Source organism: Butyrivibrio sp. X503 (genome assembly GCF_003625475.1).
Taxonomy (GTDB): domain Bacteria; phylum Bacillota; class Clostridia; order Lachnospirales; family Lachnospiraceae; genus Butyrivibrio.
In genome coordinates this window covers 173,015-626,333 of sequence record NZ_RAIQ01000001.1, presented here as the reverse complement: position 1 = coordinate 626,333, position 453,319 = coordinate 173,015, and the positions used below count along the sequence as shown (strand labels likewise).

410 protein-coding genes, 13 tRNA genes and 3 riboswitches (1 of these 426 only partly in view) are annotated in these 453,319 nt (G+C 42.4%); of the genes, 351 read left to right on the top strand and 72 right to left on the bottom strand.

Going from position 1 to position 453,319, the window contains the following annotated elements:
- Positions 1–140: 140 nt before the first annotated feature.
- The 13 genes from D6853_RS02845 to dnaB all read left to right on the top strand — a co-directional run bounded on the left by D6853_RS02845 (position 141) and on the right by dnaB (position 10,223).
- Positions 141–213: transfer RNA gene (locus D6853_RS02845), tRNA-Asn, on the top strand.
- A gap of 115 nt (positions 214–328) precedes the next feature.
- Positions 329–400, top strand: a tRNA-Glu gene (locus tag D6853_RS02840).
- A gap of 15 nt (positions 401–415) precedes the next feature.
- A tRNA-Cys gene (locus tag D6853_RS02835) sits at positions 416–486 on the top strand.
- Positions 487–578: 92 nt separating this feature from the next.
- Positions 579–1,487 carry a S1 RNA-binding domain-containing protein gene (locus tag D6853_RS02830; RefSeq protein WP_120656267.1) on the top strand — a complete coding sequence of 303 codons (909 nt, stop codon included), beginning with the start codon at positions 579–581 and terminating at the stop codon, positions 1,485–1,487.
- 62 nt (positions 1,488–1,549) lie between these two features.
- A complete protein-coding gene (locus D6853_RS02825; RefSeq protein WP_120656298.1) occupies positions 1,550–2,266 on the top strand; it encodes an NAD-dependent protein deacylase in 717 nt (238 codons plus the stop codon).
- Positions 2,266–2,439: a DUF951 domain-containing protein gene (locus D6853_RS02820; RefSeq protein ID WP_092249156.1), complete on the top strand. Its 174-nt coding sequence runs from the start codon at positions 2,266–2,268 to the stop codon at positions 2,437–2,439. The genes D6853_RS02825 and D6853_RS02820 overlap by 1 nt, the downstream gene beginning before the upstream one ends.
- A gap of 107 nt (positions 2,440–2,546) precedes the next feature.
- Positions 2,547–2,834 carry a 30S ribosomal protein S6 gene (gene rpsF, locus D6853_RS02815; RefSeq protein ID WP_120656266.1) on the top strand — a complete coding sequence of 96 codons (288 nt, stop codon included), beginning with the start codon at positions 2,547–2,549 and terminating at the stop codon, positions 2,832–2,834.
- Between the two features lie 18 nt (positions 2,835–2,852).
- Positions 2,853–3,308 (top strand): single-stranded DNA-binding protein, encoded by a 456-nt coding sequence (locus D6853_RS02810; RefSeq protein WP_120656265.1) that lies wholly within the window; start codon positions 2,853–2,855, stop codon positions 3,306–3,308.
- Between the two features lie 71 nt (positions 3,309–3,379).
- Positions 3,380–3,643 carry a 30S ribosomal protein S18 gene (gene rpsR / locus D6853_RS02805; RefSeq protein WP_092249147.1) on the top strand — a complete coding sequence of 88 codons (264 nt, stop codon included), beginning with the start codon at positions 3,380–3,382 and terminating at the stop codon, positions 3,641–3,643.
- A gap of 243 nt (positions 3,644–3,886) precedes the next feature.
- Complete coding sequence (locus D6853_RS02800; protein WP_120656264.1) at positions 3,887–6,253, top strand: phosphoketolase family protein; 2,367 nt, start codon at positions 3,887–3,889, stop codon at positions 6,251–6,253.
- Positions 6,254–6,374: 121 nt separating this feature from the next.
- On the top strand, positions 6,375–8,426 hold the full coding sequence (locus D6853_RS02795) for a DHH family phosphoesterase (RefSeq protein ID WP_120656263.1): 2,052 nt from the start codon (positions 6,375–6,377) through the stop codon (positions 8,424–8,426).
- 4 nt (positions 8,427–8,430) lie between these two features.
- Positions 8,431–8,877, top strand: a complete 447-nt coding sequence (gene rplI / locus D6853_RS02790) for a 50S ribosomal protein L9 (protein WP_120656262.1) — start codon at positions 8,431–8,433, stop codon at positions 8,875–8,877.
- A gap of 2 nt (positions 8,878–8,879) precedes the next feature.
- Positions 8,880–10,223: a replicative DNA helicase gene (gene dnaB, locus D6853_RS02785; RefSeq protein WP_120656261.1), complete on the top strand. Its 1,344-nt coding sequence runs from the start codon at positions 8,880–8,882 to the stop codon at positions 10,221–10,223.
- 170 nt (positions 10,224–10,393) lie between these two features.
- On the opposite strand, the gene D6853_RS02780 is transcribed toward dnaB, so the two are convergent.
- The gene (locus D6853_RS02780) at positions 10,394–10,564 is read right to left on the bottom strand and encodes a DUF362 domain-containing protein (RefSeq protein WP_092337459.1); all 171 of its coding nucleotides are present in this window, start codon (positions 10,562–10,564) and stop codon (positions 10,394–10,396) included.
- 426 nt (positions 10,565–10,990) lie between these two features.
- Here D6853_RS02780 and nifJ point away from each other — a divergent pair, with 426 nt between their 5' ends.
- Entirely contained in the window at positions 10,991–14,521 is a 3,531-nt protein-coding gene (nifJ, locus tag D6853_RS02775; RefSeq protein ID WP_120656260.1) for a pyruvate:ferredoxin (flavodoxin) oxidoreductase, read from the top strand.
- 99 nt (positions 14,522–14,620) lie between these two features.
- On the opposite strand, the gene D6853_RS02770 is transcribed toward nifJ, so the two are convergent.
- Complete coding sequence (locus D6853_RS02770; RefSeq protein WP_120656259.1) at positions 14,621–15,421, bottom strand: adaptor protein MecA; 801 nt, start codon at positions 15,419–15,421, stop codon at positions 14,621–14,623.
- A gap of 662 nt (positions 15,422–16,083) precedes the next feature.
- Between D6853_RS02770 and D6853_RS02765 the strand changes: the two genes are divergently transcribed.
- Genes D6853_RS02765 through D6853_RS02740 form a run of 6 tightly spaced genes read left to right on the top strand, consistent with a single transcriptional unit; the run spans position 16,084 to position 21,708 of the window.
- Entirely contained in the window at positions 16,084–17,787 is a 1,704-nt protein-coding gene (locus D6853_RS02765; RefSeq protein WP_120656258.1) for a glycosyl hydrolase family 18 protein, read from the top strand.
- Between the two features lie 3 nt (positions 17,788–17,790).
- Positions 17,791–18,849, top strand: a complete 1,059-nt coding sequence (locus D6853_RS02760) for an L-threonylcarbamoyladenylate synthase (protein WP_120656257.1) — start codon at positions 17,791–17,793, stop codon at positions 18,847–18,849.
- Positions 18,850–18,888: 39 nt separating this feature from the next.
- Positions 18,889–19,326 carry a ribose 5-phosphate isomerase B gene (gene rpiB, locus D6853_RS02755; RefSeq protein ID WP_092249098.1) on the top strand — a complete coding sequence of 146 codons (438 nt, stop codon included), beginning with the start codon at positions 18,889–18,891 and terminating at the stop codon, positions 19,324–19,326.
- 45 nt (positions 19,327–19,371) lie between these two features.
- Positions 19,372–20,001: a uracil phosphoribosyltransferase gene (gene upp / locus D6853_RS02750; RefSeq protein ID WP_120656256.1), complete on the top strand. Its 630-nt coding sequence runs from the start codon at positions 19,372–19,374 to the stop codon at positions 19,999–20,001.
- Positions 20,002–20,010: 9 nt separating this feature from the next.
- Positions 20,011–20,493, top strand: a complete 483-nt coding sequence (locus D6853_RS02745) for a deoxycytidylate deaminase (protein ID WP_120656255.1) — start codon at positions 20,011–20,013, stop codon at positions 20,491–20,493.
- Positions 20,494–20,508: 15 nt separating this feature from the next.
- Positions 20,509–21,708: a cell wall hydrolase gene (locus D6853_RS02740; protein WP_199712992.1), complete on the top strand. Its 1,200-nt coding sequence runs from the start codon at positions 20,509–20,511 to the stop codon at positions 21,706–21,708.
- Between the two features lie 3 nt (positions 21,709–21,711).
- Here the strand turns inward: D6853_RS02740 and D6853_RS02735 are convergent, their stop codons facing one another.
- The gene (locus D6853_RS02735) at positions 21,712–22,194 is read right to left on the bottom strand and encodes a DUF402 domain-containing protein (RefSeq protein ID WP_120656254.1); all 483 of its coding nucleotides are present in this window, start codon (positions 22,192–22,194) and stop codon (positions 21,712–21,714) included.
- A 124-nt stretch (positions 22,195–22,318) separates the two neighbouring features.
- Here D6853_RS02735 and D6853_RS02730 point away from each other — a divergent pair, with 124 nt between their 5' ends.
- Together D6853_RS02730 and D6853_RS02725 are read left to right on the top strand one after the other, a co-directional pair.
- Positions 22,319–24,826 carry a hypothetical protein gene (locus D6853_RS02730; protein ID WP_207667204.1) on the top strand — a complete coding sequence of 836 codons (2,508 nt, stop codon included), beginning with the start codon at positions 22,319–22,321 and terminating at the stop codon, positions 24,824–24,826.
- A 1-nt stretch (position 24,827) separates the two neighbouring features.
- Positions 24,828–27,881, top strand: coding sequence for a glycoside hydrolase family 2 TIM barrel-domain containing protein (locus D6853_RS02725; protein ID WP_120656252.1), 3,054 nt, complete (start codon positions 24,828–24,830; stop codon positions 27,879–27,881).
- A 79-nt stretch (positions 27,882–27,960) separates the two neighbouring features.
- Here D6853_RS02725 and D6853_RS02720 read toward each other — a convergent pair whose 3' ends face one another.
- The 5 genes from D6853_RS02720 to murC all read right to left on the bottom strand — a co-directional run bounded on the left by D6853_RS02720 (position 27,961) and on the right by murC (position 33,767).
- Positions 27,961–28,590, bottom strand: coding sequence for a lactate utilization protein (locus D6853_RS02720; protein WP_120656296.1), 630 nt, complete (start codon positions 28,588–28,590; stop codon positions 27,961–27,963).
- A 67-nt stretch (positions 28,591–28,657) separates the two neighbouring features.
- Entirely contained in the window at positions 28,658–29,872 is a 1,215-nt protein-coding gene (locus D6853_RS02715) for a ribose-phosphate pyrophosphokinase (protein ID WP_120656251.1), read from the bottom strand.
- A complete protein-coding gene (locus tag D6853_RS02710; protein WP_120656250.1) occupies positions 29,872–30,855 on the bottom strand; it encodes an ATP-binding protein in 984 nt (327 codons plus the stop codon). The genes D6853_RS02715 and D6853_RS02710 overlap by 1 nt, the downstream gene beginning before the upstream one ends.
- Positions 30,856–30,983: 128 nt before the next feature.
- On the bottom strand, positions 30,984–32,081 hold the full coding sequence (locus D6853_RS02705) for a DnaD domain protein (RefSeq protein ID WP_243108273.1): 1,098 nt from the start codon (positions 32,079–32,081) through the stop codon (positions 30,984–30,986).
- A 291-nt stretch (positions 32,082–32,372) separates the two neighbouring features.
- On the bottom strand, positions 32,373–33,767 hold the full coding sequence (gene murC, locus D6853_RS02700) for a UDP-N-acetylmuramate--L-alanine ligase (RefSeq protein ID WP_120656249.1): 1,395 nt from the start codon (positions 33,765–33,767) through the stop codon (positions 32,373–32,375).
- 256 nt (positions 33,768–34,023) lie between these two features.
- Between murC and D6853_RS02695 the strand changes: the two genes are divergently transcribed.
- Genes D6853_RS02695 through spoVG form a run of 3 tightly spaced genes read left to right on the top strand, consistent with a single transcriptional unit; the run spans position 34,024 to position 36,735 of the window.
- Positions 34,024–35,292 carry a glucose-1-phosphate adenylyltransferase gene (locus tag D6853_RS02695; RefSeq protein WP_120656248.1) on the top strand — a complete coding sequence of 423 codons (1,269 nt, stop codon included), beginning with the start codon at positions 34,024–34,026 and terminating at the stop codon, positions 35,290–35,292.
- 1 nt (position 35,293) lies between these two features.
- The gene (glgD, locus tag D6853_RS02690; protein ID WP_120656247.1) at positions 35,294–36,412 is read left to right on the top strand and encodes a glucose-1-phosphate adenylyltransferase subunit GlgD; all 1,119 of its coding nucleotides are present in this window, start codon (positions 35,294–35,296) and stop codon (positions 36,410–36,412) included.
- A gap of 38 nt (positions 36,413–36,450) precedes the next feature.
- Positions 36,451–36,735, top strand: a complete 285-nt coding sequence (gene spoVG, locus D6853_RS02685) for a septation regulator SpoVG (RefSeq protein WP_092247539.1) — start codon at positions 36,451–36,453, stop codon at positions 36,733–36,735.
- Positions 36,736–36,817: 82 nt separating this feature from the next.
- Here the strand turns inward: spoVG and D6853_RS02680 are convergent, their stop codons facing one another.
- Positions 36,818–37,966, bottom strand: coding sequence for an Ig-like domain-containing protein (locus D6853_RS02680; protein WP_158588644.1), 1,149 nt, complete (start codon positions 37,964–37,966; stop codon positions 36,818–36,820).
- A gap of 265 nt (positions 37,967–38,231) precedes the next feature.
- Here D6853_RS02680 and pth point away from each other — a divergent pair, with 265 nt between their 5' ends.
- The 6 genes from pth (at position 38,232) to D6853_RS02650 (ending at position 45,881) form a co-directional block, all read left to right on the top strand.
- Positions 38,232–38,801 carry an aminoacyl-tRNA hydrolase gene (pth, locus tag D6853_RS02675; protein ID WP_120656294.1) on the top strand — a complete coding sequence of 190 codons (570 nt, stop codon included), beginning with the start codon at positions 38,232–38,234 and terminating at the stop codon, positions 38,799–38,801.
- Positions 38,801–42,358: a transcription-repair coupling factor gene (gene mfd, locus D6853_RS02670; protein WP_120656245.1), complete on the top strand. Its 3,558-nt coding sequence runs from the start codon at positions 38,801–38,803 to the stop codon at positions 42,356–42,358. Before pth ends, mfd begins: the two co-directional genes overlap by 1 nt.
- Positions 42,359–42,469: 111 nt before the next feature.
- Entirely contained in the window at positions 42,470–43,660 is a 1,191-nt protein-coding gene (locus tag D6853_RS02665) for a pyridoxal phosphate-dependent aminotransferase (RefSeq protein WP_120656244.1), read from the top strand.
- Between the two features lie 21 nt (positions 43,661–43,681).
- Positions 43,682–44,338, top strand: coding sequence for a phosphatase PAP2 family protein (locus tag D6853_RS02660; protein WP_120656243.1), 657 nt, complete (start codon positions 43,682–43,684; stop codon positions 44,336–44,338).
- A 182-nt stretch (positions 44,339–44,520) separates the two neighbouring features.
- Positions 44,521–45,243, top strand: coding sequence for a DUF6465 family protein (locus D6853_RS15370; RefSeq protein WP_199712991.1), 723 nt, complete (start codon positions 44,521–44,523; stop codon positions 45,241–45,243).
- Positions 45,244–45,335: 92 nt separating this feature from the next.
- Entirely contained in the window at positions 45,336–45,881 is a 546-nt protein-coding gene (locus D6853_RS02650) for a prolyl-tRNA synthetase associated domain-containing protein (RefSeq protein ID WP_120656242.1), read from the top strand.
- Positions 45,882–45,911: 30 nt separating this feature from the next.
- Here the strand turns inward: D6853_RS02650 and D6853_RS02645 are convergent, their stop codons facing one another.
- The gene (locus D6853_RS02645) at positions 45,912–46,496 is read right to left on the bottom strand and encodes a hypothetical protein (protein WP_120656241.1); all 585 of its coding nucleotides are present in this window, start codon (positions 46,494–46,496) and stop codon (positions 45,912–45,914) included.
- A gap of 144 nt (positions 46,497–46,640) precedes the next feature.
- On the opposite strand from D6853_RS02645, the gene D6853_RS02640 reads away from it, so the two are divergent.
- The 11 genes from D6853_RS02640 (at position 46,641) to thiI (ending at position 58,246) form a co-directional block, all read left to right on the top strand.
- Complete coding sequence (locus D6853_RS02640) at positions 46,641–47,423, top strand: metallophosphoesterase (RefSeq protein WP_120656240.1); 783 nt, start codon at positions 46,641–46,643, stop codon at positions 47,421–47,423.
- Between the two features lie 153 nt (positions 47,424–47,576).
- Positions 47,577–47,930 (top strand): ArsR/SmtB family transcription factor, encoded by a 354-nt coding sequence (locus D6853_RS02635; RefSeq protein ID WP_120656239.1) that lies wholly within the window; start codon positions 47,577–47,579, stop codon positions 47,928–47,930.
- A gap of 57 nt (positions 47,931–47,987) precedes the next feature.
- Positions 47,988–48,851, top strand: coding sequence for an aldo/keto reductase (locus D6853_RS02630; protein ID WP_120656238.1), 864 nt, complete (start codon positions 47,988–47,990; stop codon positions 48,849–48,851).
- Positions 48,852–49,038: 187 nt separating this feature from the next.
- Positions 49,039–50,073: a heat-inducible transcriptional repressor HrcA gene (gene hrcA / locus D6853_RS02625; protein WP_120656237.1), complete on the top strand. Its 1,035-nt coding sequence runs from the start codon at positions 49,039–49,041 to the stop codon at positions 50,071–50,073.
- A 38-nt stretch (positions 50,074–50,111) separates the two neighbouring features.
- Positions 50,112–50,789 carry a nucleotide exchange factor GrpE gene (grpE, locus tag D6853_RS02620; RefSeq protein ID WP_330541199.1) on the top strand — a complete coding sequence of 226 codons (678 nt, stop codon included), beginning with the start codon at positions 50,112–50,114 and terminating at the stop codon, positions 50,787–50,789.
- A 42-nt stretch (positions 50,790–50,831) separates the two neighbouring features.
- Positions 50,832–52,712, top strand: a complete 1,881-nt coding sequence (gene dnaK / locus D6853_RS02615; RefSeq protein WP_092247507.1) for a molecular chaperone DnaK — start codon at positions 50,832–50,834, stop codon at positions 52,710–52,712.
- A 15-nt stretch (positions 52,713–52,727) separates the two neighbouring features.
- Positions 52,728–53,915 (top strand): molecular chaperone DnaJ, encoded by a 1,188-nt coding sequence (gene dnaJ, locus D6853_RS02610; protein ID WP_120656236.1) that lies wholly within the window; start codon positions 52,728–52,730, stop codon positions 53,913–53,915.
- Between the two features lie 161 nt (positions 53,916–54,076).
- The gene (gene prmA, locus D6853_RS02605; protein WP_120656235.1) at positions 54,077–55,114 is read left to right on the top strand and encodes a 50S ribosomal protein L11 methyltransferase; all 1,038 of its coding nucleotides are present in this window, start codon (positions 54,077–54,079) and stop codon (positions 55,112–55,114) included.
- Positions 55,114–55,866: an RsmE family RNA methyltransferase gene (locus D6853_RS02600; RefSeq protein ID WP_120656234.1), complete on the top strand. Its 753-nt coding sequence runs from the start codon at positions 55,114–55,116 to the stop codon at positions 55,864–55,866. Before prmA ends, D6853_RS02600 begins: the two co-directional genes overlap by 1 nt.
- A gap of 3 nt (positions 55,867–55,869) precedes the next feature.
- Positions 55,870–57,027, top strand: coding sequence for a cysteine desulfurase family protein (locus tag D6853_RS02595; protein ID WP_120656233.1), 1,158 nt, complete (start codon positions 55,870–55,872; stop codon positions 57,025–57,027).
- Positions 57,028–57,043: 16 nt separating this feature from the next.
- The gene (gene thiI / locus D6853_RS02590; RefSeq protein WP_120656232.1) at positions 57,044–58,246 is read left to right on the top strand and encodes a tRNA uracil 4-sulfurtransferase ThiI; all 1,203 of its coding nucleotides are present in this window, start codon (positions 57,044–57,046) and stop codon (positions 58,244–58,246) included.
- Between the two features lie 180 nt (positions 58,247–58,426).
- Here thiI and D6853_RS02585 read toward each other — a convergent pair whose 3' ends face one another.
- Positions 58,427–58,657, bottom strand: a complete 231-nt coding sequence (locus tag D6853_RS02585) for an HPr family phosphocarrier protein (protein WP_026650798.1) — start codon at positions 58,655–58,657, stop codon at positions 58,427–58,429.
- Positions 58,658–58,712: 55 nt separating this feature from the next.
- Here D6853_RS02585 and mtaB point away from each other — a divergent pair, with 55 nt between their 5' ends.
- The 13 genes from mtaB to D6853_RS02520 all read left to right on the top strand — a co-directional run bounded on the left by mtaB (position 58,713) and on the right by D6853_RS02520 (position 70,310).
- Positions 58,713–60,065, top strand: a complete 1,353-nt coding sequence (gene mtaB / locus D6853_RS02580) for a tRNA (N(6)-L-threonylcarbamoyladenosine(37)-C(2))-methylthiotransferase MtaB (protein WP_120656231.1) — start codon at positions 58,713–58,715, stop codon at positions 60,063–60,065.
- Positions 60,066–60,158: 93 nt separating this feature from the next.
- Positions 60,159–60,434 (top strand): IreB family regulatory phosphoprotein, encoded by a 276-nt coding sequence (locus tag D6853_RS02575; protein WP_120656230.1) that lies wholly within the window; start codon positions 60,159–60,161, stop codon positions 60,432–60,434.
- Positions 60,435–60,443: 9 nt separating this feature from the next.
- Positions 60,444–60,866 (top strand): Holliday junction resolvase RuvX, encoded by a 423-nt coding sequence (gene ruvX, locus D6853_RS02570; RefSeq protein ID WP_120656229.1) that lies wholly within the window; start codon positions 60,444–60,446, stop codon positions 60,864–60,866.
- A 12-nt stretch (positions 60,867–60,878) separates the two neighbouring features.
- The gene (locus D6853_RS02565) at positions 60,879–61,142 is read left to right on the top strand and encodes a DUF1292 domain-containing protein (protein ID WP_120656228.1); all 264 of its coding nucleotides are present in this window, start codon (positions 60,879–60,881) and stop codon (positions 61,140–61,142) included.
- Between the two features lie 59 nt (positions 61,143–61,201).
- Complete coding sequence (locus D6853_RS02560) at positions 61,202–62,881, top strand: ribonuclease J (RefSeq protein WP_120656227.1); 1,680 nt, start codon at positions 61,202–61,204, stop codon at positions 62,879–62,881.
- Between the two features lie 29 nt (positions 62,882–62,910).
- Positions 62,911–63,426: an endolytic transglycosylase MltG gene (locus D6853_RS02555; RefSeq protein ID WP_120656226.1), complete on the top strand. Its 516-nt coding sequence runs from the start codon at positions 62,911–62,913 to the stop codon at positions 63,424–63,426.
- Positions 63,419–64,060, top strand: a complete 642-nt coding sequence (locus D6853_RS02550; protein ID WP_120656225.1) for an O-methyltransferase — start codon at positions 63,419–63,421, stop codon at positions 64,058–64,060. Before D6853_RS02555 ends, D6853_RS02550 begins: the two co-directional genes overlap by 8 nt.
- A gap of 21 nt (positions 64,061–64,081) precedes the next feature.
- Positions 64,082–65,323 (top strand): peptidase U32 family protein, encoded by a 1,242-nt coding sequence (locus D6853_RS02545; protein ID WP_120656224.1) that lies wholly within the window; start codon positions 64,082–64,084, stop codon positions 65,321–65,323.
- Between the two features lie 79 nt (positions 65,324–65,402).
- Positions 65,403–67,514 carry a glutamine synthetase III family protein gene (locus D6853_RS02540; RefSeq protein WP_120656223.1) on the top strand — a complete coding sequence of 704 codons (2,112 nt, stop codon included), beginning with the start codon at positions 65,403–65,405 and terminating at the stop codon, positions 67,512–67,514.
- 132 nt (positions 67,515–67,646) lie between these two features.
- Positions 67,647–67,719: transfer RNA gene (locus tag D6853_RS02535), tRNA-Gln, on the top strand.
- 98 nt (positions 67,720–67,817) lie between these two features.
- The gene (locus D6853_RS02530) at positions 67,818–68,540 is read left to right on the top strand and encodes an acyl-[acyl-carrier-protein] thioesterase (protein WP_120656222.1); all 723 of its coding nucleotides are present in this window, start codon (positions 67,818–67,820) and stop codon (positions 68,538–68,540) included.
- 11 nt (positions 68,541–68,551) lie between these two features.
- On the top strand, positions 68,552–69,385 hold the full coding sequence (locus D6853_RS02525; RefSeq protein ID WP_120656221.1) for a CvfB family protein: 834 nt from the start codon (positions 68,552–68,554) through the stop codon (positions 69,383–69,385).
- Between the two features lie 7 nt (positions 69,386–69,392).
- Positions 69,393–70,310, top strand: coding sequence for a CPBP family intramembrane glutamic endopeptidase (locus D6853_RS02520; protein WP_120656220.1), 918 nt, complete (start codon positions 69,393–69,395; stop codon positions 70,308–70,310).
- Between the two features lie 52 nt (positions 70,311–70,362).
- Here the strand turns inward: D6853_RS02520 and D6853_RS02515 are convergent, their stop codons facing one another.
- Positions 70,363–70,551 (bottom strand): YjfB family protein, encoded by a 189-nt coding sequence (locus D6853_RS02515; protein ID WP_092247467.1) that lies wholly within the window; start codon positions 70,549–70,551, stop codon positions 70,363–70,365.
- A 276-nt stretch (positions 70,552–70,827) separates the two neighbouring features.
- Here D6853_RS02515 and D6853_RS02510 point away from each other — a divergent pair, with 276 nt between their 5' ends.
- The 30 genes from D6853_RS02510 to D6853_RS02365 all read left to right on the top strand — a co-directional run bounded on the left by D6853_RS02510 (position 70,828) and on the right by D6853_RS02365 (position 100,801).
- Positions 70,828–71,910: a PucR family transcriptional regulator gene (locus tag D6853_RS02510; protein ID WP_120656219.1), complete on the top strand. Its 1,083-nt coding sequence runs from the start codon at positions 70,828–70,830 to the stop codon at positions 71,908–71,910.
- A gap of 90 nt (positions 71,911–72,000) precedes the next feature.
- Positions 72,001–72,687 (top strand): cell division ATP-binding protein FtsE, encoded by a 687-nt coding sequence (gene ftsE / locus D6853_RS02505; RefSeq protein ID WP_092247564.1) that lies wholly within the window; start codon positions 72,001–72,003, stop codon positions 72,685–72,687.
- Entirely contained in the window at positions 72,677–73,576 is a 900-nt protein-coding gene (ftsX, locus tag D6853_RS02500; protein WP_120656218.1) for a permease-like cell division protein FtsX, read from the top strand. Before ftsE ends, ftsX begins: the two co-directional genes overlap by 11 nt.
- A 24-nt stretch (positions 73,577–73,600) precedes the next feature.
- A complete protein-coding gene (locus tag D6853_RS02495) occupies positions 73,601–74,824 on the top strand; it encodes a murein hydrolase activator EnvC family protein (protein ID WP_120656217.1) in 1,224 nt (407 codons plus the stop codon).
- Between the two features lie 24 nt (positions 74,825–74,848).
- The gene (locus D6853_RS02490) at positions 74,849–76,150 is read left to right on the top strand and encodes a S41 family peptidase (protein ID WP_243108271.1); all 1,302 of its coding nucleotides are present in this window, start codon (positions 74,849–74,851) and stop codon (positions 76,148–76,150) included.
- A gap of 115 nt (positions 76,151–76,265) precedes the next feature.
- Positions 76,266–76,991, top strand: coding sequence for a PP2C family protein-serine/threonine phosphatase (locus D6853_RS02485; protein ID WP_120656216.1), 726 nt, complete (start codon positions 76,266–76,268; stop codon positions 76,989–76,991).
- Positions 76,992–76,994: 3 nt separating this feature from the next.
- Positions 76,995–77,975, top strand: a complete 981-nt coding sequence (locus D6853_RS02480) for a serine/threonine protein kinase (RefSeq protein ID WP_120656215.1) — start codon at positions 76,995–76,997, stop codon at positions 77,973–77,975.
- The gene (locus D6853_RS02475; RefSeq protein ID WP_120656214.1) at positions 77,972–78,211 is read left to right on the top strand and encodes a hypothetical protein; all 240 of its coding nucleotides are present in this window, start codon (positions 77,972–77,974) and stop codon (positions 78,209–78,211) included. Before D6853_RS02480 ends, D6853_RS02475 begins: the two co-directional genes overlap by 4 nt.
- Positions 78,212–78,292: 81 nt before the next feature.
- Entirely contained in the window at positions 78,293–79,009 is a 717-nt protein-coding gene (locus tag D6853_RS02470; RefSeq protein WP_207667203.1) for a CAP domain-containing protein, read from the top strand.
- 137 nt (positions 79,010–79,146) lie between these two features.
- On the top strand, positions 79,147–81,138 hold the full coding sequence (uvrB, locus tag D6853_RS02465; protein WP_120656212.1) for an excinuclease ABC subunit UvrB: 1,992 nt from the start codon (positions 79,147–79,149) through the stop codon (positions 81,136–81,138).
- 65 nt (positions 81,139–81,203) lie between these two features.
- Entirely contained in the window at positions 81,204–84,080 is a 2,877-nt protein-coding gene (gene uvrA / locus D6853_RS02460) for an excinuclease ABC subunit UvrA (protein WP_120656291.1), read from the top strand.
- 163 nt (positions 84,081–84,243) lie between these two features.
- Positions 84,244–85,236, top strand: a complete 993-nt coding sequence (locus D6853_RS02455; RefSeq protein ID WP_092247449.1) for a rod shape-determining protein — start codon at positions 84,244–84,246, stop codon at positions 85,234–85,236.
- Positions 85,237–85,300: 64 nt separating this feature from the next.
- Positions 85,301–86,131: a flagellar hook-basal body protein gene (locus D6853_RS02450; protein WP_120656211.1), complete on the top strand. Its 831-nt coding sequence runs from the start codon at positions 85,301–85,303 to the stop codon at positions 86,129–86,131.
- Positions 86,132–86,240: 109 nt separating this feature from the next.
- Entirely contained in the window at positions 86,241–87,074 is an 834-nt protein-coding gene (locus tag D6853_RS02445; protein ID WP_120656210.1) for a flagellar hook-basal body protein, read from the top strand.
- Positions 87,075–87,088: 14 nt separating this feature from the next.
- Positions 87,089–87,484 carry a hypothetical protein gene (locus tag D6853_RS02440; protein ID WP_120656209.1) on the top strand — a complete coding sequence of 132 codons (396 nt, stop codon included), beginning with the start codon at positions 87,089–87,091 and terminating at the stop codon, positions 87,482–87,484.
- 77 nt (positions 87,485–87,561) lie between these two features.
- Positions 87,562–89,820: an SF1B family DNA helicase RecD2 gene (gene recD2, locus D6853_RS02435; protein ID WP_120656208.1), complete on the top strand. Its 2,259-nt coding sequence runs from the start codon at positions 87,562–87,564 to the stop codon at positions 89,818–89,820.
- Positions 89,804–90,571 (top strand): ComF family protein, encoded by a 768-nt coding sequence (locus D6853_RS02430; protein WP_120656207.1) that lies wholly within the window; start codon positions 89,804–89,806, stop codon positions 90,569–90,571. The genes recD2 and D6853_RS02430 overlap by 17 nt, the downstream gene beginning before the upstream one ends.
- Positions 90,572–90,591: 20 nt before the next feature.
- Positions 90,592–90,999 (top strand): flagellar protein, encoded by a 408-nt coding sequence (locus tag D6853_RS02425; protein ID WP_120656206.1) that lies wholly within the window; start codon positions 90,592–90,594, stop codon positions 90,997–90,999.
- 9 nt (positions 91,000–91,008) lie between these two features.
- Positions 91,009–91,404 carry a hypothetical protein gene (locus D6853_RS02420; protein WP_120656205.1) on the top strand — a complete coding sequence of 132 codons (396 nt, stop codon included), beginning with the start codon at positions 91,009–91,011 and terminating at the stop codon, positions 91,402–91,404.
- A 1-nt stretch (position 91,405) separates the two neighbouring features.
- On the top strand, positions 91,406–92,344 hold the full coding sequence (locus tag D6853_RS02415) for a hypothetical protein (RefSeq protein ID WP_120656204.1): 939 nt from the start codon (positions 91,406–91,408) through the stop codon (positions 92,342–92,344).
- 20 nt (positions 92,345–92,364) lie between these two features.
- Positions 92,365–93,237 carry a diadenylate cyclase CdaA gene (cdaA, locus tag D6853_RS02410; RefSeq protein ID WP_199712990.1) on the top strand — a complete coding sequence of 291 codons (873 nt, stop codon included), beginning with the start codon at positions 92,365–92,367 and terminating at the stop codon, positions 93,235–93,237.
- On the top strand, positions 93,234–94,526 hold the full coding sequence (locus D6853_RS02405) for a CdaR family protein (protein WP_120656203.1): 1,293 nt from the start codon (positions 93,234–93,236) through the stop codon (positions 94,524–94,526). The genes cdaA and D6853_RS02405 overlap by 4 nt, the downstream gene beginning before the upstream one ends.
- A 14-nt stretch (positions 94,527–94,540) precedes the next feature.
- Complete coding sequence (glmM, locus tag D6853_RS02400) at positions 94,541–95,890, top strand: phosphoglucosamine mutase (RefSeq protein WP_120656202.1); 1,350 nt, start codon at positions 94,541–94,543, stop codon at positions 95,888–95,890.
- 1 nt (position 95,891) lies between these two features.
- Positions 95,892–96,155, top strand: coding sequence for an HPr family phosphocarrier protein (locus D6853_RS02395; RefSeq protein ID WP_120656201.1), 264 nt, complete (start codon positions 95,892–95,894; stop codon positions 96,153–96,155).
- A gap of 32 nt (positions 96,156–96,187) precedes the next feature.
- Entirely contained in the window at positions 96,188–97,126 is a 939-nt protein-coding gene (gene rfbD / locus D6853_RS02390) for a dTDP-4-dehydrorhamnose reductase (protein ID WP_256372385.1), read from the top strand.
- A 26-nt stretch (positions 97,127–97,152) separates the two neighbouring features.
- Complete coding sequence (locus tag D6853_RS02385; RefSeq protein ID WP_092247410.1) at positions 97,153–97,608, top strand: divergent PAP2 family protein; 456 nt, start codon at positions 97,153–97,155, stop codon at positions 97,606–97,608.
- Between the two features lie 26 nt (positions 97,609–97,634).
- On the top strand, positions 97,635–99,110 hold the full coding sequence (locus D6853_RS02380; RefSeq protein ID WP_120656199.1) for an LIC_10190 family membrane protein: 1,476 nt from the start codon (positions 97,635–97,637) through the stop codon (positions 99,108–99,110).
- The gene (locus D6853_RS02375; RefSeq protein WP_120656198.1) at positions 99,101–99,439 is read left to right on the top strand and encodes a hypothetical protein; all 339 of its coding nucleotides are present in this window, start codon (positions 99,101–99,103) and stop codon (positions 99,437–99,439) included. Before D6853_RS02380 ends, D6853_RS02375 begins: the two co-directional genes overlap by 10 nt.
- Positions 99,440–99,447: 8 nt before the next feature.
- Entirely contained in the window at positions 99,448–100,113 is a 666-nt protein-coding gene (locus D6853_RS02370; protein WP_120656197.1) for an HAD family hydrolase, read from the top strand.
- A gap of 16 nt (positions 100,114–100,129) precedes the next feature.
- The gene (locus tag D6853_RS02365) at positions 100,130–100,801 is read left to right on the top strand and encodes an HAD-IA family hydrolase (RefSeq protein WP_207667202.1); all 672 of its coding nucleotides are present in this window, start codon (positions 100,130–100,132) and stop codon (positions 100,799–100,801) included.
- Here D6853_RS02365 and D6853_RS02360 read toward each other — a convergent pair.
- Positions 100,788–101,816: a LacI family DNA-binding transcriptional regulator gene (locus D6853_RS02360; RefSeq protein ID WP_120656195.1), complete on the bottom strand. Its 1,029-nt coding sequence runs from the start codon at positions 101,814–101,816 to the stop codon at positions 100,788–100,790. The two genes, D6853_RS02365 and D6853_RS02360, sit on opposite strands and share 14 nt — an antisense overlap.
- Before the next feature lie 207 nt (positions 101,817–102,023).
- On the opposite strand from D6853_RS02360, the gene D6853_RS02355 reads away from it, so the two are divergent.
- From D6853_RS02355 to D6853_RS02330, 6 genes are read left to right on the top strand one after another with little or no spacing between them, the layout of a single operon-like run.
- Positions 102,024–103,280 carry a Gfo/Idh/MocA family protein gene (locus D6853_RS02355; protein ID WP_199712989.1) on the top strand — a complete coding sequence of 419 codons (1,257 nt, stop codon included), beginning with the start codon at positions 102,024–102,026 and terminating at the stop codon, positions 103,278–103,280.
- A 44-nt stretch (positions 103,281–103,324) separates the two neighbouring features.
- Positions 103,325–104,671: a hypothetical protein gene (locus D6853_RS02350; protein ID WP_120656194.1), complete on the top strand. Its 1,347-nt coding sequence runs from the start codon at positions 103,325–103,327 to the stop codon at positions 104,669–104,671.
- Positions 104,668–105,573, top strand: coding sequence for an ABC transporter permease (locus D6853_RS02345; RefSeq protein ID WP_243108270.1), 906 nt, complete (start codon positions 104,668–104,670; stop codon positions 105,571–105,573). Before D6853_RS02350 ends, D6853_RS02345 begins: the two co-directional genes overlap by 4 nt.
- Positions 105,573–106,484 carry a carbohydrate ABC transporter permease gene (locus D6853_RS02340; protein WP_242948141.1) on the top strand — a complete coding sequence of 304 codons (912 nt, stop codon included), beginning with the start codon at positions 105,573–105,575 and terminating at the stop codon, positions 106,482–106,484. Before D6853_RS02345 ends, D6853_RS02340 begins: the two co-directional genes overlap by 1 nt.
- Before the next feature lie 36 nt (positions 106,485–106,520).
- The gene (locus D6853_RS02335; protein WP_120656192.1) at positions 106,521–107,999 is read left to right on the top strand and encodes an ABC transporter substrate-binding protein; all 1,479 of its coding nucleotides are present in this window, start codon (positions 106,521–106,523) and stop codon (positions 107,997–107,999) included.
- Between the two features lie 8 nt (positions 108,000–108,007).
- The gene (locus tag D6853_RS02330) at positions 108,008–109,096 is read left to right on the top strand and encodes a phosphotransferase enzyme family protein (RefSeq protein WP_305781699.1); all 1,089 of its coding nucleotides are present in this window, start codon (positions 108,008–108,010) and stop codon (positions 109,094–109,096) included.
- 73 nt (positions 109,097–109,169) lie between these two features.
- On the opposite strand, the gene D6853_RS02325 is transcribed toward D6853_RS02330, so the two are convergent.
- Both D6853_RS02325 and D6853_RS02320 read right to left on the bottom strand, forming a co-directional pair.
- Positions 109,170–110,426, bottom strand: a complete 1,257-nt coding sequence (locus D6853_RS02325) for a hypothetical protein (RefSeq protein WP_120656190.1) — start codon at positions 110,424–110,426, stop codon at positions 109,170–109,172.
- A gap of 90 nt (positions 110,427–110,516) precedes the next feature.
- Entirely contained in the window at positions 110,517–110,960 is a 444-nt protein-coding gene (locus D6853_RS02320) for a hypothetical protein (RefSeq protein WP_120656189.1), read from the bottom strand.
- Between the two features lie 140 nt (positions 110,961–111,100).
- Here D6853_RS02320 and D6853_RS02315 point away from each other — a divergent pair, with 140 nt between their 5' ends.
- The 4 genes from D6853_RS02315 to D6853_RS02300 all read left to right on the top strand — a co-directional run bounded on the left by D6853_RS02315 (position 111,101) and on the right by D6853_RS02300 (position 116,226).
- Positions 111,101–111,997, top strand: a complete 897-nt coding sequence (locus D6853_RS02315) for a hypothetical protein (RefSeq protein ID WP_120656188.1) — start codon at positions 111,101–111,103, stop codon at positions 111,995–111,997.
- A 24-nt stretch (positions 111,998–112,021) separates the two neighbouring features.
- A complete protein-coding gene (locus tag D6853_RS02310; protein WP_120656187.1) occupies positions 112,022–114,319 on the top strand; it encodes a DUF2339 domain-containing protein in 2,298 nt (765 codons plus the stop codon).
- A gap of 135 nt (positions 114,320–114,454) precedes the next feature.
- The gene (locus tag D6853_RS02305) at positions 114,455–114,784 is read left to right on the top strand and encodes a PadR family transcriptional regulator (RefSeq protein WP_120656186.1); all 330 of its coding nucleotides are present in this window, start codon (positions 114,455–114,457) and stop codon (positions 114,782–114,784) included.
- 2 nt (positions 114,785–114,786) lie between these two features.
- Positions 114,787–116,226: a permease prefix domain 1-containing protein gene (locus tag D6853_RS02300; protein ID WP_120656185.1), complete on the top strand. Its 1,440-nt coding sequence runs from the start codon at positions 114,787–114,789 to the stop codon at positions 116,224–116,226.
- A gap of 63 nt (positions 116,227–116,289) precedes the next feature.
- Here the strand turns inward: D6853_RS02300 and D6853_RS02295 are convergent, their stop codons facing one another.
- On the bottom strand, positions 116,290–116,697 hold the full coding sequence (locus D6853_RS02295) for a GNAT family N-acetyltransferase (RefSeq protein ID WP_120656184.1): 408 nt from the start codon (positions 116,695–116,697) through the stop codon (positions 116,290–116,292).
- Positions 116,698–117,186: 489 nt separating this feature from the next.
- The gene (locus tag D6853_RS02285) at positions 117,187–118,104 is read right to left on the bottom strand and encodes a LysR family transcriptional regulator (protein ID WP_120656182.1); all 918 of its coding nucleotides are present in this window, start codon (positions 118,102–118,104) and stop codon (positions 117,187–117,189) included.
- A 170-nt stretch (positions 118,105–118,274) separates the two neighbouring features.
- On the opposite strand from D6853_RS02285, the gene metE reads away from it, so the two are divergent.
- The 9 genes from metE (at position 118,275) to D6853_RS02240 (ending at position 127,959) form a co-directional block, all read left to right on the top strand.
- Entirely contained in the window at positions 118,275–120,527 is a 2,253-nt protein-coding gene (gene metE, locus D6853_RS02280) for a 5-methyltetrahydropteroyltriglutamate--homocysteine S-methyltransferase (RefSeq protein WP_120656181.1), read from the top strand.
- Positions 120,528–120,542: 15 nt separating this feature from the next.
- Entirely contained in the window at positions 120,543–121,403 is an 861-nt protein-coding gene (gene metF / locus D6853_RS02275) for a methylenetetrahydrofolate reductase [NAD(P)H] (protein ID WP_120656180.1), read from the top strand.
- A 129-nt stretch (positions 121,404–121,532) separates the two neighbouring features.
- Positions 121,533–122,723, top strand: coding sequence for a cation:proton antiporter (locus tag D6853_RS02270; RefSeq protein WP_120656179.1), 1,191 nt, complete (start codon positions 121,533–121,535; stop codon positions 122,721–122,723).
- On the top strand, positions 122,707–123,117 hold the full coding sequence (locus D6853_RS02265) for a Fur family transcriptional regulator (protein ID WP_158588643.1): 411 nt from the start codon (positions 122,707–122,709) through the stop codon (positions 123,115–123,117). The genes D6853_RS02270 and D6853_RS02265 overlap by 17 nt, the downstream gene beginning before the upstream one ends.
- A 39-nt stretch (positions 123,118–123,156) precedes the next feature.
- Positions 123,157–123,354 carry an SEL1-like repeat protein gene (locus D6853_RS02260; protein ID WP_120656177.1) on the top strand — a complete coding sequence of 66 codons (198 nt, stop codon included), beginning with the start codon at positions 123,157–123,159 and terminating at the stop codon, positions 123,352–123,354.
- A 34-nt stretch (positions 123,355–123,388) separates the two neighbouring features.
- Positions 123,389–124,375 (top strand): diaminopimelate dehydrogenase, encoded by a 987-nt coding sequence (locus tag D6853_RS02255; RefSeq protein ID WP_120656176.1) that lies wholly within the window; start codon positions 123,389–123,391, stop codon positions 124,373–124,375.
- Positions 124,376–124,388: 13 nt separating this feature from the next.
- Positions 124,389–125,105: a tRNA threonylcarbamoyladenosine dehydratase gene (locus D6853_RS02250; protein WP_120656175.1), complete on the top strand. Its 717-nt coding sequence runs from the start codon at positions 124,389–124,391 to the stop codon at positions 125,103–125,105.
- Between the two features lie 103 nt (positions 125,106–125,208).
- The gene (locus tag D6853_RS02245) at positions 125,209–126,630 is read left to right on the top strand and encodes an amidophosphoribosyltransferase (RefSeq protein ID WP_120656174.1); all 1,422 of its coding nucleotides are present in this window, start codon (positions 125,209–125,211) and stop codon (positions 126,628–126,630) included.
- Positions 126,631–126,681: 51 nt separating this feature from the next.
- Positions 126,682–127,959: an O-acetylhomoserine aminocarboxypropyltransferase/cysteine synthase family protein gene (locus D6853_RS02240; protein WP_120656173.1), complete on the top strand. Its 1,278-nt coding sequence runs from the start codon at positions 126,682–126,684 to the stop codon at positions 127,957–127,959.
- A 269-nt stretch (positions 127,960–128,228) separates the two neighbouring features.
- On the opposite strand, the gene nadE is transcribed toward D6853_RS02240, so the two are convergent.
- From nadE to D6853_RS02215, 5 genes are read right to left on the bottom strand one after another with little or no spacing between them, the layout of a single operon-like run.
- Positions 128,229–128,978: an NAD(+) synthase gene (nadE, locus tag D6853_RS02235; protein ID WP_120656172.1), complete on the bottom strand. Its 750-nt coding sequence runs from the start codon at positions 128,976–128,978 to the stop codon at positions 128,229–128,231.
- Positions 128,975–130,180 (bottom strand): nicotinate phosphoribosyltransferase, encoded by a 1,206-nt coding sequence (pncB, locus tag D6853_RS02230; RefSeq protein ID WP_120656171.1) that lies wholly within the window; start codon positions 130,178–130,180, stop codon positions 128,975–128,977. Before pncB ends, nadE begins: the two co-directional genes overlap by 4 nt.
- A gap of 33 nt (positions 130,181–130,213) precedes the next feature.
- Positions 130,214–130,729, bottom strand: coding sequence for an adenylyltransferase/cytidyltransferase family protein (locus D6853_RS02225; RefSeq protein ID WP_120656170.1), 516 nt, complete (start codon positions 130,727–130,729; stop codon positions 130,214–130,216).
- A 29-nt stretch (positions 130,730–130,758) separates the two neighbouring features.
- Complete coding sequence (locus D6853_RS02220) at positions 130,759–131,415, bottom strand: YczE/YyaS/YitT family protein (RefSeq protein ID WP_120656169.1); 657 nt, start codon at positions 131,413–131,415, stop codon at positions 130,759–130,761.
- A gap of 21 nt (positions 131,416–131,436) precedes the next feature.
- The gene (locus D6853_RS02215; RefSeq protein ID WP_158588642.1) at positions 131,437–132,603 is read right to left on the bottom strand and encodes a serine hydrolase domain-containing protein; all 1,167 of its coding nucleotides are present in this window, start codon (positions 132,601–132,603) and stop codon (positions 131,437–131,439) included.
- A 186-nt stretch (positions 132,604–132,789) separates the two neighbouring features.
- On the opposite strand from D6853_RS02215, the gene D6853_RS02210 reads away from it, so the two are divergent.
- From D6853_RS02210 to D6853_RS02055, 32 genes are all read left to right on the top strand, one after another.
- A complete protein-coding gene (locus tag D6853_RS02210; RefSeq protein WP_120656167.1) occupies positions 132,790–133,410 on the top strand; it encodes a GDSL-type esterase/lipase family protein in 621 nt (206 codons plus the stop codon).
- A gap of 114 nt (positions 133,411–133,524) precedes the next feature.
- A complete protein-coding gene (locus D6853_RS02205; RefSeq protein ID WP_120656166.1) occupies positions 133,525–134,748 on the top strand; it encodes a hypothetical protein in 1,224 nt (407 codons plus the stop codon).
- A gap of 99 nt (positions 134,749–134,847) precedes the next feature.
- Entirely contained in the window at positions 134,848–136,092 is a 1,245-nt protein-coding gene (locus D6853_RS02200; RefSeq protein WP_120656165.1) for a DUF2130 domain-containing protein, read from the top strand.
- A gap of 35 nt (positions 136,093–136,127) precedes the next feature.
- A complete protein-coding gene (locus D6853_RS02195) occupies positions 136,128–137,486 on the top strand; it encodes an MATE family efflux transporter (protein ID WP_120656164.1) in 1,359 nt (452 codons plus the stop codon).
- A 234-nt stretch (positions 137,487–137,720) separates the two neighbouring features.
- Positions 137,721–138,443 carry an amino acid ABC transporter ATP-binding protein gene (locus D6853_RS02190; protein WP_120656288.1) on the top strand — a complete coding sequence of 241 codons (723 nt, stop codon included), beginning with the start codon at positions 137,721–137,723 and terminating at the stop codon, positions 138,441–138,443.
- A 20-nt stretch (positions 138,444–138,463) separates the two neighbouring features.
- Positions 138,464–139,366 (top strand): transporter substrate-binding domain-containing protein, encoded by a 903-nt coding sequence (locus D6853_RS02185; RefSeq protein WP_120656163.1) that lies wholly within the window; start codon positions 138,464–138,466, stop codon positions 139,364–139,366.
- A gap of 23 nt (positions 139,367–139,389) precedes the next feature.
- On the top strand, positions 139,390–140,106 hold the full coding sequence (locus tag D6853_RS02180) for an amino acid ABC transporter permease (protein WP_120656162.1): 717 nt from the start codon (positions 139,390–139,392) through the stop codon (positions 140,104–140,106).
- A 1-nt stretch (position 140,107) separates the two neighbouring features.
- Complete coding sequence (locus D6853_RS02175; protein ID WP_120656161.1) at positions 140,108–140,860, top strand: amino acid ABC transporter permease; 753 nt, start codon at positions 140,108–140,110, stop codon at positions 140,858–140,860.
- On the top strand, positions 140,853–141,446 hold the full coding sequence (locus D6853_RS02170) for a cytidylate kinase-like family protein (RefSeq protein WP_120656160.1): 594 nt from the start codon (positions 140,853–140,855) through the stop codon (positions 141,444–141,446). Before D6853_RS02175 ends, D6853_RS02170 begins: the two co-directional genes overlap by 8 nt.
- A gap of 3 nt (positions 141,447–141,449) precedes the next feature.
- Positions 141,450–142,715 (top strand): FUSC family protein, encoded by a 1,266-nt coding sequence (locus D6853_RS02165; RefSeq protein WP_120656159.1) that lies wholly within the window; start codon positions 141,450–141,452, stop codon positions 142,713–142,715.
- 108 nt (positions 142,716–142,823) lie between these two features.
- Positions 142,824–145,403, top strand: coding sequence for a PEP/pyruvate-binding domain-containing protein (locus D6853_RS02160; RefSeq protein WP_120656158.1), 2,580 nt, complete (start codon positions 142,824–142,826; stop codon positions 145,401–145,403).
- 80 nt (positions 145,404–145,483) lie between these two features.
- Entirely contained in the window at positions 145,484–146,383 is a 900-nt protein-coding gene (locus tag D6853_RS02155; RefSeq protein WP_120656157.1) for a DUF3298 and DUF4163 domain-containing protein, read from the top strand.
- Between the two features lie 156 nt (positions 146,384–146,539).
- On the top strand, positions 146,540–147,475 hold the full coding sequence (cysK, locus tag D6853_RS02150; RefSeq protein WP_120656156.1) for a cysteine synthase A: 936 nt from the start codon (positions 146,540–146,542) through the stop codon (positions 147,473–147,475).
- Positions 147,476–147,793: 318 nt separating this feature from the next.
- Entirely contained in the window at positions 147,794–148,984 is a 1,191-nt protein-coding gene (locus D6853_RS02145) for a MalY/PatB family protein (RefSeq protein WP_120656155.1), read from the top strand.
- A 46-nt stretch (positions 148,985–149,030) separates the two neighbouring features.
- Positions 149,031–150,209, top strand: a complete 1,179-nt coding sequence (locus D6853_RS02140; protein ID WP_120656154.1) for a trans-sulfuration enzyme family protein — start codon at positions 149,031–149,033, stop codon at positions 150,207–150,209.
- 138 nt (positions 150,210–150,347) lie between these two features.
- Positions 150,348–150,506, top strand: a complete 159-nt coding sequence (locus tag D6853_RS02135) for a YezD family protein (RefSeq protein WP_120656153.1) — start codon at positions 150,348–150,350, stop codon at positions 150,504–150,506.
- Positions 150,507–150,520: 14 nt separating this feature from the next.
- Positions 150,521–151,393: a radical SAM protein gene (locus tag D6853_RS02130; RefSeq protein WP_120656152.1), complete on the top strand. Its 873-nt coding sequence runs from the start codon at positions 150,521–150,523 to the stop codon at positions 151,391–151,393.
- On the top strand, positions 151,386–151,760 hold the full coding sequence (locus D6853_RS02125) for a NifB/NifX family molybdenum-iron cluster-binding protein (RefSeq protein ID WP_120656151.1): 375 nt from the start codon (positions 151,386–151,388) through the stop codon (positions 151,758–151,760). The genes D6853_RS02130 and D6853_RS02125 overlap by 8 nt, the downstream gene beginning before the upstream one ends.
- Before the next feature lie 104 nt (positions 151,761–151,864).
- The gene (nifH, locus tag D6853_RS02120; protein WP_022779587.1) at positions 151,865–152,713 is read left to right on the top strand and encodes a nitrogenase iron protein; all 849 of its coding nucleotides are present in this window, start codon (positions 151,865–151,867) and stop codon (positions 152,711–152,713) included.
- A 37-nt stretch (positions 152,714–152,750) separates the two neighbouring features.
- Positions 152,751–153,749 carry a PLP-dependent cysteine synthase family protein gene (locus tag D6853_RS02115; protein WP_120656150.1) on the top strand — a complete coding sequence of 333 codons (999 nt, stop codon included), beginning with the start codon at positions 152,751–152,753 and terminating at the stop codon, positions 153,747–153,749.
- Between the two features lie 39 nt (positions 153,750–153,788).
- Positions 153,789–155,258, top strand: a complete 1,470-nt coding sequence (locus D6853_RS02110) for a nitrogenase component 1 (protein WP_120656149.1) — start codon at positions 153,789–153,791, stop codon at positions 155,256–155,258.
- A 19-nt stretch (positions 155,259–155,277) separates the two neighbouring features.
- Positions 155,278–156,576, top strand: a complete 1,299-nt coding sequence (locus D6853_RS02105) for a nitrogenase component 1 (RefSeq protein ID WP_120656148.1) — start codon at positions 155,278–155,280, stop codon at positions 156,574–156,576.
- Positions 156,577–156,634: 58 nt separating this feature from the next.
- Entirely contained in the window at positions 156,635–157,123 is a 489-nt protein-coding gene (locus D6853_RS02100; RefSeq protein WP_120656147.1) for a hypothetical protein, read from the top strand.
- Between the two features lie 184 nt (positions 157,124–157,307).
- Positions 157,308–158,261, top strand: a complete 954-nt coding sequence (locus D6853_RS02095) for an ABC transporter substrate-binding protein (RefSeq protein WP_120656146.1) — start codon at positions 157,308–157,310, stop codon at positions 158,259–158,261.
- 50 nt (positions 158,262–158,311) lie between these two features.
- A complete protein-coding gene (locus D6853_RS02090) occupies positions 158,312–159,073 on the top strand; it encodes an ABC transporter permease (RefSeq protein ID WP_120656145.1) in 762 nt (253 codons plus the stop codon).
- Positions 159,073–159,846, top strand: a complete 774-nt coding sequence (locus D6853_RS02085; protein WP_120656144.1) for an ABC transporter ATP-binding protein — start codon at positions 159,073–159,075, stop codon at positions 159,844–159,846. Before D6853_RS02090 ends, D6853_RS02085 begins: the two co-directional genes overlap by 1 nt.
- A 21-nt stretch (positions 159,847–159,867) precedes the next feature.
- The gene (gene cooS / locus D6853_RS02080) at positions 159,868–161,967 is read left to right on the top strand and encodes an anaerobic carbon-monoxide dehydrogenase catalytic subunit (protein ID WP_120656143.1); all 2,100 of its coding nucleotides are present in this window, start codon (positions 159,868–159,870) and stop codon (positions 161,965–161,967) included.
- A gap of 228 nt (positions 161,968–162,195) precedes the next feature.
- On the top strand, positions 162,196–163,086 hold the full coding sequence (locus D6853_RS02075; protein WP_120656142.1) for a transporter substrate-binding domain-containing protein: 891 nt from the start codon (positions 162,196–162,198) through the stop codon (positions 163,084–163,086).
- A gap of 6 nt (positions 163,087–163,092) precedes the next feature.
- Positions 163,093–163,803 carry an amino acid ABC transporter permease gene (locus D6853_RS02070; protein ID WP_120656141.1) on the top strand — a complete coding sequence of 237 codons (711 nt, stop codon included), beginning with the start codon at positions 163,093–163,095 and terminating at the stop codon, positions 163,801–163,803.
- 11 nt (positions 163,804–163,814) lie between these two features.
- The gene (locus tag D6853_RS02065; RefSeq protein WP_120656140.1) at positions 163,815–164,528 is read left to right on the top strand and encodes an ABC transporter permease subunit; all 714 of its coding nucleotides are present in this window, start codon (positions 163,815–163,817) and stop codon (positions 164,526–164,528) included.
- A gap of 68 nt (positions 164,529–164,596) precedes the next feature.
- On the top strand, positions 164,597–165,349 hold the full coding sequence (locus tag D6853_RS02060; RefSeq protein WP_120656139.1) for an amino acid ABC transporter ATP-binding protein: 753 nt from the start codon (positions 164,597–164,599) through the stop codon (positions 165,347–165,349).
- 80 nt (positions 165,350–165,429) lie between these two features.
- Entirely contained in the window at positions 165,430–166,326 is an 897-nt protein-coding gene (locus D6853_RS02055; RefSeq protein ID WP_120656138.1) for a LysR family transcriptional regulator, read from the top strand.
- A gap of 74 nt (positions 166,327–166,400) precedes the next feature.
- Here the strand turns inward: D6853_RS02055 and D6853_RS02050 are convergent, their stop codons facing one another.
- The 3 genes from D6853_RS02050 to D6853_RS02040 all read right to left on the bottom strand — a co-directional run bounded on the left by D6853_RS02050 (position 166,401) and on the right by D6853_RS02040 (position 169,160).
- Positions 166,401–167,063: a methionine ABC transporter permease gene (locus tag D6853_RS02050; protein ID WP_330392941.1), complete on the bottom strand. Its 663-nt coding sequence runs from the start codon at positions 167,061–167,063 to the stop codon at positions 166,401–166,403.
- The gene (locus D6853_RS02045; protein ID WP_120656137.1) at positions 167,063–168,034 is read right to left on the bottom strand and encodes a methionine ABC transporter ATP-binding protein; all 972 of its coding nucleotides are present in this window, start codon (positions 168,032–168,034) and stop codon (positions 167,063–167,065) included. The genes D6853_RS02050 and D6853_RS02045 overlap by 1 nt, the downstream gene beginning before the upstream one ends.
- Before the next feature lie 190 nt (positions 168,035–168,224).
- On the bottom strand, positions 168,225–169,160 hold the full coding sequence (locus D6853_RS02040; RefSeq protein ID WP_120656136.1) for a MetQ/NlpA family ABC transporter substrate-binding protein: 936 nt from the start codon (positions 169,158–169,160) through the stop codon (positions 168,225–168,227).
- 118 nt (positions 169,161–169,278) lie between these two features.
- On the opposite strand from D6853_RS02040, the gene D6853_RS02035 reads away from it, so the two are divergent.
- Entirely contained in the window at positions 169,279–170,361 is a 1,083-nt protein-coding gene (locus D6853_RS02035; RefSeq protein ID WP_158588641.1) for an FAD:protein FMN transferase, read from the top strand.
- A 25-nt stretch (positions 170,362–170,386) separates the two neighbouring features.
- The gene (locus tag D6853_RS02030) at positions 170,387–171,304 is read left to right on the top strand and encodes a CPBP family intramembrane glutamic endopeptidase (RefSeq protein WP_120656134.1); all 918 of its coding nucleotides are present in this window, start codon (positions 170,387–170,389) and stop codon (positions 171,302–171,304) included.
- On the opposite strand, the gene D6853_RS02025 is transcribed toward D6853_RS02030, so the two are convergent.
- Positions 171,249–172,367, bottom strand: coding sequence for a pyridoxal phosphate-dependent aminotransferase (locus D6853_RS02025; protein WP_120656133.1), 1,119 nt, complete (start codon positions 172,365–172,367; stop codon positions 171,249–171,251). The two genes, D6853_RS02030 and D6853_RS02025, sit on opposite strands and share 56 nt — an antisense overlap.
- Positions 172,368–172,519: 152 nt before the next feature.
- Here D6853_RS02025 and cobT point away from each other — a divergent pair, with 152 nt between their 5' ends.
- The 6 genes from cobT (at position 172,520) to D6853_RS01995 (ending at position 178,714) form a co-directional block, all read left to right on the top strand.
- Positions 172,520–173,734, top strand: a complete 1,215-nt coding sequence (gene cobT, locus D6853_RS02020) for a nicotinate-nucleotide--dimethylbenzimidazole phosphoribosyltransferase (RefSeq protein ID WP_120656132.1) — start codon at positions 172,520–172,522, stop codon at positions 173,732–173,734.
- Positions 173,731–174,735: a bifunctional adenosylcobinamide kinase/adenosylcobinamide-phosphate guanylyltransferase gene (locus D6853_RS02015; protein ID WP_120656131.1), complete on the top strand. Its 1,005-nt coding sequence runs from the start codon at positions 173,731–173,733 to the stop codon at positions 174,733–174,735. The genes cobT and D6853_RS02015 overlap by 4 nt, the downstream gene beginning before the upstream one ends.
- 20 nt (positions 174,736–174,755) lie before the next feature.
- Positions 174,756–175,544: an adenosylcobinamide-GDP ribazoletransferase gene (locus tag D6853_RS02010; protein WP_120656130.1), complete on the top strand. Its 789-nt coding sequence runs from the start codon at positions 174,756–174,758 to the stop codon at positions 175,542–175,544.
- Positions 175,545–176,603, top strand: coding sequence for an adenosylcobinamide-phosphate synthase CbiB (gene cbiB / locus D6853_RS02005; RefSeq protein ID WP_120656129.1), 1,059 nt, complete (start codon positions 175,545–175,547; stop codon positions 176,601–176,603).
- An 85-nt stretch (positions 176,604–176,688) separates the two neighbouring features.
- A complete protein-coding gene (locus D6853_RS02000; RefSeq protein ID WP_120656128.1) occupies positions 176,689–178,305 on the top strand; it encodes a spermidine synthase in 1,617 nt (538 codons plus the stop codon).
- A gap of 127 nt (positions 178,306–178,432) precedes the next feature.
- Positions 178,433–178,714 (top strand): hypothetical protein, encoded by a 282-nt coding sequence (locus D6853_RS01995; RefSeq protein WP_120656127.1) that lies wholly within the window; start codon positions 178,433–178,435, stop codon positions 178,712–178,714.
- 55 nt (positions 178,715–178,769) lie between these two features.
- On the opposite strand, the gene D6853_RS01990 is transcribed toward D6853_RS01995, so the two are convergent.
- Positions 178,770–179,279, bottom strand: a complete 510-nt coding sequence (locus D6853_RS01990; protein ID WP_120656126.1) for a hypothetical protein — start codon at positions 179,277–179,279, stop codon at positions 178,770–178,772.
- A 103-nt stretch (positions 179,280–179,382) separates the two neighbouring features.
- On the opposite strand from D6853_RS01990, the gene D6853_RS01985 reads away from it, so the two are divergent.
- The 11 genes from D6853_RS01985 (at position 179,383) to D6853_RS01935 (ending at position 191,478) form a co-directional block, all read left to right on the top strand.
- A complete protein-coding gene (locus D6853_RS01985) occupies positions 179,383–181,077 on the top strand; it encodes a CotH kinase family protein (RefSeq protein WP_120656125.1) in 1,695 nt (564 codons plus the stop codon).
- 128 nt (positions 181,078–181,205) lie between these two features.
- The gene (locus D6853_RS01980) at positions 181,206–182,426 is read left to right on the top strand and encodes an ABC transporter substrate-binding protein (RefSeq protein ID WP_120656124.1); all 1,221 of its coding nucleotides are present in this window, start codon (positions 181,206–181,208) and stop codon (positions 182,424–182,426) included.
- Between the two features lie 149 nt (positions 182,427–182,575).
- Positions 182,576–183,460, top strand: coding sequence for a branched-chain amino acid ABC transporter permease (locus tag D6853_RS01975; RefSeq protein WP_120656123.1), 885 nt, complete (start codon positions 182,576–182,578; stop codon positions 183,458–183,460).
- A gap of 17 nt (positions 183,461–183,477) precedes the next feature.
- Positions 183,478–184,539 (top strand): branched-chain amino acid ABC transporter permease, encoded by a 1,062-nt coding sequence (locus D6853_RS01970; RefSeq protein WP_120656122.1) that lies wholly within the window; start codon positions 183,478–183,480, stop codon positions 184,537–184,539.
- On the top strand, positions 184,539–185,297 hold the full coding sequence (locus tag D6853_RS01965) for an ABC transporter ATP-binding protein (RefSeq protein WP_120656121.1): 759 nt from the start codon (positions 184,539–184,541) through the stop codon (positions 185,295–185,297). Before D6853_RS01970 ends, D6853_RS01965 begins: the two co-directional genes overlap by 1 nt.
- A 332-nt stretch (positions 185,298–185,629) precedes the next feature.
- A complete protein-coding gene (locus D6853_RS01960; protein ID WP_120656120.1) occupies positions 185,630–186,343 on the top strand; it encodes an ABC transporter ATP-binding protein in 714 nt (237 codons plus the stop codon).
- 23 nt (positions 186,344–186,366) lie between these two features.
- Positions 186,367–187,002: a cytidylate kinase-like family protein gene (locus tag D6853_RS01955; protein WP_120656119.1), complete on the top strand. Its 636-nt coding sequence runs from the start codon at positions 186,367–186,369 to the stop codon at positions 187,000–187,002.
- Complete coding sequence (locus D6853_RS01950) at positions 186,986–189,268, top strand: 6-pyruvoyl-tetrahydropterin synthase-related protein (protein ID WP_120656118.1); 2,283 nt, start codon at positions 186,986–186,988, stop codon at positions 189,266–189,268. The genes D6853_RS01955 and D6853_RS01950 overlap by 17 nt, the downstream gene beginning before the upstream one ends.
- Positions 189,269–189,507: 239 nt before the next feature.
- Positions 189,508–190,548 carry a 5'-3' exonuclease gene (locus tag D6853_RS01945; protein WP_120656117.1) on the top strand — a complete coding sequence of 347 codons (1,041 nt, stop codon included), beginning with the start codon at positions 189,508–189,510 and terminating at the stop codon, positions 190,546–190,548.
- 8 nt (positions 190,549–190,556) lie between these two features.
- Positions 190,557–191,276, top strand: coding sequence for a lysophospholipid acyltransferase family protein (locus D6853_RS01940; RefSeq protein WP_120656116.1), 720 nt, complete (start codon positions 190,557–190,559; stop codon positions 191,274–191,276).
- A gap of 19 nt (positions 191,277–191,295) precedes the next feature.
- Positions 191,296–191,478 carry a hypothetical protein gene (locus D6853_RS01935; protein ID WP_120656115.1) on the top strand — a complete coding sequence of 61 codons (183 nt, stop codon included), beginning with the start codon at positions 191,296–191,298 and terminating at the stop codon, positions 191,476–191,478.
- Positions 191,479–191,529: 51 nt separating this feature from the next.
- Here D6853_RS01935 and D6853_RS01930 read toward each other — a convergent pair whose 3' ends face one another.
- The 3 genes from D6853_RS01930 to D6853_RS15250 form a co-directional block, all read right to left on the bottom strand.
- Positions 191,530–192,954: an MBOAT family O-acyltransferase gene (locus tag D6853_RS01930; RefSeq protein ID WP_120656114.1), complete on the bottom strand. Its 1,425-nt coding sequence runs from the start codon at positions 192,952–192,954 to the stop codon at positions 191,530–191,532.
- 23 nt (positions 192,955–192,977) lie between these two features.
- Entirely contained in the window at positions 192,978–194,471 is a 1,494-nt protein-coding gene (locus D6853_RS01925; protein ID WP_120656113.1) for a hypothetical protein, read from the bottom strand.
- A gap of 129 nt (positions 194,472–194,600) precedes the next feature.
- Entirely contained in the window at positions 194,601–194,768 is a 168-nt protein-coding gene (locus D6853_RS15250) for a hypothetical protein (protein WP_158588639.1), read from the bottom strand.
- 171 nt (positions 194,769–194,939) lie between these two features.
- Here D6853_RS15250 and D6853_RS01920 point away from each other — a divergent pair, with 171 nt between their 5' ends.
- The 3 genes from D6853_RS01920 to D6853_RS01910 all read left to right on the top strand — a co-directional run bounded on the left by D6853_RS01920 (position 194,940) and on the right by D6853_RS01910 (position 197,165).
- Positions 194,940–195,143, top strand: a complete 204-nt coding sequence (locus D6853_RS01920) for a DUF6465 family protein (RefSeq protein WP_120656112.1) — start codon at positions 194,940–194,942, stop codon at positions 195,141–195,143.
- 157 nt (positions 195,144–195,300) lie between these two features.
- Positions 195,301–196,494: a UDP-4-amino-4,6-dideoxy-N-acetyl-beta-L-altrosamine transaminase gene (gene pseC / locus D6853_RS01915; RefSeq protein WP_120656111.1), complete on the top strand. Its 1,194-nt coding sequence runs from the start codon at positions 195,301–195,303 to the stop codon at positions 196,492–196,494.
- A 53-nt stretch (positions 196,495–196,547) separates the two neighbouring features.
- Positions 196,548–197,165 (top strand): superoxide dismutase, encoded by a 618-nt coding sequence (locus D6853_RS01910; protein WP_120656110.1) that lies wholly within the window; start codon positions 196,548–196,550, stop codon positions 197,163–197,165.
- 344 nt (positions 197,166–197,509) lie between these two features.
- On the opposite strand, the gene D6853_RS01905 is transcribed toward D6853_RS01910, so the two are convergent.
- Entirely contained in the window at positions 197,510–199,705 is a 2,196-nt protein-coding gene (locus D6853_RS01905; protein ID WP_120656109.1) for a CotH kinase family protein, read from the bottom strand.
- Between the two features lie 56 nt (positions 199,706–199,761).
- On the opposite strand from D6853_RS01905, the gene D6853_RS01900 reads away from it, so the two are divergent.
- Positions 199,762–200,877, top strand: coding sequence for a bifunctional glycosyltransferase family 2/GtrA family protein (locus D6853_RS01900; RefSeq protein WP_120656108.1), 1,116 nt, complete (start codon positions 199,762–199,764; stop codon positions 200,875–200,877).
- Here D6853_RS01900 and D6853_RS01895 read toward each other — a convergent pair.
- A complete protein-coding gene (locus D6853_RS01895) occupies positions 200,820–201,605 on the bottom strand; it encodes a type III pantothenate kinase (protein WP_120656107.1) in 786 nt (261 codons plus the stop codon). The genes D6853_RS01900 and D6853_RS01895 overlap by 58 nt on opposite strands.
- Positions 201,606–201,613: 8 nt before the next feature.
- On the bottom strand, positions 201,614–202,261 hold the full coding sequence (locus D6853_RS01890) for an ECF transporter S component (RefSeq protein ID WP_120656106.1): 648 nt from the start codon (positions 202,259–202,261) through the stop codon (positions 201,614–201,616).
- A gap of 143 nt (positions 202,262–202,404) precedes the next feature.
- Between D6853_RS01890 and coaBC the strand changes: the two genes are divergently transcribed.
- The 7 genes from coaBC to D6853_RS01855 all read left to right on the top strand — a co-directional run bounded on the left by coaBC (position 202,405) and on the right by D6853_RS01855 (position 209,406).
- Positions 202,405–203,616 (top strand): bifunctional phosphopantothenoylcysteine decarboxylase/phosphopantothenate--cysteine ligase CoaBC, encoded by a 1,212-nt coding sequence (gene coaBC / locus D6853_RS01885; RefSeq protein WP_120656105.1) that lies wholly within the window; start codon positions 202,405–202,407, stop codon positions 203,614–203,616.
- A 62-nt stretch (positions 203,617–203,678) separates the two neighbouring features.
- Positions 203,679–204,458, top strand: coding sequence for a glucose-1-phosphate cytidylyltransferase (gene rfbF, locus D6853_RS01880; RefSeq protein WP_120656104.1), 780 nt, complete (start codon positions 203,679–203,681; stop codon positions 204,456–204,458).
- A 3-nt stretch (positions 204,459–204,461) separates the two neighbouring features.
- A complete protein-coding gene (locus D6853_RS01875; protein ID WP_120656103.1) occupies positions 204,462–206,330 on the top strand; it encodes a thiamine pyrophosphate-binding protein in 1,869 nt (622 codons plus the stop codon).
- Positions 206,331–206,411: 81 nt separating this feature from the next.
- Positions 206,412–207,437 (top strand): ribonuclease domain-containing protein, encoded by a 1,026-nt coding sequence (locus D6853_RS15460; protein ID WP_243108269.1) that lies wholly within the window; start codon positions 206,412–206,414, stop codon positions 207,435–207,437.
- 42 nt (positions 207,438–207,479) lie between these two features.
- The gene (locus tag D6853_RS01865) at positions 207,480–207,755 is read left to right on the top strand and encodes a barstar family protein (protein WP_120656102.1); all 276 of its coding nucleotides are present in this window, start codon (positions 207,480–207,482) and stop codon (positions 207,753–207,755) included.
- Between the two features lie 34 nt (positions 207,756–207,789).
- On the top strand, positions 207,790–208,422 hold the full coding sequence (locus D6853_RS01860; RefSeq protein ID WP_147367688.1) for a TlpA family protein disulfide reductase: 633 nt from the start codon (positions 207,790–207,792) through the stop codon (positions 208,420–208,422).
- 18 nt (positions 208,423–208,440) lie between these two features.
- The gene (locus D6853_RS01855) at positions 208,441–209,406 is read left to right on the top strand and encodes a 4Fe-4S binding protein (RefSeq protein ID WP_120656100.1); all 966 of its coding nucleotides are present in this window, start codon (positions 208,441–208,443) and stop codon (positions 209,404–209,406) included.
- 54 nt (positions 209,407–209,460) lie between these two features.
- Here the strand turns inward: D6853_RS01855 and D6853_RS01850 are convergent, their stop codons facing one another.
- Entirely contained in the window at positions 209,461–210,729 is a 1,269-nt protein-coding gene (locus tag D6853_RS01850; protein ID WP_120656099.1) for an SLC13 family permease, read from the bottom strand.
- A gap of 138 nt (positions 210,730–210,867) precedes the next feature.
- Here D6853_RS01850 and D6853_RS01845 point away from each other — a divergent pair, with 138 nt between their 5' ends.
- The 23 genes from D6853_RS01845 to D6853_RS01730 all read left to right on the top strand — a co-directional run bounded on the left by D6853_RS01845 (position 210,868) and on the right by D6853_RS01730 (position 235,260).
- A complete protein-coding gene (locus D6853_RS01845; protein WP_120656098.1) occupies positions 210,868–212,145 on the top strand; it encodes a M18 family aminopeptidase in 1,278 nt (425 codons plus the stop codon).
- Between the two features lie 44 nt (positions 212,146–212,189).
- Positions 212,190–213,329 carry an SseB family protein gene (locus D6853_RS01840; protein WP_158588638.1) on the top strand — a complete coding sequence of 380 codons (1,140 nt, stop codon included), beginning with the start codon at positions 212,190–212,192 and terminating at the stop codon, positions 213,327–213,329.
- 133 nt (positions 213,330–213,462) lie between these two features.
- Entirely contained in the window at positions 213,463–215,232 is a 1,770-nt protein-coding gene (locus D6853_RS01835; protein ID WP_120656096.1) for a hypothetical protein, read from the top strand.
- Positions 215,233–215,375: 143 nt separating this feature from the next.
- Complete coding sequence (locus D6853_RS01830; protein ID WP_120656095.1) at positions 215,376–216,263, top strand: chemotaxis protein CheX; 888 nt, start codon at positions 215,376–215,378, stop codon at positions 216,261–216,263.
- A 25-nt stretch (positions 216,264–216,288) separates the two neighbouring features.
- A complete protein-coding gene (locus D6853_RS01825) occupies positions 216,289–216,642 on the top strand; it encodes a response regulator (RefSeq protein ID WP_120656094.1) in 354 nt (117 codons plus the stop codon).
- A 70-nt stretch (positions 216,643–216,712) separates the two neighbouring features.
- Positions 216,713–217,438: an elongation factor P 5-aminopentanone reductase gene (gene ymfI / locus D6853_RS01820; RefSeq protein WP_120656093.1), complete on the top strand. Its 726-nt coding sequence runs from the start codon at positions 216,713–216,715 to the stop codon at positions 217,436–217,438.
- A 13-nt stretch (positions 217,439–217,451) separates the two neighbouring features.
- Entirely contained in the window at positions 217,452–218,228 is a 777-nt protein-coding gene (locus tag D6853_RS01815) for an HAD family hydrolase (protein WP_120656092.1), read from the top strand.
- A gap of 117 nt (positions 218,229–218,345) precedes the next feature.
- On the top strand, positions 218,346–219,287 hold the full coding sequence (gene trxB / locus D6853_RS01810; RefSeq protein ID WP_120656091.1) for a thioredoxin-disulfide reductase: 942 nt from the start codon (positions 218,346–218,348) through the stop codon (positions 219,285–219,287).
- Between the two features lie 68 nt (positions 219,288–219,355).
- Entirely contained in the window at positions 219,356–220,687 is a 1,332-nt protein-coding gene (locus D6853_RS01805) for a C40 family peptidase (protein ID WP_243108268.1), read from the top strand.
- Between the two features lie 438 nt (positions 220,688–221,125).
- Complete coding sequence (hpf, locus tag D6853_RS01795; RefSeq protein WP_092244110.1) at positions 221,126–221,656, top strand: ribosome hibernation-promoting factor, HPF/YfiA family; 531 nt, start codon at positions 221,126–221,128, stop codon at positions 221,654–221,656.
- Positions 221,653–223,740 (top strand): CotH kinase family protein, encoded by a 2,088-nt coding sequence (locus tag D6853_RS01790; RefSeq protein ID WP_120656088.1) that lies wholly within the window; start codon positions 221,653–221,655, stop codon positions 223,738–223,740. Before hpf ends, D6853_RS01790 begins: the two co-directional genes overlap by 4 nt.
- A 181-nt stretch (positions 223,741–223,921) precedes the next feature.
- The gene (locus D6853_RS01785; RefSeq protein WP_120656087.1) at positions 223,922–225,112 is read left to right on the top strand and encodes an acetyl-CoA C-acetyltransferase; all 1,191 of its coding nucleotides are present in this window, start codon (positions 223,922–223,924) and stop codon (positions 225,110–225,112) included.
- 81 nt (positions 225,113–225,193) lie between these two features.
- Entirely contained in the window at positions 225,194–225,988 is a 795-nt protein-coding gene (locus D6853_RS01780) for an enoyl-CoA hydratase-related protein (protein ID WP_026514595.1), read from the top strand.
- Positions 225,989–226,043: 55 nt separating this feature from the next.
- The gene (locus tag D6853_RS01775) at positions 226,044–226,916 is read left to right on the top strand and encodes a 3-hydroxyacyl-CoA dehydrogenase family protein (RefSeq protein ID WP_120656086.1); all 873 of its coding nucleotides are present in this window, start codon (positions 226,044–226,046) and stop codon (positions 226,914–226,916) included.
- Between the two features lie 34 nt (positions 226,917–226,950).
- Entirely contained in the window at positions 226,951–228,111 is a 1,161-nt protein-coding gene (locus D6853_RS01770; RefSeq protein WP_092244099.1) for an acyl-CoA dehydrogenase, read from the top strand.
- A gap of 41 nt (positions 228,112–228,152) precedes the next feature.
- Entirely contained in the window at positions 228,153–228,944 is a 792-nt protein-coding gene (locus D6853_RS01765; protein ID WP_120656085.1) for an electron transfer flavoprotein subunit beta/FixA family protein, read from the top strand.
- 28 nt (positions 228,945–228,972) lie between these two features.
- Positions 228,973–230,022: an electron transfer flavoprotein subunit alpha/FixB family protein gene (locus D6853_RS01760; protein ID WP_120656084.1), complete on the top strand. Its 1,050-nt coding sequence runs from the start codon at positions 228,973–228,975 to the stop codon at positions 230,020–230,022.
- Positions 230,023–230,145: 123 nt separating this feature from the next.
- The gene (locus D6853_RS01755) at positions 230,146–231,156 is read left to right on the top strand and encodes an energy-coupling factor ABC transporter permease (RefSeq protein ID WP_120656083.1); all 1,011 of its coding nucleotides are present in this window, start codon (positions 230,146–230,148) and stop codon (positions 231,154–231,156) included.
- Positions 231,156–231,935: a cobalt ECF transporter T component CbiQ gene (cbiQ, locus tag D6853_RS01750; RefSeq protein WP_120656082.1), complete on the top strand. Its 780-nt coding sequence runs from the start codon at positions 231,156–231,158 to the stop codon at positions 231,933–231,935. The genes D6853_RS01755 and cbiQ overlap by 1 nt, the downstream gene beginning before the upstream one ends.
- A complete protein-coding gene (locus tag D6853_RS01745; protein WP_120656081.1) occupies positions 231,932–232,651 on the top strand; it encodes an energy-coupling factor ABC transporter ATP-binding protein in 720 nt (239 codons plus the stop codon). The genes cbiQ and D6853_RS01745 overlap by 4 nt, the downstream gene beginning before the upstream one ends.
- Positions 232,652–232,741: 90 nt before the next feature.
- Entirely contained in the window at positions 232,742–233,929 is a 1,188-nt protein-coding gene (locus tag D6853_RS01740) for an acetyl-CoA C-acetyltransferase (RefSeq protein ID WP_120656080.1), read from the top strand.
- A 24-nt stretch (positions 233,930–233,953) separates the two neighbouring features.
- The gene (locus D6853_RS01735) at positions 233,954–235,093 is read left to right on the top strand and encodes an HD domain-containing phosphohydrolase (protein WP_120656079.1); all 1,140 of its coding nucleotides are present in this window, start codon (positions 233,954–233,956) and stop codon (positions 235,091–235,093) included.
- A gap of 93 nt (positions 235,094–235,186) precedes the next feature.
- Positions 235,187–235,260, top strand: a tRNA-Arg gene (locus D6853_RS01730).
- A 29-nt stretch (positions 235,261–235,289) separates the two neighbouring features.
- Here the strand turns inward: D6853_RS01730 and D6853_RS01725 are convergent.
- A complete protein-coding gene (locus D6853_RS01725) occupies positions 235,290–235,733 on the bottom strand; it encodes a hypothetical protein (RefSeq protein ID WP_120656078.1) in 444 nt (147 codons plus the stop codon).
- 86 nt (positions 235,734–235,819) lie between these two features.
- Between D6853_RS01725 and D6853_RS01720 the strand changes: the two genes are divergently transcribed.
- The 10 genes from D6853_RS01720 to D6853_RS01675 all read left to right on the top strand — a co-directional run bounded on the left by D6853_RS01720 (position 235,820) and on the right by D6853_RS01675 (position 239,987).
- A complete protein-coding gene (locus D6853_RS01720; RefSeq protein WP_120656286.1) occupies positions 235,820–236,968 on the top strand; it encodes a THUMP domain-containing class I SAM-dependent RNA methyltransferase in 1,149 nt (382 codons plus the stop codon).
- A 6-nt stretch (positions 236,969–236,974) separates the two neighbouring features.
- Entirely contained in the window at positions 236,975–238,006 is a 1,032-nt protein-coding gene (locus D6853_RS01715) for a hypothetical protein (protein ID WP_120656077.1), read from the top strand.
- A complete protein-coding gene (rdgB, locus tag D6853_RS01710; protein WP_120656076.1) occupies positions 238,003–238,623 on the top strand; it encodes an RdgB/HAM1 family non-canonical purine NTP pyrophosphatase in 621 nt (206 codons plus the stop codon). Before D6853_RS01715 ends, rdgB begins: the two co-directional genes overlap by 4 nt.
- 22 nt (positions 238,624–238,645) lie before the next feature.
- Positions 238,646–239,125 (top strand): metallophosphoesterase family protein, encoded by a 480-nt coding sequence (locus D6853_RS01705; RefSeq protein ID WP_120656075.1) that lies wholly within the window; start codon positions 238,646–238,648, stop codon positions 239,123–239,125.
- 85 nt (positions 239,126–239,210) lie between these two features.
- Positions 239,211–239,285 (top strand) — tRNA-Pro (locus D6853_RS01700).
- A 33-nt stretch (positions 239,286–239,318) separates the two neighbouring features.
- Positions 239,319–239,389, top strand: a tRNA-Gly gene (locus tag D6853_RS01695).
- Positions 239,390–239,526: 137 nt separating this feature from the next.
- A tRNA-Arg gene (locus D6853_RS01690) sits at positions 239,527–239,600 on the top strand.
- A gap of 83 nt (positions 239,601–239,683) precedes the next feature.
- A tRNA-His gene (locus D6853_RS01685) sits at positions 239,684–239,757 on the top strand.
- A gap of 48 nt (positions 239,758–239,805) precedes the next feature.
- Positions 239,806–239,877 (top strand) — tRNA-Gln (locus tag D6853_RS01680).
- Positions 239,878–239,914: 37 nt separating this feature from the next.
- Positions 239,915–239,987: transfer RNA gene (locus D6853_RS01675), tRNA-Lys, on the top strand.
- A gap of 125 nt (positions 239,988–240,112) precedes the next feature.
- On the opposite strand, the gene D6853_RS01670 is transcribed toward D6853_RS01675, so the two are convergent.
- From D6853_RS01670 to D6853_RS01655, 4 genes are all read right to left on the bottom strand, one after another.
- Entirely contained in the window at positions 240,113–240,757 is a 645-nt protein-coding gene (locus tag D6853_RS01670; RefSeq protein WP_120656074.1) for a DUF4867 family protein, read from the bottom strand.
- Between the two features lie 144 nt (positions 240,758–240,901).
- Positions 240,902–242,275: an MATE family efflux transporter gene (locus D6853_RS01665; RefSeq protein WP_120656073.1), complete on the bottom strand. Its 1,374-nt coding sequence runs from the start codon at positions 242,273–242,275 to the stop codon at positions 240,902–240,904.
- Positions 242,276–242,383: 108 nt separating this feature from the next.
- Positions 242,384–242,464 (bottom strand) — tRNA-Leu (locus tag D6853_RS01660).
- Positions 242,465–242,542: 78 nt separating this feature from the next.
- Entirely contained in the window at positions 242,543–245,353 is a 2,811-nt protein-coding gene (locus D6853_RS01655) for a transglycosylase domain-containing protein (RefSeq protein ID WP_120656072.1), read from the bottom strand.
- Positions 245,354–245,452: 99 nt separating this feature from the next.
- On the opposite strand from D6853_RS01655, the gene D6853_RS01650 reads away from it, so the two are divergent.
- Positions 245,453–246,085: a YigZ family protein gene (locus D6853_RS01650; RefSeq protein ID WP_120656071.1), complete on the top strand. Its 633-nt coding sequence runs from the start codon at positions 245,453–245,455 to the stop codon at positions 246,083–246,085.
- A gap of 54 nt (positions 246,086–246,139) precedes the next feature.
- Here the strand turns inward: D6853_RS01650 and typA are convergent, their stop codons facing one another.
- Positions 246,140–247,978, bottom strand: a complete 1,839-nt coding sequence (gene typA / locus D6853_RS01645) for a translational GTPase TypA (RefSeq protein ID WP_120656070.1) — start codon at positions 247,976–247,978, stop codon at positions 246,140–246,142.
- Between the two features lie 131 nt (positions 247,979–248,109).
- A riboswitch (Lysine riboswitch) is annotated at positions 248,110–248,283 on the top strand.
- 106 nt (positions 248,284–248,389) lie between these two features.
- Between typA and dapA the strand changes: the two genes are divergently transcribed.
- The 3 genes from dapA to hisA are packed head-to-tail and all read left to right on the top strand — an operon-like array spanning position 248,390 to position 250,841.
- Positions 248,390–249,274, top strand: a complete 885-nt coding sequence (gene dapA, locus D6853_RS01640; RefSeq protein ID WP_120656069.1) for a 4-hydroxy-tetrahydrodipicolinate synthase — start codon at positions 248,390–248,392, stop codon at positions 249,272–249,274.
- Positions 249,275–249,300: 26 nt separating this feature from the next.
- On the top strand, positions 249,301–250,056 hold the full coding sequence (gene dapB, locus D6853_RS01635) for a 4-hydroxy-tetrahydrodipicolinate reductase (RefSeq protein ID WP_120656068.1): 756 nt from the start codon (positions 249,301–249,303) through the stop codon (positions 250,054–250,056).
- 11 nt (positions 250,057–250,067) lie between these two features.
- The gene (hisA, locus tag D6853_RS01630; RefSeq protein WP_120656067.1) at positions 250,068–250,841 is read left to right on the top strand and encodes a phosphoribosylformimino-5-aminoimidazole carboxamide ribotide isomerase; all 774 of its coding nucleotides are present in this window, start codon (positions 250,068–250,070) and stop codon (positions 250,839–250,841) included.
- Between the two features lie 181 nt (positions 250,842–251,022).
- On the opposite strand, the gene D6853_RS01625 is transcribed toward hisA, so the two are convergent.
- The gene (locus D6853_RS01625; protein ID WP_013281837.1) at positions 251,023–251,223 is read right to left on the bottom strand and encodes a cold-shock protein; all 201 of its coding nucleotides are present in this window, start codon (positions 251,221–251,223) and stop codon (positions 251,023–251,025) included.
- Between the two features lie 213 nt (positions 251,224–251,436).
- On the opposite strand from D6853_RS01625, the gene D6853_RS01620 reads away from it, so the two are divergent.
- Positions 251,437–251,724: a YerC/YecD family TrpR-related protein gene (locus D6853_RS01620; protein ID WP_092244037.1), complete on the top strand. Its 288-nt coding sequence runs from the start codon at positions 251,437–251,439 to the stop codon at positions 251,722–251,724.
- A 63-nt stretch (positions 251,725–251,787) separates the two neighbouring features.
- Here D6853_RS01620 and D6853_RS01615 read toward each other — a convergent pair whose 3' ends face one another.
- The 3 genes from D6853_RS01615 to D6853_RS01605 form a co-directional block, all read right to left on the bottom strand.
- On the bottom strand, positions 251,788–252,258 hold the full coding sequence (locus D6853_RS01615; RefSeq protein ID WP_158588637.1) for a bactofilin family protein: 471 nt from the start codon (positions 252,256–252,258) through the stop codon (positions 251,788–251,790).
- A gap of 17 nt (positions 252,259–252,275) precedes the next feature.
- Complete coding sequence (locus tag D6853_RS01610; protein ID WP_120656065.1) at positions 252,276–253,058, bottom strand: murein hydrolase activator EnvC family protein; 783 nt, start codon at positions 253,056–253,058, stop codon at positions 252,276–252,278.
- A 191-nt stretch (positions 253,059–253,249) separates the two neighbouring features.
- Positions 253,250–255,703, bottom strand: coding sequence for a GH36-type glycosyl hydrolase domain-containing protein (locus D6853_RS01605; protein WP_120656064.1), 2,454 nt, complete (start codon positions 255,701–255,703; stop codon positions 253,250–253,252).
- A 387-nt stretch (positions 255,704–256,090) separates the two neighbouring features.
- Here D6853_RS01605 and D6853_RS01600 point away from each other — a divergent pair, with 387 nt between their 5' ends.
- From D6853_RS01600 to D6853_RS01585, 4 genes are all read left to right on the top strand, one after another.
- Positions 256,091–257,116, top strand: a complete 1,026-nt coding sequence (locus D6853_RS01600) for a LacI family DNA-binding transcriptional regulator (RefSeq protein WP_120656063.1) — start codon at positions 256,091–256,093, stop codon at positions 257,114–257,116.
- Between the two features lie 75 nt (positions 257,117–257,191).
- Positions 257,192–258,607, top strand: coding sequence for a carbohydrate ABC transporter substrate-binding protein (locus D6853_RS01595; protein ID WP_120656062.1), 1,416 nt, complete (start codon positions 257,192–257,194; stop codon positions 258,605–258,607).
- A 102-nt stretch (positions 258,608–258,709) separates the two neighbouring features.
- Entirely contained in the window at positions 258,710–259,618 is a 909-nt protein-coding gene (locus tag D6853_RS01590) for a carbohydrate ABC transporter permease (RefSeq protein ID WP_120656061.1), read from the top strand.
- A gap of 16 nt (positions 259,619–259,634) precedes the next feature.
- Complete coding sequence (locus D6853_RS01585; protein ID WP_243108267.1) at positions 259,635–260,513, top strand: carbohydrate ABC transporter permease; 879 nt, start codon at positions 259,635–259,637, stop codon at positions 260,511–260,513.
- 137 nt (positions 260,514–260,650) lie between these two features.
- Here the strand turns inward: D6853_RS01585 and D6853_RS01580 are convergent, their stop codons facing one another.
- The 3 genes from D6853_RS01580 to D6853_RS01570 form a co-directional block, all read right to left on the bottom strand.
- On the bottom strand, positions 260,651–261,586 hold the full coding sequence (locus D6853_RS01580) for a UbiA prenyltransferase family protein (RefSeq protein ID WP_120656060.1): 936 nt from the start codon (positions 261,584–261,586) through the stop codon (positions 260,651–260,653).
- 19 nt (positions 261,587–261,605) lie between these two features.
- Positions 261,606–263,330, bottom strand: a complete 1,725-nt coding sequence (locus D6853_RS01575) for a DUF6044 family protein (protein WP_120656059.1) — start codon at positions 263,328–263,330, stop codon at positions 261,606–261,608.
- A gap of 253 nt (positions 263,331–263,583) precedes the next feature.
- Entirely contained in the window at positions 263,584–265,236 is a 1,653-nt protein-coding gene (locus D6853_RS01570; protein WP_120656058.1) for a ribonuclease J, read from the bottom strand.
- A gap of 183 nt (positions 265,237–265,419) precedes the next feature.
- Here D6853_RS01570 and D6853_RS01565 point away from each other — a divergent pair, with 183 nt between their 5' ends.
- The 3 genes from D6853_RS01565 (at position 265,420) to D6853_RS01555 (ending at position 268,515) form a co-directional block, all read left to right on the top strand.
- On the top strand, positions 265,420–265,872 hold the full coding sequence (locus tag D6853_RS01565) for an ACT domain-containing protein (protein WP_120656057.1): 453 nt from the start codon (positions 265,420–265,422) through the stop codon (positions 265,870–265,872).
- 68 nt (positions 265,873–265,940) lie between these two features.
- Positions 265,941–267,149, top strand: coding sequence for a homoserine dehydrogenase (locus D6853_RS01560; RefSeq protein ID WP_120656056.1), 1,209 nt, complete (start codon positions 265,941–265,943; stop codon positions 267,147–267,149).
- A gap of 46 nt (positions 267,150–267,195) precedes the next feature.
- Entirely contained in the window at positions 267,196–268,515 is a 1,320-nt protein-coding gene (locus D6853_RS01555) for an aspartate kinase (RefSeq protein ID WP_120656055.1), read from the top strand.
- 41 nt (positions 268,516–268,556) lie between these two features.
- On the opposite strand, the gene D6853_RS01550 is transcribed toward D6853_RS01555, so the two are convergent.
- Positions 268,557–269,354, bottom strand: coding sequence for a hypothetical protein (locus D6853_RS01550; RefSeq protein WP_120656054.1), 798 nt, complete (start codon positions 269,352–269,354; stop codon positions 268,557–268,559).
- Positions 269,355–269,569: 215 nt separating this feature from the next.
- Here D6853_RS01550 and D6853_RS01545 point away from each other — a divergent pair, with 215 nt between their 5' ends.
- The 5 genes from D6853_RS01545 to D6853_RS01525 all read left to right on the top strand — a co-directional run bounded on the left by D6853_RS01545 (position 269,570) and on the right by D6853_RS01525 (position 276,995).
- Positions 269,570–270,082: a DUF6106 family protein gene (locus tag D6853_RS01545; protein WP_243108266.1), complete on the top strand. Its 513-nt coding sequence runs from the start codon at positions 269,570–269,572 to the stop codon at positions 270,080–270,082.
- 62 nt (positions 270,083–270,144) lie between these two features.
- Positions 270,145–271,602, top strand: a complete 1,458-nt coding sequence (gene guaB, locus D6853_RS01540; RefSeq protein WP_120656052.1) for an IMP dehydrogenase — start codon at positions 270,145–270,147, stop codon at positions 271,600–271,602.
- Positions 271,603–271,624: 22 nt separating this feature from the next.
- Positions 271,625–274,354, top strand: a complete 2,730-nt coding sequence (locus tag D6853_RS01535; RefSeq protein ID WP_120656051.1) for a putative bifunctional diguanylate cyclase/phosphodiesterase — start codon at positions 271,625–271,627, stop codon at positions 274,352–274,354.
- Positions 274,355–274,410: 56 nt separating this feature from the next.
- On the top strand, positions 274,411–276,117 hold the full coding sequence (locus D6853_RS01530; RefSeq protein ID WP_120656050.1) for a glutamine--tRNA ligase/YqeY domain fusion protein: 1,707 nt from the start codon (positions 274,411–274,413) through the stop codon (positions 276,115–276,117).
- A 20-nt stretch (positions 276,118–276,137) separates the two neighbouring features.
- The gene (locus tag D6853_RS01525; protein ID WP_120656049.1) at positions 276,138–276,995 is read left to right on the top strand and encodes a DUF2225 domain-containing protein; all 858 of its coding nucleotides are present in this window, start codon (positions 276,138–276,140) and stop codon (positions 276,993–276,995) included.
- Positions 276,996–277,056: 61 nt separating this feature from the next.
- Here D6853_RS01525 and D6853_RS01520 read toward each other — a convergent pair whose 3' ends face one another.
- Positions 277,057–277,365 (bottom strand): hypothetical protein, encoded by a 309-nt coding sequence (locus tag D6853_RS01520; RefSeq protein ID WP_120656048.1) that lies wholly within the window; start codon positions 277,363–277,365, stop codon positions 277,057–277,059.
- 173 nt (positions 277,366–277,538) lie between these two features.
- Between D6853_RS01520 and D6853_RS01515 the strand changes: the two genes are divergently transcribed.
- From D6853_RS01515 to D6853_RS01500, 4 genes are all read left to right on the top strand, one after another.
- The gene (locus D6853_RS01515) at positions 277,539–278,138 is read left to right on the top strand and encodes a TetR/AcrR family transcriptional regulator (RefSeq protein WP_120656047.1); all 600 of its coding nucleotides are present in this window, start codon (positions 277,539–277,541) and stop codon (positions 278,136–278,138) included.
- Positions 278,139–278,153: 15 nt separating this feature from the next.
- Entirely contained in the window at positions 278,154–279,068 is a 915-nt protein-coding gene (locus D6853_RS01510) for a carbohydrate kinase family protein (protein WP_120656046.1), read from the top strand.
- A gap of 169 nt (positions 279,069–279,237) precedes the next feature.
- Entirely contained in the window at positions 279,238–280,770 is a 1,533-nt protein-coding gene (malQ, locus tag D6853_RS01505; protein WP_120656045.1) for a 4-alpha-glucanotransferase, read from the top strand.
- 13 nt (positions 280,771–280,783) lie between these two features.
- Positions 280,784–281,824 (top strand): LacI family DNA-binding transcriptional regulator, encoded by a 1,041-nt coding sequence (locus D6853_RS01500; RefSeq protein ID WP_120656044.1) that lies wholly within the window; start codon positions 280,784–280,786, stop codon positions 281,822–281,824.
- A gap of 41 nt (positions 281,825–281,865) precedes the next feature.
- Here D6853_RS01500 and D6853_RS01495 read toward each other — a convergent pair whose 3' ends face one another.
- Positions 281,866–282,399 carry a CYTH domain-containing protein gene (locus D6853_RS01495; protein ID WP_330541070.1) on the bottom strand — a complete coding sequence of 178 codons (534 nt, stop codon included), beginning with the start codon at positions 282,397–282,399 and terminating at the stop codon, positions 281,866–281,868.
- A 185-nt stretch (positions 282,400–282,584) separates the two neighbouring features.
- Between D6853_RS01495 and D6853_RS01490 the strand changes: the two genes are divergently transcribed.
- Together D6853_RS01490 and D6853_RS01485 are read left to right on the top strand one after the other, a co-directional pair.
- Positions 282,585–283,337: an alpha/beta fold hydrolase gene (locus D6853_RS01490; protein ID WP_120656043.1), complete on the top strand. Its 753-nt coding sequence runs from the start codon at positions 282,585–282,587 to the stop codon at positions 283,335–283,337.
- A 30-nt stretch (positions 283,338–283,367) separates the two neighbouring features.
- Complete coding sequence (locus D6853_RS01485; RefSeq protein WP_120656042.1) at positions 283,368–283,919, top strand: DJ-1 family glyoxalase III; 552 nt, start codon at positions 283,368–283,370, stop codon at positions 283,917–283,919.
- A 77-nt stretch (positions 283,920–283,996) separates the two neighbouring features.
- On the opposite strand, the gene D6853_RS01480 is transcribed toward D6853_RS01485, so the two are convergent.
- Positions 283,997–286,009, bottom strand: a complete 2,013-nt coding sequence (locus tag D6853_RS01480; protein ID WP_120656041.1) for a methyl-accepting chemotaxis protein — start codon at positions 286,007–286,009, stop codon at positions 283,997–283,999.
- A gap of 426 nt (positions 286,010–286,435) precedes the next feature.
- Here D6853_RS01480 and tig point away from each other — a divergent pair, with 426 nt between their 5' ends.
- The 3 genes from tig (at position 286,436) to clpX (ending at position 289,915) form a co-directional block, all read left to right on the top strand.
- The gene (gene tig / locus D6853_RS01475; RefSeq protein WP_120656040.1) at positions 286,436–287,926 is read left to right on the top strand and encodes a trigger factor; all 1,491 of its coding nucleotides are present in this window, start codon (positions 286,436–286,438) and stop codon (positions 287,924–287,926) included.
- A gap of 121 nt (positions 287,927–288,047) precedes the next feature.
- Entirely contained in the window at positions 288,048–288,650 is a 603-nt protein-coding gene (gene clpP, locus D6853_RS01470) for an ATP-dependent Clp endopeptidase proteolytic subunit ClpP (protein WP_120656039.1), read from the top strand.
- Positions 288,650–289,915, top strand: coding sequence for an ATP-dependent Clp protease ATP-binding subunit ClpX (gene clpX / locus D6853_RS01465; RefSeq protein ID WP_120656038.1), 1,266 nt, complete (start codon positions 288,650–288,652; stop codon positions 289,913–289,915). Before clpP ends, clpX begins: the two co-directional genes overlap by 1 nt.
- Positions 289,916–290,243: 328 nt before the next feature.
- Here the strand turns inward: clpX and yihA are convergent, their stop codons facing one another.
- Complete coding sequence (gene yihA, locus D6853_RS01460) at positions 290,244–290,858, bottom strand: ribosome biogenesis GTP-binding protein YihA/YsxC (protein WP_120656037.1); 615 nt, start codon at positions 290,856–290,858, stop codon at positions 290,244–290,246.
- A 156-nt stretch (positions 290,859–291,014) separates the two neighbouring features.
- On the opposite strand from yihA, the gene D6853_RS01455 reads away from it, so the two are divergent.
- The 3 genes from D6853_RS01455 to D6853_RS01445 all read left to right on the top strand — a co-directional run bounded on the left by D6853_RS01455 (position 291,015) and on the right by D6853_RS01445 (position 294,798).
- On the top strand, positions 291,015–291,686 hold the full coding sequence (locus D6853_RS01455; protein WP_120656036.1) for an ABC transporter ATP-binding protein: 672 nt from the start codon (positions 291,015–291,017) through the stop codon (positions 291,684–291,686).
- Between the two features lie 2 nt (positions 291,687–291,688).
- The gene (locus tag D6853_RS01450) at positions 291,689–294,064 is read left to right on the top strand and encodes an ABC transporter permease (protein ID WP_158588636.1); all 2,376 of its coding nucleotides are present in this window, start codon (positions 291,689–291,691) and stop codon (positions 294,062–294,064) included.
- Between the two features lie 62 nt (positions 294,065–294,126).
- A complete protein-coding gene (locus D6853_RS01445; protein ID WP_120656034.1) occupies positions 294,127–294,798 on the top strand; it encodes a hypothetical protein in 672 nt (223 codons plus the stop codon).
- A gap of 89 nt (positions 294,799–294,887) precedes the next feature.
- Here D6853_RS01445 and D6853_RS01440 read toward each other — a convergent pair whose 3' ends face one another.
- Complete coding sequence (locus D6853_RS01440) at positions 294,888–297,509, bottom strand: flagellin N-terminal helical domain-containing protein (protein WP_120656033.1); 2,622 nt, start codon at positions 297,507–297,509, stop codon at positions 294,888–294,890.
- A 232-nt stretch (positions 297,510–297,741) separates the two neighbouring features.
- Between D6853_RS01440 and D6853_RS01435 the strand changes: the two genes are divergently transcribed.
- The 10 genes from D6853_RS01435 (at position 297,742) to clpB (ending at position 310,862) form a co-directional block, all read left to right on the top strand.
- A complete protein-coding gene (locus tag D6853_RS01435) occupies positions 297,742–298,449 on the top strand; it encodes a LytR/AlgR family response regulator transcription factor (RefSeq protein ID WP_158588635.1) in 708 nt (235 codons plus the stop codon).
- Between the two features lie 9 nt (positions 298,450–298,458).
- On the top strand, positions 298,459–299,775 hold the full coding sequence (locus D6853_RS01430; RefSeq protein ID WP_120656031.1) for a GHKL domain-containing protein: 1,317 nt from the start codon (positions 298,459–298,461) through the stop codon (positions 299,773–299,775).
- 508 nt (positions 299,776–300,283) lie between these two features.
- Positions 300,284–300,913: a LytR/AlgR family response regulator transcription factor gene (locus D6853_RS01425; protein ID WP_330541235.1), complete on the top strand. Its 630-nt coding sequence runs from the start codon at positions 300,284–300,286 to the stop codon at positions 300,911–300,913.
- A gap of 15 nt (positions 300,914–300,928) precedes the next feature.
- The gene (locus tag D6853_RS01420) at positions 300,929–303,214 is read left to right on the top strand and encodes a hypothetical protein (RefSeq protein ID WP_120656029.1); all 2,286 of its coding nucleotides are present in this window, start codon (positions 300,929–300,931) and stop codon (positions 303,212–303,214) included.
- Between the two features lie 232 nt (positions 303,215–303,446).
- Entirely contained in the window at positions 303,447–303,851 is a 405-nt protein-coding gene (locus D6853_RS01415) for a hypothetical protein (RefSeq protein WP_147367685.1), read from the top strand.
- Between the two features lie 126 nt (positions 303,852–303,977).
- On the top strand, positions 303,978–304,649 hold the full coding sequence (locus tag D6853_RS01410; RefSeq protein WP_120656027.1) for an ATP-binding cassette domain-containing protein: 672 nt from the start codon (positions 303,978–303,980) through the stop codon (positions 304,647–304,649).
- Positions 304,627–305,589 (top strand): hypothetical protein, encoded by a 963-nt coding sequence (locus tag D6853_RS01405; RefSeq protein WP_147367684.1) that lies wholly within the window; start codon positions 304,627–304,629, stop codon positions 305,587–305,589. The genes D6853_RS01410 and D6853_RS01405 overlap by 23 nt, the downstream gene beginning before the upstream one ends.
- Positions 305,590–305,759: 170 nt before the next feature.
- Positions 305,760–306,182: a signal peptidase I gene (lepB, locus tag D6853_RS01400; RefSeq protein ID WP_120656025.1), complete on the top strand. Its 423-nt coding sequence runs from the start codon at positions 305,760–305,762 to the stop codon at positions 306,180–306,182.
- A 290-nt stretch (positions 306,183–306,472) separates the two neighbouring features.
- Positions 306,473–307,591, top strand: coding sequence for a cob(I)yrinic acid a,c-diamide adenosyltransferase (locus D6853_RS15455; protein ID WP_243108265.1), 1,119 nt, complete (start codon positions 306,473–306,475; stop codon positions 307,589–307,591).
- A 679-nt stretch (positions 307,592–308,270) separates the two neighbouring features.
- Complete coding sequence (clpB, locus tag D6853_RS01390) at positions 308,271–310,862, top strand: ATP-dependent chaperone ClpB (protein WP_120656024.1); 2,592 nt, start codon at positions 308,271–308,273, stop codon at positions 310,860–310,862.
- A gap of 122 nt (positions 310,863–310,984) precedes the next feature.
- On the opposite strand, the gene D6853_RS01385 is transcribed toward clpB, so the two are convergent.
- Positions 310,985–311,164, bottom strand: a complete 180-nt coding sequence (locus tag D6853_RS01385; protein ID WP_120656023.1) for a DUF4250 domain-containing protein — start codon at positions 311,162–311,164, stop codon at positions 310,985–310,987.
- Positions 311,165–311,350: 186 nt separating this feature from the next.
- Between D6853_RS01385 and D6853_RS01380 the strand changes: the two genes are divergently transcribed.
- The 11 genes from D6853_RS01380 (at position 311,351) to D6853_RS01330 (ending at position 321,314) form a co-directional block, all read left to right on the top strand.
- Positions 311,351–312,076 (top strand): CpsB/CapC family capsule biosynthesis tyrosine phosphatase, encoded by a 726-nt coding sequence (locus tag D6853_RS01380; RefSeq protein ID WP_120656022.1) that lies wholly within the window; start codon positions 311,351–311,353, stop codon positions 312,074–312,076.
- 65 nt (positions 312,077–312,141) lie between these two features.
- On the top strand, positions 312,142–312,858 hold the full coding sequence (locus D6853_RS01375; protein ID WP_120656021.1) for a YveK family protein: 717 nt from the start codon (positions 312,142–312,144) through the stop codon (positions 312,856–312,858).
- Positions 312,859–312,897: 39 nt separating this feature from the next.
- Complete coding sequence (locus D6853_RS01370; RefSeq protein WP_120656020.1) at positions 312,898–313,728, top strand: polysaccharide biosynthesis tyrosine autokinase; 831 nt, start codon at positions 312,898–312,900, stop codon at positions 313,726–313,728.
- A 14-nt stretch (positions 313,729–313,742) separates the two neighbouring features.
- A complete protein-coding gene (locus D6853_RS01365; RefSeq protein ID WP_120656019.1) occupies positions 313,743–314,210 on the top strand; it encodes a hypothetical protein in 468 nt (155 codons plus the stop codon).
- 3 nt (positions 314,211–314,213) lie between these two features.
- Positions 314,214–315,272, top strand: coding sequence for an LCP family protein (locus D6853_RS01360; protein ID WP_120656018.1), 1,059 nt, complete (start codon positions 314,214–314,216; stop codon positions 315,270–315,272).
- Positions 315,247–316,080, top strand: coding sequence for a class B sortase (locus D6853_RS01355; protein WP_207667201.1), 834 nt, complete (start codon positions 315,247–315,249; stop codon positions 316,078–316,080). Before D6853_RS01360 ends, D6853_RS01355 begins: the two co-directional genes overlap by 26 nt.
- Before the next feature lie 44 nt (positions 316,081–316,124).
- On the top strand, positions 316,125–316,982 hold the full coding sequence (locus D6853_RS01350; protein ID WP_120656016.1) for a coiled-coil domain-containing protein: 858 nt from the start codon (positions 316,125–316,127) through the stop codon (positions 316,980–316,982).
- Between the two features lie 128 nt (positions 316,983–317,110).
- A complete protein-coding gene (hisC, locus tag D6853_RS01345) occupies positions 317,111–318,166 on the top strand; it encodes a histidinol-phosphate transaminase (protein ID WP_120656015.1) in 1,056 nt (351 codons plus the stop codon).
- 20 nt (positions 318,167–318,186) lie between these two features.
- Positions 318,187–318,666: a COG2426 family protein gene (locus tag D6853_RS01340; protein WP_120656014.1), complete on the top strand. Its 480-nt coding sequence runs from the start codon at positions 318,187–318,189 to the stop codon at positions 318,664–318,666.
- Between the two features lie 65 nt (positions 318,667–318,731).
- Positions 318,732–319,571 carry a class I SAM-dependent DNA methyltransferase gene (locus tag D6853_RS01335; RefSeq protein ID WP_120656013.1) on the top strand — a complete coding sequence of 280 codons (840 nt, stop codon included), beginning with the start codon at positions 318,732–318,734 and terminating at the stop codon, positions 319,569–319,571.
- Positions 319,572–319,595: 24 nt separating this feature from the next.
- Positions 319,596–321,314, top strand: a complete 1,719-nt coding sequence (locus D6853_RS01330) for an LIC_10190 family membrane protein (RefSeq protein ID WP_120656012.1) — start codon at positions 319,596–319,598, stop codon at positions 321,312–321,314.
- A gap of 40 nt (positions 321,315–321,354) precedes the next feature.
- Here D6853_RS01330 and dapF read toward each other — a convergent pair whose 3' ends face one another.
- Positions 321,355–322,278 (bottom strand): diaminopimelate epimerase, encoded by a 924-nt coding sequence (gene dapF, locus D6853_RS01325; RefSeq protein ID WP_120656011.1) that lies wholly within the window; start codon positions 322,276–322,278, stop codon positions 321,355–321,357.
- A 182-nt stretch (positions 322,279–322,460) separates the two neighbouring features.
- Between dapF and D6853_RS01320 the strand changes: the two genes are divergently transcribed.
- From D6853_RS01320 to D6853_RS01300, 5 genes are all read left to right on the top strand, one after another.
- The gene (locus D6853_RS01320; protein WP_120656010.1) at positions 322,461–323,687 is read left to right on the top strand and encodes an LL-diaminopimelate aminotransferase; all 1,227 of its coding nucleotides are present in this window, start codon (positions 322,461–322,463) and stop codon (positions 323,685–323,687) included.
- 163 nt (positions 323,688–323,850) lie between these two features.
- Positions 323,851–324,357, top strand: coding sequence for an SEC-C metal-binding domain-containing protein (locus D6853_RS01315; RefSeq protein ID WP_120656009.1), 507 nt, complete (start codon positions 323,851–323,853; stop codon positions 324,355–324,357).
- A gap of 58 nt (positions 324,358–324,415) precedes the next feature.
- Positions 324,416–326,299: a threonine--tRNA ligase gene (locus D6853_RS01310; RefSeq protein ID WP_120656008.1), complete on the top strand. Its 1,884-nt coding sequence runs from the start codon at positions 324,416–324,418 to the stop codon at positions 326,297–326,299.
- On the top strand, positions 326,271–328,028 hold the full coding sequence (locus D6853_RS01305; RefSeq protein WP_120656007.1) for a hypothetical protein: 1,758 nt from the start codon (positions 326,271–326,273) through the stop codon (positions 328,026–328,028). The genes D6853_RS01310 and D6853_RS01305 overlap by 29 nt, the downstream gene beginning before the upstream one ends.
- A 16-nt stretch (positions 328,029–328,044) precedes the next feature.
- The gene (locus D6853_RS01300) at positions 328,045–328,647 is read left to right on the top strand and encodes a hypothetical protein (protein WP_120656006.1); all 603 of its coding nucleotides are present in this window, start codon (positions 328,045–328,047) and stop codon (positions 328,645–328,647) included.
- An 86-nt stretch (positions 328,648–328,733) separates the two neighbouring features.
- Here the strand turns inward: D6853_RS01300 and D6853_RS01295 are convergent, their stop codons facing one another.
- Positions 328,734–330,410, bottom strand: a complete 1,677-nt coding sequence (locus D6853_RS01295; RefSeq protein ID WP_120656005.1) for a hypothetical protein — start codon at positions 330,408–330,410, stop codon at positions 328,734–328,736.
- Positions 330,411–330,540: 130 nt separating this feature from the next.
- On the opposite strand from D6853_RS01295, the gene D6853_RS01290 reads away from it, so the two are divergent.
- Complete coding sequence (locus D6853_RS01290) at positions 330,541–331,005, top strand: restriction endonuclease (RefSeq protein ID WP_243108263.1); 465 nt, start codon at positions 330,541–330,543, stop codon at positions 331,003–331,005.
- A gap of 173 nt (positions 331,006–331,178) precedes the next feature.
- Here the strand turns inward: D6853_RS01290 and D6853_RS15575 are convergent, their stop codons facing one another.
- The 3 genes from D6853_RS15575 to D6853_RS01275 all read right to left on the bottom strand — a co-directional run bounded on the left by D6853_RS15575 (position 331,179) and on the right by D6853_RS01275 (position 335,091).
- Positions 331,179–333,983: a carboxylesterase family protein gene (locus D6853_RS15575; RefSeq protein ID WP_330541063.1), complete on the bottom strand. Its 2,805-nt coding sequence runs from the start codon at positions 333,981–333,983 to the stop codon at positions 331,179–331,181.
- Positions 333,984–334,140: 157 nt separating this feature from the next.
- Positions 334,141–334,683 (bottom strand): flavodoxin family protein BilS, encoded by a 543-nt coding sequence (bilS, locus tag D6853_RS01280; RefSeq protein WP_120656004.1) that lies wholly within the window; start codon positions 334,681–334,683, stop codon positions 334,141–334,143.
- A gap of 3 nt (positions 334,684–334,686) precedes the next feature.
- The gene (locus D6853_RS01275; protein WP_120656003.1) at positions 334,687–335,091 is read right to left on the bottom strand and encodes a hypothetical protein; all 405 of its coding nucleotides are present in this window, start codon (positions 335,089–335,091) and stop codon (positions 334,687–334,689) included.
- Positions 335,092–335,391: 300 nt separating this feature from the next.
- Between D6853_RS01275 and trkA the strand changes: the two genes are divergently transcribed.
- From trkA to D6853_RS01260, 3 genes are all read left to right on the top strand, one after another.
- The gene (trkA, locus tag D6853_RS01270; protein ID WP_120656002.1) at positions 335,392–336,753 is read left to right on the top strand and encodes a Trk system potassium transporter TrkA; all 1,362 of its coding nucleotides are present in this window, start codon (positions 335,392–335,394) and stop codon (positions 336,751–336,753) included.
- Positions 336,754–336,755: 2 nt separating this feature from the next.
- Complete coding sequence (locus tag D6853_RS01265; RefSeq protein WP_120656001.1) at positions 336,756–338,201, top strand: TrkH family potassium uptake protein; 1,446 nt, start codon at positions 336,756–336,758, stop codon at positions 338,199–338,201.
- Between the two features lie 150 nt (positions 338,202–338,351).
- Positions 338,352–338,933 carry a hypothetical protein gene (locus D6853_RS01260; RefSeq protein WP_120656000.1) on the top strand — a complete coding sequence of 194 codons (582 nt, stop codon included), beginning with the start codon at positions 338,352–338,354 and terminating at the stop codon, positions 338,931–338,933.
- On the opposite strand, the gene D6853_RS01255 is transcribed toward D6853_RS01260, so the two are convergent.
- The 3 genes from D6853_RS01255 to D6853_RS01245 all read right to left on the bottom strand — a co-directional run bounded on the left by D6853_RS01255 (position 338,928) and on the right by D6853_RS01245 (position 342,277).
- A complete protein-coding gene (locus tag D6853_RS01255; protein ID WP_120655999.1) occupies positions 338,928–339,692 on the bottom strand; it encodes a TraX family protein in 765 nt (254 codons plus the stop codon). The two genes, D6853_RS01260 and D6853_RS01255, sit on opposite strands and share 6 nt — an antisense overlap.
- A gap of 17 nt (positions 339,693–339,709) precedes the next feature.
- Positions 339,710–340,561, bottom strand: coding sequence for a thymidylate synthase (gene thyA / locus D6853_RS01250; RefSeq protein ID WP_120655998.1), 852 nt, complete (start codon positions 340,559–340,561; stop codon positions 339,710–339,712).
- A gap of 111 nt (positions 340,562–340,672) precedes the next feature.
- On the bottom strand, positions 340,673–342,277 hold the full coding sequence (locus D6853_RS01245) for an MBL fold metallo-hydrolase RNA specificity domain-containing protein (protein WP_120655997.1): 1,605 nt from the start codon (positions 342,275–342,277) through the stop codon (positions 340,673–340,675).
- A 138-nt stretch (positions 342,278–342,415) separates the two neighbouring features.
- Here D6853_RS01245 and D6853_RS01240 point away from each other — a divergent pair, with 138 nt between their 5' ends.
- From D6853_RS01240 to D6853_RS01130, 22 genes are all read left to right on the top strand, one after another.
- The gene (locus tag D6853_RS01240; RefSeq protein ID WP_120655996.1) at positions 342,416–343,555 is read left to right on the top strand and encodes a DUF3048 domain-containing protein; all 1,140 of its coding nucleotides are present in this window, start codon (positions 342,416–342,418) and stop codon (positions 343,553–343,555) included.
- Positions 343,556–343,700: 145 nt separating this feature from the next.
- A complete protein-coding gene (locus tag D6853_RS01235; RefSeq protein ID WP_120655995.1) occupies positions 343,701–344,192 on the top strand; it encodes a dihydrofolate reductase in 492 nt (163 codons plus the stop codon).
- 15 nt (positions 344,193–344,207) lie between these two features.
- Complete coding sequence (locus tag D6853_RS01230; protein WP_158588632.1) at positions 344,208–345,116, top strand: diacylglycerol/lipid kinase family protein; 909 nt, start codon at positions 344,208–344,210, stop codon at positions 345,114–345,116.
- A gap of 13 nt (positions 345,117–345,129) precedes the next feature.
- Complete coding sequence (locus D6853_RS01225; RefSeq protein WP_120655993.1) at positions 345,130–346,053, top strand: leucine-rich repeat protein; 924 nt, start codon at positions 345,130–345,132, stop codon at positions 346,051–346,053.
- Positions 346,050–347,411 carry a vWA domain-containing protein gene (locus tag D6853_RS01220; protein ID WP_120655992.1) on the top strand — a complete coding sequence of 454 codons (1,362 nt, stop codon included), beginning with the start codon at positions 346,050–346,052 and terminating at the stop codon, positions 347,409–347,411. The genes D6853_RS01225 and D6853_RS01220 overlap by 4 nt, the downstream gene beginning before the upstream one ends.
- Positions 347,412–347,420: 9 nt before the next feature.
- On the top strand, positions 347,421–348,914 hold the full coding sequence (locus tag D6853_RS01215; protein ID WP_120655991.1) for an ATP-binding protein: 1,494 nt from the start codon (positions 347,421–347,423) through the stop codon (positions 348,912–348,914).
- A gap of 2 nt (positions 348,915–348,916) precedes the next feature.
- On the top strand, positions 348,917–349,420 hold the full coding sequence (locus D6853_RS01210) for a hypothetical protein (RefSeq protein ID WP_120655990.1): 504 nt from the start codon (positions 348,917–348,919) through the stop codon (positions 349,418–349,420).
- Between the two features lie 26 nt (positions 349,421–349,446).
- A complete protein-coding gene (locus D6853_RS01205) occupies positions 349,447–349,806 on the top strand; it encodes a hypothetical protein (protein ID WP_120655989.1) in 360 nt (119 codons plus the stop codon).
- Complete coding sequence (locus D6853_RS01200) at positions 349,796–350,137, top strand: hypothetical protein (protein ID WP_120655988.1); 342 nt, start codon at positions 349,796–349,798, stop codon at positions 350,135–350,137. Before D6853_RS01205 ends, D6853_RS01200 begins: the two co-directional genes overlap by 11 nt.
- A 29-nt stretch (positions 350,138–350,166) precedes the next feature.
- Positions 350,167–350,673: a hypothetical protein gene (locus D6853_RS01195; RefSeq protein ID WP_120655987.1), complete on the top strand. Its 507-nt coding sequence runs from the start codon at positions 350,167–350,169 to the stop codon at positions 350,671–350,673.
- Between the two features lie 56 nt (positions 350,674–350,729).
- Complete coding sequence (locus tag D6853_RS01190; RefSeq protein WP_120655986.1) at positions 350,730–351,173, top strand: DUF4274 domain-containing protein; 444 nt, start codon at positions 350,730–350,732, stop codon at positions 351,171–351,173.
- Positions 351,174–351,189: 16 nt separating this feature from the next.
- Positions 351,190–351,894 carry a zinc ribbon domain-containing protein gene (locus D6853_RS01185; protein ID WP_120655985.1) on the top strand — a complete coding sequence of 235 codons (705 nt, stop codon included), beginning with the start codon at positions 351,190–351,192 and terminating at the stop codon, positions 351,892–351,894.
- A gap of 52 nt (positions 351,895–351,946) precedes the next feature.
- A riboswitch (TPP riboswitch) is annotated at positions 351,947–352,049 on the top strand.
- Positions 352,050–352,167: 118 nt separating this feature from the next.
- A complete protein-coding gene (gene thiW / locus D6853_RS01180; RefSeq protein ID WP_120655984.1) occupies positions 352,168–352,713 on the top strand; it encodes an energy coupling factor transporter S component ThiW in 546 nt (181 codons plus the stop codon).
- 1 nt (position 352,714) lies between these two features.
- Positions 352,715–353,500 carry a hydroxyethylthiazole kinase gene (gene thiM, locus D6853_RS01175; RefSeq protein ID WP_120655983.1) on the top strand — a complete coding sequence of 262 codons (786 nt, stop codon included), beginning with the start codon at positions 352,715–352,717 and terminating at the stop codon, positions 353,498–353,500.
- Positions 353,491–354,126, top strand: coding sequence for a thiamine phosphate synthase (thiE, locus tag D6853_RS01170; RefSeq protein ID WP_120655982.1), 636 nt, complete (start codon positions 353,491–353,493; stop codon positions 354,124–354,126). The genes thiM and thiE overlap by 10 nt, the downstream gene beginning before the upstream one ends.
- Before the next feature lie 20 nt (positions 354,127–354,146).
- Positions 354,147–354,926, top strand: coding sequence for a bifunctional hydroxymethylpyrimidine kinase/phosphomethylpyrimidine kinase (gene thiD / locus D6853_RS01165; protein ID WP_120655981.1), 780 nt, complete (start codon positions 354,147–354,149; stop codon positions 354,924–354,926).
- 60 nt (positions 354,927–354,986) lie between these two features.
- A complete protein-coding gene (gene thiC, locus D6853_RS01160; protein ID WP_120655980.1) occupies positions 354,987–356,294 on the top strand; it encodes a phosphomethylpyrimidine synthase ThiC in 1,308 nt (435 codons plus the stop codon).
- Between the two features lie 201 nt (positions 356,295–356,495).
- On the top strand, positions 356,496–358,487 hold the full coding sequence (locus tag D6853_RS01155; RefSeq protein ID WP_120655979.1) for a 2-isopropylmalate synthase: 1,992 nt from the start codon (positions 356,496–356,498) through the stop codon (positions 358,485–358,487).
- Between the two features lie 75 nt (positions 358,488–358,562).
- On the top strand, positions 358,563–359,609 hold the full coding sequence (locus D6853_RS01150; RefSeq protein WP_120655978.1) for a peptidylprolyl isomerase: 1,047 nt from the start codon (positions 358,563–358,565) through the stop codon (positions 359,607–359,609).
- A 141-nt stretch (positions 359,610–359,750) separates the two neighbouring features.
- Entirely contained in the window at positions 359,751–361,820 is a 2,070-nt protein-coding gene (gene htpG, locus D6853_RS01145) for a molecular chaperone HtpG (protein ID WP_120655977.1), read from the top strand.
- A gap of 70 nt (positions 361,821–361,890) precedes the next feature.
- Positions 361,891–363,072, top strand: coding sequence for an alpha/beta hydrolase (locus D6853_RS01140; protein ID WP_120655976.1), 1,182 nt, complete (start codon positions 361,891–361,893; stop codon positions 363,070–363,072).
- 163 nt (positions 363,073–363,235) lie between these two features.
- Positions 363,236–363,334: riboswitch (TPP riboswitch) on the top strand.
- Positions 363,335–363,379: 45 nt separating this feature from the next.
- The gene (locus tag D6853_RS01130) at positions 363,380–364,087 is read left to right on the top strand and encodes an energy-coupled thiamine transporter ThiT (RefSeq protein ID WP_120655974.1); all 708 of its coding nucleotides are present in this window, start codon (positions 363,380–363,382) and stop codon (positions 364,085–364,087) included.
- Between the two features lie 50 nt (positions 364,088–364,137).
- Here D6853_RS01130 and D6853_RS01125 read toward each other — a convergent pair whose 3' ends face one another.
- The 3 genes from D6853_RS01125 to D6853_RS01115 form a co-directional block, all read right to left on the bottom strand.
- Positions 364,138–364,530, bottom strand: coding sequence for a pyridoxamine 5'-phosphate oxidase family protein (locus tag D6853_RS01125; protein WP_092248315.1), 393 nt, complete (start codon positions 364,528–364,530; stop codon positions 364,138–364,140).
- 104 nt (positions 364,531–364,634) lie between these two features.
- On the bottom strand, positions 364,635–365,321 hold the full coding sequence (locus D6853_RS01120; RefSeq protein WP_120655973.1) for a response regulator transcription factor: 687 nt from the start codon (positions 365,319–365,321) through the stop codon (positions 364,635–364,637).
- A complete protein-coding gene (locus D6853_RS01115) occupies positions 365,314–366,879 on the bottom strand; it encodes an ATP-binding protein (RefSeq protein ID WP_120655972.1) in 1,566 nt (521 codons plus the stop codon). The genes D6853_RS01120 and D6853_RS01115 overlap by 8 nt, the downstream gene beginning before the upstream one ends.
- A gap of 149 nt (positions 366,880–367,028) precedes the next feature.
- On the opposite strand from D6853_RS01115, the gene D6853_RS01110 reads away from it, so the two are divergent.
- The 4 genes from D6853_RS01110 to D6853_RS01095 are packed head-to-tail and all read left to right on the top strand — an operon-like array spanning position 367,029 to position 371,030.
- The gene (locus D6853_RS01110) at positions 367,029–368,465 is read left to right on the top strand and encodes an ABC transporter substrate-binding protein (RefSeq protein WP_120655971.1); all 1,437 of its coding nucleotides are present in this window, start codon (positions 367,029–367,031) and stop codon (positions 368,463–368,465) included.
- A 7-nt stretch (positions 368,466–368,472) separates the two neighbouring features.
- On the top strand, positions 368,473–369,381 hold the full coding sequence (locus D6853_RS01105; protein WP_120655970.1) for a carbohydrate ABC transporter permease: 909 nt from the start codon (positions 368,473–368,475) through the stop codon (positions 369,379–369,381).
- Positions 369,382–369,393: 12 nt separating this feature from the next.
- Complete coding sequence (locus D6853_RS01100; protein ID WP_120655969.1) at positions 369,394–370,242, top strand: carbohydrate ABC transporter permease; 849 nt, start codon at positions 369,394–369,396, stop codon at positions 370,240–370,242.
- Between the two features lie 17 nt (positions 370,243–370,259).
- Positions 370,260–371,030: a histidinol-phosphatase gene (locus tag D6853_RS01095; protein WP_120655968.1), complete on the top strand. Its 771-nt coding sequence runs from the start codon at positions 370,260–370,262 to the stop codon at positions 371,028–371,030.
- A 66-nt stretch (positions 371,031–371,096) separates the two neighbouring features.
- Here D6853_RS01095 and D6853_RS01090 read toward each other — a convergent pair whose 3' ends face one another.
- Positions 371,097–372,086, bottom strand: coding sequence for a hypothetical protein (locus D6853_RS01090; RefSeq protein ID WP_120655967.1), 990 nt, complete (start codon positions 372,084–372,086; stop codon positions 371,097–371,099).
- Positions 372,087–372,254: 168 nt separating this feature from the next.
- On the opposite strand from D6853_RS01090, the gene D6853_RS01085 reads away from it, so the two are divergent.
- The 49 genes from D6853_RS01085 to D6853_RS00845 all read left to right on the top strand — a co-directional run bounded on the left by D6853_RS01085 (position 372,255) and on the right by D6853_RS00845 (position 429,806).
- Positions 372,255–374,504: a LicD family protein gene (locus D6853_RS01085; RefSeq protein ID WP_120655966.1), complete on the top strand. Its 2,250-nt coding sequence runs from the start codon at positions 372,255–372,257 to the stop codon at positions 374,502–374,504.
- A gap of 51 nt (positions 374,505–374,555) precedes the next feature.
- Positions 374,556–375,098, top strand: coding sequence for a hypothetical protein (locus D6853_RS01080; protein ID WP_120655965.1), 543 nt, complete (start codon positions 374,556–374,558; stop codon positions 375,096–375,098).
- A gap of 61 nt (positions 375,099–375,159) precedes the next feature.
- Positions 375,160–376,596, top strand: coding sequence for a WecB/TagA/CpsF family glycosyltransferase (locus tag D6853_RS15445; RefSeq protein WP_243108262.1), 1,437 nt, complete (start codon positions 375,160–375,162; stop codon positions 376,594–376,596).
- 30 nt (positions 376,597–376,626) lie between these two features.
- The gene (locus tag D6853_RS01070) at positions 376,627–378,234 is read left to right on the top strand and encodes an O-antigen ligase family protein (RefSeq protein ID WP_120655964.1); all 1,608 of its coding nucleotides are present in this window, start codon (positions 376,627–376,629) and stop codon (positions 378,232–378,234) included.
- Between the two features lie 11 nt (positions 378,235–378,245).
- On the top strand, positions 378,246–379,721 hold the full coding sequence (locus D6853_RS01065; protein ID WP_120655963.1) for a sugar transferase: 1,476 nt from the start codon (positions 378,246–378,248) through the stop codon (positions 379,719–379,721).
- Positions 379,722–380,801 (top strand): GDP-mannose 4,6-dehydratase, encoded by a 1,080-nt coding sequence (locus D6853_RS01060; RefSeq protein WP_120655962.1) that lies wholly within the window; start codon positions 379,722–379,724, stop codon positions 380,799–380,801.
- A 17-nt stretch (positions 380,802–380,818) separates the two neighbouring features.
- A complete protein-coding gene (locus D6853_RS01055) occupies positions 380,819–382,402 on the top strand; it encodes a DUF6056 family protein (protein WP_120655961.1) in 1,584 nt (527 codons plus the stop codon).
- Positions 382,392–382,811, top strand: a complete 420-nt coding sequence (locus D6853_RS01050; protein WP_120655960.1) for a sugar 3,4-ketoisomerase — start codon at positions 382,392–382,394, stop codon at positions 382,809–382,811. Before D6853_RS01055 ends, D6853_RS01050 begins: the two co-directional genes overlap by 11 nt.
- A gap of 8 nt (positions 382,812–382,819) precedes the next feature.
- Positions 382,820–383,773: a glycosyltransferase gene (locus D6853_RS01045; RefSeq protein ID WP_120655959.1), complete on the top strand. Its 954-nt coding sequence runs from the start codon at positions 382,820–382,822 to the stop codon at positions 383,771–383,773.
- 36 nt (positions 383,774–383,809) lie between these two features.
- Positions 383,810–384,934, top strand: a complete 1,125-nt coding sequence (locus D6853_RS01040; protein WP_120655958.1) for a DegT/DnrJ/EryC1/StrS family aminotransferase — start codon at positions 383,810–383,812, stop codon at positions 384,932–384,934.
- Positions 384,935–384,989: 55 nt separating this feature from the next.
- Positions 384,990–386,318, top strand: coding sequence for a sugar phosphate nucleotidyltransferase (locus D6853_RS01035; protein ID WP_120655957.1), 1,329 nt, complete (start codon positions 384,990–384,992; stop codon positions 386,316–386,318).
- Positions 386,319–386,358: 40 nt separating this feature from the next.
- A complete protein-coding gene (locus tag D6853_RS01030) occupies positions 386,359–387,582 on the top strand; it encodes a hypothetical protein (protein ID WP_120655956.1) in 1,224 nt (407 codons plus the stop codon).
- Complete coding sequence (locus tag D6853_RS01025; protein WP_158588630.1) at positions 387,572–389,158, top strand: glycosyltransferase family 39 protein; 1,587 nt, start codon at positions 387,572–387,574, stop codon at positions 389,156–389,158. Before D6853_RS01030 ends, D6853_RS01025 begins: the two co-directional genes overlap by 11 nt.
- Positions 389,127–390,752 (top strand): hypothetical protein, encoded by a 1,626-nt coding sequence (locus tag D6853_RS01020; protein ID WP_120655954.1) that lies wholly within the window; start codon positions 389,127–389,129, stop codon positions 390,750–390,752. Before D6853_RS01025 ends, D6853_RS01020 begins: the two co-directional genes overlap by 32 nt.
- Positions 390,753–390,780: 28 nt before the next feature.
- A complete protein-coding gene (locus tag D6853_RS01015) occupies positions 390,781–391,800 on the top strand; it encodes a radical SAM/SPASM domain-containing protein (RefSeq protein ID WP_120655953.1) in 1,020 nt (339 codons plus the stop codon).
- 76 nt (positions 391,801–391,876) lie between these two features.
- Entirely contained in the window at positions 391,877–393,631 is a 1,755-nt protein-coding gene (locus tag D6853_RS01010; protein WP_120655952.1) for a DUF6044 family protein, read from the top strand.
- Between the two features lie 98 nt (positions 393,632–393,729).
- Entirely contained in the window at positions 393,730–394,257 is a 528-nt protein-coding gene (locus D6853_RS01005; RefSeq protein WP_120655951.1) for a hypothetical protein, read from the top strand.
- A 28-nt stretch (positions 394,258–394,285) separates the two neighbouring features.
- Positions 394,286–395,299 (top strand): hypothetical protein, encoded by a 1,014-nt coding sequence (locus tag D6853_RS01000; protein ID WP_120655950.1) that lies wholly within the window; start codon positions 394,286–394,288, stop codon positions 395,297–395,299.
- 31 nt (positions 395,300–395,330) lie between these two features.
- Positions 395,331–396,272 carry a glycosyltransferase family 2 protein gene (locus tag D6853_RS00995; RefSeq protein ID WP_120655949.1) on the top strand — a complete coding sequence of 314 codons (942 nt, stop codon included), beginning with the start codon at positions 395,331–395,333 and terminating at the stop codon, positions 396,270–396,272.
- Positions 396,273–396,294: 22 nt separating this feature from the next.
- Positions 396,295–397,512 carry a lipopolysaccharide biosynthesis protein gene (locus D6853_RS00990; protein ID WP_120655948.1) on the top strand — a complete coding sequence of 406 codons (1,218 nt, stop codon included), beginning with the start codon at positions 396,295–396,297 and terminating at the stop codon, positions 397,510–397,512.
- A gap of 155 nt (positions 397,513–397,667) precedes the next feature.
- Positions 397,668–398,291, top strand: coding sequence for a hypothetical protein (locus D6853_RS00985; RefSeq protein WP_120655947.1), 624 nt, complete (start codon positions 397,668–397,670; stop codon positions 398,289–398,291).
- A 35-nt stretch (positions 398,292–398,326) separates the two neighbouring features.
- Complete coding sequence (locus D6853_RS00980; protein ID WP_120655946.1) at positions 398,327–399,220, top strand: hypothetical protein; 894 nt, start codon at positions 398,327–398,329, stop codon at positions 399,218–399,220.
- A 43-nt stretch (positions 399,221–399,263) separates the two neighbouring features.
- On the top strand, positions 399,264–400,976 hold the full coding sequence (locus D6853_RS15565; protein ID WP_147367683.1) for a hypothetical protein: 1,713 nt from the start codon (positions 399,264–399,266) through the stop codon (positions 400,974–400,976).
- A gap of 82 nt (positions 400,977–401,058) precedes the next feature.
- The gene (locus tag D6853_RS00970; RefSeq protein ID WP_120655944.1) at positions 401,059–401,304 is read left to right on the top strand and encodes a hypothetical protein; all 246 of its coding nucleotides are present in this window, start codon (positions 401,059–401,061) and stop codon (positions 401,302–401,304) included.
- Between the two features lie 141 nt (positions 401,305–401,445).
- Positions 401,446–401,814 carry a GntR family transcriptional regulator gene (locus tag D6853_RS00965; protein ID WP_120655943.1) on the top strand — a complete coding sequence of 123 codons (369 nt, stop codon included), beginning with the start codon at positions 401,446–401,448 and terminating at the stop codon, positions 401,812–401,814.
- Between the two features lie 20 nt (positions 401,815–401,834).
- Positions 401,835–402,716, top strand: a complete 882-nt coding sequence (locus D6853_RS00960; RefSeq protein ID WP_120655942.1) for an ABC transporter ATP-binding protein — start codon at positions 401,835–401,837, stop codon at positions 402,714–402,716.
- A 1-nt stretch (position 402,717) separates the two neighbouring features.
- The gene (locus D6853_RS00955; RefSeq protein ID WP_120655941.1) at positions 402,718–403,359 is read left to right on the top strand and encodes a hypothetical protein; all 642 of its coding nucleotides are present in this window, start codon (positions 402,718–402,720) and stop codon (positions 403,357–403,359) included.
- Positions 403,360–403,373: 14 nt separating this feature from the next.
- The gene (locus D6853_RS00950; protein WP_120655940.1) at positions 403,374–404,042 is read left to right on the top strand and encodes a hypothetical protein; all 669 of its coding nucleotides are present in this window, start codon (positions 403,374–403,376) and stop codon (positions 404,040–404,042) included.
- A gap of 34 nt (positions 404,043–404,076) precedes the next feature.
- On the top strand, positions 404,077–404,925 hold the full coding sequence (locus tag D6853_RS00945; protein ID WP_120655939.1) for a CPBP family intramembrane glutamic endopeptidase: 849 nt from the start codon (positions 404,077–404,079) through the stop codon (positions 404,923–404,925).
- A 48-nt stretch (positions 404,926–404,973) separates the two neighbouring features.
- A complete protein-coding gene (locus tag D6853_RS00940; protein ID WP_207667200.1) occupies positions 404,974–405,831 on the top strand; it encodes a type II CAAX endopeptidase family protein in 858 nt (285 codons plus the stop codon).
- A 289-nt stretch (positions 405,832–406,120) separates the two neighbouring features.
- Positions 406,121–406,822, top strand: a complete 702-nt coding sequence (locus tag D6853_RS00935; RefSeq protein WP_120655937.1) for an ABC transporter ATP-binding protein — start codon at positions 406,121–406,123, stop codon at positions 406,820–406,822.
- 21 nt (positions 406,823–406,843) lie between these two features.
- A complete protein-coding gene (locus tag D6853_RS00930; RefSeq protein ID WP_120655936.1) occupies positions 406,844–408,457 on the top strand; it encodes an efflux RND transporter periplasmic adaptor subunit in 1,614 nt (537 codons plus the stop codon).
- Positions 408,458–408,459: 2 nt separating this feature from the next.
- Entirely contained in the window at positions 408,460–409,674 is a 1,215-nt protein-coding gene (locus D6853_RS00925; RefSeq protein WP_120655935.1) for an ABC transporter permease, read from the top strand.
- Positions 409,675–409,677: 3 nt separating this feature from the next.
- On the top strand, positions 409,678–410,889 hold the full coding sequence (locus D6853_RS00920; RefSeq protein ID WP_120655934.1) for an ABC transporter permease: 1,212 nt from the start codon (positions 409,678–409,680) through the stop codon (positions 410,887–410,889).
- A gap of 213 nt (positions 410,890–411,102) precedes the next feature.
- Complete coding sequence (locus D6853_RS00915) at positions 411,103–414,693, top strand: DUF5717 family protein (RefSeq protein WP_120655933.1); 3,591 nt, start codon at positions 411,103–411,105, stop codon at positions 414,691–414,693.
- Between the two features lie 18 nt (positions 414,694–414,711).
- Positions 414,712–416,013, top strand: coding sequence for a DUF5716 family protein (locus D6853_RS00910; protein WP_120655932.1), 1,302 nt, complete (start codon positions 414,712–414,714; stop codon positions 416,011–416,013).
- A 49-nt stretch (positions 416,014–416,062) separates the two neighbouring features.
- Positions 416,063–416,899: a hypothetical protein gene (locus D6853_RS00905; RefSeq protein ID WP_120655931.1), complete on the top strand. Its 837-nt coding sequence runs from the start codon at positions 416,063–416,065 to the stop codon at positions 416,897–416,899.
- Positions 416,900–416,910: 11 nt separating this feature from the next.
- On the top strand, positions 416,911–418,104 hold the full coding sequence (locus tag D6853_RS00900; RefSeq protein ID WP_120655930.1) for a hypothetical protein: 1,194 nt from the start codon (positions 416,911–416,913) through the stop codon (positions 418,102–418,104).
- A gap of 82 nt (positions 418,105–418,186) precedes the next feature.
- A complete protein-coding gene (purF, locus tag D6853_RS00895) occupies positions 418,187–419,632 on the top strand; it encodes an amidophosphoribosyltransferase (RefSeq protein ID WP_120655929.1) in 1,446 nt (481 codons plus the stop codon).
- Positions 419,633–419,692: 60 nt separating this feature from the next.
- Entirely contained in the window at positions 419,693–421,126 is a 1,434-nt protein-coding gene (gene purB / locus D6853_RS00890; RefSeq protein WP_120655928.1) for an adenylosuccinate lyase, read from the top strand.
- 20 nt (positions 421,127–421,146) lie between these two features.
- A complete protein-coding gene (gene metF, locus D6853_RS00885) occupies positions 421,147–422,010 on the top strand; it encodes a methylenetetrahydrofolate reductase [NAD(P)H] (protein WP_120655927.1) in 864 nt (287 codons plus the stop codon).
- A 79-nt stretch (positions 422,011–422,089) separates the two neighbouring features.
- Positions 422,090–423,085, top strand: a complete 996-nt coding sequence (locus D6853_RS00880; RefSeq protein ID WP_120655926.1) for an AAA family ATPase — start codon at positions 422,090–422,092, stop codon at positions 423,083–423,085.
- 12 nt (positions 423,086–423,097) lie between these two features.
- Complete coding sequence (locus D6853_RS00875) at positions 423,098–423,997, top strand: DUF58 domain-containing protein (RefSeq protein WP_120655925.1); 900 nt, start codon at positions 423,098–423,100, stop codon at positions 423,995–423,997.
- On the top strand, positions 423,963–424,463 hold the full coding sequence (locus tag D6853_RS00870; protein WP_120655924.1) for a hypothetical protein: 501 nt from the start codon (positions 423,963–423,965) through the stop codon (positions 424,461–424,463). Before D6853_RS00875 ends, D6853_RS00870 begins: the two co-directional genes overlap by 35 nt.
- Positions 424,454–425,560, top strand: coding sequence for a hypothetical protein (locus tag D6853_RS00865; RefSeq protein WP_120655923.1), 1,107 nt, complete (start codon positions 424,454–424,456; stop codon positions 425,558–425,560). The genes D6853_RS00870 and D6853_RS00865 overlap by 10 nt, the downstream gene beginning before the upstream one ends.
- Complete coding sequence (locus D6853_RS00860; RefSeq protein ID WP_120655922.1) at positions 425,557–426,519, top strand: vWA domain-containing protein; 963 nt, start codon at positions 425,557–425,559, stop codon at positions 426,517–426,519. The genes D6853_RS00865 and D6853_RS00860 overlap by 4 nt, the downstream gene beginning before the upstream one ends.
- Before the next feature lie 2 nt (positions 426,520–426,521).
- Positions 426,522–427,511 carry a tetratricopeptide repeat protein gene (locus D6853_RS00855; protein WP_158588629.1) on the top strand — a complete coding sequence of 330 codons (990 nt, stop codon included), beginning with the start codon at positions 426,522–426,524 and terminating at the stop codon, positions 427,509–427,511.
- Between the two features lie 239 nt (positions 427,512–427,750).
- A complete protein-coding gene (locus tag D6853_RS00850) occupies positions 427,751–428,782 on the top strand; it encodes a hypothetical protein (RefSeq protein WP_120655920.1) in 1,032 nt (343 codons plus the stop codon).
- A 52-nt stretch (positions 428,783–428,834) separates the two neighbouring features.
- Positions 428,835–429,806, top strand: a complete 972-nt coding sequence (locus tag D6853_RS00845) for a lysozyme inhibitor LprI family protein (RefSeq protein WP_120655919.1) — start codon at positions 428,835–428,837, stop codon at positions 429,804–429,806.
- Positions 429,807–429,929: 123 nt separating this feature from the next.
- On the opposite strand, the gene D6853_RS00840 is transcribed toward D6853_RS00845, so the two are convergent.
- Both D6853_RS00840 and D6853_RS00835 read right to left on the bottom strand, forming a co-directional pair.
- Positions 429,930–430,421 (bottom strand): peptidylprolyl isomerase, encoded by a 492-nt coding sequence (locus D6853_RS00840; protein WP_120656279.1) that lies wholly within the window; start codon positions 430,419–430,421, stop codon positions 429,930–429,932.
- 151 nt (positions 430,422–430,572) lie between these two features.
- Positions 430,573–432,363, bottom strand: a complete 1,791-nt coding sequence (locus tag D6853_RS00835) for a methyl-accepting chemotaxis protein (protein WP_120655918.1) — start codon at positions 432,361–432,363, stop codon at positions 430,573–430,575.
- A 195-nt stretch (positions 432,364–432,558) separates the two neighbouring features.
- Here D6853_RS00835 and D6853_RS00830 point away from each other — a divergent pair.
- Positions 432,559–432,630 (top strand) — tRNA-Trp (locus D6853_RS00830).
- A gap of 111 nt (positions 432,631–432,741) precedes the next feature.
- Here the strand turns inward: D6853_RS00830 and D6853_RS00825 are convergent.
- Entirely contained in the window at positions 432,742–433,191 is a 450-nt protein-coding gene (locus D6853_RS00825; RefSeq protein ID WP_120655917.1) for a hypothetical protein, read from the bottom strand.
- A 187-nt stretch (positions 433,192–433,378) separates the two neighbouring features.
- Between D6853_RS00825 and D6853_RS00820 the strand changes: the two genes are divergently transcribed.
- From D6853_RS00820 to D6853_RS00795, 6 genes are all read left to right on the top strand, one after another.
- Positions 433,379–433,951 (top strand): flavin reductase family protein, encoded by a 573-nt coding sequence (locus tag D6853_RS00820; protein ID WP_120655916.1) that lies wholly within the window; start codon positions 433,379–433,381, stop codon positions 433,949–433,951.
- Positions 433,952–434,124: 173 nt separating this feature from the next.
- Positions 434,125–434,652, top strand: coding sequence for a translation initiation factor IF-3 (infC, locus tag D6853_RS00815; protein WP_243108275.1), 528 nt, complete (start codon positions 434,125–434,127; stop codon positions 434,650–434,652).
- A 69-nt stretch (positions 434,653–434,721) separates the two neighbouring features.
- The gene (rpmI, locus tag D6853_RS00810; protein ID WP_013280183.1) at positions 434,722–434,922 is read left to right on the top strand and encodes a 50S ribosomal protein L35; all 201 of its coding nucleotides are present in this window, start codon (positions 434,722–434,724) and stop codon (positions 434,920–434,922) included.
- A 37-nt stretch (positions 434,923–434,959) separates the two neighbouring features.
- Positions 434,960–435,316, top strand: coding sequence for a 50S ribosomal protein L20 (gene rplT / locus D6853_RS00805; RefSeq protein WP_026515109.1), 357 nt, complete (start codon positions 434,960–434,962; stop codon positions 435,314–435,316).
- Between the two features lie 161 nt (positions 435,317–435,477).
- Positions 435,478–436,917, top strand: coding sequence for an aminoacyl-histidine dipeptidase (locus tag D6853_RS00800; RefSeq protein WP_120655914.1), 1,440 nt, complete (start codon positions 435,478–435,480; stop codon positions 436,915–436,917).
- 48 nt (positions 436,918–436,965) lie between these two features.
- Positions 436,966–437,526: a TetR/AcrR family transcriptional regulator gene (locus D6853_RS00795; RefSeq protein ID WP_120655913.1), complete on the top strand. Its 561-nt coding sequence runs from the start codon at positions 436,966–436,968 to the stop codon at positions 437,524–437,526.
- 77 nt (positions 437,527–437,603) lie between these two features.
- Here the strand turns inward: D6853_RS00795 and D6853_RS00790 are convergent, their stop codons facing one another.
- A complete protein-coding gene (locus D6853_RS00790) occupies positions 437,604–437,909 on the bottom strand; it encodes a DUF1858 domain-containing protein (RefSeq protein WP_120655912.1) in 306 nt (101 codons plus the stop codon).
- 147 nt (positions 437,910–438,056) lie between these two features.
- Here D6853_RS00790 and surE point away from each other — a divergent pair, with 147 nt between their 5' ends.
- From surE to D6853_RS00775, 3 genes are read left to right on the top strand one after another with little or no spacing between them, the layout of a single operon-like run.
- Positions 438,057–438,779 carry a 5'/3'-nucleotidase SurE gene (surE, locus tag D6853_RS00785; protein WP_120655911.1) on the top strand — a complete coding sequence of 241 codons (723 nt, stop codon included), beginning with the start codon at positions 438,057–438,059 and terminating at the stop codon, positions 438,777–438,779.
- Positions 438,780–438,833: 54 nt separating this feature from the next.
- Positions 438,834–441,098, top strand: a complete 2,265-nt coding sequence (locus D6853_RS00780; RefSeq protein WP_120655910.1) for a DUF3160 domain-containing protein — start codon at positions 438,834–438,836, stop codon at positions 441,096–441,098.
- Positions 441,095–442,594, top strand: a complete 1,500-nt coding sequence (locus D6853_RS00775; RefSeq protein ID WP_207667199.1) for a CapA family protein — start codon at positions 441,095–441,097, stop codon at positions 442,592–442,594. Before D6853_RS00780 ends, D6853_RS00775 begins: the two co-directional genes overlap by 4 nt.
- A 46-nt stretch (positions 442,595–442,640) precedes the next feature.
- Here the strand turns inward: D6853_RS00775 and D6853_RS00770 are convergent, their stop codons facing one another.
- Both D6853_RS00770 and D6853_RS00765 read right to left on the bottom strand, forming a co-directional pair.
- A complete protein-coding gene (locus D6853_RS00770; protein ID WP_120655908.1) occupies positions 442,641–444,425 on the bottom strand; it encodes a methyl-accepting chemotaxis protein in 1,785 nt (594 codons plus the stop codon).
- A 210-nt stretch (positions 444,426–444,635) separates the two neighbouring features.
- Entirely contained in the window at positions 444,636–447,365 is a 2,730-nt protein-coding gene (locus tag D6853_RS00765; protein WP_120655907.1) for a translation factor GTPase family protein, read from the bottom strand.
- A gap of 143 nt (positions 447,366–447,508) precedes the next feature.
- Here D6853_RS00765 and D6853_RS00760 point away from each other — a divergent pair, with 143 nt between their 5' ends.
- The 8 genes from D6853_RS00760 to D6853_RS00725 all read left to right on the top strand — a co-directional run.
- Complete coding sequence (locus D6853_RS00760) at positions 447,509–448,066, top strand: DUF4870 domain-containing protein (protein ID WP_120655906.1); 558 nt, start codon at positions 447,509–447,511, stop codon at positions 448,064–448,066.
- A 639-nt stretch (positions 448,067–448,705) separates the two neighbouring features.
- Positions 448,706–449,275, top strand: a complete 570-nt coding sequence (locus D6853_RS00755) for an RNA polymerase sigma factor (protein WP_120655905.1) — start codon at positions 448,706–448,708, stop codon at positions 449,273–449,275.
- Complete coding sequence (locus D6853_RS00750) at positions 449,265–449,579, top strand: hypothetical protein (RefSeq protein ID WP_120655904.1); 315 nt, start codon at positions 449,265–449,267, stop codon at positions 449,577–449,579. Before D6853_RS00755 ends, D6853_RS00750 begins: the two co-directional genes overlap by 11 nt.
- Positions 449,580–449,583: 4 nt before the next feature.
- Positions 449,584–450,228 (top strand): hypothetical protein, encoded by a 645-nt coding sequence (locus tag D6853_RS00745; RefSeq protein ID WP_120655903.1) that lies wholly within the window; start codon positions 449,584–449,586, stop codon positions 450,226–450,228.
- Positions 450,225–450,854 carry a PrsW family glutamic-type intramembrane protease gene (locus tag D6853_RS00740; protein ID WP_120655902.1) on the top strand — a complete coding sequence of 210 codons (630 nt, stop codon included), beginning with the start codon at positions 450,225–450,227 and terminating at the stop codon, positions 450,852–450,854. The genes D6853_RS00745 and D6853_RS00740 overlap by 4 nt, the downstream gene beginning before the upstream one ends.
- A 105-nt stretch (positions 450,855–450,959) precedes the next feature.
- Positions 450,960–451,277, top strand: a complete 318-nt coding sequence (locus D6853_RS00735) for a hypothetical protein (RefSeq protein ID WP_207667198.1) — start codon at positions 450,960–450,962, stop codon at positions 451,275–451,277.
- A 162-nt stretch (positions 451,278–451,439) separates the two neighbouring features.
- Positions 451,440–452,135, top strand: a complete 696-nt coding sequence (locus D6853_RS00730; protein WP_092246806.1) for a sugar transferase — start codon at positions 451,440–451,442, stop codon at positions 452,133–452,135.
- Between the two features lie 95 nt (positions 452,136–452,230).
- Positions 452,231–453,319: the 5' portion of an MATE family efflux transporter gene (locus D6853_RS00725; protein WP_120655900.1), read on the top strand. 351 nt of this gene lie beyond the right edge of the window; only the first 1,089 of its 1,440 coding nucleotides appear in the window; the start codon lies at positions 452,231–452,233; its stop codon lies beyond the right edge, outside the window.

The window sequence follows — 453,319 nt, the reverse complement described above, 5'->3', positions numbered from 1 at the left end:
ACGAGGTTAGATAGGCACAAGGTGTAAGCATGGTAACATGTTCAGCTGATGTGTACTAATAGGTCGAGGGCTTATCCATAAAGATGTATAGATTTGGAAATATTCAGTGTTCGGTTTTGAAGGTACAATAAAGGAAATAATCCTCCTTAGCTCAGTCGGTAGAGCATTCGGCTGTTAACCGAAGTGTCGTTGGTTCGAGTCCGACAGGGGGAGCTAAAGTGGTCGTCTGGCCAAATGGCTCAACTGAAGTTCTAAGTTCGGAAAGACCTCACTAAGAACTACAGCAGAGCCTACTGCAAAGCGTTCAAAAGACGCCCGCTAAGCATTAGGCTCCGTGGTCAAGCGGTTAAGACATCGCCCTTTCACGGCGGTAACACGAGTTCGATTCTCGTCGGAGTCATTATTTAAATATTATGGTGACATAGCCAAGCGGTAAGGCATAGGTCTGCAACACCTTGAGCGGCGGTTCAAATCCGCCTGTCACCTCTAATCTGTAAGTAGAATTACTTACAGATTTTTTTTGTCCTTTTTTGTATATGGTATAATCATAGAGACTAATATTATTGGAGGCCCAAGACATGGCAGAAGAGACAATGAAAGATTATACCAGGGAGATTGAGAACTCCTTCAGAAAGATAAAGGAGGGAGATATTATAGACGGCACGGTCATAGGTGTGACTGATTCGGAAGTTATTCTTGATATCAAGTATTATACTCAGGGGATCATCAGAGCCGAGGAACTAAGTGACGATCCTAAGTTTTCAATCCATAAAGATATAAATGTTGGAGATGAAGTGTCAGCTACGGTTATATCAACAGATGATGGAGAAGGAAATATTCTTTTATCTATGAGAAAAGCCAATGAAGTTCTTGCATGGGACAAGCTGAAGGCATACCTCACATCGGAAGAATATGTTGATGTTAAAATCTCAGAGGCGGTAAAGGGCGGAGCGGTTGCTTTCCTGGAGGGAATAAGAGGATTTATTCCGGCATCCAAGCTTGACCTTTCATATGTCGAAGATGACAGTATACATGAGTATGTTGGAAAGACAGCAAAGGTAAAAGTTATAACAGCTGATGAAGAGAACGGGAAACTTGTCCTTTCAGCAAAAGACTATCTTAAAGAACAGGCTGACCTTAAGAGAAAAGAAATGATCTCCAATGTGGAAGTTGGGCTTGTTACAGAGGGAACGGTTGAGAGCTTACAGAACTACGGAGCGTTCATTGACCTTGGAAAAGGAATGAGCGGACTTGTGCACATCTCGCAGATCTGTAATAACAGAATCGCACATCCTTCTGCAGTACTTAAAGTCGGACAGAAGGTGAAAGTTAAAGTTATCTCAATAAAGGACGGAAAACTTAGTCTTAGCATGAAAGCACTTGAAGAAGTGGCAGCTACCGAGATTACAGAGGAAAAGATTGAATATACAAGTGACGGAGATGCAACAACTTCACTTGCAGCACTTTTAAAGAATGCAGGATTTTGATAAGAATTCTGATCAAACAGTTTTTTGCAATTTCGGAAGTATAAACGATGAAAGGAGATAATATGGACGAGGCGGTAAAAGAGTTAAAAAAATTAATTGACGAATCCGATAATATTGTCTTTTTTGGCGGAGCTGGCGTTTCAACAGAAAGTGGAGTTCCGGATTTCAGAAGTGAAGACGGACTATATCATCAGAAATATAAATATCCGCCGGAGCAGATTCTTAGCCACACTTTTTATGAAAGAATGCCTGAGGAATTTTTCAGATTCTATAAGGACAAGCTCCTGATCACAGGTGTTAAGCCCAATAAGGCGCATCTTAAGCTTGCAGAGCTTGAGGAGAAGGGCAAGCTTAAGGCGGTTATCACACAGAATATAGACGGGCTTCATCAAGCTGCCGGAAGTAAGAAGGTTTTGGAGCTTCATGGCAGTGTTCACAGAAACTACTGTGAGAGATGCCATAAGTTCTATGATTTTGATTTTATGGCAAATTATGATGGAATACCTACTTGTGAATGCGGAGGCAGAATTAAGCCTGATGTTGTCTTATATGAGGAAGGTCTTGATATGCAGGTTATTGAGGAATCTGTAAATTATATCAGGAACGCAGATGTACTTATTATAGGAGGCACATCACTAGCTGTTTATCCTGCAGCAGGTCTCATAGACTATTATTCAGGAAATAAGCTTGTTTTGATAAATAAGTCGGCAACACCAAGGGACAGACAGGCGGATCTTGTTATACAAGGGCCTATTGGGGAGATTTTGGATCAGATTTAATGGACATTCAGGTTGGAAACATAATAAAACTAAAGAAACAACATCCTTGCGGTAGCTATGAATGGGAAGTTTTGCGAGTCGGAGCCGATTTTAGACTTAAGTGTCTCGGATGCGGACATCAGATTATGGTATCCCGTAAAAATGTGGAAAAAAACATTAGGGGAATACGATAAAATGCTTGCATTTATCATGGGTATATGATAACATATCATCCTGTGATAAATTCCTTGCTGCTTGACTGATACAAGTAGCCAGAGACCAAAAGGAGGTAACAAATAGCATGAACAAATACGAATTAGCCGTTGTTGTTAGTGCAAAGATCGAGGACGATGCCAGAACAGCCCTCATCGAGAAGGTTAAGAAGACTATCGAGAAGCATGGTGGTCAGATTACCAACATTGATGATTGGGGAAAGAAGAAGCTCGCTTATGAGATCGAGAAGATGACAGAAGGCTTCTACTATTTCATCCAGTTCGATGGTGAGCCTACAACTCCCGCAGAGATTGAGACTCGCATGCGTATCATGGACGGCGTCATCAGATATTTATGCGTTAAGAACGAGGCTTAAATACAAGAGGACGAAAATATGAATAAAGTTATACTAGTGGGACGTTTGACAAGAGACCCTGATGTTAGATATTCACAGGGAGAGACAGCAACAGCAGTAGCAAGATACACACTTGCTGTTGACAGAAGATTTGCAAGGAGAGACCAGCAGGATGCGCAGACAGCTGATTTTATCAGTATTGTGGCATTCGGTAGAGCCGGTGAATTTGCAGAGAAATATCTTAAGAAGGGTACAAAGGTTATCGTAACAGGACGCATCCAGACAGGTTCTTATACGAACAAGGATGGCGTTAAGGTATACACAACTGATGTAGTTGCGGAGGACCAGGAATTTGCTGAATCCAAGAACGCTGCTTCCAATAACGGAGGATCATTTGGTTCTGATTTTTCAGCTGAAGCACCGGCTCCTGCTGCAGCAAGCGATGGCTTCATGAATATTCCCGACGGAATTGACGAGGAGCTGCCGTTTAACTGATTCGAGGATATTGCTTTGGCATGACCGTTACAGTTATGTAAGCGTTATCCGTAGTTAAGGAGGAATAAACAATGGCTTTCACAAAGTCTGAGAAATCCGATGCTCCTGTAAGGAGAAAGGGTGGAATGCACAGAAGAAAGAAAGTTTGCGTATTCTGTGGCAAAGATAATGTTATTGATTATAAGGATGTAGCTAAGCTTAAGAAGTTCGTTTCTGAGAGCGGCAAGATTCTTCCCAGAAGAATCACAGGTAACTGCGCTAAGCACCAGAGAGAGCTTACATCTGCTATCAAGAGAGCAAGACATCTTGCACTTATGCCTTACGTAGCTGAGTAATTGGCAGTTATATTAAATGATATGAGGACACTTTTTAGAAGAAATTCTAAGAAGTGTCTTTTTATTTATAAAGTGACATGATGGTACTTTAATCATGAAGATAGCAATAATTGATAAAAAATTAGCAAGAATATGTATAGTATATCTGCCTGAAATATTTTAGTTTAGTATGGATGCAAAAGTTTCTATGAGCAGCCAAGTGACTGCGAGTATTAACATACAAGTAGTAAAGGAGAGTTAAGTATGAACCACAACGAATTAACAGACGAGTACTTAGCCAAAATGGATGCCTATTGGCGTGCGACTAACTATCTCGCTGCAGCACAGTTATATCTTCTTGAGAATCCGCTCCTTCGTGAGCCTCTTAAGAAAGAGCATATCAAAAAGAAGATCGTAGGACACTGGGGTACAGTTCCCGGACAGAACTTTATCTATGTACACCTTAATCGTGTCATCAACAAGTACGATCAGGATATGATCCTTATTTCAGGTCCCGGCCACGGCGGAAACTTCTTCGTAGCCAACACATATCTTGAGGGATCATACAGTGAAGTATATCCTAACGTAAGCCGTGATATGGATGGTTTACAGAAGCTCTGCAAGCAGTTCTCATTCCCCGGCGGTATCTCAAGCCACGTAGCTCCCGAGACACCCGGTTCTATTCATGAGGGTGGTGAGCTTGGTTATTCAATCGCACACGCTTTCGGTGCTGTATTTGATAACCCCGATCTTATCGCTACTTGCGTAGTAGGTGACGGTGAGGCTGAGACAGGACCTCTTGCAACATCATGGCAGTCAAATAAATTCCTTAACCCCGTTACAGACGGAGCTGTTCTTCCTATTCTCCATCTTAACGGCTTTAAGATTTCAAATCCTACAATTCTTGCTCGTCTTTCACATGAGGAGCTTGAGTCATTCTTCAAGGGAATGGGATGGAACCCTTACTTCGTAGAAGGTTCAGATCCTAAGGAAATGCATCGTAAGATGGCTGAAACTCTTGATAAGGCTATGGACGAGATTAAGGCTATTCAGAAGAATGCAAGAGATAAGGGCGATGCAACAAGACCTGTATGGCCTATGATCGTTCTTCGTACACCTAAGGGATGGACAGGTCCTAAGGTTGTTGACGGAAATAAGATCGAGGGATCATTCCAGGCGCACCAGGTTCCCGTAATGATGGATAAGCCCGAGCACCTTGATATCCTTAAGGAATGGCTTGAAAGCTATCATGCCGAGGAACTCTTTGATGAGAACGGACGCCTTATTCCTGAGCTTGAGGAGCTTGCTCCTAAGGGAGACAGACGTATCGGTGCCAACCCTCACGCTAATGGTGGTAAGCTTCTTCACGATTTGAGACTTCCTGATTTCCGTGATTATGCTATTGATGTTCCTACTCCCGGTTCTGTTGAGAAGCAGGATATGATCGAGCTTGGCGGATACATCAGAGACGTATTCAAGCTTAACGACGATCAGAAGAACTTCCGTATCTTTGGACCCGACGAGACAATGTCTAACCGTCTTAACAAGGTATTTGAAGTAACAAATCGTGATTGGAATAATGCTATAGATAAAGATACCGATCAGTTCCTTGCACAGGACGGTCGTGTAATGGATTCAATGCTTTCCGAGCATATGTGCGAAGGATGGCTTGAGGGATATCTTTTGACAGGAAGACACGGATTCTTCGCTAGTTACGAAGCATTCATCCGTATAATCGATTCAATGGCTGCTCAGCATGCTAAGTGGCTTAAGGTATGTAACGGACTTTCATGGAGACGTCCTATTGCATCTCTTAACCTTCTTCTTACATCAAACGTATGGCAGCAGGATCACAACGGATTCACTCACCAGGATCCCGGATTCCTTGATCATATCTCTAATAAGAAGGCAGACGTTGTAAGACTTTATCTTCCACCCGACGCTAACTGCTTGCTCTCAACTATGGATCACTGTTTGAAGAGCAAGAACTATGTAAATGCTATCGTAGCAAGTAAGCATCCCAGACCTCAGTGGCTTACAATGGAGCAGGCTGTTAAGCACTGCACACAGGGTATCGGCATCTGGGATTGGGCTTCAACAGACACAGGTGAAGAGCCTGATATCGTACTTGCATGCTGCGGTGATACACCTACACTTGAGGCGCTTGCTGCAGTTGACATCCTCCACAAGGAGATGCCTGAGATCAAGGTTCGTTTCGTTAACGTTGTAGACCTTATGAAGATGGAGCCTAAGAACAAGCATCCTCACGGACTTTCAGACGTAGAGTACGATACAATCTTTACAAAGGATAAGCCTATTGTATTTGCATTCCATGGATATCCGACTCTTATCCATGAACTTACATATACAAGAACAAACAGAAATATCCACGTTTACGGCTATCACGAGGAAGGAACAATTACAACTCCTTTCGATATGAGAGTTCAGAACAAGATCGACCGTTTCGATCTCGTTATCGCTATGCTTAACAACATGCCTCAGCTTGGCAATAAGGGAGCATTCCTCATCCAGAAGATGAAGGATAAGCTCGTTGAGCACAAGGCTTACATCCACGATGTAGGTGTTGATATGCCCGAAGTTGCTGAGTGGAAGTGGACAGGCGTTAAGTAATCATTCACGGATACATAAGTAAAATATAAATCAGTAGGGCATCTGCGATTATTTCGTAGATGCCCTGCTTTATGTTATAATAAAACTTGGAATGTCCAATGGACAGGAAGAGGACAACATAATGTCAAATAAGAACAGAGTTAAACTTAAAGGCAAGTTAAGAACATATCTTAGGATATTTACATATCTCGGTATTTTACTGGCACTTGTTAATGTAGCGGTATTTACAATGAATCTTACGGCGGGACTTATGCTTTTTGCTTTTACCGCATTGTATTTTATCGCGATTGTTTATCTTAATTTCTACAACAAGCCGATCATCATGAATGAGCTTGTAAGCTTCGCTACGGAATACGGGCAGATTCAAAAGAGATTACTCAGAGAACTCGATCTTCCGCATGCCGTGCTTGATGATTCCGGCAAGATCGTATGGACAAATATCGCATTTGAAAGAGTTGTACATCAGGAAAAAGGTTTCAGAAAGACTATTTTTTCTCTTTTTCCTACTATAACCGCAGATAAATTCCCTCATGGAAATGAAGAAGTTTCCTATAAGCTCGATTATGAGGACAGTAATTATACTATCAAGCTTAAGAGAATATCTTTAAGGGAAATGGCGATAAACAGCGATATCATTGATGCTGATGGATACGAAGGAAGCCTTATAGCTATTTATCTTTACGATGAGACGGCGCTTCGTCTTGCCATTCAGGAAGTAGACAACCAGTCACTTGCTGCAGGACTTATTTATCTGGATAACTACGATGAGGCTCTTGATAGTGTAGAGGAAGTAAGAAGATCTCTTTTGACCGCACTTATAGACAGAAAGATCAACAAGTACATTGCTTCTTGCAACGGAATAGCCAAGAAGATCGAGAAGGATAAGTACTTTGTTGTTATGCCCAAGAAGTCTTGTGAGATGGTAACAGAGCAACGCTTTGATATCTTGGAAGACGTTAAGACCGTAAACATCGGTAATGAGATGGCTGTTACGCTTAGTATCGGAATAGGAATCAACGGTCTGTCCTATGCACAGAACTATGAATTTGCAAGAAACGCAATTGATCTTGCGCTCGGTAGAGGCGGAGATCAGGCGGTAGTTAAGAGTGCCGACAATATTTCTTATTACGGTGGAAAGAGTCAGCAGATAGAAAAGAGCACACGAGTTAAGGCGAGAGTCAAGGCTCATGCGCTTCGAGAGATTATTTCCGGAAAAGATTCCGTTATCGTCATGGGACACAGAATGGGCGATGTGGACAGCTTTGGAGCTTCAGTCGGAATCTACAGGATTGCCAAGACTTTGGACAGAAAATGCCATATCGTATTAAACGATGTGACAGCTTCAATGTCTCCGCTTGTTGACCTATTTAGAAGTAATCCCGATTACGAAGAAGATATGATCATAAACAATCAGCAGGCTATAGATATTGCGGGCAGCAATACTGTTCTTGTTGTTGTTGATGTTAATAAGCCAAGTATTACGGAGTGCCCGGAACTTCTTAGGTTCTGTAAGACAATAGTCGTTCTCGATCACCACAGACAGGGAACCGAGGTTATAGAAAATGCGACACTGTCTTATGTTGAGCCTTATGCTTCGTCGGCATGTGAGATGGTATCTGAGATTCTCCAGTATATCGGTGACAACGTTAAGATTTATAATGAAGAAGCAGACAGTCTATATTCGGGAATGATGGTCGATACCAATAACTTCATGAATAAGACAGGTGTCAGAACATTTGAGGCAGCAGCATTCCTAAGAAGAAACGGCGCCGATGTTACAAGAGTGCGTAAGCTCTTTAGGGAGGACGCAAGTGAATACAAGGCTAAAGCTGACGCAGTCAGCCAGGCTGAGATTTATCGTGACAGATATGCTATTTCGGTTCTCAAAACAGGAGATGTTGAGAGTCCGACAATTATAGGTGCACAGGCTGCTAACGAGCTTCTTAATATCAAGGGCGTCAGAGCAAGCTTTGTATGTACCGAATACCAGAATCAGGTGTATGTAAGTGCCAGATCGATTGATGAGGTCAATGTTCAGATCATCATGGAGAGAATGGGCGGAGGCGGACATATGAGTTCCGCCGGAACACAGATGCAGGATGTATCCGTGGCTGAGGCTGTAAATGCCGTAAAGCGCACGATAGACGATATGATTGAAGAAGGAGAGCTATAGTTAAATGCAGGTAATATTACTTGAAGATGTAAAAAGCCTCGGTAAAAAGGGTGAGATTGTAAAGGTGAGCGACGGTTACGCCAAGAACTTTGTGATCCCCAAGAAGCTTGGAGTTGAGGCTACACAGAAGAATTTAAATGAACTTAAGAACCAGCAGAAAAGAGATTCCATAGTTGCTAAGCAGCAGCTTGACGCAGCAAAGGAATACGGCGAGAAGATCAGCAAAGAGACAATTCAACTGACTATGAAAGCCGGAGAGGGCGGAAGAGTATTCGGTTCCGTATCATCCAAGGAAATCGTTACTGCTGCAAAAGCACAGTTTGGATTTGATATCGATAAAAAGAAGCTTCAAATGCCGGAACCTATTAAATCATTCGGTACTTATGAGATTCCGGTAAAGTTACATCCACAGGTTACAACTACGTTGAAGGTTAGTGTAAAGGAACAGTAAACATGGCAGATGAGACCCCTTTAAAGAGAGTTTCTCCCAACAGTTTGGAGGCTGAACAATCCGTTGTCGGCGCTATGCTGATGGATAAAGAAGCGATAGAAATTGCATCTGAGATAATAAACCCGGAGGATTTTTATAACAGGCAGCTGGGTACAATATTTGAGACAATGGTGGAGCTCAATAAAGAGGGCAGCGCCGTTGATTTTGTAACTTTGCAGAATCGCCTTAGGGAAAAGAATGTTCCTCCGCAGGTCAGCAGTGCTGAGTACATAGGAGAACTTGTTTCTGCGGTTCCCACATCAGCCAATATAAAGTATTACGCACAGATTGTAGCGGATAAATCAACGCTCAGAAAGCTTATTCATGTAAGTGAGGATACAATCAACACCTGCTATTCGGGCGGTGAGGATATGGAAGGAATCCTCAATGACGTTGAGAAAAACGTATTTAAGATCACTCAGAAGAGAAATATTGGAGAGTTCGTATCGATCGATCAGATCGTCATGAATGCTCTTAACAGAATAGAGAAAGCCAGCAAGATGAAAGGCAATGTAACGGGTCTCTCAACCGGATTTTTGGACCTTGATTACAGCACGGCAGGCTTTCAGCCTTCCGATCTTATTCTCATTGCAGCGCGTCCTTCAATGGGTAAGACGGCGTTTGTTCTTAATATTGCTGAGCATATGGCCTTTCATGATGACAAATGCGTTGCTATTTTCTCGTTGGAAATGTCGAAGGAACAGCTCGTAAACCGACTTCTTGCGATGGAATCTCACGTTGATTCACAGCATATCAGAACTGGTAATATGTCAGATATGGACTGGGAGAAGCTTATTGAGAGCGCAGATGTTGTGGGCAGTTCCAAACTTATCATCGATGATACTCCGGGTATTTCAATACAGGAGCTCCGCTCAAAGTGCAGGAAATATAAGATGGAGCATGATCTTCAGATCATTATGATCGACTACCTTCAGCTTATGACAGGCGGATCGGGAAGAAGTTCTGAGTCGAGACAGCAGGAGATCTCGGATATTTCAAGATCGCTCAAGGCTCTTGCCAGAGAGCTCAACGTACCTGTTGTGGCACTTTCGCAGCTTTCCCGTGCGGTTGAGCAAAGACCGGATCACAGACCGATGCTTTCAGACCTTCGTGAATCCGGAGCTATCGAGCAGGATGCCGATATGGTTATGTTCATCTACAGAGATGATTATTACAATAAAGATACCGAGAAGAAGGGTATTGCGGATATAATCATAGCCAAGCAGAGAAACGGCCCGATCGGAACGGTAGATCTTTTGTGGCTTCCGGAATTTACGAAGTTTGCGAATCTGGAGAAGGGCCATTAAAGAGATGGCAGCAGGATGAGCCAAGCAATTTCTCAGGGCTAAGCCAAGCGAGCACTCGGAAATGCTGACGCATTTCCTCGTTCTATCGGCTGCGCCAAATAAGAAAATAAAAAAGAGCATTTTCCTAAGTAAACTTGGAAAATGCTCTTTGTTTATTTTCTTGCTTGGTTTTAGCCCTGAGAAATTGCAGCTACAGGGCACTGTGCTGCGCATGATCCGCAATCGATGCATGTGTTAGCGTCGATAACGAACTGAGAGTCTCCCTGAGAAATAGCTGAAACAGGGCACTGTGCTGCACATGATCCGCAGCTGATGCAACCATCACTTATAACGTATGCCATAATTAATCTCCTTCCATAATGTAATACAGAATAAAATTTGTAACAAAAACAGATTGGCTTTGCCGTTACCAACCTTTGATACATAGTAATGATATAATAATACACTTTTTTTAGCAATAGCATAAACGAAAACTTTTATCAGATGAAAACCTTAAAAATTTATAAATTGTCAGATAATAAAGATGTAGACTGGGATTGGGATAAGTTACCATAAAAGCCCTTAAACCCTTGCCACCATTGACATACAGGGCATTATGATGATACTATTGAACTTGGCAGAATACGAGTAAGAAATCTCCGCACATCCGTTATTTATAGGGAGGGTTGGATGTGCAGAGTGTTTTTTGCGCTATTTCAAAGTTATTCTTTTTACAATTTAATATAGCAGCCAAATTAATTCCAAAATAGAAGGTAGGAGGAAACCAAATGGCAAGAAACATGAAAACCATGGACGGTAACGAGGCAGCAGCATATGCTTCATATGCTTTCACCGAAGTTGCAGCCATGTACCCAATCACACCCTCATCAGTTATGCCTGAGCATGTAGATGAGTGGGCAACAGCAGGCAAGAAGAACATCTTTGGCAGAACTGTTCAGATTACAGAGATGCAGTCTGAGGCAGGTGCAGCCGGAGCGGTTCACGGCTCACTCGTAGTAGGTGCGCTTACATCTACTTACACAGCTTCTCAGGGACTTCTTCTGATGATTCCCGACATCTACAAGGTTGCCGGTGAGAGACTCCCCGGAGTATTTAACGTATCAGCTCGTTGTGTGGCATCACACGCGCTCAACATTTTTGGAGACCACTCTGACGTATACGCTTGTCGTCAGACAGGTGCTGCAATGCTTTGCGATTCAAGTGTACAGGAAGTTATGGATCTTACACCTGTTGCTTATTGCTCAGCTATTGAAGGACGTATTCCTTTCATTAACTTCTTTGACGGATTCCGTACATCACATGAGATTCAGAAGATCGAAGTGTGGGATTACAAGGATCTTGACGAGATGGTAAATCATGAGGCAATCGATGCGTTCAAGGCTAATGCTTTGAATCCCAATCATCCTTGCCAGATGGGTTCTGCTCAGAATCCTGATATTTTCTTCCAGACAAGAGAAGCTTGTAACACAGGATATAATGAACTTCCTGACATCGTTCAGAAGTATATGGATAAGGTCAATGCCAAGATCGGTACTGACTACAAGCTCTTCAACTACTACGGAGATCCCAATGCTGAGGTTGTTATCGTAGCTATGGGTTCTGTAAACGATACAATTGAAGAGACAATCGACTACCTTGAGAAGCAGGGCAAGAAGGTCGGCGTTGTAAAGGTTAGACTTTACAGACCTTTCTCAGCAAAAGCTCTTGTAGCAGCTATTCCCGATTCTGTTAAGAGAATCCAGGTTCTCGACAGAACTAAGGAGCCCGGATCATATCGTGAGCCTCTTGCTCTTGATGTTATCGCTGCTCTTAAGGGAACAAAGTTTGAGAGCGTTCCTGTATTCTGCGGACGTTACGGACTTGGTTCAAAAGATACAACTCCTGCACAGATCGTTGCAGTATTTGAGAATACAGATAAAGAAGAGTTCACTATCGGTATCGAGGATGATGTAACCAATCTTTCACTTAAGGTTGGCGCTCCACTCGTTACTACTCCCGAGGGAACAACAAACTGTAAGTTCTGGGGACTTGGTGCTGACGGTACCGTTGGTGCTAACAAGAACTCTATCAAGATTATCGGTGACAACACTGACATGTATGCACAGGCATACTTTGATTATGACTCCAAGAAGTCAGGCGGTGTTACAATGTCTCACCTTAGATTCGGTAAGACTCCTATTAAGTCTACATACCTTATCAAGAAGGCAGACTTCGTAGCATGCCATAATCCTTCATACATCCGCAAGTTCAACATGGTTCAGGAAATTGTGGACGGAGGATCATTCCTTCTTAACTGCCCTTGGACAGTAGATCAGCTTGAGGCTGAGATTCCCGGACAGGTTAAGAAATTCATGTATGATCACAAGATCAACTTCTACATCATGAACGGTTCTAAGATCGGTGTTGAAGTTGGAATGGGACCTACAAGAATTAATACAATCCTTCAGTCAGCATTCTTCAATATCACAAAGATCATTCCTGAAGAGGATGCTATCAAGTTCATGAAGGACGCTGCTCAGAAGACATACGGCCGTAAGGGTGAAGACGTTGTTAAGAAGAACTGGGCTGCTATCGATGCAGGTGCAGATCCGAAGAACCTTATCAAGGTTGAGATTCCCGAGTCTTGGAAGGATGCCAAGGACGAAGGCCTTGACTTCAAGAAAGCAGAAGGATCAAGAAAAGACGTTATTGATTTCGTTAATAATATTCAGACCAAGGTTAACGCTCAGGAAGGTAACAACCTTAAGGTTTCAGATTGTCTTCCTTATGTTGACGGTGCTACACCTTCAGGATCTGCTGCATACGAGAAGAGAGGTATCGCAGTTAATGTTCCTAAGTGGGATGCAACTAAGTGCGTAGAGTGTGGATTCTGTTCACTTGTTTGTCCTCACGCTGCTATCCGTACAGTTGCTCTTACAGATGACGAAGTTGCTAAGGCACCTGAAGGACTTCAGACTAAAGATGTTAACGGTGTACCCGGATACAAGTTCTCAGTTGTTATCTCTGCCCTTGACTGTACAGGTTGCGGATCTTGCGCTAATGTCTGCGTAGGAAACAAGCAGGGCGAGACACTTACAATGGGTGCTATCGCAGATAACAAGGATGAGCAGAAGTACTTCGATTATGCTGTAACTCTTCCTGAGAAGACAGAAGTAATCGAGAAGCTTAAAGAAACAACTATCAGAGGTTCTCAGTTCAAGCAGCCTCTCCTTGAGTTCTCGGGAGCTTGCGCAGGTTGTGGTGAGACACCTTATGTTAAACTTGTTACTCAGTTGTTCGGTGACAGAATGTATGTTGCTAACGCAACAGGATGTACCTCTATCTGGGGTAACTCTTCACCTTCAACTCCTTATACAGTAAATGCCAAGGGACATGGTCCTGCATGGGATAACTCACTGTTCGAGGATAACGCAGAGTTCGGTATGGGTATGGTACTTGCTCAGAACGCACTCCGTGATGCTATCAAGGAGCAGGTTGAGGCTGTTGTAGCCGCAGGCGGTGCTGCAAAGGATGCTGCTCAGAAGTGGCTTGATACATTCAGCAACGGTGCAGAGAATACAGCTGCTACAGATGCACTTATCGAAGCACTTAAGGGCGACAGCTCAGATGCTGCTAAGTACATCATTAAGAATAAAGACTTTGCTGCTAAGAAGTCACAGTGGATCTTCGGTGGTGACGGATGGGCATTCGATATCGGATTCGGTGGTCTCGACCACGTACTTGCTTCCGGTAAGGATGTAAACGTTCTTGTTGTTAACACTGAGGTTTACTCAAATACAGGCGGACAGTCATCTAAGGCTACACCTACAGGTGCTGTTGCACAGTTCGCTGCAGGCGGAAAAGAGATCAAGCAGAAGGATCTTGCTTCCATCGCAATGAGCTACGGTTATGTATATGTAGCACAGATCGCTATGGGTGCCGATATGAACCAGACTCTTAAGGCAATCGCAGAGGCTGAGGCTTATCCCGGACCTTCACTTATCATCGCATATGCTCCTTGTATCAACCAGGGTCTTAAGGCCGGCATGAACAAGGTTATGGATGAAGAGAAGAAGGCTGTAGCTACAGGATATTGGGATATGTTCAGATTCAATCCTCAGGCTGAGCAGAAGTTCACACTTGATTCCAAGCCTGCTACAGAGGACTTCCAGAGCTTCCTTGATGGAGAGGTAAGATACCTTTCACTTAAGCTCAAGAATCCCGAGAGAGCTGCTAAGCTCAACGCTATGGCTGCTGAGCATGCTAAGGAGCACAGAGCTTATCTTGAAAAGCTTGTTACTCTTTACGGAGACAAATAATAAGTCATAAAAGCCTAAAAGGCATAAAAAGGGCAGGTCCGAAAGGACCTGCCTTTTAATGTTGTAATTCCAAATTGATAAAGTGATCAACCTGTTTGATCAGATCTTCGAAAGCGTCTGAACAGCGTTGTCTTTGATGACTACCTCGTAGTGCTCTGCAAGATATTGCTCCTCTGCAGTGCTTCCGATCTCGGTCTTGCCGTATTCGGTAAGAACAGAGCAGATGTTTGCAAAAACATTATCTTCGATCTCGCCCTGATGAAGTATCAGATAATACTTACCCTTGACTTCGTTCTTATATAATGTATTCTCACCGTTGAATTTCCTGCTTACTATAGCAGCGAATCTTGTAACTTCATGCATAGAATCAAAGGAAAAGATTCTTGAGCCGCGTCTGGTCGGCTGATTTTTTCTTTTGGCGCCGGAAGTTTTCTCTTTTAGCTTCTTGGCATCCGTTGATGCGCTGTTTGAAGTAGATTCAATAAAATCGGACATATTGCTGTGCTGAAGCCTCTTAAACAGACCGGCGACGTCTTCGTCTTCATCATCTTCATAAGAAGCATCGTCATATTCGTCGTAATCGTCCTCGTCTTCATCATCTTCTTCATGAACAGAAGGAGCAAAATTGGAATATCTTGTATCTAGCTCCTCAGGGTCATCAACCTTGGTGATGATAAGAACAATACATTCTGAATTGATTGGAATAGCCTCTATCATAAGAGGAGTATCCTCTGCATCGAATCCGTATTCTAAATTAGCCTGCTGCATCATGTCATGGAAAAGCTCTTTGGCTTTATCTGTTCCGTATGCAAGCTCTGTAATCTTAAGATCGCGCTTCGCAAGGTCATCTCTGGTAAGGGTGCATCTGATCTGGTGGTCGTTAACTTTTTCTATTTTCATGATGCTCACCTCCTGACTTTGGAATACATAGATACTAATTTAAAGATAATTCTATGTCAATAGATGTATCGACATATTTTTTAAAATAAATCAGCATCTACATAAAATCTTAAGAAATTTCGATGGTATTTCTTAAGATTTGTCTGATATGATTATTTTTGTGAGACGCCTTTCGAGGATATAAATCCGGGAAGGAGGCGATATAGGAATTATTTTAGATTTTCTATCGTTTCGCGCTCTGCGAAATGTCTATATTAGTTTCTAAAAATAAATCCCTAAACAAAATAAGCATACATCGACAATAAACATATAGATATAAAGATATTATGTTTACACTATTATTATAGCATAATTAGGCGCGTGTTCTTGCGCCAAAAACAGGATTTGCGGTCGGCGTCTTACGGAGATTAAAATATGTCAAACGGGTTATTTCAGGCATAAAATTATAAGCATGGAATTATCACGATTAACAGCCTTTTGGTCTTAAAATAACCCTAAGACACGGACAATATTTCATAAAAACAATCAATTATTAAAAGTTTATAAATGGACCCCGCCATGACATACAATTATCAGGTTGTTTTCCGTGAGATATTGACTTTCATAATGACGTAAACATAATAGTCTGTTATAATAAAGGGCGATTGTAAAGGAGCTAGAACATGAAGAAAAAGGTGATTCCGGCGATTATTATAATCGCCCTTATTTTTATTATAGGCGGAGTATACGCGTCACAGCTTTATAAGGATCATTTTTCTTATAGCAGCGAACAAAAAGATCTAAATGAGTATTTTGATATTAAAGGCGATACTGATGTGGCTGTTTTGCTCGGTAATCAGTATCTTGAAGAAAGAGCAAGGCTTTTGGACGGCATTTACTATATGGATTTCGAAGCTGTTCGTAAGTATCTTAACGGAAGATTTTATTACGGTAAGGCTGATGAAGCACTTATATATACCACTCCCGATGCCATTATTACAGCCAAGATAGGTACAGGCAGTTATGAGAGCACCAAAGAAGGGGCTAAAGAGGAGAATTACCAGATAGCAAGACTTGAAGATGACGGAACTCTTTTGGTCGCTCTTGATTATGTGAAAAAATATACCAATTTTTCATATGAAGCGTTTACTGAGCCCAATCACCTTCAGATCGATACAACTTGGGAAGAGCAGGAAATTGCTACAATTTCCAAGGATACGCAGCTTAGAGTAAGAGGCGGAGTTAAGAGCGCTGTCATAGAGGAGCTCGCTGCGGGCGATAAAGTTATAGTTCTTGATCAGATGGATAAGTGGTCTAAGGTTAAGAGCAAGAATTCTTTCATTGGTTTTGTCGAGAACAAGATGTTAAAGGACAAGACCACATCCGCACCTATTCCTGTTACGGATTATGCAGAGCCTGAGTATACTTCTCTTAAGAAGGATTACAAGATAAATATGGGATTCCAAAATATGAGCGGTCCGGGTGGTAACGATTCTTTAAGTGAAGTTCTCTCTCAGACCAAGAGTCTTAACGTAATATCACCCAAGTGGTTTATGGTATCCGACAATTCGGGTTCGGTAGATAGCTTTGCTTCATCAAGCTATGTTGACGCTGCTCATAGCAAAGGGCTTGAAGTCTGGGCTCTTTTTGAGAATATAACATACAAAAACAATATTTCTTCGGCTGAGTATCTTGCCAAAGCATCTTCGAGAAAGACAATGATCGATTCTGTTGTAAGTAAGACACTTGCATGCGGAGCTGACGGAATCAATCTGGATTTCGAGAGTATACCCGCTGAAGACGGACAATCATACATCGAGTTTGTTCGCGAGCTATCCATAGCATGCAGAGCTAATGGACTTGTTTTTTCAATAGACAATTATGTGCCTATGCATTTTAACGATCACTATGATCTTAAAGAGCAGGGAATCGTGGCGGATTACGTTATCATCATGGGTTATGATGAGCATTACAACGGTTCCGAGGCGGGATCCGTAGCATCTCTCGGATATGTTGAGAACGGAATAAGTAATGCATTAAAGAAGGTGGATTCTTCTAAGGTTATAAATGCAGTGCCCTTCTATACAAGAGTTTGGTCAACCAAAGACGGAAAGCTTACAAGTAAGGCATATCCTATGAAGAATGCCAAAGAATATTTGGGCAACCACTCGGTTACCATGGAATGGGATCCGGAAACATCACAGAACTACGGAGAATTTACATCCTCAGACGGAACATTGAATCAGATCTGGATGGAGGATGCTGCTTCACTTGAGCAGAAGCTGAATGTCATGAAGTCCAATAATATCGCGGGTATCGCGGAGTGGGCACTTGGTATGGAAACAGCTGATGTCTGGGATGTGATTTCCGCTTATGTCGAGGGATAAGAATTGGATACAGAGCTGGTAGTAATTGATGAAAAGAATATAGATGATGCTGCCAAAGCTTCTATAATAAAAGCCGGTAACATCATTAAGAACGGAGGACTTGTTGCTTTTCCCACTGAGACCGTGTACGGACTTGGCGGAGATGCGCTCAACAAGCAATCCTCAAAGAAGATATATGCGGCAAAGGGCCGCCCTTCGGACAATCCTCTTATTGTCCATGTGTCCGAGATGGATGCATTAAACCAAATAGTAAAAGAAGTTCCGGAAGCGGCACGCAAACTGGCTGATGCTTTTTGGCCGGGACCGCTGACCATGATAATGAATAAGACCGATGTTGTTCCCTATGAGACAACGGGAGGACTTGATACGGTGGCTATAAGAATGCCCTGTAACAAGATCGCTTTATCGCTCATAGAGGCGTCGGGCGGTTATATTGCAGCACCCAGTGCCAACACATCGGGAAGACCCAGCCCAACGCTTGCAAGATATTGCGTGGAAGATCTTTCGGGCAAGATAGATATGATAATAGACGGCGGACAGGTTGGAATAGGACTGGAATCGACAATAGTAGATCTCACTTCCGATGTTCCGATGATCCTTCGTCCCGGATATATCACCGCGGATATGATCAAAGATGTTTTGGGCAAGGTCAGCATAGATAAGACGATAATTGACAGTACATCGACATTAAAACCCAAGGCTCCCGGCATGAAGTACAAGCATTATGCGCCCAAGGGCGAGCTTACTATCGTTCAGGGACCTATGGAAGACGTTATAGAATACATTAATGACAAGACCGCAGCTGCGAAGCGAGATGGTAAGAGAGTCGGAGTCATCGGAACCGACGCGACCAAGGATAAATACGTGGCAGATATTGTAAAGAGCCTTGGTAGCAGGGAAGATGAGAATACCATAGCGCACGAGCTCTTCAAAGCGCTCAGAGAATTTGACGATGACAAGGTCGATATCATGTTTTCGGAGTCGTTTGATGACAGCGGTATCGGTCAGGCGATCATGAACAGGCTTTTGAAGGCGGCAGGACATAATGTTATAGTCCTGTAAAAATATAAGTACTATAATTATATGAAAAGAGGTGTACAAATGATTGCGTTAGCTAGTGACCACGGCGGATTTGACTTGAAGGAGGCCGTAAAAAAGCATCTGGAAGAAAGGGGACTTGAGGTAAAGGACTTCGGTACATATGACAAAAGCTCTTGTGATTATCCGGATTTTGGAAGACCGGCAGCTGAAGCTGTCGCAAGCGGAGAATGCGAGAAGGGCATTGTTATCTGTACTACCGGTATAGGAATCAGTATCGTTGCCAATAAGGTCAAAGGAATCAGATGTGCACTTTGCTCGGAAGTAACAAGCGCAAGACTAACAAGAGAACATAACGACGCCAACATGCTTGCGATGGGGGGAGGATTTACGGGAGAACTGCTTGCTATGGAGATCGTGGATACATTTCTTGATACTCCTTTTTCGGGGCTTGAGAAGCATAGCCGCAGGATTTCCAAGGTTGCTGCAGGAGAGCAGTAATTTCGAACAATACAATTACAAGAATGAATCTCTAAGGAGGATACTATGGGAAAAGTTGTAATAATGGATCATCCGCTTATTCAGCACAAGATTGGTTATATCAGAAGAATCGACACGGGAACCAAGGACTTCAGGCAGACAATCGGAGAGATTGCGATGCTTATATGCTATGAAGCCACCAGAGATCTTCAGCTTCAGGATGTCCAGATAGAGACCCCTATCTGTAAGACCACGGTAAAAGAGCTTAAGGGAAGAAAGCTCTGTGTAGTTCCCATCTTAAGAGCAGGTCTTGGCATGGTAGACGGAATGCTCGCTCTTATTCCCGCTGCCAAGGTAGGACATATAGGTCTTTACAGAGACCCCGAGACACTTAAGCCCGTTGAGTATTATTGCAAGATGCCTGCTGACATAACAGAAAGAGAGATTTTTGTTGTTGATCCCATGCTTGCTACCGGAGGATCTTCCGTGGCTGCAATACAGATGCTCAAAGACAGAGGCTGCAAGCACATTCATTTCATGTGCATCATCGCTGCTCCCGAGGGACTTAAGACTATGCAGGAAGCACATCCTGATGTTGATATCTATGTAGGAGCGCTTGATGAGAAGCTCAACGAGCACGGATACATTGTTCCCGGACTCGGAGACGCCGGAGACAGGATTTTCGGAACAAAATAAGGAGAATAGATGAAAAGAGAAGATTATATAACCTGGGATGAGTATTTCATGGGTGTAGCCAAGCTTGCCGCAATGAGATCCAAGGACCCCAATACCCAAGTCGGTAGTTGTATAGTCAGTGAAGATAACAATATTCTTTCCATGGGATACAACGGACTCCCTAAGGGGTGCTCCGACGAAGATTTTCCATGGGAAAGAGACGGTGAAGATGAACTGTGCACCAAATATCCTTTTGTGACGCACAGCGAACTCAATGCCATTCTGAATTACAGAGGAGGAAGCCTTATAGGCTCCAAGTTGTACGTGTCATTATTTCCGTGCAACGAGTGCGCCAAGGCTATAATTCAGGCCGGCATAAGAACTGTAGTATATGACAGTGACAAGTACAGTACATCTGCATCGACCAAAGCTGCAAAGAGAATGTTTGATGCTGCGGGGGTCCGCTACTATCAATATCAGCCAAGCGGAAGAAACATCAAAATAACTATTTAATTACAGTTTGGGGTTATGAAAAAAAGAGGGGTAAAAAAATTAAAAACAGAATATCGCTATGGCATAGTATACAGAGTGCTTCCTCTTTTGCTGATAACGATTTTTATGACGCTTTCTTTTGAGACGGATTCTTATGCAACGGATTCTACCAAGAAACAATTGGAAGAAGCAAAAGAGAAAAAGGCTCAGTCTCAGAATGAACTCGACAGCACAAAAGATAACATTGCTGAGATGAATGAGGAAAAATCTTCATTGCAGGGGCAGCTTGACACTCTGAACAATCAGCTGACGGAAGTAAGTAACAATCTTGAAGCCATCGAAGAACAGATTGAAGATAAAGAGACCGAGATTGAAAACACGCTTGCCGAGCTTGATGCTGCGCGAAAGACAGAAGAAGATCAGTATGCTTCGATGAAAAAGAGAGTTCAGTTTATATATGAAAAACAGAACTTTATCCTTATTGATATGATCCTCGGAGCAACTGATTTTGCTGCTTTTCTCAACCAGAATAATTATATTGAACAGCTCTCTGATTATGACAGAAAGAAGTTTACGGAATATATAGAGACAAGAGAGCTTATTGAGAAAAAAGAAGCAACGCTGGAAGTAGAGCATCAGCAGCTTGAAGAATATCAGACCAGGCAAAAAGCTGAGCAAAGCAGAGTCTCCGGACTGGTAAGCCAGACATCCGGTTCCATCAAGCAATACGCCAATGATATTTCAGATGCCGAATCCAAGGCCCAGGCGCTTGAAGAGCAGATCAAGGCACAGGAACAGGATATCAAGAAGCTTGAAGCCAAGCTGGCGGAAGAAATGAGATTGTCCAAGCTTGCAGCAGCTTCAACCTGGAGAGATATTTCGGAAGTGACATTTGCCGAAGGAGACAGATATCTTTTAGCAAATCTCATATATTGCGAAGCGGGATCCGAACCCTACGAAGGAAAAGTAGCAGTGGGAGCCGTTGTCATCAACAGAGTGCTGAGTTCGGTTTATCCGGATACTGTAGTCGGAGTGATATATCAAAACAGGCAATTTTCACCGGTTGCTAGCGGAAGACTTGCGCTTGCACTTGCAAACGGGAAGGCAACAGCAGCTTGTTATCAGGCGGCCGATGAAGCAATGAAAGGATACTCCAACGTCGGAAACTGTGTATATTTCAGAACTCCGATACCGGGCCTTTCGGGAACCAATATCGGAGGACATGTTTTCTACTGAAATTTAGTTTTGAATTCGGGATTCAATGGGTTTTATAAGATTAGACATACCGTTTTTGTAGATTTCATCAAGGAGTCTGTTCAGTGAGAGCAGACTCTTTTTAAGAAGAGATTCGTCTATAAGCTTTTTTTCAAATGCTTCGGCAAGTTCATCCAGATCGACAACGTTAATTCTGCCGTCGGGATATACAATTACATCTGCAAGGAGATCAATGGTGGTAAGAATGTTGTCAGATTTGTTATAATCATAGGTGACTATGTCGCAATACCAGCAGCATAGAGAACCGTCAGGTTTGAGAAACTTACTAACTTTGTAGCCTTCGTTCAGATACAGGCAGGAATAGCCGTGAGAAAAGTCATGCACCTTTCCCAAGGTTTTCCACTTGGTGACTAATATAGAATCGTTGCATTCGAGTATCACGTCGTCTTTTAGCTTGATGATCTCATTTGGAATGAAGCGCTTACGATAAAGAATGGGATTTTTCATAGTATTCCTTTCCGAATCTATATTATGAAAATCTTACTATTAAAGAAAATGAAAGTCAATTATGCGAGATAATTCAATCAAAAAAACGATAAGTAAAATTGTATATTTTGTGGTGATCTTTCTTTTGACGATAATTATTGTCAGTCATCTGTCCAAAAGTGATCATGCAGACATGACCGCCAAAATGTCTGAGGCGACACTTCCTATAGTTACTGTATTGGAGAGTGGAAAAGAGACTAATACCATGCACGGCTATCTGTCTGATGTTGATGTCGGAAACATCAGAGGTACAGTTGTGCCCCTCGGAGTGGACAGATCTTTGGCTTTTAATATAAAAACCTTCGGAAAAGATGTGACAGAAATCGGATATGAAGTAAGAAGCGTTGACGGCAAGGGACTTGTCGAGAGCACAATGCTTACCGATTACAAAGAGGATAAGGACACTGTTTATGCCAATATTCAGCTAAAGGACCTGATAGATTCCGGAAAAGAATACATGCTGGTTGTTTTTATGAATACGGATATCGGAAAAGCCAAGTATTACACGAGATTTGTGTGGACGGAAGAAGAGTCACGCTACAATGTGACAGAGGAGCTGGATTTTATTCTTCGATTTTCCAGTGCTACTTTTGATGTAAACAAGGCAAAAGAGTACTCTAAGTATCTTGAAACAAGTACCGAGACCGATCACGCCACGCTCAGCAAGGTTAATATTCACAGCACGTTGGAACAGATTACGTGGGGTAAGTTAAAAGAAATGATAGTAGACCACACGGAACCTGAAATCTATATTACGGATCTTCATGAGCAGACAGGCAGCTACGAGCTTAAATATAAAGTAAGCGTTAAGGATGGTTCGACTGTAAGCAGTTACAATGTTGTTGAGGACTTCAGAGTCAGACACACATCTGACAGAATGTATCTTCTTGATTATGAGAGGAGCATGGATTATATATTTGATTCCGAGACATATTCCATTGGTCCGAACTCAATATATCTTGGAATATCGGATCCCGACATAGAGTTTAAAGAAAGCAGCAGCGGAAGTGCATTTGCTTTTGTTAATTGCAACAGACTTTATGCTTTTAACAATACAGAGAATAAGCTTGCTTATCTTTTTGGCTTCTATGATGAGGACAACGATGATGTAAGAACAAGATGGAACAGAAACAGCATCAAGATACTTAAGATTGATGAGGCGGGGAATGTTAAATTTGCCGTTTCGGGATATATGAACAGAGGCATACACGAAGGATGCACGGGAATTGCCGTGTATGATTACGATGCTGCGATCAATGCCGTAGAAGAGCAGGTATTTATCGAAAGCAATAAGTCTGCGGAGGTAATCATAAACTATGTCGACAAGCTTGCATACGTTAGCAGCAACGATATTTTTTATGTGATGCTTGATCAGAATATTTATGAGGTGGATCTTCTTGACAGAACAGCAAAAGCGGTTGTTGAGGATATCGGTTCCGGAACTTATAAGGTATCCAAGTCCAAGAATGTCATAGCTTGGCAGGGTGAAGATCTTAATTCGCTCAATATAATGAATCTTAATACAAGGGCGATCACTCCGGTTGAGGCCAATCCCGGAGAAAATATCATTGTTCTTGGATTTAGGGGCGAAGATCTTGTATACGGAACGGTCAATCCCGCAGATATCCAAAACGATCAGATGGGTAATCCGATTTATGCGATGTACAGCATGAAGATTCAGGACAGTGACGGAAATATTCTGGAAGACTATCACATAGACGGAGTGTATATCACCAGCGTAGAGATTCGCGGCGATATGATAAATCTTTCAAGAGTGGTCAAAGATGCAGAGACAGGCATGTATGTTCCTACTTATGATGATCCTATAACTTATACTTTGCCTGCGGAAAAAGGAAGCAACACGGTCGGAACTGTTGCTGATGAAGTATATGATAAGGTGTCCCGCATTATGACCAAGAGTGAGATTAAGGTCAAGGAATTAAGAGTACTTACTCCAAACCTTACCCTTTATGAGGGAGACAGGAATGTAGAAGTATCTTTTGACAGAGATATAGAAAAGAATCCGCTTTATTATGTATATGATATTTCCGGAGGGGTTAAGGTATATCCCGATGCTTCCTCGGCGGTCATTGCCGCAGAGAAAAAATCCGGAGTTGTTGTCGGCGACAGAAATAATTACGTTTGGTACAAGGGCAACCGAAAAGCATCCAATCAGATCATGGATATAACAAGGAGAGCAGAAGCTTATGAAGATATGCCATCCAAGGATTCCACAGCGGTCTGCTTGGATCTGATGCTTCAATTTGAGGGTGTAAACAGAAATGTTGAAGCGCTTATTTCGGGAGGTGAGAGTGTCAGACAGATTCTTGAAGAGTCTCTTCCCGATGTGGAGGTAATAGAACTGAGCGGATGCTCACTTGATTCGGTACTTTATTATGTCAATAAAGAGACTCCCGTTATGGCGATGATGAGCAACGGTGGATCCATGCTTATTATGGGATTTAATGACCAGAACACGGTCGTTGTAGATCCCAAGACGGGAAACTGGTATAAATACGGAATGAACGATTCCAAGAAGCTGTTTGAAGAAAACGGAAATCATTTTATCACCTATCTTAGGGAGGAAAAATAAAATGAAGGATTTCGACTTTGGTATGGTAAAAGACCCGAAGATATTTAAAGAAGGAGTTTTGCCTGCGCATTCCGATCACAGAGCGTACGCTTCTTTGGATGAGCTTGAAGAGGGTGAAAGCTCTCTTGTCGTGTCTTTAAACGGGCTGTGGAAATTCCACTACGCCAAAGAATACTGGGCGGCCATACCGGGGTTTGAAAAAGATTCTTTTGATTGCAATTCATGGGATGATATTAAAGTTCCGTCCCATATTCAGCTTGAGGGATACGATATTCCCGCTTATATCAATTATCAATATCCATGGGACGGACATGAGGATATTAAGCCGTTTGATATCCCGACTAAGTTTAATCCCGTGGGAAGTTATGTTAAATATTTTACGTTGCCGCTTCTTTGGAAAGACAAAGAAGTGCATGTCGTATTTGACGGAGTAGAGAGCGGTTTTGCGCTGTGGCTTAACGGGGAATACGTTGGCTACAGCGAAGACTCTTTTACCCCTTCTGAGTTTGATCTTACGCCTTATCTCAGAGACGGTGAGAACAAGCTTTCCGTTCAGGTGTTTAAGTACACAAGCGGAAGCTGGTTCGAAGACCAGGATTTCTACAGATTTTCAGGCATCTACAGAAATGTTTTCTTAAAGCTTATTCCCGATTCACATCTTGAAGATATTAAGGTGAGGACTCTTTTAAATGATGATTTTTCAGAGGCAGAGCTTGAAGTTACGCTTAAGTTTAATGCAAATATCGGAACAACGGATTACGTGCTTCTAAGAAACAATCATAAAGTATTAAAAGGAACTGTCGATAATGACAAGACAGTTGTGATAAGTGAAAACGTACATGAACCTAAACTGTGGAGCGCGGAAGATCCGCAGCTTTATCAGCTTGTTTTGTATGTGAGCGGCGCAGATGATGAGATCTGTGAAGTCGTAAAGCAAAATGTCGGTTTTAGAAAGTTTGAGCTCAAAGACGGATTGATGCTCATTAACGGAAAAAGAATAGTCTTTAAAGGCGTTAACAGACATGAGTTTTCCTGCGATAAGGGAAGAGTTGTTTCCGATGAGGATACTCTTTTAGATATCATTACGATGAAGAGAAACAACATCAACGCCATAAGAACCAGTCACTATCAGAATTCAGCAAGGATTTACGAGCTATGCGATATCTACGGACTGTACATGATCGCAGAGAATAACATGGAGACACACGGAACCTGGACGTATACATGGGATGATGAAGAGCGAAGGGAAAATGCGCTTCCGGGGGACAGACAGGAGTGCCTTCCGGCGCTTCTTGACAGGGTTAACTCGACATATCAGCTTGATAAGAATCACCCGAGCGTGCTTATCTGGTCTATCGGGAATGAGTCTTATGGCGGAAAAGTTCCGTATGAGATGAGTAAGCTTTTTAGAGAGCTCGATCCTGACAGACTTGTTCATTACGAGGGTATATTTAACGATAGAAGATATAATGACACGAGTGACATGGAAAGCCGGATGTATGCCCCAGTAAAAGATATTGAGAAATATCTTTCGGAGCACGATGACAAGCCGTTTATATGCTGCGAGTACATGCACGCGATGGGTAACTCATGCGGCGCAATGTTTAAATATACCGACCTTGCGGACAGAGAGCCTCGCTATCAGGGCGGCTTTATCTGGGATTATATCGATCAGGCGATAAGGAAAAAGAACAGATTCGGCGAATACTACATGGCTTACGGCGGCGACCATGGTGAGAGACCGACCGATTATAACTTTAGCGGAAATGGAATAGTTGACGCGAACAGAGAGCCTTATGCAAAGATGCAGGAAGTTAAGTTTAACTACAGGGATATCAAAGTCTTTGTTGAGGATTATAAGGTTAAGATCATTAATAGGAGTCTTTTTACCGGAACATGGGAATATGACTGTGTTGTGATCCTTGAAAGAGACGGAAAAGAAGTTATGAGAAAGCTCATGGCAACCGACGTTCCTCCTCTTTCCGAAAAAGAGTATGATCTTCCGGAGTCTGTTGTAAATAAGCTAATGGTAACAGGCGCGGGAGTATTTGATGAGAACGGTCCGTTCCCGCTTGATGAATATGTAGTGACCGTATCTTTCAGACTGCGCGACGATACGTTGTGGGCCGATAGAGGACACGAAGTATCTTTTGGGCAGGGAGTGTACAGAAATGCAGCTGCTACGTATATTACATGCAGTTCTATAGAAGTAATAGACGGAAAGTTCAACATAGGAGTAAAAGGAAAAAATTTCTCGGTTCTTTTCTCCAAAGACAAAGGAAATATTGTTTCTTATAACTATGCGGGGAAAGAGTTTATAGAGGGAGTTCCGAGGCCAAACTTCTGGAGAGCGCCGGTTGATAACGACCGTGGAAACAAAGAGCCTCAGCGCTATGCACAGTGGAAGGTAGCAAGCTTGTACGCTATGTCACAGCTTGAAGATGTGGATAGTGACGAGAATTCCGTATCTGTAAGCTATAGGTTCACACTTCCCACCACGCCGGAAGCTTCAGTGCTTGTGACTTATACGGTTACCGGCGATGGAAGAGTATGGATAAAAGAGGAATATGAACCGGTAGAAGGACTTTCCGAAATGCCTGAGTTTGGTATGCTGTTTAGGTTAAATGCGGATTATGAGAATGTGCATTATTATGGAAGAGGTCCCAAAGAGAATTATGCAGACAGATGCATGGGCGCAAGACTCGGACTTTTTGAGACGACTGCCACAGAGTCTGTAGAGAAGTATCTGCGTCCTCAGGAAACAGGAAACAGAGTTGATGTAAGATGGGCAAAAGTTACGGATAAGGACGGAAGAGGATTGGTATTTGAAGCTCCCGATACGATGAACTTCAGTGCGATTCCTTACACGCCGGAAGAGCTTGAAGCAGCCGCTCATCCGTATGAGCTTCCGAGAGTCTGCAAAACGATCGTAAGATGCAGCATGATGCAGATGGGAATAGCGGGAGATGACAGCTGGGGATCGAGAACACATGAAGAGTTCCTGCTTCCGGGTGATAAACCGATTTCATTTATTATGAGTTTTAAAGGAATATAAATAATAAAAAACGCGGGAATGATCATAGATCATTTCCGCGTTTTATAATGCAATTATTTCTATAAATATTAGTTCTTTATCAGAATCCAAGATTATCATTAACCAGGATTACATGAATTCTGTCCGCATGCTTGGAAAAACGAGTAATAAGGAACTGACAGCAGATAGTGTCTGGCGATTTACAATTCATGCAAGAACCGGTCTTTGCACAAGGAGTGGAGAGACCAAAGCGTTGTGCATTTATCGGAGCAGCAACGTTTCTTGCTCTCTTCATGGCACCGTCGACATCGTCGCATACCTTGTTCATTCCGACTATAAATACAACCTTCTTGGGACCCTGGGCAATCGCAGATACACGATTGGCATTGCCGTCAATATTTACAAGGATTCCGTCCTCAGTCATGGCGTTGGCACTTGAAAGGAATACATCGGCGTCGTATGCGGCGAGCATTGCAGCACGCTTGTCAGCCATCTCGTTTCTGTCGATAAAGTTGTAATTGCCTTTTTTAAGAGCATCTACAAGTCCGATCTCAACTGCACTCATGGCGCCGCCCATAGTTACTGTGCTGTTTTCGGGAATTATGCTAAGTGCGATCTTAAGAGCTTCCTCTTTGTCCTTGGCATAATAACCTGTCATATTACGTGATTCCAGTCCGCTTATAACTTTCGTGGATAAGAGATCGTTCCTCTTAGTAATGTTTTCATTTATTGCCATAAGAACCTCCCATCAATGATCCCGGCGCTTGCCCGCCGAAATGAAGTTTAGCCGGTTACGATCAGATCTTCTTTTCTGCCTCAAGAGAAGCTCTGAGTTCTCCACTGTTGTATCTCTCAATGATGTTGTTGATACGCTCAACAGGATTGAGAAGGTCACTTATTGAAGCATCGTGGTTAAGTGTATCGATGAGGTAAGCGATGTACTTACTCATATCGCAGCTGATATACCATTCACGAGAGAGAAGCTCAGGTGTCTGATATACAAGGTTAGTTGTGAATACTCTGTCGATAAGGCCTTCTTCGTAAGCTTTATCAAATGCTGCAAGTCCGCCTGTGAAAAGACCGAATGTAGAGAATGCATATATTCTTGCAGCTTTACGCTGTTTAAGTGCTTTGGCAACATCGAGTATACTCTCTCCGGAGGAGATCATATCATCAACAATGATAACTGATTTGCCTTCAACGCTTGTTCCGAGGAACTCATGCGATACGATGGGATTTCTTCCGTCAACTACCTGTGTGTAGTCACGTCTCTTATAGAACATTCCGACATCAAGCCCAAGGACGCTGGCAAGGTAGATTGCTCTGCTCATACCGCCTTCATCGGGTGAGATTACCATCATGTTGTCCGAATCGATCTTAAGATCCCATACGTTTCTGAGAAGGGCTTTAATAAACTGATATGTTGTTCTTACGGTTTCAAAACCATTAAGTGGAATAGCATTTTGAACTCTCGGATCGTGTGCATCAAAGGTGATAATGTTATCAACACCCATGTTAACAAGCTCCTGAAGAGCAATTGCACAGTCGAGAGACTCTCTTGAACTTCTTTTGTGCTGTCTTGATTCATAGAGGAAAGGCATGATAACAGTGATTCTTCTTGCTTTTCCACCGACAGCAGCGATTATTCTTTTAAGATCCTGATAATGATCATCAGGAGACATATGATTTTCTTGTCCGAAAAGAGAATAGGTTTGTGAGTAGTTACATACATCTACAAGCAGATACAGATCGTCACCGCGAACGGATGCCTTAATTACACCCTTTGCCTCGCCCGTTCCGAATCTCGGAACTTCGGCATCGAGAATGTAAGAGGGGCGCTCATAACCTGTAAAGGCTAAGCTTCCTTTGTGTTCGTTCTCTCTTTCTGCTCTCCATTTTACGAGGTAGTAATCGACTTTTTCCGCTAAAGGTTTAACTCCCTTAAGTGGAATGATTCCTAGGGAACCTACAGGAATAGTTTCCAGATTACGTTTCTCTTCTCTTTTTGGCATTACTGAAAATCCTCACTTTCTTTTCTGGCAATCTTTTTGATCTTACGAATGTCCTGTCCGGTTAATTTAAGAAGCGTGTAGTTACTTGTTACTCGCGAAAAGATTCTATCCGAATAGGTTGCCTGTAATTCTTCAAGAGAAAGGTTAGTAGTAATGATAGTAGACTTTTTCCTCAAATCTCTCTCATTGAGGCATGAAAAAAGCTCAGATGCCACAAAGCTGTTGGTGCGCTCTGTTCCGAGATCGTCAATTATCAGCAGTTCGCAATTGTATATATCCTCGTATATACCCTTAAGCTCCTGCTTGTTGCGATAGTCGAATGAGTTCTCGGCCAGAAGCTCAAACAGTCCGGAAGAACTAAAATAGATCACCGAATGACCTTTCTTGAGCAATTCGTTGGCAACACATGTAGACAGGAATGATTTGCCAACACCAACTGTACCATAAATGAATAGATTTTGGTAGTCGGAGTTAAAATTATTTATAAATTTTTCTGAAACCGCGACAGCACCCTGAAAGCGCTTTAAATCCTCGCCCTGATAATATTTCTCGGTGAGGAGTTTGAAGTTGGCGGTCTTAGCCAGAGCTTTAAGATTGGAACGGTCATAGAGAGTTTCTATGATCTTTTGTTTGAAACAGTGACATTTTTCGTTGCCGATATAGCCGGTATCCTTGCAGTCACTGCAGGTATAACCCATTTCAAGATAATCGTCCGAAAAACCTGCTTCCGTCAAAAGAGTCATCTTTTGGCGAGCAAGTTCTTCAAGTTCACGTTTAAGTGCACTTTTATCCAGTCGCTCTCCGGAGAGAAGTCTTCTTCCGAAATTGACACTGGCGGTTGCTGTTTTGTCCTCGAGCTCTTTGTAGCCCAGAACGGTCTCATATACGTAGCGTTGTCTCTCTTCAAGCTCTTGCCTGTGGAGTGCACGTCTTTCTTCATACTCATGCATTATTTCATCAAATTGAGCGTTGGTTAATGCCATGTGATTCTCCTCTTAGCACAAAGTTATGCCCTGCACGTGTTTTGGGGAAGGCTGTGTGCCGCCGCCAAACCAAAGTACAGGGCTTGCTTTTGTGTAACTCTTACCGATTCCCCAACCGAATAAGAGCCTTAATTGTCCAGAAGTTTCTTTTCGAGTTCGGCAAAATCATATGTGTTCTGCTGGAACTGATTGAAACGGTTCTGGGCGCCGCCGTGGCGAATATATGATTCGTCAGAGCGGAGTTTGCTGTCAATGGATGACACGGAAGCCTTCGATTTCTTCTTGCGAAGATCGGCGGTAAAGTCAGCATCTAATCTGGCAATATCCTCCCTATTTTTTACCTTACTTTCATGCCAGCTTCGAAGAATGCCGTCGCAGTATCTAAGGCGATTCTTCTGTGTAGCCAGAACAGTGCGGTCGCAGGCTTCCATGATAATATCCATTGAAAATCCCAACTCCCCACGCCAGGAACGGATGAAGTTTCCTTCCTTTTCAGTAGGGCTGTTTTCCATACCGAGTGCTTTCATGATCTCGACGATTTCGGGATCACGTTTGTAATTTTCCACGCGAGCCTGTTTTGGCGTTTTGATGCCTTGCTGAGCCCAGTTTATAGCCACCTTTTCTACATACCGGAAATCAGCTTTATGATTATCGACGCAGTATTGCATCAGATAGTCCAAAAGATCATCGGAAAACTTCAGTTCATCCTTTATATAGAACAGTGTCATGATCTCTGTTGAAGTAAGAGGTCTGTTGAAATACTGTTCTGCAGGAAAGAGAATGCTTGACTCCGAAGACTGCTTGAAAGAACGAAGCTGCGCTGCAGAGTAGCTTGGCTTTTCCGGAATGTTGCCATGTGCTTCCGATTTAACGGAAGAGACAGGCTTAAGAACGGTCTCGCTCTTTCTGGCGGAAGGTTTCACGGGAGATGCTATATCTTCCATGTGGATGCCGGTGAGATTGCCCATGGCATCATGCTCCAAGCTGATAAGCTCTTTCTTTTCCCAGTATTTAAGTGCTCGTATTACATCCTTTTCTGTATGGTTAAATTTATCTGCCAGAGCCGAAACGCTGGTAGGTAAATTCGCATTCATCATCCTCAGCAAATAAAGGTAGATCTTGATCTGCGCATCATTTGCATCTTGCATGTATTCATCAATAAATATATTGGAAACATTCGTAGAATCCTCCCCAATATTATGACTTATAGTTACACGCCCCATCATCTTAAATAATCACCTGCTTTACTTTTTCATCACAGGTTCGATTATAGCATGGTGATTTTTTAAAAGATATGGAAAAAGTGACGAAGAAATCCAGTGGCAGAGCGACTTTCGGGATTTCGAAGTTCTTTGTGGACAATGTGGATAACGTGGATTATTTATTGGCCCGGATATAAAAAACAGCCAAACCGCCTATATGCTCGAAGTAATTGCCTGAGCACAAAACGATTGGCTGTTATCCACCAAAAAAGATTTACATATATTCCAAACTAAAAGTGGATATGTGGATAAGTCTTATTTACCGAGGAGCTCATCCCCGATTTTAACGACATCTCCGGCTCCCATGGTTATCAACAAATCTCCTTTAGTGCAATTTTGCAAAAGAAATTTTTCGATTTCTCCAAAGCCCTGAACAGTAGGAAAATAATTGCATTCATGGCCGAGTTCAACTATCTTGTCACGAAGAGTTCTGGAGCTGATTCCGAGGTTGTCGGTTTCTCTTGCGGCGTAGATATCTGCAAGGATTACATGATCCGCGAGAGAAAGGGCGTCCGCAAACTCATTTAAAAGAGCTTTTGTCCTGGTATAAGTATGAGGCTGGAATACGCACCATATCTTATTGTGAGGATAATTCTGAGCTGCTGTAAGTGTTGCCTTGATCTCGGTAGGATGGTGAGCATAATCATCGATAATGGTAACGCCGTGAATATCTCCCTTGTGTTCAAATCTGCGGCTTGTTCCGCCAAAGAGAGAAAGCGCGGTGATCATATGGTCTTCATCAATTCCGAGAACGTTGCTGACTGCGATTGCCGCAAGTGAGTTATACACGTTGTGGATACCCGGAACCGCGAGCTTTATATCAAGTACCTTTCCTCCGGGCATATGCGCCATGTAGGAAGGATTGCCCTTTTCGTCGTAAGTAATATCCGTAGGATAGTAGTCAAAAGAATCTTTGGAACCGTAGGTGATTATGGAGCATGACAAACCTTCCGTGATCTCACCCACATTGTCGATGTCACCGTAAATTACAAGAGTACCGTCATCCGGAAGAAGTGCGGCAAATCTTTTAAATGAATGTCTGATGTCATCAAGGTCTTTAAAGAAATCAAGGTGGTCCGCATCAATATTTGAAATGACACTGATCTTGGGGAAAAAGCTAAGGAAGCTGTTTGTGTATTCACAGGCTTCCGTTACAAAAAAGTCTGAGTTTCCGACTCTGATGTTTCCGCCGATATCCTTGAATACTCCGCCGATTGAAAGCGTGGGGTCTGTGCCGGCTTCAAGAAGGATCTTGGAAAGCATGGATGTTGTTGTTGTCTTTCCGTGAGTTCCGCTGATCGCAACGGGGAGCTTGTACTCCTTCATGATCTGTCCGAGGAGTTCGGCTCTTGTGAGCATAGGGATTCCCGCATCCTTTACTGCTATAAATTCCGGGTTATCCGGGTGAACTGCCGCAGTGTAAACAACGACATCTATATGTTCGGAATTTTCTATATTTTCTGCACACTGCCCGTAAAAAACCGTGACTCCGTTATCGCTTAGAGTCTTGGTCATAGCAGATTCTTTTGAATCGGAACCTGATACCTTAAAACCTTTTTCAATGAGAATATGTGCTAGTCCGCTCATGGAAATTCCGCCGATTCCCATAAAATATATATGTACGGGCTTATTGAAGTCTATAGTGTACATGATAATCCTCGTTTCCTTTTTTCCTGATTAATAATAAAGATATAACGGAATATATTCTAACACTTATTTAATTAAAGTCAAAAATTAAATAAAGAAGTGATTAAGCGAAAAAACAAACAAAACAGTATCATATTTAGCTTAACAATGTTATACTTTTATATATAAAAGTATCTTTTTTCTTATGTAAGACATACAGTTAGTTTGGTGAATCAATTACATCATAGTATATGGCTTGAATTGCAACATGAGGTGGAACATGATAAAGAAAGAAATGATCGCCATGCTACTGGCAGGGGGCCAAGGTAGCAGACTCGGAGTGCTGACAGCCAATATGGCTAAGCCGGCAGTATCTTTTGGGGGAAAGTATAGGATAATAGACTTTCCGCTTAGTAATTGCATTAATTCCGGAGTGGACACTGTGGGAGTCCTTACACAATATCGTCCGCTCAGACTTAATTCTCACATTGGAATAGGTATACCGTGGGATCTGGATCGTAATTTTGGTGGAGTAACCGTACTTCCTCCTTACGAAAAGAGCGCCAACAGTGAGTGGTATACCGGTACCGCCAATGCTATTTACCAGAATCTTGAATACATGGAAAATTATGATCCGGATTATGTGTTGATCCTCTCTGGAGATCACATTTATAAGATGGATTATGAAACCATGCTCGATTTTCATAAATCAAGTAACGCTGACGTTACTATCGCAGTTATGCCTGTGCCCATCGAGGAAGCTTGCAGGTTCGGAATCATGATAACCGACGAGAACAAGAGAATCGTCGATTTCGAGGAGAAACCCGAGCATCCCAGAAGCAATCTTGCTTCCATGGGTATCTATATCTTTTCATGGGAAGTTCTGAAAAAAGCTCTGATAGATAACAGAGACCTTCCGGGACTTGATTTCGGTAAGCATATTATTCCTTATTGTAAGGAAAACGGACAGTCTCTTTTTGCTTACGAATTTGACGGTTATTGGAAGGATGTCGGAACGCTGACATCATACTGGCAGGCCAACATGGAGCTTATTGATATTGTTCCCGAATTCAACCTTTACGAAGAATATTGGAAGATCTATACTTCGAGCGGAATTCAGCCGCCTCAGTATTTAGGACCCGACAGCGCTATGGAGAGGTGCATAGCCGGCGAGGGATGCGAGATATACGGAAAAGTATACAACTCCATCATAGGTCCCGGTGTAAAGATAGGAAAAGACACTGTGGTCAGCCACTCCATAATAATGAATGAAACGGAGATCGGGGAAGGCTGCAATATTGAAAAGGGCATAATAGCCGAGAAGGTTAAGATAGGAAACAACGTGCACATAGGTGCGTTTGAGGAAAAGCCCAACGAGACCAAACCGGGTATTTATTGCGAGGGAATCTGCACTATCGGAGAGAAGTCGGTAATACCCGACAATGTAACCATCGGAAAGAACACAATGATCTCCGGAAAGACGGCACCGGAGGATTATCCGGACGGTGTGCTTGACAGCGGACGATCGCTAGATAAGGCAGGTGATTGACATGAGGGCGATTGGCATTATTTTAGCGGGCGGAAGCAGTAGCAGGATGCAGGAGCTTTCTAAGAAAAGAGCTGTCTGCGCAATGCCTGTTGCGGGCTTTTACAGAAGTATCGACTTTGCGCTAAGTAACATGACGAATTCACATATACAAACGGTTGCGGTATTTACTCAGTACAACGCAGGAAGCCTTAATTCACACCTTAGCTCCTCCAAGTGGTGGGACTTCGGAAGAAAGCAGGGCGGATTGTATGTATTCACTCCGGCTGTTAAGGCATCCGGAAATCTGTGGTACAGAGGAACAGCCGATGCGATAGCTCAGAACCTTGATTTTCTTAGAAGCTGCCATGAACCGTATGTTGTGATAACATCCGGCGACTGCGTATATAAGATGGATTTCGGTAAGCTTTTGGAATATCACATACAGAAGCAGGCGGATATAACCGTTGTGTGCAAAGATATGCCGGCATCTTTTGACACCGAGAGATTCGGAACGATCAAGATGAACGAAGAGAGCAGGATTGAAGACTTTGAAGAGAAGCCTGTAGTATCAAGATCCAATACCATTTCCTGCGGTATATACGTAATCCGAAGAAGACAGCTTATAGAGCTTATAGAAAGAGCTGAGGAAGAAGAAAGATACGACTTCGTAAGAGATATCCTTGTAAGGTACAAGGATATGAAACGTATCTACGGATACAAGATAAAAGAGTACTGGAACAACATTGCTTCGGTTGAAGATTATTTCAGGACCAATATGGATTTCCTAAAACCCGAAGTAAGAGAGTACTTCTTTAGAGAGTATCCCGGAATCTACACCAAGATAGTAGATCTTCCGCCGGCCAAGTACAACGTCGGAGTTAACGTTAAGAACAGTCTTATCTCCAGCGGATGTATCATAAACGGAACAATAGAAGATTCGGTTATATTTAAAGGAGCATTTGTAGGTAATAACTGTTACATTAAGAATTCTATCATCTTGAATGATGTTTATATCGGCGACAATACACACATAGAAAACTGCATTGTAGAAAGCCACGGTACGATCCAAGCGAACTCGTACTACAAAGAAGATAACGGCATCAAGATAGTGGTAGAAAATAATGAACGCTATGTAATCTAGTTTTTTCTAGATCAGATTAACCAAGAGGGGGTTACACGATGAAAATTACAGACGTCAGAGTAAGAAAGGTTACCAAGCAGGGCAAAATGAGAGCAGTTGTATCTGTTACATTTGATAATGAATTCGTTGTTCATGACATCAAAGTAATAGAAGGCGAGCGAGGCTTGTTCATCGCTATGCCGAGCAAGAAGTCTACGGACGGCGAGTACAGAGACATAGCTCATCCCATCAATTCGGATACCAGAAAGGTCCTGCAGGATACGATCCTTGAGGCTTACGATAAAGCCGCTGTCGAAGAGGGCGAGGAAGAGCCTGTATTATAAAATTGAAAATATAAGCATAAAAAATAGGCTGATGCTGAAGATAGAATCTTCAAGCACCGGCCTGTTTTTTTAGCTTTGTTTATCAATCCGGAATTACGATAGTAACACCAGGAGCATCATTATCATTGTCGTAATTTATTGTATAATCATTACCTTCTTTTAGAATGTAGCCATTGTAGCTGACTTTAATAGTAGGCTTTTTTGTGTCGTTGCTATAATCGCTGAATTCAATTTTTAAGCCTTCTTTTATTTTGCCTTCATCGGGATCAGAAACAGTTATTTCGCAAGTAGCTTCGAAATTTCCATCCTCTGACTTTGCGGTAATTACAGCGGTTCCACTACCGAAGCCGGTAACTACTCCATCATCTGATACGTTTGCTACATTATTATCGCTGGAACTCCATGTTACATTTTTATTTGTGACATCTTCGGGTGAAAAACTCACAGAAAGCTGTTTGTGCTCTCCTTTACTTAGCGTGCATGCTGATTCAGAAATGGAAATTCCCTCAACAAAATTTATTTCTGACTTTGGAATTACTTTTATAGATCCATAAGGGTCTTCGCCTAGTGATAATAAGGGATGGTGATAAATTGCAGAAGAGAAACTCTCGCTAGGTACTGCATTCCAAGGCGAAGTAACATACTCATTTTCACCAATGTTGATGTTAGAAGCAACTATATTATCGGTACATTCAATATGACCACCATTTATAGTTACATTAGAGTCCTTACCAGAATAAAGAATTTCAGATGCGCATACCATACCATCGTTCATTATGAAATAGCCATTATCATCCGATTGACGAAATCCTCTTGGTGAAGAAAAGGACTTATCATTCATTCCAACTGTTTGTTCATTAATTTTGATTGTTCCACCATTTATTATGTAATTTCCTATTAAAGAGTCGTTAGATGTAATTGAACCGCTGTTTATAGTTATTTTTCCTGAACCAAATGAGAAGATGCCTGAGTTTTCATTGTACTCGTTATCATCAAGGGTTAGTGTTTCGGAACCTTTGATTGTAAGGTCACAATAATAAACATTAATTTGGGAAAGTCTTTTATCTGTGTCAATGTTTAACATGCTATCTTCATATATTTCCAACACCTGCCCTTCTTCAAGATCACTAAGATTAATGGTTTTGGGTTCTGCCGCGAATGCAGGCTGGTTGAATGCTATCAATGACAGCATTAGTGATAAAGCGATAATACTTATAATACTTTTTTTCATAAAACCCTCCATAAAATTTTTGTTGTTGTGTATACACTAAAATAATTTTAGCATAGATGTGTGACAATCACGCGCATATTTTTCAAATTGTTGCAAAAGAGAGAATTTTGTTCAAATAACAATTCAGAGAAAAAGAGGGCGCTCTTCATGATTGGATTAAAGATTAGATGGTATAATGCAATTATGTTGAATTATCGGAGGATATATAGTAGTGTTAGGAATACTGAAAAAGCTATTTGGAAATAAAGAAGAGGAAACAGGTAAAATGATAGTTATAGCGGGACTTGGTAATCCCGAAAAAAAATATTTCGGAACAAGGCACAATATCGGATTTGATGTTATTGACGCTTTGTCTGACAAATACAATATAGAGCTGACAGAGACCAAGTTTAAAGCGGCGTATGGTAAGGGAAGAATAGGAAGTCAGAGAGTCATCCTAGCAAAGCCCCTTACTTATATGAACTTAAGCGGAGAAGCCATCAGGCCTCTTTGCGATTACTTTAAAGTAGATACAAAGACTGAACTCATAGTCATATCCGACGACGTGGAACTTGATGAGGGTAATATCAGAGTAAGACCCAAGGGAAGCGCGGGCGGACACAATGGTCTTAAGAATATAATCAAGCTTCTTGGACACGACGAGTTCTCAAGAGTGAGAGTCGGTGTCGGAAAGAAGCCTAAGGAATACGACATGGTGAACTGGGTTCTCGGTCACTTTGAAGGAGAGGCAGCAGTTCTTATAAAGGAAGGAAAAGAAAGAGCTGTAGCAGCGATAGAAGAGATAATTGAAAACGGCGTGGACAGCGCCATGAACAAATACAACGGGAAGAAATAATGAGAGCAATCACGAGTCCTTTAAAGGAACTTAAAGAATTTGATGAAATAAATGAGTATCTCGATAAGCCCTTCGCCTGCGCAGAGGTGACGGGCTGTGTTGATTCGCAGAAGCTTCATTTTATAGACGGACTCGGCGCTGAGTTTAAGTATAGGATCATCGTTACTTACAGTGATCTTAGGGCAAAAGAGATTTATGAAGACTACAAGTTTTACGACAAGAATGTCACAGTCTATCCCGCCAAAGACCTTATCTTTTATCAGGCGGATGTTCACAGTAACGAAGTTGTAAGACAGAGAATCCGCTGCATGAGAAGGCTTCTTGAGGGGCGCCCGGTTACAGTCGTGACTACTTTCGCAGCGCTCATGTCACCACAGATAAAGCCCGAAGTAATCAAAGAAAGTATATTAAGCATCGATAAGCACAGACCCATAGATGAAAGAGAGATCGCAAGAAAACTTGTATCAATGGGATATGTAAGAAACTACCAGGTCGAGGGACCCGGTGAATTTTCCGTAAGAGGAGATATCGTTGATGTCTTTGATCTAACGGAAGACAACCCATACAGAATAGAGCTTTGGGGAGATGAGATACAGTCGATAAGAAGCTTTGACATCCTGTCGCAGAGATCACTTGAAAAGCTTGAATCGATAGATATCTATCCCGCATCCGAGATTATCCTGGATGACGAGCGTCTTGAAAAAGGAATGCTTAGGATTGAGGAAGAAACGGATAAAGCATACGAGGCTCTCAGAAAAGAGTTTAAGACCAAGGAAGCACATCAGCTTAAGAAGCTTACCGAAGAACTCAGAGAGCAGCTCTTTGAGCTTCATTCCATGGTGAATCTTGAGAGCTACATCAGATATTTTTACGACGACACTGTCACTATGCAGGAGATGTTTCCTAAGGGAAAAAGCTGCATTTTTATAGATGAACCCCAAAGAGTTTTTGAACATGCAAGTGCGGTTGAGCTTGAGTTCAAAGAGAGCATGACTCACAGAGCAGAAAAAGGATATGTGCTTCCGGGGCAGATGGACATTCTTTATTCTGTGGATAATTGTATCGCCAGAATGGGAAACGGAAGAAGAGTTCTCATATCTTCTCTTCAGATGCCCAAGAACCAGAATCCTTTTAATCCGGAAAAGAGCTGGGATATAAGAGCAAGGAGCGTTGCGCCTTACAATAACAGTTTCGATTCCCTTGTATCCGATCTTAAGAACTATTCCAAGAACGGATACAGGGTTCTTATTCTGTCCGGATCAAGGACAAGAGCCAAAAGAATCGTCGAAGATCTAAGAGATAATCTTGTTACCGCTTTTTACAGTGAAGATCCCGGAAGAGTTCTGCAGCCCGGCGAAATAATGACTTACTACGGCAGGATATTAAAAGGCTTTGAGTATCCTGACATAAAGTTCGCGGTTATTGCTGAGAGTGATATTTTCACCGAGCACGTAAAAAAGAGAAAGAAGAAAAAGTCAAAATATACCGGAGAAAAGATCTCAGATTTCGCCGACCTTAAGATCGGAGACTACGTTGTTCATGAAGAGCACGGACTCGGAATCTACAGAGGTATCGAGAAGGTTGAGACTGACCACGTCGTCAGAGATTACATAAAGGTTGAGTACGGCGGCGGAGGAAATCTTTATATTCTAGCGACCGGCCTCGGCGTTATTCAGAAGTATGCTTCCGGAGGAGATTCCGAGAACGGACACAAGCCAAAGCTCAATAAACTCGGAACACTTGAGTGGACACATACCAAGAGTAAGGTAAAAGCAGCTGTAGAAGAAGTTGCGCAGGATCTTGTCGAACTCTATGCAAAGAGGCAACAGACCAAAGGCTATGAGTTTAGTAAAGATACCGTTTGGCAGCAGGAGTTTGAAGATTCTTTTCCCTATCAGGAGACAGAAGATCAGTTGACTGCAATTGAAGACACCAAAAAAGATATGGAGTCCTCGGTTATCATGGACAGACTTATCTGCGGTGATGTCGGATTCGGAAAAACGGAGATCGCGATCCGTGCTGCGTTCAAAGCAGTGCAGGATGGAAAGCAGGTAGCGGTACTGGTACCGACAACAATTCTTGCGCAGCAGCACTACAATACTTTTGCCGAGCGTATGCGTAACTTCCCCGTAAGAGTCGATCTTATGTCGAGATTCAGGACTACGTCCGAGCAAAAAAAGACTGTTGAAGATCTTAAGAAAGGTCTGGTTGATATCGTGATCGGTACGCACAGACTCCTTTCAAAAGATGTTGCCTATAAAGATCTCGGACTACTTATCGTTGATGAGGAACAGAGATTTGGAGTAACGCACAAAGAAAAAATAAAGACCATGAAAGAAAGCGTTGACGTTCTTACACTGACGGCAACGCCTATTCCGCGTACGCTCCACATGTCACTTGTTGGCATCAGAGAGATGTCTGTTCTTGAGGAAGCGCCGAATGACAGACTTCCTATCCAGACTTATGTCATGGAGTACAACGATGAGCTTGTGAGAGAAGCTATTGTAAGAGAGCTTGCAAGAGGCGGTCAGGTCTACTATGTATACAACAGGGTAAATACGATCGCGGATACAGCGGCGCAGATACAGAAGCTTGTCCCGGAAGCCAATGTCGCTTTTGCTCACGGACAGATGAAGGAATCCGAGCTTGAAAGGATCATGTATGATTTCATAGACGGAACGATCGATGTACTCGTATCGACAACCATCATTGAAACGGGACTTGATATTCCGAACGTAAATACAATGATCATTCACGACTCCGACAAGATGGGACTGTCACAGCTCTATCAGCTTAGAGGAAGAGTCGGAAGGTCCAACAGGACAGCTTATGCATTCCTTATGTACAAAAGAGATAAGATGCTAAAAGAGGTTGCGGAGAAAAGACTTTCTGCGATCAGAGAGTTTACGGATCTCGGAAGCGGATTTAAGATTGCGATGCGTGACCTAGAGATAAGAGGAGCGGGAAGTCTCCTTGGAAAAAAACAGAGCGGACACATGCAGGCGGTCGGCTATGACATGTACTGCAAGATGCTCGAGGAAGCCGTAAGACATAAGAGAAGCCTTGGCGGAGATGATACGGAAGAAATATTTAATACTTCGATCGATCTGGATGTCAGCGCATTTATTCCCGACACATATATACTAAACGAAGAGCAGAAACTTGAAATTTACAAGCGAATAGCAAGTCTTGAAAATCAGGGTGAGTGCGATGATATGAAGGATGAGCTCATCGACAGATTCGGAAAAGTTCCGGATACCGCGATAAATCTTTTGCGCATATCACTTCTCAGAACAAAAGCGCATTCTCTTTTTATCTATGAGATCAAGGGCGGTGGCGGCAAGATAGAGATCAGCGTAAGCCCGACAGCCAAGATAAAGGCAGAGAACATACCTGCGTTTCTTGATTCGTACAAAGGAAAGATGGTATTCCATACGGCCAAGACACCTGTGTTTGTATATAAGTATGTGAAGGATAAAAATGCGAATAAGGCAGAGCGTCAGCTTTTGGACGACGCCGAAAAAATCGTGGCGAAGATGGAAGAGCTACTTCTTTGAAGATGTGGTATTATGGAAGGCAGATGTTTTCATTTATAAAAAGAATTTTTTGTTAGGGCGGGATTTCTTTTGTCCCCAATATAATAAGTAGTACGGAGGAGATTAGAAGTAATGATCAATGAAAGTTTTAAGAGCATGCTCGGAGCAAAGTCCGTTATAAGAGAGCTTTCAGAGTATGCTACAGCAAGAGGAAAAGAGATCGGATACGAGAACGTTTTTGATTTCAGTCTCGGAAATCCAAGCGTTGAAGTTCCCAAGGAATTCACGGACGAGATGATAAGACTTCTTCAGGAAGAGGATACAATGACTCTTCACGGATACACACCGAGTCTTGGTAATCCTTTATACAAAGCGGAGATAGCAAAATCACTTAATGAAAGATTCGGAATGAACTACGGTCCCGAGCACATCTTCCCTACAACGGGAGCTGCAGGAGCTATCGCGCATGCTGTTCGTTCGATAACAAAACCCGGAGACGAAGTGATCGCATTTGCTCCTTTCTTCCCCGAGTACGGACCTTACATCACGGGAGCAGGCTGCAAGCTTAGCATCGTTCCTGCAGATACAACAAGTTTCCAGATCAACTTCGAGAAGTTTGAAGAGATGTTAAATCCCGGAGTAATGGCTGTTCTTGTAAATACACCCAATAACCCTTCGGGTGTTGCATATTCAACAGAGACACTTACAAAACTTGCCAAGATCCTTACTGATAAATCAAAAGAGTACGGACATGTTATTTATCTTATGTCCGATGAACCATACAGAGAGATCGTGTTTAAGGGCGCGGATGCTCCTTACGTATCAAAGTTCTACGACAACACACTTAGCTGTTATTCATTCTCCAAATCACTTTCACTTCCCGGAGAAAGAATCGGTTATGTTGCCGTTAATCCTGCATGCGAAGGTGCGGAGTTCATTGTTCCCATGTGCGGACAGATCTCAAGAGGAACAGGTCATAACTGTCCACCCTCGATCATTCAGATGGCAGTTGCAAAAGTTTGCGGCATGACAGCAGATCTTTCTGTTTACGAGACCAACATGAACATCATCTACAACACACTTGTAGAGCTTGGATTTGAAGTGGTTAAGCCCGGCGGAACTTTCTACATCATGCCAAAGGCACTTGAAGAGAACTCAATCGAGTTCTGCAAAAAGGCCAAAGACTATGATCTTATCTTTGTTCCGACAGACGGATTCGGAGCACCCGGATATTTCAGAATGGCTTACTGCATCGATACCGAAAAAGTAGAAAGAGCTATGGAAAGACTTCGTAAATTTGTAGCAGAGGTTTATGGAAAATAATTTAAAGGTGGTAGTTTAAATATGAATAATAAAAAGACGACAAAACCTTTTGTGTTTTTTGTTATAACCGTTGTATATACATTGCTTATCACATTCGTTGACAGAAAGCCCGTCGGCGCGGAAGGAACAAGCGTAGGCTTTTCTTGTTTCAACACAGTGATACGTGATGCGATAGGACTTAATGTTATGTGGGACAAGATCACGGATGTGTTTATGCTCGTCGCAGTTCTTGTTGCATTGTACTTTGCAGTGATGGGACTTCTTAGTCTGATCAGGGAAAAGAGTCTTCTTAAAGTAGATAAAGATCTCTATGTGCTTGCCGGAATTTATGTTGTGATCGCAATTCTTTATGTTGCTTTTTCAAAGATACCGATCAACTACAGACCTTTTCTTTCACCCGGAGAGACTGAGCTTGAGACATCATTTCCATCAACACACGTACTTGTTGTAGGAACTATTTTAAGTACTGCAGTTATTAATCTTAAAAAGAAAATCGAAAATCAAAAACTTATAAAAATAATAACTTATGTTTCTGTTTTTATTATCGTGATGACTGTGATCGGAAGACTTCTTTCGGGTGTTCATTGGTTCACTGATATAGTCGGCGGAGTGCTGATGTTTCTTACACTTACGGCAGCTTATGCTTCCGTGGCAGACAGGGTTTCTTCAAAAGATTGAACTAAATAATTAGAAAAAATGCGGCGCTGTGTTTTGTGATGACCTCGAAACACAGCGCTGTTCTTGTGTGCGGACGTTGACAATGTATCAAAACAAGCGTAAACTATATTACGTAACTACTTTATTGTTATAACGAGCTATAAAAAAACATAATGTTTTTTCTTATTGAGGAGGATGAATAAATGGCTGAGATTAACAAACCCGAAGCTACTATCAAGCCTGTTGCAACAATCAAGACACCTACAGTTACAGCAGAGGTGAAGCCTGCGGCAGCACCTGCTAAGCCTGAAGTAAAGGCTGAAGCAAAGAAGCCCGCTGCAAAGAAACCTGCAGCAAAGAAGACAACAGCTAAGAAGTCTACTGCAAAGAAGACTACTGCGGCTAAGAAGACAACCGCAAAGAAGACAACAGCTGCTGCTTCTAAGACTACAGCTACAAAGACAGCTGCAAAGAAAACAACAGCCAAGAAAGCTACAACAGCTAAGAAGGCAACAACAGCTAAAAAAGCTACAACAGCTAAGACAGCTGCAAAGAAAACAACAGCCAAGAAAGCTACAACAGCTAAGAAAACAACAGCAGCTAAGAAGACTGCTACAAAGGCTACGGCAGCAAAGAAGACAACAGCAAAGAAAACTACAGCTAAAAAGACAACGGCTAAAAAGTCTACTGCAAAGAAGACAACAGCTAAGAAGGCCGTTACCAATATGAAGGTTAATATCGAGCTTCAGTATTCTTACAAGCATCTTCCTTACGATGATATCGTTGCAAGCGTAAAGGATAATTATAAGAATGAGATGGCCGGAGATGTTAACGGTATCAAGAAGCTCAGCATTTATATCAAGCCCGAAGAGAATGCAGCATACTATGTTGTAAACGATAAGGTTCAGGGCAAGGCTGATATCTGATGATTGAAGCTTAAATGATTTGATATTAAAATAGCAATTGTCCAGTATAATGGATAATTGCTATTTTTTTTATACATGAAAGGAATAGGATAATGGAATTATTTGACGGAAGACCCGATAGCACAGAAGGAAGACTTTCAAGAGAAGTTCGCACTTATGATTTTCTTGATAAGCTTGGAATAAATTATAAGAGAACAGATCATGCTCCCGCAGACAATATGGAAGCATGTAATGAAATAGATAAGGTGCTTGAAGTTATTATTTGCAAGAACCTTTTTCTTTGCAACAGACAGAAGACAAAATACTATCTTCTTATGATGCCCGGGGATAAAAAGTTTAAGACAAAAGAGCTTTCGTCTCAGATCAACTCAGCAAGACTTTCATTTGCGGATGCAGATGATATGCTTAAGTTTCTTGATATCGAGCCGGGCGCTGTCAGCATCATGGGACTCATGAATGACAAGGAGCATGCGGTTCAACTTCTTATTGATGAAGATGTAAAGAAGGGTGAATACATTGGATGTCATCCATGTGTATGTACATCAAGCCTCAAGATCAAGACAGAAGATATCTTTAATAAGTTCCTGCCCGAAGTTGGACATGAACCCATGATCGTGCATCTGGTTGGTGAAGATTAAAGAAAAAAATGAAAGCTCTCCGAATCATTTTTATTGATCCGGAGTGTTTTTGCATTCGTCGTACGCTTTTAAATACAATGACTTTTCATATTTCGAAAAATCATTTGATTCCAGATCTCTTATCCTATAAAAGAAAGAGTAGTTTTCATCAAGCCATGTATTGACATCATTATAAAAATCTATGGATTCTTTATCTTCATCCATTTGCTTGTAATAGTTATTTACGGTCTGCATCTGGAGCACGCCGTTTACGGCTCTTCCGATCCTTCCTATATTCGGAACGGCGTTTCCGTCTTTTAAACGCTGCGGATTAATAGTGAATACATAAACATGTCCGTCGCGCTCTGCCATAAATCCGTGAGCAAAGTTGTTTGATAAACCAATGCATCTGAATGCAACTATAAGACCGCCAAGTCCTAAAACGGTAACGATTATGAGAACAATGATACCGACGTTTGTAAGACCGCCATGCGAATCTGTAAGAGATTTATTATTTATCACAAAGGCGGCGATGCCTCCTATAAAGAGGAGAATGCCTGTAAGTGCGATCATTCCCAAGCTGTCCGGAACGTTTTTAAAGAAGTATACTTTTAGATCTTTTTTGTTTTCACTCATAAATAATGTCTCCAATCATCAATAATCTGTTATTTTTTATCATTAGAATTTTATCACAAATACAGTGATGAAACTAAAACAAAGTGTATAATGTTTACTTAGAGTAAATGCTTTTAGCATATTTCAGATTAAAGGAAAGACAACATGGCGACATACGTAATATCAGATCTTCACGGGCAATATAAAATGTTTTTAAAGCTACTTGAGAAAGTGGCTTTTTCTGACGCGGACGAATTATATATGCTCGGTGATGCGGTGGATCGCGGACCCGACGGAATAAAGATCTTGCAGCATGTGATGAACTCTCCCAACATGCATTTTCTTTTGGGAAACCATGAGGTCATGATGCTTGAAGTGCTTGATCCGCGCGGAAGCGCCAAGTCTGATATAAGCGGTTATCATGGACCGGAAGCTGACAGATGGCTTTGGTGGAACGGAGGCGACAGGACATTCAACAAGTACAAACGCCTCAAGAAGGAAGAGCGTGTGAAGCTTATGGACTGGCTTTATTCCTGTCCGCTTTCATTAAAGATAGAAGTAAATGAAAAGATATTTCTTTTAACCCATACGGCGTTCTTGCCTGACAAGATCGATATACCTTTTAAAGAGATGGATGAAAATGATGTGAATTACATTGTTTGGAATTCTCCTTTCAGGCCGGACCTTTATAAGGATATTCGCGATTATATCTACTACAAGCCGTGGACGTTTATCATTGGTCATGTTCCCGCATGTTACATGGCAGATATCGTATACGGCGAAGGCGAGCATGAGCTTTCGTCTTTTACCGTAGAGAATGTGATCGATATAGATGGCGGCTGCGCAAGCGGCGGGAGAGATAATAAAGATTCAAGAGGAGCTATCCTCTTGAGACTTGATGATATGAAAGAATTCACGATGACTTTTGCCGAAACGGATAAAGGGTGAAGTCTGCGCTTTTTTCTATGGGATTTTGAATCCGTCTTGATTTTCTTTACGAATGATCTGTCAAAAGAAAATGATGCTATAATGCAACTGTTTAAACAAATGAACAGATTAACTGAAAGCGATGTGCACCCAAAAGCACATCGGAGGTGATCCATGGACTCCAAAAAAGAATCAAAGAAATTACAGTCTGAGTTTAAAGAATGTCAGAAAATGCTTGCGGCGATCGGTGATGAAACGAGGCAGTACCTGATGTCTGTGATGATAATGGAAAAATGCGGAGGAACGAGAGTGGTAGATCTGGCTGAAAAGACGCATCTCTCAAGACCTGCCGTTTCTCATCATATGCAGATATTAAAGGACGCGGGATTTGTTACTTCAAGAAAAGAAGGAACAATGATCTATTACTCTATCAATGCGGACAGAGCGGGAATAAAGAAGGCCAGAGATCTGCTTGATCATATTGAGGAACTGTTAAACGAGGAATGCTACTATGAAGAAGATTTCTGAGAATGCCTGCACAATAAGATGATTCTTTTCAGACTCTGATTTCGGAACAGGAGACGAATGGAATACACAACATTATCTAACGGTGTAAAAATGCCTATGCTTGGATATGGCGTTTACAAGATCGAACCACAAGAGTGTGTCAGATGCGTGCAAGATGCGATAGGTGCGGGAAACCGTCTGATAGATACAGCACAGTTTTATAAAAATGAAGAGGCAGTCGGAGAGGCGATAAAAAAGAGTGCGGTGCCCAGAGAAGAATTTTTTATAGTCGACAAAGTCTGGATAACCAATTCGGGATATATAAGAGCCAAAACTTCTATAGAAGAATCACTTTTAAAATTACAGACGCCGTACATAGACTTACTCCTTATCCATAAGCCCGCCGGTGATTACTTCGGGATCTACCGCGCAATGGAGGAAGCGTATCGGGAAGGAAAAGTAAGAGCTATCGGAGTTTCTTCTTTTAATGAAAAAGAACTTCGTGAGATTTATGAGTTTGCAGAGATCAAGCCCATGGTCAACCAGGTCGAGACTCATGTTTTTTATCAGAGAAAAAAGCTTCATGAATGCATGGAAGAGCTTGGAGTCAAGCATATGTCCTGGGCGCCGTTTGCGGAAGGGAAAAGAAACATCTTTGAAAATCCGGTCCTTACCGAGATAGGTAAAAAGCACATGAAGAGTTCTTCGCAGGTTTGCCTGCGCTACATGCTCCAATCGGATATTATCCTTATACCTAAATCCACACATATAGAAAGAATGAAGCAAAATCTTGATATATTCGACTTTGAACTGGATCGGGAAGATATGGAGAAGCTCAGGGAACTCAATGAGGAAAAGGGAATTTCACCGGTTGAGATAAGCGGGTTTACCGGAGGATTGTATTACTTCTTTTTTAAGGCAAAAGAGTTCTTTAATAAATAATAAAAAATCTGTAGATTCGAAATGCGATGAGCCGCAAGTCGAGTTTACAGATTTTTCATTATTTCAGATAGTTGACATCATCCTATGGTAGTGATATTTTAATGTTAGCACTCAATCATGGTGAGTGCTAACACTTTAAAAACCATCCCATGAATTTAACCGGTGAATACATAGGAAGGTGGACATTTTGGAACTTGATGAGAGAAAAAGAAAAATACTTAGAGCAATAGTTCAGAACTATTTGGAGACGGGCGACCCTGTCGGAAGCCGTACAATCTCCAAATACACCGATCTTAACTTAAGCTCCGCTACCATCAGAAATGAGATGGCGGATCTCGAGGAGATGGGGCTTATTATTCAGCCACATACTTCCGCGGGACGTATTCCTTCGGATCAGGGCTACAGAGTTTATGTAGACGAGATGCTTAGGGATAAGGAGAAGGAAGTTGAGAACATGAAGGAGATGCTTCTTGATAAAGAAGAAAAGCTTGAGAATCTCCTTAAGCAAGTGGCCAAGACTTTAGCGATCGACACCAATTATGCCACGATGATCTCAGCGCCTCAGATCAAGAAGAACAAGCTCAAGTTCATACAGATTTCCAAGGTAGATGATGAGCATCTTCTTGCGACTATTGTTATAGAAGGCAACGTCATCAAGAATAAGATTATTCCCGTTGAGGAAGTTCTTGACGATGCGACTATGCTCAAACTCAACATACTTTTGAATACCAGACTGGACGGACTTGCGGTTGAGGACATTAATCTCGGACTTATATCCGCAGTTAAGCAGGAAGCGGGTATTCACAGTGGAATTATCGGAAACGTGATCGACGCTGCGGCTGAATCAATCACTGCAGATGAAGATCTTCAGATATACACGAGCGGAACGATGAACTTTTTCAAATATCCCGAACTTACGGACAGCACCAAGGCGGGTGAACTCATCAGCACATTTGAGGATACCAAGGATCTTGGCAGTATCGTAGAGGGAACTCTTTCCGCAGAGACGGATGAGACCGGAATTCAGGTTTACATCGGAAGTGAGACTCCCGTACAGGCGATGAAGGATTGCAGCGTTGTAACCGCAACCTATGAGCTTGGAGACGGAATGAGAGGAACGGTCGGAATAATCGGTCCCAAGAGAATGGACTACGACAAGGTTATCTCAACACTTAAGAATATGAGACATGCCCTAGACGATCTCTACAAGAAGGGCAAGTAGTACTTTGATAAAAAGAAATAAGTTCAGGAGGCAATGAGTTGAGTAGTACAGATAAGCAGGCTCAGTCAAAGGCAAAGAAGCCTGTGAGCGAGAAAGAAAAAGAAGTTCTCGAGAACATCATGGATGAACTTGAGAAAGAGGCTCAGGAAAAAGAAGAAACTGTAGCCAAGACAACGGAAGCAGAGGCTGCAGAGGCCAAGGCGGAAGCAAAAGGCGATGAAGCCGAAGAAGCTTCGGAGGATAAGAAGAAAGGTCTTTTTAATAAAAAAGAAAAGAAAGATCCTCTTAAAGAAAAAGTTGACGAGCTTAACGATAGACTTATGAGACAGGTCGCTGAGTTTGATAACTTCAGGAAGAGAACAGACAAGGAAAAGGCTCAGATGTTTGAGCAGGGCCAGGGCAGTGTCCTTGAGAAGCTCCTTCCCGTAATAGATAATTTTGAGCGAGGCCTTCTGGCAGTTCCCGAAGAGGAAAAAGACGGAGCCTTTGCGGATGGCATGAACAAGATCTACAAGCAGCTCATGAAGCAGATGGAAGATCTTGGAGTAACCCCAATTGAAGCTGTGGGTAAAGAATTCGATCCAAACCTTCACAATGCGGTTATGCAGGTGGACAGCGAGGAGTATGAATCCGGAGTTGTTGCACAGGAACTTCAAAAGGGATATATGTTCCACGATACCGTGCTCAGACACAGCATGGTTGGTGTTTCGAAATAAAAAAATACAGAAGATTAAGATAGTATACGGAGGAAAGTAAAAATGAGTAAGATTATAGGTATCGACTTAGGTACAACAAATAGCTGCGTTGCAGTTATGGAAGGTGGTAAGCCCACTGTTATCGCTAACGCAGAGGGAGCAAGAACAACACCTTCAATCGTAGCTTTTACAAAGAACGGAGAGAGAATCGTAGGTGAGCCCGCAAAGCGTCAGGCAGTTACCAATGCAGACAACACAATCTCTTCAATCAAGAGAGACATGGGTACAGACAACGGACGTACAATCGACGGCAAGAAGTATTCACCTCAGCAGATTTCAGCCATGATCCTTCAGAAGCTCAAGGCTGATGCAGAACAGTATCTCGGCGAATCAGTTACAGAAGCGGTTATCACAGTTCCCGCATATTTCAATGACGCACAGCGTCAGGCAACAAAGGACGCAGGTAAGATCGCAGGTCTCGATGTAAAGAGAATCATCAACGAGCCTACAGCAGCAGCTCTTGCTTACGGTCTTGATAACGAGAAAGAGCAGAAGATCATGGTATACGACCTTGGTGGTGGTACATTCGACGTATCAATCATCGAGATCGGTGACGGTGTCATCGAAGTTCTTTCAACAAACGGTGATACACACCTTGGTGGTGATGATTTCGACCAGGCTATCATCAACTGGATGGTACAGGATTTCAAGAATAAAGAAGGCGTTGACCTTTCAGGCGACAAGATGGCTATGCAGAGACTTAAGGAAGCTGCAGAGAAGGCTAAGAAGGAACTTTCTTCTTCAACAACAACCAACATCAACCTTCCTTTCATCTCAGCAGGCGCTGACGGCCCTAAGCACTTTGACGTAGACCTTACAAGAGCTAAGTTCGAAGAGCTCATTCATGACCTCGTAGAGAGAACAGCTATCCCTGTTCAGAACGCTATGAAGGACGCAGGTCTTACAAACGCAGATATCGGAAAGGTTCTCCTTGTTGGTGGATCAACTCGTGTTCCTTGCGTTGTTGAGAAGGTTAAGCAGCTCACAGGCCAGGAGCCTTCCAAGAACCTCAACCCTGATGAGTGCGTAGCTATCGGTGCTTCTATCCAGGGCGGTAAGCTCGCAGGAGATGCTGGCGCAGGCGACATCCTTCTTCTTGACGTAACACCTCTTTCACTTTCAATCGAGACAATGGGTGGTGTTGCTACAAGACTTATCGAGCGTAACACAACAATTCCTACCAAGAAGAGCCAGGTATTCTCAACAGCAGCTGATAACCAGACAGCCGTTGACATCAACGTTCTTCAGGGTGAGAGACAGTTCGCTAAAGACAATAAGTCACTCGGACAGTTCAGACTTGACGGAATCCCTCCGGCAATGAGAGGTGTTCCTCAGATCGAAGTTACATTTGATATCGATGCAAACGGTATCGTTAACGTATCAGCTAAGGACCTCGGAACAGGTAAGGAGCAGCATATCACTATCACAGCAGGCTCCAACATGTCTGACGAGGATATCGATAAAGCTGTAAAAGAGGCTCAGGAGTATGAGGCTCAGGATAAGAAGCGTAAAGAGGGTATTGATGCACGTAACGATGCTGATGCATTCGTATTCCAGACAGAGAAGGCTCTTCAGGAAGCAGGCGACAAGATCGACGCTTCTCAGAAGCAGACAGTAGAAGATGACATCAAGGCTCTTAAGGAGACACTTGAGCAGACTAAGGATAAAGAGCTTTCAGACAGTGAGATCGACTCACTCAAGAGCCAGAAAGAAAAGCTCATGAATGACGCTCAGGCACTTTTTGCTAAGATGTATGAGAATGCACAGGCAGCCGGTGCAGGCCCTGATATGGGTGCACAGAGCGCAGGTCCTGACATGGGCGGAGCTTCAAACGCAGCTGATAACAACGACAATGTTGTAGACGGCGATTACAGAGAAGTTTGATGATTGAGGAGTATTATGTCAGAACAGAAGCGTGACTACTACGAGGTGCTTGGCGTTAGCAGAAGCGCCTCGGACGACGAGATAAAAAAAGCATACAGAGTGCTTGCCAAGAAGTATCATCCGGATATGAATCCGGGTGATGCTTCTGCAGCCGAGAAGTTCAAAGAGGCTTCTGAGGCTTATGCGGTTCTTAGCGATCCCGAGAAAAAGCGCCAGTACGATCAGTTCGGACATGCGGCATTTGAAGGTGGCGGAGCCGGTGGATTCGGAGGCTTTGACTTTAACGGTGCCGATTTCGGTGATATCTTTGGCGATATCTTCGGTGATTTCTTCGGTGGCGGAAGGACACGTGGCGGAGCAAGAAGCGGCCCCTCTAAGGGAGCCAACATCAGAGCCAGCGTCAGGATCACATTCCTTGAGGCTGTCTTTGGCTGTGAAAAGGAGCTTGAGCTTACCATTAAGGATCCTTGCCCTAATTGTCACGGCACAGGAGCTAAGCCCGGAACTACCGCTTCAACTTGTACACGATGCGGCGGTAAGGGACAGATTGTATATACACAGCAGTCTTTCTTTGGTACCGTAAGAAATGTTCAGACCTGCCCCGATTGCGGAGGAACAGGTAAGATCATCAAAGAGAAGTGTCCTGATTGCCACGGATCCGGTTATATCGCAAGCAGAAAGAAGATCAAGGTCAGCATTCCCGCGGGAATCGATAACGGACAGAGCGTTAGGATCCGCGATAAGGGTGAGCCGGGAATTAACGGCGGACCCAGAGGAGATCTTCTTGTAGAAGTTGTTGTATCCGATCATCCTATTTTCCAGAGAGAGGGTATCAACATCTATTCAATGGTTCCCGTTTCATTTGCTATTGCTGCACTTGGCGGAACGGTTCTTATCGATACCGTTGACGGTAAGGTTGCATATGATGTAAAGGCCGGAACTCAGACAGACACAAGAGTAAGACTTCGCGGAAAGGGCGTTCCTTCACTTCGTGATAAGGATGCGAGAGGCGACCACTATGTAACACTTGTGGTTCAGGTTCCCGATAAGCTTTCCAAGGAAGCAAAAGAACTGCTTAAGAAGTTCGATGAGAAGACAGGTGATTCACTTACAGCCGCCGAGCGTATGATGGGATCAAAAGATCCTGATGACGACGGCCCCGGAGGTAACGGCGGAAAGAAAAAGAAATCTTTCTGGAAGTGATTTTGCATAAAAAACGTTTTGTGTTATACTTCCGTAGTTAGAATAATAACTACGGAAGTTTTTTAAGTAATCACCAGACTCGGTATTATCGAGTCGTGGTGTACTACTTAGTTCCGGCGAGCGGATGCGAGAGCGGAACCTCATTGAAATAGGTGATTATCATGAAATGGATGCGTTTTAGAGTTCGTACCAATGAAGAATCGGAAGATATAATAGTAAGTTACCTTCAGGACATCGGTCTTGAGGGCGCTCAGATTGAAGATAATGCTCCGCTTTCGACAGCGGATAAGGAGCAGATGTTTATTGATGCTCCCGAACTTGAGCCTGACAAGATCAATACGGAGCTTACAGGCGGCGCGGCATATCTCAATTTCTTTTTGGAGATCGATGATGACAATATGCTCACCATAGAGCTTCCGAATGACAACGGAGAGTACGTTAAGATAAAGAAGACTCCCGAAGAAGTGCAGTCAGAGATGAAAGAAAAGCTTGATGAACTGAGAAGCTTTTCAGATATCGGAGATGGCACTATATCTGTTGATGTGACAGAGGATATAGATTGGATAAATAACTGGAAGCAGTATTTCCATAAGTTTTATATAGATGACATTCTCGTTATTCCTTCATGGGAAAAAGAGACTGATACCGATAAAGAAAAGGCCGAGATGGTCCTTCACATAGATCCCGGAACGGCTTTCGGAACAGGTATGCATGAGACAACGCAGCTCTGCATCCGCATGCTAAAAAAGTATGTGACGCCTGAAACAGAGCTCCTTGATGTGGGAACCGGAAGCGGAGTTTTATCTATCCTGGCGCTTATGTTCGGTGCCAAACATGCTATGGGAACGGATCTTGATAAGTGCGCAGTTCCCGCTGTTAAAGAGAACATGGAGAATAACGGCATTTCTCCCGATAAGTTTGATATGCTTATCGGAAATATTATTGATGATAAAGAAGTGCAGGATAAGGTCGGTTACGACAAGTACGACATAGTTGTTGCAAATATTCTTGCCAACGTTCTTGTGCCCCTTACACCCGTGATCCTGAACCAGCTTAAAAAGGGCGGTATCTATATCACATCGGGTATCATCAATACCAAAGAAGAAGAGGTTAAAAAGGCGCATCTGGATGCGGGTCTTGAGATTTTGGAGATTCATCACCAGGGAGATTGGGTTTCAATTACTTCGAGGAAAAATTGATGTATCATTTTTTTGTTGAAAGCTCTGCTATTTCCGCCGATCTCAAAAAAGTTGAGATAACGGGGGACGATTACAATCACATAGCCAATGTCCTTAGAATGAAGGTCGGAGAGCAGTTTTCCGTAAGCATCAGAGAAGAGGGCGACGGACGAGAGCTCTTTTACGAGATAGAGGAGATAACGGGATCATCCGTTATAGGGAATCTCTGTTTTGTAGAGGAAGTAGGGAACGAACTTCCATCCAAGATATATCTTTTTCAGGGACTTCCCAAGGTGGACAAGATGGAGCTTATTATCCAGAAAGCCGTAGAGCTTGGCGCATTTGAGATAATACCCATGTCTACCAAAAGATGTGTCGTAAAGCTTGATGAAAAGAAAGCAGAGAACAAGATAAAGCGCTGGAATGCGATATCGGAGGCGGCTGCCAAGCAAAGTAAGAGAGCGGTGATCCCCAAGGTGACAATGCCTATGACGATCAAACAGGCTGTCGCATATGCAAAAGAACTTGATGTAAAGCTCATTCCTTATGAGCTTGCCGAGCATATAGATGAGACCAAAAAGATCATAGAATCCATAGAGCCCGGACAGAGTATAGGCGTGTTCATCGGGCCGGAAGGCGGCTTTTCCGAAGAGGAGGTTGCACTTTGCAAAGAAAACGGCATACTTCCCATAACGCTCGGAAAGAGGATTCTCAGAACCGAAACAGCAGGATTTACTGCTATTTCATGGCTAATGTATCATTTAGAAGGATAAGAAATGGAAGCATATTTGGATAATTCGGCGACGACCAGAGCTTTTGATGAGGTTGCTCAGCTTGTTGCCAAGGAGATGACTGTAGAATACGGTAATCCCTCAAGCGTTCATCATTTGGGCGCCGTTGCCGCAGAGAGAGTTGCGGATGCGAGGGAGATTATCGCATCGACACTTAAGGTTGATCAGGCAGAGATTGTATTTACATCGGGCGGAACGGAGTCCGATAATTTTGCGATAATAGGTGCAGCAAGAGCCAATAAATGGCGCGGCAATCACATCATAACAAGTTCTATCGAGCATCCTGCCGTTCTTGTAACGATGGAATATCTTCAGAAAGAGGGCTTTGATATCACATACCTTTCTGTCGATGAGACCGGAAGGATCGATCTCAATGAGTTAAAAGAAGCCATCAGACCCGAGACCATTCTTGTCTCACTGATGTTTGTAAACAATGAGATCGGAACTATCGAGCCTGTTGAAGAAGCCGGAAATATCATAAAGGCCGCTAATAAGGATATTGTTTTTCATGTCGATGCGGTGCAGGCTTACGGTAAGGTTTTGATCCGTCCGAGGGCGCTTAATATAGATCTTTTGTCTGTCAGCGGACATAAGATTCACGGACCTAAGGGAATCGGATTTTTATATGTAAAAAAAGGAACCAAGATAGTTCCTATAAATTATGGCGGAGGTCAGCAGAAGGGAATGAGATCCGGAACCGAGAACGTGCCCGGTATCGCAGGACTTGCGCTTGCCGCCAAGATGTGTTGTGACGGGCTTTCGCAGCACAGCGAAAAGCTTTATGAACTTAAGAAATATCTGATAGACAATCTCGAAGAGAGACTTACGGATATCAAGATAAACGGACCAAAATGCGATGAGGGAGCGCCGCATATAGTCAGTCTTTCCATCAAAGGACTTGCTGCGGAGACGGTTCTTAACATGCTGAGCGGAAAGGGTATTTATGTTTCTGCGGGATCGGCATGCACGTCCAACAACCCTCATGTATCCGATACGCTCAAAGCCATCGGAGTTCCGAGAGAGCTTCTTGAATCAACGATTCGTATCAGTATGTCGGTCATGACAACAAAGGAAGAGATAGATCTTTTGCTGGATACACTCTGCTCACAGGTAGAGACCATGAGAGAATTCTATCGCCATTAAAGAAAGAGGATCATATATGCAGTACCATGCTTTTGTAATTAAGTATGCGGAGATAGGTGTAAAAGGAAAAAACAGATACATTTTCGAGGAGGCGCTCGTTAAGCAGATAGAGCGTGTTCTTTCTAAGTGCGACGGTGAGTTTAACGTAACCAGAGTTAACGGAAGAATGTATGTTGATGCCAAGAACTTTGATTTTAACGAGACCGTGGATCAGCTTAAGACTGTCTTCGGTGTTACGGGAATCTGTCCCGCAGTATCAATAGAGAGAAACGGAGACGGTAATCTTCCCGATGTCGCCGGAATTTCCAAGGCTGTTGTTGATTTCGTTGACGGAGTTTATCCCGATAAGAAAAAGACCTTTAAGGTTAAAGTAAGACGTGTTGATAAAAGTTTCCCCATGGATTCCATGGAGCTTGCGGCTCATCTCGGAGGAGAGATCCTTGATGCATATGATGAGATGACGGTTGATGTACATAATCCTGACATTCTCATAAATGTAGAGATCAGAGAAAAGCTCAACATTTTCTCCGAAGTAATTCCGGGACCCGGCGGAATGCCAATCGGAACAGCAGGAAAGGCGATGCTTCTTTTGTCCGGTGGAATCGATTCACCCGTTGCCGGATACATGATCGCCAAAAGAGGTGTCGAGATCGAGGCAGTATATTTCAATGCTCCTCCTTATACAAGTGAGAAGGCTAAGCAGAAGGTTATCGATCTTGCGGGAGTTATTGCCAAGTACACCGGCAAGGTCAGACTCCATGTTATTAACTTTACGGATATTCAGATGTATATCTACAAGCAGTGTCCGCACGATGAGCTTACCATCATCATGAGAAGATATATGATGAGGATTGCGGATATCATCGCAGGACAGACAGGATGTATGGGACTTGTGACAGGTGAGAGTATCGGACAGGTCGCTTCTCAGACCATGCAGAGTCTTATGTGCACGGGAGAAGTTGTAACGGATATCCCTGTTTACAGACCTCTTATCGCATTTGATAAGCAGGATATTGTTGATATTTCTTATAAGATTGATGCTTATGAGACTTCCATTCTTCCTTACGAGGATTGTTGCACGATCTTTGTTGCCAAGCATCCCGTTACCAAACCTCGCGCTGAGATTATCAGAAAACATGAGGAAAATCTCGCAGAGAAGATTGATGAGCTGGTAAAGACAGCAATTGAGACTGATGAGGTGATAGTTATAGAAAAATAGAGGGGCGTGATAAGTGCTCTGCTCTGGGATATGCACTAAATTCGGAAGGACCTCATTAAGTGCATCCCCATGGCTCGCACTAAGCTCGAAAAGACCTCGCTAAGTGCTCTGCTCAAATAAAAAGACCATCCAAGATTGGATGGTCTGAAATGTCTTTTTTATGGATCTAATCCAAAAAGATTAGATCATGTAAGGCTTTAATACATTAAGAACCTCATCTGCGCCGTCTTCAGCGTGGATATTCAGATCGATAGGCTTAGAAAGATCGAGTGAAAAAATACCCATGATAGACTTAGCGTCGATAACATATCTTCCTGAAACAAGATCAAAGTCATAATCAAACTTTGTGATGTCATTTACGAAAGATTTTACCTTATCGATTGAATTTAAAGAAATTTTTACGGTCTTCATTGCGCAAATACCTCCTTCTTTTATTTCATAGTATACGTAGAAAGTGTAAAAGTCAATGCCAAAAAACGTCGCAGGACTAAAGATTGCCATGCACAATCTGGGTTGTAAAGTTAATAATTACGAGATGGATGTCATGGGCCAGAAAATCAAGGAAGCGGGCGGAATTATCGTGCCTTTTTCCGATAAGGCCGATGTCTATATCATAAATACCTGTACGGTTACCAATATCGCGGACAGAAAATCCAGACAGATGCTCCATAAAGCAAAGAAAGAGAACCCGGATGCGATAGTGGTTGCGGTCGGATGCTATGTTGAGACGGGAAAAGAGGGTGTGCTCAAGGACGAGAGTATTGATCTTGCGGTCGGAAACAACAAGAAATCAGAGATTGTTGAGATACTTGATGAATTTATAGACATCAGAAGCGTGGAAGATGATAAGACTCTTCACGGAACTTCTATAATAGACATAAATCATACAAATGAGTACGAGAATATGACGCTTTCTGAGCTTCCCGAGCATACGAGAGCCTATATCAAAATTCAGGACGGATGCAATCAGTTCTGTACTTATTGCGTTATTCCTTATGCCAGAGGAAGAGTGCGCAGCAGAGATATGCAGGATATCCTTGATGAGATAAAAGGTCTTGCGAATAAAGGCTGCAGAGAAGTTGTCCTTACAGGAATTCATATAAGCTCATACGGAATGGAAAAGGGAGAACAGCTCCTTATTCCGCTTATCGAGAAGATAGGTGATATTGAAGGCATCGACAGGATCAGAATAAGCTCTCTTGAACCCAGGATAATGACTGAAGAAAACGTCAAGAGACTTGCTGCTGTAAAGAAGCTATGCCCGCATTTCCATCTTTCCCTTCAGAGTGGATGTGACAGTGTGCTTGCGAGAATGAACAGACATTATACCGCTGACGATTTCAGAAAAGGTGTAGAGCTTCTTCGCGAGTATTTTGATAAGCCTGCGATCACGACAGATATTATCGTGGGATTCCCGGGTGAGACCGAGGAAGAGTTTGAAGAATGCAGAAAGTTTGCTGATGAGATTGATTTCTACGAGATGCATGTCTTTAAGTACTCTCCCAGAAAGGGAACGGTTGCCGCAGGAATGAAGGATCAGCTCACCGACAAGGAAAAGAGTGCAAGGAGCGATGTTCTTCTTAATTTGACAAAGAAGCAGTCAGAATGCTATCGTAAGTACTTCATCGGAAAAGAGCTTTCGGTTCTGTGGGAAGATGAGGAGAGAATAGGCGGAAAGAGGTATCTGATCGGACATACTGACAGATATGTCAGAATAGCAGCTCCAATGTCCGAAGAAGCCCCTGAAAATGCGGGCTCCGGCGAGGTTACATGCGTTGTTCCCAGAGCTTTCTTATGCTCCGATACGTTGCTTATTTGATTTTCTTATGTCATAATAATTGTGTACCGTATTTTTTACCGAATCCAAGCGGCGCGAGAAGACCGCTTCAATAATACATGAATGGAGAACACTATGGCAGAGCAGGATTTAGGAAACACCCAATTTTTTAAAGTTGAGATTGAACCCGAGACAGGTGTTAAGAAGGTTCTTTCTGTGGTTTATGATGCTCTTCTTGAGAAGGGATACAATCCGGTCAATCAGATCGTCGGATATATCATGTCGGGAGATCCCACTTATATTACAAGCCACAAGGGAGCAAGAAGCCTTATCATGAAGGTTGAGAGAGATGAGCTCGTTGAAGAGATGCTTACCGAGTACATCAAGAGTAACGATTGGGCCAGAAAGTAATACAAGATTATGCGGATAATGGGGCTTGATTACGGTTCCAAGACGGTTGGAGTGGCCATCAGCGATGAGCTTCTTCTTACCGCGCAGGGTAAAGAGATAATCCGTAGAAAAGAAGAGAACAAACTTAGAAAAACATTGGCACGCATAGAGGAGCTTATTGTGGAATACGGAGTCGAGAAGATAGTTCTGGGACTCCCTATTAACATGGATATGACACCTTCTGTGCGATCAGAGTTGTGCCTTGAATTCAAGGACAAGATTGAGAGAAGAACAGGCATCCCCGTGATCATGTGGGATGAGCGCCTCACAACGGTAGAGGCTGATGAGATAATGGACGAACTCGAGATCCGAGGTCGTGAAAGAAAAGAATACGTAGATATGATAGCGGCTCAGATAATTCTTCAGGATTATCTGAACAACAGAAAAGATTGAGAGAAAACCGATTTGGAAAAGATTATTTTTAGTCCTGAAGGCGAAGAACCCGTTGAGTTCTATTGCCTTGAACAGACAGTTATAGGTGCAAAAACATATTTACTTGTAACAGATGAAGAGGATGGTGACGGAGAAGCGCTCATTTTGCGCGATGACTCCGATATTAAAGATGAAGAAGCGGTTTATGTGATCGTAGATGACGAAAAAGAACTTGATGCGGTCGCAGGCATTTTTCGCAAGCTGCTTTCTGAGGACGGCATAGATCTCGATATTTAACGGGCAACTGGTTATTATTGGGTTCTACGTCTTTTTCTACAAAAGATGGAGGAATAGTTTTGAACAAAAAGAAAATTGAAAATGCGTCCAAGCTGCAGATCATTCCTTTGGGTGGTCTTGAGCAGATTGGAATGAACATCACTGCCTTCAGATATGAAGACAGTATTATTGTGGTTGACTGCGGGTTGGCATTCCCTGACGATGACATGTTGGGAATCGACCTTGTTATCCCGGACATCACATATCTTCAGGAAAACATAGACAAGGTAAAAGGCTTTGTTATTACCCACGGACATGAGGACCATATCGGTGCTCTTCCGTATATTTTGCATGAACTCAATGTACCCGTATATGCAACAAGGCTTACAATGGGTATAATTGAACACAAGCTCGAGGAGCATAACCTTTTAAAGAGCACAAGAAGGAAAGTGGTTAAGTTTGGACAGTCCATTAACCTCGGACAGTTCAGAGTTGAGTTTATAAGAACCAACCATTCGATCGTTGATGCCGCAGCGCTTGCGATCTATTCACCTGCAGGCACGATCGTGCATACGGGAGACTTTAAGGTTGACTATACACCTGTTTACGGTGACCCCATCGATCTCCAGCGCTTTGCCGAGATAGGTAAAAAGGGTGTCCTTGGTATCATGTGCGATTCAACCAACGCTGAGCGTCCCGGATTTACTCCTTCGGAGAAGACTGTAGGTAGGGCTCTCAATGCACTTTTTGAGGAGCACGAGAATTCGAGGATCATTGTCGCTACTTTTGCATCCAATGTTGACAGAGTTCAGCAGATAATCAATATGGCACATAAATTCGGAAGAAAGGTTGTTGTCGAAGGCCGAAGCATGGTCAGCATCATCGACATTGCTCAGAAGCTTGAGTGCATCCAGGTTCCCGAAGATACGCTTATTGATATCGATCAGATAAAGAACTACCCTGAGAACAAGACCGTTATAATCACAACGGGAAGCCAGGGAGAGAGTATGGCTGCACTCAGCAGAATGGCAAGCGGTCAGCACAAGAAGATCACTATAGGTGCGGGTGATACGGTTATTTTCTCATCACATCCGATTCCGGGTAATGAGAAGGCCGTTACCAATATAATCAACGAACTCCAGATGAAGGGAGCCGACGTTATCTTCCAGGATGTCCATGTTTCGGGACATGCTTGTCAGGAGGATATCAAGCTTCTTTATACTTTGGTAAAACCTAAATATGCGATTCCCGTTCACGGTGAATACAGACACCTTATGGCTCAGCGTAGAATAGCCAAGGATCTTGGAATACCCAAGGAGAATATCTTTATTCTTCATTCCGGTGATATACTTGAGCTTAACGGCGACGGTGCAGCTATTAACGGAAAAGTTCCTTTCGGAGCTATACTTGTAGACGGACTTGGCGTCGGAGATGTAGGAAATGTGGTCCTCAGGGACAGACAGCATCTTGCCGAGGACGGAATTGTCATCGTTGTATTTGGCCTTGATCAGGCAAATGGTATACTTGTATCAGGACCCAGTATTGTTTCAAGAGGTTTTGTTTATGTAAGAGAGTCCGACAAACTGATTGATGATGCAACGGATCTTGTTTACGATGAGGTTACCGAGGCACTCGAAAAGGGTATTACCGACTGGGGAAAACTAAAAAATATTGTCAAAGACGTCTTAAGCGATTATATTTGGAAGAAGACAAAAAGAAGACCGATGATCATGCCTATAATTATGGACTCCAATAATTGATGCTCGGTCCGTAAGAGGAAAGACTATTTATGAATGCTAAAAGTGGAATATTAGGAATACTTGATACTGTGGTAAAAGTAGCGTTTGTTTTGTTGATGATAATGCTTATCAGCAAATATTCCAAACTTGCTTACAGCTACGGATATCAGATATTTAATCAGAAACCTGTATCTACCGGTGCAGGAAGAGAAGTGACGGTTACCATAAGTGAAGGAGACGGTGCCAAGACTATAGGAAGCAAGCTCGCAGGAGCAGGACTTATAACAGATAAGAAATTGTTTTTCCTGCAGGAGCGTTTTTCCGAATACCATGGTATGGAAAAGCCAGGAACATATGAGCTTAGTACTACTATGACTCCCGAAGAGATGATAATCATTATGTCAGGTGGAGAAGATGCTCTCGACACGCAGAAGACAGCTGAGGAAAAGACTGTAGAGGAAGTTGAAGAGTCTGCGGAAGGATTGGCAGAGGAAGCTTCAGAAACAGAGGAAGACACAGAGGGATCCGGAGAGGAAGAAGCTTCGGAGGGAGAAGACGGTGATTGAACAGGATAGAATGACTGCTTTTATCAATTCTCTTGATCCGGGAAATGCGGAGTATCTCGATGCTCTTGAAAAAGAAGCCAAGGCCGGAGATGTACCTATAATTCGCAAGGATACTCAGGCACTTCTTAAGTTCCTTATGGCGTCATCTAAGCCGAAAAATATTTTGGAGGTTGGATGCGCCATCGGGTTTTCAGCACTTTTGATGGCAGAGTACAGCGGTGACGACACCAAGATAACTACCATTGAAAAGTACGAAAAGAGAATTCCTGTTGCAAAAGACAATTTCATAAAGTACGACAAAAACAATAAAATCACACTTTTGGAAGGTGATGCGACCGATATACTCAGAACGCTGGCCCCGGGGTATGATTTTATTTTTATGGATGCGGCTAAAGGCCAGTACATCAATTTTTTGCCTGATTGCATAAGGATACTTAATAAGGGCGGTCTGCTTGTTTCCGATAATGTGCTTCAGGACGGAGATATTATAGAATCGAGGTTTGCGGTCACAAGGAGAGACAGGACAATTCATGCCAGAATGCGTGAATACCTGTATGAGCTTAAGCATAACGATGCGCTTAATACGGTGATACTTACCGTTGGGGATGGAATGACACTTTCGGTAAAGCTTTAATTTAGATAAATGGAGATTTCAATGAAAAAACCGGAATTACTTATACCTGCGAGCAGTCTGGAGGTTTTAAAGACTGCCGTTATATTTGGGGCTGACGCTGTTTACATCGGAGGCGATGCTTTCGGACTTCGCGCCAAGGCCAAGAATTTCAGCAAAGAAGAGATGAAAGAAGGAATCTCTTTTGCCCATGAGCATGGAGTAAAGGTTCATGTCACGGTGAATATCCTTGCACACAACTACGATCTCGACGGCGTGGAGGAATACCTTCATGAGTTAAAAGAGCTTAAGCCCGATGCACTTATTATCGCAGACCCCGGTATTTTCATGAAGGCAAGAAGGATCTGCCCCGAGATAGATATACATGTTTCGACGCAGGCCAACAATACCAACTATGAGACATATCTTTTCTGGAGAGATCTGGGAGCAAAGAGAGTAGTGGCGGCCAGAGAACTTTCTATGAATGAGATAAAAGAGATAAAGGAGAAGATTCCGGATGATCTTGAGATGGAGTGCTTCATTCACGGGGCAATGTGCATCTCATATTCGGGAAGATGTCTTTTGTCCAATTATTTCACGGGAAGAGACGCCAACCACGGTGCGTGCACTCATCCCTGCAGATGGAAGTACGCGGTTGTCGAGGAGAAAAGACCCGGAGAGTATCTTCCTGTCTATGAGAACGACAGAGGTACATATATCTTCAATTCCAAGGATCTGTGCATGATAGAGCATATTCCGGAGCTTGTGGATGCCGGAGTCGACAGCTGCAAGATCGAGGGAAGAATGAAGACGGCCCTCTATGTAGCGACCGTTGCAAGAACCTACAGAAAAGCTATAGATGATTTCTTTGAATCCGAAGAAAAGTACAGGGAGAATATGCCCTGGTACAAAGAGCAGATTTCAAAGTGTACATACAGGCAGTTCACCACAGGCTTCTATTTCGGAAAGCCCAGTGATGAGACGCAGATCTACGACGTAAACACATATGTTAATGAGTATATCTATCTTGGAATAGTCGGTGAGATCGATGAAAGAGGCTTTGCCAAGATCGAGCAGAGAAACAAATTCTCTGTCGGAGATGAGATAGAAATCATGAAGCCTGACGGAACCGATGTGAAGGTTACAGTCAAGGGACTTTACACCGAGGATGGCGAGAGTATCGAATCATGTCCCCATCCCAAGCAGGTTATCTATGTGGAGCTGTCTGAGTCAGCCGAGAAGTACGACATATTGAGAGCCCCTTCAAAAGAAAATGAGAAAAAATAATAATATTTTGGTAGTAGTTTTTTGTAAGTTGATGTAAACTGTTAAACAGTTAAAATTTGTAGTTCAGAAAGGGGCACTGATGAGCAATAGGGTGAACGTAGAAGAGATATTCGGACAGAACGTTTTTACTCTTGCAAAGATGAGAGAGAGACTTCCCAAGAATGTTTACAAGGAGGTTGTGAGCGTTACGGAGCACGGCGGAGCATTATCCAAGGAATCCGCTGATGTTGTTGCCAACGCTATGAAAGAGTGGGCTGTTGAGAACGGAGCGACGCATTATACGCATTGGTTCCAGCCGCTTACAGGTATCACGGCCGAGAAACATGATTCATTTGTGGGAAGCGCAGAAAAAGACGGAAGGATGCTTACTTCTTTTTCAGGTAAAGAGCTGATAAAGGGTGAGCCTGACGCATCATCTTTCCCTTCAGGTGGACTCAGAGCCACTTTTGAGGCAAGAGGATATACGACATGGGATATCACATCTCCCGCTTTCCTTAAAGAGTCGGGAGCCGGCGTTACACTTTGCATTCCCACTGCCTTTTGTTCATACACAGGAGAGGCGCTTGATAAGAAAACTCCGCTTCTCAGATCCATGGAGGCTATTAACAAGCAGGCTCTCAGAATAGTTAAACTTTTCGGAAATACTACGGCTACCAAGGTCAATGTATCTGTAGGACCCGAGCAGGAATACTTCCTTGTTGATTGGGACAAGGCAATGAAGAGAGAGGATCTTCTTTTTACGGGAAGAACTCTTTTCGGTGCCAAGCCCCCCAAGGGACAGGAGATGGAGGATCACTACTTCGGAGTTATCAGAGAAAGAGTCGGAGAGTTCATGAAAGACCTCAACGTAGAACTCTGGAAGCTCGGTGTTCCCGATAAGACACAGCACAATGAGGTTGCTCCCGGACAGCACGAGCTCGCTCCGGTTTACGAGACAGCCAATATTGCGGTTGATCACAATCAGATTATCATGGAGACAATGAAGCGTGTTGCAGAGCATCATCACATGAGATGTCTCCTTCACGAGAAGCCTTTTGCGGGCGTTAACGGATCAGGTAAGCACGACAACTGGTCTCTTTGCACAGATGACGGTGTTAACCTTCTTGATCCCGGCGATACACCCAACAAGAACGTACAGTTCCTGTTTGTGCTTTCATGTATCTTAAAGGCTGTTGATAAGCATGCCGATCTTTTGAGACAGAGTGCGTCTGATGTAGGTAACGACCACAGACTCGGCGCTGACGAGGCTCCTCCGGCTATTATTTCCGTATTCCTCGGAGAGCAGCTTGAGGACGTTGTAAGACAGCTTATCGAGACGGGTGTTGCCAAGTCCAGCAAGAAGGGCGGCAAGCTCAAGACCGGTGTATCCACACTCCCTCAGTTTGAGAAGGATGCTACGGACAGAAACAGGACTTCACCTTTTGCATTTACAGGTAATAAATTCGAGTTCAGAATGGTTGGTTCTTCCGATTCCATGGCGAGCTCCAACACTACACTTAATACGATCGTTGCCGAGGCATTTGCAGAAGCTGCCGATATCCTTGAAAAGGCAGATGATTTTGATATGGCTGTACATGACCTTATCAAGGAATATCTTACCGAGCATCAGAGAATCATCTTCAACGGGGACGGATATTCCGATGAGTGGGTAAAAGAAGCGGAGAGACGCGGACTTCCCAATATCAAGTCAACCATTGAGGCGGCAGATACACTTACTACCAAGAAGGCTATCGATCTTTTCCAGAAGTTCGGTGTTTATACAAAGACTGAACTTGAGTCAAGAAAAGAGATCATATTCGAATCATATGCCAAGACTATCAACATCGAAGCTCTTACAATGATCGATATGGCTTCCAAGCAGATTATTCCCGCTGTTATGAAGTATGCCGGAAGAGTTGCCACGGATGTCAACCAGATCAAGGCAGCAGGCGTTGATGCGTCGGTTGAGGTCGCAGAGCTTAAAGAGATCCAGGATCAGCTTGCCAAGATGAAAACAGCTCTTGATAAGCTTAAAGTCGGTGAAGAGAAGGCCAAGAAGATCAAAGATCAGCGCGAGCTTGCTTTCTTCTACAAGGATAAGATACTTCCAATTATGGATGCACTCAGAACTCCTGCAGACAAGCTTGAGATGCTTGTAGATAAGAAAGATTGGCCTATTCCGACATACGCAGATCTTCTTTTTGAAGGTTGATTTTTCCCAAGTAATATATACCCCTCGCAACTTTTGTTGTGAGGGGGTATAATATACATACGAGAAATGAAAAAAATTCAAAAAAAGTACTTGCTTTTTTCTGATGCCTCACGTATAATCATTTCTTGTCGGTGGGCTATCGCCAAGCGGTAAGGCAACGGACTCTGACTCCGTCATTACGTAGGTTCGAATCCTACTAGCCCAGCTAATATGTGAAAGCGAGATTGGTGACAATCTCGCTTTTTTGTTGGATAGCAAATTCCTATCCAACAAAAAATGCTCCGTACGCAAAAGGAGAGTGAAATGTACACTTTTAAATCAAGGATCAGATACAGTGAAGTAGACAGCAACGCCAAGCTCGCGATAGAGTCGCTTATCAACTATTTTCAGGATAGTACGATCTTTCAGACACAGAGCGGACCTGCATCGATTGACTATCTTAAGAGAAACGGTCTTGCCTGGGTTCTTTCGGCTTGGCAGATAACGGTAAACAGATATCCCAAGCTCTGCGAGGATGTAACTATAGGAACAATGCCTTATGAACTCAAAGGGGCAATGGGACTTAGAAATTTCTTTATGGACAGTGCCGATGGGGAAAGGCTTGCTGTTGCCAATTCCATATGGACACTGGTTGATGTTGAGAAAGAGATGCCAAGCAGGATCACGGAAGAGATTGCATCAGCGTATGTTCTTGATGAGAAGCTTGATATGGACTATGGCAGCAGAAAGATAATGATTCCCAAAGACGGCGAAAAGACGGAGTGCAGCCCTATAGAGATCACCAAGCAGCATCTTGATACAAACAAGCATGTCAATAACGGTCAGTATATAAGAATGGCCGTTGATTGCCTCGATAAGGAAGATTTTGAGATATCGGGCCTTAGGGCTGAGTACAAAAAGCAGGCGAGACAAGGAGATGTGTTATATCCTGTTGTGATTAAGAGCAAAAAAGAGGATAATGATATCTATACGGTTAGTCTTAATAACAGTGACGGAGAACCGGTATGCGTGGTTGAGCTTATTTAACCGGAGGATAAATGATAAGATTAGGTGAAAAACAGATACTTACAGTAGTAAAAAAGGTCGATTTCGGTGTTTACCTTTCAGAGGAGCAGGGAAGCGAGGAGAAGGTTCTTTTGCCCGTTAAGCAGGTCCCGAAGGATGCGGAAATCGGATCAAATATAGAGGTTTTTATTTACAGGGATTCAAGTGACAGACTTATTGCTACCACCGCTGAACCCAAGATAATGCTCGGCGACGTAAGACTTCTTAAAGTTAAGGAAGTCGGCAAGATCGGAGCGTTCATGGACTGGGGACTTGAGAAAGATGTTCTTCTTCCTTTCAAGGAGCAGACCAAGAAGGTTAAGGTGGGCGAAGAGGTGCTTTGCGCGCTTTATATCGATAAGAGCAGCAGACTCTGCGTTACAATGAATGTATACAAATATCTTTTGAATAACAGCCCTTACAAGAAGGACGACAAGGTAAAAGGAACCGTGTACGAGCTTAGCGACAATTTCGGCGCATTTGTGGCGGTTGATGATATTTATTCGGCTCTTATCCCAAAGAAAGAGCTCTACGGAAATATCGGTATCGGTGACAGAATCGATGCGCGAGTAACCTCTGTTAAAGAGGACGGAAGGCTTAATTTGAGTGTCAGAGAGAAGGCCTATCTTCAGATGGATGAGGATGCGGAGAAGCTAGTTGCCATGATAAATGAAAACGGCGGCAAACTTTCTTTTACCGACAAGGCTTCACCGGAGCTTATTCGTCAGAAGACCGGCATGAGTAAAAATGAGTTTAAGAGGGCTGTGGGAAGGCTTCTTAAAGAAGGCAAGATAGAGATAAAGACGGATTCAATTGAGCTTAAATGAGGTGACTATGGAATACAGAAGAGCTAACAGAGCATTCATGTTTATGATGCTGGCAACTATTGCGATGACTTTCTTGGCAACGGCTTGGTACTATACTTCCGGAAAAGAGATTTCGATTATTTTTGGAAATGTATGCCGAGAACTAATGGTACTTATACCTGCGATCGCGGCTGTGCTTTATAGCGGCGACAGCTTGGGATCGGTGATACCGCTTAAGAAATTCAAAATTACATCGGCTCTTTTGTCGGTGCTTTATGTTTTGGCGCTTTATCCGCTTATTTCTTTGGTTAACTCGATATCCATGTTATTTGTTGAAAACACAGTGGATTCGATGATGGACAGTGTTTTGGGCATGCCTATATGGCTCATGATTCTTTCAATTGGAATTGTCGGACCGTTTATCGAGGAAGTTGTATTTAGAGGATTCTTTTTCCATTCATACAAGAAAAGCGGAAGGATTCTTGCTTCCATCATATTGTCGGCTGTGCTTTTCGGACTGATGCATCTTAATTTTAATCAGTTTACATACGCTGCCGTAATGGGCGTGATGTTTTGCCTGCTTGTTGAAGCAACGGGAAGCGTGTGGTCATCGTTTTTGGCACACGGACTGTTTAATACCTTGGAAGTTCTTTTTATCTACTACTCATTGACGAATTTTTCGGACGATGTGGAGGCTGTTGAGATTGGAAGAGATTACGGGCTTCTTCCGACAATAGGATTCTATTTCCTTCTTGCCGTTATCTTTACTCCCATTGCGATCTGCATCGTTTACAAGATTGCCAAGATCGAGGGAAGAGAAGCTGCACTTAACGAGGTTTTGCATGGTAAGAAGACCGGTGGTAAGCTTATATCGATTCCTTTGATAATAGGTGCGTTTTTGGCACTTGTCTATATGCTTTTGGATGCGCTTGCGCAGTATATTTAATGCTAATAAAAGAGGAGGGACCAAGCCCTCCTCTTTTATAGTGATGACAATATCATAGTCTTATGTCAATGTTGGAACCTACATTCGGATTAACGGACAGTTCCGATACAGAATCTATCTGTTCTGCAAAATTGCTGCCTACGTCTTTCATAAAATCCAGGTTCTTTGATAGCATTGCCACACCCACATCGGTGAGTACGCGATTTTGTGATAAAGCCATCGATAATGAAGGAATATCCATAAGCACCTCCGTTTCCCTACGGATACCTGTTCCATGAGAAGGGTATTATTTACCGTTTCTCATCTTTTATATCGTATTATTATAATCGAAAGTTTACCCATATAATGATAAATTTCATACCAAAAAAAGAAGCTCTTTTTGTAGATTTTGACGGGATAATCAAAAAAATGTACAAAAAAAGACTGCCATAAGGTAGATTTTTTTGTACATTTATATTAAAATGGCTTTGTATATTATTCGTTAGCCCCTATTTAGGGATGGCAGAAAGAGTGGCAAATGATTTCAAATCAGATTCTCCAAAACACAATCGACGGTCTTAAGAATATTGCTCATGTTGAGCTATATGTGTTAGACATTGATGGAAGAGAGGTAGCGTCAACATCATCAGACATGGGCAATGTATCAGCGGTTGCCAGAGATTTTGTGGAGTCTGCGGCTGATTCCCAGGAGATACAGGGATATCAATATTTCAAGATATTTGATGAGCAGCAGCTTGAGTATATTCTTATCTGTGCAGGAACAGGTGAGAATGTCTATATGCTCGGCAAGATGATCGCTTATCAGATTCAGAGCCTTCTTGTTGCGTACAAGGAGCGCTTCGACAAGGATAACTTTATTAAGAACCTGCTTCTTGATAACCTCCTTCTCGTAGATATTTACAGCAGAGCCAAGAAACTTCATATTCAGTCGGACGCCAAGAGAGTGGCTATGATCGTGGAGTCTCATAACGGAAGAGATAACAACGCTCTTGAGATAGCAAGGACTCATTTTGGCAACGGTACTGATTTTGTAACCGAGGTCGATGAGGACAATATCATAATCGTCAAGGACGTTACTGATATTTTGAAGCCTTCGGATATTACCAAGACTGCGGAAGATATGTTGTCCGTACTTGAAAAAGACGGCCTTTCCAAAGTAAGGATCGCATACGGTACAGTTGTAGGTGAGATCAAGGAGGTCAGCCGTTCATACAAGGAAGCCAAGATGGCACTCGATGTAGGAAAGATTTTCTTTGATGAAAGAAAGGTTATATGCTACAGCGAGCTTGGTATAGGACGTTTGATCTATCAGCTTCCGATTCCTTTGTGCAAGATGTTTATCAAGGAAATATTCGGAGGAAGAAATCCCGATGACTTCGATCAGGAAACCTTATCAACCATCGATAAGTTTTTTGAGAACAGTCTTAATGTATCAGAGACTTCAAGACAGCTCTTTATTCACAGAAACACGTTGGTTTATCGTCTCGACAAGCTTCAGAAGAGCACAGGACTTGATCTTAGAGTGTTTGATGATGCCATCACATTTAAGATCGCGCTCATGGTCGTAAGATATATGAAATACATGGAGAAGTTCACTTAATTATCCATAAATTACAATAAATTTCGGGAGACAGATATGGAACGAGGATACAGAAAAAAGAGATCTAACAGGCAGATACCTGAAGATGAGATAATAACACTTGAGAACGTCACCAAGTCATACTCAACGGGTGCGCCAGCTTTAAACGGAGTTAACCTTCACATTAAAAGAGGTGAATTTGTATTTATAGTCGGAGACAGCGGATCGGGAAAGTCTACGCTTATTAAGCTCCTTCTGAGAGAGCTTACACCGACAGAGGGAGAGATCACGGTTCTCGGATATAATCTTAAGAGGATCAAACATCGCAAGATCCCGAAATTCAGACGTAATCTCGGAATAGTATTCCAGGATTTCAGACTTTTGAAAGACAGAAATGTCTATGAAAACGTTGCTTTTGCGCAGCGTATCGTTCAGACTCCCACAAGAGAGATCAAGAGAAACGTGCCTTCAATCCTGGCTACGGTTAACCTTGCGGGTAAGTACAAGAGTAAGATCAATCAACTTTCCGGCGGTGAACAACAGAGAGTTGCCCTTGCAAGAGCTCTGGTTAATAAACCCACCATTCTTTTGGCCGATGAGCCTACCGGAAATCTCGATCCCAACAATTCATGGGAAATCATGAAGCTCATGGAACAGATCAATGAAAACGGCACAACTGTTATTGTGGTTACACATAACAGAGAGATCGTCAATGCCATGAAGAAACGAGTTATCACCATGAAAAAGGGCGTCATTATAGAAGACGAGGAAGAAGGTATGTACATCGATGAGGATTAGTAGCTTTTTTTACACAATTGGACAGGGAATCAAGAACCTGGGCAGAAATAAGTGGTACACACTGGCATCAATAGCGACTATCGGCGCCTGCCTTTTTCTGTTCGGTATATTTTATTCTATAGTTACCAACTTCCAGAACGTTGTTAAAACAGCGGAGGAAGGTGTATCTATAACCGTATTTTTTAATGAGGGAGTTTCTGAGGAGCAGATTCTTGCAGTTAAGAGTGAGCTTGAAAAGAATCGTCCCGAAGTAAGAGAAATAGAATATGTTTCTGCAGATGCGGCATGGGAAGGCTTCAAAGAGGAGTACCTCGGAGAATATGCGGACGGATTCACAGAGAATCCGCTTGCCGATTCAGCCAACCTTCAGATATATCTCAAGGATGTATCTATGCAGCCTGCACTTGTAACATATATTGAATCGATCGATGTTGTCAGAGAAGTCAACAGATCGGAAGTTACGGCCAATACACTCAGCGGACTCAACAAGCTTATTGCATATGTTTCTGCCGGAATCATCATAATTCTTTTGCTGGTATCTATATTCCTTATCAGCAATACGGTTACGATGGGTATCGCCGTAAGAAAAGATGAGATCAATATCATGAAGTATATAGGTGCGACGGATTTCTTCGTAAGAGCGCCCTTCGTGGTTGAAGGTATTCTCATCGGAATGATAGGTTCTGCCATTCCTCTTGTGATCATTTATTTTGTTTATACACACGCGATCACTTATGTCGGAACCAAATTTACAATGCTTTCATCAATCCTTAATTTCCTCCCCGTTGAGGTTGTTTACAACAAACTTCTTCCGATCTCACTTGCGATCGGTATAGGAATCGGATTCTTGGGAAGCTTTACAACAGTTAGAAAACACTTGCATGTTTAAGAATAATTAAAAGGATATTTTGTTTTGATCAGATCAATTTGCAGCACAAGGAAAAGCTTGTTTAATGTGTTGTCGTGTCTGGCTCTTGCGGCGCTGGTGTTTTTTAGCAGCACTTTATCCATAAATGCCGAAGTTACTGAAGAGAGCATTAAGGCAAAAGAGAACCAGATATCGGAAGCCAAAAAGGAAAGAGACAACTTAAGCAATGCAAAAAGTAACCTTGAAAAGATAAAAAAAGATCTGGAAGCAAGTAAGTCTAATCTTGATAAATATATCACCGAGCTTGATGCCTCAATCTCTGATATACAAGGAAAGATTGACGAGCTGACTACCAAGATTGATGACAAGGTTGCTCAAATTGAAAAGACAACGGCTGAGCTTGAAGAAGCGGAACGCATTCAAGAAGAGCAGTATGAAGCCATGAAGAAGCGTATCAAGTTCATGTATGAGCGTGGTAATGCGGTATACATGGAACTTTTTATGGAGTCCGGAAGTTTCGGAGATATGCTCAACAAGGCTGAGTATATTGAGATGCTCTCAAGCTATGACAGAAAGAAGCTTGATGAATATATTGCAACAACAGAACTGATACAGCTTACCAAGGAAGCTTTGGAAGAAGAGAAGGCTACGCTCGATGCTACCAAAAAGAGCAAAGAGCAGGAAGAAGCCAATATGCAGGCTCTTATGGATCAGAAGAGCGCCGAACTTAGTACCGTTAAGGCGGATATCAGTGATAAGCAGGCTGCCATAGCGGAGTACGAGGCAGAGATCAAGGCAGAGAATGCAACCATTGCAGCTCTTGAGAAAGAAGTTGCTGCGGATAAAGAGGCTCTTAACAGCAAATATAAATACGACGGCGGAATGTTTACATTCCCGTGTCCGAGTTACACCAGAGTATCCGATAATTTCGGTATGCGTATGCATCCAACGCTTGGAGTTGAAAAGATGCATAACGGTGTGGATTTTGCGGCGCCTACGGGATCGGCTATACTGGCTGCATATAACGGAACGGTGGTTGCGGCTGATTACAATGCTACCATGGGTAATTATGTTATGATCAATCATGGTAACGGATTATACACTGTTTACATGCATTGTTCGGCAGTGTATGCTTCAAAGGGACAGGATGTTACAGCGGGAACTAAGATTGCCGCAGTTGGTTCAACCGGAAGGTCAACAGGACCACATCTGCATTTTGGTGTGCGACTTAACGGTGCGTATGTGAGCCCCTGGAATTATCTCAAATAATTCACGGGAGCAGGGAGTAAAAAAGTGGATTTTAACAATAACATGACAGAAGAGACTAAGACAGAAGATGTAAGTACAGCAGCGGCTGCAAACGAAGAAATAATCAGAAACAAGGAAAATGAAAAAAAGCTTAGAAGAAGATTTGTAAGCGGAGTACTCATAGGCGCGATGTGCATGGCTTTTGTTTGTGCAGCATTAGGAATAGTATTAAACTTGGGTCCTATCGGAGTTGACACCGGATCCGAGGTAATGAGCACTGAGACCGCCATCAAGATAAGGAAGCTTGAATCACTTATAGATTCCTGCTACTACAAGACTGAAGTAGACAAGGAAAAGGAGCGTGACGGGCTTTATAAGGGACTGCTTTCTTCTTTGGATGACCCATATTCCGTGTACTATTCACAAGAAGATCTTAAGGTGTTTGAAAATGACACCGAGGGAATATATTTTGGCATAGGTGCGTACGTTTCTATGGACAACACCATAAACATGCCACGTATCAGTAAGGTTATGCCCGGAACTCCTGCCGAAGAAGCGGGAATTCAGGCCGATGACATTATTACAGAGGTCAACAAGGAGAGTGTTCAGGGACTTACCACAGAGGAAGTTGTTTCCAAGATAAAAGGTGAAGAAGGCACGACAGTGCATCTGACCCTTGAAAGAGAAAGCCAAAAGGAGACGGTGGAAGTCGATGTATATCGTAAAAAGATTGAAGTTCCGACTGTAGAAGCAAAGAAATTGGATGACGGAATCGGATATATTCAGATAACGGAGTTTGATGATGTCACATACAATCAGTTTGTGGAAAGAATGGCGGAGCTTAAGTCAGATGAACTGAACGGCCTTATAATCGACCTTAGAAGTAACCCCGGAGGAAATCTTAAAATTGTTTGCGATATTGCGGATCAGATAATTGCAAAGGGCAATACGATCGTATATACCGTGGACAGAGACGGCAATAGAGTTGATTATACATGTGAGAATGACGCCAAGCTTGATATACCGATCGTTGTCCTTACAAACGGATACTCGGCAAGTGCTTCGGAGATATTGGCCGGTGCACTCAAGGATTACGGACTTGCCAAACTCGTCGGAACAACAACCTTTGGTAAAGGAATTGTTCAGAGCGTTTACGATCTCAATGACGGAACTGCCGTGAAGCTTACAGTCAGCAGTTACTACACACCAAACGGAAACAACATTCACGGTATCGGAATTGAACCTGATGTTGAGATAGAATTTGACGCCGAAGCGTATGCTGAGGACAAATCGGACAATCAGCTCGATAAGGCTGTAGAGGTTATGAAAGACCTTCTTGACAAATAATTGAATTAAGAGTACTATACAAAACTGTGCCGATCATCGGCACAGTTTTCTTTTTTTATCTCGCCCATATCGGGCGGTATTCCACATTGTATTTTTTTATTTTGAAAGGTTAGTTATGAAAGTAAAAGCATGTATTTACACTGATGCGGGTATTGCTCGTAAAGTGAACCAAGACTCTGTTTTGGTAAAGGTCGCCAAGACCAAAAATTTGGGAAGGATCTCTTTTGTTGCCGTCTGTGATGGTCTCGGAGGTCTTTCAAAGGGAGAGGTTGCAAGCTGTAAAGTGATCAGAGCGCTTGAGAACTGGTTCCATGAAGAACTCTGCCTTATGCAGGATCTGGAAGGAGAAAGATTGTTTGAGGTTATTGAACAGTCCTGGAGAAGGCTAATCGCAAGAGTTAACGGTGAGATAAGAAGATATGGTAAACACAGAAGAATAAAGCTTGGTACGACACTTACCGCTCTTTTGCAGATTGGAAGTAAATATATCCTCATGAACGTCGGCGATTCCAGAATATATATTGCGGGAAAAGATGATGTGAAACAGCTTACAAAGGATCAGAGCTTTGCACAGAACGTTCTTTTGCAATGTATCGGAACGTCCGGGACACCTGAGCCGGAAATTGAAAGAGGCAGTTTTGAAGAGAATTCGACGGTACTTGCCTGCAGCGACGGTTTCTGGAAGACAATGGACAACAATGAGGTTTTCAAAATGTTGTGTCCGCAGATGTGCGTGACTTCGGAAGATATGCTTGATTCCTGCAAGAAACTTGCACAAAAGGCTTATTCGAGGCACGAAGAAGACAATGTTTCAATTGCTGCTCTCTGTATGGAGTTTTGATCTATGGATGAGAGAGTTTTATTAAGATATAAGAGAATAAAAAGGCTTGGAAGCGGAGGTTGCGGAGACGCATTTCTTGCAAAAGACAGGGCGAGCGGAAAGCTTGTTACACTCAAGATCTTAAAAGCCACCGATGAAAAGAAGTATAAGAAAGCAGCAGAGAGCCTGCGAAATGAAGCCGATATCTTAAAAGCACTTGATCATAAAGGAATACCTCGGCTTATAGACAGCGGAGAAGGATATATTGCGACGGAGTATATTCCCGGGAAGAGTCTTTTTACTATTCTTAGTGAAACCGGAAGACTCAAGGAAAAAGAGGCGGTCAGGATAGGGGCTGAGCTTATTGATATTCTTGATTATATTCACGGCTTAAAAGAGCCTGTTATTTACAGGGATCTGAAGCCCTCGAATATTATAATCGGTACCGTAAAGAGCGTGACGCTTATTGATTACGGTGTTGCCAGAATATATAAAGAAGGTGAGACTGCCGACAGTACATATCTTGGAACATGCGGATTTGCAGCGCCTGAGCAATACGGTCACCTTGGACAAACAGACCCCAAGACGGACATCTACTGTTTTGGAATGACTCTTTTGCAGATGCTGTCAAAGATCGATCCCAAAGATGATCTGGCAGTTTCCAGAGTAAAAGAAATTGGAGTCAGAGGTGTGTCGCCCGAGCTTATGTCGATAATCGATAAATGTATCAAGCCGGACAGAGAGGACAGATTTAAAAGCTGCGAGGAGATAAAAATTGCGCTTAAAAAATATCCTAAAGCTGTGGCGCTTAGAAAAGCGTTTCTGGGAATAAAAGCGTGCATTGCGGCGGCTTGTTTATCCGCGGTTATCTCGATCGGAATATCATATTACAGACCTGCAAGTGAGTACGTTCAAGAGGATGCACAAAAGAGGCTGCCGGCAGTTAAGGAAAGACTTGGAATTGCCAGAAGCAGGATTGAGAAATACATAGAGGAGTTTAGATGATTATTTTTATATATACGTTTGTTGTTATTTTTATAGCGCTTTTACTTATTCTGGGCGTTGGAAGTATTCTTATCGGAGACGGCGAAGAACCATGTGAAATTGTGGAGGGAGAGGCTACGGCAGCCATGTGTACGACAAGGCTTCTGGATATCTGCAGTCCCGAGGACAGAATAAGCGTGGATGACTTCGTTATCGAGCAGGATATGGTCTATACTTATGATTCTTTTAATCTTTAAAAATTGAATATTTAAGTAAAAAAGTGTCAAAAAAGTGTGAAAAAGGTTTTTTTATATTTTATTTCAAGTATAATGGACCCTATGTTGAAAAAAGAGCAGAAAATATTACTAATCAAAAAGGCAGCAATTAAGGGATTTTCAACTGTTGCTATAGCTTTAATGCTGATGTGTGCTAAGTCTGTTGACGCACATGCGGCAGGAATTCAGACAGAATCTAAATTTGATTATCGGTATTACGCTGATACATATCCGGATCTGAAAGCGGCGTTCGGATATGATGAGAAGGCGCTTAGAAATCACTATAACACTTGCGGTAAAAAAGAAGGCAGAAAGTGTTGTCCGGACGATACCGCAGCGGTTCAAGGAGCGGTCAGAACCAAAGAAGTGGGAAACGTTGTTGCGGATAAGAATGTACTTGATATGCTTGCACAGCTCAACGCGTATCGTGCAGCAAACGGATTGCCTGCACTTGAGCTTAGCCAGAAATGCGTTGATGTTGCCGGCATAAGAGCCAAGGAGTGCGCGGCATCTTTTTCACACAACAGACCGAACGGCAGTGACTTTTCGGCTGCCTACAGTGATCTTGGATATGCTACGCAAGGTGTCGGCGAAAATATAGGTATGATCTGGTCCGATGCAGGTGACCCGAGTTCAAAGATTTCCGCTTCAATGGGATTGTTCAAGGGAAGCTCCGGCCATAACGAAAATATGCTGGGAGCTAACTGGAAGTATGTTGGCTTCGGATATTATATTCAGGGTGATTCGATTTATTTTGTCCAGGAGTTTGCTGAAAAATAAAGCGCGAACATACGTTCAGATTTTTATAGACAGTTATCATACGGAATGGTATACTACGAGTGGTATACCGTTCTTTTTTATTTGCGGATAATATTTGCCAAAGATGTGCTTGGCGCACATGAAATGAGGTTGCAATAATGGATTTTAAGATTCATTCAGAGTATAAACCGACGGGCGATCAGCCCCGCGCTATAAAAGAGCTTGTTGATGGCTTCAAAGAAGGTAACCAGTTCCAGACACTTTTGGGTGTTACCGGATCGGGTAAGACATTTACGATGGCTAATGTCATAGCCGCTTTGAATAAGCCTACCCTTATCATTTCCCACAATAAAACTTTAGCAGGACAGCTTTATGGCGAGATGAAGGAATTTTTTCCCGAAAACGCCGTTGAGTATTTTGTATCCTACTATGATTACTATCAGCCGGAGGCGTATGTTCCTCAGACGGATACTTATATTGCCAAAGATTCTTCCATAAATGATGAGATAGATAAGCTGAGACTTTCGGCTACGGCTTCTCTTTCGGAGAGAAAGGATGTTATTGTTGTCGCAAGCGTTTCGTGTATCTATGGCCTCGGAAGTCCCGATGAATTTAAGGGGATGTCGATCTCGCTGCGTCCGGGAATGCAGAAGGACAGAGACGAGACTATCAAAGAGCTTGTGGCTATTCAGTACAACAGAAACGATATGGAGCTCGGAAGATGTAATTTTAGAGTGAGGGGAGATACGATCGAGATTTTTCCCGCCAACGCCGATGACTATCTTATCAGAGTTGAGTTCTTCGGAGATGAGATAGACAGGATTACGGAGATCGAGCCGGTGACTGCCAAGGTTAGAAGTGAATTAAGCCATGTCATGATATATCCCGCGTCGCACTATGTTGTTCCGCAGGAGAAGATCAATGCGGCTTGTGACAATATTGAGAAAGAGCTTGAGGAGCAGATCAAGTTCTTTAAGGGTGAGGATAGGCTTATTGAAGCTCAGAGGATATCCGAGAGAACCAATTTTGATGTCGAGATGCTCAGAGAAACGGGCTTTTGTTCCGGAATAGAGAATTATTCAAGACATCTTAATTTTATGAAACCGGGAGAGCCTCCGCTTACTCTTTTGGATTTCTTTGACAGAGATTTCCTCATCATAATTGATGAGTCGCATATGACGATTCCACAGATCGGAGCGATGTATCACGGTGACAGGAGCAGGAAACTGACTCTTGTTGATTACGGCTTCAGACTGCCTTCGGCTCTTGATAACAGACCGCTTAATTTTGAGGAATTTGAATCGCATATCGATCAGATGCTATTCTGTTCGGCAACTCCCGGTAAGTATGAGGAGGAGCATGAGCTTCTTAGGACCGAGCAGGTTATAAGACCTACAGGACTTCTCGATCCCGAGATTTCGGTTCGCCCTGTAGAGGGACAGATTGATGATCTTATCGGTGAGATAAGAACCGAGATAGATAAAAAGAATAAGGTGCTTGTCACCACGCTTACCAAGAGAATGGCTGAGGACCTCACGGAATATCTTGCAGAATCCGGTATAAGGGTCAAGTATCTCCATTCGGATATAGATACGCTTGAAAGGGCAGAGATCATCAGAGATATGCGACTTGATGTGTTTGATGTTCTTGTAGGTATCAATCTTCTCAGAGAAGGTCTTGATATTCCGGAGATATCTCTGGTTGCTATCATTGACGCCGATAAGGAAGGTTTCCTTCGTTCGGAGACTTCTCTTATTCAGACGATAGGTCGTGCCGCGAGAAACGCAGAGGGACGTGTTATCATGTACGCCGATAACATGACCGATTCCATGAAGAAGGCCATTGATGAAACAAGAAGACGTAGAGCTCTTCAGGAGCAATACAATAAGGAGCACGGCATAACGCCTCAGACTATCAAGAAGGCTGTAAGAGATCTTATCGCTGTGACCAAGGCTATCGCCAAGGAAGAAGTCAGATTCGAGAAAGATCCCGAATCGATGGATAAGAACGAGCTTGAGAAGCTTATAGCCCAGATAGAGAAGAAGATGAAACGTGCAGCTACGGAACTTGATTTCGAGACCGCAGCGACGCTTCGTGATGAGATGATAAATCTAAAGAAAATATACAACGACCTCACAGAGGGCAAATGAATCATTGGCTACCTGAAATATGATAAAGTGCCAAGATCGGAGAATATATGTCTGAGAACAACAGAATGACCAAAAAGAATACAACGACCAAGAGGATCCTTCCCTCTGATATACATGACTACATTAGGGTTAGAGGAGCTGACGAACATAATCTTAAGCATGTAAGTGTTAAGATTCCCAGAGAGACTCTTACGGTATTTACGGGACTTTCGGGATCGGGTAAGTCATCTCTTGCTTTTGATACCATCTTTGCCGAGGGACAAAGAAGATATATGGAATCTCTTTCTTCTTACGCAAGAATGTTTTTGGGACAGATGGATAAGCCCAATGTTGAGAGGATAGAGGGACTTTCTCCGACTATTTCTATAGATCAGAAATCTACCAACAAGAATCCCAGATCAACAGTGGGTACGGTCACCGAGATATATGATCATTTCAGGCTTCTTTATGCCAGGATCGGAATCCCGCATTGCCCTAACTGCGGACGAGAAATAAGAAGACAGACCGTGGATGAGATGTGCGATCATATTCTTGCATTGGGTGAGGGAACAAAGATACAGATTCTTGCTCCCGTTGTAAGAGGCAAGAAGGGTGAGCATGCCAAGACGCTCGACAGAGCGATTCGTGCCGGATATGTAAGAGCGAGAATTGACGGAAGTCAGTATGATCTTACCGATGAAGAGATCAAGCTTGATAAGAATATCAAGCACAACATAGAGATAATAGTCGACAGAATTGTCGTTCATGAGGACAGTGACAGCCTTAGGAGCAGGCTTACAGATTCTGTCGAGAGTGCACTTGGTCTTGCCGATGGCCTTCTTACGGTTGATGTCCTTGGCGGAAAAGAGCTGAGCTTTAGCCAGAATTTTGCCTGCCCCGATTGCGGTATCAGCATAGCGGAGATCGAACCCAGAAGCTTTTCTTTCAACAACCCATTCGGTGCCTGCCCTGACTGTGCGGGTCTCGGATACAAGATGGAATTCGATGAAGACCTCATGATACCCGATAAGTCGCTTTCACTTAATGACGGATGTATCGTGGTAATGGGCTGGCAGTCCTCCAACAAAGAGGGCAGCTTTTCAAATGCTACGCTAAAGGCGCTTGCCAAGGCTTATAAGTTCAGCCTTGACACACCATACCAAGATCTTCCCGAGAAAGTAAGACACATGCTCATATACGGAGCAGATAAAACTGTTAATGTGCATTATAAAGGTTCAAGAGGAGAAGGGGATTATCCCATTCTTTTTGACGGACTTATCAAAAACGTTGAGCAGAGATACAGAGAGACTTTTTCAGAGACAGCCAAAGCAGAGTATGAGGAGTTTATGAGAATAACTCCTTGTACCACATGTCACGGTCAGAGGCTTAAGAAAGAAGCACTCGCCGTAACTATAGACGGGAAAAATATTTATGAGATTACTTCAATGTCTATCGACGAGCTTCAGAAGTATCTTGAAAATATGCAGCTTTCCGAGCATCAGCTTATGGTCGGAGGACAGATATTAAAAGAGATCAAGGCCAGGGTAGGATTCCTTGTCGATGTCGGACTGGATTATCTTTCTCTTTCCAGAGCAACTGGAACACTTTCGGGTGGTGAGGCGCAGAGAATCAGACTTGCGACTCAGATCGGATCGGGACTTTGCGGAGTGTGCTATATCCTTGATGAGCCAAGTATCGGACTTCACCAGAGAGATAATGATAAACTGCTTAATACTCTTAAGAATCTTAGAGACCTTGGCAATACTCTTATAGTTGTCGAGCATGACGAAGATACGATGAGAGCCGCCGATTATATTGTCGATGTCGGACCGGGCGCGGGCTCAAGAGGTGGTAAGATCGTTGCTGTAGGAACTGCGGAAGAGATCATGCAGGTCAAAGAGTCCATTACAGGTCAGTATCTTTCGGGAAAACTTAAAATAGAAGTACCGAAGGAGAGAAGACAGCCGAAGGGCTGGCTGAAAGTAAAAGGCGCAAAAGAAAACAATCTTAAGAACGTAGATATAGATGTTCCGCTCGGAGTAATGACCATAGTTACGGGAGTATCCGGATCCGGAAAGAGCTCTTTTGTCAATGAGATCCTTTATAAGCATCTTGCCAGAGATCTTAACAGGGCAAGATGTATTCCCGGTAAGCACGACTCCATAGAGGGAATAGAGCAGGTCGATAAGGTGATCGCGATAGATCAGTCACCGATCGGAAGAACGCCAAGGTCCAATCCTGCGACATATACAGGCGTGTTCGATATGATAAGGGATCTTTTTGCCGGAACACCCGATGCCAAGGCCAAGGGCTACAAGAAGGGCCGATTCTCCTTCAATGTTAAAGGAGGAAGATGCGAAGCCTGCGGCGGAGACGGAATCATAAAGATTGAGATGCATTTCCTTCCCGACGTTTATGTTCCCTGTGAGGTCTGCGGTGGAAAGAGATATAACCACGAGACTTTGGAGGTAAGATACAAGGGCAAGAATATTTATGACGTACTCAATATGACGGTTGAGGAAGCACTTACCTTCTTTGAGAATGTAAAGACAATAAAGCGTAAGATACAGACTCTTTATGATGTTGGACTTGGATATGTTAAACTTGGACAGCCCAGCACGGAATTATCGGGTGGTGAAGCTCAGAGAATAAAACTTGCGACCGAGCTAAGTAAAGTCAGCACCGGAAAGACGGTATATATTCTTGATGAGCCGACGACCGGACTTCATTTTGCCGATGTTCAAAAACTTGTAAAGATTATGCATGAGCTTGTTGAACAAGGAAACACGGTTGTTGTTATCGAGCATAATCTCGATGTTATAAAAACAGGAGATTATATTATCGATATGGGACCCGAAGGAGGATCAAAGGGAGGCACCGTTGTTGTGTGCGGAACACCGGAGGAAGTTGCTAAATGTAAGAAGTCTTACACAGGCGCTTATATCAAGAAAATGCTGAAGTAAAGACATGTTGAAAACGTGCCGATAATATATAAAAGTACATAGCCCCTTTTAAAACTGGCTGTTTTGGTTTATAATGGCAATGAAATTATAATCACTATATTAATATCCGCATTTATGCGCTGAAATAAATGCTATACAGTTTTTGAAAGGGGATTCTAGGATTATGCAGTATGCAGATATAGGAATTGATTTGGGAACAGCGTCTGTTCTTGTGTATATAAGAGGAAAGGGAGTTGTTCTTAAAGAGCCATCAGTTGTGGCTTACGACAGAGACACCGAGGAGATCAAGGCAATCGGTGAGGATGCGAGACTTATGCTTGGACGTACACCCGGCAATATCGTTGCGGTAAGACCGCTTCGTCAGGGAGTTATTTCTAACTATAAGATAACTGAGCAGATGATGAGATACTTCATCAAGAAAGCTATAGGAAAGAGAATTCACAGAAAGCCTTTTATTGCGGTTTGTGTTCCCAGTGGAGCAACAGAAGTTGAGAAGAAGGCTGTTGAGGATGCTACAAGACTTTGCGGAGCAAGAGATGTTAAGACCATCGAGGAGCCTATCGCGGCTGCCATCGGTGCCGGAATCGACATCACTAAGCCCTGCGGTAATATGATCGTAGATATCGGTGGTGGTACTTCGGATATTGCGGTTATCTCACTTGGCGGAACAGTTGTCAGCACTTCCGTTAAAGTCGCAGGAGATGACTTCGACGAGGCAATCGTTCGTTACATGAGAAAGAAGCACAATCTTCTTATCGGTGACAGAACAGCCGAGGATATAAAGATCAAGATCGGTTCTGCTTATCCGAGAGCTGAGGACGATTATATGGATGTACGAGGAAGAAACCTTGTAACAGGTCTTCCCAAGACTGTAAGAGTATCTTCAGAGGAGACTGAGGAAGCGCTCAGAGAGCCTACATCTCAGATTATCGAGGCTATTCACAGCGTACTTGAGAACACTCCTCCGGAGCTTGCTGCGGATATCGCGGACAGAGGAATTGTACTTACAGGAGGCGGAGCACTTCTTCGCGGACTTGAGGAACTTATATATTCCAAGACAGGAATCAATACAATGACAGCAGAGGATCCCATGACAGCGGTTGCTATCGGAACCGGTCGTTATGTGGAATTCATCGTTGGCTATCGTCAGGATTAAAAACTACAGCGCCGTTCATGGATTGAATGGATAGTAAGACCAGGACGGTATGAGGTGAAATTGTATGGTAAAAGGTCTATACACAGCTTACACTGGAATGATCAATGAACAGCACAGAATGGATGTGCTCACCAACAATCTTGCTAATGCCAATACCAACGGATACAAAAAGGAAGGCGCAACTGCACAGTCTTTCAGTGATCAGCTTGCGCTCAAAATCAAAGATTATACTGATGCCCCGTTCACAGCCCGTGGACTGGGCATTATTAATCCGGGTGTTAAGATTGGCGAAGGCTATGTTGATTGGTCGGAAGGACCGATGAAGGAGACAAACAACAAGTTTGATCTTGCTATCGGCGGATACGGATTCTTTGGAATCGAATATACAAATAAGGCCGTGAACATCGAAAGAGATGTTCCCAGTCAAACAGATATAATGTACACAAGAGACGGTAACTTCACACTTACCTCAGAAGGTGCCCTTGTTACACAGGATGGCGACTTTGTTCTTTCGCAGGACGGAGGACATATAGAGATCGATCCTAATCTTCCCGTAGAGATCAATACATTGGGAGATGTTATTCAGGACGGAGATGTAGTTGCCAGAATAGGTCTTTTCGATTTTGAAAAGACTATACATCCCGATGGAAGGATTGCTTATAACAATCTGGAGCATTACGGCGAGAATATGTTTATTCCGATAGAAGGCACTGCTCCCGTTGAGGCAAACGGCCAGATTTATGCGGGATTTTTGGAGCAGTCCAATGTATCTGTAGTTGATGAGATGGTCAACATGATCGCGGTACAGAGAAATTACGATACAAACCAGAGAGTTATCACTACAATAGATGATACACTCGATATTGCGGCTAACCAGCTTGGCAGAATGGGATAAAATTTTATAAAAATTTTATAATTTAAAACGCGGTTTTTGCCGATATTATATCAGAGAGATGAAAATTACCAGTCACGGAGGACGGTAACTTGATTATCGGAGGTGACACATGGTTAGAAGTTTATGGTCAGCAGCTACAGGAATGAACGCCCAGCAGACTAATGTAGATACAATTTCCAACAACTTGGCTAATGTTAATACAGTAGGCTATAAGGCACAGGGAGCACAGTTTAAGTCCCTTTTATATCAGGAGCTGCAAACTGTAACTACGACAGCCAACGGTGCGCCTAAGCCAACCAATTCACAGGTTGGACTTGGTGTTCGTACTTCAACAATAAATCAGTTCTTTTCACAGGGTTCTTTCCAGAACAGTGACAACCCGGCGGCTCTTGCCATAAGCGGAGACGGTTTCTTTGCTTACATGGCAGCAGATGGAGAGACAGTGCAGTATACCAGAAACGGTAACTTCACATGGGCACTTCAGGAGACGGGCGGTAATGTTCTTGAGCTTACAACAGCAGAAGGAAACCCTGTTCTTGATGCGAATTTAAATCCTATTCTGGTAGAGAGCAACGCGGTTGCAAGCCGTATTACCATCGGCGGTGACGGAAAGATATATTATCCCGATGAGGACGGTGTTCCTCAGCAGGTAGGCGATGCTCAGATCGGGCTTTGGCAGTTCAGAAACAGAGAGGGACTTGAGAGAGTCGGAAGCGCAGCATGGCAGGAGACTGCAGCAAGCGGCGAGGCTATTTCGGAGCTCGAAGGCGATGCAGAGATGAAGAGAAGTGAGATCGTTCAGGGATATCTTGAAGGTTCAAACGTTAATGTTGCAACCGAGATGGTTAATCTTATCGTTGCACAGAGAGCATATGAGATGAACTCAACAGCAATCCAGACAACTGACGAGATGATGCAGACAGCTAACGGCCTTAAGAGATAAGATGAGGAATAGATATGGCAGGATTTGATGTAAAGGGGCTTAATGCCACTGCTATAACCGAATATGCAATGCAGGAAAGCAAGAACGCTTCCGCATCGATGCTTCAGGACAAGATTTCATCAACATCCAAGGAATCAACAGATGAAGAGCTCTGGGCAGCATGTAAAGGGTTTGAAGCATATTTTCTTGAGCAGATGTATAAAGAGATGCAGAAATCTGTAGATGCACTTAAACCTGATACTCAGGACAGATCCACAAACACTTTGGTCAATTTCTTTAAGGATCAAACTCTTCAGGATATATGTGCCGATTCTGTAGATTCTCAGAGTAATGGCTTTGCAAAGATGCTTTATGAGAATCTTAAGCGCAATTATGACATACCTGATGCCTCTGAAAAAAAGGATGAATAAAGAAGAAAAATCAGACGCTCAATTCTTAAGAAAACTTAAGAATTGAGCGCTTTTTATTGTGCTATACTATATTCACTATGGAAAACGAAACAATAAAAGGTTATGTAGAACATTTTATATATAAGAACGAGGAAAACGGCTACGCTGTACTCAATCTTGTCACAGAGGATGATGAACTTACCTGCACCGGTAATTTTAAGGATGTCGATATCGGCGATACCCTTGAGATAACCGGTACTTTTGTCGATCATCCTGTCTATGGACATCAGCTGAAATCAGAACATTACAAAATCTCTATTCCGGATGACGCCGTATCTATGCAAAGATATCTTGGATCGGGCGCTATCAGAGGAATCGGAGAGGCTCTGGCGGCAAGGATAGTCAAGAAGTTCGGAAACGATACGTTTAGGATCATAGAAGATGAACCCGAAAGACTTGCGGAAGTAAAGGGAATAAGCGAAAAAAAGGCAATAGACATAGCGATGCAGATGGCCGAGAAGAGGGAAATGCGCGATGCTATGATATTCCTTCAGCAGTACGGTATAAGCAACGCCATGTCTGTAAAGATCTATAACAGATACGGTACCGGAATATACGGAATATTAAAGGAAAACCCTTATAGACTCGCAGATGACATAAGCGGAATCGGCTTTAAGATCGCTGATGAGATAGCAGGCAAAGTGGGAATACGAGTGGATTCGGAATATCGCATCAGAAGCGGTATTCTTTATACTCTGTTGCAGTCTTCAATGGATGGAAATACTTATCTTCCGAGGAAGGAATTGATCGATAAGACAGAGCTGCTTCTTAGAAACGGTCCGGAGGATTATATAGACACAGACTCGATAATGACGCAGATCGATAATCTCATAATGGATAAAAAGCTTGTTTGCAAAAATGGAGAAAATATCTATGCTTCGGGATATTACTACGAAGAGCAGGCATGTGCGGTTATGCTTCATGAACTCAATATTTCCGAGAGGATCACGACTGCGGAGGAAGAAGCGTACAAAAAGAGAATTCTTGATATAGAGAAGAGAAAAGGCATTGAACTTGATGAATTGCAAAGAGAGGCTGTTCTTAAGAGCATATCCAACGGGATTGTAATAATAACCGGGGGTCCCGGAACGGGTAAGACGACCACGATCAATACGATAATCAATTACTACGCGAGTGAAGGCCTTGATATAATGCTTGCCGCGCCTACCGGAAGGGCGGCCAAGAGAATGACGGAAGCTACGGGATATGAGGCGAGGACCATACACAGACTGCTGGAGGTTACCGGGCAGGTTGAAGAGGATGACAGACAATCAGGAGTCAGATTTGAGAAAAACTCGGATAATCCACTTGAGGCGGATGCGATCATCATAGACGAAATGTCGATGGTAGATACACACCTTTTCACGGCATTATTAAAGGCTCTCGTACCCGGTGTTCATCTGATACTTGTAGGTGACAGCTCGCAGCTTCCAAGCGTCGGACCGGGGCAGATACTCGGAGATCTGATAAACAGCGGTGAGTTTCCGACAATCTATCTTAAGAAGATCTTCAGACAGGCAGAAGAGAGCGATATAGTAATGAATGCCCACAGGATACACAATGGAGAGAAGCCTGTTCTGAATAATAAGAGTAAGGATTTCTTTTTCCTGGAAAGAAGTGATGCCGATGTCATATATAAGCATATGATACAGCTTATCAGAGACAAACTTCCCGGTTATGTTGATGCGGGACCTCTTGATATACAGGTTCTTACACCTATGAAAAAAGGTCCATTGGGAGCGATACAGCTCAATCAGGTGCTTCAGAAGTACTTAAATCCACCCGAGTCTTCCAAAAAAGAGCATGCTTACGGCGACCAGCTCATAAGGGAAGGCGACAAGGTGATGCAGATAAGGAACAACTATCAGGCACAATGGGAAGTGATAGGCAAATACAACATTCCGATAGATTCGGGAATGGGTGTTTTTAACGGCGATATGGGAATAGTAAAAGAGATAAATGAATATTCCCAGGATGTAGTAGTGGAATTTGATGAGAACAGAAGAGTCAGGTATCCTTTTTCGGAGCTTGATGAGATAGAGCTGTCCTATGCCATAACGATCCATAAATCTCAAGGAAGTGAATATCCGGCAGTCATAATGCCTATATTGGGCGGGCCGAGGATGCTTCTTAACCGCAATCTTTTGTATACGGCGGTTACAAGAGCGAAGAGCACGGTATGTATATTGGGAAGCAGCGCTACGCTTATGAACATGGTTGATAATGAGCAGCAGCTAAAGCGATATACGGGACTTGCGGATAGAATAAAAGAAGTATTTGATGTTGACAGAGAATAAAGAATATAAAGAAACAAAGAGCATCGTATTCGATATCTTTTTTCCAAGAAGATGCCCTGTGTGCGACGATATAGTCCCTCCTTTTATATATTCAAAAGGGAAAATTGCGAGAGGGGGCTTTGTTCATGCAGATTGTGCGAAAAAACCAAGACCAGTGAAGGGTGCACTGTGTATGAAATGCGGTAAGCCGCTTGCAAAGGCGGAAAAAGAAGAGGAGTACTGCGCGGATTGCAGGAAAAGAAGCTATTATTTTGACAGAGGCTTTTCGCTGTTCGAGTATAGGAGCATTTCCGGATCGATCTACAGGTTCAAATACGCCGGAAGACGCGAATATGCGGACTACTACGCACAAGTAACCGAAAAAAGACTGGGGAAAAAACTGAAAAGTCTTGGAATCCAGGCAATTATCCCGGTTCCGATGTATGAAAAGAAGAAAAACGACAGGGGATATAACCAGGCGGAAGTGTATGCCGAGAGATTGTCAAAGAGATTTGGCATACCCACTTACGTTAATGTGATAAAAAGAGTCAAAAATACAGTGCCCATGAAGGGTTTGGACGCCGGAGCACGGCGCAATAATTTGAAAAAGGCTTTTAATATAGTACGAAATGATGTAAAATTTAAGTGCATACTTATTATCGATGACATCTACACAACAGGAAGTACCGTTGATGAGATCGCCCATGAGTTTCGTATGACAGGGACGGACAGGATATATGTTCTGACACTTGCCATAGGGCAGACTACTTAACAAAATTGGAGGTCATGTTTATGAACTTACGGAATTGTTCAAGATGCGGTAAGATGTTTAATTACATCGGTGGTCAGACAATCTGCGAACCTTGCAAAAAGGCTATAGAAGAGGATTTCCAGAAGGTTAAGCAGTATATTGCGGATAATCCGCGTGCAAGTTTGAAACAGATAGCAGAAGATAATGAAGTATCATCCAAGCAAATCCAGCAGTGGATCCGCGAGGAGAGACTGATGTTTGCTGAAGGCTCACCGATTCAGCTTCAATGTGAAAGCTGCGGAGAGTCAATACTAACAGGAAGATTTTGTGCCAAATGTAAGGCAAAGATGGCAAATAACCTTAACAACACATTTGCCAAGCCTAAGCCTGTACTCGAACAGCCCATTAAAAAGGACAATAAGGCCGGAATGCGCTTCCTGGATACTTAAGGAGCAAGAATGTTAAATGAAGAAAAAGTCATCTTGATGACAAGGATGGCTGCGTTCATAGACCGCGAAGGTAAAAAGAACGATGCGATCAATTCATATTTCAAGAGTGATTATATCGGACTAAATGTCATTAAATCCGTAATAAGCGCCACAATCGTCTTTGTCATATTCGTCGGAACCTATGTGCTGTATGACTTTGAGAAAGTCTTGGCAGATGTTTACAATACGGATAATTTATTGAATACCGGCAGGAGGCTGTTGATTTACTACCTCCTGCTTGTTGGCGTGTATTCTCTTATATCTTACGTCGTCTATTCATATCGCTATTCCAAGATGCGTAAGAGTATGAAGGGGTATTACGGGGATTTAAAGAGACTGGCCAGAATGTACGAAAAGGAAAGGTGACATGACAGCATTACTAGAAATCAAACAATATATCAGAAAATTTTATATCAAAAACGAAGTTTACATCACATATTTTTGGAAGTTTTTATTAGCGCTCATTTCTATAGCGGTTATAAACAGTAAGCTAGGCTTTATGAGCAGCCTTAACAATATTGCCATTGTTCTTATGGCATCATTGCTTTGTGCTATTCTTCCCGCCAATTTCATAGTGGTGGTATCGGCTCTGTTCATATTGGGACATTTGTACTCGCTTTCGGCAGAGTGTGCACTTATTGCATTTGTGGTATTTGCTCTGATGTTTCTTTTGTATTTTAGATTTTCACCAAAAGACACATTGGCAGTTTTACTTACTCCACTGCTTTTCTTCCTGCATATTCCGTATGTGGTTCCGATCGCGGCAGGTCTTATAGGTACGCCTGTATCCATAGTTTCGGTTTCATTCGGACTTGTAATATCATTTATGATCTCGTATTTTTCGTCGAATACAGTGGGAACGGGAGCTGAAAACGTAGAAGCGGCAGCAACGGAGTTCAAGACAATGATCTCCGGAATGCTTGGAAACAAGGCTATGCTGGTAATGATCGTAGCATTTGCAATCACCATTGCGGTTGTTTACGTTATTCGCAGATCTTCAATGGATAATTGCTGGAAGATCGCCATTACAACAGGAGCAATCGTTCTTGCGATAGTGACTATTATCGGTTCGGTTGCAACAAAGGCGGATATTTCCATTCCCGGAGTCATATTGGGAACGATAGTCTCAGCAATCCTTACACTTGCAATAGAGTTTTTCTCCTTTAATCTGGATTATTCAAGAACAGAGAAAGTTCAGTTTGAGGATGATGATTATTATTACTATGTAAAGGCTGTGCCCAAGGTTACTCTCACAGCGCCCGACAGAAGGGTAAAAAAGATTAATCGCGCGAAAGGACAGCGCTAACTATATCCTAAGGAAGCAGTATGAAACAGATTGATTTTTGGTCTCTCTTTGATGTCAACAGAACAAATCTGCATATGCCGACCCCAAGATTCCCTGATATTCTGGAAATTATAATTATCGCATTTCTGGTTTATCATATTTTGGTGTGGGCAAAAAACACCAGACTCTGGTCGCTTCTAAAAGGAATTGTAGTTATCATAGTTTTTATTCTTATTGCAACACTGATGGAAATGTCGACTATCTTGTGGATAGTGGAGAGAGTATTCAGTATTGCGATCATTGCGATGGTTGTTATTTTGCAACCTGAGCTCCGTAAGGCTCTTGAAGAGCTTGGACGAAAGAATTTCTTCTCCAATTTCTTGTCGCTTGGTAATTCCAGATTTTCGGGAAGGTTTTCCGACAATACCTTAAATGAGATTGTCAAGGCAAGTGTGGAGATGGCCAAGGTTCGTACCGGAGCGCTTATTGTTATTGAGCAGAATCACCCGCTCACTGAGTTTGAGAGAACCGGAATTGATGTTGATGCTTTGGTTTCGAGCCAGCTTCTTATCAATATCTTTGAGCATAACACACCGCTCCATGACGGTGCGGTTATCATAAGAGGCGACAGGATCACTGCAGCTACGTGCTATCTTCCGCTTTCGGACAATATGGGAATAGGAAAGGAACTTGGAACAAGACATCGTGCGGGCGTCGGCGTTTCCGAAGTGACAGATTCACTTACCATAATTGTATCCGAGGAGACAGGTAAGATAAGCGTGGCATACGGAGGAGAGCTTGAAAGAGCACTCGACAGTGACAGGCTTCGCGAGAGACTTAGAATCCTGCAGGACAAGCATGAGGAGGAAGCACCTATTAAGTACTTCGCCAGAAAGGCCAAGGTGAAAAAATGAAGAAATTAACGGCTAACTGGGTGCTTAAGCTGGTGTCGCTTTTGTTTGCTTTTATTGTTTGGTTTTTGGTAACCAACATAAATGACCCTGTGATTTCAAAAACTTATTATAATATACAGGTTTCTATAAATGGGTTTGACCAGATAGAGAAGAAGGGACAGATTCCCATTATTCTCGATGAATCCGATGTGGTAAGCTCGGTCAAGGTCTCTGCGCCCCGTTCGGTTATAGATAACCTGAGTAAAGAGAATATTATTGCGACGGCTGATGTACAGGATATATCGAGCCTTAATACACTTAGCATTAATTTTTCTTCAAGTAAGTCTAACGATAAGATTCAGAATTTTTCTCCGAGCTCTGACGTCGTTAAACTTAACATCGAGAAGAAAGAGACCAGGACACTGGAGATTAAAGCATCGACTTTGGGAGAAGATGAACTGACAGGCGGCGATATTGTCGGCCCCGTTAATCTGGACCAGAATATGGTCAGAGTCAGCGGTCCTGAGTCTGTAATAAAAAATATTAAAAAAGCGGCTGTGGAGGTCGATGTCAGATCGGGACTTCCTGAGGTTAATACCAATGCCGATATAGTTCTTTATGATAATAATGATGAGGTGATAGACCCGAGCTCATCGCATGTAGAGATGAATATCAAATCGGTCGGAATTCATGCCACAATTTACAGTACCAAGGCAGTTTCGATCAAATATCCTCCGATATCAGGGAAACCGGCGGAAGGATATATGAGAACGGGAGAGATCACAAGTAACCCTCAAAAGGTTCTTATTGCAGCCAAGAAAGATGTTTTAAAGAATATAGATTCTATCACTGTAGAAGCTGACGACCTTGACATTACGGGACTCAGAGACAATCTTTCGCATACATACGATCTTGAAGAGTATCTGCCTGAAGGAGTGATATTCGGAAATCCGGAATTTAGCGGCAAGGCTACCGTAATTGTCCATATCGGTGCGATAGCTGAGAAGACGGTAGATGTCAGCATCAAGAATATTACGGTCGGAGAAACTCCGGAAGGATTTGATGTAGAGATCAATGACAAAGAATACGAAACTGTATCTTTGACACTTGAAGGACTTGAGAGTAAAATCAATACGCTGAATCCGGAAACAATAACCGGAACGGTTGATATAAACAAGGTATTGAAGAACAATAACCTTACTGAACCGGCTGAAGGAATGTACAGTGCAGAAGTTGAATGGACACTCCCTGACGGAGTGGAGGCCAAGGCGCCGGTCAGTGTTTATATTTCAGTTAAAAATGCAGAATAAAGAGGTTTTTTATCATGGGTAGATTATTTGGAACAGATGGTGTAAGAGGAGTAGCCAACGACGAGCTCACTCCGCTTCTTGCGATGCAGCTTGGACAGGCAGGCGCATATGTGTTATCCAAGGAGGTTAATCACAGACCCACTATCATGGTCGGATGCGACACCAGACTTTCAGGTGATATGCTTGCGAGCGCACTTATGGCAGGTGCCTGCTCGGTAGGTGCGGATGTAGTTAATGTAGGTATTATTCCTACTCCCGCAGTTGCATATCTTACCAGAAAATACAGAGTTGATGCAGGCGTAGTTATTTCCGCATCACATAATCCTATGGAATTTAACGGAATCAAGTTCTTTGACGGAAACGGATATAAGCTTCCCGATGAGCTTGAGGATGAGATCGAGGCACTTATAAAGAACAATATGGAAGGCGTTAAGATGCCAACCGGTGCCGGAATCGGTAAGATCAAGAACAGAAGTGACGCAAAAGAGGAATATATAAACCACAACTTAAGAGCCGTAGATATCAATCTTGATGGAATGAAGGTTGTAATGGATTGTGCGGAAGGTGCATCATATTACACTTCTGTAGAAGCAATCAAGCAGCTCGGAGCTGAGGTTATCGTAATACATAATAATCCGGACGGAACCAATATCAACGCTAACTGTGGTTCCACTCATATGGAAGAGCTTATGGGAAGAGTTGTTACTGAGAAGGCGGACATCGGACTTGCCTTCGACGGGGACGCCGACAGATTCCTTGCCGTTGATGAGAACGGTAAGCTTGTGGACGGCGATGAGATCATGGCTATTATTGGAAAGTTTATGAAAGAAAAGGGTAAGCTTTCCAAAGATACAATAGTAGCAACAATTATGAGTAACCTGGGATTCTTTAAGATGGCGGAGAGAGAAGGAATTCGTGTCGATAAGACCAAGGTAGGAGACAGATACGTTCTCGAGCACATGAAAGAAATCGGTGCCAACCTTGGTGGCGAACAGTCAGGACACATTATCTTCTTGGACGACAACACAACCGGAGACGGTTTATTGTCTGCTCTTCATCTTCTGGAAGTTATGGTTGCAACAAAGAAGCCTCTTTCAGAACTTGCAAAAGTAATGGAAGTAATGCCACAGGCGCTTGTAAATGCGCATGTTCCGAATCACAAGAAGGAAGCTTATATGGAGTATCCTGAAATTGCGGGGGCAATTGAAGAACTCGAGAAGCACTTTGCCGGTGACGGAAGAGTACTTATAAGACCTTCGGGAACGGAACCCCTTGTCAGAGTAATGATCGAGGGTAAAGATCAGGCAGAAATCGATAGAGAGGCTAATAAGCTTGCTAAGCTTATTGAGGAGGTCATGCTGTAATATGGTTAGTCGAAAGGTGGTTATTACAAATCCTACCGGCTTGCACCTGCGTCCTGCAGGCAACCTTTGTAAGGTGGCTATGAATTTTAAATCACATATTACGTTCAGCTACGGGGATAATACAGCAAATGCCAAGAGCGTACTCAGTGTTCTCGGCGCGTGTATCAAATGTGGGGATGAGCTTGAATTTAAGTGCGAAGGTCCTGACGAGGAAGAAGCCATGAGTGCCATGGTTGAAGCTATTGAGACAGGGCTTGGCGAATAATTGCCATATGTGATAAACTTAGGCAGGTATAAATCAGCGAGGATTTATGCGGACGGCAGCGATGCCGTCCACTTTTGAATTTTAAAGGTGGAAAAATGGAAAAAATTATTATTACAGGTTGTAACGGACAGCTCGGAAGAGCAATCAATATCGAACTTGGAAATAACGACAAGTATGAGCTTATTAATACCGATGTTTTTGAGGGCGAGGGCATCACACCGCTTGATATAACCAATGTGGATGCTTGCCTTGAACTGGCAAGAAAAGTTAAGCCCGCGGCTATCATTAACTGCGCTGCATATACTGCTGTAGATAAGCAGGAGAGCGATATAGATCTTTCATATAAGATCAATGCGATAGGCCCGAGAAATCTTTCAATCGCCGCAACCGAAGTAGGAGCTAAACTTGTTCATGTTTCGACAGATTATGTTTTTGCGGGAAACGGCGACAAGCCCTATATCGAGTTTGATAAGACGGGACCTGTAAGTGTATATGGAAAGACCAAGCTTGCCGGAGAAGAGTTCGTAAAAGAGTTTGCGAAGAACTTCTTTATAGTAAGAACAGCTTGGTTATATGGCGATGGCAAGAACTTCGTAAAGACTATGCTTAATCTTTCCGAAAAGTATGAAGAGGTAAGTGTGGTAAAGGATCAGCTCGGAACACCTACAAGTGCTACGGAGCTTGCAAAGGCAATCTGCTATCTTTTCCCTACGGATAATTACGGAACTTTCCACGGAACATGTGAAGGATCAACCAACTGGGCTGATTTTACGGAAGAGATATTCAGGATTGCAGGCAAAAAGACAAGAGTTAACCATGTGACAACCAAGGAATACCTTGAAAAGAATCCTCAGGCAGCACCAAGACCTGCATACAGTATTCTTGAGAACTATATGCTCAAGCTCACATCGGATTATATGTTTGCTGATTGGCATGATGCTATCGAGGAATACTTAAAGGGAATCCTTTGATCATCAGATCGGAATAGAGGTTTTAGATGTCTGTTTTTAATCAACTAATCGGCAATAAGATTCTTGTGTCTGCTTTTTGCGGATGGTTTGTTGCTCAGGTTTTAAAAACTATATTATATATCATAGTAAATAAGGAATTTAACCCCGAGAGACTTATGGGTGACGGCGGAATGCCAAGCTCACATTCGGCGACTGTAATGGCTGTGGTCACTACATCCTATGCTCTCTACGGTGCATCATCTTTTGAGTTTGCGATCGCCGGAGTACTTGCTCTTATCGTTATGCATGATGCGACCGGAGTAAGACGTGAGACCGGAATTCAGGCCAAGGTCATAAATAATATGATGGATTGGTTCCTTCAGCTTGACAGTGATATACCTGTTGAGGAGAAACTGAAAGAATTTGTAGGCCATACGCCTATGCAGGTTTTATTCGGAGCGATCATAGGTGTTATTGTCGGCGTGATTGTTTCTTCTATGTAACTAAAAGGTAAGAGGGGCGTTTTTCTATGTTGTTGGTCATATTGCTATGGACATATGTGACGATAACCACATACTTGATGGGATACTGCTTTATTCATGTGATTCTTTCCCGCGGAGAGAAGAAGCTTGCAGGTACCAATAAAGGAAAAACAAAAAAAGAGCAGCGTTACAGAATTAAGTCCCATAAAAATTACATAATCACAGGTGTTGTCCTTACGACTGTCTATGCGCAGATTTTCAGCCTGTTCTCCGGAATCGATCTTGCGGAGAATATTTTACTTGTTGCGATATGTGTTGTTATCGCGACTTATTACAGAGTTGAGCTGCGTGAAGATCTTGCTGATCTTACCAGACGATTAAAGAGTGAGGGCAATATTTTTTTATATGCCGCCGTATTTCTTATAATGGCTTATGCGACTTCTCACGGAATAATGCATTATGACAGCGATCTTTATCATGCGCAGTCGATAAGATGGATTGAAGAATTCGGGGTTGTGAAAGGGCTTGGAAATCTTCATGTAAGACTTGCTTATAACAGCTCTGCCTTTGCGCTGTCTGCACTTTACAGTATGGCGTTTCTCGGAGGACAATCGTACCATGTTATGGCCGGCTTCCTTGCACTTATCCTGGGATGGCAATGCCTTGATATCAAGCATATCATTGTCAGAAAACACTTTATCTTATCGGATTTTGCGAGGATAGCGGCAATCTATTATCTTTTTACGGTGCTTGATGAGATAGTTTCACCGGCATCGGATTATTTTCTGGCATCACTTGTTTTTTACATAATAATCAGTTGGCTGGATCTCAATGTGGTTCACGAAAAATCCTATGTTCCGTACATACATCTGGCTCTTCTTGGAGTTTTTGCCGTTACGATCAAGCTTGCCGCAGCGCCGCTGCTTCTTTTGTCACTGGTGCCGATCTATAAGCTTATGCGTAACAGAGACAGACATAAGATGAAAGTGCTTGGTGTATCCGTGCTTTTTGCACTTTTGATAGTTGCTCCGTTCCTTATAAGGAATGTACTGATATCGGGCTGGTTGGTGTATCCTGTTACATTCATTGATCTGTTTAATGTAAGCTGGAAGATTCCTAAGGGGCTTGCGCAGTATGATGCACTGGAGATAAAGACATTCGGACGTGGATTTAGCGATGTTGTAAAGTATGGAAATGCCCCGCTTTCTGTTTGGTTCCCTACTTGGTTTAAAGGTCTTTTGACGTTTGACAAGGGAATAATACTTCTCGATATTGTTTCAATTGTGATCTACCTCCTTATGGCAGGTCTTTTCCTCGGAACACATTTTGAGAAAAAAGCAACCAAAGAAAACAAGGTCTTTTCCATAAGCCACAGGACCATGCTTAATCAGATTGATTTTATGGCTATAGGCGGAACGATGATAATATGTCTTTTGTTCTGGTTTAACAGCGCACCGCTTATAAGATACGGAATCGATATGCACTTCTTACCGCAGCGATCATATGCGGAAGAGTGGTTATAATTATTTACAACAGAATTGACCGAGGCGTGGCGCTTACATGCTTTAAATGCGTTATTGCAATGTTTGCGCTGTGGTACATATATAAAGGCGCATTCCTGATCTTGGATGAGGAAAAGAGATATAATTCAAAGTGGCTTGTATATCAACAGGATTACGGGACATACGATGTCGATACCTTTGAAATAGACGGGACGACATTCTATTATCCCGTTTCGGGAGATCAGGTCGGTTACGCACCGTTCCCTTCGTCGGCAAAAGATATGACGGGGCAGATAGAGTTAATCGATGGCTCTGTCGAGAGCGGTTTTAAAAGCATAGAAAGTGAGTAGGAGAAAAAATGACAACTAGGGATTTTGACGCAGTAGTTTTTGACATGGACGGTGTTATTTTCGATTCGGAGAGAGCAATAATGGATTGCTGGAAAGAGCTTGCAAACAAGTACAATATCTCGAATGTGGAAGAGAATTTCTATAAATGTATAGGAGTAACCGTTGCTAAGACAAAAGAGATAATGCTTGAGGCATACGGAGAGGACTTTCCGTATGATGAATATGATGTTGAAGCAAATCAGATATTTCATGATAAATATTCCGGAGGCCGACTTCCGATGAAAGAAGGAATAAAAGAGATCCTGTCTTTCCTTAAGAACAGCGGCAAAAAGATCGCACTTGCTTCTTCGACGAGAAAAGCAAAGGTTGAAGCACAGCTACGCGATGCGAACATACTTGAATACTTTGATGTGCTTATCTGCGGAGATATGGTAAAAAGAAGTAAACCCGCTCCCGATATTTATCTTAAAGCCTGCGAAGAACTTGGAGTAGAGCCCGAGAGAGCATATGCCATCGAGGATTCCTACAACGGAATAAGATCGGCTAACGCCGGTAAGCTAAGACCTATCATGGTTCCCGATATTCTTCCCGCAGATGATGAGATGAAAGAAAAAGCGGAAAAAGTACTTGATAGTTTGATCGATGTTAAAGACTATCTTGCGGAAGCAATCTAAGCAGAAAGGACCTGAGATGGGATACAAGAATATTTTATTTGACTTGGACGGAACACTTACAGATTCATCGGAAGGAATAATTAAAAGCGTTCTTTATACCTACGAAAAGATGGGATTAACGCCTCCGGCGGATGAGCTTCTTCCAACTTTTATCGGACCTCCGCTTGGCGACAGTTTTGTAAGATGCGGGGTAAAAGAAGAAAACTCCAGAGACGCGGTTGAGATATACAGAGAGCGTTACAATACGATAGGAAAGTTTGAAAACAAACCATATCCGGGCATGATAGAACTTTTGCAGAAGTTAAACGACGAGGGTTATAACCTATATGTCGCAACATCCAAGCCTGAGAAGACTTCTCTGGAAGTACTCGACCACTTCGATATGACTAAATATTTCAAAGAAGTTGCCGGGGCAACCTATGACGCTAAACGTGAGAAAAAAGAGGATGTTATCAGATATCTTTTGGATAAGATTTCTCTTGAAGACAAAGATGAGCTATCCGATACTGTTATGATAGGTGATACTACATATGATGTCACAGGTGCTGCAGAATTTAATATTCCTTGCATTGCAGTAACCTGGGGCTTCGGAGACCTCGAAGAGATGAAAGCCAAAGGTGCCATTGCAGTCGTAAATACCATGGAAGAATTGTATCGAGCAATTACCGCATTACCTAATCATTGGTAGACGCTCTGAGCACAATCTCCAGCGGAAGTGCGATCGTGCGAGGAAGCATGTCGTAGCCTTCCATGCGCTGCTTCAAGGTGTCGAAAGCGAGCGTACCCATCTGTGCTGTGTGAATACCGATCGTTGAAAGCGGCGGATTTGAGAAACGAGACATTTCAATGTTTGAAATACCCATAACGGCCACTTTGTCCGGAACCTTGATATCAAGATCATAAAGCGCGCGTAATACCGCCATCGCCATAAGATCGCTTGCAACCACAAATGCATCGGGGAGATATCCACCCTTATGCATTTTTTTAATTGCCTTAAAACATGCATCCTCCTGCCATTTGCAATCAACTGTCGTGCGAGGATCAATCGTAAGCTTGTGAGCATACATGGAACTTAAATATCCTCTGAAACGCTTGCTGTCTTCGAATGCAAGACCAGAAGGAGAAGCACCGAGAAATCCGATCTTCTTATAGCCTTTTTTATAAAGGGTATCAACAGCCATAGAAGCGGCTGCATAGTGATCGTAGATAATATTGTCTATGTCTGTGTGTGCCGTGTCTATTCCGACAATCGCCGGAACTTTTTTCTTAATAGAAGAATATATATCATTGCTCAAAGTGTTCATGAGAATGATACCGTCGAGTTTACCTGAAAAGAAGGTATCAACGATAGGAGTATCCTCAATCTCTTTGGAGGTAACAACGAAAGGGACACTACAGCCGTTTCGCCTTGCCTGCTCTTCTATAGCGGAAAGAATGCTAAGGAAGTAGGGATCGCTGTATTTATCCTTATCCGTGCTGATAACACAGCCAATCTGCTGCGGAGAATCATCGGATACGGAAGTACCCTGGCTTTTCTTTTTTACGCTTCCGGCAGGGGCTTTATAACCAAGCTTAGCTATTGCAGCCCAAACTCTTTCTTTGGTCTCCTCAGTCATTCTACCCATTGTGTCATGGTTTATAACGCGGGATACGGTAGCAGTCGAAACGCCCGCTTCTTTGGCAACATCTCTAATATTGCTCATAAACAGTCACCTCTTGTTTAGTAAACAAAGTCTAACTACTTTGAATTATAGGAGAGTTTTAACATAGTGTCAATTGATTGGCAAGTTGTTATTGTGTACAAAAATAGCCATCAAAAAGTGTATATTTCTCACATTTATCATTTTTGATCTCGATGATATAATCGAGGTAACAAAGTAGGAAACACAAGGTAACAAAAGGTAAACGGTATGGGGATTTCAGACAAGAAATTGGAGCTTGCTCTTATAGGAGCGGGACAAAGAGGCAGGATATATGCGGACTATGCTTTTGAGCATAAGAGGGCCAAGATAACTTTTTTGGTTGAGCCTGATGAGAACCGCAGAAGAGAAGCCAAGGAAAAATATGGATTGGATGATGCGCATGTATTTACGGACCCCGCGGATTTTTACAAGCTGGGGAAGGTATGTGATGCGCTTATTATTGCGACCATGGACAGGCAGCACTATGAGCATACAATGGGTGCGCTTGAGCTTGGATACGACATACTTCTTGAAAAGCCGATTTCTCCAGATCTTGATGAGTGTATCGGAATAAGGGACCTTGCCCTTAAGAACAAGTGTCGCATAATGGTCTGCCATGTGCTCAGATACACAGGTTTCTGGGCTACGCTCAAGAAGATAATAGATTCCGGAGAACTCGGAAAAGTCATAAACATTCAGCATAACGAGAATATCGGTAATTTCCATATTGCTCATTCTTTTGTAAGAGGTAATTGGAGAAACAGCGATATCACAAGTTCGCTTATTATGCAGAAGTCATGCCATGATATGGATCTTTTGACATGGCTGTGTAACAGCAAAGCTAAGAGCGTTTCATCCTTCGGTGAGCTGACATATTTTAATAAAGCTCATGCACCTGAAGGCAGTGCAGAGAGATGCTCCAAATGCGGAATTATGGATTGCAGATTTGACGCAAGAAAAGTCTATCTTCCGATTGCGGGTAACTGGCCTGCGACGGTTCTTTCCGTTGATCAGAGCGAGGAGAGCCTGATCAAAGCAATTGAGGAAGGACCATACGGAAGATGTGTATATAAGTGCGACAACAATGTTTGCGATCATCAGGTTGCAATATTTGAATTTGAAAACGGAATTCATGCTTCGTTTAATCTTAGCGGCTTTACAAACCGCATGTGCAGAACTATTAAGGTTATGTGCGAAAACGGTGAGATACGAGGCGATGATGAAAAGAATGAGATAGAGATTATTTGTTTTACATCCAACTGGCAGCAGGAACCTGAAGTAAAGACCTTAAATCCCGATGTGAGAGAGGGCTTCCACGGCGGAGGGGATGCCGGTCTTATGGAGCAGTTCCTCGATATGATACAAGGAGATGATGTTGAGAATCTCTCAGCGATAGAAAGATCTATAGAGAGCCACGTCATGGCAATCGCCGCAGAGAAGGCAAGAGTCGAGCACAGGATCGTTGAGATGAAAGAGCTCAGATAAAAGAGCTTATAAAAAGAAAAAAGTTTTGGAGTAAGAAGTACAAAATGGGAAAATTAAGTTTTAATTCTGTTTGTGAATATATAAAACCGGTCAATATGCCGGATAAGTTTGCAGGAGCTTATGAGAAGTGGAACGGAGAGGGCCACGTCGTAGGTGAAAAAGAATTGGATGATATTCTTGTTCGTTATTCACTTACAGACGATCAGAGTAAAAGACTTCACGGATATCTCAGACAAATAACCGATGATGAAAAAATATGTGATTATATTAAGTTCCTCGTTTGGACACAGTGCGACATAAGACGATACGAATACTTCATTGACTGCGACAACAATCTAAACGGAGCAGCTTTGGGAGAACTCGGCGAGACATTGGAATTCTTCATGCTCTTATCCTGTATCGCATATGCGAGGATCGACCTTGAAAACAGAATGATCCCCAAGGAGCTTTACGAGCAGATTCCATATCGCATGCTTGATGAGATAATGGAAAGATATCAAAAGAAAGAGACGCTTCGCATACTTGATATCCCATGGAAACTCAATTTCTTTTCACTTTCGATATATCTTTTTGACAGATTCTTATTTGTTCCGTGTAAGTTCGACGATCCGTATTACTTCTATAGAAGCGAAGACGGAGAGGTTATTGGAATTGCGATGGACGGTCTTAATGTAGACGATATGGGTCAGCTCATCCCCGAAGACGAGGAGCTTGCGGATCCAAACGGCGAAAAGAACGGGTATTACTTCGGAAGGTTTTCTGAAAAAAGAAAAACGGCCTTTACAACGACATTTAAGGAAACAGAAACCGAGATAATCGGAAATCGCATTTCTCCTTGCGGAACTATAACGACAAAAACCATTATCTTAAGCAAAGAAAAATATAAAAAGATACTTGAAAGAGATGACTGGATGATAGGCTTCCATATCCCTTCGGGAGACGGCTACACTCCGCAGAGAGTAAGAAATTCAATGACTCTCGCATGGAAGTTTTTTGAGAGGTATTATCCCGAGATTCCTTTTAAGGGATTCTGGTCTTCAAGCTGGTTGTATGACGGAAGGCTCTCAACACTTCTTCCTGATGACAGTAATATAGTCAGGGTACAGAGACAGTTCTTTAACTACACGGGTGGCTGGAACGGAGAATCAACTTACTATGAATTGTTCGGAGATGCAAAGCTACTTATCGAAGAGGTGCCGCAGGAGAGTTCACTGCAAAGAAAGCTGGCACAGTGCCTTAAGGACGGCAAAATATTCATCGATACGGGAATGGTTTATTTCCCTGAAGAACTAAACAAAGATTACAACAGACCAATCTATATAACAGACGAAGATCTGAAAGAGCAGGATGAGCTTTATGCAAGAATGGGATGGAAAGGAGGAACGTCATGAAAGCTGAATTTAAAAGACACTGGCAACTGTACCTTATGTGCGTTCCCGCGATAATCTATCTCATAATGTTCTGCTATATTCCGTACGGCGGACTGTGGATGGCATTTACCGACTACAACATAATCGACGGAATTTTCGGAAGCCGTTTTGTGGGACTTCAAAACTTTAAATACTTCTTCTCGGGAACGGGAATGGGTCCCAAGGTTATAGCCAACACGCTTATCATCAATGCTTGGGGACTTGTGCTTGGAACGATCATTCCGATCACGATCGCTATCTGTTTTAATGACGTACAGAACAAATTTTATAAAAAGATATCTCAGAGCATCATGTTTTTTCCGTACTTCCTTTCATGGGTTGTTGTAGGCGCGATAATTTACGCGTTCTTCTCAACAAGTACCGGAATAATCAACCAGTGGATCGCGGCAAGAGGTGACGAGATCATAAGGTGGTACGCCGAGCCAAAGTACTGGAAGCCGATCATAATCATCGCAGATGTTTGGAAGTGGTGCGGATATAACTCGATCATATACATGGCAGCGATGACTAACTTTGATAAGACGCTTTATGAGGCTGCACAGGTTGACGGAGCCAATAAGTTTATGCAGATAATGTATATCACACTTCCGCTCCTTAAGCCAACGGTTGTAGTGCTCATGCTTATGTCGATAGGTAGGATCTTCTTCGGAGATTTCGGAATGATCTACGGTATAGTCGGAAACAACTCACTTCTTTATGATGAGGTTGCAGTCATCGATACTTATGTTTACTCATCGATGAGAACGCTTGGATTTTCCTATACCACAGCGATAGGTCTTTTCCAATCCGTAATGGGACTGATACTCATTACGATATCCAACCATTTCGCTAAAAAAATAAATGAGGGGGAGGGACTGTTCTGATGGAAAAAAGAGCAACGATGAAAGTAAAAACCTCCGCCGCGGATAAAGCGGTAATAGCGTTCTCATATATATTTGTGGGATTTATCGCGCTGATATGTTTTATTCCGCTCCTCATGGTATTGTCGGTTTCATTTTCCAACAATACGGCGGTAGTACAAAAGGGATACTCAATATTCCCAAGAGAATTTACGTTGAACACGTATCTGTATCTTTTTGCACACAGTGGTATGAGGATACTAAGATCCTATGGAGTGACGATCTTCGTGACCGTTGCCGGAACGTTCCTTGCGATGATAGTGACAAGCATGTGTTCTTTTGCATTGTCCATAAAGAACCTTAAGTACAGAAATGCAATATCGTTTTTCTGCAACTTCACGATTATCTTTTCAGCAGGACTTATTCCGTGGTACTACATCTGTGTTAACTGGTATGGGTTCTCCAATAACTTTAGAGCACTTATATTCCCGTTGATACTGAATATGTTCAACATGTTCCTTTTAAGAACATATTTTTCGCAGGTTCCGTTTTCGCTTTATGAATCTGCAAGGATTGACGGAGCCGGATACTTTACGATATGGCACAAGATAGCGCTTCCGCTTACCAAGACGGGCATGATGACTGTCGGAATGATGTATGCGCTCTGCTACTGGAACGACTGGTGGAATGCTCTTATGTTTGTGGATAACAGGGACTACTTCCCTTTGCAGTACTATCTTTACAACATTTTGTCCAACGTAAATGCCATCAGTTCGGGACGAATTCCCGCAGGCGCGGCAGCGAATATTCAGCTTCCCGCAGAGACGGTAAAGATGGCGGTAACTATCGTGACTATCGGACCTATCATATTCCTTTACCCGTTCATACAGAAGTATTTCGTGGATGGAATCATGGCAGGTGCCGTTAAAGAGTAAGTTAAAGATGTTTCTTTAATTATAAGGAGGGTTAATATGAAAAAAAGGCTTATGAAAGCAATGGCTACTTTGCTGGCGGCAACGCTCGTGCTGACGGGCTGCGGCGGATCAAAGGTGGCTTCCGGCAAGACTCCCGAGGATAACGGAAAAGTTCGCATCCTGTATCCCGGAGAAGAGACGGATGCAATGGCAAACTTCATTAAGAACGAACTTAATCCCAGGTTAAAAGAAGAGATCGGCGAAGAAGTTGAGATCGTTTACAAGGGATGGGATCAGTACTGGGAGCAGAAAGATATCATGCTTGCAGCAGGTGAAGGCATCGATCTTTACTGGGACGGACTTGTTGATATCGGTATCATGGTAAATAAGAAACAGTGCCAGCCTCTTGATAAGCTTATCGAGGAGTATGGCCAGGATATGAAGAAGGTATTACCCGATTCACAGCTTTCAGGTGGTAAGGTTGGCGGAATCCAGTACGGTATTCCTTCAGCTTATGCACCGAGTTCTGCTATGTTCCAGCTTGTATGCGTAAGACAGGATCTTATGGATGAAGTAGGAATGACAGATATCAAGACAGCAGATGATCTTGCAGAGTATGCAGAGAAGGTCAAAGAAGCTCATCCCGAGCTCAGCGGACCTGCAGACATTATCTACAAGCCTCTTACAAGATATTTCCAGGATGAGCAGCTCACATGGTGCTCAGCAGGTGACACGGTTGTATATGGCGAAGATTCCAAGAAGGCTATGAACTTCTTTGAGACAGAGACCTTCAAAAAGGTTGCTGACTTTAACAGAAGCATGTATGAAAAGGGTATCTACAGAGACGAGCTTACAACCAACTACAACGAGCGTGACAGCCGTATGCAGCAGGGTACATATATTTGGGTAGAAGGATCTCTCGGAAAAGAGAATGAGATCATCAGCGCGGTTCGTGCAAATGCACCCGAAGCAACTCTTAAGAGCTATCTTCTTAAGCCTGAAGAGCCCAAGTATCTTATCTCTTGCGGCGGTGAGGTTCTCTGCGTACCTTATTCGGCTAACAATCCTATCGGTGCCATCAAGTTTGTAAACTGGATCTACACAAGCCAGGATAACTACATGTTTGCACTCTATGGACCCGAGGGTGAGAACTACACAATGAACGGTGACAGAATTGAGCTTAAGGATCCCGCATTTGAAGGATACTTCTATGAGTGGATGTTCCGTAACGTTAATTACCAGAAGTTCACATCAGACGTTCCCGAAGAGTTCATCGAGAGTTATCAGAAGTGGGATGACGGTGCGATTCCTTCAGATGTTATGGCATTCTATTTTGACAATACCAATGTAAAGAATGAGCAGACAGCTCTCGGCGAAATCTGGAACAAAGAAATCCAGCCCGTTATCTGCGGTTATGTTTCATATGATGAGGCTCACGACAAGATCGCTCAGGAACTCAAAGACGCAGGTATGGACAAGTATCTTGAAGAAGTTCAGAAGCAGCTCGATGAGTACTTTAAGACCGAAGGAAAGTAATTAAAGTTATGAGTATCGATGTACTTGGAATAGTTAATAATTTCAAATTGGAAGGGGACTTCATTTACAGTGAAGTCTATGGCTGCGGTCATATCAATGATACCTACGCCGTATATTTCAAAAGAGATAATGAAGCCCCTATTCGATACATTCTGCAGCGGATCAACACACAGATTTTTGATGCAAAAGAGCTTATGGAAAACATCTGCCTTGTTACCGATTATCTGAAGGATAAGATAAAAGAGGAAGGCGGAGATCCGGCCAGAAATACGCTGACTATCATTCCTACTGTTGACGGAAAGCTGTACTATGAAGACAGCGAACACGGCTGCTGGCGTATCTATAAATTCATCGAAGATACGATAACCTATCAGAGTGCGGCGGATGAAACGGTATCAAGAAATGTCGGAGCGGCTTTCGGACATTTCCAAAAGCAACTCGCAGACTTTGATGCGAAGAAGCTTTTTGAGATCATACCGAATTTCCACAACACGAGGATGAGGTTCGATGCACTTAAGAAGGCGATTGATTCAGACGTTAAGGACAGAGCTGAGTCTGCGAAAGATGCAATTTCTTTTGCACTAGAAAGAGAAAAGTACTGCGACGTTGTAACCGATAAGCTTGGTACAAAAGAGATTCCGTTTAGGGTAACTCACAACGACACCAAGCTGAACAACATACTTATCGATCCCGATACGGGAAAGAGCGTATGTATCATCGACCTTGATACGGTAATGCCCGGTTCTGTGCTTTACGATTTCGGTGACAGCAACCGCTTTGGTTCAAATACAGCGCTTGAGGATGAGACCGATCTTTCCAAGGTTTCTTTTGACCTTAAGATTTTCAAGGCATTTACGGAAGGTTTCCTTTCGGAAGTAGGAGATATACTTACAGATACAGAAAAAGAGCTTTTGGCATTTTCATGCATTTTGATGACATATGAGTGCGGAATAAGGTTTCTTGCCGATTACCTTGAAGGAGATGTTTACTTCAAGACCTCTCACGACACGCACAACTTAGAACGCGCAAGGAATCAGTTTAAACTGATAGAAGATATGGAATCAAAGCTTGAAGAGATGAAGGAAATAGTAGGATAAATAGAAATAAAAATGCCGGTTACGTTTATGAAATTCATAAGCGTAACCGGCTTCTTTTTTTCTATAATTCACATCATTTGTTTAGATCAATATATCCTGTCGCAAAGTTCAAGGATGGGTCCTGCTTGCATTCAAAGCTGAAGTTAATCTTTACATTGCGGTCTTTGAAGTTGTCATATTTTTTTCCGCCGGGATATAAAGGGTCTGTTATGAAGAAGTAGTCTGTCGGAATTATGTTATCATCTCTAATATAAGGAGATATTTCTTCGCCATCTATTATGAAGTCGTTCGAAGTAATAATAAAGCTTTTATCTGTCTTGTTAATTAATGTAAAAACATACCCCGGTTCATAATCATTATTTTCATAGACACTAAAGATGTCGATTTTATCATTTGAAAATATGAGATTTGAGTCTTCGGTTTGCGGGGCGTATCTGAAATCAGATGTAGTCTTGATAGTTACAGGATCGTTTAACTTGAAAACAGTATCATAATCTTTATTGCTACGCACTTCCAGTTCATTGAAGATCAGTTCACTGATCTGATCGGAATCGCCTTCGGAGAAATATATATTATCAAATATAACGACGTGACTGTTCTTTTTGAAAGTGTCATAAAAGATAAGCTGATTACCCTCAGAGAGACCACTGTTTCCGCAACAATAAAGACTTACACGGACATCTTCATCAGTACGGTTCTCTATGTCAAATTCAAGTACATATTCGCCATAATATGATGAATCAGCATGGTATCTATTTTCTGTATAAATACCTGTCAGAGCAAGCTTGAAATCATCGGTATCGCAGATGATACCGTCACCTTCTATGGAGTAGTCAGCCTTAGTGAATCTTTCAAATTTTTTTTCTATCGTTTCAGAGCTTCTATAGCGTGAAGAATAATTAGAGATTGCAATAAAAGTTCCTAATCCGATTATAAAGGCATTGATCACAACAAGAGCTATAATAGTCTTTTTGATTTTTTTTAAGGCAGCTTGTGCTTCTTTCTGAGCTTTAAACTCTCTTTGATCTATGATCTCTTTAGTCTGCTCATCTATGAACTCACTTTTTACATTGAATTTGGAAGTCCATTCAATATCTTTGTCATAGGCACCGCCGCACTGTGGGCATACCTTGTGAATCTTGGTGTCGATTTTTGCTCCGCAGTAATCGCAAGATATTATCGGGTCGTTAATCTTGAGATTTCTGGCCTGTTTCTCGGCAGCTTTTTTGACTTCATTTCTGCTTATAATATTTGATTTGATCTTACAGTAATGGACTATCTCGTAAATGAGATATATGAACAATCCCAAAATTAATATAATAATAGGCATGATAGAGTATCTTTCTTTATTTAATGAAGGCTGCCTTAGTTCTGATAAACTAAAGCAGCCCGACTTTTTTGCAAGATATAATATTGTTGATCAAGCGCTCTGCTTAAGTGACTCTGAAAGAGATGTGAGTCTGTCGAGAATAACCTGTAAGCTTCTCTCCTGATCGGGAATGTTCTTAAGCTTTTTCTTAATAGAGAACTGCTGTCTCTTCTTGCCTAATTTAAGGGCAGCAACTTTAATTCCGAGTCCATTGCTGATCTTAACCTTTGTGATCTCACTAAGGTTGATAGAACCTGTCTCCATGAGCTTGTCGTTCTTGAGTCCGCCGAATACTGCATAGTTGAGCTTATCGCCTGTAAGACCAATGTAGCAAGGGCGAGGTGATCCTCCAAGAAGAGCTCCGATAGCACCAAAGTACATTAAGATAGGGTACTGAGGGGGCATAACTGCATAAGCAGCAGCCTGATAAGTCTCACCCGGCTGAAGAAGCGGGTTAAGCATCTGATTCATCATTTCTGTTCCAACTTTTGCCATTTTTCGTTCCTCCGAATACTAATAATAATAAAGAATAAGCATATAGATTGTAGCATTCTGTAAAAAATAATGCAACATTTTGTTAAAACATGTTACAATAGAATTACAAAACGCTTATTTGATAGAAGGAGAAATGGATAATGAAAAAGAAAACGTTATTGATACCTGCGCTTATAATGGCAGCAACTACGCTTGCTGCATGTAGCTTTGGTAATGAGCAGGGAAATGATATCTCGGAAGAAAGTACATTAGCGACAACACAGGACAATACGGAAGATTCGGTTTCTGAGATGAGCTCTGCAGATGATTCTGCAAAAACAGAAACATCCGAAGCGGATGACGAGCAAGTTCCTGACAGCGACTTCTTTAGTTATGAATTGAAACCCGGAAAGACTGTGCAAGTTGATCTCGGTAGTGATAGTACTCCGGATACCATTACTCTTAACAAAGAACACTCGGATAAGTTCGGAATAGATTTTTACACTTTGGAAGTAAATGACCAGACCATAGACATTCTTTCGGAAGACAACGCTCCGGATTTTCAGACGGCAAAGTGTTATTACGTACATAAAGAAGAGTACGATTTTATCTTTGCTTCGCTGGAAGGCGATGCTTCAAAAAGGGAAGTCACCGATTATATGTGGAACGGAACCTCGCTTGATGAAGGTGAGCGCGTATCCGGATCAAAGTATTACGGGATAGACGAAAGTGCCGGTAGTGTACAGTACACAAGCGAGATGGAAGTTATAGAGAAATGGGAAGTCGCCACAGATTTATTCTTTGTTTCCGATGGGTTGACTACTGCAGATAAGTTTCTTACTATAACCAATCCGAAAGAACTTACATTAAAACAAGATGTAGAATTTGATGACGATGGAAGCGGAGAGGAACCTAAGTCCGCAAAAGCAGGGGATAAGGTGTATCCGACTTGCATTGCATACAGCAACAATGTAATGGGATTTGAGGATGAAAACGGTGAGTCTCTCGGCTATTTATATGTATCTGAGATAGAAGAAAAAGATCTTTTTGAAAAATAAATAATAACATTGGGAGAAAAGTGTATGGGACAAATTGAAGAGTTGGAAAAAGAGCTTGCGACGATCAGGTATCAGGTAAACCAAATACAGCAAGGATTGTCGCGAGCTGAAAATTATGTTCAGAACGCAAAGCGGGAGCAGATTATGTTGCAGCGGCAAATACAGGCGCGGCCCGGGATACAGCCAATGCAGATGCAGCAACCATATCAGGCGCAACAGACTCAACAGGCGCAGCAGACGCAAAATCAGCCGCCGCTTCAGAACGTTCAACAGCAAAATATTCCGCAGTACACACGTCAGTCGCAGCCTCAGACGATGTACAATGCGCTGACTTACAGGACTGCGCAGCCACTTCCGGGGCAGCAGCAAGGACAACCTACATTTCAGCCCGCGCAAGGACAACAGCCCGTGCAAGGGCAACGTTCCGGTGCACCGCAGAAAGCATGGCGTCCTGATCTTGAACAAGCTGCGACTGCTAATCCAAACTTTGTTCCGAAGAAAAAGGGTTCCACAGAGTCATGGATTGGTAAACATCTCATGGGTGTGCTTGCAAGTGTCCTTATTTTTATAGCACTTATTCTTTTTGCAAGTCTTATTATTCCGTACCTTAATGATGCGTTTAAGATAGGATTGATGTTTGTTGTAAGTATAGCGCTTACGGGCTTTGCTTTCTATGAGCATAAGAAGAGACCTGATAATACGTTCTTTACAGCCCTTCTGGCATGCGGACTTGGCTGTGGATATCTGTCGGTGCTTGTGACCAGAATATATTTCAAGGCGATTAGCGATCTGGTTATGTATATACTCCTTCTTGTTTGGGGTGGAATTGTACTATATATGGGAAAAAAGGAAAGCAAGCTTTTTCAGGTTATCGGAAACATCGGATACATTATCTCTGCGCTTTTAGCATATGATCTGAAAGTTGAAGCGCTGGTGCTTCCTTTGCTTGTATACCTTTTGGTAATGGGCGCGGCTTTTCAATACAATTTCCGCAAAAACAGAATTCAGCAAATGGTACAAAGCGCAATCAACCTGGGAATTATTTTTTATTTTGCGACGATAATCGGAAGGCATATTGATGTTAGTATTTCACTGACTATAGCTGCATCTGTTATTGTATGCATCAGCGCTGCTTATCTTGCATATTTCTTATTTGGAGACAAGCTGATTAAGGGTGCCTATAATACATACTTTGCTTTTACGAGCGCAATTGTCTTTTTTGCTTCATACTTATTGCTTGGAAAGTGCTTGGGTACGGCCAAATGGATCGATCTTATAGTATTCTTTGTTGTTGCGATAACAGCAGAGGCGGCAGTTCTGCTTAGAAGAAATGAGCAGGAAGATGAAGTGGCAAGCTTCTTCACGAGCTTTTGGATAATTGCCTGGTTCTGTGTTGCGGAGTTTATCACTTATGTGGAATACAGAGAGTTCTTCAATACAGGAGCCCTTTTTGCGGCACTTCTTCCTATCGCAATTTATGGTGCGAAGAAGAACTATACGCTGTTTAGGATTCAGGCTTTTGTAATGGCAATTCTCATGACGGGACTTGAATTGTTTGCAGCAAGAAGCGTTGTATTTTGTTTGGCTTTATTTGCATATGCACTCACAGTATTTATTTTTGAAGGGATTATTGTCAATAAGAGAGTTGAGTATAAGAGTATTTACTATTTTTATGTTCTGGGCGCAATTGCAATACTTATGCCTACGTTTCTTGATTCAAGAGCAATCTTTAATGATGATATAAGACGTATGGCTGTAGTCGCTCCGATTGGATTATTCAACGCTGCAATGATGCTGCTTAAGCTCGACAGAAATGATGAGGGTGTGAGCAACTCTTCGCTTTTGATAGCACTAAATATAATAAATTCTTTTGGAATGCTTTTGGGATTATATAATATGCTTGACGTTGACGATCCGATCCTTCAGGGGATAAGTGTTGCATTTACGGTTGCGCTTGCATGCATTAACCTGCGCAGACATTTTGCGTCAAACAATGGCGAAAAGTTGTATGCAGGAATTAAGTTTGGCATTATACTTTTGGCCTCTCTTTTCAGCTATAATGCAGCAGGCTACATTGTCAGTGTTGCGATCTTGGCATTCGGTATCCTATGCATCATTATAGGATTTAATAAGCGCTTCGGGGCAAAAGAGCTTCGAATATACGGATTGGTGCTGTCTATGATCTGTGTTGTTAAGTTTATTATGATTGATATTACTTATGAAAACACTATCGGACGTGCCATAAGCTTCCTTATAAGCGGAATCTTGTGCTTCGGAATCAGTGCAATTTACAATTATTTTGAAAAGCAAGGACAGCAGTAATAAGACACAAACAAAGAGTCGGATGCTTGTATGATCGTCATAAAAGTATCCGGCTTATTTTTTCTTGACATATATCGGACATCGATATAGTATATAGATAACCGATATATAGATGTTCGATATAAGGAGGTAAATATGGCGGTTGATAAATCTCTTTTAACGGGAAGTATGACAATGCTTATTTTAAAATTACTTTCTGAAAAAGATATGTATGGATATGAAATGATAGATACTCTGAGAAAGAGATCGGAGAACGTGTTTGAACTCAAGGCGGGAACTCTGTATCCTTTGCTTCACGGCCTTGAGGATAAGGGGATGCTCAAAGTTTATGAGCAGGAATATCTTGGTAAGACAAGGAAGTATTACAGTATTACCAAGGAGGGAAAGAAACTTTTGAAACGCAAAAAGGAAGAGTGGAATGTATATTCGGGAGCGATCGCGAATGTGCTGACAGTAGGAGTTTGACTATGGAAAATTACATCAATAAGTTACTGGAGCAGGTGAGATTTACAAAAGCTCACAAGATGATAGCCGATGAGATCAGGTCACATATGGAAGATCAGATCAAAGCTAATATTTCCGAAGGAATGGAGCCTGAGGCTGCGGAGAAAAGAGCTGTTGAAGACATGGGAGATCCCGTTGAAGCAGGTGTCTCTCTTGACAGGGTTCATAGACCGCAGATTGCATGGGGAGTGATAATAGCGGCTGTTGTTATAGCTATAATAGCAATAATAGTACATATCTATATGAGCAATGAAGTAATAACAGGCTACAAAATATCTATTTCCGGAGGCCGATTGGTATCAGAAGGTACATTGTTTGCCGTTTATACAATAGAGGGAATTGTTGTGATGTTACTTCTTTATCTTGTAGATTATACAACGATCGCGAAGTACTCTAAGCTCGTGGCGACAGTATTATTGGGAGCTAATTTTGTATCAAGCTATGCATATTTTACTATGCGAGCTATTAACGGGGTTCCGGGCATGGGAGAAGCAGGCTTTTTTCATTTACTGTGTGCTCGGATGTATGGATATGCGTCATCGCTTATTGTTTTAATGATCCCACTTTTTGCGGGGATACTATATAAGTATAAGGGGCAAAAGACAGGAGCTTTAGTTAAGTCGCTTCTTTGGATATTTGCAACAGCCGTATGTATGTCTTATAAAACAGGAATCGGGTGGGAACATTCCAGCACAGTGGTTATGGCATTTTGCATGCTCATAGAGCTTACTGTCGCAATAAAAAAAGAATGGATAAAAGTTCCAAAGATTCCTGCTATTGCATCCGCATGGTCTTTGTTTACAGTAATTCCGGTGGCTATTACAGGCCTTTTGTATAAAAACAGAATGCTTGAATATGGACATATGGAACGAATACGCAGCTTTTTTATTCCGAATACGGAAATGAATAGGATTAAAGAAATAAACAGTGGTCTTGTTCTGATTGGAAGTGGTTCTGTCAGTAGACTTGGCGGGAAAGTGAATGTTTCAACCAAGAACTTATTGGGACAAATACGATGGATCACTCACGAGTATATACTGACGGGGATAGGAGCTACTTTGGGTATAGCCGTGGTATTGGCTGTGGTTATAGCTGTAGCGGGCCTGATATTTTTGGGAATTATATCTTCATGTAAGTCCAAGAATCAGTTGGGCCAGGTAATGGGAAGCGGATGCATGATGTGGCTTGCGTTATATGCTGTTGTCAATATATGTGTAGGATTTGGAATCCTGTCACCGTATTTCGGATCTTTCTTCCCGTTCCTTTCATACAACAGATTGAGCACATCTTATGCCTTTCTTGGAATAATACTGAGTATATATAAATACAAAAATGCCTATCCTGCGCATGTGGATATTGGAATTTTGAAAAAGAAAAAAGAATTGGATAAAGAATGCGTTTAACTTGAGTTTTAAAAAGTTCCGATCACTTTTATGAATATCATAATTGTGACCGGAACTTTTATTTTAAATTTTCTTTATATAAAAATACTTGCTGAGCTTGGGATCTTTATCTTCGCGGACAAATTCAAGTTCATATCCAAGTTTCTTATAAAAACCGGGTGCCTGAAAACCGAAAGTCGTAAGTGCTATTTTTTCATAGCCTTTCCCTTTGTAATTATCTTCTACGGCACGAACAAGCTTGCTTCCGACTCCGCTCTTTCTGCAGTTCTTGCCGACGATAAGATCGCCGATGTGAACCTCGTTGTAGTATGCGCGTCCCGTGATCACACCTATTATTTCTCCTTCATCTTCCGCCGCAAAGCAAAATTCCTCATAGTTAAGCGCTACTTCGCACTGCGTAGCGTAGCCTGAAAATTCGTTGTTGATAAATTCGTCTATTCTGTTATCTACTTTAACCTGTTTGATTTCCATATTTTTTTCTGCCTTATTTGAGAGTATTGTTGTATTTTTTGTTTGTTATAGGATAACCATAGTTTCCTCTGAGCCAACCATATATTATCATAGGTACGACCAAAAGGCATGCCTCAAAAAAACACCAAAAACAATAGCGAAGATGATATACGGTAGTATATAAACTTTGTTTGTCGAAAGCGTAATATTTCTTATCGTTAATAATGATTACATAGATAGGTATAGTACCTTCTTTTTCATGTTCGTCTTGAATTACTATATGGTCGCCGTTTGATAATTCAAGAGATATCTCATAATACATTCTCCTGGGACCATCTTTGTGACATCTTGTAACAGTGGCTTCGTATTTAGTGATATTGTTGCTGTTATCGGATATCCATTTAGCTTGTATCTTTAAAAATGACATAACGCTGATAATGAGTAGCGGTATGCATATAGCGTACATGATCATAAGTAATATATTTAATTGATATAATGCCGGGCGTTTTCTCACTTTTTTTTCTTTTCCTGTGCAGTAATTCCTTTTAGCAATTTAATATATTCATTCGTAAGTGTTGTCGGTTTGATACCGTTAGGAAGAATATATCCGACTTCCATGTAATCGTCAACTTTAAGAGGTCTGGCGACGATATTGGGACCGTTGAGCTTATCATTTATGATTCCGCTGCAGATCGTATAACCGTTCATACCGATGAGCAGGTTAAAAAGAGTGGCTCTGTCGCAGACAACAAGTTCTTTATCACAGTCCATGGTGCTGAGGATCTCTTCCGAAAAGTAGAAGGAGTTGTGGTTGCCCTGCTCGTAGGACAGTCTCGGGAAAGGCGCGAGATCTTCAAGCTTTATGGATTTCTTTTTCGCAAGCGGAGAATCCTTTCCGACAAATACGTGAGGTTTGGCTTTAAATAAAGGCTCGAAGGACAGATTGTTGTCCCGAAGAGTCTTTTTGATTACTGTCTCATTGAAGCTATTCAAATAAAGAACGCCGATCTCGCTTCGAAGATGCGCGACGTCGTCGATGATATCGAAAGTCTGAGTCTCTCTCATATGGAACTCGTATTTGTCGCCGCCGTACTCTTTTAACAACGCAACGAAAGCTTCGACAACAAAAGAGTAGTGCTGCGAAGAAATGCAGAATCTTAACTTGTTGGAAGTTTTGCCCGTATATCTTTCATCTATAAGGCTCGCCTGCTCCAGGATCTGGCGGGCGTAGCCAAGAAACTCATCACCTTCCGGAGTCAGAGTTATTCCCTTTTTGGATCTGTTAAATATAGTGATCCCGTATTCACTTTCAAGCTCCTGTATAGCCGCTGTGAGTGACGGCTGAGCTATAAAAAGTTTTCCCGCCGCTTCTGTTATGCTGCCGGTATCGGCAACTGTCACTATGTAATTTAGCTGCTTTAAAGTCATGTTTTTTTCTACCCTTACGATTTGTTGTCTATATATTATCCATAATTATCATCTGATATTATACCACTTATCATAGATTAAAACTATGGATAACCGACATAAATAGATATTATACCTATCGTCTCGCTAGGCGTATACTTCTCATACAAAGATCAGAAAGGGGTAGAACAGTGAGAACAGCGGTAATAGGTTATCCCAGAGTGGGAAAAGACAGAGAGCTTAAATTTGCTTCAGAGAAATATTTTAAGAACGAGATTACGGAAAAAGAGTTAAAAGAGATTGCGCAGGAGCTTAGAAAAGAGCATCTGGCAGTACAGAAAGAAAACAATATAGATTTCATTTCTTCAAATGATTTTTCTTTTTATGACAACATGCTTGATACAGCGGTGCTTTTCAATATCATTCCTAAGAGATACAGGGATCTGAATGTATCGGAGCTCGATACGTATTTTGCTATGGCGAGAGGTTATCAGGGGGAGAAAGGTAACGTCAAAGCACTTGCCATGAAGAAGTGGTTCAATACAAATTACCACTATATTGTGCCTGAGATTGAAGATGATACGAGGGTGGAGCTTGTAGGTAACAAGCCTTTTGAAGAGTACAGAAATGCGTATGCACAGGGTGTGGATACCAAGGTCGCTATAATAGGACCTTTCACTTTCCTTAAGCTTGCAAAGTATGTAGGAAGTAAGACACTCAGCGACTTTGCGGATGCTTTTGCGGACGAGTACGTTAAGCTTCTTGATAAGTTAAATGCGGATAATGTTTCATGGATCGAATTTGATGAGCCTTATCTTGTGAGAGATCTTGACGTGGCAGATATCGAAATTTTCGAGGAACTTTATAAGAAGATCCTTGCAGGAAAGAAGGGAGTTAAGGCTCTCCTTCAGACATATTTCGGTGACGTGAGAGACGCATACGGTAACATCACAGCGCTTGATTTTGATGCCATCGGACTTGATTTCCTTGAAGGAAGAAAGACACTTTCTCTTGTAAAAGAGAACGGCTTTCCAAAGGATAAGCTTCTTTTTGCAGGACTTGTAAACGGTAAGAATATTTGGAGAAATAACTACGAAAAGACAATTGAAGTTCTTGATGAACTTAAGAAGGCGCTTGGCGGCGATGAGAATATAGTCCTTAACACTTCTTGTTCTCTTTTGCATGTGCCTTATACACTTGATAGCGAGACCGATCTTTCGGAGGATATTAAAAAGCATTTTTCTTTTGCAAAAGAAAAGCTTTCTGAGCTTAACGAGCTAGCGAATATTACGGATGAAGCTCTTTTGGCAAATAAGAAATTATTGGAAAACAGAGAAGGTAGCGTAGATCAGGCAGTAAGAAAAAGAGTGGCGGATATCAAAGACGCTGATTATACAAGGTTTCCCGCATTTGAAGAAAGAGAAGAGATCCAGAAAAAAGAGTTGGGTCTGCCTGCTTTCCCTACGACAACAATCGGTTCTTTCCCTCAGACAGCGGATGTCAGAAAGAACAGACAGCTCTTTAGAAAGGGTGAGATCAGCAAAGAAGAGTACGTTGAATACAACAAGAAGAAGATAAAAGAGTGTGTTGATCTCCAGGAGGAGATCGGACTCGATGTGCTTGTGCATGGTGAGTTTGAGAGAAACGATATGGTCGAGTACTTCGGAGAACACCTCGAAGGTTATGTATTTACCAAGAAGGCGTGGGTTCAGTCATACGGAACAAGATGTGTTAAGCCTCCGATCATCTGGGGCGACGTATCAAGAAAGAGGCCAATTACAGTCGAGTGGTCCAAGTATGCCAAGAGCTGCACTAACAAGCCTATGAAGGGAATGCTCACAGGTCCCGTTACCATACTTAACTGGTCATTCCCGAGAGAGGATATCTCTATAAAAGACAGCACGCTTCAGATTGCGCTTGCAATCCGTGATGAGGTTCTTGACCTCGAGGCAGCGGGAATCAATATCATTCAGATCGATGAGGCGGCGCTAAGAGAAAAGCTTCCCTTAAGAAAATCCGACTGGTACAGTGAGTATCTTGATTGGGCAATACCCGCGTTCAGACTTGTTCACAGCGGTGTTAAGCCACAGACTCAGATTCACACGCATATGTGCTACAGCGAGTTTACGGATATCATTCCCGCGATTGATGCTATGGATGCCGATGTTATCACATTTGAGGCGTCTCGTTCGGATCTTCAGATCCTTGATTCGCTCAGAGAGAATAACTTTAAGACAGAAGTAGGTCCCGGCGTATACGACATCCACAGCCCGAGAGTGCCGTCAGTTGAAGAGATCGTGAGCGCACTTGGTAAAATGAGAAGTAAGATTGAGGATAAAAAGCTCTGGATCAATCCCGACTGCGGACTTAAGACAAGAGGAGAGACTGAGACAAAGGCAAGCCTCATAAATCTTGTAAAGGCTGCACAGATTGTAAGAGCGTAAAAGAGAGAAATAAAAATGAAAGTATCGGAAATATATAAGAGCGGAAAGAAGACATTGTCATTTGAGATTTTTCCGCCCAAAAAAGATGAAGCACTTAAGAATATAGATGCAACGCTTGAAGTTCTGACGGAGCTTAAGCCTGATTTTATCAGCGTGACTTTCGGAGCCGGCGGATCTTCGAATCGCAACAAGACTATAGATATTGCAAAAAAGATCAAGCATGAATATCATGTTGAACCTGTTGTGCATCTTACGGGGCTTCAGTATGACAAGAATGAGATTGATGAGTTTGCGCGCGTTATGAAGGACGAAGGGATTGAAAATGTCCTTGCACTTCGCGGAGACCGCAATCCTCAGCTTGTTGAAAAGGATGATTTCAAGCATGCGAGCGATGTCATTAAGTACTTGAAAGAAAAGTATGATTTCTGTCTTCTCGGTGCTTGTTATCCCGAATGCCATCCCGAATCGGAAAGCAGGGTTTCGGAGCTTAAAAATCTAAAAAAGAAAGCGGACAGCGGAGCAAGTGCGCTGCTGTCACAGCTCTTTTTTGACAACGATAAGTTCTTTAATTTCTATGATGAATGCAGGATCGCGGATATCAATATTCCGATCATCCCGGGAGTTATGCCTGTTATAAACGCTGCTCAGATAAAGCGTATGATCACGATGTGCAACGCTTCTTTTCCCGAGCGTTTTCAGAAGATCATAAACAGGTATGAGGACAACAAAGAAGCATTGTTTGATGCGGGAATGTCCTATGCCCTAAGTCAGATAATCGATCTTCTTGTAAGCGATATCCAAGGCATACATCTATACACAATGAACAATCCGCTTGTTGCCCGCAGAATATGCGAGGGAATAAGGAATATAGTTTGATTGGCATTGCCCCGATCGTGCACTGTAAAAACGGCGCATTATCGGGGTTTTTCCGTTCTATGGAAAAGTTGCAATAAATGTGCAATAATGTATCCGAAGTAAACGAAACAATAGAGGGATTATGAAAAAATGGATACTTTGTTAGTCTTGAGAAATTTGGCGATAATTATTGTCGCAGCCAAGGCGTTTGGGCTTTTGGCGAGAAGGTTGAAGGCACCGCAGGTTGCGGGTGAGATTGTGGCAGGCCTTTTGATAGGACCTACTCTTTTTAACATTGTCCAGGCGGATGATTTTCTGTCAGGAATGGCGGAGATCGGTGTTATTCTCCTTATGTTCAGTGCCGGACTTGAGACTGATATAGATAAACTTAAAAAATCCGGTGTTAAGGCGACAATCCTTGCATGCGCGGGAGTTGCGATCCCACTTGTTCTGGGAACGATCATGTACATGTGCTTCTACGGCTTTGCTCAGCCGGGAACTACCGGATTTATCCAGGCTCTTTTTATAGGAACGATTCTTACCGCTACTTCCGTCAGCATAACCGTGCAGGCGCTCAGAGAACTTGGAAAGATCTCTACGGAAGTCGGAACGACGATAATGAGCGCGGCAATCATCGATGACGTCATAGGTATCGTGGTACTTACAGCCGTTATCGGGCTTAAGGATGCCAACGCCAACCTCGGAATGGTATGTATAAAGACAGTTCTTTTCTTTATAGTTTCGCTTGTTGCCGGAATTTTGATCTTTAAGATAATGCAAAGGCTCGATGCAAGGTGGACACATACAAGAAGAATTCCGATCATTGCGATGGCACTGGCATTTGTTTTATCTTATGTTGCTGACAAATACTTTGGTGTTGCCGATATCACAGGTGCATTTGTTGCGGGTATTATCTTAAGTTCACTTGACGACAAGGCATACATCGACAGGAAGATGGACATCAATTCATATATGATCTTCGGACCGGTGTTCTTTGCAAGCGTAGGACTTCAGACCAATCTCAGAGAAGTGGATATGACTATCCTTGTATTTTCACTTGCGTTTGTTGCTGTGGGACTTCTCGGAAAGGTTTTCGGCTGCGGACTTGTTGCCAAGGCTCTTGGATATGATACTTCCGATTCACTTAAGATCGGTATCGGAATGATGACAAGAGGCGAAGTTGCGCTTATCGTTGCGCAGAGGGGACTTAAGACCGGCATTATAGACGGAAGATATTTTACAGCGGTTATTTTACTTATAGTTATAAGTTCGATAATGACACCTATCTTACTAAAGGCTATTTACGCTTCGGATGAGAGGAAAAATGAAGGGCGAGTATAAGACAAAAGCAAGAAAGTGCATAGTTGATTTTCTAAAGGCTCATGCCGACACAAGATTCACGGTGCGTGAGATCTACGATCAGGTAGGCGCTCAGGCCGGTGGGATCGATAAGACCACGGTATATAGGAATCTTGAGAGACTCTGCGACCAGGGCGAGATAATCAAGATAAAAGAGCCTAATCAGGACTCTTGGTTCTTCCAGTATTCGGAGGATCACAAACACTGCAATTCACATATGCATGCGCAGTGCTCCGAGTGCGGCAAGGTTTTCCATCTTGAGGAGGACTTCGTCGAAGAGTTTGAAGAGAAGGTCCGCAAGGAGTACGGACTTGACGTAAATCTCGGAAAGACTGTGATAGTCGGCAAGTGCGATGATTGTAAGAAAAAAGATTGATGATATGTGAGCTGTAAGCTCTTTTTGAAAGGAAATAAAATGGATAAGAAACAAAAGCTCTTGGATCTCATAGACAGAGCGGGAAAAGGAAGCATAGAAGCCGCGGAGCAGATCGCGGAAGGCTATTTCAAAGGCTCTTTTGGTGAAAAGAATCATGAAAAGGCCAGGAAGTGGGCTTCATATGCTGCCAAGCACGGAAGCGAAACAGCGGAAAATATACTCGCGTCATTAGACTGAGAATATATAAATACATAAATTTAGGAGGAACAAAATGAGCATCAAGATAGGAATTTTAGGATACGGTAATCTTGGAAAGGGCGTGGAGCTTGCAGTAGCGGCAGCACCTGATATGGAGCTTGTTGCAGTATTTACGAGAAGAGACCCTTCTTCATTACAGATAAAGACACAGGGAGTTCCCGTTGTTTCCGTTAACGACGTTGAGAACTGGAAGGACAAGATCGATGTTATGATCCTTTGCGGAGGAAGTGCTACGGATCTTCCCGTGCAGACACCTCAGTACGCTAAGCTTTTCAACGTGGTAGACAGCTTTGATACACACGCAAGAATCCCCGAGCACTTTGCAAATGTTGACGCTGCGGCACAGGCAGCAGGCAAGATTGCGGTTATCTCATGCGGTTGGGATCCCGGAATGTTCTCACTTGCAAGAGTTTATTCCAATGCGATACTTCCCGAAGGCAATGATTACACATTCTGGGGCAAGGGCGTATCACAGGGACATTCCGACGCTATCAGAAGAGTTAAAGGCGTTAAGAATGCCAAGCAGTATACAATTCCCGTTGAGAGTGCACTTGAAGCAGTCAGAAGCGGCAAGAATCCTGAGCTTACAACAAGAGATAAGCACACAAGAGAGTGCTTCGTAGTCCTTGAAGAGGGCGCAGATGCAGCAGCTGTAGAAAAAGAGATCAAGGAGATGCCTAACTACTTCTCTGATTACAACACAACAGTTCATTTCATCAGCGAGGAAGAGCTTCTTAAGAACCACAGCGGAATGGCTCACGGCGGTTTCGTATTCAGAAGCGGAAAGACAGGCGCCGACAAGGAGCACAACCACATCATCGAGTATAGCCTTAAGCTTGATTCAAACCCTGAGTTTACAACAAGCGTACTCGTTGCTGTAGCAAGAGCTGCATTCCGTATGCAGAATGAAGGAATGAAGGGTTGCAAGACTATGCTTGATATTGCACCTGCATATCTTTCAGAAAAGAGCGGAGAAGAGCTCAGAGCACATCTTCTTTAATTAAAGGATAAATATGAGTGAGATCTTTTCAAGAACAGAATTACTTCTGGGAGAGGACGCGGTAAAAGAGCTTTCTAAAAAGCGAGTGGCAGTATTCGGCGTAGGCGGAGTAGGCGGCTATGTCTGTGAAGCCCTTATAAGGAGCGGGATCGGAGCCTTTGATCTCTGCGACAATGATACCGTGGCCGTATCCAATATAAACAGGCAGATAATCGCAACGACGAGCAGTGTCGGCAAGTACAAGGTTGATGTCATGAAAGAGAGAATGCTTGATATCAATCCCGAAGCGGACATAAGGGTTCACAAATGTTTCTTTTTACCTGAAAATGCGGACAGCTTCCCGTTTGAAGAGTACGATTATGTGGTGGATGCGGTAGATACTGTGACTGCCAAGATAGAGATAATAATGCGGGCAAAAGAAAAGAACATTCCCGTTATCAGTTCTATGGGAGCGGGCAATAAGCTTGATCCCACAGCCTTTACCGTTGCGGATATATATAAGACCTCGGTCGATCCTCTTGCGAGAGTGATGAGACGAGAGCTTAAAAAGCGTGGAGTTAAGGACCTTAAGGTCGTATATTCCACCGAGGAGCCTCTTGAGCCCATAGGCGGACACAAGTCCCCCGGTGAAGATTCTTCAAGAAGGAGCACCCCCGGAAGTGTGGCGTTTGTCCCTTCAGTTGCAGGGCTGTGCATAGCTTCGGAGATAGTTAAAGACCTCATAAGATAAAAATTGATCGCATGTACTAATGTACATGCGATTTTTCTTTAAATATGTGTTATTATTATTCACGGTATGGAATTAAATATAATATGCTTCCGGAGGTTTCTAAATGGGCGGATTTTTTGGTGTTGCATCTAAAGAGAGCGCGGTGTTCGATCTTTTCTACGGTACTGATTACCATTCACATCTTGGTACACGTCGTGCAGGATTAGCGGTATATGACAAGAAGAAAGGTTTCGATCGTTCGATACACAATATCGAGAGGTCTTATTTCAGACCTAAGTTTGAAGACGATATGCAGAAGATGGAGGGTAATCTCGGAATCGGATGTATCTCTGATTTTGAGCCACAGCCTCTTATTGTAAGATCACATCATGGCACATATGCCATTACTACAGTCGGCAAGATCAACAACATTGATGGTATCACCAAGAAGCTTTTTGCGGATAACCACTCTCATTTCCTTGAGATGAGCGGCGGAGACATCAATCCCACTGAGCTTGTTGCTTCTATAATCAATCAGAAAGATACCATCGTTGACGGTATACGTTACGCTCAAGAGATCATCAAGGGATCCATGTCACTTCTTTTGATGACACCAGAAGGAATATATGCGGCAAGAGACAAATTCGGCCGTACTCCGGTTCAGATAGGACATAAGGACGAGGGATTCTGCGTCTGCTTTGAAAGTTTTTCATATTTAAATCTTGGATATACTACATACAAAGAGTTGGGACCCGGAGAGATAGCATATATCACACCGGAGAGCGTTGAGATAGTAGCACCTGCGTTTAACAAGATGCGCGTATGTACATTCCTTTGGATATATTACGGATTCCCTGCTTCGACTTACGAGGGACTTAATGTAGAAAATGTAAGATACGGCTGTGGCGAGAAGCTTGCACAGCGCGATATGCAGAGGGGTATTCATCCCGATATCGTTGCGGGAGTTCCCGATTCGGGTGTAGCACATGCAATAGGATATTCCAATGCATCAGGCATTCCTTATTCAAGACCTTTTGTAAAATATACGCCTACATGGCCAAGATCTTTCATGCCTACTATACAGTCAAGGCGTGACCTTATAGCCAAGATGAAGCTTCTTCCCATCAATCAGCTCATTAACAATAAGAGCCTTCTTCTTATAGATGATTCGATCGTAAGAGGTACACAGCTTCGTGAGACAACAGAGTTCCTTTATAAGAGCGGAGCAAAAGAGGTGCATATAAGACCCGCATGTCCGCCTCTTGTATATGGATGTAAATACCTGAATTTCTCACGTTCCAATTCAGAGATGGAGCTTATTACAAGACGAGTTATCGAAAAGCTTGAGGGTTATCCTTCACCAAACGAGGAAACCGTAAGAAAGTATACTGATCCTGATTCACCTCAGTACGCTGCAATGCTCGAAGAGATTAGAAAAGAACTGAATTTCACATCTCTTCATTATCATCGTCTCGATGATATGGTAGAAGCAATCCCGCTTGAGCCGTGTAAGCTTTGCACATATTGTTGGAGCGGAAAAGAGTGATATAAAACGATAATAGATTATTATAAATTTTGAATTATATGGAGGATTATTATGAATCAGCAAAAGATCGGAACAAAGTGCGTACAGGCCGGATATACACCCGGAAACGGCGAACCTCGTCAGATTCCCATCATACAGTCTACAACATTCAAATATGACACAAGTGAGGATATGGGAAAGCTTTTTGATCTGGAGGCTTCGGGATATTTCTACACAAGACTTCAGAACCCTACCAATGATTATGTTGCAGCCAAGATTGCGGCTCTCGAAGGCGGAACGGCAGCAATGCTTACATCTTCGGGACAGGCAGCAAACTTTTTTGCACTCTTTAATATTTGTGAGAACGGAAGCCATATCGTAGCTTCTTCATCAATCTACGGCGGAACCTTCAATCTTATCGCCGTTACAATGGCTAAGATGGGAATCGATGTTACATTCGTATCTCCCGACAGCACAGAGGAAGAGCTTAACGCAGCATTTAAGGACAATACAAGAGCGGTATTCGGAGAGACAATCGCTAACCCCGCACTTACGGTTCTTGATATCGAAAAATTCGCCAAGGCTGCTCATGAGCACGGTGTTCCTCTTATCGTGGACAATACATTCCCAACACCCGTTAACTGCAGACCTATCGAGTGGGGAGCTGATATAGTAACACATTCAACAACCAAGTATATGGACGGACACGGAGCTGCCGTAGGCGGAGTAATCGTTGATTCAGGTAAATTTGACTGGATGGCTCACGCAGATAAGTTCCCCGGACTTACAACACCCGATGAGTCTTATCACGGAATCGTATATGCAGAGAAGTTCGGACAAGAGGGAGCATTCATCACAAAGTGTACAGCACAGCTTATGCGTGACTTTGGATGCATTCAGTCTCCCCAGAACGCATTCATTCTTAACCTTGGACTTGAATCACTTCATGTTCGTATGCCCAAGCACGTTGAGAACGGACTTGCTGTTGCCAAGTTCCTTGAGTCACAGGATAAGGTTAAGAAGGTCAGCTATCCCGGCCTTGAGTCAGATAAGTATTATGAGCTTGCCAAGAAGTATCTTCCCAACGGAGGATGCGGCGTAGTATCATTTGAGCTTGCAGGCGGAAGAGCAGCAGCCGAGAGCTTCATGAAGAAGCTTCGTCTTGCAGCAATAGAAACTCACGTAGCGGATGCTCGTACATGTTGCCTTAACCCCGCAACATCAACACATCGTCAGCTTACTGATGAGCAGCTCGAGGCAGCAGGAATTCCCGCAGGACTTATCCGTATGTCATGCGGACTTGAAGATAAAGAAGATCTTATCGCAGATATTGCTAATGCATTAGCATAAGACTCCGCAGATTTCTGCAGAGTGTCTTATATGCGTTTCACGAAAATGTTTGTTTTCGTCTGCGCAGTGATTTACATAAACTCAAAAACAGGAAAATGTCTCATTTCGTGTTACTCATAGAAATCGACATTTTCCTGTTTTTTTATTTTGTAAATCATCTTGCTCGTACAAGAACTGCACATTTTAGTGAAATCGCACAATAGTCACGCTTGCAGAAATCCGCGGAGTCTATGTATGATCAATAATATCTTGCGCTGTAGAACGCTAGCTTATTTACAATACGTAGGTATAGTCTGCAATTTATGTAAGTTGTTCTTGTGCATTCTATCGATTTTTTCCTTAGTAGATTGGTCTTCGCAGACGCCTGTCATTACGTATTTATCAAGTGTGTCATATGTAAAGCCGAGCTTGTCCTCATCGGAGAGGCCGCAGAGTCCGTCGGAAGGAGTTTTGTGAATAAGCTCCTTGGGAAGTCCGAGTGCATCACCGATCTGTCTCATTTCGGTTACAAGGAAGTCTGCGCATGGACTGAAGTCGCCTGCGGCATCGCCGTACTTTGTGGAATAGCCTACGTAGTCTTCAGACTTATTGCAGGTATTTGCAACACGTCCTCCGTTTGGAAGTGACTGCGCTATAGCGTATAAAGTAGCCATTCTTATTCTTGGAGGAGTGTTTATAATCGCATCATTTCCCATTTCAACGCCTGCTTCGGCGAGAGCTTTCTTTTCGCCTTCCACGGCGGGATTGATATTTACGATGTAGTGCTTGATATCAAGAAGCTTGGCAACTGCCTTCGAATCTTCGATATCCTTCTGCTCGCCGTTTGGCATAAGAACGCCGACAACTCTGTCTTTTCCAAGTGCCTTTACAAGAAGAGCGGCAACTATGGTTGAATCTTTTCCGCCGGAAAGACCGATGACCGCGCTGGCCTTAGGTCCGTTGTTATCGAACCATTCTTTTATCCAATTACAGATATTCTCTATTTCTTTTTCAGGATCTATTTTTTTATATTCGCTCATACCGTTTCGTGCTCCATTCTCCAGTTAATACATCTCTGTAAGTAATCAACATATGCGGGATTCTTGCACATGCCCTTTCCCTCAACGTCGGAAATCTTGGCAACGTCCTGACCGTTACATGCGGTTGTCTTCATTACAATGTTGAGCGCCGGAACAAAGGTGTCGTTTGCAATGTAAGTACCGATTCCGAACGCAACTCTTGCCTTTCCGTTAAAGTGAGCAAAGATCTTGTCTGCTCTCTCAAAATCAAGGCTGTCACTAAAGAGAAGAGTCTTTGTTGTAGGATCGATTCCAAGGCTCTTGTAATGATTGATCATCTTTTCACCCCACTCGATCGGATCGCCGCTGTCGTGACGAACACCTGAGAAAAGAGTTGAATATGTCAGCTGGAAGTCGCGAAGGAAGCAGTCTGTTGTGATCGCATCCGTGAGGGCTGTTCCGTTGAGAATTCCATATTCTTTTACCCAGAAATCAAGTGCATACCAGTTGGAATATGCGGGGTTGTGTTTGTGATTACCCTGACCTACACACATGATCCACTCGTGTGCCATGGTTCCTACGGGATTAACACCAAGCTCTTTTGCCAAAAGAACATTTGAAGTTCCGACAAACTTTGAATCGCCGAGATCGGCATTCTTAAGCTTCATAACAGCAAGTTCCTGAGCCTGCGCGGAAAGCCTTCTTCTGAGACCAAACTCACTGAAAGCACCGATCGTGTATTTTTTATCTGTCAGAGCCTTGATCTTCTCATCAAGCTTTTGCTCGAAAGAAGCCATGAGCTCGTCGTAGTCATATGCCATTCTGAAATATACTTCATTTACGATCGCAAGAGTCGGTATCTCATATAATGAAGTGTTGAGCCATGTTCCGTTGGTCTCGATCGTAAGTCCGCACTCTGCATTTGTTCCTATAGTGAAATCTTCGTATCTCGGATGCCAAAGACGAAGGAAATCTACATAGGATTTCTTGATCCATTTGATGCCCTTAAGGTATGTGAGCTCTTCCTCAGTAAAAGTGAGGTCGCAGTAAGCAAGAATCTGACGCTTGATCTCTTCGACCATCTCTTCTGTGAAAAAGACATCTTTGTTTCTACACTTAAAAGACCATGTGGTCGTGTAGTCAGGGAAGTTGTGATAGATTGCCTGTCCCATTGAAAACTTGTAAAGATCTGTTTCAAGTAGACTGCTGATAATGTTTTGCATTTTTTCTCTCCTCTTTTAATTCAAAAAATCAAATTATAACAGTTTTCCGGTTTTTGCCAAATATTCTCTGAAGGTTTCGTTAATGTCATCTGCGTGAATTCCGGGGTTTTTTCTGATCTGAGTTCCGGAAGTCTTAATAATAGTGCGGTCAACTAATTTAAAGTTGTGAGTAGGGTAAATTGCGCTGAGCTTTTCTACATAAGAAGGTTCACCTGTATACCAGTTAAAAGTAGCGCTGTCAGGGCTGATGCCTGCATTTGAGAACAGCTCGTCTCCCCAGAGCACCCAGTTTTCATGGGTGAAGGTTCCGTCGAGACCGAGCTTTTTATCATCAATCTGTACGACAATTACTTTATCTTTTTGTGCTTCAAACATCTTGGTCACGAGCTTGATGCGTGTATTAAAGTCAAGAAAATCGCGTCCGCGGTCATTTTGATAGCCGCAGACTGCGATTATTACTTTATCATTTTCCGAAAGAGCTGTTTTAATAAGTGATTCATGTCCCTTGTGCATGGGAATAAAGCAGCCAAATACAATACCTATATTCATTGTTGGTGCCTTTCGTTAGTTTTTACGTATTATATCACACTAACGGCCTTGGAACATATTTTTTCACTAAAAGGCATAAAGAAACCGGCGACCGGACCGACGAGGGCAGCGCAGATGAGCGTACCTATGCCGAAAGTGCCGCCAAGAAGCCAGCCTATTATAACAAAAAGGCTGTCGACTATGATCCTCATGATGCTGAAGTTCTTTTTTAGCTTATCGCTTATAACAACGGCAACAAGGTCATTAGGGCCTGTTCCCGCATCTGACTTTATTACTATCGTCATTCCGAAAGCTAGGATCACGCAGCCGAGGGCGAGAATAATGATCCTTACCGGCAAGGCCGTAACCTTGCCGATAATAGGATTTAATATCAGAGAAAAGAAATCGATTATAGGGCCTCCGAATATCATGCAAAGAAGAGTTCCGATCTTGATATAGCTTCTGTCTACAGCAAGCAGAACAAAGATTATAAGAAGGCTGATCGCGATGTGTACACGTCCGTGTGTAAGCCCCGGGATAAGGCTGATGGCATCAAGGCGTCTGAAAATACCCTGGATCAGGACGTTAAACGGATCGGAGCCAAGATCCACCAGAAGAAACAGTGTTACGCCAAGGTGGGCGATGATAAGTCCGATCATCAGTAGTGCAACTCTAATGAGCCATTCTTTTACGGATATCTTTTCCATGTATTCCCCCTATAAAATGAATTATGAAAAGATAATGTTTCTGAGTTTCCTTGTAAGAGGGCCGGTACCGTAGTCAAAACGTTGAACCAGCATGATAAATGTGGTCATCGTGGACGGATCGTTTACAAAATATGCTCCGAGCCAGCCGTCCCAGCCGTATTCGCCTTTATTACCTATAATAGAAGCCTGTGAAGGATCATCAAGCACTCTCATGAGATTACCGTAGGTGAAGCCTTCAAGCCCTTGCCAGTTATCGAAATCAGGCTGCTGATAAGACGTAAGCTTGCCTGATGTAAGATACTTTACAGTATTGGCGGAAAGAATCCGCTTATTGCCGAATTTACCGTTATTAAGAAGCATATGTCCGAAACGTGCGTAGTCGTCTACAGTTGAGAAAAGACCTGCACCGCCCGATTCAAACGGGTTCCTGCCACCATCATTTCTGATGACGAGTCTGTCTCCGTGATATTCTATAAGCCTTCCCTTTACATTCCTATAAGCCTTGGATAGACGGTCTAATTTGCTTGCCGGTACGTAGAAGTCTGTGTCGTTCATTCTAAGAGGATCGAGGATTCTTGCCCTTACAAAATCTCCGAAGGTCATTCCCGACGCTTTTTCTATAACCGCACCGAGGACGTCCGCGCTTGTTCCGTATTGGAAGTGGCTTCCGGGCAAGAAATTAAGCGGGATCTTACCGATTTTTTCTGCGAATTCCATTGTTGACATCATCTTGTCCGTGCCAAGTCTCTTTTCCATGCCGGTCATAAGGCGCCCTACGGCAACCTCGGTAGGAGTGCCGATTCCGGGATATACAAGTCCCGAAGTCATGTTCATAAGGTCGCGAATTCTCATTTTTTTATCAACGGGGACTTTACGGACCTTACCTTTGCAAAGATATGTCTGATTATTGAAGCTGTCGATGTAGTTTCCTACAGGTTCCCCAAGATCGATGATACCGTCTTCGACAAGCGCCATGGCAGCGGCTGCTGTAATGGGCTTGGACTGCGAGTAGAGTCTGAAGATTGTATCGCGGCTTACGGGGATGCCGTTTTTGATATCCGAAAATCCGCTTTTGGCAAAAAGGACTTCTTTGCCCTCTTTTATCTCGAGCGCTACGACTCCGGCAACCTCCTGTTTAAAAACTGCTTTGTCCATGCATTCCTGAACAAGTCTCTGTTTGTCTCTCATAGTGTGTTCCCTTTCACAAGTGCCATAATTTATCATGATAATAATACGAATCACTTCGTTTTTATCCTGTACTATTGTAGTACGAAATTGTGTAATATGAAATGCTTATCTGTACCTATAAGTTGTCAATATTATACATTTTGAAAAAAGCAATTCATAATAGAATCATCAAAGGAGAGAAAAGCTATGAAAAACATACTTGCATTCGGTGATTCAAATACATGGGGACTTATCCCCGGAACAAAAGAAAGATACCCCGGCGAAGTCAGATGGACGGGCCTTGTTCAAAATAAACTTGATGACACAAAGATAATAGAAGAGGGACTCTGCGGAAGAACAACCGTATTTGAGGATGAGATAAGACCTTTCAGAAAAGGTGTCGATACACTTCCTCTTATATTGGAAAGCGCATCTCCCTTAGACGGCGTTATAATTATGCTCGGAACAAATGATTGCAAAGCTTACTACAACGCCAATCCTCATATAATCGGAAAAGGTCTTGAGCGCTGCATTGAGGAGATTGAAAAGTACGTTTCTCCCGAGAAGGTTCTGGTAGTATCTCCTATACACCTCGGAGACGAAGTCTGGAAGCCAAGCAAAGATCCTGAGTTTGACACCGCTTCAGTAACCAGGAGCAAAGAACTTGCAGATACCTACAGACGCATTGCGGAAAGAAGGGGGAACAGATTCCTTGCCGCTTCTTCATATGCAAAGGCAAGCAAGCGCGACGATGAGCACCTCGATGAAAGGGGACACGAGGCGCTTGCCGAAGCTATTACCGAGAAGATTGAGGCTATGAGAATATAACATGAAACAATACAGATTCCATTCCTGATGTTTACGGTAAGGAAGGAACACTGTTGAAAGTGATCGAAGAATACTATAAAATCTCATAAAAAAGCATATGTTGGGAGAGAGAAATTGAAAAAGAAAAAGATAGCGCTTGTACTTATGTTGATGGCAATGATTTTTATTTTATGTGCGTGTACGGCAAATGCTCCAGTACATTCAAAGAGAGAAGTCAAAAAATACATTGACCAATTGTGTAATGAAGAACATGAGATTGTCAGTATTGAAGAGGTCAGTGAGTCACCTCGAGCGGTAGTATATACAGTACGGTCAAAAGAGCGTGATCTGGAATTTGAAGTTGTTACTTGCAGATCCGCTGTTTTTTTTCCTACTTCAAGTACTGTTCTTTATTATGAGAAAAGCATAAGCGATGACTATGTAAAAAAAATACATGAGATATACAAAGACGATATAAATCAGCTTTTTAAGGGATACGAAATCGAATATACCGGTGCGATCCCTATCAGAGATATAAATGAAATTGAATCTGTGGCGGAAAGTATTCACACTGCAAATATGATTTACAGTGATGAAATGAAATATAATTCTCGGGAGTTCTTGGATGCCCATCCTTATTGTTATATCTATTTGTCCGGAATCAATAAAGAAGACGGCAATACATCCCAATTTATACAATTTAAGATTAATGGTTCGGATAAAAGCACCGAAGAAATAACCGAAGAGATAAAAGATGCGATTGCGCAGAAGATCACTGACGGTGTTTTTTCAAAAGAAACATATACAGGGCTTGATGAAATAACGAGTAAACAGCATAAGTCCAAGTTGAATCATGTCTTTTTAAACGATGAAGAGATGCTGTATGACAATAATAATAGTCCGTATGTATACGCCGGATTGATAACAGATGAGTATTGTTATTCTGCGTATAATTACGATATAGAGAAGTACATGATGGTCGTAGATTGCGGCCTAGTGGCTGACTATTGGGGGAGCCCGGCTCTTGTTATCCCTGAATACGTGGATCACTTAGGCGGGCAATATACATTGATCTCTACAGATCAGAAGGAAAGAAAACTGAATCTGGAATCCGAATGGGAGATCAACGGACATAAGTGGAAGATGACGGCTTATTATAATGGAGAAAGTGAAGACTATGATAAGAGCATATCAAAAGTCAAAGTGATAAGAGATGGGAAAAATCTATCATTTACAGCTTACGCCGGACCGGATAACAGACCGCTTATCATGCTTACGGCAGATGATTTCTGCAAGCTCTTTGATCTGACTTATAAGGTGGACGAAGAAAAAGAAAGCATATATTTTTATTCAAATTAACTTATATCGCGATTGCTTTGACCTTTTTCCATATACAAACTATTATGGAATAGTAGGTAAAAATCCCGTTGATTTTTGGACCTGAATATGGAGGGGAATATGGCTGAACTAAAGTGCCCGCACTGCGGACAGGCGTTTACGGTTGATGATACGGAGCTTGGCTCCATAATGAAGCAGATCAGAGACAAGGAGTTCGAAAAAGATCTTTCGAGCCGCGTTTTTGAGCTTGAAAAGCATTATAAAGAAAAACACGAGCTTGAGCTTGCTGCAAAGGAGAATGAGATAATCCTTAAGAGCAGGTCTCAGTATGAAAAAGAAAAAGAGGATCACAGGAAGGAACTTGAAGACCTTCAGGCTAAGCTTAACAAGGCTCTTGAGGAAAAGAGCCTTCTTTCTATGGAAATAAAAGGAGCCGAAGATAAAACCAAACTTGCGGTCCTTGAAGCTGTCAATAAGGTTGAGAGTGAAAAGAATAAGATTGCAGCGGCGCTTAACGATGAAAAGCACGAGCTCGAGAATGCTCTTTTGCAGGAAAAAGAAAAAGGAAAGATCCTCCTGGAACAGAAGGAAAAAGAAGTTGAGTTCTATAAGGACTTAAAGACCAAGATGTCCACGAAGATGGTCGGCGAAACTCTTGAACAGCACTGCGAGATACAGTTCAATCAGCTCAGGGCCACCGCTTTTAAGAATGCATATTTTGAAAAAGATAATGATGCAAGAAGCGGAAGTAAGGGCGATTACATCTACAGAGAATGCGATGAGAACGGTGTCGAGATTATTTCCATTATGTTCGAAATGAAGAACGAGATGGATGAGACTGCGACCAAGCATAAGAACGAAGATTTCTTCAAGGAGCTGGATAAAGACCGCAACGAGAAGAAGTGCGAATATGCTGTTCTTGTTTCTCTCCTTGAGAGCGACAGCGAGCTTTACAATGCAGGAATTGTAGATGTTTCTTATAAATTCGACAAGATGTATGTTGTAAGGCCTCAGTGCTTCATTCCTATAATCACACTTCTTAGAAATGCTGCGCTTGGCGCGCTTGAATACAAGCAGGAGCTTGCAATGGTCCGCAATCAGGACATTGATATATCCAATTTTGAAGACAGTCTAATGAAGTTCAAGGATGATTTTGCTAAAAATTATACGCATGCCAAAAATCATTTTGATAAGGCGATTGAAGAGATTGATAAGACAATTCTTCATCTTGAAAAGGTGAAAAAAGAACTTATTGGTTCGGACAATCAGCTTAGGATTGCCAATAATAAAGTTGAAGATATCAGTATCAAAAAGCTTACCAGGGGCAATCCCACTATGAAAGCTAAATTTGATGAGCTCAAGTAATAGAGCGGAACATCATTATTATACGAGGCATTAAAATGGCAACACAGAACAGAAGAGAATATCTTACCACCACTCCCATTCCCAAGCTTATCATGACGCTGGCTTTTCCTACGATCATGAGCATGCTGGTTACGGGAATCTATAATACCGCGGATACTTTTTTCGTGGCGAGGGTATCAAACGATCCTACGGTAAACACAGCGGCGACAGCGGCAGTAGGCCTTGTATTTACGGTTATGGCGCTTATTCAGGCAACGGGTTTCTTTTGCGGACACGGTTCGGGTAATTATCTTTCCAGAATGCTTGGCGCCGAGAATTATAAAGAAGCCGACGAGATGGCTTCAACCGGTTTTGCATTATCTATAATCCTGGGCGTTATCTTTGCGATAGTCGGAAATGTTTTTTTGACTGATATTGCAAGTGCACTTGGAGCAAAGAGCGCACAGAGTCTTGCTTTTACCAAAGACTACATGCGGATAATTCTTTTGGGCGCGCCGTTTATGATGGCTCAGTTTGTTATAAACAATCAGCTCAGATTCCAGGGAAGCGCGTACTATGCGATGATTGGACTTATGAGCGGAGCGGTCATGAATATGGTTCTCGATCCGCTTCTTATCATGGGATTCCACATGCAGGTTACGGGAGCCGCTATCGCGACCGTAATGGGACAGATAACAAGCTTTGTAGTTCTTCTTATCGGAACGACAAAGGGCGAGAATATAAAGCTCAGCATCAAAAATATAAGGCTTAACGGTCATTATCTTCTTGAGATAGTAAACGGAGGTATTCCGTCTTTATTTAGGCAGGGGCTTGCTGCTATCGCAACTCTCCTTCTTAACAGAACGGCAGGTGCGATAGGCTCAGACGCTGCGATTGCCGGAATGAGCGTTGCGACAAGGATCATGATGCTCATGGCTTCTGCGCTTATAGGCTTTGGCCAGGGTTACCAGCCTGTGTGCTCGTTTAACTACGGTGCAGGACTTTTGAGGAGAGTAAAAGATGGCTTTAATTTCTGCGTAAAGTACTCGACGCTTTTCCTCATCGGAATCGGTGCGGTCTGTTACTATTTCGCCCCGAATCTGATAGCTCTTTTTTCTAAGGATCAAGCAGCGGTTGAGGTCGGAATCAAAGCACTCAGATTCCAGTGTATCACACTATTCTTATCAGGCCCCATCGTTATCAGTAACATGATGCTTCAGTCGATCGGAAAAGGAGTCAAAGCTTCAATTACTGCATCCGCCAGAAACGGTATCTGCTTTATTCCGCTTATTCTTTTGCTTCCCAGATTATTTGGGATCACTGGAGTTGAGATCACACAGTCGTGTGCGGATATTTTATCCACTCTTATCGCAGTTCCGCTGGCTTATTCGGAGCTTAGAACCTTTAAGGACTGAGTAAGGTGGCGCAATCCAAAAATTTTTTTAAAAAAGAGAGTTGACAAAAAGAAACTTCAATGTATACTTGTATACAAACAAAGGCGTTTTGATTCACTTAGTGTTTCAGAGCGCCTTTCACTGTTATTCTTATTCATACTCATCCTAATACAGATGCATTGAAACAATGGCGTTTCGGTTTGATACCGGAGCGCCTTCTTTGCATTTGGGAAAGAAAGGCAACAGCTTATGGCAATGATCAAGCTTGAAAATGTAAATAAAAACTTTGGAGACCTCCACGTTCTTAAAGACGTGAATCTTGAAGTCGAGGAAGGAGAAAAGCTTGTTATAATCGGCCCTTCCGGTTCCGGTAAATCGACAACCGTTCGGTGCATGAATTTCCTTGAGGTTCCAAGCAGCGGACACGTTTACATTAACGGGACGGAGCTTACGACCAAGAATAAGACCAAGGTCATCAGGGATAACACTTCGATGGTATTTCAGCAGTTTAATCTGTATCCTCACATGACAGTACTTAAAAATCTCACGATCGGTCCCATAAAGCTTCAGCATAAACCCAAAAAAGAAGCGGAGGAGCTTGCTTATCACTATCTTGATATTGTAGGGCTCAAAGATAAAGCGGATGTTTATCCAACAACTCTTTCGGGCGGACAGCAGCAGAGAATAGCGATTGCCAGAGCACTTTGTTCGCAGAGTAAGATAATTCTTTTTGATGAACCAACATCGGCGCTTGATCCCGAGACAATTCAGGAAGTTCTCGACGTAATGATCAAGCTTGCAAAAGAGAGTATAACGATGGTGGTTGTCACCCACGAGATGGGATTTGCAAAACAAGTTGCTGACAGAGTGATCTTCATGGAGGACGGACAGATAATCGAGTCCGGAACTCCGGAGCACTTTTTCAATAATCCTGAGAGCGAAAGAGTAAAACAGTTCTTGGGAAAGATAATCAGGTAATAGATAGGAGGAACAATATTATGAAAAAGAAGGTTTTGAGTGCAATAATGGCGGGAGTGATGAGCGCCATGCTGGTAGCGTGCGGAAGCGCAGCACCTGAAAGTACGGCATCGGCGGATTCAACAGATACTATAGTCGTTGCAGCGTCCGAGGATTCAATCGCAGCGCCTGCTTCTGAAGATGTACAGGCTATCAAGGACAGAGGAGTATTAAAGGTCGGAGTTAAGAATGCCGTTATGGGATTTGGCTTCGAAGATCCTCTTACAGGTGAGTATACGGGACTTGAGATCGAACTTGCCAAAGCACTTGCGGATAAGCTCGGAGTCGGTATTGAGTTTACAGCCGTTACAGCAGCGACAAGAACAGAGCTTCTTGATTCGGGTGATATCGACTGCGTGCTTGCGACATTTACAATAACCGATGAGAGAAAAGAAAGCTGGGATTTCACGACTCCCTACTACACAGATTATGTAAGCGTTCTTGTTGAAGATTCCAAGGGAATTAAGACACTTGACGATCTTGTTGATGCCACTGTCGGTGTTTCATCCGGATCGACATCTGCAAAGTCACTTGTAAAAGCTATGATCGAAAAAGGTCTGATAAGCGGAGATGGTTTTGATGAAGAGAGCTTTGATCCCGCAACATGGACTACAGGTATTAAGTTCAGACAGTACGATGATTACCCGACAATTTCCACAGCTCTTAGCGCTGGTGAGGTTGATGCATTCTGCGTAGATAAGTCAATTCTTGCTTTCTACAAGACAGAGGGAAGATCATACATCGATGCAGAGTTTGCTCCTCAGGAGTACGGCATTGCAACAACAAAAGGTTCCGGACTTTCAGAGGTTGCAGAGGAACTCGTTTCCGCAAGCTTAAGCGACGGAACGATCGATAAGCTTATTAAAGATAACGGACTTGATTAAGTAAGGATAGCGGAGGACCGGTGATGTCAGGATTATTATCTCCCAGAGCATGGAACAAAATATGGACATATAGAGGAACGTTTTTACTTGGTTTTGCCAATACTCTGAAAACTGCCTTGGTAGCTCTTTTGATAGCTCTTGTACTTGGTATTGTTTTCGGACTTATGGCTACAAGCGGTAAAAAAGGTCTAAGGACAATAAGCAGAATATACGTCGAGGTAATACAGAACACACCGATCCTTCTTCAAATGTGCTTTTTATATTACGCACTGGCTTTTTCCGGACACAGCCCCGGAATCATAGTTACAGGCTTTTTGGCACTTGGAATTTATACAGGTGCATATATGGCAGAGGTAATAAGAGCGGGAATCGAATCGGTTCCCAAGGGTCAGTTTGAAGCAGCGCAGGCTCAGGGCTTTGGATATGCGGAGAGGATGTTCTACATCATAATCCCTCAGAGCATCAAGGTAATATTACCGCCAATGACCAATGTGATAGTCAATATGATAAAAAACACATCATGTTTATACATTGTAGGAGGTGCGGATCTGTTATCTTTGACATACAGTTTTGTAACAGGTGAAAACACAGGCGGTTCCTATGCTCCCGCATATATCGTCTGTGGAGTGATCTTCTTTTTGATATGCTTCCCGTTATCAACTTTTGCATCAATGTGGGAGTCATCACTTAAAAAGAGAGACAGCAAAGTGTTCCAAAACGGAAGACCTAAGGAGGCATGATATGAGTACATTGGGAAACAGTCTTTCGATGTTAAAAGACCCGGCAATAATAAAGTTCATACTGCAAGGAGTTCTTTTTACCATGATCATATCGGTTGCCGCGGTTCTTTTCAGTATAGCAATAGGAACAGTGCTTGCCTTGATGAGAAACTACTGCGTAAGTAAAAAGAGCAGGATATTTAAGGCTGCATCAGCCATCTACATAGAGATGTTCAGGAACACACCGCTTTTATTCTGGATATTTATATGCGTTGTTTTTTGCCCGACTCCCGGCTTTGTTGATAAGCAGATGTTCGGATTGTCTTCCGTAAATAACAAGCTTCTTTTCAAGGCAGCAGTCGCACTTATCCTGTATACGTCCGGTGTTATAGCGGAGATAGTAAGAGGCGGACTTAATTCGGTGGCACCCGGACAGATTGAAGCTGGACATTCACAAGGGTTTTCGATGCTCCAGATAATGTGGTACATAGTGCTTCCGCAGACATTTAAATCTATCGTTCCGACGCTCCTTAGCCAGGTTATTACCACTATTAAAGACAGTTCGTTCCTTGCCAACGTTGCTGTGATAGAGCTTATGGCAAGAACCAAGCAGGTCTTGTCGGCAGCCAACAGATACAACGGACTTAATTCGATAAATGTATCCGACGTTTTTGTCTTATTCGGTCTGGCAGCGGCAATATATTTTGTGATCAATTTTTCCATTTCGATGACGGTAAGGAATCTGCAAAAAGGCGGGGTGGTAAATAATGGATAAATACGTAATTACTATTTCGAGACAATTCGGAGCGCTTGGAAGAACGATAGCTCAGCAGATGTCTAAAGAGCTTGGCATAGAGTTTTTTGACAGGGATATAGTCGAACTTACGGCAAAGAGAATGGGACTTCCCATTTCGGAAATAAGTAAAGAAGAGGAACGACACGGAGGCTTTTTTGCCGAAAGAAGATATCCTCTCGGCATGGGACCTGTCAGCATGCAGGAGGAGCTCTTTCAGATCCAGAGCAACATTATAAAAGATATAGCGGCTATGGAATCCTGCATTATAGTAGGAAGATGCGGCGATTACTGTCTAAGACACGTTGACAGAGTACTTGATGTTTATGTGTACGCGTCTTTTGAAAAGAGGCTTGAGAACTGCAAATCCATACTGGGCATGGATGAAAAGACAGCAAGATCGATGATACAGGATGTTGATAAGGCTCGTGAAAATTACAGACGTAAGTACTGCAAAGATATGGCAGGTGTTTTTGACAACAGAGATATTTGCATAGACTCGGGGAAATTCGGAGCAGAGGCTACCGCCGAGATTCTGTGTGGTATAGCAAGGAGTGTGTTTGGTTAGTATATGAAAAAAGACAGAGTGCATATTCCTCACATTGGGCTTCGAATAATTAAATCGGCGCTTGGAGTTTTGATCTGTTTCGCAATCTATTTTTTGCGGGGTAAGCAGGGAACACCGTTCTATTCCGCGCTCGCGGTGCTTTGGTGTATTCAGAATCAGACCAAGAATACTGTGGGAAATGCGATCCAGCGCACGATAGGCACTTTTATAGGAGCCGTGTACGGTCTTGTTTATATTCTGGTAAAGCAGAATATACTCTATCTCGGAGACGGCTTTCTACATTATTGCATTATCTCGCTGGCACTTATACCGATCATTTATACCACTGTTGTTATCAAGCAAAAGAAGGCATCGTATTTTTCATGTGTTGTCTTTCTTAGTATAGTGGTCAATCATCTTATGGATGAAAATCCATATGTGTTTGTTGCCGACAGATCCCTCGATACGCTGATCGGAATATTTGTGGGACTTATCTTAAATTCTGTACACTTCCATGGAAAACTGGATAAAGACACGTTGTTTGTTGTCAATATGGACAGATCGATGGACGGCTTTTCCGGAGGCCTTACACCTTACAGCAAGGTCCTGATGTCGAATATGTTGGAGCAGGGATTGAAGCTATCATTTATGACACTCAGAACTCCTGCGGGATTTCTTGAAGGAATGCCTGAAGTAAGACCGTCCCTACCCATAATTGCAATGGACGGGGCGATACTATATGACATCAATGAAAACAGATATCCAAAGGTTTACGTTGTTTCCGCAGAGCACGCCTGCAATATAGAGAAGTTCATAAGAGGCAGGGGCTTTAATATTTTTACAACGGTTATCTTGGAAGATGTGCTTATTATCTACTACGATGAGCTTCGTAATGACGCGGAAAAAGATATTTATGAGAAGCTCCACAAGTCTCCTTACAGAAATTATCTTAATAAAGAAAGACCAAAGGAACATTCCGTAGTCTATATGATGTGCGTGGATGAAACACCAAAGATAGAGAAACTCTACGAAGAGATAAAAAACAGCGATGTCTACGAAGAACTAAAGATCTTGGTATATCCATCTGATGATTACAAAGGATATTCCTATATAAAAATCTATAACAAAAATGCCTCGGAAAAAAACATGATAGATTATCTTGAAACTTCTTCCGAAGCAAAAAGAGTTGTCACATTCAGCGACAATACAAGGAATAAAGCGGATTACTTTTATGCTTCCTGCGATCGTATCGTGCACAAAATGCATCACATGTTTAATTGGTGTAAGTGAGTACATTATGGTATGATTAATACAGAGGCAAAGGCGCCAAGAAATTGGTGGTCTTTGCCTTTTTATTTTGACCTTTTTGTTCCAATTATATAAGCGGAGGTACTATCTATGGCAGCATTTGACAGAGTAATGTCCGGAATACCCGAGATGGATGAAGCGCTTGATAATATCAGGCTTGGAGATAACGTTGTTTTCAGAGTTTCGGAACTGTCCGAGTTCAAGCTATTCGTTGACCCGTATATTGAGCAGGCCAAAAAAGATAAGAGGAACATTATCTATTTTCGTTTTGCGACCCACGAGCCTCTTGTGGAGGACTGCCCTGAAGTTAAGACCGTGCAGGTTCCGCTGTCTCACCGCTTTGAGACCTTCACCGTTGAAATCCATAATGTTATAGAAAAAGAGGGTAAGGATGCCTTCTATGTTTTCGATTGCCTGTCGGAGCTTCAGATCGCGTGGGCAACAGACCTTATGATGGGCAATTTTTTCAGGGTTACCTGCCCGTTTCTTTTTATTCTTGATACAGTCGCTTTTTTCCCTATAATCAGAGGAAAGCATTCTTTCCATTCAATAAATAAGATCCTTAACACAACACAGCTGTTTCTTGATGTGTATTCCGATTCAAAAAATGTATATGTACGTCCCGAAAAAGTCTGGAACCGTGATTCGGAGACCATGTTCCTTCCGCATATTTACAGGAAGGAGGACGGTTATTTCAGACCGATCTTAGACGGTGTTCAAAGTAGCCGCTTCTATCAGTTGTTGGAGAATTTCCAGCGCCCCGGTGAAGATCAGTACGTTGATTTCTGGGATAAGTTTTTTAATACGGCGAAGTTCCAATATGACAGCCACATGGATATGGAAGAACCCTGTGACATCATGTGCAAAGTCATGATGACCAGAGATGACAAGATGAGAACCATGGTAAAAAAGCACTTTAGACCGGAGGACTATTTCAACGTCCGAAGCCATATGATAGGCACAGGCCTTATCGGCGGAAAAGCCTGCGGTATGCTTCTTGCCAGAGCTATCATCAGAAATACCGAGCCTGAGATAAACGAGATATTGGAGCCCCACGATTCATTTTTTCTTGGATCCGATATCTACTATACGTACATAGTGGACAACGATTTCTGGGATATCAGAGTTAGGCAGAGGACGGAAGAAGAGTATTTTTCCTTGGCAAAAGAGTTTGCGGATAAGCTGAAAACCGGCGTATTTGCAGAGGATTTCAAGACGCAGCTTAGGCATATCCTTGAGTATTACGGACAAGACCCGTTTATAGTTCGATCAAGCAGTATTTTGGAAGACGGCTTCGGAAATGCTTTTGCGGGTAAGTATGAGTCGGTATTCTGCGCCAACAGAGGAACGCTTGAAGAGCGCCTTGATGAGTTTGAAAATGCGATAAGAACGGTATATGCAAGCACCATGAGTCTTTCGGCTCTTGATTATCGTAAGAGGAGAGGACTTGATAAAAGAGATGAGCAGATGGCGCTTCTTGTTCAGAGAGTTTCGGGCTCATATTACGGACAGTACTACATGCCGTGCGCTGCGGGTGTTGGATATTCGTACAGCCCTTATAAATTTCTTTCGGGGATCGATCCAAAAGCCGGCATGCTAAGGCTTGTCATGGGACTTGGAACGTCTGCGGTAGACAGGACGATGGGCTCATATCCACGTCTTGTAAGTCTTGATATGCCTGAGGCAACGTCGTGCGTCACGATCGCGGAAAAGCATCAGTTCTCACAAAGAGCTGTGGAAGTAATGGATGTAACAGAGCATGAGCTAAAGCGCCTTGAACTTAGAGACCTTGAGAAGAAACTTCCGATGTATCTTGTAAATACTTTGCTTGAACACGACTACGAGGTTGAGGATTCATTAAAAGAGCGTGGAATAATCCGCGATGTAAGATTTATTTCCTGTAGGGGACTTGTCAAAAAAGAAGAGATAATGAAAAGGATGCAGCGGATGATGCATTGCATTCATGAGGAGTATCAGCATCCCGTTGATATAGAATTTACGATCAATTTATCGGAAACCGGAGAGTATTCGATAAATCTTTTGCAGTGCAGACCGCTGCAGGTGTCCAAGGATACAGGCAGTGTTACCATCCCTGAGAATGTACCGGCCGAGAATATTTTGATGGAAACATTGGATTCTTCGATGGGCCTTTCAAGAAGCGTTCCGGTAGATCTTATCGTATACGTTGATCCCAAGGCATATTACAATATGCCTTATGCGGATAAGCCCGGTATCGCTAGTATTATCGGAAAGGTCAACTGGACCTACAGGGATAAAGGAAGACACATGATGCTCATAGTTCCCGGACGTATCGGCACATCTTCACCGGAGCTTGGTGTCCCCACTACATTTGCGGATATAAGTGAGTTCGAAGCCGTATGCGAGGTTGAGGAAAAAGAAGCAGGCTATAATCCCGAGCTGTCCTACGGTAGCCATATCTTCCAGGATCTTGTCGAAGCGGACATTCTTTATACTGCGGTTTTCGCTAATGAAAAAACTAAGATTTTTGCCCCTGAGATACTTGAAAAGTTCAGGAATATCACGGGCGATTTTTGCGATGATTCAGGTAATGCAGATGCAGCAAGCATAGTAAGAGTTTTTGATCTTAGCGCTTCCGGTTGTACACTTTATTATGATCTTGAGGCCAATCACCTGATGGTAAGTTTGTAAATCACAGATAAAAAAAAAATAGAACTGATTTATCTGTATTATAATAGTGACATTACAGCTTATAAGAAAGAGGAAAGAACATGAAAAACAGATTTTTTATTCTTACTACGATGCTTGCGCTGATATTGTCTGGGTGCAAAGGGAATGCACCTGTTTCGGAATCGGCGGAAGCAAATTCTAAGCTTACAGCGAATGAGGCGGAGAGTGCGGACAGCGCCGGTAGTGCAAGCACTTTTGATAGTGAAAAAGCGATGGACGAAGATGCACCTGTCTTTGTTGAGTCCTGTGATGAATATGAGAAGACCAACCCCGACGATTCTTCGGGGAGACCATATTTTATAAGATCAACTGAAAAAGTAGCATTGGATGATGCGAGCAAAGAGAAATATCCTGAATTGGCGAAAGCTTGGGAGGAATATACGAATGCTAATTATAAAGAGGAGGATTCATTAAGCGAAGAGTATTTCGAAACTTCGCTGCAGGCAGATGAGGATTCTTATGAAACACTGGGGCTGCCTTTTGATCTTACGACAGGATATAACATAGAAAGGTGTGACTCACACTATGTCAGCGCTGTTTATTATTCCTATGGTTTTGGAGGAGGTGCGCATCCTTGGGACGACTGGGAGTCAAAGACATTTGATGTCAGGACGGGAGAAGAGGTTTTGATCTCGAGATTTATTCCGGATAAAGAAGCTCTTTTTAAATACCTTAAGGATTATTTCAGCAAAGACACTGAAGATAGCCTATATGACGGATGGGAAGATACTCTTTCTGAAATTGTTGAAAACTCATATAAAGATATAGATGTGATAAAGAATTCCGAAGAATACATGCCTGTACTTAATTGGGCATTAGGTACGGATGGAATAGAAATCTATTTTGACAATTACACCCTTGCTCCTCGAGTGGAAGGGGATATAGATATGGTGGTACCTTATGATACCGCTATTGTTGATAAAGATGCAGTTTTCCCGTGAAGGCCGGGTTATAACCGGATGACAGGGTAATAACCAAAGTTTATACTCCGCTATAAGTATTCCTTAATTTTCACGAGTAGACCCTTATGCTATGATTCAATCATCAAATAAAAACATGAACAAATAAAAAAAATGATGATAAAGGAGAAACGAATTATGGCAGACATCAAAGAAAGCGCATTGGATCTTATTGGAGGAACACCTCTTCTTAAACTCAACGGATACAGCAAGAAGGTTGGAAATACAAATGCAACAATCCTTGCAAAGCTTGAGTATTTAAACCCCGCAGGATCGGTTAAAGACAGAGTAGCACTTAGCATGATCGAGGACGCAGAGAAGAGCGGAAAGCTTAAACCCGGAGCAACAATCATCGAGCCCACAAGCGGAAACACAGGAATCGGACTTGCAGCAGTTGCAGCAGCAAAGGGATACAAAGCAATCCTTACACTTCCCGATACCATGAGTGTTGAGAGAAGAAATCTTCTTAAGGCATACGGCGCAGAGATAGTTCTTACAGAAGGCGCTAAGGGAATGAAGGGAGCTATCGCTAAGGCAGAAGAACTTGAGAAAGAAATCGAAGGAGCAGTAATCCTCGGACAGTTCGTTAACCCTGCAAACCCTGCAATCCACAAAGCAACAACAGGTCCTGAGATCTGGGATCAGACAGACGGAAAGGTTGACATCTTCATTGCAGGTATCGGTACAGGCGGAACAATTACAGGTGTAGGCGAATATCTCAAGGAGCAGAATCCTAACGTTAAGGTTGTCGCAGTTGAGCCTGCAACAAGCCCTGTTCTTTCAAAGGGTGAAGCAGGACCTCACAAGATCCAGGGTATCGGCGCAGGCTTCGTTCCCGATACACTTAACACAAAGATTTACGACGAAGTAATCGCTATAGAAAACGACGATGCATTCAAAGAGGGTAAGAACTTCGCAGTATCAGAAGGTATCCTCGTAGGTATCTCATCAGGTGCGGCTCTTAAGGCAGCTACAATCGTTGCAGCAAGACCCGAGAATGCAGGAAAGAATATCGTTGTACTTCTTCCCGATTCAGGTGACAGATATCTTTCAACACCTTTATTTGCAAATTGAATGATATAGGCGTCGGAAAGTTCAAAGTGTTTACATGCTTGCATGATAAACACTTTGACCTTACGACCCTAACAAACATGAGAAAATAGCAATTTGCGAAGCAAATTAGCGGTTTTCGAATGTTTGTAGAATTGCGAGAATGACGAAGTCATGGAGCAATTCGTATATCATTCATATGTATATGGAAATGATAGAATTGCAGAGCAATTCGTATATCATTCATATGTATATATGAATGGAATTAAATATGATCCACACTGAGATCGCTTATCATCACATATGACAAGCGGTCTCATTTAATAAAAGGGAGTATCACCCATGAGTAAATACGATTTTGACAAAATACATGACAGGCGCGGAACGAGCAGCCTTAAATATGACTTTGGAATAGAGAGAAGAAGACGTGACGATCTGCTTCCTTTGTGGGTTGCGGATATGGATTTTAAACTTCCCGATGAGATTCTTGATGACATTAAGACAAGAGTAGATCACGGAATCTTTGGCTACACAGATCCCAAGGATGATTACACCAAAGCTGTCGCAACTTGGTTTAAGAAAAGACACGGATTTGATATCGAATATGATTGGAACATTGTCGTACCCGGAGTTGTATATGCAATAGCCGTTGCTGTAAGAGCTTTTACGGAGCCCGGCGAAAGCGTTATTATCCAGGAGCCTGTCTACTATCCGTTCAGAGAGACAATAGAACTTAACAAAAGAAAAGTCGTAAACAATCAGCTTGTATATAAGAACGGACATTACGAGATCGACTTCGAAGATTTTGAAAAAAAGATAGTTGAAGAAAACGTAAAGCTCTTTTTATTATGCAGTCCTCACAATCCGGCAGGAAGAGTGTGGACAAAAGAGGAACTATTAAGACTCGGGGATATCTGCTTAAAACACAATGTTCTTATTTTTGCGGATGAGATTCATTTTGATTTTGTTTTTAAAGGATATAAGCATACACCGTTTATTACTTTGGGAGAGAAGTACAAAGACAATTTGATCCTCGGAACATCCCCGAGTAAGACTTTCAATATAGCGGGGCTTCAAATTGCAAATATTATCATTCCAAACACTTCATTAAGAAATAAATTTGATTGTGAAAACGGAGCGGGCGGCTACAGTCAGTGCAATGTGCTTGGACTTGTAGCAACCAAAGCCTGCTATGAAAAAGGAGAGCAGTGGGTCGACGAACTTCTTGAATATCTTGAAGGAAATCTTGATTACATCAGAAATTTTATAAAAGAAAAACTGCCTAAGGTTAAGCTTATAGAACCTGAAGGAACATATCTTATATGGCTCGATTTTTCCGAGGTTACTACCGACTACAGAGATTTAAGGAATCTTATTGAAAATGAGGCAAAGCTCTGGCTTGACGGAGGAATAATCTTTGGCAGAGAGACGGCTCTTTTTGAAAGAATAAATATAGCTAGTCCAAAAAGCATTATAGAAAAAGCAATGGAGCAGCTGTATGAAGCATATGAAAAGAGATATGGCGAAACCTGACAAAATGGCATAACAGGTTACAGGAAAGATATCGGGAGGAGTAAAAGTGAGTACGGAAAATGGCTGTAGACTACAGGAAAAATATAGCGCTGACACTAAGTGTCAGCTTAATGATGAGAAGTTAAAAGATATTTGGGGAGCGGTAAGTTACCCTATTTATCAGACGGCGACATTCGCACACAAGGGGCTTGGAGAGAGTACGGGATTTGATTATACAAGGCAGCAGAATCCCACGAGGCAGCAGCTTGAATCTGTCGTTGCTCTTTTGGAAAACGGAAAAGACGCGATCGCATTTTCAAGCGGAATGGCTGCAGTTGCAGCTGTGATGGAGCTCTTTTCACCGGGAGATCATTTTATTATCGATTCGGATCTCTATGGCGGAAGCGTAAGACTCTTTAATGAGATAAGCAGAAAAAACGGTCTGTCATATACCGCTGCGAATCTGAGCAGTGAGGATGTTTTTCCTCTTATAAAAGAAAATACCAAGGCAGTTTATATAGAAACTCCGACCAATCCAATGATGAACGTTACGGATATTGAAGAACTTGCCAAAAAAGTTCATGAAAAAGGATTGATACTGATAGTTGATAATACTTTCTTATCACCCTATTATCAGAATCCGCTCGATCTTGGAGCCGATATAGTTATTCATTCGGGAACAAAGTTCCTTGGCGGTCATCATGATACGATAGGCGGTTTTGTAATCGTTAATGATGAAGATCTCGATGAGAGACTTCGCTTTATCTATAAAACAACGGGCGCAGGGTTAAGTCCTTTTGACAGCTGGCTTATTTTAAGAGGTATACGGACGCTTTCCGTAAGACTTAACAAGGCGCAGGAAAATGCATTTGCGATTGCGGAGTACCTTAAGAATAATAAGCATGTCACCAAGGTAATCTACCCCGGATTAATAGAGCATCCCGGCTATGAGATCATGAAAAAGCAGGCAAGAGGCTTTGGAGCGATGCTCACCTTTGAGGTTGACTCCGCTGAGTTTGCAAAAGAGATTTTGGCAAATGTTGAACTCATTTATTTTGCAGAGAGTCTTGGAGGAACTGAGACACTTATTACTTATCCCATAACTCAGACACATGCGGATGTACCCGCGGAAGTTCTTGAAAAGAATGGAATAAACAACCGTATTCTCAGACTTTCTGTGGGAATCGAGGGCATAGAAGATCTGATTAACGAGTTCGAAAGAGTGTTTAAAAAAGCGGAGGGATAAGTTTTATTTATACCCTGCTATAAATTATAAGTGTTTTACAATGGAAGCGAACTAAAGCATAATGCATATAACGTCATTATTAAAACCTACTTACCAAGTAGGGAGATGGGTTATAAAACAGGCGAGGAGATAAAGTTTATGGCAAAGGCAGAAATACCAAAGACTACAGAAGTCGATGAGGCTCTTTTGGAAAGCATAGTTGAGAGCATCAAAAGTATACAGTATGGCACGATAACAATAACAGTACACGATGGCAAAGTAACTCAGCTCGAGACAAGCCGTAAACAGAGATTCTGAGAGGAGATTTGATTATGGCCAGAACATATGAAGAGCTTGAGAAAAACCATCCTTGCTTTGGCGGATGTAAGTTCAATGCGGGAAGAATTCATCTTCCTGTAAGTCCCGGATGTAATATAGCATGCAGGTTTTGCGACAGGACAATAAATGATGTCGAGCAAAGACCGGGCGTAACTTCTAAAGTTATATCCCCTGATGAAGCAAATATATTTATAGACAGAGCACTTGGATTTGTGCCGAATATCAAGGTGGCAGGAATTGCAGGCCCCGGCGATACATTGGCGACGGATTATGCTTTTGAGACTTTTAAAAAGATAGGAAAAAGCCATCCCGAACTTCTAAAGTGCATGAGTACAAACGGACTTCTTCTGTATGAAAAAGCGGACGAACTGATTGAGGTAGGAATCGATACTCTTACGGTTACCGTTAACGCAGTCGATCCCAAGATTGAAGCTAAACTCAATGAATATATCATTTGGCACGGCGAGAAGATATACGGCGAAGAAGGCGCAAAGATTCTTATCGAGAATCAGCTCAAAGGAATCAAGAAGGTCGCAGATGCGGGAGTGACGCTCAAGATCAACACCGTTCTCGTACCGGGAATAAATGATGAGCACATAGCTACCATCGCAAAGACGGTCAAAGAAGCCGGAGCGCTGATGTATAACATTATTCCGCTGATACCGCAGCATCAGCTTAAAGATATACCAAAGCCGACATGTGAGCAGATAGAAAAAGCCAGAGAGGATGCGGAGCAGTACATCAAAGTGTTCAGACACTGCGCACACTGCCGTGCAGATGCGGTCGGAGTTCCGGGAATGAGCGAGTACAGCAAGCTCGTATACCAGAGCAGAGTTAACGTAAGGAATACATTTTCACATGGATAAAGCAGTTTACAGAGTCGCGCTTGCATCTACAGACAACCGATATGTAGATCAGCATTTCGGAAGAGCCGAAAGCTTTTTGATAGTTGATGTTGATGAGAACGGCGACTATGAGGAAATTGAACAGCGTTTTGTGATTCCGGTATGTGAAGGCGGGCATCACAACGCTGAGAAATTAAAAAGAGGAGTAGACGGCGTTGCGGATTGCAATTTCGTTCTGGTAGCCAAGATCGGAGGCGGAGCGATGGGCGAACTCGAAGACAGAGGGATCGCAGCATTTGAAATGCCGGGACCCGTAGATGCGGCGATAAAAAAGCTGGACGGGTACCTCAGATTACTTAAGGAAATGAACAGCATAAGCGGACAGTAAAAAAGCTGACCGGTCAACCGGAGGTTTTGTGAATGTAAGAAAGTAGCTTACTTTTGCAATGCCTTTTTTATACATAAAAAATAAGAAAGAGGAGAAAAGAAAAAATGGCAGAACTAAGGCAGATTGCGATTTATGGAAAAGGAGGAATCGGAAAGTCAACAACAACACAGAATCTTACAGCCGGACTCGTTGAGCACGGTAAGAAGGTAATGGTAGTTGGTTGTGATCCCAAGGCAGATTCAACAAGACTTCTTCTTGGAGGACTTGCTCAGAAGACGGTTCTTGACACTATCAGAGAAGAGGGTGAAGACATTTCACTCGACAGAATCATGAAGGAAGGATTCGGAGGAACCAAGTGCGTAGAGTCAGGCGGACCCGAACCCGGTGTAGGATGTGCAGGTAGAGGTATCATCACTTCAATCAACATGCTTGAGAACCTCGGCGCATATACTGACGATCTTGATTATGTATTCTATGACGTACTTGGAGACGTTGTGTGCGGTGGTTTCGCAATGCCCATCCGTGAAGGTAAGGCAAAAGAGATCTACATAGTAGCAAGTGGCGAGATGATGGCTCTCTATGCGGCTAATAACATCTCAAAGGGTATTCAGAGATATGCAAGAACAGGCGGCGTTAGACTTGGTGGAATCATTTGTAACTCAAGAAACGTAGACAGAGAGCTTGATCTTCTCAGAGCATTTTCAAAAGAGCTTGGAACAAAGCTTCTTTACTTCGTTCCAAGAGACAATGTGGTTCAGCATGCTGAGATCAATAAGAAAACTGTTATCGAGTATAAGCCGGATTCAAATCAGGCTCAAGAGTACAGAAATCTTGCGCAGGCAGTTATCGAGAATACTGATTTTGTAATTCCTACACCCATGACTCAGGAAAGACTTGAAGAGATCCTTATGGAGTATGGAATGATGGAACTTTCAGACGATTACAAGATTTGATATATACAGAAGGATTCAGACTTAAGGAGGAAAAGGTATGTCACGCGTATACAAATCTATTACGGAACTTGTGGGCAGGACACCGCTTTTAGAGCTTTCGGGTTATGAGAAAAAACATAATCTGAAGGCAAATATTATCGGTAAGCTTGAGTATTTTAATCCCAATCAGAGCGTTAAAGACAGGATTGCTCTTGCGATGATCGAAGAAGCTGAGAAGAGCGGCAAGCTTAAACCCGGCGATACAGTGGTTGAGACAACAAGTGGTAACACAGGAATCGGACTTGCGGCTATTGCGGCAGCTAAGGGATATCCCTTCAGAGTATACATACAGGATCAGGTAAGTAAGGAGAGATTCCAGGTAATACAGGCATTTGGCGGAAAGACAATTAAGCTTGGTGAAGAGCCTGTTATTGCAAAGGTGCTTGAAGAGACAGGAGGTGACTTCGTTGCTGCAATCAAGGCGCTCAAGGAACAGGTTCTTGATAAAGAGGAAAATGTAGTATTTCTTGACCAGTGTTCAAACCCTGCAAACCCTGCAGTTCATAAGAGAACAACTGGTCCCGAGATCTGGGAAGATACAGACGGACAGGTTGATATTCTTGTAGCCTGTGTAGGTACAGGCGGAACTGTTTCAGGAACAGGTGCTTATCTCAAGGAAAAGAATCCTAACATAAAGATAGTTGCTGTTCAGCCCGGACCCAACTCACTTCCGGATGCAGATAAGAATCCTCCGGAGGAAGAGATAACAGGAGTACATCCTTTTGAAGGAGTTCCCGACAATCTTGTTCCTGCAACAATGGACAGAAATATCTATGATGAATATCTCGAAGTAGAGGCACTTGATGCATACAATGCAGCAAGAGAGCTTGCTGCAAACGACGGTGTTCTTATCGGTACATCATCAGGTGCGGCTCTCCATGCAGCAAGAGTATTGGCAGAAAGAGAAGAGAATAAAGGCAAGAAGATTGTTGCTGTATTCCCTGACACAGGACTTAGATATCTTTCAACCAATCTTTTTGCTAAGGCTCAGGATTAAATAGGATTTTGACATAGTTTATATAGGAGAAAAGAAATAATGGCAACGAATTTAAATAACTCCAATGTGGCTACAAGAGAGGCCAGGATCGGCTCTATAACAGGTTACATCGGATCGCTCAAGGATCTTGCAAGTAAGAGCGAATGCGGAACACTTAAAGGATGTTCAAGATGTTTTTCACAGTCAAGCTCCTGTCTTTCGAGCTGTGCCCTTGGTCAGCTTTCTGCGATAAGAGACATCGCCATCATTCATCACGGACCTGCAGGCTGTTCGGTTGCGGCAGCAGGTACATATTACCTTGATAAGGTTATGGCCAAAAAGCGTGGTGTTACCAATGATACTGTCTATGTTGGAACAGATATGAATGAGAATGACACTATCTTTGGTTCAACAAATACTCTTAGAAATATCATTCTGGAAGTAAACAAAAGATACAGCCCCAAGGCTATTTTCGTTTCAAGCTCCTGTGCAACGGGAATCATTGGAGAGGATATCGACAGTATTGTGGATGAGCTCAAAGATGAGATTCAGGTTCCTATTGTTGCGGTTCACTGTGAGGGATTCAAGTCAAGAATCTGGGCAACAGGATTTGATATTGCAGACCATGCGGTTCTACAGTCTATTGTTAAACCGCCAAGAGAGGGAGTAAAGAGCAACAAGATTAACTTCAAGAATTTCTATGAGAGTGCAAGACCCGAGATCATAGAGATGTTCAAGGAATTTGATCTTGAGCCAACATTCCTTTATTGTAACTCTACTATTGAGGAGCTTTCTCACATATCTGAAGCAGTAGCTACCACATGTATCTGCGGAACACTTGGTAACTATCTTGGAAACGTACTTGAAGAAAAGTACGGCGTTCCTTATGTAAGAAGCATCAACCAGTGCGGTATCGTAGGTTTTGAGGCTTGGCTTCGCGAGATAGGTAAGGTTACAGGCAGAAGTGAAAAGATAGAAAAGTACATTCAGGAGCAGAGAGCAATCTATCTTCCCAAGATTGAGGAAGTTAAGAAAGAGCTTAAGGGACTTAGAGCAGTACTCGGTATGGGACCCGGATATACATTCGAGGTATCCCGTGTTCTTAACGAACTTGGCATTGAGGTTGTATGGGCTCTTGCATGGCACTATGACAAGAAGTATGAGAACGGAGATGTACCTCCTTCAATGAAATATCTTCTTGATAACAATATTGATTTCGAGGCCAGTGTTGCGGATCAGCAGAACTTCGAGGTTATGAACATTCTGAACAAGTATCAGCCGGATCTGTATCTATCAAGACATCCCGGTTCAACTGTTTGGGCAATCAAGAACGGAACACCTTCTGTATATGTTGCGGATGAGTATATGATCTTCGGATACAAGCACACACTTGAGTTTGCATATTCAATCCTTGACAGTATCAGAAACAGAAGCTTTGAGCAGAATCTCGCAAAGAGAACAAAGCTTCCTTATACAGATTGGTGGTACAAACAGAATGTAGGAGAGTTCCTCGTTCAGGACAAAGCATGATTCACGGAGGCTGATTTAAATGGCAAAGTTACTTGATAAACAAAGATATAAATGTGCGCTGGGTGCAATGCAGACAGTGCAGGCAATTGAAAGAGCTATCCCTATTCTTCACTCCGGCCCCGGATGTGCTCAGAAGCTCTCTGACGGAAACGGAAGCAGCGGATACTTTTCACCAAATATTTTTCCATGTACAAGTATCAATGAAAAAGACGTTGTATTCGGCGGTGTAAAAAAGCTTCATTCAACCATCGATAATGCGCTTAAGGTCATCGATGCGGACATGTACGTTGTACTTACAGGATGTATCCCCGAGATTGTAGGTGATGATTCAGGAGAAGTTGTATCTGAGTTTGCAGATGCGGATAAGCCTGTAATCTACGCTCCTACAGCAGGATTTAAAGGAAACAACTACAAGGGACATGAGCAGATTATTGATGCGATCATTGACCAGTACATAAAGAAGACTGATAAGAAGGAAAAGGGTCTTGTAAATATCTGGGCTGATGTTCCTTATCAGGATCTTTACTGGCTTGGAAACTTAAGAGCACTTGAGAAACTGTTAAAAGAGATAGGTCTTACACCCAATACTATATTTGGATATCAGAGAGGAATAAAGAACGTAGATAAGATTGCCTCTGCTGAGTTCAACCTTCTTGTTTCTCCTTGGGTTTCACTTAAGAATGTAAAGAAGCTTGAGAAAAAACTCGGAACACCTTATCTTCACTACAATACACTTCCTATCGGAGCTTTCGAGACAAGTAAGTTCCTTAGAGAAGTAGGAAAGTTTGCAGGAGTAGATGAGAAGCTTGTAGAGGATGTTATAACAGAGCATGAGAATTATTACTACTATCTCATCGAGAGATTTGCGGATCTGTTCCTTGAGAACCGAGTAATCAACAAGCAGTTCTCAGTTGTTGCTGATGCTCAGTATGCTCTTGGCATCACCAAGTTCCTTACAAATGATCTGGGACTTGTGCCTGCTAAGCAGTTCATTACTGATGATACTCCCAAGGAGTACAGAGAGGCTATAACAGAGGAGTTCAAAAAGCTCAACTACGGTCTTGAAGCAGAAGTTGTGTTTGAAACAGACGGATACAAGATTCATGAAGAGATTAAGAATCATGATTATCATGGATATCCTCTTGTACTTGGCGGCTACTATGATAAAGAAGTAACTGAGGATCTCAAAGGTAACTTCCTCAACATCTCATGGCCCGTTAAGGACAAGATAGTTCTTAATGATGCAATTGTGGGCTACGAAGGCGGTATCAGACTTATCGAGGATATCTACACAGTAGCATCACAGAGATTTAACTAAGGCGACGACACAGTTCTGCCATAAACTGTTGTTTCTAAAAATTGATAGAGGTAAAGCGATGTCATATTTGATTGCCGTCGCAACATCAAATGCCAAGGACGTAGACCTTGGCTTTGGTGCTGCTAGGGGGTTCCATATCTACGAAGTAGACGGAACCGATTATAAAGAAAAAGAATACAGAGAGTTTGTTGAAGACGAAAACACCAACGCAGGAGTACAGAATGAAAATAAAAGTGATGCTTCCGGGACTCAGATAAGCGGATGCGCAGGAGCGCAGAACGGTTGCGGCGACGGTTCCCAAGGAGGTTGCGGCGGAAACGGTGGCCACGGCGGCTGCGGAGGTGGCGACGGAGCGCTTAAGAAAGTCGAACTTATTTCGGATTGCCGAAGCCTTGTCTGCAAGAAGATCGGATTCCAAGCACAAAAGCAGCTTGAGAAAAAAGCCATTGCGGGATTCGATGTAGAGTGCAGCGTAGATGAAGCAATCGTCAAGATCGCAACGTATTTCAACAAGATAGATAATCACATAAGTCTAAGAAGAGGATAAGAAAAATATAAGAAGAGCAAAGTCGGTGTAAAAACCTGCTTTGCTCTTTTTTATAAGCTCAAATTATCATTCGCTATAAGCAATCTTTAATTTTCGCTTCCGTTTTCGTGTGTTATTATTCAATCAATACAAATTACCCTATTGACCTAGTAGGTAAAAGGAATTATAGTGGAGGATAGTTATTATGAAAAAACACCTATTATTAACAATACTGGTAACCGCAGTGCTTGCGTTGGCCGGATGCGGAAACAATACAGACGGAAATGCAAGTGCCAAAGCGGGAGGCAGTGCTAAGGCAGAAGAGACAGTAAAGATAGCATATCTTCCCATAACACATTCACTTGCCGTGTTGGAAGAAGCAGATGAACTTGCAAATAATGACAAGGTTAATGTTGAACTTGTTAAATACGGATCCTGGCCCGAACTTTTGGATGCACTTAATTCGGGTAAGGTTGACGGAGCATCGGTTCTTATAGAGCTTGCAATGAAATCAAAAGCTGAAGGCGTAGGTATCAAAGCTGTTGCTCTCGGACATAAAGACGGAAATGTTCTCATTGTTTCTAATGAAGTTAAGGACGGAGCAGACTTAAAGGGAAGAACAATTGCAATTCCGCATCGCCAGTCTTCACATAATATTTTGGTAAATGATGCACTTGCAAAGAACGGACTTACTATCGATGATATTAACGTCGTTGAACTTGCTCCGACAGAAATGCCGTCTGCGCTCGTTACGGGAACAATAGACGGTTACTGCGTTGCGGAACCTTTCGGTGCCGTAGGCGTTTCGACAGGAAAAGCAAAAGTACTGTATACCTCTGAGGAGCTTTGGGAGGATTCGATTTGCTGCGCACTTGTATTAACGGATGATTTTATAGATAAGCATGCGGATACAGCCAAGGCTTTTGTCGAAGGTTACAAGACAGCGGGTAATAATCTTGATGCCGAAGCAGCTAAGAAGATTGCGGGAAAATATCTTAAGCAGAAAGACGATGTACTTGAAACTTCTTTAAAGTGGATTTCTTATGACGACCTTGATATCACAGAGGAACAGTATAACAAGCTCGTTGATAAGGTTAAAGAATATGGGCTTTCTGATAATCCGCCTGCATACTCTGATTTTGTAAAGACAGATTTTTGATTATATTACTTGTGATTGTTTAGTGACCGGGTAATAAGTAAGGGGACTTGATGAAAAAATTACTCTCTATTAAATATGTTGTTGTATCGATACTTATATTATTGGGAATTTGGCAGCTTGCATTTACTGTAAGTGATTACAGTTCGGCTCTGTTTCCGTCACCTTTGATGGCAATTCAGGCTTTGGGCGAAATGATCGCTGACGGAACGCTCATAGCTTCTATAGCTGCAAGTATGTACAGATTTGTGATAGGTTATGGATTATCGGTTTTAATAGCAGTCTTTCTTGGACTTATCCTTGGAAGCCTTCCGAAGGTTTTTAATTATGTTAATCCTTCGCTTCAGCTACTCAGACCGATATCTCCGACAGCGTGGATGCCTTTTGTGGTGCTCCTTTTTGGAATAGGAGATCTTCCTGCTATTGTAATCATTTTTATAGCAGCGTTTTTTCCGGTACTGCTTTCTACGGTATCAGCTGTAAGTAAGATCGACGATATGTACTTCAGAGTTGCGGATAATTTCGGAATCAGGCAGCCTCAGCTTATGTGGAAGGTGATCCTTCCGGCGGCATTCCCTCAGATTGCCAATGCAGTTCATCTGGCTCTTGGAAGTGCATGGATATTCCTTGTTGCCGGCGAGATGGTAGGCGCGCAGTCAGGACTTGGTTTCCAGATCATTGATGCGAGAAACAATATCAGAGCTGACATTCTTTTGGCAACAATATTTGTAATAGGGCTTATAGGACTGCTACTGGATTTCCTTATCGGTCTCTTGGAAAAAAGAATTCTTAAAGCCTGGGGAGGAGAGCAGTAATGTCATATATTCATATAGAAAACGCAGGAAAAACCTTCATACAAAACGGCGCGGAATTCACGGCTTTGTCGGATGTAAATCTTGATATTGAAAAAGGCGAGTTTATCTGCCTTTTGGGACCTTCGGGCTGCGGAAAAAGTACACTTTTAAATGCTATTGCGGGCTTTGATCCCGTTAATCACGGAAGCGTTAAGATAGATGGAAACGAAGTAACTGCGCCAAGTACAAAGAATGTTACCATATTTCAGAACTACGGATTACTTCCGTGGCGCACGGTCATCAAAAATGTCGAGCTTGGTCTCGAGTCAAAAGGAATAGATAAAAAGCGCAGAAAAGAAATTGCTAAAGAGTATCTTAAGCTTGTGAAGCTTGAAAATTTTGCAAACAGTTTTCCGAGGCAGCTTTCGGGAGGTATGAAACAGAGAGTTGCCATAGCGAGAGCTCTGGCAGTGGAACCTGATATCATCTTCATGGATGAGCCTTTCGGAGCTTTGGACGCCATTACCAGAATGAAGCTTCAGGATGATATCCTTGATATCTGCAAAAACGAAAAGAAGACTATCATCTTTGTAACCCATGATATTGAGGAAGCGGTTTATCTTGCGGACAGGATAGTTGTGATGACACCTAATCCCGGCAAAGTAAGAGGTGTTATCACGGTTCCCATTCATCATTTCAGAGACAGAACAAGCGGGGACTTTTTGCTGATAAGAGACAAGATCTTCGATCTGCTTCAGATGAAGGTAGAAGAAGATATTGAATATACAATTTAAGTTAAGGTTAAGGTAGGAAAAATGAGTCATACACATTCGCATGAACACGAACATCACCATCATCACGGCAAAAACGGACTGTCACATATTCACTCTCACAGAAACCTTATAGGTTTCGATGAGCATGGAATTCCGACGGTTACGCTTAAGGCAAGTGACCATGGCGGAGAGAGTAGTCCTGAGGATTTTACCAAGGATTACATGAACGCCGTGGCGGAATACAGAAAGACGTTTCCGTCGAAGCAGGATGTGATTGACAATACACCCGATCCCGCCGTTCGCGAGATGATCCTTAGAATGGAGCAGATCGGAATAGATACAACCTTTGACAGATTCGATGCGCAGAAGCCTCAGTGTGCATTCGGACTTAGCGGAACCTGTTGTAAGATCTGCAATATGGGACCTTGTCATATTACAGCGAAGGCGCAGAGAGGTGTCTGCGGTGCGGATGCGGATCTGATAGTTGCAAGAAATCTTTTGCGTTCGGCAGCTTCAGGTGCGGCTCAACATGGTATGCATGCAAGAGAAGTCATGCTTACTTTGAAAAAAGTTGCAGAGGGTGAACTTGATATCCCTATCCTTGGCGAGCAAAAGATAAGGAGCACGGCGGAAGCTTTTGGAATAAAGCAAAAGAACAGACAGCTTAAGAATGTTGCAAAAGATCTTGCAGATGCTTTGCTTGAAGATATGTCCAGAAGTGTCCCCGATGACTATAAGACAATAAAGGCCTGTGCGCTTCCCGAGAGGCAAAAGGTATGGGAAGAGTTAGATATTCTTCCTATCAGTGCATATCATGAGGTCTTTGAAGCCTATCATAAGTCGGGATGCGCAACGGACGGCGACTGGAAGAGCATCATGCAGCAGTTCCTTCGCTGCGGTCTTGCATTTACTTTTTCCGGGGTTGTCGGTGCAGGTATAGCAACTGATGCTTTATTTGGAGTAGGTGACAGAGTTACATCCAAAGTTAATATCGGAGCGCTCAAAAAGGGCTATGTGAATATTGCCGTACACGGACATCTTCCTACACTTGTAAGCCAGATTGTTGCCGCGGGAAAGAGAGAAGATCTGATCGAACTTGCCAAGTCCAAAGGAGCTAAGGGTATCAGATTCTACGGTATCTGTTGTTCGGGACTTTCAGCGATGTACAGAGACAGTGGTGTTATTCCGCTTTCAAATGCGGTATCCGCGGAACTTGTACTTGCTACAGGAGCGCTTGATCTGTGGGTTGCGGATGTTCAGGATGTATTCCCTTCGATCATGGATGTTGCAAAGTGCTTTAAGACTACGGTTATAACTACAAGTGATTCCGCAAGGCTTCCCGGTGCCGAGAGATATGAATACGATCATCATCACAGCAATATAGGTCAGACCAAAGAACTTGCAGAGAAGATAGTAAGACGTGCGATCGAGAGTTTTGAGATCAGAAAGGGAATGCCTGTCTACATTCCTCCGTATGAGGTTGAGGCAGAAGTCGGATTCTCTGTTGAGTATGTTCATAAGAGATTCGGAAGCATGAAGCCTCTTGCCGAAGCAATTAAATCGGGACAGATCCTCGGTGTCGTAAATATGGTCGGATGCAATAATCCAAAGGTATTATATGAAAAATGTATCATTGATGTTGCTGATGAGCTTCTTAAAAACAACGTTCTCATCATTACCAACGGATGCGCATCCTTCCCTCTTATGAAACTGGGATATTGTGCGATCTCAGGTAAAGAAAAAGCAGGAGAGTCATTAAGAGAATTTCTTGAACCGGATCTTCCGCCTGTATGGCATGTGGGAGAGTGCATAGATAATACTCGTTCCACAGGTATATTTGCGGGAATTGCAGGTGTGCTTGGAAAGAACCTTTATGAACTTCCTTTTGCATTCTCATCACCCGAGTGGGGCAATGAGAAGGGAATTGATGCGGCTCTTGGATTCAGACTTAACGGAATCAGTTCTTATCACTGCGTCGAGGCTCCGATCTTTGGATCCAAGAATGTTATTGAGTTCTTGAAGCATGGTACGAAAGAGTTACTTGGCTCAACAATGAACGTAAATACAGATCCTGTAGCACTTGCTAAGCAGATAGTACAGGATATGAAGGACAAGAGGAAAGCTCTTGGCTGGGACAAGTAAACTCAAATTGAATTATAACTTTTAGTTATAGCCTCCCTAAAGATTGGCGTAATTGTGCTAATAGGGAGGCTATTGTATATTAAACTCAACAAAAGCAAACAAGGAGCAAACTCATATGTTTACTAACCGGACAACCGGAGGTTAGTGGTTCGTCACCATTAGGCGGACCAGTAATCTCCGGTTTTCTCATGTGAACTTTTGATTTCAGGTTAGCGAGAGGAGACGATTATGAAAAAAAGAACAATTAAAAATATTCTGTTATCGGGAGTGCTTGTAGGCGCAATGATGTTATCTGCAGTAGGATGCGGAAAGGTATCACAGGGAGCTGATACTGAAGTAAAGGCAGCAGAAGATAACATAAAAGGAGAAGCACAGAGCGAAGGAAGCGGGCAGGTGCAGAAGATAGTTATAGGATCGGGAACCAATTACAATCCTTACTGCTATATAGATGAAAATGGAGATGCTGTTGGTTATGAGTATGACGTACTAAAGGAAATCGACGAGCTGCTTCCTCAGTATGAATTTGAGTATCAGTCAATGGCATTCGATCAGCTGGTTCTTTCACTTGAATCAGGAAAGATTGATCTTGCAGCACATCAGTATGAGTACACACCCGAGAGGGAAGAGAAATATCTTTTCTCAGGAGAGTCTTATACGTCATATATCACTTACCTTGCAGTTCTTATAGATGATAACGCTACAAGCCTTGAAGACCTTGCGGGTGAGAAGATCAGAACCGGTGGTTCAACAAGTGCCACAACTCAGATCCTTACAAAGTGGAACGAGGAGCATCCGGGTCAGGAAGTTGTTCTTGTAACTTCTGAGAGTAGCTCAGATGAAGAAGCAGCTGCTGCACTTAAGTCAGGAGCAGCAAGAGCATCCGTACTTAAGAAGAGCGATGTTATCAAGATGAATACCAACTTCAGCGATGACGGAAAAGAATGGCTTAAGTCTGTAGGCGAACCCATCAACAATTCAAAGACTTATTATCTGTATCGCAAGGATGAGACAGAACTTAGAGATGCGGTAGACGGAGCTCTTAAGACACTTAAGGAAAACGGAAAGCTTTCTGAGCTTGCAATTAAGTGGGTTGGATATGACGTTACAGAAGAGGAATAAATAGATATGGGTAATTATTTTAGTCTTGAAAGATTTATACATGTCTTTCCTAAAGTGATTTCAAGTTTACCTGTTAATCTTCACATTGTTTTTTGGTCAATGCTTCTTGGCACTATACTGGCTGTATTTGTAGCAGTGCTTAGATTACAAAGAGTACCTGTGATAAGCGGTTTACTGGGATTGTATATATCCTTTATGAGGGGAACGCCGCTCCTGGTGCAGATGATGATCGCGTTTTACGGAATCCCAATAGTACTCGGCACAGTATTTTTAAATCTTTTCGGGATCAATCTAAACAGACTTGAACCCGTGATATTTGTAGAAATAGCGATTATTCTGAATGAGGGGGCTTTCCTTGGAGAGATATTTAGAGGAGCCATAACATCTGTACCTGCGGTTCAGTCGGAAGCAGGATATTCTATAGGAATGACGGGGGCACAAACCTTTGTAAGGATTGTGCTCCCGCAAGCTTTTAAGGTGGCAATTCCGCATTATGGCGTTGACCTCATAGGAGTTTTTCAGAATACATCACTTGTATTTATGCTTGGAGTCGTAGATCTTTTGGGAAGAGCTAAGACAATTGGTGCGGCGTCCGGCCACACTATTGAAGGGTATGTTGCGGCAGCACTTATATATATTGCGTTTAGCTTACTGTTAAAAGGAGCTTTTCTTCTCATAGAAAAGAAACTGAGCGGTGGAGAGATTAAACTTGTTTAAGGAGTTGGGATATGAGTTTTAGTGTATCAAGTTTTTGGGAGTCTCTTGTGTCAGCACTAGCCTATGCTCCGGTAACCATCAAACTTACTGCGATCACCTTTGTTGTAAGTCTGGTTCTTGGAACAATCATAGCGACGATAAGGTATTACAAGGTACCTGTTCTTTCACAGATCTTTGCGGTGTTTGTGACTGCATATCTGGGACTACCCACTATGGTGGCACTTCTTTTGTATAACATCATATTTATGACATGCTATGCAGATGTGGCAAATGTACTTCACATTACAGTGCCCATAAGCGAAGTTGATCCGATCATAATAGGTTATTTTGCACTTATCCTTGGGACAAGTTGTTCTGTAAGTGAGAGCGTAAGAGGTGCTTTCAGAGGAATAGACAAGGTGCAATTTGAAGCGGGCTACAGTATAGGTCTTGGCAAGTTCAAGACACTTACAAGAGTTATCTATCCTCAGATGGTGCCTATATTACTTCCGGGTTTACAGAATTCTCTGATAGGACTATTGAAGGCATCCAATCTTGTGAGCGCTATCTCAGTCATTGAGATCATGACGGGAGCTCTTTTGCCAAGTCTTTTGTACTACAGTTATCTTGAAGGTTATGTGGCAGCAGCGCTTGTATACTGGCTTATAGGAATCGGTATAGAGGTGATAGGATACCTGGCTGAGAAAAACAGCGGAAAATATTTAAAGCAAGTGGCGACAGGCTGAAAACGTAGGAAATATGAGCATATTAATGCACACAATGACATTGCGTTTGGAACAGAGGAGGTGCGGCGATGATAGAACTTACAGGTGTAAAAAAATCCTTTGGGAAACAGGAAGTTCTTAAGGATGTTTCGATAAAAGTAGATGACGGAGAAGTGGTAGTAATACTGGGACCCAGCGGTTCCGGAAAGACTACGCTTCTTCGGAGTATAAATTTTCTTGAGAAGGCCGACAGCGGAACCATGAAGTTTTCCGATAAGATCATAAATTTTAAGAACCCCAAGAAAAAAGATATTCTGTACATGAGAAGACATACAGGCTTTGTGTTCCAGAACTACGGACTGTTTGCTCACAAGACGGTTCTTCAGAATGTAATGGAAGGACTTGTTCAGGTTCAGAAAAAGAGTAAGCAGGAAGCGCAGCAGATTGCAGAGGAAGTCCTTCAAAATGTAGGGATGCTCGAAAAGAAAGATTCTTATCCGTCACAGCTATCAGGCGGACAGCAGCAGAGAGTAGGAATAGCAAGGGCTGTAGCTCTAAAGCCTGAAGTGATCCTTTTTGATGAGCCTACATCGGCTCTTGATCCTGAACTTGTGGGAGAAACCTTGGAAGTAATAAAGAAGGTTGCAAAGACGGGAATTACCATGATCGTAGTGACCCATGAGATGTCTTTTGCCGAGGATGTGGCTGACAGGGTTATCTTTATGGACGGCGGAGTTGTAGTGGAAGAAGGAAAGCCCGGAGAAATATTCTATAAACCAAAGGAAGAGCGTACAAGGCAGTTCCTTTCAAGGATCATCCCTCAGGATGCATATGTGATCTGACAGGGACAGAGTATAAAATATGTACTAAATATATGGCAATGTGTTATTATGTATAAAGATTCATTTCGGAGATTATACATATGACAATTTTGCAGCTTAAATATGTAATTGCGATTGATGAGGAATGCTCAATGAGAAAAGCGGCTGACAGACTTTACGTGTCACAGCCGGGACTTTCGAGTGCGGTAAGAGATCTTGAGAACGAGCTCGGAATCCAGATATTCCAGAGAGTACATAACGGCGTTGTGACAACTGTTGCGGGCGGCGCGTTTATTGCTTATGCAAGGAGTGCGGTTGAGCAGTTTGAAAAGATTGAGGACAAGTACATCAATTCCAAGGTTGATAAGCCTACATTCTCAGTTTCCATGCAGCATTACACCGTGGCTGTAAATGCATTTATAGATACCGTTAAGGAATACGATCTTGAAGAGTATCAGTTCTCTATCAGAGAGACTCAGACAAGTGAAGTTATAGACGACCTCAAGAGCCTTAGAAGTGAGGTCGGTGTTATCGCGCTCAGCGAGTTCAACAGAAATATGTTTAAGAAGATCTTTGCGGATGCTTCTCTTGAATTCCATGAGCTGTTTACAAGAGACACATACGTATATTTAAGAAAAGACCATCCGCTTGCGGACATGGATGAGATATCTCTTGAAGATCTTCAGGATTATCCTTGCATGGTATTCGATCAGGGCGACAACACTTCTTTCTATTACAGAGAAGAGGCGCTTGCTACCTACGATTACAAGAAGGTTATAAGCACCAACGAAAGAGCTACATCGGTAGAGCTTATGCTTGGCCTTAACGGATACGCGGTTGGTGCGGCTATGCTCGGTGAGAGCCTTAACACTTCAGAGATTCGTCACGTTAAGCTCAAGGAAGAGGAGACACTCACTCTCGGATATATCATCCGAAAGGGCAGTGAGCTTAGCGATATGGCACAGACCTTTATCGAGAAGCTTCAGCAGTATAAATAAAGATAAAGAATTGTATTTTAAAAGCCGGCGACGTCAAACTAGACATCTCCGGCTTTATTTATTGTTTAATATAATCAGCTCATCTTTTTATACATATAATTTCCAAGCATCTGAATAGCCTGTACGAATGCGATCAGGATAACCGAGCATACAATAAGATATTCGGTCTTGTACTGCTGATAGCCGTAACGGATTGCTATATCACCGATTCCGCCGCCTCCGACAGTACCTGCCATAGCGGAATATCCGATAAGTGAGATAACAAGAAGGATGATTCCGTTAAGCATTCTCGGAATGGATTCTTTTACATAAACTCTTATAAGAATCTGTAAATTTGATGCTCCGAACGATCTTGCGGCTTCTATGACTCCGGGATTGGTTTCGCGAAGGCTCGTCTCAAATACTCTTGCGATATATGGAATCGCAGATACGGTAAGAGGTACGATAGAAGCTGTTGTTCCGATTGATTTTCCTACAACCATTCTTGTAAAAGGAATAAGTATTACAAGTAGGATGATAAAAGGAAAGCTTCTGAATACGTTTACCAAAAAACTTAAGATCTCATACACTATCTTGTTGGGCTTAAGTCCGTCGGGAGCAGTAAGCGTAAGTATTATGGCCGGAATAAATCCGAGTATCACCGAAAAGAGAGTTGACCAAAATACCATGTATAAAGTTTGTTTAAAGGCAGTCATTATAACTGTGCTCATGCCTGTTGTCGATAAGATTCCTGACATTATCTGATCACCTCCCACGTTACATCTTTGCTGTCAAGAAAGGCACATGCCCTTTCAAGATCTTTTTCGTCCATGTTGAGTACAAGACTTCCGTAGACATCTTCTCTGAAGTCTTCAAGCTTGGCCCAACAGATGTTGAAGTTGGTCTGTAGCTCTCTGGACATCTCGGTAACTATAGGACGCTGATTGCCTTCGCCGTAGAAAAAGAGTTTGAGATTGACTCCGGTCGAAGGGAGCTTGTCGCTTTCTTCGCGAAGGAATTCTCTGATCTCGCGTTCCTTGGGCCATACAAAGAGCTGCTCAGGCTTTCCGACAGCAAGAACCTTGCCGTTACTAAGGAAAGCAACCTTCTTGCAGACCTGCTTAACCACTTCCATCTGGTGAGTTACGATGATGATCGTAATGCCCATCTCTTTATTTATCTTTTGTAAAAGAGCAAGGATGCCCTTTGTGATCTCAGGATCGAGTGCACTTGTTGCTTCGTCGCACAAAAGAAAATCGGGGTCTAATGCAAGAGCCCTTGCTATAGCGACACGCTGTTTCTGTCCGCCTGAGAGTTCCCTTGGCTTTGAACGAACTTTTTCTTCAAGTCCTACAAGTTTTATGAGGTTTAAGATCTTTTCTTTTGCCTCGGGAGTATTGGTAGGGATTCCCCAGAATTTCATGGGAAGTGCGATGTTGTGATATACATCGAGTCTCTCCAAGAGGTTAAAGCCCTGGAAGATCATGCCCATTCTTTTTTGCAAATTTCGAAGGACTTTTTTGTTTTTGATGTCAACGAGCGTATCGTCAACAACGATCGAACCTTCGTCGTAGGATTCAAGGCCGTTGATGCACCTTAGGAGAGTGGATTTACCGGCACCGCTTTGGCCGATAATGCCGAAGATCTCGCCCTTATCAATGTCGATATTTATTCCCTTCAATACTTCGGTTTTGTTAAAAGTTTTTTTGACGTTTTTTATCTGTATCATGGATAGTTAAACCACCTGTCTACTGTAAATATAATGACATGAATTGCTCCGTCATCATTATTGCATTATTTTATTTAAACATCAAATATGACACGTCACCGGCAAATGAGACGTGTCATATCTAGGTTTACATTATATGAAAGGTAGGATTTTTATGATATTACACAAATTAACTTGGTTACGTTCTGTATTACTGAGGATCGATGAATGAAGGGATAACTGCGCCCTTATATGTTTCCTCAATGTATGTCTTAACTTCGTCTGACTTAAGAGCAGCTACAAGAGCCTGAATCTTCTCAGAATCCTGGTCACCGTCCTTTACTACAAGGAAGTTGGTTCTCTTAACTGTTGTCTCGTCGTCGAATTCCTCGATATCAAGTGCGGGATACTTAGCGGGAAGCTCTGCTTCAAGAGCGTAGTTTCCGTTGATCGCTGCTGCATCAAGATCGGGAAGTGAAAGAGGAAGGCTTGCTGCCTCAAGTGGAGTGATCTTGTATCCGTGAGGGTTAGCATCCTTATCTTTTGAAAGAGTATCCTCTGTATAGCTTGAATCTTCTCCGAAAGAACCCTTTGATGTAAGAAGACCCTTCTGAACTAAAAGGTCAAGTGCTCTTGCACCGTTATCGGGGTCGTTGGGGATACCGATCTCAGCGCCGTCGGGAATCTCGTCAAGCTTGGTGTACTTCTGTGAGTAGATACCCATGGGCTCAATGTGGATTCCGGCTACAGCTGTAAGGTGAAGACCTGCGTCTTGGTTCTGCTGATCGAGATATCCGAGTGTCTGGAAGTAGTTTGCATCGATCTCGCCTGCTTCAAGTGAAGTGTTGGGAAGAACGTAATCCTGGAAAACCACAGTCTCAAGTGTCCATCCGTCTTTTGCAAGTACTTCTTTTACTATGTTGTCAAGAATCTCAGCGTGAGGAACAGGTGTAGCTCCTACGGTGATTGTCTTATCTGTGTCAGCTGCGTTGTCTGTTGCTTCTCCTGCGGGCTCTGTCTCTGATTCAGCCTGAGTCGCCTCTGCTGCAGGGGCCTGTGTTTCTTCTGCTTTTGCACCGCATCCTGTAAGTACTCCGAATGAAAGAGCTGCGGTTAAGATCAAACTTGTAATTATTCTCTTTTTCATAATCTGTATTTCCTCCTCGATTGGTATAACAGAATTATACAAGATGAAAAAACATATGGGAAATAATTAAAAATTATCAGTAGTGAAAAGGTGCGTTTATCAATTATAATAGATGACGATGAATATAAATATAAAGAAGAAAAACAACTGCATAGGTGCCGCATTTCTTGTATTGGAGGTCAGTGCCGTAATGCTGACGGGATGTACGTCGACGGAGATAATGAATACGTCTACCATATTTGCGATGGACACTGTTATGGAGCTGGAGATCCGTGGCGATGAGAGCCTTCTATCGGATGCCGAGCAAAAGATAAGGGAAATCGAAAATACTCTTTCCGTTACCAAGGACAGCAGTGACATAGGCGTATTAAATACCAAGAAGAAGGCTAAGTTTAGTTCGCAGGCGGGACAGATACTTTCGGAAGCGATAAGTACCTGTGAAATGACGGGCGGAAGTCTTGATATATCGATCTATCCCGTCCTTAAAGAATGGGGATTTACTACGGGAGAGTACAGAGTTCCCGACGATGATGAGCTTGAGGCTCTTATCAAAAATGTAGACTATAAGAAGATCGATGTAAAAAAAATATCGGACGGAAGCTATGAAGTAAGTATTTCGGATGATATGCAGATCGATCTCGGAAGTGTGGTAAAAGGCTATACGGGATCGTATCTTGCAGATTATTTCAAGGAAAACGGAGTGAGCTCAGGACTTATTAATCTTGGCGGAAACGTTGAGTGTATAGGAAATAAGCCTGACGGGGCACCCTGGAGAGTAGCGATCAAGAGTCCTTTTTCCGACAGTAAGAGCGGAGTGCTCGGAGTCCTTGAAGCAAGCGATACTGCAGTTATAACGTCCGGGGGATACGAGAGATTTTTTGAAAAAGACGGTGAGATCTACTGGCACATTCTTGATCCCAAGACCGGGAAACCAGCTAAAAACGGGATTGTTTCGGTGACTGTTGTGGGTAATAACGGTCTTATGTGCGACGGATTGTCGACAGCTCTTTTTGTAAAAGGAACGGAAGGGGCTATTGAATTTATTAAAGAACATGCCGCAGGTTCAAGAAATAATGAGGGCTTTGGAGCCATACTCATTACGGAAGATAAAAAGGTATATGTCACGGATAACATTGCGGCAAGCTTTTCACTTTCTGCTGAATACAGTGACTGCGAGGTTTCTGAGATAAATATAAAATAATGTTTTTATAAGAGGAGAGTAATGAATGAAAGAGTTTTTTAAGAAGATTCACAGCGATAATTTTAAGTGGTATGACTTTTCATTGTTATCGTTAATTATCACGTATGCGATAATGATTGTCGGATCGATAATCGGAACTATAATAATCGGATCGATCATTATGGCTCTTAGTATGATCAATACGAATATTAAAAGCGGAGATCCGTTTGTTTTTATAAACTATGTTTACTGGTCATTCATAGGAGTTTGGCTGTTGGCATTTCTGGTCATGCTTTTGTCTAAGCCTGACAGGCCGATCATTCCCAAGCTTGGAACCAAGGAACACGGAAACAATATAAAGATGCTTATTATCGGATTGGTGATAGGCTTTGTGATGAATATCTCATGTGCTTTGGTGGCAATGCTTAACAAGGATATTGCGCTTTATTTCAACTCATTTGACCCGTTTAAAGTACTAGTGGTATTTATCGGGGTGTTTATACAATCATCTGCAGAGGAAATGGCGTGCAGGGGATTCCTTTATCAAAGACTTTTTAGAAGCTACAGACATCACGCGGTAGCGGTTGTCGGAAACTCTGTGTTGTTCGGACTTCTTCATATTTTTAATGATGGTGTTACCGTAACGGGAATAGTTAACGTTATGCTTTTCGGAATCCTGTGCTCATTATTTGTATATTTTTATGACAGTATTTGGTGCGCGATGGCAATACATGCCGCTTGGAATTTCTCTCAGAGCATTTTACTCGGACTTCCAAACAGCGGTGGCGTTTTTGAATTTTCAATATTTAAGCTTGATCTTGCATCTGCAAGAAACAGCTTTGCATATGACATAAATTTCGGAATTGAGGGAACGCTTGTATCTTGCCTTGTCGAGACCGCCGCGATCCTTATTGTCCTTTATCTTGGCTTAAAGAAGAAAGGACAAGCTTCAGAGTCTGTATAAGCTCAAGATTATCTTCGTGTTTTCTTATTGCAATTCTATAGTATGAATCATCAAGATCATGGAAATTACCGCAGTTTCTGAGCAGTATTCCGTGGTATTTTGCTGTCCTTTCGTAAAAAGACAGGGCGCTTTTTGAAAGCTCTTTCGGAAGTCTGAACATCAAGAAAGGCGCATCGCTTTGATATACGGATAGGCCGAGTATTTCAAGTTCGCGTGCTAAAAAAATGCGCTCCGTCTCTATCAGCTCTTTAGCTTCCTTCAAAAAATCGTCGTTATCCGTGGAAAGGGCGGAAATGCCGACGGCTTCAGCAATTGAAGAAACGTTCCATTCAGGCTTGAGGGCATTCATTTTGTCTATTAGTTTCGTGTCGCTGCAGATGCAATATCCAAGCCTCACTCCCGGAACGGAAAAGAGCTTGGTAAAGGCATCTATGAGCACAACATTACCGTTATCTTTAATAAGGGATATACAGCTTTTTTCTTCTTTTTCTTTTACAAATCCCATGAAACATTCATCAACCGCCAGGATAATCTCAAGATCCTTGCAGATCTTAGCGATTTCTTTTATCAGGTCAAAAGAGATTGTTCTTCCCGTGGGGTTGTTTGGATTGCAGACAAAGATGATATCCATGTCACTGTTTCTTTTTATAAAATCCAGTATTTCGGGCTTAAGCTCAAAATCATCTTCGGGTAAAAGATTGAAGTGAAGGATTTCAAAACCGCGTGAAGCAAGGGCTCTCTCATAACCCGAAAATGTGGGTTCTATTATCAGAGCCTTGGGACTTTCTGAAGCCACTGCCTGTGTGAGAAGAGTTATGACTTCGGAGGCGCCGTTACCTATGAAAAAGAATTCCTTCGAAAGATCCCTTTTTTCCGAAAGAAGGCATTTAAGCGCAGACTGATCAAGACTTGGATATTCCGATGCAGAGGAAATGCACATTTTGAGCGTTTTCCGGATGCTTGTCGGAATCCCCAATGGATTTAAGTTTACGCTGTAGTCCAGCTTTATTGGGCTTTTCTCATATTCTCCGCCATGAAGTGGGAAATGGCCTGTATTTTTCATAATCTGTCACCTGTATGATATACGAATTGCTACATAATTTATTTCTTTTTTGCAATTATGACTTTAGACATTTATATCATAGCATACAGATTTTTGTTAAAAGGAGCGAAGTTTTGAAGCAATTTATGGCTTATAGAGTGTAAAATAAACGTATGGACAATAAAGAGTGCAAAGAACTGATGGATATAATTGGCAGCATAAAAACATGCGATGGAGAGGCGAAGCAGAAGGCTTTAAAGTATGCGGACAGCCTTGTTAAGCCTCCGAGGAGCATGGGGAAGCTTGAAGATATTGCGGCCTCGCTTTCGGGGATCACGGGATGTGTGAAGAATACCGTGTCTTCAAAGAGAGTGCTTGTTTTTTGCGCCGATAACGGGGTTACGGATGAAGGCGTAGCTTCGGCGCCGGTGTCAGTTACTATGATGCAGGCGATCAATATGACAAAGGGTATTACCGGGATGGCGGCTCTTGCAAAGCACTTTGGAGCGGATGTAACCGTTGTCGATGTCGGAATAAAGGCAGAGTACGAGGGGCTTGTAAAGAAGTGTGACCTTGCTCATGCTGATGAAGGCATCGTATACAGAAATATCAGAAAAGGTACGGGAAATATAGCAAAAGAGCCTGCTATGACAGAAGCTGAATGTATAAGGGCGATGCTTGTCGGCGCGGAGTGCGCTATGAATATCGCCGGGGGCTCAGAGTTTGGTGATACAATCTTGCAGGGAGAAGATGCGCATTTCAAAGGGAAGATTGATCTTGTGGGAATCGGTGAGATGGGCATCGGTAATACAACGACTTCCACTGCGGTCTTATGTGCACTTACCGGCGTAGATCCCGACAGTATAACAGGACGCGGCGCCGGGATTACCGATGAGTCTTTTGATAAGAAAAAGGCTGTTATAAAGAAGGCGCTTGGTCTGCATGGACTTGGCGAAGTGGGCTGTGATAGTAAACAGCTTGATTCGAGCCCGGAAGATAGATTGGGCAGTATCGCAGGTATCGTATCGAAAGTCGGAGGACTTGATATTGCTGCGATGTGCGGAGCTTTTATAGGGGCCGCGGCAGCAGGAAGGGCAGCGGTTATTGACGGGTACATTTCAGCGGTTGCGGCACTTCTTTCAGTGAAGCTATGCCCTAAGGTTTCGGGATATCTCTTGCCGTCGCATGTATCCAAGGAACCCGGATATTTGCTTGCGATAAAAGAACTGGGACTTAATCCGTATCTTGATCTGAATATGGGCCTCGGAGAGGGATCGGGATGCGTTGTCGCTTTTTCTGTGATAGAAGCGGCATGTGCGATGATGAACAATATGGCGACTTTTGAAGAAGGCAAGATAGATGATTCGTATTTAGAGGGAATCAGATGATAATTCTTTTAACAGGCGGATGTAAAAACGGAAAATCCGGAATCGGACAGAAACTGGCAGTGCTTTTGTCGAAGAGAAAAAAAGGCAGGCTTTTCTATGTTGCGACAATGAGATCGACGGGCGAAGAGGATGATGAACGGATAAGACGGCATGTTGCGGACAGAGAGGGACTTGGGTTTGAAACGTTGGAGATCGGAACGGATATAGGCTCACTTTCCGGGATGTCAACAGGTAAAAGCGGCAGCCTTTCGGGTACGTATCTTATAGACAGTCTGACTGCGCTTCTTGCAAACGAAATGTTTGGGGAAGAGGTCGGAAGATTCCATACTGATAATACAGCACCTAAAAGAGTGGCGGATGAGCTTGGGACGCTTATGGATGAAACGCGAAAAAACGATGCGGATCTGATCTTTGTAAGCGATGGGATCTACAGTGATTCCGCGGTTTATGACGGAGATACTTTTTGGTACAGGGAAGGTCTTGGAGAACTTGAGAGAGCTGTATCGGATTGTGCCGATCTTGTTATCGAGATGTGTGCGGGGATTCCCGTTATTTATAAGAAAAGCGACGAGGCAGCAGAGGATAAAGAGCTTATGGATTTATTAAAACCGAGCGGCGAAAAGCAGGGCGTACTTATTGTAGGAGGCGCAGCCCAAGGAAAAAGAGCTTTCGCTAAAGCGATGTTTGAGCTTAATGATGATGATATATATTCTTTTGACAGCGAGGAGATCATAGGCGGAAATGTTAGTATTCCCGCAGGATACAGGGCATACGAGCATGTCGAGAGACTGGCGCTGTCTATGAGTATGGATGTGCATGAATTGGCGGATGTTTTTCCTGCAGATGCGGTTTTGATCGTCGAAGACATAACTTGCGGAATAGTACCTATGAGTAGGGAAGACAGGAAGTGGCGCGATGACGCGGGAAGGCTCATGCAGGCGATTGGAGCGAAAAGAGAAGTTTACCGTGTACTTTGCGGTAAGGGAATTAAAATAGGATAAGGATAAGGGAAAGGTTTGGGATGAAAAATCTACTTAGAGCATTTTGCATAGCGTTTTCCATGTATTCGGGCATTCCAATGCCACAGTTTAAATGGGAAAAAGAGGATATGAGATACAGCATATGCTTTTTTCCTTTGATCGGGATTGTGATTGGGGCGCTGTGTTATGGCCTTTGCGTGATCACGCAGATGTTTGACATAAATCTTCTCGCCGCGACGCTTTTGTTTTTTGTTATTCCGCTCATAGTTACAGGCGGAATACATGTTGACGGCTTTATGGATTGCAGCGATGTTTTTTCTTCTTACAGGGAAAAAGAAAAAAAGCTGGAAATCCTGAAAGATCCGCATATCGGAGCGTTCGCAGTTATCAGATTGGTTGTGTTGTGCGCGGTATATATTTCTGCGATTTCTATTATTATTTCGTCGGAAAAAGGTTTTGAAGAAAGATATTTTATAGTTATATGTCTTGGTTTTGTTCTTTCCAGGACATTGAGTGCGGTTTCCGTTGTGAGTTTTCCGTGCGCCAAGAATGAGGGAAGTCTTTATACCTTTGCGGAAGGATCCGACAAAAAGAGATGTCTTTCTGTCTTGGTAAAAGAGGCTGCGATCATTTTGCTTATCATGGCTGTATATGGACGGATCGGCGGAGTTGTGGCTATAACGACAGCTCTTTTGACATTTGGTTATTACTATTTAAAGACCAAGAAGGAGCTTGGAGGTATTACGGGCGATACCGCAGGCTGGTTTGTGTGTCTGTGCGAGACGGCGATGGCCGTTGCGATATGTGTCTGTGCGATGATTGGAGTCTGAATGGCAGGATTTATCGGTGCATATTATAAATATGTCCCCGTGGCGATATTTGCGGGTGTCATCATAGATCTGATCCTCGGAGATCCGATGTGGCTTATTCATCCGGTGCAGATTATAGGGAAATTAATAAGCGTATTGGAGAAACGTCTGCTTGGGGAATCCGTCACAAAAAGCAAGACCGAGCATGTAGGTGATGCGGATAGCGACAGAAAAGAAGACATGAATGATGTTTCAATTTTTTGGAGAGGTATGTTTCTTTGGATTGTTGTTGCGTCAGTAGCCGGTGTGGTGACCTTTGCGATTATTTTTTTGTGCTATAAATTAAATTGCTATCTTATGCTTGCTTTTATGGCAATCATGAGCTGGCAGTGCATTGCGGCACGAAGTCTTTCAAAAGCGGCGATGAAGGTCTGCAGGGCCCTTAAGAAGAACGATATAGAGCTTGCAAGAAAAGAAGTGTCGATGATCGTCGGAAGGGATACCGAAAATCTCGATGAAAAAGGGATTGCGAGGGCTGCCGTTGAGACCGTTGCGGAAAATACCAACGACGGCGTTATCTGCCCGCTTTTTTATCTTATGCTCGGAGGACCGATCCTGGCTTTTATTTACAAAGCGGTAAGCACAATGGATTCCATGATCGGATATAAGAATGACAAGTATATGTTCTTTGGAAGATTTGCGGCCAAAGCCGATGATGTGTTTGCATTTGTTCCGGCCAGATTAAGCGCGGTGTTTATGATAATTGCGGCGGCTCTTCTTGGAGATTACAGTAAAAACTATGATGCAGGCGGCGCGGTCAAGATTTTTATAAGGGACAGGTATAATCACGCAAGCCCCAATTCCGCTCAGTGCGAGAGTGTATGCGCTGGTGCGCTTGGGATTCGACTTGCGGGTCCGACATCTTATTTTGGAAAGCTTCATGATAAGCCCTATATCGGAGATGCCAAGAGAGAAATAGAGAACGCCGATATCAGGAGAAGCGTTATTCTTATGTACGCTACAGCGGCTGTATTACTGATATTATATTGCTTAATATATGCAGCGGTTTCTTTTATTTGAGGGAATAATGTATAATGAACAATGTCGGTTATTACTCGGCATTTGTTGATATAAATATATTCATTGAGAACGGAGCATTTTTCACTTGAGTAAATACAGTATTTTAAACAGCAAACTTTTTCTTTATCTTACGGAGTTCTTTGCGGGAATGTCCGTTATGGCGGTGGAGCTCGGAGCGAGCAGACTTCTTGCACCGTACTTTAGTTCATCACAGATTGTATGGACTATAATAATCGGAACGATCATGATCGCGATGGCACTCGGAAATATCTACGGAGGAAGAGCGGCGGACAAGAACCCCGATCCGCAGAAGCTTTACGGCAGGATACTCATTGCGGCTGTCTGGATCGCGGCGATTCCCGTGGTGGGTAAATATATCATTATCGGTATCTCGGCTCTTTTGATATTTACCGTCAATAACAATTTCCTTGTGATCGCGGCGTTTGTAACATGTATGGTGGTGTTTGTGTTTCCACTCTTTTTACTGGGAACGGTAACTCCGAGTCTTGCAAAATATACGACGGATTCGCTTGATGACAATGGCAAGATCATCGGAACTCTCGGTGCGTTTAACACTGTGGGAAGCATCATCGGAACTTTCGTGCCGACATTCGTTACCATACCGGCGGTCGGAACATCGATTACTTTCCTTATTTTTGCGGGAATACTTATCGTATTATGTGCTTGCTTTTTTCTTAGCGGGACGGGTAACCGCAAGAAGCTGATCGCAGGCGGGATTACCTTTATCTTGTGCTGTATCCTGGGGCACAATGCAAGCTTTTCGTTTTGGGAGAAAAATCTTACTTATGAGGGTGAGTCGGTATATAACTATCTTCAGGTAAAAGAAGATTCCAACAGCGTTATCCTTTCAACCAACGTACTCTTCGGAGTTCAGTCTATTCTTATAAAAGACGGTGCGCTTACGGGAATGTATTACGATTATGCGATGGCGGCGCCTTATATGACAGGGATAAAAGAAAAGGAAGCAAGCGGAGAAAAGACAGATGTTCTTATCTTGGGAATGGGATCGGGAACTTACGCGACCCAGCTTTCAAGGCATTTTGATAACATAGACATCGAGGGTGTTGAGATCGATCAGAAGATAACCGACCTTGCGCATGAGTATTTTGAGCTTCCGGAAGACACTAAGGTTACGACCTACGACGGAAGAGCGTATCTTGCCGCCGTATCCAAGAAGTACGATGTGATAATGGTCGATGCGTATCAGGATATAACGATTCCTTTTCAAATGTCGTCAACAGAGTTTTTTACCATGGTAAAAGATCATCTTAATCCGGGCGGAGTCATGGTCGTGAATATGAATATGTTCAGCGATGACAACGAATCGACCATCAACAGATATCTCGCGGACACGATATCGTCGGTGTTTGATAATGTAAAGATCGTTTCTGTTCCGAATTCAACCAACAGAGAGCTATTTGCGACGGATTCGGATGATTATTTAGACAGACTTGATAAGAATATTGCACTTGAGGATGAGTCTTTACTCAAGAATATGATGGCGAATGTAGAGAATGCGCTTATGGAATATAAGGCGGGAAACAATATAATGACCGATGATAAGGCACCTGTTGAGCTTCTTGGAATGCGCCAGATTGACTCGATAATCAAGGCGGAAGTCGCTATATATAAGGAAATATATGAGCGTGAAGGCTTGGAAGGGCTTATAAAGTACCTGTAAATAGTCACAATTATTTGAAAAATTTATGAAAATTAGTACAAAAATGTGCTATTATTTATAACAGAGGGGTTATACACCTTCGGACATTCAATTAGATAGTTTGTATAAAGAGAAAGGAGCACTTCCTATGAGTAGTAGCCAGCTGCAATATTCTCCGTTCAAACCAAATTTGAAGACAGCCGAAGTATTTGCCTGGGGAGATCCGGAGTACAACTTGTTTGACCAGCTAAGTGAGAAGTATGAAAGGAGCCATCCTGAATTTCAGAATCTTTCAACTTATGAAAAGATGGTTATAAGAGAGCAGATTCATCATGAAGCGATTGGGCTTACACCGCTCAATCTTATCATGGATTTTATAGAAGATCCGCAGTTTGATGAATTCCGAGTTGTGCATGCAGATCTAAAATGATCAAAAATAAAAGGCTGTGAATTTGGGAATGATTCTCAAGTTCACAGCCTTATTTTTATTTTAATTCGGAAAGCATTCTTGCTTCTCGTATCTTGTCATTTACATCTGAAAGGAATTGATAATTAGTAGGATCCGATATGAAATTGAGGAAATTTATCGCATCCTTGCGAGCCAGCTTTTGGCTCTTTGTAAGATAATCCAGAATCTCTTCTTTGGTCTTGCCTTCATTCATATAATGATCGACGATATCAAACAAGACCATGAATTTGCGCATCTTGATCCTGACTTTAATGTTATGGAGTTTCATGAATATATGTCCCAAGATAGCCGCAAAGAAGAAACCGAGTATCAGGAACACAGTGCTCCATAAAACTCTGCCCATCATGAGATTCAAAACTCCGGCACCCAAATTGGAAACGATAAGTGAACAAAGAGTAATAACAACAATCCAAAGTCTTGCCTTGTTGCGGCCTTTATTACTTAGCTCCATTAGCCTTACTGCAATGCCAAACACTACATAGAAGACCGCTGCGAAAGCAATCCCCACATAAGATAAGTGCAACATATTCTATTCCCCCTCTAAACAATTTTAACAATCATAAATAAATAATGCAAACCCCGTGTTATTATAAAGATGAAAGTGATGCTTTTATGAAAGGAATAATAAAGTGAAGAAATCAAAAAAACCTGTTTTTGTGCTTTTATTGTTATGTGTTGTTGCACTCGCGATACTTGCATTTATCCCGTTTTATTTGGAAAAGCTAAATAATAAGGATGTGAATTTCTATGTGGTTGCCAAGGGGAAAGGACAGCCTTCAGACGAGCTTAAGATCTATCCGTATTATGATAGCGTAGGAGAAAAAACGTATTTCTTTTTGCCGGGAAACTCAGAGTGCTATGATTACAAACTGTTTTTCGGAAATGCAAAAGAGTTAATGATAGGAGATGTTTCTTTTTCTTCGGGAGATATTTTGGATGACAGTTTTTTAAACTATTACGAAAAAACCAATCCCTATCTCGGAAATTTGGAATTCAATTATGAGCTTCTGGATAAAAAAGGTGAAAAGGTAAGTGGAAATGTCTTTTTCCTTACCGGCGGTGAAGTGAGCACAATGTATTTGGCTTCCGGAAAAGATTCCATGGAGAAGGTGGACGGTGATCCGCTCCACAATATTACGGCAACTGCTGATTATTCTGTCTATGATCCTTTGGGTGCAAAAGAAACTTCGGGAAAGCTCAAGATCTCGGGGCATGGTAATTCTACGTGGACGGAGCTCATGGAGGAGTTTCCGGGGCAGGAATTTAAGCGCTCATACAATATTTCTTTTAACGAGAAGAAATCCATTCTCGGAATGAAGAGTGCCGGAAATTATGTGCTTTTGTCCAATTTTTATGATGAAAGCGAGCTTAAGAACTATCTGGTTTTGGATGTGGCAAGAAGGATCGAGATGGATAATGTTCCCGATTGTGAGTACGTCAATCTGTATATCAATGGCGAATATAGGGGACTTTACCTTGCGGCGCAGAAGATAAAAGAGGGCAATGGATTTTTGAAGATTTCTTCAGACGGTTATCTAGCCAAGTTTGATTATGAAGAGAGAGTTAAGACCGAGGGAAATGTATACACTGAGACGGAAGGTCGGTTTGCCAAGATACAATACCCGTCGGAGCCCAATGAAGACAGACTTGCACAGATACATGAAGATATTTGCAAGGTGGAAGACTCCATTGCGGAAGGTGAGGAGGAGTTTGCGCTTCTTGCAGATGAGCGGAGCTTTATAAAGTATTATCTTTTGCAGGAGTTTTTTGAGAACGGCGACGCAGACAGAGCTAGTCAGTATGTTTACAAGGATGGTATGAAAGATAAGCTTGTTGCAGGGCCTGTCTGGGATTTCGATCTTTCTATGGGGCATCCCTGGTTTTCATATGGAAGCTATGAGTGGAATGCTCTTTGGATAAAGGGCCTTGTGGATGAGAGCGGATGGCTACGGAAGCTTAGCGATGATGAAGATTTTATGGAAAAGGTACGTATGTTTTATAGGAATGATTTTTATGACAAGATTGCATATGTTGAATACCATGTTCTTTTCCGTCTCGCCGAGAGAATACATGATAGCTATTATATGGACATGATCCGTTATGAGAACGGACCTGTTTATTATGACAGATTTGATTATGAAAAGTATGACGCGGAAAAGTATGATCTTTATTGCATCGCCGATAATATTCAGTCGTGGATGACCGGCAGAAAATCATTTTGGGACGGTTATGCAGATAATCCCGATCAGTATGAAGAAGAAATACTGGAACCCGGCGAAGATACCAAATCTATAAGGAAGCTTATTTTGATGATAAAGAAATGATATTTAAAATGATTAAGTTTACTTTTTATTATTGACTTTTTTAGTTTGGTACTTTAAACTTCAAAAGTAAATATCAGATTGTATACAAATATACATTTTGGCTTTTCATTTTTCAGGAGGGAAATATTATGAAGAAGTTAGGCAAAGTTATTAGTGCACTTATGGCTTCTGTACTTGTTGCTTCCGCACTTGTGGGATGTACTGACGCAGCAAGCACTGAGACAAACGATTCTCAGGCACAGACACAGCCTGCACAGGAGACAGAGAGCTCATCTGACAACGGAGCTACATTTAAGATCGGTGCCATCGGACCTCTTACAGGTGGCGCAGCTGCTTACGGTAATGCGGTTTGTAATGCAGCAGAGCTTGCAGTTGAGGATATCAACGCAGCAGGCGGTATCAACGGATATCAGGTAGAGTACAGCAAAGAAGACGACGAGCTTAATGCCGAGAAGTCAGTAAATGCTTACAATACACTTAAGGATTGGGGAATGCAGATTCTTGTTGGTTCAACAACAAGTGCATGCTCAATCGCAGTTTCAGAGTACACAAAGGCTGACAATATGTTCCAGCTTACACCTTCGGGATCGGCAGTTGATTGCGTTAAATATGACAATGTATTCCGCGTATGCTTCTCAGATCCTAACCAGGGTATTGCTTCAGCTCAGTACATTTCAGATCACAACCTTGCAACTAAGGTTGGTATCATCTATGACAGCTCAGATGTATATTCAACAGGAATTTATCAGAAGTTTGTAGATGAGTCTGCAGGCAAGAACTATGAGATCGTTTCACAGGAAGCTTTCACAGCAGACAATGCAACAGATTTCTCAGTTCAGCTTCAGAAGGCTAAGGATGCAGGTGCAGACCTTGTATTCCTTCCTATCTACTATCAGGCAGCTTCACTTATCCTTACACAGGCCAACACAATGGGATATGCTCCCACATTCTTTGGTGTTGACGGTATGGACGGTATCCTTACTGTAGAGAACTTTGATACTAAGCTCGCTGAGGGCGTAATGCTTCTTACACCTTTCGCAGCTGATGCTACAGATGATCTTACAGTAAACTTCGTTAAGAAGTATGAGGAGAAATACGGTGAGACTCCCAACCAGTTCGCAGCTGATGCTTATGATGCAGTATTTATCATCAAGCAGGCAATTGAAGCTAAGAACGCAACACCTGATATGAGTATTTCAGATCTTGGCGATGCACTTAAGGGTGCTATGACAGAGATCGAGGCTTCAGGTCTTACATCTTCCAAGATGACTTGGGATGCTTCAGGTGAGCCCAACAAGGAGCCTAAGGCTGTTGTTATCAAGGACGGAGCTTACGTATCCGCTGAGTAAATATAGACGTATTTATTCCTGACACAATGAAGTGTAACGCGGGATATCTGTATAAGATATTCCGCGTTTTTAGCTAATAAAAAGTTAATTTTTATGGTATGCTAGATTAATCAATCAATTAAATGATCTATTGTTTTTGGAGGTTTGAGATGAGCTTTTTAACCTATCTCATTAACGGACTTAGTCTGGGAAGTATCTATGCGATAATCGCGTTGGGATACACAATGGTATACGGAATAGCCAAGATGCTTAATTTTGCACACGGAGATTTTATCATGGTGGGCTGCTATATTATTTTTTCAGTGAGTGCGGCGCTTAGTGGTAATTCTGCCGTGGGAATAGTATTGGCGGTTATACTGTGCACACTTCTTGGTATCACAACTGAGTTTGTTGCTTACAGACCACTTAGAGGAGCGGCGTCTCCTTTGGCTGTTCTTATTACGGCCATCGGTGTCAGCTATTTTCTTGAGAATGTGGCACTTCTTATTTTCGGAGCGGATATTAAGTCCTTTACATCTGTTATTAAATGGGAAGGGTTATCTTTTGCCGGCGGTCAGCTCAGAATTCAGGGTGTAACGGTTATCACCATTGCGGTAAGCGTTGTTATTCTCATCGCGTTGCAGCTTTTTATCAATAAGACCAAACAGGGACAGGCTATGCTTGCGGTAGCTGAGGATAAGGGTGCAGCTACGCTTATGGGTATAAATGTAAACAAGACCATCATGCTTACCTTTGCGATAGGCTCTTCACTTGCAGCTGTGGCAGGAGCTCTTTTGTGCTCAGCTTATCCTTCACTTTCTCCATATACGGGAGCAATGCCCGGTATCAAGGCGTTCGTAGCGGCGGTTCTCGGAGGTATAGGATCCATCCCCGGTGCTATGATCGGTGGACTGGTGCTCGGTATTGTTGAGATTTTAAGTAAGACATATATTTCATCACAGCTTTCTGATGCCATTGTGTTCGGAATTCTTGTTGTAGTGCTTCTTGTTAAGCCTACAGGTATTCTGGGCAAGGTTATTCAGGAGAAGGTCTGAAAAAGGCGGTGTGAAATATGAAGATAGATAAGAAAACAAAGAGTAATTTAATCACATACGGAATTGTAGTTGCTGCATTTGTTCTTTTTACGGCACTTGCATCTACCGGAAATCTTTCGAGTCACATGAAGGGTCTTCTTATTCCCATGACTTATTATGCGGTGATAGCGGTTGCGCTTAATCTCTGCGTAGGTATTTTGGGAGAACTTAGTATAGGACACTGCGGATTTATGTGTATCGGTGCGTTCACAAGCGCTTTTTTCTCTAAGGCAACAGCAGAGATTCTTCCTTCGGGAATCAGATTTTTCCTTGCTTTCCTTATCGGAATCGCATTTGCGGCACTTTTCGGATTCCTTATCGGTATCCCGGTTCTCAGACTTAAGGGTGACTATCTTGCGATCGTGACTCTTGCGTTTGGTGAGATCATTAAGAATATTATCAATGCTTTTTATATAGGAATTGATAAGAGCGGTATCCATTTTTCACTTAAGAATGCGATGGAACTTGGGCTTGATGAAGGAGGAGAGGTTATTGTAAACGGAGCAATGGGTATAACCGGAACTCCGCATGATTCAACTTTTACAATAGGAATTGTTGTACTTCTCATTTCTCTTTTTGTTGTGCTTAACCTTATTAATTCAAGAGACGGACGTGCGATCATGGCAATCCGTGATAATTATATTGCTGCGGAATCTACGGGTATCAATGTCACGGGATATAAGATGATGGCATTTACCATTTCGGCAGCAATTGCAGGTGCTGCGGGAGTTCTTTTCTCTCACAATATTACGACGCTTACGGCTACATCACAGTATTTTGGCTATAATGCTTCGATCATGATCCTGGTATATGTTGTACTTGGAGGAATCGGAAATATCAGAGGCAGCGTTATTGCGGCATGCATACTTTACTTGCTTCCCGAGCTCCTCAGAGGATTCAGTAACTATCGTATGCTTATCTATTCAATCGTTCTTATTGTTATGATGATCGTCAACTGGTCACCTAAGATTATTGAATGGAGAAAGAGAACGCTCGGTAGATTTGGATTTAAGAAAAACAGCGGAAAGGAGATCGCATAATGGCACTTTTGGATGTAAATAATCTCAGCATCTCCTTTGGCGGACTCAGAGCTGTTGATGATTTTAATATTTCAATTGAAAAAGGTGAGCTTTACGGTCTTATCGGACCTAACGGTGCGGGAAAGACAACGGTGTTCAATCTTTTGACAGGTGTTTATAAACCGAATGAGGGAATCATAAGACTTGACGGTGAGGATATCACTAGAAAGAGTACGATCGAGATCAACCACTGCGGAATAGCAAGAACATTCCAGAACATCAGACTCTTTAAGCAGATGCCTGTTATAGACAATGTTAAGGTTGGACTTGCCGAGCGCTATAAATACAGCGCTCTTGAGGGAATTCTTCACCTTGGTAAGTACAAGAAAGTGGAAAAAGAGATGGATGAAGAGGCAATGCGTCTTCTGAAGGTCTTCGATCTTGATAAAGAGAGAGATACGCTTGCTTCCAATCTTCCTTACGGTAAGCAGAGAAAGCTCGAGATCGCAAGAGCGATGGCGACCAATCCCAAGCTCCTTCTTCTTGATGAACCCGCTGCCGGAATGAATCCCAACGAGACGGGTGAGCTTATGGATACTATAGCTTTGGTGCGTAAGGAGTTTGGTATGACGATTCTTCTTATCGAGCATGATATGAAGCTGGTATCGGGTATCTGTGAGAAGCTTACGGTACTTAACTTTGGTAGGGTTCTCTGCCAGGGAGAGACCAAAGAAGTGCTTACCAATCCTGAAGTTATAAAAGCTTATCTTGGTGAGTAGAGCACTTACCGAGGTCCTTTCGAGGTTAGTGCGAACCATGGGTGAACACTTAGTGAGTCGAAGACGAACTTAGTGAGAATCCCAGAGTAGAGCACTTACCGGCTGAGAGCACTTGGCGAGGTATTATCGAGGCTAGTGCGAACGTCTTCCGGCGAGCGAAGCGAGAGCGGAAGTACAAATTTCAGATCGAGGTTAGTGCGAACCATGGGTGAACACTTAGTGAGTCGAAGACGAACTTAGTGAGAATCCCAGAGTAGAGCACTTACCGGCTGAGAGCACTTGCAGCGAGAGCATGACTTTCTAGTATAGAACAGTATCTAATGAGGTATTACATGGAACCAATTTTACAAGTAAAAGATTTAAGTGTATACTACGGCGTTATCAAAGCCCTTAAAGGTGTTTCTTTTCATGTTAATAAGGGTGAGATCGTGGCTCTTATAGGTGCGAACGGAGCCGGAAAGACAACAACACTTCATACTCTTTCCGGACTTATTCAAGCAGACGCCGGTGAAATAACATATAATGGAACTAACTTAAGAAAGACTCCCAATCACAAGATAGTAGGAATGGGAATGGCACAGGTTCCCGAGGGAAGAAGAGTTTTTGCCGAGATGACGGTTCTTCAGAATCTTAAGATGGGAGCTTTTACGAGGTCGAGCAAGGCAGAAATGGAAGAGACACTCGCTGATATATACAAGCGTTTCCCAAGACTTGAGGAGAGAAAAAATCAGCTTGCGGGAACTCTTTCAGGCGGTGAGCAGCAGATGCTTGCAATGGGACGCGCGCTTATGTCTCATCCCGATATCATCCTTATGGATGAGCCCTCGATGGGTCTTTCTCCAATCTTTGTAAATGAGATATTCAAGATAATTGAAGATGTTAATAAGGACGGCGTTACGGTTCTTTTGGTTGAGCAGAATGCGAAGAAGGCGCTTTCTATCGCAAACAGAGCCTACGTTCTTGAAACGGGAAGTATTGTAAAAGAAGGCGACGCAAAAGACCTTTTGAACGACGATGCAATAAAGAAAGCATATCTGGGTGAGTAGAGCACTTCAAGGGGGACAAATACATGAAGAGAAACATCGTAATTACAATCGCAAGACAGTATGGAAGCGGCGGTAGAACCGTTGGTAAGATGCTTGCAAAGGACCTTGGAATCAACTATTACAACAAGGATCTTATTAAGCTGGCATCGGAAGAAAGCGGAATCAATGAGGATCTTTTCAGAGAGGCGGACGAGCGTTGCAGAACGGTTGGTTTCTTTAAAGCGCCTGTTAATGTATATACAGGAGATATAATCGGCCCCGACAGCAAGGAATTTACCGAGCCTGACAATCTTTTTAATTTTCAGGCAAAAACAATAAAGAATCTCGCAGATAAAGAGAGCTGTGTTATAATAGGTCGAGCTGCTAATTTTGTTTTAAAAGATTACGACAATGTGCTGAGTGTGTTTGTCCATGCACCGATGGAGTACCTGCTGGAGCAGGCAGCCAAGGTTCAGAGTCTTCGCGGAGATGAGCTTGAGAAGTTCATCAGAAAAGAAGATAAGTACAGATCTGAATACTATGAGCATCATACGGGACGCAAGTGGTCGGATGCACGAAATTATGACCTTTGTCTGGATAGCAGTAAGCTTGGATTTGATGGATGTGTTGAGGCTATCAAGGCACATATGAAGGTGAGATTTGGTGAAGACATTATTTAGAAACAAAAAGCGTATTATCATTGCAGTGATAATACTTGAATTGGTACTTCTTGTGTTGAATGCGTTCAGATTCAACAGAAATGAGAGTTATTCTTTTTCTCAAGATGATCTTTTGCTTGAAAACTACAACTATGAGACTAAGGCATATGATCATATCAGTGGATTTTATGCGGAGCATAGTACTATTTCGGAAGCTTATATAGTTACGCCGCCTATGCATCTTAAAAAAGGCATTTATAATGTGGCGGTAACTTATGAGTCTAATGCCGATGATAATTGGCACGCATGCTATACTACACTTGATCCGTGTAAGGATCTGTCTCAGAACAGAACTGCAAATTTGGTATACAGCGATCATGTTGCTATGCCCGGAGACAGAAATGTTGTAACCTATGATTCATGGGTTAGATATGGGACCGATTTTGAAGTTCGACTGGGCCCCGACAGCAGTATAGAGGGTGATAATATCTATGTGCTCGCACAGGGCGCAGATATCACGTATCTTAGAGGCAGAACGATTATCTATGAGACAACCAAGCTATTCTTGGCTTTTCTTGTCATAACTATCCTTTTATATCTTATTTTGATAAAGAAAGAAGAGACAAAGCGCTTCTTTGAAGGAAAAGCGCTTACTTTTGCTGTCCTTCTTTTTACAATATTATTTTCAAGCTATCCGCTTCTTGGTAAGTGTCTGTATTTCGGAGATGACATACATTATCATCTCAGAAGGATTGCTTTCATGGGAGATGCTATCTTGAGTGGTCAGTTCCCTGTTCATATTCTCCCCGGATGGGATAATGGATACGGATATGCTGCGGGAGTCGGATATGGCGATCTTTTATTATATCCGTCCGCGATACTTGTTATGCTTGGTTTTACGATACAAGCTTCTTACAAGTTTTTTATAGTGTTTATAAATGCGCTTACTGCGCTTGTAGCATATTATTCATTTGGAAAAATAGCAGATGATAAAAAAGTGGGACTGGCTTCTTCGGTTCTTTTTACACTTATAGGTTTTAGACTTCATAGCGTGTATTCGGGAGCTACAGTAGGTGAGTTTAGTGCGTTTACTTTTTTGCCTCTTATACTTCTTGGACTTTGGGAAATCTATAATAAAAAAGATAAAAATGCGTATATTAAATTTGCGCTTGGTGTAACGTTAACGCTTTCTTGTCATGTGTTATCGACATTTATCCTGGCGCTTGTAATTCCTCTTTTTTGCCTTGTTTTAATAGAAAAAACTTTTAGGAAAGAGGTATTGATCTCTTTGTTTAAAGCGCTTGCGGCTATTGTTGTGTTAAACCTTCACTTTATAGTGCCGCTTGCTGATTATATGATCAGTAAAGATGTGAAAGGAAATACCGTACATGGGATGTTATGGAATAGCGGAAGAGATCTTGTGACATTCTTTAGCTATTTCCAGGCTTCTTTTTTTGATACAGGCGGATTCCTGGGACTTGGGTTACCTTTTTTGGCGATACTGTCCGTTGTATTGGGATTTATAATCTGCGGTAAGTTTAAAGACAGAACATGGGCTTATACACGACTTTTGATATTAAGCCTTGTATTTGTATTTTTGAGCACTAATTCGATGTTTTATTATATTCTTATGCAGGATGCGCCGGTAATATATAAGCTGTTAGGCAATATGCAGTTTCCATGGCATTTCTTGAATGTTTCCTGCGCTATGACGGTGTTTTGGTTTGCCATCACCATGGGTGATGTTGTTAAGGACGGACAAAAGAGAATTGCCGGTTTTGTGGCTATGGCGATAATCTGCGTTTTTTGTGTGATTCAGGGAGAAGCACTTCTTAAGGATGTTGTTACTGTGGCTAATCCTATAACAATGTATGATGATGCGGAACTTTCGGGACCTATGAGCGCGGAATTCAGTATGGCAGGAATTGACCAGTCTCTTATTATGAGTGAGACTGATATGGTCATAAGAGATGATGTCGGAGCAACGGCAAGTATCATAAAAAAGGTCGGAACCACTATATATGCGCAGGTGGATAATCCGACAGATTCGACCGTTGTTACGGAGGCACCTCTTTGGGGCTACAGATATTACGCTGCCAAAGCAGGTGGAAAGAAGCTGAGAGCCTTTAGAGCGGATAGCATGAAGGTTGCGGTTGAAATTCCCGCAGGATACAGCGGAAAGATTAAGATATGGTATAGAGAACCATGGTCTTGGAGATTGGCGGAAATCTTGTCACTTGCAGCGTTAATATATGTGATAAGACAATTATTTCTTGAAAAAAAGTAATCGCTAAACTAAGAGGGGGAGAGAAAAATAAAAAAGGGCTTGCATATTTTGTTAGCATATGCTAATATGTCTTTGTTAGCAAATGCTAACAAGTAAATGCGTCAATGCCAAGGCGTTATTTACACGTGACATACAATAGTCATAAGAAATCTCCTACCTGAACAGGTGCATCTTGCCAATGCACCTGTTTTCTTTTATCATTAAAATTGCGAAAAAACATAAAAAACCATGGAGATATAATGGCAAACGAAAAATTCATACTAATTGACGGTAGTTCAATGCTTGTGACAAACTACTACGGGAATCTCCCCAAGGCGATAATGTTTGAGAAAGACCCTGAAAAAAAGGAAAAACTCTATTCTCAGATCATGCATAACGCTAAAGGGCAGTACACCAATGCGATGTTTGGCATGATGAGAACTATTCTTAAGATAATAGATGAGCAGAAGCCCACTCATATCATGTTTGCGTTTGATATGACAAGAGATACCTTCAGAAGAGAGAAATATGCCGAATATAAGGCTAACAGAGGCGATACTCCGGAACCTTTAAAAGAGCAGTTCATCAATATGGAGGATATGCTAAAAGAAATGGGCTTTCAGGTTCTTTTTGATGAGAATTTTGAAGCAGATGATATTGTCGGAAGCGTGGCTAAACGCTATGAAAAAGATATTCCGACCTATATCATTACCAAAGATCATGACTATTTGCAGCTTGTAAGCGATTATACAAGGGTATGGCTGATACAGACCAAGCAGGAGACCGCGCTGGAGCTTCAGACCAAGTACGGGGCAGAGTATGGATGGGACAGCAAGCTGGTTTCCATACCCGATAAGGCATTTGAGGTAACTCCGAATCTTTGTCTTAAGGAGTATGGAGTTCGACCGGATCAGATACCCGATCTAAAAGGGATTCAAGGGGATTCAAGCGATAACATTCCGGGGGTAAAAGGAGTCAGCAGCGCCGCAATCCCGCTTCTTGCACATTATGGTACCGTTGAGGGTATTTACGAGGCTATAGATGCCTGTGCGGATGAAAAAGAGCAGAAAGATCTGGCAAAGAAATGGAAGGAAGATCTTGCAATTTCAAGAAGCCCTATGAAGGCTCTTATAGAATACAGAGATCTTGCCGTATTATCTAAAGACCTGGCTAAAATAAGGGAGGATTACCCCTTTGATGTTTCTTTGGACGGCTTTAAGGTTAATATAGATAAAGCCAAGGCAAAAGAGCAATTTGAAAAATACGGTTTCAGATCACTTTTGGATAAGATTGGAGAATGATTTTCTAAATGAGGAATTATTATCATACGATACTGATCAATCTACATAAGATCATCTATTACATTATCAAGGCCAGAATATGGGTAAGAAACCCCAAGAAGCACTCAGAAGAGGACTGTTATGCAGTGGCCAGAGAGATGGTTGATGTTATGAACAAGTCGTCAGGCTATAAGACTATAGCATGCGGCACGGAGAACCTTCCTAAAGAAGGCGGTTATATGCTCTATCCCAACCATCAGGGTAAATATGATGTTCCGGGAATCTTTGCGACACATGAAAAACCCATATCTTTTGTTATGGATATAGAGAGGTCAAGAATCCCGCTTGTTTATGAGTTTTTATTACTGGTGAAAGGTAAATCTATATATCTTAATAATCCCAGGCAGACAATAACTGTTTTTCAAGAGATGGCAAAAGAACTTGAAGAAGGGAAGAAATATATTCTTTTTCCTGAGGGAGGATATAAAGAAAACAACGGAAATGTTGTGGAAACCTTCAAGGCCGGAAGTTTTAAAGTGGCGCAGATGTCCAAGGTTCCTATAATTCCGGTCGCACTTGTCGATTCCTATAAGGTATACAACAGCGATCACTATGGTCCTGTGACAACATATGTGTACTATCTTGAGCCAATCATGTATGATGAATATAAGGGCATGAAGACCAAGGAAATTGCAGCATTGGTTGAAGGCAGGATTAAAGATAAGATAAAAGAACATTTGGCAGGCTGATATAGTTGTGGAGGATGCAATGAGTAAGGTATTGGCTGTTTTGGCTGCGGTTATCTTTATAATTGCAGTGGTTGTTTTCACGATAGGTGAACTTAACAAAGATAATGAAGAAGAACCGGAAACATATAAATGGATGCGCATTTTTGCCATTGTGCTTGCCGTGATGGCGGCGGTATGCGCAATAAAGAGTAAAGCTTTTTGATAATAATTATACCGAGACAAAGATAGGATATAATCTTTGCCTCGGTATTTTTTAAAATGACATATAGTAAAAGGTTGCGGGGTCGACAGTTTCGCCGTATATGCCGAATACTATTGTAAACAGCAGAATTGCAAGAGTGAATATTACTCTGAATACAGGGCCTTGAATCTTAAGCCAGCTGTCGACTCTTAAATTGTTCTTATAAGTGACAAAGTCCATACCGGCCAGGATAAGCAGTGCCGTTATGAGAATAAGTACTTCCTGAATACCCAGTCCAAACGAAAAAAACTTGTTCATATCTGACAGTATCCAGAAATCCTTGACGGTAAACATTTGTTTAATATATGCACATGCGATCTTGGTTGAATCTGCCTTAAAAAAGATCCAGGCAAAATCTACCAGTACAAACGTGACTATAGCTCTTAAAAAACGCCCGCCGAAGGGGATGGAGCTTTTATCTTTTTTCATGAGTCCAATATCGGTAAGAAGGTTTTCTATCATGATATAGAGCCCATGAAGGCAACCCCATACCAAAAAGCTAAGACCCGAACCATGCCATATACCACTTATAACAAAAGTAATAAATGTGTTGAGATATTTTCTCAGCTTGCCTTTTCTGTTTCCGCCAAGTGGAATGTAAACATAATCTCTAAGCCACGAGCTGAGCGATATATGCCATCTTCTCCAGAAGTCTGTGACAGATACAGACAGATACGGAGCCTTAAAGTTATCCATTATGCCGATATTAAACATTCCGGCAATTCCGAGAGCTATGTGAGAATAAGCCATAAAATCACAGTAAAGCTGCATTCCGAAGCTGATCGCGCCTATTATCAGAACCGTGGTTCCGTAGCGATAATAAGTTGAGAAAATAGTATTGGAAACTATTGAAAGTCTGTCAGCTATCACAAGCTTTACGAACATTCCGAATATGATGATTATTGCATTGTCACACAGTCTGTTTATATCCAATAAGTCTTTTCTTGAACAAGAGTCAAGCTTCTTGAATTGAGGTATCAGATTACCGCCTCTCTCAATAGGACCGGAAATAACAGTGGGAAAGAATGCGATATATAAGAGAACATAAAGAGGATTATTCTCTGTTTCTATTTTTCCTGTATAACAATCTGAAATGTAGGAAATGGCTTCCAAGGCAAAAAATGACAATCCAAGCGGAGCAGCATTTTTGATTCCTGTGTATCTAAATGCCAGCATAAGTCCTACTATTACAGTGATGCTTGAGAAAAGAATCACTTTTTTGGCGGTCTGAGAACCAAGCTTTTTCATTGCCATTGTCGAGGCGTATGAAACAACGCCCATTGCAGGCAGGATATAAAAAGATGCCGTTCCGCAAATGTAATAAAGGAAAAAGCTTAATGCAAGAAGTAAAAAAGAACGGATCTTTTTGGGAACTATGAATTCCAGTAGAAGTATTATAAATACTAAAGGAAAGAGCAACTGGTAAGTAATAAACATTAGTAATCTCCATTTATATCAGTTTAATCAATTTCGTTTCTTATTAGTTTACCTTCGTCAGGGCATGCATCAACACCAATAGAATCAACAACAATATCCAGACTGTCGTCATATATGGTAACGTTAAGTCCATCGCTGTTTATGATGTAGTTTTCATTCCAAATATATATTCCGTCTTCAAAAGGACTATCTTCGGACCCTGATGCAACTCTGTCTATGGACACAACGGCGTTTTCAAATTTGTGTGAATAAGAATAAGTTTCACATCCGCCGGAGTAATATAAGATGTTCCCGCGATAGAGTATTACCGTTCCGCCTTTTTCATAGAAATCTTCCGGCACGGGAGCTTTTTCGAGGATGCTCTGAATAGATCCGTCCGATTCGGAAGTATAATCACCGGAAAGAGTCAGTATTACCATATAATTGCTTAATTGACCGGCAAAGAGGTCTGACCATTCTGCTATATTATTTGTTTTTTCAAAGCTTTCTTTTAATTGAAGTACTTGCCATGCCTTAAGATCTTTATCCCAGGTTTCATAACCCGGATCTTGTCTGTGATCTTTAATGCCATAGTTTTCTATGAGATATTTTCCGAGATAATCAGTTATCTTTTCACCACCGCTGAGGTTTACGTGATTAAGATCTCTTGCCTGGTCGGTGTGTATATCAAAGCCAATTTCATCCACAAGATAATTAAAATCAATAAACGGGACATTGTTCTCAGCAGCTATATCCGAAATGGTATTTTGCTGTGCCAGAGTTGTCTCGGGTGCAGGATACGGAGTATGGAAAAGAACAAGTTGAATGTTCTTTTCTTTGCACAGTTTTATTGTTTTATCAAGGTAGTTACGACCAATATCACTGATAGGAGCGCGCTCCTCAGATGTTACTATCTCTGCCTCCTCCTCAGGAACAGAATAAAGAGGTAATGTATCGGAGACCAGATATGGTGTATCTATTACGAAATCGTCTTTTGTCAGACTTGAATAGCGATCATGCATGAGGGGCCACTTATAAAGAAGCTGGATACCTTCGGTTTTTAGGGGAAGATTAAAGTTCTTTATTTGTGCTGATGCCAATTTAAGATAATTAACAGAATATCTGAAAGCGGCATCACTTTGAATTCGGCCTTCATATTCGGTGTCGGGTGTTTCCATGTTATCATCGGGAATAAGGGCGGTTTCTACCATTATTACCTTGGGATCTGAATGCTTGAGGAATTCAACTATGGAATGATAGGTGACATCAATTGGCTGAGAATTGCCGGCAATTGTATATGATGCGATTCCATAGTCTCTCCACAGATTCCTTCCTACAAGCTGTCCTGCATGACTGCTTCCTATAAAAAGAACATCGCTGTTCTGCGCATACCCTTCATATACATCATACATTCGTGCCTCTGATGAATGTCCCTTGATAACAAGAGCGTTCATCAGCTGTGTAGATAAGATAATGAAAGCAATAATAAATGCTATTAGTTCTATAAGTCTTAATAAGGCTTGCTTATTTTTAATCATTCTTTCGCTCCGATTCAAATTTGTAATAACACATTTTAACATATTTTTGTGAAATAAAAAAAGGACACGCATGATCACTCATTACGTGCCCTTAAATAAAAAAGGATATTTAGTTTATTTGGTCATATGTTATTTCCACTTTTTAAGTCCTTCGAATGCATATCCCGATAAATCCACTCCGCAGTCAACGCTGCTGAGAGTATTGAGATCGGGCTTAAAGGTCCTAACGTGCATAACCTGAAGAGGCGGTTTTGGAGTCGTTCTTATTCTGGAAGCTATAGTTTTCTTATTAGCCATGGCAGATACCTCCTTGTCTCTTGGTAGTATCATTATAAACGAGAGAAATTAAATAAGAATAAAGGAAGCTTAAAAAAACACGGATAATTAAATAAACATTCACTTTTGACATTATAGGGTGTAAAATAGAACGTAATTAAGACAACAAATCTTCTGAGGGGAGGAAATGTAATGGCAGCAGCAAAAATTAAAACTGAGCTACAGTACGGTAGTTTGTCTATAGGAGAGGATAAGATCGTCTCCAAGGCAAAAAAAGCATATGGCAAAAGAGATATTAAAGAGCTTAATATCTACGTGAAGCCTGAAGAGGGAAAAGCATATTACGTTGTGAACAATGATCCTTCAAACAGCGGAAGCTTTGACCTATATGATTGATTTCAAAAGCGAGCTTACAGCCGAGGAGATGAATGTCTCTTCGGCTGTTTTGAATATAGGTGATGTATTTTTGAGCCCGGAATTATGGTATAATCTGTTGACAGACATTTCTTTGGAATAATTGATATATACAGAGGATGCGGAAAGAAGGACTACAATGGATAAACTTGCTATTCTCGGAGGAACTCCTGTAAGAGACGAAAAGATTTATTACGGTCGTCAGTGGATAGACGATGATGATGTGGATGCAGTGGCAAAGGCGCTTAAGGGCGATCTTATAACCTGCGGACCATATGTGGAAAAACTTGAAAAAAGAATCTGTGAAGTTACAGGTGCAAAATATGCGGTGGCTGTAAGCAACGGAACTGCGGCGCTTCATTGTGCTATGATAGCAGCCGGTGTAGGAGAAGGGGATGAAGTCATTACGACGCCTCTTACATTTGCGGCATCTGCAAACTGCGCGGTATATGTCGGAGCAAAACCTGTATTTGCTGATATCGATCCTAAGACTTATAACATTGATCCCGACAGCATAGAGAAACATGTTACGGATAAGACCAGGGCCATCGTGGCTGTCGATTATACAGGTCAGGCAGTCGACCACAAAAGAATTCAAAAGATATGTGATGAGCATGGACTTACTCTTATAATTGACGGAGCTCACTCTATCGGTACAAGATATGACGGCAAGGGAGAGGGATCGATCGCCGATATGACGACATTCAGCTTTCATCCCGTAAAAACGGTTACAGCCGGAGAAGGCGGTGCGATCACTACCAACGATCCTGAGCTTTATCGTAAACTCAGGCTTGCATCTCAGCATGGAATTGTAAGAAATCCAAGTGAGTTTGTGCATGAAGCGGAAGGCATTTGGTACTATGAGATGCAGGAGCTTGGCTTTAATTACAGAATGACGGATTTCCAAGCGGCACTTTTGATAAGCCAGTTAAACAAGCTTGATAAGTTCTCAAATAGAAGAAAAGAGATCGTAAAAAAATACGATGAGGCTTTTAAGGATTTTCCGGGAATCATTGTTCAGGAAGAGATTTCGGAGTCCGATACAACAAGGCATCTTTATGTAATACAGCTGGATTTTGATAAAGTAAAATGCACAAGAAGAGAATTCTTTGATGCACTTTCCGCAGAGAATATACAGCCGCAGGTTCATTATGTTCCTGTATATTGGTTCCCTTTTTATGAAAAGATGGGATATCAAAGGGGACTTTGTCCTGTTGCGGAAAAGGTTTACAAAGGTATCATGAGCATACCTCTTTATCCTCTCATGACAGACAAAGATGTCGATGACGTCATCAAGGCGGTAAAGAAAGTAGCTTCTTGGTATAATAAATAAAAGAACTTAATTGCATGAACAACTAAATTATGAATTATGAAGGGAGAATCATTATGTACGAACAGATCAAGTTACCCTACGAAACAAACGCGCTTGAGCCATACGTTGATCAGCTCACTGTTGAGACTCACTATGGTAAGCATCACGTTACTTACACCAAGACATTTAATGAATTGGCAGAAAAAGCGGGACTTAACAATCTTTCTGCAGAGGAACTCCTTGCATCATTGGATAAGGTTTCTGATGAGACCTTAAAGAAGGCGCTTAAAAACCAGGGCGGCGGATATTATAATCATAATCTGTATTTTGAAATGTTTTCTCCGAGTCCTTCAAAAGAGCCGACAGGGAAGCTTAAAGAAGCGATAGACAAAACTTTCGGAAGCCTGGATGAACTAAAGGATCAATTGTCGAAGGCAGCGGCGGGACAGTTTGGTTCCGGATGGGCGTGGCTTTCAACCGATAAAAGCGGCGCGCTTGTTGTTTCCGCATCTCCGAATCAGGACAATCCGATAAGTGAAGGCACCGGAAGAATACCGATCATCGGACTTGATGTTTGGGAACATGCATATTATCTTAAGTACAAGAACTTAAGACCTGATTATATAAAGGCGTTCTTTGAGATTCTTGACTGGGGCAAGGTGTCCGCTAGATATGATGAGATAGTTGGATAATTAAAAGATAAAAGAAAAAACACCACTTACAAAAGAATTATGTGAGTGGTGTTTTATATTGGGCTTATCAGCGCGGCTGCGTGTACAGAGCGGATCTCTGTACAGAGCACAGGAGAAGGTGATAATTGATATTTTCAGATTCGCGCGAAAATGAATTTATCATATACGAAATATTGTGACAAGAAAAAACTAAGTTTTATTGTGAAAAGTCTGTGAAAAACGAAATTATTATTTCATAGCATTAGTATTACAAATGAAATTTTATTTTGAATTGTTCTATTTTGCAGTATACTATATTTTATTTTCTTTTTCTAAAACAAACCGTTTTTCATAATAAAGAAAATTCAGTCATATATCGTTAAGTCATTTTCCATATGGGTTATAATGTAATCTTTTCTCTCTTTAAAAAAATTGTCGATTACAGCAATATCGGCATCGTAATCTTCTGCTGAATATGGAGGAGAGAAATCTTCATTTGGATCATAGCCGTTGATAACAAAATCTCCGCGGAATCTTTCTTGCGATTTTATATCGGCGTCTTTGCATTTTGAGGAGATGTCCGTAAGTTTATTATGAACATCGGTATATTCAAAATTATTATTGGCCATTTCTGTAAATGAATTAATGAAACGGGTCCTGAATTCTTTATTTTTTATCATGGAGGAAAAGAGGACGTCCCCGTCAAGAGGGCTCATTTCCCAGTGACCTTCCTTAAATGAATCAACGGATGCATTTGTCATCTCGGTAATCAATCCGCAAGATTCATCAAGATCATACAGTAGCCATCTCCATTTTCCATCTCCGTATTTATCGTCGGAAGGATTCTTTGCACGCCAAAGAGCCAGATTGTTGGAGAAGGCGTCGGAATTGGCAACATATATTTCCGTGATATAGTAATCGATCATGCTTTGTATATCGATCTTATCCTCAATATACCTGTAATTGGATTCAATTGACATATCATTGTTTGATACATAATCGATAATATCCGAGTACAGCTTATAATCGTCCGGGTTATCTGTGTTGACTTCATTATTCTTTACAATGATCACATTATCTTCGTCAATTCCGTAGTTCTCGTGTATGTAAGATTCACCGATACCTTCCTGGATAAAATACATACCCCAGTATTCACCGTTTAAGAACAAAGCACACGGAACTGCGCGCTGCACACCGACGCTTCTTCCGGCAACCAGACTTTGGCAGAATGCGTCTCTTTGCTTGGTGATAAAAAGATCATTGGAACCACCGGTTCGAAGAACGACTTTGCTGTAGCCGTTTCCGTTTCCGTTAAAGAAATCATATTTAAAATATTTATTTCCGTCATACTCAGGTCTTGAATAGAGATTAAAGCTTTTTTGATTCTGGCCGACGCTGAATCCTCCGTGAATTCTGATACCTGTTTTTTGATCAAATATCTTTTTGTGATCCTCTGAGAAAAATTCAATGTCAGCGGGACGTTCCCAGCCGCGGCCTTCTTTACCGTAATTACAGTAATCATAGATATATTCAAAGGGATCAAGATCCATTTTTTCACCATATATGTCTTTAACCCTACCCTGAACATATATGCCTTTTTCATAGCCAAAAAGATCATCCGGATCCATCGAAACAGACATGATTGAAATGCCATCATAACCGTAGCTGTCAAGTCCTACAAAGTATGTCTGAGATACGATCTCGCTTGTTCCGTTATCTGATATTGCGACAGCCTTTAGGACAGTAGCTTTGTCAACAGGAAAATCCGGAAGGTAGGTATTTGATGTTGCTATATCGCCCATTGCTGACCATATATTGGGTTCCGCCGTCCTGTTACTGATGGTGATCGGGCCCTCATATTTGTATGATTCAGCATCGGGGACAGAACCATTAAGAGAGTAATAGATATCTCCTTCCGGAGCATCCAAAGTTACCACAACATCGCTGTCATACCACCCGCCCGATATGGAAAAAGAGGGGGGATTAAGTTTTTCTTTTTTCTCGGGAATATATGTTTCTTCAACATAGTAAGGAGTTGCGGAAGCGATATTATATCTTCCGAGATCATCTAGACACGAAGAGTAACTCCTGCTGTCCGGGAGGTCATAAGGAATTGGGATTCTTTGAACATATTTTTTATCAGGGCTTGTGAGAATGCAAACTTCGCCCTTGGAGATTTTGAAAGGGATATCGTGGATGTCTGAAGGAACATAGTCTTCTCTGTATAAAGAAGTATCATCGATGCACGGGCTGCACCAGGCGATTATTGCTTTGCCCGGCTCAATGTTCACATCACCGAAAGTGTACTTAAAAAGATCTTTTTTATTATCGCTCAGCCCCCATCCCGAAAGGTTGACGGGTGAATCGGAGCTGTTATAGATTTCAATGTAATCCGCACCATAATCGCCGTTGTCGTCATAGGCGGCGTCTTTGTTGCAGGCACAGACCTCGGTAATAGTTAGCGGCGATCTGCGTGCGAAGCCTTTCCCTCCGAAAAAAGAAAGGGCAAAGACTGAGCATAACATTATGAATATAATTATAAGTGTCTTTTTTCTTATCATGATAAACCTCTATATAAATATAGCGCATAGAGCGTAATTAAGCTAGAATGTAATAGATGAATAAAAGTAATGCACTAAAAGATAACTTAATACCTGTGATCATCCCTTCGTATGAGCCGGATGCAAGAATGACGACTCTTGTAAAAGAACTTGCGGCTGAGGAGAAGCTTGTGATCATAGTTGATGACGGAAGCGGTGAGGCTTACGAGAGCTTTTTTGATGAGTCAAAAGAGATTCTTGGAGATAACGGCATTATCCTAAGGCACGACGTGAACAGAGGAAAAGGTGCCGCTCTTAAGACTGCGTTTAAATATGTGCTTGATCACATGGAAGGAACGGTTGGAGTTGTTACAGCTGATTCTGACGGACAACACGCTGTTTCTTCGATAAATGATGTGTCAAAGGAGCTGTTAAGTAATCCCAATGCACTTATCCTCGGTGTCAGATGTCTTGATGGCGATGATATCCCATGGAAATCCAAGATGGGAAATAGGATTACCAAGAAGGTTACCGAATACGTCTCAGGACTGAATATAAGTGACACTCAGACCGGGCTTCGCGGAATCCCGCTTGATTTTATGAGAGAGCTTCTTGAAGTGAAGGGCGACAGATTTGAGTTTGAGATGAGAATGCTTCTTGAAGCAAAAGGGAAATATCCGATTATTGAAGTACCGATAAGTACGATATATGAGTCCAAGGATCATCACTCCACTCATTTTAATCCGCTTGCTGATTCTATAAGGATTTACAGAGTGCTTGGGGAGAGCTTTATACGGTATATATTTTCGTCTCTGTCATCGTGCGTTTTGGATATAGCATTGTTTTCTTTTTTATGTTTTCTTTTTAAAGGGAAATATGTGGGTTACATTGCGATATCTACCGTTATAGCGAGGGTGATCTCGGCAACGTATAATTTTGCGCTTAATTACAAGATGGTATTTAAGAGCAATGAAAAAATAGAAAAGGCAGCGATAAAGTATGTTGTCCTTGCCGTTATTCAGATGGCACTCAGCGCATTGTTGGTAACGCTGGGAGTAAGGTGGCTTGTTATCGTGCCGGAGACGGTTGTAAAGATCGTAGTGGACACGTGCCTTTTCTTTATAAGCTACAAAATTCAGCAGAAATTTGTATATATTTCGCGCAAACCTTTCATGATGAGATCGGGTTCGTAAACAGTTTTTGACCTGTCCTTAAACCAAGGAAGAACGAATCCGGCGTTTCCGCCTGTAAGGACGAGAGTTGCGCCGCTCATGTCGGGGGATTCGCAGAGTTTATTTACTGTTTCCGAAATCATGGAAGCGGTTCCGACTACTGCTCCTGTTAGGATAGAAGAAGGCGTGTCATAACCTATGAGAGAATCCGATTCTTTTGCCTGTATTAAAGGAAGATGAGGGACTCTTTCGTGAAGAGCATCCAGTGATGATTGAATGCCCAGAGTTATCATACCTCCGATGAGGTTTTTATTTGAGTCTACCGCTGATATCGTTGTGCAGGTACCCAGGTCGCAAACTATTACAGGCGTATTGTAAAGCTTTGCTGCGCCTACAATGTCGGCTATCCTGTCTGCACCGAGACTTTTTTTGTCATATATATCCAAATTGATTTCAAGATCAAGATTGCAGTTTACAATGATAGGATTGCAGCCGGTAACAGTATGAAGGGCCTCTTTTGCAGCACTTTCAATACTTGGAACAACACAGGAAATAACGGAGCCCGTAATGAGCTCCGTTTTCTTGTTGCCCGTTTCTGACATAAGAACGGAAGAAAAAGCTTCTGTAAGATCTGCGGAAGTGGCATTTTTGTCAGTAGCAAAACTCTTAAGCATAGTGGCTTTATCACCATTCCATAAGCAAGTCGCTATATTTGTATTTCCTATATCAACAGTCAGTATTTTTTCCATGATAATATTTATGCTCTGTGAAGCACTTTTGAAAGTACAAGTCCGAGAGTTCCGGCAAGAACGCAGCCGATAACTGCTTCAACGGTTGCCTGAACACCAACCAATGCGATCACGAATGACAAAGGACCGGTTGCATTCTTTGTTGCTGCAAGCTCCTGTATAAAGTCTGAATGATAAAAGAAAATGCAGAGAAGTCCCATGAAGAAAACTGTGTTAAAAAGAGGCATGAGAAGGCCGGTTATGAAATATGAAGCCTTACCCAGAGGGCTCTTTTTAAGAACTTGGAAAAGATTACTTACGATAAATGCGTCAAGGAATCTGGCTAAAACAGCAGTCAAAAATACTCCGACGGGATTTACGTTAAAAAGTGTTGAAAGAAGTCCGCTTTCTCCCGTGAGAGCGGTAAAAAAGCTGTTGAGTCCGAAAACAAGTCCGCATACAACACCGGCAGTAGGGCCGATCAACATTGCTGCGAGTGCAACGGGTACTGTTACGATTGAAACTTTAAGAAAAGGTGTGGGGATTGTTCCCAGGAAGGTGTTACCCATGATGAGCGTTACTGCGATCATAAGGGCAGTCTCCACCAAATAGAGTGTTTTGGTACTGAGTCCTTCTGACGCTTTAGTCTCGCGGCTCAGTGATGATGTGTTTTGCATATTTAGTTCTCCTTAGAAAAAAGCTACCGTTTCAAATCTTTTTGAATACAGTGCGTAATAAATATATCATAGATGTGGTAAAATGTCAGGGTGAAATCATAAGAAATATGATCATAGCGGAAAAGAGATAAAAGGAGAATCCGATGTTACAGGGAAAAAATGTAATTCTTGGAGTGACAGGTGGAATAGCGGCATACAAAGCGGCGGATCTGGCATCAAAGCTTGTCAAGCAACATGCTAATGTAGATGTAATAATGACAGAGAACGCGACCAGGTTTGTGACGCCCCTTACCTTTGAATCCATAACTCATACCAGATGCGTTACGGATACCTTTGATAGGGGTACATACTACGAGGTAGAGCATATAGCGCTGGCAGATAAGGCCGATATTCTTGTGATCGCGCCTGCTACTGCCAATTGCATAGCAAAGCTAGCCTGCGGTATTGCAGATGATATGCTCACGACCACGGCGCTGGCGTGCGACTGCGTCAAGATCATTGCTCCTGCGATGAATACCAAGATGTATGAAAATCCTGTGACTCAGAGAAATATTCAGACTCTTCGCGAACTCGGATATATTATCATAGAACCGGGTGAGGGATTCCTTGCCTGCGGAACAGTCGGAAAAGGAAGAATGGAAGAACCTTCCGTCATAGCAGATGTGATCGTTCAGGAGATAGCTTGTGAAAAAGACATGTCGGGAGTGAAGGTACTTGTGACTGCCGGCCCGACTATGGAAGCAATCGATCCTGTCAGATATATTACCAATCATTCTACGGGTAAAATGGGCTTTGCCATTGCCAAGGCGGCTGCAAGAAGAGGGGCAGAGGTTACCCTTATAACAGGAAAGACTTCGCTCGAAAAACCCAAATTCGTAAAGGTTGTGGAAATAACATCCGCAGAAGATATGTATAAGGAAGTGACAAAGAGATCTGCTAAGCAGGACATAATAATTAAGGCAGCAGCTGTCGCTGACTATACACCTGTTTCTACCGCAAGTGACAAGATCAAGAAAAAAGAATCCGATTCCGCTAAGGATATGAGCATTCCTCTTAAGAGAACAAAAGATATTTTGAAATATCTTGGAGAGAATAAGAAAAAGGGACAGATTCTGTGCGGCTTCTCCATGGAAACAAAAGATCTTTTGAAAAACTCAAGAAAAAAACTCGAGAAGAAAAATCTTGATATGATATGCGCCAATAATCTAAAAGATAAAGGCGCAGGCTTCGGCGTTGATACCAATGTTCTTACGTTTATAACAAAGGACAACGAAGAAGCACTCGAGTGCATGAGTAAGGATAAGGCTTCCGAGCTTCTTTTATCAAAACTTATGAATATGAGGAAAAATTTGTAATTTTGGGATATATTTTGTATCATAAAGGATAACATTTTGGTTATTTTTAGTGAGGTTTAGAAATGAAAGTTGTAATACTTGCCGGAGGTTTCGGCACGAGAATAAGTGAGGAGAGTCATCTTCGTCCAAAGCCGATGATCGAGATAGGCGGCAAACCTATCTTGTGGCATATCATGAAGGAATATTCTTATCACGGCTTTAATGAGTTTATCATATGCGCAGGTTACAAACAGGAGGTTATCAAGGAGTATTTTGCCAACTACTATCTCCACAACTGCGATGTGACTTTTGATTTTGCAAACAGCGGACAGACAACCTTCCATTCACAAAAGGCCGAGCCTTGGAAAGTAACGGTTGTCGATACAGGCTACAGTACCATGACGGGTGGACGTATCAAGAGGATAAAAGAGCATGTCGGAAATGAGACGTTTTTTATGACATACGGTGACGGTGTCTGCGATATAGATATGAACGACCTGCTTAAGTTCCATAAGAACCACGGAAAGATTGCCACGGTTACTGCTATTTTGGCCGGACAGCGTTTCGGTGTATTTGATATAGACAAGAATGACACATCCGTTGTAAAAGATTTCAGAGAAAAGGCAAGCATGGACGGCGCAAGAATTAACGGCGGATATATGGTTCTAGAGCCCGGAGTTTTCGATTATATTGAGGGCGATGCAACCTTCTTTGAAAAAGAGCCTATGCATAATCTTGTAAAGGACGGAGAAATGGCGGCGTACAAGTACGACGGTTTTTGGAAGTGCATGGATACAGCAAGAGAAAGGGATGAATTATCGGAGATGATAGAGGGCGGAAGAGCGCCTTGGATCAAGTGGTAAATTATGAGAGTTTCAGATTATATTGTTGATTTTTTGATAAAGAGGGGCGTCACCGACTGCTTTACGGTAGTAGGCGGTGGCGCTATGTATTTAAATAATTCTTTTGGACATACTGAAGGGATGAAGTGCACTCATTTTCATCATGAACAGGGTGCTGCGATCGCTGCGGAAGGTTATTCCAGATATGAGAATAAAGTTGCCGCGCTTTGCGTAACTTCAGGCCCCGGTGGAACAAATGCGATCACCGGAGTTATCGGCGGTTGGCTTGATTCGCTGCCTATGTTTGTAGTCAGCGGTCAGGTTCGTTATGACACAACAGTACGTTATTGGAAAAAGAACTTTGGCGGAGAATGTGCGGCACAGGCAGGCTGCAACGAGTATGCCCCGAGAGCTATAGGCGATCAGGAGTATGATATTACAACTATGACTTCGCATATCTGTAAATATGCGGTAATGCTGGAAGATCCTACGGATATAAGATATCATCTCGAAAAAGCATGGCATCTTATGAATACGGGAAGACCAGGTCCTGTGTGGATAGACGTACCTGTCAATTATCAGGCTGCAGAGATTAACCCGGATCAGCTTAGAGGATATGATCCTTCCGAAGATATCGATGAAAAGAAAGTAAGCGAGGCCAAGCTTGATGAGAATATAGACAAAGTTCTTGAAATGCTTAAAGAAGCCAAGAGACCTGTTATCTACGCTGGCGGTGGAATTCGCATTTCGGGCGGGTTTGATGCTTTCAGAAAAGTAATTGATAAGCTGGGAATTCCGGTTTGCACATATTGGAATTCGATTGATGTAATTGAATCCGACAACCCGCTTTACTGCGGACGCGGAGGTAACATGGGAGACAGACCCGGAAACTTTGCTATTCAGAATTCCGATCTTGTTCTCGTGCTCGGAAGCAGACTATCAATAAGACAGGTCGGCTATACATGGGATACATGGGCAAGAGCAGCTAAAGTAGTCATGGTTGATATTGATTCTTCCGAGATGGATAAACACACACTTCATGTTGATTTTAAGATTCATGCAGATGTAAAAGAATTCCTTGAAAGACTATATGATAAGCTTGCCAGTTTAAGTGACCCAAAAGCGGAATATCTTTTTGCCAATGATGAATGGAGAGCTCAGTGTATCAAGTGGAGAGAGAAGTATCCTGTTGTTTCTGATGAGCAGCTTCACACCGGCAATAAGCTTGTAAATGTATATGGATTTATAAAGGCTCTTTCAGATAAGCTTCCAAGTGGTAGCCTAACGGCCGTAAGTAACGGCGCTTGCTGCGTTGCAGGTCATCAGAGCTGGACAATCAAAGCCGGAACGAGATTTATTATTAACAACGCTGTGGCAAGTATGGGATACGGACTTCCCGCCGCAATAGGTTTATGTATATCCGCAGGTAAGAAGGAGACAATATGTCTTGAAGGAGACGGCAGTATCATGATGAATCTGCAGGAGCTTCAGACTATAGTTACCAACAAGCTGCCTGTTAAAATATTCCTTATAAACAATGAGGGTTATCATTCCATAAGATTAACTCAGAATAATCTTTTCTCTGATTATTCAAAGTGCGGAATAGGCCCTGAGAGTAACGATCTTGCTTTTCCTTCGTTTGAGAAGATTGCGGGAGCGTTTGGATATAGCTATGTTGGAATTCATTCGGGAGATGAACTTTCGGAAAAGCTGGATGAGGCTTTAAAGACTGATGATCCGGTGCTTTGTGAAGTGTTCACCGATACAGACCAGGTATGGGCTCCAAAGAGTTCCGCAAGGAGACTTCCTGACGGAACACTGACAAGTCCTCCGCTGGAAGACCTTGCACCTTTCCTTTCAAGAGAGGAGCTTGCGGAGAATATGTTTATCTGATGATAACAGCGAAATAATACATTAGGGGAGATATAACATGTAACCGAAAACGCTTAATAAAAGGAAAAAGGGAAATCATATATGAAAAAACAAAACGGAATAACTAAATATTTTATCGGGGCAATTCTACTTGTTGCTTTATTTATCTTTTTTGCCTCTTCACGTGGAAAAACGCAGTTAGACACAGAAGGGCAGACCGGAGGAGGAAGCAGCTATGTTGAAGGAGAAGGCTCTTTTGAAGGAGCACCTGACGACATGGGAGGCGATAGCCTTGGCGGCGCCGAATTCGGTGAAGCAGGCGGCGGTGATTTTGCAGGGCCCGATAGTGGCGGTGGTTCTGCCGACCTTGGGGAAGCTGGTGGCCCGGAGCTTGGTGGCTCGGGGACAGGAAGCATGGGAAGCGGCAGTCCTCTTAGTGCGGGACCTTCGATCGGAGGAGATACTTCCGGTGGCGGCGACGTGCAAAGTGTCGGTACTATAGGAGGTGCCGGCGGAGACGCAGCAGGTGCCGATATGCAGGATTTAGGAAGCGCCGGAAAGGAACCGGCCGGTAATTCGACAGGATCGTCGTTTACAGGTGGATATTCGGCAAGCTCTGCAGGTGGTGGTTCCAAGGTGGGAAGCCCGTCATCAAAGACTGATACCCAAAGTACTATCGGCTCCGGATTAGGCAAGTATTCTTCCAAGAAGGATGATAGTAAGCCTAATGAGGATTTTTTTGAGGACGATTTCCCTGACGAAAATGACGGAGGCGAACCGGAAGCCAAAATTCCCGAGGGCGGAACATATACATCCAAGCAGGAGGTGGCGTTATATCTTCACACGTATCATAGGCTTCCTTCCAATTACATCACCAAAAAGCAGGCCAATCAGCTTGGATGGAATGGCGGAAGCCTTGAAAAGTTTGCTCCCGGAAAATGTATCGGAGGAGATTTCTTTGGAAACTATGAGGGCAGACTTCCCGAAGATCACGAATACCACGAATGTGATATCGATACACTGAAAGCTGACAATCGTGGAGAGAAGAGATTGGTTTACTCCGATGATTTCCACATTTACTATACAGACGATCATTACACTACTTTTGAACTTTTGTATGAACCATAAACGGACGCACATATTGTATTAGGGAAATACGGAGGAAAAAGCATGGGAAGTGTTTTTTATATAGATCTGTCTGAGGTTATGACCAAAGAAGAACTACAAGATATTCTGGTAAAAGAACTTCCGCTTCCCGATTATTACGGAAAGAACCTGGATGCGCTTAACGACGTTCTTACCGAAAGCGGAAATGGCTGGAATATAATTTTTTACAATACTAAATTTGCTGCCGTGAAGCTCGGAAAATACTTTGATGCATTAAAAAGATTATGCAAAGAAGCGGCAGAAGATATGCCGGAGCTTAAAATAAGATTTTTTGAGTAATGACAATATTTTTTTTAAGAAAGGAAAGAGAAAAATGAGAAAGATCAAGGAATTATGCGTTGTAACAGCTATGTGTCTGAGTTTTGCAAGTTTGACTGCGTGCGGAGCAGCCGCTGAGAATGGGGATTCTCAGGAGGATGAAGTAAGTATCGAGGAAACAGTTGATACTGAAGTTGATGTTGAGGAAAGCACGGAAACAGATTCCGAGGAAGAAGTAGCAGATGTGGGAGAGCTTAAGGAACTTGCTCAGGGAGACAAGGCTCCTGACTTTACCGCGGAGCTTGTTGACGGTACGGAATTTAAGCTTTCAGAACATGAGAATGAAGTAGTCCTTCTTAATTTCTTTGCTTCATGGTGCCCTCCTTGCATGGGAGAGATGCCTGCATTTGAGAAGCTTAAGAAAGATAATATCGAAGGCTTGTCAATTCTATGCGTAAACTGCATGGAAGATAAGGCAACCGTTGATCAGCTTGTTAAGGACGAGGGATATACATTCCCTATCGCTTACGATGTAGAAGGCAAAATAGGACAGCTCTATCCTACGGAGGGTATTCCTTATACTCTTGTTATCAAAAACGGAGTTATTGAGAAGATTTATCTCGGAGCAGATGGTGCGGATGCACAGTATGCAGAGTACAAGAGCGCAGTTGAAGAGTGCATGAAGTAAAGATAAAAAGAGGTACCGATGAAAGGTAAGGAGCATTTCAAGCAGTTTTCAAGACGCTATGTACAGCTTATGGCGGCGGTCTTGTATAACTTTAATGTTAAAGGCTTTGCAGAGGGCAAGATCTGGAAAGGTAACAGTAAAGGAATGTGCGTGCCGGGACTGAACTGTTATTCATGTCCCGGTGCGATTGCTTCATGTCCACTTGGAAGCTTGCAGTCTGCGCTTATATCATCTAAGTATAAATTTCCATATTATTTACTTGGTACGATTTTACTAATGGGATTATTTCTCGGAAGATTTACATGCGGCTTTTTGTGTCCTTTTGGTTTGATACAGGAACTTCTTGATAAGATTCCTACACCAAAGATAAAAAAGAGTAATGTCACAAGAGGTATTTCATGGATCAAATACGCATTGCTTTTGATATTTGCGATACTTATTCCGGTGTTTTATTCCGCACCCGGATTTTGTAAATACATTTGCCCTGCCGGAACTTTGGAAGCGGGAATTCCGCTTACAATTATGCAGGAAAAACTAAGACCGATGCTTGGCTTTATATTTAGCTGGAAAATTTTCATGCTTGTTTCGATAGTGGTGCTATGTATTTTTGCTTATAGAGGCTTCTGCAGATTTATATGTCCGCTTGGCGCGATATATTCTTTTTTTCAGCCGATCTCTTTTTTCGGAATACAGGTTGATGAGAAGAAATGCACTCACTGCAACGCCTGCGTTCGCAGTTGCAAAATGGATGTGAAAAGAGTCTGTGACAGAGAATGTATACAATGCGGTGAATGTATAAAACATTGCCCTGAAGATGCTATTCATTTTGGGGTGAGAAAAATAAACAGTAAAAAAAGAATGTTGCAGATTGTAGTATTTGCATTGGCAGTCGTTATTATAATTATTGGCTTAAATAATAACGGGTTTAACGATGTAAAAAATAAAGCTATCAGGCTATGCTATGAATGTATTGGTATCGGATAATGATTAAAAAAGGGCTTTCGCTTTATGATTAAGATCAAAGCGAAAGCCTTTATTTTATGCATATACAAACCAGATAAACAGATAGCCGACAAAAACAGCCGTAAGCGTAAACGGAACTCCGATCCTCATGAAGTCACCAAAGCTTACCTCGTACCCATCTTTTCTCAGCATTCCGACACCTGCGATATTGGCGGATGCTCCGATGGGAGTTAAGTTACCGCCGAGTGTTGCTCCGATCAAAAGACCGAAGTATAAAAGAATCGGATCTGCGTTCATAACTTTAGAGAGACTGTAAAGTACCGGAAGCATCGTTGCTACATACGGTATATTATCAATAAATGCAGATACGGCAACGGAACCAAATACAATTACCGTATAGAGAAGGAAGACATTTCCTTTTCCCGCTGTTGCAATCATGTTCGCAAGATCATCTATGATACCCACGTTTGCTACTCCCGCTATTACACAGAAGAGTCCTGCAAGAAGGAGCATAGTGTCATAGTCGATAGCTTTAAGTGAATGCCACATGCTGTCTGTTCCTTTTGAAATCTGTATCTCCCAAATGATATTGATGATACCGCATACCATACAGATCACACCGTTTGTAATCTCGGGCTTGTTCTGGAAGAAAGAAGCAATAACGAGAAATACTACGTGACCGAGCATCGTTATCGTGGGAACATAATCTGTTACTACTGTGTTTTCGTTTGAATGTACAGGTTCTTTATCTTTTCTGAAGAGATACATCATAATAGGAACGGTTGCGAGAGCACCGAGTTCAACGGCAAAGAAGATTCCGGGGTGACCGTTCATCCAGAAGAAGTCGTTGAAGTCCATGTGTGCGGCGCCTGCCAGCATGATGGAAGTTGTATCACCTACAAGAGTCGCAGCACCCTGAAGATTGGATGAAACCGCAATACAGATTATCATGGGTACCGGTGATATCTTGAGCTTTTTGCAGATCGCAAGTCCTACGGGAGCAACCATTAGAAGCGTTGCAACGTTGTCTATAAATGCCGAGATGATTCCGGAAAACAGCGACATAAAAATCGTAACCCACATAACGTTGGGGGCGAGTTTTAAAAGCTTATCCGCTATTAAGTTTGGCATCTTGGATTCTATGAAGTAATCGACGATGACCATCGTGCCAAAGATCATCATTAGAATGTTCCAGTCTATAGCACCGAACACTTTATTTATTGGAAGGATCCCCAATATCACGAAGACTACTGCGGTCGAAAGAGCGACTATCGCACGTCTCTTCGGCAAAGTGATCATAAGAATATACATCAGTATAAATAGAATTATTGCTATGGTTTTCAATTCAGAATCTCCTCATAAAAAACATGAATTATAAAATTCGATATAAAGCAATACTACGTAAGAAAAATGCATTTGTCAAACAAATCGTGCCATCTAAAAAAGGCGTGCTATAATTTAAGTAATCACCGGAGGTGCTATATGAGTAAAAAGATTGCAAAAGATATGTTGAATTTCATAGATAAGAGCCCAACCTGTTTTCATGTGGTTGAGAATCTAAAGGAGAAGCTTGTAAAAGAGGGCTTTACGGAGCTTAAGGAGAGCGAAGAGTGGAAGCTCAAGGCGGGAAAGTACTTTGTTACCCGTAATGATTCTTCCGTTATTTCTTTTAAGATTCCCAAAAAAGACTTCAAGGGCTTTTACATGATCGCAAGTCACAGCGATTCTCCTTCATTTAAGATAAAAGAGAATCCCGAAATGGAGGGCAGCGGAGCTTACGTTAAGCTCAATACGGAGAAGTACGGCGGTATGCTCTGTGCGCAGTGGTTTGACAGACCCCTTTCCGTGGCGGGAAGGCTCATGGTTAAATCAAAGAAAAAGGGCTATAAAACCAAGCTTGTAAATGTGGACAGGGATCTTCTTATGATACCTTCACTTGCAATCCATATGAACAGAGAGGCCAATGACGGATACAAATACAATCCGCAGGTTGATATGATCCCGGTATTTGGTGATTCCGAAGCCAAGGATAAGTTTTTTGATGTGATCGCCAAAGCCGCAGGAGTGGAAAAAGATGAAATATTGGGACACGATCTCTTTTTGTATAACAGGGTAAAACCCACATTCTGGGGCGCCAATGAGGAGTATCTCTCAAGTTCAAGGCTCGACGATCAGGAGTGCGTATATACCACATTTGAGGGATTTCTTAATTCCGGGGATTCCGATAATGTTGCGATGCACTGCGTATTCGACAACGAAGAAGTCGGAAGCGGAACAAAGCAGGGCGCGGATTCCACATTCCTTAAGGATACGCTTATCCGCATAAATGAAGCTCTTGGTAGAAACAATCAGCAGTACTACACTGCGGTCGCAAACAGCTTTATGATATCCGCGGACAATGCGCATGCGGTTCATCCAAACCATGCCGATAAGGCGGACCCTGTAAACAGACCGGTTATGAACAAAGGTATTGTCATTAAGTACAATGCCAATCAGAAGTACACAACAGATGCTGTTTCCGCGGCGTTCTTTAAGCTTATTTGCGAAAAGGCGCAGGTGCCGTTCCAGACTTTCACCAATCGCTCCGATATCGCGGGCGGTTCAACGCTTGGAAATATCTCAACCGCACAGGTATCTGTAGATACAGTGGATATAGGGCTTGCACAGCTTGCCATGCATTCGCCGTATGAATCTGCGGGAAGCTTGGATCCTGAATATTTGGTAAAGGCAGCTAAGGTATTTTACGAATATAAGAATTGATGCTTTTGTAAAGCATAAGAAATAATATGAAAGAGGTTTTGCAAATGGGAATTTTTAATCTTTTTTCCAAAGACAACGGAAAAGACGTAGAGGAGGCTTTCGAAAAAGAGAAGGCAGCAGAAAAGGAAAAAGCAATTGAAGAAGTAAAGAAGGCACATGAGAATCTCAGGTGGCCCGTGGTTTCCAGAATAAACAAAATAAACATAAAGGACGCCGAATGCGAGTTTTTGGAAGATACTGTGACTTTAGAGCGCAAGAATGAGATCGGCGTGCTTATTTATGAGGAAGATATAGATACTAATGTGATAAAAGAGCTGACTTCGCAGGAACTTTTATTTCTTTTGACAACTCTCGAAGCATATCATAAAGAGTCACCGCTTCCCGAATATGAGAAAAATCACAGAAAAGTTTATAACGAAGTACTTAATAGGATAAGAAATGCCGAAACGCTGTTTGTTCTCTATGATGCGGGGACAAGATATCCATTCATAGACGGCGGCTTTGTCAATGTCTATTTTGAAAAAGACCTTGCAAGTAAGGCTGCTGCACTCTATATGAAGCAGTTCAGAAAGATTGTCGTAAATGAGGTTAAGAATATAAGCGATGCATCGTTGGGAAAAGGCTTTTTTGACTATCTCTATTACATAGGAATTGAGAATCTGATAATCGATAACGGTGCCTATAAGGCCAAGTTTAAGAGAAATGAGATTGTTATGGCGGTAGGAGACTGGAAGGGCAATACAGGTAACGAACCAGTCAATCCTGCGCTTAATTTCACTATGCTGGATTTTATTACCGAGCTTTCATGGCCGGTTAACTATGAGCAGAAGTCTGAGGTTCTTAAGGCAAAGGAAGCGAGGATGGTCGCTTGTATCAAGAAGGGCAATTTTATTGTGCCCATGCAGCATGAGGGAGATGTTGAAGTACTTGAAGACGGCAGAATGAAGCCCGGAAAGGACACTAAATTCAAATTCCCTGTGATAAAGACAAAAGAGGGAAAAGAGTATCTTCCGATATTTACCGACGGGCTCGAGTTTTCCAAGAAGCTTAACGGAAGCGGATGGAATGCGGCTGTATTTAAGTATGCCGATGTTATCAAATTTGCAAAGGATAAGGACGGTATAAGGATCAATCCGGACGGTCAGGGAATCGTTATTCCAAAGGAGAGGATGGAAGCTATTTAACAAAAATATTAAAAATGTAACCTGCTGTGTAAAAAACACTTTTCATTTCACTAAAAACATTATATAATTGTGCAAATAAAGGGAAATATTTTATTAAGTATTTTGGATTTTTTGTTGAGAGGAGAAGTGTGAAATGAGTGAAAGAAGGTTTGATCCAATGACCGGGGAGCCGATCGATCAGCCGACGGAAAATGTTAATCCGTCAAATCAACCTGTAAATCAACAGGTGGGGAATATCAATCAGGTGAATCAGCCTGTAAATCAGCAAGCAGGAAATGTTAATCAGGCAAATCAGCCGCAGTGGCAGAATCAGCAGAGCTTTAACGGTGCACCGCAAAATTTCGGAGCACAGCAGGGACAGGCTCAGCAGGGATTTCCCGGCGCGCAGCAGAATCAGGCGCAGGGACAGTTTGGCCAGCAGTTTCAGCAGCAACAAGGCTCTTTTGCTCAGCAGGGTAATTTTCAGCAGCAGGGCGGCTTCGGTCAGCCTCAGTTTGGTAACGGGGCGCAGCCTTTTGGCGGAAACAATGTTCCTCCACAGGGAAATGACAAGAAGAAGCTGTTTATTATTGGTGGCATTGTAGCGGCGTTTGTAATTCTTCTTATAGTTTTCAACGTTGTTATTGTCATGAACAGAGGCAAAAAGGATGACAACGCTGCAATCGCAGCGTCGGAAGAAGCTACGGTTCCGACACCTGTTTTTTCTCAAGAGGATGACGAATCAACTGATGAGGCTACGACAGAAGCAACTGAAGCGGTTGAAGAGAAAGAAGAGGAAAAAGAAGAGGAAAAAGAAGAGCAGGCTTCAGTACCTCACGCAGAGGCTGATCCCAACGCCATTTCTTCTTTTAGCGCATATGGAAAGACATATTCTCTTCCCGTAAGGGTTCAGGAACTTATAGACGATGGTTGGCAGTTCAACAAGGACAGTGATTCCAAGATATTACTCGGTTCCGGAGATTATGAGATTGTCTATTTGCTTACCCCCGATGAGAAACCGCAACAGATCGATGTACATGTAACCAATTTCTCAATTGATGCCAAGGAACTGGGCGAAGGTTATATTACTGAGATTACTTTCTATAATTTTATCGTGGATAAGACCAATATGGATCTTTCATTCCATGGTGGTGATTTAAAGCTCAATGAGTCTACTAAGGAAGATGTTGTAGCTATCTTTGGTGATGCTGACAGAGACTATGACGGAAGTACTTCATATAGTATTACATATGAAGTAGCCAATGATACCGATCTCATGACCAGAGTAGAAACTACATATAATTTTGAAAAAGAGAACGATAAGCTTTCACGTGTTTCTTTAACCAATCAGGAAAAGCCCTCAGATATGGGAGAAGAACAGGTAAGCGGTGATGAGCCTGAGTACCTTAGCAAGTACAAGGCGCCCTCTTCTCTTGGGGACGATCTTTTATCCGGAAATATTTCGATAAGCGGTAAAGTATATAATGTGCCTGTTCCGCTTAAGGTACTTATGGAAGACGGATGGAGTTTTGGCGGTGATGAGACTGATACGGTAGGAGCCGACTCCGGATATGCAGTTACTCTTGCAAAGGGAGACGAGCGTCTGTATGTAACAGCATATAATTTCACTACAAGCGCATGCTATATGAAGTACACGATCGTAACTTCGATTACATATTATCCTTCAAGCTACCATAAGCTTGAAATTGAATTACCCGGTGGAATAAAAGGAACATCAACTAAGGATGATCTGGAAGCATTACTTTCATCAAAGGGAATTACAAATTACGAATATGATAAGAGCTACGGACGCTATACAATTCCGCTCGATCAGAACGATAGAAACAGAATTGATATCCATGTAAGCGATGACGGAAAAATGGAGTCAATTGAAGTTAGAAATATTGGTTGGATCTTAGAATAATAGTTAATTATTGATAGCTTGTTTATAAACGGATTTTAGTCTACAATATTATTGTAGGCTATTGTCCGTTTTTTATTTCATAGGACTTCCTATGGGATAAAAGTTCATAAGACAGAACACTAAATTCTGATAGGAGCGACAACATGTTTGATCGTTTAATTGGCGTATATTTGTTAGAACAAGGCTTACTTGATAAAAATCAGATTGCGGAAGCGTATCGCTTGCAGGAATCCAACAGGGCCAAGCTTGGAGTCATAGCGGTGTCCGAGAAGCTTATGTCCATTGCTCAGGCTGAGCAGGTAAATGCCATGCAGGCATCTATGGACAAGCGCTTTGGTGATATAGCCGTAGAACGCGGTTATCTGACAGAAGCTCAGGTCAGCCGACTCTTGGAACTTCAGGGCAATTCATATTTGGCTTTCATACAGGCAATCGTGGATCTTGGATATCTTTCCATGGAAAAACTCAGAGAGGTAGAAGAGGACTATCAGATATATAACGGTTTTACCGAGACCGATATGGCTGCATTAAAGAGCGGTGAAGTCGAAAAGATAGTGCCTATTTTTCTTGGAACCGACGATCCCGTGTACAGATCGATGTTCTCTATGGGAATAAAGAATATGTACAGGCTTGTGGACAATCATATTTTTGTCGGGAAAGCTTATAAGGCTTCTGCTATAAAAGAAGAGGTGCTGGGCCTTCAAAAGTTCCATGGAGATCAGAAGGCAGTTGTTGCCATTTCCGGTAAGTACGAAGACGTACAGAGGATGGCGATTGCATATACAAAAGAAGAATTCATTGAAACTAAAGAGGATGCTCTTGATGCCATCTGCGAGCTTATAAACTGTATAAACGGTCTGTATGCTACGGAGCAGAGCAGGTATGATACTCGTATTGAACTTGAACCTCCGAATTTCTATGTATCTTTTCCCGAGGCAACCTGTGAGGAATTCATGGTTATGCCTATCTACATATGCGGAGGCGAAGTAAAATACTTTATTGCTGTATCCAAAGACATTGAAGTTAAGTAAAACGGCTATGCCGGAGGGTGAGTAGATGAAAAGTGTATTGATAGTAGATGATTCAAGAACTTCAAGAAGAATACTCAGAGATATCCTGGAAAGAGCGGGCTTCAATGTTGTCGGAGAAGCCGTGGACGGACAGGAAGGGTTTGATGAGTACGTCAAGCTTAATCCCGATATTGTGACGATGGATATAACGATGCCGGGGGTTGACGGAATAGAATCACTTAAACTCATTAGAAAGAACAATCCCGATGCCAAGGTTGTTATGATAACGGCTGCGGGACAGAAAGAAAAGATGATGGAGGCGGTTAAGTTTGGGGCGGTTGAATTTGTGGCGAAGCCCTTTGTTGAAGAGACCGTCATAGACGCATTATCTAAGTGCTGAAAAAATTTGATTTACGAACCGCCTTACAGTATCATGTAAGGCGGTATTTCTTTTTTATTAAAAAGGTGAAATGATGAACAGAAAAGTATTGATCACAGGAGCATCAAGAGGAATCGGAAGAGCAATCGCCGAGAGCTTTGCAAAAGCAGGAGATGAGCTTATTCTGACATGTATAAACAGTGTAGATGAGCTTAGGCTGTATGCAAAAGAGCTTTCCGATAAGTATGACATAACGTGCCGCGCTTTTGCATGCGATGCGGGTGACTATGATTCGGTAAAAGAGCTTTTTGGAGGAATAGACGATATTGATATTGTTGTAAATAACGCGGGAGTGGCTTTTCTGGGTCTTTTAACAGATATGGAAAAAGAGGATTGGAGAAGACTATTGTCTACCAACCTTGATTCTCTATATAATACTTCCAAGTTTGCGATTCCGATGATGGTAAAAAAGCAAAGTGGTAAGATAATAAACATATCCTCAGTGTGGGGTGAAGTCGGAGCTTCATGTGAAGTTGCATACTCTGCATCCAAGGGCGGCGTTAATTCTTTTACCAAAGCGCTGGCAAAAGAGCTGGCTCCAAGCGGAATACAGGTCAATGCGATAGCTTGCGGCGTGATCGATACGGATATGAACAGAAAGCATTTATCGGAAGATGATATAAAGGAGCTTGAAGAAGAAATCCCGATGGGAAGAATGGGGGAGGTGCAGGAAGTGGCGGATCTTGCACTTATGATAGCCGATGCACCCGCATATATGACGGGACAGATTATTACGCTAGACGGCGGATGGATTTGATTGGAGAATTTTAATGGTTTTATTTTTTGACATTGACGGAACACTGTGGGATTACAAGAACTGGATCCCCGACACTACCAAGGAAGGAATAAAAAGGGCTAAAGAAAACGGCCACAAGTGTTTTTTGAACTCCGGAAGAGCAAGATCTTTTATCAGTAATAAAGAACTGCTCGGACTTGGCTTTGACGGAATCGTATCAGCCTGCGGCTGTATGATAGAAAACGACGGCGAGATTATTTTCAACAGACTTATAAGCAGCGAGGATGCGATCAGAACTGTCGAGACAGTGAATCGCTATAATTTCAAATCGATACTCGAAGGCCCGAGATATCTTTACCTTGAAAGAAGCAATTTTGAAGGTGATATGTACGGCGAGAAAGTAATGGCCGAGATGGGCGACAGATTGAGAGGCATCAACGATAATTGGGGCAAATGGGAGATGAACAAGCTTTCATGTGCAACCGTCGGATGTGATACAAAGAGCTGTTTTTCGGAGCTTTCCGATCTGTATGATTTCATTATTCATAACGAGGCGATCGTTGAGATGGTACCGAAGGGATTTAATAAAGGAACGGGAATCGAGAAGGTCTGCGAACTTTTATCTGAGGATATCAGTAATACCATTGCTTTCGGTGATAGCGTAAATGATATGGATATGCTTGAAGTGGCCGGCAAGAGCGTTGCGATGGGACGCTCCGCGGATGAAGTAAAAAAAGTGGCCGATTTTGTCACGACATATCTGGAAGAAGACGGAATCTGGAACGCTCTTAAGAAGTTTGACCTTATTTAAAGAACTCATGTACTGAAAGACCTTTACAAAATAGAAAATGGTGATACAATTAGATTGCACACAATCTAATATATTTTATGTGCATTGTTTGTTGTTTGGTTTTAAAAGGAGGTCATTATGTACGATCTTATAATAATCGGATCCGGTCCTGCGGGATTATCTGCAGCTGTTTATGCCAAGAGAGCCGGACTTAACATGCTTATAATAGAGAAAAATCCCGTGAGCGGAGGCCAGATAATCGATACCTATGAGGTTGACAATTATCTTGGAATCCCGGGGGTCAACGGCTTTGATCTTGCCATGAAATTCAGAGAACACGCAGATAAGCTTGGTGCAGAATTTGCAGACGGAACGGTTACCGGCATCAAATGTATCAGTGAAGGCTCCGATACCAAAGCTCCGGTATACAAGATAGAGACTGATTCCGGGGAATACGAGACACATACAGTGATACTGGCGGCAGGAGCCAATCATTCCAAGCTCGGAGTTCCCGGCGAAGAAGAATACATAGGAAAGGGAGTTTCTTACTGTGCTACCTGTGACGGCGCTTTCTACAGAGGAAAAGTAACGGCGGTAAACGGCGGCGGAGATGTTGCTGTAGAGGATGCCATCTTCTTATCCAGATTTGCCGAGAAAGTATATCTTATTCACAGAAGAGATGAGCTCAGAGCAGCCAAGATACTTCAGGATGAGCTTTTTGGGATCAAGAACATCGAGGTTATCTGGGACAATGTTGTAAAAGAGATAAAAGGAAAAGATAAAGTCAATAGCCTTTTGATCGAGAACGTAAATAATAAAGAAGAAAAAGAGCTTCCGGTAGACGGGATATTCGTTGCAGTAGGCATTCATCCTTCTACAGACGTATTTGCCGACTTGGTAAAATGTGATGAAAACGGGTATGTGATCGCGGGAGAAGATGGAGCTACAAATGTGCCCGGAATTTTCGCTGCGGGAGACCTTCGAAAAAAGAGGCTACGCCAGATAATTACAGCGGTTGCGGACGGTGCAAATACTGTCACAAGTGTACAAGATTTTCTCGTTGGAAAGGCCAAAAGTTGACAAAATGACTAAAATGACGTATTCTGAAAGGGTGCAACAAATTTGTAACAACTATTTGGAGGATTATATTGAAGAAACAAGCTATGAAGATCGCGGCTTTTTGCCTTGTATCTACCATAACATTTGTAACTATAAATGAATATTCATTCGCTTCTTCGGGTAAAGTTACCAGCGTGCTTCCACAGGCGGGTATTTCTTATGCCCTCGGAAGCAATCAGGTATCTCTTTCCAATCTTCAGCAGTCTATGGAAGAGGATACCAATGATTCTAAGACTGAGACTTCTATTTCCGGAGTGAGCAAGTCGGTCGTTGAAGATATCGAATCTTCAGAAGCAGTTACCGACGAAACTCCATCCGCATCTACAATCACCGACAGCATCCTTAGGGATATTCAGTCAGCTACAGGCGCAGTCATTGATAAGCAAACTGAAAAAGAAAAAACTGAAGAAGAGGAAGAGGTAGAACTTTTCAAGACTCTTGTTATCGCGCAGGTTGATCATTACGTAAATGTTAGAGACAGCGCAAGCGAAGACGGTGAGATAGTCGGTAAATTGTACGACAAGTCCGTTGGTACTTTTATAGAAGAAGAAAACGGTTGGTACAAGATTAAATCCGGTAAGGTAGAAGGATATGTAAAGGCAGAGTTCTGTGTAACCGGTGATGAAGCTGTAGAGCTTGCCAAGAAGGTCGGTACCAGAATGGCGACCGTTACAACAACCACCCTTCATGTTAGAAGCGGCCCGAGTACCGATGATAAAGTAATCGAGCTTATTCCCAAAGGTGATGAGCTTGTTGTTGATGAAGAGCTTGACGGATGGGTTAGAGTTAACGTCGAGGAAGGTGAAGGATACGTATCTCTTGATTATGTAGACCTTTGGACAGACTTTGTAAAAGCCGAATCCAAGGCAGAAGAGGAAGCTCGTCTTGCTAAAGAGAAGGCAGAAAGAGAAGCAGCCAATAAAGCGGCTAAGGCTAATACTTCAAAGGATAAGGCTGATGGCGGCAATTCAGGTAAGTCATACAATTCAGCTGCTTCATATACAACCGAGAGCAGTTCTATCGGTTCTGCGGTTGCTCAATATGCTCAGCAGTTTGTCGGCAATCCTTATGTATACGGTGGATCATCGCTTACAAACGGAACCGATTGCTCAGGATTTGTTATGAGTGTATATGCTAACTTTGGTGTTAGCTTACCTCACAGCTCAGGTGCTGACAGAAACGTTGGATCAGCCGTTGACGGTCTTGCTAATGCACAGCCCGGTGATATCGTATGTTACTCAGGTCACGTTGGTATCTATATCGGTAATGGTCAGATCGTACACGCTTCAACAGCTAAGACAGGTATTAAGATATCTGATGCAGGTTATCGTTCTGTACTTGCTGTCAGAAGAATTTTCTAAGCTGATAGACCGGACAAAGTTTATATGGATAATTCAAGACACCGAATTCGGGATTCCGAATTCGGTGTTTTTTCAAGCCCTAAAATCTTTTAATTCACATTTTCTCTATTATGCACATAAAGCCAAATGTCAACAGGCTTTGCGAATATTTTTGATATTTTTTCAGGGGAAGTTATCCACATTTTTTTGGAAAAAAATGGCTAAAAATGAACTTATACACGAAGTTATCCACTTTATCCACAAAATGTGGAATTTGAAAGTAAATTTTATGCAATGCAAAACACCTGGTGTTTTTTGTGCACTTTTTACAAAAAGCCCTATTTATGCAAAAGAATCTGCCTCAAATCGCTCTTATAAATTGCACTTCGAGATCAGAAGATGATATACTGTATATATACAAAAAACGGCGTTCTTAGCCGCAGTAAAGGGGATGATTGCATGAAATTTACTATCATTGGAAAGAACATCAATGTAACACCCGGATTGAAGGCAGCAGTCGAAGAGAAGATTGGAAAGCTCGAGAAATACTTCACACCCGATACTATTGCCAACGTCACATTAAATGTCGATAAGGAGAGACATAAGATCGAGGTTACCATTCCTGTTAAGGGCAAGATCATTCGTGCCGAGCAGGTGAGCAATGATATGTACGTATCTATTGACTTAGTAGAGGAAATTATAGAGAGACAGCTCAAAAAGTATAAGAGCAAACTCGTAGACAAACAGCAGGCCGAGGCCAGCAATTTTAAGAAAGAATATATCGAGAGCGAATACATGGATGAAGAGGCTATTCGCATCGAGAGAATGAAAAAGTTTGATCCCAAACCCATGTATGCAGAGGATGCATGTGTTCAGATGGAACTCTTGGGACATAACTTCTTTGTATTTGTTAATGCAGAGACCGATCAGGTTAATGTAGTTTATAAGAGAAAGGGCAACACTTACGGATTGATCGAACCTGAATTATGATACTTAAGTTTTTTTCAAACAAATACAGAAGGATAGGCTTACTGATTGGGTTGCTGACAACCGGCGCAGCAACCCTTTTTTATTGTGAACAAAAAGATGATGAGCCTGCGATCTGTATAAACGAAGTTTGTGGGTACAATTTTTCTGTGGCTGCAGATGAATTCGGTAATTATTCCGATTACATAGAAATCTATAATCTCTCAGACGAAGAGATTGACAAGGACTACTATCTGTCCGATTCCAAGAAAAATCTAAAGAAGATAAAAATAGAGACTCCGATTGCACCCGGAGAGTACCGTGTTATCTGCCTTTCGGGGGAAACGGCTCCTTTTAATATAGATAAACATGGCGAAACCGTTTATCTTAGCACCGATGGCGGACGCGTTGTTGATGCTGTTGCTGTTCCGCTTCTTCCATATGATGTGTCTTTTTCCAGGAAAAAAGACGGAACGGGAGATTTTGATACTTTTGAGGGAACACCCGGGCAGACAAATGAGGGTGCCAAATTTGCTGAGACGGAGCTTATCAAAGAACCTGAATTTTCTATAGAAGATGGCTTTTATAATGAAGGAACGCAGCTTAAATTATCCGCCGGTTTTTTTGATACTGTTTATTATACCGATGACGGTAGCGAACCAACCGAGAATTCCAAAAAGTACAAGGCACCGATAAAGTTATACGACGCAAGCACCAATGATAATATGTATGCCAACGTGAAAATGTATCCGACTTATAGGGCACCGGATTACAAGATAGATAAAGCGAATATTATCAAGGCTATAGCGGTGAACAAGTTCACGGGTAAAAAGAGCAAAGTCGTGAGCCATGTTTATTTTGTAGGATTTGATGAAAAACCACAGTACGATGGCGTTGAGATAATGTCTCTTGTATTTGATCCGGCAAGCCTTTTTGATTACGAGAAAGGTATATATACGCTTGGAAGAAAGTATGAAGAATACAAGAAAAGGGGTGGCTTCGAAAATTTGCCCGATGAAGTGGTACCTGCAAGTTTTATTGATGAGAACGGTGAAGAAGTAAATCGTTTTGAATATACCAATTCATCAAACACCGGAAGGGAGTGGGAGCGCCGGGCGACCATGACGGCTTTTGATGAAAATCGTGATATCACTGATAAAAAAGATATCGGAGTCAGGATTGCCGGAGAATCTACAAGATTTGTATTTCAAAAATCATTAAATCTCTACGCGAGAGATATCTATTCAGACGAAGGTTTTTTTACCTGCGGATTTAACGAAGGGGAAAAGAAGCTAAGGCTTCGAAGAGGTGATGGAAGAATATTATTCCAGGAGGCCTTTTTGCATTCCGTTCTTGATAATATGGGTATCGCGAACAGTGCATCCCGTCCTTGCGCACTGTTTTTAAACGGCGAGTACTGGGGCGTATACACTCTTCGTGAGCAATATGATGAGAAATATTTTGAGTACAATTATGGTATTGATCCCGAAGACTTGTGTGTGATAAAGAACGGTGAGGCAGAGTTTGGCGATAGGCTTGCGAAGGGTGATTATAGGAAATCCATAGACAGTCTTGCGTACTTTGATCTTTCTGATGATAAACAGGCAGAGCTTGTGGAATCTTCCGTCAACGTTGACAATATGATCGATTACTTTTGCGCGCTTTTGTTTTTTGATGATGAGGACATAGATCCCGATCACAACCAGATTTTATATAAGGACAAGGACGGCGCGTGGAATTGGGCGGCTTATGATCTTGATGTTACTTGCGGAGATCCTTCTTTTAATACTATTTCATATTACAGAGATAAGGGCGAGGAGATGTTTCTCCCGGGCTGTATGTATGAAAGTGAGGGATTCAAAGACAGATTCAGAGATAGGATGAGCATACTTTTGGAGAATGAACTTTCCTATAAGAATCTGCACGAGCTGCTTATGGAATATGATCATATTTATAGAAAGCAGAACATTGAAACGTACAGAAGATTTGAAAATCCGAATTACAGCGAAGCGGATTATGAAAAAGATCTTATGAAGCTGGATGATTTTTTGAAAGAAAGAGGAGCGTATATTATAGAGTATTTAGAGGAAGATTTAGTACAGTATTGATAATCCGCACAACATGATGTGTAGTGGAAGAAGCCCGTTCTTTTCCTTGCATTTGAATGGGTGGTATGCTAAAATAAACCTGTTCTGATAAAAATTTGTCAATCAGATCAAAAATGAAAAATTAATAAGAAAATACAAATTAAAAAGGGCGAGAAAAGCCCACAAACGGAGGTATTACGTTATGGCACAGAAGGTAGTATTAGCAGGCGCATGCAGAACCGCCATCGGCAAAATGGGCGGAGCACTCAGTGGCACTCCTGCAGCTGAACTTGGTTCAATCGTTATCAAGGAGGCACTTAATCGTGCAGGTGTTAAACCTGAGCAGGTTGATGAAGTACTTATGGGATGCGTTATCCAGGCAGGTCTCGGACAGAACGTTGCAAGACAGGCTTCAATCAAGGCAGGTCTTCCAATTGAGACTCCTGCAGTTACACTCAATGTAGTATGCGGCTCAGGCCTTAACTGTGTTAACATGGCAGCCGACCTTATCAAGGCAGGCGAGGCTGATATAGTAGTAGCAGGCGGTATGGAGAACATGTCAATGGCTCCTTACGCACTTCCCAACGCACGTTTCGGATATCGTATGAACAACGGAACTGTTGTTGATACAATGGTAAACGATGCTCTTACAGATGCATTCAATCACTATCACATGATGATCACAGCAGAGAATATCTGCGACAGATGGAACCTCACAAGAGAAGAGCTTGACGCATTCTCAGCTAATTCTCAGCAGAAGTGCGAGAAGGCTATGGCAGACGGCAAGTTCAACGATGAGATCGTTCCCGTTCCCGTAAAGGTTAAAAAAGAAATCGTAGACTTCAAGGTTGATGAGGGCCCTCGTGCCGGCACAACAGCTGAGTCTCTTTCAAAGCTTAAATGCTGCTCAGGAAAAGAAGGTGGACTTGTAACAGCAGGTAACGCTTCAGGTATCAACGACGGTGCAGCTGCTATCGTTGTTATGAGCGAAGAGAAGGCTAAAGAGCTCGGAATCAAGCCTATGGCTACATGGGTAGGCGGAGCACTTGCAGGTGTTGAGCCTGAGGTTATGGGTATCGGCCCTGTTGCAGCTACAAACAAAGTTCTTAAGAAGACAGGTCTTTCACTTGACAATATCGATCTTATCGAGGCTAACGAGGCTTTCGCAGCACAGTCTGTTGCTGTAGCTAAGGATCTTGGCTTTGATATGAACAAGGTTAATGTTAACGGTGGCGCTATCGCACTCGGACATCCCGTTGGAGCATCAGGATGCCGTATTCTTGTTACTCTTCTTCACGAGATGGGCAGAAGAGCAGATGCTAAGAAGGGTCTTGCTACTCTTTGCATCGGTGGCGGAATGGGATGCGCTACAATCGTTGAGAAGTACGAATAATCCTATAAATCAATGACGCGATAGTCTGCCGTGTTTTCAGGGCAGACTATTGTGCGCTCAAAATAAAAAGGAGAAGAAAACATGAGTTTTGTAAATTGCGAAGTTAAAGACAAGATCGCTGTTATAACCATCAATCGTCCTGAAGCGCTCAACGCGCTTAACTCACAGGTTCTTGATGATCTTGGCGCTGCTTTTGACAGCATTGACGTTAATGTTGTAAGAGCCGTTGTTCTTACAGGTGCAGGAGACAAGTCATTCGTTGCAGGTGCAGACATCGGAGAGATGAGCACACTTACTAAGGCTGAGGGCGAAGCTTTCGGTAAGAAGGGTAACGATGTATTCCGTAAGATTGAGGAGTTCCCTCTCCCTGTTATTGCTGCAGTTAACGGATTCGCACTTGGCGGCGGATGCGAGATCTCAATGAGCTGCGATATTCGTATCTGCTCAGAGAATGCTATGTTCGGTCAGCCTGAGGTTGGTCTCGGAATCACACCCGGATTTGGCGGAACACAGAGACTTGCACGTCTTATCGGCGCGGGAATGGCTAAGCAGCTTATCTACACAGCACGCAACATCAAGGCAGATGAGGCTTACAGAATCGGTCTTGTAAATGCTGTATATCCTCAGGAAGAGCTCCTTGCAGCTGCTGAGAAGATGGCATCACAGATTGCTGCAAACGCACCTATTGCTGTACGTGCTTGCAAGAAGGCTATCAACGACGGTCTTCAGACAGATATCGATGCAGCACTTGTTATCGAGGAGAAGCTCTTTGGTTCTTGCTTCGAGACAGAGGATCAGAAAGAAGGAATGGCTAACTTCCTCAGAAAGAAAGATGATCCCAAGAAGGTTAAGGTCGTAGACTTCAAGAACGCATAAATACGCGAAACAATCACATTAACATAGACAATGATAATTTAAGGAGGATTTTAAAATGAAGGTAGCTGTTATTGGCGCAGGTACAATGGGCTCAGGAATTGCTCAGACATTTGCTCAGGCTGATAGCGTAGAGAAGGTTTATCTTTGCGACATCAAGACTGAGTTTGCAGAAGGTGGATTTGCTAAGATCAAGAAGGGTCTTGATAAGCAGGTTGCTAAGGGAAAGAAGACTCAGGAAGAAGCTGATAAGATCACAGGTAAGATTCAGACAGGTCTTAACGACATCTGTGCTGATGCAGATCTTGTTGTAGAGGCAGCTCTTGAGGTTATGGATATTAAGAAGAACCTTTTCAAGGAGCTTCAGGATAACATCGTTAAGAACCCTGATTGCATTTTCGCATCAAACACATCATCACTTTCAATCACAGAGATCGGTTCAGGACTTTCAAAGCCCATTATCGGAATGCACTTCTTCAATCCCGCTCCTGTTATGAAGCTTATTGAGGTTATTCAGGGTGCCAACACTCCCGATGACATGGTTGAGAAGATCAACAAGATCTCAGTAGACCTTGGCAAGACTCCTGTACAGGTTAACGAGGCAGCAGGTTTCGTTGTTAACAGAATTCTTGTTCCTATGATCAACGAAGGTATCTTCGTATATTCAGAAGGTGTTGCAGATATCCAGGGTATCGACACAGCTATGAAGCTTGGATGTAACCATCCTATGGGCCCCCTTGAGCTCGGCGATTACATCGGACTTGATATCGTTCTTGCTATCATGGACGTTCTCTATGCAGAGACAGGTGATTCCAAGTATCGTGCTTGCCCTCTTCTTCGTAAGATGGTTCGCGGTAAGAAGCTCGGCGTTAAGACCGGAATCGGATTCTACAACTACGCAGACGGAAATAAAACACCAACAGATAAATAAAAACATTTATATATAAAAATTGGAGGAAATAATAATGGATTTTCAGCTTGATCAGCAACATGAAATGGCGAGAGCTCTTTTCAAAGAATTCGCAGAAAAAGAAGTTAAGCCACATGCAATAGACGTTGATGAGACAGAGGAATTCCCTATCGAGACTGTAAAGAAAATGCAGAAGTACGGTTTCATGGGTATTCCGATTCCCAAGGAGTACGGCGGACAGGGATGTGATCCTCTTACATACGCTATGTGTGTAGAGGAGCTTGCTAAGGTATGCGGAACAACCGCAGTTATCGTTTCAGCTCACACATCACTTTGCTGTGATCCTATCATGACTTATGGTACAGAAGAGCAGAAGCAGAAGTACCTTGTTCCCCTTGCAAAGGGTGAGAAGCTTGGTGCTTTCGGTCTTACAGAGCCCATGGCAGGTACAGACGCTCAGGGCGTTCAGACTAAGGCTGTTCTTACAGAAGACGGTAAGGAGTGGATCCTTAACGGTTCTAAGTGCTTTATCACAAACGGTGAGGTTGCTGATGTTTACATCATCATCGCTTACACAGATATCGTAGAAGACAAGAAAGGAAGAAAGCAGAAGAAGTTCTCAGCATTCATCGTTGAGAAGGGAACTCCTGGATTCACATTCGGAACAAAGGAGAACAAGATGGGTATCCGCGGTTCTTCTACATATGAGCTTATCTTCCAGGATTGCCATATTCCTGCTGAGAACATTCTCGGTGCAAGAGGAAAGGGATTCAATATCGCTATGCACACTCTTGACGGTGGACGTATCGGTATCGCTGCTCAGGCTCTTGGTATCGCTGAGGGCGCTCTCGACAGAACAGTTGAGTACGTAAAAGAGAGAAAGCAGTTCGGCAGAGCAATCGGCGCTTTCCAGAACACACAGTTCCAGCTTGCTAACATGGCTACACAGTGTGAGGCAGCTAGACTCCTTGTATATCAGGCTGCAGATGCTAAGAAGAACCAGGCTTACTACGGCGTAGAGGCTGCTAAGGCTAAGTTGTTCGCAGCAGAAGTTGCTATGGATGTTACTACCAAGGCTGTACAGCTCCATGGTGGTTACGGTTACATCAGAGAGTACGAAGTTGAGCGTATGATGCGTGATGCTAAGATCACAGAGATCTACGAGGGAACATCCGAAGTTCAGAGAATGGTTATCTCTGGAGCACTTTTAAAGTAATTTAAGTAATCACTTTGATATAAATATAAGGAGAATACAAAATGAAAATTGTTGTTTGCATTAAGCAGGTTCCCGATACAAAGGGCGGCGTTAAATTCAAACCCGATGGAACATTGGATAGAGGTGCTATGCTTGCAATCATGAATCCTGATGACAAAGCAGGACTTGAGGCAGCCCTCAGATTAAAAGATCAGTATGGCGCAGAGGTTACAGTTCTTACAATGGGTCTTCCCAAGGCTGACGCTGTACTTAGAGAAGCATTTGCAATGGGTGCCGACAAGGCAATCCTTGTAACAGACAGAGTACTTGGTGGTGCCGACACATGGGCAACATCATCAACAATCGCAGGTGCTATCAGAAACCTTGAGTATGATCTCATCATCACCGGCCGTCAGGCTATCGACGGAGATACAGCTCAGGTTGGACCTCAGATCTCTGAGCACCTTAACCTTCCTGTTATCTCATACGCAGAAGAGATCAAAGTTGACGAGAAGGCTAAGACTGTTGAAGTTAAGAGACAGTTTGAGGACAGATATCACATCGTTAAGGCTAAGATGCCTTGCCTTGTAACAGCTCTTTCAGAGCTTAACGAGCCCAGATATATGACTCCCGGCGGAATTTTCGATGCATTCGAGAAGGAAGTTACAGTATGGGGCAGAAATGACCTTAAGGACGTTGACGATTCAAACCTTGGTCTTAAGGGTTCACCTACACAGATCGCTAAAGCTTCAGATAAGGTTAAGAAGGGACAGGGCGAAAAGGTTGCTCCCGAATCAGTTGATGAGGCTGTTGATTATATCGTAGGTAAACTTACAGAGAAACACGTAATCTAATATTTATTAAAAGATAAGGAGAAGAGTCATGTCTTTAGAAGAATATAAAGGTGTATTTATATTTGCTCAGCAGGTAGACAATGAACTTTCAAGCATTGCACTTGAGCTTCTGGGCAAAGCAAAGAATCTTGCAGAAGATCTTGATGAGAAAAAAGTAACTGCTGTATTACTTGGTAGCGGTGTGAAGGGACTTTCAGACAAGCTTGCCGAGTATGGCGCAGACAGAGTAATCGTAGTAGACGATCCTGCTCTTAAAGATTACAGAACAGAGCCTTACACACACGCTCTTGCATCTGTTATTAACGAGTTTAAGCCTGAGATCCTTCTTGTAGGTGCTACAGCCATTGGTAGAGACCTTGGCCCCAGAGTATCTTCAAGAGTACATACAGGACTTACAGCTGACTGTACAAGTCTTGATATCGGTGATTTCCCGCTTAATCCTACACCCGGACAGGAGCAGAAGCACAAACAGCTTCTTATGACACGTCCTGCTTTCGGTGGAAACACAATCGCTACAATTGCATGCCCTGACTTCCGTCCTCAGATGGCTACGGTTCGTCCCGGTGTTATGCAGAAGATTGATCCTATCAAGGGCGCTAAGGCTGAGATAGTTGAGTTCAATCCCGGATTCGAAGAGAACAACTGCTATACAGAGATCCTTAAGATCGTTAAGGAAGCTTCAAGCGTAGCTGATATCCAGGGCGCTAAGATCCTTGTATCAGGTGGACGTGGAGTTGGTTCAGCAGAGAACTTCAAGCTTCTTGATGAGCTTGCAGAGGTTCTTGGTGGAACAGTATCATGCTCACGTGCAGTTGTAGATTCAGGCTGGAAGCCCAAGGATCTTCAGGTTGGACAGACAGGTAAGACAGTTCGTCCTTCTCTCTACTTTGCTATCGGTATTTCTGGTGCTATCCAGCACGTAGCAGGTATGGAAGAGTCTGACATCATCATTGCTATCAACAAGGATGAGAATGCTCCTATCTTTGATGTAGCTGACTATGGTGTAGTTGGAGATCTTAACAAGATCGTTCCCGCTCTTACAAAGAAGATCAAAGAAGAAATGGCAAATAAAAAATAATCACATAGCGTGATTTTAGGGCGTTGCGAACCCCCTGGGGGGCTTGCGACGCTCTTTTTCTCTTACTATACTCATCATGAGATTTAATTATATACACATGAAAAGTATTTGGAGGATAAAACTATGCATATGGCAGACGCGCTTATTGCACCGGCAGTTGCGGGTACAATGTATGTGTTATCAACAGGAGCAGCAGGAGTATCTGTTAAAAAGGTAAGAGAAGAGAGCGATGAATCCAAGATCCCCGTAATGGGTGTCATGGGAGCTTTTGTGTTTGCAACACAGATGCTCAACTTCACGATTCCCGGAACAGGTTCTTCGGGACATCTTTGCGGAGGAATGATGCTTTCCGCACTTCTGGGACCCTATGCGGGATTCCTTACTATGATAGGAGTACTTCTGGTCCAGTGTCTTTTGTTTGCTGACGGCGGACTTATGGCGCTGGGATGTAATGTTTGGAATATGGCTTTTTACGGGTGCTTTATAGGAGCGCTGCTCATATGGCGTCCGATAATGAAGAAAGGAGCTTCGAGAGCCAAGATAATTCTCGCGTCGATATTGGGATGTGTTCTTACCTTGCAGCTTGGCGCATTCTCGGTTACACTTGAAACATTGATATCGGGAATTACGGAGCTTCCGTTTTCGACCTTTGTAGCAACAATGCAGCCGATTCACCTTGCTATCGGCTTTGTTGAAGGACTTATTACATCAGCAGTCCTTATCTTTATATATGAGGCAAGACCTGAGCTTCTTTGGGGCGTTGGTGAGGCTTCGGAAAAGAAGGAAGCTAAGTTGTCCTTAAAGAAAACAATCATAGTTTTGGCAGTTGCAGCACTTATCTGCGGAGGATTTGTATCACTTTATGCATCGGCATTCCCTGACGGACTTGAATGGTCTATGGAGCAGGTTGCCGGAACATCAGAGCTTGAGGCAGAAGGAACGGTATATGAGACTGCGGAATCCATTCAGGAGACGACATCTCTTTTACCCGACTATGCATTCCCTGACAGTGAAGCAGCCGTTGGAACAAGCTTCTCCGGCATAGTGGGAGCTATCCTTGTTGCAACACTTTCAGCTGTGTTCTGCTATGTTTTCAGGTTCTTTAGGAAAAAGACAGAGACTAAAACAGCTTAATGAATTCAATTGAAAAAAGACTTGTTGAATTAAATAAACTTCAGGATCTTCAGCAGCGTTCCCATTGGATGAATAACCTTCATCCTTTGGGGAAGCTGCTTATTAGCGTTATATACATTTTTTTGGTCACTTCAGTCGGAAAGTATGAGATTGTTCCGCTGATTCTTTTGTCTGTATATATTATCTTTACTTATATCATAGGTGAGCTCTCTTTTAGAGAGGGAATCTATAGAATGCGATTGATCCTTCCGCTGGTTCTTTTTGTGGGAATATTTAATCCATTCCTGGATAAGACTACGGTTATGATCGCGGGATATTCGGTAAGCGGCGGAATGGTCTCGATGCTTACTCTTATGATAAAAGGTCTTTATACGGTGCTTGCGGTCTATGTGCTCATTGCTACGACTTCCATAGATGATATCTGCTACGCACTTAGAACGGTCAAAGTTCCCAAGATAATTGTAATTGTCATAATGCTGATATATAGGTACATTGATGTTATGTCGAACGAAGCGGACAGGATATATACAGCTTACAGGCTGAGAGCTCCGGGGCAAAAAGGAATAGAATACAGATCGTGGGGAACGCTCGTCGGACAGTGGCTTCTTCGAAGCATGGATAAAGCGCGGGTTGTGTATGAGAGCATGCATCTTCGCGGATTCAAAGGAGATTTCATTCTCAAGAAAAAGGGAGTAAAAAAGATTGACGTGATTTATCCGATCGTGTGGGGGTTGATACTTTTGTTCATTAGATTTTATGCGGGAAGAGGTGTTTTATGAAGACTGGAGTAAGCGGGGAACTTTTGAATATTTCAGGACTTAGTTTTTCATATGAAAAAGATTCTGTTGTTTTAAAAGACATTTCTTTTACCGCAAATTACGGTGAGAGTATCGGACTTGTCGGCGCAAACGGAATAGGAAAATCCACACTCATGAAATTGATGGTGGGTTTGTTTCTTGATTATACAGGTGATATAACGGTTGTCGGACATAAGATGAACAAAAAGAATCTGGACCACATAAGAGAACACATCGGATATGTTTTTCAGGATTCAGACAGCCAGCTCTTTTTAACAACAGTCGAAGACGACGTGGCTTTCGGACCTCGCAATTACGGGCTTTCGGAAGAAGAGGTGGAAGAAAGAGTTTCCGAAGCTTTAAGACTTGTCGGAATAGAGAATCTTAGAGATAATAAGACGTACAAATTATCGGGCGGAGAAAAGAAACTTGCATCAATTGCTACGATTCTTTCGATGAAACCTGATATAATAATCATGGATGAGCCTTCAGTGGCCTTGGATCCGAGGAACAGAAGAAATCTTATTCAGGTTTTAAAGGGCATCGGCGGACTTAAGATAATTGCATCGCATGATCTTGATTTTGTCAGTAAGACCTGTGAGAGAACGATTCTTTTGGATGAAGGAACTATCGTTTATGACGGAAGGACTGAAGATGTCCTCGGAAACAGTGAACTACTCGAGGCGCACGGACTTTAATGAGAAATCATGTTCACATAAATACGTTGAGCACTAATCATTAAAGTGATAAAATAATAATTGGTATAGTGTATAAAATCGGAGGTAAGAATGGCTAGAAAAGTAGTACTTGCAGGTGCCTGCAGAACAGCAATAGGAACAATGGGAGGTGCACTCAGCACAACACCGGCTCCGGCACTCGGAACAATTGTAATTAAGGAAGCATTAAACCGCGCGGGAGTTAAACCCGAGCAGGTTGATGAGGTATATATGGGATGCGTTATCCAGGCAGGACTTGGACAGAATCCCGCAAGACAGGCTGCATTGAATGCAGGAATTCCCGTTGAAGTTCCCGCAACAACAATCAACGTACTTTGCGGATCGGGACTTCATTGCGTAAACCTTGCAGCTAAGCTCATTTCTATGGGCGATGTTGACATCATCGTAGCAGGCGGTATGGAGAACATGTCTATGGCTCCTTATCTTATGCAGCAGGGACGTTACGGATATCGTATGGGCTCCGGAGAGCTTCAGGATGCTATGATCAAGGACGCACTTACGGATGCATTCGGTGGATATCACATGGGTATCACAGCCGAGAATATCGCAGAGCAGTGGCACCTTACAAGGCAGCAGCTTGACGAGTTTGCGGCTTGGTCTCAGAACAAAGCTGAGAAGGCTATTGCCGACGGCAAGTTCAAGGAAGAGATCGTTCCCGTAGAGATCAAGAAAAAGAAAGAGACAATTATTTTTGATACGGATGAAGGCCCCAGAAGCGGAGTAACTGCAGAGGGAATCTCACATCTTAAGCCCGCGTTCAAAAAAGACGGTATGGTTACGGCAGCCAATTCTTCAGGAATTAACGACGCTGCTTCAGCTATCATCGTAATGAGCGAAGAGAAGGCAAAAGAGCTTGGAGTAAAGCCTTTGGGAACATGGATCGCAGGTGAGCTTGCAGGCGTAGAGCCCAGCATCATGGGAATCGGACCTGTAGCTGCTACCAATAAAGTTATGAAAAAAGCAGGATATTCAATCGGAGACTTTGATCTTATCGAGGCTAACGAGGCATTTGCTGCGCAGTCTGTAGCTGTTCAGCATGATCTTGGATTCTCCAATGATGTTCTTAATGTAAACGGCGGTGCTATTGCACTCGGACATCCCGTTGGATGCTCAGGTAACAGAATTCTTGTTTCTCTTCTTTATGAGATGCAGAGAAGAGATGCCAAAAAAGGACTTGCAACATTGTGCGTAGGCGGTGGAATGGGCTGCGCAGCAATTGTTGAAAAATACAGCAACTAATTTATCCCTATTTTAGGAGGATTTATGGCAGAACGCTCGATCCTTGTCGTTGATGATAACGAGATCAACAGAGGAATACTGGGAGAAATATTCAAAGATAAATATAATATCCTTGAAGCCGGAGATGGCGTGCAAGCTATGAAGATGATTGAGGAAAACAAGGACAATCTTGCCGCTGTTTTGCTCGATATCATTATGCCTGAAATGGATGGCTATGCAGTTTTGGAAGCAATGGCGCAAAAGGATAATCTCAACGAGACGATTCCTGTGCTCATGATAACGGCGGACACTTCTACGGAAGCTGAACGTACAAGCTATCAGTACGGAGCGGCTGACGTTGTTCACAAGCCTTTTGATCCGGTCATTGTAAACAGAAGAGTATCAAGGACGGTTGAGCTTTTCGATCGAAAGAATAATCTTGAGAAGCAGACAGACGATCAGACGAGAGTCTTAAAGAAGCAGTTCATCTATCTCAAAAAGCAGGAAGAAAAGCTTCGTTACAGCAATGAAAAAGTTATAGATACCATTGCGACTATCGTTGAGTTCAGAAACATGGAGTCCGGCTATCACCTTAAGAGGATCAAGGGCTTTGTAAGAATCCTTGCTCTGACGGCAATGAATAACTATCCCAAGATGGGACTTACGCCTCATATTATAGATGTTATTACCCAGGCTTCGGCCATGCATGATATAGGTAAGATATCGGTTCCCGATTCTATTCTTCTTAAGCCCGGAAGACTTACAAATGAAGAATTTGAAGTTATGAAGTCTCATACGACCAGAGGCTGCGAAGTAATTGAGATGCTCAAGGATATTCAGGACAAAGAGTATTATGAGATGTGCCTTGATATATGCAGACATCACCATGAAAGATATGACGGCGGCGGATATCCCGACGGACTTGTTGGTGAGGAGAATTCGATCGGTGCTCAGCTCACGGCAATTGCCGATGTTTATGATGCGCTTGTAAGCGATCGAGTATATAAGTCGGCGTATCCTGTTGATAAGGCTTTTGAGATGATAAAGAACGGTGAGTGCGGCGTTTTTTCACCTACATTACTTGCGTGCTTTGAGTTTGCAAGACCCGACATGGAGAGGCTTGTAACGCAGACCAAGGCTGCGGAAGCTGCAATGAAGGGTAGCTATTCACCATACAGTAGCTGACAGTAAACGCGCACATTGCGCAAACAATAATAATGTGTTGACAACTTCGCCTGCGGTGCATATAATATACTTTGTTGCCGCAGGCGACATTATGTGAGTGTAGCTCAGCTGGATAGAGCGTCTGGCTACGGACCAGAAGGTCGCGAGTTCGAATCTTGTCACTCACATCATAAAAGCTTTGAGAACCGATTGGTTTTCAAAGCTTTTTTCTGTATAGCAGACCTTCTTTTTCATAGAGCTCTGTAGTGATCTCTTTTGGGAAGCAGTCTTTTTTTACTGTTATCGTTCCGTCAGGATTTACTGTTTCTGTACCGAGCATGCCATTAAATAATACGTTTGCCAGAATCATACTTCCAAGTATCAAAATGACAATGACAGCTACTATGGAAATTCCAAGCACGGGTGCGGCTTTTGGAGCCTCGACGTCACCTGTTCTTCCAATACCGCGGATGATCACTGATGTCAGGTATATTGTTGCCGCGATCCAGAGGGAATAAACGATCACAGTCCAATCATTATAAATGAATTCCCTTAGCTCCAAGCCATCCGGAACATGATTCTTTATATATGAAAGAACGACAGATGCAAGGCATAGGAGCCCCAGCAAAACCACCGCTATTATCTTTTCAGCTTTTTTCATCTTGTACCTCCAAGAGAAATTATAATCCATATGGCTTTATATGGCGAGTGTGCTATATGGTCGTTAATTATGATATACTGATTTACATGAGAAAATTTGAACTGATCGCCCCGTGCCATTTCGGACTGGAGGCAGTACTTAAAAAAGAAATAATCGATCTCGGATATGATATAACCGAGGTTTCCGACGGTAGGATCACATTTGCCGGAGATGCGGACGCGGTCTGCCGCGCCAATATCGGGCTGAGAACCGCCGAGAGGATACTTATAAAGGTTGGAAGCTTTAGAGCACAGTCTTTTGAAGAACTTTTTCAGGGGGTAAAAGAGCTCCCGTGGGAAGAGTACATCCCGGAGAGAGGCAAGTTCTGGGTAAAAAAGGCGTCGAGTGTTAAGAGTAAACTCTTTAGCCCTTCCGATATTCAGTCAATTGTAAAAAAAGCCATTGTTGAGCGTATGAAGCAGAGCTATCACACCGACTGGTTTAAGGAGGATGCTGAGAGCTACCCGATCAGAGTCTTTTTACTAAAAGACGAGGTGACGGTTGCCCTCGATACAACCGGTGATTCGCTTCATAAGAGAGGCTACAGAAAGCTTGAGTCCAAGGCTCCTATTGCGGAGAATCTTGCGGCTGCTCTTATAATGCTTACACCCTGGCACGGAGATAGGATTTTGGTTGATCCGTTCTGCGGAAGCGGAACAATTCCGATTGAGGCAGCCATGATGGCTGCGCACATCGCGCCGGGCATGAACAGGCATTTTACAGCCGAGACTTGGACGCATATCATTACGCCTCAGAACTGGCAGGATGTAAGAGATGAGTGCAGGGATGAGATCCTGACAGACGTTGATACGGATATTCAGGGATATGACCTTGATCCTTCAATGGTTGAGATTGCAAGGATCAATGCCGCCAAAGCCGGAGTGGAGAATATGATCCATTTTCAGGCGAGAGATATTGCGGATCTGAGCCACAGGAAGAAATACGGCTTTATCATAACCAACCCGCCATACGGCGAGCGAATCGGCGACAGCGGAGAACTTCCGAGTCTTTACAGAACTATCGGAGAGAGATACAAAGCGCTGGATTCATGGTCAATGTACCTTATTACGGGATTTGAGCAGGCGGAAAAGTATATCGGAAGAAAAGCCGATAAGAATCGCAAGATCTATAATGGAATGCTCAAGACATATTTTTATCAGTTCATGGGACCTAAACCACCAAGAAGAAGCGAGTGATAAGCTATGGATAATGCAGCGATGAAAAGGTTTGCCATAAAGGCGACGGTATTTGGCGTTATATCCATCGCGGTCATGCTTCAGAGGTCGGCGACCAAGCATATTATGATTACCGATGCTTCAGGTGTGACGATCGACCGCGGAACTGCCAAGGATGCCTATAAGATACTTGTAGACAGAAAGGCCTCCGATTCCCAGAAAGGTAAGCTCACGATTCCTTTATCCAAAAGTGTGAGTTCCGATGATATCGTGCTTGAGGACGGTTATATGGATCACGAGCTTAGGATTCATATAGACAGCAGGGAAGAGGGCTTTTACCTCGATAATGCAGTGGTGACCGATCTGGATATCTTTGAGAGTGCGATCTGCTACAAAGAGAATGATACGGGAAGTGTATGCCTCGATTTCAAACTGAATGATTTTTACGTAAATGAGAGCTCACTGACTGAGTCGAGTACTATAGAGATTGAGTTTGCAAAGCCTTCTCAAAAATATGATAAGATAGTTTTGGTCAATCCGGACGGCGGTGCCCTTGAAGGCTCTGATGAAACATATGCGCCCGATGCTGACGCGGTGCTTGATGTTGCCATGCTACTTAAGAACCTTGCGGAAAAAGATGATAACAATATCAGGTTCTTTTTCACAAGGACAGGTGAAACGGCTTCGTCGGATGATAAAATGCTTAATGCGATAAAAGCTTCGGAAGCGGATCTTGTTGTTGAGATAGGATTGATAAAAGATCCTGCGGAAGAAGGAGTTATCTCCAGGTACAACGATACGTTTTTTACCAGAGGGTTAAACAACGCAGGATTTGCGGACTTGCTTGAAAGAAACTGCGCCAAAAAGACAGGCGCGAAAGCAATAGGAATTTTTTCCACCACGGATGACGATAAATTTTTGATGGGAGCGACTGTTCCGGGAGCGCGAATAGAAGTCGGATGTGAGGGCAGCAAGTTCCTGGGATCCGCAGGATATAAGAAAAAAGCCGCAGAAGGTATCTATGATGCCGTTTTGGAGGCGTTTGAGGAGTTGGAATGAAGATAGTATTTGCTACAGGAAACAAGGACAAAATGAGAGAAATACGCGGGATTTTGGGTGAGCTTGGAGCCGAGATCCTTTCTATGAAAGAAGCCGGCGTGGACGGTGATATCGAAGAAAACGGCACGACTTTTGCCGAAAACTCAATGATCAAGGCAAGAGGAGTGTATGAGCTTATCAAGGAAAAAGACCCTGAGGCGGCCAAGGAGACCATAGTTCTTGCCGATGATTCGGGACTTGAGGTTGATTATCTTAACAAAGAGCCCGGAATCTATTCAGCCAGATATATGGGCAGAGATACGTCTTATACAGAGAAGAACAACAATATTATCGAGAGACTTAGCGGTGTTCCCGATGAAAAACGTACCGCGAGATTTGTATGTGCAATATCTGCGGTTTTACCCGGAGGAAAAGAGCTTTCTACCATCGGCAACATGGAAGGCATTATAGGCTACAAGATAGCGGGAACAGGCGGATTCGGCTATGATCCGATATTCTTTTTACCTGAGTACGGAAAGACCAGTGCAGAAATCTCCGCTGATGAGAAAAATGCGATCAGCCACAGAGGGCAGGCGCTTCGCAAGATGGCTGAGCTTTTGAAAGCGGAGCTGTCATAACGATCCTTGACGGGAGATAGAGATGCACAAGTATTTGATGGTGAGTGATACTCACGGAAGAGACGACAACTTTTACAAGGTTCTTGATATAGAAGGAAAACTTGACGGAATAATACACTGTGGCGATTTCGAGGGCTCAGAGGGTAAATTTGCGATCGCAGCTGACTGTCCCGTGTATTTTGTGTCCGGAAACAACGACTTTTTCTCTACTTTAAAAAGAGAGCTAGATTTTACTCTGGACGGGCACAGAGTTTTCCTTACTCATGGGCATATGTACCTTGTATCCATGGATCTTGAGAACATAAGGGCGGAAGGAATGTCGCGCGGAGCGGAGATCATATGCTTTGGGCACACTCATAAGCCTGTAGCCAAGACTATGGGCGGAGTATACGTGTTTAACCCCGGAAGTTTGTCATATCCCAGACAGGAGGGAAGGCGCCCAAGCTATATCATCCTAACCATAGACGGAGACAGAGTTGACGCTGAAATCAAATATTTATAATTGATAAAATAGTTGTTGACAAGCTATCGAGAATCATTATATAATAAATCTCGCGTTACGGCTTAAGCCACAACGGCGAACCAGACGGGGTGTGGCTCAGCTTGGCTAGAGCACCTGCTTTGGGAGCAGGGGGTCGCAGGTTCGAATCCTGTCACCCCGATTAAGAAGCCACCGTATCGCAGACAGAATACACGCGGGTGTAGTTCAATGGTAGAACACTAGCCTTCCAAGCTAGATACGTGGGTTCGATTCCCATCACCCGCTTTGAGTAGAGCACTTGCTGAGGTTTTTTACGAAGCTAGTGCGAACCATGGGCGAACACTTAACGAGGCTTGCCGAGTTTAGTGAGAGTCCCAGAGCAGAGCTTATCTGCATTGGCTCAATCTACTCACCTTGAACGTGTGTCCGTAGCTCAGCTGGATAGAGCAACGGCCTTCTAAGCCGTGGGTCGGGGGTTCGAATCCCTTCGGGCACACTTCTTTTTTATTAAACAGGAAGCATTATATGTTTCCGAATAGAACACATGATATTGCAGTAAACCATGTGTGACCATACATGGTGGCTATAGCGTAGTTGGTTAACGCGCCAGATTGTGGTTCTGGAGACCGAGGGTTCGAGTCCCTCTAGCCACCCGCTTGTAATTGCTACAGCGGAATATGCTTACTATGCTTTTACAACATTGGGCTATCGCCAAGTGGTAAGGCACAGCACTTTGACTGCTGCATACGAGGGTTCGAATCCCGCTAGCCCAGTTAGCGTCGAATCTCGTCGCGCAATTGCATAATATATGGGATATTAGCTCAGGTGGTAGAGCACTTGACTTTTAATCAAGTTGTCGGGGGTTCGAATCCCCCATGTCTCATGATTTAAAACCACTCAAACAACGCGTTTGAGTGGTTTTTATTTTGCTCGTGTCATATTTAGTGTCATACTTTCAAATAGAAAAAGGGCCATGGAAGCGATGTTCCATGGCCTTGATTTATATAATTAATTGAGATCTCCTGCGATATCGATATTCACGCCTGTGATACCTACTACAGCGCCGCCCTTAGCCTCTGAAGACTCTTCGTGAGCAAGAAGCCACTTATTGGTAGCTGTGAGGAGTGTATCCTCTGTGTTGGCAGGCTTGAAATCAGGCTTACCTACGTTTGTTCCCTTGGGAAGTCCTACAAGAACCTGGAAACCGGAATCTTTGCTTGCCTGGCAAGGAGCATAGTGAAGTGCTGTTGCGTAAACTTCGATCATAACTCCCTTGGGGCAAAGGAAAGCCTTTACCTTGCTAGAATCAATCTTGTGGTCTACGATTTCTTCTCTTTTTGCAAGAAGAAGGATAAAGTCTGTAGAGCCCATGTTGATCTCGCTTGAACGATGATATTCAAGGCAGTTGAGCTTGGTATTGTGTCCGTTGCACCATCCAAACTGCATGGGTGATCCGCCAAAGAGGCTGTTTGTGATCACATCTGTTGCAGGAAGTGACTGGAGAGCAGGCTCCTCGGCAACATAATCTGTGCCCTCCGGAATGGGAGTCTTATCTCTTAAAGCCTCCATGATCTGCTTCTTTTCTTCTTCGTAACCCTCGATGATCCTTCCGTAGTTTGTAAACTCGGGATCCGTAACATTATATATTTTCATGCTTTCTCCTTTCAGACCGCTGTCTGCGCGGTATTATTTCCGTAAATACAATCGTGAGAATACTTCTCATTTATCCATTGTACCAAAAGAAGAAAGAAAGCACTAACTACTTTATGACTTAAATATCTCAGTTTTTGCGCTTCTTTAAGCTGCGTTCTTGATGCGCTTTTTTGTGAAATACAGGTAGTAAATAAGGAACAGTATCGAAGTTACGATCCACGTTATGGGATAGCTTGCTTCGACCGTCTCAACCGTCTTGAAGATAGGGAACGCGGTGAGGATCCAAATAACTCTGAGAGCGCATATTCCGCTGAGTGTAATTATCATTGGAATCAGTGCCGAACCCATGGCTCTTAGCACGCCCGAAAAGATCTCTACGGATATGTAAGTTACATAGAAAGGAACAAGGAATCTGACCATCTGTATTCCAATCCTGATGACTTCGGCGCTGTCTTTGATAAATATCCTAAGCAGTATTTCACTGTAAAAATACATAACCGTACTGAGCGGTATGGTTATAAGAAGAGCAATGACAAAGGCGTAACCCGTGCTCTTTTTTACGCGGTCGTATTTACCGGCTCCGAAATTCTGTCCGGCAAAGGTTGTGACGGAAGTTCCGATCGCATTTACAGCCATCCAGAATACGACATCGATCTTGCCGTAAGCAGCCCACGCTGCGGTATAATCGATTCCGAGTTTGTTGATCGAAGTCTGTATAAGTGCATTTGAGAAAGTGTACATTGTCGACTGAATGCCTGCCGGAAGCCCTATCCTGATTATCTTGGTAAACATTTGCCTGTCAAAGCGGATCTTGTGTAGAGTCAGCTTATATATATCCTTGCTTCTTATGAGCATTATTACCACAATAACGGCGCTAAGGAGCTGACATAGTATGGTTGCAACAGCTACACCGATAACGCCCATTTTAACGCTCATATAGCCCATTTTAAGGACAACCACAAAGAAAAGATCCAAGCCGACGTTTGTAAAGCAGCTGATAATAAGAACTATCAGAGGTCTTTTGGAATCACCGACTGCTCTTAAGATGCCCGCACCCATGTTGTAAACCAGGTTCGCGGTCATACCCAGGAAAAAGATCCTAAGATAAGTGATAGATGGATCTTTGATCCTCTCAGCTGTTTTCATGATAGAAATTACATGAGGGGTAATGGTAAAACCGATAACAGTTATAAAGACTCCTCCTGCCAGAGCGATAGCGATGGCGGTATGAACGGCTTTTTCAACCTCTTTTTCCTGCTTGGCGCCGAAAAACTGTGCTATGACAACGGTTGCTCCCGATGACAAGCCCATAAAAAAGCCGACGAATATATTTACGATAGTGGCAGCGGAACCTCCGACTGCGGCAAGACCGTCTGCGCCGACTACGTTACCGACTATAACGGCGTCAACTGTATTGTAAAATTGTTGAAAAAAAGCGCCAACCAAAAGGGTGACGAAATAGACAAGCATCCCTTTGAAAATAGGGCCTTGAGTTATCCTGTTGTTATTTTGATCCATGATGCATTCCCCTCAAAAAACACTGAACATTTATATATATAAGCATACATCCGCTTGCCGTTTTTGCGCTACAAAAAAGTGGAAAGCTGTATATGCTTTCCACTTAGCTGCGGATGACAGGACTTGAACCTGCACGTCGGAGACACTAGAACCTAAATCTAGCGCGTCTGCCAATTCCGCCACATCCGCTCATTGTCGCCCTTGCGGGCGACAACATATTTGATTATACATAGATTGAACTATGTTTGCAACTGAAATTAAAGCTTTTTAGTTACCTGCGGCAACATCCTCAGAGATAGGAGGCGGTGTAGGTCCGGGCGGTGCCGGAGGTGCGGGAAGACCTGCATTTGGATCTCCGCCTGCCGGAGGTGCCTGTCCTTCGGCTGCTGCAGCTGCAGCGGCTTCTGCGGCTCTTCGCTCCATTTCGGCTCTTTCTCCCGCAAGTATACCTTCTATTCCATCCTGTTGCATGAACTCAACTGTATGGTGACAGGTATTTGGAACGGTAACGGTATTACCTTCTTCGTCAGTTGTTGTTGTATATGAGGAGTTTGGATCAACTCCGTTTACATACAGAGCAGCTGCTTCCGCAGGAGGTGCGGGATGTGTTGAACATACACCCTGCGTTTTGAAAGGACACCACTCTGAAGCGGGACGACCGTCAAATGCGCAGACCTCACCCTGATAGTGTACGTCACATGTCTCTGTGGGTTCTGTGCCCTCTACAAAAATCTCGCTCTTGAGTGTTCCGTCGCAAACTCCTTCAATAGGAAGCTTACCCGATTCAGAACAAATTGTTCTGGTAACCAAACCGGATGAAGGCTGAGGGAATTCTGAAGAAGGAAGACCTTCATGAATCTTTTCCATTACAGCTCTCCACATCGTCTTTGAGAAGTTCTTCTCATCGCTGGTTTTAAGCTTTTCGTTATTATCAAAACCGGTCCAGGTTGTTGCTGTGTAGTAATTGGTGTATCCGGCAAACCATACGTCGTTATAATCGGATGTTGTACCTGTCTTACCTGCAATAGGAGTTGTTCCGAAATTAACGGATGAACCTGTTCCTCCGGATCCCGTTACAACGTCTTTCATCGCACTTGTAAGTACAAATGCGGCTGCTTCCGATATTACCTCTCTTGTCTCAGGTTCCTCATTATCAATAAGAACACTTCCGTCGTAATCCAAAACTTTGGTGTAAAGCTTGGGCTTAATATATACACCGCCGTTGGCAATGGTAGCATAACCTGCGTTTAGCTCGGAATTGTAAACACCGTTTGTAAGTCCTCCGAGGGCGGTAGCCAGATGAATATCGTTTACACCCTTGTCGCCCTTATAGCCTTCTTCACCAACCAGCGTTGTGAATCCCAGCTTTTGGAGATATTCATATCCAAGCTCGGGAGTTACTACTGCAAACATCTGAACGGTAGGTACGTTGGCAGATCTTGTGATTGCTCGTCTTGCTGTATACCATTCGCCGTTTGAACTTCCCCACCAGTCTCTTACAACTTTACCGCCTTTACCGTAAGATATGGGAACATCCTGGAATACGGAGGCAAGTGTTATCTTGCCGCTGTCGATACCGGGAAGGTACGTTGACATGATCTTAAATGTAGATCCGGGCTGTCTGGGAGAAGCGGTAGCTCTGTTAAAGGCTCTGTTATCAGTCTTTTCACCTCTTCCTCCGACTAAAGCAACAATATGACCTGTATGCTGGTCCTCGACAGTAATTGAAACCTGAGGCTGAGGAATTTTTCTTACATAGGGATCTCCGACAAGTTCTTCACCCTCGCCGACGATGGCATCAATATAATAATCTGCGCATTCCTGAGCTTCATCGGGAGAATTGAACAGTCTGTTAAATGCCTTGCTGGTATAAGGCGTGTCGTTGTTTTCATCCTTAAAGTAATTCTGCATCATTTCAGAACTGTAATTCTGTATGGATCCGTCAGCCTTCTTAACGGTAACAGCAACGTTAAGAAGATATTTGGTTCCGGCAGGATATAACTCTTCGTTTTCATATACTTCATCACAAATTTTCTGTATACGAGGGTCCTGTGTTGAAATAACCTTAACACCGCCACTGTACAGTTTGGCAGTTGCCTGCTCCTTAGTCATTCCAAGCTTTTCCTGGAAATCTTTAAGAAGCTGATCGATAAGGGCGTCATCAAACCAGGAATTTACAGCGTTATCCTCGTTGTTCTCGCTGTTGACGGCCTGGATACGTGAGTATACATCATCAGCCATTGCTTCGTCATACTCAACCTGAGTGATATATCCCTGCTCAAGCATCTTATTAAGAACAATCTTTCTTCTTGTCTGGTTGTTATCCGGGTTAGATATAGGATTGTATCTTGTAGGTGCGGAAGTGATGGCAGCGATAACCGCGCACTCCGAGAGATTAAGTTCATCGGCGTGCTTGTTGAAATATCTGCGGGAAGCAGCTTCAACACCAAGAGTATTCTGTCCAAGGTTGATGGTATTTAAGTATTCGGTAAGTATTTCTTCCTTGCTATGTTCTTTTTCAATCTGGATAGCAAGGTACTGCTCCTGAATCTTACGTTTAACCTTCTGGAGGAGATTGGTCTCGGTAACCCAACCTTCAAACGCGTTATTCTTAATGAGCTGCTGGGTTATTGTACTGGCACCCTGCGAAGCGTTACCTGAGGAGAGGAACTTAAAGCCGGCACGGATAATACCATGAATATCGATACCGTTATGCTCGTAGAATCTTTCATCCTCGATTGCAACAAAGGCATGAGCAAGAGTGTCTGTAATTTGATCCTGTCCTATAGGGATTCTGTTGGCATCCTTGGCTACAAGCTTATTTGTCTGATTACCTTCGATGTCAACGATATAGGAGGCCATTCCCTTGGGAGACATATCAATTTCTTCAACGGGCTTAGCGGTGTCTTTAATTCCGTTAAACACACCTATTCCCGCACTTACTCCTATTACGCCAAGTCCTATTACAAATGCCAGAAGAAAACAAAATCCAAAAAGTCCGAACTTGTTTCCCCATCTATTGGTACCTGAACTTATGGCCTTAGCCTGGTTCACGATACCTCTCTTTCCATAGTTCATATTTAAACCTCTCTGTTTAATCCAATTTAACTTGGTAATTATAACATGAAATCCATATATAATAAAGAAATGACGAGAAATATGGTATACTAAAGTCCTATGAGCGAGATAAAATCCTATAAAATCATAACTAAAGACGGCACAGGAGAGATCGTTGAAAAGAAATCGCGATTCATAGCTCACGTATTCGGAGTTAAGTCGGTTTCCGAAGCGGAAGAGAAAATTGCCGAGATTTCCAAGAAGTATTGGGACGCACGTCACAACTGCTACGCCTATGTTATAGGAAAGAACAGTGAGAACACGAGATGCAGTGATAACGGAGAACCTTCGGGAACTGCGGGTAAACCCATCCTTGAAGTGATTACGGGTGCAGGCCTGACGGATACGCTTATTATCGTGACGAGATATTTCGGAGGAGTTCTTCTTGGAACGGGCGGACTTGTAAGAGCCTACACTCAGGCGGCGCAAGCCGGGATCGCTGCTTCGGAAGTGGGAGAGATGATCTACTCACAGCTTCTTACTTTGGAAGTTGACTACAATATGATCAATAACGTTCAGTACTATCTTACGCAGAACGATATCAAGATAAATGAGCCGAGATATGCCGAAAACGTACAGTACGATATCTGTGTAAAAGAAGAGGATGCGGATAGGATCAAAGACGGCCTCACGCAGAAGTGCGAAGGACGAATAAAGATAACAGAAGGAAATAAAGGCTACTATATCTTCTGAAAAGATGAATATAAAAAACACGTGGAAGTATCAAACTTTCCACGTGTTTTATTTTTACTGTTGTTTGTTTTTGAAACCGGCTCTTTTTCTCAGAGTAGGATCGAGGATTCTCTTACGAATACGAAGGCTTGTGGGTGTAACCTCCAAAAGCTCGTCGTTATCAATAAACTCGATTGCCTGCTCAAGAGACATGATCTTAGGCGGAACAAGACGAAGAGCTTCATCCGATGAAGAAGTTCTTGTATTGGTAAGGTGCTTGGTCTTACATACGTTAACTTCAACGTCCTCGGTCTTTCCGCTGGTACCGATTACCATTCCGGAGTAAACCTTGTCGCCTGTCTTTATGAAGAGCTGTCCTCTGTCCTGAGCATTGAAAAGACCGTATGCTGTAGCCGTGCCTGTTTCGAATGCGATAAGAGAACCTGTTTTTCTGTAGTTCATATCTCCCTTGTAAGGAGCGTATCCGTCAAAAATAGTATTGATGATACCGTTACCCTTGGTGTCGGTCATGAATTCGCCTCTATAACCGATAAGTCCGCGAGAAGGAATGTTGAACTCGATACGAGTGTATCCGCCGTTTCCTGCACCCATGTTTACAAGCTCACCTTTTCTTTCGCCGAGCTTCTGGATAACGCTTCCCGAGAACTCGTCGGGAACATCGATGTAGCATTTTTCCATAGGCTCAAGCTTTTTGCCGTTTTCATCTGTGTGATAGATAACCTCAGCCTTACTTACAGCAAACTCAAAGCCTTCTCGTCTCATTGTCTCAATAAGAACGGAAAGATGAAGTTCACCACGTCCCGAAACCTTGAAGGTCTCTGTTGTATCTGTGTCTTCGACACGAAGTGAAACGTCGGTGTTAAGCTCTTTATATAATCTGTCACGAAGGTGACGTGATGTAACGTATTTACCTTCCTGTCCCGCAAGAGGAGAGTCGTTTACTATAAAGTTCATTGAAATAGTAGGCTCTGAGATCTTCTGGAAAGGAATGGCGATCTGATTGTCAACAGAGCAAAGTGTATCACCGATCTTGAGATCTTCGATACCTGAGATGGCAACGATTGAACCGATCTTGGCTTCCTGAACTTCAACTCTTCCGAGTCCGTCGTACTCATAGAGCTTACTGATCTTGGTCTTAATACGTCTCTCGGGCTCGTGGTGGTTAACGACAACAACTTCCTGGTTAACCTTAACAACGCCGTTATCTACCTTACCTACACCGATACGTCCAACGTACTCATTGTAGTCGATGGTGCTGATAAGAACCTGTGTGCTCGCCTCGGGATCACCCACGGGAGCGGGAATGTAGTTGATGATTGTATCAAGAAGCGGCTTCATATCTGTGCCCTGCTCGTCGACACTAAGTGAAGATGTTCCGGCCTTGGCTGATGCAAATACGAAAGGACAGTCAAGCTGGTTGTCGTCAGCGCCAAGGTCCATAAGAAGCTCAAGAACCTCATCGATAACTTCGTTGGGACGAGCCTCGGGACGGTCGATCTTGTTGATACATACGATAACGGGAAGTCCAAGGTCCATGGCCTTACCAAGAACGAACTTAGTCTGGGGCATGGGTCCCTCAAAAGCATCAACAACAAGGATAACGCCGTTAACCATCTTAAGTACACGCTCAACCTCTCCGCCGAAATCAGCGTGGCCGGGAGTGTCGATGATATTGATCTTGATATCTTTATATGAAATAGCTGTATTCTTGGACATGATGGTAATTCCACGTTCTCTCTCGATATCGCCGGAATCCATAACTCTTTCCACAACGTCCTGACCTGTACGGAAAACACCGCTCTGCTTCAAAAGACCGTCTACGAGTGTGGTCTTACCGTGGTCAACGTGGGCGATAATTGCAACGTTTCTTACATCATTTCTCGTTTGCTTCATAAATAACTCCTTTATATAAGAAAAAAACATATCGTTTACTTTTCAAACTAAAAAAGTATAACACGCGTTTTTTTCATATTCAACTATAATTTGTTGACATGGCTAGGCAGTGGGTGTAGTATGAGTTAAGCAAGTTAGATAGAGGTTGCGTGTTTTATCAGTAGCTTTGCCGATGTGTCAGGAGCAGGAGACGCTAAGCGAAAGGAGAATACGCCGAAAGGGTCGGTGACCTGATAACCGAGGCCTTGGGTATGCAGTTAAGAGCTGCATAACTGTCATCATTAGGATGGGGCGCTATCAACATTTTTCTTTTATTATCAAAAGAGATTATGTTACCGACTCATTCTGAGTCGGTTTTTTTATCTAAACACGGATAAAAGCGTTCAGAACCTAGCCAAGAAGGAGGATTATATGGCTATATTTAAGGGAGCCGGAGTTGCTATCGCAACACCATTTAAAGACAACGGAGAAGTAAATTACGAGGAGTTTGGAAAACTCATTGAGTTCCAGATCGAGAACGGAACAGATGCCATCATCGTATGCGGAACTACAGGTGAATCCGCAACAATGACAGAAGAAGAGCATATGGACGTTATCAAGTATTGTATCGACAAGGTTGCTAAGAGAATACCTGTTATTGCCGGAACAGGTTCCAATTGCACTGAGACAGCTATCAATCTTTCTAAGCTTGCTCAGGAATACGGCGCTGACGGACTTCTTGTTGTTACACCCTACTACAACAAGGCAACTCAGAACGGACTTATCGCACACTTCACAGCTATTGCCAATGCTGTTGATATTCCTATTATTCTTTATAACGTACCCAGCAGAACGGGATGCAACATTCTTCCCGAGACAGCTGTTAAGCTTTGCAAGGAGAACAAGAACATCGTCGGTATCAAAGATGCTACAGGTAATATCTCTCAGACGACCAAGATGATGATGCTTGCTGAGGGATGCATCGATCTCTATTCCGGAGAGGATGATGAGATCGTTCCTATCATGGCAGTAGGCGGAAAGGGTGTTATCTCTGTTCTTTCAAACATCGCACCCAGACAGACTCACGAGATCTGCGCAAAGTGCTTTGAGGGTGATTATGAGACAGCAAGAGAGCTCCAGTTCAAGGCTTATCCTCTTGTGAAAGCTCTTTTCTCTGAGGTTAATCCCATTCCCGTTAAGAGCGCACTTAAGCTCATCGGCTTCAATGCAGGATCTCTTCGCCTTCCTCTTACAGATATGGAGCCCGAGAATGCCCGGAAGCTCAAAGCTGAGATGAAGAAATACGGACTTATCTGATTATTATTTAAGGAAGGAATACTGATATGACCAAGATGATCATGCACGGCTGCAACGGCCGTATGGGTCGAGTTATCATCGACCTTGTCAAAGAAGATAATGATATAGAAGTAGTTGCCGGAATAGATGCTTTTGGTGAGAATAATTACGAATTCCCTACATTCAAGAGCCTTTCCGATTGCAACGTGGACTGTGATGTTATCGTAGATTTTTCCAATGCCTCAGCAGTTGACGGACTTCTTGATTACTGCGTAGCTAAGAACGTGCCGGTTGTTCTGTGTTCAACGGGTCTTTCCGATGCACAGCTTTCCAAGGTAAAAGAGAGTTCGGCTAAGGTTGCTGTCCTTAAATCGGCAAACATGTCTGTTGGAATCAACGCTCTTCTTAAGGTGCTCAGCGAGGTATCTCCTTTGTTTGCGGCAGCAGGCTTTGATATTGAGATAGTAGAGAAACACCACAACCAGAAGCTCGATTCGCCCAGTGGAACAGCTCTTGCACTTGCAGACAGCATCAACGAGTCTCTTTCCAATGAGTATGATTACGTATATGACAGAAGTCAGAGAAGAGAGAAGAGACCCAAGAAGGAGATAGGAATCTCTGCTGTCAGAGGTGGTACTATTGTAGGTGATCATGATGTTATTTTTGCGGGTCACGATGAGGTAGTAACTCTTTCTCACAGAGCATATTCAAGAGCGGTATTTGGAAAGGGCGCCATTGAGGCTGCCAAGTTCCTTGCAGGAAAGCCTGCCGGAATGTATGATATGGCAGATGTACTTGCGTAAGGAGTTTAGATATGAAATTCAGACCTTGTATTGATATTCATAACGGAAAAGTGAAGCAGATAGTGGGAAGCAGTCTCAGAGATGAAAAAGATTCAGCTTCCGAGAACTACGTATCAAGCAAGGATGCCGTTTTTTATGCGAGAATGTACAAAGAACACGGCCTTACCGGAGGACATATTATCCTTCTTAATCCCGTGGGAAGTCCATTTTATAACAACACCAAGAAGCAGGCTGTTGAAGCGCTTAAAGCATGCCCCGGAACTCTTCAGATAGGCGGCGGAATAAACGCAGACAATGCTTCCGAATTTATAGACGTCGGAGCTACGCATGTGATAGTTACTTCCTATGTATTCAAGAACGGCAAGATCAGCTATACCAATCTCAAGAAGCTGGTTAAAGCCGTAGGAAAAGAAAGAATAGTTCTTGATCTTTCATGCAAGATATCAAACGGTAAGTATTATATAGTTACCGACAGATGGCAGAAGCTTACTGATGTTGAGTTGTGCTCAGATACGCTTGATGAGCTTTCGCAGTACTGTGATGAGTTTCTTGTTCATGCTGCCGATGTTGAAGGCAAGCAGAACGGCATAGAAGAGAACGTGGCAAAGGTTCTAGGAGAGTGGAGCAAGATTCCAATCACTTATGCAGGCGGAGCCAAGAGTATTGCTGATATTAAGAAGCTTAAGAAGATAGGAAAGGGTAAGGTCGATGTTACTGTCGGCAGTGCACTTGAGATCTTTGGAGGCAAGCTTAAGCTTAATGATGTTATGGATGCCTGCAAGTAATTATTGTATTTTACTTGAAGAATTGAACATATCAAGATAAATAATGACAACGCAAAAGAGCCATCCGACATATGTCGGATGGCTCTGATGATTAATCATTGTTACAATCTTGCGAATTCAAAATATATCTATTTTAAATAAGGCACTTTGTAGTCTGATTAATTAAGCTTTAAATCTCGAATTAAAGCTTGTTTACGTTTACGGCCTGAGGTCCCTTTTCACCCTGGATTACATCATACTCTACAGAAGCGCCTTCCTCAAGAGACTTGAAACCTTCCATGTTGAGTCCTGAATAATGTACGAATACATCATTTCCAGCCTCGTCTGAGATGAAACCGTAACCCTTCTGGTTGTTGAACCACTTAACAGTACCTTTGTTCATTGTAATACCTCCACATAAAAATAAAAAAATAATCGTTCAGTTGTCTATGACAACAAATTTATAATATCAAACATATGTACAAAAGTAAAGCGTATAATATAAATCTTCCCCTATTTACTTTAAAAGTTTAGAGTGATAAAATATTTATGTGTGAAAGTTTTATTAACGTAATATAGTTAATTTCACAAACCAAATTTGGAGGAAACGGCAGATATGAATAAAAAAATCAGAACAGATGCAGTGGATCACCTGTTTGACGCAATCTTATGCCTAAAGAATAAAGAGGAATGTTATAGCTTTTTTGAAGACTTGTGTACAGTAAACGAGCTTTTGTCCCTTTCTCAGAGATTTGAAGTTGCTTCTATGCTTAGAGAGCATAAGACATATCTTGAGATCGCAGACAAGACCGGTGCTTCAACAGCTACTATCAGCAGAGTCAATCGTTCGCTTAATTACGGCGATGACGGATATGAGCTGGTATTTGGAAGATTGCAGGATTGATTAAATAATTAACGCCGCTGTGGATGTACTCCATAGCGGCGTTTATGTTATATGCTTTTATCTTTATTTATTCTCTTTATCCTTATCATCTGAAGAATTTTCATCAGATGATTCTTTATCGGAAGCCATTCTTTCTTTTGCGATCTCGGCAGAGCTCTTGTCGAGGCCTGTCATATCACATCTTCCCTGGAAGATAGCATTCTCATCAATTATGATGCTCTTGCAAGAGATATCACCGATAACCTTACCTGTATCACTGATCTCAACCTTGCCCTGCGGTGCGGATACATTTCCGTTGATCTCACCTGCAACATAGATATTTACGCCGGAAGCCGTTCCGTTGATCTTGCCATCCTGTCCGACTATGAGTGCGCCGCTTATTGTAACGTTACCCTTGATCGTTCCATCAATTCTTGTAGAGTCCTTTGTGGTAAGCGGACCGTCGATCACAGCACCGGGACCGATTATGGTTCCAACCTGTTCAAGTAATGTGCTCTCGGGTATGTCAGTTTCTTTTTTTGAGTTTCCAAACATTCGTAAATCCTCCATTTTTAACCGTTTATCTCTATGAGCTCCTCAGGGTTTATATAAGTATCATCCTTCTGGATCTGATAACCCAGCTTGGTATTGTTGCCGTCCACAACAAATAATATATCGCCTCTGTCCACTTCATCGCCTTCTGAAACAATGGGAGTGCCCGAATTGCGATAGATTGAAATATATCCGTTGCCGTGATCTATGGATACATAATTGCCGAATTTGGCATCTGATGTGACGCTCTGCACCGTTCCTGTTCCTGCTGCAATAATGTTGCTACCGGATGCAGCTGAGAAAAGAACTAATGGATTGCCTTCCTCTTCGGAATTTCTGTCATCAACCTTGGTGATGTTTGTAGAATTAACATCATCCACAGCATAGTCTATGTTCGCTGAACCTGTTAAAGGAAAGCCTGACGGAATGGCATTATTCTCAGCTTCTTCTGCGGATTGCTGCTCGTTCTCAAGTCTCATATTGAGTGCGGCTCTAAGCTGTTGAGCTTCATTTCCGAGAGTTTCATTGGAAGCCGTGAGTTTGACATTCTCTTCCGTAAGAGTTTGTATCTGTGATTTCTGATCGACTTGTATCGATCTGAGATTGGTGATGGTCATTGCGGAAAAAATTATATAGCAGATCAAAATTAGTACTAAGGCAAAGGCAGTATAAGCCAAAACCTGCGTCTGGAAATGGTCTAAGTGGAGACGCTTGGTCGATCCGTCTGAGTCTCCCGAAATAACCATAAAAGTATAATTTCTTCTGTGTCTGTGTTTTCTGGGCTTAGTCATATCTGCGCTCATATTCACCTCCGACTCATAACACCGTATTTTAACATATTTTCACGGGGTAACGCAACTTTTGACCATTTGGCATACGGATTAAAGGCGTAGATAGCGCTTGTTTTAGCACTTTTCGGGTAAAAGAATACCCCGCCGGATTTATGAGACCCGGCAGGGCAATATGTATTAAACAAGAAGTGTAGTATGTAAAATTAACCCATGATTGCTTCTACAGTGTATTCCTTAACGCTCTCATCGTAAGGGATGATGTTTCCTTCAATCTCTTTACCGTTTACAACGAGCTTCTTGATGCCCTTCTCGGCACCGTTCTGCTTAACACTGATGTTGTATGTTGCACCACGGTATTTTCTTGTGAGTGAGAAATCACCAAAATCAGCAGGTACACAAGGATTGATTGAAAGACCGTTGTGTGTGGGATATACGCCAAGGATATACTGTGATATGTTGACGAATGTCCAAGCTGCTGTTCCTGTAAGCCAGCTGTTCTTACCCTGACCGAAGAACTTAGCGTCCTTACCTGCAACCATCTGTGAATATACATAAGGCTCTGTGCAGTGGATCTCACTGATATCTTCAATGTATGCAGGGCATGTCTTCTTGTAGATCTCAAATGCTCTGTTACCGTGTCCGAGAACTGTCTCGGCAATTGATACCCAAGGATTGTTGTGGCAGAAGATACCACCGTTCTCTTTATATCCGGGTGGATATGAGCTGACTTCTCCGAGTTCAAGGTGATACTTGGTATAAGCAGGCTGGAAGATCATTACACCATACTTGGTATCAAGTCTTTCCTCAACGCTCTTAAGAGCCTTGGCTGCGAGACCTTCTTCAACACCGATTCCTGCAAGTACGCAGAAGCCCTGGGGCTCGATGTAGATCTGTCCTTCTTCACATTCCTTTGAACCAACCTTGTTGGAATATGCATCATAAGCTCTGACGAACCATTCGCCATCCCATCCGGCTGTGCATGTTGCGTCATAAACCTTCTTAACTTCTTCACGAGCTCTTGCAGCCTCGGCGTTGTCACCAAGAAGTTCAGCGAGCTGAGCATACTCTTCACCGTACTTAACGAACATTCCTGCGATGAATACAGATTCAGCAACAGGACCTTCTGAAGGACCGAATGTCTGGAAAGACTCTCCGGGATGCTCTGAGAAGCAGTTGAGGTTCAGGCAGTCGTTCCAATCGGCACGTCCGATAAGAGGAAGACCGTGAGGGCCCTTGTGAGTAGCTGTGAAGTTGAATGAGCACTTAAGGTGCTCCATAAGTGTCTTGGCAACACTCATATCGTTATCGAAAGGAACCATCTCTTTAAGGATAGAGAGGTCACCTGTTTCTCTTATATATGCACTTGTACCTGCGATGAGCCATAAAGGATCGTCGTTGAAGCCTGAACCGATGTCGGAGTTACCCTTCTTGGTAAGAGGCTGGTACTGATGATATGCGCTACCATCCTGGAACTGAGTTGAAGCGATATCAATGATACGCTGTCTTGCTCTGTCGGGAATGAGGTGAACGAATCCGAGAAGATCCTGGCAAGAATCTCTGAATCCCATTCCACGTCCGATTCCTGACTCATAGTAAGAAGCGGAACGTGACATGTTGAAGGTTACCATACACTGATACTGGTTCCAGATATTAACCATACGATCAACCTTCTCGTTAGAAGAAGATACATGGTAAATAGTAAGGAGGTTCTTCCAGTAATCATTGAGCTCTTTAAGAGCCTTGTCTACAGCTTCAACAGTCTTGTAATTGTCAAGCATCTCGAATGCACGCTTCTTGTTGATCACGCCGGGAGCTTCCCATTTCTCTTCCTGAGGATTCTCAATGTATCCGAGAGTGAAGATGAATGTCTTGGACTCGCCTGGAGCAAGCTCGATATTGATCTGCTGTGATGCGATGGGAGACCATCCGCTTGCGATTGAACCTGTGCACTTGCCGTCAGCTACTACGTCAGGGCTGTCGGGACCGTTGTATGCACCAAGGAAAGCGTCTCTGCTTGTATCAAAACCGTCAACCTTGGAGTTGACACCGTATACGGCGTAGTGGTTTCTACGCTCTCTGTACTCTGTCTTGTGGAAGATTGCCGAACCGCCGTCAACAACTTCTACTTCACCGATGCTGAGGTTACGCTGGAAGTTCTTCATGTCGTCGTCTGCGTTCCAGAGACACCATTCTACATAAGAGAAAAGAGAAAGCTTAGCAGCTGTGCTCTTGTTGTTGGTAATAGTGATCTTGGAAACTTCGCAGTTATCGTTCATGGGAACAAATGTAAGGAGCTCAGCCTTAACGTCGTTCTTGGTTGAAGTGAATTTACTGTATCCAAGACCGTGACGGCACTCATATGAATCGAGCGCTGTCTTGACAGGCTGCCATCCGGGATTCCAGATAACTTCATTTGCAGAATCGGTCGTATCCTTAATATAGAAGTATTTACCGTTGTTGTCATAAGGAACATTGTTGTAACGATATCTTGTAAGTCTTAAAAGTTTAGCATCCTTAAAGAAAGTATATCCACCGCATGTGTTGGATATAAGTGTAAAGAACTCCTTGTTGCCGAGGTAATTGATCCAAGGAAGAGGAGTTTTGGGCGTTGTGATGACGTATTCACAAGCCTGATCGTCAAAAAATCCGTATTTCATACTACCCTCCAGTTAACTTAAACGTTTTCGGAAATATATACGCACATTATATATGGTAATTTACAGTAATGCAACAATAAATTTTATAAATGTACAGGCTTAAAAGCCGCGTAAATACTGGATGAATAAAAAAGAGATGCTGCAAGGCCACCAGCAGTGGGGGCTTGGAGAGGATTATACGAAAACGTTTAATCAAAATCTCTATAAAACACGGGGTATAGAAAATAAAACCCGTAAATTTATATAAAAATTAAAAAGAAATTTTGGTAGAAACAGACAAAAATGTGTAAGATGCACAAAAAATCAAACCCCTGATATTGCTTTTGATGGGAAAATGATGTATATTGATTTCACGAAAACGATTAAGTACAGAGACGGGAAATTGATATGGCTAAAAGGAAAGTATCATTAAAGGACATATCCATAGCCTGCGGGGTGTCGGTTGCGACTGTTTCGAAAGCACTTAATGATCATCATGACATCGGTCAGGAAACTAAGGAACATATAAGACAAGTTGCCGAGAGCTTGGGATATCGTCCCAACGCTGCAGCACAGGCTCTTAAGACGAACAGGACCAACAACATCGGAGTTTTGTTTGTGGATGAGGCCAACAGTGGTCTCACACATGATTACTTTAATCACGTTCTTAACAGCTTTAAGAATACGGCCGAGGAGAATGGTTTTGACATTACCTTCATTAATGGAGGCAAGGCCAGGATCAACAACATGTCATATTTGTCTCATGCAATTTACAGAGGCTTTGACGGAGTGGTGATCGCTTGTGTCGATTTCTTTGATCCCGAAGTTGATGAACTGGTTAAGAGCAGTATTCCCGTTGTCACTATCGACCATATCTTCTATAACAGGATAGCGGTCATATCGGATAACGTTAACGGCATGAGAGAGCTTACCGAATATGTATGCAGTCAGGGACACAAGAAGATAGCGTATGTAAGAGGTGTTGAGTCATCCGTTACACAAAGCAGACTTGCAAGCTTTTATAAGACACTGCAGGAACACGGAATAGATATTCCCGATGAATATGTGGTTATCGCACCGTATCGTGATACGGATGCAGCTTATGAAGCTACCAATAAATTATTGAATCTGCAGGATCCTCCGACATGTATTTTTTACCCGGATGATTTTGCTGCGCTCGGTGGTATCAATGCCATCAGAGAAAGGGGACTTAAGATTCCCGATGATGTATCCGTTGTAGGATATGACGGACTTGAGATTTCAAGTCGCCTCACTCCCAAGATGACAACTATTGTTCAGGACAGTGAGAAGATAGGAAAGATCGCAGCAACCAAGCTGATAGATCTTATAAATAATCCCAAGGGAACGCTGATAGAACAGATTGTTGTCAAGGGAACACTTGAACCGGGTGCATCGGTCAAGAAACTTAATTAAGTTTTAAGACGGCGGATAGCTGTTTTAAATACATACAATGACAAACTCAAATTAAAGAGGGAGGTATTAAAGGTTATGAAGAAGAAATTTCTTAGCGTAGTACTTTCTGCTACTATGGTTGCCGGAATGCTTACAGCATGTGGTAACACAGCAGCTACAGCTCCTACAGAGGCACCTGCAGAGACAGCAGAAGCTACAGACGCAACAGCAGAAACTCCTGCAGCTGATACAACAGCAGTTGCAGCAGATGAGGGAAAGGTACTCAACATTTATTGTTGGAATGACGAGTTCCAGAGAAGAGTTAAGGATCACTATCCGGGATACACTGAGGTAGATGCTACCACAGGTACAATCGGTGATGTAACTGTAAAGTGGAACATTACTCCTAACCAGGACAATGCTTATCAGAACAACCTCGATGAGAACCTTCTCAAGCAGGCTGATGCAGCAGCAGATGATAAGATTGATATATTCCTTGTAGAAGCTGACTATGCACTTAAGTATGTAGATGAAGATGTAACATTACCTGTTGCAGATCTTGGTATCACAGATGCTGATATCGCTGATCAGTACAAGTATACACAGGACGTTATGACAGATTCTAACGGCGTTCTTAAGGGTCTTTCATGGCAGGGATGCCCCGGTGTTCTTATTTACAACCGTGAGGCTGCTAAGGAAGTTCTTGGATCAGATGATCCTGCAGAAGTTCAGAAGGCTGTAGCAGATTGGGATGCATTCTCAAAGACAGCTGCTGAGATGAAGAAGGCTGGATACAGCATGACAGCTACAACAAACGATGCTTATCGTGTATTCTCAAACAACGTATCTGGTAAGTGGGTACAGGATGGCAAGGTTGTTATCGACGAGAACATCATGAAGTGGGTTGAGATGTCTAAGGACATGGCTGACAAGGGTGAGGTTGCTTCAACTTCAGACCTTTGGAGCGAAGACTGGAACAAGGGATTCTATCCTGACGGAAAGGTATTCTGCTACTTTGGACCCGCTTGGATGATCAACTTCTCAATGGCTGCTGACAAGGCAGGCTCAATCGCTAATGCAGGTGGTTGGGGAGCAACTGAGGGACCTCAGGGATTCTTCTGGGGCGGCACATGGATCTGCGCAGCTCAGGGAACAGATAACGCTGGTATCATCGCAGACATCATGAAGGCTCTTACAACAAACAAGGATATCATGCTTGATATCGTTACAGCTGACAGTGATTTCGTAAACAACAAGCCCGCTATGGAAGAGGCAGCAGGCAAGGACGAGTTCGCATTTGATGTACTTGGTGGACAGAATCCTCTTGCTATGTTCGCAAAGGGCGCTGATAGCTGCGATCTTTCAAATCAGTGTGCATACGATCAGGGATGTAACGAAGAGTTCCAGAAGGCTATGAAGAACTACTTCGACGGAAACGCTACTCTTGATGAGGCTCTTGCAGCATTCAAGAAGGCTATCGTTGAGAAGTATCCTGACGTAACAGCAGAGTAATTTATAGATCAGTAATGATCTAATCAGATATTTCTTATTAGAGGGTATTAGCGGGGCGCATTAGGGTTAGTGCGCCCCATATATTAAGAAAAGGGAGCGCTTATGAAGAAAACAAGCAAAGTAGTTAAATACAATAAGTGGGGATATATTTTCCTGATACCTTTTATTGTAATATATTTGGTTTTTCAGATGATACCCTTAGTAACAACTATTTATAATTCATTCTTTGAAAACTATCGTTCAGGTCTTAAGATTATCGGACCTAATTTTGTTGGCATTCAGAATTTCATAACAATTATTACAAACGGAGATCTTCCGACTTACTTTAAGAACACAATGATCATGTGGATCATGGGATTTGTTCCTCAGATTGTGATTTCACTTATTCTTGGTGCATGGTTTACAGATCCATCACTTAGATTAAAGGGACAGGCATTCTTTAAGACAGTTATGTACCTTCCCAACCTTATCATGGCATCGGCTTTTGCTATGTTGTTCTTTACTTTATTTTCACTTTCAGGACCTATCAATTCCATTCTTTTACAGATTGGAGTGATCAAGGAAGCATACCAGTTTATGGCTCATGTATGGTCAGTTCGTTGGCTTGTAGCATTCATGAACTGTATCATGTGGTTTGGTAATACGACAATTCTTCTGATGGCCGGTATGATGGGTATTGATCCCTCGCTTTTTGAAGCAGCACAGGTTGACGGTGCTACGGCTACTCAGATTTTCTATAAGATCACATTGCCACTTCTTAAACCTATTCTTATTTATGTTATGATCACATCTCTTATCGGCGGATTGCAGATGTTTGATGTTCCTCAGATCTTAACTAACGGAACAGGTGATCCTATGAGATCATCTATGACACTGATAATGTATTTGAACAAACACTTATTTAGTAAGAACTATGGACTTGGCGGAGCGCTTTCCGTATTTATGTTCATTATCACAGGTATACTTAGTCTTATAGTGTTTAAGTTCACCAATTCCGGCGAGAAGAATTGAGATAAGGAGAGAGAATATGGCGAACAATCAGAATAATTATATGATGAGTACGGAAAGTAACGGTGTTTCCGTGCATGCAAGAAGAGTTCTTGCATATACAGTACTTGTTTTGGTATCGTTTTTGTGTCTGTTCTGGTTTTACCTTCTTTTTATAAATTCAACCAGATCAAATGCAGAGCTTACAAGGGGATTTACACCTTTCCCGAGTAATTATTTGAAAACAAACTGGATAAATCTTAAAAATGGTACTTTACCAATCTTCTCAGGTATGGTAAACTCATTAATCGTGGCAGCTCTTACAGCAGCTCTTGCTACTTATTTTTCGACAATGACTGCTTATGCTATCCACGCTTACGAATTTAAATTGAAAAAATTCATGTTTACATTTATACTAATGGTAATGATGATACCAACTCAGGTAACTGCTCTTGGATTCATCCAGCTCATTGGTAAAATGGGACTTGACGATAAGTTTACACCTCTTATCGTTCCTGCAATTGCTTCACCTGCAGTATTTTTCTATATGAAGCAGTACATGGATTCAGTTCTTCCACTTTCACTTGTTGAGGCGGCAAGAATTGACGGATCAGGTGAGCTCAGAACCTTCAATTCAATAGTAGTTCCTCTTATGAAACCTGCTATTGCGGTTCAGGCAATCTTTAGTTTTGTAACAAGCTGGAATAACTACTTTACTCCGGCACTTGTATTACATACAGATAGCAAGAAGACACTTCCTATCCTTATAGCTCAGCTGCGTAGTGCTGATTGGCTTAAGTTTGATATGGGACAGGTTTATGTAATGATTGCATTTTCCATATTTCCTGTTATAATTGTTTATCTGATACTATCCAGATATATCGTCGGTGGTCTTACACTCGGCGGTGTCAAGGGATAATTGAATTTGTTATTTACTCTTCTTCTTCCGTGGTAACACGGGAGGAGATACTCTTTCCTTTTATAAGCGTTAAGAAAGGCCGTGGTATTTCCCCATACCACGGTCTTTCGCTTGCTTAAAAATATGTTGTTGAAGAATTATTCAATCGGGATGCTTACAAGGGCATTAGACGTGAGGATATGTAGAAATTCAACGTCTATGAATGTAAATATGATAAATACAATGAGCATAATAAGCAGAATAAACATTAGTTTTTTCTCTTTATAGAGCTTTTCGGGGCGTTGAACAGCCGAATCAGGGTCCAGTGACATGGCTGTATAATACGAATAAAGTAGGAATACAAAGGGCATACACAGTAAATACTCAATGCGATACTTTATCAGGAAAACTCCCAGGCAAAACGTTGATACAAGTGCATAGAACAGTGCGGAAGTAAGCAATTTCTTTTCTGTGTAATGAATAAATGAACGTCTGTATAAGCCTGCTGTTTCCGGGTTTCCGATCATCCGATACTCCGCAAAACGCTTGGTTGCCATCAAAAAGGCTCCTGTCATCCAATATCCAATAAGAATACTTGAAGGAGGTACGGATGAAGCTGTTATCACGAACCAGCCCATAAGAAGTCTGAGCATATTGTTGACTGATTCCGATAAAACATCGAAATAAGGGATGTCTTTTGTCCTGAAGGGCTTTACGTTATATAGAACTCCCATGACCAGCAAAACGGCGCTTGTAACGGTGAAGGGTAGGTTTATCAAAAGCGAAAGGCTTATTCCTATTATTATAAGCAGAAAGTATTCGAGCAGAACTATGCTAAGCTTCATGTTTGTAGTGACAACCGGCCGATTTTTCTTGGTGGGATGGAACTTGTCGAACGGAGCGTCCAGCCATTCGTTTATAACATAGTTGGCACTGGCTATCATGCATGTCGCAAGGAAGGCTGTAACAAGCTTTATTAGGTTGATATCGGCGGGAGAATGCTTCGTAAGAAGCACGGCTATTATTGTTCCCGGCAAAATAAACAGATTTTTTATCCAGTGATCGGGTCTTGCTATTTTAATGTAATTCTTCATTTTCATTTTTCTCCGAATATTAAATTTCATAAACCCATATGCTATATGGTGATGAATCGTTTTTATATTTTCCTATCAGGCTTGCATTCAGCTCTTTTGCGTTGGATATTTCTATCCTTGAAAAGATATATTTGCCGCCCAGTGCTTTCATCGAAGAGGTATCGATCAGAAGGCGTTTGTCATCGGGATCTTTGGTTCGCTCGGGATTCCAGATACTTTCTACACTTCCTGAGAAGATATATGCTCTTGCGCCCCATTCGTCATAGTATTTTCTGGCTTCTTTCGATTCGTTCAGCGCCGGTTCTATTACCTTCCTAAAAGAGTTTTTATAGGACTGGTAGTAGTAGCTTAGGCAGCCGTCTAGTGTGGAGATTGAATTGTAAGAAAGTACGGCGGGATGGAACCCGTAAGCTATGCTGTATTCTCCGCTATAGCCAATGTCTTTTTTTATCTCCGTAAAGAGGTCTTCCGAGAAGAATTCACCGTAAGAGAGTGTCTCGGATTTTTCGTGTTTAACAAGCTGCCAGGCGTTGACGTACAGCGTGTTAAAAAAGTCATTGTAAAGAGATTGAACACATAAGACGGAGATAAGGGTAAAAGCGGTCAGTGTTACGGCAAATTTCTTCTTTTTGTCATCGATCAACCTTTTTATAACGATAAATACTTCCAGATACCATAAGAAAGGGTTGAAGAACAAAGTTCTGTTAAATTGCCAGCCTTTAAGCGGAGGAACTATTTTTTCAAATAGGGTACGCACAAAATAGCTGTTGTAAAGGCCGTAAACAGTGCAATTAAAGAGTATAAACAAAAGGACGAGATTAAACGGATCTTTAATAAGCTGCTTTAATTCTTTGTTTTTTATATGTAGAAAGTTGATCACAAAGAAAGCTGCTATTGTGACCGGCAAAGCAAAGAATCTGTGCAGGTCGTCGCAGTGGAACATATTGTTTACGAAAACATCCCCGATAGTTGACAGTATTTCAGGTAGCGTAGCATTATCGACAACCATCGTATCTCGTATTGTCGCCTGCCCGGATGTGAAAATGATAAGGAAAAGTCTGTATTCAATGAGAATATAGCTTGCCGCAAGTATGAAAACGGAGGATAAGAGCGGCAGAGATATCCTTTTTGAAACAATCGATCTGTATATAAAATAAATAAATATATATCCTAAAATAAAAGGTCCAAAGAAAGTAAAGTAAGACAGGGTGGGGTATAGGAATAAAAGTACGTAATATAGTTTTCCTTCACGTCCTTCGATTTTTCTTATGAGCCACACAAGAAGCGGAATTGATGAAAAAGAAAAAGAGAAGGCGGGATACAGCGGCAAAAGGCCATAGATAAAGCTAAACAGAACAACAGCCTTATCGTACTTTTTGTATGAAGCTTTGAGGATGTCTTTTCCTAGAAGAATTCCCGAAAACAGAGCTATCAGGATCTTTATAAAGTGTCCGGCGATATATGCCGTATAAGTCGGCAACGCGGCGTGAATTAAGGAATAAAGATAGAATTCCGAAAGGAGGAAATTTCTGTCTATTCCGCCAAGAAGAGGTATTGTCTGTCCGTGGGAAAAGAACGCATGGTTATCCCTAAGAAGTTTGTAATCCGTGATATGTATATCAAGATTGTCGTGGACACCTATGTAAGTTCCCATCTCTCCGACACAGAGAAAGGTAATAAACTCCGCGAGCAAGATTCCTATAACAATGATGAAATGCCAATTTTTTTTAAAATAATCTCTCATAATTCTCCCAATAAAAAAACGGCAGAATATGAAAAACAGACATCTGAAGATGCCTAAATTTCATATTCTGCCGTTTGATATCATTTCTTTTCACAAAGCTACCGTCTCATGATCTTACATGGGGTGATCCATGGAATATACTCATGACCACGGAAGCGATATAAAAGCATTAACCGTATTGGCTGAAACAAACAACAAATACAATATGTGATTGGTAAATCACTGATGAAGACAATGTCCTACATCGCATGTATTATAGCACAATTTCGCTTGTAAGTACAATGACGAGAGGGCGCTGATCACACTCGTTTATAATATATTTTTCCGCAGCCTTCTGAACAAGAGAATCAAATTTATCACCTGTAACTCCTTGAGCGATAAGTCTTGCTATTTCGGAGTTAACGGCATCTTCAAGTCCGGGAAGAGTATCGGTTGAAACTTTGGTGTTTACAAAACCTCTTGTGCTGATGCGTGTGGGAGCAACGAGACGTCCGGAACCTGAGCTGAAACTTATCTCAATGATAACAACACCGTTTTTTCCCATTTTGGTTCTTTCGCTGAGGATATTTCTTCCGATGTTTCCGATTCCAAGACCGTCTATAAGGACTTCTTTTAACGGGATATGATCGATAATCTTTGCTTCGTCCTCCGAAAGAGACAAAACGTCGCCATTATCGAGCATTAGTATATTTTTTCTGTCTATTCCGACTTGCTGAGCTATAGCGGCACCGGCTTTTCTGTATCTGTATTCGCCATGCGCAGGTATGGCATACTTTGGATTGGCAAGATTGTACATTAGCTTTAATTCATCGATGCAGGCATGGCCTGTTGCATGAATGTCCTGGAAGATAATATTTGCACCTTGTTCCTCCAATAGATTCATTGTTTTTGAAAAAAGATCTTCGCTTCCGTGAATGGCGATTGAACTGAATAAAACGGTATCGCCGGGAAGAAGTTTTATATTATCATGTGTTCCTTCGGCAATTTCTGTAAGACAGTTGATGGGTTCGCCATGGTTTCCGGTGGTGAGGAAGATTATTTCTTTACTCTCATAAGTAGGAACGTCTTTTATATCTATAATAACTTCCTCTGAATAATTAAGATAGTTAAGCTCTTTTGCTGCTTCGAATATGCTAAGCATTGTATCGCCGAGAAGAACAACTTTTCTGTTGTATTTTTTGGCCAGAGTTATTATCTGCTGTACTCGATCCATGTTGGAAGCAAAAGTTGCAATGATGAGGCGGTTTTCCTTATGAAGGTTAAAAAGCAGGTCAAGAGAAGCGCTTACCTCCGACTCGGATGGCGAGGAGCCGAGAACCAGAGTGTTTGTGCTATCCGTAATCAGAGCGAGCACACCTTTGGAACCCAGAGCTGCGATTCTTCTAAGGTCTGTGGAATCGCCTGTAATGGGACTGTAATCGATCTTAAAATCTCCGGTATGGATGACGGTTCCTGCGGGAGTATGTACAGCGAGCATTACAGCATCGGGAATACTGTGGTTTGTAGTAATAAACTCGACTTTAAAGCTCCCGAGAACAATTGTGTTTTTCTGGCGAATCACTTTGGTCTTGTATTTTTTTATACCGTGAGCTGTAAGCTTTTTTTCAACAAGAGCAATAGTGAGCGGAGTTCCGTAGATGGGAACGTTTAATGACTCGATAATATAAGGGATTGCTCCTATGTGATCCTCGTGTCCGTGAGTGAGTACGATACCTTTTAGTTTATCTGTGTTTTCTATAAGATAATCGACATCCGGGATGGAAGTATCGATACCGGGCATATTATGAGGCGGAAAAGACATTCCGCAGTCAATTGCGATTATAGTGTCGTCATTTTCTATGAGCATCATATTCATGCCTATTTTGTCAAAGCCGCCAAGCGGTATAATTCGTATGTTCTCAGACATATATGAACCTCCGTATCATAATATGGTCAAATTATAGCATGTTTACCAAAGTACAGTGGCATGGAATACGTTTTTTTATAGAAAATTGTGCTTGTCTTCATAACTTTACCATGCTAAAATTCTTTACGGTGCACACAAATGTCCGCAGCAGAGAAACACATTCTTTTTGCAAAGAGGTAGAACATGCAACAAGATACTGCATATTATGTACTTAGGAGACAGGCGGTTCCGGAAGTACTTCTTAAGGTTGTTGAAGCCAAGAAACTGCTTGAGTCCGGCAAGGTCAAGACGGTCAACGAAGCGGCAGCAATGCTTGGGATCAGTCGAAGCTCTTTTTATAAGTACAAAGAAGATATTTACGAATTTCATGACAGTTTGCAGGGAACCACGTTTACACTTACTTTCCAGATGAACGATGAGGTTGGACTACTTTCTTATGTGCTTAATCTCATTGCGGATTTCGGAGCAAATATTTTGACTATACATCAGTCAATTCCCCTAAACGGGGTAGCATCCATATCTATCACAATTCAGGTTTTGGAAGCTACCAAGGACATAATGGAGATGATCTCCATCATGGAGGGAAAAGAAGGCATACATAAGGTGCACATCACAGGAAGAAGTGCATCATTTTAAGGAATAATCAGCCGCATAGGTTTTGACTTATGCTTAGGCACTATGAATATAAAACTTTGGAGGAAAATATGGCAAAAATAGCAGTCTTGGGATATGGAACAGTAGGAAGCGGAGTTGTTGAAGTTATCGACACCAACGCCGCAGAAGTAGCTAAGAGCGCGGGAGAAGCGGTTGAGGTTAAATATATTCTCGATCTTCGCGATTTTCCCGGTGATAAGCATGAAGCTCAGGTAGTACATGATATCAACATTATTCTTGACGATCCCGAGATAGATGTTATCTGTGAGACTATGGGAGGAATCGAGCCTGCATTTACATTTGAGAAGCAGGCACTTGAGAAGGGCAAGAGCGTTTGTACTTCAAATAAAGAGCTTGTAGCGGCTAAGGGCCCTGAGCTTGTAGAGATTGCCAAGAAGAACGGCGTAAGTTATCTATTTGAAGCGAGCGTAGGCGGCGGAATTCCTGTTCTTCGCAGCATAAACGATTCACTTAAGCATGAGAAGATTGATGCCATCACAGGTATCTTAAACGGAACTACAAATTATATCCTTACCAAGATGGATAAAGAGGGTATAGGATTCGCGACAGTACTTAAGGCTGCACAGGATAAAGGATATGCAGAAAGAAATCCTGAGGCCGATATCGAAGGATATGATGCATGCCGTAAGATTGCGATCCTTTCAAGCCTTATGAGCGGTAAGCACGTAAATTACGAGGATATATATACAGAAGGTATCACTAAGATCAATATCGAGGATTTTGCTTATGCAAAGAGCCTTAATATGGCAATCAAGCTCCTTGGTATGTGCAAGATGAACGAGAACGGCTTCTTTACTCTCGTTGCTCCTTTCATGATTCCTTATGAGAATCCTCTTGCCAATGTAAACGGTGTATTCAACGCCATCAACGTTCACGGAAATATGCTCGGCGACGTTATGTTCTATGGTAAGGGCGCAGGTAAGAATGCAACAGCAAGCGCAGTAGTTGCTGATGTTGTTGATGTTTTAAAGCATAAAGGAAAGCATATCGAGGTTAATCTTAACGCTGAGAAGGCTGTTCTTACATCCAAGGACAACGCCGTAAGAAAGTTCTTTGTAAGAGTGACAGAGGACCTCAGAGACCAGGCTATGGAAATATTCGGACATGATATAGAGGTTATCGAATGTGACGATGTAGTAGGCGAGTTTGCGTTCATTACAGATCTTACTTCCGAAAAAGACTTTGAGGAAAAGCTTTGGAAGCTCGATAGCGTAAAGGGATACTTAAGACTGTATTGATAAAGACCTATCTAATAAATCTAAATGTAGAAAAGGATTGTGTGAAATGAAGAAAGTAGTTAAATTCGGCGGAAGCTCACTTGCAAGTGCAGAGCAGTTCAAGAAGGTCGGCGAGATCATCAAGTCCGATCCAGACAGAGTATACGTAGTTCCTTCCGCACCCGGAAAAAGAAACTCAAAAGATACAAAGGTTACCGATATGCTCTACAAGACATATGCTCTTGCTGAAGCCGGTAAGGATTTCAAGAAGCAGCTTGCCGATATTAAGGCACGTTATGATGAGATCATAGATGGACTTAAGCTCAAGCTTGATCTTTCCGATGAGTTCAAGACTATCGAGAAAAACTTCAAGGAAAAAGCGGGCAATGACTACGCTGCAAGCCGTGGAGAGTATCTTAACGGTATTATCATGGCCAATTATCTCGGATATGAGTTTATTGATTCCGCTACAGTAGTTGCTTTTGATAAAAACGGTGAGTTTGACGGTGAGAAGACCAACAAGCTTATGGCTAAAAAGCTTGAGAATACACCCAAGGCCGTTGTGCCCGGATTCTACGGCGCATATCCCGACGGAAGTGTAAAGACCTTCTCAAGAGGCGGATCCGACATCACAGGATCAATCGTTTCAAGAGCTATTAAGGCAGATGTGTATGAGAACTGGACAGATGTTTCAGGTTTCCTTGTAGCAGATCCCAGAATCATCGATACACCTCCTCACATCGAGACCATTACATATACAGAGCTTCGAGAGCTTGCATACATGGGAGCATCGGTTCTTCATGAGGACGCAATCTTTCCTGTACGTAAAGAGGGTATTCCGATCAATATCAGAAATACCAACAAGCCCGAGGATCCCGGAACATGGATTGTTGAATCAACAGCTAAGAAGTCCAAGTTCGTTATCACAGGTATTGCAGGTAAAAAGGGCTTCTGCTGCGTAAATATCCTTAAAGATCAGATGAACTCTGAGGTTGGATTTGTAAGAAAGGTTCTTCAGGCATTTGAAGACCAGGAGATCTCAATCGAGCACGTACCTTCAGGAATCGATACAATGACAGTATTTGTTCAGCAGGACGAGTTCATTGAGAAGGAGCAGTCGGTTGTATCTGAGATTCATAGACTTGCTCATCCGGATATGCTTGAGATCGAGTCGGATCTTGCACTTATCGCGGTTGTTGGACGCGGAATGAAGTCAACAAGAGGAACAGCTGGAAGAATCTTCTCAGCTCTTGCTCATGCCAATGTTAACGTTCGTATGATCGATCAGGGCTCATCAGAGCTTAACATCATCATCGGTGTAGAGAATCGCGACTTCGAAAAGGCAATCCGTGCCATCTACGATATCTTTGTAACGGTACAGCTTTGATAATAATAAAAAGCGTAGACCAATAGGTCTACGCTTTATTTTTATTTATGAAGATAATTAATAAATGTAATTGTGTTATCTAATCTTGTAGTATTTCCGATAATTCCGACTACGGGGATATTGCTTTCGTAGGCGCCGGTGGTTTTCAGTACAGCGGAATCTTTCATGATAATTCCGATAGGGATGGGACGCTCCATTTCTTCTTTCGGTATGATGTCGAATTTGCCTTCGGTCATAGCTTCGTGAGCGATTACTGCGTATTTGTTGTCTTTGTTATATTCGCCGTCCATAATATCGGTCTGGTATTCGTCGGATGCGATATAATCCATGTATGCACCGTCTATATAGAAAATATCATCGCCGAAGGCTTTAAGCTCGTCTTCGGAAAAGACAGTTCTAAGATCCATAAATACGTCCTGTGCGGCGTAATAAGCAAAAGTCGGAACGTCAGCGCCAAGTGCGTCTATTTCCTGCGCTGCAACGTTGGCCATGATCTTCTGGCTTGTTGCCAGTGTCATCTGGTCAATATGAGTCTGATCAAATGATGAGGAAGTATCTATAAGGCAGCTGTATTCGGAACGATCGACATTGGCATATTCCATATAACCGCTTTCGAGGTCCTGTGCGGAAACCTCGTAGCCACTGTTTAACATAACCGCGTATATTGCGTTCGGCTTGGTGAGGATAAAGCTCCTGACAGTCAATATAATGGCAATCAGCGCGATGAGCCCGATTATGACATGGACTTTATAATAATCCCAGAAGTAATTCCATTTGGTCTTAAAATCCTTATCCTTTAGCTTTTTTTGCTGATCTCTTATTTCCTCGTAAATAGACATGATTGCTCCTTAAATTAACAGAAAAATAATATTATTTACCCTTAAAAGCATATATAATGAGAATAGGTATTTTTTCAGATTATTAAATGATATAAACCTTGGGGTATAATTGTCAATTTTTTTGTTTAAAAAACACCTTGAAAGATTTGACATATTAATATAAGATAGTCGATAAAATGGCGAGTAGCCAAGACTATAGGAGGATGATATCTGACATGTCTAACGATACTAATTATGTAGAGTGCCTGGTTCCAAGCAAGGCTTCACCCCTTGTTGTTGTAGGCAAGTATGTCTGTTTTGCTCTGGCAATCTTTTTTCTCGCCGGATCGTTATTGGTAAATATGGGAATCCCCGGACTGATTCTTTTTATAGCCGCATGCGTTGGCTATTACTTCCTTAAGCTCAATGCCGACATCGAATACGAATATCAGTACTGTGACAGAGAGATCACGGTTGATAAGGTTCTTAATAAAGCTTCACGTAAGCATATCTGCAATTATTCTGTTGATAAGATAGAGGTGCTTGCACCTTCCAAATCATATCATCTTGACGAGTATAAAAACAGGACGCTCAATGTTCACGATTATTCATCCAGGGACAAAGATGCGCAGCCTGATCCGACTTACACATTTATCTATGACGGAAAAGAAAAAATAATCATCGAGCCTTCAAGCGACTTTGTTCAGGCAATTAAGAACGTTGCTCCGCGAAAGGTTTTTACCGACTGATTTTTTCTTTCTAAAATAAATTTTACCTAGTAAACAAGATTATAGTAGATTGGAGTTTTGAAATGGGACAGATTATAGGCGAAGGAATTACTTTTGACGACGTGTTGTTGGTACCTGCATATTCACAGGTTATTCCGAATCAGGTTGATGTAGGAACATGGCTTACTAAGAAGATCAGACTCAACATTCCTATGATGAGTGCCGGAATGGATACCGTTACAGAGCACAGAATGGCCATCGCAATGGCAAGACAGGGCGGAATCGGTATTATTCATAAGAACATGTCAATCGAAGCTCAGGCGGAAGAGGTTGATAAGGTTAAGAGATCGGAGAACGGTGTTATTACAGATCCTTTTTCACTTTCACCCGAGCATACACTTGCAGATGCAGATTCACTCATGGCTAAGTTCCGTATTTCAGGTGTTCCCATCACAGAGGGAAGAAAGCTTGTAGGTATCATTACAAACAGAGATCTTAAGTTTGAAAAAGACTTCTCACAGAAGATCAAGGATGTAATGACAAGCGAGAACCTCATCACAGCTAAAGCAGGCATCACTCTTGAGGAAGCAAAGAGCATCCTTGCCAAATCAAAAAAGGAAAAGCTTCCTATCGTTGACGACGACTATAATCTTGTTGGACTTATCACTATAAAAGATATTGAAAAGACTATTAAATATCCCCTTGCAGCCAAGGACGACCAGGGAAGACTCCTTTGCGGAGCAGGCGTTGGTATTTCAGCTAACTGCCTTGACCGTGTTGCAGCCCTTGTAGATGCTAAGGTTGACGTTATCGTACTTGATTCGGCTCACGGACATTCCGAGAACGTACTCAAGTGCCTCAGAATGATAAAAGAGAAATTCCCGGATCTTCAGGTTGTGGCAGGTAACTGTGCTACAGGAGCAGCAACCAAGGATCTTATCGAAGCAGGCGCAGATGCCGTTAAGGTTGGTATCGGCCCCGGTTCTATCTGCACAACACGTGTCGTTGCAGGTATCGGTGTACCTCAGATCACAGCTATCATGGATTGCTATAATGTTGCTAAGCAGTATGGTGTTCCGATTATTGCAGACGGTGGTATCAAGTATTCAGGAGATATCACAAAGGCTATTGCTGCAGGCGGTAACCTCGTTATGATGGGATCAATGTTTGCAGGTTGTGACGAGGCTCCCGGAGACTTTGAACTCTTCCAGGGCAGAAAGTACAAGGTTTACCGTGGAATGGGATCTATTTCCGCTATGGAGAACGGTTCCAAGGATCGTTATTTCCAGGAAGATGCCAAGAAGCTTGTTCCCGAGGGCGTTGAAGGACGTGTTGCTTACAAGGGAACAGTTGAAGATACAGTATTCCAGTTGATGGGTGGTCTTCGTTCAGGAATGGGTTACTGCGGATGCGGTTCTATTGAAGAGCTTAAAGAGAACGGTAAGTTCATCAAAATGACATCTGCGGCACTTCGTGAGTCACATCCTCATGACATTCAGATCACAAAAGAAGCACCTAACTATAGTGTAGATGACCATTAATTGCTCTTGAGAGGGGGGAATCTTGCAAGAGACGATTATTGAAGCGGAATCTATAAATGCAGCAGCCAAGGGCTCTTCTTCTGTTACAAGTGGAGCTCTTGGTGATTTTGCGCTCAAAAACGCCGAAGAAATGCAAAGATGGCAGGATGATTTTTGCGCCATGGCGGGAGTGTATGCTTATTGCCTCGATTCATCAGGTGCTCCGTTTACTACTTTTTCGGGTAATCCCGCCGAAGTAGAGATAATAAAGAAGTACGTTACCGATGCTAGGGTCAAGGAAATTTTCAGAAGAGTGTCGGAGAGCGACCTGGAAGATCAGGCAGTGGAACTTACGGAGGTTCCGAATCTTAAACTTGCCGCCGTTGCCGTCAAGGACGGAGTTAAAACGTCGGCTGTCTGGATAGTCTGCGGAATTTTCTCGGACTGTGACTATGACAAAGAATATTTCCATCTTCCTCCCATAGATTCTTTTGGGTACAAGATTTCAGAAACTAAATTTTATAAGACATTGGATCTTCTCAGGGAGACGCTTAATGTCCTCATAAATCTTGAGACTTCAAGGTCTCAGGCTGTTGCTATCAGTGAAGAAAGCAAGCAACAGGAGCTTGAGATGACCAATTCCTTTAGGCGCGCAGAGACTATGACTGAAATAGTTTCGCTCCTTGACAGTGATAACGGTATCGAGGAGATCATGGCGGACGTCCTGAAAAAACTCTGTGTTTACCTTGAAGTCAGCAACGGCTTTACATGCAAGGAGCATCACAATACGCTCATGGATATTGTGGTCCAGTGGACTGCGCCCGGAGCAAAAAAGATGTTTGCAGAGACTGCAGATCAGGAATTGTGCTGGTTCATGGGCTCCGAAAAAGCGGTTGTAGTATCCAGTGATACTCAGATGAATGCAGGAGAAAGAGAGCAGCTCGACGGACTGGGAATCAAAGCCCTTGTTTCCATGCCGGTAATAGTCAACGATTCGGCTCTTTTCTACGTCTGCGTGACCGAGAACAACGAGAGCAGGATATGGTCGATAGATGATGTAAAATTCGTCAACGACGCAATCAAGGTGCTTCAGAGTATTATCACAAAGAGACTTCAGAAAAACTCATTAGCAAGCTCTTTTGCCTCGCTGGAAGCGGTTCTTGATAATGTCGGAAGTTCGATCTACGTAAGGGATATCGGTACAGGAGTTATCCTGTTTGCAAACAGAAGCTTTAAAAAGAACTTTAGCAGGGAGCTTTCGGAGAATTCCATCGCCGAGCTATTTGAATCCAATATTCCGCCCAGAAGTAGGAGCGGTAACTACGAGATTCATCACAGAGACAGAGAAAAGTGGTATGACGTCTATTACACAAGGATCAAGTGGGTGGACGGCCGTCCCGTGTCTTTGTGCGCTATATACGACATCACAGAGAAAAAGCTTTATCAAAGAAGGATTGAGCAGCAGGCTTACACCGACTTCCTTACAGGCCTTTACAACAGAATGTGCTGCGAAAAAGATCTTGCAAAATACGTTGACGAAGCACATCAAAAGGGCACTCACGGCGCTCTTATGTATCTGGATCTGGATGACTTCAAGCATATCAACGACAGCTTGGGACATCAGTACGGAGACGTGCTTCTTCAGGATATTTCAAAGGCTATCAGCAGGATAGACGGAATCACCAATTCCTGCTATCGAATGGGCGGCGATGAATTTGTCATCATAGTTCCGCCGCAGAGCTTCGAGCTTTTGGAAACTATTATAGAACAGATAAAGAATACCTTTGCGACGCCGTGGTACCTTAAAGACAGCGATTATTACTGCACAATGAGTATGGGAATAGTCAAATTCCCCGATCACGGAGATAACGTTTCAGAGCTTATAAGAAAATCCGACGTTGCTATGTATGAAGCCAAGAAATCCGGCAAAAACAGGATCGCGGAGTATTCGGACAACATCGATTCGTCATCGGTACACAGACTCGACCTTGAGAAGAGTATGTATGATGCGATCAAAAAGAGCTGTAGTGAGTTTGAGGTTTATTTCCAGCCCGTTATCAGCGAGCCCATAGATTTCAACAGAGGAGTTAAGCAGTATAAGCATCTGGGTGCTGAAGCGCTTGTCCGTTGGAACAGCACTAAGCTCGGCTTCCTTAATCCCGACGAGTTCGTTCCGCTTGCCGAGTACCTCGGACTTATCACCCCCATTGGAAATCATGTTCTTAAAAAGGCATGTGAGTGTCTTAGAATGTGGAACGAAGCCGGAACCGGTGAATATTCCGTAAGCGTCAATCTGTCGGTGGTTCAGATCATGCAGAATGACATCGTTGAAGTTATAAGAAAGAACATTGAGGATAACAACATCAATCCTCATAACCTTGTACTTGAGCTCACAGAGAGGCTTGCTATCAACGATCTGGCAAGGACCAAGCAGACACTTCTCGATATCAAGGCACTTGGCGTGAGGCTTGCACTTGACGATTTCGGAACAGGTTATTCGGCGCTCAGCAGTATCAGAGCCCTTCCTTTTGACATAATCAAGGTGGATCAGAACTTTGTAAAAGATATTGCGGAGGACGACTATTCTCAGGCATTTATCCGCATGATGGCGCAGCTTGGAGGCGCAATTGGCGCGGATATCTGCGTTGAAGGTATTGAGACACAGGCACAGCTCGACGCCCTTAAGGGAATGGGCGTTAAGTACGTGCAGGGCTTCTATTATGACAAGCCCATGAGACGAGCAGCCTTCGAAGAGAAGTATGTTTATAACTAGAATTATGGTATACTTAAAAATACCGAATAAATTAGAAAGTTGGTTTTATTAAGGAAATGGCAGAAGAAACAATAAAGAATCTAAATGAAGAAGCAGAAGGAAATGCAGCTCCTTCAAGGCACTTTATCGAGCAGGCTATTGACAAGGATCTTCAGGACGGAGTGTATGATCACGTATGCACAAGATTTCCGCCCGAACCCAATGGCTTTTTGCATATAGGACATGCCAAGAGTATTCTTCTTAACTACGGAATGGCCAAGGAATACAACGGCCAGTTCAATATGAGATTTGATGACACCAATCCCACCAAAGAGAGATCCGAGTTTATGGATTCCATAATCGAGGACGTTAAGTGGCTTGGCGCCGATTACGGCGATCATCTTTATCATGCATCGGATTATTTCGACCAGATGTATGAGTGCGCCGTTAAACTTATAAAAAAGGGCAAGGCATATGTTTCCGAGCTTACCGCAGACGAGATGCGTGAGTACAGAGGAACGCTTACAGAGCCCGGTAAGAACGACCCCAACAGAGACAGGAGCGTAGAAGAAAACCTTCAGCTCTTTGAAGATATGAAGAACGGCAAGGTTGAGGATGGAGCAATGACACTCCGTGCCAAGATTGATATGGCATCTCCCAACATCAACATGAGAGATCCCATCATCTACAGAGTCGCACACATGACTCACGCCAGAACAGGCGATAAATGGTGCATTTACCCCATGTACGACTTTGCTCATCCCATTGAGGATGCGATCGAGGGTATAACACATTCACTTTGTACTCTCGAATTCGAAGATCACAGACCTTTGTACGACTGGGTAAAAGAGGAGTGCGAATATCCCAATCCTCCCAGACAGATTGAGTTTGCCAAGCTCTATCTCAACAACGTTGTTACAGGTAAAAGATACATCAAGAGACTTGTAGATGACGGAATAGTTGACGGATGGGACGATCCAAGACTTGTTACTATCGCAGCGCTCAGAAGAAGAGGCTTTACACCTGAGTCGATAAAGATGTTCGTTGACATGTGCGGTATCAGTAAAGCTCATTCCACAGCCGAGTATGCAATGCTTGAGTACTGCATAAGAGAAGATCTCAAACTCAAGGCTAAGAGAATGCTTGCGGTTCTCAATCCCGTTAAGCTTATAATCGACAACTATCCCGAGGGACAGATTGAATACCTCGATATAGAAAATAACAAAGAAGTTCCCGAGATGGGCACAAGGCAGATTCCTTTCGGAAGAGAGCTTTACATCGAGAGAGAAGACTTTATGGAAGAACCTCCCAAGAAGTACTTCCGTCTTTTCCCCGGAAACGAAGTAAGACTTATGAATGCATACTTCGTTACATGTACAGGATGCGATAAGGATGAGGACGGCAATATTACTGCCATTCACTGCACTTACGATCCGGAGACCAAGTCGGGAAGCGGATTCAATGCAAGAAAAGTAAAGGGAACAATACATTGGGTTTCCGCAGAGAAAGCAGTTAACGCCGAGGTTCGTCTCTATGAGAACATCATAGATGAGGAGAAAGGTGTATATAACGAGGATGGCTCACTTAACTTAAATCCCAATTCTCTTACCGTTGTAAAAGATGCTAAGCTTGAGCCTGAGCTTGCGGATGCACAGCCTTACGATAAGTTCCAGTTCGTGAGAAACGGATTCTTTAGCGTGGACAGCAAGGATTCCAAGCCCGGTGCACCTGTATTCAATAGAATTGTTTCACTTAAGAGCTCTTTTGTTTTACCAAAAAATTGATTGATGAAAGAGGTATAAGTATGGCTGATATTTTTTCAGGACTTGAAAAAATGGGACTTGGAGATATTAGTGGCGGCAATCTTTTTGAAGATCCCAGCAAAAAGACGGTTAATGTAAAGGCTAATGAGCCTCAGAAGAAGCTTGTTCTCGTAAATGAGGAAGACTATCTTTTTGACAAAAGCTACAAGTGTCCCATATGTGATTCTGATTTTCAGGTTAAGACGGTTCGTACCGGTAAGGTAAGAATGAAAGCCGTTGACGTCGATCTTCGTCCCGATTACTCTGAGGTCGATCAGAACAAGTATGACATCATCGCCTGCCCTGAGTGCGGATACGCAGCTCTCGGAAGATATTTCACTACACTTACCAAGTACCAGATCGAGGATATCAGATCCAAGATCTGCATGAATTACAAAAAGATAGAATACAAAGAGCCTATATACAACTACGATCATGCCAAGAAGCTATATCAGCTTGCGCTTGCAAACGCCGTAGTCAAGAAGGCCAAGAACAGTGAGAAGGCATACATCTGTCTTAAGACCGCGTGGGTTGTAAGAGGAGAGACGCAGCGTCTCGATCCATCATCGGCGGATTATGAGAACAAGAAAAAAGAGAATGATGCTCAGGAAAAAGAGCTGCTTAAGAATGCATTAAGCGGTTTCGTGATGGCGAGACAGTCTGAGGACTTCCCCATTGCCGGCATGGATTCAACAACACTTGATTATCTCATCGCAGCGCTTGCATATGAGACAGACCAGTTTGATATCACAAGCAAGATGATATCAGAGCTTCTTACATCCAGAGTTGCCAACAGCCGTATAAAAGACAAGGCTCGTATGTTAAAAGAACTTATGGCAGAGAAAAAAGGTCAGCAGTAAAATTCAAAAAGTAAAAAATACGCCCTAAGCATAATGCTTAGGGCGATTTCTTTATTCATTATTACTGTTCGTCTTCGTCGTCGAAGAACTCCTCAGATGAAGTCTTATCGTCACTTGAAGGTACATCGTTATCTAAAGGCTCGTTGTCCTTAGAACTGATATCAACATATTTTCTGGAGCCGAATCTTGTCTCAGCTGAGTTCGTAAACTCCTCATCGTCAAAATCATCAAACTCCTCAAAATCGTCATCATCAAAGCTGTCTGCTATTTCAGCTTCTCTTTTGGTGAGATAGTAGTAGACTCCTGCTGCGGCTGCGCCGACTGTGACGCAGAATAATATGAATTTACCAAATCCACTTCCCTTGGACATAAATTACTCCCTCCTATCCAAACACTAGATTAATTCTAATACAAATTGTGCATAATTGAAAGTGCGTTGTATTAAAATTTGATAAAGTAACGTAAAAACGTTTGAACCGAGATGGCTAAAATGCTATATTAAAAACAGACCAACACAGTCAATTACTAGCCGGGGACAGTAAAATGAACGAAAGATTTTTTGAACTTAAAAAGGAAAAGCAGGACAGAATGATCAACGCCGCGCTTGAGGTTTTTGCCAAGAACGGATACTATCATTCCAGCACCGACGAGATAGTAAAGACCGCTCAGATCAGTAAGGGCCTGCTGTTTCATTACTTCACAAGTAAGCTTGGATTATATGCTTTTTTGTATGATTACTCTACAAGGTTCGTAACTCTTGAGCTTACGCAGAATGTTACTGATGAGAACGGTTTTTTTGAACTGTATAAGAATATACTCTCCGCAAAGGTGGATTCGCTGGCGCAATATCCGTATATTTTTAAATTCCTCAAAAAAGCTGATGAGGAAACTTACGTTGAGGCGGTCGGAGAGATATTTGACAGAAGAGAAAAATACAGAAGGATCATGGAGGCACTCAGAGCCAGAGCCGATATAACTGTATTTAAACCCGGAACGGATTACAACAAAGTTTGGGATATACTTGATTTTACCGTGGACGGAATACTTGAAAGGAATATCAAAAACGATACTTTCAGAGCGGATCTTTTTGTTGAAGAAGCTTTGGAATATATAGAGATGATACAGCAAGCAGTGATTACATAACAAGGAGGCTAAAAAATGAGTAAATTTTTAGTGGCTGGTGTAACACAGATTGAAACTATTGTCCGAGTTGATAAGATTCCCGTTCATTATGCGCCTATCACGAGCGTGAGCGATTCCATTTTTACCGAGGTCGGTGGAGATGCGTATAACGAATCTCTTGCGCTTGAGTGGCTTGGAGACGAAGTTACGTTTATGTCCGTTGTGGGAAGAAATCAGGACCTTGGTATCATCAATCCTCCCGATAGGAAGATAACTCTTTCTACGGAATATATTATTCCTCAGATGAACGAGACTCCGACTGAGGTCGTTTTGTATGACAAAGACAGAAAGCAACAGATCTTCGAGGATATAAAAGACCTCCGTGATGTTGTTTACGATATGTCCATGGTCACGCCCATCATAAGCTTATGCGATATGGTGGTGCTTGCCAATGCCAATTTCTGCAGGCCTTTTTCCAAACTTGCGCTTGAGCACGGGAAACCCGTGGCTGTCAACATAAGAAATTATGATCCGGAAAAAGAAATCTATAACGAGGATTTCCTTAAACCGGCAAAAGTACTCTATTTCAGCGATGACACTCTTACCGAAGATCCCTACGAATTTATCGACAGAATGGCCGAGACTTACGGAACCGAGATAATTATTCTGGGTCAGGGCAGCGAAGGTCTTATATTATTTGACAGAAGCAAGAACCTCCGCGTACACTACAAGACCGTTAAGACCAACGAGGTTGTCAACACGATCGGCGCCGGAAATGCGCTGTTTGCTTGCTTCCTTCACTACTATATGGAGAACGGCGACAGCGTCAATGCTATCAAGAACGCACTCCTTTTTGCTTCCTACAAGATTGGCTACATGGGAACTTCCAACGGCTTCATGACAACAGAACAGCTCTCGCAGTGGAGAAATCTCATATGGGGAATTAAGTGAATAAATAGATACAATAACAAGTATTTTTTAACTTGAAATAGTATAAAAAAACAGCTAAAATGAAGTTGCGGAAACGTTACCGGAAACGGCGGACATTTCCGTGACTTTTCTTTGTAATAACACGGAAAGTTGAAGGGGTACGGGCGTTTGCCCGGTAATAGGAGGGTATATGGCTGAGATAAAGAGAGGTTCTAAGAGAAATCTTAAAAGAACATGTGGCGTTCTGCTTCCTGTTTTTTCACTTCCATCAAAATACGGAATAGGTACTTTTTCAAAAGAAGCATATAAATTTGTGGATTTTTTGGAGAAGGCCGGTCAGACATACTGGCAGATACTGCCGCTTGGCCCCACTAGCTACGGAGATTCTCCGTATCAGTCTTTTTCTACATTTGCGGGGAATCCTTATTATATCGATATAGAGACACTTATTGACGGTGGGCTTTTGACAAAAGAGGATGCCGATAGGTGCAATTTCGGTGAGGACGAAGAAAAGACAGATTATGAAAGACTCTACAGAGAGAGGTTTAAGCTCCTCATGAAGGCTTATGAGGGGATTGATGCATCATCCAAGGGAAAAGATATCAAGAAGGGATTTAAAGAGTTTAAAGAAGCTCCCGAGAATGACTGGCTTATCGATTATGCTCTTTTTATGGTGCTTAAGGATGAAAACGGCGGAAGAGCTTGGAATACCTGGGAGGATGACATCAGGTACAGAAAGCCCGTAGCCGTTAACAACGTTCTTGTTAAATATGAAAAAGAAGTGGATTTCTACTGCTTTTTGCAGTTCCTTTTCAGCGAGCAGTGGAAGAAACTCAAGAAATATGCCAATAACAAGGGCATCAAGATAATCGGTGACATCCCGATCTACGTTGCTTTTGACAGCGCGGATACCTGGGCAAGCCCGGAGCTCTTTTTACTTGATAAGGAGAATCTTCCGATCGATGTTGCCGGATGCCCTCCCGATGCGTTCAGCGCAACAGGTCAGCTTTGGGGCAATCCTCTGTACAGATGGGATTATCACAAGAAGACCGGTTATGAGTGGTGGATGAAGCGAATCGCCCACTGCTATGAGCTTTACGATGTTGTAAGGATCGATCATTTCCGCGGCTTTGATGAGTACTATGCAATCCCTTACGGAGATCCGACTGCGGAGTTCGGAGAGTGGAGAAAGGGCCCAGGATACGATCTTTTTGATACTATGAAAAAGAAGCTGGGACCAAAGAAGGTTATCGCAGAAGACCTTGGATTCCTTACCGATTCGGTAAGAAAGCTTGTTAAAAAGACCGGATATCCCGGCATGAAGATCTTGCAGTTTGCTTTTGACGCCAGGGAAGAGAGCGACTATCTGCCGCACAACTATGACAGCAACTGCGTTGTTTATACGGGAACGCACGACAATGATACGACCAAGGGCTGGTTTGAGGCCCTTAGCAGAGCAGATAAGTCTTTTACAAAGAAATATCTCGGTGTAAGATATGTTAAGGACATAGTTCCGGCGATGATCCGTACAGCGCACGCCAGCGTTTCGGACACGGTCATCATTCCGATGCAGGATTATCTTGAACTCGATAAGACAGCTAGGATCAACATCCCGTCTACTCTTGGGGGGAACTGGGAGTGGCGCATGAAGAAGGATGCTCTTAGCGACGAGCTTTGCAAGAGAATGTATGAATATGCCGAGATCTATGGAAGATTAAGATGATGGGCGGGGAGATATGTCGGATATCACTATAAAAGAAATTGCAAAAAGATGCGGAGTGGGTGTCAGCACGGTTTCCAGAGCGCTTAACGATCACTCCGATATTAATCCTGCGACCAAGCAGAAGATTCTGGATGTTATAAAAGAGACGGGATATATTCCCAACAACAGCGCGCGTAACCTTAAAAGGACGGATGCCAAGTGCATTGCCGTTCTTGTTAAGGGTATCACCAATCCTTTTTTTACACCTGTTATAGAGGTGGTTGAGAACGAGGTGAAAAAGCGCGGATATGCGCTTGTGCTTCGCCACGTTGAAGCTTATGAGAACGAGGTTGACGTCGCACTTGAGCTGGAAAAAGAAAAGAGACTTCGCGGTATCATCTTCATGGGTGGAAGTAACAAACACTCTGCCGAAAAGATGAAGCAGCTGAATGTGCCGGTGATTTTTTCTACCGTCGGCTCCGATATTTCGGATGAACTTAGTAAAAGTGCTTATTCGACGGTTTCCGTTGACGATGCTCTTGAGAGTAAGAAGATGACGGAGTACCTGATCGGGCTCGGACATAAGAAAATCGCTATCCTTACCGAAGGAAATGATGTGCCTTCCGTTGTAAGTCTAAGACTTGAAGGTTACAAAGCTGCGCTTAAGGAGCATGGGATAAAAGAGGATAAGAATCTTATCAGATTTGTAGACAGGCAGATATATGCGATACACAACGGATACGATACAACAAAGGCTTTGATAGAATCCGGAGCAAGGTTTACCGCTATTTATTGTATTTCTGATGTGCTTGCATTCGGCGCGCTAAGGGCGCTTAAAGATGCGGGACTTCGAGTTCCCGAGGATGTCAGTGTTGCGGGCTTTGACGGCCAGGAGCTGTCACAGTACTGTGTTCCGAGGCTTACGACGATCAAACAGCCGCTTGATAAGATCTCAAAAGAGACGATGAAGCTGCTGTTTAACATCATCGATAAAGAGAGTGCCCATAAACATATAGTACTTCCCGGAAAGCTTGTTGAAGGGGAGTCGACGAGTAAACTCGGAAAAAAGAGATAATAATACGGCGGTGAATCTGTGGATTCATCGCCGTTTGTTGTTCAAATTTTTTCTTCGCTCATAGATGAGTTGCTGTATCTGTAATCGCCTGTGACATCATCAAGAAACCATGACGCCGGATGGTAGGCGCTTGCGGCTTCTTCGGTTGGGAATTCGACCTCCGCAAGGAGACGACCGTCGAACGGAGCTTTGAATACATCGAGCTCAATCTTGATGTCGCCGGATTGTGCAGCTGAACGAATCTGCGGATTGGCTGATAAATATTCTTTATCAAAAGCATCTTCGTTAAGAGGTATCAGATGGCGGATTTTTCTTATTATATTGCCATCGCATTTTTCAACCAGATGAGCGTAGCTCTCTTCAGTAAGAGGCATATTATATTCTGTTTTTCCGATGCCGCCTTCATCTTCGGGCAAAGAGCACTTGTAGGTCATATAGTATTTATCGTCTTCGCGTCTTACGCGGACAGCGGGGTTAACGCACAGATAGCCCTGTTCGATTATGTGATAAGGATATTTATTCAGCTCTTTCGGAAGCTCTTTTACCGTGAATTTCTTTTCTATTTCAATTCCCATTTGATACATACCTCTCGGAAAAGTTTATTCAATAGCTATATTTATGATAATGTGTGCCGGTGCTGTTAGCAAGTGTCGGAATGACCGGGGGAGGATCTCAGCCGACTTGTTAAATGGGATTATGAAAATTATAATGATAGAGTTGGAGGCTTTCGGCAATATTTAATGCTTTGGAGGGAGAGATTATGTATATAAGAGAGTACGGTGATCCTAGGAATCCCGTTGTTATTCTTCTTGCGCCTTTGTTTCTGACAGGGAAGCAGTTTTATGAAATGATACATCAATACTTAAGGGGCGACTATTTTATCATTGCGCCTGACCATGGCGGGCACGGCAAATCCGGCGAATATATAAGTTCGAAGGATGAATATGAACAGCTAAAGAAGTATCTTACGGAGAAAGGCTATACCGATATTAAACTGCTGTACGGAGCATCATTGGGGGCTGCGACAGGATGGCATATTTTTAACGACAGCTCTTTTAACATTGAAAAGACATGGTTTGACGGAGTAGGGCTTGCAGAGAGCAATCCGTTTATAGAATGGATCATGAAAAGAGTCTTCCATAAAAAGAAAAAGGATGTGGAAAGAAAATATGAAACTGTCGAAGCGGGGCTTATAAAGGAATACAGAGAAACAATCGGTAAATATATGACCGATTGTCTTGCGAAGTTTGATAAAAAAAGAATTGATGCATTATGCGAAGCTTGTTGCAGATTTGAATTAAAGCCGCTTTCGGATAAACAACAGGAGAGCTTGCATCTTGATTATGGAGAGAACGAGCTTAATCTTAGAATAATAAATAAAGCTAAGACGATCGAAAAGTATATGCCCAAGGTAAGGCCCGTGGTCAGAAAAGGTCTTCCGCACTGCGGATACATAGCCTTTCATCTAAAGGAATATGTTGATGAGCTTGAGGAATTTACCTTAAAATCGTAATATAATAAAAAAATTAATTGGAGGGTGAACATGGCAAAGACAGCGATTTTTCTTGCAAACGGTTTTGAAGAGATAGAGGGACTTACTGTAGTTGATATTTTAAGAAGAGCGCAGATAGATATTACAATGGTTTCAATCACAGGAGCCAAGGCAGTTGAGGGCTCACATGGGATTAAGCTTGAAGCGGATGCTACAATCGAAAGCTTTGATCTTAGCGACGTTGATATGATCATTCTTCCCGGCGGAATGCCCGGAACCAAGAATCTTGATGCGTGCGAACCTCTTAAGGCTAAGATAAAAGAGTTTAACGATTCGGGTAAGATGCTTGCGGCAATCTGCGCAGCGCCTACTGTTTACGGTAAGATGGGACTTTTAAACGGCAAAAAAGCTTGCTGCTATCCCGGATGTGAAGGCGATCTTTTGGGCGCAACAACGACAACCGATGCCGTTATCAAAGACGGAAACTTCATAACATCAAGAGGAATGGGAACAGCGATACCTTTTGCGCTTGCCATTCTTGAGCATTTCAAGGGAAAAGAGGCAGCAGATCAGATGGCTAAGGGAATCGTATTTAACAGCTGATATAAATAGGAGTAAACAGAAACACCGAAGCGGGAAAACCGCCTCGGTGTTTTTTTATGCGCTCGGTGGCGCAGCTTTTACTTAAAGAATTTCATGTCGTTGTTGAGCTTTTCTGCAATATCTTTTAATCTTCCTGCGGAGCTTGCAAGAGTTGTAACCGTAGCTGACAGCTCTTCCATGGAAGCACCGGTTTGCTCTGAGGATGCAGCGTTCTGCTGAGAGATCGCTGAAAGTGAAGACATCGAATCCGATACAACATTCTTGGAGGATACGCAGCTTTCGGCTCCTGTGGAGATTGTCTGAACTCCGGTGACCGTCTCGCTGATATCTGCGAGCATTCCCTTAACCGATACAAGAGTTTCGCCAAGAGCGCTCTGCTGGTCGAGATTTCCTTTTCTTACTTCCTCGGAAGCTTCAACGGCTGCCTTACTCTGATCAAGGAGGACATCCATCTGCTGACGAATCTCATCAGCCATCTGCTTGGAGTCATCCGCAAGCTTTCCGATCTCTTCGGCAACAACCGCAAATCCTTTACCTGCTTCGCCTGCTCTTGCAGCCTCAATTGAAGCGTTGAGCGAAAGGAGGTTGGTCTGTGTTGCGATGGAAGAAATGCCTTCAACCTTTTCATTGATATTTGATACCGCTTCCTGAGTAGCGGAGATGGTTCTTGAAATGTCGTCAATCTTTTCGGTCATGCTGTTGCTTGAATCCTGAAGAGCTGCAAGTGATTGTGAAGAAGCCTCGGAAGCATCTTTCATTCTTGAAGCGAGAGATTCAAGAGTTCCGGTTGAATCCTGAACGTCGGAAACAGCTTCTCCGATCTGGATAACGTTCGCTGATGCCTTTTGAATCTCGTCAGCCTGCTGTGTGGCACCGGATGCAATTTCCTGAACTGCATTTGATACATCATCAGCTGTGTTAGAGATCTGATTGGCCATATCAGAGAGCTCTTCGGATGAGTCTCCGAGTTTTGCTGCCGAACTTTTTATATTTTCAACAATGTCGCTGAGAGTCTCTATAACACTGTTTGTATTGTTTATAATAGTTCCGAACTCGTCTTTTCTCTTTGTGAATTTATCAACCTTGGCAAATTTTCCGTCCGCAAGCTTTGCGAGTGAGTCGTTAACTTCATTGACGGGAGCGGTGAATGAAATAGCCATCCTTACGGAAATGATCGCAGCGATGATAAGAAGGATAAACCCTACAATAACTACCGCAGCTGCTGCGGATCTGGCATTTGATGTTACATTCTTTGTGTCGGATGCGGCGCAGACTGTATATCCTGTAAGAGGGGATTTTACATATGCTACGATCGCATTATATCCTTTTTTCGTATCTACCTGATATACTCCGTTTTCGAGACCTGAAGTCATAAAAGTTGATTTGCTTCTGTCGTCTTCATTATCTGCTGTTATTTCATATTGAGAATGTGCAGCAACTAGACCTGTCTTGTCACATATAAAAGCATCTTCTGCTTCAGCTTCAAGAAGCTTGTGGAAATCATTCATATCATAGTTACGCTGTACGATACCGATGATGTTTCCTGTCGATCCGTATATAGGAGTTGACATTGTCATCTGACGTACACCTGTAGATGCTGATACGATTACGTCGGAAGCATAGGTCTGTCCCTTCATGGCCTCCTGGAAGTATTCTCTTTTACCTACATCAACCAGCTTGCCGGAGTTACGAAGTACCTGCATTCCGTCTGCGCCTGTCAGAACAGTGATGTTGCCGTCGTCAAGCATTGTATCGATCTCTGCCAGGTATTTGGCTGCTTCTTCCATGTAAGCAATGCTTTCCTGGTTTTCCATAAATTTTGTTGTGGCCGGGGATTTGGCAACAGCTTGGATACTCATAAAGTTTTGGTTTATGATACCTTCGAATTCAGACTGAAGGTATGATGATTGCCATACCAATCCTTGTTCCGCATCGGATACAGCTTTTTTTGCGGATGATAAGTAGCTTACCAACACAGACGTGATGAGCGGAACGGCTGCAACCAATAGCATGACGGCTATCAGTCTGGTCTTGATGCTGTTCGTGAATTTAACGTTGCTTTTCTTTTTGGGTTTGGAATCCTTTGCCATTTTAATGCCTCCATCATAAGTAAAATAAGAAAGTGTTACCTAACGTGTTTAACGTTTAACCTGATAAGAAAATTATACTCTTTTCATGTGCTTTTAGGCGTAAAATAGGGATTTTTAATAAATTTTTAATGTTTTGACGAATTGAATATATTTTTATTTCGTCCATTTTTTTGGAAAGTGAAATAATTTTTTGGAAAAAATGAAAAATCGTCATTTTAGACATATAAACAGCTCCGAAACTGTGTAAAATCACAACGATCGGCTGTTTGTTTTTTATATAGATCGAAGATTGAAAAAAATATGGAAATTAGTATTTAGGTGTGTTATAATCTGAAAGCGATTGTGCCTATAAACAGGCAAAAAGAGCGCGGATACCTATGAAGCCGCCTCTTTACATAAATATTTTTTAGGAGGAAACAGACAAAAATGAGCGTAACAGTTGAGAAGCTTGAGAAGAGCATGGCTAAGCTCAAGATTGAAGTATCAGCAGAGCAGCTTGAGAAAGCCATTCAGAAAGCCTATGAGAAGAATAAGAACAAGATCCAGCTTCCCGGATTCCGTAAGGGTAAGGCACCCCGTAAGATGATCGAGCAGATGTACGGTAAGGGAGTATTCTATGAGGATGCAGCCAATGAGCTTATCGAGACAGAATATCCCAAGGCTGTAGAGGAGTGCGGAGAGGATGTTGTATCTTCACCCAAGATCGATGTTGAACAGCTCGAGGCTGGTAAGGACTTCATCTTTACAGCAGAAGTTGCTCTTAAGCCTCCGGTTAAGCTTGGAAAATATAAGGGTGTTGAAGTTGAGAAGATGGATATCGACGTTACAGATGCTGACGTTGATGCCGAGATCGACAAGCAGAGAAACACCAACGCAAGAACTGTTGAAGTTACAGACAGAGCAGTACAGAAAGATGATATCGTAACTCTTGATTTCGAGGGATTCGTTGACGGTGTTGCTTTCCAGGGCGGAAAGGGAACAGATTATCCTCTTACAATCGGTTCAGGTTCATTCATTCCCGGATTCGAGGATCAGCTCATCGGATTTGAGATTGGTAAAGAGGGCGATGTAAACGTTACATTCCCTAAGGATTATCAGGCAGAAGAGCTTGCAGGTAAGGATGCTACTTTCAAGTGCACTATCAAGGCTATCAAGGCTAAGGAGCTTCCTGAGCTTAACGATGAGTTCGCAAGCGATGTTTCTGATTTCGATACTCTTGCTGAGTACAAAGAGGACGTTAAGAACAAGCTCGTTGAGAAGAAGACAGGCGAGGAGAAGGCTAAGAGAGAAGATACTGTTGTAAGAGCCGTTGTTGAGGATTCCGAGATGGAGCTTCCTGAGGCAATGGTTGAGACTCAGGCTAGACAGATCGTTAATGATTTTGCTCAGAGACTTCAGATGCAGGGCATGAACATGGATCAGTATCTTCAGTATACAGGTAACACTGTAGACAAGATGCTTGAGCAGGTTAAGCCTCAGGCTATCGAGAGAATCAAGTCAAGACTTGTTCTCGAGGCTGTTGCAGCTAAGGAGAAGATCGAGGTTACTGAGGAAGACTTCGAGAAAGAGCTTGAGAAGATGGCTTCACAGTACAGAATGGAGCTTGATAAGCTTAAGGAGCTCATGTCAGATGCTGAGAAGAAGATGATGAAGAGCGACCTTGCTGTTCAGAAGGCTGCTGATTTCCTTGTAGAGAATGTTAAGGAGAGCGCTAAGAAGGCTACCAAGAAGGCTGCTGCAAAGAAGGACGACGCAGCTAAGGAAGAGAAGCCTGCTAAGAAGACAGCTGCCAAGAAGACTACTGCAACTAAGACAACAAAGACTACTAAGACAGCTAAGACAACCGAGGCTAAGGAAGCCAAGGAAGAGAAGCCTAAGAAGACAACAACAAGAAAGAAAAAGACAGAAGAGGCTTGATTCTTTATAAAAAATTTAGAGAACATCTCGCAGACTGGACGTTTGCGGGATGTTCTTTTTTTAAAATAGCTGATATAATGGATATTGGATTATTATTATCAAGGCTAGAGAAGGAGAAATTATGAGTTTAATACCTTACGTCATTGAACAGACAAGCCGCGGAGAGAGATCTTATGATATCTACTCCAGACTTTTAAAAGAAAGAATCGTTTTTTTAGGCGAGGAGGTTAATGCACAGAGTGCCAGTATAGTTGTGGCTCAGCTTTTGTTCCTTGAGGCTGAGGATCCCAATAAGGATATACATATGTACATCAACAGCCCCGGAGGAGAAATCACATCCGGAATGGCAATCTACGATACAATGCACTATATCAAATGCGATGTCAGCACAATTTGCATCGGCATGGCAGCAAGTATGGGAGCATTCCTTCTTGCAGGCGGAGCGAAGGGCAAGCGTATGGCTCTTCCCAATGCTGAGATCATGATTCATCAGCCCCTTGGCGGAACACAGGGACAGGCAACAGAGATTGAGATTGCTGCTAAGCATATCCTTAAGACCAAAGAGAAGTTGAACAGAATGATCGCAGAGAACACAGGCAAGCCATATGAGCAGGTATGCGCTGATACAGAGAGAGATAACTGGATGTCAGCTCAGGAAGCTCTTGATTATGGCCTTATTGATTCCATTGTTGAGAATCGCCCCAAGAAAGAGGATAAAAAATAATGGCAAAAAACCCGGCAGAGATCAGGTGCTCTTTTTGTAACAAGACACAGGATCAGGTAAGAAAATTGATAGCAGGTCCCGCAGGTGTATATATCTGCGATGAATGCGTAGAGATCTGCTCAGATATTATCGATGAAGAGTTCGAGGATGAACCCGTCCCTACCGGTAACCAGCAGATCAATCTGCTTAAGCCGGCAGAGATCAGGAACTTCCTTGATGAATACGTAATCGGTCAGGACGAGGCCAAAAAGGTCTTGGCTGTATCCGTTTATAATCACTATAAACGTGTTATGGCACCCAAGACCGAAGACAAGAATGAGGTGGAACTCCAGAAGAGTAACATCATCATGGTAGGACCGACAGGTTCAGGTAAGACATATCTTGCGCAGACACTTGCCAAGATCATCAATGTTCCTTTTGCAATCGCGGATGCCACGACTCTTACAGAGGCCGGCTACGTAGGTGAGGACGTTGAGAACATTCTTCTTAAGCTCATTCAGAATGCTGATTATGATATTGAAAGAGCTCAGTACGGTATCGTTTATATTGACGAGATCGATAAGATCACCAAGAAGAGTGAGAATGTATCAATAACAAGAGATGTTTCGGGTGAAGGCGTTCAGCAGGCACTTCTTAAGATCGTGGAAGGTACGATCGCCAGCGTTCCTCCTCAGGGAGGAAGAAAGCATCCTCATCAGGAACTTATTCAGATCGATACAAGCAATATCCTGTTTATCTGCGGCGGTGCGTTCGATGGCCTCGAGAAGATAGTTGAGGCAAGACTTGACCGCAATTCCATCGGATTTAACGCAGAGATAGCAGATAAGTCTGAAAGAGAGATAGGAGAAGTTCTCAAAGAGGTTACTCCTCAGGATCTTGTTAAGTTCGGACTTATCCCTGAGTTCGTAGGACGTGTTCCTATTACAGTAACTCTCGAGGGACTTTCAGAGGAAGCTCTTGTAAGGATTCTTACAGAGCCCAAGAATGCTCTTGTTAAGCAGTATCAGAAGCTCTTTGATTTTGATAACGTTAAGCTTTCATTCGAGGATGAGGCTGTTCACAAGATTGCCAAGATGGCTTACGAGAGAGAGACCGGAGCAAGAGGACTCAGATCTATTATGGAAAAATCTATGATGGATGTTATGTATCAGATTCCTTCAGATGATACGATCACCGAGTGCGTTATTACCGAGGCGTGTGTGGATGGCGACAGTCAGCCGCTTATCGTACACAATGATTCCAAGAGACTTAAACCGGCTAAATAATTACCCGGCGAGAGCGGAACTTCATTTAGTTAAAATAAGAAGATGTCTTATTCCAAGTGAAAGGGGCATCTTCTTTTTCGGTTACAGTATATAGATGATGCATCTCAGAGTTATTATGATATTTATCCTAAGGGAGTTATTGCAGAACAGGACAAGGATACTTCCCCGGAACTTAAGGATGTGGTTTATATAAGAGCATATCGAATGGATGGAGGAGTTTATAATCCTGTATTCGTCAAAAAAGATAATTAATACTTGATCTTTAGATAAAATAAAAGCCGCGGAGGCATTGAAATTGCTTATATTTCAAAACCTCTGCGGTATTTTTTTACTGATCATTTTCATTTGTCCCGTTTACTTCAGCAAGAAGCTCATCCATGAAATCATAGATTTCCTGTCTGCCTTCTTTACTTAGGGCTGAGTAAGGGAAGATTCTTACATCCTCAGGGAGTCCAAGACCGTTTCTTAGCATGTTGAGATGCTTTTCTCTCTGAGAATTCTTGATCTTGTCAGCTTTGGTTGCGATGATGACAGGCTGAAAGCCCTGATGAACAACCCATTTATACATCTGTACATCATTGGCGGAAGGCTCATGTCTTATATCTATAAGCAGAAAGACTCTTACAAGCTGCCTTGATGTGTGGAGGTAATTCTCGATCATTTTTCCCCACTGCTGCTTGACTTTCTCCGGAACTCTTGCAAAGCCGTATCCCGGAAGATCCACAAGATAAAACTCATCATTGATATTGTAATAGTTGATTGTCTGAGTCTTACCGGGCTCCTGTGAGGTCCTTGCATAGTTCTTACGATTCATAAGACCGTTTATAAGTGAGCTCTTGCCGACATTACTTTTTCCCGCAAAAGCAAATTCGGGATGTATGTTATCGGGAAGAGTACTGGTTATTCCACAAACCGTTTCAAGGTTTACATTCTTAATTACCATTTTTTTCTCCATTACAATTTAATTATCAGTTCCCGTTTATTCTACACTATTAAAGCCTTTGAGGCAAAAATGCGGGTTGACAGGAGTAAATTCATATGATACAACTGTACTAGTACAACTAATACACGCTAATAAAAGGAGAGAGGTAAAGGCTTTATGGATATTTTAAAGGTTGAAAACCTGACCAAGATTTATGGTAAAGATACAACCGAAGTTGTTGCATTGGATAACGCATCATTCTCTGTTGGGAAAGGAGAATTTGTTGCAATAGTCGGAGCGTCAGGCTCCGGTAAATCAACACTGCTTCATATGCTTGGAGGTGTTGACAGACCTACATCAGGTAAAGTTTTTGTTGATGGTAAAGATATTTTTGAATTAAACGATGATGAACTGGCTGTGTTTAGGAGACAGCAGATCGGTCTGATCTATCAGTTCTATAATCTGATCCCTATATTAAACGTAGAAGAAAATATATCTCTTCCTTTGTCATTAGATGACCGTGAAGTGGATAAGAAAGCATTGGACAATATGTTGAATCTGCTTGGTTTGGAAAAAAGAAAAAATCATCTTCCAAACGAATTGTCCGGAGGACAGCAGCAGAGAACAAGTATCGGAAGAGCACTGATCACCGAACCTACAATTGTTCTTGCAGATGAGCCTACAGGAAACTTGGATTCTAAGTCAAGCGATGAGATCGTAGCTCTTTTGAAGAAATCCAATAAAGAATTGAATCAGACGATCATCATGATCACACACAACATGGAGATTGCCAAGGCTGCTGACAGAATAATCAAGATTGAAGATGGAAAAATTGTTGAGGAGGTATGAACATGAACTTACTTAACAGATTGACCACCAAGAATCTCAAGCTGAATAAGAAAAGAACCGTAGTTACCATCATAGGCATTATCCTGTCGGTAGCTCTTTTGACAGCAGTGGCTTCGATGTTTTCAAGCATCCTGCAATCTACGATCAATTACGAGATTGAGTTAAGAGGAAATTATCATGTGGCATATTATGATGTTCCCTTAAGTGATCTGGATACATTCAGAAGCGACGGTGATATTACAGAAATGAGCCTGACTCAGGACTTGGGATATGCGGAAATAGAAACCAAAAATGAGTACAAGCCTTATGCGTTTGTGAAGGCATATACTCCGGATGCACTGAATAATATAACAAGCAGATTGGTGGAAGGGAGACTTCCGGAGAACGAGAATGAGATCGTCATTCCCACCCATCTTAAGACTAATGGTAGAAATCTCTTAAAAGTCGGAGATACTGTCACTTTAAATGTGGGTGAAAGAGTCAATGATGCCGGTGAGGATTTTACCCAGAGTGATCCATACGATGCAGATAACCCGGAAAAAATAACAAGCACAACAGGCAAGACTTATACGGTTGTGGGTGTTGTTGAAAGACCTTCAACGAATATTGAGCCTTTTGATGCTCCCGGATATACATTTGTAACTTACGTCGATGAAAATAAGCTGGCGGGCAATGTTGATGTGTATCTTAGATATAACAAGAAAGCAGCCAAAGGATTGGCAGCGCAGGTAGAGAACTCCAAGTATGAATATGGCTTCAATGAATATCTCATGATGTTGGAAGCGAATCCGTTTCAGGAATTTGGAGATTATGCGGTAGTAATACTTCTGATCATGGGGATCATAGTGATAACTTCCGTATTTTGTATAAAGAACAGTTTTGATATTTCAATCACAGAGAGAATTAAGCAGTACGGAATGATAAGAAGTATCGGAGCTACCAAGAAACAGATCAGGAGAAATGTATTCTATGAAGCTACTGTATTGGGAGCGATCGGTATTCCTTTGGGAGTATTATCCGGATGGTTGGCTACAGTCATCTTGGTTGTCGGAATAAATTATTTTATGAACAAAGATGGAGATGCCTTAGGGTCGGTAAAACTGATGTTTTCAGTCTCACCGGTCGCTATCCTGATAGCTATCATATTTGGTATTGTAACTATTTATTTATCGGCGCTTCGGTCGGCAGTAAAAGCCTCTAAGGTATCGCCCATCGATTCCATAAGAAACAGTGCTGAGATTAAGATCAAATCCAAGAAGGTCAGATCTCCGAAGATCATTAAAAAGCTATTTGGTATCGGCGGAGAAATATCTTATAAGAATTTAAAGAGAAATAAAAAGAAATACAGAACTACGGTAATTTCAATCGTTATGTCGGTGTTCATTTTCATAGCATTGTCAAGTTTTATGGGTAGTATGTTGGCATCCGCCGGCGATGAACTTAAGGGATCTGATTACAATGTGTATTTATCGTCTTCTGTTTACGGTGATGCGAACAGATACAACAAGTTCCTCAAAACTACTAAGTTGGACGGAGTAGATGATTATACGATATACAGGAAAATGGGTTACTATGACAATGTTTGTGCAATCGGAGATGAACAATATCGGAAGTACATAAAAAAACTCGGGCTAAACTATGAAGACATTAAAGATAAGATAATTGCGGTAAATTGCGGACAGGTAGGAGACGTTGTAAAAAGCGAGAACTTCGATGGAACATTGGAGATCGGATATGTAACAGATGAAAGACCTTTTGGACTGGATTATCCCGACGGAGAATACCATGTTATCAGCGATGAATTGTTTGACAGCTTGATTAGTGATGAAGCGGAAAAATCGCTTACGATCTATTATCACGCTACCGATGCAGATAAGTTGCAGGATGAAATAGATCAGATCTTAATAACCGAAACGCATTATTTTATGAGGAATCTGGAGGAAAGTGCAAGACAACACAGAAATTTGGTTACGTTAATGGGTGTCTTCCTTTATGGGTTCATAATAGTACTTTCTCTGATCGGTGTTACCAACATATTTAATACCATAACTACCAACATGGAGCTCAGGAAACCTGAATTCGCCATGCTCAGATCTGTTGGTATGACATCAAAAGAGTTTAATAGGATGATCCGATTGGAAACTGTATTTATGGGTACCAGATCACTGTTCTTTGGAACAATATTAGGAGTGGCAGCTTCTTATCTGCTCTATTATGCGGGAGTCAAAAGCTCGGGAGCTTCGTACAGCTTCCCCATCATTCCCGTGGTAATAGCTATATTGGCGGTATTTCTACTTATCTCGCTGATCATGAATTATTCGATTGCAAAAATAAAGAAGCAAAATACGATTGAAACGATCAGAAATGAGAACATCTGATATAGAGCAAAAGCTCTTCATATCTTGATGTATATATCAGTTTACGAAAGGAGAGAGATATAATGAAAGCAAAAAATGTATTGGCGATCATGACGGCATCTGTAATGATGTGCGGGCTATGGGGGTGTGGTTCCGGAACATCGGATACTTCTGCGACAGAGCTTTCTGTTGAAGCTGTTATCGATGCTTCGGAAAGTGATGCAGATAATGCCGACAATGCAGACAAGACCGATGCGGCGGATTCCGCAGACTCTGAAGTTACGGAGGGAGCAGCTACAGAGACATCCGTGGATTTATCTTCTATGACCGATGATGCTTTTGCATATAACGGCAAGAAGATATCAATTCTTGATGATGTAGCTACAACCCTTGCTGCACTAGGAGAACCTGAGCAAAAGAATTCAGGTGCCGGTGATATGAATTATTATGATTACGGTACCCACACAGATACGGTGGACGAAGGCATCCTTTTTGTTACATATACGGACAATGGAAAAGAGTCTGCCGCACAGATTGACTTCAATATTCAGGGCCCGGAAACAGCAAAGGGAATTAGTGTTGGAGACAGTAAGGACGATGTCATTGCTGCATACGGTGAGCCAAAAGAAGATAGTGGCAAACCGATCCTCACATATGAATATGATGGTTTTTTGCTTGGCTTCGTAATAAACGAAAACGATAAGGTCAGCAATGTTAATTACATATCTACGGCTTACAAGGAAAGCGGTAAGTAATATCTAAGAAAAAGTGCTATAAAAGGAAAGATTTAAAAAGGAAATAAAAAAAGAAGTTCAATGCGATCTATACATTGAACTTCTTTCTGTTATTGCAATAATGACAAAACGCCCTGTTTGGACTGGTTGGCCTGAGCAAGCATTGCTTCACCGGCCTGCTGAAGGACTTCGTGATTACGCAGTCTTGTTATCTCGGCGTTCATATCCGTGTCGCGGATTATAGATTCCGAATGCTGAGTGTTTTCCTGAGCATTTGCGGTGTAATTGTACGCATGCTCAAGTCTGTTCTGCGCCGCACCAAAGCCGGATCTTTCAAGTGAGATTTTATCAAGCGCCGCCTTGGTGAGATCGATCGAACCCTGCGAAGCTTCCTGAGTAAGAGTGTTTGCACCCGTCATACCGATAATTGAAAGGCTAAGTGCACTCCAATTTATAGGAATCTGCTCTCCCAATACACCATCGGGGGTTGCCTGTATGATCATTTCTTTTCTCGGAGGAACGATCACAATGTTCATGAAGTCGTACTCGTTAACTCTATTGTTCTTGAGAGCAGGACTAAAGGATCTTGTGGCGTTTTGGTTAAATGTAAGGTTAAGGCTTACGCTGTCGCCTTTAGCCGCACCGGCTTTATTTATTATATCGTTGTAAGACACATTGTAGCTGTAATCAAAAGCACTGAGATTGGACTTGCTGCTGTCAACATAGCTTGAGTTTAATCTTAATGTGCCTCCGGTGTGCGAAGTGATATCGCTTGCAAGGGTAGGAGTTGTTTCCTGCGTTGCGGGTGCCACGTGAACGCTGTTTTCAATCGTTGCGTTGCCTTCGGCAACTCTCTGATTGAGTTCGTCAAGCTCAGCGCCGGTGATCATTCTGTCATTTTGATAAGAAAGTGAATAGGTTTTAACAGTGTAGTTATATGTTTTGGTCTGAGTATAGTTAGAACTGATACTGCGAGTTTCACCATCCATTGAGCTTTCACCGAGAGAACCGCTGAAAGCGACATTATAATCTTCGCGCCAGGTATAAGTATCTACCCTTTGCATATTGTCGGTTCTGGTTGTGATCCTTTCATTTGTTCTAAGATATACTTTCCCGTCATCTGTTTTGTAATAATAGCTTGGGGTATCCGAAAAAGTACTGTGATTGCTTAAGGAGCTTGGAGTTCCCGTATTCTGTACATGCTCGGTCTCATTAGTCTTGGTGCTGGCCCAACTGATCTCGCCGGTAATACTTGAGCCTGTCTGGTCGAAGTTACGACCATATGCTCTTTGCAGAACAAACGCGTTGTAGTTATTTGCCGAGATGTTTTTATTATTGTTACTGATGCTGAATCCCGATTTGTTTTCGTTTGTAAGCGATGAATTTCCGGGAGTTACACTTCCGCCAAGATTGGTCTCGTTTATGGCGCTTATAACTTCATCTCTACTTGAAACATCGGCAAGCTTAAAGTTATAGTTGATCTCCATGCTATCCAGCGTATTTTTGTAATTATATTTTGCGTCGGAATCAAAAGTTATGCTGTTTGAGTCATTGGAATCATTTTCAAGACCCCAGTTGGAAATCGGATAATCTGTACTCTCTGCCGGAGTTCTCGGAACAGGGTTGCCTGTAATATTTTTAAAGCCACCCCATGCGGATACTCCTGTTGTTGATGTTTCGGTCGAATCATTCCTATCGGTCCTTCTGACAGAAAGACCTTCTGTACTTGCAAGTATCTCGTATTTGTCATCCGCAGCATTTTTGTTGGCGTTTGTAACTTTGACATTATTAACACCATTCGGAAGTGTGAAAATATTTTTTGATGTCGCAGAAGAAACCGATATGTTCCAGTATGAAGGCTCTGTGATGCTGTTACCGTTGATACCTTCAATTATTGAAGAAAGATCGTCACCTTCTTCAACGTCGAAGCTTACTGTGGTTCCGTGATAATCAAAAGAGTAGGTGCCTGCGTCATTTCCGTTTCCGCTTATTCCGAGACCTGTCCATGTGGCAACGTCTACATTGTTGACTTTTATTCCGGTCTCATCGGCTTTCCACTCGTATTTTCTTACGACTTTATCCAGAGATTCTCCCTCTTTAAGGCTTATATGAACCTTTTCACCGTCCCAAAGATCGAATTCCACAGTCTGATCCTTGGTCGAGTTGCCGTTTCCGTCAAGCTCGAGACCTTTTGCGGCTAGCTCATCAAGATTGTATCTGACATTATTAAAGTCCAGACCTCCGATAGTGCCCGGTGCACTGTAAAAGACCTGGATATCATATGGCTCTGTGTTGGGAGTAACAGAAGGTGCATAGGGCACCTTAAAGATCTTCATTTCATTAAAAGAGGCGGAACCGAAGACTCTTTCAATCTCGTTCTTTATCTGCTGAACTTCTTCGTTGACAAATTCTCTGTCCTTGTCGGTAAGAGTACCGTTGGCGCCTTTTACCGATAGCTCATTGATTCTCTGAAGCATGTCGTGAACTTCATTGAGATATCCGTCCGCAACCTGAATAAAGCTGATTCCGTCCTGGATGTTCAGCATGTTCTGACCCAGTCCGCGAATCTGCCTTCTCATTTTCTCACTGATAGCAAGCCCTGCCGCATCATCTGCAGCACGGTTTATACGATAACCCGACGATAGCTTCTCGGCGGATTTTGCTTTTGTATTTGTTGTAATTCCCAGCTGGCGATGCGCAAACATCGACGCCATGTTGTGCTGTATTACCATACATAACCCTCAAATTTAATCAGTGGATACCTCTATTATATATCGGCTATAGTTGCTCGGAATATTATAGTATTGATTGAAATAACGAGAAAAAGAAAGATATTTAACAAAAATACGAAAACTTCCTGTAACATATGATGATAAAAAATTGCAAGAAAGCTCCTAGTAATTGTATAATAGTGATGTTAACTACATTGTAGCAAAATGGAATGCTTATATGGAGGAAATGCGAGTGGGGGAATTATGTATTGGAATCTGTGATGACCAGCAGGAGATTGTTGACAAGCTTGGCGAGCTGGTTAGGCAAATTTATGGTGGGTTTAATTGCAAAGAATGGGTTTTGTGTGAATATACCTCGCCTGTGAAATTACTGGAGGAAATAGAAAAGATAGATGTTTTGTTTCTAGATGTGGAAATGGAGGAAATGGATGGAATTGAAGTGGGGAGAAGGATTAGGGGACAAAATCCTGAATGTAAAATTATAATTGCAACCTCACAAATTGATAGGTATAAAGAGGCTTTTTTCATAGAGGCATTACGATTTATTACTAAGCCGTTTTTATATGATGAAGTTAGGGAAGCGTTGGCTGCAGCGATTGAAGAAAAACCCGGTGAGGCAGAGATTGAAGCATATCGAGATCGAGTGAGTTTTAACATTAAAGAAAAAGATATAACCATGATCAGAGCATATAACGGATATGTTGAAATTATGGCGGGGAACAGTATATTCAGGAAGGATACTTCTTTAAATTCATTGGAAAAACAACTGGATAATCGCATTTTCTTTCGCGTTAATAGGCAATACTTGGTGAATTTTAAATACATAAGTTCATATAGCAAAAATAAGGCAGTGGTTGGAAAAAAGACATTTGTGATTTCTGTCAGACGCCAGAAAGAGTTTTTGAAGAAATACACGGAATATGATTTAAGATACAGTTAAAGGAAGAGTATGGAAAAAATAATTTTGGTTGAATTTATCTTTTGTTGTGAGATAGCTAAATACTATATTGTTTATGCGTTATGCTCTAAGCAGAAGATTGGGATAAAGAATAAAAAAATACTATATGTTTTATCAATAATGATTGTCATGATTGGCTTAGCAGCAAGAATCATACCGTTTGAAGGCGCTTATGCATTGACACTACTTGGAGCGGTAACACTTATGTTTCTGAATATGGAGCATAAGATAAGTAATAGAATATGGAATAGTTTTATTATTATGATGAGTGTTACTGCAGTAGACAGCATTTTTGATAATATATACACAAAATATATTCGAAATGATCTTTTTTCTATAGAGTATGACTACCTGATTTTGGATGGCTTTTTTACTCTTCTTTTGATAGTGGCTTATATTTTTCGATTAGGAATAGATAATTATCTGCGTGGGATAATAAGCAGAAGACTTAACTTTTTTCTAAAAATAACGAGTGTTGTTGTAGATGTCTGTTTGTGTTTGGGAGGAACGCATATTATCAGAACTTCAAAAGGAGAAGGGTTCTATTTTGTTTTTGGAATAATAATGCTGCTAAGTGCGGCTTTTCTTGGTACTCAAATAGTGGGAATGATAAATATAAATAGTAGACTAAATGAGGGAATTAATCAAGAAAGGTTACTTCGTGGAATACAGAAAGAGCATTATCAAAGTCTTATCAGAAAAGATAAAGAGATCAGGAAGTATCGTCATGATATGTTGAATCATTTTATGGTTATAGAATCATATCTTGAAAAAGGTAAGGCGAATTCTGCCAAAGATTACCTCAACGAATTAAAGGGGGCTGTGTTAGCTACAACCCAGAAAAAATATTGTATTGGGCATGATGTAATAGATGCTATATCTTGTTATTATCTATATGAGATTGAAGAGTTTGCTCGTATAACTGTTAGAGGAGTGGTTCCGGAAAGCGTTGGAATAAGTGAAATGTGCTTATGTACAGTATATTCTAATCTATTGAAGAATGCAGTAGAAGAAATCCTGAGATTGAATGAGCAGAATGTAAAGAATCTTGAACTATTTGTTGAATTCAAGATGGGGAAGCGCTATTTTGAAGTTAAAATAAAGAATACTGCTCATCACAATACTAATTTTGAAGGAATGAATACGTTAACTTCAAAGTCGGATGTAGGAAATCATGGTATCGGATTGAGCAGTATTACGTATGCAATTCAAAAAGAAAATGGAAATATAACCCTTAATCAAGATAACGGATTTGTTCAAGCTCATGTAGTTATCCCTATCAGAGAAGCAAAAACAATAGTGATTTGATTAATGGGCAAATTTTGTTAATTACCCCCGTATCTGCTTGAGCTTGAGGCCCCTGATAATACTGATTCTACTGCTTCCCAAATTGATGTACCATATTCCATGTTTTGTACCCTCCCTATACTGTTGTATGTATATTAAAAATTCTAAGGACCTGATATGCATAAAGCAATAATAATTGATTGAGTGATAAGTTAACTTGATAAGTGTTAAAATTATGAGGAGAATTGTCGAACGAATTACACTTAACAGGTTATCTTTGCGAAAAAAGAGTTATCATTGATGGCTCTTTTTTTGTATTTTAGTATAAAAATATCAGGATAATACGTGAGGAGGATAATAGAGCGGAAAAATTATTGGGGTGTATAATCTATGCAAAATTTAGTTGGAAACTATATATTAGGGGGCTGCTAATGAGAAAAAAATTTTTATCTATTGCAATTTGTGAAGATATAAACAGTGACAGAATATATATTAGAGAAAAAATCATTAAGTTTTTTTTGATAAGGACATCGAATTTAGAATTGATGAATTTGAATCAGGTGAATCGCTGATAGAAAGCGTGAATAATAACAATGACCAATACGATATGATTTTTGTTGATTATAACATTGGGAATAACAAAAGTAGTGGGGCGGAGATAATACGAAAACTAAGGATGACTGATAAGAATGCTTCAGTTGTGTTTTTTTCAAAAAGTATAGAAGCAGTTTTTGATGCTTTTAAAGTTGAGGCATTTAGATTTTATTTAAAGCCAATTATAGAAGAACAAATATTTGAAACATTGAATGATTATATAAAAAGTAAGAGAATAGGGAGCGCTATTGAGATAAAGCATGACAATTCAAGCACTTTGTGCAAGACGAATACGATAGTTTATGTAGAAGGGGATGGGAAAAATAGTATTATTCATCTATTAAATAGGAATGCAATTATTGAACACGCTGGTACACTTTCGAGTGTTGAAAAACAGTTGCATAATAATAATTTTTATAGATGTCATAAATCATTTTTAATAAATTTTGATTATGTCAACTCATATTCAAGAACAGAAATTCAATTGACTAATGGGGATATTATACCTATAAGCAGAAATAAGTATAAGGATTTCTTCTTGGAATATAAAAAATATTTTATTTAAGAGGCTAAATGCAATATGAATAATTACGGTATGAATATTCTTAGAAAAATAGTAGTTCTTTTTATTATAGCTCTTTTTTTGTTTCAAGAAATGGCTTGTGGGACAGAAAAGAAGAGAGAAAAGACAGTAAGTGATGTAAAACGTTCTGAAACAGATGGTTATTATTATGCTGAAAAAGCTTGCTTTGATGGAGGCGATGTTAGATATTGTGATCCATCTAGTATTTCATGTAGAAATGGATGCATTTATACATGTGAAGAACAGTCTTCAGATAAAGACGATAGTTTGAGTTATAACATTACTTGTTTTAATACTAGTGATGGCGATTCTGTTCAATTTAAATATGATCCAGAAGTTTTTGCGGATAATATAACTTATGTGATAAAAATCTGTGCTGATGATGAAGGAAATATATATATTTTAGAAAGAAATGAGAACCGAGAAAAATCAAGCAATTCAGAAGGGGAGGAAGATGGAAATAAAATCTTTAATATAGTGAAACTGGGAAAAGACGGAAAAGAACTATGGAGAACAGAATATAATAGTGCGGGTGGATGCAATAACTGCTTTATGGGGGATGGTTTATATTATATTGATGAGAAAGGGGTTTTGATCTGCTCAGCTACACATTTCATTCTTTATTCTGAAGCGAATGGTAGCATTATAAGAGATTATGATATAGATAAGAGCATTGTTGATGGCGTTTTTTGTGGAAAAGAAGATAAAATATATGTTTCAGAACATAAAGGAACAGAAACCATAATAAAGGAGTTTGATTTAGATGAGGGGGCAATTCTTGATTCGCTAGTAATCCCTGAAAAAATAATGTTCGGTATTCAGAAGTCATATTCTTATGTTTGTGATATGTTTTTAATGGATTCAAAGGGGATATACGAGATAGATATAGAAACTTTTAGAAAGAAATATATTTGTTCATATACTGATATAAATGTTAATAGAGACAACATTATATATGTATATCAACCTAATGAAAATAATTTGATAATTCTGTTAATGAATTTAACGGATCAGAGGCTCGAGATTAAAAGGTATGAAAAACAATACGGAAAAGATGAAAAAGAAGTATTAACTATGGGAGGTTATGATATTGATTCGGATATTCGTAACGCAGTAATAGATTTTAATGCTTCCAATAATAAATATAGAATAGAAATAATTGACTATTCAATTTATGATGTAGAAGAATATGGTGCAGGGATTCTTGAACTAAACAAAGATATTATTTCAGGTACAATGCCAGATATTTTATTAGCTTCATCACAAATACCGATAGAGTCTTATATATCGAAAAGAATTATTGAACCATTAGATGAATATTTGAAAAATGATCCTGAGATTAGCTATGATGATTATTTGCCAAATGTAATGAATTCTTTTAAAACGGAAGGGAAGATGTATTCTCTTGTTCCGGTATTTCGAATTAGTTCAGTTGTTGCGAAGACTAGTGAGGTTAAAGAATGTGATGGGTGGTCTATTAAAAAGATGCGACAAATTGCAAGGAGTAGAGGAATAGAGGATATAGATATATTTGGACCAATTACGCAAGGCAATTTTATTTATACAGCGTTAGAACTTAGTGCAAGTGATTATGTAAGTTTGGATAATCATACATGCAATTTTATTGATGGAAGATTTAAAGAATTACTTGAATATGCAGATAATTTGCCTAAAGAAATAACGGCTGAAGAATTTGATTCTAAAAAATATGTTTGTTATAGAAATGGAAAGGCGCTATGCAATGTTGTGTACATGAGTTGTTTTGATGATTATAGAATACAAGCTCAAGGCTTTTTTGATGAACCTATTACTTTGATTGGCTTTCCGGGTACACAGGGAAATGGAAGTGTTCTGGTAGCTCCGATTATTTTATGTATGAGTGCTAATTCACATAACAAAGATGTTGCTTGGGATTTTATGAGTTCATTTATGAAAGATGAGTTTCAAAATAATGTAGTGTCAGGGTTTCCAGTTAAAAAAGATGCATTTTATGCACTTGCTGATAAAGCCACCAAAAGCCAAGCTGAATTAAATGGTTCCGATATAAGAGAAACGCTTTCCATAGGACAATTGAAATTAGATGATATGCCGCTTACAGATGATGAGGTAGAAAATGTTGTGAAACATATTGAGTCTATAGATAATCATACTGTTTATAACATGAAGATAGCGGAAATTGTATTGGAAGAAAGCTCATTATATTTTGAAAAACAAAGAAATGTTGATGAAGTATGCGATACCATACAGAGTAGAGTAACATTATACTTGGAAGAAAATCATTAAAATAAATATATGCATTGGTTAAATATGTTACTTGTTTCACTATAATATATTTGTTGAGGAGTACAATAAAGAGTGATCCCAATTTACAAATTACTCCTTATAATAACTGTTTACTCTAATATTTAATTATTTATAGCATTACACTGTATAATTAAAAATCATGATGTTTTTTTAGATATCCTAGGATGATGAGTGCTGTGAAAAACAAATTTAAAAGAGAGAGAGGATGAATATGAGAGAAAAAATTGTTAACGTATTATTAAGGTATGGTGTTGCCATGGCAGTTGTTCTTATGCCTTTTACTGCTGCAGCATCTACTGATGTATACTATGTTTCAAACCAACACGGAGCAAAAGGCATTTGCTACTGTGAAGATTCGATCACATGGAGAGTGACGGATAATGAGATTACTTCCGTAGACAAGAATCAAAAAGTAGATGGGTTGTTTGTAAATGCAAAAGGAATCGAGTATGAAGCTGCAAGATCAAATGCAGCAGCAGAGCGATCATATTTGGCAAAAAAACAATTTATTGCAGGCGCTGTGTTGGGTGGCGTGACAATTGGGTATAGTAAAGATATTAATGACAGAATGGTTATTTATCGGAACGGTAATGCGCGAGTGGATAGAGAAGTTTAAGCGTATATCGTGAGTAAGAGCAGTTTTATAAAAAAGAAACGTGGTCACTGATTAAAATGTGACCGCGTTTCCTGTAGTTTTTTAAGTCACCCGAATACTAAAATGTAGGCAGGAATAGGTGTATTTATGTTTGATTTGATAAATATGACAAAGAAGTATAAAAACAAGATTATTTTTGAAGACGAAACGGTTTCAGTTGGAAATCATAAAATTATTTTTTTTATGGGGCCAAATGGTTGCGGAAAAACTACATTAATCAAGTGCCTAAGCGGTTTGGAGAAATATAAAGGTAAAATAAAGTATGATAATTATAGTATAGATGATATACGTAAAGAAACATTTGTAATATGGGATGATTGTCCTTTTTATGATGATTTGTCAGGGATTAATAATTTGTACGTTTTATCGGAATCTACATCAATTAAAGCAGATGATATAAAAAGAATATCAAATAAATATTTTTCGGAAGACACATTAAAGAGGAAAGTTAAAAAATATTCATATGGTCAACGAAAAATGCTTGCTCTTGTTCTTGGTGAGATTTTAAATCCTAGTTTATTGATTATGGATGAGATATCAAATGGACTTGATTATGACACTATGAAACTATTAAGAAAAGAAATAAAAGAAAAATCAGTTGACAAAGATATTATTTTGACAGGACATCAGTTTGCATTTTACGAAGGACTTGTTGATGAAGTATTTATTATTCATAATAAGCATATAATCGATGTTACTGATGAATATATTTCTTGTGATGACTTAGGATTGGTTTATGAAAGGTATTTTGATGAATAAAAAAATTATTATGGCCGTCAATATTGAAATGGAATATTTGAAAAGATCTTATCTATGTCTTATAGCAGTTACTTGTATAATTTTATATTCATTTGGTTGTTCTTTTTTTCAATATGAATCTGTTATGGATTTATATGATAGCTATAATAATATTTCTATATTTTATGAAGATGGAAATTTAGATAAAGGAGAATACTTGGATAGAGAATATAGTATTGACGAAACAGATGGCGCAGAGGTTATCAAAAACCCATTGATGTATTTCTATGCTGAGATGTGCAAGGCGATTTATTCGGTATCACCTAAGTATGGACCGGTGCAAGCGCTTGAAATAGGTATTGCGTTTTTTCCTTTTATATTTGTGATTATTGGGTCTGGTATGATGGTATCAGATTATAAAACAAAAATAATAAAGCATAAGATTTTGAGGTTTGGAAGAGGAGGATATGCAATATCAAAATTGATTACTATGTTTTTTATTATATGTAGTTTGATTATAGGAGTTCTTCTAACGAGCAAAATATTTAGTTTATTATTGACTGGTATATTGGCAAGGAAAATACCATTTGATGAATTTAACATTTGCAATTACACTAGTAATTCTAGTTTTGTTACTAAAGTAATAATTACATTGCTAATTTCGTTGTTTTTTTGTTTAATAGGAGCATTGTTTGGAGTGATTTTTAGAAAAACAATTCCTGCTGTAATAGTTTCCGGAATATATTTATATATAATACCTGTGAGATTTGTGTATGAACCTAAGAATATAATGTATTCGATAATGAATAGATGCTTTGATTTTTATGGTATAGCAAAAATTTCATCATTTATACTATGCAATTTTTGGACTTCTATGATTATTCTATTATTATCTATATTATTTTTAGGATTGTCTATAATCCTGGTCATAAAAGAACGAAGTGCATATATTGCTAGGTGATTTTGTTGTTTAGAAAAATACTGTATAAGTATGTGGGTGATTTATTAAATAAGGCGTTAAGAGTACTAATTGTATTGCCGATGATTGTGTTATTATATTTTACTGTGATTTAGGCATATTTTATGTTTGATAATGATTAGACAATAAATGTTATAAAAATAGGATGAGCTATGAAAAAGCAAATAATAAAAATGGTTTGTATTATATTTGTTTTGATTTTATTGTTTTCTTTTGATGTAAAACAGATAGCTGGAAATTCAATGTTCCCTACGCTAAAGGCTGGAAGTTTTGTTGTTGGAATAAATAGAAGATATGTGCAGATTAAAAAAGATAATGTGATAATTTTTGAGAAAGGAGGACAGATATTAATCAAAAGAATAGTTGCCGAAAAAGGCGATATTATATCATCTAAAAATGATTCCCTGTGCATTAATGGTAATATTATTAAGGGGTGTTATTATGCAAATTCAAAAGCGGTGATATTAGCAGAAAATGAGTATTTTGTAGTTGGTGATAATTATGATGTGAGTGTTGATAGTAGAACTTTTGGGGTGATAAAACGGGCGCAAATCAAAAGCGCCGTTATCTTATAATATACATAAGGCTAAATTGATAATTCGGAGAATATACTACAACAAATAATAATACATTAATAAGCAAGATTGATGCGACCGATCTTGCTTATTTGCTTATATATGAGCATTGAGGGTAAAATATGATTGTGCTTATACATTAATGAAATGGAAAGAGGAATCAATATGGATATTGCAGTTTGGATTGCTATAGGAGTGGCTCTGTTTGTTGCATGCTTTCATGGCAGCGGTAAAGAGTGATCTATGCGCGGGCCAAGCCGGTAAAAAGTAGTAATGGAGATTGAACGGTTATGACCTTTGAACCTCTGGCGGTTGAGCTTGATGAGAACGGAATCTCAGGTTTTATCAAGCGTTACCATTTTAAGACAAGTGAGAAAAAAGATATTGTGATGCTATATAGACAGCTTCACCCGAGAGTGCATGCGAGTTTCCATCATGTGATCGAGGGCGAGACTGTCTATGTTGTCGTTACGCTCGGAGATGCCTTCGACAGCTTTCAGGATTCTCTTTTGCAAAAAGGCGAGATACAGAAGGCGTTTATCGTCGATTGCCTCGGAACGGAGATGCTCTCGCTTGCTTATGAAGAGGTTGATAAAAAGATATTTGAAAAGACCGGACTTTACGTGGGAAGCTATGTCTTTGCGGGCAGCGATAAGATGCCGCTTGAAGAGCTTGCCGCTGTAATGAAAAAGCTTGGACAGAAGATTGTAAAATGCAACGAATCTTTCGTGCTTGTTCCGAAAAAGAGCGTTGTCTTTTCCGCAAAGCTTCATAAAAAGAGAAGCAGGAAGCATTCAGACTGCGAGAATTGCAGCGCGGTCAGCTGCCCCATGAGAAAGGAACCCGCTGCGAAAAGAGCGGTTTCCAAGGATGATGACAAGAGCGGAAAAGGCCTTATCCACTTGTATACGGGAGAAGGAAAAGGAAAGACCACGGCAGCGATCGGTCTTGCCGTCAGGGCAGCAGGCGCCGGAAAGAAGGTTGTCTTTTCTCAGTTTATGAAGGGCAGAAAAACTTCCGAGCTTGTTTCGCTTGAACTTATACCGGGAATTACTGTTGTAAGAAGCGAGAAGGAGCTCGGCTGGCTCAAGCGAGACGATGAAGCACAGTGCGAGATGTTCCGCGTGGTTCATAACGAGATACTTGATAAGATCTCAGAGCATATCCAGAACGGCGAGTGTGACGTGCTTATCATGGATGAGATCACATACCCGTTTAACTACGGCGTTATAGATAAGAAGAAGCTTGAAGATATGATAGACAACAAGCCCGATGGCATGGAAATTGTCATGACCGGCAGAAACGCTGACGAGATGCTTTCTGAGAAAGCGGACTACATCACCTATATGGAAAAGATCCGTCACCCGTATGATAAGGGAATTGAGGCGCGCCGCGGAATTGAATATTGATGATGCTTTTGGATAACCGAGAACTTAAGTTTTTTGCGGATTGAGAGCCGTGTAACGGCAATTCGGTCCGCTTTTTATTATCTTGGAATTTGAGACTAAGGGTGGTACGGCTCTGCGTGAATCTGGGTAAGTAGGCATGCATATTAAGAGTTTTCTCTGATATGCATGCCGATTTTGCTGTTGAGATGTTAGCATTTTCTCTTTTGGACATGCATATCTGAAGATTTCGGCGTTTGACATGCCGGGATTACAGCTTGTCGGCATGTACTATTGGCTTTTTTGCCATTTGACATGTATGGCTCTTCGTGGCGTTGGCATGTATTTGCTAGTTTATTTTTATTTGGCATGCTTTGGTTAACGCTTGCCGGCATGCAAATATAGGCTATCCGACGATATACATGCCGAAAGCATAGAATAGTGTCTTTGCCATTTCAAAATCCTACATGCAAATATGGTTTTGGGGGCAATATACATGCCAACAGCGCTGAACGGAATAATTGCGCATACCAATCACGGGCATGTACATTACGGATTTCTGGTGAATTGCATGCCGGGTGGCCGGGAGATGTTGACATTTAAAATAATCGTGTTATAGTTGTAGTAGAACAAATAGAATTAAGTTCCGTCTGCGTACAAAAAAGGCGGAACAAGCGCATATTCATCTTTTGAGGAGGAAATTATGAATATACAGAAGTTCACACAAAAGTCCATAGAGGCTGTGAGCGGATGCGAGAAGATCGCCGTTGAATACGGCAATCAGGAGATTGAACAAGAGCACCTGCTCTATGCTCTTATGACAATAGAAGATAGCCTTATCTCTAAACTTGTAGAGAAGATGGGCGTTGATGCTAACTCTTTTTTATCAAGAATTGAAGAGGCAATCGGCAAGAGAACCAAGGTTCAGGGTGGCCAGCCGTACATCGGAACGCAGCTTAATAAAGCTCTTTTGTCTGCGGAGGATGAGGCCAAGGCACTCGGCGATGCGTATGTTTCCGTGGAGCACCTCTTCCTTGCGCTTATTAAGCATGCCAATAAAGAGGTTAAAGAGATCTTTGCTCAGTTCGGTATCGACAGGAACAGATTCCTTCAGGTGCTTTCGGAGGTAAGAGGTAACAGGAACGTGACGACGGATAACCCCGAGGCTACTTACGATACGCTTTCCAAATACGGAACAGAGCTTGTCGAGAAGGCCAGGAATCAGAAGCTTGATCCCGTTATCGGCCGCGACACCGAGATCAGAAACGTTATAAGGATCCTTTCAAGAAAGAGCAAGAACAATCCCGTACTCATCGGTGAGCCCGGTGTCGGTAAGACCGCGGTCGTAGAGGCACTTGCGCAGAGAATCGCAAGCGGCGACGTGCCCACAGCTTTAAAGGATAAAAAGATCTTTTCGCTTGATATGGGCGCTCTCGTAGCGGGAGCCAAGTACAGAGGCGAGTTTGAGGAAAGGCTTAAAGCCGTTCTTGAGGATGTAAAAGGTTCTGATGGAGAGATTATTCTTTTTATCGATGAGCTTCATCTGATAGTCGGCGCCGGAAAGACTGACGGTGCAATGGATGCGGGCAACATGCTTAAGCCCATGCTTGCAAGAGGTGAGCTCCACTGCATCGGTGCAACAACGCTCAACGAGTACAGACAGTACATTGAAAAAGACGCAGCGCTTGAGAGACGTTTCCAGCCAGTAATGGTAGATGAGCCTACGGTTGAGGACACCATCAGTATCCTTAGAGGCTTAAAAGAAAGATACGAAGTTTTCCACGGCGTTAAGATCATGGACAGCGCACTTGTAAGTGCAGCGGTTTTATCAAACAGATATATTTCCGATCGTTTCCTTCCCGATAAAGCGATTGACCTTGTCGATGAGGCGTGCGCGCTTATAAAGACCGAGATGGATTCGATGCCGGCGGAGCTCGATGAACTCAATCGTAAGATCATGCAGATGCAAATCGAGGAGGCCGCTCTTAAGAAAGAGGACGACAGCCTCAGTAAAGAGAGATTATCCAACCTGCAAAAAGAGCTTGCCGATCTCAAGGAAGACTTTGATACAAGAAAAGCTCAGTGGGAGAACGAGAAGCAGGCGGTTGATAAGCTTGCGGCTATGCGTGAACAGATAGACACCATAAATTCGGAAATAGCAATAGCGCAGCGAAACGGTGATTATGAGAAAGCCGGAGAACTTCAGTACGGCAAACTTCCTGCTCTTAAAAAAGAGCTTGAGGAAGCCGAGGAAGCAGCTCACAAGAAAGAAGCAGATACAACGCTTGTTCATGAGAGGGTTTCCGATGAAGAGATCGCGGGTATAATCAGCAGATGGACAGGAATCCCTGTAAACAAGCTGACTGAGAGTGAGAGAAACAAGACTCTTCATCTTGCGGATGAGCTCCACGGAAGAGTTGTGGGCCAGGACGATGCTGTTACGAAGGTTTCCGAAGCGATCATGAGATCCAAAGCAGGTATCAAGGATCCCAGAAAGCCTATTGGTTCATTCCTGTTCCTCGGACCTACGGGTGTCGGAAAGACAGAGCTTGCAAAGAGCCTTGCACAGTCACTTTTTGATGATGAGAATAACATTGTGCGTATCGATATGAGTGAGTACATGGAGAAGTACAGCGTATCACGACTTATCGGAGCACCTCCCGGATATGTTGGATATGAAGAAGGCGGACAGCTTACGGAAGCAGTAAGAAGAAAACCTTATGCGGTAGTTCTTTTTGATGAGATCGAAAAGGCACATCCCGATGTCTTCAACATCCTTTTGCAGGTGCTTGATGACGGACGTATCACGGATTCGCAGGGCAGAACAGTCGACTTTAAGAACACGATCCTTATCATGACTTCCAACATCGGCGCGCAGTATCTGCTTGACGGAATCAGTAGTGACGGAAGCATCAGCGAGGAAGCTGAGAAAGAGACAATGGAGGATCTTAGAGCACACTTTAGACCCGAGTTCCTCAACAGACTTGATGAGATCATCATGTTCAAGCCTCTTACAAAAGATAACATCGGCGGAATCATCGAACTTATCATAGATGACCTTAACAAGAGACTTGCGGACAGAGAGATTTCCATAAAGCTTTCACAGGAAGCAAAGGACTACGTTATAGACAATGCATACGATCCGATCTACGGCGCAAGACCGCTTAAGAGATATATTCAGAAGTACGTAGAGACATTGTCGGCAAGACTTATTCTTGAAGATAAGGTTCAGCCGCACGATACGATAGAGTTCGGCGTGGAAAACGGAGAACTCGTAGCTCGAAGTCAAAAATAAAGATGAAGATAAAAAACGAAAAATCCCAAGGGCAGCTTATAGAGGGTAAGCTTAAATGCTCTTGGAATTTTTCATGGGTTTATGTTGGTTTAAAGTGCTTCGTTTTAAGGTGAAAAGAATTCTCAAACAAACTGATTTCTTTTCTCGTCGTATGTAAAACCTGCATCTAATAATTTCTTTTTAATATTCTCAAGCTCCTGGGCGCTTATGTCCATATCGTCGGCGAGCGCATCCAGGCTGCTATACATATCTCTTAGCTTCATGTTCAGAAAACTGAATAACATGATCGGATCTTCCGGCATATTTCCACCTCCGGGAGTGTGATGAGCGGACTGTTCCGCCTCTTTTTTAAATCATAAAATCATTATACCCCAAAACCCAAGATGTTGGGAATGTTTTTTTATTACCACATCATATTGAAACGGCTCTTTTTAAAGGTGTATAATGAATGTGAGTTATTGCCTAAATTTATGCAAAGAGAGATAAAAATGCAAGCATCTGTTGATATACACTGTCATATCATGCCGGGAGTCGATGACGGCTCGCGGGATATGGATACAAGTTTAAAGATGCTGGAAATAGCAGCAAGGGACGGCATCACGGACGTTATTCTTACTCCTCATCACAAGCCTTTGCACCACAATGTAAGCGTTGAGCGCAACAAGATATATACCAAAAGGCTTCAGGAAGCTATAGATAACGCCGGCATCAATATCAGATTGTATTCGGGAAATGAGATATATTACAGCGATGAGACCCAAAGGGAACTTGAAGAGGGCAAGATATGCACACTTGCCGATTCCGAGTATGTTCTCGTGGAGTTTCATCCGACCAATCCATATAGTGCCATCTGCAACGCAGTCTATCAGATTCAGGGCGCCGGTTTTATTCCGATAATAGCGCATGTTGAGAGATACAGCGATATAGTTGAGCATCCCGCATATGTCGAAGAGCTTATCGACAAGGGCTGCTACATTCAGATAAATGCCCTGTCCGTCATGGGCAAGTACGGTTTTGGGATCAAGCTTTTTGCAAAAAAGATTTTGAAGAACAGGCTGGTACATTTCGTTGCGACGGATGCGCATGACATCAAGAAAAGAGCGCCGCACATGGCCGATTGCAGAGCATATATTCAGAGGAAATACGGCAAGGATTACGCTGACAGGATTTTTTACGACAATGCCATGAGCGTTATCCGCGGCGAGATATTATAAAAACGGCATCATTACTGCGTGCTCGGTCACACAGTGCATAAGACTATGAATCAGGAGTGAGGGGCTTGAACAGAAAAGAAGACATTATAGAAATTAATCTTGGCGAGCTTTTATCTGTTATTTTGGGGCGGGCGTTTCTCATCATCAGCGCCGGACTGTTTTTTGCGCTGGCAGGTCTTTTTGTCAGTAAATTCGTTCTTCATCCCATTTATGAATCAACTACCAAGATATACATATTGAACAAAGAGGAGAATCAGACCGTAACCTATTCTGACGTGCAGATATCCACTCAGCTCACGCAGGACTATGCGGAGCTTATAAAGAGCAGATACGTGCTTGAAGAGGTTGCGCAGAGGCTTAATCTTGTGGACATAACCTATGAAGATCTCGCCGATGTGCTCAAGGTCGATACACCTTCCGATACGCGTATTGTGTCGATAACAGCCAAGGACGAGGATCCTTTGATGGCAATGAAGATTGCAAACTGCATTCGAGAAGTTGCCAGTGAACATATCACCAACGTTATGGATATCGATGCGATCAACGTTGCCGAGACTGCCAATGTTCCAACCAAGAAAGCGAGTCCCAGAGTCGGCAGATGGACTGTTATCTCGGGACTTTTGGGTGCGATCATAGTTGCGTTCTTTGTTGTGCTCGGATACCTTCTCGACGATACGATCAAGAACTCCGACGATGTCGAGAGATACTTGGGACTCAGCACAATAGGACTTATACCGCTTTCACTTGAAGAGCAGGGTAAAAAGAAAACCAAGAAAAAATAATTATTTTTGTAGAGTAGAACACACAGAAACGGAGATTCTATGCAGAGCGCGAAGCTTCATTTCAGCCAGTCGGAAAACAATTATCAGGTAAAAGAAGCATACAAGACCCTTAGAAGTAACGTTGAGTTCAGCGGACAGAACGTGCGAGTTATCTCAGTCACAAGCTGTACTCCGGGTGAGGGTAAGACCACGGTAGCGATGGCTCTTGCGAGAGCCTTTGCCGAGGCAGGCAAGAAGACCATTCTTGTAGATGCCGATATGCGTAAGTCAGTGCTTGTCGGACGTTACAAGACAGGTTCCGTAAGGCTTGGACTTACACATTGTCTTGTCGGAAGAGAGAGACTTTCGAGCGTTATCTGCGAGACGGATACTCCCAATCTTTATGTGATCTTCAGCGGACCCGTTCCGCCTAACCCCAGTGAACTTTTGGGTGGCAGGATATTCAGTAAAGTTCTTGAGAACATGAAGCAGGTTTTTGATTATGTGATCATAGATACGCCTCCCCTCGGAAGCGTTATTGATGCGGCTGTTGTTGCAAAGCAGTGCGACGGTACGATCATGGTCGTTGAAAATAATGCGATAAGCTATAGGTTTGCGCAGAGGGTAAAAGATCAGCTGGATAAAGCGGGAGCCAAGATGCTCGGCGTTGTGCTTAACAAGGTTGATCTCAACGGCAAAGGCTATTACGGCCACTACGGACATTATTACGGCAAATACTACGGTAAGTATTACGGCAAATATTATGGTAACGGAAGCGATAATGACAGCAGTACCATGACAAGACCAAGGACTTCGGAACCGGACCTTGAGCCAGATGACGATGATCTTGACGAACTCAATTACCTCGCGGGAGTCACGAGGAAAGACTGATTTGGAGGAGACAAGTGAGAGGAAATATTCTCGGAATATTTTTTACAATATTAAGCGGAGTGCTTGCGGCGCTTATAGTTATCGCTTACGGAAGAAGCGACAGGCTTGCGCCGGAGTTTAGATTCACTGCGGTCGGACTTATCTATGATTCCAAGACGGCGGACAGAGATCTTATTCAGGGCGTAAATGCTTATGATTCCAAGGATGGTGACATGACGAGCAGGATTGTTGTCGAAAAGGTTGTCCTTAACAGGGACGCCGAGACTGCGGTTGTTTACTATGCCGTTGCCGATTTTAGCGGCAATGTTGCCAAGCAGTCACGAGTTTTTCCTGCGGATATCAGAGATATAGATTTTAACGGAGATTCATCTGAGGCTATGGAGGATCCTCTTTTTCCAAACATGCTCTCAGACGGAACACAAGGAGAAGGAGCTGTTGAAGGCGCGAGTGCAGAAGGCGTCTCTACAGATGATCAGGAGTAATAGATGAGGGGAAAAGGAAAAGTCTTTCTCATTGTCTGGGCAGTGTTTATGACGTTTATTGCGGGTGGACTTGTCGGATTTGAGATAATGAGAGTAATGGGAAAAGCTAATCTTGGTTCCAAATCCGCCACATCGGCACCGATGATGGGGCAGCAGGATTCATATGCGGTTTCGAACGCAAGCACGGAATGGCAGGATGACTGGATCACATATAACGGTGATGTATATGATTACAATGAAGATATAATTACTTTTTTAATAATGGGAATAGACAAAGATGATGAAGTTGTCTCGAAGGTATCTGAGGGAGGCGAAGGAGGACAGGCAGATGCGCTGTTTCTTCTTGTTCTCAACCCGCACACTCAGAAGATAAGCATTATAGGCATCAACAGAAATACAATGACCGATGTGGATGTTTATGATGAATACGGAAGATATCAGACTACGGTAGAAGCACAGGTTTGTCTGCAACACGGTTTCGGTGACGGAATGGAAGAATCCTGTGAATATCAGGTGAAGGCGGTGTCCAGTCTTTTTTACCAGCTCCCGATTCACGGCTATGCTGCTATAAATATGAGCGCGATTCCTACGATAAACGATCAGGTTGGCGGAGTTGATGTTGTTGTTCTCGAGGACCTCACAAAGTTTGATAAGACACTGAAAAAAGGCGCTGAAGTTCATCTTGAGGGAAAGACGGCATATCATTACATAAAGAGCAGAGATATACACATATCGGGCTCAAACAGTTCAAGGCTTGAAAGGCAGAAACAGTATATAAATGCTTTTATAAATGCTGCCAGAAATAAGTGCAGTGAAAATAATAACGCTGCAGTGGAGCTTTTTACGGCAATCGGAAGTAAGATGGTAACTAATATATCTGCCGATGAGATCTCATATCTTGCTCCGTATCTTGTATCGTATACGTTTGATGTAGATGACATCATATCAATTGACGGTGAAACTTCCAGGGATGGAAAGTATGAGGAGTTTAGAGTTGATGATGACAGCCTCTATGAGACTATAATAGATGTTTTTTATGAAAAAATTGATCAAGCGGGCTAATGAAATGTATACGAAAAGACGATATAAAATAGTAGATATGATAGCCGTAAAAGGACTTTTTTTACCGCTGATGGCAGTTTTTCTTATCGGATGTTCACAGAAGGATACAGATGCCGGACGTAACACCGCTTATGAAAAAAGTACTCTTCCGACGGAGCAGAAAATCGGATTTGAAAACATCAAGAGCTTAAATGAGGATGCTTTTGCATGGTTGTACATTCCGGGGACGGATATAAATTATCCCATTCTTCAGGATTCTGAAGGTGATGATTCTTTTTACAAAAGTCATAACGAGTACAAAGAGCCTGATGAAAACGGGGCGATTCATATCGAGGCTGCAAATCTTAATGACATGTGTGACTTTAATGAAGTCATTTACGGATCGTCGCCTAAGGATGGAACCGGATTTGCGCAGCTCAATAATTTTTTGGATAAAGAATATTTTGACGAGCACAAGTATGTACATGTATATATGGAGGATAACTCCCTTATATATTATATAATTGCCGCTTATATCCGTGATGATACAAAGCTTCTTGCACAGTATGATTTCACATATGCTTCCGGGTGTATGGAGTTTATCAATGAGATCTACAGAAAAGGAGATGACAGTAAGATTATCAGGGATGGCTGCGAGACGGGGCTTGAACCGGAACATTTCCTTATTACGCTTACTACGGACAGCACCGATGAGCCGGGAAAGCAGACGGTGGTTATCGGATGTCTGATGGGGGACGTAGCCGGGAAAATTGACAGAGATGTTGATTACGGAGATGAAGACGACATTAATATTCAGGCTGAATGGTAACAGAAGGATAATGATGTTTAGATAAAAGAACGGAGGCAAAAATTATGAAAAAGATTCTGGCTCTTACAGTTGCAGGTACACTTTTGGTGACGAGTTCCGTATGTGTTTTTGCTGCGGAGGATACTACCGGTGAGAATACAGTTACGGAGGCAAATTCTGACGTGGATCCCAGCCCGGATATAAAGGGGTTAGAAGAAAAGCTCAAAAAGCAAGAAGAGCAGGCTCAGGCTGATAGGGAAAAGGCTGAAAAGGACAAAGCCGAACTAAATCAGAAGATAGGTGAGCTTAAATCAGTGCAAGAGGAACTTAGTAAGAAACTTACCACTCTCGCAAATGATAATAAAGAACTCGAACAGAAGAAAGCACAACTGACAAAGCAGCTTGAATCAACAAATAAGAGTCTCGACGCTGCTGTTAAAGCAAAGAATAAATACGAAGAAAAATATAATAATGCGACAGCCGCTCCCAAGAGAAGAGAGACTCCTTCAAGAGAGCAGGTGCTTAGCAAAAATAACGCAGTCGGTGACGGAAACGGCGGATACATCGCTCAGGGCGGACATGTTCAGATCAACGGCGGAAAGAGCAATGTTACATTTACACTTTCAGCTCCCACAGCAGGTGTTCTGAGTTCTGCAAACAAGTATGCAAACAGTATTGGCGGAACACTTCTTCACTGTGTAACAACAAGCTCACCCGGAGTTTCGTTTAAGACAGCGGTAGTAAATTTCACTGTTACCGGCGTAAGTGCAAACGATTCAATTGCAGTATACCAGCTTCAGGGCAAGAATTGGGTTCAGGTAATGGTTACATCCATTACAGATAACCACGTATCCGTAAGCCTTACACAGCACGGACCTCTCGCTTTCGTAAGAGTTGCAGCGGTTGCAACTGCAACACATTGAGATTAATAATTGAAAGCCACGCCAAAAGGCGTGGCTTTTTCAATGTATACGCACAGTTTTGTGGTTTTATGTTATAATAGCGTTGCTGTGTACATGAATGAAGTGTACGAGGCAGCGAGGAGAATACAATGAGCTGGGAAGATAACGTCAGAAAGGTTGTTCCCTACACACCGGGAGAGCAGCCCAAAGTTAAGAATATAATCAAGATCAATACCAACGAGAATCCCTATCCGCCTGCTCCTGCAGTGCAGGAAGCGCTTAGGACCATGGATGTGGATCAGTTCAGGAAATATCCGGATCCCACATGTGATGTGCTTGTGACTGCGCTTTCGGATTTCTACAAGGTTGATAAAGAAAAGATCTTCGTGGGAGTAGGTTCCGACGACGTTCTTGCGATGGCTTTCCTGACATTCTTTAATTCGGATAAGCCAGTTCTTTTCCCTGATATCACGTATTCTTTTTATGATGTATGGGCAGATCTTTACAGGATCCCTTACAGGCAGATCCCGCTTATGGATGATTTCTCGGTAAAGATAGACGATTACTTCGTTCCAAACGGCGGAATAATCCTGGCTAATCCCAATGCACCGACCGGAGCGCAGCTTCCGATTGACGCGGTTGAAGAAGTTATTAAGAACAATCCCGATGTAGTGGTTATCGTTGATGAAGCCTATGCTGATTTTGGCGGACAGTCGGTTCTGCCTTTGATAGACAAGTATGATAACCTTTTGGTTGTTCAGACTTTTTCAAAGTCACGTTCCATGGCAGGTATGAGAGTGGGATATGCTTTCGGCTGCAAGAAGATCATCAAATATCTTCTCGATGCCAAGTTCTCTTTTAACTCATACACAATGAACATGCCCGCTCTTGAGCTGGGTGCTCTTGCGGTCAAGGACAGAGCTTACTTCGAGAAGACTGTCAGCATGATCATCAACACAAGAGAGAGAGTAAAGAAGCAGCTAATCGAGCTAGGCTTTGAATTTGCTGATTCCAAGACCAATTTCATCTTTGCAAGGCACAAAGAGAAATCGGGAAAAGAGATCTTTGATTTCCTTAGGGCAAACAACATCCTCGTAAGAAGATGGGATGCGCCCAGGATCAGCGACTATCTCAGGATCTCCATCGGTACAGATGAGGAGATGGATATTCTAATATCCAAGTTAAAAGAGTTTTTGAATAAGTGATTTAAGGAGTTATATAGGTTATGTTGAATTATCTAATTGTTTTTTTATGTTCAATGGTTCCTCTTGTAGAGCTTAGGGGGGCGATTCCGATTGCGCACAAAATAAGTTTGGATGACCCGTCATTCAATATTTATCTTGCATATCTTATTATTGCTATAGGAAATATGATCCCTGTTCCTTTTATCTTTTTCTTTGCAAGAAAGGTCCTTGAGTGGGGAAAAGACAAGCCCATCATCGGAGGATTCTTTACATTCTGCCTTGAAAAAGGAGAGAAGGGTGGACAGAAGCTTACAGCAAAAGCAGGAAGAGGATTATTCCTTGCACTTCTTCTCTTTGTAGGAATCCCTCTTCCGGGAACAGGTGCATGGACAGGCACTCTTGCAGCCAGTATTCTTGATATGGATTTTAAGTCAAGTGTATTTGCTGTTATCCTTGGAGTAGCGCTTGCAGGAATAATAGTGACTGTGGCAAGTCTTTTGGGAGTAAGCATTTTAACCTGATGATCATGTATTATCGTAATGCTTATGAGCAATTTGTTCTGAGCAGGTATTGAAAGGCAAGAGATATGGACGCATATAGCGATTTCGCCAATGTATACGACATATTCATGGATGAAACCCCATACGAAGTATGGGGTGATTTTGTCGTGGAATTGATGAATAAGTACGGCGTGTCTAAGCCTGTGTCCGAAGGCGGAGCAGAGACCGGTAGTTCAGAGGCTGAAGAGAACTCCGAGGCGGCGCTTGAGCAGGAGCGCAATCTCGTTGCTGAGCTCGGCTGCGGAACAGGCTCTTTTACCATTAATATGGCGAAGCGCGGCTATGATATAATCGGTATAGATATGTCTTCCGATATGCTTGATATTGCAAGGAAGAAAACTCAGGCGGAAGGGCTTGATATCATGTACCTTGAACAGGACATGAGAGAGCTTGATCTTTACTGCACCGCGGGCACGATATTAAGCGTATGCGACAGCATCAATTATCTTCTTGCGGATGATGATGTTATAGAGACATTTAAACTCGTTAATAATTTTCTTTTTCCTAAAGGAGTTTTTATCTTTGATTTCAACACGCTCCACAAATACAGAGACATTATCGGAGATGTGACGATAGCGGAGAACCGCGAGGATTGCAGCTTTATCTGGGATAATTATTATCACGATGAACAGCATATCAACGAATATGATCTTACGATATTTGCAAAGTGCGGCGAGGGAGATGTGTTCAAGAGATCCGTTGAGACGCACTACCAGAGAGGCTACACGCTTGATGAGATGAAAGCTTTTGTAGAAAAAGCGGGACTTAAATTTATCGATTGCTATGATGCGGATACGCACGAAGCACCGACAGAAGAGAGCGAGAGAATATACATTGTTGCCGGAGAGTGTGGCAAACAGCTTTAAACATAAATATATGAGGGACAATACATGGTAATTGTGATACTCAGCTACATATACATTTTTATGATATGTCTTTTTGCGGGAGTAACGGTAAGAGAAGCTCTTTCGAAATTTATTCCCGTTCCTAAGACGGAGAAGATCGGCATCACCGGTATTATAGTTTCGGGACTTGTCGCTCTCACCGTGTATGCTGAGTTTTTCAGTATCTTTTATAAGATCGGAGCAATCTGCCACATCATCATGCTCATGATATTGTCACTCGGTGCGTACAAGTACCGCAGACAGATTAGCAAGATTCTTATATCGATCAGAAAGAGATTCTATTCAAAAGAAGGCTTCGTGTGCCTCATTATTGTGCTTATATCCGCATACTTTGCGTCGCGCGGACAGTTCCATAAGGACACACAGATTTATCACGCCCAGGCAATCCGTATACTTGAAGAGTACGGAGTCTTGAAAGGCCTTGGCAATTTCCAGTTACATTTTGCATACAACAGTTCATATCTTCCGCTCTGCGCACTGTTTACGCTGAGCTTTGTTTTGCCGTTTGCGCTTCATACGATGACGGGCTTTTTCATGGCTCTTTTCACCTGCTATGCGGTATGCGGGCTTATGAAAAAGACATCGAAAGACAGTCACATCGGTGACATGGCAAGAATTTCTGTTATTATTTACAGCATAACCTCGCTTGAATATTTACAATCGCCCGCGACTGATTACGGAACGATGTACATGGTGCTCTATATCATGTGTGCGTGGATAACCCATGCGGTCGAGAAGGCGGACGATTCCGATGAAATTCCCGTATACGGATACCTTTCGGTTCTTTCAATCTTTACCGTCAGCATGAAGCTTTCGGCGGCAGCTATCGTGGTGCTTGCGGTTGTTCCTTTTGTTCTTTTGGTAAAAAAGAAAGCGACTAAAGAAATATGGTCTTTTATAGCAATAGGTTTTTTTGCATTCCTCCCGTATCTGATCAGAAACGTGATAATCTCGGGATGGCTCTTTTACCCTGTTGAAGCTATCGATTTCTTTAAGGTTATTTGGAAAATTCCGGCTGAGTATATGAGACATGATTCCGCGCAGATCAAGGTTTGGGGAAGGTGTCTTCAGGATGAGCCCGGAGATATGTTTGAGAAGCTGAGCTACGGTCTTTCAACATGGGTACCCATATGGTGGGATAGGCAGCAGTTTTTTGAAAAGCTTCTTATTCTCTTTCAGGTCGTGGGAGCGGGCGCTGTATTTATCAATCTGATCGTTGTTTTATTAAAAAAGAAAAAGTTTCGCGCCGACGTTTCGATATTTTATATTACCGTGCTTATAAATATAGCGATGTGGTTTTTTACCGCGCCGTTTATCAGATACGGACTTGCGTTTCTTATGCTGCTTCCGTTGTGCTCATGCATGAATCTAGCCGAGAATATTTTCAGGGGAAAAGCCTTTCTTAGATTTGGTTTTGCTTTGATAGCGATCATTTGTTTCGGAAATTGGACGGTGCACTATCTTAAAGTTGACGCCGCTCGATTTACGGATCATTTGAAAGATAATTACTACGTAGTGCCGATACCTTTTGAAGACGATGATACAGATGAAGTTGAGATGAACGGAGTGATAGTATATAATTCCGCGCATGAAGATGACGGAGTAAACAGCTACTACCATTGTCCGAGTTCATGCTACATGGATATGATAAACAGAACAGAGCTCATAGGAGAAACAATAGAAGAGGGCTTTAAAGCGAAGTGATTCGCTTTAAAGCCCTTTAGCTTACTTAATTATTTTATAATTAAAACTTACTGATATCGATCTCACCGTCAAATACTGTTGTTGCGGGACCTTCCATAATAACGGGTGAATCAGGACGTTTATCCCAAGAGCATTTGATCACGCCTCCGAGAACATGGACGTTTACAGTTGTTGCGGTATAAAGATTTAAGATACATGCAACTGTTGTTGCGCAGCATCCTGTTCCGCAAGCAAGAGTTTCGCCTGTTCCTCTTTCCCATACACGCATACGAACGTTGTTCATATCATCAATTGATACGAATTCGGTGTTTGTGCGGTTGGGGAACATAGGATGATTTTCAAACAAAGGACCAATCGTATTGATATCGAATGTTGAAAGATCGGCATCCTCGGGAAGGAACACTACGCAGTGCGGATTTCCCATTGATACACAGGTTACATTCCATGTCTTTCCGGCGACCTCAACAGGAACGTTTACAGCGAGTCTTCCGTATGTTCCGGAAAGGCTTTCGTATCTCACGTTGTTCTTGCTGAGCTGCTCATCTGTTAATGTTACGGGAACGCTTGCTGCATCGAGAATCGGAGCCCCCATATTGACCTTTACCGATTCAACAAGCTCGTCTTCACCGATCTTAAGATCGATGTACTTGTTTTTGCCTGCGCTTACGATAGTAAGCTGCTGCTTGTCCGTGAGCTGTTTGTCATAGACATACTTGGCTACGCATCTGATACCGTTGCCGCACATCTCTGAGCGGGTACCGTCCGCGTTGAACATTTCCATCTCAAAGTCGATCTCTTCGTCATCTACCGGGTTAATGAAAATAACCCCGTCAGAACCTATTCCGAAATGTCTGTCGGAAAGGAAGCGAACGATTGATGGCTTCTTGTTCTGAGGAACAACCTCCTTTGAGCCGTCGACATAGACGTAATCATTGCCGCAGCCCTGCATTTTCGTGAATTTCATACAACTACTACCTCGTGATTATTATTTGATACTATTATATACGAAAGTTGTTGGATTATGGTGCTATAGCTTGAGTTAATTTTGTTATTTTTTATAATAGCTTGCTTGAAGAAAAATGTATACAATTATACAAAAAAGTAGTAGAATTTTTTTAAAAATGGCATGAAAGTGAGGACGATTCAATGTTTAGACCCAACAGTGATTACTTGAAACTTCCCGGAAGCTACCTTTTCAGCACTATTGCCAAGAAGGTTAACGCTTATCAGGCAGCCAATCCGGATAAAAAGATAATAAGACTCGGAATCGGAGATGTTACACAGCCCCTTTGCCCCGCAGTTATCGAGGCACTTCACAAGGCTGTTGACGAGCAGGCCGTTGCCGAGACTTTCAGAGGCTATGCGCCCGATCTCGGATATGATTTCCTTCGCCACGCAATGGCTGAGAATGATTTCAGAAGCAGAGGCTGTGATATCGCAGATGATGAGATCTTTATTTCAGACGGCGCCAAGAGTGATTCCGGAAACATTCAGGAGATCTTTTCAAAAGACGCCAAGATCGCCGTTTGCGATCCCGTATATCCCGTTTACGTTGATTCCAACGTAATGGCCGGAAGAACAGGCGATTATGATGAGAGCACAGGAATCTGGAGCAATGTTATCTACATGCCTTGCACGGCTGAGAACGGCTTTGCACCCGAGCTTCCTACAGAGACACCCGATCTCATTTATCTTTGCTTCCCCAACAATCCTACAGGAAGTGCGATCACCAAGGATCAGCTTCAGGTTTGGGTTGACTATGCAAACAAAGTCGGCGCGGTTATCATTTACGACGCAGCTTATGAAGCATATATTTCAGAGGACAACGTTCCTCATTCGATCTATGAGTGCGAGGGCGCCAAGACCTGCGCTATCGAGCTCAGATCTTTTTCCAAGAATGCAGGATTCACGGGACTTCGTCTCGGAGCAACAATTATTCCTCATGATCTTACAGTTGATTTTGAGGGCAAAAAGGTTCAGATGCACAGCCTCTGGGCAAGAAGACACGGAACCAAGTACAACGGAGCTCCTTACATCGTACAGAGAGCCGGCGAGGCTTGCTACTCTGATGCAGGTAAGGCTCAGATCAAAGATATGGTCGCTCGCTACATGAAGAACGCAACATATATCCTTAACGGGCTTAAGGACGCAGGCTATGACGTATCAGGCGGTGTCAACTCACCTTACGTATGGCTTCGCACTCCTAACAACATGACAAGCTGGGAGTTCTTTGATTATCTTCTTGAGAACGCCAATGTTGTCGGAACTCCCGGATCGGGCTTTGGTCCCAGCGGAGAGCACTACTTCAGACTTACCGCTTTCGGAAGCTACGAGAACAGCGTAGAAGCTCTTGAGAGAATCAAAAAGCTCTGATGTTATCCGGAATAATATAGACAGTAGAAGTCGTCTCGAGATATCGGGGCGACTTTTTTGACACCTATATCATAATGTATTAGAATGTAATTTACGTATATCAAGATCAAGGGGCATACTATGCCCTGACGAAGAGACTTTTTAGAAAATAGGAGTAACAGATATGGCATTATTAAAAAAATGGCGTGATATGGCCTACTCTGAGACTACTGACAAGGGTAGCCTTCAGAAATTATGGACAGAGTATTTTCAGAAGGAACGTGACATCTACGCAGAGCTTCTTAAGAATCCCGACGACGTTGTAAAGGGAACAGTTAAAGAGCTCGCTGACAAGTTCGGTGTAGATATCATGACTATGACCGGATTCCTTGACGGTATCAATGATTCCCTCAAGACACAGAATCCTATAGATGACATGGAAGAAGACACAGAAGTTAATCTCGGATTCGAGAAAGAGCTTCTTTACAAGAACATGGTAAATGCCGGAGCAGACTGGCTTTACAATCTTCCCGAGTGGGAGGCTATTTTTGATGAGGATAAGAGAAAAGCTCTTTACAAAGAGGAGAAGGCTTCTCATACAATCGTAAAAGAGCAGAAGGTTTATCCCAATGATCCCTGCCCATGCGGAAGCGGCAAGAAGTATAAGAAGTGCTGCGGTAAGAACGCGTAAGCGGAACATCATTATAAAATAACAGGCTGTACCCGGTTGGTATAGCAGAAGGAGCGTTATGAACAAAGAAGAGTATTTGGAAGTTTATCGTCACTCACTGGCACACATTCTCGCTAAGGCTGTTATTGAGCTTTACGGAAAAGAAGTACAGTACGCTATAGGACCTCAGATCGACGACGGTTGCTATTACGATTTTGTACTTCCCAAGGCAGTAACACAGGATGACTTTAAGACCATCGAAGATAAGATGCGCGAGATCATCAAGAGAAGAGAAGATTTTACACGTAAAGAAGTTTCAAGAGCCGAGGCGCTTGAAATGTTCAAGGATCAGAAGTTCAAGACAGAACTTATTCAGGATCTTCCCGAAGATGAAACTTTGACAGTATATTATACAGGCGATGATTATGTAGATCTTTGCCGCGGACCTCACGTAGGTAACTCTCAGGAGCTTATGAATGCAGCTTATCAGATCAAGGCTGTATCCGGAGCATACTGGAGAGGTGATGAAAAGAGAGACCAGCTCTCAAGAATTTATCTCTATGCTTTCCCAAGTAAGGATGAGCTCAAGAAGCACATCAAGATGATCCAGGAAGCTATGGAGAGAGACCACAAAAAGATCGGTGCACAGCTTGATCTCTTCATGTTTGATGAGACAGCTCCCGGAATGCCTTACTGGCTTCCCAGAGGATGGAAGATGTATCAGGCGCTTCTTAAGTACTCCAGAGAAGTGCAGGAGAGACACGGCTACACTGAGATCGCAGCTCCCCTTGTAAACAACAAGAAGCTTTGGCTTATCAGCGGTCACTGGGCACACTATGTAAACAACATGTTCATGGTACCCGGTGTATCAGGATGGCTCAAGGCTGACGCTGAAGTTCCCGGAATCCTCGAGAACATCAACGAGCCCGCAGAAGAGCCCAAGAACGTCAAGATTCAGGCAGGTTCTGTTCTCTACAATCGTGAACAGGATGACACAATGGCTGCAAAGCCCATGAACTGCCCTAATGCCATGATGACATATAAGAGAACCAATCACTCCTACAAGGAGCTTCCTATCCGTTACAGTGAGTACGATGTACTTCACCGTAAGGAGAAGTCCGGACAGATGAACGGTCTTTTCCGTGTACAGGAGTTCCGTCAGGATGATGACCATACATTCGTAATGGAGTCTCAGATAAAAGAGGAGATTGCAGACGTAATCGCTATTGCAGATGAGATCTACTCCACATTCGGTGTTACATACAGAGCCGAGTTCTCAACAAGACCCGAGGACTTCATGGGTGACATCGAAGTTTGGAACAGAGCCGAGGCTGCTCTTAAGGAAATCCTTGATGAGAAGTACGGCGAGGGCGGATACGAGATCAACGAAGGTGACGGTGCTTTCTACGGACCCAAGATTGACCTTCAGATCAAGGACGCGCTCGGAAGAGAGTGGCAGTGCGGAACCGTACAGCTCGACTTCCAGCTTCCTCATAACTTCGGACTTACATATCAGGCTCAGGACGGAACAATGCAGATGCCCGTCGTAATCCACAGAGCTATCTACGGATCACTTGAGAGATTCATCGGTATCATTATCGAGAACTTCAAGGGCGTATTCCCCTTCTGGCTCAGCCCTTATCAGGTAGGTATCGTGCCTATCCGTGTGGAGCACAATGAGTATGCCAAGAAGGTAGAAGAAGCTCTTATGAATGCCGGAATCCGTGTTGAGGCTGATTACTCAGACAACAACATGAAAGAGAAGATCAAGAAGTTTAAGAACTACAAAGATCCATACATCATTGTTGTCGGTGACAAGGAAGCACAGGAGAACACAGTATCCATCAACGTTCGCGGATCCAACAAGCAGGTTCAGAACGTACCTCTTGAGGCACTTGTTGAGATGTGCAAAAAGATGAATGAGGAGCATACACTTGAACTTATCGACAGCTACGAAGCGTGATAAATTTATAGGCATAGCTTTTTTTGGCCTGACCATATATTTTTTGGTCAGGTCATTTATCTTGTCGTGGTCCATTGATATATGGTACGACGAGCTTTTTTCCATGGAGTTTTCTTCTTGTTCGGTAAAAGAGCTTGTGGCTTATACCGCGCGCGATGTTCATCCTCCGCTTTATTATATGATCGTAAGATTCGTGACTTTGTTATTTAAGGGCTTAGGTCTTACAAACTATGGAGGCGGCGGTATCGTGCCTGTTGAGACGGTAGCCAAGATCGTATCGATCATACCGTTTATCTTGCTTATTATCTATGCGATTACCAATATAAGAAAAAACTTCGGATGGCTGACCGCAGGACTGTTTTCTTTTGCAGTTGTGACCATGCCGGGACTTCCCGAGTACACAACCGAGATCAGAATGTACAGCTGGGCGATATTCTTCGTTACGGCTACGCTACTTCACGGATTTAATCTGGTAAGGAGTATGGCGCGCGGGATTGCCCCTGCGAAAGAGGATGGCAAGGTCGGAAACACTGGCAGATTGTGGGATGTCGTAAACGGCGCCGCAATGTTTTTCTACGCGGTCTGTGCTTCGTATACACATTACTATGCCGCGATAGCTATCGGCGCGATTTACTTCATGATCTTTGTTTGGATGCTGAAGGCGTTTGTGATGAGTATGAAGGCGCGTAGGAAAACTTCTAAAGAGGATTCGAAGACCGATGACGCAAGCAGCGCTAAACGAAGTGTATTTAACTTCCGTCCGTTTGCGGTCGTTGTGATCACTGCGAATCTGGTTATAGCGGCATATATTCCGTGGGCGTCGGCTCTTTTGTCCCAGGTTAATGCGGTAAGCAACAACTACTGGATTCAGCCCGTAGGATTTCACACACTCGGAAGCTGCGCAAAGTACATGTTCAGCGGATACTTTGTAAATCCCAAGATAGCTGCTGCAAGTGCGGTGATACTTGTGGTACTTATCGCAATCATATTTATGACAGTGGTACTTGAGCTTATTAAGGTGAAAAAGGGACCTGCTGCTTATTCATATGTTGCTTTCTGGGTGCTCCCGATGCTCGTGTTTGTTGGATTACTCGCTTCAGTGATCATCAGACCCGTGTTCGTAAACAGATATATGGTTCCTGCGTTTGGAGCCTTTTGGCTCGCTGTTTCGATAGCAATCGGAAATATATTCGCCTCAATTTCTTTTAAGGGCGTAAAAGAGAAAATAACTGCAATTACGGCGATATTACTTGCAATAGTCATGCTCGTCGTCGGAATTGTTGATTTTAGGGCTTTCATTGGTAACGAAAAATATCGTATAGTAAATATGGTCAAGACCGCAGAATTTTTTGACGGACTTGATGAAGATACGGTTATCATCAGTAACTTTGAGCATGTGCAGGCTCTTTTGTCCTATTATCTTAATGAGAACGGAATTGCCGGTGCATACAAGGGTGATACGCCCGCGCCTTATTCAATCTATCTTTACAAGGCGGAAGCGGAACCGCTGATAAAAGAGAATGTTCCGGGCCTTTATTCTATCGAGGATTCCGCGGACATATACAATTATCTGGAAGCGGGTAAAAAAGTTCTTTTCCTCGGAAGCTTTAACAGCAGAGAAGTGCTGCTTGAAGAGTGGAGAAACGACTACGGTATAACCTACGAGAATAAGGGAAGTTACCTGATGGAACGCTATTGGTTCGATGTATTCGAACTGGCAATACAATGATGATTCGGAGAAAAATATGCTCAGAATAAAGAAAAGTTTATTGATATCGATTTTAACAGTGACATTTATGGCTGCGTTCTTAAGCGAGGCGAACGCTGTTTCGGCGCACGCTGAGGAAGAACTCAAGATTGCCAAGCAGTGCACTTTTGTAATTCCTTCCGAGTTTACGCCAAGCAGTGAGAGGAATCTTTTTATAGACAAAAGTTATCCCATGGAGTCTGGTTCGATCAAGTACAGCGTTTACTATAACGGCATGGACGTGATCATGACCAACAGGGAGAGAGAAGAGGCCGAGAAAAAGGCTGAGGAAAAGATAATAGACAACTCCGGAGAGCTGACCAAGAAGGAATACGAAGAGCTTCTTTCTGCCAATTACAACAAAGAGTACGGAACGGATGTCGGATTTAAAGTCTCGGATTTTGATACCATCGAGATCGACGGTTTCCCCGGCTACAAGATAGAAGCAAGTTTCAAGGTCGGTGATGAGGAACCGATATATCAGACGGTTTACATGATTCGCTCAAGGTATAGAACATTTACCATAACCTATCAGCGCGCCGAGGACGATGAATGTTCGGAAAGCTTTGAAAAGAGCGCAAAGACTATTCATGTTATGTAAAAAGAAAAAATAAAGCCCACGCTATGGATTAACACAGCGTGGGCTTGTTTATGTCGAATGATCACAGTGGGGGTGGGGGTTAGTGATCATCCGATGTCAGATGGGGAATAATTTTCTTCAATTCTGCCATATTCTTTCATAAGTTTCAATGCTCCGCAGTAACCGTCTTTGTTTAAAAGAGAAGTTGGAGCAATTTCCGCATTGGCAGGAATTAAAGTTATGTAGTCTATGTTCTTGTATGTAAAATCAATTGTTGTAGCTATGCCTGCTTTTGATACCTCTTCAAGCAGTGTAATTGTCCTTCTGTTAAGTCCCACATAGTTACCGAGATTGAGCTTTAATCCTTCCTTGATCATGGCGTTTGCTTTCTCGGTATTTCCTGATTTAATGGCTTCGCTAAGCTGCTTTAAGTACCCTTCAATCTGATTGTTCAGAGCTGTAATGAAAATAGCATGTTCGTTAGTAGGCGTAGCTGTGTTTACAGATCCGCCGTTATTATCGGATGAATGTGAACTTCCACCGTGTGAGGAAGGGACCTCCGGGGGTGCGGTTTCAGTGTTGTCAACTACGATATTAGTGCTTGTAGGTGCACTTGGAGGATTCTGCTGACCACTGCCACTTGGAACTTGCTGGCTGCTTCCACCGGGAGTTTGCTGTCCGCCACTTTGGCTCTGTGCCTGTTCAATATAGGCTTTAATCTCATCTATTGAAGTACCGGGATCATAGATGGTTATTTTTCCTGTGGTGAGATTTGTGTCATCAACAACTTCGGTTCCGTTAGCAACAACAGCTGCACCATTACCTATGCCGGCTCCGTAGAAATCTCCGTAGGGACCAGTAAGAAAACCACTTGCAACATGGACATTAGCATTATCTCGGATTGTAATGTTAGTAGCCGTTCCAAATATTCCACTGCCAATACCGGCACCTCCCGTCGAACTAGTAGATATAACAGAGCTATTATCTTGTATGGTAATATCAGATCCATTGCCGTTACCTCCGCCACCTATACCTGCGGCGTGTGAGCCACCGGAAGCAGTTACCTTGGCATTTCCATTTATGGTTATATTGGACCCGTCTCCTAGAAATCCGCCACCTATACCTGCACCTTCATCACCACTGGACGCAGTTACCCTGGCATGACCGCCTATAGTTATATCAGATCCATTGCCGTTATCTCCGCCACCTATACCTGCACCTCTTGTCCCACCGGAAGCAGTTACCTGGGCATTTCCATTTATAGTTATATCAGATCCGTCGCGTCGAAATCCTCCGCCGATACCTGCACCGTGTGAGCCGCCTTTTGCCTCAATAGATCCGGCTGCCTCAGAGCTTCCGCTTGAATCTGTTATGGTAAGATCACCGTCATTATTTTTTTCTATACCGGCGTGTAAATTGTCTGCTTGTACCTTACTGTCTCCGTCAAGTTCAATTGTTACATTTCCCCCGCCTTGTGTACTTATTGGAGCGTTGCCAGAGCTTGATGTTATATCCACGCTATCAAGCGTTACAGTCGCAGTTGTGCCAGTTTCAGCATGTATTGTAACAGTATGCTCTGTTGATGTACCCGTGATTGTAGGATTGGTATCATTCTCACTTCGGCTACCCTGTGATACGTTCTGCTCTGTTTCGCTTGTTCTGTTAACTGCGATATCTCCTTCAGCGATGTCCCATTCACCAGCCAAAGCAGTGAGTGGCATTGTCAGTACCATAAGCGCCGACATTATCATACTTAGTGTGATTCTTCCAATTCTTCTTTTCATCATTTTTACCCCGTTATAACCCGATTAATGTAAATAAGTAGAGGTATATATACCTCTACTTATATAGACACCGTTTTTTGAAAAATTCCTAAGTAGAAGTGATAATAAATATGATAGTTTGAATCATATTTTGTTAAAAATAGGGGTGGCAGAATACTTTGGGGTATATTTGATTCATAATTATCATGGACAAGGATTAAAAAATATAACTGGCGTAGCAGATCGTGGAAGAACATTTGCTAATATAAGTGACGGTGAAGAATTTGAATTATATTGTGTGTCTCTACTTGAGTTAAATGGATATAAAAATGTTAGTCTAACGCCCGTGATTGGAGATCACGGAGTCGATATTATAGCAGAGAAGGATAATATAAAATATGACATTCAATGTAAATACTATTCAGTTCCAGTTGGGAATAATGCGGTCCAAGAAGTTTTTACAGGAAGGGCTTTCTATAAATGTGATATTGCAATTGTGATGACAAATAGTACTTACACAAGGCAAGCTATAGAAGAAGCAACTGCATTAGGGGTAAAACTGTGGGATGGAGATTATCTGCAAGATTTAAAACAGTTACATGCATCCAAGTTATGAAGCTATTCATTTAGAAATGTGCAGTTCTTGTACGAGGATGACGATTTTCAAAACAAATAAATCAGCAAATGCCGATTTCCCTGAGCAACGTCGAAATGAGGCATTTGCTGATTTTTGAGTTTTAGAAAATCGCACCGCAGACGAAAACAAACATTTCTGAATGAATAGCTTAATCAGTGCAAAAATTCAATTGATTTAAGGCTACCGGTTCCGTCACCGGAAAATACGAGGTAGAGGGCGTGGGTTCCGCTCAGTTTACCGGAAAAGCGGCATTCGCCGGCGGTCCAGATGTTGGCGTTGCTGACAGAAATCTTTCCGAGAGTTTCTCCGTCGAGTGACGTCTTAATCTTGAAATCGCCGTTTATATAGCCTCTGGTCTTTATACGAAGTCCCGTTACATCTTTAAGGTCAAAGTACTTAAAGCCGATCGTTGTTGTATCAACAATATCCTTGATATGTCCGGGAGCGCAGTAGTCATCGCCGCCTTCCTGAACAACGCGGGGGCATGAAGACTCGACATACATTTTGTGATCCTTGGTAAAGATGTTGCAGGCAAGGTATGCGGGATACTCGCCGATATCGGAGAGTGGTCCGCCGTTAAGTCCGCAGGATGTGATCTCAACCTGAGGGATTGATCCGTCTGTTTTTATCTCAAGCTTCTCGGCGCAGCCCTGTCTGCTAAACCATGTTCCGTTGGTATGTCTGTGATAGAAGATGTACCAATCGTCACCGATATTCTCAATGCTTCCGTGATTGTTGGCACCGTAAGCACTCGGAAGCTCGGCCTCTTTATAAGTTCCGATATGCATGTCGCAGTTACTTACAATAACTCCGCCGTAGGAAAAAGGTCCTTCGGGAGATTTCGAAGTAGCATAACAAAGCTCGTGCATTACTTCGGAAGAGTAGATGAAATAATAAGTATCTTTTATCTTCCTGATCGAAGGAGCTTCGAAGAAAGCGTGACCTTCATATGGAGTTCCCTCACTATAGCAGTTGCCGGGCGCAACAAATACGGGAGGCTTAACTACGGTCAGCATGTCCTTATCAAGGACAGTGAGCATGGCGCCGTGTCTTGATTTGTCGCCCTGATTGCAGAAGCCCGTGAAAAGATATGTAAGGCCGTTTTCCGTTAATACGCCGGGATCAAACTGAGGCTCATCTGTTTCTTTGTCGCCGAGCTTGGTTCCGTCTTCGTAGTGAACGTAGCCGTAGAATTCATAGTGACCTGCGGGAGTGTCACTGACCGCAACGGAAACAACGGATACTTTATCAAGTACATAGTAAAGATAATATCTGCCGTCGGGACCTACTGTTACATCGGGAGCGTACAGGCACATGTGTCCGTCTTTATTAAGAGGGTCGCTTGTCTTTTCGTATATGACGCCCTCGTATTTCCAATTGCCGAGATCATTAACGGGAGCAGACCAGCACACGTAGTCGCCGAGGCAGAATGTCTCTCCGCCGTAAATATCGTGCGAACCGTAGATGTAGATCCTGTCGCCGAATACGTAAGGCTCACCGTCGGGAATATACTCCCAAGAAGGAAGATAAGGATTTACTGCCTGCTTTCTTGAGTTTTGTCTGATGCCGCCTTCAATATGAGGAGTAGCGCCGTTTCCAAGAAACTCCATTTCAGCTTTATTATCGAGTGTATATGGTTCCCATGTGGAAAGAAGCTCGTTGTCGCAGCCCTTACCGTTGGGATTTCCTGTCTTTACAAAGTTTGCGAAGTAGTCGCACATCTGCTTTGCAAGATCGTAGTGTCTTCCCTTGTAGAAGCGGCGGCATTTTGTGATCGAGTTAAAGAAGAACCACAGGTCGCATGAATGGAAGGTTCCGGGATAGGGCTCTTTTTTATCTCCGTCCGAAGGAATATCGGGATCGAAGCGATAGTAGTAGAAATCCTGCTTGCTGCCTTGCTTCTGAGCGCCGGCGATCACATTCTTTATCGAATGCTCAACCGTGTTGACGCCGCCTATGATAAATTCATCCGAAGTATTTCCGAGAAGAATGGGAACGTTAAGGATCTTTCCTTCTTTAAGAGCCTGAGTGGGATTGCCCGTAACGAACTTGTCGTCTTTTACGGGGAAGCATCTTCCGATTCCCAGTAGATTATCTCCGTTTTCGGATGTGACATATTCATTATATTTAGACAAAAGATCTTTTGCGGAAAGCTTCTTTGCTTCTTCAAGTCCAGCTATTCCTGCGAATTTAAAGAAGTCTTCGCCCTTTTTTTCTGCTTCGGAAAGAGAAAGAGGAGAGAAGATATCTGCATCTTTATCAGGAAGCTCGATAACTCCGCTAAAGATCGCGGCTCTTTTTATAAAAGAATTATCTCCTGTGCAGGCAAGTTGATTGAGCACGCTTCCGCCACCTGCTGACTGTCCTGCGATTGTGATCGCTTCGGGGTCTCCTCCGAATGCCGCTATATTATCATGAACCCAGTTGATCGCCAGTCTCTGATCGAGGAGACCAAAGTTGGTGGGAGCATCGGGTGAATCCGCTGTTATCTCGGGATGAGAAAGGAATCCGAAAACAGCAAGTCGGTATGAAATCGTAACGACAACGATACCTCTGCTTGCAAGTTGCTCGCCGTCAAATTCCATCTCGGATGAATAGCCCCACTGAAATGCTCCGCCGTGGATCCACACAAGTACAGGAAGCTTTTCATCGGCTCTTTTGGCTGGTGTCCAGATATTGAGGTATAAGCTGTCTTCGCTCATGGGAACATCGGGATCGACGAACCACTCGCGTGATGTGATGTCATCGCCGACTCCGGGCCTGTCCTGATATGATATCGGTGCAAACTCGTAGGCTTCAAACACACCGTCCCAGTTCTTTGCAGGCTGTGGTGCTCTGAATCTGTTCTCGCCTACAGGCGGCTGTGCATAAGGTATTCCTTTGTAGACCGTGATCCTTGGGTCTGTGCCCGGAAGACCCTTTATTTCCCCATTTTTTACCGTTGTATTTCTAAGCATAACCTTCTCCTTTACTGCATAAGCTGCTACATATAATCCAATGATAATATTTTATATTGCTATAAAGTATTTTATCCAGTCATAAAGTGCGATTTGATGGTTAAAGATTGCGGACTTTTTTGGAGATCCTGACATAAAAAAAGAAGCAGCTTATGCATTACGCGTACGCTGCTTCCAATTCTTTTATTTTCTTTAAGATGTCTTCCGCGAAGATCCGGGCTTTCAACATGTCCTGTCTGTCCGGGTGCGATGCGGCGTCGTCGAACTGACTCAGCATGTAATCGATCATACTGTCATCGCATTTGCCGCGGCAGGATTCATATTTGTTTCGGATCTGATAGGGCATTTTTCCTTGGCAAAAAAATGAGCCCATGTAGTTGTTGTCACAAGGAAGCCATACCAGGGCATTTTGTTCCAGATTCTTATAATAGCTGTCTGAGTTGCCAAGACCGCACGTACCAAACAGCACAACATTTTTGCCATGAAGTGATGAGATGATGTCAATTATCTCAAGGCTGCACGAGCCTCTGTTGGCCCAAAATCCGATAAACACATTTTCGGCATCAAGCTTTCCGTCCCAGCTGCGAACATTAACAATCTTTTTCTTGCAGCCGGAAATCGGAAGCGCATTATAAAGTTCCTGCGCCAGCTTCTCGGTATTACCGGTTTCACTGGCATAAACGATTAAAAATTTTTCCATAGGTCACGACTTCTTTTTAAATTCTGTCAAACATTTAGGGCATCTGATGATGATCTGTCCTTTACCTCGGGGTATACGTATCTTCTGACTGCAGTTAGGACATGTGTATATGTGGTAATTCTTGCGCGAATAAAGATCTGATCTTGTGCGCTTAAAAAGTCCCGTTATCTTTTTAAATACTTTTTCAAAGTACTCATTCTCTTTGTACCTTGCTGATATATTACGTGATAGGAGTCTGTAGCAGCTGTACGCCATAAGCGCAACGGCTATGTAATACAGAAATCCCATCGGAGAACATATCGATACAAGAAAATTAATAACTGCCAATATCAAAAGAAACCGAGTAAGCTTATCCGTTCCGTATGAACCGTATCGGCCTTGGAAAAAGCGAGAGAAAAAGTTTCTCATTTCCTGGTCTCCTTTTTTGATGGGTATAAATAAAAAACGGTGCCCAACTTCCACCGTTACAATGATTTTATGATGGCAAGGCTCAAAATACAATGAATATAGGGGGAAAATACTATTAAAAAACTCTAAAATAGCATAAACACTTATGTTTGAATATAACCTGTTTGTAATGTCCGCAACTATTGCAAAGTTCCTGTCGGTTGATTATTGTCTCCGAAATAAATATAATGATAGAAGCTGTTTTTTGTGATTAATTGCAAAAGAAATAAATAGTTTTTAGATTAAACAGGGGAGGTCCTTATGCATATAATTGTTGTTGGTTGCGGTAACGTTGGACAGACGCTTACTCAGCAGCTGAGCAAAGAAGGACACAACATCACGGTAATCGAGGAAAAGAGTAGCGTAGTTCAGAACGTTGTTAACAGCTACGATGTAATGGGAATTGTAGGTAACGGCGCCAGCTATTCCATAATGAAAGATGCCGGCATTGAGACAGCCGATCTTATGATCGCGGTTACGGATTCGGATGAGCTTAATCTGCTCTGCTGTCTTATCGCGAAGAAAGCCGGTAACTGCCACACTATAGCCAGAGTACGTAATCCGGTTTACAAAAAAGAGATCAACTTCATCAAAGAAGAACTTGGTCTTTCAATGGTTATAAATCCCGAGGAGGCTGCCGCAGGAGAAGCGGACAGACTTCTTAAGTTCCCTTCGGCGACCAAGATTGAGACTTTTGCCAGGGGAAGAGCGGAGCTTGTTAAATTCATCGTTGAGGAGAATTCAAGACTCTGCGACAAGGCACTGAAAGATTTTCCCGCAGACCTTAAGAAGCACGTTATAGTATCAGTTGTTTCAAGAGGCACGGACGTATATATTCCCGACGGTAATTTTATTCTTCGCGCAGGAGATGAGATTACCATATTCGGATCAAGCAGGAATACACTTTCCTTCTTTAAAAAGCTTGGGCTTCCTACAGCCAAGGTTCCGTCATCAATTATTGTCGGAGGCGGAGAGACCGGATATTACCTTGCCAAGCAGCTCATTTCAATCGGTATAAAGGTTACCATATTTGAAAGAGACGCTGTTCGTTGCAAGGAGCTTTCGGAGCTGCTTCCTCAAGCTCTTATTATTAATGGAGACGGAACCGATAAAGATATGCTGATGGAAGAAGGAGTTACGAGCGTAGGTTCTTTTGTTGCGCTCACTAATCTCGACGAAGAGAACATTATGCTCTCGATGTACGTTAAGAGTATTAATCCAAAGGCCAAGCTTATCACCAAGGTTCACAGAGTTAATTACGGCGATATTATCGGATCGCTTGGAATCGGAAGTATCATCTATCCCAAGAATATCACTGCGGATAGGATTGTTCAGTTTGTGCGCGGAATGAACGCGTCCAAGGACAGCAATATCGAAACATTGTACAAGCTCAACGACGAGAGAGTAGAGGCGCTTGAGTTTATCGTCAGAAGCGGAAGCCCGGTTATCGGCGTTCCTCTTTCGCAGCTCAATCTCAAGAAGGGTATTCTGATCGCGTGCATCAATCACTACGGCGAGATCATATCCCCCACAGGTGACAGCGTTATAAGAGACAGAGATTCAGTAATTGTTGTTACCACGCTTACAGGTTTAAAAGACATAAGCGACATATTGGAGAAATAATAATGAACTATTCAATGATAAGATATATCCTCTTCAGACTACTGAGGATAGTGGGACTGTTGTTCCTTCTTCCACTTTTGGTTGCGATTATTTACAAGGAATATGACAGCGCGGGAGTCTTTCTGATCCTTTCTGCCGTATCTCTTTTGTTTGGATATATCGGATCCTATAAAAAGCCCAAGAACAGGGTTATCTATGCAAAAGAAGGTTTTGCGATCACTGCTGTCGCATGGTTTGTTATGAGTCTTATGGGTGCGCTTCCCTTTGTTATCACGGGAACAATTCCAAGTTATGTGGATGCTCTTTTTGAGACGGTTTCCGGACTTACCACAACAGGAGGAAGTATTCTCACTACGCTAGACGGGATCGAGCGCAGTGTCCAGTTTTGGAGAACCTTTACACACTGGATCGGCGGAATGGGAGTGCTTGTCTTTTTGCTTGCGGTAGTTCCCCTTGCGGACGGCTACAGTATGCATCTTATGCGTGCGGAGAGCCCGGGACCGGTTGTGGGCAAGATCGTTCCCAAGGTAAAAGATACAGCGAAGATCCTTTACCTTATTTATCTGGGAATCACACTTTCGGAGATTATCTGCCTTATCATCACAGGTATGCCTGTATATGACGCTATTACGATTTCTTTTTCAACTGTGGGAACCGGAGGATTTGCGGTTACTCCAAATGGAATAAATGATTATTCTACCGCCAGTCAATCCGTTATTATTCTATTCATGGCGCTTTGCGGAGTTAACTTCACGGTTTACTATTTCCTTCTTCACAAAAAGCCCAAGGAAGCTTTTGCGATAGAAGAGGTTAAGTATTACTTTATCGTTATGTTTGTTGCGGCGGGACTTATCTCGATCAACATCTACAGAGCGGGAGTTTTGGACAGCGGACGCATGTCATTCCATCATGCGCTGTTTGCGGTTACGTCGGTTATGACGACTACCGGATTCGGAACACTCGATTTTGATAAGTGGCCGATGTTCTCCAAGATGATACTGTGCATTTTATCCCTTGTCGGAGCCTGCGCGGGATCTACGGGAGGCGGATTTAAATTTTCGAGAGCGATCATCACGATCAGAAATGCAAGGAATGAGCTTAATTTCCTTGTTCATCCCAAGGCCATAAAGAGAGTGTACATGGACGGACACACCGTCGAAGGCACAACGGTCAAGTCTGTATCGGCGTATTTAGGACTCTATGTGCTTACGTTTATCTTTTCGACGATAGTTGTTTCACTTGATAATTTTGATTTTCAGACGACGGTCACATCGGTTGCGGCTACACTCAACAATATTGGACCGGGTCTTGGCATGGTCGGACCGATGGGAAATTATTCACAGTTTTCCGTCTTGTCGAAAATTGTGCTAATGTTTGATATGTTAGCGGGCAGACTCGAGCTTTTGCCTATTTTCATTGTAATTAAGCTTAAAACCTGGAAAAGCTGATAAAATTTCAATCTAAAAAAAGTACATCTTTTATAAAAAAAATGTATTGTGAATTGTGTCCAAAGTGTGATAAACTTCAGTTTGAATTGTGAAGTATTTATAAAAAAAGTATAAACTTTGGTACGGATTGAAATTGAATATGAGGTGACTATGATAAAAATTAAAGGGATAGTCGTTACTGTTCTGGTCGTAGCACTGATAGCTATAGGAAGTTTTATAGGATCTCTTGTGTATGCGGTCAATGTTGAAGACAGAGGATCGTACGGTCAAAAAGAGATCTATCGCTCGGCTGAAGAAGCGCTTCTTAGTTTTATGGGAGATGACAGCTCATCGTTCAAGGGTAAGAAGGGCACGAACGCCGATGGAACCGCTAACAGTAGATTGACTCAGAGAGTGACGGTTAGTTCAGAGGAAGGTGTTCTTCCATACAGCGGAACTGTAACCAAACTCCAGGATACTTTTTATCCGGGAACATATGAGATAGAGTTTAGCCAACCCATGATATTGACAGGCATGGCTTCGATCGAGGTTCAGATGGATGTCAACGAGGGAGATGAAGTATACGTTTTTACCGGCAACAAGAACTCAGGCTATAAAGAGTATGCCGTTGTAAAGGTTGATACCGGCAACGTGGTCAGATTTACCACAGACAAGCTCCAGAAATATACGATATCTACTACAGATATCACTGCAGCTCAGAAGGCTATGTCCGATATTATCGGAGAATCATAAGTTTTTAATACAGTACAATTTGATAAAGTGAAATATAAGAAGATGCGCGGGGTAAAAGGCGTAGAACAGATATTTAAATCTGCCTAGGTTTTTACCTCGCTTTTTGTTGTATAAAAGCATCAGTAAAAATGCGGGTAAAGAATACATCTCATTTTTCCAGTAAAAGATAGAAAGATATCCCGCGATAAGATTAATGGGCGTATAGTATCTGAAAAAGTACAGTATGGTGATAAGAGTTATTCCGCGGTAGCTGTAGTCTGTTTTTAAAAGGTATGCCAAAAGAGCTCCTGTAGCAAAGATACATACACTAAGGAGCGGAGCGACTATAAAGTGAAGCTTCTTTTTACCTGCAAAAGAGTTTATGGCATCAATTGCCCAGATTACGAGAAGTCCGATAAGAAGAGTAAAAAAGACGTTGTTGTCTTTGAAATTGATGGCGTCGGACATTGCGTAGTCGTACGGAAGCTCCGAGATAATACCGAAGACAAGAAGACTTATTGCATATTTTAATCTGCTCTTTGTATGCATAAAACCTTCAACCAAAAGAAAGCAGAATATCGGAAAAGAGTTCCTTCCGATGGCGCGAATGATCTTGTAGATCAGGCTGAGTCTTTCATAGGGCATAGAAATAGGCAGAATCCCTGCGGCTGAAAGCGGATAGATGATCGCAGCACCTATGTGATCTATAAGCATTGTGATGCATGCGATTATCTTAAGTGTGTTGCCGTTAAGCCTTGGAAACTCTGCCTTTTGGTTCATTTAATACTTACTCCTGTTTAGATCGCGATTGGAATGTCTTTAAGCTGTTCTCCCGCAACCTCATATCCTTCAAGTGAAACATCATCCCTGGTGAACTTATAGAAGTCCTTTACATCGGGATTTAATCGGAACTTAGGTGCAGGAAGAGGCTTCCTTTGAATAAGCTCCTTGATAAGCGGAACGTGTCTGTCATAGATGTGAGCGTCCGCAATTACATGTACAAGCTCTCCGACGTTCATATCGCAAACCTGTGCGAGCATATGGACAAGTACCGCGTACTGAACAACATTCCAGTTGTTTGCCGCAAGTACGTCCTGTGAGCGCTGATTGAGTACTGCGTTAAGTGTGAGCTTATCCTCACCCTTTTTCTGAGTTACGTTATAAGTTACGCTGTAAGCGCATGGATAAAGATTCATCTCATGAAGATCGGAAAAAACATAAGTGTTGGTCATGATACGTCTGCTGAAAGGATTGTTCTTAAGATCATAGATGACTCTGTCCATCTGATCGAACTCACCTTCCTTGTAGATACTCTTTTGTCCGATCTGATAGCCGTAGGCTTTTCCGATAGAACCTGTCTCATCTGCCCATTCATCCCAAATATGAGAATGAAGGTCGTGAATGTTGTTGCTCTTTTGCTGATAGATCCAAAGGATCTCATCCGTAGCACTCTTAAGAGCTGTCTTTCTGAGAGTCATGATAGGAAACTCTTTGGAAAGATCGTATCTGTTTACCACACCGAATTTCTTGATGGTGTATGCACTTGCGCCGTCCGGCCAGTGAGGTCTTACTTTTTCTCCCTCTGTGGATGTTCCGTTCTCCAAGATGTCATTGCACATGGAGATAAAGATTTCATCTGCTCTTGCCATTATGGATATCCTCCTTAACTATTTTTTCGTTAATTACTTCGCGATATACGCATGGCTTCACTGCGTTCTCGCCATGCTACGTCCCTTCGGAAATCGATATGCTCATTTCTTTTATCGCGACCACTTATCACAGAGTGAATTTATCTGATCTGCAAATTTGGCTTTGTCTTTATTGGTCATGCCTTCGCTCTTGGCGATGATACCCATAAGTCTTGCACCGGCGGCCTTGAGTCTTGAATATACATCGGAAATAAGAGTAGATTCTTTTTTCTTGATAGGAATCGGAACCCCTTCTTTGATGAAAGTTCCTGAGATAAGGTCAAATTCTGTGCCGCTATACGGAGCGTAAGTATCGTATCCGTATTCCTCTCTAAGGCACTGGGCAAAAGAGGTACAGACGTTGTCTTCGCCGTGTACGATGAATACTTTCTTGGGGCGCTGTTTCTTAAAGCCCTGTATCCATTCTATAAGTCCGTTTTTGTCAGCGTGTCCGGACAGTCCTTCGAGCTTACATATCTCTGCTTTGACAGCGATCGTTTCTCCGAAAAGTTTTATCTCGTCTGCGCCGTCTATTATGGCTCTTCCTGTTGTTCCTACAGACTGATAACCTACAAATAATATAGTACTTTCTTCGCGCCACAGGTTATGTTTTAAGTGGTGTCTGATCCTGCCGGCTTCACACATACCTGAAGCTGAGATTATAACCTTGGGCTCAGGATCTTCGTTGATCGCTCTCGATTCATCCGTTGTAATGGAAAGAATAAGTTCTCTGAAAGTGATCGGATTAATATGTCTTTTTACCAGATCCATTGCTTCTTCATCATAGCATTCCAGCTGATTCTGAGAGAAGATCTCGGTTGCCTCAACGGCAAGTGGGCTGTCTACGTATACGGGGAAATTAGGATTTGTTTTTACAAGTCCTTCCTTTTTTATCTTACGAATAAAGTAGAGCATTTCCTGAGTACGACCGACGGCAAAAGAAGGAATGACAACATTTCCGCCTCTTGCAAAAGTGCGGTCGAGGATCTCGGTAAGATCTTTTATATAATCAGGTCTTTCTTCCGAGTGAAGTCTGTCACCGTAGGTGGACTCCATGACTACGTAATCGGCTTCTTCGGTAAACTGAGGATCTCTTATAAGAGGCTGTTCCTTGTTTCCGATATCGCCGGAAAAAACAATCTTTTTGGTCACGTTCTTTTCGGTGAGCCATACTTCTATGCTGGCTGAACCGAGGAGATGACCTATATCCGTAAACCTGATCTTAACGCCTTCGCAAACATCGATCTCATCGCCGTATTTGCAAGGTATGATCATCTTGATGGTCTTCTCTGCATCTTCCATTGTATAAGAAGGTTCCATCTGCTGAATGTCTTTGCTTCGTTTAGCCTTTCTGTTGCGCCACTCCGCTTCCTGCATCTGAATGTGCGCGCAGTCTCTGAGCATTATGTTGCACAGGTCTGCCGTTGCATCTGTTGTGAATATCTTTCCTCTGAAGCCTTTTGCATAAAGAAGAGGAAGGTTGCCCGAATGATCGACGTGGGCATGCGTAAGAAAAACATAATCGATTTCGGGAGCCGAAACGGGAAGAGGAACGTTTTCAAAATAGTCTTTTCCCTGTTCCATTCCGTAGTCGATAAGAATGTTTTTTCCGCAGGCAGATATAAAATGACAACTGCCCGTAACCTCGTGATCTGCGCCAATAAAAGTCAGTTTCATGTAATCACCCCATTAGTTTTCTTAAACTCTTTTTAGCATAACACAATTTCAATGTGGAAAAAATAGGGCAGATTTGGTAGAATAGATACAATTAATTGAATAATTAATTAAAAAAAATAAAGGAGACTAGATTAGAAAATGCTTTTAAGAAAAAAAGGGAAGAGAACGGCTATTATCATAGCATGTATTCTTGCTTTCGGATCTTTATCAGCATGCGGACCCGAAGACGGTAATGCCGATTCATCTTTACAGGCATCATTTGAGCCCATTTCTCAGGAAGGTGATTCTTCAACAGAGAGTACATCTGAGGAGACGACAGAAGAAGAGTCTTATGAGATTCCTGAAGGAATGTACTTAAGTGAGTTAACAGGTGAGCCTATCAGTGAAGAGATCAAGGATCAGCGTCCTATCGCTGTAATGGTCGACAATGAGAAGATGGCTCTTCCTCACTACGAATTAGCCAATGCTGACGTTGTTTATGAGATCATGAACAGTACCAAGAACGATCGTATTACAAGATTTATGGCTATCGTTAAGGACTGGGGTAAGATTGAACAGCTTGGAAGTATCAGAAGTACACGTCCTACAAATATCATACTTGCATCTGAGTGGGATGCGGTGCTCTGCCACGATGGAGGACCTCCGGTCCACAACGATCCATATTTTAAGAATCCTTGGGCTGAGCATTTCTCAGGTACTTTCTCACGTGTAAACAACGGTAAGAAGAGAGAGTTCACAGAGTATATTGTATCGGGAGATCTTGAGAAGAATTTCAAGAACTCAGGATATTCTACAACTTACAACGAGTATGCCAACGAGGGAAGTCACTTCAACTTTGCGCCTTACGGCAAGGAGATCAAGCTTGATGAGAAGTATTCAAGATCTTATCCTGCCAACAGCGTTTCACTTCCTTTCAAGCACACAGGATCTCAGCTTAAGTACAACGATGAGACCAAGGAATACGAGCAATATGAGTATGGCAAGCCTCATGAGGATGCCGAGACAGATGCTCCTCTTTCATTTAAGAACGTAATCCTTCAGAACTGCTCATTTAACCAGCTTGATGAGAACGGATATCTTATCTACAACTGTATCGGTCAAGGAAACGGTTGGTACCTTACAAACGGTGTAGCCAAGGATATCTCATGGGTTAAGGACAGCATGACAGGTGTTACAAAGTTCTATGATGAGAACGGCGATGAGCTTGAGATCAACACAGGTAAGACTTACATCAGCCTTATCCCCGAAGATACTTGGGGCAATGTTGTTTTTGAATGATATAGGTGTCAAAAGTCATAAATGCGTATATCATTCATCATTGAACAATCTAAATATGTAAATGTATAATAAAAGGTGTCCGACACGGGCACCTTTTGTTTATTATTATTGGAAAAAGATTTTTTTAGTACACGGAGGAGAATTTATGAAAGCTATCGTTGCGGTTGACAGCAATTGGGCAATAGGAAATAAGGGACAGCTCCTTGTGAGCATTCCCGCGGATCAGAAGGATAACTTCAGACGCAGAACTTCAGGCAATACCATCATTTACGGAAGAAAAACTCTTGAGACATTCCCTCAGAAGATAGTTCTTCCGAACAGAAGAAATATCATTCTTTCGACAAGACCCGATTACACGGTTAAGAATGCGGAAGTGGCGCATAACAGAGATGAGCTTATGGAGCTTATTAAGAACGAAAATTCGGATGATGTTTATATCATCGGAGGAGAGACTGTCTACAAGCAGTTCATCGATGACTGTGATACTGCTATCGTTACCTTTATCGATAAGGCATACGAAGCTGATGCATACTTCCCCAACCTTGATAAAGACCCTAACTGGGAGATGGTTGAAGAAAGCGATGAGCAGGTTTACTTTGATATTACATATACATACAGGATTTATAAAAAGAAATAAACGAGGCAAATGTTTATGGGAAAGAGAGCACTGGTACTTATAAATAAATCAGCGGGAACGGGAAAGGCCGGAAACAATACCTTTGCGATAGCAACGGGTCTTGCTCAGCGGGGATATGAGCCTATCATTTATCCCATTATTCCGGGATCCGGACTTGATTCGGAGTCGATAATAGGGAAATACGACGGACTTGTTGAATCAATCGTTTGCAGTGGCGGCGACGGCACGCTTAATCATGTTGTCGGCGCGGTTATGGATATGCAAAACAAACCGGTTATTTCATATATTCCCTCAGGCAGTACCAATGATTTTGCAAAGGGACTCGGAATTCCGAGTGTTCACGCCGCAGCGCTTGAGGTGGCTTTGGACGGATATCCTTTTTCGTATGATGTCGGCAAGATGAATGACAGATATTTTAATTATGTTGCCGCTTTCGGGGCTTTTTCCAAGGTGAGCTATGCGACAGATCAGGATCTTAAAAATATCCTTGGATATGCTGCGTACGTTATCAGTGCTATTTCAGAGCTTCCGCAGAGTCTTGGCTACAACTCTCATATGAAGATAGATATAGACGGCGAAATTATAGAGGATGACTATGTCTTCGGTGCAGTATGTAATTCCGGTTCCATCGGCGGAATGAATATATTCGGAAAGACCGACGTTAAACTCGATGACGGTGAGATGGAACTTCTTCTTATTCATGCGCCCAAGAATATCGTGGAGTTTAATGAGATCCTCGGAGCTCTTGCGACCAATATCGAGAGCAGCAGTCTTATAACGATCAAGCAGATTAAAAAAGTAAAGTTTATGTCTGATACAGAGTGCGAATGGACCGTTGACGGAGAATTCGGAGGAGCTGCCAAGGAGACGGATATTAGCGTTATAAATAAGGCTGTGACCATAAAGGTTAAGCATAAGAGATAAGAACGGTTAAACAATGGCTTTTTTATACGAGAAAAAGAAAAGTAAAAAAGACGGTCATGAATATATTGAGATAACGGGCTATGAAGGAAACGGAGAGAAGCTTGTTATACCCAAAACCATAGAGGGGCTTTCTGTCGAGGCGATAGGAAACCACTCTTTTTCGGGAAGAGAAGATATAGTCAGTGTGGAGATTCCCGAGAGCGTTAAGACGCTATACGGGTTTGCTTTTCATAATTGTAAGAATCTTGAGAAGATAAGTATCTTTGACAGTCTCGACGATTATTACGACGGAGTTTGCAGACAGTGCGACAAGCTTAAGATAATCGATATTACCGTTAATTCGGGATGGTATGAGGTTATAAGGAACTTCCTTGCGGACAGTGACAGAACGCTTGAGTTCAGGATACATATTAAGACGGATAACGGTTACGATGAGGCGAGGCTTACGTTCCCTGAGTTTGTCTATGATTTTAATGAGAATACCATGGCACGCACTATACAGTTTTCAATTGCGGGTTCGGGCTATGCGTACAGAGAGTGCGTAGACAGAAGGAGCATTGATTACAGAGAATACGACAGGCTTTTTGATAAAGCGGTCATCGACGGAAATGCGTTGTCGGAGAGTATAGCGATGGGAAGACTTCTTTTTCCAAAAGAGCTTCTTGAAGGCTACAGAGCTGTTTATGAGAAGTATGTAAGAAAGAACGGTGCGGGGATTCTTTGTCGTCTGATAGATGACGTTAATGAAGATGAAAATTTGGAGCTTATGAAGGCTCTTTTGACATACAGATGCGCGGATGCGCAGAAAGTACTTGAAGATGCGGATATCGACAAGGCAATAAAATATGCCTCGGACAAAGGGAAAACTCTTTTTTCCGCGGTGTTTATGGATGCAGGTGCAGGGACTGCGGGAACGGCGACGGAGTTTGTTTTATGATGGCAGAGGGAAGTAAGAAAAAGAGAGAGCTTAGCGAGATGGGCTGCAGGGTCTTGGATGCGTCGAGAACCGAGCTCTATATTGCCATGAGATTTATGAGCGCGGCGCTTTCAAGTCTTTCTTACGAGATGGATCTTTCTACGACGAGTGTCGGAACGGACGCTGTCAGCATAAGATTTAATCCGTCATATTTATTTAAGCTGTTTACCGAGGAACCGGCAAGGCTTAACAGAACATATATGCACATGCTTATGCATTGCATTTTCAGGCATATGTACACATCGGGAAGATACGAGGACGAGCGGCTTTATGATCTGTGCGCGGATATTGTCGTCGAGTCGATCCTTGATGACATGGACTATAAGTGTATTTACAGGATCTCATCCGATTATCGGGACGGCTGGTATGAGAGGCTTTCACGGGATGTGAAGGTTCTTACGGTGGAGAAGCTTTATCGGTATTTTTCCGAGGAGCATCCTTTTGAAGATTATGACGAATTCGAGAAGCTGGAAAAAGAGTTTTGGGCGGATGATCACGGCTTTTGGAAGAGGCTTCCCAAGGATGATCCAAATGCTGATGATGAAAAGAAAAATGACAACGTGCATTTTCTTTCTCCGAATCGGATGAAGCTTATCGAAGATAAGGAAAAAGACTGGGAGAAGGAAAGTAAGCGTCTTCAGACCGAGATAGAAACTGTCGGAAAAAAGGCAAGTGACAGGATCGGAAAGCTTTCTTATATTTTGAAATATGAGAATACCGGAAGGACTGACTACCGCGATTTTCTGGATGACTTTATGGTTATCAGAGAAGAGACGATCATAGATCCCGACTCTTTTGACTACGGAATGTATACGTTCGGAATTGAGAAGTATGGTAACATGCCTCTTATCGAAGAGAACGAGCATCGCGAAGTTAAGAAGATTCAGGAGCTTGTGATCGCGATCGATACTTCCGCATCCTGCGAGGACGGACTGGTTCAGCGATTCCTTAATGAGACTGCGTCGATTCTTTTGTCCGGAGAAAATTTCTATAGGAAAATCAAGATACATGTGATCCAATGTGATGATGAGGTAAAAAGAGACGATGTGATTCTTTCCGTCGATGACATGAAAAAGTATTCGGACGGAGTGCATGTCGAGGGCGGTTACGGAACGGATTTTAGGCCTGTCTTTTCACATGTTGAGAAACTTATCGAGAAGGAAGAACTTACAAATCTTAAGGGACTTATTTATTTTACGGACGGATACGGAGTTTATCCGAAGGAAGCAACTAAGTACGAGACGGCTTTTGTTTTTGCTAAAGACGAAGACTATAATGACAGCGAAGTGCCGGACTGGGCGCAGAAGCTGTATATATAAGGGGTAGCTATGAATATCAGAGAAGCAAAGGATGAAATAAAGAACGCGGTACGAGCGTATCTTGAAAAAGACGAAGCGGGGCAGTATGAGATTCCTGTTGAGAGGCAGCGTCCCGTGCTGCTTATGGGACCTCCCGGAATCGGTAAGACTGCGATCATGGAGCAGATAGCACACGAGCTCGGAATAGGGCTTGTTTCTTATACGATCACGCATCACACAAGGCAGAGTGCGATCGGACTCCCGATGATATCTGAAAAAGAGTACGGTGATAAAAAGTATTCCGTGACTGAATATACGATGAGTGAGATTGTGGGTTCCGTTTATGACAAGATCGAGCAGACAGGGATCAGCGAGGGAATTCTTTTTCTTGATGAGATCAACTGCGTCTCCGAGACGCTTGCTCCCACAATGCTTCAGTTCCTTCAGTACAAGACCTTCGGAAGTCACAAGGTTCCCGATGGCTATATCATAGTTACTGCGGGCAATCCCGCAAGGTACAACAAATCAGTCAGGGAGTTTGATATCGTTACGCTCGACCGTGTGCGCAAGATTTCGATAGAAGAGGACTTCGATGCGTGGAAAGAGTACGCCTACAAAGAGGGCGTTCACGGCGCTATCATGGCATACCTTGAGATTAAGAAGGATAACTTCTACAGCATTAAGAGCGACGTCGACGGAAAGAGTTTTGTCACAGCCAGGGGCTGGGAGGATCTTTCAAGAGTCATAAAGGTTCATGAAAAACTCGGAATCCCTGTTGATAACAAGCTTACGGACCAGTACTTACAGGATAAAGAAATCGCAAGAGACTTTGCGGATTACTACGAGCTTTATCACAGATACAACGAGCTCTATAAGATTCCCGATATTCTTGAAGGAAAGTTCCCCGAAGACCTAGCTTCCATCAGAAACGGATCCTTTGATGAAAAGCTAAGTATCATCGGCCTTCTCACAGATAAGCTTATGGACGAGTTCAGAGATTATTCCAAGAACGCTGCCGTGCAGAAGCTTGTGTATGAGGTGGTAAAGAAGTATGTGGACGGCGAATCGGAGTACCTTAAACCCGCAATAGATGAACTCGAAGAAAAGACGTCGCGTGAGGCTGACGCAGGACTTCTAAATCGCGAGGAAGAAAGCGAGCGAAGGCTTGCTGTTGCGGCACTCAGAGAGTGTTTAAAGGAAGTTGAAACAGGCGATGTTGCCGCTGCAAAGAAGTGGTTCACTTCCCGTGAGGCCGACAGACAGGCAAGTATAAAGGCGACAGGAGAGCATCTTACTAACAGCTTTGAATTTATGGAAAGAGCTTTCGGAAATCCCGAATCTCTTACCGGAAGTCAGGAGATGGTAATCTTCTTAACCGAACTTTCCAATGCTTATCACAGTTTGAAGTTTGTAAGAGAAACCGGTAACGAAGCATATTACAAATACAATAAACTGCTTCTTTTAAACGATCGTAAACAAGAACTCAATCGAGAGATTTTGGAATTTGCATCCGAGTGGAAATGAGAATGAATACATATGGTGAATTGCAACTGAATATTAGCACAGACGGACCTGGTATAGTTTTATATTCGGATAAAGCCATAAAATGTTCTGAGGGAGAAGACTTTTTTTCTAAGGAATTTAATACGCCGGAAAAGGTTGCGGAGCATTTGAAAAAGGGAGATATTATAGGCTTTAACACAGGCGGACCGGGACAGTTTGTTTTAAAGATCAGAGAGGGGTATCCATCAGAGCAAACAATCAGTGACTATCTGACAGCAATCAGATTAGCTCTGGAGGTAATTGGAGGAAAAGTTAATATCATTGATGTTTATTGGCTATCTGAATGGAGTGATGAAGTGCCTGATGAGCAAACTGTTGCTATGGAGGATGGTTTCTATTATGTCACCGTGCTTACCAAAAAACCAAGCTCAGGCATCTATGGGGATAATCAGGAAATACTGCTATATTTCAAGCTTATAGAAGAAATGCCGATTTTAACGTGGACAGGAATTCCACAATTGTTTTAGTATCGTGCATTGAAAGAGTAGAAGTCATGAAAGAGGATTTTGAAGTGTATAAATTCGAGAAAAATCATATAGAAATCAACAATAGAGGTTATGATTTTGAATTCGAAATCAGGACTGTGATTCAGTACAAAAAAAGTTTTATTATCCTACTTGCAATCCCGTATGATAGCAATGAGATTAATAATATCTTTTGTTTGGACGCGGATGCAAAGGTGAATTGGCAATCTGAGGATATTGCTTGTAAATATCCGGAATTAAAGAATCTTCTTCCGTATGAACAGATGGGACTTAAGGAAGATAAGATATATGCTTCTGATTTTTATGGAAGAAATTTTAAGATAAATGCTGAGACAGGGAAGATAGAGGGGCGCAGTATTGTTAAGTGAAGATGAAAGATATGATTTATTTAAGTGTACATTGCAAAAAAGTTCTTCAAATATTTTATCAATGAACGATGATGATTTTAGATATACATTATTCGAAGAACTACCACCAGATATAATCAGTTTTTTACATAATAATACTTTGGATTTGTTGATTGATGAAGGCTATATTGATGAAACAATATATAAAAAGTGTTCTGAATTAAGAGAGATTTATATCGGTGAAGAAAAGATATTATCCAAGTTGTCGGATATGGATAAGATTAGAGCTTCGACAAGTTTTCGTAGAATCATAAAGTTGGCTGATGAGATTATAAATCTATTGTACATATGATAAAGGTAAAAAAATGCTGAGGTGCTATTATGAATTATGATTATAGATGTGATGGCATAGACGGTCTGGTTTTAATTGATGAGAAATACTTAGATGAAATAGATGACAATCTTTTAGCTGAGTTAGACATAATACTTGATCGAGACGGAAAAACTGAATTGATACATGATTTTCCAAATGAGAAATGGAAAGATGTAAGAAAACGGGAAACTAAAAATATTGTAGAATTTTGTAATTCCGGTAAGATGGTTCTCTTTTTAGCTAATAAAGATGAGTATAATTGCAAAATAACCATTTCTGATACGAAAAGTGATTCATATACATATATTGATGTTGAGTCCGGAAAGTTGATTGTGATAAATGCAAGCGAATTAGTACAGTGTCTTGCTTATCCGGAATTAGAAATGGAAATATTATTGAAAATTGACAATGTCGATCGAGGTATATATTCGGTCAAATATGATGGGATAAAGAATATTGAATTGATAAAGGAAAGAGTGCATTTTTCGGATGCTCATAATGTTATAGAACTATAACATAGGCATCTAATCACAGACAATGATTTTCCAATGTATGAGTTTTTGGAGGAGTAGTGGAAGATAAGAAAATTGAGGCAGTAAAGGCACTGCTATATAACACTGATATTGAAGTGGCTAAAGAAAGTATTATTCAGATGAATGATTCTGAGCAGTTATATCTATATGCCTATAATTATAATTGGGATAATGGTTTTGATATTCCACAGTTGGTTTTGGATAATGAAAGCTGCGAATTAAGCATAGCATTACTGATTTTTTACAGAGCAGATGGCATCGGTTATTTGATCGACAAAAGTGATAATGAAAACTTGCCGAAATGGTCGTCTTTTATTGAATGTTTATATGAATCAATATTAAGAGGCAAGTATCCAAAAGGGAAAATTGGTTTTAAGAATCCCTTGTCTGAAGTTGAAAAATATAAATTAAAAAAACAGATTACTAAGGAAGATAGTATATTCATTGAAGATATCGCCGGGGAAAGTCTGGACATAGAATAAGGATACATTAACTCAGGTGGCATCATCTGTAGGTAAGCTTGCGGAGAATGTTTCCGGAAGCGTAGGAAAGAATAAGATTCCCAAAGAGGATATTATGGGATACTGCTTTAAGTGCGGAGCCCCGATTGTCTTTGAGGATGAGATCTGTACATCATGCGGATGGCCTGTTCCCGAAGATCTGATCGCCGAGGCGGAAGAGGAAAGAAGAGCCGCTGAGGAAGCGAGAAGGGCTGCAGAAGAAGCTGCCCGTAAGGAAGCGGAAGAAAGAGCGAGAAGAGAAGCCGAAGAGAAGGCCAGAAGAGAAGCCGAGGAAAGAGCAAGAAGAGAGGCTGAAGAAAAGGCTAGAAGAGAGGCCGAGGAAAAGAGACGCGCCGAAGAGGAGAAGAGACGCGCCGAGGCTGAGAGAAGACGTGCTGAGGAAGAAGCTTGGCGTGAGGAAGAAGAGGAAAGACGCAGAAGAGCCGAAGCAAGACGAAGAGATGAAGCCGGAAGACGTCGCGTAGCACCTCCCAGACGTGGTGAAGAAGACGGTTATCTGGATGATGACTACGTAGATGAGCGTACGGATAAAGAGCTTGCAAAGCTTGCTTACGGACCCGGTTCGGATTCAAAACGCGGATCCGGATCAAGAGCTAAATCCAGAGTGGCATTCTGCACAAGGTGCGGAGAGAAGCTTCCCAGTGATGCTGTATTCTGTCCATACTGCGGCAAAAGATTATAATTGCTATTGTAATTACTTTCGCTATGGTGTATAAACATAGTTGAATAAAAATTTTATAGACGGGAGCTTGTATTACAGGCTGAGAGGAAGGTGTGACCTTCGACCGAGAACCTGATTTGGATAATGCCAACGTAGGGATGCCTTAAATAATAGGAAACTAATGCGGAAGCTTACCGGACGGGAGCTTCCTTTTCTTTTGCAAAAAATCTGAAAGCTCCTTGATGCGGCTTACGTACCGGTGTGCATTTACAGGCCCGTCAGAAGGAGATTCTTATGAAGAATTCAAAAGTACTGCTCAAAATGGTAACACTGGCAATGTTTGTAGCGCTCGGAGTTGTTATTTCTCCGATCCTTAGAGTTGAGGGAATGTGCCCGATGGCGCATCTTATCAACATCACATGCGCTGTATTTATGGGACCTGTTTACGCGCTTATATGCGCGGTTCTCATCGGTATCATCAGAATGATGACAATGGGAATTCCCCCACTTGCTCTTACGGGAGCTGTGTTTGGAGCGACGCTTTCCGGAATCCTATACAAGGTTTCAAAAGGGAAGATCATTGCAGCTGTTCTTGGTGAGATAATCGGAACGGGAATCATCGGCGCGATCGTATCATACCCCGTTATGACATATCTCTGGGGAAAAGAAGGACTGACACTTTTCTTTTATGTTCCCTCTTTTATCATGGGAACACTTATAGGAGGCAGCATCGCGTACCTCCTTCTTAAAAGACTTGCTGCGACCGGAATGCTCAGAAAAATTCAAGACAGTTTAAACGGCACTGATGAAGTGAAAAAAAATACTGAGAAGGTTTCATGATATGGGATTAGATATCTGCAAAAAACTTAAAGAACAATCACCGCTTATACACTGCATCACGAATCCGATTTCGATAATGCAGTGTGCGAACGCTGTGCTTTTATTGGGGGCGCGCCCTATCATGGCAGAGCATCCGGATGAGGTTTGTGATATAACGGCGAGTGCGAAAGCTCTTTTACTCAACTTCGGAAACATAACGAGAGACAGGCTTGAAGCTATTAAGCTCTCGTACGACGAAGCTATGAAAAAAGAAATCCCGATCGTAATAGATGCGGTTGGGGATGCGTGTTCTGAGCTTAGAAGAGCGACTGTAAATGAACTGCTCGGAAAAAGAAATCCCAAAGTACCGTTGCTGATTAAAGGCAACTACTCGGAGATACGAGCTCTTTTGGATGAGACTTACAAATCATCCGGAGTGGATGCGGATAAAAAACTTACATTTGAAGAGATACTTGATATGGCAAAAGAGCTTGCAAGGAAGCAAGGGGTTACAGTCCTTGCAAGCGGTGAAAAAGATATAGTGACGGACGGAGCTAAAACAGCACTGATCGAGAACGGTACAAAAAAGCTGGGCAGCATCACGGGAACGGGATGCATGCTTGGAGCCGTGTGCGCAAGCTTTTTCTCAATAGATACAAGTATTGATTCTATTATAAATGCGACGGCCGGTTTTGGAATAAGCGGTGAAAACGCCAAGGGAGATATGTTCCTGATGCGTTTGTTTGACGCCATTGCGGAAATAGATGACGACATCATTGAAGAGAGGAAGAAGGTTACATGGGTTTAGACAGAAAACAGCTAAAGCTCTATCTTGTCACAAACAGCGACGGAAAGAGCGAAGAAGAGTTTCTTAAGGCTCTTGAAGAAGCAATCGAGGGCGGTGTTTCTTTTGTACAGATAAGAGAAAAGAACAAGACAACAGCCGAATACATAGACCTTGTGAGTAAGGCGCTTGAAATAACGAGAAAGCATAATGTTCCTCTGGTTGTAGATGACAGAGTCGATGTTGTTCTTGCGACGGGCGCCGACGGAGTGCATGTGGGAAGAGATGATATGCCTGTCGAGACGGCAAGAAAGATTCTTGGAAAAGACAAGATAGTAGGTGCAACAACCAAGACTGTAGAGCAGGCGGTTGCAGCGTACAAGGCGGGTGCTGATTATCTCGGAGTCGGTGCGATCTATCCGACAACGACCAAGGTTAAGACCGTGCTTACTTCAACGGATACTCTTAATGATATATGCAATGCGGTTCCGATTCCTGCCAATGCGATCGGCGGACTTAACAAGGACAATCTCGGTGTTTTGAAAGGAATTCCGATCGCGGGAGTTTGCGTGGTCTCCGCGATCATGAAAGCAGATGATCCAAGGAAGGCCTCGCGGGAGCTGGTAGAGGCAATAGATAAGCTGCGATAAAAATGTATGAGAGGTGTTTTATGAAAGTAGTTCTTTCGATAGCGGGAAGTGACAGTAGCGGCGGAGCAGGAATACAGGCGGATCTTAAGACGATGACCGCGCATAAGGTTTACGGAATGACTGCAATAACTGCTCTTACGGCGCAGAATACAACAGGGGTTACGGCGATAATGGAGTCTACTCCCGAATTTCTCGGGCAGCAGATAGAAGCGTGTTTATCGGATATTCCGTGCGATGCGGCCAAGATCGGAATGCTCCCGAGCGCAGAGCAGGTGAAGGTTGTTCATGAAAAACTGACCAAGTTCAAAGTTGAAAATCTTGTGCTTGATCCTGTAATGGTAGCTACAAGCGGCAGCAGCCTTATGAAAAATGAGACAGCTGAAATAATGGCGAAATATCTTTTTCCCATAAGTCGTGTTATAACGCCGAATATACCTGAGGCGCAGGCACTCACGGGGCTGTCTATAACAACAAGAGAAGAAATGGAAAAGGCAGCAGAGGAGCTTGGAACAAAGTATGGCTGCGCGGTTTTAATAAAGGGCGGACACAGCATAGAAGATGCCAGCGATGTTCTTTTTGATGAGGGGAAGCTTACCTGGTTTGAAGGAAAAAGAATTGAAAGCAGCAACACTCACGGAACGGGATGCACATTATCAAGCGCGATAGCATCAAACCTGGCGCTTGGAAAGAGCCTTGAAGATGCAATAAGAAATGCCAAGTCTTATATCTCGGATGCGATCGCATCGGGACTAAATCTTGGCAAGGGCTCGGGTCCGCTTGATCATACAGTCAACATTTGAAATTGATTTCCAAGTTTTTGGATTTATCAAATAGAAAAAGAGAAACAGGAGAAGGTAGAGATGAGAAACTATGCAACACAGATGGATGCAGCAAGAAAAGGTATTATCACCAAGGAGATGGAGACGGTAGCAAAGAAGGAGTACCGCGAGCCGGAGTTTATCAGAGCACTAGTGGCTGAGGGAAAGATCGCTATCCCCGCAAACAAAAATCATAAGTGCATTGACGCCGAAGGAGTAGGCTCAATGCTCCGCACCAAGATAAACGTAAACCTTGGAGTATCTAGAGACTGCAAGGACTACGATATTGAGATGGAGAAGGTTATGGCGGCTGTAAACATGGGAGCCGAGGCCATCATGGATCTTTCAAGCCACGGAAACACACAGCCCTTTAGACAGAAGCTCACATCATCATGTCCCGCTATGATCGGAACAGTACCTATCTACGACAGTGTTATCCACTATCAGAGAGATCTTGCCACACTTTCAGCACAGGACTTCATTGATGTAGTAAGGCTTCATGCGCAGGATGGCGTTGACTTTGTGACTCTTCACTGCGGAATCACAAGAAAGACAATCGAGCAGATCAAGAAGCACAAGAGAAAGATGAACATCGTTTCAAGAGGCGGATCGCTCGTATTTGCCTGGATGTGCATGACCGGAAACGAGAATCCTTTTTATGAATATTATGATGAGATTCTTGAGATCTGCAGAGAATATGACGTTACCATATCACTCGGCGATGCGTGCAGACCCGGCTGTCTTGCCGATGCAAGTGATGTTTGCCAGATAGAAGAGCTTGTAAGACTCGGAGAACTCACAAAGAGAGCTTGGGAAAAAGACGTACAGGTTATGGTAGAAGGTCCCGGACACGTTCCTATGGATCAGATCGAAGCCAACATGAAGATCCAGAATACTATCTGCATGGGTGCTCCTTTCTATGTACTCGGACCCCTTGTTACCGATATCGCACCCGGCTACGACCACATCACATCAGCTATTGGCGGTGCCATCGCAGCAGCTTCGGGAGCAGCCTTCCTTTGCTACGTTACACCCGCTGAGCACCTTGCTCTTCCCAATGTCGATGACGTTAAGCAGGGCATCATCGCGTCCAAGATCGCAGCTCACGCCGCTGATATCGCTAAGAAGATCCCTCACGCAATGGACAGAGACAACGCTATGGGCGATGCAAGAAGAGTCCTTGATTGGGATAAGCAGTGGGAGTGCGCACTCGATCCCGAGACGGCCAAAAAGATCCGTGACGACAGATCTCCCGAGTTTGATGACACATGTTCTATGTGTGGCAAATTCTGCGCCGTACGCAGCATGAATAAAGCACTTGAGGGAGAATACGTAGATATTCTGGGATAAGCTGAATACTGACACTTATAAGCCCGCATGGTTGGCCGCTATGCGGGCTATAATATTAAAATAGATCAATAAAAGAGATTAATTTTGGTATGTTTTATTTGTGCAAATTTGTGATAACATAATATTCATCAACAAAAATGAACTATATTAATCATATTAGTTTAAATTACATCAATTTCAGGCTTAAGGAGTGAGTATATTATGAAAAATTTCGAGAAATATCAGCGTCAGTATTTTATGCCGCCCAAATGCACATACGATTGGGTTAAGAAGGATTATGTGGATCATCCGCCCATCTGGTGCAGCGTAGACTTAAGAGACGGTAACCAGGCACTTATCGAGCCCATGAGCCTCGATGAAAAGCTTGAGTTTTTTACCATGCTGGTTAAGCTTGGATTTAAAGAGATAGAGATCGGTTTTCCCGCAGCATCGGAGACAGAGTTTGAATTTGCGAGAACTCTTATCGAGAAGAACATGATTCCCGATGACGTTACGGTTCAGGTTCTCACACAGGCAAGAGAGCACATTATCAAAAGAACTTTCGAAGCCGTTCAGGGAGCACCCAGAGCCATCATCCATCTTTACAACTCAACTTCCGTAGCTCAGAGAGAGCAGGTCTTCAAAAAGAGCAAGGAAGAAGTCAAGAAGATCGCCATTGACGGCGCTAAGCTTCTTGATAAGCTGGCAAAAGAGACTACGGGTAATTTCTCTTTTGAATACTCACCCGAAAGCTTCCCCGGAACAGAAGTAGATTACGCTGTGGAAGTCTGCAACGCAGTTCTTGATGTTTGGAAGCCTACCAAAGAGAACAAGGTTGTTATCAATATTCCTACAACCGTAGAGATCGCAATGCCTCATGTGTTTGCAACACAGGTTGAATATATCAGCAAGAACCTCAAGTATCGTGAAGCCGTAACTCTTTCACTTCATCCTCACAATGACAGAGGAACAGGTGTAAGTGATGCGGAGCTTGGATGCCTTGCAGGTGCTGACAGAATTGAGGGAACTCTTTTCGGAAACGGTGAGAGAACAGGTAACGTTGATATCGTTACGCTTGCACTCAACATGTATTCACACGGTGTTGATCCCGGACTTGATTTCAGCAAGATCATGAAGATCGCTGAGACTTATGAGAGACTTACAAGAATGCGTGTCTATGAGAGACAGCCTTATGCGGGACAGCTCGTGTTCACTGCTTTCTCCGGATCACATCAGGATGCTATTTCCAAGGGCTTCTCTTGGCACGAGCAGAAGAAGGACAATGGTATCTGGTCAGTTCCTTATCTTCCCATCGATCCCAAGGATCTCGGAAGAGAGTACGACGGAGACGTTATCCGTATCAACAGCCAGTCAGGTAAGGGCGGCGTAAGCTATATCCTTAAGACCAACTATGGCATGATGGTTCCCAAGGAGATGCAGGCTGATATCAGCTATACCATCAAGGATATTTCCGACAGAGAGCATGCAGAGCTTTCACCTGCAAGAATCTATCAGGTATTTGAAGATAAGTACGTTCACAACAACTACGTATTCAGAATTACCGATTGTACTTTCAAGAAGGTAGACGGAATTCTTGCGGAAGTTAAGATAATGCACTTTGATAACGAGCATGTTGTTGAAGCCAACGGTAACGGTCGTCTCGATGCAGTAAGCAATGCGATCAAACAGTACTTCAACATCAGCTACGAACTTTCAACCTATGAAGAGCATGCGCTTTCAAGAGGTTCATCCTCCAAGGCTTGCACTTATGTCGGAATTACTTGCAAGGGCAAGAAGTTCTGGGGCGTGGGAATCGACGAAGACGTTATCATGTCATCCGTAAATGCTCTTGTTATCGCAGTTAACCAGATCGATGCTGTTAGAAACAGTAAAGAAGCCAAGGACGAGCGCATCAATACTATAATGAACTATATCCAGGAGAACTACCTCACAGTTACTTTGGATGATCTCTCAAGACAGTTCTATTTGTCCAAGCCTTATCTTTCCAAGTTCATCAAGGAAAAATCAGGCATGACATTCGGAGACAACGTCAAGAGGATCAGACTTAACAAGGCAAGCACTCTCCTTAGAAACGGCAACATGAAGATTGAGAAAGTTGCGGAGGCAGCAGGTTATCAGAACGTTGAGCACTTCAACAGACTCTTTAAGAAAAAGTACGGAATGACACCTGTTCAGTACAGAAGTACCAGGTAAGTTGCGGGATATGATATACTAAGGGAGCAAAGTTAATTCTTTGCTCCCTTAATTATTATTTTACGGAGATTTATAATGAGAAGATTTTGTGCGGTGCTGCTCCTTGCGGTTATGCTACTTACAGGATGCGGCGACTTGTCGGAGCAGAGGGTTGTTTTTACGACCGGCTTTACCGACAATCAGGTATTTAGAATAGAAACGGCTGTGTGTACTCTGACCGAGGCTATGGCATATCTTGTCAATATGCAGGAGGGTTATGAGAGCACATTCGGTACAGATATCTGGAATTCCGAGACGGACAGCGGAACGGTCGAAGACAGGTTAAAAGACTCTGTGCTTGCCAAGATCGCTCAGATAAAAGCGATGAATCTTTTGGCAAAAGAGATGGAAATAGAGCTTGATGAGTCTGAGGAAAAGCTGGCTGCAGACGCGGCAAAAGAGTATTATGAGACTCTTTCGGATGCCGACAAAAAGGCGATGAACAACATTACCGTTGAAGACATCACAGCGATATATAAAGAACATGCGCTTGCCGACAAGCTTTACGACTACATAATCAGGGATATCAATCCCGAAATCAGTGACGACGAGGCGAGGACGATCACAGTCGAGCAGATTCTTATTAAGACCTATACCCTTGATGCTTCCGGCAAAAAAGAGAGCTATGACAATGCCGCCAAGGCAAAGGCGAAAAATAAAGCTGAGGAGATTAAGAAAATTCTTTCAGAGGGAGCAAGCTTTGAGGAAACCATGGCTGAGTACAATGAGGCCGACGAAGGAACAATCTCTTTTGGCAAGGGGGATATGGACGCCGCGTATGAAGAAGCTGCGTTTGCTCTTGGAACAGAAGAGGTCAGTGACATTGTAGAAGCCGAGGATGGCTACGTGATCATCAAGTGCATCAGTACTTTCAACAGAGAAGAGACGGAAGCCAACAAGGTCAAGATCGTCGCCGAACGTAAAAGAGAAGTCTTCGGGCAGCAGTACGATACATTTGTCGCAGGACTCAGTAAGCAGCTCAATGAAAAGCTCTGGGATTCGGTCAGTCTTGTGGATGATGAAAATGTGACTACTACCGGACTTATGGATGTTTACCAGAAACATTTCAAGAAAGATAAATAAAAAACATTTTGTTAGCACTCGCGATGAACGAGTGCTAATTTTTTATTGACTTTTGGTTCCCCCGGAATTAAACTTTATTTTGTACGATAAATGGAGTCAGATAGCGTACATATACTGAAATGATACAAAGGAGTGATAGTTATGGCTTCAAAAAAGGGTAATCTTTCAATTAACAGCGAGAACATGTTTCCGATCATAAAGAAATGGCTTTATTCGGACCATGATATTTTTTACAGAGAAGTAATTTCAAATGCGTGTGATGCGATCACCAAGATACGCAAGATGGATATGATGGGAGAGTATGAGCTTCCTGCGGATTTTAAGCCCCGTGTGGATGTAATACTCAACGATAAAGACAAGACCATCAAGATTGTTGATAACGGTATCGGTATGACGGCCGAGGAGGTTGAGGAGTACATCAATCAGGTTGCTTTTTCGGGTGCTACCGATTTCCTTAATAAGTACAAAGACAAGGCGAATGCAGACCAGATCATTGGTCACTTCGGACTTGGTTTCTATTCGACCTTTATGGTTTCGGATTCCGTTGATATCGATACACTTTCTTATAAGTCAGATGCAGCTTCCGTTCACTGGACATGCGACGGCGGCTCAGATTTCGAGATGACCGACGGTGACAAGAAAGAAGTCGGAACAACAATTACACTTCATCTTTCAGACGATTGCCTTGAATTCTGCAACGAGTACAAGGCCAGAGAAGTAGTACAGAAATACTGTTCATTCATGCCTTATGAGATTTATCTTTCAAGGGAAAACGAGCAGGATACGGAGACTATCAAGGCAAGCGAGAAGCTTGATTCCGATATTGTAATCGAAGAAGTTCATCCCGAGAAAAAAGAGGGCGAGGAAAAAGAGCCTGAGCTCGAGTACAAGATCAAGAGAAGACCTCAGCTTCTCAACGACACACATCCTCTTTGGGGCAAAACACCCAAGGATTGCACGGATGAGGAATACCTTGAGTTCTACAGAAAAGTGTTCCGCGATTATAAGGAGCCTCTTTTCTGGATTCACCTCAACATGGATTATCCCTTCAACTTAAAGGGTATCCTTTACTTCCCTAAGATCAACATGGAGTTTGAATCAATAGAGGGAACGATCAAGCTTTACAACAATCAGGTTTTTATTGCTGACAATATCAAGGAAGTAATTCCCGAGTATCTGATGCTCTTAAAGGGTGTTATAGATTGTCCCGATCTTCCTCTTAATGTTTCAAGAAGTGCGCTTCAGAACGACGGCTTCGTTAAGAAGATTTCCGAGTACATCAGCAAGAAGGTTGCGGAGAAGCTTGCAGGTCTATGTAAGACAGATAAAGAGAACTACGACAAATATTGGGATGATATCAGTCCCTTCATTAAATACGGTTGCCTTCGCGATGACAAGTTCTGTGAGAAGATGAATGATTACATTCTTTTCAAGAACCTTGATGGCAAGTATCTTACACTTCCCGATGCGCTTCAGATCAACAAAGAGGCAGAAGCGGAAGCGGCTAAGGCTGTCGACGAAGACGGAAATGCAGTAGAGGCTGAAGTTGTTGATGACGGAGCCAAAGCCGGCGATTCCAAGGATTCCGAAGAAAAGGAGCCTCGCACCATCTATTATGTTACCGACGAACAGCAGCAGAGTCAGTACATCAAGATGTTCAAGGCGCAGAAGATGGAAGCGTTCATCATGAACCACAACATCGATACTCCTTTCATGCAGCAGCTTGAGAATAAGAACGAAGGTATCAGATTCCAGAGAATCGACGCCGACCTTACAGATACATTCAAGTCCAGAACTTCCAAGAAGGTTGCCGCGGAGCTTGAGGAAAAAGAGAAAGAGCTTGGCGAGAAGATCAAGAAGGCTCTTAAGAACGATAAGCTTAATATCAAACTTGAGAAGCTCAAGGACAAAAAGATGGCTTCAATGCTTACAGTATCCGAGGATTCAAGACGTATGGCAGATATGATGAAGATGTATGCCATGAACGGAATGTCCATGGGAGACTTCGGAAATGAGGGACAGACACTTGTGCTCAACGCCAACCATCCTCTTGTTCAGTATGTAATGGATAACAAGGACGCGGAGAACACAACGATGATATGCGAGCAGCTTTACGATCTTGCCCGTATCCAGAATGCACCTCTCGAAGGTGATGCAATGGCCGCTTTCGTAGCAAGAAGCAACGATATCATGATGGCACTTGCAAAATGATACAAAATTTGTAATAATAGATTAACATTGTTGAGTTATTTATTATTATGAATTTAAATGGGGAACAGAAATGAACAGAATTAACGCTTGCAGAATAGGAAATACTTTACTTAAGATTTTTTTGATCAGTACCGCGATACTGTCATGCTATTACATTTGGGATCTCTTTAAAAGCCCGTTTGGTTTTTCGGGTTTTAGAGAAGATCCTGCAATGTTTGTCGCCAAGGTAGTTCTTATAGTTATAGTTGAATCTGTTATTTTTTGGATAGGAATAATCTTAGTCTATATCAACTGTAATCAGCTTGGAATAAAGTGGAGAGTGCTCGGCGTATTATTTGGACTTGTGCCCATCATTCACCTTATTATGCTCGGCAAGATCATTAAGACTGCAGACGATGAGGTGAAATATGAATCCAAGAGATTCAAGCTTAACAAAGAAAGAAAAGACAAACAGGTCTGCAAGACCAAGTATCCGATACTTATGGTTCACGGTGTCTTCTTCAGAGATTTTGAACATTTGAATTATTGGGGAAGAATTCCCGATGAGCTTAAGGCTAACGGTGCGACCATATTCTACGGAGAACATCACAGCGCTTCGTCTGTAGCCAGCTGCGGCGAAGAGCTTGCCAAGAGAATAAAAGATATCAAAGCGCAGACCGGATGCGAGAAGGTCAATGTTATCGCGCATTCCAAGGGCGGACTTGATATGAGATATGCAATATCAAAGTGCGGAGCGTATGAAGACGTAGCATCACTTACTACGATCAACACTCCTCACAGAGGCTGCGAATTTGCGGATTTCCTTCTTGATAAGATTCCCGTAGCTCAGAAAGAGGCTGTTGCCAAGGCTTATAATCTTGGAGCTTCCAAGCTCGGCGATGAGAATCCCGATTTTATCGGCGCCGTTACAGACCTTACTCATGCAGCATGTGAGAAGCGAAACGAAGAGGTTCTCGACAGAGAAGAGGTTTATTACCAGTCTGTAGGTTCGATTCAGACCAATCCTATGTCCGGAAGATTTCCGCTCAATATGTCTTATCTTTTGGTCAAGTATTTTGACGGAAGAAACGACGGTCTTGTCGGCGAGAAGTCATTTCCTTGGGGAAGCAATTTTACAATGCTTGAACCTCACGGAAAAAGAGGAATATCTCACGGCGATATGATCGATCTGAACCGCGAGAATATCAAGGATTTTGATGTAAGAGAATTCTATATCAATCTTGTCAGTGATCTTAGGCAAAAAGGATTTTGATCCCCCGGATTCACAGTATTTTTTCATTGAGCAAATCAGCCATAAGGCATTTCAGCGCGGTGGTTTTTCGGTAGCGGTAGAAACTGTAACCGGATATTTAAAACTTCCTGATCTTGCAAGTTTGACTTTTGGCTTTCACAGGCATAAACTTGGTTTGAAAAATAAAATAAGCTAGGGGTGCAGATGCTGAGATAGAACGTTGTTCTTACCCTCATTACTTGAACCGGATAATACCGGCGGAAGGAAGCATATTTAGGAAACATGAGTTTTCGCACACCCTCTTAGCGAAATGCAGGAGGTTATTTTTATGTCCAAGTTTATCAGTTTCATCGAAGATCATTACGAGCTGACCAATACCGGTTACTATCTGGCCGTAGCGATTCTTTTGCTCGTGATGTTTGTCGCAGCGTTTTTTATTTCCAAAAGGCAAAATACTAAGGAAATGACTGCAAAAGGTCTTACATTTGCCGGTGTGGCGATTGCACTTGCATTTATCACTTCGTATGTTAAGTATGAGCTTCCCATGGGCGGTTCCGTAACATTGTTCTCTATGTTCTTTGTTTGTCTTGTGGGCTACACATTTGGGATACGAATAGGGTTATCTGCAGCTTTTGCATACAGCATTCTTCAGTTTATTCAGACGGGTGGTAAATATTTCCTGACACCATTCCAGACATGCTGCGATTATTTCTTTGCTTTCACAGCACTTGGAATCGTTGGATTTTGGTATGGCAAGAAGAAAGGACTCATTACAGGTTATGTAGTTGCTGCTCTTGTGAGGGGGCTTTTCCATACACTAGGAGGATATATCTTTTGGATGGATTACATGCCGGAGAGTTTTCCTAAGAGCCTCGCGGCTGTGTATCCCATCGTATATAACTACAGCTATATTCTTATAGAAATGGCGCTCACGCTTATAATTATCAACATACCTGCTGTAAAAGGTGCGATAGAGAAAGCAATCGCGTCTGTTTCGGATAATAAGAACAACACCGAGCCTTCAGCTCAGGCGTAAAGATCTGAAAATAAAAACGCAAGACGTTTACCGTCTTGCGTTTAATTATTTTAGAATGTAATTGTTTCAGGTGCTCCTGTGAAGGAGTAGAAAGTAGCGGTAGCATCCTTGATGTAGAATGCTTCTGTGTTTCCGTCGTCGGCGCTGTACATGTTCTTAAGCTCCGGATAAGCATCAAGCATTGCCTGGCGAGCTTCTCTTCTGTCGTCCTCAACAAGGATTCCCGATACTCTGAGCCATGTGCCATCCTTGAATGCGCAGATCTCAAACTTGGGATTAACGTGGAGCTGCTTAGATACATCTTTTGACTTTCCTGTCTGGATATAAAGCTTTCCTTCAAAAATATTGGCTGTGCCGAAGGGACGTACTCTGGGCTGGTCTTTATCTACAGTTGCAAGATAGTATGTCTGTGCTTCTTTTAAAAATTTCTCGACTCTCTGCATGATTGTTCTCCTTTAACAAATAATGATGTGCATGTCAAATAATTGCTCTTACACCTATACCATATAGTAGCACTAATCACCTACCAAATAAATAGGAATTTGTATCACTTTCCGCTCTGATCTATGAACTGCTCAAAACCGACAGATCTAAGCTCTTTAAGTACTTCTTTTATGTTCTTCATATTGAACTTTTTAAGAATGCTGTGTATCTGACTTTTTATTGTTACAGTCGATACATAGCGAACTTCGGAGATCTGTTTGTAGGTCATTCCCATGTAAAGACTTTTAAGTATCTCAAATTCACTGTTTGAGAGCTTGGTAAGTATGTTCATGAACATGAAAAGACTCTTTTGTTGCTCTTTTACATGGCTGAGCTCTTCTATGATCTTTTCAGCATATTGAGGGCGGAGGATCAGCTGATTTTTGTAGACGTTCCTGATAGAAGAGAGTACCTGAGTTATCGAGTCCGTCTTTATTATGTAGTCCATAACTCCCGCGCAGTAAGCCTGAAACAGAAGATCGTCGTCTTCAAGTATGGTCAGTATTACAATCTTGATATCGTTATCCTCGGAAAGGATGCGCTTGGCAGCGTCAATTCCGGCGGTTCTTGTCTCCATCTGTATGTCCATAAGGATAATGTCAGGTTTGTTTTCCAGGGCAAAAGAGACTGCATCCATTCCCGAAGAAACGCTTCCGACAAGCTCCATATCAGGCTCGTGAGAAATGATTCCTCCAAAGTAATCTCTTATTTCTTTATTGTCATCTGCGATCAGAATCTTTATCTTATCCATTTTCCTGTTTTCTCCTGGGTAAAAGAATTTCCACAAGCGCGTGGTGACAGTTCTTTTTCTTGCTTCCCGTTATGTGCATCTGACCAAGCTGGGAAGTTATAACCTTAAATGCATACGGAAGACCTATGCCCCAATTTGAATTTTTGGACTTGGTCGAGGCAAAAGGCATCATAAGCTTTCGTACGGATCTCGGAGCAATTCCCGTTCCGTTGTCCCACAGTGACCAGTATACCCATTCCTCACTGGCTTCTATTGTGATGATAAGCTTTTTGATCTCCGATCCGGAGCCAACCGAACCCATCATGGACAGCGAATCAACCGAGTTGATGATAAGGTTGGAGATCGCATGCAGTGTGTGATATTTATCGAGCGTGCAAAGAACCGGAAAGTCGCAGTATTTCTTTTCAACGGTTATATCAGCAGGTATACGGGCCTGCTCTATTGCTTCGTCCGTGATCGTGCGAATATCGACCGCATTTGGTTTTATATGAAGCTGTTTGATCGCACCAAGCGAATCCGAAAGAGCCTTCATCTGCTTATTCGAGATGGCGACGATTCTTTCAAGTTTTTCTTTTCCCTCATCGCTTCCGTAGGAGGAGAGCGCTTCGTTCGCCAATATGTTCATCGAGAATATCAGATTTTTTTCCGAATGAAAAACGTCTTTGAGATTGTAGTTGAGATCGTCAATTTTTCTTTTGAGTACGCGGTTTCTTGAGTATGAGATAAGATCAAGGGAAAAGAAACCGTTAATGCTTATCATGATAAAGATGAGAATTCCAAGCGCGAATATGGGATAGATATTTATGTATATCGGAGGGATTCTCGAAACTTTGTTAAAGTACCAAAAGCCTGTTTTAAAGACATACTTCGGGCTGTTTTTAAACAGTCCCACGAATATGAAATGATAGAAGCATAAGTTTATCAAAGAGACGCTTGAAAACAGGATTATCGTCGTACCGAAAAAACATGTCATCTTCTTTTTTATCAGATTTATAAAGAAAAAAATGAGTGGATAGAACATGTAAACGGCAATTAAAATGCTAAAGCTTGTGTGAGCAAAGTTATACAAGAGCTGTAGTCTGTGACGGGAAGGTTCGGACAGATCATGATATTTTAAGTATGCAAAAAAAGCATTTTTGGTGCTGTAAAAACATAGATAGGAAATGGAAATTGCTGCGAAGATTATTTTCGATTTAAGGAAAGCTGCGACCGAAGTGTCCGCTCCGCCTTGCTTGACGTTGCGTCTGATGACGTCGATCAAAGTCGAGATTCCCAGAAGATATATTACGACACCAAAGTTTCTAACGAGCTGCATGTATTTCATGGGGAGCTTGAAGCTGTGTCCTACGGATCTGTACAGGAATATATCGAAACCTCTAAGTGGGAAATACGCAGGCGGAACATAGCTTGATGAACTGTAATACTGGAAAAGTACCGAAATTGTCGTGAGAATGATACCGACGATCATAAAGAACATGGGGAGACCGTACCTGCTGTGCGGCACAACAAAAATAAGCACCATCGCACATATTATTAGCAATAGAACGCTGATTGCCATAAAATTTACACCCTCCCATGTATTTTGTATTGTACTACCAATGTAGATTGTATAAAAGGTGTAAAAAAATTCCAACTGTTCCGGGTGCAAAAAAGCTCATATAATCATTTTATAAAGGATTAACGTTTTTTAATGGAGGAGGGAAATTAATGAAGAAAAAAATTATGTCGTTGCTTCTTGCTTCCGCAATGCTTGCACTTACGGTGTCTGCCTGCGGAAATACCGAGTCGGGAGGCACAGCTGCGCAGGGCTCCGCAGAGAGTGCGGGAAAAGAAACAGGTGGTGATAAGTCAGATACTCCTGCCGGCGATGTTCAGGTTGTTACGGTATGGAGTGATAACGCACATGAGCAGACTATAAGAGAAGCACAGATTGAAGAGTTTAACAATACGATCGGAAAAGAAGAGGGAATTCAGATTGAATACACCGTATACGGTTCGGATTATTCGGATGTTATAAACGTTGCTCTTATGGCTAATGATGGACCGGATCTTTTCAGGCCTTCATCCAATACTTTTGCCAAATATGTAAGCGCAGGATATGCGGTTCCGATATCGGATCTTGAGGGAAGTGATTCGCTTCTTTCAAAGTACAGTAAGGACGATCTTATAATAGGCGATCAGGTTTTTGATGATAAGGTTTATACACTTCCTTACAGCCTTCAGTCATATAAGATGATCATCAATCAGGATCTTTTTGACAAGGCAGGAATAAAGGAAGTTCCCACAACCTGGGATCAGGTAAGAGAAGACGCCAAGCTTATAACAGAAGCTTCGGGCGGAGATGCTTACGGATTCTTCCTTGCACTTCAGAGCGGATGGACACTTGATCATTACATTTACAGCGTATCTTCCGCAGCGCTCGGACACTTTGGATACGATGCGGTTTCCGGAACATATAAGTATTCAGACGGTCTTCCCATCGTTGAGGATATTCTCGGTATGATCGATGACGGAAGTGTATTCCCCGGATATGAGAATATGGACGCCGATACCGCCAGAGCGCAGTTTGCGGCAGGAAGAGTGGGAATCGTTATGGCAGCAAGCTTTGACGTTGCCGTATATACAGAGCAGTTCCCTGCAGAGTGCAACTGGGTTGTGTGCGATCCTCCGACTATTAAGGAGAACGGATATGACTACAAAGAGATGGTTGCCGCTGTAGATCTTCTCGGCGTTGCCAAGAAAGCGCTTGAAGCAAAAGATACTTCCAAGATTGCAAGAGTTCTTGAATGGTTCTATGCCGATGAAAACCTTGTAGAGATGTATGAGCAGGGAATGTACATCCCTTACAGAAGCGAGGTCCTTGATATCGCGGGCGAGTCATCTGTAAAAGGATGGAAGGAATTTTCAACCTTTAAGGACAATCAGTTCATAGTCAGAATGGCCGATCCCAAAGGTGTTATCACGTACGAGGGACTTTCTGCGCGAGAGACACTTGCAAAACTTTTCTCGGGCGGATTTTCGGAGGATGCTGCTACAGTTTTGAAAGATCTTGACGATCGCCTGAACGGCGGACTTAAAGAGCTTGATGAATCAGAGCTGAAAGATTATGTGGCACCCACAAGTTATAACGTAAAGAGAGATTAAGACAAACATGAGAAAAAAGCTTAGATTAAGCGACGATAACGTGCAGGCGTTTCTGATGATCTTGCCGTTTCTGATCGGCTTTATCATATTCAGTTACGTTCCTATCGTTTACATACTTAGATATGCATTTACAAATTACAGTGGATTCGGTGATTGCAAGTTTACGGGACTTGCCAACTTTGTAAGAGCATTCAAAAGAGATCCCGACTTTTGGCAATCTCTTGTCAATACAGTAATCCTCTCGGCAGGAAAGCTGGCGGTAGAGATACCGCTGGCCCTACTCCTGGCGGTGCTTCTTAACAAGAAGCTGAAAGGAATGGCGTTTTTCAGAGTTACGCTTTTTCTTCCCGCTATTATATCGGCGGTCATAATCGGACTTATTTTTTCACTGTTGTTTGCTTCGCATAACGGTATGGTGAACGGGATTCTTGCCAATATAGGTCTTATAGAGAAGCCCATCAACTGGTTTAACACCAAATGGAAAGCTATGCTGATATTGGGAATAGCATCGGTATGGCAGAACTACGGTATCAACATGATCTTCTTTTTGATGGCGCTTCAGAGCATTCCCCAGGAGCTCTATGACTGTGCAAGCATCGACGGAGCAACGGGATTTACGAGATTTTTTAAGATAACTCTTCCTATGATTGCTCCGATATTTCAGTCGATACTTTTGATGGCGATCGTTGGAAGTCTTAAGGTGTGTGATCTCGTGATCTCATGCACAAACGGACAACCGGGCGGTACGACGGAAGTTGTCATGACTTATATTTACAAATCGTTTTTTGGAAAATCAGGAAGAAATATTGAAGTCGGATATGCTTCCGCTATGGCACTTATCACTGCGATCTTCCTTGGATTGGTGACCTTTGTTTATCTGAAGGCGACCAAAAGACTTAAAGAATATGCAGGCTAAGGGAGGCAGATTATGTTCGGAGTAAAAAGAAATTTAGTAAATACGCTCGTCTACCTCTTTTTGGCGGTATTCTTTGTATTAAGCTTTTTTCCGGTTTTTTATACTTTCATGTCCTCATTCAAGAGTAACATGGACATTTTGACAACAGGTAATACGCTTATTCCAAGACACTTTGTTTTGGAGAATTATTCCAAAGCGTGGGAGCTTGCGGATTTTTCGACCTACACCAAGAACAGTATTTTCCTTTCGTTCTTTTGCGTGATCGGTGCGATAATGTCCAGTACGGTTTGCGGATATGCTTTTTCCAGAGGTACCTTCAAGGGAAAAGAAATAATTTTCTATTTTATGGTCTCATCAATGTTTGTTTCACTGGGTACACTGACTTTATATCCACTTCTTATGATCATGAAGGCAGTGCATTTGAATAAATCACTGTGGGGCGTTATCATAATACGTGTCTTTGGAATGAATGTGACCAATCTTTTTATTGCAAGAGGTTTCATCACATCTATTCCCAAAGAGATAGACGAGGCTGCCAAGATTGACGGATGTTCTTTTGCGGGAATATACTCAAGGATCATCTTTCCTCTTTGCAAGCCACTGATAGCTACTGTTGCCATACTCGCGTTCAGGAGTGCGTGGAATGATTACATGTTGCCGATGGTATTTACGATGACGGATACTTCGCGCATGCCTCTGGTAGTTGGTATTATGCATCTTAAGTCTTCGGGAGACGCAGCGTCTTCGTGGAACTTGATGCTTGCGGGTACAGCGATTTCACTGGTTCCAATGATACTTATCTATATGGGATTTAACAGGTATTTCATTTCAGGCATGACAGCGGGAGCGGTAAAGGGATAAGGAGAGAGTGTGTTTTTATGTTAGCAAATTACCACACCCACACGACTAGGTGTAAACATGCCTTCGGCTCCGAGAGAGAATATATCGAAGCCGCTATTAAAAAAGGATATAAGATACTCGGTTTTTCAGACCATGTGCCACAGCCGTATCCTGAGGGCTTTGTATCAGGTATCAGAATGGATATGTCTGAGCTTTCGGATTACACGTCCACTCTTGTAAGCTTAAGAGAAGAGTATAAGGACAGGATACAGATTCTTATCGGATATGAGGTTGAGTATTCACACAGATTTTTTGATCGTATGATGGATGAGCTTAGAAAGTATCCTCTTGATTATATGATCTTGGGGCAGCATTTTGCTCCGAATGAAGTTGATGGATTTTATGTAGGGGCACCCACATCGGATGAGGATAAGCTCAAAGCTTATGTTGATCTTTCCATCGAAGGAATGAAGACAGGTCTTTTTACGTATCTGTGTCATCCGGATCTTATGAATTATACGGGAGATGAAGAAAAATATTTAAGGCATATGAGACGTATCGTGGAAGCCTCAATAGAACTTGATTTTCCGTTGGAGGTAAATGTCTACGGATTTATAGACGGAAGACATTATCCCAGTGACAGGTTCTTTAAGATGGCATCCGAGATGGGAGCAAGATTCGTCATCGGCTGCGATGCTCATGATCCAAGAGTTCTTATAAATCCCGAGGATGTTCCGGAATTTAACGAGTTCCTAAAGAGAAATAAAATTGAATATGGTGATAACATCGTAGATATTATCAGACCGTAATAAAAAAGAAGCAATCTCATTACAAGATTGCTTCTTTTGATTTTGTACTAATATCAAGTCCTGTGATCACTTAACTATAACTGTTCCGAGAACTTTGATTCCGAGGTTATTAGTAAGTTCAACTTCTCTGCTGATGTTCTCATAGGTTGATTCTCCGATTCCTTCGAACAGGATAAGACCGTCTGACTGTGCGGCTTTATCGATTGAAGAAGGATCGCTTAAGATGTTGCTCGCTATAGAAACAGGTATGTTTTTATTCTTGAGGAATTCTTCAACCTGTGTCATGTAGCTGTTTGCATCGTCCTGCGCAAGTGATGAGCAAAGAAGAATGTTCTGAGCGTTTTTACCGCGTACAAGAGCCATAATGCTGCTGCAGATAACCGCAAGACCGTCATCTGTTTTCTTTGCGATGGATCCGAGAACGGGAAGCTTAAATGCAGTTCTGATATCATCTTCGGTCTTAAGCTTGGGTGACAGAACATACTTAAGTGCAAGGAACACGATTGTAAGGAATGCACATCCGAATGCGCCGAGAACTCCGAGCTTTAAATGATTGTCATAAGGAGAAGGGGATACACTTGCAGCAATTTCTTCTCTGCTGATCCTTCTGTCAAAAGCCTTTTTCTGATCGGCGTTAAGAGCTCCGTAAACAGAACCTCCGCCTGAAAGCTGTGATGTCGATGCTGTATTAAGAGTCTGTATTTTATACCATAAGCTTTCGGCACATTCTTCGTTAATATCGCCTGATGCATTGAAGCGTTCAATGTCCTTAAGAATACTGTCTTTTACAGTTTCACGGGCCTGCTTATAGACCTCGTATGTATCGAGCGCAAGCTCAACTTCTTCGAGTTGCTTTTCTGAAAGGTTAATGCCAAGATCTCCAAACTCACTTTCTTGTTTCGGAGTATTTGCTTCCATATAATCTTTAGCTGCGCATACGGCGCATCCGAGAATCAGACCGATAAGAGTAAAAAGAATAATTATTTTCCAAAATTTCAAGATGTACTTGGCAAGATCCTTAAGATCTATTTCAAGATTCTCTCTGTAGTTTTCCATTGTTTTCTTTCTCCCTCTGATAAAATATTCCGTTAATATGATACAGGAGAAAAGGATAAGAAGCAAACGCAGCACGCAAAAATAGATATCATAAACAATTGTTGAAACGCGTATAAGCCTGTAAAATATTAGATGTATAAGCATAAATCAATTATGAGGGAATAGGCGATGAATCGGTCTGTTGATTTTTTCAGAGACGAAGTCAGAAACGGTTTTTACATACCTACTGCGATCAAGCAGGCTTGGGCGGAGACTCTGGATGTTCTTGAAAATATAGATAAGATATGTACCAAGCACGGCATCAGATATTTCGCCGATTGGGGAACGGCTCTTGGCACGGTAAGACACGGTGGATATGTGCCGTGGGACGACGATCTCGATATCTGCATGCTTAGGGATGACTATGAGAAATTCAGACAGGTTGCCGATGATGAACTTCCTGCAAACTATGTCATTCACGACTATGAAAGAAAAGAAAACCACTGGCTCTTTCTTGCAAGAGTCGTAAACAATTCCAAGATGTGCTTTGATTTCGATTATCTCAAAGAGCACAATAATTTTCCGTATCTTGCCGGAATAGATATTTTTATTAAAGACTATCTCTATGAAGACGAGGAAAAAGAGAAGGCGAGAGATTCGGAAATCATGAATCTTCTAGCGCAAGCGGAGAATTATATAAATGATGAAGAAAAAAGAGATCGCGCGGTAGAATTATACAGGGCTGCTGAGAAGAAGATGGCAAGTGTAAAGCCTGAAGAAACGAATCTTGTCGGACAGATATTTCCGTGGATCTTGAAATACGGAAGCAGGAGCGGTGAAAAGAAATCACTTTATGAAAGTATCGTTCGTCTCCCCTTTGAAGATACGACCATTCCGATGTCCACTCATTATAATGAGATGCTAAGATCCAGGTACGGAGATTACTGCGTTATAAAGAAGGTCTGGAGCGGACACAACTATCCGTTTTTTGAAGGACAGAAAAAAGAGATGGAGCAGATCTCGGGAGAATCACTATCGAGATTTAAATTTGATGAATCAATGCTTCGAAGGGATGATCCCGATAAGAGCGGTTCGCTCAAGCAGATAGCAAAAGAGTGTCTTGCCGAGATGGAGAGAATGTTGGAGAATGCGTTCACTTCAGATTTCACTCAGACAGTCGGCGATCTTCAGCAGCTTTCTGCAGATCTCGGAACACTGATCGAGAGCGTAAAAGGTGAGAAAAGACCTTGTACACTTAAAACTGTAGATGCACTTCAGGCTTTTTGCGATGCGCTCTGGGAAGAGTATAATCTGATCGCCGGCGCTTTAGGAGACGATACCGATATAGTACAAGCAAAAGATATTGGAAAGGATCTCCCCCGCAGCAGAGCGGCGCTTGATAAAGTTGCCGCATGTGTTAAAGAGAATGTTTTAGACAGAAAAGAGATTGTTTTTCTCAGCATCGGACCGAAAGAATGGAAGTCTTTTGACATGTATTATAAGAAGGCGACGGCCTGTGAAAATACCGACGTGTTTGTGGTTCCTCTACCGCTAATGAAAAAGGATTATATCGGAAGGATCATGATGTCGGATGAGGAGATAGAAGCTGCGGTTTGCCTTAATAAATATCCCGAAGATATAGATTACACAGATTGGACAAGCTATGATATGGCATTGCATGCGCCTGAAACGGTATATATTCATAACCCGTACGACGGCGCCAATCCTTGTATTACGGCTCCCTCTTCTTTTTATTGTGAAAATGTGAGAAAATATGCGGATGAGGTAATTTATGTTCCTATAGCCGACACCTCGGAAATAAGTGGGGAGGATACGACGGACCTATACAATATGGGACATTATGTTACCGCTCCCGGCATTGTCTACGCCGACAAGGTGATCGTTCAATCGGATAATATCAAAAGACGGTATGTTGAAGCTCTTACTGATTTTGCGGGAGAAAAAACTAAGGATCTCTGGGATAAAAAAATAGAGGTAAGGGAGACCTTGCACGATGAATGTGCAGGGGAAAACAGACAGATAACCGGAGCTAATGCAAGTGGCGAGAGTGACAAAAAGAAGCTTCTGGTGTGCATCGGCGCAAACGAATTATCTGAAAGTGAAGGCTCTTTTGCTGAGCTTCTGAATAAGAAGCTTGAAGTTATAAGAAACAAAGAAGCCAAGCTTAAGGTATCTGTTTTGTTATATCCAAGTGATGAAGCGGCCTTTGAAAGTGCCGGAAAATCCGAATGTAATTTAGTCTGTGACATTTTGCGGAAAGCGGAAAAAGAGGGAATAATAGACAGAGTCTTGGCTTCACCCGGTCAGGCAGATGATATGTCGAAGGAATATGATGCTTATTATGGCAGTCCGTCTCCTTTTGTACCGGCATTTTCTGTTTCCGGAAAGCCTGTGATGATTGCGGATTTCGGACTGTAATCGGCTTATATGGCGATGAATCCATACCGGAAAGAAAAGAGGTTTTAATATATGAAGAACAATAAGAAACTGATAATTATATTGTTATATCCATATCTGTATATGATAGGAATCGCGATAGTTCTTGCGCTTTCGGCTTTAGATATAAGCTTTGACGCTGTGTCTTTTATGTTGGTGCTGGCATTTATTGTGAATGTCGCTGTGATAGCCGTCACAGTGATCAATCTTATTCAGGCATTCGCCGGTAAGCACAGATCGGTCGATCTTGCAGGTGCGAATATGATCATTAAGCTTGCGCATATACCTGCATATGTGATCCACTTTTTATTGGGATGCATCGCTATTTTCATGAGCGTATGGGGAATAGGATTTATCATTTGGTCTATTGTTATCGATCTTGTGACTATTATTTTTTCGGGACTTGTCGGAGCAAGCGCCGCGATAAGTGCTTCCAAAGAAAAGACATTGCAAAACAGCGATCCTGTTAAGTATGCGATTCTTAGCTTTATTTATTGCTTAGACGTAATATTTGCCGTCATCTATAACTTAAAGATAAAAAAGGCAACACAAGCACAGGGCGAGATGGTATTATGATGATAGGCTTTGACCCATAGGTCAAAGGACTAACCCGTAGCATTTCTACACGGAGCAGATTATGAACACTTACAAGAAACAGAATTTTCCGATAAAAAGAATATTCATACTTGATGAGATAGCACTTGTACTCGCGATGATAACTGCGCTTGCACTTAGATACAGGGAGCGTTTTTTTGTTGCTCATACTTTTTATGACGGTTTATATGTCATGATGACGATCACCGTATGTATTTTTCATGTGATCATCTTTCTTATTTACGACAATAAAAAAGAGCATGTGTTTGTTCAGGATCCTGTTCAGAATCTGATGACTGTCATTAAGGGAAAATGTATCCTGATGGCGCTTTCTCTTTTGTACCTGTATGCGTTCAAACTTAGCGTTCAGGCGTCGAGACCGGTGATCGGATTATTCTTTATTTTTGCTATAATATACAGCTTTATTTTCAGATATATCTACAGAAAAAACTATCTGGATACGCACAATGGTCTCGGAGACAGAAAGGTGCTCACCGTTTCCGCAAAGGATGCTGATGTTGAAGAAATAGCGGCTTCCTACGTTCAAGGAAAGTACGATGATGTGCTTATAAAGGATGTTACCGGCAATGAAGCCCGTGCAAAAGATATCGCGAAGAAGGCGGAAGAACTCGGTATTAGGACATACTACGGCATAAGCAGCGGAGATTACGATGTTAAAGCCGGAATTATAACAGATATAGATGATCATTCATCGATTCCTGCATTTGTCAGAACTGAGCGATTTGAAGTGTTCGGAATTAAATATGCGATCGCAAGGACAGAAGAAGCGGTCTTTCATGTACTTGGACATTTAAAAGAGTTATCGGGTAAATATATCTGCTTTTCCAATGTGCATACAGCCGTTATGGCCAGAGAGAATGCGGATTACAAGAATGTTCTTAACGAGTCGGCATATACATTTGCCGACGGCGCACCTATAGCTAACCTTCAGAGGAAAGAAGGATATATTGGCGCAGACAGAGTTGCGGGACCTGATTTTATGGAGCATATGTTCAGAGATACAGCAGAAGGACAGGCTTCTCATTATTTCTACGGGGCATCGCAGGAAACGCTTGATGCGCTGAGAGATAATCTCATTAAGAAATATCCCGGTATAGATATAAGAGGCATGTATTCGCCTCCTTTCAGAGCACTTACCGAAGAGGAAGACGCTGCGGATGTTGAGAAGATAAATGCATCCGGAGCGGATATAGTATGGATCGGACTGGGAGCACCCAAACAGGAAAAATGGATGCTTGCACACAAGGATAAAGTAAAAGGCGTTATGATGGGCGTCGGCGCGGGCTTTGACTTCCATGCGGGCACTATCAAAAGAGCTCCCGAATGGATACAGAAGATTGGTTTTGAGTGGCTTTACCGTTTGTTCCAGGATCCCAAGAGACTGTTCTCGAGATATTTTGTCACCAATACAAAGTTTTTCTATTATCTGTTCGGCGATCTGTTTAAGAAGCGCAGATAAAAAGGTGACTTTTAACCGGAAGGTGTTTTTATGAATGATTTGATAAAGAAGATCACTTCAAACAAAGACAAGATAGGAGAAGGCATATACCTTCTCTATTTTGCTGTTATGGTAGGAGCGAGGGCTGCGGGATTGTACGAGGGAATGACCATGTACAATATCTGCTTGGCTCTCGGACTCTTTCTTTTTGCGTGCAAAATTGTGATGGCCGAACACACTTTAAAAGAGTATGGTGTTATGGCTGCATTTTTTGCACTCGCCATCCTGGTATATCGCTTTACCGGTGAAAAAGGACTTATTGTCTGCTTTACGATGATGTTTGGAATGAAGGGCGTCTCAGTAAAAAAGACGATCATGTCGGGCACCGTGGTATCCGGTGTATTTATACTCGGAAAGATTGTTTTGGGAGTGTTCGGAATTCTCCCGGAAGTTTATTATCCTCAGGACAGAGCGGCCGCGGGACTTATGTTCAGACATGCTTTTGGCTATGCTCATCCCAATACACTCCACATGAACGTATTGATGCTTACGATGATGGCCGTTTATCTTTTGACCACGGCCGTTATGGCGAGCAGTATTGATAGAAAGAAAAAGCTATCTTGTATCTATCTGATCTCTGTAGCAGCGCTTTTCTTTAACCTGTATATTTTTATGTATTCCGGCTCAAGGACGGGAATTCTCGCATGCATTGTCTTCCTTGTATGTAATATATGGTTTTGTATAAGAAAGAATATCGGAATATTTGAAAAGATAATATGCTATGCGGCATTTCCCGTAACCTGCGTGGTTTCGATAATCCTGCCGCTTGTTCTTCCCGAGAAAATATTTGAGCTTTTAAACAGAACGGTGTTTAATTCAAGGTTTATGCTGGCCAAATATTTTTGGACCAACAATCACTTGTCTTTGTTTGGAATAAGGCTCAATAATCCATTGGCAAACTATGAGACATACGGAATAGATATGGCGCAGATGTATCTTTTCCTTCAACTTGGAATTGTCGCATTTATTGTGATGGCGGCTTTGAGCTTATGGTTTATCAATAGGGCTATCAAGGCAGATAAACGTGCAGAACTTGCGGTTATGTTAGCTATGCTGTTTCTTGGAATGTGGGAGCCGCTTTTATATAATCTTGGATTTAAGAATTTTACATATTTGTTTATGGGACAACTGATGTATGCGTGTCTGAACGGGGATAACCTCAAGGCATTGGAAGTGACCAAAGACCGTGATGGCAGTGCGAACATCGTGGAACCGGCAGCTTTATTTGATCTTAGACGCTTTACCAAAGCGCTTACCGGCGCCGTTCTTTCGGGAATTGCGGCTTCACTTATCTTTCTTTTGGCAACAACTCCTCCGACTGCTCTGTATGGTGACAGGGAGCGAGGCGAAGATGGCGTAAGCTTTGGCATGGAGGCGCAATACCTTTCAGAGAGTGAAGTTAAAGAGCTTAAGGGAAACGGTGATATTGTAGTGGGATACAGAGGTGAGCATGCACCGATGTATAAGTACAGCAAAGATATTGCGGTTATGGAATACGATAAGAATGTGATCAGTGTCGGTGTCTGGATCGGAATACTGGCAATGCTTGTTCTCTGCGCGGTTCTCCGACCTTTCACCTTTAACAAAAATAAGGTATAATAATACGGATTATGAGTAATAATAATAAAACACTTCAAACATACATATTATGGCTTATAGACATAATGTGTATCATAATTTCCTATGTTATCGCGACAATCATCAGATTTGGCGGAGATAAAAGGATAGAACTCTTAGACGAAGATAAACCGGCACACTACATGGTATGCATTGTTTTTCTTCTGTTTTGTGTTGTTTACAATTTCTTTGCCGACTGGAACAGAGATTTTTGTGTCAGAGGCTATGCAAAAGAATTTTTAAACGTTGTGAGATTCATCGGAGTCATGATCGTGGCTTCGGTTTTTGTTGTTTTTCTGCTTAAGTGGAACATTGCGAGACTTGTCTGGTTTTATTTTATATTGTTTGATGTTGTTCTGACCTATTTTGCGCGAATTGCATTCAAGATCTTTTTCAGAAAAGCAATATCAAGTGACAGTAACGCTGTGAGAGTCGTGGTTGTCGCAGAGAGAAATCTTATGGAGGGCACGATCAAAAAGCTCACATCCAATGCGGAATTTCTCGGTTATAAGATAGTAAGAGCTTATGCTGCGGATTCAGTTCCCGACAATGCCAATACCGGTGATGTACAGACTCAGGGTGGCAACATGCAGACCACGGGCGAGTGGTATATAGACGGGATCCACATTCACAATGGTATCGAGAACCTTACATCGAGACTTTTGACGGATCCTTTCGATGAAGTATTTATCAACACTCCCAATATTCCTCAGAAGAATATGCAGGATATAATCCTCGGATTTGAAGAGATGGGAATAACTACACACTATAATCTTGAACTTCCCGGAATGGGAAAAGCAAGGTCTTCTTTCTCGGATTTCATGGATTACTCCGTGATCACATATTCGATGAACAGGACAAGCTATAAGCGCCTTTATATTAAGCGCAGCTTTGATATTTTATTTGGCCTTATCGGACTTGTTGCAACAGGAATCATCACACTGTTCCTTGCTCCGGCGATCAAGCTTGATTCGCCCGGTCCGGTTTTCTTTTCACAGATCAGAGTAGGCAAGAACGGAAGGCGTTTTAAGATCTACAAATTCAGATCAATGTACGTTGATGCAGAGGAACGCAAGAAGGAGCTTGAGTCTCAGAACGAGATGAAAGGGCTTATGTTCAAGATGGATGACGATCCGAGAATTACCAAGGTCGGAGCATTTATCCGAAAGACAAGTCTTGATGAGTTTCCTCAGTTTTTGAATATTTTAAAAGGCGATATGAGTCTTGTCGGAACGAGACCGCCAACGGTTGAAGAGTTCAGAAGATATAACGGCTATTACAGAAGAAGGCTGTCCATGACTCCCGGTCTTACAGGACTTTGGCAGATCAGCGGAAGAAGCGATATTGAAGACTTTGATGATGTCGTTAAGCTTGATCTTAAATACATTGACAACTGGAGTCTTACAGAAGATTTTATGATAATCGCAAAGACTTTTTATGTTGTTCTTTTCGGAAAAGGCGCAAAATAAATGCTTACTAAAAACATAGATCTTACAGGAAAAAGAATATTGATCACAGGCGCAGCCGGATTTATCGGCGCCAATCTTGTGACGGCTGTTTTAAGCAGATACGCAGATGCAAGCATAGTAGGAATCGACAATATGAACGAATACTATGATGTCGGTATCAAGAAAGACAGACTTAAGAAGATTGCAGAGATCGCAAAGGGCGATGAGAAGAGATTCAAGCTGATTGAAGGAAGTATCGCCGACAAAGAACTTATAACCAAAGTGTTCGATGAGTTTAAACCTGAGGTTGTGGTTAATCTTGCGGCTCAGGCGGGAGTAAGATATTCGATAGATAATCCCGATGCTTATATCGAGTCCAACATCATTGGATTTTACAATATTCTCGAAGCATGCAGACATTCCTACGACAAGAAGACATCCGATTACAGCGGCGTTCTTCACCTTGTGTATGCTTCGAGTTCGAGTGTATACGGAAGCAACAAGAAGATTCCTTACAGTGTTGAGGATCAGGTAGATAATCCGGTTTCTCTATACGCTGCGACCAAGAAATCCAACGAGCTTCTCGCGCATTCGTATTCCAAGCTCTACGGAATACCTTCAACGGGACTTAGATTCTTTACCGTTTACGGACCGGCAGGAAGACCGGATATGGCTTACTTTGGTTTCACCGATAAGCTTGTAAAGGGCGATACGATCAAGATCTTTAACTTCGGTAATTGCAAAAGAGATTTCACCTATGTTGACGATATCGTCGAGGGCATCATAAACGTGATGCAGAAGTCTCCCGATGAGAATGAGAACGGCGTTAAATACAAGGTTTACAACATCGGAAATAACGATCCTGTAAATCTTATGGACTTTGTAGATATACTTCAAAAAGAACTAATTTCTGCGGGAGTACTTCCTGCGGATTATGACTTCGAGGCACATAAGGAGCTTGTTCCGATGCAGCCAGGAGACGTTGAAGTCACTTATGCGGATGTGACCGCACTTGAAAATGATTTTGGATTTAAGCCTTCCACGTCTCTTACGGAAGGTCTTCGAAGTTTTGCCAAGTGGTACAAGGAATATTACGGCTAAGGAGTTTGATGCCAATAATGCTTGATTACAAGTTACCTTTTTTAAAAAAGAGAATATCGTTTAAGGCACTTAGCATTGTAATGATCGCTATATACGTGCTAAGTCTTATACCTGTGCTGGTATTGGGATTTTATGATTTCCCCTCAGCGGATGATTTTTCCATGGCACTTCAACCACATCTTACATTTGTGGAGACAGGGAATTTTTTTAGCGCGGTAGTAGCCGCTTTTGGTAAGGCGTATTGGATATATAACAACTATGAAGGCTATTTCTTCTCAGCCTTACTTACTTGCTTATGTCCTGCGGTGTTTAGTGAACAGTTGTATTTTCTTGTTCCTTTTATAATTATCTCAATGCTTACATTCGGAGTGTGTTATTTTTTCAATGCACTCTTTGTCAGAGCGCTTAAGCTTGATAAGCATCTTACCAATGTTGTTTCCATGACAACGCTTATTATGATGATCCATTTCCTTAAGGCAAGTGGCGCAAGAGCTCAGGGCTTCTATTGGTGGAGCGGAGCGGTTAATTACGTTTTCACTTTCGGAATGGCGTTCTTTTGGGTGGGGCTTCTTTTAAGAATCCTTTATGACGAGGATAAGAAAGCCTGCAAAAGAAAGCTTATCTGGGCTTGTATCTGGGCATTCCCCATGGGAGGCGCCAACTATCTGACGGCACTTGAGCTTGCCATCATTTCTTTTTTGATATTGTTTATCTGTGTTATGAATAAGTTTTCCAAGATAGGAATAGAAGGTCTTGGAGAAGTCGGAAAGAAATACGTCAAGCTGATATGGATTCCTGCCGTGATCAATCTGATAGGCTTTGGATTCAGTGTCACAGCGCCGGGAATTAAGATAAGAAGCGCAGAGACCATAGGTAACTCACCTGTAAAAGCCGTTTTGCTTTCATTGTACGGAACGTTTAATGTTATTATAGATGAGATGGCCAGATGGGAGACTCTTGTAGTTTTACTGCTTCTTGTGCCTATTTTTTGGAAGCTTGCGGGAGGACTTAAGCATAGGCTTCGTCATCCATTGATATTTATTGTGTTTGCATATGGCATGGTTTCGTCTAATATGACACCTGCTTATTATGCGGTATCCAACTTTGACGAAGGTCGCCTTATTGTTCTTGCCTGGATGGAGTTTGTATTTTTTGCGGGACTATCCGTATTTTATATCACGGCATGGATCAGAGGACTGTTTGAAGATAAGATTTTTTCTGCAGCAAAAGAAACTTCCAAAAGCGATTCTTTTTCATGTGAAGCTTCTTCTGCAATTCTTGTTCTTTTTGCGGTTCTTATATATGGCTCTGCGCTTTGCGTGATGCCCAATCCGCATTATTATACGGCAACCAGTGCGCTATATGAGCTGGCAAGCGGTAACGCCGCAAGATACAAGGCCGAGAATGCAGAAAGACTTAAGGCATTAAAAGATCCTTCTGTAAAGACAGCGGTATTGAAGGAGTATACGGATGCTCCGGATATGCTCTTTTATAAGGACATAACAGATCCCGAATTTGATGATTATTGGATCAACGGATCGATGGCGAATTATTACAACAAAGATGAAATCGTAATTGAGAGGATAAAACATGAAGAGTGATTTTGACGAGAATTACAAAGTTCTTGAATTTAAGGAATTCGGCGATGATAAGGGTAACCTTGTTGTTGCGGAAGGCTCGGGCTTTGATATACCTTTTGATATCAGAAGAGTTTTCTATATTTACGGCTCTGAGAGAGATATCAAGAGAGGACTTCACGCTAACAGATATACCAAGTTTGTGCTTATAAACGTGAGCGGCAGCAGCAAAGTTCTTATTGATGACGGCAAGAAGAGAGAAGTTGTTGTTCTCGATAAGCCCAGAATGGGACTTTATTTAGGTCCCATGGTCTGGAAGGAAATGTATGATTTTTCACCCGATTCGGTTCTTCTGTGCCTTGCAAGCGAGCATTACATCGAGAGCGAATATATTCGTGACTACGATGAATTTATAAAGGAAATAAATGGGTAAAAGAAATTATGAGTAAACTTTCTATTGTTATTCCGGTTTATTACAACTCAGATACACTGGAGCTTTTATATGATGATCTGAAAGAAAAGGTTCTCGGAAAGATCGGCGATTACGAGATCGTATTTGTTGATGACGGTTCCGGCGATAACTCCTGGGAGATCATAAACAAGATCGCTGCGCGGGACAAAAACGTTGTAGCTACCAAGCTTTCAAGAAATTTTGGCGAGCATGCGGCGCTCCTTGCAGGTCTTTCGGTATGCACAGGTGATTGTGCGGTTACCAAGCAGGCAGATCTTCAGGAAGATTCAACACTTATTCTTGAGATGTACGAGAGCTGGAAGCGCGGAAATAAGGTCGTTCTCGCTATCAGAGGAGAAAGAGACGAGAATCCCGTAAAGAAATTCTTTGCAGGCTGCTATTATTGGCTTGTAAGAAAGACTATAAATAAAGATATGCCTCAGGGCGGCTGCGACTGCTACCTTATAGACAGGCAGGTCATCAAGGTCCTTCAGATGATGGATGAAAAGAACTCATCGCTTACACTTCAGGTTATGTGGGTTGGATTTAAGACTGAGAAGATCTACTTCCACAGAAAAGACAGAGAGATCGGAAAATCTCGCTGGACACTCGGAAAGAAAATAAAGCTCGTAATTGATTCAATGATGAGCTTCTCATATTTCCCAATCAGATGTATGGCAACGATGGGAACGGTATTTGCATTGTTATCACTTATAGGTATTATTTATGTGATCACGGAAAAAGTTACCAAGCAGACTCCTATCCTTGGCTATGCATCGGAGATGACGGTATTGTTCTTTGGCTTTGGAGTTTTATTCTTAATGCTCTCAATGCTCGGAGAATACATCTGGCGTACTCTTGAAGAGTCACGTAATCGTCCTCCGTTCATCATTGATGAAATTCATCGTTCCGATGATTCGGATAAAGAAAAAGACAAAGAGTGATAACAGTATTTGTCAAAAGAATCAAGAAAGGCAATTATGGAAAAGATAATGCAGGGTCGCATGGACCGCGGCTTTCAAAGATATCAGAAAGAATATGAAGAAAAGGCTCTCGAAGTTCTGAGATCCGGATGGTATATTCTCGGAAAAGAAGTAGAGAACTTTGAAAATGAGTTTGCAAAATATGTCGGAACGGATTATTCCGTCGGCGTAGCAAACGGATTGGACGCTCTTTGGCTGGCTTTCAGAGTGCTTGGAATCGGCAAGGGAGATGAAGTTATCGTTCAGGGGAATACTTACATTGCCAGCGTAATGGGTATTACCATCAATGACGCAACTCCTGTATTTGTTGAGCCCAACGAATACTATCAGATAGATGCGGACAAGATCGAAGAGAAGATCACGGATAAAACAAAGGCTATTTTGGTCGTTCATTTATACGGACAGGCAGCTGAGATGGATAAGATCACGGCTATCTGCAAAAAACATAACTTAAAGCTTGTAGAGGACTGTGCGCAGTCTCACGGAGCATGCTTTAACGGAAAGATGACCGGAAGCTTTGGAGACATCGGATGCTTCTCATTCTATCCTTCCAAAAACATGGGCGCTTTCGGAGATGCGGGCGCTATTACAACTAACGATCCCGAGCTTGCAAGATTGGTCAAGATCTATCGTAACTATGGAAGCGAGAAACGTTATTACAACATGGTTGTCGGAGCGAACTCAAGACTTGATGAGATGCAGGCGGGACTTCTTAGGGTTAAGCTGACTCACATGGAAGACATAACCAAAGAAAGAGAGCAGCTTGCTGCTGTTTATGATAAGGGAATAAATAATCCCAAGGTTATTAAGCCACTTGTTGCAGAGGGTGCTACAAGCGTATGGCATCAGTATGTGCTTAGAGTAAAGATAGAAAGCGGAGAAGATAAGGCTGCGGAGAGAGACAGGTTCAAAGCTTATCTTGAGGAAAACGGAATCATGACGATCATCCATTATCCTATTCCTCCTCACAGAGCTCAGGCGTATGAGTATTTAAATCTTCCCGAAGGCTCTTTTCCCATCACGGAAGAGTACGCCAAGGAAGTTATATCGCTTCCGATATATACGGGCATGACTTTGGAAGAGCAGCAGCGCGTTATTGATTGCGTAAATTCTTTTGAGTGATAATTTATATTATTCTCACAAATCTATAAATATATAAGGTTAACAGGTACAGATAATGAATATAGTTTTACTTTCAGGCGGAAGCGGAAAGAGGCTTTGGCCCTTATCCAATGACGTCAGATCCAAACAGTTTATAAAGATGTTTCATCCCGATGGTTCCGATTCCAAGGATGATCTTGAATCGATGGTTCAGCGTGTTTATCGTCAGATCAAGACGGTAGATCCGAATGCGAATATTACAATTGCTACAAGTAAGACACAGGTTTCTGCAATTCACAATCAGCTTGGAGACAAGGTTTCGGTTTGTGTCGAGCCTATGAGAAGAGATACATTTCCGGCTATTGCACTTGCTGCATCTTATCTTAAAGATGAATTAAATGTAGGCGAAGATGAGCCAGTTATCATCTGCCCGGTTGATCCATATGTTGAGCTTGGCTATTTTGAGTGCTTCAAGGATCTTGGTAAGATGGTTGCTTCAGGCGATTACAACTTGAATCTCATGGGTGTTGTTCCGACATATCCCAGTGAGAAATATGGTTATATTCAGCCTGAGACTAAAGATCATATCAGCAAAGTATCGGCATTTAAAGAAAAGCCCGATGTTGCTACGGCACAGAAGTACATAGAAGGCGGTGCGCTTTGGAACTGCGGAGTATTTGCATTTAAGCTATCGTATATATTAAACAGAGCTCATGAGCTTATTGATTTCAAGAACTATAAAGATCTTTATGACAATTACGGCGATTGCAAGAAGATAAGCTTTGACTATGCTGTCGGAGAAAATGAGAAGTCAATCGGCGTTGTTAGATATTCAGGTGAGTGGAAAGATATCGGCTCATGGAATACATTTGCTGAAGAGATGCATGAAAATGCGATCGGTAAGGTCGATATGGATGATGCTTGTGTAAACAGCAATATCATCAACGAACTCAATATTCCGATCATTGCAATGGGACTTAAGGATATGATAGTTGCGGCTTCAAACGACGGAATACTTGTTTCCGAAAAGACGCAGTCAAGCTATATCAAACCTTACGTTGAAAAGCTTACACAGCATATCAGATACGCTGAGAAGTCCTGGGGAAGTTTTACTGTTACGGATGTTCAGGAAGGAGCTCTTGTTATCAGAGTCGAGCTATTGCCCGGTCACAGACTTCACTATCATAGCCATGAACTTCGAGACGAAGTGTGGACTGTAATGATAGGTGAGGGAACCGCTATCGTTGACGGAGTTAAGACAGAAATTAAACCCGGAGATGTGGTTACCTTAAAGGCGGGACAGAAGCATACAGTTATTGCAAAGACAAGACTTGTTCTCAATGAAGTTCAGGTTGGTAAGGACATAAGTGTAGAGGACAAGATCAAATACGATTTTCCCGAATAATGCCAAATATAAATGATATTCGGCGTCGGATGGGAGGAATATGAAAAGAAAACTTATAGATAAATATCTGTTTGAGATAGTGCTGGGGCTTTTTATCATTGCAGCCTTTGTTATAAGACTTAAGCTGGCACCAAATACAGAGCTTTCACCCGATTATGATTCGTATTACAGAGAGTGGGTTGAATTTTACAGAGCTAACGGAATAATACAGGGACTGGCGCATGCACCCGGAGATTATTATGTGCCTTTCAACGTGATATATGCGTTGTGTTCGCTTCTCCCCGTAGCTCCGTGGGTTCCGCTTTCTATGATACCCTTTGTGTGTGAGCTTGTTTCGGCATTTTTTATCTATAAGATATTCTTTCTTTTATCGGGGAAGAAGCAGCCTTCGATCATGGTCGGAGCAGCCACTCTCTTTCTCCCTTTTGTTGTGTTTAACGGAGCACTTTGGAAGCAGGTTGATGCGGTTTACACCTGTTTTTTGATAATATCGATATACGAGCTTTTGAGGAAAAGATACAGAGCGTCTGTTATTTGGTATGCGGTATCATTTGCGTTTAAGCTTCAGAGTATTGTCTTTTTACCGTTATTCGTCATCTTGTATCTGACGGACGGTTACAATTCTTTTGACACTGATGAGACAAAAAAAGATTCCAAAGCAAAGAAGACTTTCGGTATCTTTGAGTTTTTGTGGATTCCCGTTGTTTATTTGATCGCAGGACTGCCTGAAGTACTCGCGGGCCACGGGCTCAGAGCAACTTATTTTGCTTACCTTGGCCAGACCGGAGAACTTCAGTCGGAAGGCTACGGAATGGTCTCATATTTTCCCAATATATACAACTGGGGACTTGATCCGTATGATGAAATCTTAACTATTCCCGCGGTGCTAACACTTATGGTGATTCTCGCGGCGATTGCTCTTTTTATCTACAAGCACAGAGATAAGCTTGACAGAAACACGGTTCTCTATCTGGCGATATTTGTTTCATGGACATGTCTCATGATCCTTCCGGGAATGCACGAAAGATATGATTACGCGATGCTTCTTTTGCTCACACCATATGCGATAATTTGCAGAAAGAAGCTTATGATCTCGGCGATAACAGCCAATCTGTGTTCGGTTGCAACATACAGTATCACGCTGTTTCGCTCGGAAATTTTTGACATGAAATTTGTTTCGATATTTTATGTTGCGGCGTATATCTACACGGCGATCGATTTTGTAAGGCTACTAAATGGAGGTATTTCTAAAGGTGAAGCTTAAGAATGCCTTTTACAAAATAATAGTTATTTGCATGATCATAGCGGCGGCGCTCACGCTTGGCTGCAGCATTCTTACGACCGTATATTATGACGTCGACGGAGAGATTCAGGTAGACTGGCCGCATTACCAAAAAGAGAACATCCCGCTTCTTTTGATATCACTTGCTGCTGTACTTGTAATCTTTATTCTTTTGCAAAAAAAGAATGTGTTTGGTCATTATAAAAAGTGGATGACGGCAGGTCTGATATTTGTTGCGGCGTATTGTTTTATGCTGATATTTGCAATTAGACCGCTACCCGTTAATGATTCAAAAACGCTGGATGATATTATAATCAGCTTTGTTTCAGGTGATTACAGCGAACTTACAACAACGGGCGGATATCTTTTTATCTGGCCTTTCCAGCTTGGATATGTGTTGTTTGGAGAGCTGGTAACCAACGTGTTCGGCGTGGGCAACTATCTTGCCTGGGATCTTTTGCAGCTTGTTTCCATAGTCATCACGATATGGCTGATATACAAGATTACGTGGGAATGCTTTGAAGATAAGGATATTTGCGGCATGGCGGCACTTCTGTCATGCGGAGCATTGTTCTTTTATAACTATGTCACTTATATTTACGGCGACATACTCAGCATGGCACCGCAGACGGCAGCTCTGTATGCATTGATCTTGTTTATGAAAAGAAAGAAGTTTAGATACGGGCTCTTGTCCGGTGTGTTTATTTCTTTTTCCATAATGCTGAAAACTAACTGTAAGATCACGCTTATAGCTCTTATTATGATGTTGTTTATGAGTGAGATTCGAAAGAAAGAATCGGTGAAAAATTCGGAAGAAAAAGCACCTGAAAAGACGGTGGGTTCAAGGATTATCAGCCATAGTCTGATACGAAGGATCGTTATCGCAGCTTTCATGCTCGTTGGCATGCTTTTAATCGACACAGCCGTAAACGTTCATTATTGCCGGCTTACGGGACTATCCGAGATTCCAAAAGGAAGTCCTTCAGCATCGCATATTGCCATGGGGCTTCAGGAGAGCGATCTTGAGGATGGCTGGTACAACGGATATAACTATCATGTTTTTGGCGAGAACAATTATGATACCGACAAAACCAAGGCCGCAGCGATAGAAAACATTAAAGAGACGCTTTCGGGATTTGTAAAAAGACCTCTTCACGGCGGGAAGTTTTTTGTAAGGAAATACCTTACACAGTGGGCAGATCCGGTGTGTATATCAACTCACAATCTCGATCTTGTAAGTCGCCATCATGATACGTCGGCGCTCGGAACAAGCCTTGTTTACGGAAGAGGCTCCGAAGTTTTAAAGTGGATCATGAACGTCTTTATGACTTTGTGTTATCTTGGCGTTTTGATATATCTTTTAAGTATTTTTAGAAAAAAAAGTGTTACCGATTCCGAGATGCTTATGCTTCTGCTTATTTTCGGAGGCATAGTATTTCACGAATTCTGGGAAGGTTCTTCCCGCTATGCAATGAGATACTATATTTATTACTTGCCGTTTGCAGCGTGCGGATTGAAGGTGCTAAGTGGACGTTTTTTCTTACATAAACTTAAATAAATACGACAGACTCGATGATAGGAGCGACAGATTTACGGCATGGATCGTGGGATTTGTGACCGCATTTGTCGTTATAACTATATGCTCCAAGTCATCATTTTTGTATGCGTTTAATCTTTGGGATGACGCCAACAGCTATTTTACGATGGGAAAATGCATGTTCAGAGGGTATGTGCCATACAAGAATCTCTTTGATCAGAAAGGTATTTTCCTGTATACGATCTATGGTTTGGCTTCGCTGATATCTTCGACAACTTTTTTGGGAGTATATATTTTTGAAGTGATCGCGGCGACTTTTGTATGCGTAGGATTGCTTCGCATTATCCAACTCTATCTAAGATCTGATGTGGTTCCGTATTTTATGATGCCTTTTACGGCACTAAGCATTTATACGGCCAAATGCTTTTACTGGGGAGGAAGCGCAGAGGAATTTCTTTTCCCGTTTATTGTTTGGGGATTGTATTTATCACTGCGACATTTCAGAGAGACCTATCCCGATACAATGCCGTACAGGACTGTGTTATTGGGTGGTGTGCTTGCCGGATGTGTCTTCCATATCAAGTTTAATTCACTTGGATTTTTCTTTGCATGGATGGCGATGGTGTTCTTCGGAGACATAATAGGAAGCGGCGTAAGAGCTCTTAAAAAGGCTATTATAAGCTGCTTTGTATTCCTTCTTGGAATGGCGATTACTTTTATCCCCGGGATTGTATACTTTGGAGTTAACTCTGCGATTGACGATTGGTACCGCGTTTACATTTACAAGAATGTATTTGAGTATTCAAAAAGCATGACGATCGGGCAGAGATTGTACAAGATCTGGGATATAATGACCGATCACTTTTTCGATAATAAGTTCGTGTATTTGACTATTTTTGTAGGTGCGTTATACTTTACGGTGGCGCTTATTTCATACCTCATTCGTGAGGACAGATATAAACTTGTAAAAAGAGATATTGTGCTGCTTCCGCTTAAGATTATAGAGTACGTCAATATAGCGATGCTGATGTTGTTTTTGATACTTGTGATCTTTATCGGCGGCGTCAGCATAACATATTATCCGTTCCCGATAAATGCCTTTGCGGTATTTTGCTCGGTGGCCGTGGGATATGTTATAGAGGGCCTATACAAGTACTTATCAAGAGAAGAATTTGGAGATCTTGCAAGTACGTTTGGTTTTGTTTCGATTTTCTTGGCGCTTCTCATAACCGGAGTATATGCGTATTTCATATCACCAAACGTTCCGGCGATGAAGCTTAAAAAGGATGATATCTGGTTGTTCAAGTTTAGGGATTATGTGCTTGAGAGCGGAATCGAGAATCCCGGAATAATGAATGAATACGGATTCGATGCGGGACTGTATACAGTTACGAACACAATGCCCATTTGCTATTATTATCAGACGCAGACGCTCAATATAGAAGAAGTTATCGAATGGCAAAAGAGTTATACCCGTAGCGGACAGGCTGATTTTGTTTTGTCTATCGATAGGCCTGCCGAAGCGGTTGATGATTATGAGCTTGTACTTCAAGAAGATTTCGTCACACATGATACGAATACGACGTATTTTCTTTATCAAAAAAAGAGTGAGTAAATATTAGGTTTTTAAAGGAGATTTTTATATGCCTATCAGAGTAAACAGTTTTATGGGAAAATTCGGTTGGTTTGCAAGAAAGCATTTCCCGATGCTTGCAAGTAATGCATACCTTAAGCTTCAGTTCTTTACAAGAAGCAAATCGCAAAAGGCATACTGCGATTATTTCCTGAATGCACCTGAGGTTCCGATGCCCAACGTTGTAAATATAGAGACGATCAACAGATGTAATTCGACTTGCGCATTCTGTACAGCCAATGTTCATGCGGAGTGCAGACCTCTTGCCAAGATTGATGACGACCTTTATAAGAACATTATCGATCAGCTCGCTGATTGGGGATATAAGGGACATCTCACGCTCTACGGTAACAACGAACCTCTTCTTGACACAAAGATCGTGGAGAGACATAAATACGCAAGAGAGAAGCTTCCGGACAGCTTTATCTTCATGTCCACCAACGGACTTATCCTTACTATCGATAAGGTAAAAGAGGTTGCTCCTTACATCAACCAGCTCATCATAAACAACTATTCAATGGAGATGAAGCTTCATAAGAATATTCAGGAGCTTTATGATTATGTTAAAGCCAATCCCGAGGAGTTCAAGGATCTCGATATCCAGATCCAGATGAGATATCTTCAGGAGGTTCTTACAAACAGAGCGGGAAGTGCGCCCAATAAGAAGGCTACCGAAAAGGTTATCAAAGAGACTTGCCTTCTTCCTTTTACTGATATGTGGATCATGCCCAACGGTAAGATGGGACTTTGCTGCTGCGATAACTTTGAGACCACAGACTTTGGCGATCTTACCAAGATGAGCCTTAAGGAAGCATGGGGAAGTCCTAAGTTCCAGGCTGTAAGAAAGAAGATCGCAGAGGGAAGACAGGAGTATCCGTTCTGTAAGCATTGTGATTTCATTGATGCAGGCTTCCGTATGCAGATCGTTAATGCCATTCTTCGCGGCGATCAGGACGCAGCCAACAAGCTTGGCGGTCACGAGCGCATGAAGATCGGTAATAAGAATAATTCAGATGACAATATCAAATGATATAGGCGTCATAAGTCCAAAATGCGTAGCAACGGAGCAATTCGTATATCATTTTATTATAGTAGGGGAGATAACCATGGCGGCTTTAAAGAAGCATTTTTCAATTATTATAGTTGCACTGTTTGTAGCTTCAGTTGCGCTCTTCTACATGATCATCGGCGACAACAGTTACATCGCCGTCCATGATAATCTGGACTTATTCATTGCACAGTTTGCAATGCTCAAAAATACGGGCTCGTTTTTTGCCCACGGAGTATCTGCTCCGTTCCTTGGAGGCATATCAAGGGATGTGCTTCCAAGCGAGTTTTCTTTATATACGGTTCTGTATATGCTTTTCCCGCTTTTTGCGGCATATGTTATAGGCTATATTTTGAAAGTGCTTATCGCGGTTTTCTCGATGAGACTTCTTATTGTGGATGTTTTAAAAGATCGTAGCGGAAAAGAAAAAGATGATCTTGCGGAAGAAACAAATATCGCAACTCTCATCGGTCTTTTATACGGCGTTCTCAATCTTTTTCCCGCATTCGGAATTCCTTTTGCGTCAATTCCGCTCATAGTTTTTCTTCTCAGAAGAATGTATATTTCGCCAAGATACGGAAAGTCTCCGATATATCTTTTGCTTATTTTCTTATATCCGTTTGTTTCCTATTTTTCCTATTTTGGTTTTTTTATTATCGGATATATTTTCTTTGCGATCATATGGCTTTGGATCAAGGATAAAAAAGTTCCCGTCGGACTTGTAAAATCAATACTTGTTCTCACTATCGGTTATGTGATCATGGAGTACAGACTCTTCGATATGATGCTATTTTCTGATACCGTCACTATACGAGAGACAATGGATCCGGGATTCATGTCGGGCAAAGAAGTCCTTCGATTGATGGTCGATGCCTTTGTAAACGGAATGATGCATGCGGATGATGTGCACAAGTTTTTGGTTATGCCTGTGTGTGTTATATATTTCTTTTTCCTGAATATCAGATATATTGTGAAAAAGAATGTGCGCGGGATCTTTAAAGATATCTACAATCTCGGAGCGCTTATGCTTGTGCTCAACGCTGTTGTTTACGGGATTTATTATTATGAGCCTGCAAACAAATTGCTTGGCATGATCGCACCTCCGCTTAAGGGCTTTCAGTTTAACAGGACAATTTTCTTTAACCCTGTTATCTGGTGTTTGATGTTCTTTATTGTTATTTACAGAGTGAAGGTTCATCAGATAGTTAAGTATGCGGCTGCGCTTGCGGCTGTTGCGATAGTTCTTTTGACACCGGGAAGGTACAACGATCTTTATACCACGGCGCATCATACGGTGAGAGCGCTGGTCTTCGGAAACGAAAACGATGAGCTGAATTACAGAGAGTTTTATTCAACTAGTCTTTTTGAAAACATAAAGAAAGATATAGGATATACGGACGGAGAGTGGAGCGTGGCTTACGGCATGCATCCCGCGATTCTTGAATATAACGGGATTTCGACGCTTGACGGATATCTAGGTTTTTATCCGCAGAGCTATAAGGAGAGCTTCCGAAAGGTGATCGCTCCCGCGCTTGAGAAAAAAGAGTTGACGAGGGCGTATTTTGATGACTGGGGCGCAAGGTGCTATCTGTATTCGGGAACCGATGATTCGATAGTTATGGCGACCAAGAGCATGACCGGAGTTACGGACAATACTTTGTATGTTGATACTTCAGCACTTAAAGATATGGGATGTAAGTATATCTTTTCGAGAATAGAGTTATCAAATGCGAGCGAGCTTTCGCTTGAATTATTGGGTGATTATAAAGGTGATGATTCGCCTTATACGATCTATGTCTACAAAACAAAGTGATCTCATAGTTGTAGGCACCGAAAGTGGCTTGTTTTGTACTATTTTCAAATATATGGTATACTTTAGACGCTTATACTAGGTTTAGGAGGTAAATTAGAATGAATAGAAAACTGGTTTTAGCACTTACATGTGTGATGATGATAGGAGTTTTGGCAGGTTGCGGCAAGAAGAAGGACGCCGCTAACGAGGCAGCATCACAGGAAGATCCTACAATTACGGTAAATGATGCAGGTTCAAGCGCATCATCAAGCGATGTAGACGTTAAGGCTTCGGAAGATGAGTCTACAGGACTTGCAGCGCCTATAGTAAAGGGTGGAGTAATGAAAGAAGGCAGCGAGGCTATCGATGTAGAATTCGAGTGGGTTCCCGTAGAGGGTGCTGACGGCTACGAAGTCGATATTCAAAGTAAGCCTGAGGATGGCAAAGAGTATTCTCCTTATGAGCCCGGTTACACAGAGCTTGAAAAGGACGGCGATTATTTCATCACCACAGATACTAAGTTCGTAGCAAGTGCTCAGGATGATTTTGATTTCCAGCTCAAGGTAAGAGCATTCAAAGGGGAAGGCGAAGACAAGACATTCAGTGACTGGAGTAAGGTTGCTTACGGACAGACATACGATAAGTAATTAGGCTGATAGAAAGAGGAAAGAGATAATGAAAAGAAGAATAATTATATTACTTACATGCTTGGCAGTGGGGATGCTGCCGGGCTGTAGTTCTATGTCAAATATTGAAGATCAGGACTATGAGATTGAGGATATAGCGCCTGCTTCGGAGTCATCGGAGGAGCCGGAAGAGGCTTCAACAGAGGAGACTTCAGAGGAGCCGGAAGAAGCGGCTGAAGAAACATCCGAAGCTGATGAGGCAGCGTCCAAGGAAGTGTCGGTAGCATCAAGCACGGCATCTACTAAGCCCGACGCTAAAAATGATGCGAATACAGCCAAAGATCAGACAGCCAAGCCTGCGGCAAATACTCAGAATGTAAGCAGCACGCCCGCAAAGGCGGATAACCAAGCTCCCGAAGAATTACTTCCAACACCTAAGGTTAATACCGGTGTATTACATGTGGGTGAGAATGCCATGAATGTGGAGTTTACATGGGCTCCCGTTGAAGGCGCAGAGGGTTATGAGGTCTTAGCTGAGGATAAATTCTACAAAGATGACGAATTAAGCTATAAGCCTTATAAGGTATATGGTCAGACTACAGACTATTACAATACCGTTGAGACTAAGTATGTCGCAAGCTCTCAGGATTATTTTGATTTTAGAGTACAGGTAAGAGCTTATAAAGGCGAAGGTGCAAACAGGCGCTACAGCAAGTGGAGTGATTTTGCATATGGCAATACACAGGGAAACAGACCGGCAGCTCCCAAGGTTGTTGCAGGTACACAGCATCAGGTAGACGATCATATTGAAGTGGACTTTACATGGCAGCCTGTTGACGGAATCAAAGAGTACAGAGTTACCGTATGGTCTAAACTTCCTGAGGAATCTGAGTACACATACAAAAACACTATAAAGACAACCGACACACATATTTCATGTAGTGCTCAGGATTATGTTGATTACAGGGTCGGTGTAGAAGCACTCGGAGAACAGGTTATTGACGGAGCAGTTTATCCTGCTGACAGTGATATGAGCGAATATGCTTACGGGCAGATACGCTGATAATATAAAACATTTTATTTAAGAGGTTTCTATGGATAAGATAGCGGTATTAATTCCGTGCTACAACGAAGAGAAGACTATAGCTAAGGTTATACGCGACGCAAAGGCGGCGCTTCCCGAGGCTACGATCTATGTATACAACAACAATTCCAAGGACAGAACGGCAGAGATTGCTGAGGCTGAGGGCGCTGTTGTAAGAAATGAATATATGCAGGGCAAAGGCAATGTTATCAGACGTATGTTCAGAGAGATTGATGCTCTTGTATATGTAATGGTAGACGGAGACGATACTTATCCCATGGATTCCGCTCCTGAGATGGTTGACCTTGTACTTAATCACAATTCGGATATGGTAGTCGGTGACAGACTTTCTTCAACATACTATCAGGAGAACAAGCGGCCTTTCCATAACTTTGGAAACAATCTTGTAAGAGGCAGTATCAACAGACTTTTTGGTTGTAACGTGAGAGATATCATGACGGGCTTTAGAGCATTCAGCTATGAATTCGTTAAGACCTTCCCCGTTCTTTCAAAGGGCTTTGAGATTGAGACAGAGATGACCATCCACGCTGTATACAACAACATGCAGATCGACAACGTGGTCATCGATTACAGAGACAGACCGGAAGGCTCTGAGAGTAAACTCAATACTTATGCCGACGGCTTTAAGGTACTCAGAACGATCGCAAGACTTTACAGAGATTACAAGCCCTTTGGCTTTTTTTCAATCTTTGCACTGCTTCTTGCCATCGTAGCCATTGTATTCTTTGTGCCTATTCTTACAGAGTATTGGCAGACACATCTTGTGCCCAGGATACCTACTTTGATCGTATGTTGCTTTATCATGCTGTCTGCGGTCCAAAGCTTTTTCGCCGGAGTTATATTATCAACTCTTGCGATAAACAACAGACGTGAGTTTGAGATGCAGCTCAATATGCTTCAGAGGCATAAAGAGACTGACTATAACAAATGATAATATGTTAGTGTGAGGAATAATGTCATCATCTTTTTATAAAAACACACTTGGATTTTTTAAAAAGCTTTCCAAGGACTTTTTGTTCAGCGTGCTTGCGCTGATCATATATAACGGTGCTTTGCAGCTTGTTATCTACCCCGGGATTAAATCGGTCGTAGGAGCGGATGCTTTTGGCACCGTTCTTTATTTGATATCCGTTGTATCCATTATGGGTGCGGGATTCGGAACGGCTGCAAGCTATTCCAGAATGATCGCCAAAAAGGACAGAACGCAGGAAAACGGGGATTATAATATATTTCTTTTGATAGTTTCAGCTATCAGTATTCCCGTTACCGCTATGGCGCTGTATGTGACAAACAGCCTGACTCCCGCTATGTTTGCGCTTGTTCTGCTGTTGATGGTCGTTACGGTATTCAGATACTATGCCGATGTTCAGTACAGGATGGACATAAGGTTCAGGGATTATTTCCTGTTTTTTGTCGCTGTAACGGCAGGCTATCTGATAGGACTGTTTATCTACAAGCACTTTGGAAGCTGGGCATGGGTACTGATCATAGGTGAGGTCCTTGGACTTCTGTTTACGTTCTTTAGCGGAAAGATATTTAGAAGTCCGTATTTTAAAGTTTCGGACAGCTTTAAAGTAAATATGAAATCCCTATGGCTTATATCCGCAAGTAACCTGCTTGCGGCACTTATACTTCATTCGGACAGGATACTCATAAGACTTGCGGTCGGAGACAGAGAAGTTACCGTGTTCTATACGGCAAGCGTTATAGGCAAGATAGTGGCTCTTCTTACGACTCCGATCAACGGAATAGTTATCAGCTATCTTACCAACTATAAGATAAAGCTTGATAAAAAGAAGTTTACGCTTATAACAGGAGCGGCATTGGGAGTTGCGGTAGTCGGTACTTTTGTATGTACGTTTGTGTCGCATATTTTCGTTATGCTCTTACATCCTGATGTTTATGCAGAGGCAAAAGGGTTGTTCCTTGTTGCCAACTTAGGTCAGCTCCTTTATTTTATTTCGGGATCGCTGATGGTCGTTATCCTGGCGTTCACCGGAGAGAAGCTTCAGCTCTACATCAACGGGATTTATACAGCTCTTTTTGCTGTTATGGTAATTCCCGCGGCTGTAATGTTTGGGTTAAACGGAGTAGCTTGGGGACTGGTGATCGTAAGTGTTATCAGATTCGTGATCGTTTATTTGATAGGAATAAAAGATATAGAAAAATAGATCATATTCAAATTGAGCATTTTGAAGTCGGGCTTTCGGGTCCGACTTCTTTTTTATTAAAAAAAGAGATTCTACTTAGGAATTTTCCCTTTTTGTGTGTCTGTATTAATGTACAGGAAATTTTGATCAGCCATCTAAAGCGAAAGGGAAAAAGTATGAGAACAGGAATTGTAAGAATAATAGGTGGGGCAACGCTTTCAGTGCTAATGGCAAGTTATATGCCATTGTATGCTTATGCTGACAGTTATGATATATCTGAAGGAAGCATCACGGTAAGTAGGGATGAGACTGCCCAGACAGTAACCCAGGAAGGTAATTCTGCGGTGCAGGATAAAGAAGATAGTGATCCGGTTATAACCAGCAATGCTCAGGAAGTAAACGGCGTCACACTAACGATAGAAGCTTCAGCCGGGCAGGAAGCTGAAGTGACAATACAGAATCTTAACATAAATGATTCATCAGATGGTGATACTCCAGCAATACTTACGACCGGAGAAGGTGATGTAAAGATCAATCTGGACGGAGTTAATGTGGTTAAAAGCGGAGATAATTGTGCCGGTCTTCAGAAGGAAAACGAAGGGAATTTGATTATTACTGATAATAATGCTACTGGTAGTTTGGAAGCAACCGGTGGATTTAGAGGAGCCGGAATAGGCGGTGGACGATATGGAACCGGAACAGATATCACTATAGAAGGAGGAACAGTAACGGCAACCGGTGGAGATTATGGAGCCGGAATAGGTGGTGGATATTTGGATCCGGAACAGGTATCACTGTAAAAGAAGGAGGAACAGTAACGGCAACCGGTGGAGATTTGGGAGCCGGAATTGGTGGTGGATATGGTAGAGCCGGATCAGAAATAACTATAAGTAATGATGCACATCTTATGGTCTCCGGTGGAATATATGATCAGTACTCCGGTGCTGCAATAGGTGATGGCGTACAGTATGACGATGATACTTATGAAGTATCATCCGGTGAAGAAGTAAGTCCTGATGTTTCCCTCCTTTCTTCTGATGGATATATACTATACTACCCTGCAGGAACAACAGCCAACCAAATTAAAAACGGAACTGTACAACCTACTAAGACGGTGCAGAAAACTGACACTTCTCCGGAGGATCCAATAGCCGGAGGTGGCGGAAGTACACCGGTTGAACCTCCAATAGCCGGAGGTGGCGGAAGTACACCGGTTGAACCTCCAATAGCCGGTAACCCCGTAATACCTCAAGAGAGTTCTGTGAATCCTTTCGAAGTGCCTACTGCAGTTGAAGGCGGTATTACGAATCTTGTTCATAGTTCATCCGGTGAAATATATGAAGACAACACTGAAGTGAAGGACATCCCTACTTCAAGCGAGGAGTTTGCTACGTTCCTGGCAGCTACCAACGCTAAGCTTGAGGCATATATCAAGAATATAGAATCATTGATGGCAGCGGGAGATACAGAGGGGCTTAACGCTCTTGTTTCTAAAGGAATAACCCTTGAGACAGGTAACTGGGTCTGCTTTAACAAGAAGACATATGCGCTCATCGAGAAGATATCCGATCTCGGAGTGCCTGTCACGATCTCTTTTGCCTATAAAGGCCGTAGATATAGCACAGTGATACCGGGAAAGGCCGATATAAGACCTTTGGATCTGTGCAATGAGGAAGGATATTGCGGATTCCTGAATCTTATTAAGTATTATGGCGGTGGAGAGAAGTAAAAACATTCATTTGATCAGCCATCTAAAGCGAAAGGGAAAAAGTATGAGAACAGGAATTGTAAGAATAATAGGTGGGACGACACTATCAGTGCTAATGGCAAGTTATATGCCAATATATGCTTATGCTGACAGTTATGATATATCTGAAGGAAGCATAACGGTAAGTAGGGATGAGACTGCCCAGACAGTAACCCAGGAAGGTAATTCTGCGGTGCAGGATAAAGAAGATAGTGATCCGGTTATAACCAGCAATAACCAGGAAGTAAGCGGCGTCACACTAACGATAGAAGCTTCATCCGGACAGGAAGCTGAAGTGACAATACAGAATCTGAATATAAACGATTCGGCTAATAATTTTACACCAGCAATACGCACGACCGGAGAAGGTAATGTAAAGATCAATCTGGACGGAGTTAATGTAGTTAAAAGCGGAGATAATTGTGCCGGTCTTCAGAAGGAAAACGAAGGGGATTTGATTATTACTGATAATAATGCTACTGGTAGTTTGGATGCAACCGGTGGATCTAGAGGAGCCGGAATAGGCGGTGGACGTTATAGAAACGGAACAGATATCACTATAGAAGGAGGAACAGTAACGGCAACCGGTGGAGAATATGGAGCCGGAATAGGCAGTGGAATTGGAGGATCCGGAACAGATATCACTATAAAAGAAGGCGGAACAGTAACGGCAACCGGTGGAGAGTTGGGAGCCGGAATAGGTGGTGGAGTCCATGGATCCGGAACAGATATCACTATAAAAGAAGGAGGAACAGTAACGGCAACCGGTGGATTTAGAGGAGCCGGAATAGGTGGTGGAGCCAATGGATCCGGAACAGATATCACTATAGAAGGAGGAACAGTAACGGCAACCGGTGGATCTAAAGGAGCCGGAATAGGCGGTGGAGATTTTGGATCCGGAACAGGAATTACAGTAAGTAATAATGCACATGTCATGGTCTCCGGTGGAATATATGATCAGTACTCCGGTGCTGCAATAGGTGATGGCGTACAGTATGACTATGATACTTTTGTAACATCATCCGGTGAAGAAGTAAGTCCTGATGTTTCCCTCCTTTCTTCTGATGGATATATACTATACTACCCCGCAGGAACAACAGCCAACCAAATAAAAAATGGATCTGTGCGACCTATTAATGCTGTGCCGATAACTGCATTTCCTTCAGAAGAGACCACATCGGGAGAGGGTAATACACCTAATGAACCGCCTGTGGATGAAGGAAATACCATAAACTATAGAAATGCATCTATCGTAACGCCTAATGTTGATGAGGCTGATACGCAGCAGGACGAAGAAGAGATCACGGAAGTGATTTCAACTACCCACAGTTCTTCCGGTGGATCATATGTGGACAATTCAGAAGTTGATAGCATCCCGACTTCAAGTGAGGAATTTGCCGCATTTCTGACAGCTACAAACAATACTCTTGAAGTGTACATAAAGAAGATAGAAGCTATGATGGCAGCGGGAGATACAGAGGGGCTTAACGCTCTTGTTTCTAAGGGAATAACCCTTGAGACAGGCAACTGGGTTTGCTTTAACAAGAAGACATACGCGCTCATCGAGAAGATATCCGATCTCGGAGTGCCTGTCACGATCTCTTTTGCCTATAAAGGCCGTAGATATAGCACAGTGATACCGGGAAAGGCCGATATAAGACCTTTGGATCTGTGCAATGAGGAAGGATATTGCGGATTCCTGAATCTTATTAAGTATTACGGCGGTGGAGAGAAATAAAATGAATCAAAAAATTGAAAATGATACAATAAAGTGGACACGTAGCTAAGAGGATAATTGCCTGTATGCGAGGTGAATAGATATGAGCAGTGAATTTAGAATTGAAGAAAGCGAATTATTAGCAACTAATCATTATCCTGTAAAAGCGTTATTTAATATGGTGAATGATGAAAGCTTTGAAAAAGTCATTTATGGATTATGCAATAAAACAGGGTTTGGAGAAAACTATGGGGCATGCACTTTTTGGGATGATTTAGATGATTATGATAAGACTAACACCGAATATTACGAGGGAGCAGAATTTGGACTGAATAATGAATTATACTAATGCGACAAAGAAAACCGGCGGGACGGGCAGTCTCGCCGGTTTTCGTAATTGGCTTAAAGAATACATATTGACAAGAAGATCGATATGTTATATGGTTAATTACACAAGTAATTAACCAACAAACTAAAGGAGGTAACCGGTGTGCTGGATAATTTAGGCGAAGATAAGTCAATATATCTCCAGATCGGCGAGATGATCGAAGATGAGATACTGCGCGGCATACTGAATGAAGAAGAGCAGGTTCCGAGTACGACAGAGCTTTCCAAGTTCTATAAGATCAATCCGGCAACTGCGGCCAAGGGTATCAATATTCTGGTGGATAAAGAGGTGCTTTATAAGAAAAGAGGTATAGGCATGTTCGTTCAAACAGGAGCAAAGTCAAGGATCATAGAAGAGAGGAAGAAGAACTTCTATGATACGTTCGTTAAGAAGATAATCACTGAGGCCAAGCTTATCGGAATAGATAAGCAGGAACTTAAGAAGATGATAGATGACAGTAAGGAAGCATAAGCTTCAAGAAGGAGAAGAATATGAGCATATTAGCCGGAAAAAATATAGTAAAAAAATACGGAAAAGAAACAGTACTTAAGAATGTAAGTGTTGAAATAGAGACAGGTAAGATCTATGGCCTTATCGGAAGAAACGGAGCGGGAAAGACCACTCTTTTGTCCATTCTGACTGCGCAGAATCCTGCGACGGAAGGCGAGATTACATTAGACGGCAAGCCTGTTTGGGAGAATGAAGAATCTCTTTCACATATCTGCTATTCGAGAGAGATTTCACCTGTTACGATGTTTGGTCCCAATACTCTTAAAGTAAAAGAGTATCTGGCTACGGCAAAGGCTTTTTACAGAAATTGGGATGAAGCTTATGCAAAAGAACTGATAAAGCTCTTTAATATTGATATCAAAAAGAGGATCAGTAAGCTTTCAAAAGGTATGCTTTCAGCAGTGACTATTATCGTGGCACTTGCAAGTAAAGCTGACATTACTATCCTTGATGAACCTGTTGCGGGACTTGATGTTGTTGCGAGAGAACAGTTCTATAAGCTTATTATCGAAGAGTACAGTGAAACCGGAAGAACTTTTATTATCAGTACTCACATCATTGAGGAAGCCGCATCATTGTTTGAGAGAGTGATCATCATCGACAACGGCGAGATCAAGTTTCAGGAGAATACGGAAGAATTTCTTGCGAAAGCATATCGCGTAAGCGGTGATACAGACGCAGTTGATAAGGCGACTGAAGGATTTAAGATCTATCATCCCGAGAGCCTTGGAAGAAACAAGGTTGTAACTGTTCTTGCGGATAAACCTGTAGAGAATTTCGGTGAAGATGTTCAGGTTGAGCCCGTATCACTTCAGAATCTTTTCTATGCAATGTGCGTAAATGAAGGAAGGGAGGCCGTTTAATATGAGCGAACTTTCCAAGAGAACTGCCAAATATTATTTTGTGCAGGGGATTAAATTGTTTTTGGTTATGCTATTGGGAATAGTAATTTTCGGAGCGGTATGGACAAATATATATTTGGGAGAAGTTGATATTACAGATAAGGTTTTATACAGGATTCTTTCATTTGGCGGAGTATTTATGATCATGATGAATATGATGTATTCAATGTATTCGCCGGGATGGTATGACAACATGGTACTGTCAATGGGAGCAAGGAGAAAAGATATATTCTTCGGTGATTTCATCAAACAGATTACTTTCATTATATGCAATATGCTTTTATACAGCACGATGGCGCTTGCTGTACATAAGTCTGAACATATAAAAAGGATTTTGATATGCGGTGTATTTGCATTATTAATGGGGGCAGTAGGAATCATAGTTGGACATATTATAAAAAAATATGGACGTACAACTTTCATTGTTATTTCTGTTGTTTGCTCTGCTACCTTTGGATTGATAATGTGTGAGGTTGCTAATGGGATTCATCTTTTTGGCTTAGGTGAGAATAAAGAGAATGTAATTTCTATAGCGGCTGTACTTTTGTTTGTGTTCATGGAATATGTTATTTACAGACTGAATAGAAAAGTCATGGTCGTCTGATGATGGGAGAGAATATGGACATATATATCAAAAAAGCTATCAGTATAAAAAAGGCTGATGAGAAAATCAACTTAATAGTAGTTTTGTTTGGAGTTGTGCTTACACTTTTTATCACACTTATTATGAAAGAAGACTCGAAGATAGAGCCCTTTCTTTTTGGTAGAACCATGTGCGCGATAATGGCGTTAATGTATGTGAGTCTCAACATGTTTGCTAAAGTAATGCTTATGACTGAAGAAGTAACGAGAGCGCTTAGTTTTGGAATCACAAGACGAGAGCTGTTTGTCATAAGCCGCATAGTTGAGCTTCTTGAAATAATCGTTTTTGCATTACCTGCATTTATTTTTGTCAATGATAGAGTGGGGATGATACTTAAACTTATTGCGCTTTGTTTTGGCATATTCATGTGGATTGAGGGACTTGCCGGAAACAATGTTATACGCTACGGAAAGATTGCATATTGGATTTATTACTTCGTTCTTATTTCTGCGATAATGGGGGTTTCAAGGCTGGTGGAAATCATTCCTCAATTAGGAATGATTTCGAGTGGTATCACATCCTCTGTAGTAAATTCAGGACCAAATCAGTTTTATGTGTGGTGCGTGATCCTGTTTTTTGATATAGTAGGAATGATGGTTAATTGGTTGACCTTTAGGAGGATACCTGTTAACTATTCGGTATAACTACTATAAAAGAAAGAGGAGATGGGAAAAAAGAATGAACAAGACTAAAGACAAGGCAGAAATTATTAGGTTGTTACTGGTGTTTGTAGCAATTATGCTGGTGATGGTCGGGATGTCGCATGTTGTCAGACCATGGTTTGAATCAAGAGAGATGGAGCTTCCGTTAGTTCCGTTTTCAATTGTCCTTTATGGGTTGATGATAGCCATTGTACTTATTTATTCCTTTGCTAAGGGGGATAAATTTATTGAGTCGTACGGAATAAAGAAAATCAAGGTGGGTACTGTTTTCCTCACGATTCTTCTTACATTTGTGTCAATGCCTATGGGATGGTTTGCAAATGTACTTTCACAGGTATTTGTGCCCAATATATTTGCACAAGCAGCTGACTCATTGATGGAAGGATCATTGCTTCCGCTTTTCGTTTCGATGGTGGTTCTTGCACCTATATGTGAAGAGTTATTGATGAGAGGCTTTTTCCAGAATAGGTTTTCTAAGCTCCTTCCTTTCGGAGTATCCGCAGTTCTTACGGGATTCTTGTTCGGTGTGCTTCATATGAACTTAAATCAGTTTTGCTACGCATGGGTTTTGGGGATTATATTTGCGTATGTAAACAGGGCAAGCGGAAGTATGATCACATCGACTATCATGCATTTGATATTTAACGCTGTCGGTTGTGTGGTAATGTTCATATCAGCCAAAGTTGTAGAAGGAGCCGGAATGTCAGTGGCTGAAGGTGCAGAGGCGTACAGAACAGATCCTTCTACAATGATCGTCAGTCTTATTGTGACAGGTTTACTTGCTGTCGGCTCTTTCTTCCTTACAAGACTTGTTATAAGGGCAATCGCCAAGAAGGAAGGAAATGAGATACAGGCTAAGGCCTAACGCTTTATAAAAAATACTATCATGTCAGACTTGAAGAAGGAGAGAGTTGTGGAAAACAAGGCTTTTAATAAAAAAGAGTTTTTTGCCATATTGGCTATATTTATATTGGTTCTTGTTGCAGGAATTAGTGGTTCATTAGTGCTTGGAGTTGTGGCGGCGTTTACCGGGATTATATTTCCGGGGATTGTAACTTATCTGGCTTTCCTTATACCTGCGCTTGCTATCGTTATTGCATTTAACAGAAAAGAAGGAAGTTTTTTACAGTCATTTGGATTTAAGCCTATCAGTTGGAAGACAGTACTTCTTACGGTTCTCTTGACTGTTGTTTCTTATCCGATAGTTTTATTTATGGATTTATTGTCGCAGTTTTTTGTTCCAAATATTATCGCGAGCACGGCTGATTCGCTTGTTGGAAGTTCACCGGTAATATTTATTTTACAAGCTGCGCTGATCGCTCCTATCTGTGAAGAGACACTAATGAGAGGCTTTTTTCAAAACAGACTTGCTAAGGTTTGTCCTTTTATTGTAGCTTCCATTGTTTCGGGATTTTTGTTTGGAGCGTTCCATATGAACTTAAACCAATTTTGTTACGCATGGGTTTTGGGAATTATATTCGCTTACGCAAACAGAGCAAGCGGAAGTATTTTTACGTCGATCATCATGCATGTGCTGGTCAATGCATACGGTGCGATAACTACCGTGATCATGGTGGCAAAATATTCAGCTATGGGCACAACATGGGGCGAAATTGCGGAGAAAGAAAGAGCAGACTCCTCCAGTATGATGCGTTCACTCATAATATTGGGACTTCTCTCGATTGCTTCCGTATTTCTCACCAAATTAGTCATTAAAAAAATTGCCGAGCAAAGCAATAAGGATGCTCAGGCAAAAGAAAAAGCAGCATAAAACATAAACATAACAGAGCGTTTCGTAGCAGTACGGGCGCTCTTTTTGTAAAGAGTTCTTATAACCTTACAAAAATGTAAGCTTAGTATCTCAATATGTAAGATAAAGAACAGGAAACTCCGAGACGTATTTGTTACTATATATACAGTGAAATAAAACTGCGTTAAACTTTTTACATTTTTTAGAATCAAAGTATTGACAGAAGAAAATAAGAGTAGTAAAGTTACTACGACGAGCATAGTACAACAAACGTACTACGTGTAACAATGTAATAGAGGAAACTGATAAAATGAAAAAACTTGTAGTAATAAAGGATGTAAGCAAGATATACAATCCGGGAGAGAATGAGGTTAGGGCGCTGAATCATGTCAGCCTTACAATAGGTGAGAGAGAATTCGTAGCCATCATCGGTCAGTCCGGTTCGGGTAAGTCAACACTTATGAACATGCTTGGATGTCTGGACACTCCGACAAGCGGAAAATATTATCTCCACGGACAGGATGTATCACATATGACTGACGATGAACAATCGGATATCAGAAACAAAGAGATCGGATTCATCTTCCAGGGATTCAACCTGATACAGTCTCTTACGGCTCTTGAAAACGTTGAGCTTCCTCTTATTTACAGAGGGGTCGGCAAGAAAGAGAGAGACAGACTTGCAAACGCAGCGCTTAACAGCGTAGGTCTAGAAAAGAGAAAGACTCACAAACCTAACGAAATGTCAGGTGGACAGCAGCAGAGAGTTGCGATAGCAAGAGCGATCGCGCAGGCACCTCCGATACTGCTTGCGGATGAGCCTACGGGTAACCTGGACTCGGCATCGAGTAAAGAGATCATGAAGATCATCAAGAGACTTTACTCTGAGGGCAGAACGGTCATCATCATCACACATGATCCCGGTATCGCCCAGCAGGCAAAACGAATTATTACTATCTCTGACGGAATGATAAAGAGTGACATTATAAATCCGGATTACAAAGAAGATTGATTTAAGGGAGTGGAAAACGAAATGGCAGAAAACAAGGACTTAAAGAAAGACGTGGAGTTAAAAGAGGAAGAAAAAGAAACTACTCCCGTCGTTGAAAACAAGAATGAGATCAAAGAGACAACGGGCAATTCCGTTGAGATCTATGATGAAGACGATGATTTTGAGGTAGCAGAAGTAAAGAAGCCCAAGAAAAAATTAAAGAAAAAATGGATAGTACTCGGCATAGTGGCTCTTCTTCTTGTCTTTTTCATCGGCAGAGCTTTCCTTGCAGGCAAGAGTGCAGGTTTGCCTGTAGAGACAGTTGACGTGGCAAACGGAACGATTGAGAATATTCTTTCTGTTTCCGGAACGGTTGAAAGTGCTGATTCCAAGAGCTACTTTGCGGATGTAAACGCACCTGTCGATCAGCTCAATGTAAAGATCGGAGACAAGGTTACATCCGGAGATGTGCTTTACACATATGATGCGGCACAGCTTGATCTTGCGGAAAAGAATGCTCAGCTTGCGATCAAGCAGGCCAAGGGTAATTACAGTGCGCTTTACGCAGGCCCGGCAGCCGCCGACAGAGATTATGCTCAGGGTATGAATTCTCAGCAGATCAACGAGAGACTTGATGCCATCACGGCAGAGATGGACGCTCTTGATGACAAGATTCAGGAAAAGACAAACAGAATGAATCAGACTCTTTCTGATCTTAATAAGACTATGCTTGATGTAAACCAGAACGGTATTGCCGACGGAACGGCTGAGACTTACCTTGACGGTAATGACGAATACATCACAAGAAGAGAAAATGACGACAACGACAGTGATGTTTCGGAGGGCAACAAGCAGATGTCACTTGCACTTCAGGAGTCCATTATTGAAGTACAGGATGCTCTTAAAAATGATCCCGAGATTCAGGGATGGCAGAAACAAAAGACAACTCTTGCTGAGGAGCAGGCTCATCTTTCAAGTGCCAAGGCCGCTCAGGTAAACGGCGGAACAGCTACAGCTACCAAGGCTTCCATGGAGTCAACACAGCTCACACAGGAAGATACGATTGCAAAGATCCAGGAAGCAAAGGATGGCGTTAAGGCTGATTTCAACGGCGTTGTAACAGAGGTAGAGGTAGTTGAAGGCGCAACAGTTGCACCCGGAACAAAGATGATCACACTTGCAAATCTTGATGATGTGCAGGTTGATGTGAAGGTATCAAAGTCAGACCTTCCCAAGATTTCTGTCGGACAGAAGGTTGATATTACAATAAACGGCAAGGCTTATAACGGAGAGATCACACAGATCTCAGGCTCAGCTACTAAGAATGACAACGGCGTAGCGGTTGTAGATACAACAATTAAGGTTACTAATCCCGATAAGGACATTATCCTCGGCGTGGAAGCAAGCAATAAGATTCATGCCGAAAAGGCAGAGAACACTATAGTTCTTCCTTACGAGTATGTGCTTACCGATGCCGATGGCGACTATGTATATGTACTTGAGAACGGCGTTGCTACAAGAAAAAATGTTAAGATCGGTATTTCTACAAGCACAGAGGCTCAGATTGTTGAAGGCCTTTCTGTGAACGACAAAGTAATTACAACAAATCTTGAAACGCTCACTGACGGAATGCCGGTTGTAGCTATGGAAATGTGATAATGGGAACTGTCAAAGAATATTTAAAAAGTGCAATAAATCAGATGAAGCATAACGGTTACAGAACCTTTATGACGATGCTCGGTATTATTATCGGTATTGCGGCCGTTATCACGGTTGTTTCGCTCGGAAAAGGTATGACTGATTATGTAAACGGTGAGATCAACGGAATTGTCGGTAACTACGGTTATGTTGTTATCGATTCAAGTAAGACCACCGAGCTTTTTACCCCTGATGATATCAGACTTCTTGAAGAATCCGTATCGGATCTTAAGGGTGTATCTCCTTACTTTGACGAAACGACTGCAAGAGCAAAGGGGCCAAGAGGAACATATCAGGCCGATGTGATCGGGGGAACGGAAGCTGTAGAGCTTGCTGTCAGCAGCAAGGTTTACAAGGGACAGTATTTTACAAGGCAGATGGTGGAAACGGGACAGAAAGTGTGCATCATGATGAAGAATGATGCAAAACACTTATTTGGTACCGAGGAATGCCTCGGCAATGTGGTTGAAATTACTATAGCAGGTAAAACTGCGGAATATACTGTTATAGGTCTCCGAGAAGATATAAACAGCGAAATGATAAATACATTTGCCGGAGATATGGATTATTATGCCACAATAGAGACTCCGTATACAGCATTTGCTTCGGATTTCGGATACGATATCGATAAACTGAACATGTTCCTGATCTTTGCGGATCAGGATGTTCTTCAAAAGAAAGTAAAAGAATGCGCGAAGGTACTTGAGAATGCACATGGACTGCGTGGAGCCAACGCTCTTTGGTCATACAGTATGGCGGATATGTCTGAAGAGATCAATACGGTCCTTGGCGGTGCGTCAACATTTTTGATATGGGTAGCGGTTATATCGCTTGTAGTTGGCGGAATCGGAATCATGAATATCATGTTGGTATCGGTAACAGAGAGAACAAGAGAAATAGGAATTCGAAAGTCAATCGGAGCAAGAACCGGAGCTATAACGGCACAGTTTTTGTCTGAGGCTGCGGTTTTAACTCTTTCCGGCGGTGTTATAGGTATTATTGTCGGAATAGGATTGTCGTATATAGTGTGTTCGTTATTGCATTTTAATCTGATAATAACTCCCGGTTCGGTTTTGGGAGCAACATTTATTTCGGTCGGAATCGGTCTGGGTTTTGGAATCTATCCTGCAAGAAAAGCGGCCAAAATGAAACCTATAGATGCATTGAGAGTATAAAGTATGGGAGTAATAAGAGAATATTTAAAAAGTGCGATTTCAAGTATACGAAACAATAAGGGTAGATCTCTTTTGACCATGCTTGGAATCATAATAGGAATAGCTGCCGTGCTTGCAGTCCTCGTGATTGGTGACGGACTTAGGGCTGCGGTTACCGGAGAAATGTCTGCGCTTGATGTTGCTACGATAAATGTCTCACTTGATGTAGCAAAAACGGATAAGTGCTTTACTCCGGAAAATATGGAAGCTATAGAGCGCAATATGAGTTGCATTTACGGACTTAGTCCGTCGGTTTCCTTATACGGAAACGGTAAAGGAACAAAGAAATCTTACAATCTTTCTTTTTCCGGTGGAAGTGATGCACTTTCCGAGAATGGACAGAACAAGATTCTGTACGGAAGGTATTTCACGCGTGATGATGTAAATGCAGCCAATTATGTCTGTGTTATATCACAAATTTCTGCAATGAAACTATTCGGATATGAAAATGCGGTAGGTGAGACGATAGAGATTACCAACGGTGATATTACCAAGGATTTCACGGTTGTAGGTATAAGAGAAAACACATCAATGGATGAGTCTTATGCAGAGGGAGAAGATCCTTCTTTGCAGGGCGATGTTCCATATACAACGGTGGCGCTTGCTTATAACAAAGATGTAAATACCATGTTTACCAAAGTGACTGCATATATGCACAAGGACAACAAGGATGAAGCCGCTGCCAAGATGAAGAGCGTTGTTGAAAACGTGCTTGGAATAAGAGGCGAAAGTGCGGTAAAGGTTGATGCATCATCCGGAATGGATTCAACAAGCGATACGATTCTTAATGTCGTAACCGCAGTAGTTGCTTTGATCGCTTCAATATCTCTTTTGGTCGGCGGTATAGGTGTTATGAACATCATGACCGTATCGGTTACCGAGAGAACAAGAGAGATCGGTATCAGAAAATCTCTCGGAGCAAGGACTTCTTCGATCCTTACGCAGTTCCTTGCGGAAGCGGCTATACTTACTTTTCTTGGTGGAATAATAGGTATTATATTGGGACTTACTTTAGCGAGAATAGCATGTGCAATGGTAGACTTCCCATATACTGTTAATCCGGTATTGGTGATCGTTGTTGTGTTTATATCAACGGGAATCGGATTGTTCTTCGGAATATATCCTGCAAAGAGAGCTGCCAAGCTCGATCCCATCGAGGCTCTAAGAGCCGAGTAATAAATTAGTTTTCCTTCCAAATAATTGTTTCAAATACATGTGTGTGCACAGGGACTGCCCTTTATGGGTGGTCCCTGTGGCGTTATATTCCAAACATTGGGGTTGAATATCATTTTTTTTATTAATTACCACAAGATATTGTTAACAAAGCTGTATCATGCCGTAATTTATGGTATACTATTGTAGATATATTATGATTTTTTGGGGTGAATTGTGAGAGAAATAGTAGACAGACTACTTCAGGGAAAATTTGAATATGAAGAAAAGAGCCTGGATTTCTCAACTCCTCGCATAGAACTTTCGATGAGTCCGGGTGAAATCACCGAGGGCTCTTTTACCATTTTTGGGCCTGAGAATACGCTTGTGGAGGGCACTGTCAGCGCAACCGATATCAGGATGGAAGTCCTTACGAAAGAATTTTCCGGCTCACCTTATGAAGTTTCTTATAGATTCAACGCTGTCGGGCTTACCGGCGGAGATGTGCTTCAGGGCGATTTCCGCGTTATTTCTAATCAGGGAGAGTATGTCCTTCCGTTCGTGGTCACCGTAAGACATGAGCAGATCGTATCAAGTCTTGGTGACATCAAGAATCTTTTTCATTTTGCCAATCTTGCCAAGACGGATTGGGAAGAAGCGGTTAATCTGTTTTATTCAAAAGAGTTTGCCGCCGTCTTAAGAGGGAGCGAGGATCAGTACGAGAGCCTTTACAGAGGCTTGTCCGCATCTCCCGGAAATGAACAGAACGTCGAAGAATTCCTTATCGCCATTAATAAAAAGCAGCCTATGGCGTTTCTTTTGGACCAGAAGGAGCTTATCATTGATTTTACCGGAATCTTCCATGATAACGGTATCCTCATAACCAGAAGCGGATGGGGCTACAGTAAGCTGTTTGCAAGACCCGAGTGCGAGTTTGTTATGCTCGATAAATATGAGATAACCGAGGATGATTTTACCGGAAGTACTTGCCACATCAAGGTCAGACTACGCACCGACAAGCTTCATGAAGGTAATAATTTCGGAAAAATTGTTTTTTACAATGCATTTACAAGTACCGAGCTTCCGATAACGGTATCGGTCAATGTGACAGGCAAGCATCCTACAGCCGACTATCAGGAAAAAAAGAGACTGATAGTGCAGCTTATCAAGGTATACGAGAATTTTAGATGTAAAAAGATATCTTCCAAGGCGTGGATTTCGGAAACAGGTAAAGTTATAGCCAAAATGAACGCGGTTGATGAAAAAGACCTTGCGTTCAGGCTCTATACCGCGCAGTACTATATCACCGCGGGCAGAGTAAATGAGGGAAAATGGATACTCGATCAGCTTGCAAGAGAAGTTGAAGAAGCGCCGGGAGATGAACTTTACAGCTATTATCTGTATCTTTCTTCCTTGTGCAGCAAAGAGGACAGTTATGTAAATGACATATCCGACAGGCTTGAGGGGATATACAGAAGGAACAAGGACAACTGGCGTATAGCATGGCTTCTTCAGTATGTTTCCGAGGAATCCGCGATGAGCGATTCAAGGAAATGGATGATGCTCGGCGAGCAGTTTTCATACGGCTGCACGAGCCCTGTTTTGTATCTTGAGGCGATGAATCTTTTGAATAATTCGCCTTCTATTTTGACGCGCCTTGAAGAACAGGAGCTTCGCATCCTTGAATACGGCGCCAAGAAACAGATGATAACCCTTAATCTGATAGATCAGATAGTTTATTTGTCTGCAAGAGTAAGGAATTTTGACAAGAGATTGTTCAGAATACTTAAGGCTTGCTATGAGATAAAGCAGGGAGACGATGTGCTTGAGGCTATCGTAGCTCTTTTGATAAAAGGCGGTGAAACCGGCAAGTACACGTTTGAGTGGTACAGAAAGGGCGTCGAGAGAGAGCTTCGCATTACAAGGCTTTATGAGTATTACATGATGTCGATCTATACCGATGAAAACGGGCTTCTTCCGTGTGACATCAATAAGATGGTACTTATGTATTTCTCGTATCAGAGTGACCTTGAATACGATAAGAATGCAATCCTTTACAGATATATACATGAGAGAAGGGACGATTATCCCGAACTCTACGATGTGTATGTATCGCAGATAGAGAAGTTCCTTATGGCACAGCTTGATAAGGGAAGGGTCGGTAAGGATCTGGGGTATTTGTATAAGAACCTTATAACCAAGCAGATGGTGGATGCGGCGAATGCGTCCAAGGTTCTGACAGCTCTTTATACCTGCGAGATAACTATCGAAGATCCCAAGATTTGCGGAGTTTTGGTTGTCTACGACAAGTGCGAAAAAGAGATGAGATATCCCGTTACCAACGGACGCGCATATGTGCCGCTGTACGGAAGCGATTATACGGTTCTTTTGATCGATCACGAAGATAACAGATATGCCAAGAGCATTACTTATACCAACACCAAGATGATGCTGCCCGGTAAGATCGCGGGTTACGCCATTCCTTATATTCAGAAGGGAAAAGAAAACCTTGATCTTTTCCTGTGCGATCTTGGTAAAAACGCTTACACGATCGACATGGACAATGTCGGAAGATACAGAGATCTTGCGGAGTCAGAGCTTGTTCGAAAATCATGCAGAAATGAGATTCGAAATAATCTTATAAGATTTTATTACGAGAACGACTTTACAAGGCAGCTCACGGAATACCTTGTAGATATTGATCCGACCGATATGAGCGCCAAGGAGAGAAATGAGCTTATAGAGCTTATGATCATGGCGGGCCTTTATGAGAAGGCGTACGAATGGATCCTTGTTTACGGCTGCTACGGGCTTGATGCCAAGATTATTCTTCGTATGTGCGGAAGGCTTCTGGACAGAGATGTTTATCCTACGGACAGTGCCGCGGTCGAGATTGCGCATTACTCGTTTGTAAACGGCAAGTATGATGAGCAGCTTCTAAGTTACCTCGTCAGATTCTTTACGGGTACGCTCAAAGAAATGAGAGATATCTGGAAGGCTGCGGAGGCTTTTGGAATTGATACTTATACGCTTTGCGAGAAGATGATAATCCAGATGCTTTACTGCGGATCTTACATTGGAGAGCGCACGGATATATTCAGATCGTACGTTCAAAACGGTGCCAATACCGAGGTTGAGATGGCATTTCTTGCTCAGAGCGCTTATGACAGCTTTGTGCACGGAAACATCACGGATGTCTATGTTTTCGACAGAATAGAAGTGCTGGCGCTTAGGAATGCTCCTTTGCAGGATATATGTAAGCTTGCTTATCTCAGATATTATGCGGCGGAAAAGAGCTCCGAAGAGAGCGTAAATCCTGATGTTGCGGAGCAGTTTATTAAGGATTTGTCGACAAAAGGAATTTACTTCCCGTTCTATCAGGAGTATGCGGATATCATTCCCGATATGGCATCGTTTGGAGATAAGACGATGCTTGAGTACAGAACCACTCCGGGAACTCACTGCACTGTACATTACAGACTTGCGATAGAGGAGGACAACGAATATCATTCTCTTTCGATGCTGGAGATGTACGACGGTATTTATGTTACTGCGTTTGTTCTTTTCTTCGGAGAGCAGCTTCAGTATTACATTACGGAAGAAAAGCCCGACGGTGAGGATGCTCTCACAGAGAGCGGTACGATCCAAAAGAGTGATATAGTCAAGAATCAGACCGCATCAAGCAGATACAGTCTTATCAATGACATTATGATCGGTGAGACATTGCAGGATTATGATACGGTTGATAAATTGCTTTCCGAATATCACAAGAAAAATTATATGTGTAATAAATTATTCGGCCCGCTTTCGAGCGAGGCTGCAGAATAAATAATAAAGGATAAAAAGATGCTTTTTGGAAATTCCGATGAAAAGCGCTTTGTACTTGGCTATGACTTGGGCGAGAAGGTCTCTCAGATAAGTTTTTTGGCATCTGATGCGGACATGCCCGAGACACTGTCGGTACTTGCGGGATCAGAACTTTATAATATTCCTACCGTCCTTTGCAAAAGAAATGACGTCAACCAGTGGTTTTACGGCAAAGAGGCGGTCCGTCACATCGATGACGGCGACGGAATCCCCGTGTACGGTCTTGTGAGCAGTGCAAGGGAGGGAAAGCCTGTGGTTGTCGGCAACGCGGAGTATGACCCGATAGCTCTTTTGACGCTGTTTGTAAAAAGAAGTTTATCTCTTCTGTCCATGGAATTGTCACTTGATAACGTTGATGCGATCATGTTCACGACAAGGTCCTTGGACCACAGAATGATACAGGTTCTGAACGCCGTGACCTCGGCACTTGAGCTTAAGACCAGCAATATATATTATCAGAGCCACGAAGAGAGTTTTTATAATTATATGCTTTATCAGCCGGATGATCTGATGCATCATTCGGTTCTGGCATGTGACTATGATCTTGATGAGCTGCATGTTTACGAGATGGTGATCAATCATAACACGACGCCGCTCGTTGCGACGATAGACGTTAAGAGCTTTGATGATCTTAAGGTTGGAAATACGGGATTTCCCAAGGATGTTACGGCTTATCACAAGATCTGCGAGAAGCTTGATGACGAATTCCTTACTGTTATGCAGAAGGTCTGCAATGAGAAGATAATCTCTACGGTATTTCTTTTGGGAGACGGATTTAAGGAGAAGTGGCCAAAGAGATCGCTTGAGTTTTTGTGCAGGACAAGGCGCGTATTCCAGGGAAACAACATGTTCAGTAAGGGCGCGAGCATTGCCGCCAGGGAGAGGATAAAACCCGGAGAGAATTCTTCAAAGATAGTTTTCCTTGGCGAAGATAAGCTCAAGTCCAATCTCGGAATACATCTTTTGAAATGCGGAACGGAAGTGTATTGTGCGATCCTTGATGCGGGTATCAACTGGTACGAAGCCCAGACGGGTATGGATATCATCATGGATCAGAGCGGAGTTCTTAACATAGAAGTGACACCGCTTACAGGTAAGAAGCCCAGAATGGTGCAGCTGTATCTTGACGGACTTGAGAACAGACCTGTCGGAACGACGAGACTTCGCCTTTCCGTAAGTATGAGTTCCGTTAATGAAGTGAACATCAAGGTTACAGATATGGGATTCGGAGAGATTTATCCTGCGACAGGAAAGGTCTGGGAGCAGGCCATAGAACTGTAAATACATTTGCCTGTATTTTACCTCGGGCGGATAAGGAAAGGTTGTTTGAATGACTAAGCCTATTTTGTGCATAGGTACATATGCGGAAAATCCATATCATATAGAGAAGATAGGCAGAAATGTTTATTGTATAGAAGAGCTGTGCTACTGTCTTGTCCACAACGCTTTTTTGATCGACGAGGAATGCTTTGTTCAGGATCTTTTTGACTGGATAGAAAAAGAGTGTTCGCTTGTCAGACTTTCGGACGAGCTCAGAAGCATGGAGGCAAAGAGATGCTCGCTTGCGGCGCTTGTCGGAACGCTCCTTGATTATGTCGGATATAACACTCGCAAAGAGATTGACAAGACTGAAGAGATCCTTCGTGAGAACGCGGGAATGGACATTTACAGAAAGAAGCTTGCAAGAGCGGACTTCCTCATGAACAGCGGAAGATATAATATGGCGTTTCGCGAGTATGAATTTCTTTTGGCCAACATGCCCGAGATGGATCGAAACATGAGAGCAGACATAGAACACAATGAAGGCGTGATGTACGCAAGGCTCTTTTTATTCGATAAGGCAAAAGACATGTTCATGAGAGCGTACGAGGACAGCGGTAGCAAGGAGTCATATATTCAATATTTGATGGCGGTCAGAATGGAGCTTCCGGACAAGGAATATGTTTCATACATTGCCGATAATGAAGAAGCTTACGAGGCTTCGCTCGAGATAGAAAAACGTCTCAAGGAAGCGGAAGAATTATATGGTGCAAGCGGCGACAATATCACTATGAGAGCTCTTTCCGTGTACAAAGCGGAGGGCAATATGCATGAGTATTACGCTCAGGTCGGAGAGATGACCGAGAAGCTTAAAGAAGATTACAGGGGACTTGTAAAGGAAACTTGAGGGGACAAAAGATGGGACTTTGGAACAAGTTTTTTGGAAGTAACAGAGACGAAGAGTGGGAGAAACAGGCTGAACTTGAGAACTGGAACGATATCGTCTACACGAGAAAAGAAGTCGATATGGACGATCCCGTTCAGAGAAGAGAGTATATAGGAAGCTGCCTTCAGCAGATGGAAGAGGCGGCGCGGGAACTCGAGTCTCTTGAGTACGAATACAACGATGTAACAAGCCATCTTCGAGACATTGAAGAAATTGATGCGCTTCCGCCAGAGCAAAGGGCTGAGATCAACGACTGCGCGCAGAAGATAATGGATTCGCTCAAGCAGCAGGATAAGTTTGACCGAAGAAAGAACCGTATGACGGACGATGAGTTCGAGCATATGGAGATGTTAAAAGAAAAGGCTAGGGACGGAGCGGAGAAGCTCCTTGAAGCAGAGTCTTTTCAAAAGAAGATAAGAAACGATCTAAAGAGGCTTGACGGTGAGCATGAGGCCTATTTATACAGAGAAGAAGAGATAGAGAATACTATAGAAACTTCCAAGAAGCTTATATCTGTTATCGCTGTGTCACTCGTTGCGGTTATCATCTTTTTGCTGATCCTTCAGGCCGGCTTTAAGCTCAATGTAGTTTACGGATATATGATCGCGATATTCTTAAGCGCGGTATCCGCAGCGGCTTTATATATGAAGTATACGGGTGCGATCGTGGAGCAAAAGAGCGTGAGAAAGTCGATTTCAAGGCTTATCATGCTGCAGAACCAGGTTAAGATAAGATATGTCAACAACACCAACCTGATAGATTATCTGTGCCTTAAGTACAGAGTAATGAATTCGGGAGAGCTTGCAGATCTTTATAACAGATACATCAAGGAGAAAAAAGAGAGAGAAAAGATTGAGGACGCCAGAAGGCTTCTTGATTCCAATCAAAGAGATCTTGTCTATATGCTAAGGCACTACAGAGTGCGTGATCCCGAGATATGGATACATCAGCCACAGGCTCTTTTGGATCATAATGAGGAGGTTGAGATCAGGCACAGTCTTAATGTGCAGAGACAATCTCTCAGAAAGAGAATGGAGTATAACAGAGACATCGTGGCAGGCAACGCCAAGAGCGAAGTTGAGGATATGGCTCGCCAGTATCCCGAGTACGCACAGGAAATTTTGGATATGGTATCCCGCTATGAGGATAAATACCCGGGTGTATAACTTATGATTGCCTCAGACATCGGATGATGATAAAATGTTCGGTGTTTGGGGTATTTCTTTTTATAGGAATTTAGGAGAACAAATGAATTACGAAGGTAGGACTGAGAATTACAAGCGTCTTGGCGAGGAGTGCGGTGTTTTTGGTATGTACGATTTCGACGGCGGCGACGTTGCCGGATCGATATACTACGGACTTGTCTCCTTGCAACACAGAGGACAGGAGAGCTGCGGAATTGCTGTCAGCGACACAAACGGACCTAAGGGTAAAGTTTCAAGCTACAAGGACATGGGACTTGTGAATGAAGCCTTTACGCCGGATATTTTGGATACCCTAAAGGGTGATATCGGTGTCGGACATGTCAGATATTCTACAGCAGGCAGCAGCACGCGTGAAAATGCACAGCCGCTCGTTCTTAACTATGTAAAAGGTACGTTGGCACTTGCGCACAACGGTAACCTTATCAATGCACCGGAGCTTCGTCATGAGCTGTCTTATACAGGTGCGATTTTTCAAACAACCATTGATTCGGAAGTAATTGCATATCATATTGCAAGAGAACGTCTTGCTACCAAATCGGTAGAGGAAGCCGTTGCAAAGGCAATGCTCAAGATTAAGGGCGCATACAGCCTTGTTGTCATGTCACCCAGAAAGCTTATCGGAGCAAGGGATCCTTACGGATTTAAGCCACTTGTTATAGGAAGAAGAGAGAATTGTTATATCCTTGCATCTGAAACCTGTGCGCTTGATACGGTCGGAGCAACATTTATCCGTGACGTTGAGCCCGGAGAGATAGTAACCATTTCTCCCGAGTACGGTATTCAGTCGGATAAGTCGATGTGTATCGATCCCAAGGATCACGCAAGATGCATATTTGAATATATTTATTTTGCAAGACCGGACAGCACCATCGACGGCATAAGCGTATATGATGCCAGGATCGCAGCGGGAAGATTTCTTGCGATGGATTCACCCGTTGACGCAGACATGGTAGTCGGCGTTCCGGAGTCGGGTAACGTTGCAGCCCTCGGCTATGCGCTTCAATCGGGAATTCCCTATGGACAAGCCTTCGTAAAGAATTCATATATAGGACGTACATTCATTAAACCCAAGCAAAAGAACAGAGAGTCAAGTGTTCAGGTTAAACTAAATGCGCTTGAGAGCGCGGTTGCGGGTAAGAAGATCATCATGATCGACGATTCGATCGTAAGAGGAACAACCTCGGACAGGATCGTCAGGATGCTGAGAGACGCAGGCGCCAAAGAAGTTCACATGAGAGTTTCTTCACCTCCGTTCTTGTGGCCATGCTATTTCGGAACCGACGTTCCCGCCAGAGAGCAGCTCATTGCCTATAACAGGAACGTAGATGATATCTGCAAGATAATCGGCGCAGACTCGCTCGCTTATCTTGGAATAGACAGACTTGAAGAGATGATCGGAGGAAAATTAGGTATCTGTAAGGGCTGCTTTACGGGCTCTTATCCGATCGATCCGCCAAACGAAGATATCCGCGGTGACTATGATAAGTAAAGAACGTTGATCTTAAATAATAGAAATCTATAGACAATACAAATTTTTTTGGAGGACAAAATGAGTACAGATCGTTATACAAGCCCACTTTCAGAGCGTTATGCAAGTAAGGAGATGCAATATATCTTTTCACAGGATATGAAATTCAAGACCTGGAGAAAGCTTTGGATCGCACTTGCGGAGATAGAGAAGGACCTCGGTCTTAACATCACACAGGAGCAGATCGATGAGCTCAAGGCTCACAGCGAAGACATCAACTATGATGTTGCAAGAGCAAGAGAGAAGGAAGTTCGCCACGACGTAATGAGCCACGTATATGCATACGGCCAGCAGTGCCCTAAGGCTAAGGGAATCATTCATCTCGGTGCTACAAGCTGCTACGTTGGAGATAACACGGACATCATTATCATGACAGAAGGTCTTAAGCTTGTGAGAAAGAAGCTCATCAACGTTATCGCTGAGCTCTCTAAGTTCGCAGACAAGTATAAGGCTCAGCCTACACTCGGCTTTACTCATTTCCAGCCCGCTCAGCCTACAACAGTAGGTAAAAGAGCTACACTCTGGCTTCAGGATTTCACAATAGATCTCGAGGATCTTGATTATGTACTCGATAACATGAAGCTCCTTGGTTCCAAGGGAACAACAGGAACACAGGCTTCTTTCCTTGAACTTTTTGACGGAGACCTCACAAAGGTTGATAAGCTTGATCCCATGCTTGCAGAAAAGCTCGGATTTAAGGGATGCATGGCAGTTTCGGGACAGACTTACAGCCGTAAGATCGATATGAAAGTTATCAACGTTCTTGCGGGAATCGCTTCATCTGCAACAAAGATGGCGCAGGACATCAGACTTCTTCAGCATCTTAAAGAGGTTGAGGAGCCCTTTGAAAAGAGCCAGATCGGTTCATCCGCAATGGCTTATAAGAGAAATCCCATGAGAAGTGAACGTATCTGCTCACTTGCAAGATACGTAATTATAGATACGCTCAACCCCGCTATTACAGAGGTTTCACAGTGGTTTGAGAGGACTCTCGATGACTCGGCAAACAAAAGAATTTCAATTCCCGAAGGATTTCTTGCAACGGATGGAATACTTGATTTGTGTATTAATGTAGTGGATGGTCTTGTTGTATATCCTAAGGTTATTGAAAAGAGACTTATGTCCGAGCTTCCTTTCATGGCGACGGAAAACATCATGATGGACGCCGTTAAAGCAGGCGGCGACAGACAGGAACTTCACGAGAGAATTCGTGAACTGTCAATGGAAGCCGGAAGAACAGTCAAGGTTGAAGGATTAGATAATAACCTTCTTGAACTCATCGCAGAAGACCCCTCTTTCCCCCTTTCCCTCGATGAGCTCAAGGCGTCAATGGACCCGGCCAAATATGTAGGTTGCAGCGCACACCAGGTTGAGAAGTTCTTAAACGAGGTGGTCAATCCAATCATTGAGGCAAACAAAGACGCACTTGGATTAACAGCAGAGATCAACGTCTGATGCCGTATTAAGGAGCATGTATGAAAATTATTGATATTATCAGGGAAAAAGAAGTAACACTTTCGTTTGAGGTTTTCCCTCCTAAGACCGATGACGGATATGCTGCTGTTGAAGAGGCAGCAGCCGAGATTGCAGCTCTTAAGCCGGACTTTATGAGCGTTACATATGGGGCCGGCGGCGGAACAAGCAAGAACACAGCCAATATCTCGGCGGATCTTCAGAATAAGTACGGTGTCAACGTTCTCTCACATCTTACCTGCGTTTCCTCAACAAAGGAAGATGTGAGGGCCATGATTTCTACCTATAAGGAAAAAGGTATTGAGAACATTATGGCGCTTCGAGGAGACATCCCAAAGGACGGCCGCGTATGTTATGACTATGATCACGCGACTCAGCTTATCTACGACATTAAGTCTGTAGACGACAGCTTCTGCATCGGCGGAGCTTGCTATCCCGAGGGGCACGTTGAATGCGCAAGACAGTCAGAGGATATCCTTCATCTTAAAGAGAAAGTGGATGCGGGTTGTGATTTCCTTACTACTCAGATGTTCTTTGACAATTCGACTTTGTACCAGTTCCTTTATCGCATAAGAGAAAAGGGTATAGAAGTTCCGGTTCTTCCCGGAATCATGCCCATAACCAACGCCAAGCAGGTCGCAAGAAGCGTTGCTTTATCAGGCTCCACAATTCCTCAGAAGATGAAGATAATGGTCGACAGATTTGCGGATAACCCGGAGAAGATGAAGGAAGCCGGTATTATCTATGCTTGCGATCAGATAATAGATCTTATTTCAAACGGAGTAAGTCATATCCACGTTTATTCCATGAACAAACCCGATATTGCAGCGGGAATGATGAGGAATCTGGCTTCTATAATTAGGTAACAAAACCATTAACAAAATAGTATCTTTTTTGAAAAGAATGTGATAGAATGATGCTTATAATAATCGGGAGGAAAGCGGTATGAATGAGCAAAACAACATAACACCTGAGGATTTTGCCTATTCTCAGGATGTAATAAAAAAGCTTTCAGAATACTTTGAGGCAAAGGTAGTTGGTCAGAACCAGCTTAAATTTTCACTTATAGCGTCCATTATTGCAGATGGACATATTCTTATTGAGTCCGTTCCGGGACTTGCTAAGACAACTGCAGCCAAGGCTATTTCCGATGCGGTAGACGGACAATTTGCACGTATACAGTGCACACCGGATCTTTTGCCCGGTGATATCATCGGAACGCAGATCTACAATCAGGCCACATGCAAATTTGAGACTATGCTCGGTCCTGTATTTGCGAACTTTGTACTTCTTGACGAGGTTAACCGTTCAAGTGCAAAGACACAGTCTGCGATGCTCGAAGCCATGCAGGAGAAGCAGGTAACAATCGGCGGAACGACTTATCGTATGCCTGAAGATATTTTCATAGTAATAGCTACACAGAACCCTATTGAGCAGGAAGGAACATATCCTCTTTCCGAGGCACAGACTGACAGGTTCCTGATAAAAGAAGTAATCTCATATCCCACAGCAGCTGAGGAGGTTGAGATCTTAAGGCGTATCGAGACAGGCGCGATCTCCGAAGTTACACCCGCTGTTCTTACTATCAAGGACGTTGATAAGGTGCAGGATATTGTAGATCAGGTTTATGTGGACGAGTCTGTTAAGTGGTACATTTCAAGTATCGTTGTTGCCAGCAGAAGAGCCAATCAGATACCCGGATTTGAACTTGGTAAGTATGTAAGGATCGGTGTAAGCCCCCGTGCTTCCATTGCATTCCTTAAGATGGCCAAGGCCGCAGCTCTTATGCAGGGAAGAACATATGCAACTCCCGATGATGTCAAGTTTGTAAGACATCAGGTGCTCAGACACAGAATCGGTCTTAACTATTCTGCGGTAGCTGATAGTATCACTGTTGAAACCGTTATTGACGGAATCGTTAATTCTGTAAAGACTCCGTGATAAAGGAAAGCTATGAATATTGATTACGAGTATCTATCAAGGATAAGAAGGGCAGTAGCTCTTTATACCAACAGGAAAACTTCAAATATTTTGGACGGCGATTTCCATTCGATCCACAAAGGAAGAAGTATGGAATTCGACGATCTTAAGGAATATAACATCGGCGATGACGTTCACGATATAGACTGGAAGTCTTCTTCGAGAATGGGAACAACTCTTGTAAGAAGATACGTTACCGACAGACGTCACAATGTTATGTTTGTCTGCGACTGCGGACGCAAGATGCTTGGTGATACTCCCAAGGGAGAATCGAAAAAAGAACTTGCGCTTATGACTTTCGGTGCGCTTGCCTATATTACGGGAAGAAACGGCGCTGATTTTGCTCTTTCGTATCCCGGTGATACGAATGCGACTCTCAGTATTTTTAAATCAGGTCCCGAGCATCTTGAGGCGCTTTTATATGATTATGAGAAGCACGTGGGAGTCGATGGCGGAGTATCGCTCGAGCAGACGCTTAAGAATGTTGTGAGCGTTGTTCATAAGAAGATGATCATTGTTGTCATTGCGGATATGGAAGGCATCGCAAGCATAAGCGGAGATGTGATGAGAGCCATAACGTCCGAGCATGATCTTCTGGCAATCGGTATAGAAGATGCAATGCTTACCGGCGGCAATACTTATGATAACGATCTGGGAAGATACGAAAAGAGATTTCTTTCGTTTAATAACAAGCTTCATAAACTGGAGCTTGAAGAGAGAGAAAGAATCTGCGATATTGCTTCCGATAATACCAAGCACAGCAGGGTATCACTTGTTAGTGTTTCTTCACAGAGTGAGATGATAGACTCTGCGATTGTTTTGTTTGAAAGGTACAGACATGGAAACTACGGTTACATTAAGACCACCGTTTGAATACAGCTGGTGGGTTATCGCGATTGGCATATTACTTGCGGCACTTGCGCTTTTTCTTTTGATGAGAGCTTTATATAAGATCTTTTACAAGAAAAAGGAACCCAAGAAGGAAGAGCCTAAGCCTGAGGGTTACAAGAGACCGATGCCACAGCATCTTTTTATCATAAAAAAGAAATATATTGCCGGTATCAGCAAGCTTAAGACGCAGTATGAAAAAGATAACCTGTCTAAGAGAGATGCTTATCTTAAGCTTTCGCTTATGATCAGAGGATATGTGCATGAGGCGACGGGAATTGACGTTGAGAAGTGCACATTGACCGATGTCAAGAAAATGGGTATCAGGCATCTTGATAAGCTTATGGAAGAGTATTATGTGCCGGAGTTTGCAGAGGGAAACAGATCGGAGAACAGAGATTTCGTTACTTCTTGTAACACGGCAGTGGGAGTGATCAGAGAATGGAGCTGATGTATAAATGGATGATCGTTGTAGGATTTGCAGTAATGGCTGCGGCGATCGTTCTTGTTTTTAACATCCGAAAAAAGAAAAAAGCGGAATTCGAAGACGGAATTCGCGTTTCAAATACATCTAAGATTAGATCTACGAAGCTTTATAAGTCGCTTTCCGTGCAGTACAAGGTTTTTACGGTGCTGCTTATTGCGGGACTTATCGGAAGCATGCTTTCTGCGCTTGTTCTGGCGGCAAGACCTTACAAAAACGATGATATAGTCAGCGGTGTAAAAAAGAGAGATATCATGCTCTGTCTTGATGTTTCTTATTCGCTCTATGAGCTTAATTCCGAGATCACGGATTATCTTAAGGGCGTGGTGCAGGGACTTGAAGGAGACAGAATAGGTATAAGTATCTTTAATACTTCAACGGTTACCTATGTTCCGCTGACGGATGATTATGATTATGTGCTTCAAAAGCTGGATGAGCTTGGAGAATATTTTGTTCTTCAAAAAGAGTATCAGGGATATGTTGATAAATACGGATACTACGGAGAGATACCGTCTTCCGAGCAGGAACATTTCGATGAGCTTGTCGAAAAGCTTTTGTATTTTGATGCGGGAACCACTTATAACAGTTACCTGAAGGGATCGTCGCTTGTCGGAGAAGGACTTGGCTCTGCGCTTTTCTCTTTTCCCTATATAGATGAACCCGACAGAACCAGAGTTATCATCATGTGTACCGACAACGAGCTTAACGATTATATGCCTCAGATCATGGACCTCGATGAGGCAGCCAAAGCTTGTAAGAATCACAAGGTGACCGTGTTCGGAATATTCCCGAGTGAAGATAAATTCTATATTCCCGAAGAATACGACTATGAGGAGTGTTCAACGGAATTTCAGCGGGCAGTACAGATGACGGGCGGAAAGTTCTATGTCAGAACTCAGGATCAGCCTGTATCCGAGATAGTACAAGATATTCAGAAACAGGAAGCGATGACCGTCAAGATCGTACTGGCAAGACAGGCATTGGATATGCCGAGAGTACCTTTTTTAATTTGTTTGATTAGCCTTGCATTGTTTAGCTTGGCTGGATTGGTGTTGCAAAAATGAGTGTACAACCTGTATTACCTATTGCGGTACTGCTTCTTATTCTGTCGGCACTTGCTACTGTTACCATATATGCCACAGGAAAGAGTAGGATCGCCACAAAAGAAAAGATTTTTACCGTCATAAGGCTTTCCTTGATATACGTGCTTGCGTTTATCGTTGGATTGAGGCCTGTATTAAAGGACGATAAATACGAGTTCTCGACCAAGAACCTCGACGTTTTGTTTGTAATTGACACGACTATAAGTATGTGGGCGCAGGACTATGACGGTTCGGATCCGAGAATTGACGGTGCTATAAAGGACGCCAAGTATATTGCGGATGAGCTTATCGGAAGTAATTTTGCACTTGTGACTTTCGATGACCAGGCTCATGTTATTTCGCCTTATACTCAGGATATTACATATGTTGAGAGTCTTATCGATACGCTTGCTCCACCCGACAGCTCATATGCTATGGGTAGTGACATGTCGCTTCCTTACAAGGACATGGAGTCGCTTCTGGTTTCTTCTTCCAAGAAAGAGAACAGAAAGGCTATCGTGGTGTTCATAAGTGACGGAGAGATAACCAACGGAAATGAACTGACTTCTTATGAACCTTTAAAACAGTATGTTGATGCAGGAGTAGTGCTTGGTTACGGAACCCGCGACGGCGGTCAGATGAGAGCCTCAGGCTATGGATGGATCATAGATGAATCCACCGGCGAAAAAGCTCTTTCCATGATCGATGAAGATAACTTAAAGGGCATTGCCGATGACCTCGGACTTATCTACAACAATATGAACAACGGAAGGGCACAGCTTGAGAGTACCGTTCAGTATATCAAGGATTCTTCCAAGACTGTTGAAGATCAGGTTAATGGTGTCGAGAAGTACAAAGACATTTACTATATATTTGCCGCAATGCTTGCAGTATTATTGCTTGCCGAGGCGTGTATCATAGTCAGAAGAGGGAGGTTATGATCATGAAAAAAACTCCTCTTAAATACAAACTTATGATTATTTTTGCCGTGCCTGTAATGATATTGGCTGTTTCCTTTTTGGGAAGAGTCATTATTAACCACGGATTTGTAAAGGCGTATGCACAGTCTCAGTACAAGACCGAGAGCGAGAAGAAGCTTCTCAATCTCAATTTCCCCGAGAGCTTTATTCCATACTACAACCTCGGAAATGTTTGTTATGAGAGACAGGAGTATGAGAGTGCCGTAGGCTATTATCAGAAGGCTCTTTCGCTTTATCCCGATGCAAAAAGAGAGTGTTCCATAAGGATCAATCTTGCGCTTGCTTATTGCAATACGATTGATTTCTATGATCTTGATTCTCAGGAAAAAATAGATTCGGCCATCTTTAAGCTCAACATGGCAAGGGATGTGCTTCTTGAAAACGGCTGGGCTGTTGATGAAGGCGATGACTACAGAGATAAGGACGCTCAGCAGTTAAAAGAAGACATTGATAAGATGATCGAAAAGCTCAAGAATCCAGATCAGTCATCTTCTGATGATAATCAGAACAACAATAATAACAATAATCAGGACGAGCAGGATAACAGCGGTTCCGGCGGTTCGGGCGGAAGTAAAGAAGACAAGCAAAAAGAAAAGCTTGAAGGCAATAAAAAAGGCGCTATGGAAGAGCGCAGAAAAGAACAGCAGGAATACCAGAACGAACAGAAAGAAAAAGAGAAAGAAAATCAGCAGAACGGTTCCGGAGAAGATCAGCAGAACGAAAACAATGATCAAAACGGAGAAGATCAGAACAACGGCGGAAATGACGATCAGGACGGAAACAATGAGAACAACGGAGACGATGAGCAAAACGGCGGCTCCGAAGGCGGTGAAGATGAGCAAAACGGTGGCTCGGGCGGAAACAATCAGAACGGCGGCTCGGGCAGCAATGGTCAGCTTGGAGGCTCCGGTCAAGGCGACACTGAAGGTGATGTTTACATCAAACAGTGGTGATTTAAGGTGAAATATTGATATTATGCAGGTAAAAGTAAGCTTTTACCTGCATTTTTTATGCCAAAAACCCCGAATAAGCGGAAAATATGGGAAAAATTATGATTTTTTGGTTAAAAAGTGCACATATATCCACAAGATGATGTATAATATAGGGTGAAAATACAGATATTTTGTATTTTGGAAGATTCTATTTAATTAGAGTTTAATTTTTCTTTATGTGTTTGAAAGGGGAACATGTTATGAAAAAGAGTTTGTCGGCATTTATGAGTGTGCTGCTTGCGATGATAACGGTTATTACGGGAGCATTGTTTATACCGTTAAATACTCAGGCGGCAACAGAAATTACATTCGAAGGTAAAGCTACCGATAAGACCACAGCGGATACGTTATACCTTCAGACATCCGGCGGTACTGTGGAGATCAAGGTTGATTCCAACACAGATACTTCGGAAGCAAAGTTCATCTTTAAGGGAGACAAAGTCACAGCACAGTGCTACAGAGGCGATGACGAATATTGGCACGCTTCTAAGCTTACCGGCGGCAACAAGTCAGAAAACGCTGACGTTGATAAGGGCAAGACTTCCACTGTAAGAGGTAAGATAGCTAAGGGAACAACAAGCTCCAAAATCTATCTTAAGACGAACAGCGGTACTATGGAGATCAAGATCGATGAGTCAACCGATCTCAGTAAAGTAAGATATCTGGTTCTTGATCAAAAAGTTGAAATAGTATGCGCAAGAGGCAGCGATGCATATATGCATGCTATCTCCGTTTCCGGTTCGGAAGGTGGCGGAAGCATGAGCACTATAAATGCAAAGGGAGAAGAAATTTCCGGTAAAGTCGTTAAGGGAACAACTACTTCCAACCTTATACTTAAGACTTCAGACGGAAATAAGGAATATATTCTTGATGTTGCAACCGATGCGACCGAGTGCAGAGTTCTTATTCCCGATCAGCATATTACCGCTTTTTATTACAAAGGCAAGGATGACAAAAACCATATCTCCAAGCTTATCAATGATGATAATTCTTGTGCGACTAAGGTAGAAACAGATTCCAATACCAATGCGGTAGTATCGGGACGTGTTACATCAGAGACTACAGAGGAAATCTTGTTCCTTGAGTTAAGCAACGGAATAATGGAGATCAAGCTTGATTCATCAACAAACTTCTCAAGATGTCCCGTTATTGTATACAACACCAACTTAAAGGTAGAGTGTGAGAGAGGTAATGACGGATACTATCATGCAAAGGCTATAATAGTAGGCTGATATAATTTTTGGGGATAATTCATAATATTTTGCTTATAAAGGAGAGAAAAAAGTGAGCAGACGTGGAAAAAAAAGTGCGGCAAACACTTTAGCCGTGGTTTTGGGTGTTCTTATATTCTTAGGAATTGCAGTAGTAGGAGGAGCCTATTTTTTATTTACAACTCAGGACGAAACTACTGTAGGAAAGGTTGAAGATTCTTTCACCGAAGATGTAGATGATAGCGATGTCAGCGATTCCGACAACAATAAGAAAGAAGAAAAAGACAATGCACCTAAGGCCGGAAAAAGCATTCAGGACGAAGTAGCCGAGGTTGAGGCTAAGGCCAAAGAGCATGAGGATAGCTGGGATTCCGAAAATGCCTCTCAGAGTGATATGAACAATTTTGAGGCGGATGCTTTTACTATTTGGGATAATGAGCTTAATTCTCTTTGGGACAGACTTACGGAAGAAGTGGATGCTTCCAAGAAGGATGAGCTTGTAAAAGAACAAAAAGCATGGAATGCCGAGAAAGAGGCCAATTCTAAGGTTGCCGGATTGTATGCTCTCGGCGGATCTATGCAGGCTATGCTCGAAGCCGGAGAGATGGAAGAGATGACACATGAGCGTGTCTATGTTCTTGCCGGATATCTGGCACAGGCCAGAGGAGAGAGCTTCTCTGTTCCTGCTGAAGTGCAGAAGATATTTGATAACAGAAAGACCCTTGATCAGACATTTGAAGCTCTTTCAGGTGAGTGGATGTTTGATGAGAAAAGAGGGGCTGTTATCGGTGTACAGAGATCAAGCGAATGCGAGTACGGAATCCCCGATAGTAACTGGACCGTATGGATCACAGGCGGCGATATTATGAGTGATCTTGAAGTGTACGGATACTGCGGCAGCTCAGAAACTATCGTATTTAAGAAGGGAGACGTATTTTACAAGCTTGAAAAGGCATTTGACGACGAGAATACATTGATCGTTTCATATGTAAATTCTCTTGATGAAGAGTGTACGGATCCTATCTATGGAACCAAGGTTCAGTAAAAGAGTAACAACTTATTCTTTTGGATAAAAAACAATAATAAAAGCTTCCCGAGCAGTGCTTATGCTGTAGGGAAGCTTTTTTATGTAATAGGAAATATCCTATTATGTATATCGATATGATATTTAGTTTTTTTCGGGTTCCGGATAGTTTACACCGAAAGTATCAACTGTGACTGTCTTCATAACCTGGTTGGTCACGGGGCGGTCGTTGTAATCTGTTTCTACTTCGGCAATCTTGTTTACGACATCCATTCCTTCGGTAACTTTACCGAATGCTGCGTAATCGCCGTCAAGATGAGGTGCATCCTTGTGCATGATAAAGAACTGAGAACCTGCTGAGTTGGGCATCATTGATCTTGCCATTGAAAGAACACCTTCAGTGTGCTTAAGGTCATTCTTGAAGCCGTTTGAAGCAAATTCTCCCTTGATGCCGTATCCTGGGCCACCCATTCCTGTTCCTTCGGGATCTCCGCCCTGAAGCATGAATCCGCGAATGACTCTGTGGAAGATGAGTCCGTCGTAGAAGTTCTTATTGATAAGTGAAATAAAGTTATTAACGGTGTTGGGCGCGATCTCGGGATAGAGCTCTGCCTTTATAACATCGCCGTTTTCCATTGTGAATGTGACAATAGGATTCTGAGCCAATTTCTTTTCCTCCTGAATTCTTATTAACTTATACCACGATAGTATATCATTTTTGAGGATAAAAAACACACCCCTTTGACAATGCCAAAGGGGTGTGGATATAAGCTTATGATATTAAGATTTAGATATTTACAAACTTTCTTGTACTTGTATTAAGTCTGTCTGTAACGTCGTTATTGGTATCCATCGCGTCGCTGATACCTGTGATCTCATCAACAATATCCTGCGAATTGCCGGCGGACTGGTTGATCGCATCGGATGACTGATGAACAGAATCCGTGATCGATGAAACAGCCTCGGTCATGTCGTTCATAATAGCATTGAGCTGCTTGGTCTGATCAGAAATATGATCAAGCACATCGTTGATGAACGAAGCCGTTGATTCATACTTTTCGCCTGTATCAACGAATGAATCGTAATCGCTAAGAACTGTGGAATTGATGAAATCAAGCACGTGCATAGCGTTATCTGCAAGCGATTTAACCGCTGTTGTAACTTCATTACTGATAATCTGGATGTTTCCGGCTGTCTGTCTTGAATTCTCTGCAAGTGAGCTGATCTCTTCAGCAACAACCGCAAATCCTTTTCCTGCTTCACCTGCTCTTGCTGCCTCTATGGAAGCGTTAAGCGCAAGGAGGTTTGTCTGAGAAGCGATATCGAGGATGACATTTGTAAGTTCACTGATCTGAGCAACCTTCTCACTGTCTTTAACCGACTGCTCGAGAACCTGTGAAAGGGTCTCCATCTTATTTCCGGTATTATCCTTCTTGGACTGTGCATCATTCTTGATATCAACAGCTTCGTTACGGATCTCTTCGGCTTTGGAAACACCTTCGTTTACTCCGGAGTTGATATTATTGGTTGCATTTCTGACCTCATTAAGTCTCTGGTCGATAGTTCCTGCAGTCTCAGATACGTTCTGCATACTTGCGGAAAGCTCTTCGAGAGCTGCGGATGTATTTGTGATATTATCACTTGCCAGATGGATCTGTCTGGTCATGTTATCGGATGATTCTGTAAGAACAACGGTACCGTCCTTGACCTCTTTCAAAACTCCCTGTAAGGTTTCGATGAAGTGGTTGAATCCGTTCTTTACATTAACAAGCTCTGATGAAGTTTCCGTCTGCAAACGAACGGTAAGATCACCCTTGTCATGATTGATATCATCAATGATATTATTGATCTCAGCAGCGATGGAATTAACCTTTTTACCAACTGTTCTATAGTTAATGAAAAGAGAGATTGCGATAGCTACTATGTAAATAAGAGTAACGATATTGACAAAAGCAAGAGCACTGTTTGTGCTTGCGGCAACCTTAGCCTTACTTTCTGACTGACCCTTTTTGATCTCTTCATCCATTATCGAGAGCTGTTCTTTAAGACCTTCCAGGTTTCCGGATGCTTCACCGTAGACAACGGCTACGATAGTATCAACATCGCCCTTTTCTCCGGCTTCAATGACACGTACATATTCATCTCTGTACGGGGTATATAATTCCTTGATCTTATTAGCTGCATCAAGTCCGACGGTATTACCGCTAAATCCCGATATTACGGTAAACCCGCTTACCATACCTTCAACGGCTTCGTCCATTTCGGTAAGGCAGTTCTTCATCTCCGGGATCTTGGTCTCAAGCTGTCCAAGGCCCTTGATGGTATCGTACATGGCAGCCATGGCAAAACCGTCGTTGTCGATGATACGCATATCTACTTCAAATATACGGATATCATCCATTACGCCTTCAATAAGCTCTGCCGAATCCTGGGCTGTATTTGACATGTTGTTCATCTGAACGATTACGGATACGATAGTCAATACAAACAAAAGAAGCAGAGCAACATAACTGATTACGTTCATTCCTGTAACTGTTTTGAAAAACGGGATTTTTTTTACTCTTGATTTTTCTTCCATATCAGCCTCTCTTTCAGAAATAACGACGCGTTATACTAAAATTATAACGTAATTACGATTCAAAACAATTGGCTTTCCGAAGAATTAAGAGCAATTTTCTAATTATTTTATACTTTTATGAAAATGGCTTTACAAGGGGAATTTGCTATGCTATAATTTCATTCGTTGGTGCGAAATGCACTGTTTATGATACCTAGGGGAATCATACAATGGCTAGTATCACGGTCTCCAAAACCGTTCATGCGGGTTCGAATCCTGCTTCCCCTGTTATTAGAGCCGTTCAATCATGGGATTGAGCGGCTTTTGCGTTATAAGAATATTTCATTAAAAAGCCCCGAGTGCCTTGGCACCCGGGGTTCTTGCTGATTATAATGAAAATTACTCAATCCGTTTTCTGTATAAGAAACCTTCCTTTACGTAGACGGCTGTGAATACCTCATCTGAGAGGCTTTCTTTTTCGACGGTTATCGTACCGTCGGGATTCAAGAATTCTTTTCCTTCAATATTGGCAGCGTAATTGTTTATCGCTATCCTTATTCCGATAAGGAGTAATGCGGTAAGTGTTACGATAATCATGCCTATTATTGAGACAAATCTGGATTTTTCTTCTTTATAATCGGTTTTACCGATACCTCTAAGCACTGTTGCGACGATACATATTGTGACGATCATCCACAATACGTTAATAGCTGTGGAACAGTCGAGATAGATGAATTCTCGAAGCTCCAAGCCGTCGGGAACGGTGCTTTTAATTAATGTAATTGCAATTGTTAGTACCACAAGCGATAGTAGCAAAAAGCCTGCGGTTATCTTTCCTATTTTCTTCATAATACTTTTTCCCCATAAGAACTACAAACGTTAATCATTAACTATTATACAAAAAATAAAAATGTTTTACAAGGGTGTTAACATATTTATTTTAATTAATTTTTTACAACATATTTTTTGATAGTGAACGAAAATGCCTATTATGCTATACTGTAGTCTGAATTTAAGCTTATTTTCAGAGGTGATTATGGCAAAAGAAATATGGAAACCGGGCAATATGTTATATCCTATACCGGCTGTGATGGTCAGCTGCAAAAGACCCGGAGAAAAACCAAATATAATAACTGTTGCATGGGCGGGTAATATTTGCAGCAGTCCCGCAATGTTATCGATATCCGTCCGCAAGGAGCGCTATTCATACGATATTATTAAGGAAACGGGAGAGTTCGTTGTTAATCTCACAAGTGCTTCGCTTACGAGAGCTGCCGATTGGTGCGGCGTTCGCTCGGGAAAAGACTATGATAAATTCAAAGAGATGAAACTTACGCCCCAGGAGTCAAATAAAGTTTCGGCTCCCGGAATCGCTGAGAGTCCCGTAAATATCGAGTGCAAGGTTAAGTCTGTTGTGGAACTGGGAACTCATGATATGTTTATCGCAGAAGTTGTGTGCGTAACCGTTGATGATAAGTTCATGGACAACAAAGGAAGATTTGACCTTAAAGCGGCCGATCTCGTTGCGTATTCGCATGGAGAATACTATACACTTGGCAAAAAGCTCGGAAAATTCGGATACAGCGTTGCCAAGAAGAAAAAGAAATAAATATGTTGACATATGAATATTGACTGTGATATATTACTTTAGTATTTGAAAACAAAGCAGAGTATCCACTCTCACCCTGCGACATTGGTCAGTAGGCGTTAATAACTTTTCGATACAGATTATTTTTCTGTGTGTGATTAGGTGGATGCATTGCGCATTCACCTTTTTTAATTATTTCGGAGGATAAGACCATTAGCGAGTTATTTATTAACGAACAGATCAGAGCGAAAGAGGTTCGCGTAATCGGATTTGACGGCGAACAGCTTGGGGTAATGTCAATTCAGGATGCAAGAAAGATTGCCGATGATGAGGGTGTTGATCTTGTAATGATCGCTCCCACAGCTAAGCCACCTGTTTGCAGAGTTGTTGATTACGGTAAGTTCAAGTATGAGCAGCTTCGCAAGGAAAAAGAAGCTAAGAAGAAACAGAAGACCGTAGAGATCAAGGAGATCAGACTTTCTCCCAACATCGATACCAACGACCTTAATACCAAGGTTAATGCAGCCAAGAAGTTTCTTGAGAAAGGAAACAGAGTTAAGATCACACTTCGTTTCCGCGGAAGAGAAATGGCTCACATGGGCGCAAGCGTACACATCCTTACAGATTTCGCCGAGGCACTTGCCGACGTAGCTGTTGTTGAGAAGCAGCCCAAGGTTGAGGGACGTAGTATGACAATGTTCCTTGCCGAGAAGAAGAACTAAGGTTTTCACCATTATTTTGGTTGAACATATATCATGATAATTTTAAACATTTTTTAGGAGGATTTAGTTATGCAGCAAAAGATGAAAACAAAGAGAGCTGCTGCCAAGAGATTCAAGGTAACAGGCACAGGCAAGCTCATGAGAAACAAAGCGTATAAGCGCCACATCTTAACAAAGAAGTCCACAAAGAGAAAGAGAAACTTAAGACATGCCGGACTTGTTGACGCTACAAATGTAAAGGCAATGAAGAGCATTCTTCCCTATGCTTAATGTATAGTGGTAGTTAAATTATTAGGAGGATATATAGATGGCAAGAGTTAAAGGCGCATTAAATGCCAAGAAGAAGCACAATAGAGTATTAAAGCTTGCAAAGGGATACAGAGGAGCAAGATCTAAGCAGTATAGAGTAGCTAAGCAGTCAGTTATGAGAGCACTTACTTCAGCTTTCGCTGGACGTAAGCAGAAGAAGAGAGATATGAGATCTCTTTGGATCACTCGTATCAACGCAGCTGCAAGAATTAACGGGCTTTCATATAGCAACATGATGCATGGTCTTAAGCTTGCAGGCGTAGACATCAACAGAAAGATGCTTGCTGAGCTCGCAGTTAACGATCCTGAGGGATTCAAGACACTTGCTGAGCTTGCTAAGACAAAGATCGCATAAAAGGCTTTGCTCATAGATTCAACTGAGAATAAATTGCGGAGACGCTATTTGATATAATAATTTATTTAAGATAAAATATAGAAGTCTTTTCTTTATGAAAGGACTTCTATTTTTTTGATTGGCAAGCTGTAGCTGCGCTTGCGAGATTTAGGAGGTATACAATGGCTGTTTTATCAAATATTGAACCCAAAGAGGTATTTCATTTTTTTGAGGAAATCTGCAATATCCCTCATGGTTCCAGAAATCTTCAGAAGATAAGCGATTATCTTGTTTCTTTTGCAAAAGAAAGAGGATATGAAGTAATACAGGATAAGAGTCTTAACGTGATCATGAAGGTGCCCGGAAGCGCGGGATATGAGGATAAAGAGCCTGTTATCTTGCAGGGACATATGGATATGGTCGCGGTTAAAAATGCAGATTGCGATATAGACCTTGTAAATGAAGGGCTTAGAGTTAAAACCGACGGAGAATATGTATGGGCTGAAGGAACAAGCCTTGGCGGCGATGACGGAATCGCGGTTGCATATATTCTCGCGATTCTTGATTCCAAGGACATTCCTCATCCGCCACTCGAGATCGTCATCACGACCGATGAAGAGATCGGCATGGAAGGTGCCGCGGTGATAGACCTTTCCATGTTGAAGAGTAAGAAGATGATCAACATCGACAACGAGGAAGAGGGCGTGTTTATTACAAGCTGCGCAGGCGGCGCGGGAATTGGCGCTGAGTTTCCTGTAAAGAGGCAGGAAAAGAGCGGTATTAAATGCAGAATATCCGTATCGGGGCTCCTCGGAGGACATTCCGGAGAGATGATCGACAAAGGAAGAGGAAATGCTGCGATAATCTGCTGCAGAGTCTTAAGAGAACTGCTTGACAGTGTTTCTTTTAACATCATAAGTATTAACGGCGGCGTAGCGGACAACGCCATTCCGCCTGAGTGCGACAGCTTTATCATGGTGGATGAGAAGGATATCGATAAGGTGATAGACAGCGTCAAGAAGTCTTTTGATGACATTAAGAGCGAGCTTGAGCTAAAAGATCCCGGACTTCTGATCTCTTGTACCAAGGAAGGAAAAGAAACAGCGGCTTGCCTGGATGATAAAGCTACCAAGGATTTCCTTAAGATGATAGGCATGATGCCTGACGGAGTCCAGGTTATGAGCGCAGCGATCAAGGGACTTGTCGAGACGTCACTCAATCTTGGAAGCATGTCTACGCGTGAGGACGAGATAGTTACCGTACAGGCAGTGAGAAGCAGTATTGATTCTGCCAAGGTTACTCTTCTTAGGAAGGTAACGGACATTGCGGAGATGTTTGGATGTAAAGTTACTGTAGCGGGCAATTATCCCGGTTGGCAGTTTAGACAGAATTCTGAGTTACGTGATCATATGGTTGCGATCTACAAGAAGCTCTATGGGGAAGAGCCTAAACTTGAAGCAATTCATGCTGGTCTTGAATGCGGTATACTCAGTAAGAAGATCGACGATCTGGATTGCATTTCAATAGGTCCGGATATGCAGGACATTCATTCAACAAAGGAAAAATTATCAATTAAGTCAGCAGCCAGAGTGTGGGATTATCTCAAGGCAGTTCTTGCCTAAGATAAAGGCTTTTGTCTTAAAAAACGCTTATAAAAAGAGGGAGAAAAATTGGAAAACATAAGAATAAGGATAATTGACGAGGTGATTCGTCAATTTAATGAGAAGGGTATGAAGTTTACCATGGATGATGTATCATCGGAGCTTCATATCAGTAAAAAGACTATCTACAAGGAGTTTAAGGATAAGGATGAGCTCTTTATGGAGACCGTAGACTACGGCTTTTCCGCACTTAAAGAAAAAGAAGCACAGATAATTGCTGACGATTCCTTGGATCCTTTGGAAAAGATCTCAAAGCTTATCATATGTCTTCCCGATAAGTATCAAAATCTTGATTACAGGCTTATTTATCAGCTTAAGGAAAAGCATCCCAAGATCTATGCGAGGTTTATGGGCAGAATATCCAGAGACTGGAAAGATACGGAGAAGCTTATCAGAGAAGCTATGGATAATGGGCTGATACGGAGAGTTCCGATAACCGTTATCAAACTTATGCTGGAAGGAACCGTAGAGAAGTTCCTCGGAACACAGGAGCTTACAAAAGCCGGGATAGATTATGACGATTCGCTTGAGACGATGATCGAAATCCTATTGGACGGTATCAGAACTTAATTAGATAAGAGAATAGATCATAAAATAAAAAGAGTAGCGCTTGCCCGCTACTCTTTTGTTGCTTTTTAAGATATGTATTATGCGTTGTGCTCGATAAGGTAATCATTGAGCGCATCTACGATCTCTTCGCTGTCAATTCCGTGAACGGCACATGCCTCAGCAAGTGTTTCCATCTGAGAAGCGGGGCAGTAAATGCAGCCCATTCCGCATTCCATAAGGAACTGTGCAGCAAGCGGATGCTTTACTATAAGATCGCCTACGATCATATCTGTTGTAACGAGTGCCTCGTTGGCGGTCTCGTTCTTTACTTCTTCGTTAGCCAAAATAGTCTCCTCACTTTCGTTCTCTGTATCATTACCAAAGAATAAATCTTTTAAGCTCATTTTGAACTCCTTCATGCACTGATAAAAAATTGTGCGAAATCATTTTAGCGCACACTAACATCACCTGCAAGTACTTTTTTTAATGTTCATAATTCTTTTATTTTTGATGATATAATGAGGTATGATAATAAGGCAGAAGGGGAGTTTATGAGTAAAAAGATATTTATAACCAATGATGACGGTATCGAATCCGATGGAATAGCAAGGCTTGCTAAAGTGGCAAAAGAGTTCGGAGAAGTGTGGATAGTTGCTCCCGAAAGCCAAAGGAGCGCGGCTTCTCACAGCATTACTTTAAGGCATCCTATCGATGTACATCCTTTCGGAGATTTCCCCGTAAAGGGTATCCACGCTTTTTCCTGCAGCGGAACGCCGGGAGACTGCGTGAGAGTCGGAACCTTAAATATAATGCCCGAAAAGCCCGACGTTGTGCTAGCCGGTATCAACTTTGGCTACAATGTAGCATCAGACATTCAGTACTCCGCAACGGCAGGAGCAGCCTTCGAGGGCGAATTTCAGGGATATCTTTCCATAGCGCTTTCGGAAGGAATAAACGGCTGCCACGAGGTTACGGATAAGTACCTTAAAGAGATATTAAAAGAGCTTTTTGATAAGCCCTATGTTCCGGGGCAGATATGGAATGTCAATTTTCCGCAGTGCCTTCTTTCTGAATGTAAGGGCATATTAAGAGACAGACTGGTATCCAGAAAGGCGTTCTATGTAGACAGATACAAGGCTGTTGAGGAATTTGCCAACGGAGGCGTCAGCCTGATGGTCGATGGGCTGTATTCGCCCGAGCACGAGGACTTGACAGATTTTGGCGCAATATTGGATAATTATGTGTCTGTAGGTGTGGTTAAGAACCTAAGCTGAAAAGACCTAAATTACGTATATTATTACTAAAGGTGTTTATAAAAGGAGAATAAAATGAAAAAGAAAATAGTATCATGTATTTTGGCTTTGACGATAATGGCGTCAGGCTGTTCATTTGCCAAGGATATCGGCGAATCAAACGGTATCTCGGTAGATGATATCAATGGAAACAGCGCCGTGTCTAACGATGCGTCAACTAACGCAGAGCAGGGCTCAAATGAAGGTGAGCAGAGCATAGCGGTGAACGTCAATGTTAACGCAGGACCTACGCTTCTTGGTGACTCTGAAGAGAAGTACTACGACGAGAATCTTGTACCGTCTATTCCAAGCTACAGCGTGAAGGAAGATTTTTCAAATATAGTTTTAAACGCTAATCAGGATTATTTATTCAATCCTGAGCGTCAGAGTGATTATAATGATGTAACTGCTAACAGAAAGGCGCTTGTGGATCACAATTTCCTTGTAGTCAAGGATGGCAGCAACGAGTTTTTTGAAATTTACGAGGCTAATCGTTACAGTCAGATTCCCAATTTTATTACGGTTGATTCATTGATGCATACCTATCATCTGTACTTTGCATATCTCATGAAGCAAACTGAGAAAAATCACCTTGCAGGTGAGCTTAAAAAGCTCAGCTCGCAGATGTTGGAGAGTTCAGCAAAGCAGTACGGAGACCTTAAGGGTACGGAGTTTGAAGCGGCGGCTCTTAGAAACGTTGAGTTTTTCTATATAGGAAGTAAGCTCCTTGACGACAGCGTAGCAGCTCCTATAAGCGACAGCTCTTTTGACAGTGTTGTAAATGGCGAGCTTGATAAGATCAATAATGCTTCCGGAATAGAAACATGTGCGATAACCGAACTTAATGAGGATTATTCTCAGTACAAGCCGAGAGGATATTATGACGGTGATCCCGAGCTTGAGAAATATTTCAGAGCAATGATGTGGTACGGAAGAGTCGCTTATGCTTTTGATAACGAGGACATGGTGCGCAGTGCCATCCTTCAGAGCGTTGCGATAAATGATGCCAAGGATACATGGGAAGGCATCTACAGTATTACTTCATTCTTTGCGGGAAGATCTGATGATCCCGGATATAATGAGCTTTCTCAAATAGTGGAAAGCAGTTACGGAAGTGCAGATGTATCTGCCATTGCGGACAATAAAGATGCCTTTGCCAAGGTTATGAGCGCGGTAAAAGAGCTCAATACACCTTCGATCAATTCGGTTCCGGTTGAAGACGGTGAAGAGAATGTGATTCCTTCATACAGATTCATGGGACAGAGATTTACGATCGATGCAGCCATCATGCAGAGACTGATCTACAGGAATGTTGAAGAGAACAGTGCGGGAGAAACAAGAATGCTTCCCGATACGCTTGATACTGCCGCTGTGCTTGGTTCAGACAAGGCTATGGAGATTCTTGAAAGTCAGGGCGATACCGATTACAAGAACTACACTGAGAATGTGGAAGCCTTAAAGCAGACATTTAACAATGACAATCCTGCTATCTGGAATGCAAGTTTGTATTCCGGATGGCTCAATACACTCAGACCTCTTCTTGAAGAGAAGGGTGAAGGCTATCCTTCATATATGCAGAATTCGGAGTGGACCAAGAAAAATCTTGAGACCTATGCAGGATCTTATGCAGAGCTCAAGCACGATACGATCCTCTATGCCAAGGCCGTTATGGCAGAGATGGGAGACGGAGACCAGGAAGTCCTTGATGACAGAGGTTTCGTAGATACTCAGCCTGTTGTTTACAGCAGATTTAAGTTCCTTTCCGAGAAAACCAAGGAGGGACTTGATAAGTACGGAATGCTTGATGAAGGTGCAAAAGAGGATCTTGATAAGCTTTCCGAGATCGCAGGAACTCTTTTGACTATTTCTGAAAAAGAGCTTAAGAATGAGAAGCTTTCCGATGATGAATATGAGTTTATTCGAAGCTACGGCGGATATCTTGAGCACTTCTGGAAAGAAGCGGTTGATGACGGTACAGGTTCTGTTTCGGAAAGTAATCAGGCACCTTGCCCTGTTATCGCGGATATCGCGACCGATCCAAACGGAAGCTTTTTGGAAGTGGGAACCGGTTTTGCCGATGATGTGTATGTTGTATTCCCGATTGACGGAGAATTGCACGTTGGAAGCGGAAGTGTTTATTCATTTTATCAGTTTGAACAGTCCGGTGAGAGACTTGCTGATGATGAGTGGAGAGACAGGCTTAGAGGCGGACATATGGATGATAATTGGAACTGGGTTGAAAATTCGGACAACCCCACTCAGCCTGAATGGACTACAAGCTACAGAGTAGATGGAGAATGAAAATACCGGAAAAAAAGCTATCTTTAATTAAAAAACTTAAATGGCTACTGCTATCCTTAGGGATAGTGGTAGCTATTTGTATTGCCGTGATCTCAATCCGCCGAAATCATATCCCGTCATGGGTTAGCTGGAAGGAAAAAGAGATTTCTTTTGACAATGAAAAAGATAAGGCTTATTCCGGCATAGTTGTCGCGTTAAAGAACAAGAAACTGCAGGTTAAAGACAGAAACGGTGATATAGCTTTCAGATCCGAACGCGGTTTTAAGGTTCAGGATGTATTCGTGACGGATATAGACAGAGACGGCGATAAAGAGATGATCGCTCTTTTGTGGAAAAAGGGTAAGTACGGTAAACATAGGCCTTTCTGGGTAAAGAGCGATGAAAAGGATTATTCCCAGCATATCTTTTTGTATGATCTAAGTCCCGACGGAAGTGTGGAACATAAATGGGGCGCGTCGGAGATCGGTGTTGATGCCGTGCGTATGAAGCTCATGGAGAAGAATTCTTCAATACTTCTTATTGAGGACAAAGATAAAAAATGCACGCTTTGGACCTGGGAAGGCTGGGGACTTAAGAATATCGAAAATGAAGTCAGCGTGGCGGCATTCGGTGATAACCTTATTCATGAACCTATATATAAATATGCGAGAGATGACAAAAACGGAAGCTTCGATTTCTTGTACGAACCTTTTATAAAAGAAATACAAAGCGCCGATATTGCGGCTTTAAACGCAGAGACGGTGCTTGTCGATAAGGAGTCGATGGTCGGAGGATATCCAAGCTTTGGTTCTCCCATAGAAGTCGGAATGGCTATTAAAAAAGCAGGTTTCGATGTGGCTACATGTGCCAACAATCACGTACTGGACAGGGGAGTGACCGGCATTGATATTACAACTTCTTTTTATAAGGACAATGAGATAACCTGCGTGGGAATCCAGAGTAGTAGTGATACTGAATACAGGCCGTATGAGATCATCAGTCGTAACGGGATAAAGATTGCGCTGCTTTCATATACCTACGGAACGAATGCCGGCGATATTTCCGGTGATTATCCGAATGTTGTGCATTATCTTCCCAAGGAGCATGAAGCCACAGAACAAGGCGATGAGCTTGCAGAAGATGAAAATAGGCTGATTGAAGACCTTAAATCTGCGAGAGAAGAAGCCGATTTTGTGGTCGTATTTGTGCACTGGGGAGATGAATATGTAAAAGAGATAACGCCTTCGCAGGAGCGGTATACGCAGCTTTTTGCAGAGGGCGGTGCGGACGTAGTTATAGGCTCGCATCCGCATGTTATGCAGGAGACCAAGCTGCTTGAAAGACCTGACGGCGGAAATATGCTTGTTTATTATTCTCTTGGAAATTTCAGGGCTGCACAGGGGCAGAGTGAAGATACCAAGAAGGGAGCCGAAGCGTATTTTACATTAGGATATTCTTTTGACGGAGTGGAAATAAAAGATTACGAGACCAAAGAAATAAACGCATACTGGAAGTAGAAGATTAAAAAAGGCGCCGCGGGATAAATCCTGCGACGCCTTAATTTTAGCCCGGAAGCTGAACTTTGAAGTATTTAACGTTGGTTGTGAGCTCTTCCGCGATCTTCTGGAGATCCTGAGCCTGCTCAACAACAGATTCCATATTTGTATCAAGTTCCATGAGAGAAGCGCTTGTTTCCTGAGTAGAAGCTGCATTCTCTTCGGAGATGCTTGAAAGAGATTCAACAGAACTTAGGATGTTGGCCTTATCTGAGTTCATCTGCTCAACAAGAGCTGCAATCTGCTTGTTGCCTTCCTCGGTCTCTTTGAGGAGTTGAAGCATCTGATCGAAGGATTCACTCATTTCCTCAAGGGCTGCGGCCTCATTGGTAGTAGCTTCTTTGATGCTCTCTGTGAGTTCCTTGTTTGTATTGGAATAATCAGTAATTGTCGAGAGCATGTTGGTGATCTCACCTGCGAGATTATTGGTGTCACCCGCAAGATTCTTGATGTTATCTGCAACTACAGAGAAACCTCTTCCCGCTTCACCTGCTCTTGCAGCCTCGATTGAAGCGTTGAGAGCAAGGAGGTTGGTCTGGCTTGCTATTGAAATGATGGACTCGGCTGCGGTAGAGATCTGCTCAACGACGTTGGCTGTCTCGTTAACTGACTCCGCAACTTTGGTAGCCATCTCATCTGTCTTTTGATCCTGAAGCTTGATCTGCTCAAGCTGTTCCTTAACCTTGGAAGATTCACCGTATACAAGGCGACCTTTTTCAAGATTGGAATTGGCGGATTCAAGCACGCTGTCAACAGAAGAACCGATGTTGATGGTAATTGAGGATGTACTCTGAACATCCTGAGCCATAGCCGTAGCACCGGATGCAAGATCGTTAACCGCAGAGCTGATGTCTGTTGTCGTTCTCTGAGAGCTTGCAATTGAATCTTTGGCAAGTTCAGCCTTGCTGTTGACGGTATCTGCATGATTTATAACTTTAACGAGGGCGTTTCTGAGCTCATGACGCATTCCTTCAAGAGCCTGTCCGATCTTATTAAAGTCTTTTACAATGCTGGTCGGATGAATCTTGGTAACAAAGTCGCCCGAAGCAACTCTGTCAACTGCCTTGGATATCTGCTTAAGGCTGTTAACTATATTGATGAGCATAATGAAAGTAAAGATAAGAAGCACTACAGCGATGACACCTAAGATCATTGAGCTTGCAACAATCTTCTTGGCAATACTTGCTGTATTGATGTTCTTTTCTTCCTTGGCCCATCTGTCTGCAATATCAACCATATCATTGAGAGCGGATCTTGCTGCGTCAAAGTCATCGGAAAGCTTTTTGATCTCTCCGGAACCTGCATTGTATTCTTCTCCGCTGCCCAAAGTATTCTTATAATCTTCCTGCCATGCGACAAAATAGGTTGAGAAAGTGTCGTAGCACTGTGAAAATGTCATACCGTTTTCGGCAGTGATAGTGTTATAAAGATATGTATTTTGCTGTGCGAGAGAGGTGGCTTCTTCAACTCTCTGCGTAGTCTCCTCTATATTGACCTTTACATCATCCATGTATCCAGTAAGAGTAGACATATTGGCATACTTAAAGTTGGCAATATATCTGGTGATAGAGAGCATGGCCTGATGCATATCTCTGTCGGCATTAATAAGATCCGAATTGATGGTATAGAGCATATCATAATACAACTCTTCGTCACTCTTATCAATGCTCTTCATCTGAACATTGCTGAAAACAATGCTTGCGATAAGTGCAATTATAAGTGGAAATGTGATAAGAAGTAAGATGGCAGACATGCTGGCACGAAATCCGGAATTCCTTTTCTTCTCTTTCATGAGATATACCCCCCGCTTTTTTTAGATAATTCGTTACTTCTTAATTATCGGCTCATTTTTATAAAAAGTTAATAGGTTTTACGCAATATTTATATGATTTAAGAAATTTTATTTCAAGTGTTATGATTCATCCGCATGATTGCTTGGTTTGGCATATACCACGAATCAGCTTTTTTAGAAGATCATTCCCCCATAAAATACTATGAATAATTACTTATTTATCTTTTCTCTTATCTGCTCATTCGTTAATTCGATCTCTTTCCACAATTCTCTTGCGGACATCCTAATGGCGCCCGATCCGAACACGATGATCTGCTCGATGGCGTCTGAGGTTGCGACTTTTACGCGGTATTTTTTGCTGATTATATGTGCCGCTTTTTCTATGTATTGATCTGCAGTCTCGGCTTCTTTTGTATAGATGACGGTGAGGTTTCCTTGCTTCTCGACATGCTCCGTACCGCCACGAACTCTGTAGGCGTCAAAAACAAGTATCAGCTCTTCTCTGCGATAGCCCTGAAAATTGTTCAGGATGTCGATCAGAGAATCACGTGCAGCCTTGAGATCGGTCTGTGCCAGAGCTTTAAGGTTTTCCGAGGCATATATTATGTTGTATCCGTCTATCAAAAGAAATTCTTTATTCGGATCTTCGTCTGAATTCTGTCCTTTGTTGCTGTGCTTTTTCTCCTTTTCCTGTTCAACGGCGTAGTCCCTTACGCTTTCATCGGGGCCTGCAAAAGAGCTTTCGTTGAATTCTGTTTTGGAACCTTCGACTCTTGGCTTTACTTTACCGTAGGTTCTTTCAAAGATGGCTTTCAGCTCATCTTCGGCAGCGAAGTAGTCCCTTTGTTTTTCGGAAAAAGAGCGTGTGTCTTCCATAGACGCTCTTTTGGCCTGAAGCTTTTTAAGCGCCTCCATGTCGATGTTGTCAACTAGGTCCGTTGCAGAGCCTACGGGCGCTTCTTTGCTCCAACCGGTATCTATGTGCATATGATCTCTTACTTCATCCCATGGGATTATCGTTGCAGCCCCGTGTTGGCAAAATACCGAAGCTGACGGATTGTCCGTATCAAGATCGGGATAGTAGTTATACTCTTCAAGAACTTCCTCGGTGTTGTGGCATGGGCTGTAGCCGCTGAGTGTGGTGAAAAGGCGGCCTTCTCCGTGTGTGTAAGCGGAGAGCTCCTGAGCGTAATTTCCGAGACATGCCACGGGGACGGTTCCCGTTATTACCGAAAAAGAGCCTTCTATATCGGGCGCGGACACGGTTCCGTTCATTCGTTGCATATCGCTGAGTGCGTGGCCAACGCTGTCTCCGGGAACTTCAAGTCTGTATTCTAGAATCGGCTCGAGAAGGACGGAATCCGCTTGCATAAGTCCCTGCCTTACGGCTCTGTAAGTGGCCTGTCTGAAATCGCCGCCTTCTGTATGCTTTTCATGAGCACGTCCGGCTATGAGAGTTATCTTTACGTCCGTAAGCTCTGAACCTGTGAGAACTCCGAGATGCTTCTTTTCCGCAAGGTGAGTGAGAATAAGTCTCTGCCAGTTAAGTGCAAGCTCATCGGTACTGCAATTACTGTCAAATGAGATTCCGCTTCCGGGCTCTGTGGGCTCAATAAGAAGATGAACCTCGGCGTAGTGACGGAGCGGCTCGAAATGACCGACGCCTTCAACCGGGCCTGCAATAGTCTCTTTGTATACGATGTGTGCGGGTCCGAACTTGGCGTCTATATTAAATCTCGATTTCAGTATGTGCGCTAATATTTCTTTTTGAACTTCGCCCATTACGCAGACTTCGATCGATCCTGTCTCTTCCGAGAATGAAACGCGCAGCATAGGTTCTTCTTCCTCGAGATTTTTGAGATCGTTGTAGACTGTTATCGGTCTGATGTCCTCGGGGAGTATAAGGGCGCACGAAAGAATGGGCTGGAGAACTTCGCAGACGCTATCGCCTTCAAGAACTCCGAGACCTGCGCCGGGAGAAGTGTTTTTAAGTCCTGTTACGGAACAGATCATGCCGGCAGTTGCACTTTGAACGGCTTCATATTTATCGCCTGCGTAGATCCTTATCTGGTCGACTTTTTCATCGCCTATTACATCTCTTACATTTAAACTTCCGCTTGTGATCTTAATGTGAGTCAGTCTGTTCCCCGAAGGATCGCGGCTGATCTTAAATACTCTGGCACCAAATGCAGCGGTTCCGGATGTCGGGGAGCCTTTACCTGTCACACCTGAAGATGAATCCCGGCTTTCGCCATTGCAGATCGTAGGAGCCAGATCGGAAACAAGCTCCATAAGCTCTTTTACTCCTTCAGCTTTAAGCGCGGAGCCGAAGAGAACAGGGAAGCACTTCCTGTTTTTTATCAATAAATAAATATCTTCTTTCTCGATCTTTTTTCCGTTTAAATAATCCGAAAGAAGTTCTTCGTCACACATGGCAAGCTCTTCCTGGATCTCGGGAACAGTATAGCCTTCACTCAGATCAATGCAGGATGAAGACAGCGAAGCCCTGATATCGTTTAGGCAGCGCTCTTTATCGGCAAGGGGCTGATCCATCTTGTTTACAAAAATGACGGTGGGGATGTTGTAATGCTTAAGAAGCTTGTACAGGAGCTTGACCTGTCCGGTAACCCCGTCGGGTCCGCTTATCATAAGAACGGCGACATCAAGCACCTGAAGCGTTCTCTCCATTTCGGGAGAAAAATCGGTGTGTCCCGGAGTGTCGAGAAGATCGAATCTGGTATCGTTATATTCAAAAACAGCCTGCTTGGAGAAAATTGTGATCCCGCGGGCTCTTTCAAGTTCATATGTGTCAAGAAAAGTATCCTTGTGGTCGACTCTTCCTGCTTTTCGTATGGCGCCGGATAAGAACAGGATTGCTTCGGAGAGTGTTGTCTTACCGGCATCTACGTGGGCAAGTATGCCCATTGTCAGGTTGTGCATTATAATAGTTCCTTCCATAAAAATAAGATGGTATTTACTATTATGCATTATGTAAGGAACACTAGCAAATATATTGAAAATACCGTACTGTGAATGTAAAATGTATAAATAAAAATAATAATTAGTACTAGGGGGTACACACCATGAAAACATGTCCTAATTGCGGCGCACAAACAGTCGATGAAGCTAAATTTTGTGAGAGCTGCGGCTTTAATCTTGAACAGAACAACGCGGGAGCACAGCAGGCACAGCCTGTAAACAACCCTAATCCTCAGGGTGCACCACAGAACGGCCCTGTACCTACACAGATGCAGCCCGCCGTAGCACCTCAGTTTAACGGATATCAGCAGTATCAGACTTTCAATCCCAATGATCACACTAAAGAATTTGATGCAAGAGATATCGCAGATAATAAGTTCTTTGCTGCTTTTGCTTACCTTTTCGGAATTCTCGGAATCATAGTTGCTCTTCTTATTAACAACTCACCTTTTACAAGATTCCACGCTAAGCAGGCTGTTAAGATCGAGATTTGCAGCGTTATCGTTCTTATTCCGCTTATCATTCCTTTCCTCGGATGGTTCATATCAGGCGCTTGCTTCCTTGCCTTGATAGTAATAAGGATCATTGCCTTTGTAAACGTTATTGGCGGAAAGGCTATGGATGTTCCCCTTATCAGCGAGATCGGATTCATGAAGGGCTGATATAGGATCACTTGAATAATCTGCATTTTTATTCCGGGGCTTTCGCATTTGGAGGTCCCGGGATTTTTATGTAATAGGAGATTTATCTGAATATCATTTCTGAGAATTTAGATAACCAAGAAGCGGAATTAAGTAAACTTCTTATGACTTTCTTAAGATTTGCGGTAGATTTCCTTAAGTTTGGTCCAAGCCTATTTACATCGTATTTTTACGGTGATAATCTATGCCCATCGGAAACGTGAACAAGACAACCTGTTTTTACACATCATCACGTCACGCAGGACATTCGTTCTGCATTGCTCGTTTTCAGAGCAATTTTTCCAAACACCAACTTGCATGGAATCTCCTAGATATATAGATTTGGCTTTATTTTTTTGAATCAGATTTTGTGCATGAAACTCCTTTCGTTTTGCATGGGTTATAAGAGCCCGTGTTCTTAATTATCGCGAATGCTCCGGGAGAATTAGTGGAGCTTTTGGAGACATTGGCGAGAAATTTCTTTTGTCCTGCAAGTTGGTGAAATATTAGAAATACCGAGATTTTTTTCGGATAACATAAAATTCTTTTCATACCGAAATATGGATGATATCATTATGGTAAATAGTTATATTATTAAGATTATCTTGAGAGATTTTGGGTATGAATCCTGATAATAAGACACTTCCAAGTGACGATGAACTGTATAACGATTATCTGAAAGGTAAACAGGAAGCGGGCGATAAGCTTATGCTTCGCTATGGAGACGCTCTTACGTCCTACCTTTTTTATTTTATCGGTGATTACCATGACGCCGAGGATCTGATGCTTGATTCGTTCGCAGCGATTCTTGTTCGTAAGCCCAAGATCGGCGCGGGCTGTTTTAAGGCGTATTTATTTAAGACCGCCAGACACAAGGCGTGTCGCCTCTGGAGGAAAAAGCTTAAGCAAAGCGAGTTCAGCCTTCCCGACGATATCATCTCGGAAGAGGCTTCTCCGGAGAAAAAGACGGTTATCGACGAAAATATCAGTTCGCTTCACAAGTGCCTTAATCTTATTCCCACGCAGTACAGAGAAGCATTGTGGCTTAAATATGCTATGGATCTAAGTTACGATCAGGCTGCACAGATAATGGCATGCAGCAAGAAGAAAATAGACAATCTTCTTTCGAACGGTAAAAAGACACTTAGGAAAGAGCTCGAAAGAGAAGGAATAACACGATATGAGATATGAGGAAAGAGTAAAGGAACTGCACCGCAAAATGGCTGTGCTTGAAAAAAAGAAAGCGCAAAAAGTAATCGCGATACAGACAGCTGTAGCCTTTGCAGCAAGCTTGTTTCTTGCGATCACATCGGCTGTTATGATCGCACGCCTTCCCAAGACCACCGCGGCGGGTGTACCGGGAAGCATGGCCGGAAGCATCTTTGCCGAGAACGGAGCACTTGGATACATCATGGTTGCACTTATCTCTCTGTGTCTGGGAATATCGTTTACACTTTTTTGCGTATTTATCAGAAAAAGAATGAAAGAAGAGTGAGCTGATGGTCGATGTTATTGATACTGCTATTCAGATAGTTTCATTGCTTATTTGCATGGCGATCTCGATCTACTTCATATTTAAGACCAGGGAAAAATCCTGGGTTCTGTTGCATCTTTTTTATGTGAGCTATCTGCTTGGCAATCTTTATTGGCAGGCAGTTGCATTCTATTACGGAGCAACTCCGAACATTGCTGTTGTTTCTGATCTTAGCTGGAATGCTTCGTATATCTTTCTTAGTCTTTTCCTTTTTATGGAATGCGAGAAGCATCTGGGAAAAGATTTTGCTTCCAAAGTTCCAAACACCGGAATAAAGCGATTTATTCCGCTTCTTACCATTCCTTTTGTTATCGGGATGGCTCTTTTGTACATGCAATATGGAAAATACGTAAGTAATACTGTTTATGCGATACTTACAGGGATTCTTATGTTTAATTCTATCCGGAATCTCCTTTTCTTTAACGACAGATATATCCGGAACATCAGTATTGTAGTTCTTTTGAACTGCCTGGGAGAATACGGTTCCTGGACATCATCTTTTTTCAGACATGACAGTACATGGTACAATCCGTACTATTGGTTTAACATGTTTCTGGCGGTCATTTTCCTCGTATTTTTGATCGTTAAAAAGAGGGAGGTGGCAAAATGACATACATGGAGAACACTTTCATCTGTCTGGCAGCACCGCTTTTTCTGGCTATTCTTTGTCTTAAGAGAAGCTGGCGCAGAGCGCTTACATTTCTTCTTGCAGGTATGATATGTTGCCTTTTGTCGGCATATGTCAGCAGTTTTTTTGCTGCGATTTTTGAGATAGACCTTGCGACCGCTTCTCACGCCGTGGCACCGGCTGTTGAAGAATGTATCAAGTTCTTGCCGATTCTTTTTTATATAATCATATTTGAAGCGGGAAAAGAGGATTCTATAAACGGAATACTCCTGGTATCCGTTGGGTTTGCAACATTTGAAAATGTCTGTTTCCTTACTTCTTACGGAACTTCGGATCTCTTTAGCCTTATGATCAGAGGCTTTGGCACGGGAGCGATGCATGTTTTGTGCGGTACGGCAACAGCGATAGGTCTTTTCTCTCTTTGGGACAGAGCTTGGATAAGAATAACGGGAACCTTTGCCGTTCTGTGTTTTACGATAACATTCCATGCTATTTTCAATATCATGGTCAGTGCGGGAGGCATCAGCCTTTGGATAGCAAGTGCTGTTCCGATGGTACTTATAATCATTGTTTTTGTGCTTTCTCAGAAGAAAATCGGACTAAAATAATAAAAAAATAAATTTTTTTCAAAATCTCCTTAGGAGTTTTGCAATTTTTTGACACTATATAAGTGAAAGGGATAATTGCACGCTTTAAAAGGAGGTTTTTTAATTTTGATGACAGGTGAAGAGAGACTATCAGAACTTCACAGACGCATGAAAGATCTTAGGAAAAAGAGACAGAGCAGGATGATCAATACCATGGGGGTGGTCAGCACTGCGTTATTTGCATGTCTTTTTATCATAATTCAGCATCTGGGAGTCGGACAATTCGGAACAACTACAAATTTATACAGCGGTTCGAGTCTCCTTTATGAAGAAGCGGGAGGATACGTGCTTACTGCGATCGTGGCCTTTGTAGTGGGAACAATAGTGACGGTACTATGCGTTCGTAAGCACAACCGTGAAAAAGAAAACGGGGAGGAGTCTTAAGAATATCACCTTTTCTGCCGATATAATTTTTGTAGAGTGGCGCAAGCCGTTTATTTTTGGTATAGTGAATATATCAGTAGTTATTTTTTATCGATATTTCAATTAATATGTGTGGTTTTAATATTCAAACAGTGATATCGGTATGATGAGGAGATATGTGATATGGTGATTGCGAAAAGAGAGCAGGCAGTCATTGATCAGTCAGAGAACAAGATCATAGAGCTGATCTATCAGGAAATCTATGATCACAAGGCAAACATCTACAAGTGGTTTAAACGCTGCTTTGATATTGTTGCATCGGGGGTAGCGCTTATATTACTTTCACCGATTTTCGTTCTTACGGCGCTGGCAATACTTATGGAAGACGGTGGACCTATATTTTTCACGCAGCTTCGCGCGGGCAAGAATATGAAGCCATTCAAGATTTATAAATTCCGCAGCATGTACAGAAATGCCGAGGCACAGTTCCAGCGCATGCAGGAACGCAACGAGCAGACGGGACATGCATTTAAGATAAAAGACGACCCGAGAGTAACTCACGTGGGACGTTTTATTCGCAAATATTCAATAGACGAGCTTCCGCAGCTTATCAACATCATCAAGGGCGATATGAGTATCGTCGGTCCAAGACCCATTCTTGTGGATCAGATGGAAGCATGCAATGCTTACGAGAAGCAAAGACTTGTTGTAAAGCCAGGTCTTACCTGCTATTGGCAGGTTGGCGGAAGAGCCAACATCAAGTGGGATGAGTGGGTTGAGCTTGATCTTAAATATATCAAGGATATGGGTGTTGTAACCGATATCAAACTTATCTTAAAGACGATTCCCGTAGTTTTCGAGTCTGAAGGCGCATATTAATCTTGCATTTAATAACATTTGGATAATATAATAGTAGAAATTACCCATAACCCGGCAATTTAATTGCCGGGATTTTTGTACGGAGATTTAGGCTTATGAAAACATTTGAGACGGCAAACAGAGAAGAAGCTATTAAATACAGATTATCACTCAAAGAGTGTCTTATTGGTGAACGGGGGTTTTACGGCAAGGTTGCCATGGTCGCCATTCCCATGATAGTTCAGAATACACTTTCGAATATCGTTGGACTACTCGATAACGTTATGGTGGGACAGGTCGGCACAATACCCATGTCAGCTGTCGCGATCGTAAACCAGATACTCTTTATCTTTTATCTGTGCATATGGGGATCGCTTTCGGGAGCGGGAATATTCAGTACGCAGTTCTTCGGCAAAGGAGATATGGATGGAGTTAGATATTCCATCAGATTCAAACTTCTTACAGCTGCTGCGATATGTACCGTGGCAGTTATTTTTTTATTCAATACATCAAGCTATCTGATATCTTTGTATATAGCAGAAGGTACGGAAGCCGCGGTTAGAACGCAGACGCTGGGCTTTGGCATATCGTATCTTAATATCATGCTGATCGGACTCATACCGTTTAGCTTTACGCAGGTTTATGCAAGCGCCATGAGAGAGTCGGGAAAGACTACTCTTCCCATGGTCGCGAGTATGATAGCAATGGGTGTCAACTTTGTATTTAACCTGCTGCTTATTTTCGGACTTTTGGGATTCCCGAAACTTGGGGTTCTCGGAGCAGCCATTGCAACGGTAATATCGAGATTTACCGAACTTATGATAGTTGTAACAGGCGCGCACAAGCCAAACGGAAGATATGGATTCTTTAGGGGCTTGTACAGGAATTTTGTTATTCCCAAAGCACTTATCTGGCCGATAATGTCAAGGTCACTTCCTCTTTTGGGTAACGAATTTTTGTGGAGTCTTGCACAGGCAGCGCTCCTTGGAGCATATTCACTTCGCGGCATCTCGATAATTGCAGCGATGAACATCAGCGGGACGATTGCTCAGATCTTTAACGAGGTCTTTTTATCAATAGGAAATTCAGCGGGAATTATGGTTGGACAGGAGCTTGGAGCGGGAAAACTTGTATCTGCGAGAAGAACTGCTTTCAGGATGGCTTTCTTAAGCATTTTAAGTACGCTTATCATGGGCTCTTTGCTT

What these genes read in the sequence shown, in the direction of transcription:
- D6853_RS02830 (WP_120656267.1), top strand. Translation starts at nt 579, where the DNA reads ATGGCAGAAGAGACAATGAAAGATTATACCAGGGAGATTGAGAACTCC.
- D6853_RS02825 (WP_120656298.1), top strand. Translation starts at nt 1,550, where the DNA reads ATGGACGAGGCGGTAAAAGAGTTAAAAAAATTAATTGACGAATCCGAT.
- D6853_RS02820 (WP_092249156.1), top strand. Translation starts at nt 2,266, where the DNA reads ATGGACATTCAGGTTGGAAACATAATAAAACTAAAGAAACAACATCCT.
- rpsF (WP_120656266.1), top strand. Translation starts at nt 2,547, where the DNA reads ATGAACAAATACGAATTAGCCGTTGTTGTTAGTGCAAAGATCGAGGAC.
- D6853_RS02810 (WP_120656265.1), top strand. Translation starts at nt 2,853, where the DNA reads ATGAATAAAGTTATACTAGTGGGACGTTTGACAAGAGACCCTGATGTT.
- rpsR (WP_092249147.1), top strand. Translation starts at nt 3,380, where the DNA reads ATGGCTTTCACAAAGTCTGAGAAATCCGATGCTCCTGTAAGGAGAAAG.
- D6853_RS02800 (WP_120656264.1), top strand. Translation starts at nt 3,887, where the DNA reads ATGAACCACAACGAATTAACAGACGAGTACTTAGCCAAAATGGATGCC.
- D6853_RS02795 (WP_120656263.1), top strand. Translation starts at nt 6,375, where the DNA reads ATGTCAAATAAGAACAGAGTTAAACTTAAAGGCAAGTTAAGAACATAT.
- rplI (WP_120656262.1), top strand. Translation starts at nt 8,431, where the DNA reads ATGCAGGTAATATTACTTGAAGATGTAAAAAGCCTCGGTAAAAAGGGT.
- dnaB (WP_120656261.1), top strand. Translation starts at nt 8,880, where the DNA reads ATGGCAGATGAGACCCCTTTAAAGAGAGTTTCTCCCAACAGTTTGGAG.
- D6853_RS02780 (WP_092337459.1), bottom strand. Translation starts at nt 10,564, where the DNA reads ATGGCATACGTTATAAGTGATGGTTGCATCAGCTGCGGATCATGTGCA.
- nifJ (WP_120656260.1), top strand. Translation starts at nt 10,991, where the DNA reads ATGGCAAGAAACATGAAAACCATGGACGGTAACGAGGCAGCAGCATAT.
- D6853_RS02770 (WP_120656259.1), bottom strand. Translation starts at nt 15,421, where the DNA reads ATGAAAATAGAAAAAGTTAACGACCACCAGATCAGATGCACCCTTACC.
- D6853_RS02765 (WP_120656258.1), top strand. Translation starts at nt 16,084, where the DNA reads ATGAAGAAAAAGGTGATTCCGGCGATTATTATAATCGCCCTTATTTTT.
- rpiB (WP_092249098.1), top strand. Translation starts at nt 18,889, where the DNA reads ATGATTGCGTTAGCTAGTGACCACGGCGGATTTGACTTGAAGGAGGCC.
- upp (WP_120656256.1), top strand. Translation starts at nt 19,372, where the DNA reads ATGGGAAAAGTTGTAATAATGGATCATCCGCTTATTCAGCACAAGATT.
- D6853_RS02745 (WP_120656255.1), top strand. Translation starts at nt 20,011, where the DNA reads ATGAAAAGAGAAGATTATATAACCTGGGATGAGTATTTCATGGGTGTA.
- D6853_RS02740 (WP_199712992.1), top strand. Translation starts at nt 20,509, where the DNA reads ATGAAAAAAAGAGGGGTAAAAAAATTAAAAACAGAATATCGCTATGGC.
- D6853_RS02735 (WP_120656254.1), bottom strand. Translation starts at nt 22,194, where the DNA reads ATGAAAAATCCCATTCTTTATCGTAAGCGCTTCATTCCAAATGAGATC.
- D6853_RS02725 (WP_120656252.1), top strand. Translation starts at nt 24,828, where the DNA reads ATGAAGGATTTCGACTTTGGTATGGTAAAAGACCCGAAGATATTTAAA.
- D6853_RS02715 (WP_120656251.1), bottom strand. Translation starts at nt 29,872, where the DNA reads ATGCCAAAAAGAGAAGAGAAACGTAATCTGGAAACTATTCCTGTAGGT.
- D6853_RS02710 (WP_120656250.1), bottom strand. Translation starts at nt 30,855, where the DNA reads ATGGCATTAACCAACGCTCAATTTGATGAAATAATGCATGAGTATGAA.
- D6853_RS02705 (WP_243108273.1), bottom strand. Translation starts at nt 32,081, where the DNA reads ATGATGGGGCGTGTAACTATAAGTCATAATATTGGGGAGGATTCTACG.
- murC (WP_120656249.1), bottom strand. Translation starts at nt 33,767, where the DNA reads ATGTACACTATAGACTTCAATAAGCCCGTACATATATATTTTATGGGA.
- D6853_RS02695 (WP_120656248.1), top strand. Translation starts at nt 34,024, where the DNA reads ATGATAAAGAAAGAAATGATCGCCATGCTACTGGCAGGGGGCCAAGGT.
- glgD (WP_120656247.1), top strand. Translation starts at nt 35,294, where the DNA reads ATGAGGGCGATTGGCATTATTTTAGCGGGCGGAAGCAGTAGCAGGATG.
- spoVG (WP_092247539.1), top strand. Translation starts at nt 36,451, where the DNA reads ATGAAAATTACAGACGTCAGAGTAAGAAAGGTTACCAAGCAGGGCAAA.
- D6853_RS02680 (WP_158588644.1), bottom strand. Translation starts at nt 37,966, where the DNA reads ATGAAAAAAAGTATTATAAGTATTATCGCTTTATCACTAATGCTGTCA.
- pth (WP_120656294.1), top strand. Translation starts at nt 38,232, where the DNA reads ATGATAGTTATAGCGGGACTTGGTAATCCCGAAAAAAAATATTTCGGA.
- mfd (WP_120656245.1), top strand. Translation starts at nt 38,801, where the DNA reads ATGAGAGCAATCACGAGTCCTTTAAAGGAACTTAAAGAATTTGATGAA.
- D6853_RS02665 (WP_120656244.1), top strand. Translation starts at nt 42,470, where the DNA reads ATGATCAATGAAAGTTTTAAGAGCATGCTCGGAGCAAAGTCCGTTATA.
- D6853_RS02660 (WP_120656243.1), top strand. Translation starts at nt 43,682, where the DNA reads ATGAATAATAAAAAGACGACAAAACCTTTTGTGTTTTTTGTTATAACC.
- D6853_RS15370 (WP_199712991.1), top strand. Translation starts at nt 44,521, where the DNA reads ATGGCTGAGATTAACAAACCCGAAGCTACTATCAAGCCTGTTGCAACA.
- D6853_RS02650 (WP_120656242.1), top strand. Translation starts at nt 45,336, where the DNA reads ATGGAATTATTTGACGGAAGACCCGATAGCACAGAAGGAAGACTTTCA.
- D6853_RS02645 (WP_120656241.1), bottom strand. Translation starts at nt 46,496, where the DNA reads ATGAGTGAAAACAAAAAAGATCTAAAAGTATACTTCTTTAAAAACGTT.
- D6853_RS02640 (WP_120656240.1), top strand. Translation starts at nt 46,641, where the DNA reads ATGGCGACATACGTAATATCAGATCTTCACGGGCAATATAAAATGTTT.
- D6853_RS02635 (WP_120656239.1), top strand. Translation starts at nt 47,577, where the DNA reads ATGGACTCCAAAAAAGAATCAAAGAAATTACAGTCTGAGTTTAAAGAA.
- D6853_RS02630 (WP_120656238.1), top strand. Translation starts at nt 47,988, where the DNA reads ATGGAATACACAACATTATCTAACGGTGTAAAAATGCCTATGCTTGGA.
- dnaK (WP_092247507.1), top strand. Translation starts at nt 50,832, where the DNA reads ATGAGTAAGATTATAGGTATCGACTTAGGTACAACAAATAGCTGCGTT.
- dnaJ (WP_120656236.1), top strand. Translation starts at nt 52,728, where the DNA reads ATGTCAGAACAGAAGCGTGACTACTACGAGGTGCTTGGCGTTAGCAGA.
- prmA (WP_120656235.1), top strand. Translation starts at nt 54,077, where the DNA reads ATGAAATGGATGCGTTTTAGAGTTCGTACCAATGAAGAATCGGAAGAT.
- D6853_RS02600 (WP_120656234.1), top strand. Translation starts at nt 55,114, where the DNA reads ATGTATCATTTTTTTGTTGAAAGCTCTGCTATTTCCGCCGATCTCAAA.
- D6853_RS02595 (WP_120656233.1), top strand. Translation starts at nt 55,870, where the DNA reads ATGGAAGCATATTTGGATAATTCGGCGACGACCAGAGCTTTTGATGAG.
- thiI (WP_120656232.1), top strand. Translation starts at nt 57,044, where the DNA reads ATGCAGTACCATGCTTTTGTAATTAAGTATGCGGAGATAGGTGTAAAA.
- D6853_RS02585 (WP_026650798.1), bottom strand. Translation starts at nt 58,657, where the DNA reads ATGAAGACCGTAAAAATTTCTTTAAATTCAATCGATAAGGTAAAATCT.
- mtaB (WP_120656231.1), top strand. Translation starts at nt 58,713, where the DNA reads ATGCCAAAAAACGTCGCAGGACTAAAGATTGCCATGCACAATCTGGGT.
- D6853_RS02575 (WP_120656230.1), top strand. Translation starts at nt 60,159, where the DNA reads ATGGCAGAGCAGGATTTAGGAAACACCCAATTTTTTAAAGTTGAGATT.
- ruvX (WP_120656229.1), top strand. Translation starts at nt 60,444, where the DNA reads ATGCGGATAATGGGGCTTGATTACGGTTCCAAGACGGTTGGAGTGGCC.
- D6853_RS02555 (WP_120656226.1), top strand. Translation starts at nt 62,911, where the DNA reads ATGAATGCTAAAAGTGGAATATTAGGAATACTTGATACTGTGGTAAAA.
- D6853_RS02545 (WP_120656224.1), top strand. Translation starts at nt 64,082, where the DNA reads ATGAAAAAACCGGAATTACTTATACCTGCGAGCAGTCTGGAGGTTTTA.
- D6853_RS02540 (WP_120656223.1), top strand. Translation starts at nt 65,403, where the DNA reads ATGAGCAATAGGGTGAACGTAGAAGAGATATTCGGACAGAACGTTTTT.
- D6853_RS02530 (WP_120656222.1), top strand. Translation starts at nt 67,818, where the DNA reads ATGTACACTTTTAAATCAAGGATCAGATACAGTGAAGTAGACAGCAAC.
- D6853_RS02525 (WP_120656221.1), top strand. Translation starts at nt 68,552, where the DNA reads ATGATAAGATTAGGTGAAAAACAGATACTTACAGTAGTAAAAAAGGTC.
- D6853_RS02520 (WP_120656220.1), top strand. Translation starts at nt 69,393, where the DNA reads ATGGAATACAGAAGAGCTAACAGAGCATTCATGTTTATGATGCTGGCA.
- D6853_RS02515 (WP_092247467.1), bottom strand. Translation starts at nt 70,551, where the DNA reads ATGGATATTCCTTCATTATCGATGGCTTTATCACAAAATCGCGTACTC.
- D6853_RS02510 (WP_120656219.1), top strand. Translation starts at nt 70,828, where the DNA reads ATGATTTCAAATCAGATTCTCCAAAACACAATCGACGGTCTTAAGAAT.
- ftsX (WP_120656218.1), top strand. Translation starts at nt 72,677, where the DNA reads ATGAGGATTAGTAGCTTTTTTTACACAATTGGACAGGGAATCAAGAAC.
- D6853_RS02485 (WP_120656216.1), top strand. Translation starts at nt 76,266, where the DNA reads ATGAAAGTAAAAGCATGTATTTACACTGATGCGGGTATTGCTCGTAAA.
- D6853_RS02480 (WP_120656215.1), top strand. Translation starts at nt 76,995, where the DNA reads ATGGATGAGAGAGTTTTATTAAGATATAAGAGAATAAAAAGGCTTGGA.
- D6853_RS02475 (WP_120656214.1), top strand. Translation starts at nt 77,972, where the DNA reads ATGATTATTTTTATATATACGTTTGTTGTTATTTTTATAGCGCTTTTA.
- D6853_RS02470 (WP_207667203.1), top strand. Translation starts at nt 78,293, where the DNA reads ATGTTGAAAAAAGAGCAGAAAATATTACTAATCAAAAAGGCAGCAATT.
- uvrB (WP_120656212.1), top strand. Translation starts at nt 79,147, where the DNA reads ATGGATTTTAAGATTCATTCAGAGTATAAACCGACGGGCGATCAGCCC.
- uvrA (WP_120656291.1), top strand. Translation starts at nt 81,204, where the DNA reads ATGACCAAAAAGAATACAACGACCAAGAGGATCCTTCCCTCTGATATA.
- D6853_RS02455 (WP_092247449.1), top strand. Translation starts at nt 84,244, where the DNA reads ATGCAGTATGCAGATATAGGAATTGATTTGGGAACAGCGTCTGTTCTT.
- D6853_RS02450 (WP_120656211.1), top strand. Translation starts at nt 85,301, where the DNA reads ATGGTAAAAGGTCTATACACAGCTTACACTGGAATGATCAATGAACAG.
- D6853_RS02445 (WP_120656210.1), top strand. Translation starts at nt 86,241, where the DNA reads ATGGTTAGAAGTTTATGGTCAGCAGCTACAGGAATGAACGCCCAGCAG.
- D6853_RS02440 (WP_120656209.1), top strand. Translation starts at nt 87,089, where the DNA reads ATGGCAGGATTTGATGTAAAGGGGCTTAATGCCACTGCTATAACCGAA.
- recD2 (WP_120656208.1), top strand. Translation starts at nt 87,562, where the DNA reads ATGGAAAACGAAACAATAAAAGGTTATGTAGAACATTTTATATATAAG.
- D6853_RS02430 (WP_120656207.1), top strand. Translation starts at nt 89,804, where the DNA reads ATGTTGACAGAGAATAAAGAATATAAAGAAACAAAGAGCATCGTATTC.
- D6853_RS02425 (WP_120656206.1), top strand. Translation starts at nt 90,592, where the DNA reads ATGAACTTACGGAATTGTTCAAGATGCGGTAAGATGTTTAATTACATC.
- D6853_RS02420 (WP_120656205.1), top strand. Translation starts at nt 91,009, where the DNA reads ATGTTAAATGAAGAAAAAGTCATCTTGATGACAAGGATGGCTGCGTTC.
- D6853_RS02415 (WP_120656204.1), top strand. Translation starts at nt 91,406, where the DNA reads ATGACAGCATTACTAGAAATCAAACAATATATCAGAAAATTTTATATC.
- cdaA (WP_199712990.1), top strand. Translation starts at nt 92,365, where the DNA reads ATGAAACAGATTGATTTTTGGTCTCTCTTTGATGTCAACAGAACAAAT.
- D6853_RS02405 (WP_120656203.1), top strand. Translation starts at nt 93,234, where the DNA reads ATGAAGAAATTAACGGCTAACTGGGTGCTTAAGCTGGTGTCGCTTTTG.
- glmM (WP_120656202.1), top strand. Translation starts at nt 94,541, where the DNA reads ATGGGTAGATTATTTGGAACAGATGGTGTAAGAGGAGTAGCCAACGAC.
- D6853_RS02395 (WP_120656201.1), top strand. Translation starts at nt 95,892, where the DNA reads ATGGTTAGTCGAAAGGTGGTTATTACAAATCCTACCGGCTTGCACCTG.
- D6853_RS02385 (WP_092247410.1), top strand. Translation starts at nt 97,153, where the DNA reads ATGTCTGTTTTTAATCAACTAATCGGCAATAAGATTCTTGTGTCTGCT.
- D6853_RS02380 (WP_120656199.1), top strand. Translation starts at nt 97,635, where the DNA reads ATGTTGTTGGTCATATTGCTATGGACATATGTGACGATAACCACATAC.
- D6853_RS02370 (WP_120656197.1), top strand. Translation starts at nt 99,448, where the DNA reads ATGACAACTAGGGATTTTGACGCAGTAGTTTTTGACATGGACGGTGTT.
- D6853_RS02365 (WP_207667202.1), top strand. Translation starts at nt 100,130, where the DNA reads ATGGGATACAAGAATATTTTATTTGACTTGGACGGAACACTTACAGAT.
- D6853_RS02360 (WP_120656195.1), bottom strand. Translation starts at nt 101,816, where the DNA reads ATGAGCAATATTAGAGATGTTGCCAAAGAAGCGGGCGTTTCGACTGCT.
- D6853_RS02355 (WP_199712989.1), top strand. Translation starts at nt 102,024, where the DNA reads ATGGGGATTTCAGACAAGAAATTGGAGCTTGCTCTTATAGGAGCGGGA.
- D6853_RS02350 (WP_120656194.1), top strand. Translation starts at nt 103,325, where the DNA reads ATGGGAAAATTAAGTTTTAATTCTGTTTGTGAATATATAAAACCGGTC.
- D6853_RS02345 (WP_243108270.1), top strand. Translation starts at nt 104,668, where the DNA reads ATGAAAGCTGAATTTAAAAGACACTGGCAACTGTACCTTATGTGCGTT.
- D6853_RS02340 (WP_242948141.1), top strand. Translation starts at nt 105,573, where the DNA reads ATGGAAAAAAGAGCAACGATGAAAGTAAAAACCTCCGCCGCGGATAAA.
- D6853_RS02335 (WP_120656192.1), top strand. Translation starts at nt 106,521, where the DNA reads ATGAAAAAAAGGCTTATGAAAGCAATGGCTACTTTGCTGGCGGCAACG.
- D6853_RS02330 (WP_305781699.1), top strand. Translation starts at nt 108,008, where the DNA reads ATGAGTATCGATGTACTTGGAATAGTTAATAATTTCAAATTGGAAGGG.
- D6853_RS02325 (WP_120656190.1), bottom strand. Translation starts at nt 110,426, where the DNA reads ATGCCTATTATTATATTAATTTTGGGATTGTTCATATATCTCATTTAC.
- D6853_RS02320 (WP_120656189.1), bottom strand. Translation starts at nt 110,960, where the DNA reads ATGGCAAAAGTTGGAACAGAAATGATGAATCAGATGCTTAACCCGCTT.
- D6853_RS02315 (WP_120656188.1), top strand. Translation starts at nt 111,101, where the DNA reads ATGAAAAAGAAAACGTTATTGATACCTGCGCTTATAATGGCAGCAACT.
- D6853_RS02310 (WP_120656187.1), top strand. Translation starts at nt 112,022, where the DNA reads ATGGGACAAATTGAAGAGTTGGAAAAAGAGCTTGCGACGATCAGGTAT.
- D6853_RS02305 (WP_120656186.1), top strand. Translation starts at nt 114,455, where the DNA reads ATGGCGGTTGATAAATCTCTTTTAACGGGAAGTATGACAATGCTTATT.
- D6853_RS02300 (WP_120656185.1), top strand. Translation starts at nt 114,787, where the DNA reads ATGGAAAATTACATCAATAAGTTACTGGAGCAGGTGAGATTTACAAAA.
- D6853_RS02295 (WP_120656184.1), bottom strand. Translation starts at nt 116,697, where the DNA reads ATGGAAATCAAACAGGTTAAAGTAGATAACAGAATAGACGAATTTATC.
- D6853_RS02285 (WP_120656182.1), bottom strand. Translation starts at nt 118,104, where the DNA reads ATGACTTTAAAGCAGCTAAATTACATAGTGACAGTTGCCGATACCGGC.
- metF (WP_120656180.1), top strand. Translation starts at nt 120,543, where the DNA reads ATGAAAGTATCGGAAATATATAAGAGCGGAAAGAAGACATTGTCATTT.
- D6853_RS02270 (WP_120656179.1), top strand. Translation starts at nt 121,533, where the DNA reads ATGGATACTTTGTTAGTCTTGAGAAATTTGGCGATAATTATTGTCGCA.
- D6853_RS02265 (WP_158588643.1), top strand. Translation starts at nt 122,707, where the DNA reads ATGAAGGGCGAGTATAAGACAAAAGCAAGAAAGTGCATAGTTGATTTT.
- D6853_RS02260 (WP_120656177.1), top strand. Translation starts at nt 123,157, where the DNA reads ATGGATAAGAAACAAAAGCTCTTGGATCTCATAGACAGAGCGGGAAAA.
- D6853_RS02255 (WP_120656176.1), top strand. Translation starts at nt 123,389, where the DNA reads ATGAGCATCAAGATAGGAATTTTAGGATACGGTAATCTTGGAAAGGGC.
- D6853_RS02250 (WP_120656175.1), top strand. Translation starts at nt 124,389, where the DNA reads ATGAGTGAGATCTTTTCAAGAACAGAATTACTTCTGGGAGAGGACGCG.
- D6853_RS02245 (WP_120656174.1), top strand. Translation starts at nt 125,209, where the DNA reads ATGGGCGGATTTTTTGGTGTTGCATCTAAAGAGAGCGCGGTGTTCGAT.
- D6853_RS02240 (WP_120656173.1), top strand. Translation starts at nt 126,682, where the DNA reads ATGAATCAGCAAAAGATCGGAACAAAGTGCGTACAGGCCGGATATACA.
- nadE (WP_120656172.1), bottom strand. Translation starts at nt 128,978, where the DNA reads ATGAGCGAATATAAAAAAATAGATCCTGAAAAAGAAATAGAGAATATC.
- pncB (WP_120656171.1), bottom strand. Translation starts at nt 130,180, where the DNA reads ATGCAAAACATTATCAGCAGTCTACTTGAAACAGATCTTTACAAGTTT.
- D6853_RS02225 (WP_120656170.1), bottom strand. Translation starts at nt 130,729, where the DNA reads ATGAATATAGGTATTGTATTTGGCTGCTTTATTCCCATGCACAAGGGA.
- D6853_RS02220 (WP_120656169.1), bottom strand. Translation starts at nt 131,415, where the DNA reads ATGGAAAAGATATCCGTAAAAGAATGGCTCATTAGAGTTGCACTACTG.
- D6853_RS02215 (WP_158588642.1), bottom strand. Translation starts at nt 132,603, where the DNA reads ATGAGAGACAAACAGAGACTTGTTCAGGAATGCATGGACAAAGCAGTT.
- D6853_RS02210 (WP_120656167.1), top strand. Translation starts at nt 132,790, where the DNA reads ATGAAAAACATACTTGCATTCGGTGATTCAAATACATGGGGACTTATC.
- D6853_RS02200 (WP_120656165.1), top strand. Translation starts at nt 134,848, where the DNA reads ATGGCTGAACTAAAGTGCCCGCACTGCGGACAGGCGTTTACGGTTGAT.
- D6853_RS02195 (WP_120656164.1), top strand. Translation starts at nt 136,128, where the DNA reads ATGGCAACACAGAACAGAAGAGAATATCTTACCACCACTCCCATTCCC.
- D6853_RS02190 (WP_120656288.1), top strand. Translation starts at nt 137,721, where the DNA reads ATGATCAAGCTTGAAAATGTAAATAAAAACTTTGGAGACCTCCACGTT.
- D6853_RS02185 (WP_120656163.1), top strand. Translation starts at nt 138,464, where the DNA reads ATGAAAAAGAAGGTTTTGAGTGCAATAATGGCGGGAGTGATGAGCGCC.
- D6853_RS02180 (WP_120656162.1), top strand. Translation starts at nt 139,390, where the DNA reads ATGTCAGGATTATTATCTCCCAGAGCATGGAACAAAATATGGACATAT.
- D6853_RS02175 (WP_120656161.1), top strand. Translation starts at nt 140,108, where the DNA reads ATGAGTACATTGGGAAACAGTCTTTCGATGTTAAAAGACCCGGCAATA.
- D6853_RS02170 (WP_120656160.1), top strand. Translation starts at nt 140,853, where the DNA reads ATGGATAAATACGTAATTACTATTTCGAGACAATTCGGAGCGCTTGGA.
- D6853_RS02165 (WP_120656159.1), top strand. Translation starts at nt 141,450, where the DNA reads ATGAAAAAAGACAGAGTGCATATTCCTCACATTGGGCTTCGAATAATT.
- D6853_RS02160 (WP_120656158.1), top strand. Translation starts at nt 142,824, where the DNA reads ATGGCAGCATTTGACAGAGTAATGTCCGGAATACCCGAGATGGATGAA.
- D6853_RS02155 (WP_120656157.1), top strand. Translation starts at nt 145,484, where the DNA reads ATGAAAAACAGATTTTTTATTCTTACTACGATGCTTGCGCTGATATTG.
- cysK (WP_120656156.1), top strand. Translation starts at nt 146,540, where the DNA reads ATGGCAGACATCAAAGAAAGCGCATTGGATCTTATTGGAGGAACACCT.
- D6853_RS02145 (WP_120656155.1), top strand. Translation starts at nt 147,794, where the DNA reads ATGAGTAAATACGATTTTGACAAAATACATGACAGGCGCGGAACGAGC.
- D6853_RS02135 (WP_120656153.1), top strand. Translation starts at nt 150,348, where the DNA reads ATGGCAAAGGCAGAAATACCAAAGACTACAGAAGTCGATGAGGCTCTT.
- D6853_RS02130 (WP_120656152.1), top strand. Translation starts at nt 150,521, where the DNA reads ATGGCCAGAACATATGAAGAGCTTGAGAAAAACCATCCTTGCTTTGGC.
- D6853_RS02125 (WP_120656151.1), top strand. Translation starts at nt 151,386, where the DNA reads ATGGATAAAGCAGTTTACAGAGTCGCGCTTGCATCTACAGACAACCGA.
- nifH (WP_022779587.1), top strand. Translation starts at nt 151,865, where the DNA reads ATGGCAGAACTAAGGCAGATTGCGATTTATGGAAAAGGAGGAATCGGA.
- D6853_RS02115 (WP_120656150.1), top strand. Translation starts at nt 152,751, where the DNA reads ATGTCACGCGTATACAAATCTATTACGGAACTTGTGGGCAGGACACCG.
- D6853_RS02110 (WP_120656149.1), top strand. Translation starts at nt 153,789, where the DNA reads ATGGCAACGAATTTAAATAACTCCAATGTGGCTACAAGAGAGGCCAGG.
- D6853_RS02105 (WP_120656148.1), top strand. Translation starts at nt 155,278, where the DNA reads ATGGCAAAGTTACTTGATAAACAAAGATATAAATGTGCGCTGGGTGCA.
- D6853_RS02100 (WP_120656147.1), top strand. Translation starts at nt 156,635, where the DNA reads ATGTCATATTTGATTGCCGTCGCAACATCAAATGCCAAGGACGTAGAC.
- D6853_RS02095 (WP_120656146.1), top strand. Translation starts at nt 157,308, where the DNA reads ATGAAAAAACACCTATTATTAACAATACTGGTAACCGCAGTGCTTGCG.
- D6853_RS02090 (WP_120656145.1), top strand. Translation starts at nt 158,312, where the DNA reads ATGAAAAAATTACTCTCTATTAAATATGTTGTTGTATCGATACTTATA.
- D6853_RS02085 (WP_120656144.1), top strand. Translation starts at nt 159,073, where the DNA reads ATGTCATATATTCATATAGAAAACGCAGGAAAAACCTTCATACAAAAC.
- cooS (WP_120656143.1), top strand. Translation starts at nt 159,868, where the DNA reads ATGAGTCATACACATTCGCATGAACACGAACATCACCATCATCACGGC.
- D6853_RS02075 (WP_120656142.1), top strand. Translation starts at nt 162,196, where the DNA reads ATGAAAAAAAGAACAATTAAAAATATTCTGTTATCGGGAGTGCTTGTA.
- D6853_RS02070 (WP_120656141.1), top strand. Translation starts at nt 163,093, where the DNA reads ATGGGTAATTATTTTAGTCTTGAAAGATTTATACATGTCTTTCCTAAA.
- D6853_RS02065 (WP_120656140.1), top strand. Translation starts at nt 163,815, where the DNA reads ATGAGTTTTAGTGTATCAAGTTTTTGGGAGTCTCTTGTGTCAGCACTA.
- D6853_RS02060 (WP_120656139.1), top strand. Translation starts at nt 164,597, where the DNA reads ATGATAGAACTTACAGGTGTAAAAAAATCCTTTGGGAAACAGGAAGTT.
- D6853_RS02055 (WP_120656138.1), top strand. Translation starts at nt 165,430, where the DNA reads ATGACAATTTTGCAGCTTAAATATGTAATTGCGATTGATGAGGAATGC.
- D6853_RS02050 (WP_330392941.1), bottom strand. Translation starts at nt 167,063, where the DNA reads ATGTCAGGAATCTTATCGACAACAGGCATGAGCACAGTTATAATGACT.
- D6853_RS02045 (WP_120656137.1), bottom strand. Translation starts at nt 168,034, where the DNA reads ATGATACAGATAAAAAACGTCAAAAAAACTTTTAACAAAACCGAAGTA.
- D6853_RS02040 (WP_120656136.1), bottom strand. Translation starts at nt 169,160, where the DNA reads ATGAAAAAGAGAATAATTACAAGTTTGATCTTAACCGCAGCTCTTTCA.
- D6853_RS02035 (WP_158588641.1), top strand. Translation starts at nt 169,279, where the DNA reads ATGAATATAAATATAAAGAAGAAAAACAACTGCATAGGTGCCGCATTT.
- D6853_RS02030 (WP_120656134.1), top strand. Translation starts at nt 170,387, where the DNA reads ATGAAAGAGTTTTTTAAGAAGATTCACAGCGATAATTTTAAGTGGTAT.
- D6853_RS02025 (WP_120656133.1), bottom strand. Translation starts at nt 172,367, where the DNA reads ATGAAAAATACAGGCCATTTCCCACTTCATGGCGGAGAATATGAGAAA.
- cobT (WP_120656132.1), top strand. Translation starts at nt 172,520, where the DNA reads ATGGACAATAAAGAGTGCAAAGAACTGATGGATATAATTGGCAGCATA.
- D6853_RS02015 (WP_120656131.1), top strand. Translation starts at nt 173,731, where the DNA reads ATGATAATTCTTTTAACAGGCGGATGTAAAAACGGAAAATCCGGAATC.
- D6853_RS02010 (WP_120656130.1), top strand. Translation starts at nt 174,756, where the DNA reads ATGAAAAATCTACTTAGAGCATTTTGCATAGCGTTTTCCATGTATTCG.
- cbiB (WP_120656129.1), top strand. Translation starts at nt 175,545, where the DNA reads ATGGCAGGATTTATCGGTGCATATTATAAATATGTCCCCGTGGCGATA.
- D6853_RS01995 (WP_120656127.1), top strand. Translation starts at nt 178,433, where the DNA reads ATGAGTAGTAGCCAGCTGCAATATTCTCCGTTCAAACCAAATTTGAAG.
- D6853_RS01990 (WP_120656126.1), bottom strand. Translation starts at nt 179,279, where the DNA reads ATGTTGCACTTATCTTATGTGGGGATTGCTTTCGCAGCGGTCTTCTAT.
- D6853_RS01980 (WP_120656124.1), top strand. Translation starts at nt 181,206, where the DNA reads ATGAAGAAGTTAGGCAAAGTTATTAGTGCACTTATGGCTTCTGTACTT.
- D6853_RS01975 (WP_120656123.1), top strand. Translation starts at nt 182,576, where the DNA reads ATGAGCTTTTTAACCTATCTCATTAACGGACTTAGTCTGGGAAGTATC.
- D6853_RS01970 (WP_120656122.1), top strand. Translation starts at nt 183,478, where the DNA reads ATGAAGATAGATAAGAAAACAAAGAGTAATTTAATCACATACGGAATT.
- D6853_RS01965 (WP_120656121.1), top strand. Translation starts at nt 184,539, where the DNA reads ATGGCACTTTTGGATGTAAATAATCTCAGCATCTCCTTTGGCGGACTC.
- D6853_RS01960 (WP_120656120.1), top strand. Translation starts at nt 185,630, where the DNA reads ATGGAACCAATTTTACAAGTAAAAGATTTAAGTGTATACTACGGCGTT.
- D6853_RS01955 (WP_120656119.1), top strand. Translation starts at nt 186,367, where the DNA reads ATGAAGAGAAACATCGTAATTACAATCGCAAGACAGTATGGAAGCGGC.
- D6853_RS01945 (WP_120656117.1), top strand. Translation starts at nt 189,508, where the DNA reads ATGGCAAACGAAAAATTCATACTAATTGACGGTAGTTCAATGCTTGTG.
- D6853_RS01940 (WP_120656116.1), top strand. Translation starts at nt 190,557, where the DNA reads ATGAGGAATTATTATCATACGATACTGATCAATCTACATAAGATCATC.
- D6853_RS01935 (WP_120656115.1), top strand. Translation starts at nt 191,296, where the DNA reads ATGAGTAAGGTATTGGCTGTTTTGGCTGCGGTTATCTTTATAATTGCA.
- D6853_RS01930 (WP_120656114.1), bottom strand. Translation starts at nt 192,954, where the DNA reads ATGTTTATTACTTACCAGTTGCTCTTTCCTTTAGTATTTATAATACTT.
- D6853_RS01925 (WP_120656113.1), bottom strand. Translation starts at nt 194,471, where the DNA reads ATGATTAAAAATAAGCAAGCCTTATTAAGACTTATAGAACTAATAGCA.
- D6853_RS15250 (WP_158588639.1), bottom strand. Translation starts at nt 194,768, where the DNA reads ATGGCTAATAAGAAAACTATAGCTTCCAGAATAAGAACGACTCCAAAA.
- D6853_RS01920 (WP_120656112.1), top strand. Translation starts at nt 194,940, where the DNA reads ATGGCAGCAGCAAAAATTAAAACTGAGCTACAGTACGGTAGTTTGTCT.
- pseC (WP_120656111.1), top strand. Translation starts at nt 195,301, where the DNA reads ATGGATAAACTTGCTATTCTCGGAGGAACTCCTGTAAGAGACGAAAAG.
- D6853_RS01910 (WP_120656110.1), top strand. Translation starts at nt 196,548, where the DNA reads ATGTACGAACAGATCAAGTTACCCTACGAAACAAACGCGCTTGAGCCA.
- D6853_RS01905 (WP_120656109.1), bottom strand. Translation starts at nt 199,705, where the DNA reads ATGATAAGAAAAAAGACACTTATAATTATATTCATAATGTTATGCTCA.
- D6853_RS01900 (WP_120656108.1), top strand. Translation starts at nt 199,762, where the DNA reads ATGAATAAAAGTAATGCACTAAAAGATAACTTAATACCTGTGATCATC.
- D6853_RS01895 (WP_120656107.1), bottom strand. Translation starts at nt 201,605, where the DNA reads ATGGAAAAAATACTGACTGTTGATATAGGAAATACAAATATAGCGACT.
- D6853_RS01890 (WP_120656106.1), bottom strand. Translation starts at nt 202,261, where the DNA reads ATGCAAAACACATCATCACTGAGCCGCGAGACTAAAGCGTCAGAAGGA.
- coaBC (WP_120656105.1), top strand. Translation starts at nt 202,405, where the DNA reads ATGTTACAGGGAAAAAATGTAATTCTTGGAGTGACAGGTGGAATAGCG.
- rfbF (WP_120656104.1), top strand. Translation starts at nt 203,679, where the DNA reads ATGAAAGTTGTAATACTTGCCGGAGGTTTCGGCACGAGAATAAGTGAG.
- D6853_RS01875 (WP_120656103.1), top strand. Translation starts at nt 204,462, where the DNA reads ATGAGAGTTTCAGATTATATTGTTGATTTTTTGATAAAGAGGGGCGTC.
- D6853_RS15460 (WP_243108269.1), top strand. Translation starts at nt 206,412, where the DNA reads ATGAAAAAACAAAACGGAATAACTAAATATTTTATCGGGGCAATTCTA.
- D6853_RS01865 (WP_120656102.1), top strand. Translation starts at nt 207,480, where the DNA reads ATGGGAAGTGTTTTTTATATAGATCTGTCTGAGGTTATGACCAAAGAA.
- D6853_RS01860 (WP_147367688.1), top strand. Translation starts at nt 207,790, where the DNA reads ATGAGAAAGATCAAGGAATTATGCGTTGTAACAGCTATGTGTCTGAGT.
- D6853_RS01855 (WP_120656100.1), top strand. Translation starts at nt 208,441, where the DNA reads ATGAAAGGTAAGGAGCATTTCAAGCAGTTTTCAAGACGCTATGTACAG.
- D6853_RS01845 (WP_120656098.1), top strand. Translation starts at nt 210,868, where the DNA reads ATGAGTAAAAAGATTGCAAAAGATATGTTGAATTTCATAGATAAGAGC.
- D6853_RS01840 (WP_158588638.1), top strand. Translation starts at nt 212,190, where the DNA reads ATGGGAATTTTTAATCTTTTTTCCAAAGACAACGGAAAAGACGTAGAG.
- D6853_RS01835 (WP_120656096.1), top strand. Translation starts at nt 213,463, where the DNA reads ATGAGTGAAAGAAGGTTTGATCCAATGACCGGGGAGCCGATCGATCAG.
- D6853_RS01830 (WP_120656095.1), top strand. Translation starts at nt 215,376, where the DNA reads ATGTTTGATCGTTTAATTGGCGTATATTTGTTAGAACAAGGCTTACTT.
- D6853_RS01825 (WP_120656094.1), top strand. Translation starts at nt 216,289, where the DNA reads ATGAAAAGTGTATTGATAGTAGATGATTCAAGAACTTCAAGAAGAATA.
- ymfI (WP_120656093.1), top strand. Translation starts at nt 216,713, where the DNA reads ATGATGAACAGAAAAGTATTGATCACAGGAGCATCAAGAGGAATCGGA.
- D6853_RS01815 (WP_120656092.1), top strand. Translation starts at nt 217,452, where the DNA reads ATGGTTTTATTTTTTGACATTGACGGAACACTGTGGGATTACAAGAAC.
- trxB (WP_120656091.1), top strand. Translation starts at nt 218,346, where the DNA reads ATGTACGATCTTATAATAATCGGATCCGGTCCTGCGGGATTATCTGCA.
- hpf (WP_092244110.1), top strand. Translation starts at nt 221,126, where the DNA reads ATGAAATTTACTATCATTGGAAAGAACATCAATGTAACACCCGGATTG.
- D6853_RS01790 (WP_120656088.1), top strand. Translation starts at nt 221,653, where the DNA reads ATGATACTTAAGTTTTTTTCAAACAAATACAGAAGGATAGGCTTACTG.
- D6853_RS01785 (WP_120656087.1), top strand. Translation starts at nt 223,922, where the DNA reads ATGGCACAGAAGGTAGTATTAGCAGGCGCATGCAGAACCGCCATCGGC.
- D6853_RS01780 (WP_026514595.1), top strand. Translation starts at nt 225,194, where the DNA reads ATGAGTTTTGTAAATTGCGAAGTTAAAGACAAGATCGCTGTTATAACC.
- D6853_RS01775 (WP_120656086.1), top strand. Translation starts at nt 226,044, where the DNA reads ATGAAGGTAGCTGTTATTGGCGCAGGTACAATGGGCTCAGGAATTGCT.
- D6853_RS01770 (WP_092244099.1), top strand. Translation starts at nt 226,951, where the DNA reads ATGGATTTTCAGCTTGATCAGCAACATGAAATGGCGAGAGCTCTTTTC.
- D6853_RS01765 (WP_120656085.1), top strand. Translation starts at nt 228,153, where the DNA reads ATGAAAATTGTTGTTTGCATTAAGCAGGTTCCCGATACAAAGGGCGGC.
- D6853_RS01760 (WP_120656084.1), top strand. Translation starts at nt 228,973, where the DNA reads ATGTCTTTAGAAGAATATAAAGGTGTATTTATATTTGCTCAGCAGGTA.
- D6853_RS01755 (WP_120656083.1), top strand. Translation starts at nt 230,146, where the DNA reads ATGCATATGGCAGACGCGCTTATTGCACCGGCAGTTGCGGGTACAATG.
- cbiQ (WP_120656082.1), top strand. Translation starts at nt 231,156, where the DNA reads ATGAATTCAATTGAAAAAAGACTTGTTGAATTAAATAAACTTCAGGAT.
- D6853_RS01745 (WP_120656081.1), top strand. Translation starts at nt 231,932, where the DNA reads ATGAAGACTGGAGTAAGCGGGGAACTTTTGAATATTTCAGGACTTAGT.
- D6853_RS01740 (WP_120656080.1), top strand. Translation starts at nt 232,742, where the DNA reads ATGGCTAGAAAAGTAGTACTTGCAGGTGCCTGCAGAACAGCAATAGGA.
- D6853_RS01735 (WP_120656079.1), top strand. Translation starts at nt 233,954, where the DNA reads ATGGCAGAACGCTCGATCCTTGTCGTTGATGATAACGAGATCAACAGA.
- D6853_RS01725 (WP_120656078.1), bottom strand. Translation starts at nt 235,733, where the DNA reads ATGAAAAAAGCTGAAAAGATAATAGCGGTGGTTTTGCTGGGGCTCCTA.
- D6853_RS01720 (WP_120656286.1), top strand. Translation starts at nt 235,820, where the DNA reads ATGAGAAAATTTGAACTGATCGCCCCGTGCCATTTCGGACTGGAGGCA.
- D6853_RS01715 (WP_120656077.1), top strand. Translation starts at nt 236,975, where the DNA reads ATGGATAATGCAGCGATGAAAAGGTTTGCCATAAAGGCGACGGTATTT.
- rdgB (WP_120656076.1), top strand. Translation starts at nt 238,003, where the DNA reads ATGAAGATAGTATTTGCTACAGGAAACAAGGACAAAATGAGAGAAATA.
- D6853_RS01705 (WP_120656075.1), top strand. Translation starts at nt 238,646, where the DNA reads ATGCACAAGTATTTGATGGTGAGTGATACTCACGGAAGAGACGACAAC.
- D6853_RS01670 (WP_120656074.1), bottom strand. Translation starts at nt 240,757, where the DNA reads ATGAAAATATATAATGTTACGGATCCCGAGTTTACAAACTACGGAAGG.
- D6853_RS01665 (WP_120656073.1), bottom strand. Translation starts at nt 242,275, where the DNA reads ATGGATCAAAATAACAACAGGATAACTCAAGGCCCTATTTTCAAAGGG.
- D6853_RS01655 (WP_120656072.1), bottom strand. Translation starts at nt 245,353, where the DNA reads ATGAACTATGGAAAGAGAGGTATCGTGAACCAGGCTAAGGCCATAAGT.
- D6853_RS01650 (WP_120656071.1), top strand. Translation starts at nt 245,453, where the DNA reads ATGAGCGAGATAAAATCCTATAAAATCATAACTAAAGACGGCACAGGA.
- typA (WP_120656070.1), bottom strand. Translation starts at nt 247,978, where the DNA reads ATGAAGCAAACGAGAAATGATGTAAGAAACGTTGCAATTATCGCCCAC.
- dapA (WP_120656069.1), top strand. Translation starts at nt 248,390, where the DNA reads ATGGCTATATTTAAGGGAGCCGGAGTTGCTATCGCAACACCATTTAAA.
- dapB (WP_120656068.1), top strand. Translation starts at nt 249,301, where the DNA reads ATGACCAAGATGATCATGCACGGCTGCAACGGCCGTATGGGTCGAGTT.
- hisA (WP_120656067.1), top strand. Translation starts at nt 250,068, where the DNA reads ATGAAATTCAGACCTTGTATTGATATTCATAACGGAAAAGTGAAGCAG.
- D6853_RS01625 (WP_013281837.1), bottom strand. Translation starts at nt 251,223, where the DNA reads ATGAACAAAGGTACTGTTAAGTGGTTCAACAACCAGAAGGGTTACGGT.
- D6853_RS01620 (WP_092244037.1), top strand. Translation starts at nt 251,437, where the DNA reads ATGAATAAAAAAATCAGAACAGATGCAGTGGATCACCTGTTTGACGCA.
- D6853_RS01615 (WP_158588637.1), bottom strand. Translation starts at nt 252,258, where the DNA reads ATGTTTGGAAACTCAAAAAAAGAAACTGACATACCCGAGAGCACATTA.
- D6853_RS01610 (WP_120656065.1), bottom strand. Translation starts at nt 253,058, where the DNA reads ATGAGCGCAGATATGACTAAGCCCAGAAAACACAGACACAGAAGAAAT.
- D6853_RS01605 (WP_120656064.1), bottom strand. Translation starts at nt 255,703, where the DNA reads ATGAAATACGGATTTTTTGACGATCAGGCTTGTGAATACGTCATCACA.
- D6853_RS01600 (WP_120656063.1), top strand. Translation starts at nt 256,091, where the DNA reads ATGGCTAAAAGGAAAGTATCATTAAAGGACATATCCATAGCCTGCGGG.
- D6853_RS01595 (WP_120656062.1), top strand. Translation starts at nt 257,192, where the DNA reads ATGAAGAAGAAATTTCTTAGCGTAGTACTTTCTGCTACTATGGTTGCC.
- D6853_RS01590 (WP_120656061.1), top strand. Translation starts at nt 258,710, where the DNA reads ATGAAGAAAACAAGCAAAGTAGTTAAATACAATAAGTGGGGATATATT.
- D6853_RS01585 (WP_243108267.1), top strand. Translation starts at nt 259,635, where the DNA reads ATGGCGAACAATCAGAATAATTATATGATGAGTACGGAAAGTAACGGT.
- D6853_RS01580 (WP_120656060.1), bottom strand. Translation starts at nt 261,586, where the DNA reads ATGAAGAATTACATTAAAATAGCAAGACCCGATCACTGGATAAAAAAT.
- D6853_RS01575 (WP_120656059.1), bottom strand. Translation starts at nt 263,330, where the DNA reads ATGAGAGATTATTTTAAAAAAAATTGGCATTTCATCATTGTTATAGGA.
- D6853_RS01570 (WP_120656058.1), bottom strand. Translation starts at nt 265,236, where the DNA reads ATGTCTGAGAACATACGAATTATACCGCTTGGCGGCTTTGACAAAATA.
- D6853_RS01565 (WP_120656057.1), top strand. Translation starts at nt 265,420, where the DNA reads ATGCAACAAGATACTGCATATTATGTACTTAGGAGACAGGCGGTTCCG.
- D6853_RS01560 (WP_120656056.1), top strand. Translation starts at nt 265,941, where the DNA reads ATGGCAAAAATAGCAGTCTTGGGATATGGAACAGTAGGAAGCGGAGTT.
- D6853_RS01555 (WP_120656055.1), top strand. Translation starts at nt 267,196, where the DNA reads ATGAAGAAAGTAGTTAAATTCGGCGGAAGCTCACTTGCAAGTGCAGAG.
- D6853_RS01550 (WP_120656054.1), bottom strand. Translation starts at nt 269,354, where the DNA reads ATGTCTATTTACGAGGAAATAAGAGATCAGCAAAAAAAGCTAAAGGAT.
- D6853_RS01545 (WP_243108266.1), top strand. Translation starts at nt 269,570, where the DNA reads ATGTCTAACGATACTAATTATGTAGAGTGCCTGGTTCCAAGCAAGGCT.
- guaB (WP_120656052.1), top strand. Translation starts at nt 270,145, where the DNA reads ATGGGACAGATTATAGGCGAAGGAATTACTTTTGACGACGTGTTGTTG.
- D6853_RS01530 (WP_120656050.1), top strand. Translation starts at nt 274,411, where the DNA reads ATGGCAGAAGAAACAATAAAGAATCTAAATGAAGAAGCAGAAGGAAAT.
- D6853_RS01525 (WP_120656049.1), top strand. Translation starts at nt 276,138, where the DNA reads ATGGCTGATATTTTTTCAGGACTTGAAAAAATGGGACTTGGAGATATT.
- D6853_RS01520 (WP_120656048.1), bottom strand. Translation starts at nt 277,365, where the DNA reads ATGTCCAAGGGAAGTGGATTTGGTAAATTCATATTATTCTGCGTCACA.
- D6853_RS01515 (WP_120656047.1), top strand. Translation starts at nt 277,539, where the DNA reads ATGAACGAAAGATTTTTTGAACTTAAAAAGGAAAAGCAGGACAGAATG.
- D6853_RS01510 (WP_120656046.1), top strand. Translation starts at nt 278,154, where the DNA reads ATGAGTAAATTTTTAGTGGCTGGTGTAACACAGATTGAAACTATTGTC.
- malQ (WP_120656045.1), top strand. Translation starts at nt 279,238, where the DNA reads ATGGCTGAGATAAAGAGAGGTTCTAAGAGAAATCTTAAAAGAACATGT.
- D6853_RS01500 (WP_120656044.1), top strand. Translation starts at nt 280,784, where the DNA reads ATGTCGGATATCACTATAAAAGAAATTGCAAAAAGATGCGGAGTGGGT.
- D6853_RS01495 (WP_330541070.1), bottom strand. Translation starts at nt 282,399, where the DNA reads ATGGGAATTGAAATAGAAAAGAAATTCACGGTAAAAGAGCTTCCGAAA.
- D6853_RS01490 (WP_120656043.1), top strand. Translation starts at nt 282,585, where the DNA reads ATGTATATAAGAGAGTACGGTGATCCTAGGAATCCCGTTGTTATTCTT.
- D6853_RS01485 (WP_120656042.1), top strand. Translation starts at nt 283,368, where the DNA reads ATGGCAAAGACAGCGATTTTTCTTGCAAACGGTTTTGAAGAGATAGAG.
- D6853_RS01480 (WP_120656041.1), bottom strand. Translation starts at nt 286,009, where the DNA reads ATGGCAAAGGATTCCAAACCCAAAAAGAAAAGCAACGTTAAATTCACG.
- tig (WP_120656040.1), top strand. Translation starts at nt 286,436, where the DNA reads ATGAGCGTAACAGTTGAGAAGCTTGAGAAGAGCATGGCTAAGCTCAAG.
- clpP (WP_120656039.1), top strand. Translation starts at nt 288,048, where the DNA reads ATGAGTTTAATACCTTACGTCATTGAACAGACAAGCCGCGGAGAGAGA.
- clpX (WP_120656038.1), top strand. Translation starts at nt 288,650, where the DNA reads ATGGCAAAAAACCCGGCAGAGATCAGGTGCTCTTTTTGTAACAAGACA.
- yihA (WP_120656037.1), bottom strand. Translation starts at nt 290,858, where the DNA reads ATGGTAATTAAGAATGTAAACCTTGAAACGGTTTGTGGAATAACCAGT.
- D6853_RS01455 (WP_120656036.1), top strand. Translation starts at nt 291,015, where the DNA reads ATGGATATTTTAAAGGTTGAAAACCTGACCAAGATTTATGGTAAAGAT.
- D6853_RS01450 (WP_158588636.1), top strand. Translation starts at nt 291,689, where the DNA reads ATGAACTTACTTAACAGATTGACCACCAAGAATCTCAAGCTGAATAAG.
- D6853_RS01445 (WP_120656034.1), top strand. Translation starts at nt 294,127, where the DNA reads ATGAAAGCAAAAAATGTATTGGCGATCATGACGGCATCTGTAATGATG.
- D6853_RS01440 (WP_120656033.1), bottom strand. Translation starts at nt 297,509, where the DNA reads ATGGTAATACAGCACAACATGGCGTCGATGTTTGCGCATCGCCAGCTG.
- D6853_RS01430 (WP_120656031.1), top strand. Translation starts at nt 298,459, where the DNA reads ATGGAAAAAATAATTTTGGTTGAATTTATCTTTTGTTGTGAGATAGCT.
- D6853_RS01420 (WP_120656029.1), top strand. Translation starts at nt 300,929, where the DNA reads ATGAATAATTACGGTATGAATATTCTTAGAAAAATAGTAGTTCTTTTT.
- D6853_RS01415 (WP_147367685.1), top strand. Translation starts at nt 303,447, where the DNA reads ATGAGAGAAAAAATTGTTAACGTATTATTAAGGTATGGTGTTGCCATG.
- D6853_RS01410 (WP_120656027.1), top strand. Translation starts at nt 303,978, where the DNA reads ATGTTTGATTTGATAAATATGACAAAGAAGTATAAAAACAAGATTATT.
- D6853_RS01405 (WP_147367684.1), top strand. Translation starts at nt 304,627, where the DNA reads ATGAAAGGTATTTTGATGAATAAAAAAATTATTATGGCCGTCAATATT.
- lepB (WP_120656025.1), top strand. Translation starts at nt 305,760, where the DNA reads ATGAAAAAGCAAATAATAAAAATGGTTTGTATTATATTTGTTTTGATT.
- D6853_RS15455 (WP_243108265.1), top strand. Translation starts at nt 306,473, where the DNA reads ATGACCTTTGAACCTCTGGCGGTTGAGCTTGATGAGAACGGAATCTCA.
- clpB (WP_120656024.1), top strand. Translation starts at nt 308,271, where the DNA reads ATGAATATACAGAAGTTCACACAAAAGTCCATAGAGGCTGTGAGCGGA.
- D6853_RS01385 (WP_120656023.1), bottom strand. Translation starts at nt 311,164, where the DNA reads ATGCCGGAAGATCCGATCATGTTATTCAGTTTTCTGAACATGAAGCTA.
- D6853_RS01380 (WP_120656022.1), top strand. Translation starts at nt 311,351, where the DNA reads ATGCAAGCATCTGTTGATATACACTGTCATATCATGCCGGGAGTCGAT.
- D6853_RS01370 (WP_120656020.1), top strand. Translation starts at nt 312,898, where the DNA reads ATGCAGAGCGCGAAGCTTCATTTCAGCCAGTCGGAAAACAATTATCAG.
- D6853_RS01360 (WP_120656018.1), top strand. Translation starts at nt 314,214, where the DNA reads ATGAGGGGAAAAGGAAAAGTCTTTCTCATTGTCTGGGCAGTGTTTATG.
- D6853_RS01355 (WP_207667201.1), top strand. Translation starts at nt 315,247, where the DNA reads ATGAAAAAATTGATCAAGCGGGCTAATGAAATGTATACGAAAAGACGA.
- D6853_RS01350 (WP_120656016.1), top strand. Translation starts at nt 316,125, where the DNA reads ATGAAAAAGATTCTGGCTCTTACAGTTGCAGGTACACTTTTGGTGACG.
- hisC (WP_120656015.1), top strand. Translation starts at nt 317,111, where the DNA reads ATGAGCTGGGAAGATAACGTCAGAAAGGTTGTTCCCTACACACCGGGA.
- D6853_RS01340 (WP_120656014.1), top strand. Translation starts at nt 318,187, where the DNA reads ATGTTGAATTATCTAATTGTTTTTTTATGTTCAATGGTTCCTCTTGTA.
- D6853_RS01335 (WP_120656013.1), top strand. Translation starts at nt 318,732, where the DNA reads ATGGACGCATATAGCGATTTCGCCAATGTATACGACATATTCATGGAT.
- D6853_RS01330 (WP_120656012.1), top strand. Translation starts at nt 319,596, where the DNA reads ATGGTAATTGTGATACTCAGCTACATATACATTTTTATGATATGTCTT.
- dapF (WP_120656011.1), bottom strand. Translation starts at nt 322,278, where the DNA reads ATGAAATTCACGAAAATGCAGGGCTGCGGCAATGATTACGTCTATGTC.
- D6853_RS01320 (WP_120656010.1), top strand. Translation starts at nt 322,461, where the DNA reads ATGTTTAGACCCAACAGTGATTACTTGAAACTTCCCGGAAGCTACCTT.
- D6853_RS01315 (WP_120656009.1), top strand. Translation starts at nt 323,851, where the DNA reads ATGGCATTATTAAAAAAATGGCGTGATATGGCCTACTCTGAGACTACT.
- D6853_RS01310 (WP_120656008.1), top strand. Translation starts at nt 324,416, where the DNA reads ATGAACAAAGAAGAGTATTTGGAAGTTTATCGTCACTCACTGGCACAC.
- D6853_RS01300 (WP_120656006.1), top strand. Translation starts at nt 328,045, where the DNA reads ATGCTCAGAATAAAGAAAAGTTTATTGATATCGATTTTAACAGTGACA.
- D6853_RS01295 (WP_120656005.1), bottom strand. Translation starts at nt 330,410, where the DNA reads ATGAAAAGAAGAATTGGAAGAATCACACTAAGTATGATAATGTCGGCG.
- D6853_RS15575 (WP_330541063.1), bottom strand. Translation starts at nt 333,983, where the DNA reads ATGCTTAGAAATACAACGGTAAAAAATGGGGAAATAAAGGGTCTTCCG.
- bilS (WP_120656004.1), bottom strand. Translation starts at nt 334,683, where the DNA reads ATGGAAAAATTTTTAATCGTTTATGCCAGTGAAACCGGTAATACCGAG.
- D6853_RS01275 (WP_120656003.1), bottom strand. Translation starts at nt 335,091, where the DNA reads ATGAGAAACTTTTTCTCTCGCTTTTTCCAAGGCCGATACGGTTCATAC.
- trkA (WP_120656002.1), top strand. Translation starts at nt 335,392, where the DNA reads ATGCATATAATTGTTGTTGGTTGCGGTAACGTTGGACAGACGCTTACT.
- D6853_RS01265 (WP_120656001.1), top strand. Translation starts at nt 336,756, where the DNA reads ATGAACTATTCAATGATAAGATATATCCTCTTCAGACTACTGAGGATA.
- D6853_RS01260 (WP_120656000.1), top strand. Translation starts at nt 338,352, where the DNA reads ATGATAAAAATTAAAGGGATAGTCGTTACTGTTCTGGTCGTAGCACTG.
- D6853_RS01255 (WP_120655999.1), bottom strand. Translation starts at nt 339,692, where the DNA reads ATGAACCAAAAGGCAGAGTTTCCAAGGCTTAACGGCAACACACTTAAG.
- thyA (WP_120655998.1), bottom strand. Translation starts at nt 340,561, where the DNA reads ATGGCAAGAGCAGATGAAATCTTTATCTCCATGTGCAATGACATCTTG.
- D6853_RS01245 (WP_120655997.1), bottom strand. Translation starts at nt 342,277, where the DNA reads ATGAAACTGACTTTTATTGGCGCAGATCACGAGGTTACGGGCAGTTGT.
- D6853_RS01240 (WP_120655996.1), top strand. Translation starts at nt 342,416, where the DNA reads ATGCTTTTAAGAAAAAAAGGGAAGAGAACGGCTATTATCATAGCATGT.
- D6853_RS01235 (WP_120655995.1), top strand. Translation starts at nt 343,701, where the DNA reads ATGAAAGCTATCGTTGCGGTTGACAGCAATTGGGCAATAGGAAATAAG.
- D6853_RS01230 (WP_158588632.1), top strand. Translation starts at nt 344,208, where the DNA reads ATGGGAAAGAGAGCACTGGTACTTATAAATAAATCAGCGGGAACGGGA.
- D6853_RS01225 (WP_120655993.1), top strand. Translation starts at nt 345,130, where the DNA reads ATGGCTTTTTTATACGAGAAAAAGAAAAGTAAAAAAGACGGTCATGAA.
- D6853_RS01220 (WP_120655992.1), top strand. Translation starts at nt 346,050, where the DNA reads ATGATGGCAGAGGGAAGTAAGAAAAAGAGAGAGCTTAGCGAGATGGGC.
- D6853_RS01215 (WP_120655991.1), top strand. Translation starts at nt 347,421, where the DNA reads ATGAATATCAGAGAAGCAAAGGATGAAATAAAGAACGCGGTACGAGCG.
- D6853_RS01210 (WP_120655990.1), top strand. Translation starts at nt 348,917, where the DNA reads ATGAATACATATGGTGAATTGCAACTGAATATTAGCACAGACGGACCT.
- D6853_RS01205 (WP_120655989.1), top strand. Translation starts at nt 349,447, where the DNA reads ATGAAAGAGGATTTTGAAGTGTATAAATTCGAGAAAAATCATATAGAA.
- D6853_RS01195 (WP_120655987.1), top strand. Translation starts at nt 350,167, where the DNA reads ATGAATTATGATTATAGATGTGATGGCATAGACGGTCTGGTTTTAATT.
- thiW (WP_120655984.1), top strand. Translation starts at nt 352,168, where the DNA reads ATGAAGAATTCAAAAGTACTGCTCAAAATGGTAACACTGGCAATGTTT.
- thiM (WP_120655983.1), top strand. Translation starts at nt 352,715, where the DNA reads ATGGGATTAGATATCTGCAAAAAACTTAAAGAACAATCACCGCTTATA.
- thiE (WP_120655982.1), top strand. Translation starts at nt 353,491, where the DNA reads ATGGGTTTAGACAGAAAACAGCTAAAGCTCTATCTTGTCACAAACAGC.
- thiD (WP_120655981.1), top strand. Translation starts at nt 354,147, where the DNA reads ATGAAAGTAGTTCTTTCGATAGCGGGAAGTGACAGTAGCGGCGGAGCA.
- thiC (WP_120655980.1), top strand. Translation starts at nt 354,987, where the DNA reads ATGAGAAACTATGCAACACAGATGGATGCAGCAAGAAAAGGTATTATC.
- D6853_RS01155 (WP_120655979.1), top strand. Translation starts at nt 356,496, where the DNA reads ATGAAAAATTTCGAGAAATATCAGCGTCAGTATTTTATGCCGCCCAAA.
- D6853_RS01150 (WP_120655978.1), top strand. Translation starts at nt 358,563, where the DNA reads ATGAGAAGATTTTGTGCGGTGCTGCTCCTTGCGGTTATGCTACTTACA.
- htpG (WP_120655977.1), top strand. Translation starts at nt 359,751, where the DNA reads ATGGCTTCAAAAAAGGGTAATCTTTCAATTAACAGCGAGAACATGTTT.
- D6853_RS01140 (WP_120655976.1), top strand. Translation starts at nt 361,891, where the DNA reads ATGAACAGAATTAACGCTTGCAGAATAGGAAATACTTTACTTAAGATT.
- D6853_RS01130 (WP_120655974.1), top strand. Translation starts at nt 363,380, where the DNA reads ATGTCCAAGTTTATCAGTTTCATCGAAGATCATTACGAGCTGACCAAT.
- D6853_RS01125 (WP_092248315.1), bottom strand. Translation starts at nt 364,530, where the DNA reads ATGCAGAGAGTCGAGAAATTTTTAAAAGAAGCACAGACATACTATCTT.
- D6853_RS01120 (WP_120655973.1), bottom strand. Translation starts at nt 365,321, where the DNA reads ATGGATAAGATAAAGATTCTGATCGCAGATGACAATAAAGAAATAAGA.
- D6853_RS01115 (WP_120655972.1), bottom strand. Translation starts at nt 366,879, where the DNA reads ATGGCAATCAGCGTTCTATTGCTAATAATATGTGCGATGGTGCTTATT.
- D6853_RS01110 (WP_120655971.1), top strand. Translation starts at nt 367,029, where the DNA reads ATGAAGAAAAAAATTATGTCGTTGCTTCTTGCTTCCGCAATGCTTGCA.
- D6853_RS01105 (WP_120655970.1), top strand. Translation starts at nt 368,473, where the DNA reads ATGAGAAAAAAGCTTAGATTAAGCGACGATAACGTGCAGGCGTTTCTG.
- D6853_RS01100 (WP_120655969.1), top strand. Translation starts at nt 369,394, where the DNA reads ATGTTCGGAGTAAAAAGAAATTTAGTAAATACGCTCGTCTACCTCTTT.
- D6853_RS01095 (WP_120655968.1), top strand. Translation starts at nt 370,260, where the DNA reads ATGTTAGCAAATTACCACACCCACACGACTAGGTGTAAACATGCCTTC.
- D6853_RS01090 (WP_120655967.1), bottom strand. Translation starts at nt 372,086, where the DNA reads ATGGAAAACTACAGAGAGAATCTTGAAATAGATCTTAAGGATCTTGCC.
- D6853_RS01085 (WP_120655966.1), top strand. Translation starts at nt 372,255, where the DNA reads ATGAATCGGTCTGTTGATTTTTTCAGAGACGAAGTCAGAAACGGTTTT.
- D6853_RS01080 (WP_120655965.1), top strand. Translation starts at nt 374,556, where the DNA reads ATGAAGAACAATAAGAAACTGATAATTATATTGTTATATCCATATCTG.
- D6853_RS15445 (WP_243108262.1), top strand. Translation starts at nt 375,160, where the DNA reads ATGAACACTTACAAGAAACAGAATTTTCCGATAAAAAGAATATTCATA.
- D6853_RS01070 (WP_120655964.1), top strand. Translation starts at nt 376,627, where the DNA reads ATGAATGATTTGATAAAGAAGATCACTTCAAACAAAGACAAGATAGGA.
- D6853_RS01065 (WP_120655963.1), top strand. Translation starts at nt 378,246, where the DNA reads ATGAGTAATAATAATAAAACACTTCAAACATACATATTATGGCTTATA.
- D6853_RS01060 (WP_120655962.1), top strand. Translation starts at nt 379,722, where the DNA reads ATGCTTACTAAAAACATAGATCTTACAGGAAAAAGAATATTGATCACA.
- D6853_RS01055 (WP_120655961.1), top strand. Translation starts at nt 380,819, where the DNA reads ATGCTTGATTACAAGTTACCTTTTTTAAAAAAGAGAATATCGTTTAAG.
- D6853_RS01050 (WP_120655960.1), top strand. Translation starts at nt 382,392, where the DNA reads ATGAAGAGTGATTTTGACGAGAATTACAAAGTTCTTGAATTTAAGGAA.
- D6853_RS01045 (WP_120655959.1), top strand. Translation starts at nt 382,820, where the DNA reads ATGAGTAAACTTTCTATTGTTATTCCGGTTTATTACAACTCAGATACA.
- D6853_RS01040 (WP_120655958.1), top strand. Translation starts at nt 383,810, where the DNA reads ATGGAAAAGATAATGCAGGGTCGCATGGACCGCGGCTTTCAAAGATAT.
- D6853_RS01035 (WP_120655957.1), top strand. Translation starts at nt 384,990, where the DNA reads ATGAATATAGTTTTACTTTCAGGCGGAAGCGGAAAGAGGCTTTGGCCC.
- D6853_RS01030 (WP_120655956.1), top strand. Translation starts at nt 386,359, where the DNA reads ATGAAAAGAAAACTTATAGATAAATATCTGTTTGAGATAGTGCTGGGG.
- D6853_RS01015 (WP_120655953.1), top strand. Translation starts at nt 390,781, where the DNA reads ATGCCTATCAGAGTAAACAGTTTTATGGGAAAATTCGGTTGGTTTGCA.
- D6853_RS01010 (WP_120655952.1), top strand. Translation starts at nt 391,877, where the DNA reads ATGGCGGCTTTAAAGAAGCATTTTTCAATTATTATAGTTGCACTGTTT.
- D6853_RS01005 (WP_120655951.1), top strand. Translation starts at nt 393,730, where the DNA reads ATGAATAGAAAACTGGTTTTAGCACTTACATGTGTGATGATGATAGGA.
- D6853_RS01000 (WP_120655950.1), top strand. Translation starts at nt 394,286, where the DNA reads ATGAAAAGAAGAATAATTATATTACTTACATGCTTGGCAGTGGGGATG.
- D6853_RS00995 (WP_120655949.1), top strand. Translation starts at nt 395,331, where the DNA reads ATGGATAAGATAGCGGTATTAATTCCGTGCTACAACGAAGAGAAGACT.
- D6853_RS00990 (WP_120655948.1), top strand. Translation starts at nt 396,295, where the DNA reads ATGTCATCATCTTTTTATAAAAACACACTTGGATTTTTTAAAAAGCTT.
- D6853_RS00985 (WP_120655947.1), top strand. Translation starts at nt 397,668, where the DNA reads ATGAGAACAGGAATTGTAAGAATAATAGGTGGGGCAACGCTTTCAGTG.
- D6853_RS15565 (WP_147367683.1), top strand. Translation starts at nt 399,264, where the DNA reads ATGAGAACAGGAATTGTAAGAATAATAGGTGGGACGACACTATCAGTG.
- D6853_RS00970 (WP_120655944.1), top strand. Translation starts at nt 401,059, where the DNA reads ATGAGCAGTGAATTTAGAATTGAAGAAAGCGAATTATTAGCAACTAAT.
- D6853_RS00960 (WP_120655942.1), top strand. Translation starts at nt 401,835, where the DNA reads ATGAGCATATTAGCCGGAAAAAATATAGTAAAAAAATACGGAAAAGAA.
- D6853_RS00955 (WP_120655941.1), top strand. Translation starts at nt 402,718, where the DNA reads ATGAGCGAACTTTCCAAGAGAACTGCCAAATATTATTTTGTGCAGGGG.
- D6853_RS00950 (WP_120655940.1), top strand. Translation starts at nt 403,374, where the DNA reads ATGGACATATATATCAAAAAAGCTATCAGTATAAAAAAGGCTGATGAG.
- D6853_RS00945 (WP_120655939.1), top strand. Translation starts at nt 404,077, where the DNA reads ATGAACAAGACTAAAGACAAGGCAGAAATTATTAGGTTGTTACTGGTG.
- D6853_RS00935 (WP_120655937.1), top strand. Translation starts at nt 406,121, where the DNA reads ATGAAAAAACTTGTAGTAATAAAGGATGTAAGCAAGATATACAATCCG.
- D6853_RS00930 (WP_120655936.1), top strand. Translation starts at nt 406,844, where the DNA reads ATGGCAGAAAACAAGGACTTAAAGAAAGACGTGGAGTTAAAAGAGGAA.
- D6853_RS00925 (WP_120655935.1), top strand. Translation starts at nt 408,460, where the DNA reads ATGGGAACTGTCAAAGAATATTTAAAAAGTGCAATAAATCAGATGAAG.
- D6853_RS00920 (WP_120655934.1), top strand. Translation starts at nt 409,678, where the DNA reads ATGGGAGTAATAAGAGAATATTTAAAAAGTGCGATTTCAAGTATACGA.
- D6853_RS00910 (WP_120655932.1), top strand. Translation starts at nt 414,712, where the DNA reads ATGCTTTTTGGAAATTCCGATGAAAAGCGCTTTGTACTTGGCTATGAC.
- D6853_RS00905 (WP_120655931.1), top strand. Translation starts at nt 416,063, where the DNA reads ATGACTAAGCCTATTTTGTGCATAGGTACATATGCGGAAAATCCATAT.
- D6853_RS00900 (WP_120655930.1), top strand. Translation starts at nt 416,911, where the DNA reads ATGGGACTTTGGAACAAGTTTTTTGGAAGTAACAGAGACGAAGAGTGG.
- purF (WP_120655929.1), top strand. Translation starts at nt 418,187, where the DNA reads ATGAATTACGAAGGTAGGACTGAGAATTACAAGCGTCTTGGCGAGGAG.
- purB (WP_120655928.1), top strand. Translation starts at nt 419,693, where the DNA reads ATGAGTACAGATCGTTATACAAGCCCACTTTCAGAGCGTTATGCAAGT.
- metF (WP_120655927.1), top strand. Translation starts at nt 421,147, where the DNA reads ATGAAAATTATTGATATTATCAGGGAAAAAGAAGTAACACTTTCGTTT.
- D6853_RS00880 (WP_120655926.1), top strand. Translation starts at nt 422,090, where the DNA reads ATGAATGAGCAAAACAACATAACACCTGAGGATTTTGCCTATTCTCAG.
- D6853_RS00875 (WP_120655925.1), top strand. Translation starts at nt 423,098, where the DNA reads ATGAATATTGATTACGAGTATCTATCAAGGATAAGAAGGGCAGTAGCT.
- D6853_RS00870 (WP_120655924.1), top strand. Translation starts at nt 423,963, where the DNA reads ATGGAAACTACGGTTACATTAAGACCACCGTTTGAATACAGCTGGTGG.
- D6853_RS00865 (WP_120655923.1), top strand. Translation starts at nt 424,454, where the DNA reads ATGGAGCTGATGTATAAATGGATGATCGTTGTAGGATTTGCAGTAATG.
- D6853_RS00860 (WP_120655922.1), top strand. Translation starts at nt 425,557, where the DNA reads ATGAGTGTACAACCTGTATTACCTATTGCGGTACTGCTTCTTATTCTG.
- D6853_RS00855 (WP_158588629.1), top strand. Translation starts at nt 426,522, where the DNA reads ATGAAAAAAACTCCTCTTAAATACAAACTTATGATTATTTTTGCCGTG.
- D6853_RS00850 (WP_120655920.1), top strand. Translation starts at nt 427,751, where the DNA reads ATGAAAAAGAGTTTGTCGGCATTTATGAGTGTGCTGCTTGCGATGATA.
- D6853_RS00840 (WP_120656279.1), bottom strand. Translation starts at nt 430,421, where the DNA reads ATGGAAAACGGCGATGTTATAAAGGCAGAGCTCTATCCCGAGATCGCG.
- D6853_RS00835 (WP_120655918.1), bottom strand. Translation starts at nt 432,363, where the DNA reads ATGGAAGAAAAATCAAGAGTAAAAAAAATCCCGTTTTTCAAAACAGTT.
- D6853_RS00825 (WP_120655917.1), bottom strand. Translation starts at nt 433,191, where the DNA reads ATGAAGAAAATAGGAAAGATAACCGCAGGCTTTTTGCTACTATCGCTT.
- D6853_RS00820 (WP_120655916.1), top strand. Translation starts at nt 433,379, where the DNA reads ATGGCAAAAGAAATATGGAAACCGGGCAATATGTTATATCCTATACCG.
- rpmI (WP_013280183.1), top strand. Translation starts at nt 434,722, where the DNA reads ATGCAGCAAAAGATGAAAACAAAGAGAGCTGCTGCCAAGAGATTCAAG.
- rplT (WP_026515109.1), top strand. Translation starts at nt 434,960, where the DNA reads ATGGCAAGAGTTAAAGGCGCATTAAATGCCAAGAAGAAGCACAATAGA.
- D6853_RS00800 (WP_120655914.1), top strand. Translation starts at nt 435,478, where the DNA reads ATGGCTGTTTTATCAAATATTGAACCCAAAGAGGTATTTCATTTTTTT.
- D6853_RS00790 (WP_120655912.1), bottom strand. Translation starts at nt 437,909, where the DNA reads ATGAGCTTAAAAGATTTATTCTTTGGTAATGATACAGAGAACGAAAGT.
- surE (WP_120655911.1), top strand. Translation starts at nt 438,057, where the DNA reads ATGAGTAAAAAGATATTTATAACCAATGATGACGGTATCGAATCCGAT.
- D6853_RS00780 (WP_120655910.1), top strand. Translation starts at nt 438,834, where the DNA reads ATGAAAAAGAAAATAGTATCATGTATTTTGGCTTTGACGATAATGGCG.
- D6853_RS00775 (WP_207667199.1), top strand. Translation starts at nt 441,095, where the DNA reads ATGAAAATACCGGAAAAAAAGCTATCTTTAATTAAAAAACTTAAATGG.
- D6853_RS00770 (WP_120655908.1), bottom strand. Translation starts at nt 444,425, where the DNA reads ATGAAAGAGAAGAAAAGGAATTCCGGATTTCGTGCCAGCATGTCTGCC.
- D6853_RS00765 (WP_120655907.1), bottom strand. Translation starts at nt 447,365, where the DNA reads ATGCACAACCTGACAATGGGCATACTTGCCCACGTAGATGCCGGTAAG.
- D6853_RS00760 (WP_120655906.1), top strand. Translation starts at nt 447,509, where the DNA reads ATGAAAACATGTCCTAATTGCGGCGCACAAACAGTCGATGAAGCTAAA.
- D6853_RS00755 (WP_120655905.1), top strand. Translation starts at nt 448,706, where the DNA reads ATGAATCCTGATAATAAGACACTTCCAAGTGACGATGAACTGTATAAC.
- D6853_RS00750 (WP_120655904.1), top strand. Translation starts at nt 449,265, where the DNA reads ATGAGATATGAGGAAAGAGTAAAGGAACTGCACCGCAAAATGGCTGTG.
- D6853_RS00745 (WP_120655903.1), top strand. Translation starts at nt 449,584, where the DNA reads ATGGTCGATGTTATTGATACTGCTATTCAGATAGTTTCATTGCTTATT.
- D6853_RS00740 (WP_120655902.1), top strand. Translation starts at nt 450,225, where the DNA reads ATGACATACATGGAGAACACTTTCATCTGTCTGGCAGCACCGCTTTTT.
- D6853_RS00730 (WP_092246806.1), top strand. Translation starts at nt 451,440, where the DNA reads ATGGTGATTGCGAAAAGAGAGCAGGCAGTCATTGATCAGTCAGAGAAC.